Source organism: Curtobacterium citri (assembly GCF_030362955.1).
In the GTDB taxonomy this organism is placed as follows: domain Bacteria; phylum Actinomycetota; class Actinomycetes; order Actinomycetales; family Microbacteriaceae; genus Curtobacterium; species Curtobacterium citri.
Map to the genome: position 1 here is coordinate 114,133 of NZ_JAUCML010000002.1, position 394,448 is coordinate 508,580.

The 394,448-nt window shown below is 72.3% G+C and carries 350 protein-coding genes, 7 tRNA genes and 2 riboswitches (1 of these 359 running past the window's edge); of the genes, 130 read left to right on the forward strand and 227 right to left on the reverse strand.

The genetic code is table 11. The features are described from left to right. The 9 genes from rsfS to rplU form a co-directional block, all read right to left on the reverse strand. Nucleotides 1-332 carry the 5' portion of a ribosome silencing factor gene (gene rsfS / locus QUG92_RS03015; protein WP_289457620.1) on the reverse strand. 43 nt of this gene lie to the left of the window's left edge, so only the first 332 of its 375 coding nucleotides appear in the window; its start codon is at nucleotides 330-332; its stop codon lies off the left edge, out of view. A 131-nt stretch (nucleotides 333-463) separates the two neighbouring features. Further along, nucleotides 464-1,885: a hypothetical protein gene (locus QUG92_RS03020; RefSeq protein ID WP_289457621.1), complete on the reverse strand. Its 1,422-nt coding sequence runs from the start codon at nucleotides 1,883-1,885 to the stop codon at nucleotides 464-466. Beyond that, nucleotides 1,882-2,481 carry a nicotinate-nucleotide adenylyltransferase gene (gene nadD / locus QUG92_RS03025; protein WP_083263708.1) on the reverse strand — a complete coding sequence of 200 codons (600 nt, stop codon included), beginning with the start codon at nucleotides 2,479-2,481 and terminating at the stop codon, nucleotides 1,882-1,884. The genes QUG92_RS03020 and nadD overlap by 4 nt, the downstream gene beginning before the upstream one ends. Before the next feature lie 11 nt (nucleotides 2,482-2,492). Beyond that, entirely contained in the window at nucleotides 2,493-2,693 is a 201-nt protein-coding gene (locus tag QUG92_RS03030; protein WP_069711488.1) for a hypothetical protein, read from the reverse strand. A gap of 44 nt (nucleotides 2,694-2,737) precedes the next feature. Then, entirely contained in the window at nucleotides 2,738-4,003 is a 1,266-nt protein-coding gene (locus tag QUG92_RS03035; RefSeq protein WP_289457622.1) for a glutamate-5-semialdehyde dehydrogenase, read from the reverse strand. 190 nt (nucleotides 4,004-4,193) lie between these two features. Next, complete coding sequence (gene proB, locus QUG92_RS03040) at nucleotides 4,194-5,012, reverse strand: glutamate 5-kinase (RefSeq protein ID WP_289457623.1); 819 nt, start codon at nucleotides 5,010-5,012, stop codon at nucleotides 4,194-4,196. A gap of 7 nt (nucleotides 5,013-5,019) precedes the next feature. After that, nucleotides 5,020-6,528 carry a GTPase ObgE gene (obgE, locus tag QUG92_RS03045; protein ID WP_289457624.1) on the reverse strand — a complete coding sequence of 503 codons (1,509 nt, stop codon included), beginning with the start codon at nucleotides 6,526-6,528 and terminating at the stop codon, nucleotides 5,020-5,022. A gap of 126 nt (nucleotides 6,529-6,654) precedes the next feature. Then, nucleotides 6,655-6,906 carry a 50S ribosomal protein L27 gene (gene rpmA / locus QUG92_RS03050; RefSeq protein WP_022905368.1) on the reverse strand — a complete coding sequence of 84 codons (252 nt, stop codon included), beginning with the start codon at nucleotides 6,904-6,906 and terminating at the stop codon, nucleotides 6,655-6,657. 14 nt (nucleotides 6,907-6,920) lie between these two features. Beyond that, a complete protein-coding gene (gene rplU, locus QUG92_RS03055) occupies nucleotides 6,921-7,229 on the reverse strand; it encodes a 50S ribosomal protein L21 (RefSeq protein ID WP_069711491.1) in 309 nt (102 codons plus the stop codon). A gap of 177 nt (nucleotides 7,230-7,406) precedes the next feature. Between rplU and QUG92_RS03060 the strand changes: the two genes are divergently transcribed. Then, on the forward strand, nucleotides 7,407-7,679 hold the full coding sequence (locus tag QUG92_RS03060; RefSeq protein WP_069711492.1) for a DUF4031 domain-containing protein: 273 nt from the start codon (nucleotides 7,407-7,409) through the stop codon (nucleotides 7,677-7,679). Between the two features lie 72 nt (nucleotides 7,680-7,751). Here the strand turns inward: QUG92_RS03060 and QUG92_RS03065 are convergent, their stop codons facing one another. After that, nucleotides 7,752-8,705, reverse strand: coding sequence for an AEC family transporter (locus tag QUG92_RS03065; RefSeq protein ID WP_289457625.1), 954 nt, complete (start codon nucleotides 8,703-8,705; stop codon nucleotides 7,752-7,754). 1 nt (nucleotide 8,706) lies between these two features. Then, complete coding sequence (locus QUG92_RS03070; protein WP_289457626.1) at nucleotides 8,707-11,562, reverse strand: Rne/Rng family ribonuclease; 2,856 nt, start codon at nucleotides 11,560-11,562, stop codon at nucleotides 8,707-8,709. Between the two features lie 335 nt (nucleotides 11,563-11,897). Here QUG92_RS03070 and QUG92_RS03075 point away from each other — a divergent pair, with 335 nt between their 5' ends. Next, nucleotides 11,898-12,500 carry a vitamin K epoxide reductase family protein gene (locus QUG92_RS03075; protein ID WP_289457627.1) on the forward strand — a complete coding sequence of 201 codons (603 nt, stop codon included), beginning with the start codon at nucleotides 11,898-11,900 and terminating at the stop codon, nucleotides 12,498-12,500. Nucleotides 12,501-12,941: 441 nt separating this feature from the next. Here the strand turns inward: QUG92_RS03075 and QUG92_RS03080 are convergent, their stop codons facing one another. Genes QUG92_RS03080 through ileS form a run of 5 tightly spaced genes read right to left on the reverse strand, consistent with a single transcriptional unit; the run spans nucleotide 12,942 to nucleotide 19,410 of the window. Next, the gene (locus QUG92_RS03080; protein ID WP_069711496.1) at nucleotides 12,942-13,793 is read right to left on the reverse strand and encodes a DsbA family protein; all 852 of its coding nucleotides are present in this window, start codon (nucleotides 13,791-13,793) and stop codon (nucleotides 12,942-12,944) included. A gap of 28 nt (nucleotides 13,794-13,821) precedes the next feature. Further along, nucleotides 13,822-14,241 (reverse strand): nucleoside-diphosphate kinase, encoded by a 420-nt coding sequence (gene ndk / locus QUG92_RS03085; RefSeq protein ID WP_069711497.1) that lies wholly within the window; start codon nucleotides 14,239-14,241, stop codon nucleotides 13,822-13,824. Nucleotides 14,242-14,267: 26 nt separating this feature from the next. Further along, nucleotides 14,268-14,684, reverse strand: a complete 417-nt coding sequence (locus QUG92_RS03090) for a DUF4233 domain-containing protein (RefSeq protein ID WP_069711498.1) — start codon at nucleotides 14,682-14,684, stop codon at nucleotides 14,268-14,270. Further along, complete coding sequence (locus QUG92_RS03095) at nucleotides 14,681-16,159, reverse strand: bifunctional folylpolyglutamate synthase/dihydrofolate synthase (RefSeq protein ID WP_289457628.1); 1,479 nt, start codon at nucleotides 16,157-16,159, stop codon at nucleotides 14,681-14,683. Before QUG92_RS03095 ends, QUG92_RS03090 begins: the two co-directional genes overlap by 4 nt. Beyond that, on the reverse strand, nucleotides 16,156-19,410 hold the full coding sequence (gene ileS / locus QUG92_RS03100; RefSeq protein WP_289457629.1) for an isoleucine--tRNA ligase: 3,255 nt from the start codon (nucleotides 19,408-19,410) through the stop codon (nucleotides 16,156-16,158). Before ileS ends, QUG92_RS03095 begins: the two co-directional genes overlap by 4 nt. Before the next feature lie 242 nt (nucleotides 19,411-19,652). On the opposite strand from ileS, the gene QUG92_RS03105 reads away from it, so the two are divergent. After that, on the forward strand, nucleotides 19,653-20,684 hold the full coding sequence (locus QUG92_RS03105) for a cation diffusion facilitator family transporter (RefSeq protein WP_289457630.1): 1,032 nt from the start codon (nucleotides 19,653-19,655) through the stop codon (nucleotides 20,682-20,684). 18 nt (nucleotides 20,685-20,702) lie between these two features. Here QUG92_RS03105 and QUG92_RS03110 read toward each other — a convergent pair whose 3' ends face one another. Next, nucleotides 20,703-21,302 (reverse strand): TetR/AcrR family transcriptional regulator, encoded by a 600-nt coding sequence (locus QUG92_RS03110; RefSeq protein WP_182045799.1) that lies wholly within the window; start codon nucleotides 21,300-21,302, stop codon nucleotides 20,703-20,705. 31 nt (nucleotides 21,303-21,333) lie between these two features. Between QUG92_RS03110 and QUG92_RS03115 the strand changes: the two genes are divergently transcribed. The 4 genes from QUG92_RS03115 to QUG92_RS03130 are packed head-to-tail and all read left to right on the forward strand — an operon-like array spanning nucleotide 21,334 to nucleotide 26,532. Next, nucleotides 21,334-22,977, forward strand: coding sequence for an ABC transporter substrate-binding protein (locus QUG92_RS03115; protein ID WP_182045797.1), 1,644 nt, complete (start codon nucleotides 21,334-21,336; stop codon nucleotides 22,975-22,977). Then, nucleotides 22,962-24,044 carry an ABC transporter permease gene (locus tag QUG92_RS03120; RefSeq protein WP_353062499.1) on the forward strand — a complete coding sequence of 361 codons (1,083 nt, stop codon included), beginning with the start codon at nucleotides 22,962-22,964 and terminating at the stop codon, nucleotides 24,042-24,044. The genes QUG92_RS03115 and QUG92_RS03120 overlap by 16 nt, the downstream gene beginning before the upstream one ends. Continuing rightward, nucleotides 24,041-24,916: an ABC transporter permease gene (locus tag QUG92_RS03125; protein WP_182045795.1), complete on the forward strand. Its 876-nt coding sequence runs from the start codon at nucleotides 24,041-24,043 to the stop codon at nucleotides 24,914-24,916. The genes QUG92_RS03120 and QUG92_RS03125 overlap by 4 nt, the downstream gene beginning before the upstream one ends. After that, complete coding sequence (locus QUG92_RS03130; RefSeq protein WP_289457631.1) at nucleotides 24,913-26,532, forward strand: ATP-binding cassette domain-containing protein; 1,620 nt, start codon at nucleotides 24,913-24,915, stop codon at nucleotides 26,530-26,532. The genes QUG92_RS03125 and QUG92_RS03130 overlap by 4 nt, the downstream gene beginning before the upstream one ends. A 104-nt stretch (nucleotides 26,533-26,636) precedes the next feature. Here the strand turns inward: QUG92_RS03130 and proP are convergent, their stop codons facing one another. Next, on the reverse strand, nucleotides 26,637-28,199 hold the full coding sequence (gene proP, locus QUG92_RS03135) for a glycine betaine/L-proline transporter ProP (RefSeq protein ID WP_289457632.1): 1,563 nt from the start codon (nucleotides 28,197-28,199) through the stop codon (nucleotides 26,637-26,639). Between the two features lie 225 nt (nucleotides 28,200-28,424). Here proP and valS point away from each other — a divergent pair, with 225 nt between their 5' ends. Together valS and QUG92_RS03145 are read left to right on the forward strand one after the other, a co-directional pair. Then, nucleotides 28,425-31,016: a valine--tRNA ligase gene (valS, locus tag QUG92_RS03140; protein WP_259346064.1), complete on the forward strand. Its 2,592-nt coding sequence runs from the start codon at nucleotides 28,425-28,427 to the stop codon at nucleotides 31,014-31,016. A 74-nt stretch (nucleotides 31,017-31,090) separates the two neighbouring features. Further along, nucleotides 31,091-31,342, forward strand: a complete 252-nt coding sequence (locus QUG92_RS03145; protein ID WP_289457633.1) for a hypothetical protein — start codon at nucleotides 31,091-31,093, stop codon at nucleotides 31,340-31,342. A 37-nt stretch (nucleotides 31,343-31,379) separates the two neighbouring features. On the opposite strand, the gene QUG92_RS03150 is transcribed toward QUG92_RS03145, so the two are convergent. Both QUG92_RS03150 and QUG92_RS03155 read right to left on the reverse strand, forming a co-directional pair. Continuing rightward, nucleotides 31,380-32,099 carry a response regulator gene (locus QUG92_RS03150; protein WP_289457634.1) on the reverse strand — a complete coding sequence of 240 codons (720 nt, stop codon included), beginning with the start codon at nucleotides 32,097-32,099 and terminating at the stop codon, nucleotides 31,380-31,382. Further along, a complete protein-coding gene (locus tag QUG92_RS03155) occupies nucleotides 32,096-33,364 on the reverse strand; it encodes a sensor histidine kinase (RefSeq protein ID WP_289457635.1) in 1,269 nt (422 codons plus the stop codon). The genes QUG92_RS03150 and QUG92_RS03155 overlap by 4 nt, the downstream gene beginning before the upstream one ends. 113 nt (nucleotides 33,365-33,477) lie before the next feature. Here QUG92_RS03155 and QUG92_RS03160 point away from each other — a divergent pair, with 113 nt between their 5' ends. Beyond that, a complete protein-coding gene (locus QUG92_RS03160; protein WP_289457636.1) occupies nucleotides 33,478-34,056 on the forward strand; it encodes a TetR/AcrR family transcriptional regulator in 579 nt (192 codons plus the stop codon). 97 nt (nucleotides 34,057-34,153) lie between these two features. Then, nucleotides 34,154-36,181 carry a M3 family metallopeptidase gene (locus tag QUG92_RS03165; RefSeq protein ID WP_289457637.1) on the forward strand — a complete coding sequence of 676 codons (2,028 nt, stop codon included), beginning with the start codon at nucleotides 34,154-34,156 and terminating at the stop codon, nucleotides 36,179-36,181. Between the two features lie 278 nt (nucleotides 36,182-36,459). Here QUG92_RS03165 and clpX read toward each other — a convergent pair whose 3' ends face one another. Beyond that, on the reverse strand, nucleotides 36,460-37,740 hold the full coding sequence (gene clpX / locus QUG92_RS03170; protein WP_069711509.1) for an ATP-dependent Clp protease ATP-binding subunit ClpX: 1,281 nt from the start codon (nucleotides 37,738-37,740) through the stop codon (nucleotides 36,460-36,462). Nucleotides 37,741-37,948: 208 nt separating this feature from the next. Between clpX and QUG92_RS03175 the strand changes: the two genes are divergently transcribed. Together QUG92_RS03175 and QUG92_RS03180 are read left to right on the forward strand one after the other, a co-directional pair. Beyond that, complete coding sequence (locus QUG92_RS03175) at nucleotides 37,949-38,668, forward strand: YcnI family copper-binding membrane protein (RefSeq protein ID WP_289457638.1); 720 nt, start codon at nucleotides 37,949-37,951, stop codon at nucleotides 38,666-38,668. Nucleotides 38,669-38,733: 65 nt separating this feature from the next. After that, entirely contained in the window at nucleotides 38,734-39,345 is a 612-nt protein-coding gene (locus tag QUG92_RS03180; protein ID WP_289457639.1) for a copper resistance CopC family protein, read from the forward strand. Between the two features lie 21 nt (nucleotides 39,346-39,366). Here QUG92_RS03180 and QUG92_RS03185 read toward each other — a convergent pair whose 3' ends face one another. The 6 genes from QUG92_RS03185 to QUG92_RS03210 all read right to left on the reverse strand — a co-directional run bounded on the left by QUG92_RS03185 (nucleotide 39,367) and on the right by QUG92_RS03210 (nucleotide 44,480). Then, nucleotides 39,367-41,100 (reverse strand): Ig-like domain-containing protein, encoded by a 1,734-nt coding sequence (locus tag QUG92_RS03185; RefSeq protein WP_289457640.1) that lies wholly within the window; start codon nucleotides 41,098-41,100, stop codon nucleotides 39,367-39,369. Nucleotides 41,101-41,180: 80 nt separating this feature from the next. Then, nucleotides 41,181-41,840: an ATP-dependent Clp protease proteolytic subunit gene (locus tag QUG92_RS03190; RefSeq protein WP_069711513.1), complete on the reverse strand. Its 660-nt coding sequence runs from the start codon at nucleotides 41,838-41,840 to the stop codon at nucleotides 41,181-41,183. Between the two features lie 26 nt (nucleotides 41,841-41,866). Beyond that, complete coding sequence (locus tag QUG92_RS03195) at nucleotides 41,867-42,493, reverse strand: ATP-dependent Clp protease proteolytic subunit (protein WP_069711514.1); 627 nt, start codon at nucleotides 42,491-42,493, stop codon at nucleotides 41,867-41,869. 158 nt (nucleotides 42,494-42,651) lie between these two features. Beyond that, nucleotides 42,652-43,989: a trigger factor gene (tig, locus tag QUG92_RS03200; protein ID WP_289457641.1), complete on the reverse strand. Its 1,338-nt coding sequence runs from the start codon at nucleotides 43,987-43,989 to the stop codon at nucleotides 42,652-42,654. A gap of 36 nt (nucleotides 43,990-44,025) precedes the next feature. Continuing rightward, a tRNA-Pro gene (locus tag QUG92_RS03205) sits at nucleotides 44,026-44,102 on the reverse strand. 54 nt (nucleotides 44,103-44,156) lie between these two features. After that, on the reverse strand, nucleotides 44,157-44,480 hold the full coding sequence (locus tag QUG92_RS03210; protein ID WP_289457642.1) for a hypothetical protein: 324 nt from the start codon (nucleotides 44,478-44,480) through the stop codon (nucleotides 44,157-44,159). Nucleotides 44,481-44,536: 56 nt separating this feature from the next. Between QUG92_RS03210 and QUG92_RS03215 the strand changes: the two genes are divergently transcribed. Further along, nucleotides 44,537-44,607 (forward strand) — tRNA-Gly (locus QUG92_RS03215). A gap of 165 nt (nucleotides 44,608-44,772) precedes the next feature. On the opposite strand, the gene QUG92_RS03220 is transcribed toward QUG92_RS03215, so the two are convergent. The 9 genes from QUG92_RS03220 to QUG92_RS03260 all read right to left on the reverse strand — a co-directional run bounded on the left by QUG92_RS03220 (nucleotide 44,773) and on the right by QUG92_RS03260 (nucleotide 56,785). Continuing rightward, on the reverse strand, nucleotides 44,773-45,063 hold the full coding sequence (locus QUG92_RS03220) for a DUF1905 domain-containing protein (RefSeq protein WP_289457643.1): 291 nt from the start codon (nucleotides 45,061-45,063) through the stop codon (nucleotides 44,773-44,775). 16 nt (nucleotides 45,064-45,079) lie between these two features. Beyond that, nucleotides 45,080-46,780: a glycosyltransferase gene (locus QUG92_RS03225; protein WP_289457644.1), complete on the reverse strand. Its 1,701-nt coding sequence runs from the start codon at nucleotides 46,778-46,780 to the stop codon at nucleotides 45,080-45,082. Continuing rightward, complete coding sequence (locus QUG92_RS03230) at nucleotides 46,777-47,943, reverse strand: hypothetical protein (protein WP_182045772.1); 1,167 nt, start codon at nucleotides 47,941-47,943, stop codon at nucleotides 46,777-46,779. The genes QUG92_RS03225 and QUG92_RS03230 overlap by 4 nt, the downstream gene beginning before the upstream one ends. A 192-nt stretch (nucleotides 47,944-48,135) precedes the next feature. After that, nucleotides 48,136-49,110, reverse strand: coding sequence for an endo-beta-N-acetylglucosaminidase H (locus QUG92_RS03235; protein WP_289457645.1), 975 nt, complete (start codon nucleotides 49,108-49,110; stop codon nucleotides 48,136-48,138). 85 nt (nucleotides 49,111-49,195) lie between these two features. Then, nucleotides 49,196-52,225: an alpha-mannosidase gene (locus QUG92_RS03240; RefSeq protein ID WP_289457646.1), complete on the reverse strand. Its 3,030-nt coding sequence runs from the start codon at nucleotides 52,223-52,225 to the stop codon at nucleotides 49,196-49,198. 63 nt (nucleotides 52,226-52,288) lie between these two features. After that, a complete protein-coding gene (locus tag QUG92_RS03245; RefSeq protein ID WP_289457647.1) occupies nucleotides 52,289-53,656 on the reverse strand; it encodes a glycoside hydrolase 5 family protein in 1,368 nt (455 codons plus the stop codon). Continuing rightward, complete coding sequence (locus QUG92_RS03250) at nucleotides 53,656-54,621, reverse strand: carbohydrate ABC transporter permease (protein ID WP_220456183.1); 966 nt, start codon at nucleotides 54,619-54,621, stop codon at nucleotides 53,656-53,658. The genes QUG92_RS03245 and QUG92_RS03250 overlap by 1 nt, the downstream gene beginning before the upstream one ends. After that, complete coding sequence (locus QUG92_RS03255) at nucleotides 54,618-55,490, reverse strand: carbohydrate ABC transporter permease (protein ID WP_182045764.1); 873 nt, start codon at nucleotides 55,488-55,490, stop codon at nucleotides 54,618-54,620. The genes QUG92_RS03250 and QUG92_RS03255 overlap by 4 nt, the downstream gene beginning before the upstream one ends. Beyond that, entirely contained in the window at nucleotides 55,490-56,785 is a 1,296-nt protein-coding gene (locus tag QUG92_RS03260) for an ABC transporter substrate-binding protein (protein WP_289457648.1), read from the reverse strand. Before QUG92_RS03260 ends, QUG92_RS03255 begins: the two co-directional genes overlap by 1 nt. Before the next feature lie 103 nt (nucleotides 56,786-56,888). Between QUG92_RS03260 and QUG92_RS03265 the strand changes: the two genes are divergently transcribed. The 3 genes from QUG92_RS03265 (at nucleotide 56,889) to QUG92_RS03275 (ending at nucleotide 58,568) form a co-directional block, all read left to right on the forward strand. Continuing rightward, nucleotides 56,889-57,947, forward strand: coding sequence for a LacI family DNA-binding transcriptional regulator (locus QUG92_RS03265; protein ID WP_289457649.1), 1,059 nt, complete (start codon nucleotides 56,889-56,891; stop codon nucleotides 57,945-57,947). A gap of 48 nt (nucleotides 57,948-57,995) precedes the next feature. Next, on the forward strand, nucleotides 57,996-58,319 hold the full coding sequence (locus QUG92_RS03270; RefSeq protein ID WP_182045758.1) for a hypothetical protein: 324 nt from the start codon (nucleotides 57,996-57,998) through the stop codon (nucleotides 58,317-58,319). A gap of 96 nt (nucleotides 58,320-58,415) precedes the next feature. After that, nucleotides 58,416-58,568, forward strand: a complete 153-nt coding sequence (locus tag QUG92_RS03275) for a hypothetical protein (RefSeq protein WP_181429186.1) — start codon at nucleotides 58,416-58,418, stop codon at nucleotides 58,566-58,568. Between the two features lie 36 nt (nucleotides 58,569-58,604). Here the strand turns inward: QUG92_RS03275 and QUG92_RS03280 are convergent, their stop codons facing one another. From QUG92_RS03280 to QUG92_RS03330, 11 genes are all read right to left on the reverse strand, one after another. Continuing rightward, nucleotides 58,605-59,501: an EamA family transporter gene (locus tag QUG92_RS03280; protein ID WP_289457650.1), complete on the reverse strand. Its 897-nt coding sequence runs from the start codon at nucleotides 59,499-59,501 to the stop codon at nucleotides 58,605-58,607. 14 nt (nucleotides 59,502-59,515) lie between these two features. Then, nucleotides 59,516-60,178, reverse strand: coding sequence for a response regulator transcription factor (locus QUG92_RS03285; RefSeq protein ID WP_289457651.1), 663 nt, complete (start codon nucleotides 60,176-60,178; stop codon nucleotides 59,516-59,518). 37 nt (nucleotides 60,179-60,215) lie between these two features. Continuing rightward, a complete protein-coding gene (locus QUG92_RS03290; RefSeq protein ID WP_289457652.1) occupies nucleotides 60,216-61,790 on the reverse strand; it encodes a sensor histidine kinase in 1,575 nt (524 codons plus the stop codon). 94 nt (nucleotides 61,791-61,884) lie between these two features. Beyond that, nucleotides 61,885-63,291 (reverse strand): serine hydrolase domain-containing protein, encoded by a 1,407-nt coding sequence (locus tag QUG92_RS03295; protein WP_289457653.1) that lies wholly within the window; start codon nucleotides 63,289-63,291, stop codon nucleotides 61,885-61,887. Between the two features lie 27 nt (nucleotides 63,292-63,318). After that, the gene (locus tag QUG92_RS03300) at nucleotides 63,319-64,968 is read right to left on the reverse strand and encodes an ABC transporter ATP-binding protein (protein ID WP_289457654.1); all 1,650 of its coding nucleotides are present in this window, start codon (nucleotides 64,966-64,968) and stop codon (nucleotides 63,319-63,321) included. After that, entirely contained in the window at nucleotides 64,965-65,534 is a 570-nt protein-coding gene (locus QUG92_RS03305; RefSeq protein ID WP_289457655.1) for a GbsR/MarR family transcriptional regulator, read from the reverse strand. Before QUG92_RS03305 ends, QUG92_RS03300 begins: the two co-directional genes overlap by 4 nt. Then, complete coding sequence (locus QUG92_RS03310; protein WP_289457656.1) at nucleotides 65,531-66,937, reverse strand: serine hydrolase; 1,407 nt, start codon at nucleotides 66,935-66,937, stop codon at nucleotides 65,531-65,533. The genes QUG92_RS03305 and QUG92_RS03310 overlap by 4 nt, the downstream gene beginning before the upstream one ends. Before the next feature lie 69 nt (nucleotides 66,938-67,006). After that, nucleotides 67,007-67,897, reverse strand: coding sequence for an ABC transporter permease (locus QUG92_RS03315; RefSeq protein ID WP_069711533.1), 891 nt, complete (start codon nucleotides 67,895-67,897; stop codon nucleotides 67,007-67,009). Continuing rightward, nucleotides 67,894-68,835 (reverse strand): ABC transporter permease, encoded by a 942-nt coding sequence (locus QUG92_RS03320; protein WP_069711534.1) that lies wholly within the window; start codon nucleotides 68,833-68,835, stop codon nucleotides 67,894-67,896. Before QUG92_RS03320 ends, QUG92_RS03315 begins: the two co-directional genes overlap by 4 nt. Beyond that, nucleotides 68,835-70,235 carry a M14 family zinc carboxypeptidase gene (locus QUG92_RS03325; RefSeq protein ID WP_289457657.1) on the reverse strand — a complete coding sequence of 467 codons (1,401 nt, stop codon included), beginning with the start codon at nucleotides 70,233-70,235 and terminating at the stop codon, nucleotides 68,835-68,837. Before QUG92_RS03325 ends, QUG92_RS03320 begins: the two co-directional genes overlap by 1 nt. Nucleotides 70,236-70,258: 23 nt before the next feature. Next, entirely contained in the window at nucleotides 70,259-71,857 is a 1,599-nt protein-coding gene (locus QUG92_RS03330) for a peptide ABC transporter substrate-binding protein (protein ID WP_289457658.1), read from the reverse strand. A 181-nt stretch (nucleotides 71,858-72,038) separates the two neighbouring features. Between QUG92_RS03330 and QUG92_RS03335 the strand changes: the two genes are divergently transcribed. Further along, nucleotides 72,039-72,683, forward strand: a complete 645-nt coding sequence (locus tag QUG92_RS03335) for an FMN-binding negative transcriptional regulator (protein WP_289457659.1) — start codon at nucleotides 72,039-72,041, stop codon at nucleotides 72,681-72,683. Beyond that, nucleotides 72,680-74,167, forward strand: a complete 1,488-nt coding sequence (locus QUG92_RS03340) for an amidohydrolase (RefSeq protein WP_289457660.1) — start codon at nucleotides 72,680-72,682, stop codon at nucleotides 74,165-74,167. Before QUG92_RS03335 ends, QUG92_RS03340 begins: the two co-directional genes overlap by 4 nt. 4 nt (nucleotides 74,168-74,171) lie before the next feature. On the opposite strand, the gene QUG92_RS03345 is transcribed toward QUG92_RS03340, so the two are convergent. The 3 genes from QUG92_RS03345 to QUG92_RS03355 are packed head-to-tail and all read right to left on the reverse strand — an operon-like array spanning nucleotide 74,172 to nucleotide 76,293. Continuing rightward, on the reverse strand, nucleotides 74,172-75,101 hold the full coding sequence (locus QUG92_RS03345) for an Fpg/Nei family DNA glycosylase (RefSeq protein ID WP_289457661.1): 930 nt from the start codon (nucleotides 75,099-75,101) through the stop codon (nucleotides 74,172-74,174). A gap of 18 nt (nucleotides 75,102-75,119) precedes the next feature. Further along, nucleotides 75,120-75,608: a ribose-5-phosphate isomerase gene (locus QUG92_RS03350; protein WP_289457662.1), complete on the reverse strand. Its 489-nt coding sequence runs from the start codon at nucleotides 75,606-75,608 to the stop codon at nucleotides 75,120-75,122. A gap of 22 nt (nucleotides 75,609-75,630) precedes the next feature. After that, entirely contained in the window at nucleotides 75,631-76,293 is a 663-nt protein-coding gene (locus tag QUG92_RS03355; RefSeq protein WP_289457663.1) for a helix-turn-helix domain-containing protein, read from the reverse strand. Here QUG92_RS03355 and QUG92_RS03360 point away from each other — a divergent pair. After that, nucleotides 76,292-76,819, forward strand: a complete 528-nt coding sequence (locus QUG92_RS03360; RefSeq protein ID WP_289457664.1) for a GNAT family N-acetyltransferase — start codon at nucleotides 76,292-76,294, stop codon at nucleotides 76,817-76,819. The genes QUG92_RS03355 and QUG92_RS03360 overlap by 2 nt on opposite strands. A 19-nt stretch (nucleotides 76,820-76,838) precedes the next feature. Here the strand turns inward: QUG92_RS03360 and QUG92_RS03365 are convergent, their stop codons facing one another. From QUG92_RS03365 to QUG92_RS03390, 6 genes are all read right to left on the reverse strand, one after another. Next, nucleotides 76,839-77,882 carry a hypothetical protein gene (locus tag QUG92_RS03365; RefSeq protein WP_289457665.1) on the reverse strand — a complete coding sequence of 348 codons (1,044 nt, stop codon included), beginning with the start codon at nucleotides 77,880-77,882 and terminating at the stop codon, nucleotides 76,839-76,841. Further along, nucleotides 77,875-78,207 (reverse strand): hypothetical protein, encoded by a 333-nt coding sequence (locus QUG92_RS03370; protein WP_289457666.1) that lies wholly within the window; start codon nucleotides 78,205-78,207, stop codon nucleotides 77,875-77,877. Before QUG92_RS03370 ends, QUG92_RS03365 begins: the two co-directional genes overlap by 8 nt. 255 nt (nucleotides 78,208-78,462) lie before the next feature. After that, nucleotides 78,463-78,921, reverse strand: coding sequence for a hypothetical protein (locus tag QUG92_RS03375; protein WP_182045728.1), 459 nt, complete (start codon nucleotides 78,919-78,921; stop codon nucleotides 78,463-78,465). A gap of 2 nt (nucleotides 78,922-78,923) precedes the next feature. Continuing rightward, on the reverse strand, nucleotides 78,924-80,141 hold the full coding sequence (locus QUG92_RS03380) for a hypothetical protein (RefSeq protein ID WP_289457667.1): 1,218 nt from the start codon (nucleotides 80,139-80,141) through the stop codon (nucleotides 78,924-78,926). Nucleotides 80,142-80,149: 8 nt separating this feature from the next. Next, nucleotides 80,150-80,461, reverse strand: a complete 312-nt coding sequence (locus QUG92_RS03385) for a hypothetical protein (RefSeq protein WP_289457668.1) — start codon at nucleotides 80,459-80,461, stop codon at nucleotides 80,150-80,152. Nucleotides 80,462-80,583: 122 nt separating this feature from the next. Further along, nucleotides 80,584-81,144, reverse strand: coding sequence for a mycothiol-dependent nitroreductase Rv2466c family protein (locus tag QUG92_RS03390; protein WP_289457902.1), 561 nt, complete (start codon nucleotides 81,142-81,144; stop codon nucleotides 80,584-80,586). A gap of 207 nt (nucleotides 81,145-81,351) precedes the next feature. On the opposite strand from QUG92_RS03390, the gene pepN reads away from it, so the two are divergent. From pepN to QUG92_RS03405, 3 genes are all read left to right on the forward strand, one after another. Then, nucleotides 81,352-83,931 carry an aminopeptidase N gene (pepN, locus tag QUG92_RS03395; protein WP_289457669.1) on the forward strand — a complete coding sequence of 860 codons (2,580 nt, stop codon included), beginning with the start codon at nucleotides 81,352-81,354 and terminating at the stop codon, nucleotides 83,929-83,931. Nucleotides 83,932-84,013: 82 nt separating this feature from the next. After that, nucleotides 84,014-85,084: a mechanosensitive ion channel family protein gene (locus QUG92_RS03400; protein WP_289457670.1), complete on the forward strand. Its 1,071-nt coding sequence runs from the start codon at nucleotides 84,014-84,016 to the stop codon at nucleotides 85,082-85,084. Between the two features lie 32 nt (nucleotides 85,085-85,116). Continuing rightward, the gene (locus QUG92_RS03405; protein WP_289457903.1) at nucleotides 85,117-85,527 is read left to right on the forward strand and encodes a globin; all 411 of its coding nucleotides are present in this window, start codon (nucleotides 85,117-85,119) and stop codon (nucleotides 85,525-85,527) included. 165 nt (nucleotides 85,528-85,692) lie between these two features. On the opposite strand, the gene QUG92_RS03410 is transcribed toward QUG92_RS03405, so the two are convergent. Both QUG92_RS03410 and QUG92_RS03415 read right to left on the reverse strand, forming a co-directional pair. Continuing rightward, nucleotides 85,693-86,535, reverse strand: coding sequence for an NAD(P)H-binding protein (locus QUG92_RS03410; RefSeq protein WP_289457671.1), 843 nt, complete (start codon nucleotides 86,533-86,535; stop codon nucleotides 85,693-85,695). A 96-nt stretch (nucleotides 86,536-86,631) separates the two neighbouring features. Beyond that, the gene (locus QUG92_RS03415) at nucleotides 86,632-87,333 is read right to left on the reverse strand and encodes a DUF8185 domain-containing protein (protein WP_289457672.1); all 702 of its coding nucleotides are present in this window, start codon (nucleotides 87,331-87,333) and stop codon (nucleotides 86,632-86,634) included. 43 nt (nucleotides 87,334-87,376) lie between these two features. Between QUG92_RS03415 and QUG92_RS03420 the strand changes: the two genes are divergently transcribed. Beyond that, nucleotides 87,377-88,234, forward strand: coding sequence for an acyl-CoA thioesterase (locus QUG92_RS03420; RefSeq protein ID WP_182045718.1), 858 nt, complete (start codon nucleotides 87,377-87,379; stop codon nucleotides 88,232-88,234). Nucleotides 88,235-88,418: 184 nt separating this feature from the next. Here the strand turns inward: QUG92_RS03420 and QUG92_RS03425 are convergent, their stop codons facing one another. From QUG92_RS03425 to msrA, 5 genes are all read right to left on the reverse strand, one after another. Next, nucleotides 88,419-88,901 carry an acyl-CoA thioesterase gene (locus tag QUG92_RS03425; protein WP_289457673.1) on the reverse strand — a complete coding sequence of 161 codons (483 nt, stop codon included), beginning with the start codon at nucleotides 88,899-88,901 and terminating at the stop codon, nucleotides 88,419-88,421. 3 nt (nucleotides 88,902-88,904) lie between these two features. Beyond that, complete coding sequence (gene ettA, locus QUG92_RS03430; protein ID WP_069711553.1) at nucleotides 88,905-90,590, reverse strand: energy-dependent translational throttle protein EttA; 1,686 nt, start codon at nucleotides 90,588-90,590, stop codon at nucleotides 88,905-88,907. A 75-nt stretch (nucleotides 90,591-90,665) separates the two neighbouring features. Beyond that, nucleotides 90,666-91,256 carry a single-stranded DNA-binding protein gene (locus tag QUG92_RS03435; protein ID WP_289457674.1) on the reverse strand — a complete coding sequence of 197 codons (591 nt, stop codon included), beginning with the start codon at nucleotides 91,254-91,256 and terminating at the stop codon, nucleotides 90,666-90,668. A gap of 118 nt (nucleotides 91,257-91,374) precedes the next feature. Then, a complete protein-coding gene (locus QUG92_RS03440) occupies nucleotides 91,375-91,578 on the reverse strand; it encodes a hypothetical protein (RefSeq protein ID WP_069711556.1) in 204 nt (67 codons plus the stop codon). Nucleotides 91,579-91,614: 36 nt separating this feature from the next. Further along, nucleotides 91,615-92,142, reverse strand: a complete 528-nt coding sequence (msrA, locus tag QUG92_RS03445) for a peptide-methionine (S)-S-oxide reductase MsrA (RefSeq protein WP_289457675.1) — start codon at nucleotides 92,140-92,142, stop codon at nucleotides 91,615-91,617. A 170-nt stretch (nucleotides 92,143-92,312) separates the two neighbouring features. On the opposite strand from msrA, the gene QUG92_RS03450 reads away from it, so the two are divergent. Continuing rightward, nucleotides 92,313-92,579: a hypothetical protein gene (locus QUG92_RS03450; RefSeq protein ID WP_289457676.1), complete on the forward strand. Its 267-nt coding sequence runs from the start codon at nucleotides 92,313-92,315 to the stop codon at nucleotides 92,577-92,579. Nucleotides 92,580-92,736: 157 nt separating this feature from the next. Continuing rightward, nucleotides 92,737-93,885, forward strand: coding sequence for a hypothetical protein (locus tag QUG92_RS03455; protein WP_289457677.1), 1,149 nt, complete (start codon nucleotides 92,737-92,739; stop codon nucleotides 93,883-93,885). Nucleotides 93,886-93,983: 98 nt separating this feature from the next. Here the strand turns inward: QUG92_RS03455 and QUG92_RS03460 are convergent. Then, nucleotides 93,984-94,056, reverse strand: a tRNA-Arg gene (locus QUG92_RS03460). Between the two features lie 177 nt (nucleotides 94,057-94,233). Between QUG92_RS03460 and QUG92_RS03465 the strand changes: the two genes are divergently transcribed. From QUG92_RS03465 to QUG92_RS03475, 3 genes are read left to right on the forward strand one after another with little or no spacing between them, the layout of a single operon-like run. Beyond that, nucleotides 94,234-94,971, forward strand: coding sequence for an acylneuraminate cytidylyltransferase family protein (locus QUG92_RS03465; RefSeq protein WP_289457678.1), 738 nt, complete (start codon nucleotides 94,234-94,236; stop codon nucleotides 94,969-94,971). Between the two features lie 40 nt (nucleotides 94,972-95,011). Next, complete coding sequence (locus tag QUG92_RS03470) at nucleotides 95,012-95,884, forward strand: N-acetylneuraminate synthase family protein (protein ID WP_289457679.1); 873 nt, start codon at nucleotides 95,012-95,014, stop codon at nucleotides 95,882-95,884. Between the two features lie 31 nt (nucleotides 95,885-95,915). Continuing rightward, nucleotides 95,916-97,358 carry a DUF6716 putative glycosyltransferase gene (locus tag QUG92_RS03475; RefSeq protein WP_289457680.1) on the forward strand — a complete coding sequence of 481 codons (1,443 nt, stop codon included), beginning with the start codon at nucleotides 95,916-95,918 and terminating at the stop codon, nucleotides 97,356-97,358. An 81-nt stretch (nucleotides 97,359-97,439) separates the two neighbouring features. On the opposite strand, the gene QUG92_RS03480 is transcribed toward QUG92_RS03475, so the two are convergent. Beyond that, nucleotides 97,440-97,700 (reverse strand): thioredoxin family protein, encoded by a 261-nt coding sequence (locus QUG92_RS03480; RefSeq protein ID WP_069711563.1) that lies wholly within the window; start codon nucleotides 97,698-97,700, stop codon nucleotides 97,440-97,442. 28 nt (nucleotides 97,701-97,728) lie between these two features. Then, nucleotides 97,729-98,019, reverse strand: coding sequence for a hypothetical protein (locus QUG92_RS03485; RefSeq protein ID WP_069711564.1), 291 nt, complete (start codon nucleotides 98,017-98,019; stop codon nucleotides 97,729-97,731). 85 nt (nucleotides 98,020-98,104) lie between these two features. On the opposite strand from QUG92_RS03485, the gene QUG92_RS03490 reads away from it, so the two are divergent. From QUG92_RS03490 to QUG92_RS03510, 5 genes are all read left to right on the forward strand, one after another. Continuing rightward, nucleotides 98,105-98,533 (forward strand): MarR family winged helix-turn-helix transcriptional regulator, encoded by a 429-nt coding sequence (locus QUG92_RS03490; RefSeq protein ID WP_289457681.1) that lies wholly within the window; start codon nucleotides 98,105-98,107, stop codon nucleotides 98,531-98,533. Further along, the gene (locus QUG92_RS03495; protein ID WP_289457682.1) at nucleotides 98,530-99,768 is read left to right on the forward strand and encodes an MFS transporter; all 1,239 of its coding nucleotides are present in this window, start codon (nucleotides 98,530-98,532) and stop codon (nucleotides 99,766-99,768) included. Before QUG92_RS03490 ends, QUG92_RS03495 begins: the two co-directional genes overlap by 4 nt. Nucleotides 99,769-100,701: 933 nt before the next feature. Next, on the forward strand, nucleotides 100,702-101,340 hold the full coding sequence (orn, locus tag QUG92_RS03500; protein WP_182045702.1) for an oligoribonuclease: 639 nt from the start codon (nucleotides 100,702-100,704) through the stop codon (nucleotides 101,338-101,340). 75 nt (nucleotides 101,341-101,415) lie between these two features. Beyond that, nucleotides 101,416-101,491 (forward strand) — tRNA-His (locus QUG92_RS03505). A 74-nt stretch (nucleotides 101,492-101,565) separates the two neighbouring features. Further along, a complete protein-coding gene (locus QUG92_RS03510; RefSeq protein ID WP_289457904.1) occupies nucleotides 101,566-101,910 on the forward strand; it encodes a metallopeptidase family protein in 345 nt (114 codons plus the stop codon). A 36-nt stretch (nucleotides 101,911-101,946) separates the two neighbouring features. Here the strand turns inward: QUG92_RS03510 and QUG92_RS03515 are convergent, their stop codons facing one another. Beyond that, the gene (locus QUG92_RS03515; RefSeq protein ID WP_289457683.1) at nucleotides 101,947-103,275 is read right to left on the reverse strand and encodes an acyl-CoA dehydrogenase family protein; all 1,329 of its coding nucleotides are present in this window, start codon (nucleotides 103,273-103,275) and stop codon (nucleotides 101,947-101,949) included. After that, entirely contained in the window at nucleotides 103,272-104,699 is a 1,428-nt protein-coding gene (locus QUG92_RS03520) for an LLM class flavin-dependent oxidoreductase (protein ID WP_289457684.1), read from the reverse strand. Before QUG92_RS03520 ends, QUG92_RS03515 begins: the two co-directional genes overlap by 4 nt. Nucleotides 104,700-104,801: 102 nt before the next feature. Between QUG92_RS03520 and QUG92_RS03525 the strand changes: the two genes are divergently transcribed. Then, nucleotides 104,802-106,178 carry an MFS transporter gene (locus QUG92_RS03525; protein WP_289457685.1) on the forward strand — a complete coding sequence of 459 codons (1,377 nt, stop codon included), beginning with the start codon at nucleotides 104,802-104,804 and terminating at the stop codon, nucleotides 106,176-106,178. Nucleotides 106,179-106,257: 79 nt separating this feature from the next. On the opposite strand, the gene QUG92_RS03530 is transcribed toward QUG92_RS03525, so the two are convergent. The 5 genes from QUG92_RS03530 to QUG92_RS03550 all read right to left on the reverse strand — a co-directional run bounded on the left by QUG92_RS03530 (nucleotide 106,258) and on the right by QUG92_RS03550 (nucleotide 110,501). Next, a complete protein-coding gene (locus QUG92_RS03530; protein ID WP_289457686.1) occupies nucleotides 106,258-106,791 on the reverse strand; it encodes a nucleoside/nucleotide kinase family protein in 534 nt (177 codons plus the stop codon). Next, nucleotides 106,784-107,590, reverse strand: coding sequence for an energy-coupling factor transporter transmembrane component T family protein (locus QUG92_RS03535; protein ID WP_069711571.1), 807 nt, complete (start codon nucleotides 107,588-107,590; stop codon nucleotides 106,784-106,786). Before QUG92_RS03535 ends, QUG92_RS03530 begins: the two co-directional genes overlap by 8 nt. After that, nucleotides 107,587-109,326 carry an ABC transporter ATP-binding protein gene (locus QUG92_RS03540; protein ID WP_289457687.1) on the reverse strand — a complete coding sequence of 580 codons (1,740 nt, stop codon included), beginning with the start codon at nucleotides 109,324-109,326 and terminating at the stop codon, nucleotides 107,587-107,589. The genes QUG92_RS03535 and QUG92_RS03540 overlap by 4 nt, the downstream gene beginning before the upstream one ends. After that, complete coding sequence (locus QUG92_RS03545) at nucleotides 109,323-109,979, reverse strand: ECF transporter S component (protein WP_182045817.1); 657 nt, start codon at nucleotides 109,977-109,979, stop codon at nucleotides 109,323-109,325. The genes QUG92_RS03540 and QUG92_RS03545 overlap by 4 nt, the downstream gene beginning before the upstream one ends. Further along, nucleotides 109,975-110,086: riboswitch (TPP riboswitch) on the reverse strand. (Overlaps the previous gene by 5 nt.) A 94-nt stretch (nucleotides 110,087-110,180) precedes the next feature. After that, nucleotides 110,181-110,501 (reverse strand): hypothetical protein, encoded by a 321-nt coding sequence (locus tag QUG92_RS03550; RefSeq protein ID WP_289457688.1) that lies wholly within the window; start codon nucleotides 110,499-110,501, stop codon nucleotides 110,181-110,183. 129 nt (nucleotides 110,502-110,630) lie between these two features. Here QUG92_RS03550 and glgX point away from each other — a divergent pair, with 129 nt between their 5' ends. The 3 genes from glgX to treZ are packed head-to-tail and all read left to right on the forward strand — an operon-like array spanning nucleotide 110,631 to nucleotide 117,192. Then, on the forward strand, nucleotides 110,631-112,973 hold the full coding sequence (gene glgX, locus QUG92_RS03555) for a glycogen debranching protein GlgX (protein ID WP_289457689.1): 2,343 nt from the start codon (nucleotides 110,631-110,633) through the stop codon (nucleotides 112,971-112,973). Then, the gene (gene treY, locus QUG92_RS03560; protein WP_289457690.1) at nucleotides 112,970-115,441 is read left to right on the forward strand and encodes a malto-oligosyltrehalose synthase; all 2,472 of its coding nucleotides are present in this window, start codon (nucleotides 112,970-112,972) and stop codon (nucleotides 115,439-115,441) included. Before glgX ends, treY begins: the two co-directional genes overlap by 4 nt. After that, nucleotides 115,438-117,192, forward strand: coding sequence for a malto-oligosyltrehalose trehalohydrolase (gene treZ, locus QUG92_RS03565; protein WP_182045695.1), 1,755 nt, complete (start codon nucleotides 115,438-115,440; stop codon nucleotides 117,190-117,192). The genes treY and treZ overlap by 4 nt, the downstream gene beginning before the upstream one ends. A 104-nt stretch (nucleotides 117,193-117,296) precedes the next feature. Here the strand turns inward: treZ and QUG92_RS03570 are convergent, their stop codons facing one another. From QUG92_RS03570 to QUG92_RS03605, 8 genes are all read right to left on the reverse strand, one after another. Continuing rightward, on the reverse strand, nucleotides 117,297-118,091 hold the full coding sequence (locus QUG92_RS03570; protein WP_289457691.1) for a polyprenol monophosphomannose synthase: 795 nt from the start codon (nucleotides 118,089-118,091) through the stop codon (nucleotides 117,297-117,299). 44 nt (nucleotides 118,092-118,135) lie between these two features. Then, nucleotides 118,136-118,867: a class F sortase gene (locus QUG92_RS03575; protein ID WP_289457692.1), complete on the reverse strand. Its 732-nt coding sequence runs from the start codon at nucleotides 118,865-118,867 to the stop codon at nucleotides 118,136-118,138. After that, on the reverse strand, nucleotides 118,864-120,015 hold the full coding sequence (locus tag QUG92_RS03580; protein WP_289457693.1) for a glycosyl hydrolase family 8: 1,152 nt from the start codon (nucleotides 120,013-120,015) through the stop codon (nucleotides 118,864-118,866). Before QUG92_RS03580 ends, QUG92_RS03575 begins: the two co-directional genes overlap by 4 nt. A 130-nt stretch (nucleotides 120,016-120,145) precedes the next feature. Then, nucleotides 120,146-121,006 carry a DUF4397 domain-containing protein gene (locus tag QUG92_RS03585; protein ID WP_069711579.1) on the reverse strand — a complete coding sequence of 287 codons (861 nt, stop codon included), beginning with the start codon at nucleotides 121,004-121,006 and terminating at the stop codon, nucleotides 120,146-120,148. Nucleotides 121,007-121,296: 290 nt separating this feature from the next. Next, complete coding sequence (locus QUG92_RS03590) at nucleotides 121,297-123,285, reverse strand: ArnT family glycosyltransferase (RefSeq protein ID WP_289457694.1); 1,989 nt, start codon at nucleotides 123,283-123,285, stop codon at nucleotides 121,297-121,299. Next, entirely contained in the window at nucleotides 123,282-124,778 is a 1,497-nt protein-coding gene (locus QUG92_RS03595) for a glycosyltransferase (RefSeq protein ID WP_182045690.1), read from the reverse strand. Before QUG92_RS03595 ends, QUG92_RS03590 begins: the two co-directional genes overlap by 4 nt. After that, nucleotides 124,775-125,353 carry a GtrA family protein gene (locus QUG92_RS03600; RefSeq protein ID WP_083263721.1) on the reverse strand — a complete coding sequence of 193 codons (579 nt, stop codon included), beginning with the start codon at nucleotides 125,351-125,353 and terminating at the stop codon, nucleotides 124,775-124,777. Before QUG92_RS03600 ends, QUG92_RS03595 begins: the two co-directional genes overlap by 4 nt. Nucleotides 125,354-125,597: 244 nt before the next feature. Continuing rightward, entirely contained in the window at nucleotides 125,598-126,602 is a 1,005-nt protein-coding gene (locus tag QUG92_RS03605) for an aldo/keto reductase family protein (RefSeq protein ID WP_289457695.1), read from the reverse strand. Between the two features lie 468 nt (nucleotides 126,603-127,070). Between QUG92_RS03605 and QUG92_RS03610 the strand changes: the two genes are divergently transcribed. The 4 genes from QUG92_RS03610 (at nucleotide 127,071) to QUG92_RS03625 (ending at nucleotide 130,982) form a co-directional block, all read left to right on the forward strand. Then, nucleotides 127,071-128,015, forward strand: coding sequence for a putative endonuclease domain-containing protein (locus tag QUG92_RS03610; RefSeq protein WP_289457696.1), 945 nt, complete (start codon nucleotides 127,071-127,073; stop codon nucleotides 128,013-128,015). A gap of 117 nt (nucleotides 128,016-128,132) precedes the next feature. Further along, complete coding sequence (locus QUG92_RS03615) at nucleotides 128,133-128,693, forward strand: YceI family protein (protein ID WP_069711585.1); 561 nt, start codon at nucleotides 128,133-128,135, stop codon at nucleotides 128,691-128,693. 529 nt (nucleotides 128,694-129,222) lie between these two features. Continuing rightward, on the forward strand, nucleotides 129,223-129,789 hold the full coding sequence (locus QUG92_RS03620; protein ID WP_289457697.1) for a TIGR03086 family metal-binding protein: 567 nt from the start codon (nucleotides 129,223-129,225) through the stop codon (nucleotides 129,787-129,789). A gap of 209 nt (nucleotides 129,790-129,998) precedes the next feature. Next, on the forward strand, nucleotides 129,999-130,982 hold the full coding sequence (locus tag QUG92_RS03625) for an aldo/keto reductase (protein WP_259346124.1): 984 nt from the start codon (nucleotides 129,999-130,001) through the stop codon (nucleotides 130,980-130,982). Nucleotides 130,983-130,984: 2 nt separating this feature from the next. Here QUG92_RS03625 and QUG92_RS03630 read toward each other — a convergent pair whose 3' ends face one another. Then, a complete protein-coding gene (locus QUG92_RS03630; RefSeq protein WP_289457698.1) occupies nucleotides 130,985-131,926 on the reverse strand; it encodes an oxygenase MpaB family protein in 942 nt (313 codons plus the stop codon). A gap of 137 nt (nucleotides 131,927-132,063) precedes the next feature. Here QUG92_RS03630 and QUG92_RS03635 point away from each other — a divergent pair, with 137 nt between their 5' ends. Beyond that, on the forward strand, nucleotides 132,064-133,746 hold the full coding sequence (locus QUG92_RS03635; RefSeq protein ID WP_289457699.1) for a long-chain-fatty-acid--CoA ligase: 1,683 nt from the start codon (nucleotides 132,064-132,066) through the stop codon (nucleotides 133,744-133,746). Here the strand turns inward: QUG92_RS03635 and QUG92_RS03640 are convergent. The 9 genes from QUG92_RS03640 to QUG92_RS03680 all read right to left on the reverse strand — a co-directional run bounded on the left by QUG92_RS03640 (nucleotide 133,733) and on the right by QUG92_RS03680 (nucleotide 143,909). Continuing rightward, nucleotides 133,733-134,734, reverse strand: coding sequence for a DMT family transporter (locus tag QUG92_RS03640; protein WP_289457700.1), 1,002 nt, complete (start codon nucleotides 134,732-134,734; stop codon nucleotides 133,733-133,735). The genes QUG92_RS03635 and QUG92_RS03640 overlap by 14 nt on opposite strands. Continuing rightward, nucleotides 134,731-136,716, reverse strand: coding sequence for an amino acid permease (locus tag QUG92_RS03645; protein ID WP_182046458.1), 1,986 nt, complete (start codon nucleotides 136,714-136,716; stop codon nucleotides 134,731-134,733). The genes QUG92_RS03640 and QUG92_RS03645 overlap by 4 nt, the downstream gene beginning before the upstream one ends. Nucleotides 136,717-136,783: 67 nt before the next feature. Next, entirely contained in the window at nucleotides 136,784-137,632 is an 849-nt protein-coding gene (locus QUG92_RS03650) for an ABC transporter permease (protein WP_434533035.1), read from the reverse strand. Then, nucleotides 137,629-138,726 (reverse strand): ATP-binding cassette domain-containing protein, encoded by a 1,098-nt coding sequence (locus QUG92_RS03655; RefSeq protein WP_289457701.1) that lies wholly within the window; start codon nucleotides 138,724-138,726, stop codon nucleotides 137,629-137,631. Before QUG92_RS03655 ends, QUG92_RS03650 begins: the two co-directional genes overlap by 4 nt. A gap of 52 nt (nucleotides 138,727-138,778) precedes the next feature. Further along, nucleotides 138,779-139,636 carry a hypothetical protein gene (locus QUG92_RS03660; protein WP_289457702.1) on the reverse strand — a complete coding sequence of 286 codons (858 nt, stop codon included), beginning with the start codon at nucleotides 139,634-139,636 and terminating at the stop codon, nucleotides 138,779-138,781. 114 nt (nucleotides 139,637-139,750) lie between these two features. Further along, nucleotides 139,751-141,340 carry an inositol monophosphatase family protein gene (locus QUG92_RS03665; RefSeq protein WP_289457703.1) on the reverse strand — a complete coding sequence of 530 codons (1,590 nt, stop codon included), beginning with the start codon at nucleotides 141,338-141,340 and terminating at the stop codon, nucleotides 139,751-139,753. A gap of 60 nt (nucleotides 141,341-141,400) precedes the next feature. Continuing rightward, nucleotides 141,401-141,805 carry a DUF3054 domain-containing protein gene (locus QUG92_RS03670; RefSeq protein WP_289457704.1) on the reverse strand — a complete coding sequence of 135 codons (405 nt, stop codon included), beginning with the start codon at nucleotides 141,803-141,805 and terminating at the stop codon, nucleotides 141,401-141,403. Nucleotides 141,806-141,835: 30 nt separating this feature from the next. Then, nucleotides 141,836-142,486 carry a spermidine/putrescine ABC transporter substrate-binding protein gene (locus tag QUG92_RS03675; protein ID WP_069711592.1) on the reverse strand — a complete coding sequence of 217 codons (651 nt, stop codon included), beginning with the start codon at nucleotides 142,484-142,486 and terminating at the stop codon, nucleotides 141,836-141,838. Nucleotides 142,487-142,964: 478 nt separating this feature from the next. Next, complete coding sequence (locus tag QUG92_RS03680; protein WP_289457705.1) at nucleotides 142,965-143,909, reverse strand: DUF3097 domain-containing protein; 945 nt, start codon at nucleotides 143,907-143,909, stop codon at nucleotides 142,965-142,967. A gap of 93 nt (nucleotides 143,910-144,002) precedes the next feature. Here QUG92_RS03680 and QUG92_RS03685 point away from each other — a divergent pair, with 93 nt between their 5' ends. Continuing rightward, entirely contained in the window at nucleotides 144,003-145,055 is a 1,053-nt protein-coding gene (locus QUG92_RS03685) for a zinc-dependent alcohol dehydrogenase family protein (RefSeq protein ID WP_182046464.1), read from the forward strand. Nucleotides 145,056-145,088: 33 nt separating this feature from the next. Here the strand turns inward: QUG92_RS03685 and QUG92_RS03690 are convergent, their stop codons facing one another. The 9 genes from QUG92_RS03690 to mnmA all read right to left on the reverse strand — a co-directional run bounded on the left by QUG92_RS03690 (nucleotide 145,089) and on the right by mnmA (nucleotide 158,036). Then, entirely contained in the window at nucleotides 145,089-145,808 is a 720-nt protein-coding gene (locus tag QUG92_RS03690; protein WP_289457706.1) for a methyltransferase domain-containing protein, read from the reverse strand. Continuing rightward, nucleotides 145,805-146,890, reverse strand: coding sequence for a type III polyketide synthase (locus QUG92_RS03695; RefSeq protein WP_289457707.1), 1,086 nt, complete (start codon nucleotides 146,888-146,890; stop codon nucleotides 145,805-145,807). Before QUG92_RS03695 ends, QUG92_RS03690 begins: the two co-directional genes overlap by 4 nt. Nucleotides 146,891-147,025: 135 nt before the next feature. Continuing rightward, nucleotides 147,026-148,531: an Asp-tRNA(Asn)/Glu-tRNA(Gln) amidotransferase subunit GatB gene (gene gatB, locus QUG92_RS03700; protein WP_182046470.1), complete on the reverse strand. Its 1,506-nt coding sequence runs from the start codon at nucleotides 148,529-148,531 to the stop codon at nucleotides 147,026-147,028. Beyond that, nucleotides 148,531-150,078 carry an Asp-tRNA(Asn)/Glu-tRNA(Gln) amidotransferase subunit GatA gene (gene gatA / locus QUG92_RS03705; RefSeq protein WP_289457708.1) on the reverse strand — a complete coding sequence of 516 codons (1,548 nt, stop codon included), beginning with the start codon at nucleotides 150,076-150,078 and terminating at the stop codon, nucleotides 148,531-148,533. Before gatA ends, gatB begins: the two co-directional genes overlap by 1 nt. A gap of 11 nt (nucleotides 150,079-150,089) precedes the next feature. Then, on the reverse strand, nucleotides 150,090-150,389 hold the full coding sequence (gatC, locus tag QUG92_RS03710) for an Asp-tRNA(Asn)/Glu-tRNA(Gln) amidotransferase subunit GatC (protein ID WP_069711598.1): 300 nt from the start codon (nucleotides 150,387-150,389) through the stop codon (nucleotides 150,090-150,092). 169 nt (nucleotides 150,390-150,558) lie between these two features. After that, nucleotides 150,559-152,898, reverse strand: a complete 2,340-nt coding sequence (locus QUG92_RS03715) for a transglycosylase domain-containing protein (protein ID WP_289457709.1) — start codon at nucleotides 152,896-152,898, stop codon at nucleotides 150,559-150,561. Between the two features lie 98 nt (nucleotides 152,899-152,996). Continuing rightward, complete coding sequence (locus QUG92_RS03720) at nucleotides 152,997-154,358, reverse strand: alpha/beta hydrolase (RefSeq protein ID WP_289457710.1); 1,362 nt, start codon at nucleotides 154,356-154,358, stop codon at nucleotides 152,997-152,999. A 166-nt stretch (nucleotides 154,359-154,524) separates the two neighbouring features. Continuing rightward, the gene (gene ligA / locus QUG92_RS03725) at nucleotides 154,525-156,867 is read right to left on the reverse strand and encodes an NAD-dependent DNA ligase LigA (protein ID WP_289457711.1); all 2,343 of its coding nucleotides are present in this window, start codon (nucleotides 156,865-156,867) and stop codon (nucleotides 154,525-154,527) included. A 62-nt stretch (nucleotides 156,868-156,929) separates the two neighbouring features. Then, on the reverse strand, nucleotides 156,930-158,036 hold the full coding sequence (mnmA, locus tag QUG92_RS03730; protein WP_289457712.1) for a tRNA 2-thiouridine(34) synthase MnmA: 1,107 nt from the start codon (nucleotides 158,034-158,036) through the stop codon (nucleotides 156,930-156,932). Between the two features lie 47 nt (nucleotides 158,037-158,083). Between mnmA and QUG92_RS03735 the strand changes: the two genes are divergently transcribed. The 3 genes from QUG92_RS03735 (at nucleotide 158,084) to QUG92_RS03745 (ending at nucleotide 160,421) form a co-directional block, all read left to right on the forward strand. Beyond that, a complete protein-coding gene (locus QUG92_RS03735; RefSeq protein WP_182046475.1) occupies nucleotides 158,084-159,406 on the forward strand; it encodes an MFS transporter in 1,323 nt (440 codons plus the stop codon). An 81-nt stretch (nucleotides 159,407-159,487) separates the two neighbouring features. After that, a tRNA-Leu gene (locus QUG92_RS03740) sits at nucleotides 159,488-159,568 on the forward strand. 139 nt (nucleotides 159,569-159,707) lie between these two features. Further along, complete coding sequence (locus QUG92_RS03745; protein ID WP_182046476.1) at nucleotides 159,708-160,421, forward strand: DedA family protein; 714 nt, start codon at nucleotides 159,708-159,710, stop codon at nucleotides 160,419-160,421. A 124-nt stretch (nucleotides 160,422-160,545) separates the two neighbouring features. On the opposite strand, the gene rdgB is transcribed toward QUG92_RS03745, so the two are convergent. The 3 genes from rdgB to murI are packed head-to-tail and all read right to left on the reverse strand — an operon-like array spanning nucleotide 160,546 to nucleotide 162,709. Next, nucleotides 160,546-161,139 (reverse strand): RdgB/HAM1 family non-canonical purine NTP pyrophosphatase, encoded by a 594-nt coding sequence (gene rdgB, locus QUG92_RS03750; protein WP_182046477.1) that lies wholly within the window; start codon nucleotides 161,137-161,139, stop codon nucleotides 160,546-160,548. Beyond that, nucleotides 161,136-161,867, reverse strand: coding sequence for a ribonuclease PH (gene rph / locus QUG92_RS03755; RefSeq protein WP_182046478.1), 732 nt, complete (start codon nucleotides 161,865-161,867; stop codon nucleotides 161,136-161,138). Before rph ends, rdgB begins: the two co-directional genes overlap by 4 nt. Then, entirely contained in the window at nucleotides 161,864-162,709 is an 846-nt protein-coding gene (gene murI, locus QUG92_RS03760) for a glutamate racemase (protein ID WP_182046479.1), read from the reverse strand. Before murI ends, rph begins: the two co-directional genes overlap by 4 nt. Nucleotides 162,710-162,802: 93 nt before the next feature. Here murI and QUG92_RS03765 point away from each other — a divergent pair, with 93 nt between their 5' ends. Then, the gene (locus QUG92_RS03765) at nucleotides 162,803-164,092 is read left to right on the forward strand and encodes a nicotinate phosphoribosyltransferase (RefSeq protein ID WP_434533036.1); all 1,290 of its coding nucleotides are present in this window, start codon (nucleotides 162,803-162,805) and stop codon (nucleotides 164,090-164,092) included. Between the two features lie 18 nt (nucleotides 164,093-164,110). On the opposite strand, the gene QUG92_RS03770 is transcribed toward QUG92_RS03765, so the two are convergent. The 3 genes from QUG92_RS03770 to QUG92_RS03780 form a co-directional block, all read right to left on the reverse strand. Continuing rightward, a complete protein-coding gene (locus tag QUG92_RS03770; protein WP_289457713.1) occupies nucleotides 164,111-164,371 on the reverse strand; it encodes a DUF3039 domain-containing protein in 261 nt (86 codons plus the stop codon). 125 nt (nucleotides 164,372-164,496) lie between these two features. After that, entirely contained in the window at nucleotides 164,497-166,068 is a 1,572-nt protein-coding gene (locus tag QUG92_RS03775; RefSeq protein ID WP_289457714.1) for an ABC transporter permease, read from the reverse strand. Beyond that, on the reverse strand, nucleotides 166,044-167,201 hold the full coding sequence (locus QUG92_RS03780; protein WP_289457715.1) for an ABC transporter ATP-binding protein: 1,158 nt from the start codon (nucleotides 167,199-167,201) through the stop codon (nucleotides 166,044-166,046). The genes QUG92_RS03775 and QUG92_RS03780 overlap by 25 nt, the downstream gene beginning before the upstream one ends. A 298-nt stretch (nucleotides 167,202-167,499) precedes the next feature. On the opposite strand from QUG92_RS03780, the gene QUG92_RS03785 reads away from it, so the two are divergent. The 4 genes from QUG92_RS03785 to QUG92_RS03800 all read left to right on the forward strand — a co-directional run bounded on the left by QUG92_RS03785 (nucleotide 167,500) and on the right by QUG92_RS03800 (nucleotide 170,253). Then, nucleotides 167,500-168,195 carry a phosphocholine cytidylyltransferase family protein gene (locus tag QUG92_RS03785; protein ID WP_069711608.1) on the forward strand — a complete coding sequence of 232 codons (696 nt, stop codon included), beginning with the start codon at nucleotides 167,500-167,502 and terminating at the stop codon, nucleotides 168,193-168,195. A gap of 43 nt (nucleotides 168,196-168,238) precedes the next feature. Further along, complete coding sequence (locus QUG92_RS03790) at nucleotides 168,239-169,063, forward strand: ABC transporter permease (RefSeq protein ID WP_182046482.1); 825 nt, start codon at nucleotides 168,239-168,241, stop codon at nucleotides 169,061-169,063. Further along, nucleotides 169,063-169,833 carry an ABC transporter ATP-binding protein gene (locus QUG92_RS03795; protein WP_289457716.1) on the forward strand — a complete coding sequence of 257 codons (771 nt, stop codon included), beginning with the start codon at nucleotides 169,063-169,065 and terminating at the stop codon, nucleotides 169,831-169,833. The genes QUG92_RS03790 and QUG92_RS03795 overlap by 1 nt, the downstream gene beginning before the upstream one ends. Nucleotides 169,834-169,941: 108 nt before the next feature. After that, nucleotides 169,942-170,253, forward strand: coding sequence for a hypothetical protein (locus QUG92_RS03800; protein WP_289457717.1), 312 nt, complete (start codon nucleotides 169,942-169,944; stop codon nucleotides 170,251-170,253). A gap of 26 nt (nucleotides 170,254-170,279) precedes the next feature. Here the strand turns inward: QUG92_RS03800 and QUG92_RS03805 are convergent, their stop codons facing one another. The 5 genes from QUG92_RS03805 to QUG92_RS03825 all read right to left on the reverse strand — a co-directional run bounded on the left by QUG92_RS03805 (nucleotide 170,280) and on the right by QUG92_RS03825 (nucleotide 176,525). After that, a complete protein-coding gene (locus QUG92_RS03805) occupies nucleotides 170,280-171,512 on the reverse strand; it encodes a CDP-glycerol glycerophosphotransferase family protein (RefSeq protein ID WP_289457718.1) in 1,233 nt (410 codons plus the stop codon). Nucleotides 171,513-171,564: 52 nt separating this feature from the next. After that, nucleotides 171,565-172,473, reverse strand: a complete 909-nt coding sequence (locus QUG92_RS03810; RefSeq protein WP_289457719.1) for a glycosyltransferase family 2 protein — start codon at nucleotides 172,471-172,473, stop codon at nucleotides 171,565-171,567. After that, entirely contained in the window at nucleotides 172,470-173,294 is an 825-nt protein-coding gene (locus QUG92_RS03815) for a CDP-alcohol phosphatidyltransferase family protein (protein WP_434533039.1), read from the reverse strand. Before QUG92_RS03815 ends, QUG92_RS03810 begins: the two co-directional genes overlap by 4 nt. A gap of 1 nt (nucleotide 173,295) precedes the next feature. After that, on the reverse strand, nucleotides 173,296-174,339 hold the full coding sequence (locus QUG92_RS03820; RefSeq protein ID WP_289457721.1) for a glycosyltransferase family 2 protein: 1,044 nt from the start codon (nucleotides 174,337-174,339) through the stop codon (nucleotides 173,296-173,298). 200 nt (nucleotides 174,340-174,539) lie between these two features. Continuing rightward, the gene (locus QUG92_RS03825) at nucleotides 174,540-176,525 is read right to left on the reverse strand and encodes a S1C family serine protease (RefSeq protein WP_289457722.1); all 1,986 of its coding nucleotides are present in this window, start codon (nucleotides 176,523-176,525) and stop codon (nucleotides 174,540-174,542) included. A 177-nt stretch (nucleotides 176,526-176,702) separates the two neighbouring features. On the opposite strand from QUG92_RS03825, the gene QUG92_RS03830 reads away from it, so the two are divergent. After that, nucleotides 176,703-177,905: an aminotransferase class I/II-fold pyridoxal phosphate-dependent enzyme gene (locus QUG92_RS03830; RefSeq protein WP_289457723.1), complete on the forward strand. Its 1,203-nt coding sequence runs from the start codon at nucleotides 176,703-176,705 to the stop codon at nucleotides 177,903-177,905. Nucleotides 177,906-178,472: 567 nt separating this feature from the next. Here the strand turns inward: QUG92_RS03830 and QUG92_RS03835 are convergent. From QUG92_RS03835 to QUG92_RS03850, 4 genes are all read right to left on the reverse strand, one after another. Next, nucleotides 178,473-179,288 (reverse strand): carbon-nitrogen hydrolase family protein, encoded by an 816-nt coding sequence (locus QUG92_RS03835; RefSeq protein ID WP_289457724.1) that lies wholly within the window; start codon nucleotides 179,286-179,288, stop codon nucleotides 178,473-178,475. Nucleotides 179,289-179,361: 73 nt separating this feature from the next. After that, nucleotides 179,362-179,438, reverse strand: a tRNA-Met gene (locus QUG92_RS03840). A gap of 63 nt (nucleotides 179,439-179,501) precedes the next feature. After that, entirely contained in the window at nucleotides 179,502-182,486 is a 2,985-nt protein-coding gene (locus QUG92_RS03845) for a UPF0182 family membrane protein (RefSeq protein WP_289457725.1), read from the reverse strand. Between the two features lie 270 nt (nucleotides 182,487-182,756). Beyond that, nucleotides 182,757-183,866: a YlbL family protein gene (locus QUG92_RS03850; protein WP_289457726.1), complete on the reverse strand. Its 1,110-nt coding sequence runs from the start codon at nucleotides 183,864-183,866 to the stop codon at nucleotides 182,757-182,759. Between the two features lie 125 nt (nucleotides 183,867-183,991). Between QUG92_RS03850 and QUG92_RS03855 the strand changes: the two genes are divergently transcribed. Both QUG92_RS03855 and QUG92_RS03860 read left to right on the forward strand, forming a co-directional pair. Beyond that, nucleotides 183,992-185,407 carry a zinc-dependent metalloprotease gene (locus tag QUG92_RS03855; protein ID WP_289457727.1) on the forward strand — a complete coding sequence of 472 codons (1,416 nt, stop codon included), beginning with the start codon at nucleotides 183,992-183,994 and terminating at the stop codon, nucleotides 185,405-185,407. Nucleotides 185,408-185,467: 60 nt separating this feature from the next. Further along, on the forward strand, nucleotides 185,468-186,325 hold the full coding sequence (locus QUG92_RS03860; RefSeq protein WP_289457728.1) for a TOMM precursor leader peptide-binding protein: 858 nt from the start codon (nucleotides 185,468-185,470) through the stop codon (nucleotides 186,323-186,325). Here QUG92_RS03860 and QUG92_RS03865 read toward each other — a convergent pair. Continuing rightward, the gene (locus tag QUG92_RS03865) at nucleotides 186,216-187,958 is read right to left on the reverse strand and encodes an ATP-dependent helicase (protein ID WP_289457729.1); all 1,743 of its coding nucleotides are present in this window, start codon (nucleotides 187,956-187,958) and stop codon (nucleotides 186,216-186,218) included. The two genes, QUG92_RS03860 and QUG92_RS03865, sit on opposite strands and share 110 nt — an antisense overlap. Beyond that, the gene (gene nudC, locus QUG92_RS03870; RefSeq protein ID WP_289457730.1) at nucleotides 187,955-188,890 is read right to left on the reverse strand and encodes an NAD(+) diphosphatase; all 936 of its coding nucleotides are present in this window, start codon (nucleotides 188,888-188,890) and stop codon (nucleotides 187,955-187,957) included. The genes QUG92_RS03865 and nudC overlap by 4 nt, the downstream gene beginning before the upstream one ends. Nucleotides 188,891-189,020: 130 nt before the next feature. Between nudC and QUG92_RS03875 the strand changes: the two genes are divergently transcribed. Further along, nucleotides 189,021-190,019 (forward strand): phosphotransferase, encoded by a 999-nt coding sequence (locus QUG92_RS03875; protein WP_289457731.1) that lies wholly within the window; start codon nucleotides 189,021-189,023, stop codon nucleotides 190,017-190,019. A gap of 129 nt (nucleotides 190,020-190,148) precedes the next feature. Here the strand turns inward: QUG92_RS03875 and QUG92_RS03880 are convergent, their stop codons facing one another. Together QUG92_RS03880 and QUG92_RS03885 are read right to left on the reverse strand one after the other, a co-directional pair. Continuing rightward, entirely contained in the window at nucleotides 190,149-193,403 is a 3,255-nt protein-coding gene (locus QUG92_RS03880; RefSeq protein ID WP_289457732.1) for an ATP-dependent DNA helicase, read from the reverse strand. Further along, entirely contained in the window at nucleotides 193,400-196,555 is a 3,156-nt protein-coding gene (locus QUG92_RS03885) for a UrvD/REP family ATP-dependent DNA helicase (RefSeq protein WP_289457734.1), read from the reverse strand. Before QUG92_RS03885 ends, QUG92_RS03880 begins: the two co-directional genes overlap by 4 nt. A gap of 149 nt (nucleotides 196,556-196,704) precedes the next feature. Between QUG92_RS03885 and QUG92_RS03890 the strand changes: the two genes are divergently transcribed. Next, nucleotides 196,705-196,929 (forward strand): DUF3107 domain-containing protein, encoded by a 225-nt coding sequence (locus QUG92_RS03890; protein ID WP_069711785.1) that lies wholly within the window; start codon nucleotides 196,705-196,707, stop codon nucleotides 196,927-196,929. A 1-nt stretch (nucleotide 196,930) separates the two neighbouring features. Then, a complete protein-coding gene (locus QUG92_RS03895) occupies nucleotides 196,931-197,218 on the forward strand; it encodes a hypothetical protein (RefSeq protein WP_289457735.1) in 288 nt (95 codons plus the stop codon). 68 nt (nucleotides 197,219-197,286) lie between these two features. Here QUG92_RS03895 and QUG92_RS03900 read toward each other — a convergent pair whose 3' ends face one another. Next, nucleotides 197,287-198,003 carry a ferritin-like domain-containing protein gene (locus QUG92_RS03900; protein ID WP_259346270.1) on the reverse strand — a complete coding sequence of 239 codons (717 nt, stop codon included), beginning with the start codon at nucleotides 198,001-198,003 and terminating at the stop codon, nucleotides 197,287-197,289. Between the two features lie 104 nt (nucleotides 198,004-198,107). On the opposite strand from QUG92_RS03900, the gene QUG92_RS03905 reads away from it, so the two are divergent. After that, nucleotides 198,108-199,625: a DEAD/DEAH box helicase gene (locus QUG92_RS03905; RefSeq protein ID WP_289457736.1), complete on the forward strand. Its 1,518-nt coding sequence runs from the start codon at nucleotides 198,108-198,110 to the stop codon at nucleotides 199,623-199,625. 92 nt (nucleotides 199,626-199,717) lie between these two features. Here the strand turns inward: QUG92_RS03905 and QUG92_RS03910 are convergent, their stop codons facing one another. Further along, a complete protein-coding gene (locus QUG92_RS03910; RefSeq protein WP_434533037.1) occupies nucleotides 199,718-200,590 on the reverse strand; it encodes a PHP domain-containing protein in 873 nt (290 codons plus the stop codon). Between the two features lie 70 nt (nucleotides 200,591-200,660). Between QUG92_RS03910 and QUG92_RS03915 the strand changes: the two genes are divergently transcribed. Together QUG92_RS03915 and QUG92_RS03920 are read left to right on the forward strand one after the other, a co-directional pair. Further along, nucleotides 200,661-202,145: an aminopeptidase P family protein gene (locus tag QUG92_RS03915; protein ID WP_289457738.1), complete on the forward strand. Its 1,485-nt coding sequence runs from the start codon at nucleotides 200,661-200,663 to the stop codon at nucleotides 202,143-202,145. Nucleotides 202,146-202,163: 18 nt separating this feature from the next. Next, on the forward strand, nucleotides 202,164-202,682 hold the full coding sequence (locus QUG92_RS03920) for a GNAT family N-acetyltransferase (RefSeq protein ID WP_083263761.1): 519 nt from the start codon (nucleotides 202,164-202,166) through the stop codon (nucleotides 202,680-202,682). Nucleotides 202,683-202,763: 81 nt separating this feature from the next. On the opposite strand, the gene QUG92_RS03925 is transcribed toward QUG92_RS03920, so the two are convergent. Then, nucleotides 202,764-203,747 (reverse strand): YflT domain-containing protein, encoded by a 984-nt coding sequence (locus QUG92_RS03925; protein WP_182047954.1) that lies wholly within the window; start codon nucleotides 203,745-203,747, stop codon nucleotides 202,764-202,766. Nucleotides 203,748-203,911: 164 nt separating this feature from the next. Between QUG92_RS03925 and QUG92_RS03930 the strand changes: the two genes are divergently transcribed. The 4 genes from QUG92_RS03930 to QUG92_RS03945 are packed head-to-tail and all read left to right on the forward strand — an operon-like array spanning nucleotide 203,912 to nucleotide 207,809. Continuing rightward, a complete protein-coding gene (locus QUG92_RS03930) occupies nucleotides 203,912-205,231 on the forward strand; it encodes a magnesium transporter MgtE N-terminal domain-containing protein (protein WP_182047953.1) in 1,320 nt (439 codons plus the stop codon). 34 nt (nucleotides 205,232-205,265) lie between these two features. Further along, the gene (locus tag QUG92_RS03935) at nucleotides 205,266-205,763 is read left to right on the forward strand and encodes a DUF1003 domain-containing protein (RefSeq protein WP_069711788.1); all 498 of its coding nucleotides are present in this window, start codon (nucleotides 205,266-205,268) and stop codon (nucleotides 205,761-205,763) included. Beyond that, the gene (locus tag QUG92_RS03940) at nucleotides 205,756-206,901 is read left to right on the forward strand and encodes a P-loop NTPase (RefSeq protein ID WP_289457739.1); all 1,146 of its coding nucleotides are present in this window, start codon (nucleotides 205,756-205,758) and stop codon (nucleotides 206,899-206,901) included. Before QUG92_RS03935 ends, QUG92_RS03940 begins: the two co-directional genes overlap by 8 nt. 56 nt (nucleotides 206,902-206,957) lie before the next feature. Continuing rightward, nucleotides 206,958-207,809, forward strand: a complete 852-nt coding sequence (locus QUG92_RS03945) for a class I SAM-dependent methyltransferase (RefSeq protein WP_289457740.1) — start codon at nucleotides 206,958-206,960, stop codon at nucleotides 207,807-207,809. 83 nt (nucleotides 207,810-207,892) lie between these two features. Here the strand turns inward: QUG92_RS03945 and QUG92_RS03950 are convergent, their stop codons facing one another. Then, a complete protein-coding gene (locus QUG92_RS03950; protein ID WP_069711629.1) occupies nucleotides 207,893-208,273 on the reverse strand; it encodes a twin-arginine translocase TatA/TatE family subunit in 381 nt (126 codons plus the stop codon). 64 nt (nucleotides 208,274-208,337) lie between these two features. Between QUG92_RS03950 and QUG92_RS03955 the strand changes: the two genes are divergently transcribed. After that, complete coding sequence (locus tag QUG92_RS03955; RefSeq protein ID WP_182047057.1) at nucleotides 208,338-208,970, forward strand: O-methyltransferase; 633 nt, start codon at nucleotides 208,338-208,340, stop codon at nucleotides 208,968-208,970. Nucleotides 208,971-208,994: 24 nt separating this feature from the next. On the opposite strand, the gene QUG92_RS03960 is transcribed toward QUG92_RS03955, so the two are convergent. Together QUG92_RS03960 and QUG92_RS03965 are read right to left on the reverse strand one after the other, a co-directional pair. Beyond that, a complete protein-coding gene (locus tag QUG92_RS03960; RefSeq protein WP_289457741.1) occupies nucleotides 208,995-209,717 on the reverse strand; it encodes an AAA family ATPase in 723 nt (240 codons plus the stop codon). Nucleotides 209,718-209,855: 138 nt separating this feature from the next. Continuing rightward, complete coding sequence (locus tag QUG92_RS03965; RefSeq protein WP_017887054.1) at nucleotides 209,856-210,026, reverse strand: DUF3117 domain-containing protein; 171 nt, start codon at nucleotides 210,024-210,026, stop codon at nucleotides 209,856-209,858. Between the two features lie 127 nt (nucleotides 210,027-210,153). On the opposite strand from QUG92_RS03965, the gene QUG92_RS03970 reads away from it, so the two are divergent. Then, nucleotides 210,154-211,314, forward strand: a complete 1,161-nt coding sequence (locus QUG92_RS03970) for an AI-2E family transporter (RefSeq protein WP_289457742.1) — start codon at nucleotides 210,154-210,156, stop codon at nucleotides 211,312-211,314. Here QUG92_RS03970 and QUG92_RS03975 read toward each other — a convergent pair. Together QUG92_RS03975 and dapE are read right to left on the reverse strand one after the other, a co-directional pair. Next, nucleotides 211,293-212,531, reverse strand: coding sequence for a hypothetical protein (locus QUG92_RS03975; protein WP_289457743.1), 1,239 nt, complete (start codon nucleotides 212,529-212,531; stop codon nucleotides 211,293-211,295). The genes QUG92_RS03970 and QUG92_RS03975 overlap by 22 nt on opposite strands. Continuing rightward, nucleotides 212,528-213,610 (reverse strand): succinyl-diaminopimelate desuccinylase, encoded by a 1,083-nt coding sequence (gene dapE, locus QUG92_RS03980; RefSeq protein ID WP_289457744.1) that lies wholly within the window; start codon nucleotides 213,608-213,610, stop codon nucleotides 212,528-212,530. Before dapE ends, QUG92_RS03975 begins: the two co-directional genes overlap by 4 nt. A 129-nt stretch (nucleotides 213,611-213,739) precedes the next feature. Between dapE and dapD the strand changes: the two genes are divergently transcribed. After that, the gene (gene dapD / locus QUG92_RS03985; RefSeq protein ID WP_289457745.1) at nucleotides 213,740-214,705 is read left to right on the forward strand and encodes a 2,3,4,5-tetrahydropyridine-2,6-dicarboxylate N-succinyltransferase; all 966 of its coding nucleotides are present in this window, start codon (nucleotides 213,740-213,742) and stop codon (nucleotides 214,703-214,705) included. A gap of 142 nt (nucleotides 214,706-214,847) precedes the next feature. Beyond that, nucleotides 214,848-216,272: a M60 family metallopeptidase gene (locus QUG92_RS03990; protein ID WP_289457746.1), complete on the forward strand. Its 1,425-nt coding sequence runs from the start codon at nucleotides 214,848-214,850 to the stop codon at nucleotides 216,270-216,272. Between the two features lie 305 nt (nucleotides 216,273-216,577). Here QUG92_RS03990 and QUG92_RS03995 read toward each other — a convergent pair whose 3' ends face one another. The 7 genes from QUG92_RS03995 to typA form a co-directional block, all read right to left on the reverse strand. After that, entirely contained in the window at nucleotides 216,578-217,876 is a 1,299-nt protein-coding gene (locus QUG92_RS03995; protein ID WP_083263736.1) for a citrate synthase, read from the reverse strand. A gap of 191 nt (nucleotides 217,877-218,067) precedes the next feature. Then, nucleotides 218,068-219,186, reverse strand: coding sequence for a succinyldiaminopimelate transaminase (gene dapC / locus QUG92_RS04000; RefSeq protein WP_289457747.1), 1,119 nt, complete (start codon nucleotides 219,184-219,186; stop codon nucleotides 218,068-218,070). Between the two features lie 14 nt (nucleotides 219,187-219,200). Continuing rightward, a complete protein-coding gene (gene fdxA, locus QUG92_RS04005) occupies nucleotides 219,201-219,518 on the reverse strand; it encodes a ferredoxin (protein ID WP_069711637.1) in 318 nt (105 codons plus the stop codon). 37 nt (nucleotides 219,519-219,555) lie between these two features. Further along, nucleotides 219,556-220,788: a PIG-L family deacetylase gene (locus QUG92_RS04010; protein WP_289457748.1), complete on the reverse strand. Its 1,233-nt coding sequence runs from the start codon at nucleotides 220,786-220,788 to the stop codon at nucleotides 219,556-219,558. A 19-nt stretch (nucleotides 220,789-220,807) separates the two neighbouring features. After that, complete coding sequence (locus QUG92_RS04015) at nucleotides 220,808-221,347, reverse strand: hypothetical protein (RefSeq protein ID WP_289457749.1); 540 nt, start codon at nucleotides 221,345-221,347, stop codon at nucleotides 220,808-220,810. Between the two features lie 69 nt (nucleotides 221,348-221,416). Next, nucleotides 221,417-222,610, reverse strand: coding sequence for an amidohydrolase (locus QUG92_RS04020; RefSeq protein WP_289457750.1), 1,194 nt, complete (start codon nucleotides 222,608-222,610; stop codon nucleotides 221,417-221,419). Between the two features lie 97 nt (nucleotides 222,611-222,707). Beyond that, entirely contained in the window at nucleotides 222,708-224,630 is a 1,923-nt protein-coding gene (gene typA / locus QUG92_RS04025; RefSeq protein ID WP_069711641.1) for a translational GTPase TypA, read from the reverse strand. Between the two features lie 125 nt (nucleotides 224,631-224,755). Between typA and QUG92_RS04030 the strand changes: the two genes are divergently transcribed. From QUG92_RS04030 to QUG92_RS04040, 3 genes are all read left to right on the forward strand, one after another. Then, a complete protein-coding gene (locus QUG92_RS04030; protein ID WP_289457751.1) occupies nucleotides 224,756-225,505 on the forward strand; it encodes a CPBP family intramembrane glutamic endopeptidase in 750 nt (249 codons plus the stop codon). A gap of 93 nt (nucleotides 225,506-225,598) precedes the next feature. Then, entirely contained in the window at nucleotides 225,599-226,078 is a 480-nt protein-coding gene (locus tag QUG92_RS04035; RefSeq protein ID WP_289457752.1) for a peroxiredoxin, read from the forward strand. Between the two features lie 268 nt (nucleotides 226,079-226,346). After that, a complete protein-coding gene (locus QUG92_RS04040; protein WP_289457753.1) occupies nucleotides 226,347-226,898 on the forward strand; it encodes a PH domain-containing protein in 552 nt (183 codons plus the stop codon). A gap of 79 nt (nucleotides 226,899-226,977) precedes the next feature. On the opposite strand, the gene QUG92_RS04045 is transcribed toward QUG92_RS04040, so the two are convergent. Further along, nucleotides 226,978-228,690 (reverse strand): ABC transporter family substrate-binding protein, encoded by a 1,713-nt coding sequence (locus QUG92_RS04045; protein WP_069711645.1) that lies wholly within the window; start codon nucleotides 228,688-228,690, stop codon nucleotides 226,978-226,980. Between the two features lie 252 nt (nucleotides 228,691-228,942). On the opposite strand from QUG92_RS04045, the gene QUG92_RS04050 reads away from it, so the two are divergent. From QUG92_RS04050 to QUG92_RS04060, 3 genes are read left to right on the forward strand one after another with little or no spacing between them, the layout of a single operon-like run. Further along, on the forward strand, nucleotides 228,943-229,923 hold the full coding sequence (locus tag QUG92_RS04050; protein WP_289457754.1) for an ABC transporter permease: 981 nt from the start codon (nucleotides 228,943-228,945) through the stop codon (nucleotides 229,921-229,923). Nucleotides 229,924-229,926: 3 nt separating this feature from the next. Continuing rightward, the gene (locus QUG92_RS04055; RefSeq protein WP_069711647.1) at nucleotides 229,927-230,865 is read left to right on the forward strand and encodes an ABC transporter permease; all 939 of its coding nucleotides are present in this window, start codon (nucleotides 229,927-229,929) and stop codon (nucleotides 230,863-230,865) included. After that, complete coding sequence (locus tag QUG92_RS04060; protein WP_289457755.1) at nucleotides 230,858-233,005, forward strand: ABC transporter ATP-binding protein; 2,148 nt, start codon at nucleotides 230,858-230,860, stop codon at nucleotides 233,003-233,005. The genes QUG92_RS04055 and QUG92_RS04060 overlap by 8 nt, the downstream gene beginning before the upstream one ends. A gap of 581 nt (nucleotides 233,006-233,586) precedes the next feature. Here QUG92_RS04060 and QUG92_RS04065 read toward each other — a convergent pair. From QUG92_RS04065 to gcvT, 8 genes are all read right to left on the reverse strand, one after another. Then, the gene (locus QUG92_RS04065) at nucleotides 233,587-234,069 is read right to left on the reverse strand and encodes a PH domain-containing protein (RefSeq protein WP_289457756.1); all 483 of its coding nucleotides are present in this window, start codon (nucleotides 234,067-234,069) and stop codon (nucleotides 233,587-233,589) included. Between the two features lie 83 nt (nucleotides 234,070-234,152). After that, complete coding sequence (locus QUG92_RS04070) at nucleotides 234,153-235,895, reverse strand: dipeptide ABC transporter ATP-binding protein (RefSeq protein ID WP_289457757.1); 1,743 nt, start codon at nucleotides 235,893-235,895, stop codon at nucleotides 234,153-234,155. Further along, nucleotides 235,892-236,842 (reverse strand): ABC transporter permease, encoded by a 951-nt coding sequence (locus QUG92_RS04075; RefSeq protein ID WP_182047039.1) that lies wholly within the window; start codon nucleotides 236,840-236,842, stop codon nucleotides 235,892-235,894. The genes QUG92_RS04070 and QUG92_RS04075 overlap by 4 nt, the downstream gene beginning before the upstream one ends. Then, nucleotides 236,832-237,761, reverse strand: a complete 930-nt coding sequence (locus tag QUG92_RS04080; RefSeq protein WP_182047038.1) for an ABC transporter permease — start codon at nucleotides 237,759-237,761, stop codon at nucleotides 236,832-236,834. The genes QUG92_RS04075 and QUG92_RS04080 overlap by 11 nt, the downstream gene beginning before the upstream one ends. A 244-nt stretch (nucleotides 237,762-238,005) precedes the next feature. Continuing rightward, a complete protein-coding gene (locus tag QUG92_RS04085; RefSeq protein WP_289457758.1) occupies nucleotides 238,006-239,634 on the reverse strand; it encodes a peptide ABC transporter substrate-binding protein in 1,629 nt (542 codons plus the stop codon). A gap of 369 nt (nucleotides 239,635-240,003) precedes the next feature. Further along, nucleotides 240,004-242,928, reverse strand: coding sequence for an aminomethyl-transferring glycine dehydrogenase (gene gcvP, locus QUG92_RS04090; protein ID WP_289457759.1), 2,925 nt, complete (start codon nucleotides 242,926-242,928; stop codon nucleotides 240,004-240,006). Beyond that, a complete protein-coding gene (gcvH, locus tag QUG92_RS04095; protein ID WP_069711655.1) occupies nucleotides 242,925-243,302 on the reverse strand; it encodes a glycine cleavage system protein GcvH in 378 nt (125 codons plus the stop codon). Before gcvH ends, gcvP begins: the two co-directional genes overlap by 4 nt. Before the next feature lie 4 nt (nucleotides 243,303-243,306). Then, entirely contained in the window at nucleotides 243,307-244,410 is a 1,104-nt protein-coding gene (gene gcvT, locus QUG92_RS04100; protein WP_289457760.1) for a glycine cleavage system aminomethyltransferase GcvT, read from the reverse strand. Between the two features lie 171 nt (nucleotides 244,411-244,581). Then, nucleotides 244,582-244,672: riboswitch (glycine riboswitch) on the reverse strand. A gap of 95 nt (nucleotides 244,673-244,767) precedes the next feature. Here gcvT and QUG92_RS04105 point away from each other — a divergent pair. From QUG92_RS04105 to QUG92_RS04120, 4 genes are read left to right on the forward strand one after another with little or no spacing between them, the layout of a single operon-like run. Further along, complete coding sequence (locus QUG92_RS04105; RefSeq protein ID WP_182047034.1) at nucleotides 244,768-245,157, forward strand: BlaI/MecI/CopY family transcriptional regulator; 390 nt, start codon at nucleotides 244,768-244,770, stop codon at nucleotides 245,155-245,157. Between the two features lie 13 nt (nucleotides 245,158-245,170). Beyond that, nucleotides 245,171-245,905, forward strand: coding sequence for a M56 family metallopeptidase (locus QUG92_RS04110; RefSeq protein WP_289457761.1), 735 nt, complete (start codon nucleotides 245,171-245,173; stop codon nucleotides 245,903-245,905). Between the two features lie 47 nt (nucleotides 245,906-245,952). Continuing rightward, nucleotides 245,953-246,435 carry an FBP domain-containing protein gene (locus QUG92_RS04115; RefSeq protein WP_081985224.1) on the forward strand — a complete coding sequence of 161 codons (483 nt, stop codon included), beginning with the start codon at nucleotides 245,953-245,955 and terminating at the stop codon, nucleotides 246,433-246,435. Further along, nucleotides 246,432-246,686, forward strand: a complete 255-nt coding sequence (locus QUG92_RS04120) for a hypothetical protein (RefSeq protein WP_289457763.1) — start codon at nucleotides 246,432-246,434, stop codon at nucleotides 246,684-246,686. Before QUG92_RS04115 ends, QUG92_RS04120 begins: the two co-directional genes overlap by 4 nt. 33 nt (nucleotides 246,687-246,719) lie before the next feature. Here QUG92_RS04120 and QUG92_RS04125 read toward each other — a convergent pair whose 3' ends face one another. Next, nucleotides 246,720-247,598: a LysR substrate-binding domain-containing protein gene (locus QUG92_RS04125; protein WP_289457764.1), complete on the reverse strand. Its 879-nt coding sequence runs from the start codon at nucleotides 247,596-247,598 to the stop codon at nucleotides 246,720-246,722. Between the two features lie 68 nt (nucleotides 247,599-247,666). On the opposite strand from QUG92_RS04125, the gene QUG92_RS04130 reads away from it, so the two are divergent. From QUG92_RS04130 to QUG92_RS04140, 3 genes are read left to right on the forward strand one after another with little or no spacing between them, the layout of a single operon-like run. Continuing rightward, on the forward strand, nucleotides 247,667-248,152 hold the full coding sequence (locus QUG92_RS04130; RefSeq protein WP_289457765.1) for a GNAT family N-acetyltransferase: 486 nt from the start codon (nucleotides 247,667-247,669) through the stop codon (nucleotides 248,150-248,152). A 22-nt stretch (nucleotides 248,153-248,174) separates the two neighbouring features. Continuing rightward, nucleotides 248,175-248,630: a GNAT family N-acetyltransferase gene (locus tag QUG92_RS04135; RefSeq protein WP_289457766.1), complete on the forward strand. Its 456-nt coding sequence runs from the start codon at nucleotides 248,175-248,177 to the stop codon at nucleotides 248,628-248,630. 17 nt (nucleotides 248,631-248,647) lie between these two features. Then, a complete protein-coding gene (locus QUG92_RS04140; RefSeq protein ID WP_069711663.1) occupies nucleotides 248,648-248,836 on the forward strand; it encodes a hypothetical protein in 189 nt (62 codons plus the stop codon). 11 nt (nucleotides 248,837-248,847) lie between these two features. Here QUG92_RS04140 and QUG92_RS04145 read toward each other — a convergent pair whose 3' ends face one another. After that, a complete protein-coding gene (locus QUG92_RS04145; protein ID WP_069711664.1) occupies nucleotides 248,848-250,035 on the reverse strand; it encodes a MalY/PatB family protein in 1,188 nt (395 codons plus the stop codon). A gap of 112 nt (nucleotides 250,036-250,147) precedes the next feature. Here QUG92_RS04145 and QUG92_RS04150 point away from each other — a divergent pair, with 112 nt between their 5' ends. Together QUG92_RS04150 and QUG92_RS04155 are read left to right on the forward strand one after the other, a co-directional pair. Beyond that, the gene (locus QUG92_RS04150) at nucleotides 250,148-250,924 is read left to right on the forward strand and encodes an isocitrate lyase/PEP mutase family protein (RefSeq protein ID WP_289457767.1); all 777 of its coding nucleotides are present in this window, start codon (nucleotides 250,148-250,150) and stop codon (nucleotides 250,922-250,924) included. Nucleotides 250,925-251,257: 333 nt separating this feature from the next. Then, nucleotides 251,258-251,545: a hypothetical protein gene (locus QUG92_RS04155; protein ID WP_182047026.1), complete on the forward strand. Its 288-nt coding sequence runs from the start codon at nucleotides 251,258-251,260 to the stop codon at nucleotides 251,543-251,545. Nucleotides 251,546-251,647: 102 nt separating this feature from the next. Here QUG92_RS04155 and QUG92_RS04160 read toward each other — a convergent pair whose 3' ends face one another. The 3 genes from QUG92_RS04160 to QUG92_RS04170 form a co-directional block, all read right to left on the reverse strand. Continuing rightward, nucleotides 251,648-251,995 (reverse strand): hypothetical protein, encoded by a 348-nt coding sequence (locus tag QUG92_RS04160; RefSeq protein ID WP_182047025.1) that lies wholly within the window; start codon nucleotides 251,993-251,995, stop codon nucleotides 251,648-251,650. Between the two features lie 96 nt (nucleotides 251,996-252,091). Continuing rightward, nucleotides 252,092-252,553, reverse strand: a complete 462-nt coding sequence (locus QUG92_RS04165; protein ID WP_289457768.1) for a DUF8821 family protein — start codon at nucleotides 252,551-252,553, stop codon at nucleotides 252,092-252,094. A 63-nt stretch (nucleotides 252,554-252,616) separates the two neighbouring features. Further along, entirely contained in the window at nucleotides 252,617-252,970 is a 354-nt protein-coding gene (locus QUG92_RS04170; protein WP_182047023.1) for a hypothetical protein, read from the reverse strand. A 168-nt stretch (nucleotides 252,971-253,138) separates the two neighbouring features. Between QUG92_RS04170 and QUG92_RS04175 the strand changes: the two genes are divergently transcribed. Beyond that, nucleotides 253,139-253,774, forward strand: a complete 636-nt coding sequence (locus tag QUG92_RS04175; protein WP_182047022.1) for a TetR/AcrR family transcriptional regulator — start codon at nucleotides 253,139-253,141, stop codon at nucleotides 253,772-253,774. 25 nt (nucleotides 253,775-253,799) lie between these two features. Here QUG92_RS04175 and QUG92_RS04180 read toward each other — a convergent pair whose 3' ends face one another. The 5 genes from QUG92_RS04180 to QUG92_RS04200 all read right to left on the reverse strand — a co-directional run bounded on the left by QUG92_RS04180 (nucleotide 253,800) and on the right by QUG92_RS04200 (nucleotide 256,372). Continuing rightward, a complete protein-coding gene (locus tag QUG92_RS04180) occupies nucleotides 253,800-254,183 on the reverse strand; it encodes a DUF2510 domain-containing protein (protein ID WP_182047021.1) in 384 nt (127 codons plus the stop codon). Beyond that, entirely contained in the window at nucleotides 254,180-254,707 is a 528-nt protein-coding gene (locus tag QUG92_RS04185; protein WP_289457769.1) for a GNAT family N-acetyltransferase, read from the reverse strand. Before QUG92_RS04185 ends, QUG92_RS04180 begins: the two co-directional genes overlap by 4 nt. A gap of 3 nt (nucleotides 254,708-254,710) precedes the next feature. Continuing rightward, nucleotides 254,711-254,986: a type II toxin-antitoxin system TacA family antitoxin gene (locus QUG92_RS04190; protein ID WP_182047019.1), complete on the reverse strand. Its 276-nt coding sequence runs from the start codon at nucleotides 254,984-254,986 to the stop codon at nucleotides 254,711-254,713. Nucleotides 254,987-255,036: 50 nt separating this feature from the next. Further along, nucleotides 255,037-256,110 carry a redox-regulated ATPase YchF gene (gene ychF, locus QUG92_RS04195; protein ID WP_182047015.1) on the reverse strand — a complete coding sequence of 358 codons (1,074 nt, stop codon included), beginning with the start codon at nucleotides 256,108-256,110 and terminating at the stop codon, nucleotides 255,037-255,039. Nucleotides 256,111-256,171: 61 nt separating this feature from the next. After that, nucleotides 256,172-256,372 carry a hypothetical protein gene (locus tag QUG92_RS04200; RefSeq protein ID WP_289457771.1) on the reverse strand — a complete coding sequence of 67 codons (201 nt, stop codon included), beginning with the start codon at nucleotides 256,370-256,372 and terminating at the stop codon, nucleotides 256,172-256,174. Between the two features lie 102 nt (nucleotides 256,373-256,474). Here QUG92_RS04200 and QUG92_RS04205 point away from each other — a divergent pair, with 102 nt between their 5' ends. After that, nucleotides 256,475-257,119, forward strand: coding sequence for an exonuclease domain-containing protein (locus QUG92_RS04205; protein WP_289457907.1), 645 nt, complete (start codon nucleotides 256,475-256,477; stop codon nucleotides 257,117-257,119). A gap of 109 nt (nucleotides 257,120-257,228) precedes the next feature. Beyond that, on the forward strand, nucleotides 257,229-257,987 hold the full coding sequence (locus tag QUG92_RS04210; protein WP_289457772.1) for a GntR family transcriptional regulator: 759 nt from the start codon (nucleotides 257,229-257,231) through the stop codon (nucleotides 257,985-257,987). Between the two features lie 38 nt (nucleotides 257,988-258,025). Here QUG92_RS04210 and QUG92_RS04215 read toward each other — a convergent pair whose 3' ends face one another. The 11 genes from QUG92_RS04215 to iolC form a co-directional block, all read right to left on the reverse strand. Next, nucleotides 258,026-258,433: a tautomerase family protein gene (locus QUG92_RS04215; protein ID WP_289457773.1), complete on the reverse strand. Its 408-nt coding sequence runs from the start codon at nucleotides 258,431-258,433 to the stop codon at nucleotides 258,026-258,028. 126 nt (nucleotides 258,434-258,559) lie between these two features. Beyond that, nucleotides 258,560-259,762, reverse strand: coding sequence for a Gfo/Idh/MocA family protein (locus tag QUG92_RS04220; protein WP_289457774.1), 1,203 nt, complete (start codon nucleotides 259,760-259,762; stop codon nucleotides 258,560-258,562). Further along, nucleotides 259,759-260,871 (reverse strand): transaldolase family protein, encoded by a 1,113-nt coding sequence (locus QUG92_RS04225; RefSeq protein WP_289457775.1) that lies wholly within the window; start codon nucleotides 260,869-260,871, stop codon nucleotides 259,759-259,761. The genes QUG92_RS04220 and QUG92_RS04225 overlap by 4 nt, the downstream gene beginning before the upstream one ends. Beyond that, nucleotides 260,868-261,737 carry a sugar phosphate isomerase/epimerase family protein gene (locus QUG92_RS04230; protein ID WP_069711679.1) on the reverse strand — a complete coding sequence of 290 codons (870 nt, stop codon included), beginning with the start codon at nucleotides 261,735-261,737 and terminating at the stop codon, nucleotides 260,868-260,870. The genes QUG92_RS04225 and QUG92_RS04230 overlap by 4 nt, the downstream gene beginning before the upstream one ends. Next, a complete protein-coding gene (locus QUG92_RS04235) occupies nucleotides 261,737-262,813 on the reverse strand; it encodes a Gfo/Idh/MocA family protein (RefSeq protein ID WP_289457776.1) in 1,077 nt (358 codons plus the stop codon). Before QUG92_RS04235 ends, QUG92_RS04230 begins: the two co-directional genes overlap by 1 nt. Nucleotides 262,814-262,846: 33 nt before the next feature. Continuing rightward, on the reverse strand, nucleotides 262,847-263,800 hold the full coding sequence (locus QUG92_RS04240; RefSeq protein WP_182047136.1) for a sugar phosphate isomerase/epimerase family protein: 954 nt from the start codon (nucleotides 263,798-263,800) through the stop codon (nucleotides 262,847-262,849). 51 nt (nucleotides 263,801-263,851) lie between these two features. Next, nucleotides 263,852-265,759 (reverse strand): 3D-(3,5/4)-trihydroxycyclohexane-1,2-dione acylhydrolase (decyclizing), encoded by a 1,908-nt coding sequence (iolD, locus tag QUG92_RS04245; RefSeq protein WP_289457777.1) that lies wholly within the window; start codon nucleotides 265,757-265,759, stop codon nucleotides 263,852-263,854. Continuing rightward, the gene (gene iolB, locus QUG92_RS04250) at nucleotides 265,756-266,661 is read right to left on the reverse strand and encodes a 5-deoxy-glucuronate isomerase (RefSeq protein WP_289457778.1); all 906 of its coding nucleotides are present in this window, start codon (nucleotides 266,659-266,661) and stop codon (nucleotides 265,756-265,758) included. Before iolB ends, iolD begins: the two co-directional genes overlap by 4 nt. A gap of 7 nt (nucleotides 266,662-266,668) precedes the next feature. Beyond that, complete coding sequence (locus QUG92_RS04255; protein WP_289457779.1) at nucleotides 266,669-268,198, reverse strand: CoA-acylating methylmalonate-semialdehyde dehydrogenase; 1,530 nt, start codon at nucleotides 268,196-268,198, stop codon at nucleotides 266,669-266,671. Continuing rightward, complete coding sequence (locus QUG92_RS04260; RefSeq protein ID WP_289457780.1) at nucleotides 268,195-269,184, reverse strand: class I fructose-bisphosphate aldolase; 990 nt, start codon at nucleotides 269,182-269,184, stop codon at nucleotides 268,195-268,197. The genes QUG92_RS04255 and QUG92_RS04260 overlap by 4 nt, the downstream gene beginning before the upstream one ends. Further along, entirely contained in the window at nucleotides 269,177-270,181 is a 1,005-nt protein-coding gene (gene iolC, locus QUG92_RS04265) for a 5-dehydro-2-deoxygluconokinase (protein WP_182047141.1), read from the reverse strand. The genes QUG92_RS04260 and iolC overlap by 8 nt, the downstream gene beginning before the upstream one ends. Nucleotides 270,182-270,346: 165 nt before the next feature. Between iolC and QUG92_RS04270 the strand changes: the two genes are divergently transcribed. Then, complete coding sequence (locus QUG92_RS04270; protein WP_182047142.1) at nucleotides 270,347-271,609, forward strand: DNA recombination protein RmuC; 1,263 nt, start codon at nucleotides 270,347-270,349, stop codon at nucleotides 271,607-271,609. A gap of 129 nt (nucleotides 271,610-271,738) precedes the next feature. On the opposite strand, the gene glpX is transcribed toward QUG92_RS04270, so the two are convergent. Further along, nucleotides 271,739-272,728: a class II fructose-bisphosphatase gene (gene glpX / locus QUG92_RS04275; RefSeq protein ID WP_083263742.1), complete on the reverse strand. Its 990-nt coding sequence runs from the start codon at nucleotides 272,726-272,728 to the stop codon at nucleotides 271,739-271,741. 121 nt (nucleotides 272,729-272,849) lie between these two features. On the opposite strand from glpX, the gene fbaA reads away from it, so the two are divergent. Continuing rightward, nucleotides 272,850-273,878, forward strand: coding sequence for a class II fructose-bisphosphate aldolase (fbaA, locus tag QUG92_RS04280; RefSeq protein ID WP_289457781.1), 1,029 nt, complete (start codon nucleotides 272,850-272,852; stop codon nucleotides 273,876-273,878). A 104-nt stretch (nucleotides 273,879-273,982) separates the two neighbouring features. Further along, a complete protein-coding gene (locus QUG92_RS04285; protein WP_182047143.1) occupies nucleotides 273,983-275,239 on the forward strand; it encodes a M18 family aminopeptidase in 1,257 nt (418 codons plus the stop codon). A 12-nt stretch (nucleotides 275,240-275,251) separates the two neighbouring features. Here the strand turns inward: QUG92_RS04285 and QUG92_RS04290 are convergent, their stop codons facing one another. Together QUG92_RS04290 and QUG92_RS04295 are read right to left on the reverse strand one after the other, a co-directional pair. Further along, nucleotides 275,252-275,980, reverse strand: coding sequence for a DUF6264 family protein (locus QUG92_RS04290; RefSeq protein ID WP_289457782.1), 729 nt, complete (start codon nucleotides 275,978-275,980; stop codon nucleotides 275,252-275,254). Continuing rightward, nucleotides 275,977-277,041: a 4-hydroxy-3-methylbut-2-enyl diphosphate reductase gene (locus QUG92_RS04295; protein WP_434533038.1), complete on the reverse strand. Its 1,065-nt coding sequence runs from the start codon at nucleotides 277,039-277,041 to the stop codon at nucleotides 275,977-275,979. The genes QUG92_RS04290 and QUG92_RS04295 overlap by 4 nt, the downstream gene beginning before the upstream one ends. Nucleotides 277,042-277,144: 103 nt before the next feature. On the opposite strand from QUG92_RS04295, the gene xseA reads away from it, so the two are divergent. The 5 genes from xseA (at nucleotide 277,145) to QUG92_RS04320 (ending at nucleotide 281,610) form a co-directional block, all read left to right on the forward strand. Beyond that, a complete protein-coding gene (gene xseA / locus QUG92_RS04300) occupies nucleotides 277,145-278,386 on the forward strand; it encodes an exodeoxyribonuclease VII large subunit (RefSeq protein WP_289457783.1) in 1,242 nt (413 codons plus the stop codon). 112 nt (nucleotides 278,387-278,498) lie between these two features. After that, complete coding sequence (locus QUG92_RS04305) at nucleotides 278,499-278,771, forward strand: exodeoxyribonuclease VII small subunit (RefSeq protein WP_069711692.1); 273 nt, start codon at nucleotides 278,499-278,501, stop codon at nucleotides 278,769-278,771. After that, nucleotides 278,768-279,409: a DUF4245 domain-containing protein gene (locus QUG92_RS04310; protein WP_289457784.1), complete on the forward strand. Its 642-nt coding sequence runs from the start codon at nucleotides 278,768-278,770 to the stop codon at nucleotides 279,407-279,409. Before QUG92_RS04305 ends, QUG92_RS04310 begins: the two co-directional genes overlap by 4 nt. A gap of 49 nt (nucleotides 279,410-279,458) precedes the next feature. Next, the gene (locus QUG92_RS04315; protein ID WP_069711694.1) at nucleotides 279,459-280,073 is read left to right on the forward strand and encodes a carbonic anhydrase; all 615 of its coding nucleotides are present in this window, start codon (nucleotides 279,459-279,461) and stop codon (nucleotides 280,071-280,073) included. 124 nt (nucleotides 280,074-280,197) lie between these two features. Continuing rightward, on the forward strand, nucleotides 280,198-281,610 hold the full coding sequence (locus tag QUG92_RS04320) for a class II fumarate hydratase (protein ID WP_182047147.1): 1,413 nt from the start codon (nucleotides 280,198-280,200) through the stop codon (nucleotides 281,608-281,610). A gap of 187 nt (nucleotides 281,611-281,797) precedes the next feature. Here QUG92_RS04320 and phoH2 read toward each other — a convergent pair whose 3' ends face one another. The 3 genes from phoH2 to QUG92_RS04335 all read right to left on the reverse strand — a co-directional run bounded on the left by phoH2 (nucleotide 281,798) and on the right by QUG92_RS04335 (nucleotide 285,389). Then, nucleotides 281,798-283,153 carry an RNA 5'-3' helicase PhoH2 gene (phoH2, locus tag QUG92_RS04325; RefSeq protein WP_259346193.1) on the reverse strand — a complete coding sequence of 452 codons (1,356 nt, stop codon included), beginning with the start codon at nucleotides 283,151-283,153 and terminating at the stop codon, nucleotides 281,798-281,800. A gap of 239 nt (nucleotides 283,154-283,392) precedes the next feature. Continuing rightward, nucleotides 283,393-284,502 (reverse strand): aminotransferase class V-fold PLP-dependent enzyme, encoded by a 1,110-nt coding sequence (locus QUG92_RS04330; RefSeq protein WP_289457786.1) that lies wholly within the window; start codon nucleotides 284,500-284,502, stop codon nucleotides 283,393-283,395. Nucleotides 284,503-284,603: 101 nt separating this feature from the next. Further along, the gene (locus QUG92_RS04335; RefSeq protein ID WP_259346194.1) at nucleotides 284,604-285,389 is read right to left on the reverse strand and encodes an isoprenyl transferase; all 786 of its coding nucleotides are present in this window, start codon (nucleotides 285,387-285,389) and stop codon (nucleotides 284,604-284,606) included. A 95-nt stretch (nucleotides 285,390-285,484) separates the two neighbouring features. Between QUG92_RS04335 and trhA the strand changes: the two genes are divergently transcribed. After that, nucleotides 285,485-286,180, forward strand: a complete 696-nt coding sequence (gene trhA, locus QUG92_RS04340) for a PAQR family membrane homeostasis protein TrhA (RefSeq protein WP_220456235.1) — start codon at nucleotides 285,485-285,487, stop codon at nucleotides 286,178-286,180. Nucleotides 286,181-286,290: 110 nt separating this feature from the next. Here the strand turns inward: trhA and QUG92_RS04345 are convergent, their stop codons facing one another. Beyond that, nucleotides 286,291-286,590 carry a hypothetical protein gene (locus tag QUG92_RS04345; RefSeq protein ID WP_289457787.1) on the reverse strand — a complete coding sequence of 100 codons (300 nt, stop codon included), beginning with the start codon at nucleotides 286,588-286,590 and terminating at the stop codon, nucleotides 286,291-286,293. Then, nucleotides 286,587-287,477 (reverse strand): mycothiol conjugate amidase Mca, encoded by an 891-nt coding sequence (gene mca / locus QUG92_RS04350; protein ID WP_289457909.1) that lies wholly within the window; start codon nucleotides 287,475-287,477, stop codon nucleotides 286,587-286,589. The genes QUG92_RS04345 and mca overlap by 4 nt, the downstream gene beginning before the upstream one ends. 77 nt (nucleotides 287,478-287,554) lie before the next feature. On the opposite strand from mca, the gene QUG92_RS04355 reads away from it, so the two are divergent. Next, a complete protein-coding gene (locus QUG92_RS04355; RefSeq protein ID WP_182047152.1) occupies nucleotides 287,555-288,049 on the forward strand; it encodes a DUF4307 domain-containing protein in 495 nt (164 codons plus the stop codon). 68 nt (nucleotides 288,050-288,117) lie between these two features. Next, nucleotides 288,118-288,606, forward strand: coding sequence for a transcription elongation factor GreA (gene greA / locus QUG92_RS04360; RefSeq protein WP_289457788.1), 489 nt, complete (start codon nucleotides 288,118-288,120; stop codon nucleotides 288,604-288,606). Between the two features lie 80 nt (nucleotides 288,607-288,686). Here the strand turns inward: greA and QUG92_RS04365 are convergent, their stop codons facing one another. The 3 genes from QUG92_RS04365 to QUG92_RS04375 form a co-directional block, all read right to left on the reverse strand. Continuing rightward, complete coding sequence (locus QUG92_RS04365) at nucleotides 288,687-289,178, reverse strand: hypothetical protein (RefSeq protein ID WP_289457789.1); 492 nt, start codon at nucleotides 289,176-289,178, stop codon at nucleotides 288,687-288,689. A gap of 103 nt (nucleotides 289,179-289,281) precedes the next feature. Continuing rightward, a complete protein-coding gene (gene ilvA, locus QUG92_RS04370) occupies nucleotides 289,282-290,541 on the reverse strand; it encodes a threonine ammonia-lyase (RefSeq protein WP_259346195.1) in 1,260 nt (419 codons plus the stop codon). Nucleotides 290,542-290,586: 45 nt separating this feature from the next. Next, nucleotides 290,587-291,891, reverse strand: a complete 1,305-nt coding sequence (locus tag QUG92_RS04375; protein WP_289457790.1) for an AI-2E family transporter — start codon at nucleotides 291,889-291,891, stop codon at nucleotides 290,587-290,589. 92 nt (nucleotides 291,892-291,983) lie between these two features. Between QUG92_RS04375 and QUG92_RS04380 the strand changes: the two genes are divergently transcribed. Continuing rightward, on the forward strand, nucleotides 291,984-293,249 hold the full coding sequence (locus tag QUG92_RS04380) for a winged helix-turn-helix domain-containing protein (protein ID WP_289457791.1): 1,266 nt from the start codon (nucleotides 291,984-291,986) through the stop codon (nucleotides 293,247-293,249). 75 nt (nucleotides 293,250-293,324) lie between these two features. On the opposite strand, the gene QUG92_RS04385 is transcribed toward QUG92_RS04380, so the two are convergent. Continuing rightward, nucleotides 293,325-294,221 carry a M48 family metallopeptidase gene (locus tag QUG92_RS04385; protein WP_069711702.1) on the reverse strand — a complete coding sequence of 299 codons (897 nt, stop codon included), beginning with the start codon at nucleotides 294,219-294,221 and terminating at the stop codon, nucleotides 293,325-293,327. A gap of 23 nt (nucleotides 294,222-294,244) precedes the next feature. Next, nucleotides 294,245-294,826, reverse strand: coding sequence for a LemA family protein (locus QUG92_RS04390; protein ID WP_069711703.1), 582 nt, complete (start codon nucleotides 294,824-294,826; stop codon nucleotides 294,245-294,247). Nucleotides 294,827-295,071: 245 nt separating this feature from the next. Between QUG92_RS04390 and QUG92_RS04395 the strand changes: the two genes are divergently transcribed. Next, entirely contained in the window at nucleotides 295,072-297,399 is a 2,328-nt protein-coding gene (locus QUG92_RS04395; RefSeq protein WP_289457792.1) for a hypothetical protein, read from the forward strand. 57 nt (nucleotides 297,400-297,456) lie between these two features. Here the strand turns inward: QUG92_RS04395 and QUG92_RS04400 are convergent, their stop codons facing one another. The 8 genes from QUG92_RS04400 to QUG92_RS04435 all read right to left on the reverse strand — a co-directional run bounded on the left by QUG92_RS04400 (nucleotide 297,457) and on the right by QUG92_RS04435 (nucleotide 305,645). Next, complete coding sequence (locus QUG92_RS04400) at nucleotides 297,457-298,800, reverse strand: threonine/serine exporter family protein (protein ID WP_289457793.1); 1,344 nt, start codon at nucleotides 298,798-298,800, stop codon at nucleotides 297,457-297,459. A 135-nt stretch (nucleotides 298,801-298,935) separates the two neighbouring features. Further along, nucleotides 298,936-299,009: transfer RNA gene (locus tag QUG92_RS04405), tRNA-Leu, on the reverse strand. A gap of 88 nt (nucleotides 299,010-299,097) precedes the next feature. Then, on the reverse strand, nucleotides 299,098-300,570 hold the full coding sequence (locus tag QUG92_RS04410; RefSeq protein ID WP_069711705.1) for an NAD(P)/FAD-dependent oxidoreductase: 1,473 nt from the start codon (nucleotides 300,568-300,570) through the stop codon (nucleotides 299,098-299,100). 43 nt (nucleotides 300,571-300,613) lie between these two features. Next, nucleotides 300,614-301,162, reverse strand: coding sequence for a DUF501 domain-containing protein (locus QUG92_RS04415; protein WP_069711706.1), 549 nt, complete (start codon nucleotides 301,160-301,162; stop codon nucleotides 300,614-300,616). Nucleotides 301,163-301,197: 35 nt separating this feature from the next. Next, nucleotides 301,198-301,755, reverse strand: a complete 558-nt coding sequence (locus tag QUG92_RS04420) for an FtsB family cell division protein (RefSeq protein ID WP_182045457.1) — start codon at nucleotides 301,753-301,755, stop codon at nucleotides 301,198-301,200. Between the two features lie 334 nt (nucleotides 301,756-302,089). Beyond that, nucleotides 302,090-303,373, reverse strand: a complete 1,284-nt coding sequence (gene eno / locus QUG92_RS04425) for a phosphopyruvate hydratase (protein ID WP_069711708.1) — start codon at nucleotides 303,371-303,373, stop codon at nucleotides 302,090-302,092. Between the two features lie 79 nt (nucleotides 303,374-303,452). Next, entirely contained in the window at nucleotides 303,453-304,697 is a 1,245-nt protein-coding gene (gene hisS, locus QUG92_RS04430; RefSeq protein ID WP_289457794.1) for a histidine--tRNA ligase, read from the reverse strand. Nucleotides 304,698-305,000: 303 nt separating this feature from the next. Further along, nucleotides 305,001-305,645, reverse strand: a complete 645-nt coding sequence (locus QUG92_RS04435; protein WP_289457796.1) for a MazG family protein — start codon at nucleotides 305,643-305,645, stop codon at nucleotides 305,001-305,003. A gap of 99 nt (nucleotides 305,646-305,744) precedes the next feature. Here QUG92_RS04435 and nhaA point away from each other — a divergent pair, with 99 nt between their 5' ends. Then, nucleotides 305,745-306,923 (forward strand): Na+/H+ antiporter NhaA, encoded by a 1,179-nt coding sequence (gene nhaA / locus QUG92_RS04440; RefSeq protein ID WP_289457797.1) that lies wholly within the window; start codon nucleotides 305,745-305,747, stop codon nucleotides 306,921-306,923. Nucleotides 306,924-307,000: 77 nt separating this feature from the next. Here nhaA and mfd read toward each other — a convergent pair whose 3' ends face one another. The 10 genes from mfd to manD all read right to left on the reverse strand — a co-directional run bounded on the left by mfd (nucleotide 307,001) and on the right by manD (nucleotide 321,029). Further along, a complete protein-coding gene (gene mfd / locus QUG92_RS04445) occupies nucleotides 307,001-310,612 on the reverse strand; it encodes a transcription-repair coupling factor (RefSeq protein WP_289457799.1) in 3,612 nt (1,203 codons plus the stop codon). Between the two features lie 75 nt (nucleotides 310,613-310,687). Further along, nucleotides 310,688-312,301, reverse strand: a complete 1,614-nt coding sequence (locus QUG92_RS04450; RefSeq protein WP_289457801.1) for an NHL repeat-containing protein — start codon at nucleotides 312,299-312,301, stop codon at nucleotides 310,688-310,690. Between the two features lie 161 nt (nucleotides 312,302-312,462). Then, on the reverse strand, nucleotides 312,463-313,047 hold the full coding sequence (pth, locus tag QUG92_RS04455; protein WP_289457803.1) for an aminoacyl-tRNA hydrolase: 585 nt from the start codon (nucleotides 313,045-313,047) through the stop codon (nucleotides 312,463-312,465). 30 nt (nucleotides 313,048-313,077) lie between these two features. Next, on the reverse strand, nucleotides 313,078-313,716 hold the full coding sequence (locus QUG92_RS04460; RefSeq protein ID WP_182045464.1) for a 50S ribosomal protein L25/general stress protein Ctc: 639 nt from the start codon (nucleotides 313,714-313,716) through the stop codon (nucleotides 313,078-313,080). Nucleotides 313,717-314,009: 293 nt separating this feature from the next. Beyond that, the gene (locus QUG92_RS04465) at nucleotides 314,010-315,392 is read right to left on the reverse strand and encodes an RbtT/DalT/CsbX family MFS transporter (protein WP_289457806.1); all 1,383 of its coding nucleotides are present in this window, start codon (nucleotides 315,390-315,392) and stop codon (nucleotides 314,010-314,012) included. A gap of 425 nt (nucleotides 315,393-315,817) precedes the next feature. After that, nucleotides 315,818-316,777, reverse strand: a complete 960-nt coding sequence (locus QUG92_RS04470; RefSeq protein ID WP_289457808.1) for a hypothetical protein — start codon at nucleotides 316,775-316,777, stop codon at nucleotides 315,818-315,820. An 8-nt stretch (nucleotides 316,778-316,785) separates the two neighbouring features. Beyond that, a complete protein-coding gene (locus QUG92_RS04475) occupies nucleotides 316,786-317,442 on the reverse strand; it encodes a response regulator transcription factor (RefSeq protein ID WP_289457809.1) in 657 nt (218 codons plus the stop codon). After that, on the reverse strand, nucleotides 317,439-318,641 hold the full coding sequence (locus QUG92_RS04480) for a sensor histidine kinase (RefSeq protein ID WP_289457811.1): 1,203 nt from the start codon (nucleotides 318,639-318,641) through the stop codon (nucleotides 317,439-317,441). The genes QUG92_RS04475 and QUG92_RS04480 overlap by 4 nt, the downstream gene beginning before the upstream one ends. Before the next feature lie 128 nt (nucleotides 318,642-318,769). Next, the gene (locus QUG92_RS04485; protein ID WP_289457812.1) at nucleotides 318,770-319,633 is read right to left on the reverse strand and encodes a hypothetical protein; all 864 of its coding nucleotides are present in this window, start codon (nucleotides 319,631-319,633) and stop codon (nucleotides 318,770-318,772) included. 31 nt (nucleotides 319,634-319,664) lie between these two features. Continuing rightward, a complete protein-coding gene (gene manD / locus QUG92_RS04490) occupies nucleotides 319,665-321,029 on the reverse strand; it encodes a D-mannonate dehydratase ManD (protein WP_289457813.1) in 1,365 nt (454 codons plus the stop codon). 234 nt (nucleotides 321,030-321,263) lie between these two features. Here manD and QUG92_RS04495 point away from each other — a divergent pair, with 234 nt between their 5' ends. Both QUG92_RS04495 and QUG92_RS04500 read left to right on the forward strand, forming a co-directional pair. Continuing rightward, on the forward strand, nucleotides 321,264-324,746 hold the full coding sequence (locus tag QUG92_RS04495; RefSeq protein WP_289457814.1) for an SdrD B-like domain-containing protein: 3,483 nt from the start codon (nucleotides 321,264-321,266) through the stop codon (nucleotides 324,744-324,746). 93 nt (nucleotides 324,747-324,839) lie between these two features. After that, nucleotides 324,840-325,493 (forward strand): class I SAM-dependent methyltransferase, encoded by a 654-nt coding sequence (locus tag QUG92_RS04500; protein ID WP_289457815.1) that lies wholly within the window; start codon nucleotides 324,840-324,842, stop codon nucleotides 325,491-325,493. Here QUG92_RS04500 and QUG92_RS04505 read toward each other — a convergent pair whose 3' ends face one another. Both QUG92_RS04505 and QUG92_RS04510 read right to left on the reverse strand, forming a co-directional pair. Further along, nucleotides 325,494-326,168: a response regulator gene (locus tag QUG92_RS04505; RefSeq protein ID WP_289457817.1), complete on the reverse strand. Its 675-nt coding sequence runs from the start codon at nucleotides 326,166-326,168 to the stop codon at nucleotides 325,494-325,496. A gap of 17 nt (nucleotides 326,169-326,185) precedes the next feature. After that, entirely contained in the window at nucleotides 326,186-327,529 is a 1,344-nt protein-coding gene (locus QUG92_RS04510; protein ID WP_289457818.1) for a sensor histidine kinase, read from the reverse strand. Nucleotides 327,530-327,744: 215 nt separating this feature from the next. Between QUG92_RS04510 and QUG92_RS04515 the strand changes: the two genes are divergently transcribed. Further along, a complete protein-coding gene (locus QUG92_RS04515; protein WP_289457819.1) occupies nucleotides 327,745-327,993 on the forward strand; it encodes an SHOCT domain-containing protein in 249 nt (82 codons plus the stop codon). A gap of 20 nt (nucleotides 327,994-328,013) precedes the next feature. On the opposite strand, the gene QUG92_RS04520 is transcribed toward QUG92_RS04515, so the two are convergent. Continuing rightward, the gene (locus QUG92_RS04520) at nucleotides 328,014-328,553 is read right to left on the reverse strand and encodes a gluconokinase (RefSeq protein WP_289457821.1); all 540 of its coding nucleotides are present in this window, start codon (nucleotides 328,551-328,553) and stop codon (nucleotides 328,014-328,016) included. 126 nt (nucleotides 328,554-328,679) lie between these two features. Between QUG92_RS04520 and gnd the strand changes: the two genes are divergently transcribed. Continuing rightward, nucleotides 328,680-330,152: an NADP-dependent phosphogluconate dehydrogenase gene (gnd, locus tag QUG92_RS04525; protein ID WP_289457823.1), complete on the forward strand. Its 1,473-nt coding sequence runs from the start codon at nucleotides 328,680-328,682 to the stop codon at nucleotides 330,150-330,152. Between the two features lie 89 nt (nucleotides 330,153-330,241). Here gnd and QUG92_RS04530 read toward each other — a convergent pair whose 3' ends face one another. Continuing rightward, on the reverse strand, nucleotides 330,242-330,844 hold the full coding sequence (locus QUG92_RS04530; RefSeq protein ID WP_182045475.1) for a hypothetical protein: 603 nt from the start codon (nucleotides 330,842-330,844) through the stop codon (nucleotides 330,242-330,244). 205 nt (nucleotides 330,845-331,049) lie between these two features. On the opposite strand from QUG92_RS04530, the gene QUG92_RS04535 reads away from it, so the two are divergent. Continuing rightward, entirely contained in the window at nucleotides 331,050-332,657 is a 1,608-nt protein-coding gene (locus tag QUG92_RS04535; RefSeq protein WP_289457825.1) for a molybdopterin-dependent oxidoreductase, read from the forward strand. A 103-nt stretch (nucleotides 332,658-332,760) separates the two neighbouring features. On the opposite strand, the gene QUG92_RS04540 is transcribed toward QUG92_RS04535, so the two are convergent. From QUG92_RS04540 to QUG92_RS04585, 10 genes are all read right to left on the reverse strand, one after another. Beyond that, entirely contained in the window at nucleotides 332,761-333,546 is a 786-nt protein-coding gene (locus tag QUG92_RS04540; protein ID WP_289457827.1) for a putative protein N(5)-glutamine methyltransferase, read from the reverse strand. 46 nt (nucleotides 333,547-333,592) lie between these two features. After that, on the reverse strand, nucleotides 333,593-334,570 hold the full coding sequence (locus QUG92_RS04545; RefSeq protein WP_182045478.1) for a ribose-phosphate diphosphokinase: 978 nt from the start codon (nucleotides 334,568-334,570) through the stop codon (nucleotides 333,593-333,595). Between the two features lie 55 nt (nucleotides 334,571-334,625). Beyond that, the gene (gene glmU / locus QUG92_RS04550) at nucleotides 334,626-336,053 is read right to left on the reverse strand and encodes a bifunctional UDP-N-acetylglucosamine diphosphorylase/glucosamine-1-phosphate N-acetyltransferase GlmU (RefSeq protein WP_289457829.1); all 1,428 of its coding nucleotides are present in this window, start codon (nucleotides 336,051-336,053) and stop codon (nucleotides 334,626-334,628) included. Between the two features lie 121 nt (nucleotides 336,054-336,174). After that, nucleotides 336,175-337,554: an MFS transporter gene (locus QUG92_RS04555; protein ID WP_289457830.1), complete on the reverse strand. Its 1,380-nt coding sequence runs from the start codon at nucleotides 337,552-337,554 to the stop codon at nucleotides 336,175-336,177. Between the two features lie 144 nt (nucleotides 337,555-337,698). After that, nucleotides 337,699-338,745, reverse strand: a complete 1,047-nt coding sequence (locus tag QUG92_RS04560) for an NAD(P)-dependent alcohol dehydrogenase (RefSeq protein WP_289457831.1) — start codon at nucleotides 338,743-338,745, stop codon at nucleotides 337,699-337,701. Continuing rightward, nucleotides 338,742-340,034 (reverse strand): ROK family transcriptional regulator, encoded by a 1,293-nt coding sequence (locus tag QUG92_RS04565; RefSeq protein WP_289457832.1) that lies wholly within the window; start codon nucleotides 340,032-340,034, stop codon nucleotides 338,742-338,744. Before QUG92_RS04565 ends, QUG92_RS04560 begins: the two co-directional genes overlap by 4 nt. Nucleotides 340,035-340,161: 127 nt before the next feature. Further along, the gene (locus QUG92_RS04570) at nucleotides 340,162-341,196 is read right to left on the reverse strand and encodes a sugar phosphate isomerase/epimerase family protein (RefSeq protein WP_289457833.1); all 1,035 of its coding nucleotides are present in this window, start codon (nucleotides 341,194-341,196) and stop codon (nucleotides 340,162-340,164) included. 17 nt (nucleotides 341,197-341,213) lie between these two features. Next, nucleotides 341,214-342,311 carry a Gfo/Idh/MocA family protein gene (locus QUG92_RS04575; protein WP_289457834.1) on the reverse strand — a complete coding sequence of 366 codons (1,098 nt, stop codon included), beginning with the start codon at nucleotides 342,309-342,311 and terminating at the stop codon, nucleotides 341,214-341,216. Then, entirely contained in the window at nucleotides 342,296-343,006 is a 711-nt protein-coding gene (locus QUG92_RS04580; protein WP_182045485.1) for a ThuA domain-containing protein, read from the reverse strand. The genes QUG92_RS04575 and QUG92_RS04580 overlap by 16 nt, the downstream gene beginning before the upstream one ends. Beyond that, nucleotides 343,003-344,199 (reverse strand): Gfo/Idh/MocA family protein, encoded by a 1,197-nt coding sequence (locus tag QUG92_RS04585; RefSeq protein WP_182045486.1) that lies wholly within the window; start codon nucleotides 344,197-344,199, stop codon nucleotides 343,003-343,005. The genes QUG92_RS04580 and QUG92_RS04585 overlap by 4 nt, the downstream gene beginning before the upstream one ends. A 97-nt stretch (nucleotides 344,200-344,296) precedes the next feature. Between QUG92_RS04585 and xylA the strand changes: the two genes are divergently transcribed. The 4 genes from xylA (at nucleotide 344,297) to QUG92_RS04605 (ending at nucleotide 349,210) form a co-directional block, all read left to right on the forward strand. Continuing rightward, nucleotides 344,297-345,490 (forward strand): xylose isomerase, encoded by a 1,194-nt coding sequence (gene xylA, locus QUG92_RS04590; RefSeq protein WP_069711734.1) that lies wholly within the window; start codon nucleotides 344,297-344,299, stop codon nucleotides 345,488-345,490. Continuing rightward, complete coding sequence (locus tag QUG92_RS04595) at nucleotides 345,483-346,955, forward strand: xylulokinase (RefSeq protein ID WP_289457837.1); 1,473 nt, start codon at nucleotides 345,483-345,485, stop codon at nucleotides 346,953-346,955. Before xylA ends, QUG92_RS04595 begins: the two co-directional genes overlap by 8 nt. A gap of 139 nt (nucleotides 346,956-347,094) precedes the next feature. Then, nucleotides 347,095-348,081 carry an acetylxylan esterase gene (locus QUG92_RS04600; RefSeq protein ID WP_289457838.1) on the forward strand — a complete coding sequence of 329 codons (987 nt, stop codon included), beginning with the start codon at nucleotides 347,095-347,097 and terminating at the stop codon, nucleotides 348,079-348,081. Between the two features lie 133 nt (nucleotides 348,082-348,214). Beyond that, nucleotides 348,215-349,210 carry a helix-turn-helix domain-containing protein gene (locus QUG92_RS04605; protein ID WP_289457839.1) on the forward strand — a complete coding sequence of 332 codons (996 nt, stop codon included), beginning with the start codon at nucleotides 348,215-348,217 and terminating at the stop codon, nucleotides 349,208-349,210. Here QUG92_RS04605 and QUG92_RS04610 read toward each other — a convergent pair. Together QUG92_RS04610 and QUG92_RS04615 are read right to left on the reverse strand one after the other, a co-directional pair. Beyond that, nucleotides 349,171-349,740: a TetR/AcrR family transcriptional regulator gene (locus QUG92_RS04610; protein ID WP_289457840.1), complete on the reverse strand. Its 570-nt coding sequence runs from the start codon at nucleotides 349,738-349,740 to the stop codon at nucleotides 349,171-349,173. The genes QUG92_RS04605 and QUG92_RS04610 overlap by 40 nt on opposite strands. A 65-nt stretch (nucleotides 349,741-349,805) precedes the next feature. Then, a complete protein-coding gene (locus tag QUG92_RS04615) occupies nucleotides 349,806-349,976 on the reverse strand; it encodes a hypothetical protein (protein ID WP_182045492.1) in 171 nt (56 codons plus the stop codon). Between the two features lie 214 nt (nucleotides 349,977-350,190). Here QUG92_RS04615 and QUG92_RS04620 point away from each other — a divergent pair, with 214 nt between their 5' ends. Both QUG92_RS04620 and katG read left to right on the forward strand, forming a co-directional pair. Further along, the gene (locus QUG92_RS04620) at nucleotides 350,191-350,655 is read left to right on the forward strand and encodes a DUF2231 domain-containing protein (RefSeq protein WP_289457841.1); all 465 of its coding nucleotides are present in this window, start codon (nucleotides 350,191-350,193) and stop codon (nucleotides 350,653-350,655) included. Between the two features lie 76 nt (nucleotides 350,656-350,731). Next, the gene (gene katG, locus QUG92_RS04625) at nucleotides 350,732-353,125 is read left to right on the forward strand and encodes a catalase/peroxidase HPI (protein ID WP_289457842.1); all 2,394 of its coding nucleotides are present in this window, start codon (nucleotides 350,732-350,734) and stop codon (nucleotides 353,123-353,125) included. A gap of 139 nt (nucleotides 353,126-353,264) precedes the next feature. Here the strand turns inward: katG and QUG92_RS04630 are convergent, their stop codons facing one another. The 5 genes from QUG92_RS04630 to QUG92_RS04650 all read right to left on the reverse strand — a co-directional run bounded on the left by QUG92_RS04630 (nucleotide 353,265) and on the right by QUG92_RS04650 (nucleotide 360,357). Then, nucleotides 353,265-354,437, reverse strand: a complete 1,173-nt coding sequence (locus QUG92_RS04630; RefSeq protein ID WP_289457843.1) for a PP2C family protein-serine/threonine phosphatase — start codon at nucleotides 354,435-354,437, stop codon at nucleotides 353,265-353,267. 199 nt (nucleotides 354,438-354,636) lie between these two features. Then, nucleotides 354,637-357,051, reverse strand: a complete 2,415-nt coding sequence (locus tag QUG92_RS04635; RefSeq protein WP_491700632.1) for a beta-xylosidase/alpha-l-arabinosidase — start codon at nucleotides 357,049-357,051, stop codon at nucleotides 354,637-354,639. A gap of 113 nt (nucleotides 357,052-357,164) precedes the next feature. Next, nucleotides 357,165-358,043, reverse strand: coding sequence for a carbohydrate ABC transporter permease (locus tag QUG92_RS04640; RefSeq protein WP_289457844.1), 879 nt, complete (start codon nucleotides 358,041-358,043; stop codon nucleotides 357,165-357,167). Then, entirely contained in the window at nucleotides 358,040-359,056 is a 1,017-nt protein-coding gene (locus tag QUG92_RS04645; protein ID WP_069712568.1) for a carbohydrate ABC transporter permease, read from the reverse strand. The genes QUG92_RS04640 and QUG92_RS04645 overlap by 4 nt, the downstream gene beginning before the upstream one ends. 5 nt (nucleotides 359,057-359,061) lie before the next feature. Beyond that, nucleotides 359,062-360,357 carry an ABC transporter substrate-binding protein gene (locus QUG92_RS04650; protein WP_289457846.1) on the reverse strand — a complete coding sequence of 432 codons (1,296 nt, stop codon included), beginning with the start codon at nucleotides 360,355-360,357 and terminating at the stop codon, nucleotides 359,062-359,064. 158 nt (nucleotides 360,358-360,515) lie between these two features. Between QUG92_RS04650 and QUG92_RS04655 the strand changes: the two genes are divergently transcribed. Continuing rightward, nucleotides 360,516-361,550 carry a LacI family DNA-binding transcriptional regulator gene (locus tag QUG92_RS04655; protein WP_289457848.1) on the forward strand — a complete coding sequence of 345 codons (1,035 nt, stop codon included), beginning with the start codon at nucleotides 360,516-360,518 and terminating at the stop codon, nucleotides 361,548-361,550. Nucleotides 361,551-361,695: 145 nt separating this feature from the next. Here the strand turns inward: QUG92_RS04655 and QUG92_RS04660 are convergent, their stop codons facing one another. Continuing rightward, entirely contained in the window at nucleotides 361,696-362,676 is a 981-nt protein-coding gene (locus tag QUG92_RS04660; RefSeq protein ID WP_289457850.1) for an AraC family transcriptional regulator, read from the reverse strand. 121 nt (nucleotides 362,677-362,797) lie between these two features. Between QUG92_RS04660 and QUG92_RS04665 the strand changes: the two genes are divergently transcribed. Both QUG92_RS04665 and QUG92_RS04670 read left to right on the forward strand, forming a co-directional pair. Continuing rightward, entirely contained in the window at nucleotides 362,798-363,244 is a 447-nt protein-coding gene (locus QUG92_RS04665) for a MarR family winged helix-turn-helix transcriptional regulator (RefSeq protein ID WP_289457852.1), read from the forward strand. A 162-nt stretch (nucleotides 363,245-363,406) separates the two neighbouring features. Beyond that, nucleotides 363,407-363,559 carry a hypothetical protein gene (locus QUG92_RS04670; RefSeq protein ID WP_182045501.1) on the forward strand — a complete coding sequence of 51 codons (153 nt, stop codon included), beginning with the start codon at nucleotides 363,407-363,409 and terminating at the stop codon, nucleotides 363,557-363,559. Between the two features lie 131 nt (nucleotides 363,560-363,690). Here QUG92_RS04670 and QUG92_RS04675 read toward each other — a convergent pair whose 3' ends face one another. The 4 genes from QUG92_RS04675 to QUG92_RS04690 form a co-directional block, all read right to left on the reverse strand. Beyond that, nucleotides 363,691-364,539, reverse strand: coding sequence for a carbohydrate ABC transporter permease (locus QUG92_RS04675; protein ID WP_289457854.1), 849 nt, complete (start codon nucleotides 364,537-364,539; stop codon nucleotides 363,691-363,693). After that, nucleotides 364,539-365,537 (reverse strand): carbohydrate ABC transporter permease, encoded by a 999-nt coding sequence (locus QUG92_RS04680; RefSeq protein WP_289457856.1) that lies wholly within the window; start codon nucleotides 365,535-365,537, stop codon nucleotides 364,539-364,541. Before QUG92_RS04680 ends, QUG92_RS04675 begins: the two co-directional genes overlap by 1 nt. Then, nucleotides 365,534-366,853 carry an ABC transporter substrate-binding protein gene (locus QUG92_RS04685; RefSeq protein ID WP_289457858.1) on the reverse strand — a complete coding sequence of 440 codons (1,320 nt, stop codon included), beginning with the start codon at nucleotides 366,851-366,853 and terminating at the stop codon, nucleotides 365,534-365,536. The genes QUG92_RS04680 and QUG92_RS04685 overlap by 4 nt, the downstream gene beginning before the upstream one ends. A 373-nt stretch (nucleotides 366,854-367,226) precedes the next feature. Then, nucleotides 367,227-368,246: a LacI family DNA-binding transcriptional regulator gene (locus QUG92_RS04690; RefSeq protein WP_182045504.1), complete on the reverse strand. Its 1,020-nt coding sequence runs from the start codon at nucleotides 368,244-368,246 to the stop codon at nucleotides 367,227-367,229. A gap of 177 nt (nucleotides 368,247-368,423) precedes the next feature. On the opposite strand from QUG92_RS04690, the gene QUG92_RS04695 reads away from it, so the two are divergent. The 9 genes from QUG92_RS04695 to QUG92_RS04735 all read left to right on the forward strand — a co-directional run bounded on the left by QUG92_RS04695 (nucleotide 368,424) and on the right by QUG92_RS04735 (nucleotide 379,462). Next, a complete protein-coding gene (locus QUG92_RS04695; protein WP_289457861.1) occupies nucleotides 368,424-369,662 on the forward strand; it encodes a sugar ABC transporter substrate-binding protein in 1,239 nt (412 codons plus the stop codon). 65 nt (nucleotides 369,663-369,727) lie between these two features. Further along, complete coding sequence (locus tag QUG92_RS04700; RefSeq protein ID WP_411266607.1) at nucleotides 369,728-370,678, forward strand: carbohydrate ABC transporter permease; 951 nt, start codon at nucleotides 369,728-369,730, stop codon at nucleotides 370,676-370,678. Beyond that, entirely contained in the window at nucleotides 370,675-371,568 is an 894-nt protein-coding gene (locus QUG92_RS04705) for a carbohydrate ABC transporter permease (protein WP_289457863.1), read from the forward strand. The genes QUG92_RS04700 and QUG92_RS04705 overlap by 4 nt, the downstream gene beginning before the upstream one ends. 50 nt (nucleotides 371,569-371,618) lie before the next feature. After that, entirely contained in the window at nucleotides 371,619-372,458 is an 840-nt protein-coding gene (locus tag QUG92_RS04710) for a ThuA domain-containing protein (RefSeq protein WP_289457865.1), read from the forward strand. Beyond that, entirely contained in the window at nucleotides 372,455-373,582 is a 1,128-nt protein-coding gene (locus QUG92_RS04715; protein ID WP_289457867.1) for a Gfo/Idh/MocA family protein, read from the forward strand. The genes QUG92_RS04710 and QUG92_RS04715 overlap by 4 nt, the downstream gene beginning before the upstream one ends. A 140-nt stretch (nucleotides 373,583-373,722) precedes the next feature. After that, complete coding sequence (locus QUG92_RS04720) at nucleotides 373,723-375,105, forward strand: sensor histidine kinase (protein ID WP_289457870.1); 1,383 nt, start codon at nucleotides 373,723-373,725, stop codon at nucleotides 375,103-375,105. Continuing rightward, the gene (locus QUG92_RS04725; protein ID WP_289457871.1) at nucleotides 375,102-375,716 is read left to right on the forward strand and encodes a response regulator; all 615 of its coding nucleotides are present in this window, start codon (nucleotides 375,102-375,104) and stop codon (nucleotides 375,714-375,716) included. The genes QUG92_RS04720 and QUG92_RS04725 overlap by 4 nt, the downstream gene beginning before the upstream one ends. Nucleotides 375,717-375,818: 102 nt before the next feature. After that, nucleotides 375,819-376,697, forward strand: coding sequence for a hypothetical protein (locus QUG92_RS04730; protein ID WP_289457873.1), 879 nt, complete (start codon nucleotides 375,819-375,821; stop codon nucleotides 376,695-376,697). 296 nt (nucleotides 376,698-376,993) lie between these two features. Next, nucleotides 376,994-379,462 (forward strand): purple acid phosphatase family protein, encoded by a 2,469-nt coding sequence (locus QUG92_RS04735; protein WP_289457875.1) that lies wholly within the window; start codon nucleotides 376,994-376,996, stop codon nucleotides 379,460-379,462. A 416-nt stretch (nucleotides 379,463-379,878) separates the two neighbouring features. Here the strand turns inward: QUG92_RS04735 and opgC are convergent, their stop codons facing one another. From opgC to QUG92_RS04755, 4 genes are all read right to left on the reverse strand, one after another. After that, nucleotides 379,879-382,500: an OpgC domain-containing protein gene (gene opgC, locus QUG92_RS04740; RefSeq protein ID WP_289457877.1), complete on the reverse strand. Its 2,622-nt coding sequence runs from the start codon at nucleotides 382,498-382,500 to the stop codon at nucleotides 379,879-379,881. Further along, nucleotides 382,488-382,901 carry an ATP-binding protein gene (locus QUG92_RS04745; RefSeq protein WP_289457882.1) on the reverse strand — a complete coding sequence of 138 codons (414 nt, stop codon included), beginning with the start codon at nucleotides 382,899-382,901 and terminating at the stop codon, nucleotides 382,488-382,490. The genes opgC and QUG92_RS04745 overlap by 13 nt, the downstream gene beginning before the upstream one ends. Next, the gene (locus tag QUG92_RS04750) at nucleotides 382,898-384,925 is read right to left on the reverse strand and encodes a glycosyltransferase (protein ID WP_259346030.1); all 2,028 of its coding nucleotides are present in this window, start codon (nucleotides 384,923-384,925) and stop codon (nucleotides 382,898-382,900) included. Before QUG92_RS04750 ends, QUG92_RS04745 begins: the two co-directional genes overlap by 4 nt. 240 nt (nucleotides 384,926-385,165) lie before the next feature. Beyond that, a complete protein-coding gene (locus tag QUG92_RS04755) occupies nucleotides 385,166-387,013 on the reverse strand; it encodes a DEAD/DEAH box helicase (RefSeq protein WP_182045514.1) in 1,848 nt (615 codons plus the stop codon). Nucleotides 387,014-387,196: 183 nt separating this feature from the next. Between QUG92_RS04755 and QUG92_RS04760 the strand changes: the two genes are divergently transcribed. From QUG92_RS04760 to QUG92_RS04770, 3 genes are all read left to right on the forward strand, one after another. Then, complete coding sequence (locus QUG92_RS04760; RefSeq protein WP_289457886.1) at nucleotides 387,197-389,404, forward strand: MDR family MFS transporter; 2,208 nt, start codon at nucleotides 387,197-387,199, stop codon at nucleotides 389,402-389,404. A 118-nt stretch (nucleotides 389,405-389,522) separates the two neighbouring features. Beyond that, on the forward strand, nucleotides 389,523-390,113 hold the full coding sequence (locus QUG92_RS04765; protein ID WP_069712549.1) for a TetR/AcrR family transcriptional regulator: 591 nt from the start codon (nucleotides 389,523-389,525) through the stop codon (nucleotides 390,111-390,113). 191 nt (nucleotides 390,114-390,304) lie between these two features. Then, nucleotides 390,305-391,690: a hypothetical protein gene (locus QUG92_RS04770; protein WP_289457888.1), complete on the forward strand. Its 1,386-nt coding sequence runs from the start codon at nucleotides 390,305-390,307 to the stop codon at nucleotides 391,688-391,690. Between the two features lie 106 nt (nucleotides 391,691-391,796). Here QUG92_RS04770 and QUG92_RS04775 read toward each other — a convergent pair whose 3' ends face one another. Then, nucleotides 391,797-392,555 carry an SDR family NAD(P)-dependent oxidoreductase gene (locus QUG92_RS04775; protein ID WP_289457890.1) on the reverse strand — a complete coding sequence of 253 codons (759 nt, stop codon included), beginning with the start codon at nucleotides 392,553-392,555 and terminating at the stop codon, nucleotides 391,797-391,799. Between the two features lie 68 nt (nucleotides 392,556-392,623). Here QUG92_RS04775 and QUG92_RS04780 point away from each other — a divergent pair, with 68 nt between their 5' ends. After that, a complete protein-coding gene (locus QUG92_RS04780; protein WP_289457892.1) occupies nucleotides 392,624-393,217 on the forward strand; it encodes an acyl-CoA-like ligand-binding transcription factor in 594 nt (197 codons plus the stop codon). A gap of 38 nt (nucleotides 393,218-393,255) precedes the next feature. Then, the gene (locus tag QUG92_RS04785; RefSeq protein ID WP_289457895.1) at nucleotides 393,256-393,672 is read left to right on the forward strand and encodes a VOC family protein; all 417 of its coding nucleotides are present in this window, start codon (nucleotides 393,256-393,258) and stop codon (nucleotides 393,670-393,672) included. Nucleotides 393,673-393,707: 35 nt separating this feature from the next. Here QUG92_RS04785 and QUG92_RS04790 read toward each other — a convergent pair whose 3' ends face one another. Further along, entirely contained in the window at nucleotides 393,708-393,977 is a 270-nt protein-coding gene (locus tag QUG92_RS04790) for a hypothetical protein (RefSeq protein WP_182045519.1), read from the reverse strand. 66 nt (nucleotides 393,978-394,043) lie between these two features. Between QUG92_RS04790 and QUG92_RS04795 the strand changes: the two genes are divergently transcribed. Then, entirely contained in the window at nucleotides 394,044-394,352 is a 309-nt protein-coding gene (locus QUG92_RS04795) for a hypothetical protein (protein ID WP_289457897.1), read from the forward strand. Nucleotides 394,353-394,448: the final 96 nt, after the last annotated feature.

A 394,448-nucleotide genomic window follows, 5' to 3' on the forward strand; every position in this document is an offset into this window, starting at 1 on the left:
CAGTCCGACCAGAGCCGCTCGAGCGAGTAGTACTGGCGGTCTTCCTCGTGGAAGACGTGCACGACGATCTCCCCGAAGTCGATGAGGACCCAGCGACCCTCGGTCCGTCCTTCGCGACGGAGGGGCTTCGCGCCGGCCGCGATGAGCCGGTCCTCGGCCTCGTCCGCGATGGCGAGCACGTTGCGCTCGTTCCGACCGGTCGCGAGCAGGAACACGTCGGTGAGCTGCAGCGGGGCGGTCACGTCGAGGGCGACGAGGTCTTCGGCCTGCTTCGCGTCGGCCGCCTGGGCGGCGATCTGCACGAGTTCCAGTGCACGTGGGGAGGCGGTCACGGAGTCCTTCCGGTCGACGGACCCGCCGTGTGCGGCTCCGTGTGGTGGGTCCCGATCATAGGCCACCCCGCCGACAGCGGCCAGGCCGGTGCGGCGGGGTGGACGAGGACCCGAGGTGGTGTCGGGGGCGGTCAGCCGCCGAAGTGGGTGGTCAGCAGCGCGACGATGATGACGCCGGCCGCGGCGAGGCCGACGGCACCGACGGTGACGCCGAGGATCACCGGGGTGCGGGACTCCTTCGGCTTCGCCGCCGCGAGGACGACCTGTCGCGTGGAGGTGTGGCTCGACACCGCACGGCTCGCCCGCACGGGGCTGGCGTCCGTCTCGGGCTGCTCGTCGTGCTGCTCGAGCAACCGGTCGACCTCGGCACCGTCGATCGGTCGGTGCGACCCGGTCGACGACAGCGAGGCGGGCAGGTCGATCGACCCGGTCAGGATGACCTCGCCGGTCGCGTTCAACGCGCCCGTCGGGTCCGCGAGGGCCGAGTCGGGCAGCACGATCGAGTTCGTGTCCTGCACCGCCAGGCGGCGGACCCCGGTCGCGTCGTGCACGTCGTCACCGTCCTGGGCCTGCTGCGACCAGTGACCGGCGGGCGGCTCGAAGGCCGTGGTGACGGGCTTGGGCTCGGTCGGCCGCTGGAACGCGGCGGGCAGACGGGGAGCCTCCGGCACGTCGCGACCGTTCCGGTCGTCGGTCGCGGGCGTGGGCCGCTGGACCGGTACCTCGTTCGTGTCGTCGTCGAGCGACAGCGGGAAGACCACGGGCGTCGAGGAGGACGGCACAGCGGTCGTCGGCATCGCAGCGACCGACCCGGTACCGGCGTCCTGCGCGTCGTCGTCCTGGCCGTCGTGGTCCTGCGCGTCGTGGTCCTGGGCGTCGTGGTCCTGCGCGTCGTGGTCCTGCGCGTCGTGGTCCTGCGCGTCGTCGTCCTCCGGCGGCGCCCACGTCGAGCGGTGCCGGCGCGGTTCCTCGGCGTGTGCGGCGGCCTCGCTCAGGGGCTCGACGGCGTCGGGCGAGCCGTCGGCCTCGGTGGCCTGCGCCACGGTCGCGGCGTCGAGCTGCTCGGGCTCGGCGGACGACTCCTGCGCGGGGTCGTCGTGCGCGCCGCCGTGCAGGTCGTCGACGGATCCGATGACGTCCTGCACGGTGCGGTCGGAGGAGTGCGGCGTCGGCGCACGCAGGGGCACGGGCTGGACCGCCTGCCCCTCGGCCTCGCGCATCAGTCGGAGCTGTCGGCGGGTGAGACCCCCGGTCCCCGGCACGATCTCGGTCGCGGAGGCGGGTGCCGGCGTGAGCGGGAACACGCCCGCGGACGGAGCGGTGCCCGCGGAACGCGGCCCGCTCTCGCTGCCCGGGCGGACGGCGGACTGCGCCGGTCCGCTCGGCGACGGCGCGACGTGCGAGCCGGGGCGACGCGGCCCGTCGGCCTCGCCGGTGGTGGGGGCGGCGACGGTGGGCGGCGGCGTGACCGGCTGCCCGCCGGCTGCGGCGGCACGCTCCCGCTCGCGCGCCTCGCGCCGCGACAGTGGCGGCTGCGCGTCGGACGAACTCATGCAACGCTCCGATACAGGTGGTGCTTGGAGATGTACTGGACGACCCCGTCCGGGACCAGGTACCAGACCGGGTGGCCACGCCTGACCCGGTCGCGGCAATCGGTCGAGGATATCGCCAGTGCGGGGACTTCGAGCACGCTCACGTCACGCTCGGGGAGACCGGTGATGCTCAGGTCGTGCCCCGGCCGCGTGACCGCGACGAAGTGCGCGAGGTCCCACAGCTCATCGTGGTCCTTCCAGTCGAGGATCTGCTGAACGGCGTCAGCGCCCGAGATGAAGACGAGCTGGGCGTCCGGTCGCTGGTCGTGGAGGTCCCGCAGGGTGTCGATCGTGTAGGTCGGACCGGGCCGGTCGATGTCGACGCGGCTGACGGTGAACATCGGGTTCGACGCCGTCGCGATCACCGTCATGAGGTAGCGGTGCTCGGCGTCGGTGACGTCGGACTTCATGTACGGCTGGCCGGTCGGGACGAACACGACCTCGTCCAGGTCGAAGGCGCGGGCGACCTCCGATGCCGCCACGAGGTGCCCGTGGTGGATCGGGTCGAACGTGCCACCCATCACGCCGATGCGGGGGCGCCCCGTGCTCTCGAGCATCGAGCGGCTGGTCAGAGCTTGGTGTGACCGAACTCGTCGACACCCGTCTCGTGGTGGCGGGTGGCCTCGAACTTGTGCGAGTGGCGGTAGGCGACGTCGCGGAAGCTCCAGGTCACGAACCCGAGGAAGATGAAGAAGAGCGCGCCGCACATCGGGAAGACGAACGCGGGGACCGAGGAGGCGTGCTCTGCGGCTTCAGCGAGGAAGGTCATCGGTCCGGTGCTCCGTTCGATCGGGTGGGAAGTCGCCGCCCAGTCTAGCCGCGGATCTGACCCTGCCCGCGCACGATCCACTTGGTGCTCGTCAGTTCCGGCAGCCCCATGGGGCCGCGGGCGTGCAGCTTCTGCGTGGAGATGCCGACCTCGGCACCGAAGCCGAACTCCCCGCCGTCGGTGAAGCGGGTCGAGGCGTTGGCCATCACCACGGCCGAGTCGACCTCGGCGAGGAACCGCTCGGCCGTGACGAGGTCGTCCGTGACGATCGACTCGGTGTGGTGCGTCGACCACCGCGCGATGTGCGCCATCGCCGCGTCGACGTCGGGCACGACGCGGATCGAGAGGTCGAGGTCCATGGACTCCGTCGCCCAGTCGGCCTCGGTCGCCCGCAGCACGCCCGGCACGATCGTCCGGGTGGCGTCGTCCCCACGCAGGGTGACGCCCGCGGCGCGCAGCCGGTCGGCCAGCTCGGGCAGCAGCCGCTCGGCGGCACCCTCGTGCACGAGCAGGGTCTCGAGCGCGTTGCAGACGCTCGGCCGCTGCACCTTGCTGTTGAGCACGATGTCGACCGAGCGCGCCAGCGGTGCCGAGGCGTCGAGGAACACGTGCACGACGCCGGCGCCGGTCTCGATCACGGGCACCTGCGACTCGGTCACCACCGTCTGGATGAGCGAGGCGCTCCCCCGGGGCACGAGCACGTCCACCAGGCCCCTGGCGCGCATGAGGTCCGTCGCACCCTGTCGCCCGAACTCGTCGATCGTCTGCACGAGGTCCGCCGGCAGCCCGACCGAGGCGACCGCGGCGCGGATCCGCTCCACCAGCTCGGCGTTGGTGCGCTGCGCCGCCGACCCGCCGCGCAGCACGACGGCGTTGCCGCTCTTCAGTGCCAGGGCGGCGATGTCGACCGTGACGTTCGGGCGTGCCTCGTAGATGGCCCCGACCACCCCGAACGGCACGCGCACCTGGGTGAGCTGCAGGCCGTTCGGCAGCCGGGAGCCGCGCACGTGCTCCCCCACCGGGTCGGTGAGGCCGACGACGTGCTCCACCGCTGCCGCCAGGGCGTCGATCCGTCCCGCGTCGAGCCGCAGCCGGTCGAGGAGTCCGGAGGACGTGCCGCGCTCCTCGCCCGCCACGAGGTCGTCGTGGTTCGCGGTGACGATCGCGTCGGTGCCGTCCCGGAGGGCCGCCGCCACGGCCCGGAGCGCCCGGTCCTTGACCGCGGTCGTGGCCGTCGCCAGCGCGGTCGACGCGGCACGGGCGGCGACGAGCTTGTCGGTGAGCGTGGGAGCGGTGACCGTCGGCGACATGGTCCGATGATAGGTCGCCGCCGGCATCGTGACGCCCGTCGTGACGGCGACGAGACGCCACCTTCAATGCGAGACGGTCCGGCGGCGCCGAGACGGGCCCGGATCCGGCGGCGTCTCGGCCACGTGGCGGTGTCTGGCCACACGCTGGACCGGCACCGCGCCTCCCGGCCGCTCGCCACTGCCTGCTGCGTCAGCCGCGCGGAGCCGCGTGGAACCAGGTGCCGACGTGCTCGCCGGTGAGCGCCCGGTCCACCAGCGCCGTCGCCGTCACGAGCACGGCGGTGCCGGCCTCGGCCGCGAGCCGTGCCGCGGCGACCTTGGTCCCCGCTCCCCCGGTGCCGACCCCGGCCTTCCCGGTGGACCCGAACGTGACCCCGGCGAGCTCGTCCCCGAACGGTACCTCGTCGATCGGCTCCGCGTCCGGGTGCTCGGGGGGTCGCGTGTACAGCGACTCGACGTCGGACAGGAGCACGAGCGCATCGGCGCCGAGCAGCCGGGCGACGAGCGCCGCGAGTCGGTCGTTGTCGCCGAAGCGGATCTCGTCCGTGGCGACCGTGTCGTTCTCGTTGACGATCGGCAGCACCCGCAGCGCGAGCAAGCGGTCCACGGCGCGCTGGGCGTTCACCCGGTGCGTCGGGTTCTGCAGGTCGCCGGCGGTGAGCAGGACCTGCGCCGCGACGACCCCGTGCCGGTCGAGTTCCTTCTGGTAGCGGAACATGAGCACGTTCTGGCCCGTGGCCGCCGCCGCCTGCTGCGTCGCGAGGTCGTCCGGCCGTCCCTCGAGTCCGAGGAACGGGAAGCCCGTGGCGATCGCTCCGGAGGACACCAGGACCACCTCGGTCCCCCGGGCGTGCGCGGCGGCGATCGCGTCGACGAGCGCCGCGATCTGCCCGGTGTTCTCCCCGCTGACCGACGACGACCCGACCTTGACCACGAGCCGACGTGCACGCGGGACGTCCTGCCGCCGGGTGACGGGTCCGAGGTCGGTGCGCGCGCTCGTGTCGGTCATGCCGGGATCAGTCCTCGTCGTCGTCGGCCCACAGGCCGGAGATGCGCTCCTGCTCGAGCTCGGCGCGTGCGGCCGCCTTGGCGTCCATGCGCTCGAAGTAGTCCTCGCGGCGCTCGTTGCGGGTGGGTCGCGAGGACCCGCCGACCCGGGCGTCGGTGCCGCGGGCACTCGTGACGAGCTCCGCGGTCGAGGTGAGCGTGGGCTCCCAGTCGAACACCATGCCGCCGTCGCCGCCGATCACGACGGTGGAGCCGGCGACGGCACCGGCCTTGAACAGGCCGTCCTCGACGCCGAGCTTCGCGAGCCGGTCGGCCAGGTAGCCGATCGCCTCCTCGTTCGTGAAGTCGGTCTGCACGACCCAGCGCTCCGGCTTGGCGCCACGGACCCGGTAGAAGCGGTGCTCCTCGCCGCCCTCGGCGCGCACGGTGAAGGGCTTCTCGTCGACCGCCTTCGGCCGGAGCACGATGCGCTCCTGCTCCGGTGCCGCGGGACGCTCGGCGCGGGCGCGCTCGACGACCTCGGCCATGGCGAAGGTCAGCTCGCGCAGGCCCTGCCGGGACGCCGTCGAGATCGGGAAGACGCGGTAGCCGCGCTCCTCGAGCTCGGCGGTGACGAACTCGGCGAGCTCGGCGGCCTCGGGCACGTCGACCTTGTTGAGCGCGACGAGCTGGGGACGCTCGAGCAGCGGCGTCTGTCCCTCGGGCACCGGGTAGCGCTCGAGTTCGCCGAGGATGACGTCGAGGTCGCTGAGGGGGTCGCGACCCGGGTCCATCGTCGCGCAGTCGATGACGTGCAGGAGCGCCTCGCAGCGCTCGACGTGGCGGAGGAACTCGAGGCCGAGGCCCTTGCCCTCCGAGGCACCCTCGATGAGCCCGGGGACGTCGGCGACGGTGAAGCGGACGTCACCGGACTCGACGACGCCGAGGTTCGGGGTCAGGGTGGTGAACGGGTAGTCGGCGATCTTCGGCTTCGCGGCGGAGACCGCGGCGATGAGCGAGGACTTGCCGGCGCTCGGGAAGCCGACGAGCGCGACGTCGGCGATGGTCTTCAGCTCGAGGCTGACGTCACCGGTCCACCCGGGCGTGCCGAGCAGCGCGAACCCGGGGGCCTTGCGCTTCGTGGTCGCGAGCGCCGCGTTGCCGAGGCCACCCTGGCCACCGGGGGCCACGACGACCCGCATGCCCGGCTCGGTCATGTCGGCGAGGACCTCGCCGCCCTCGTCGTGCACGACGGTGCCGATCGGCACGGGCAGCTCGAGGGTCTCACCGCTCACGCCGCTGCGGTGGTCGCCCATGCCGGGCTGGCCGTTCCGCGACGAACGGTGCGGCGAGCGGTGGTAACCGAGCAGGGTCGTCACCTGCGGGTCGGCGACGAGCACGATGTCGCCACCGTCGCCGCCGTTGCCGCCGTCCGGGCCGGCGAGGGGCTTGAACTTCTCACGGCGGACCGACACGCAGCCGTTGCCGCCGTTCCCCGCGGTGAGGTGCAGGGTCACGCGGTCGACGAAGGTCGCCATGGGTCCACTCCTAGGTGTTGCAGCGGGGCCACGAGGTGTCGCAGCGGTGCCGCCGGGTGTTGCACGAAAGAACGGGAGGGGCGGGCACGTGGCCCGCCCCTCCCGCAGAGTCTGTCGTCGCTGGTGTTACGCGTTGACGATGTTGACGACCTTGCGGCCGCCCTTGGTGCCGAACTCGACCGAACCGGCCGAGAGGGCGAACAGCGTGTCGTCGCCACCGCGACCGACGTTGGCGCCCGGGTGGAAGTGGGTGCCACGCTGGCGGAGGATGATCTCACCGGCGTTGACGACCTCGCCACCGAAACGCTTCACGCCGAGGCGCTGTGCGTTCGAGTCACGACCGTTGCGAGTGGAGCTCGCACCCTTCTTGTGTGCCATCTTCTACTCCCGCCTTACGCGATCGAGGTGATCTTGACGCGGGTCAGCTCAGCGCGGAAACCCTGACGCTTCTTGTACCCGGTCTTGTTCTTGAACTTCTGGATGACGACCTTCGGACCGCGGAGGTCCTCGAGCACCTGTGCGGTGACGGTCACGTTCGCGAGCTCCGAGGCCGCCGACGTGATCTTGTCACCGTCCACGAGGAGCACCGGGGCGAGGTCGATGTTGCCCTTGTCGTCGGCCTTGGCACGGTCGAGCGTGATGATCGTCCCGACCTCGACCTTTTCCTGACGGCCGCCGGCGCGCACTACTGCGTAAACCACGTGGAATTCCTTACGTACTCTGCTTGAGGGAAGTCTCGGGTGCCCACTTCTGCACGAGCGGCTCCCGGAGCCCGGGCCCGATCGGCGACGCAGGCAGAACGGCCCGCTGACACCAGGGATCGAGTTTACTCGATGTCCCCGGCTCCGGTCAAACGGCGACACACGTAGCATTGCCGCGTGACCGTGCTGATCGACCCGCCGACGTGGCCCGCCCACGACACCGTCTGGTCGCACCTCGTCAGTGACCGATCCTACGACGAGCTGCACGCCTTCGCCGCACGCGCCGGGATCCCCCGCCGGGCGTTCGACCACGACCACTACGACGTCCCCCTCGCGCGCTACGACGAACTGGTCGCCGCGGGTGCCACGGCCGTCACCGGGCGCGAGCTGGTGCTCCGCCTCATCGCGAGCGGACTGCGGGTGGCGCAGCGGGACAAGCGCGCGCACTGAGGTCGCGCCCCGACGGTGAGTCCAGACGGCGCCGGACGGGAGGCACGCCCCGCTCCGGCGGGACGGGTCCGGTCAGCGGGTCGGCGGCATCCAGCGGTCGTCCGGTCCCGGGACCGGCTGCTGTCCGCCCACGTTGGGCTGCCCCGGCTGCTGGCCACCCACGGGCGGCACGGACGGCCCCGGGTCCCGCGGCAGCGGCGGACCCGGTACGGGCTGCACGGTCGACGGCGGGACCGCGTCGGCCGGGCGCACGGTCCCGGGGCGGCCAGCAGCGGACTGCTGTCCCGCGCGCTGTCCGCGGGGACGGCCGAGCCACAGCCACGCCGCGGTGGACGTCGCGAGGAGCATGAGGGTGAAGGGGACGCCGTTCTGCAGCGGGGCGGTGACGACGTCGATGACGAGCCGGGCTCCCGAGCCGGTGCGGGCGGCCGCCCACGACCCGGTGAACACCCCGACGAGGGCGAGCGCGACCGTCCCGGCGGCACCGGCGAGGACAGCGCGGAGGAGCACCGTCGGCAGCGGGCTGCGGCGGGCGATCGGCGTGAGGAAGGCCAGCGCCGTGAACGCCCCGGCGTAGAAGGGGAACGGCGAGGCGAAGACGCCGGAGACGAAGCTGCCGAGCAGGGTCGCACCGGTGCCGTAGGTCGAGAACGGGTGCACCACCAGGGACGTCCCGAGCAGTCCGAGGACCCCGGAGACGAACTCGACGAGCACGACGGACACGACGGCGATGAGCGCGCCCGTCGTGTTGGCGACCGAAGCACCCGGTGCGAAGGCACGACGCGGGTCCGCGCTGCTGCGCCCCGACCGTCCCCGCGGCCGGAGCCCGGGCGCCTGCTGCCCGCCGGGCTGCTGCCCGTACGGCTGGTGCGGGACCTGCTGCCCGGCGGGCTGCTGCGGGACCTGCTGCCCCGCCCAGGCGTTCCCGGCGGAGGGCCCCGGCCCGGGCGGTGCGGGCTGCGACCAGCCCGCACCGTAGAACCCGCGGTCCGGCTGCCGTCCGCGCGGGTCGCCCGGGTCGGTCACCTCAGTTCCCCACGATCACGGCGCCGTCGTCCTGCACGTCGTCACCGGACGACGCGGGCGCGCTGATGCTCGGGGACGACACCCGCCGGGACCGCGAACGGCCCTGACCGGGCTGCTTCGGCTCCGGGAGCGCCTGCAGCACCGAGTCGAGCAGCGACTCGGCGTCGTCGCGGACCGGCCGCGGCTCGCGCTTCGTGACCGCGACGGGGATGTCGAGGATCGCGACCGTGTTCTCCGTCGGGGTGACCGGAGCGCTCGAACTCACGCGACGTCGGGCCGGCGCGGCGCTCTTCGTCGGCGCGCGGGTCGGCTCGTCGGCAGTGGTCGCCTCGGCGACCGCGGGGACGTCCGCACGGGCGGCGGGCTCGGGCGCAGCGGTCGGCTCCACAGCGGTCGGCTCCACAGCGGTCTTCTCCACAGCGGCCGAGGGCAGCTCGTCGGTCGACGACGACGCCTGCTCCGCACCCGGGGCACCGGCGCCGCGGCCACCACGGCGACGACGACGCTTCGAGCCGGACGGCTGCTCGCCACCCTGGCCGTCGGCGGCGGGGGTCGACGCGTCCTGCTCGGTCCCCTGCTCCGGCGCGGACACCGGCGAGACCGTCGACGCGGCGGGAGCCTGGCCACCGTTCGGAGCCGCGACACCGGTCACACCGGCGGCGGCCTCGTCGTGGGGCAGCGTCGAGGCCGCGATGCGGGACAGCGCGTTCTTGACGTCCTCGGTGATCTGGTGCGCCTGGGACGACTGGCCGTTCGACCCGTGCGAGCCGTTGCCCGACGCGCCGTTGCCGTTGCCGTTGCCGCCGTTCGGGCCGCTGTTCCCGCGGGCCTTCCGCCGGCTCTTCGACGGCCCCGGGTCCGCGTTGTTGTCGTTGACCTTCGCGTTGACCTCGTCGAGGGACTCGCGGAGGCCGACACCGATCTTCTTGCGGGTCATCTGCACGAGACCGAGCGACGTGACCTCGGCGACCTGGTGCTTCGTCCGGTCGCGGCTCAGGCACTCGACGAGTCGACGGAGCACGAGGTCACGGTTCGACTCGAGCACCATGTCGATGAAGTCGACGACGATGATGCCGCCGATGTCCCGGAGCCGGAGCTGCCGGACGATCTCCTCGGCCGCCTCGACGTTGTTCTTCGTGACGGTCTCCTCGAGGTTGCCGCCCGAGCCGACGAACTTGCCCGTGTTGACGTCGACGACCGTCATGGCCTCGGTGCGGTCGATCACGAGCGAGCCACCCGACGGCAGCCAGACCTTGCGGTCGAGCGCCTTCTCGATCTGCTCGTTGAGGCGGTACTCCTCGAAGGAGTCCGGGCCGTCGTAGATCTCGACGCGGTCCTTGAGGTCCGGCGCGACGGCGTCGAGGTACTCCTCGATCGTGCCGCGGGCGGCGTCGCCGTCGATGATGAGCTTCGTGAAGTCCTCGTTGAAGACGTCGCGGACGATCTTCACGAGCAGGTCGGGCTCCGAGTGGAGCATGACCGGTGCCTGGCCGTTCGCGACCTTCTTCTGGATCGCCTCCCACTGGCTGGTCAGGCGCTGCACGTCGCGGGTGAGCTGTTCCTCGGTCGCGCCCTCGGCCGCGGTGCGCACGATGACGCCCGCGTGCTCCGGCAGGACCTCCTTGAGGATCTTCTTCAGGCGAGCGCGCTCGGTGTCCGGCAGCTTGCGGGAGATGCCGTTCATCGAGCCGTTCGGCACGTACACCAGGTAGCGACCGGGCAGCGAGACCTGCGAGGTGAGGCGGGCACCCTTGTGGCCCACCGGGTCCTTCGTGACCTGCACGAGCACCTTGTCGCCGGGGCGGAGCGCGGCCTCGATGCGACGGCCGTGGTTGCCGGTGTCGACCGAGTTCCAGTCGACCTCGCCGGCGTAGAGCACTGCGTTGCGGCCGCGGCCGATGTCGACGAACGCCGCCTCCATCGAGGGCAGCACGTTCTGCACCTTGCCGAGGTAGACGTTGCCGATGAGCGAGACGTTGTGCGACTTCGTGACGTAGTGCTCGGCGAGCACGTTGTCCTCGAGCACGCCGATCTCGATCTTCGACGAGCTCGACCGCACGATCATCTGGCGGTCGACGCTCTCGCGGCGGGCGAGGAACTCGTCCTCGGTGATGACCGTGCGACGACGACCGGCGTCACGGCCGTCGCGGCGACGCTGCTTCTTCGCCTCGAGACGCGTGGAGCCCTTGATGCGCTGCGGCTCGGTGATGAGCTCGGGCTCGCGACGACGCGGTTCCTGGTGGTCGCGCGGTTCGCGGACGCCCCGCTCCTGGCGGTCGGCGCTGCTGCCCCGGCGGCGCGAGCGGCGACGGTTGCCGCCCTGCTCGTCGTCCTCGTCCTCGTCGTCGTGCTCGTCGCGGGCCGGGCGGACCGGGAGGTCCGGCAGGACCGGCGCGTGGAAGATCAGGCTGAGCGTGCTGGTCGCGCGCGGGACGAACGGCTCGGCGGCCGACTCCTCCGGCTCGGCTGCCGACACGGGCTCGGCTGCCGACGCAGGCTCCGGACGGAAGGCAGGGGTCGCCTCCGTCACGGGCGTCACCGCGGCGGGGCTCGAGTCCTCGGACACCGGCGGCGTCCCGACGACCGGCTGGCTGCCGGTCACGGTCGACACGTCCTGCGGCTCGGTCGCGGCGACCGCGACCTGCTCGACCGCCACGGGCGTCGACGCCGGGACGGCGTCGGGCGCCGTCGGCGCGATCGACTCGTCGGCGACCGTCTCGGCGTCCGCGGTGGTCTCGTCGACATCACCACGGGCCTCCAGGCCGGTGGACCGCGCGCGGCGGTTGCCGAAGAGGCGTCCCCGGCGCTTCGGTGCGACTTCTTCGTTGTTCGTGTTGTCGGTGTTCTGCTCCACCATGGATCTGGTGCACTCCTCGGCCCCACTCGCGCCCTGTCGGACGGCGGGAATTCTGTGGTTGTCACGGGTGGCGTCGACGTCCCCGTGTTCGTTCCTTGCGACCGGAGCGCACCACCCTGGGGTTGTGGTCCTCGGCCGTTCCGTGTCGGGCACCCGGCCCGTCCGGCTCGGCGTCCCAGGTGACGCGAGTCCCGGTCACGGCGCGCTCTCACCGCACCTGATCGTCCGGGCTGCGCCCGGAAAGCTCTCTCGCCGCGCGGATCGGCCGCGCGACTCCAGCCATTGTCGCACGACGTGCCAGGAAAGTACCGGAACGGGCATGCGATGATGACGGCGTGAGCACGAGCGCAACCTCGCCCCGCCGCCCCGTCGCCATGGCGGTCTTCCTCGTCGTGACCGGCGCGGTCGGCCTCTTCGCCGCGTTCAACCTGGTGATCGACGAGTTCGCGAAGTACGAGAACCCGTCGAAGGCGCTGTCCTGCGACGTCAGTCCGTTCGTGAACTGCTCGCAGGTGATGACGAGCTGGCAGGGGTCGCTCTTCGGCTTCCCGAACCCGCTCCTGGGCGTGATGGGCTTCGTCGCCCCGATCGCCGTGGGCGTCATGCTGCTCGCCGGCATGCGGAACGGACACCGGTGGTTCTGGGTCCTGTTCAACGCGGGCGTGTTCCTCGCCTGGGTCTTCGTGACCTGGCTCTTCACCCAGACCGTGTGGGTCATCGGCTACCTGTGCCCCTGGTGCCTGCTCGTCTGGAGCGTCACGATCCCGATGTTCTGGATCTTCACGACCTGGAACGCGGCGCAGGGACGCTTCGGCGCCGGGCTCCAGCGGTTCGGGCGTGCGCTGCTGCCCTACTCGTGGGCGCTCGTGCTGGCGAACTACGCCGTGATCGTGGTCAGCATCCTGATCGTCTTCCCCCGGGTCCTCACCACGCTCTGACGCCGGCCGGCGCTCCGCGCCGCGCGCCCTGCTGCCCGCGGGCGGCCACGTGCGCGCCCGTTCCTTCCCATGACAGGTGCGGTACCTGGCGGGAACGGGCGTACCTGGTCGGACAGATCGACCAGGCACGCCCGAACCCACCAGGCACGCCCGGAACGACCACGTGCGCCCGCGGCCCTGTCCCTCGACCACCCCGCTCCTCCGCGCCGCGGGTGCTCGCTGCCCGTTCCTTCCCATGACAGGTGCGGTACCTGGCGAGAACGGGCGTACCTGGTCGGACAGATCGACCAGGTACGCCCGGAACGACCAGGCACGCCCGGGACGACCAGGCACGCGAGCGCGCCCGACCGACTCCCGCACGAGAGACCCCGGCGACCCCGCGCACGACGACGGCCCCGCACCCCCGGGAGCGGGGGTACGGGGCCGTACGGCGTGGAGCGACTACTTCGCGGCGGCCTGGATGGTCGGCACGACGTCGGTGAGCGTGTTCACGCGCTGCCCGTTCACGAGGATGGTCGGCGTGCCGAAGCCCTGCGGACCCTTGAGGCTCTCGTCGGCGAGCACCTGGTTCGTCACCTTCGTGACCCACCCCTTGTACGTCTCGTTCGACAGGCACTCGGAGACCGCGGAGCTCGTGGCGCCGCCGGCCTTCACCAGGTCGGCGATCTCGGCGTTCGTCAGGCCCTTCGTGCCCTCCTCCGGCTGCTTCTCGAAGAACTGCGTCTGCACGTCGAGGAACTTGTCCGGCTCGTTGTTCGCGACGCACATGGCGGCGTTCGCGGCACGGCTGGCGTAGCGCGACCCGAGGTAGCTGCGGTCGAGGATCGAGACCGGGTGGATCTCGAGCGTCGCCTGACCGTTCTTCACGTAGTCGGCGATCTGGTCGGCGTAGGCACCCTCGAACTGCTTGCACACCGGGCAGGCCCAGTCGACGTACTCGACGACCTTGACCTTGCCGTCGCTGTCGGCGGTCGGGACCGGGGACGGGGTGCCGTCGGCGGAGACACCACCCGTCGTCACCGGCTCGATCTTGCCGTCGGCACCGGTGAACTGGATGCCGCCGGTGACCATGTTCTTCGGGCCGGCGGCCGACACGGAGCCGCCACCGTTGTTGACGTTCACCACGACGATCGCGACGATGGCCGCGACCGCCACGATTCCCAGGCCGATGCCGCCCTGGAGGAACCACTTGTTGCGGCGCTTGCGACGCTTCTCCGCGTCGGCGCGCTGGCGGGCGACGTCGCGGGCGTGCTGACGGCGCTCGTTCTTGGTCGGTCGGTCGTTGTTCGTCATCGCTTCGGGATCCTGTCGGGGCCGGGGGTCACGCGAACCAGAGGGCGAGCTCGCGGGCGGCGGACTCCGGGGAGTCCGAGCCGTGCACGAGGTTCTGCTGCACCTTGAGGCCCCAGTCACGACCGAGGTCGCCACGGATGGTGCCCGGGGCCGCCGAGGTCGGGTCGGTGGTGCCGGCGAGCGAGCGGAAGCCCTGGATCACACCGTTGCCCGCGACGCGCACGGCGACGACGGGTCCGGACTGCATGAACTCGACGAGCGGCTCGAAGAACGGCTTGCCCTGGTGCTCCTCGTAGTGCGAGTCGAGCAGCTCGCGGGAGGCGGTCACCATCTTCAGGTCGACGATCTCGTAGCCCTTGGCCTCGATCCGGCGGAGGACCTCTCCGGTGAGCTGGCGGGCGACGCCGTCGGGCTTGACGAGGACGAGGGTCTCTTCGAGATCGGACACGCAGTTCTCCTGTGGTTCGGTGGTCGTCAGTCCTCGCCCTGCGCGGCTCGGAACGCGGCGTTCTGCCGGTCGAGCTGACCGCCCTTGACGAAGCAGAACACCCACAGCGCCAGGAACACCGCGCCGACCGCGAACATGAACGGTTCGATGAAACCGGTGGCGAGGATGGCCGCCTGCAGCAGCCACCCGAACCATACACCGGCCGGCTTGCCCGTCAGGCGTGAGGAAGCTGCGAGGACGATGATCGCGAGGATCCCGCCGCCGAACGCCGCGAGCGGCGGCAGCGTGCCCTTCCCGTACACGACGAGCATCGGGAAGAAGAACATCACGGCCTCGAGTCCGAGGGTGATGGCGAGCAGGCTCTCGCGGGCGCCGCGCTGCGGCCGCGGCTTCCGCACGCGCGGCTGGCGGCCCGGCCGGGAGGCCCGGGGTGCGTCCGTCACTCCGCCTCGCCTCCCCCGGAACGCAGCCCTTCCGCGTGGACCAGGTCCATGACCTTGCCCACCATCACGATGGACCCCGCGACGAGCACGAGGGCGTCCTCGGCGTCCGCCTCGTCCGCCAGGTCGCGCGCCTCCTGCAGCGCCTGCTCGAGCGACGGCTCGACGACGACGCGGTCCTCGCCGACCTCGGCCACGACGACGCGGGCGAACGCGTCGGCGTCCAGGGCGCGGTCGCCGGGCGGCTGTGTGACGACGAAGGTCTGCACGGTGTCCTTGAGCGCGCGGACGAAGCCACGGGCGTCCTTGTCGCCGAGGATCCCGACGACGCCGACGACGTGCTCCGACGGGAACGCGACCGGCAGCGCCTCGGCCAGGGCGCGGGCCCCGTGCGGGTTGTGCGCGGCGTCGACCACGACGGTCGGCTCCTGTGCGATCGGCTGCAGGCGACCGGGGCTCGTCGCCGCGGCGAGGCCCTCGGCGAGGACGTCCTCGTCGAGGGCCTGCGACCCGCGACCGAGGAACGACTCGACGGCGGCGATCGCGACCGCGGCGTTGTGCGCCTGGTGCTGCCCGAACAGCGGGACGAACAGGTCGTCGTACCGGCCGGCGATGCCCTGCACGGTGACGAGCTGGCCGCCGACCGCCGGGGTGTCCGACACGACCGAGAACCGGGTGCCCTCGACGGCGAGCGTCGACTCGGTGAGCTCGGCCGCACGCTCGAGCTCGGCGAGCGCCTCGGGCGTCTGCGCGCTCGACACGACGGACGACGACGGCTTGATGATCCCGGACTTCGTGCGGGCGATCTCGGCGACGGTCGACCCGAGCTGCTTGGCGTGGTCGATCGCGACGGGCGTGATCACCTGCACCTGGCTCTGCACGACGTTCGTGGAGTCCCACTCCCCGCCCATGCCGACCTCGATCACGGCGACGTCGACCGGCGCCTCGGCGAAGCACGCCAGGGCGAGGACGGTGAGCGCCTCGAAGAAGGTCAGGGGCTGCTCGCCCCGGTCGGTGAGCTCCTGGTCGGTCATCGCGAGGATCGGCGTGATGTCGTCCCAGTTCTCGACGAACCGACTCGGCGCGATCGGCTCGCCGTCGACGACGATGCGCTCGCGGATCGAGACCAGGTGCGGGCTCGTCATCAGGCCCGTCCGGAGCCCGTGCGCGCGGACGATGCTCTCGGTCATGCGGGCGGTCGACGTCTTGCCGTTCGTGCCCGTGACGTGGATGACCGGGTACGCCAGGTGCGGGTCGCCGAGGAGTTCGACGGCACGTCGGGTCGCGGTCAGTCGGAGCTCGGGGGCCTGCTCGCCGATCCGGGCGTACAGGGCCGCCTCGACGCGCCGGACCTCGTCGTCGTCCCCGCCGTACGGCAGGGCCTCGGCCGGGGTCTGGTCGCCGGACGGGCCGACGGGGATCTCGATGCCGTCCCCGGTCGGGTCGTCGTGGTCGTCGTACGCGTTGCTGTCGCTCATGCGCGTGCCACCTCCACGGACACCTTCGCACCGTCGCCGACGTCCGAGCCCTCGCCGGGAGCGAACGTCGTCGTGGTCACCTCGACGCTCGTCGCCAGGGTCTCCCCCGCGATGAGCTGCTCGTGCTCGCGGACCGGGCCTTCGGCGCCGGCAGACACCCGGAGGGTCAGGGCGATGCGGTCGCTGACGTCGAGGTCGGCGTCGCGGCGGGCCTGCTGCACGGCGCGGACCACGTCGCGGGCGAGCCCCTCGGCCTCGAGCTCCGGGGTGGTCACGGTGTCGAGCACCGCGAAGCCGCCGCCGTCGAGGAACGCCACCGCGACGGACTCGTCCGCCACGGTGAGGTCGAGCGTGTACTCGCCCTCGACGAGGTCCACGCCGCCGACGGTGACGCCGGACTCGGTCGCGACCCAGTCGCCCTTCTTGGCGGCCGGGATCACCTGCTGCACCTGCTTGCCGATCCGGGGACCGGCGGCACGGGCGTTGACGGTGAGCTTCCGCTCGATGCCGTAGCGGCCGAGCGAGGACTCCTCCTGCTGCTCGAGCACGACCCGCTTCACGTTGAGCTCGTCGCGCAGGATGTCCGCGAACGGCTCGATCGCGGACGGGTCCGGCACCACGAGGGTGAGCGTGGCGAGCGGCAGACGGACGCGCCGTCCGGTGGCCTTGCGGAGCGCGAGGCCCTTCGAGGCGACGTCCCGCACGCGATCCATCGCGGCGACGAGGGCGTCGTCGGCCGGGAACTCGTCGGGCGACGGGAAGTCCTCGAGGTGCACGCTGCGCCCGCCGGTCAGGCCCTGCCAGACCTCCTCGGTGACGAGCGGGGCGAGCGGCGCGGCGACACGGGTGAGCGTCTCCAGCACGGTGTGGAGCGTGTCGAACGCCGCCTGCGCCTCGGGCGAGGACGCCGCGCCGAGCCAGAACTTGTCGCGCGAACGCCGGACGTACCAGTTCGTCAGCACGTCGGCGAAGTCGCGCACGGCCTGGGCCGCGAGCGGGGTGTCGAGCGCGTCGAGGTGCGTCGTGACGTCGGCGACGAGCACGCGGGTCTTCGCGAGCAGGTACCGGTCGAGCACGTCGGTGCTGTCGGTGCGCCGGGTGGCCTGGTACCCGGAGTCGCCCGACGCGTTCGCGTAGAGGGTGAAGAAGTAGTACGTCGACCACAGCGGGAGCAGGAACTCGCGGACGCCCTGGCGGATGCCCTCCTCGGTCACGACGAGGTTGCCGCCGCGGATGACCGACGACGACATGAGGAACCAGCGCATGGCGTCGGCACCGTCACGGTCGAAGACCTCGGAGACGTCCGGGTAGTTCCGGAGCGACTTCGACATCTTCTGGCCGTCCGAGCCGAGCACGATGCCGTGGCTGATGACGTTCCGGAAGGCCGGGCGGTCGAACAGCGCCGTGGACAGGGCGTGCATGACGTAGAACCAGCCGCGCGTCTGCCCGATGTACTCGACGATGAAGTCCGCGGGGCTGTGCTCCTCGAACCACTCGCGGTTCTCGAACGGGTAGTGCACCTGCGCGTACGGCATCGACCCGGAGTCGAACCAGACGTCGAACACGTCCGAGATGCGGCGCATCGTCGACTGCCCGGTCGGGTCGTCGGGGTTCGGGCGGGTCAGGTCGTCGATGAACGGACGGTGCAGGTCGACCTCGCCGTCGGCGTTCAGCGGCAGCCGGCCGAAGTCGCGCTCGAGCTCCTCGAGGGAGCCGTAGACGTCCTGGCGCGGGTACGCCGGGTCGTCGGACACCCACACCGGGATCGGCGTGCCGAAGTAGCGGTTGCGCGACACCGACCAGTCGATGGCGTTCCCGACCCACTTGCCGAACTGGCCGTCCTTGACGTTGTCCGGCACCCAGTTGACGTCCTGGTTGAGCTCGCCCATCCGGTCGCGGAACTCGGTGACGCGGACGAACCACGAGGAGACGGCCTTGTAGATGAGCGGCTTGCGGCAGCGCCAGCAGTGCGGGTAGCTGTGCTCGTAGGACGCCTGGCGGAGCAGGCGACCCATGTCGCGCACGGCCTTCGTCAGCGGCTTGTTCGCGTCGGACCAGAGCATGCCGGCGACGTCACCGAACTGCGCGGTGAAGAGGCCGCCCTCGTCGAGGGAGAGCACGACCGGGATGCCGGCGGCCGCGCAGACCTCCTGGTCGTCGGCGCCGTAGGCCGGGGCCTGGTGCACGATGCCCGTGCCCTCACCCGTCTCGACGTACTCGGCCACGAGCACGCGCCAGGCGTGCTCGTAGCCCTCGGCCTCCGCCAGGAAGTCGAACAGCCGCTCGTACTCGACGCCGTCGAGCTCGGCGCCGGCGACCGTGCGGAGCACGGCGGCGAGCGCGTCGTCGGCCGACTCGTAGCCGAGGTCCTTCGCGTGGGCCGCCACGGTGTCCGAAGCCAGGAGGTACCGGGCCGCACCGGCGTCGCCACCGTCAGCCGCGCCTCCCGGCCCGGCCGGCACGACCGCGTACGCGATCTCCGGACCGACGGCGAGCGCCGCGTTCGTCGGCAGCGTCCAGGGGGTCGTCGTCCAGGCGAGAGCGCGGACCCCGGTCAGGTCGAGCTCGGCGGCGCGGGCACCCTGCAGCGGGAACGACACCGTGACCGACTGGTCCTGGCGCATCTTGTAGACGTCGTCGTCCATGCGCAGCTCGTGGTTCGACAGCGGGGTCTGGTCGTTCCAGCAGTACGGCAGGACGCGGAAGCCCTCGTACGCCAGACCCTTGTCCCAGAGCTGCTTCCACGCCCACAGGACGCTCTCCATGTAGGTGACGTCGAGGGTCTTGTAGTCGTCCTCGAAGTCGACCCAGCGCGCCTGGCGGGTGACGTACGCCTGCCACTCGTCGGTGTACTGCAGCACGGACTTCCTGGCGGCCGCGTTGAACACGTCGACGCCCATGTCGTCGATCTCGTGCTTCTCGGTGATCCCGAGCTGGCGCATCGCCTCGAGCTCGGCGGGCAGGCCGTGGGTGTCCCAGCCGAAGCGGCGGTGCACCTGCTTGCCGCGCATGGTCTGGTAGCGCGGGAAGACGTCCTTCGCGTAGCCGGTCAGCAGGTGACCGTAGTGCGGCAGGCCGTTGGCGAACGGCGGGCCGTCGTAGAACGTCCACTCGGTGCAGCCCTCGCGCTGGTCGATCGACGCCTGGAAGGTGTCGTCGCCCTTCCAGAAGGCGAGGATCCCCTGCTCGACGGCGGGGAAGCTCGGCGAGGGCGTGACGCCGTCGGCGTTCGAGTTCAAGGGGTAGCGCACCGCATGGCTCCTGTGGTCGGGGTCGTCTGCCACGAGGACGGAGCGTGCTCCGCGGTACCACCTCGCTTGCCGGCCGCTGCTCGCGCTGCGACCGACCGCTCGTTCGCCGGATGGGGTGCGGTCCGGTCCGCCCGGTTCTACTGACGGCGGTGGTGCTGCCGCGTTCTTCCGGAGGCTCCCCGGTGATGGCCGGTTCGACGCCTGGTGGGACGAGTCTACAAGAGTCGGAGCATGCTGGAGCGATGCCCTCGTCCGAGAAGCAGGACCGTCCGGATTCCCTGCTCACCGTCGTCATCGCCTTCGCCGCCAACCTGCTCGTCGCCGTCGCCAAGACCGTCGCCTCCATGCTCACCGGATCGGCGTCGATGACCGCCGAGGCCGCGCACTCGTGGGCCGACACCGGCAACGAGGTCTTCCTGCTCGTGGCGGAGCGCCGGGGTGCGAAGCAACGGGACCGGAAGCACCCGCTGGGCTACGGACGCGAGACCTACATCTGGTCGATGTTCGCCGCGTTCGGCCTCTTCACCGCCGGCGCCGTCGTGTCGATCTGGCACGGGATCACCGAGCTCGGCGAGACCGGTCCCGCGGAGGACGTCGTCCTCAACTACGTCGTGCTGGCGATCGCGTTCGTCCTCGAGGGCACGAGCTTCCTGCAGGCCTACCGCCAGGCGCACGGTGCCGCCACGAAGCGCCGCGTGCCGGTGCTCCGGCACGTGCTGCAGTCGTCGAACCCCACGCTCCGGGCCGTCTTCGCCGAGGACGCCGCCGCGCTCGTCGGTCTCGTCATCGCGTTCCTCGGGGTCTTCCTCCACCAGGTCACCGGCCTGGCGGTGTTCGACGCGATCGGCTCCATCGCGGTGGGGCTGCTGCTCGGGGTCGTCGCGATCGTCCTCATCGAGCGGAACCGCCGCTTCCTGGTCGGCGAGGCCACCTCGCCCGAGCTGGAGGACGCCGTCCTCACCGAGCTGCTCCGCCGCGACGAGGTGGAGCGGGTCACGTACCTGCACCTCGAGTTCGTCGGTCCGTCGCGGGTGTTCCTCGTCGCCGCCGTCGACCTGACCGGCAACGAGGACGAGGACCACGTCGCCGTTCGGCTGCGTCGGGTCGAGGAGTCCCTGGAGACCAGTCAGTACATCGAGGAGGCGGTGCTCACGCTGAGCATCCCGGGCGATGCGTCGCTCGCGGCGCGCGGGGACGGCGAGGTCCCTGCGATCGTCCGCGACGGCACGGTCGAGGACGTCGCGTCCGGCGGCGCGGGCACGCTCCGGGCGTAGGGCTCGACCGCGGCCCGGTCAGCGCGCGTCGAGCCCCGCCGCGACCGGTGTCAGCGCCGCGCCGACGTACTCCACGAGCGAGCGTCGCCCGACCCCGTCGGCGACCCAGACCCCGAACGCCGCCGCGGCCGCCCCGAGCAGCGCTCCGGAGACCGTCTGCGGCCAGAGCGCCGTCGGGCGCTCCCCCGTCCGGGAACCGACGAACGCCGACACCGCCCCGTGCTGCGCCATCACCCGCGCGGCGACGCTCGCGACGAGCTCGGTGCCGATGTCCATCACCTCGGCCTGCGCGATCGCCCACGGCACGCGCTCCGGGTCGTGCGCCCGGGCGGCCGCCACGAGCGCCTCCTCCACCGCGCGCACCGGGCTCCGCTCGGTCGACGCGGCCAGGAACGCGGGGACGTCGGCGACCGCGGCGTCCAGTTCGAGCCAGAGCACGTCGGACTTGGCGCCGAAGTAGTTGAAGAAGGTCGCACGGCTGACGCCGGCCCGGGCGGCGATGTGGTCGACCGTCGTCCGTCCGTAGCCCTGCTCGAGGAACAGCTCGGCCGCCGCGTCGGCGAGCACCCCGGCGCTCGAGCGTCGGGGGCGGCCACCGCGGCGCATCGTCTCGTCCATGCCCTCAGTAAACCGCTAGACTCGACGCGCCATGATCTTGGACCGAGTACAGAAATCACGCGCCCGCGCCCTCCTCACCGCCGCGGGCGCCTCCGCGGTCCTGCTGGCCCTCACCGCCTGCACCGGTGGCGGCGCGGCCACCTCCGACAGCACGCCGGTCAGCGGCGGCACCCTCACGTACGCCTCGGGCGACGCGGAGCCGACCTGCCTCGACCCGCACGTCGGCGGCAACTACCCGCAGGCCCTGCTGTCGACGCAGTACATCGAGACGCTCACGAGCCTCGACCGCGACCGCCGGCCGAGCCCCGCCCTCGCGACCGACTGGCAGACCAGCGGCGACGGCAGGACCCTGACCTTCGACCTGCGGAAGGACGTCACGTTCTCGGACGGCACCCCGTTCGACGCGGCCGCCGTCGTCGCGAACATCGAGCACGTGCAGGACCCGACGACCGCGTCGAGCACGGGCTACCTCGCATTGCAGTCGATCACGAAGGCCACCGCGACCGACGACCACACGGTGACGCTGACCCTGAGCCGTCCGGACAGCGCGCTGCTCGAGTCGTTCTCGCAGCCGTGGGTCGGGATGGAGTCCCCGAAGGCGCTCGAGCGTCCGCAGGCAACCAACTGCGAGTCCCCGGTCGGCACCGGGCCGTTCACCGTGACGAAGTGGCAGCACGGTGACCGCGTCACCCTGGGGAAGAACACCCGGTACACGCCGCTCTCCGGGTCGACGGAGCCCCGCCTCGACGGCATCACCTGGCGCTTCCTGCCCGACTCGACCTCGCGCTACGCGGCGCTGCAGGCGGGCCAGGTCGACGTCATCGACAACGCCCAGCCCGACCAGCTGAAGGCCGCGTCCACCAAGGGCGCGATCCGCGACCTCGACGCGCCGCGCCCCGGCGCCTCGAACCGCCTCGAACTGAACTCCGGGCACGGGGTGTTCCGCGACGAGGCGGTCCGCAAGGCCTTCATCGCCGGCGCCGAGATCGACCCGGGCCTCGAGAGCCTGTTCCTCGGCACCGCGAAGCGCTCGTACTCGGTGCTGTCGAGCGTCGAGCCAGACGGGTACTCCGACCCGGCGCTGTTCGAGTACTCCCCCACGACCGCGGAGCGCCTGCTCGACGAGGCCGGCTGGAAGGTCGGCAGCGACGGGATCCGCCAGAAGGACGGCGAGCGCCTCACCGTGACCTTCCCGGTGTCGACGAACCAGTCCGTGCCCGCCGAACGCAGCCTGTTCCAGCAGGTCCAGGCCTCCGAGAAGGCCGTCGGGTTCGACGTCCGGCTCGAGGAGCTCGACCTGTCGAGCTGGTACGCCGCGCTCGCCGCGAACGAGTACGACGTCGTCAGTGCGCCGTACACGAAGGTCGGCCCCGACGTCCTCCGGATCCTCTACGACAGCGCGAGCATCACGCCGGCGCCGTCGGGCTACTTCGCGAACCTCGCGCAGCTCGACGACCCGACGGTCGACGACCTCCTGCAGCGTGCGGCCGCGACCGCCGACGCCGACGAGCGCGGAGACCTGTACCGTCAGGCCCAGCAGCGGATCCTCGCCAGCGGCACCGTGCTGCCGCTCTACGACCAGCAGAACCACTTCCTGTACCGGTCGACCGTCCACGGCATCGAGACCACGTCGGTCTCCACACCGTGGTTCGGCACGGCGTGGATCGCGCGCTGACGAGCCCACCGGCCGGGAGGCACCCCCTGCGTCCGACACGCGAGCACCGGTCCGCCGTCGGCTCGGCATGGGTCCTGTGGGGCCTCCGCCGAGCGGCCGGCGGCATCGGCGTGCTCTGGGCCGTCGCGACGATCGTCTTCGTCGCGATCCGGCTCGTCCCCGGTGACCCGGCGCTCGCGATCCTCGGTGGTCCGGGTTCGCAGGCCTCGGCCGAGGCGGTCGACACCGTCCGCCGGGAGTACGGGCTCGACCGGCCGGTGCTCGTCCAGTACGCGGTGTTCCTCGGCCGACTCGCGACCGGGCACCTCGGCGACTCCTACGCCTTCCGCACCCCGGTGTCGACGCTCCTCGCGCAGCAGCTCCCGGTGACGCTGACGCTCGCGGTGGCCGGGCTCGTCGTCGCCTGGGTGCTCGCGATCGCCGCCGCGTGGTGGTCCACCCAGCGCGGCCGCGTCGCCGCCGCCCTGACCGGCGCGATCACGGTGACGGCCAGCGTCGTCCCGCACTTCTGGCTCGGCAGCGTGCTCATCGTCGTCTTCGCGAGCGCACTCGGCTGGGTGCCGGCGGTCTCGGACGGCTCCGTACGAGGTTGGGTGCTGCCCGTGCTCACGGTCGCGGTCCCCGTCGCCGGGTACCTCGCCGAGACCGTGCGCGACGGCGTGGTCGACGCGCAGCGCTCGGCGTTCGCCCTGGCCGCCCGCGGTCGCGGCGAGTCGCGGGCGGGACTCTTCGGTCGGCACCTGCTGCGGCACGCGGCACTGCCCGGCATCGCCCTGTCCGCCTGGGCCTTCGGGTCGCTGGTGTCCGGCGCGGTCGTCGTCGAGTCGGTGTTCGCGCTGCCCGGCATCGGCCGTGCCCTGGTGACCGCGGTCACGCAGCGGGACATGCCGCTCGTCGTCGGCATCGCGCTCGTGTCCGCCGCTGCGTACGTCGTCGTCCTCGCCGTCGCGGACCTCGTCGAGCGCCTGGTCGACCCGCGGGCCGGCGGCCGCCCCGGCGAGCGGACCGCGCCGCGCCGGCGGGGCCGGGCACACGTCGGGACGCACCACGGGGCGGGCGCACGGTGAGCGGCATCGCCGACCCGGGCCTCCAGGCCGGTGCGACGCCGGCCACGGCACGGTCCGAGCGGTCTCGTGGGGGGACGCTCGGGCCGGCGGGGCTGGTGGCCGCGGTCGTCGTCGCCGTCGCGGTGGTGGCGGCCGTCTGGCCGTCGCTGCTCGGCGGCGGGGACCCGCTCGCGGTGCACCCGGCGGACGCCCTGGCCGCGCCGAGCGGGGCGCACCCGTTCGGCACCGACGAGTCCGGACGCGACGTCCTGACGCGGGTGGTCGCCGGGACGCGCGCGTCGCTCGTGGTCGGGGTGGTGGCCACCCTGGTGGGCGGCGCGACGGGTGTGGTGCTCGGCACGGTCGCGGGCCTCGGCGGACGGCTCGTCGAAGCGGTGGTCGGTCGGCTCACCGAGGTGGCGTTCGCCCTGCCGCTCCTGCTCGTCGCGCTCGTCGTCATCGCGGTGACCGGGCCCGGACCGGTGCCGGCGACGCTCGCGGTCGGGTTCGCGACGGCACCCGGGTACGCACGCATCGTCCGCGCACTCGTCCGCACCGCGCGGTCCTCGCAGGTGGTCGAGACGGCGGTGCTGCAGGGACGCCCGCCCGGCCGGATCCTGTTCCGCCACGTGCTGCCCGCGGCGCTCTGGCCCGTCGTCGCCGTCGCCACCCTCGGGGTCGGGCAGGCGGTCGTGTGGGCCTCGGCGCTGAGCTACCTCGGTGTCGGGACGCCGCCGCCGGCGCCGGAGTGGGGCGCGATGCTCGCGGACGGTCGCACCTACCTGCTGACCGCGCCGTGGATGAGCACGTTCCCCGGGCTCGCGATCGTCGTCCTGGCCACGTCCGTGACGGTGCTCGGACGCGCGGTGCGACGAGCGGGGGCCGCACGGTGAGCACGGGCGACGCGGAGCGCAAGGAAGGCACGGAGCGCACGGCGACCGCTCGCGTGCTCGACGTCAGCGGGCTCACCGTGACGATCGGCGGTGCCACGCTGGTGCACGACGTCACCCTGCACGTCGACGCCGGCGAGTGCGTCGCCCTCGTCGGCGCGTCCGGCTCGGGGAAGACCGTCACCGCCCGGGCGGCGCTCGGGCTGTCGGCACCGGGCGCGGTCGTCCGCGCGGACCGGCTCGACCTCGACCGCACCGACGTCCGCGGGCTGTCCGAACGCCGGTGGCGGCGGCTCCGGGGCTCGACCGTCGGCTACGTCGGACAGGAGGCCCTCGGCGCCCTCGACCCGCTCCGCCCCGTCGGTCGGGAGGTCGCCGACGCCCTGCGCCTGCACACCGACCTGCGGGCCGTCGACCGGATCGAGGCGGTGCGCGAGGCGCTGGCGGCCGTGGGGCTCGACCCGGCGCTGGCCACCGACGGCCGGCTCGCGGGCACGCTGTCGGGCGGGATGCGGCAGCGGGCGCTCATCGCCGCGGCGACCGTGGCCTCGCCGGCCCTCGTCGTGGCGGACGAACCGACCACCGCACTCGACGCGGCGGTCGCGGTGACCGTGATGGAGCAGTTGCGTGCGGCGCAGCAGCGCGGGGCGGGGCTCCTCGTCATCACCCACGACCTCGGGCTCGTCACCGGGTGGGCGGACCGCGTGGTCGTCGTGGACGACGGCACGGTGGTCGAGGACGGCCCGGTCGCGGCGGTCCTCGACGCGCCCGCGCACCCCGCGACACGGGCGCTGGTGCGGGCTGCGCGCTCGGGCGCCGACCGCTCCCGGGCCCCGGTTCCGGCGACGGACAGCCCGCCGGTGCTCGACGGCGTGGGGCTGACCCGCGTGTTCGACGGGGTCCCCGCCGTGCAGGACCTCGCGGTCGCGGTGCGTCCGGGTCGGGTGACCGGGGTGATCGGTGCCTCCGGTTCCGGCAAGACCACGGTCGCGCGGATGCTGCTCGGGCTCGAGACCCCGGACGCCGGCACGGTGACGCTCGACGGTGGACCGTGGGTGCCGCTGCCCGAACGGGAGCGCCGGGACCGACGGCACCGGGTGGCCGCCGTCGTGCAGGACCCCGGGGCGACGTTCGACGAGCGGTGGACGGTCGAGCGTGTGCTCGCCGACGCCCTGACGGACGGCGGTGCACGCCGGGCGACCGGTGCGCTCGCCGACCGGGTCGGCGCGGCACTCCGGCAGGTCGGGCTGGACCCAGCGCTGCGCTCCCGTCCCCCGCGCACGCTGTCGGGCGGGCAGCGGCAGCGGCTCGCGATCGCCCGGGCGCTGGCGAGCTCACCCGAGGTGGTCGTGCTCGACGAACCCGTGACGGCCCTGGACGCGACGGTGCAGGACGCCGTGCTGACGCTGCTCGAGCGACTCCGCGACGAGACCGGCGTCGCGATGCTGTTCGTGTCGCACGACCTCCGGGCGGTGCGCCGGATGGCCGACGACGTGCTCGTCGTGCACGAGGGCCGGGTCGTCGAGCAGGGGCCGGCGTCCCGCGTGTTCGACGCACCCGAGCACCCGGCGACCGAGCGGCTGCTCACGGCCTCCGCCCGCCTGACCGCCGGCGTCTGAGCAGCTGCAGCCGACGCGAGACTCGGCCCCCCGGACGGTTTCGCGGGTCCCCCGTCACGAAACAGTCCGCAGGGCCGAGTCTCGTGGACGGGCCGCCGACGCGGCTACGAGCCGGTGGTCTCCTGCTTCGGGGCGTCACCCGAGATGATCGGGATCTCGCTCGTCGAGAAGTCCTTCGCCCAGTCCGACTGCGCGAGCTCGGAGCTCGGGTCGTTGTAGTCCTCGATCACGCCGGCGACCTCGTCCTCGTGCGCCACCGTCGGGCCGGAACCCATCAGCGGCGTCGCAGCCGTCTCCTTCGTGAAGTACACGGCGACGAGCCCGATCACGGCTGCGAGCATGAGGTAGAACGCGGGGATGTCCTCGGCCCACGACAGGCCGGCGTCCTTCGCCCCGGCGATGAGCGCCTGGGTCGCGAGGGGCGTGGTGCCGCCGAACAGCGAGACCGAGACGTTGAAGGCGATGGCGAGGGCGCCGTAGCGGATGATCGTCGGGAAGAGCGCCGGGAGCGTCGACGGCATGGTCGAGGTGAACGTGACGAGCACGAGCCCCAGGATCAGCAGCCCGAAGAACACGCCGGCACCGGTGCCGGACTGCACGAGCTTGAGCGCCGGCCACGACAGCAGGATGAAGCCGATGCAGCCCGCGGCGAGGACCGGACGTCGACCGAACTTGTCGGACAGACGGCCGCCGAAGGTGATGACGACCATCATGAGGATCATCACGATGACGATGAGGATCAGGCCGAACGTCGCGTTCTGGCCGAGGTTCGTCTCGAGGTAGGTCGGCATGTACGACAGCAGCATGTAGTCGGTCACGTTGAACACGAGGACCAGACCGATGCAGATGAGGAGCGACCGCCAGTTCTCGGCGAAGAGCTTGAGGAACGGCGTCTTCTGCGACTCGCGCTCGGCCGCCTGCTCCTGCTGCTTCTGGAACGCGGGCGTCTCCTCGAGCTTCAGGCGCAGGTAGAGGCCGATGAGCCCGAGCGGGCCCGCGACGAGGAACGGGATGCGCCAGCCCCAGCTGAGCAACGAGTCCTCGGGGAGGGCGTACTGCAGGGCCGTGACGATCGAGGCGCCGAGCACGTAGCCGGCGAGCGTGCCGAACTCGAGCCACGAGCCCATGAACCCGCGGCGCTTGTCCGGCGAGTACTCGGCGATGAACGTCGCGGCGCCGCCGTACTCACCGCCCGTCGAGAAGCCCTGCACGAAGCGCGCGACGAGGAGCAGCACCGGTGCCCAGAACCCGATCGTGTCGTACGAGGGGATGAGGCCGATCATGAGCGTGCCGGCGGCCATGAGGATCATGGTCAGCGCGAGGACCTTCTGGCGGCCGATCTTGTCGCCGATCGGGCCGAAGACGGCACCGCCGATCGGACGGACGATGAACGCGGCCGCGAAGAAGCCGAAGGTCGCGACGAGGTTCGACGTCGGGTCGCCCTCGGGCAGGAACACCTTCGAGATCGTGACGGTCAGGTACGCGAAGATGCCGAAGTCGAACCACTCCATCGCGTTGCCGAGTGCCGCGGCGGCGACGGCACGCTTGAGCAGCGACTCCTCGACGACGGTGACGTCGTCCTCGGTCAGCTTGCGGCGTGCACGCTTCGCGGCGGCCTTCGTGCGCAACGGCCGATCGCCGTGCTGGTGGGATTCGTTCGGTGCCAAGTTCGTTCCTCCGGTAGTGCTGTGTCTTGCCTTCGGGCGTCCGGCGGAGAGCGACTGTGCAGTCCTGACGGAAACCGCGTCCGCCGGACAAACTCCGACAGCCTAGCAGATGGAGCGCTCCGACGCGACGGCCCGCTACGATGTGCTCACCACGCACGTCCTGCGTGTCACTCAGGCACCTCACCACGGACTCGGTGCCGCACACATCGATCGAAAGGCCCCGCCATGTCGAAGCCCATGCCCGAGAAGCCCACCGTCGACGGACTCGAGCAGGTCTGGGGCCCGGTCTGGGAGCAGGACGGCACCTACCGCTTCGACCGCGACAGCGCGACGAAGGACGCGGTGTACTCGATCGACACCCCGCCGCCGACCGCCTCCGGATCGCTGCACATCGGCCACGTGTTCTCGTACACGCACACCGACCTCAAGGCCCGGTACGAGCGCATGCGCGGCAAGCACGTCTTCTACCCGATGGGCTGGGACGACAACGGCCTGCCGACCGAGCGTCGCGTGCAGAACTACTACGGCGTCCGCTGCGACCCGCAGCTCCCGTACGACCCGGCGTTCGTCCCGCCGTTCGAGGGCGGCGACGGCAAGTCCGCCAAGGCCGCCGACCAGCTGCCGATCTCGCGCCGCAACTTCATCGAGCTGTGCGAGCGCCTGACCGTGCAGGACGAGCAGCAGTTCGAGCACCTCTTCCGCACGCTCGGCCTGTCCGTGGACTGGACGCAGTCGTACCGGACCATCGACGACACCTCCCGCGCGAGCGCGCAGCGTGCCTTCCTCCGCAACCTCGAGCGCGGCGAGGCCTACCAGGCCGACGCCCCGACGCTCTGGGACGTCACGTTCCGCACCGCGGTGGCCCAGGCCGAGCTCGAGGACAAGGAGATGCCCGGCGCGTACCACGGCCTCGCGTTCCACCGCACCGACGGCGGCGAGGACGTCGTCATCCAGACCACCCGCCCCGAGCTGCTCCCCGCGTGCGTGGCCCTCGTCGCCCACCCGGACGACGAGCGCTTCCAGGACCTGTTCGGCAAGACCGTCCGCTCTCCCCTGTTCGACGTCGAGGTCCCGGTGCTCGCGCACCACCTCGCGCAGCAGGACAAGGGCGCCGGCATCGCGATGGTCTGCACCTTCGGTGACACCACCGACGTGGTGTGGTGGCGCGAGCTCCAGCTGCCGAACCGCGCGATCATCGGCTTCGACGGCCGCGTGCGCTCGGACGAGCCGACCTGGATCGAGTCCGCCCGCGGCAAGGAGCTCTACGCCGAGATGGCCGGCAAGACGGTGTTCTCGGCGAAGAAGGTCCTCGTGGACGCCCTCACCGAGTCCGGCGAGCTCGTCGGCGACGTCAAGACGATCAACCACCCGGTGAAGTTCTTCGAGAAGGGCGACAAGCCGCTCGAGATCGTCTCGACCCGCCAGTGGTACATCGTCAACGGCGCCCGCGACGAGCAGCTCCGCAGCACGCTCCACCGGCGCGGCGAGGAGATCGCGTTCCACCCGGACTTCATGCGCGTCCGCTACGACAACTGGGTCGGCGGCCTGTCCGGCGACTGGCTCATCTCGCGCCAGCGCTTCTTCGGCGTGCCGCTGCCGGTCTGGTACCCGCTCGACGCCGACGGCAACCCGGTGTTCGACCAGCCGATCGTCCCGACCGAGGACCAGCTCCCGGTCGACCCCGCATCCGAGCCGGCCCCCGGCTACGAGGAGTCCCAGCGCGGCGTCGCCGGCGGCTTCCAGGGCGAACTCGACGTGATGGACACGTGGGCGACCTCGTCGCTCACGCCGCAGCTCGCGGGCAAGTGGGAGACCGACCCGGCGCTGTACGACCTCGTGTTCCCGTACGACGTCCGCCCGCAGGCGCAGGACATCATCCGCACCTGGCTCTTCACGACGGTGCTCCGCAGCCAGCTCGAGGCCGACGTGGCCCCCTGGAAGCACGCGAGCATCTCCGGCTTCATCGTCGACCCCGACCGCAAGAAGATGTCGAAGTCGAAGGGCAACGTCGTCACGCCGCTGTCGATCCTCGAGCAGCACGGCGCGGACGCGGTCCGCTACTGGGCGGCCTCGTCGAAGCTCGGCACGGACGCGGCCTTCGACGCGCAGAACCCGAAGCAGATCAAGGTCGGCCGACGCCTGGCGATCAAGGTGCTCAACGCCGCCAAGTTCGTCTACGGGTTCGAGCTCCCGAGCGGGGCCACGAGCGTGACCGAGGCGCTCGACGTCGACATGCTCGCCGAGCTCGCGAGTGTGATCGACCAGGCCACCACGGCCTTCGACGGCTTCGACCACGCCCGCGCGCTCGAGGTCACCGAACGGTTCTTCTGGACGTTCTGCGACGACTACCTCGAGCTCGTCAAGGAGCGCGCCTACGGCACCGCGACCGACGCGACGCACGAGACGCAGGCGAGTGCGGTCCTGGCGCTGCGGGCCGCGATCGACGCACTGCTGCGGCTGCTGGCACCGTTCCTCCCGTTCGCGACGGAGGAGGTGTGGGCCTGGACCCACGAGACCAGCGTGCACCGCGCCTCCTGGCCGACGACGGCCGAACTGCCGACGCAGGCCGCTCCGACGGGCCTGCTGGCAGCCGTCGGGCAGGCGCTCATCGGCATCCGCGGTGCGAAGACCGCCGCGAAGGCCTCGCAGAAGACGCCGGTGACGCGCGCCGTCGTGTCGGCCCCGGCCGAGCAGCGTGCGCTCATCGAGCGTGCGGCGGTCGACCTGGCAGCCGTCGGGCGCATCGAGAACCTGTCGTTCACGGACGGCGAGGAGCTCGCCGTCACCGAGATCGAGCTCGCCGAGCAGCAGGCGTAGCGTCACGGGAGCAGGCCGGACCGTCCCGCGGTCCGGCCTGCGACACGACGGATCGGGACGGACTGGAGGCACGGATGCAGTTGGGCACGCGCTGGAACGTGGGTGGGGAGCCGCCGTCGCGACTGCCGGAGACGGTCGTCGTCGCCGTGCGCGGTGTCGAGGACGAGCTGGCGGCCGAGTCGGTCGACGCGTCGACCTGGCGGTGGACGCTCACCTTCCTCGAGGGCAAGCCGATCGTCGAGCTCGACGACGGCACGTCGATCCACCTCGACGCCGCGGGGCGCGCACAGGTGACGAACCCGGACGACGCGCCGGAGGAGGACTGAACCGGGCGGTCCGCCCGGGACTCCTCCGCTCCGAGGGTCAGACGAGCCCGGCGCGGTGGGCCGTGATGGCCAGCTGCGTCCGGTTCTGCAGACCGAGCTTGTCGAGGAGCCGCGAGACGTAGGTCTTGGCCGAGGCCGGCGTGACGCCGAGCCGTGCAGCGATCTGTGCGTTCGTCAGCCCCTCGCCGACGGCGACCGCGAGCTCCCGCTCCCGCGGGGTGAGGTCGGCGAGGTCGTCGTCGGCCCCCGGTCCGGCGTCCGCGACCGCCGTCGTGCCGACCGCCATCGATCCGACCGCCACCGGTCCGACCGCCGTCGGGCGGGTCGGTGTCGGGCGGGTCACCGCTCGCGCCACCACCGCCGACGCCACCGCCGGTGCCAGCACGCAGCGGTCGGCCGCGACGTCCCGAACCGCGGCCGCGAGCTCGTGCGGGCGAGCCCCCTTCAGCAGGAACCCCGACGCGCCGACCTCGAGCGCGCGGAGCACCGCGTCGTCGTGCTCGAAGGCGGTGAGCACCACCACGCGGGGCGGGACCTCGAGCGCCCGCAGGAGCCCGGTCGTCGCGATGCCGTCCAGTCCGCCGGGCATCCGGAGGTCCACGAGTGCGACGTCGACCCGCAGGCGACGGGCGACCGCCGCCCCGCGCTCCCCGTCCGGGCACTCGGCGACCACGACGATGTCCGGCTCGGACTCGAGCACGAGCCGGATGCTCGCCCGGACGTCGGCGTCGTCGTCGACGAGCAGGACACGGATCACCGGGGCACCTCGACGGTCACCCGGAAGCGCTCTCCGACGACGCCGTGCGTCACGCGTCCGCCGACCGACGCCGCGCGCTCCGCCGCGACCGCCAGTCCGTGGCCCCCGCTCGGCAGTGCCGGTGCGTGGTCCGTGACGGGGTTCTCGACCAGGACCCGGACGAGGTCGGGCCAGATCTCGCCGCGGACGTCCACCGCCGCCCCGGGGGCGTGCTTCGTCGCGTTGTGGAGGGCCTCGGCGAGCACGGCGTCCAGGACGGCGCTCGATGCGTCGTCGAGCCCGGCCGTCCGGGCGATCGGGCCGGCCGCGGGTCCGTGCCGGCGGACCACGGTGCCGTCGCGCTCCGCCGCGTCGATCGACTCCTGCCACGAGCGGGACGACCGTGCGCGGGGACCGGTCCCGATGTCCGGGCCGCTCGACGACGCGACGTGCGCGCCGTCGGCGGCGTCCGCGCCGGTCGCGCGGTCCGCGCCGTCCGCGCCGTCGCGCAGGAGTCCGACGACGAAGTGCACGTCCTCCAGGAGGTCCGCGCCCGTGTCCGCGATCCTGGTCGCCAGCGACCGGGCTTCGGCGTCGGCACTGCGCGCGGCGATCGCACTCGCGTGCAGGGTCATCCGGCTGACGTTCTGACCGACGAGGTCGTGCATGTCGCGGCTCAGGCGGAGCCGCTCGTGCGCGACGACGTCGGCCGCCCGGGCGGCGGCCACCTCGGCGGCGAGCCGGAGGCGGTCCTCACGCAGCGCGACCAACCGGGAGGCCTCCCCCACGGCACCGCCGACCAGCGCGGGCAGGACGACCCCGAGCAGCGGCGCGGTCTCCTCGGGGAGCGCGACGTGCCCGGCTCGGAACGAACAGGGCACGGGGACGAGGCCGAGCGGGTGCAGGACCGTGTACGCACCGAGGACCAGCAGCCACCCCCGCGGACGGCGGGCACCGAGCACGACCGCCATCACCATCACGAAGGAGCACGACCCGGTGGCGGCCCACACGAGGGGTGCGACCACGCTCGGGACGACGGGGAGTCGCCGGACCAGGTACAGCGACAGCCCGCCCGCGAGGAACGCCAGCAGCTGCCCGGCGTCCGGCGCCTCCCGCGCCGCGAGTGCGTCGTACCAGGTACTCCAGGCCGTCACGACCAGGGGGAACGACAGTGCGGCGGCGCGGAGGACCCGGCGGGTGCGGAGGTCCGGGGCATCGACGAGCCGCTCGATCCACCGATGGGGTCGCGGGAGGGCGCCCGTCGCGACTGCTGCTTGGAATATCACATGTTCAGTATATGCACCGCGGTCGCGATGCAGCGAGCGGACCCCGGTACACTCGGGAACGGCCGTTCCCGTCTGCTCGGAGCGACCGCCGCACGGGATCGGGAGGACGACCGTTGGCGAACGCCGTGGACCAGGAGACGAGCGAGCGCATCCGCGCCACCGCCGACGCGCTCTTCGCCGCCCGTGGGTTCCAGTCGGTCGGCATGGACGACATCCGGACCGGTGCCGGCGTCTCGCTGAAGAAGCTCTACGCCGCGTTCCCGGGCAAGGACCAGCTCATCGCCGCGGTCCTCGCCGGGCGGCACGCCACGTGGGAGCAGGGCATCACCGCGGCCGTCGCGGCTGCGACGGCTCCGCGGGACCGACTCCTCGTGATGTACGACTTCCTCGAGCAGTGGTTCGGCGACGACACGTTCCGCGGGTGCGGCTTCATCAACGCCTTCGGGGAGCTCGGCGGGACCTCCCCCGCGGTGGCGGAGATCGCACGGGCACACAAGGAATCCTTCCAGCGCTACGTCGCCGGGCTGGCCGCCGACGTCGTCGCCGACGCGGAGACCGCCGAGGAGCTCGCCGCGCAGCTCGCGCTGCTCGCCGAGGGGGCGCAGACCACGGCGGCCATCGCGGGCGACACCGCACCGGCGCGGCACGCGCGCCGTGCCGCCGCGACCCTCATCGACGCCGCGACGCGCTGACGGCCCGCGCGGCCCACGGGGCGAGCGCGCGACCAGGTGACGGACGGGAGGCGCGTGGCGGGGCCGCCGCGCTCCTCCCGTCCGTAGTGTGGGGACCATGGCAACCCCGTTCGACGAACCGAGCACCCTCCCCTACGCCCTCCCGCCGTTCGACGACGTCCGGCTCGAGCACTTCCGCCCCGCGTTCGACGCCGGGACGGCCGAGCAGCGCGCCGAGGTCGAGGCGATCGCCGCCTCGGACGAGGCCCCGACCTTCGAGAACACGCTCGTGGCGCTCGAGCGCTCCGGGCAGCTGCTGACGCGCGTCTCCCACGTGTTCTTCACCCTGTCCTCCGCCGACTCGACGCCCGAGCTGCACGACCTCGAGGCCGAGGTCTCCCCGCTGCTCGCCGCGCACCGTGACGCGATCACGCTCGACTCCCGGCTGTACGCGCGCGTCGACGCGGTGCGTGCCGCCCTGGGCGACCGGGCCGACCTGACGGACGAGGACCGCCGTCTCGTCGAGCGGACCCACACCGAGATGACGCTCGCCGGCGCCGGACTCGACGAAGCCGGCAAGGAGCGCCTGACCGCGATCAACCAGGAGCTCTCGACGCTCACCACGACCTTCGAGCGGAACCTGCTCGAGGACACCAACGACCTCGCCGTGCACGTCACCGACGAACAGGAGCTCGACGGGCTCGACGACGGCGCGAGGTCCGCCGCTGCCGGGGCCGCTCGCGACCGGGGGCTCGACGGGTGGTTGATCACCCTGCCGCTGTACACCGGGCACCCGTGGCTCGCGTCGCTGACCGACCGTGGGCTCCGGGAGCGGATGATGCGGGCCTCACGCTCCCGCGGGCGCCGCGGGAACGAGCACGACAACCGGGACGTGCTGCTGCGGATCGTGCGCCTCCGCGCCGAGCGCGCGGAACTGCTCGGGTTCCCGAACCACGCCGCCGTCGTCACCGCGGACGAGACCGCCCGGACGCCCGAGGCCGTCGACGGCCTGCTGTCGTCGCTCGTGCCGGCCGCGACGGCGAACGCCGACGACGAGCGGGCCGTCCGTTCCCGCACCGTCGGCTTCGACGTCGAGGCGTGGGACTGGGCGTACGCGACCGAGGTCCTGCGCGGCGAGCAGTTCGCCGCGGACAGCTCGGCGCTCCGGCCGTACTTCGAGGCCGACCGGGTCCTGCGCGACGGCGTCTTCCACGCGGCCGGCGCGCTCTACGGGCTGACGTTCACCGAGCGTCCGGACCTGCACGGCTACAACGACGAGGTCCGGGTCTTCGAGGTGCGTTCGGACGACGACGAACCGGTCGGGCTCTACCTGCTCGACCTGTACACGCGGGACGGCAAGCGCGGTGGCGCGTGGATGAACCCCGTCGTCGAGCAGTCCGAGCTGCTCGGCACGCTGCCGGTCGTCGTCAACAACCTCAACGTGGCGAAGCCGGCGGCGGGGTCCCCCACGCTCCTCATCCAGGACGAGGTCGAGACGCTCTTCCACGAGTTCGGGCACGCGCTGCACGGACTCATCGCCCGGACGACGTACCCGCGGTTCTCGGGGACGAACGTCGAACGTGACTTCGTCGAGTTCCCGTCGCAGGTGAACGAGATGTGGGTGTCGTGGCCGTCGGTGCTCGCGAACTACGCCAAGCACCACGAGACCGGTGCGCCGCTGCCGCCGGAGCTCGTGCTCGGCCTGAGCGACTCGGCCGGCTTCAACGAGGGCTTCTCGACCACGGAGTACCTCGCCGCGGCGCTCCTCGACCAGGCGTGGCACCGGCTGTCCGCGGCGGCAGCAGCCGAGGTCACCGACGTCGAGGCGTTCGAGCGACAGGCCCTGACGGACGCCGGGGTGGACGTGCACGCCGTGCCGCCGCGGTACTCGTCGACGTACTTCGCGCACACCTTCTCGGGCGGGTACGACGCCGGGTACTACGGGTACATCTGGTCCGAGGTGCTCGACGCCGACACCGTCGAGTGGTTCCGCGAGAACGGCGGGCTGTCCCGGGAGGCCGGGGCGCGGTTCGCGGCGAAGGTGCTCGGCGTCGGCGGGGCGCAGGACCCGCTGGAGGCCTACCGCGCGTTCCGCGGGCGCGACGCCGAGGTCGGCCCGCTGCTGCGTCGCCGCGGGCTGGAGTAGGCGCGCGGCGGGGCGGCGGCACCGCGGCCCCGCGGCCCCGCGGGCCCGCGGGCCGGCGGGCCGGCGGTCCCGCGGCCCGACGTCCGAACCGCTGGTGTCGAACCACGGATGCGACGTCGAACCAGGGCACCCTGCTGGTTCGACGTCGTGTTCGTGGTTCGATCCCGGGCGGGAGGGACGGGACGGACGGCACGGACCGGACGCATCCGCACGGAGCGCCCCCCACACACACGAACGGCCCGACCCCCGAGGGGACCGGGCCGTTCGCGAACCGCGAGCTACGCGGACTTCTCGACGCGCTTTGCCCGCGGGTGCGGCACGATCGTCGGCGCCGCGTTCTCGAGCACGGACTCGCGCGTGATCACCACGCGTGCGACGTCGTCGTCCGAGGGCACGTCGAACATGACCGGCCCGAGGACCTCCTCGAGGATGGCGCGGAGACCACGGGCACCGGTCTGCCGCAGCACGGCGAGGTCGGCGATGGCCTCGAGCGCGCCGCGGTCGAACTCGAGCTCGACCCCGTCGATCTGGAACATCCGCTGGTACTGCTTCACCAGCGCGTTCTTGGGCTCGGTCAGGATCTGCATGAGCGCCGACTGGTCGAGCTGCGACACCGTGGTGACGACGGGGAGACGCCCGATGAACTCGGGGATCAGACCGAACTTGTGCAGGTCCTCCGGCAGGACGTCCGCGAAGAGGTCCTGCTGGTCGAGCGGGCTGTGGAGCGGCGCGCCGAACCCGATGCCGCGCTTGCCGACGCGCGAGGACACGATGTCCTCGAGCCCTGCGAACGCCCCGGCGACGATGAACAGCACGTTCGTCGTGTCGATCTGGATGAACTCCTGGTGCGGGTGCTTCCGTCCACCCTGCGGCGGGACCGAGGCCGTCGTCCCCTCGAGGATCTTGAGCAGCGCCTGCTGCACGCCCTCGCCCGAGACGTCGCGCGTGATCGAGGGGTTCTCGGCCTTCCGCGCGATCTTGTCGACCTCGTCGATGTAGATGATGCCGGTCTCGGCCCGCTTGACGTCGTAGTCCGCGGCCTGGATCAGCTTGAGGAGGATGTTCTCGACGTCCTCGCCCACGTAGCCGGCCTCGGTCAGGGCAGTCGCGTCGGCGACCGCGAACGGCACGTTCAGACGCTTCGCGAGCGTCTGGGCCAGGTAGGTCTTGCCGCAGCCGGTCGGACCGATGAGCAGGATGTTCGACTTGGCGATCTCGACGTCGTCGCGGTCCTCCGCGGCGGTGATCTGCCCCTGCGCGCGGATGCGCTTGTAGTGGTTGTAGACGGCCACGGCGAGGGCACGCTTCGCGGGGTCCTGCCCGATGACGTACTCCTGCAGGAAGTCGAAGATCTCGCGGGGCTTCGGCAGGTCGAAGTCGCCGCCGGTGGTGTCCTCGCCGGCCTCGGCCAGGCGCTCCTCGATGATCTCGTTGCACAGCTCGACGCACTCGTCGCAGATGTACACCCCCGGTCCGGCGATGAGCTGCTGGACCTGCTTCTGGCTCTTGCCGCAGAAGGAGCACTTCAGCAGGTCAGCGCTCTCTCCGATGCGTGCCATGTCGGTGCCCTCCTTGGATGACCGGTGCGGATGACCGGTGCGGTCGACCGATGCAGGCTGGTGACCCGCCCGATGGATCGACTCTAACCGCATCCGGTGACACCGACCGCGACGCCGTCCGGCCTGTCCCGGCACGTTCGCCCAGGGCGTGCACACCTGGTACGGTGACTCCGGTTCCTCTACAAGTTGTAGAGGTCGGAAGGACCCCATGACGAAGCGACTCGCCCTCCTCGGTACCGGCACCCTCGGCGTCACCGCCGCGATCGTCCTCGGCACCGCCGCTGCGGCCAGCGCCCACGTCGAGGCCGACGCGACCTCCACCGCGGCGAACTCGTACACCACGGCCACATTCTCGGTGCCGCACGGATGCGACGGCTCCCCCACCACGAAGCTCGTCTTCCAGGTGCCCGAGTCCGTCATCGAGGTCACGCCGACGGTCAACCCGAACTGGACGATCACGAAGGCCACCGAGCCGTACACCGCTCCGTCGAGCGGCACCGCGAGCGACGAGGAGACCGAGGCCGGCGCCGAGCGCGTCACGAGTGTCACCTACACCGCGAAGACCCCGCTCCCCGCCGACGAGCGCGACACCTTCGCCCTGTCGTTCTCCCTGCCGGACGGCAAGCCCGGCGACCGGGTGTCCTTCCCCGTGGTGCAGACCTGCGAGCGCGGCTCGGTCGACTGGGACCAGGCGCAGGAGTCCGGGAAGGCCGAGCCGGAGCACCCCGCGCCCTCGATCGTGCTGACCGCCGCCACCACCCAGGGCGACGACGACGACGCCACCACCGCCACCGCGAGCGACACCGGCACGACCGCGGCGCAGCCCGACCTCGTCGGTCGCTTCCTCGGGCTCGGCGGCCTGGTCGTCGGCGCCGTCGGACTGGTCGTCGCGGTCGCGGCGACGCGTCGCCGGGACGCATCGAAGTGACCCTCGGATCGCGTCCGACGCGCGGCAGCCGGTCCTGGACGGTCCGACGTCCGGCCTGGAGGCCCGTGGCCGCGACCGCCGCGGCCCTCGCCGTCGCAGGCGGCGCGGTCCTCGGCCTGGCCGCCCCCGCCAGCGCGCACAACTACCTCGTGTCCTCGACGCCCGAGGTGGGCGGGACGCTCACCGAGCTCCCGGACCGCTTCGACATCACGACGAACGACCGGTTGCTGGCCATCGGCGGCTCGGACTCCGGCTTCGCCTTCCGCGTGATCGGTCCCGACGGGAGGTACCACGAGGACGGCTGCGTCTCCGTGGACGGCCCGTCGATGACCACGAAGGCCGCCCTCGGGAGCTCCGGCAGGTACGAGGTCGAGTGGCAGATCGTCTCCGCCGACGGCCACACCGTCTCCGACCGCTACGACTTCACGTGGAAGGCGCCGGCCGGCTTCTCGCCCGACCGCGGCTCCGCGACGCCGGCGACGTGCGCGACCGGTGACGGGTCGAGCCCCGCCCCGGGCTCGACGAACGGCAGCGAGGCCGCCGGCGACGACTCGAGTGCGACGGACGCGCTCTTCATCGGTGCCGGCGGGATCGTCCTGGCCGGCGTCGTCGTCGCGGTCCTGCTCCTGCTCCGGCGCCGACCGGCACCCGCGGCTGACGACCACGACGAGGACTGACCGGGGCCGGACGGCGGGCCGTCACACGGTCCCGGGGTCGTCACCCGGACCGTACTGCGTCACCACGAGGGTCTGTCGTCGTTCCTCGAGGTCCGAGTCGAGCTCGATCGTCCACTCCCCCCGGTGGTCGACGTGCCCTTCGCCGAGCACGTCGTCGGTGTCCTTCCGGCGGACGACGACCGCGCTCCCCGGCTCCCCGTGCCCCGTCAGGACCGGGCGGAGATCGGTGTCGGCACCGTCCTCGGGCGACGCGATGCTCACGGCGGTGAAGACGCCGTCATCGCGCACGAGCCCGCCGTCGACGATCCGGAACCGCTGGACGAGGTCGGTCGAAGCGGGCATCCGCTCGCTGTCCCGCCAGGGGAACACCCCGTCGTGCTGCTGGTGCCGGATGACCAGGATCTGCCCCTCCTGCCAGTGCGCGTCGAACCGGTCGGCGAGCGGGTACGCGGTCTCGTCACCCTTGATCGACCAGTCGCCGAGCGACCGTTCGCCGTCGGCCGACCGCAGTTCGATGCCGATGTACTCGCGCCCGGCCCACGAGGAGTGGGCCTGGTAGGTCGTGCGGGGCACGAGCCGGAGCTCGTGGTCCTCGGGCAGGATGGCGAGCCGCGCGACCGGGCGGTCCTTCTGCCCGAGGAGGTCGACCAGGTTCCCGGCCCGGGCACGGATCGTCCCGTCGATCACCTCCCGCGGTCCGCGGGGGTCCACCAGCTCCACGGTGATGCTCCCGTACCCCTGGTCGACCGCCGACACCGTCGTGGCACCGACGGACACGGGCGCACCGTCACTGCTGCCGATCCCCTCGACGGGCACATCGGGGAAGTGCCGCTGCCCGACGACGACCTCGGGGGCACCGACGATCGCGCCGACCGGGGTACCCACCTCGGGCAGGACGTGCTCCGGACGGTCCGTCGACGTGTCCACGTTCTCCCAGATCGCCCGCTGGAGTGCGGGACGCTGCGCAAGGTCGGCCGCGGCCTGCTCGCCGATCGGGATGCCCCACTGCTCGAAGAACGGTCGGAGATCGCGATCGGCGAGCCGCCCGGCCACCGTGGCGAAGGAGTCGTCCTCGGCGATCCGCCCCGCGAGCGGACGGACGTCCGCATCGGCGGCGGTGATGCTCGTCCCGGGCGGCGCCGTCACGGTGAGCACACCAGCGACCGTCCGCTCCGGGACGACGGCGATCCACCCGGACTCGGTGCCCACACCCAGCGGCGTGCGCTCGACCGGGATGGCCACGTCCGGCGCGGTCACGTCCACCGGCAGGGTTCCGGTCGCCACCACGGCACCGCCCTCGGGGTCCACGACGCGGACCGACCCGGAGGTCCGACCGGGCGGGGTCTCCGGGCTGACACGGAGCCGGACCTTCGGCACGCGCCACCCCTCCGACCACGAGTTCCTGCCCACCCAGGTCGCCGAGCTCCCGTCCGACGCGATCGAGCCCTCCAGGGGCCGGACGTCAGCGTCCGCCCAGACGATCGTCGTCCCGGGTGGTGCCGTCACGCGGAGCTCGCCGAGCACGAGCGACGACGGCACCAGGCGGATCCAGTCCGACACGGCCCCGGGTCCGACCCGGGCGGGGTCCGCGGTGACGTCCACGACGTCCGTCGATCGCTGCTCGGACGACCCGACCGCTGCAGCACCGTCGCCAGCGGCGAGGACGCCGGTGGAACCCAGCAGGGTGACGAGCAGCCCGGCAGCCGCGAGCCGCACGACGCTCCGGTGGCGGGACCAGGAGGAGAACATCAGCATACGGAATACCGTATCGTGCATCGGCAACGACGAAGGCCCCGGACCAGCGGGTCCGGGGCCTTCGACCGTGCGGTGCGGTGCTACTTGACGAGCGCCGGCAGGTTCTTGCGGCTCGTGAGGACCTGGTCGATCAGGCCGTACTCCAGAGCCTCTTCGGCGGACATGATCTTGTCGCGCTCGATGTCGTTGTTGACCTGCTCCGGCGTCTTGTTGGAGTGCTTCGACAGCGTCTCCTCGAGCCAGGTGCGCATGCGGAGGATCTCCGCCGCCTGGATCTCGATGTCGGACGCCTGGCCGCCGCCCTGCTGCACGGCGGGCTGGTGGATGAGCACGCGGGCGTTCGGCAGGGCGAGACGCTTGCCGGGGGTACCGGCAGCGAGGAGCACCGACGCGGCCGAGGCCGCCTGGCCGAGGCAGACCGTCTGGATCTGCGGGCGGATGTACTGCATCGTGTCGTAGATCGCCGTCATCGCGGTGAACGAGCCACCGGGCGAGTTGATGTACATGACGATGTCGCGGTCCGGGTCCATCGACTCGAGCACGAGCAGCTGGGCCATGACGTCGTCGGCGGACGCGTCGTCCACCTGCACGCCGAGGAACACGATGCGGTCCTCGAAGAGCTTCGCGTACGGGTCCTGCCGCTTGAAGCCGTAGGCCGTGCGCTCCTCGAAGCTGGGGAGGATGTAGCGATCGGACGGAGCCGGGACGTTCTGCGCGCCACCGAGCATGGGGAGGTGCATTCTCGTTTCCTTCTCTTCGGTGGTGGTCAGTTGGACTCGGGCTCGGCCGCCGACGTCGGCGTCTCGCCGTCGCCCACGGTTCCGCCGCCGCCGATGACCTCGATCGACGAGGCACGGAGGTGGTCGACGAAGCCGTACTCGAGGGCCTCCTGCGCCGTGAACCAGTTGTCGCGGTCGTTGTCCTTGAGGACCTGCTCGATCGACTTGCCGGTCTGCTCGGCCGTGAGCTCCGCCATCCGCTGCTTCATGTCGAGGATGACCTTGGCCTGCGTCTGGATGTCGGCAGCGGTGCCGCCGAAGCCACCGGACGGCTGGTGCAGGAGCACGCGCGCGTTCGGGGTGATGTAGCGCTTGCCCGGGGTGCCCGACGAGAGCAGGAACTGCCCCATCGAGGCCGCGAGGCCGATGCCCACGGTGACGATGTCGTTCGGCACGAACTGCATCGTGTCGTAGATCGCCATGCCCGCGGTGATCGAACCACCGGGCGAGTTGATGTAGAGGTAGATGTCCTTCTCGGGGTCCTCGGCGGCGAGCATCAGCAGCTTCGCTGCGATCTCGTTCGAGTTGTCGTCGCGGACCTCAGAGCCGAGCCACACGATCCGGTCTCTCAGAAGGCGGTCAAAAACACTGGGGTTCAGTGTCGCTTCGGCCATGGAAAAGCTCCCGTTCAGTTGTCGCTTGATGTCGAACTTATCGGGTGCAACGCACCACTTCGCGCCTGTTCGCTCTGGGCGGTCGGATGGTGCCGGGACGACGGACGGGAGGCACGGTGCCAGCTGGCACCGTGCCTCCCGTCCGTCAGCGCGTCGCGTTACTTCGCGTCGGCCTCGGTGGTCTCGTCAGCCGACTCGTCGGCGTCCGACTCCTGCGCCACACCGGCGGTGAAGGCGGAGAGGTCGACGGCGTCGCCGTTGGTGTCCTTGACGGTCACCTTGGCGAGGACGGTCGCGACCGCCTTCGAGCGGGCGACCTCGCCGACCATGCCGGGGATCTGGCCGTTCTGGTCGATGACCTTGATGAACTCGGCCGGCTCCATGCCGTACTGCGCCGCAGCCTGGATGAGGTACTGCGTGAGTTCCTCCTGGGAGACCTGGATCTCCTCCTTCTCGGCGATGGCGTCGAGGAGGATCTGCGAGCGGAAGGCCTTCTCGCTGGACTCGGAGACCTCCTTGCGGTGCTCCTCGTCCTCGAGACGGTTCTCCTGCTCGAGGTGACGGTGCACCTCGTCCTCGATGAGCTGCTCCGAGATCGGGATGTTCACGTCCTCGATGAGCTTCTCGACGAGCTTGTCGCGAGCCGCGGCGCCCTGACCGAAGGTCTTGGACTTCGCGATCTGCTCCTTCAGGTCCGCCTTGAGCTCGTCGATGGTGTCGAACTGGCTGGCGATCTGGGCGAACTCGTCGTCGGCCTCGGGGAGCTCGCGCTCCTTGACGGCGGTGACGGTCACGGCGATCTGCGCGGTCTCGCCCTCGCGGTCACCACCGACCAGCGTGGACTCGAACGTGGTCGACTCACCGGCGGTGAGCGACTCGAGCGCCTCGTCGATGCCCTCGAGCAGGTCGCCCGAGCCGATCTCGTAGGAGACGCCGGTGGCCGAGTCGACCTCGTCGTCGCCGATGGTGGCGGTCAGGTCGATCTGGGCGAAGTCGCCGGTCTTCGCCGGACGGTCGACCGTGACGAGCGTGCCGAAGCGGGTGCGCAGGTTCTGCAGCTCCTCCTCGATCTCGTCGTCGGAGACGTCGACGGCGTCGACCGTGAGCTCGTACTCGCCGTAGTTCGGCAGGTCGAACTCCGGACGGACGTCCACCTCGAAGGTGAGGACGAGGTCGCCGGAGAAGTCCTTCACGTTCGGGAGCTCGGCGACGTCGGCCTCGGCGCGACCGAGGATGCGCAGCTCCTGCTCCTCCACCGCCTGGCGGTAGAAGGTGTCGATGGCGTCACCGACGGCGTGGTTCAGGACCTCGCCGCGGCCGACGCGCTGGTCGACGATCGCCGGCGGGACCTTCCCCTTGCGGAAGCCGGGGATGTTGATCTGCTCGGCGATGTGCTTGTAGGCGTGGTCGATGCTCGGCTTGAGATCGTCCGGCGTCACGTTCACGGTGAGCTTGACGCGGGTGTCGCTCACCTTGTCGACGGTGCTGGTGGCCAAGGGATGTACTCCTGTTGGTTGACGTTCGAGTGGACCTGGTCGGGGCGACAGGATTTGAACCTGCGACCTCCCGCTCCCAAAGCGGGCGCTCTACCAAGCTGAGCTACGCCCCGTGACTGGGCCAGGGTGGTCGCGCACGCCCGAGGGCACGCACGACCGCGACGAGTCTAGCGGTCCGCCGGTGCCTGGTTCCCGGGAGGCGTGCCGGGGTCGGGCGCGTCGGCCTCCGCGCGCCGCCGCAGCCCCTGCCGCCAGCGCACCCCGACGACGACCTGGACCCCGAGCGCGGCGACCATGAGCACGACGCCGAGCACGATCCGCCAGACGTGCAGCAGGGCGTGCAGCGGTTGCGCCTGGGGGTCGCCGAAGGCCTCGGGCCGCAGGGAGAACACCACGGCAGCCAGGGCCAGCAGCACGAAGGAGACGACGCGGGAGCGCTTGATGCGGCGTGTGTCCGACCCGTCGGGCTGCGGGAGCACGTTCGATGGCATGGGGGTGGTCGTTCGTCCGCTACGATGGTGGCGCTGCGGACCTGGTGCCGCAGTGCGGGGATGTAGCTCAATGGTAGAGCCCCAGTCTTCCAAACTGGCCACGCGGGTTCGATTCCCGTCATCCCCTCCGTGTCCTCCAGCGCTGCGCGAGGGTCGTCGGCTGCTCGTCCCGGTCCCGTCCTCGTGACGCCCGCCCGCGTCCTGGCTGTCTCGCGCCCTGGCCGTCTCGCGCCCTGGCGTCCGGAAGCCCGAGTGGTCTCCGAGAGCGGCAGTCCTCCCGGAGAGTCCGGCGTCAGGGAGCGCTGAACGTCAGGATCAGGTGGACCGTGTCGCCGACCTCGACCCCCGCCCGCCGCCGCTCCGCGGTGCGCAGGGGCACGAGGTAGCCGCCGTCCTTCGGGAACAACGAGGTGGTCCAGCGCACGCTGCCGATCGTCACGCCGGCCGGCACGACGCCCCACCCGTAGGTCAGCTCGGACGCCAGCTCGTGCACGAGGTCGACCACGTCGGGCGGGACGACCGCGAAGACGAACGGGGCGGGCCCCCGCCACTCGATGACGTCGCCGTCGAACTCGATGTCCACGCGGGGATCGTACGGCTCAGGCGGTCGTCTTCGTCAGCCCGTGCTCCGTCTTCTCCCAGTAGTGCGGTCGGGTGACGAGCTGCCAGAGCCCCTTGTACGCGGCGATCGAGTGCAGGACCCAGTAGAGCGGGTTGAGCAGTGCCCAGCCCATCAGGTCGAAGCGCCCCCGCTTGTACGGCCCCATCATCGTCAGGTAGATCATCGTGGCGTTGCCGAGCAGGAAGTCGAGCACGCACAGCCAGAGGACGGGCGCGGGGAACATCGGTGCCGTCCAGTCCGCCGGCAGCACGAGGGTCGCGATCGTGACGACGATGCCGGGGAGCATGCCGAGGAACGTCAGCGGGGTGCCGGCGATGAGCAGGGCGAAGGCGGCGGCGCGACGGAGGCCGATCTCGGCGACCAGGGCCCGCGGGCGCCGGGCGTGCACGAGCGCGGTCTGCATGTAGCCCTTGATCCAGCGCGACCGCTGTCGGACGAAGTTCGGGATCGAGGTGTTCGCCTCCTCCATCGTCGTGGAGTTGACGACGGCGACGCGGTAGCCGACGGCCGACGCCCGGATGCCCAGGTCGGCGTCCTCGGTCACGTTGTACGGGTCCCACCCGCCGAGCTCGCGGAGCAGGTCGGTGCGGAAGTGGTTCGAGGTGCCGCCGAGCGGGATCGGCAGTTCCCGGGCGTCGAGCCCGGCGAGCATGTAGTCGAACCAGTACGAGTACTCGAGCGTGAACATGCGGGTGAGCGCGTTCTCGTCGGCGTTGAAGTAGCTCAGCGCCGCCTGCACGCACACGGTGTCGTCACCGGACCGGTCGAAGGTCAGGAAGACCTTCTTGAGCTGGTCCGGGTCGGGACGGTCCTCGGCGTCGTAGATGACGACGTACTCCCCCTGTGCGATGGCCAGGCCGACGTTGCAGGCGCGCGGCTTCGTCTGCGGCGACCCCGGCGGCACGATGACGATGCGCATCCACTCGGGCGGCTCGGCTTCGAGCACGGCCTCGCGCGTCTCGTGGTCCTCGGCCTCGACGAGCACGAGGACCTCGAGCCGGTCCTTCGGCCAGTCGAGCACCTCGAGGTTGCGAACGAGGTCGTGCACGATGTTCGCCTCGCGGAACACCGGGACGAGCACGGTGTAGGTCGGCAGGGCGTCGTCGTCGAGGGCCGCGACGTCGTCGGCGGAGACCTGCTCGACGAGGTCGAAGCGCGCGCCGACCATCGACACCCAGAACTTGAAGAGGATGCCGGCGAAGAACCCGAGCGAGAGCACCGCGGTCGCGACGGCGACGGTACTGCCCGGCGCGACGACGAGGCACACCGCGAAGACGAGCAGTGCGACCGCCCCGCCGACCTGCTGCCCGCGCGACAGGACGGTCTTCGCGGAGAGCGCCGGGTTCGTGCGGGCGAGCCCGTGCGCGGCGAGGTCGGCGACCTCCTCCTCGAGTTCGTAGGCGATGCGCTGCCGGACGTCGGCCTCGGACGCGCTGCGCAGCACGACGGGCTCACCGAACTCCTCGGTGAGCGCCACCCGGAGGACGTCCGGGTCGGACCGTCCGCTCGTGAGGACGAGCACGCCCTCCCGGATGCGGGCCGACGCGACCCAGCCCTCCTCGACGTGACGCTGGACCGAGCACCGGTGCGGCGGCCGCCAGTCGGTCTCGGTACCCCGGTGTCGGGCGGTCCGGACGAGCGGACCGGGATCGGCGGTGTGCGACTCGACCGCGGTCATCCGAGCACCACCGCGACGAGCGCGTGCATCCACTCGACGACGACCTCGCGCTGGAACGCGGCTGCCCAGGCGAGCGGCACCTGCAGGACGGCGAGCACGACGACGAGGGTGCTCGTGACCCGACCCTGCACGGGGGGCAGGATCGCGATCGCGACGCTGAGCATCGTGACGAAGACGTTGCCGGCCGCGGCGACGGGGACCAGGCCGATCGCGTACCCGCCGATGATGCCCCCGAACAGCGCGACGACGAGGGCGACCGCTCCCGGACGACCGACGAGGAGCGCGAGCGTCGCGCCCGCGACGACCATCGCGACGAGGAGCAGGCCGTCGGCCGTGGCGAACAGGTGCTGCAGCCCCGCGAGTCGCTGCCCGGACACGTCGATCGTCCCGCGGAGCGCCGCGAACGGGTCGTGGAGCACCATGGTGTCGAGCACCGCGGTGGAGAGCGCCACCGCGACGCTGGGGAACACGAGGACCAGGACGTTCGCGCGTCGGATCCCGCGCTGCTCGTGGCGTGCCAGGTCGAGCACCGGCGCGGCGAGCGCGGCGATGGCGAGGTAGACGAACCCCATCGGGTCGACCAACGTGGAGAGCATCAGTGCGAGGCCGGCGCGGAAGCCCGCCTGGGTGTCGCCCCACGCGAAGAAGCGGACCATGTCGACGACCGCCAGCGCGAAGAGCGCGATCCCGAGGAACGCCTGCAGGTCGTTCAGCGCGACGAACGCGTACAGCGGGTTCGCGCCGAGGGCGATCGTGAAGGCGACGACCTCCCGCATCCGCAGACCTCGACGGCGCATGTCCTGCGCGAGGAGCTGGAGCAGGACACCGGCGACGACCCCGCCGAGCACCGCGGCACCCTGGGCGCCGAAGGGCATGAACCGGAGCAGCACCCCCGACAACAGCGGGTAGAGCTGACCGATGGCCTGGACGACGCCGCCGTCGAGCGCGGTCGTCGCGCGGTCGAGCGTCGCCTGGTTGCCGGTCAGCCCGAGGAGCGTCGTCGGCGTGGTCTGCGCGGCGATCAGTGCGAGGACGACGTACGGCACGGCGAACGCGGCGCGGAGCAGCCACCGCACCGCGCGTGGCGGGAGCGGGCGCAGGACCGAGTCGGCGGGCGCGGCCTCGACGGAGGCCGGGAGGGACGACGAGAGCGTGACGGTCATGCCGCTCCTTCCGGCGGAGCACACAGAGGCGTCCCGCACCATCCATTCCACGCCGCGTTGCAGGGATACGACAGCCCACGTACGGGGTACACCCGTGTCCTCCGCGCGACCGACACGGCGGGACGGACGCGCCCCGCGCCTCCCGGCCGGAACCAGGAGCCACGGGGCGCGAGCCGCCGTACGGAACGGACGTCAGTGGTACGTCGCGGCCTGCCCGTAGAGCACCTGCGTCAGCGACGACACGTACGGCGAGACGTCCCCGTCCGGCAGGTTGTACGTCATGAAGACGCCGTACCCGTCGGCCTGCGACCGCTCCGCGAGCGACACCGCCGTCGACTCCGGGGTGTTCTGGACGTCGACCGCCGCCGCGGAGAGCCGGTCCTTGCCGAGCCCCGGGATCGACGGCGCCGAGTACGTGCCGTAGTAGGGGTTCCAGGCGTAGTCGAGCTGCGAGCCGATCGTGCTGCTCGACGACGACAGGGCGTCCGACGCCGGACCGATGTCGTAGAACGAGATGAGCTTGCCGGGCATGTCCGCGCGCAGGGCGCTGACGAGCCAGCCGATCGACTGCTGGTTCGGCTGCGGGGTGCCGTTCGAGCCGTAGTCGGAGTACTCGTCGTCAAGGTCGACCCCGTCGAGGCCGTACTTCGCGACGGTCGCGGAGACCTGCGCGGCGAAGTCCGCGGCCGCCTGCTGCGTCGGGAAGTTCGCGATGCCGGTGCCCTGGTGGTTGCCGAGGACCGACAGCGACACCTTGATGCCCTTCGCCTGCAGCGGGCGGATCTGCGTGGCGGCGTCGTCGAGGGTGCGCTGCACGTTCTCGTTGGCGTACAGCACGGCGTCGCCGTCCGCGTCGCGGTTGATGTTCGCCGCGAAGATGATCGCGACGTCGAACGCGTTCGCGCCGTTCGCGAGCTGGTAGCGGCCGACGTTCGCGAGCTGGTCGTTGTTGACCTCGACGTACGCGATGCTCGTCGGGCCGTCCTTCGTGGGGACGGCGTGCGGCTGCCGCCCGTGGCCGACGCCGTGCCCGACGCCGTGGTGCGCGCCGACCCCGTGGGAGAGGCCGGTCGGGGACGGTGCCGCCGACGCTGCGGCCGGCACCATCGGTGCTGCGAGCATCGCGGCGAGCGCCGCCGCGATGCCGATCTTCACGGACTGCTTCATGTCACTCCTCATCGAGCGATGGACCGGTCGACCGGTGTCGACCGGGGACCGCCGTCGGGGGACCCGAACCCCCGGCGGCGGGGTCTCAGGCGCGCGGGTAGCGGAAGGTCCGCACCTCGTACGCGTCGACCGGGAAGGCCGCGACACCGTCGGTGACCGCGGCGACGCCCGGAAGGGAGTCGTCGACCTCCTCGAGCAGCGTCACCTCGACCGGGTCACCGAAGACGCCGGGCTCGGCCACGGCGATCCCGCCGGTCCCCCGTCGGCCGCTCGGCTCGTACACGCGGACGACCAGGTCGCCCGACCGGTCGTCGGCGAGCTTCACGCTCGACAGCACGACGTCACCGGACACCTGCACGAGCGGGTCGAAGCCGTGTGCGCCGGTCACCGTCCGCGCGCTCGCGTTCATCACGACGCCGGCAGCGGTCGCGCCGAGCTGGTCGGTCCCGACGACGACCCCGTACCGGTGCGTCTGCAGCCCCTGGTCGGTTTCCGGGTCGGGGAACCGCGGGGCCCGCAGCAGCGACAGCCGCACGGTCGTGGTGACGTGTCCGTCCTCGGCGTCCCGCGTGGTGTCGAACCCGTGGATCGAGGAGTTCACGAGGGCGACGCCGAACCCGGGCTCCTCGACGAGCACGTAGCGGTGCATCGAGGTCTCGAACTTCGCGGCCTCCCACGAGGTGTTCGTGTGCGTCACCCGCTTCTGCGCGCCGAACTGCGTCTCGGCGATGGTGTGCTCGGCGCGGACGTCGAGCGGGAACGCCACCTTGAGGAACTTCTCGGTCTCGTGCCAGTCGGTGGTCTGGTCGAACTCGAGCGTGCGGGAGTCGGGCGCGAGCACGATCTCCTGCGTGACCGTGGAGTCCCCGAACGAGCGCGACACGACGACGCGTGCGGCCCCGGCGTCGTCCACCGACGCCTCCAGCGAGTCGACGGCGACCAGGTCCTCGACGCGGTTCCGGTAGTACCGGTCGACGTCCCACGCGTCCCACATGTTCGGGAAGTCCTGGTGCAGCTGCAGCAGGTTCGCGGCCCGGCCGGGGGCGATCGCGTCGCGCCCGGTGGTCAGGTCGACGGCGCTCGTCACGAGCCCCTCGGCGGTGACGACGACCCGGACCAGGTCGTTGGTGAGCACGAAGCCGCCGTCCTGCTCCTCCAGGGACACCGCGGTCGCCTCCGGCACGTCGGTCGCGGGGACCGCACCCTGCGCGGGAGCACCGGCCTGGAGGAACGGGGCCGGGTTGACGACGACGGTCGCCGTCCCGGGACCGGCGAGTGCCGACAGCGCGTCCTCGATGATCGCGGTCAGCGCTGCGGCCGTCTCGGCGTACTCCGCCACCGCCTCGCGGTGCACCCAGGCGATCGAGGTACCGGGCAGGATGTCGTGGAACTGCTGCAGGAGGACCTGCTGCCAGAGCGCGTCGAGCTCGTCGTACGGGTACACGAACCCGGTGCGGGCCGCGGCGGTCGTCGCCCACAGCTCGGCCTCGATGAGCAGCTGCTCGCACCGGCGGTTGCCCTGCTTCGTCTGGTGCTGGCTCGTCAGGGTCGCGCGGTGGAGCTCGAGGTAGAGCTCGCCGACCCACACGGGCGGGTGCTCGAGCTCGGACCGCGCCCGGTCGAAGAACGCGTCGGGGTGCTCCCACCGGACCTTCGCGCTCCCCTCGAGGTCGGCCAGCCGCGCGGCGGTGCCGGTCATCTCGCGGGTCGTGCCACCACCGCCGTCGCCCCAGCCGACCGGCGCGATCGACCCGGTGGCGAGCCGGTTCTCGCGGAACTGCCGCGAGGCCTTCGCCACCTCCTCCCCGCTCAGCCGCGAGTTGTAGGTGTCCATCGACGGGAAGTGCGAGAACACCCGCGAGCCGTCGATGCCCTCCCACAGGAACGTGTGGTGCGGGAACTTGTTGACCTGGTTCCACGAGATCTTCTGCGTGAAGAACCACTCGAACCCCGCGCGGCGCATGAGCTGCGGCAGGGCCGGCGAGTACCCGAAGCTGTCCGGCAGCCAGACGCCCTTCGGTCGGATGCCGAACTCCCGCTCGAAGAACCGCTGTCCCTGCGAGAACTGCCGGACGATGCTCTCACCCGTCGGCATCACGGTGTCGGACTCGACCCACATGCCGCCGAGGGGCAGGAACCGGCCGGCGGCCACGGCGTCCTGCACCTTCGCGTAGACCTCGGGGCGGTGCTCCTTGATCCAGGCGTACTGCTGCGCGCTCGACATGCCGTAGAGGAAGTCGTCGGTCTGGTCGATGAGCTCGGTCATCGTCGAGGTGGTGCGGGCGACCTTGCGGATCGTCTCGCGGACGGGCCAGAGCCACGCGGAGTCGATGTGCGCGTGCCCGATCGCCGAGATCGTGTGCGCCGAGGCCTCGGCGGGCGCGGCGAGCACGTCGACGAGTGCCGCCCGGGCGTCCGGGGCGGTCGCCGCGATGCGCTGCAGGTCGAGACGGTCGAGGGCGTCGTCGAGCGCCTGCAGGATCCGCATCCGCCGCGGCCCGTCGGGCAGCTGCGCCTGGAGTTCGAGGAGCACCTCGAGGTCGAGGGACAGCTCGTGCACCTCGGACGCGAACACGGCGAGGTCCATCCGGCGGCTCGTGTACAGGCGCTTCGACGACGAGGTCTGCACGTCGCCCTCCTGCGTCGGCAGGAAGGGGTGGTAGTCGAGCAGGACGGGGTTGGACGCCGCCTCGACGAACAGCTCGACGGACTCGCCGCCCTCGGCGCTCTCGGTGACGAGCACCCACTGGTTCCGCGGGTTGATCGACTTCACGGGCGTGCCGTCGGCCCGGTACACGAGCCCCTCGCACTGGAACCCGGGCATGTTCTTGTCGAAACCGAGGTCGATCACCGCCTCCACGCGCTGCCCGGCGTACTCGGTGGGCACGGTGCCGGTCAGCCGGAACCAGGTCGTGCCCCAGGCCGCTCCCCACGGCGTCCCGACCTCGTACGGCTCGAAGGCGAGCTCCAGACCGGAGGCGGGGGCGACCGGCTCCCCGGGCAGTTCGTGCCAGGCGGTGTCGAGCGGGGTCGCGACGGCGTGCACCGCGGGCAGGATCCGCTCGTCGAGGACCCGTCGGGCGCGTCCGGTGGTGAGGGGGATGTCGTCGTGCATGGGGTCCTTCCAGGGAGGAACGGGAGCAGCGGATGGTCGTCGGGGCGTCAGGGCGTCGGGGCGTCAGGGCAAGGCGGCGGGGTGCGCGACCACGAGCGGTGCGCCGGTCGTGTCGTCCGGCACGTCCACGATGCTCGTGATGCCCCGGGCCGCGGTCAGGGCGGTGTCGCCGAGCCGGGAGCGGAGCAGCACCTGCGGACCACGGCCGTCCGGCGCGGACTCGGCGCAGTCCAGCCACGCGGCGGCGAACCGACCGCCCGGGGCGCAGTCCGCTCGGGTGTCGGAGCGGGGTGACCCGTCGGGCCGGACGTCGTCGAGGACGATCGCGGTCGACGGCGGGACCGCGGTCGACGTCGCACCGGAACGGGCGAGCGCGGCGAAGGCCTCGCCCGCGGGCTTCAGCCGGCCGTCGTTGGTGAACAGGCCGAGGTCGTACTCGAGCTCCGGGAAGTCGGCGAGCGACCGGGAGACGTCGTGCGAGCACCACCAGGTGACACCGAGGACGTCCTGCGCACCGAGGACGTGCCGGATCGTCCGCTCGGTGAAGGCCGCGGCGTCGCCGGGGTCGACGACGTTCGTCGGGGCGCCGACCTCCTGCAGCCAGTTCGGCCGCCCGGGCTCGCGGTTCCAGGCCGCCGCGAGCTGGAGGAGGTACTCGCCGTGCCGCACCGACCCGGCACCGAGTGCGCCGTGCAGTGCCGCCGAGCCGTTGAACACCCACGAGTGCGTGACCGTCGCGTCGCCGTGGTCCGCCGCGTGCTCCGGGCCGAAGGGCTGCGCGTCGTCGTACCAGGCCGCGTCGTACTGGGCGACGGTGACCAGCGGGGTCGGACGCGACCCGGAGGCGGTGGCGACCGTCGGGGCGGACGTGTCACGGGCCTCCCGGCCGGCCGACGTGGCCGACGCCAGCCCGCGTCGCGCCGCCGCGACCATCGCCGCCGCCCACGTGTGCCCCTGCTCCGCCGTGGTGGCGTGCGGTGCGGGGTGCGGGGCGTGGGCGAACTGGTTGACCTCGTTGCCGATCGAGATGCCGAGCAGGTTCGGCCGGTCGCCGACCGCCGCGGCGAGCGCCTCGACGTACGCCGCGGTCGACGCGACCACGTCCGGGTCGGTGAACAGGTTCCGGCGGTGCCAGCTCTCGAGCCACGGCGGCAGGAAGTCGAAGCTCGACAGGTGCCCCTGCAGCGCGTCGACGTTCACGTCGAGGCCGAACGACCCGGCGATGTCGACGACGGTGGCGACGTCCGCCAGCGCCCGCTGCCGGATGAGCGTCCGGTTCGGCTGCACGACGGGCCAGAGCGGGAAGATGCGCACGTGGTCGGCGCCGAGGGATGCGATCTGCTCGAGGTCCCGCGCGGTGTCCGACGCCGAGAAGTCGAGCCACGAGTGGAACCAGCCGACCGACGGGGTGTGGTTGACGCCGAAGCGCATCAGCCCTTCACCCCGCCCTCTTCGACGCCCTTGAAGAAGAAGCGCTGCAGGACGGCGAAGATCACCGCGATGGGGATGAACGCGATCATGGTGCCCGCCGCGATCATGCGCTGGTCGGTGGCGAACGTGCCCTGCAGGTACTGCAGCCCGACGGTGAGGGTCAGGTTCTCGGGCGACTGCAGCACGATGAGCGGCCAGAGGAAGTCGTCCCACGCGCCGATGAACGAGAAGATCGCGATCACGGCGATGGTCCCCTGCACGGCGGGCAGCGAGATGTACCGGAGGCGCTGCATCGCGTTCGCCCCGTCCATCACCGCCGCCTGGTCGATCTCCTCGGGGATCTGTCGGAACGCGTTGAACATCAGCAGCACGTTCAGCGCGGCGATCATGCCGGGCAGTGCGACGCCGACCAGGTTGTCGGCGAGACCGAGGTCCTTCACGGTGACGAACTGGCTGATGATCGTCGCCTCGCCCGGCAGCACCAGGGTCGCCAGGAACAGGCCGAGCACGAGCTTGCGGAAGCGCCACTGCAGGCGTGCGAGGGCGAACCCGGCGAGGGTGGCGAACACGATGTTGCCGAACACGTCGATCGCCGCCACGAGCAGCGAGTTGCCGATGTACCGGAAGACCGGGATCGCCGCCGCCACCTTGAGGTAGTTGTCGAACGTCGGCTCGCTCGGGATGAAGGACGGGTTCGCGGTGTAGATGTCCTCGCCCGCGCCCTTGAGCGAGGTGGAGAGCTGCCAGAGGAACGGGCCTATCGTGATGAAGAGGACCACGATCAGCAGGACGTAGCGGACGACCTTCTCGCGGGTGGACATGACGCCCCAGACCTGGCGGCGCTTCCGCGGTGTCGGCCTGGAGGCGCGGCGTCCGTCCGTCCCGCCGGTCACGTCCGGTGCGGGTGCGGCGGCGCCGGCGGCGCCCCCGATCACGGGTTCCGTGGTGCTGGTCGTGTTCGTCACTTGTCCGCCTTGCTGTTCATGCGCGCGAGGGCGAGCATCGGCACGAGCGTCACCACGAAGAGCAGCAGGCTGAGCGCGGACGCGTAGCCGAGGTTGCCGGTGAAGCCGCGGGCGTACTGCTGGATGAGCATGACGAGCGAGTTGTCCTGCCCGCCGGGTCCGCCGGTGCCGTTGGTGAGGATGTAGAGCTCGCTGAACACCCGGAGCGCGCTGACGCACACCAGGATGCCGACGAGCGTCATGGTGCCGCGGACGCCGGGCATCGTCACGGACCAGAAGCGGCGGACCGCTCCGGCACCGTCGAGGGCGGCGGCCTCGTGCAGGTCCTTGCCGACGTTCCCGAGCGCCGCGAGGAAGATGATCATGTAGTAGCCGAGGCCCTTCCAGACCGTCAGGCTGATCGCGCTGACGAGCAGCAGCCACCGGTCGGTCAGGAACGGGATGCCCGCGCCACCGAGCGCCTTCACGATCTCGTTCACCACGCCGCGGTCGTCGAGGATCCACGTCCAGATGAGCCCGACCACGACGGCCGAGGCGATCACGGGCGTGTAGTACGCCGTGCGGAAGAACGCGATGCCGGGGAGCTTCTGCTGCACGAGCACCGCGATGAGCAGCGGCAGGACGGTGAGCAGCGGCAGGCAGATCGCCATGTAGATGACGCTGTTGAGCAGCGCCTCCCACACCTGCGGGTCGGCGAGCAGGGTCTGGAAGTTGCGGACGCCCACCCACTGGCTCACGCCCCCGAGCGGGCTGGCGTTCGTGAACGACAACCGGACGGTGTTGATCGACGGCCAGAGGCTGAACGCGAGGAGCCAGACGAGTGCCGGCAGGACGAGCAGCCAGGGCGTGAACCAGCGGTTGGCGCGCATCAGCCGTTGGCCAGCAGGCTGTTCATCTTGTCCTGCGCGGTCTGCAGGGCCTTCTCCGGCGAGACCTGACCCTTCATGGCGAGGGCGATCTGCTGGTCGAGGAAGTCCGTCATCGCGGAGTTCGCCTCGACCGGGTTGAGGACCTTCGCCTCCTTGAGCGCCTCGTTCGCGAGCACGCGGGCCTTGCCGTTCACGGTGCCGTCGTCCTTCGAGAAGTACGGGTCGGACTGCGACGAGGTGGTCGACGGGAAGATGTTCACCTGGTGGGCGAACGCCTCCTGGTTCTCCGCGTTCGTCATGTACTGCGCGAACGCCTCGGCGGTGGCGAGGTGCTTCGACTTGCTCGACACCGACAGGCCCTGCACGTAGAGCGGCGGGGTGTCGAGCGCGGGGCTGACGGTGACGTTGCCCTCGAGCGACGGGTTGCTCTTCTCCATGTCGGCCAGCGCGGTCGCACCACCGGTGGTCCACGCGACCTTGCCCTGCGTGAAGAGCGTCGAGTTGCCGAGGTAGTCGCTGTTGAGGACGTTCGACGGCATGTAGCCGTCCTGGTACGCCGTCTTGTAGCGGTCGATCAGGTCGGCGGCCTTAGACGAGTCGGCGAACGTGAACTTCGTGCCGTCCCCGTTGACCACCTTGACGCCGGCGAGCGTGAAGTCGCCGAGGCCGGGCTTCCGGCTCATCAGGTAGTCGTCCGGGCACCGCTCGTGCATCGTCTTCGCCTGGGTGAACAGGTCGTCGGTCGTCTTCGGCGGGTTGTCCGCGTCGAGCCCGCACTTCGCGAACATCGACGAGTTCCAGTAGTCGACGTCGGTGTTGAGGTACCACGGGTAGCCGTAAGTGCCGTCCAGACCCTTGTACTCGTACGAGTCCAACGCGCCGGCGACGTACGTGCTGCTCAGCTTGCTGTCGTCCTTCGAGACGTCCTGCAGGAACCCGCGCTTCGCGAGCGGCAGCGCGATGTCCGGGGGCAGGTTGATGACGTCCGGCAGCGAGTTCGACGAGGCCTGGCTGAGCACCTTGTCGGCGTAGCCGTCGCCCGGCTGGTCCTGCAGCTTGACCTTCGCACCCGGGTGTTCCTTCTCGAAGCCGTCGATGACGCCCTGCAGGTAGTCCGTGTAGGTCGGCGTGAGCGCCCAGGTCTGCAGCGTGATCGAGCCGTCGACCTTGCCGCTGCCCCCGCCGCTGGCGCCGCTGCTGCCGCTCGAGCAGCCGGTCAGGACGAGCGCGGTGGCGGCTGCGGTCGCGAGCAGCGCTGCCGCGCGGCCCCTCGTCACTCTCGATGTGGTCCTCATGGCGTTGTGACTCCTTCGTCATCCTGCTCAAGCGGTTCAGTGCTGATCTCCTGAACCGGTGTCTGCTTGCCACTGTGCGCGACTAAAACGCTATAGTCAACCCATGGCCTCCAAGCGTCGGACGACGATCGCCGACATCGCCGCCCGCGCGGGCGTCTCCATCAGCGCGGTGTCGTTCGCACTGAACGACCGGCCCGGTGTGTCCGTCGAGACCCGCCGTCGCGTGCAGGAGATCGCCCGCGAACTCGACTGGCAGCCGCACACCGCGGCGCGCGCGCTCGGCGGCGCGCGGGCCGGGTCGATCGGCTTCGTCCTGAACCGGCCGGCACGGACGCTCGGCACGGAGTCGTTCTTCGGCGACCTCATCTCGGGGATCCAGCTCGGGCTCGCCGGCACGCACGTCGGCATGAACCTCCTCGTCGCCCGCGATGCCGACGAGGAGCTCGCGACCTACCGCGACTGGTGGCGGGGCCACCGCGTGGACGGTGTCATCGTGATCGACCCACGCCGTGCGGACGAGCGGCTCGCCCTGCTCGCGGAGCTCGGGATGCCCGCCGTGGTCGTCGGGTCCCACCCGACCCCGGAGGGCACGGCACCCAGCGTGTGGATCGACGACTCGGACGCCACCGACACCGTCCTGCGGTACCTGCACGCGCTCGGACACCGGCAGATCGCCCACGTCTCGGGCCGACCGGAGTTCGAGCACACCGCCATGCGCGTGGAGCGCCTCCGGGCCTTCGCCGCCGCGGCCGGGCTCGAGCGGACCGTGTCCGTCCCGACCGACTACTCCGCCGACGAGGGTGCTCGGGCGACCCGGACGCTCCTGTCCCACCCCGACCGTCCGACCGCGATCGTGTACGACAACGACGTCCTCGCGGTCGCCGGCCTCGGCGTCGCGAGCGAGATGGGCGTCGCCGTCCCCACGGACGTGTCCATCGTCTCGTTCGACGACTCCGCCATGGTCCGGCTCGTCCGGCCCGCCGTCACGTCGCTGACCCGCGACACCGTCGAGCTCGGACAGCGCGCCGCCGTGCTCCTGCGGGAGCAGATCGACACCGGGACGGTCCTGCCGTCGCGTCCGGGGCCGCCGCTGACCCTGAGCGTCCGCGACTCGACCGGGCGCACCCCGACACGCCCGTCGACCGACCGCTCCGCGAGGTGACCGCGCGCCGGACTTGACGGCGGTTCGAACACACGTTCGAATACCGGTGTGGGACGGCGTCGCGAGAACCGGTGGCAGCCCCCGGAGCACCCGGAGGTCGAACGCCCGCGCGCCTACTCCCTGTCCGAGGACGCCCGCGGGCCGGACGTCTGCCACGCCGTCACGCCCGTCCCCGTCTGGGCGTGGGTCCAGTTCCCGACGTTCCACATCCGCGTGAAGGGGTTCGCGAAGAGCTGGACCCGCGACGCCGTGCTCGTCGAGTGGGCGCAGTTCGGGCAGCAGGCCGACGCGTGGGTCTGGCGGTCCGCCGTGAAGCACCGCACCCTCCGCGCCGACCGCGCCGATCGGCATCCAGCGAACGCACGGCATTGACTTCCGTCGCCGCGACGAGGATCGTTCAGTCAACAGCGGTCGGTCGAACTACTCACCGATCGAGTAGTTCGACCGGACGACCATCGAGGAGGCACCGTGAAGAAGAGCGAGGTGCCGTCCTGGGTCGCCCACGTGCTCACCCCGCCCGAGGTCATCGCGGCCTACGTCGAGCGGCGGATCAACGACCCGGCACTGCTGTCGGGCGTGCAGGCGGAGCCCACCTACGCGGACTTCCTCCGCGTCGAGTAGCCGGTCGTCCGGGAGGCACGGCGGACGTCCCCGGGATCAGGGCACCTGGTCGGCGCCCGGCGGCAGCCCCGTGTCCGGCCGGGTCCGGCCGCGTCGCGCGGACAGCGTGACGCCGATGCTCGCGACGCTCACGCACGCGAGCGCGACGACCTCCTGCGTCGCGAGGGCCTCGTGCAGGACCACGAGCCCGGCGAGCGCTGCGATCCCCGGGCCGAGGCTCTGCAGCACCCCGAACACCCGCGTCGGCATCCGCCGGAGCGCGAGCATCTCGAGCGCGTAGGGCAGGACGCTCGACAGCACCGCGACCGCGCCGAACACGAGCAGCAGCGTCGGGTGCGCAGCGACGCCCTCGACGGCCGGACCGAGGCCGGTCGGCAGCGAGACGACCATCGCCACGACCATCGACACCGCGAGCCCGTCGACACCGGGGATCGCGGCGCCGACGCGACGGTTCATGACGATGTAGCCCGCCCAGCACGCGGCGGCGGCCACCGCGGCGAGCACGCCCCCGACCGCGGTGACGGCGGCCGGACCGACACCGAGCAGCACCACGCCGGCGAGCGCGAGCAGCGCCCACGTGACGTCCCGCCACCGCCGGGTGTGCACGAGGGAGAGCACGAGCGGACCGAGGAACTCGACGGTCACCGCCACGCCGATCGGGATGCTCGCGAAGGCGACGTAGATGAGGACGTTCATGCCGCCGAGGGCCAGGCCGAGCAGCGCCGCTGCCGTCCACTGCGCACGCGTCCAGTGCCGGACGCGCGGACGCACCACGAGCAGGAGCACGACGGCGCCGATGACCAGCCGGAGCGTCGCCGCGCCCACCGGCTCGACCTCGTCGAAGCGGGTCTTCGCGACCGCCGCGCCGATCTGCACGGACACCATGGCGGCGAGCGCGAGGAGCGGCGCGGGGACACGGGGCGCGGTCGCCATCGGGACGGCGCCGCTCAGCCGAGGTAGGCGAGCACGGCGAGGACGCGGCGGTGGTCCTCGCCGGTGTCCTCGAGGGCGAGCTTGCCGAAGATGCTCGTGACGTGCTTCTCGACGGCGCCGGTGCCGATCACCAGGGCACGGGCGATCGCGGCGTTGGTGCGGCCCTCGGCCATGAGCCCGAGCACGTCGCGCTCCCGCGGTGTCAGGGCGGCGAGCGGGTCCCGGCGGCGGCCCATGAGCTGCGTGACGACCTCGGGGTCGAGCACCGTCCCGCCCGCGGCGATGCGCCGGACGGCGTCGTCGATCTCCTCGAGCCGGGTCACGCGGTCCTTGAGCAGGTACCCGATGCCGGTCGCGCCGGCGGCGAGGACGTCCTCGGCGTAGGTGGCCTCGACGTACTGCGAGAGCAGCAGGACCCCGGTCCGCGGGGCCACCCGGCGGGTCTCGACGGCGGCACGGACGCCCTCGTCGGTGAAGGTCGGCGGCATCCGCACGTCCATCACGACGACGTCCGGAGCGGCCTCGGGCAGCGTGGCGAGGAAGGCGTCGGCGTCGGCGTACTGGCCGACGACGTCGATGCCCGCCTCGTCGAGCACGCGGGCGAGGCCCTCGCGCAGGAGCACCGCGTCGTCGACGACGACGGCCCGGATGCGTGCTGCACCCGGGCCGTCGCTCATGCCGACCAGCCTAGTGGGAGCGGTCGCTCCCCCGGCCTCACGCCCTCGTGACCGGGACCCCGTGCAGGGCGCCGAGCGGGATCCGGGCCGTGGCCTCGGTGGGGCCGCCCTCGGGACTGTTCACGACGAGTTCGCCGTCGAGGGCCCGCATCCGTCCGGTCAGCCCCTCGATCCCGTGGCCGGCCTGCGTGCGGGCACCGCCGCGCCCGTCGTCGGTCACGCTGACGGTGAGGTACCAGAGCCCGGAGGCGTCCACGATGAGGCCGAGGTAGACACCCGCCGCCGAGGCGCCCGCGTGCTTCGTCGTGTTCGTCAGCAGCTCGCTCACGGTGAAGTACACGTTGCGCTGGACCTCGGTCGCGAGCTCGAGCCCCTCGGGCAGCCGGACGTCGAGTCCGACGGGGATCGGCGTCCGCGCGACCAGGGCCTCGAGCGCCGCGACGAGCCCGCGGTCGAGCAGGATCGGCGGTGCGAAGCCCCGCGACAGTGCGCGCAGCTCGTCGAGGGCGTCCTGTGCGTGCTCGGTCGCCTCGCCGATGAGCCGCTTCGCCTTCTCCGGGTCCCGGTCGAAGGCGCGCTCGGCGGCGGCGAGGTCCATGCGGAGCCGGACGAGTCGCTGCTGCGGTCCGTCGTGCAGGTCACGCTCGATCTGCCGGAGCGTCTGCCCCTCGGCCGTGACGGCCCCGGCACGGGACGCCTGGAGCCCGGCGACGCGCTGCTCGAGCTGCTCGGCACGGAAGCCGCCGAGCAGCCCGGCGTCGATCCAGTAGTGGGCCAGGACCGACCCACGGGCCCACAGCGGCAGCAGGACGACCGACGCAGCCATCGACAGCAGGCCGAGCAGCCCGACCCCGACCAGGAACCCGGACTCGGTGTTGCCGAAGTAGCCGACGCGGACGTCGTTCAGCAGGAACACGACGCCGAGGACGAGCGGCCATGCGAACCCGACGGCGAGGAGCGCGCCGACACCCACGGTGACGAGCGCCGCGAGCGGGTACACGACGACCGCGTGCAGCAGGTACAGCCAGTAGTGCGGGTTGGCGACCGCCGAGCCGGTCCGGGTCCACCAGTTCTGCTGCCACCGCGGGGTCCAGTCCACCGGGCGGATCGGCCGGGGGTCCGCCCACCCGATGCGGAGCTTCTCGAACTGCCCGACCCACCGCGCCACGAACAGCGCGATGAAGAACATCAGCAGGACGAACGGGTTGAACAGGTCGCGCAAGCCCCGCCCGAACAGCGCCGCGGGGAACGCCACGTAGAGCGTGCAGAGCAGCACGGCCGTCAGCGCCATGTACCCGAAGTCGCGCGGCAGGCGCCGCCAGGCCTCGCGGTAGAAGCCACCGGCGGTCGTCCGCCGACCGGACCCTGCTCCGCCGCCCGGTCCCACGACGGGCGTCGGCTCGGCCCCGACGGCGGGCGTCGACGACCACGACGGCGGCGGCGGCGGCGGCGTCGGCGTCGTCGTCGTCGGCGGTGTCAGCGGCTCTTCGGGCACGGGCTTCGTGGCTCCCTGGGGCACGGCGTCGTCCAGCGGGACGGTGTGTGCCCGGTCGGCGGCGGAGTGGTCCAGCGGGACGGTCTCGGCCTGGTCGAGGCGGTCGGTGTCGGTCATGGGTCCAGCCTCACGGAGCCCGTCCCCGCGTCCCATCCTGCCGTCTCCCGGATCGGGGGTGGGGTTGTCCCCACCCCGTGCGCCCGTCGCGCCGTCAGACGAGGGCGGCGGCGACCGCCGGGGACTCCTCGGGCACCGACCACGGGCGGTGGGTCATCCCGCTGTCGCCCCGGAACGAGGTGACCGTGCCCGATCCGTCCCGCGCGTAGCTGATCAGCTCGTCGACGGAGCCGAAGCGGTTGCCCGATGCCATCCGGAGCGTGTCCTCGTCGACGACCTCGAGCCGCACCGGTGACTCGGTCGGCACGGGCTGCGTCGGGTCGATCGCGAGCAGCCGGTCGCCGATGCGTGCCACGTCCGTGATCCCCTCGAAGGTGGTGAACCGGCCGGTGTACCGGTCGGTGTCGACGTCGGCGGGGAGCACCGGCCCCGGGGCGTGCTCGTCGGCGGCGGCGTCGAGCAGGTGGACGATCCCGGTGGCGATCATGCCCGCGGGGCCGGTCGCACTGCTCGTCAGGACGGACACGACGAGCGACGAGGCCGGGTCGAACACCGACTGGGTGATCTGCCCGGGGAACCCGCCGGAGTGGCCGCGGACCTCGCGCCCGTTGATCCGGTCGACGACGAACCCCGCGCCGTAGCCGCGCGCCGCCGGGTCGTCGTCGAGGGCGCTCCAGGCCTTCCGCTGGGCCAGGCGCTTGGCGTGGTCGGACAGCAGCGAGCCGCGACCGGGCACGTGCTCCGAGAAGTAGCGGACCAGGTCGGACGCGGTGCCGTGGAAGCCGGTGGCGGCGGCGAGCGCGCCGGTCGTCACGTGCGGGACACGCTGACGGGTGCGGGCGTCGTGCAGGCTGGTGTAGCCGACGACGAACTCGTCCTCGCGTGCCGGGTCGAACTCCGGGCCGGTGCCGGCGAGGCCGAGCGGCTCGGTGATCGCGGTCCGGACGTGCTCGGCGTAGGACGTCCCGGTGACGGCCTCGATCACGAGCCCGAGCAGGCCGTAGCCGAGGTTCGAGTAGTTGAACGCGGAGCCCACGGGCACCTTCGCGCCGCCCTCGACGACGAGCGCGACGAGCTGGTCGGCGTCGGGGAACGGGTGGTCGAGCGCCCAGTGGTCGCCGTCGGCACCGTCGCGCACCACCCCGGCGCCCATCTCCATGAGCTCGCGGACCGTCGCGTCCGCGATCGGCGACCCGGCCTCGACCAGGACGGGTACGAACGAGCCGACCGTGTCGTCGAGCCGCAGGGCGCCGGCGTCGGCGAGCTGCAGCAGGGCGGTCGCGGTGAAGGTCTTCGAGTGCGACGCGATCCGGAACAGGTCGGTCGTGGTCAGGCGGCGACCGGCCTCCACGTCGGCGTACCCCCACGCCTCGGAGAACAGCTCCTGGCCCTCGAAGCCGATCGCGACCTGCACACCGGGCAGGCGCAACTGCCACACCTTGTAGGCGACCCACTCACGGACGTAGGGCAGGACGGACTCGTACGCGGCGCGCTTCTCCATGCCGACCAGCCTGGCACGAGCCCCGCCTCAGCCGGACAGCGCCGCGAGCCGCGCCGAACGCCGGGCCGCCTGCTCGACGGGGTCCGGCACCGGCGCCGCCTGGACGAGCCGCCTCGTGTACGGGTCCTGCGGTGCCCGGAGGATCGCGTCGCGCGGTCCCTCCTCGGCGATCCGTCCGCGATGGAGCACCACCACGCGGTCGCACAGGGTGTCGACCACCGCCAGGTCGTGCGTGACGAACAGGCAGGCGAACCCGAGGCGTTCCTGGAGCTCGCGGAAGACGTCGAGCACCCGGGCCTGCACGGACACGTCGAGCGCGCTGGTCGGTTCGTCGGCGATGAGCAGGGCGGGGTCGAGCGCGACGGCGCGGGCGATCGCCACGCGCTGCCGCTGACCGCCGCTGAGTTCGTGCGGGTACCGCTCGCGGAAGCCGCCGTCGAGCCCGACGTCCGCGAGCAGTCGCTCCACACGCGGGCCCACCTCGGCCGACGGCATCCGGAGGATCTGGCGGAGCGGTTCGGCCACCGTCTGCCCGACCGTGTACCGCGGGTTCAGGGAGCGCAGCGGGTTCTGGAAGACCACCCCGACCCGGCGACGCATCGTGTTCCGGGAGGCGCGGCGCGCGCCCGCCACGTCGGTCCCCTCCACGAGGACCGACCCGTCGGTGATCGGCGCGAGTCCGACGGCGGCGCGTCCGATCGTCGTCTTGCCGCTGCCGGACTCGCCGACCAGGCCGAGGATCTCACCACGACCGACGGTGAACGACACGTCGTCGACCGCGCGGAAGTGCCCGCGCAGGGCGCCGCCGTACTCGACCACGAGGTGCCGGACGTCGAGGACGGGCACAGCGGGTTCCGTGGCGGGGGTGGGCCGCGCCTCCAGGTTCGTGGCGCCCATCCGTGGGACGGCGGCGAGGAGTTCCCGCGTGTACTCGGCGGCCGGGTCGGCGAAGACGCCGACGGCCGTCCCGCGCTCGACGACCTCGCCCCGGCGCATCACGACCACCCGGTCGGCGATGTCGGCGACGACGCCCATGTCGTGCGTGATGAGGAGGATCGCGGTGCCGGTCCGGTCGCGGAGCGCACGGAGCACGTCGAGGACCTCCGCCTGCACGGTGACGTCGAGCGCCGTCGTCGGCTCGTCGGCGATGAGGAGGTCCGGGTCCGCGGCGAGCGCCATCGCGATCATGACGCGCTGGCACTGACCGCCCGAGAGCTCGTGCGGGTACTGCCCGAGTCGACGCTCCGGCTCCGGGACCTCCACGGCGCGGAGGAGTTCGAGCGAGCGCGCACGGACGGCCGCGCGGTCGAGGCCGCCCTCGGCGCGGCGGACGGCCTCGGCGAGCTGGAACCCGACCGTGAAGACGGGGTTCAGGGCGGCGGACGGGTCCTGGAAGATCATCGACACCCGGCGACCGCGCACCTCGCGGAGCACCTGCTCGTCGGCGCCGAGCACCTCGAGGTCCCCGATCCGGATGCTCCCGGTGGCGCGGGCCCCCTCCGGCGCGATGCCCATCGCGGTCATCGCGGTCATGCTCTTGCCCGACCCGGACTCGCCGACGACGGCCACGACCTCGCCGCGGCCGACGGTGAACGAGGCGCCGTCGACCGCGCGGACGACGTCGCCGTCCACGTCGAACGTGACGGTGAGCTGGTCGACGGTGAGGACGTCGGTCATGGGGTCTCCGGTCGGTCGGTCTCGTCGCGGGCCGCCTTGAAGGCCTCCCACTCCTCGAGCATCTTGACGTGGTACCCGCCTAGCCACTGCATGTAGTCGCGGCCGTTGCGGAGGCGTTCACGGACCTCGGCGTCCACGTCGCCGTCCGCGGTGTGGCCGCCGGACTCGACGATCGCGAGCCCGCGGCCGATGACGTCGCGCTGCCGGTCGAGGTACCGACGCTCCCCGGCGAGCCAGGACCCCCAGACGTCGGCCTCGGCGCGGAAGTAGTGGCTGCGTTCGCCCGGAACGGTGTGCCGCTTGACGAAGCCGCTGTCCGCGAGCCGCCGGGTGGCCATCGAGATCGCACCCGAGCTCGCGCCGAGCGCGAGCTGCAGGTCGGACGACGACGAGTGCGGGGCCCGGGTCATCATGAGGTAGCCGAGGACCCGCGCGTCGGTGAGCGGCGTGCCGGCGAGTTCGCTGAACATGAGCGCGAACTCCTCGACGAACGCCTGGCGCTCCGGTTCGAGGACGACGTCGTCCTGCACGTCCGTGCCCGCGGACGGGCGCTCCCCGGCGCTCATGCCTCGAGGCCGGCGGCGACCGCGGGCGACTCGGTCGGGATCGTCCACGGCTCCATGGTCATCCCGCCACCGGCACGGATCGAACGGACACCGCCGTCGGCGTCGCGGTCGTACGTGACGTCCTCGTCCACGGACCCGAACCGGTTGCCGTGGGTCATCCGGAGGGTGTCGGCGTCGACGACCTCGAGTCGGGTCGGCGCGTCGAGCGGCGCCGGTGCGGACGGGTCGATCTCGACGAGCCGGTCGCCGATGCGGGCGACGTCGGTGACGCCCCACGGGTTCGCGAAGCGCCCGGTGAAGGTCGCGGCGTCGACGTCGTCCGGGACGACCGCGTTCGGGGCGTCGTCCGCGACGGCCGCGTCGAGGAGCGTGATGATCGCGGTCGCGATGAGCGTCGCCGGCCCGGCCGCGGCGCTGGTGAGCACCGAGACGACGAGCCCGGACGCCGGGTCGAACATCGACTGCGTGATCTGCCCGGGGAAGCCGCCGGAGTGCCCGCGGATGTCCCGGCCCCCGATCCGGTCGACGACGAACCCGGCACCGTACCCGCGCTCGGCGTCGTCGGTGGCACTCCACGCCTTCCGCTGGACCAGGCGCTTCGAGTGGTCGCTGAGCAGGGTGCCCTGCCCGATGACGTGCTGGGAGAAGTACCGGACGAGGTCGGACGCGGTGCCGTGGAACCCGGTGGCGGCGGCCATCGCGCGGGTGTCGACGTGATCGATGCGCTTCCGGGTCCGGGCGGTGTGGAAGCCCGTGTACCCGACCACGAAGTCGTCGGCCCGGGCCGGGTCCCAGTCCGGGCCGGTGTTCCGCAGGCCGAGCGGCTCGGTGATCGACGCGCGGACGAAGTCGTCGTACGACTGCCCGGAGACCGCGGCGATGACGAGCCCGAGCAGGGAGTACCCGAGGTTCGAGTAGTTGAACGACGATCCGGTGGGGACCTTCTGTCCGCGGTCGAGGACGAGCGCGAGCAGTTCCTCCTCGTCCGGGAAGGGGCGCTGCAGGGACCAGTAGTCCCCGTCGTGACCGTCCCGGATGACGCCGGCGCCCATCTCCATGAGCTCGCGGACCGTCGCGTCGGCGATCGGCGACCCGCCCGCGACGAGGGCCGGGACGTGGGTGCCGACGGTGTCGTCGAGCCGGAGGTCGCCGCGCTCGACGAGCTGCAGGAGTGCCGTCGCGGTGAAGGTCTTCGAGTGCGACGCGATGCGGAACAGGTCGGTCGTGGTGAGGCGCCGTCCGGCCTCGACGTCGGCGTGGCCCCACGCCTCGTCGAACAGGACCTCGCCCCCGTGGCCGATCGCGACCTGCACGCCCGGGACCCGCAGTTGCCACACCTTGTACGACACCCACTCCCGGATGTACGGGAGGGTCTTCCGGTAAGCGTCGAGGGTGTCGGTCACGGTGGTCCTTTCGAGGAGCGGTGGGTCGAGTCTGTCGCGTCGTGCGCCGCGGCGTGTGCCGCGACGCGCTCAGCGACGTCGGGGGTCGAGCGCGGCGCGCAGGGTGTCCCCGAGCGCGATGACGGAGAGCACCGTCACCGCCAGGAACACCGCGGGCGCGACGAGCATGTGCGGTGCCCGGAGGAACTGGCTCGTCGCCGCGGACAGCTGCAGCCCCCAGGAGATGGCGGGGCTCTCGAGCCCGATGCCGAGGTAGGTGAGGGACGACTCGGACACGATGACCCCTCCGACCGTGATCGTCGCGAGGACGAGCAGCGGCGAGATCGACGCCGGCAGGACGTACCGGGTGGTGATCCGCCAGGTGGAGAGGCCCATCGTGCGGGCGGCCAGGACGAACTCGGCGTTCCGGACGCTCCGCACGCTCGAGCGGACGAGTCGGGCCATGGTCGGCCAGCCGAACAGGGCGAGGACGAGCGAGACGGTCAGTACCGACCGCTCCCCCACGCTGTTCAGGACGACGACCGCCCCGAGCAGGAACGGGAACCCGAGGAACACGTCGGTGAGCCGGGCGAGCACGGCGTCCACCCACCCGCCGACCATGCCGGCGACGGTCCCGACGACCACGGCGACGGCACCGGCGAGGACCGTGGTGAGCACGGCGACGGCGATCGACGACCGGGTTCCGTAGAGGACGTTGGCGTAGACGTCGCACCCCTGCAGGTCGAAGCCGAAGGGGTGACCGGCTGCGGCGGGCGCACCGCTCTTCCCGAGGTCGCACACGCGGGGGTCGCCGTGCCCGAAGAGGCCGGCGAAGAAGCCCGGGAAGAGCGCGACGAGCAGGACGACGGTCAGGACACCGGCCGGCAGCCAGAACCCGGGGCGCCGGACCGCGGAGCGCAGTGGTCGCCGTCGGGTGACGACGGCCTGCGGGACGGTGGCGCCGATGGCGGAGGTGGTCATGCGGAGGCTCCTGTCCGGACGCGGGGGTCGAGGGCGGCGTGCAGCAGGTCGACGAGCACGCTCGTGACGAGGAACACCAGGATGAGCGCGGTCGAGATGCCGACGACGACGGCACCCTCGTGCGACCGGATGCCCTGGAACAGCAGGTTCCCGACGCCGGGCAGGTTGAAGATGCCCTCGACGATCACCGTCCCGCCCATGAGGTACCCGAGGTCGGTGGCGAGGTACGTCGCCGTGGGGATGAGCGAGTTGCGCATGACGTGCACGCCGACGATGCGGCCGGGGGTGAGCCCCTTCGCGCGCGCCGTCCGGACGAAGTCGGCGTCGAGCGTCTCGATCATCGACGTCCGGGTCAGCCGGGACACGGCCGCCAGGCCGAAGAGCGCGATGACGAACGCGGGCAGCAGGTACGCCGTGGGCCACCCCGCGGTCGCCCCGGCGACGGGGAACCAGTGCAGCCGCACCGAGAAGACCAGCTGCAGGGCGACACCGAGCACGAAGACCGGGACGGCCCCGACGACGATCGTGCCGACCAGGACGCTCTTGTCGAGGAGGGTGCCACGGCGCAGTGCCGACACCACCCCGAGCCCGATGCCGAGCACGATCTCGATCGCCCACGCGGTGAGCGCGAGCGTGACCGTGACCGGCCAGCGCGACGCCATCTGCTCGCCGACGGACTGCCCGCTGAAGTCCGTGCCGAAGTCCCCGCGGAACAGGCCGCCGAGGTACTGCAGGTACTGCAGCCACAGCGGCTGGTCGAGGTGGTACTCGGCCCGCAGGGCGCGCACGACGGAGTCGCTGAGCGGCCGGTCGCCGCCGAGCGCCTTGATCGGGTCGCCGGGGAGCGCGAACGTCATCGCGTAGATGAGGAAGGTCACGCCGAGGAAGACGACCAGCAGGCCGCCGACCCGGCGGCCGACCGTGAGCGTGGGACGCATCACGCGCCTCCCGTCGTCGCCAGGGACGGTCGGGAGGCGCGTGGTGCGTCCGTCCCGTCGCCCACGACGTGCGCTGCGCAGGCCAGGATCGCTCCGAACTGCACGCCCACCAGCGTCGCCACCGGGATGGGCACCGCCCCCGTCCCGGCGTCTGCCTGCCAGAGCGCGTACTGCGCCGCGAGCCGGTCCCGCAGCCGCCGGAGCGGTGCGGGTGCCGTGCCGGCACCCGTCTCCGCCTCGAGCGCACGGAGCAGCATGCCGCCGTAGCGGAGCCCGAAGCACCGGACGAGGTCCTCGCAGCCGAAGCGCTCGGCGACGGTGGCCCTCCGGGCGGCCGGTTCCCGGTCGGCCCGCAGCCGGTCGGTCTCGACCATGCCGGCGAGCATCGGCACGAAGGCACGGGAGGCCTCGAGGAAGGGCGTCTCGATCGTGAGCAGGGGCGTCGCGGCGTCGAGCACGTCCTGCAGGACGACCCCCACGGCGCCGAGGTCGTCCGCGCACCGACGGAGGAGGTCCGCGTACGACTCGGCCGTCGGGGTCTGGTCGTCGGCGTCCGGGTGGCTCCAGTACGGCAGCTCGGCGACCACGCACAGCGCCCCGTGCCGCATCGCCCACGCGGCGCTGGACGCCCCGTGGATGTGCTCCGCGGGGTCGACGCCGAGCGACTCCAGGTAGTCGTACGCCCGCTCCACGCCGTCCATCGCGAACACCGCCGGGGCGAGTTCGCGCAGGAACGGTGACTCCGGCTCCCCGGTGTCGAGCGGCAGCCCGAGTGCCGCCGGGACGGCGTGCAGGGTGTCGACCACGCCGGGCAGGTCCTCGGAGAGGTAGTAGTAGACGCCGCCCATCTCGCCGTTGTGCAGCGACACGAGCAGGTCGGGCTCGGTGTCGTCGATGAGCCGCATGAACGCGAGCGTCTCCGGCAGCACCTGGTCGAAGTACACCGACCCGTGGCTGTTCGGGAAGGTCCACTCGACCTGGCTGTCCGGCGCCGGCCGGTAGAAGTGCCGCGCGTAGTGCACCCGGTCGTACGGGTCGTCGAACCACGCCTCGTTCAGGCGCATGCCGTCGGGGTCGATCGTGGGGACGACGTGCCACGTGACGTCGAGCTCCTCCGTCCCGCCCGCCAGCAGCCAGGTCGCCAGGTGCAGCGCCGTCCACGACCCGATCGGCTCGTTCGGGTGCACGCCGCCGACGACGACGGCGGCGTGCGACCCGGACCCGATCCGGTAGCTGTGGAGCGGCTCCCCGAGACGGCTGGTGCCGATCCGGGTGACCGTGACCTGCCCGGGGTGCGCCGCGGCGAGCGCGGCGAACCGGGCGTGCAGGTCGTCGACGAGCGGGAAGCCGTCGCGGTCGGGGACCTCGGTGACGAGACGGAGGACGGTGCGCTGGTCCATGCGGTGCGGATCGCTTCCTGCGGCTACTGGACGGTGATGGCCTGGACCACCGGGCTGCCGTCGACGGCGGGGAGCGAGGCGATCTTGTCGCTCACGACGTAGGAGTACTTGTCGAAGAAGGTCGGCACGACCGGGAAGTCCCGCAGCACGGCCTCCTGCGTCTGCGCGTAGTACTCGTTCGCCTCGTCCTGCGACCCCGCGGAGTCGGCCTTCGCGAGCAGCGAGTCGACCTCGTCCGACTGGTAGTAGCCGGTGCACGGCGCGCAGCCGCCCGCACTGGTGAACAGCGCCCGGAGGGTGTTCTGCTGGCTGGCGTACAGCGCACCCCAGTGCCCGAAGTGCGGTCCCTCGATCTTCTTGTCGGTCAGCTCCGAGTAGTACGACGCCCAGTCGGTGGTCGCCTTCGCCTCGGTGTCGACGCCGAGGTTCTGCCGGATCTGGTTCGCGTACGCCTGGTAGAGCGAGTCGAGGCCGTTGCCGCCGGGGTAGACGAGGGTGATCGAGCCGTCGAACCCGCCGGCCTTCGCCAGGAGCGCCTTCGCCTTCGACGGCGAGAACTCGCAGGCCTCGCCGCAGATGCCCTCCTGCGTGCCGGACATGCCCGGCGGGGTGAGCGCGGTGGCCGGCTCGTACAGGCCGCCGTAGATGGCCTGGTTGACCTGCTTCCGGTTGATCGACATGGAGATGGCCCGTCGGACGTCGGGGTCGGCGTACCGCTCGTCCCACAGCGGGAAGCCGAGGTAGTCGATGCCCGGGGCGTCGAAGGAGTGCAGGCGGTCCCCGAAGTCACCGGAGGCGCTGGTCATCTTGTCGGTCGGCAGGAACAGCACGTCGGCGTTGCCGGCGAGCACGTCGGTGTACGCGGTGTTCATGTCGGCGTAGCTCTTGAAGGTGACGTCCTCCGTCTTCGCCTTCGTGCCCTCGTAGCCCGACCACGCCGTGACGGTGAACGGCTGGTTCGCCGTCCACTTCTCGGTCATCTCGTACGGGCCGTTGCCGATCGGCTTCGCGTCGTAGGCCTTCAGGTCGCTGTACGCGGCCTCGGGCATCGGGTAGAACGCGGTCTGCGCCTGGCTGAGCTGGAGCGGGAACTGGCTGTCCGCGTGGGTGAGCGTCACCGTGAAGGTGTCCTTGCCCGTCACCTTCAGTCCCGACATCTCCTTCGTCTTCGGGGTGCCCGAGGCGGGGTTGAGGTCCGAGTAGCCGACGATCGCGGCGAGCTGCCCGCTGTTCTCCCAGGCGTTCGGGCCGTACGCGGTGTGGTTCCAGGCCTTGACGTAGCTCTCGGGCGTGACGGCCTCGCCGTTCTGGAACGTCCAGCCGTCGCGGAGCGTGATCGTCCAGGTGGTGGCGTCGCTCGACTCGACGCTCTTCGCGGCGACGTCGTGCAGTTCGCCCTTCGCGTCCGTCTCGGTGAGCGGCGCGAACAGGCTCATCGTCTGGGTGAAGGCCACCGTCTGGCGGCCCGGGGTCAGGTGGTCGGGCTCGCCGGTCGCGTAGACCAGGCTCCCGCCGGAGCCGCCCTGGGCGTCCCCGTTCCCGTTCCCGGTGGCCGAACAGCCGGTGGCCACCAGCGCCAGCGTGGCCGCTGCGGCCACCGCCGCGATCGTCCTGCGTCGCATCTTGAACTCCTCGAGTCGAAGCGCGTCCGGTTCGGGCCCGGTCGTCGTGGTCGAGACGGTAGGGGCCGCGCAAACCCGAGCACAAGGTTCCTTTCACTGATCTCTGAAACCTTTACCGCCCGGAAACGAGCCGGAAACGACACCCGTCGCGAAGGCGGGCGACCTGTGCCACGCTCGTCGCATGCGCCACACACCCCGCTTCCTGATGACCGACGTCGCCGAGGTGCGGCGCGTGGTCGCCGAGAACCCGTGGGCGACGATCGTGTCCCACACCGCGGCCGGGATCGTCGCGTCGCACTACCCGGTGCTCCTCGAGACGCCCGGCCCCGACGACGACCCGGACGCGATCGTGCTCGTCTCGCACGTCGGCCGCCCCGACGAGGTCGCGCACGAGCTCGGGCAGCACGAGGTCCTCGTCGTGTTCCAGGGGCCGCACGGCTACGTCTCCCCCGCGTGGTACCCGCCGGAGCAGTTCGTCCCGACGTGGAACCACGTGACCGCGCACCTGTGGGGCACGCCGGAGATCCTGTCCGACGAGGAGAACTTCCGCGTGCTCGGCGAGCTCGTCGACCACTTCGAGCGTGTCATGCCCGAGCCGGTCTCGCTCGAGGTCGACGAGGAGACCGCCCGACGGGTGGCGAAGGGCACCGTGGGGATCCGCATCCGGGTCACCCGCTCCGACGCCCGCGCCAAGCTCTCGCAGAACAAGGCACCCGAGGTGGTCGAGCGCATCGTCGCGGGTCTGCGCGGGGACGGCCCCTACGCGTCGCCGGCGCTCGCCGACGAGATGGACCGCGTGCGCGCGGAGAGCCGGGAGGCACGATGAGCGACCTCCTGCTGCGTTCCGTCCGGCGGGTGGGAACGTCCGGTGCCCCGTCCGACGTGCGGATCGTCGACGGACGGGTCACTGCGATCGCGCCCGCCGGCACCCTCGTCGCAGCTGACGTCGAGGTCGTCGAGGCGGACGGCGCGTGGCTCGGCCCCGGGCTCGTCGACCACCACGTCCACTTCGACCAGTGGGCCCTCGTCCGCCGTCGCGTCGACGTGTCCGGCTGCGACTCGGCGGAAGCAACCGCCGACCTGCTCGCCGGGGCGGCGCGTACCGCCGTGCCGGACGGCGGTCCGGCCGCGACGATCGTCGGTCACGGCTACCGGGACGGGCTCTGGCCCCGCCCCGCGCGACGCGAGCTGCTCGACCGGGCCGCGCCGGGCCTCCCGGCCGTCGTCATCAGCGGTGACCTGCACGCCGTCTGGTGCAACGCGATCGCCCTCGAGCGGTTCTCGGCGGAGGTGGGCCGCCCGCTCGTGGCGGGCGACGACGGGGTGCTGCGCGAGCAGGACGCGTTCGACGTGACGGCCGCGCTCTCCCGCGTGCCCGACGACGTGCTCGACGGCTACGTGTCCGACGCCGTCGACGCTGCCACGGCGCGCGGCGTGACCCGTGTCGTCGACCTGGAGATGCGGTCCGGCCTCGACCGCTGGACCCGACGGTTGCGAGCCGGCACCGACGGACTCCGGGTCGCGTGCGGCGTGTACCCGCACGAGCTCGAGGACGCGATCGCCCGTGGACTCCGCACCGGCGCGGTCGTCGACGGCACCGGCGGACTGCTGTCGACCGGTCCGTTCAAGGTGATCACCGACGGGTCGCTCGGTACCCGGACCGCGGCGATGGCCTCCGGCGACGGCGTCCTGGCCTACGCGTTCGACGAGCTCGTGGCGATGGTCCGCCGGGCGGTCGACGCCGGGCTCGTCCCGGCCGTGCACGCGATCGGTGACCGGGCGAACACGCTCGCACTCGACGTGTTCGAGGCCGTCGGCGCGCGCGGGTCGATCGAGCACGCGCAGCTGCTCGACGGCGCCGACCTCGACCGGTTCGCCCGGCTCGGGGTCGCCGCGTCCGTCCAGCCCGAGCACGCGATGGACGACCGCGACATCGCCGACCGGCACTGGGCGGGCGAGACGGACCGGGCCTTCCCGTTCGCCGCGCTCGAGCGGGCCGGCGCCGAACTGCGGCTCGGCTCGGACGCGCCCGTCGCGCCGCTCGACCCGTGGGTGTCGATGGCGGCCGCGGTCGGACGGGACCGGGACGGCCGCGAGCCGTGGCACCCCGAGCAGCGGATGTCGGCGCTCGCCGCGTGGAGGGGGTCCACCGACGGCCGGGTCTCGGTCGCGGTCGGTGACGCCGCGGACCTCGTGCTGCTGCCGCTGGACCCGCTGGCGGTCGCCGTGTCCGAGCCGTCGGACGTGCTGCGAACGATGCCGGTGCTCGCGACGGCCGTCGCCGGGCGGTTCACGCACCGCTCGGTGTGACGCGCTACTTCTGGTCCTTCGGGCACCAGTAGAGCTTGCGACCGGCCATGTCCGCCATCCGGATCTCCGTGCCGCACACCCGGCAGGGCTCCCCCTGGCGGTGGTACACCCAGTGCCGGTCCGTCCGCGACCGCAGCGCCTTCTTGTGATCAGCCTCTGACAGGTCGTCCATCGTCAGCATGAGGCCGTCGCGGACGCCCTCGTGCAGCAGCTTCGACCAGTCCTGCCAGAGCGCCTTCGCCTGCTTGACGGTGATCTTCTTGCCGGGCTTGTACGGGTCGATGCGCTGCCGGAAGAGCAGCTCCGCGCGGTAGATGTTCCCGATGCCGGCGACCACCGACTGGTCCATCAGCAGCTGGCCGATCGCGACGTTGCGCTTCCGCACGTTCTCGACGAAGGTCTTCTCGGCCTCGGGACCGTCGTCGTTGATCGGGTCCGGACCGAGCTTGTCCAGCGCCTTCTGCACCCCGGCAGGGTCCTCGACCACGCAGGCGGTCGGACCACGCAGGTCGGCGACGGTGTCCTCGGTGAGGATCCGCACGCGCACCTGGCCGACCGGGTCCGGCGGGAAGGACTCGATCGGGTCCTCGGCCTTCTCCTGCTCAGCCATGCGGTAGCGGGCGAGCCGCGGGGCGCCGATCGACGCGAGCGACTCCTCGCCGTCGCCGTCCTCGGACAGGGCCTCCGCCGACGAGATCACGCCCGCGAAGTCCCACGCTCCGTAGAGACCGAGGTGCACCCGGAGGAACAGGTCGTCCTCGAACTCCAGGAACAGCTGCTTCGCCACCGCCCGCGCTGCGGTCATCCGCTTGCCGTCGAGCTGCGCCGCTCCGGCCGCGAAGCGACCCTGCGGACTCGACACCTCGCAGCGCTTGCCGACGAAGTGCCGCGAGAACTGGTTCGCGATGCGGTGGACGGAGTGACCCTCTGGCATCGGTCCTGTCTACCCGGACTACTCGTCGATCTGCCGACCGGCGATGTGCCCCGTCGTCTCGTACTCGGCGAGCTGCGCGATGCGGCGGGCGTGACGCTCCTCGCCGGAGAAGGGCTCGGCGATGAAGAGGTCGACGAAGCGGATGGCCTCGTCCTCGGTGTGCTGCCGGGCACCGATCGAGATGACGTTCGCGTCGTTGTGCTGGCGGGCGAGGAGGGCCGTCGACTCGTTCCACACCAGCGCGGCCCGGATGCCCTCGACCTTGTTGGCCGCGATCTGCTCGCCGTTGCCCGAACCGCCGAAGACGACACCGAGCGCCTCGACACCGGCACGCTGGTCCTGCACCACGGCGTGCGCGGCGTTGATGCAGAACGAGGGGTAGTCGTCGAGCGCGTCGTACTCGGACGGACCGTGGTCGACCACCTCGTGCCCCGCCTCGGTGAGGTGCTGGGCGAGGGTCTTGTTGAACTCGAGGCCGGCGTGGTCCGTTCCGAGGTGGATGCGCATGGCCTCGATCCTATTCCCGCGCCTACGCCGCCCGGACCACGACGACGACGTACCGGACCGCCTCGTCACCCGGGTTGCGGTAGACCACGTCCGCCGGGTCGCCGAGCTCGATCCGGTCCCCCGCGCCGAGCCGCGTGGACTCCCCCGCGACGACCACCTCGAGGACGCCGTCGACGACCCAGATGCAGTGACGGAGGAAGGCGTAGGCGCTCGCCGGGTACGCGACCTCGCGTCCGGCCGGGAGGCGCACCTCCGTGACGTCCGCGGGGAACGCCGCACTCGAGACGGGACGCCGGCGGTACCCGGTCTCCGGGTCGGTCCAGGAGTCCGCGGTCGCCCCGCGCTGCACGCCACGCGCCTCGTCGGGATCGGCCGTGCGCGGGACGTCGTGCTCCAGCGTCTCGTCGAGGAGCTGCGAGACCGTGAGACCGAACGCGCCGGACAGCCGACCGAGGATGGTGGCCGTCGGGCTCGACACCCCGCGCTCGACGCGGTTGATCATCGCGCGGGAGACGCCGGACTCCTCGGCGAGCTCGGTCAGACTCCACTTCCGCTCGGTCCGCAGGCGCTGCAGGCGTTGCCCGAGGCGGCGCTGGTCGGCGTCGTCGGCGGTCTCGGCAGCGCTCCCGGCCGCGCCCTCCGCCAGTTCCGTTGCCGCTCCCGCGTCGTCTACGATCTGAGACATGACGACAGCATATGCGACGGGCAGTCCTGCCTCCGTCACCGTGCGGGACTGCGAGCCGCGCGACCTCGACGTCGTCCACGCGCTGCACGTCGACGCCGTGCTGCACTCGACGGCGATCTGGCAGGAGGAGCCGCACCCACGGGAGTACTTCGACGGGTGGCTCGCCGAGCGTCGTGCCGCCGGACTCCCCGTGCTCGTCGCCGAGGTCGACGGGATCGTCGCCGGCTACGTCACCTACAGCGCGTTCCGGCCGCACCAGGGGTACCGCCACACGGTCGAGCACAGCGTCTACGTCGTGCCGGCGTTCCGCGGCCGGGGCATCGCGACGGTGCTGATGGACGCCCTCGTCGCACACGCCCGTGCGGCGGACGTGCACGTCGTGATGGCCGGCATCTGTTCGTCGAACACGGGCTCGATCGCCCTGCACGAGCGGCTCGGGTTCGTGACCGTCGGGGTGCTGCCCGAGGTCGGGCGGAAGTTCGACCGGTGGCTCGACCTGACGCTCATGCAGTTGCGCATCGCTTGAGGCGCACGGCCGGTGGAGGTCACTCGCTGCCGGGCAGCGGCACCTCGATCGGCGGAGGAGACGGACGGAACGCCGGGGCAGTGTCGCCGTGCGCAACGGCACGATGGGTGGCGAACCAGTCCCACGCGAGCGCTTCCTCGGCCGCCGCGGGGCTCTCCGTGAGGCAGTCGTTGCACCGCGCGTGCCACCCCTCGTCGTCGTGCCAGCGGTGTGGGTGCCCCTCCGGCACCCAGTCCGGCGACCACCTGACGTCGAAGGCGTACACGATCTCGGCAGCGATGCCCCACGCCAGCTTGCGCAGTGCAGCGTCCTCGATGCCCTGCTCCCACGACAGCCAGCCGTTCCGGAGTTCCTCGAGGACGTTGTCGGCCAGGAGCGCGTGGTGCCGGTTCTCCCACGCATCGCCCGAGGAGCGCACCACGACGGCCGGAGTGTCCGAGGGGACCGACGGCGTAGCGGTCTCTGTGCTCGGCTGCGCGCTCGCACCGTGCGTCCGTGCGTAGCGCTCGCCCTCGGGCGCGTTCATGAGCCACAGCGTCGCAGCGAGGTCCTCGTCGGGATCACCGACTCCCGGCGCGCTCCCGTACCGGGACTGCAGCGTGGCGACCTGGTCCGCGATCGTCCGGTCGGTCTCGACGAACGCCAGCACGCCCTGTGCCCGCACGAACATTCCGCTCGTCAGCAGGCCCCGACGGAGGCCGACCTCGAGCGCCCGGAGTGCCATCGCACGGGCGGCGCCGGGGTCCGGCTCGTGGTCCGTCCGCGCCAGCCGGTGCACGGCGCGGAGGTCCGTGGCACACCCGTTGCGGCCGAACTCGAGGACGTCGAGCAGGAGCCGTTCCTCGGGCGTCCGCGGTGCGGGTTCGGCGCTCGGTCGGAGGCCGTCGTCCCGCCGGACACTGCGCCGCTGCACCTTCGGGTCCTCGGCGTCGACGGGTGGGACCACGTCGATGTACTGCTCGTGACCGGGCAGCGGCTCGCGGAGCGCTGCGATCGAGCCGTCGGGCATCTGCCGGACCTCGATGGTCGGGAAGGCCACGTACTCAAGGCCTGCGTCAGACAACGATCTCGTCCCCATGCGGCTCGATGACGTTGCCTTCGGCGTCCCAGATCCCCTCGAAGGAGTGGTCCACGTGCGCATCCGGATCGATACCCGCTGCCTCACGCCGACTCCGCTCGGCCGAGTAGAGATGCATCCCTCGGGGAGTGTCGGTCGCGAAGACGTTCCAGAGCGTGCCGGTCGTACGGTATCGCGCGTCAGCTCGCTCGAGACGTTCCTCCGCCGATCCATCCCAGTTCGACCACCTCCCGCGCCCGTCCTCACCAGGTTCGAGAGATCCGAGACCCATGATGTCCTGCTCGACCGAAGCCCGGATCCAGCCGAGCACGCGGGAGCGCGTGGTCGCGTCGTCCTCGCCGGTGCGTTAGGCGATGGGCTCGTGCCATCCGTAGAGGTCCGTACCCAGACCGTCCGCGACGTCGGCGAGGAGTTGGTAGGTCAGTTCGTTCATCGGGCGTCCTCCGGTAGGTCGTGTGGATCCGAGCCCTTCGGGAGATGGATCCTGATCTTGTCCTTCGAGCTCGCGTGGACATCAATGGTCTGACCGCCGGATCGGCTGTCCGTGCGGGTGCGCGGCTCGGCGTCAGACAGCGATCTCGTCACCGCGTGGCTCGATGACGTTCCCGTCGGCATCCCAGACGTTCCGAAGCCGTGGGAGCGTGTCTCGACCAGCGGACAGACGCCGCGTACGTTCCCGTGTGTACATCTCCGAGCCGTGCTCCGTCCTCATCAGGTAGCAATCCCAGAACTGCACCTCGTCAGGCTCGACATCAACGGTGTAGATCGCAGCGATGCGTTCGACCAGTGACTCGGGGTCGCCGGTCCACGGCCGCCATACGGCTCTGCCCGAGTCGCCGTCCTCGAAGTTCCCGACCGCCACGAGATCGCCCTCGAGGAGCTGCTGAAGGCGTCGGAGGAGCCACGAGCGAGTGTCCTCGAGAGGGCGATGGCGGCCCTTCTCAATGTTGCCGGACCATGCCCACAGGTCGTCTCCCGTCCCGTCTTCGACACTGGCGAGGCAGTAGTAGGTGAACTCGTTCATCGTCAGCCCTCCGGTAGAGCGTCATCAGGAAGATCGTGCGGACCAGGTCGATCGACGCGCTCTGGCAGGTGCACCTTCACGTTGTCCCACTCCGACGACTTCGGGTTGTGCACCTCGACCACTGGTCCCCCGGTTCCGCTGTCACGCCGGTACTGCACCCTCGTGCCATCTGGAAGGACCACCTGGATGCGATCTCGAGCGGTCCCGGTGACGAGCTTCCCGCCACGACTCAGATCGCGCCACGCCGCCACGACCTCCTCGGGCGTGTCCACCTCTCGGTGCGGTTCGGTCTTCCCCGGCCGACCGATCGAACGGATGTGCTCGTTCGCCTCCGGCCCGGTCATCGGCCCGATGACGTCGGTCATGATGCCAGCACCACCGGCGACCTCGCGCGGCTTGCCGGTGAGTGGATCGTGCGTCCAGGCCCAGGCGTCCCGGTCGGCCTGCGCCATCCGTTGCCGCATCGCATCCGCGGGAGTCTGCTTCGCGGTGTCACCGCTCAGACCGAACAGGATCCCGAGGAGCTCGAGCGCGGACAGTCCGGCGGCCGCACTCCCCGCCCCGGCGGCCGTGCCACCGGCCGCGCCGAGCCACGGCCACGGGAACTGGAACGGCGTCGAGGGGAACCCGGGGAGCGGCATCGGCGCCACCAAGCTCGCGTTCCGGACGTCCGTCTCGTCGGTGGCGAGCCCGTCCGTCGAGTCCCCGCCGTCGATCCGACCGATGCGGGAGGCCAGGTCGCGCTGCCACTCCCGCCACTGCTCGTTCCACGCATCCGCCGCCGATCGGAGCGCGGCGTCCTCGGCGGCGAGGCCGGGAACCTGCCGCCACGGCGTCGCCGCCGACGGTGGGTCAGCCAGCGAGGCGTCGTGCTGCGCCACGGCATCGCCGATCCCTCCCGTGAAGGACGCGATCCGTTCCACCAGGGCAGTCCGCCGGGAACGGAGGTCGGCGAACTCGAATGATGCCGTGTCGAGGAGCCGGTGCAGGGCCGTGACGCTGTCGGCCAGGCCGTCGGCTGCATCGCTGGACCGGCGGGTCATCGCGGGCATCGCCTCGCTCACCCCGGGCATCGCGAAGACCGACGGCACGGCGGCCCAGGAACGGTCGCCGTTCGCGGCAGCGGTTCGGACGCGCTCCCCAGCAGTGCTCGCCACACCGGCTGCGGCGACGACCGCCGCCATGTCGAGACGGATCTCGTCGAGGAGCCCCGCGGTCACCGGCGCGTTCACCGGACGGCGCCCCGCTCGGCCCGAACGGCCATCTCCGCGTCTGCTTCGTCCACCGCGGCCAGGGCGACGCGGCCGACCGCGCTGACCGCCGCGAGGTGCGCGCCGATCCGCGGTGCGGTGGCCGAGCGCGCAGCGGCGAAGGACGAGACGGCCGATGCGATGACGTCCGAACCGCTCGCCGCCGAGGTGACGGCGTCGAGCGCCTCGGCCAGTGCCCCCGCCCGTTCGGCGACGTCCTCGGCCGCGCCGTGGACGTCCGCGACCGTCCGTTCGGTCGCCCCTCGGTCGACCCGGTACTGCTCCCCCATCGAGACCCCCGTGCTCGTGATGTTTCAGCGTTCAGCCAGCACCGTAGCAGACTGGAGGCACGGTGCGGACCCGCACCGTGCCTCCAGTCCTCCCGCTGGTCGCGTCCGCGACGCAGGCCGTGCTACGCGACCGTGTCGAAGATCGGACCGACCGTCCGCGAGCGCTTGAGCTCGAAGAAACCGGGGTACTTCGCGACGGCGACGACGCCGTCCCACAGGTCCACCGCCTCCTGTCCCTTCGGTGCCGGCGAGATGACCGGGCCGAAGAAGGCCGTGCCCTCGACGGCGATCACGGGCGTCCCGACGTCCTGGCCGACGCGGTCGATGCCCTCCTGGTGGCTCGCGCGGACGACCTGGTCGACCTCGTCGGTCCAGGCGTACTCGAGCAGGTCGGCGTCGAGGTCGAGCTCGCGGAGCACGGCCGGGACGACCTGCTCGGGGTCGGACTCCTGGCGGTGGTGGACGTGCTCGCCGAGCGCGTCGTACAGCGGCTTGACGATCTCCTGGCCGTGACGGAGCGCCGCGGCGGTGACGATCCGCGGGTAGAGCTGCCCCTTGTGGATGCGCTCGCGGTACTCCTGGGAGATGTCCTGGTCCTCGTTCAGGACGAACAGGCTCATCACCTTCCAGGTCACGTCGAGGTCCCGGTGGCGGGCGACCTCGTCGACCCAGCGGCTCGTCATCCAGGCCCAGGGGCAGTTCGGGTCGAACCAGAACTCCACAGCGGTACGGGCGGTCTCGGTGTTGTCCACAGCAGTCTCGGTCACGGTGCGAGCGTACGCGCGCTCGCTAGGCTGATCCCATCGTCCCGACGGCGCACGACGCCGTGCCGGGACTCCCCCTCACCGCGGACATCGATCGTCCGCGCCGCAAGCGAAGTTGGAGCGTCCGTGCCCGGAGAGAACCTCACCAGAACCGAAGCCCAGGAACGTGCCGCGGTCGTCGCCGTGCAGACGTACGACGTCGAGCTGGACCTGACCCGCGGCGCCGAGACGTTCGGCAGCACCACGCGTGTCCGCTTCACCGCGACGCCCGGCGCCTCGACCTTCATCGACGCGATCACGAAGGCCGTGCACTCGGTCGAGCTGAACGGTGCCGCGCTCGACGTCGCCGCGGTCAACGACGGTGTCCGCATCCAGCTGGACGGGCTGCAGGAGCAGAACGAGCTCGTCGTCGTCGCCGACGCGCTCTACACGAACACGGGCGAGGGCCTGCACCGCTTCGTCGACCCGGTCGACGACGAGGTCTACCTGTACTCGCAGTTCGAGGTGCCGGACTCCCGCCGCATGTTCGCGGTCTTCGAGCAGCCCGACCTCAAGGCCGAGTTCACCTTCACCGTGACGGCCCCGGCCCGCTGGCAGGTCGTCTCGAACGCCCCGACGCCCGAGCCGCACGTCGACGGCGAGGTCGCGACGTGGGTCTTCCCCGCGACGTCCCGCATCTCGAGCTACATCACGGCGCTGATCGCCGGTCCGTACGAGGTCGTTCGCGACGAGCTGACCAGCCGCGACGGCCGGACGATCCCGCTCGGCGTCTTCGCGCGTCGCTCGCTCGCCGAGTACCTCGACCCGGAGTACGTGTTCGAGACGACGAAGAAGGGCTTCGCGTACTTCGAGGAGAAGTTCGACGTCGCCTACCCGTTCGAGAAGTACGACCAGCTGTTCGTGCCGGAGTTCAACGCCGGCGCGATGGAGAACGCGGGTGCGGTCACCTTCACCGAGACCTACGTGTTCCGGTCCAAGGTCACCGACGCCATCAAGGAGCGCCGGGTCGTCACGATCCTGCACGAGCTCGCGCACATGTGGTTCGGCGACCTCGTCACGATGAAGTGGTGGAACGACCTCTGGCTGAACGAGTCGTTCGCCGAGTGGGCCTCCACGATCGCCACCGCCGAGGCCACCGAGTGGACCGAGGCGTGGACGACCTTTCAGGCCATGGAGAAGTCCTGGGCCTACCGGCAGGACCAGCTCCCCTCGACCCACCCCATCGTCGCGACGATCAACGACCTCGAGGACGTCCAGGTCAACTTCGACGGCATCACGTACGCGAAGGGCGGCTCCGTCCTCAAGCAGCTCGTGGCGTGGGTCGGCATCGACGCGTTCTTCGCGGGCGTCTCGGCGTACTTCAAGAAGCACCACCACTCGAACACCGAGCTCCGCGACCTGCTCGTCGAGCTCGAGGCGACGAGCGGCCGCGACCTGTCCGAGTGGTCGCAGCTGTGGCTCGAGACCGCCGGCGTCAACACGCTGCGCCCCGAGATCGAGGTCGACGAGTCCGGCGTGATCACCTCGTTCGCCGTCCTGCAGGAAGCCCCTGCGGACCACCCGACGCTCCGCCCGCACCGGCTCGCGATCGGCGTCTACGCGTTCCAGCAGGACGCGGAGGCACCGTTCGGCGCCGACACCGCGTCGTCGGGCGGCAAGCTCGAGCGTGCGCACCGCGTCGAGATCGACGTCGACGGCGCCCGCACCGAGGTCCCCGAGCTCGTCGGCGTGCACCGCGGCGACCTCGTGCTGCTCAACGACGACGACCTGGCGTACGCCAAGATCCGTCTCGACGAGCAGTCCCGCCGCACGGCGATCGAGCACCTCGCCTCGATCGCGAACCCGCTCGCCCGCTCGATCGTCTGGGGCGCGATGTGGGACGCCACGCGCGACGCCGAATCGCCGGCGAGTGACTACGTCCGCCTGGTGCTCGGCAACATCGCCACCGAGACCGAGTCGACGACGATCCGGACGACGCTGTCGCAGCTGCTGCTCACCGCTCGGAACTACGTCGCCCCGGCGAAGGTCGACGCCACCGTCCGCACCGTGGGCGACACGCTGTGGCAGCTGGCCGCGTCGGCTGAGTCCGGGTCCGACGCTCAGTTCCAGTTCGTGAAGTTCTTCGCGCAGATCGCCTCGACGCCGGAGCACGTGACCACGCTGCAGGGCCTCCGGGACGGATCGGTCACGCTGCAGGGTCTCGAGGTCGACACCGACCTGCGCTGGGAACTCCTCGAGGGCCTCGTGCTCGCGGGCGCCGCCGGTGATGCCGAGGTCGACGCCGAGCTGGCCGCGGACAAGACCGCGTCGGGCGAGCAGGCCGCCGCGCGTGCCCGTGCGACGATCCCGACCGCCGAGGGCAAGCTCGCGGCGTTCGCGTCGCTCGTCGACTCCGACGAGCTGCCGAACGCGATCGTCCGGCAGACCACCGTCGGGTTCCAGCACACGAACAGCCCCGTCGTCCTCGAGGGTCTGGTGTCCCGCTACTTCGACGCCCTCACCCGCATCTGGGCGGAGCGCAGCTACCACATGGCCGACACGATCGTCACCGGGCTCTACCCGGCGCCGCTCGCCTCGGTCGAGCTCCGCGACGCGGCGAACGCCTGGCTCGAGGCGCACCCGGAGACCCCGGCGCTGCGTCGCATCGTGACGGAGAACGTCGCCGGTACCGAGCGGGCGCTGCGGGTCCAGGCGGCCGACGCCTGATCGGAGCGGAACACGCTGCTGGCGGGCGGGGCCTCGGTGATCCTCACGGGACACCGAGGCCCCGCCCTCTAGCATCGTCCGGATGGTGAACTCGGCAGCGAACACGACCGACGACGTCTCGAAGTGGGCGTCCAACGCCTTCACCCAGTTCGTGGACACCTGGCACATCCCGATCACGATCGTCATCACGATCCTCGTGGCGATCCTCGTGCGGCTGCTGCTCCGTCGCACGATCAAGCAGGTCGTCGACCGGATCGTGAACGGCGTGAAGAAACGGCAGGGCGCCGACGACACCCAGGCGCTCATCGCCTCGCCGGTGCAGACCGCCCGCGTGGTGCAGCGGACCCGCACGCTCGGCAGCGTGCTCGAGAACCTCGCGACGGTGGTCATCGCCGTGATCGCGCTCGCGATCATCATCTCCACGACGTTCCCGACCGCGGCCGTCGGCATCGTCGGTGGCGCCTCGGTCGTCGCCGCGGGCCTGGCCGTCGGCGCGCAGAGCATCGTCAAGGACCTGCTGTCCGGGGTGTTCATGATCCTCGAGGACCAGGCCGGCGTCGGCGACGTCGTGGACACCGGCCCCGCGACCGGCGTGGTCGAGAACGTCGGCCTGCGCGTCATGCAGATCCGCGACGTCAACGGCATCCTGTGGTTCGTCCCGAACGGTCAGATCCTGCGCGTCGGCAACCTGTCGCAGGGGTGGTCACGAGTGCTCGTCGACATCACGGTGCCCTACGACACCGACATCGACGCCGTGCAGGACGCACTCCTCCGCACGGCGGTCGCGATGTCCCAGGAACCCCGCTGGCGTCAGCGGATCGTCGAGAAGCCCGAGATCTGGGGGCTGCAGTCCATCACCGACGCCGGCATGGTGTTCCGGCTCGTCGTGAAGACCCGCGCGTCCGAACTCGACGTCGTCGGCCGCGAGATGCGCGTCCGCCTGAAGCGCGCCGTCGACGAGCTCGGTGTGACGCTGCCGGCGATGGCGATGATCATGCCCGAGGGTTGGGAGAACGCCACCTCCATCAACGGCCTGCGCACCGTGCGCACACAGCCGACGCCGGCACCCACCAAGTCCCGCGGAAAGCGTGGGAACCTGTTCGGGCGGGCCATCCGCACCGACGACCAGGAGTCCGGGAAGGACCACCAGTGAGCGACCCCATCACGCCCGTCCCCGGTCAGCCCATCACGCTGCGCGTGGGGCTGGGCGGCGCCGCCGCCACGGGGTCGCTGTACGAGCGGATCGGCGGCGCGCCGACCTTCGACCGGCTCGTGCGCCGTTTCTACGAGGGCGTGCAGCAGGACGACGTCATCTGGCCGATGTACCCGGCCGACGACCTCGAGGGTGCGATCTGGCGGCTGTCCGCGTTCCTCCAGCAGTACTGGGGCGGCCCCGGGACCTACAGCGAGGAGCGCGGGCACCCCCGGCTCCGGATGCGCCACAACCCCTTCCGGATCACGTCGGAGGCCCGCGAGCGCTGGCTGCACCACATGCACGACGCCGTCGAGTCGCTCGAGCTGGCTCCGATGGACGAGGCCGAGCTGTGGGCGTACCTCGACCGTGCGGCGCACGCGATGACGAACACCTTCGACTGACGTTCGCGACGTGAAGCGTCTCGGCCCGGTGGTGGCCGTCGTGATCGACCGGACGCGACCACGGGGCGGACGGGAGGCACGGGCCGCGCCCGCCACGCGCCTCCCGTCCGGCCGGTGGCTGCGGTGGAGTCCACGACGCGGCCTCCGGCCCACCCGCCGTGCGGTCTACCGGACGTACGAACCGTCGGCCAGGTCCTCGAGCAGGGACGGCCGCGACGGTCGCCAGCCGAAGGCCGCGCGTGCATGCGCGCCGGATGCCTCCTGGTGCAGGAGCAGCGCGTCGGCGAAGTCGGTGCCCAGACGCTCCCGGCTGGCATCGACGCTCTCGGCGACGACGGGGGAACCGTGCGCCCCCGCCTCGGCGATCTCGCGCACGGTCGGGTTGGCCCCGCTCGCCGCCACGACGTACCCGTCCTGCTCACCGCGGTGGACGGCCAGGACGTAGAGCTCGGCGAGGTCGTCGACGTGCACGGTCGTCCAGCGCTGCGAACCGTCGCCGACGAGCCGCACCTCGTGCTCCCCGTCACCGACGAACATCGCCGGGATCCCCGCGCCCCGGCCGTGCACGATGCCCGGCGCGACGATCGTGGTGCGGACGTCGCTGGCTCGCACCGTCGCCTCGACGGGAGCACGCCACGCGGTGAGCGCCGGCGGCGAGACGGGTGACTTCTCGGAGATGTCGGTGGAGTCGCCGAACGTGAAGATGCCCCCGGTGTGGACGAACGGTCGAGCCGAGCCGGAGAACGCCTCGAGCACGGTCGCCGTGAACCCGGGGTCGACCGACTCGGCCGACGCCGTGTGCACGACCGCGTCGGCGTCGTGCACGAGACGACGGACGACGTCCGTGTCCGTCACGTCGCCGACGACCGCGCTGCCGCCGGCGTCGCGGACCGCCTGCGCCTTCTCGTCGGAGCGGACGAGCGCGGTGACCCGGTGGCCGTGGGCGACGAGGGCGCGGAGGACGGAGGAACCGATGTAGCCGGACGCGCCGGTGAGGAAGACCTGCATGCAGTCACCCAACCACGACCGCTCCGGCGCCGGGGTGCGGGCGGACCACCTGTGGACGGAGGGCTGGTACCCACAGGAACCGGTCGTCGACCGGTGTCAGTCGGCGAGGCCCCAGGCGCGCCGCTTGACCAGCACGTGACCGCGGGACGTCGTCATGCGGCTCCACCGACCGGCCTCGAACAGCCGCACCGGGTCGTGGCCGAGGAAGCCGAGGCTCTCCCCCGCGAACCCGGCGGCGGCCGGCACGTGCTCGATGCCAGGCACGGGCCGACCCCACACCTCGGCACGGATACGACGCACGATCGCCTCCCCGGCGTTGGACGGCACGGCGTCGGCGACCTCGGCGATGCCGTCACGGGCGGCACGACGGAGCAGCTCCGGCGAGATGTCGGGCAGCGGCACCCATCCGCCGCGGGGCGGCGAGATCGCAGCCCAGGTGACGGTGTTGACCTCGTGCGGCAGCTCGACCTCGACCGGGGTGGCGCGGGTCGGGTCCGCGCCGTCGGCACCGGCGGCGTCCTGCTCCTCGGCGAGCACACGGAGGCGTTCCTGCAGCGAGGCGAGCGGCACGACCGCGTCGATCGTGACCGGCTGCGTGAGCGAGAACGTCCGCAGCCCGAGCACCGTCGGCAGCTCGTCGAGCAGGCCGAGCGGGTAGAGGATCGCCGTGTAGACCGCCAGGACACGCGAGTCCGCGATGAGCCGGACCGATCCGTCCTCGATCCGGGCGGCCCGCCCGAGGTAGGTGCGGAGGTCACCGAGCGAAGCGGTGTCGGGAAGCGTGAACGAGGTGCCCATGTCGCCACCGATCCTACCGGCGGCGGGTTCGTAGACTGCGGGTGTGAACGGCGAACCCGACTTCCTCAGCACCCTCCGCCTGCAGGACACCGGCGCGAGCACGGGTGAGACGATCCTGACGGGTGCCAGCCACTGGTCGCCCGGTGGACGGGTCTTCGGCGGCCAGGTGCTCGCGCAGTGCATCGTCGCCGCCCAGCACACCATCGAGGACCGCGACATCCACTCCATGCACGGCTACTTCCTGCGGCCGGGCGACACCGAGCTGCCGATCACCTTCGCCGTCGAGCGGATCCACGACGGTCGCTCGTTCGCCACCCGGCGGGTGCAGGCGTACCAGCGCGGGGTGCCGATCTTCTCGATGATCGCCTCGTTCCAGCGCCCGGACGAGGGCGTCGAACACCAGGACCCCTTCCCCGTGGACGTCCCCGAGCCGGAGACCCTGCCGTCCGCGGCCTCGATCCTCTCGGCGATCGACCACCCGGTCGCGCAGGCCTGGGCGGCGCGGTCGATCGACCTCCGGCACGTCGAGGGGCCGGTGTTCGTCGACGTGCAGGGCGAGCGGGTGCCCCACCAGGCGGTGTGGTTCCGGGTCGAGGGGGCGCTGCCCGCGGACCCGGCCCTGCACCGTGCCGTGCTCGGGTACGCGAGCGACATGTCGATCCTCGAGCCGATCATGCGGCGGCACGGCGTCGCCTGGGGCACCCCGGGCGTGAAGAGCGCGAGTCTCGACCACGCCATGTGGTGGCACCGGGACGCTCCGGCCGACGAGTGGGTGCTCTACGCGCAGGAGTCACCGAGTGCGCAGGGCGGGAGGGGGCTCGCCTTCGGCCGGATGTTCGCGCGCGACGGACGGCTGCTCGCGTCGGTGGCGCAGGAGGGCATGCTGCGCGTCCCGCGCTGAGCGGCGGCGGCGCGGTCCGGCCGGTGTCGCCGCGGTCGCTGTCGCGGTGGCGGTCGCCGCGGTCGCCGCGGTTTCACTCGCGGTTCGGAGTGCTTGCGCACAACGGGAAGCAGCCCGCGCCACGCGATCTCGTGGCACGAGCTGCTTGCGGTTGTGCGGCGACGGCGCGCACCGCGCGCTTCCGCTACGGGCGGGCGAACACCACCGGCGGCTCGGTGTACGGCGCGCAGGCGGCACGTTCCGCATCCGTCAGCCGGCGCGGGCGCTCCGTGGCCGTGTCGACCATCACCAGGGCCGTGGTCGCCCGGGTGTAGAGGACGGCCGGCTCGACGCCCGCGGGTGACCACACTTCGTACGAGACGTCGATGCTCGCGCCACCCGTGCGCCCGATCCACAGCTGCACGTCGAGCGGACGACGCTGGTACGGGATCGAGGCGAGGTACTCGAGCCGCTGGGCCGCGATCACCGTCATGGTGCCCGATCCGGGACGACCGTCGATGATCGGCGCCGCGAGGTCGCCGTCCTCGTCGACGTCGGACGGGTCGTGTCCCCAGAACCCCGCGATGCGCGCCTCCTCGAGGAGGCGCAGCACCGCGGAGTTGTTGACGTGCCCGTACGCGTCGATGTCACTCCACCGCAGGCGGATCGGGACGTGGAGCCTCGCCACGGATCAGTCGCGCGTGAGCTTGCGGTAGGTCGCCCGACCCGGCTTCGCGGCGTCGGCGCCGAGACGCTCGACCTTGTTCTCCTCGTACGCCTCGAAGTTGCCCTCGAACCAGTACCAGTTCGGCGTCCCGTCCTCGTTGAGGCCCTCCCACGCGAGGATGTGCGTCGCGATGCGGTCGAGGAACCACCGGTCGTGGGTGATCACCACGGCACAGCCGGGGTACTCGAGCAACGCGTTCTCGAGGCTGCCGAGCGTCTCGACGTCCAGGTCGTTCGTCGGCTCGTCGAGGAGCAGGAGGTTGCCGCCCTGCTTCAGGGTCAGCGCGAGGTTCAGACGGTTGCGCTCACCACCGGAGAGGATGCCGGCGCGCTTCTGCTGGTCCGGCCCCTTGAAGCCGAACTGCGACACGTAGGCGCGCGACGGGATCTCCGTCTTGCCGACCTGGATGTAGTCGAGTCCGTCGGACACGACCTCCCACAGGTTCTTGTTCGGGTCGATGCCACCGCGGCTCTGGTCGACGTACGAGATGTCGACGGTCTCGCCGACCTTCAGCGAGCCGCCGTCGAGCGGCTCGAGGCCGACGATCGTCTTGAAGAGCGTCGTCTTGCCGACACCGTTCGGACCGATGACGCCGACGATGCCGTTGCGGGGCAGCGTGAAGGACAGGTCGTCGATGATGACGCGCTCACCGAACGACTTGTGGAGCTTGTCGGCGTCGATGACCTGCGACCCGAGACGCGGGCCGACGGGGATGACGATCTCCTCGAAGTCGAGCTTCCGCGTGCGCTCGGCCTCCGACACCATCTCCTCGTAGCGGGCGAGACGGGCCTTCGACTTCGCCTGGCGACCCTTCTGGTTGCTCCGCACCCAGTCGAGCTCGGACGAGAGACGCTTCGCGAGCTTCGCGTCCTTCTTGCCCTGGACCTCGAGTCGGGCACGCTTCTTCTCGAGGTAGGTCGAGTAGTTGCCCTCGTACGGGTAGAGGCGCCCGCGGTCGACCTCGGCGATCCACTGCGCGACGTGGTCGAGGAAGTACCGGTCGTGGGTCACGGCCAGCACGGCGCCGTGGTACTGCTGCAGGTGCTGCTCGAGCCAGAGGACGGACTCGGCGTCGAGGTGGTTGGTGGGCTCGTCGAGGAGGAGCAGGTCGGGCTTCTGCAGCAGGAGCTTGCAGAGGGCGACGCGACGCTTCTCACCACCGGAGAGGTGGGTGACGAGCTCGTCCCCCGGCGGGCACTGGAGCGCGGCCATGGCCTGCTCGAGCTGCGAGTCGAGGTCCCATGCGTCGGCGGCGTCGATGTCCTCCTGCAGGGTGCCCATCTCGGCCAGGAGGGCGTCGAAGTCGGCGTCCGGCTCGGCCATCAGCGCGGAGATCTCGTTGAAGCGCGTGATCTTCCCGTGGATCTCGCCGACGCCCTCCTGCACGTTCTCGAGGACGGTCTTCGACTCGTCGAGCTCCGGCTCCTGCATGAGGATGCCGACGGTGAAGCCCGGGGTGAGCTTCGCCTCGCCGTTGGACGGCTGGTCGAGACCCGCCATGATCTTCAGGATCGTCGACTTGCCTGCACCGTTCGGCCCGACGACGCCGATCTTGGCGCCGGGGAGGAACGACATCGTGACGTCGTCGAGGATCAGCTTGTCGCCGACCGTCTTGCGGGCGCGGACCATCTGGTAGATGTACTCAGCCATATCGCGGCAAGTCTACTGACACGGCGCCCCGGAGCGCCCCCTCTCCCCGACATCGCCGGAGGCGACTTCCGGTGCTCACGCCGCGTCACGGCTGGAGAGTGCACGGTCGTCCGGCCCGTCGAGCGGCGACGAGGGCGTGGCGAAGTCCCCGCCCAGGGCGGACGCGGTGTGCCGTGCTGCCTCGGCAGGATCCGGCAGCTCGTCCTCGGCGGTCGTGTCCGCGTCCGGGTCGACCTGCCCGCGGACCTCGCCCGTCCGCGGGTCGACCGACGGGGAGTCGCCGGGAACGGCAGAGGACTCGGTGCTGTGTCGCGGCACCCGGATCCAGTTGCTGATGCCCCAGGCGAGGTCGTGTCCGATGCCCTCGGCATCGATCTCCACGGAGGTCCCGCCGCGACCGTCCCGTTCCCAGGTGCGGATGCGGACCCGCCCCGTGACCACGATGCGGTCGCCCTTCTTCAGCGACTTGTGCACGTTCGCGGCCAGGGAGCGGAACGCGGTGACCGTGAACCAGTTGGTGGTGCCGTTGGTCCAGGACGAGGTGCTGCGGTCCCAGCGACGGGACGGGGACGCCAGGCGCATGCTCGAGATGGCGATGCCGGTGTCGGTGACGAGGTGGCGGGGTTCGGTCGCGACGATGCCGCAGACGGTGATCGTGTCGTTCATGACTCGATCGTCGGCGAGGGCCGGGGCGCACCAGCGCCCCGGCCCTCGTCCTGTGACCGGTCATCTCGATCACGTCTGCTGTGCAGGAGGAGTCCCCCGCGCCTCCAGACCGACGTGGTCAGTGCGCGCGGAACTCGGGCCGGTCGGCGAACGGACCGAGCGCCGCGTGGACCGCCTCCTTGGCGGACCCGAGCGACGGGTAGGTGCCGCCTCGTCCGGTCCGGCCGTAGAGCTCGACGTGGAACCCGTCCGACGCCCGGCGGATGCTGCCGACCGCGCCCGCCGGACCGACGGCCACCCAGGTCCCGGTGTCGTCCATCATCGTTCGACCACCTCCTCGTGGCCCCGGCGCCGCGTCTCAGGACGCCAGGATGTACCGACTGTAGGCCTTGCGGACCTTGTTCACCTTGGGGAGCGCGACCGCCAAGCAGTAGCCCTGACCCGGGTTCTTGGCGAAGAAGTCCTGGTGGTACTCCTCCGCACGGAAGAACGGCCCGGGCGCCTCGATCGTCGTGACGACGCCGCCGTCCCACATCGTGCCGGCGCGGTCGATCGCCCGACGGAACAGCGCCTCCTGCTCGGCGTCGGCGGGGAACATCGCGGACCGGTACTGCGTGCCCACGTCGGCACCCTGTCGGTTCAGCTGCCGCGGGTCGTGGAGCGTGAAGAAGACGTCGAGGACGACGTCAGCGGGGATGACGGACTCGTCGAAGGTCACTGCGACCGCCTCGGCGTGCCCGGTCGTGCCGGTGCAGACCGCCTCGTAGGACGGGGCGTCCGTGGTGCCGCCGATGTAGCCCGACACCACGTCCTGCACGCCCTGGAGCGTGCGGTACACCGCGTCGAGACACCAGAAGCAGCCACCTGCGAGCACGAACGTCGTCATGCGCAGAACCTACCTCGCCGGGCTCGTGGCGGACCGTGAACGGGGTCGTCGTCGTGCACGGCGTGTGTCCCCCACGTGTCCTCCACAGCGCTGCACGACGCCCTCGGGAGTGTCGGTGGTCGCCCGTACCGTCGTTGGTACACCAGACGACAGACCACCAGGAGGCACCAGTGCAGCTCAGCACCGATCTCGCGTTCCGCTCCCGCCCGACGCCCGTGGCGCGGAGCCGAGGCGACCTCCGCATCCTCGACGTGCGCGACGACCTCAGTCGGGTCACGCGGGCGAACGGCGAGATCGTCGGGTACGTCGACCGCCTCGACGTCGCCGGCGGCACGGCGTACCGCGCCCGACGGTACGTCGCCACCGAGCGCCGGTTCGTGGAGCTGCCGAATGCGTGGTCCGCGGACGACGCGGTCGACTTCCTCCGCTGGGGCTGACGCGGTCGACTTCCTCCGCCGGGGCTGACGCGGTCGCCTTCCTCAGCTGGAACTCCGGCACAGCATCGCCGGCGGCACGGGCGTCCCACCGGTCGGGATCGACGGAACGCCGACGGGCCTGCGCTGATCGCGCCCGTGCGCTGCGTAGGGTGCGCGCATGGACTGGTGGAACGACCTGACCGACTGGACGGCGTCCGACACGGGATGGCGGGTGCTCTCCGGAGCGATCATCCCCTTCATCGCGATCGTCGTGGCCGGGGTGATCGCCGCCCTGATCGGACGCGCGGCGACGAAGCGCGTCGTCGCACTGCACGACCGGGAGAGCCGGACCGCCGCGGTCGCCGGGATCGTCTCGGTCTCGCGGAAGGCATCGCGGTGGGGCTCGCTCGGACACGAGGAACGCGCGTACACCGACCACCTCGCCGAGGACGCCGACATCCGCCTGCGCATGCTGCCCGTCAGCGGCGCGGCACTCGCGGCCGACTGGGCGCAGCACGAGATCGCCGACATCAAGCGCAACTCGTCGACCTTCACGTCGACGGACCAGTCGCTCGGCGAACTGCGCGACCGTCTGCTCGAGTGGAACGCCCGGCCCAACCGCGCGCGCAAGCTGTTCAAGGCCGACCTCGAGCGCTGGAAGTTCGACTCGCCGGACCCGGACGCCGAGTTGATCGGCCGTCAGCAGGACTGGAACGCGGACCAGCAGCAGAAGCGCGGTGCAGCCGCGGACGCCCACGAGCCGTCCCAGCCCGCCACACCGACCACGACGGCACTGCGCCCCACGCTGCAGCAGCAGCAGCAGCCCGTCGTCGCTCCCTCTGCGCCGGCACCGGGGTCGGCTGACCGCGACCAGGACGCCACGACCCCGATCAACGACCTCCGCCCCGCCCCCGACAACCGCACCCGCCCGTACGGCCAGGGCGAGACCGTGCCGCTCGACGGCGCTCCGGTCCGACCGCCGCTCGGCTCCCCCATCGCCCCGGGTCGACCGAGCACCCCTGCTCCCGCCGCGCGGAACGACGTCGGTGGCCACGACGTCGGTGGCCACGACGCGGACGCCCGCGACGTGGACGCGACCGACCAGGACCGGACCCCGTCGTCACCCCGCATCGCCAGTCCCACGGCGGCGGACGCGCACGTGAACCGTGCCTCCGGATCCGCGACCGGCCTCGACCGGACGGCAGACCAGGACACCCGCCCGGGCGACGCGGACGACCCGGCGGCGGAGCGGGACGACGAACCGTCGCCGTACACGCAGCCGATCAGCGCCAGCGAGCTGCGACGCCGAGCCGGCGACGACGACTGAGCACGACCACCACTGCCGGTCCGGCCTCAGGCCGACCGGTGCGAGGCCGACCGGCGCGAGGCCGCCATCCGAGGGGATGGCGGCCTCGTCCGTTCCGGTGCCCCCGGCAGGAATCGAACCCGCGGCACGGTGGGTAGAAACCACCTGCTCTATCCACTGAGCTACGGAGGCCGGCGGCGACGATCCTACCGCCGTCGGTCGCCGAGGGACCGCACGGAGGACGCGTGCTCGGGTCCTCCGGTCGGGAACGCGCAGGGGCGCGACCGGAGGACCTGCGTCGCGGAAGGTTCGGCACGCGTCTTCCTGCAGTTCGTCTCAGGGTCACCGCCCCTCCGTACGGTCCCGGTCATGCGCTCCTCCGGATCCGTCGTGGCGATCATCCCGGCACGGGCCGGGTCCAAGGGCATCCCGGGCAAGAACCTCCGCACAGTCGGCGGCCGCTCCCTCGTGCGCCGCGCGGTCGATGCGGCCCGGGCCGCTGAGGCGATCGACGCCGTGGTCGTCTCCACCGACGGCGACGCGATCGCGGCTGCGGCAGCAGACGCCGGTGCGACCGTGGTCCGGCGTCCGACGGAGCTCGCCGGCGACGAGGCCTCGTCGGAGTCCGCCCTGCTGCACGCGCTCGACGTCCTCGGGACGGACGGCACCGCACCCGACGTGGTCGTCTTCCTGCAGGCGACCTCGCCGTTCGTGGACCCGGCCGACCTGGACCGTGCGGTCGACCGCGTGCGGTCCGGCGCCGCGGACGTCGTGTTCGCCGCGACCCCGTCGCACGCGTTCCTGTGGCGGGCGGCTGCTGACGGCAGTGCGGTCGCGGTCAACCACGACGCCGCCACCCGACCGCGTCGGCAGGACCGTGAGCCGGAGTACCGCGAGACGGGCGCCTTCACCGTCTTCCGTGCGGATGCGTTTCGGCAGCACCGGCACCGCTTCCACGGACGGGTCGAGTTCGTGGTCGTCGACCCCGCGCTCGCCGTCGACGTCGACGACCTCGCCGACCTCGCCCACGCCGACGCCCTCGCCGCCCGCGCCCACGCGGACGCCCTCGCCGCCCGCGCCCACGCCGTCACCGTCGCCGCCCACTGACCGAGCACCGCCCACACACCCCGACCGCGAACGGAGCACCATGACCGTCACCATCGGCACGTCGACCATCGGCGCCGACCACCCCGCCTACCTGATCGGCGAGATCGGCCTCAACCACAACGGCGACGTCGACATCGCGAAGCGCCTCGTCGACGTCGCGGCCGACGCCGGCCTGCAGGCGGTCAAGTTCCAGAAGCGCACGCCGGAGATCTCGACGCCGGAGCACATGAAGGCCACCCCGCGGAGCACCCCCTGGGGTGAGATGACCTACCTGGAGTACCGACACCGCGTCGAGTTCGACCGCGAGCAGTACATCGAGATCGGCGACCACGCCACGCTCCGCGGCCTCGACTGGTTCGCGTCGCCGTGGGACGAGCCGAGCGTCGACTTCCTCGAGGACCTGAACGTCGTCGCGTACAAGATCGCCTCAGCGTCGGTGACCGACCTCGGGCTGCTCGCCGCCGTCGCCGCGACGGGCAAGCCGGTGATCCTGTCGACGGGCATGTCCACCCTCGAGCAGATCGACCGCGCCGTCGACACCCTCGGTACCGGCCGACTCGTGCTCATGCACGCCACGTCGACGTACCCGCTGCCCGCCGAGGAGGCCAACCTCCGCATGATCGACACGCTCGCGCTCCGCTACGCGGGCGTGCCGGTCGGGTACTCGGGCCACGAGCCCGGGCTCCAGATCTCGCTCGCCGCCGTCGCGCTGGGTGCCTCGGCCGTCGAGCGGCACATCACCCTCGACCGCACCATGTGGGGCTCGGACCACGCCGCCTCGCTCGAGCCGCAGGGTCTCCGGACGCTGGTGCGCGACGTCCGGATCATCGAGACCGCCCTCGGGGACGGCGTCAAGCGCGTGTTCCCCGGCGAGCGCGCGCCGATGGCCAAGCTGCGCCGCGTCGGCGCCTGACCGGGTGGGGTCCACCGAGCACGCGGGTCCGGTGCGCGACGGACGGCGCGAGCCGACGGACGGACGGGAGGCGCGCCTCCCGTCCGGCACCCCGCCGCGCGTCCGTCGCGTGGTCGGCCTGGTCGACACGGACTCGTTCGCGAAGTGGGGCGCGCACCTGCTCGCCGCGGCACCGGCGCACTGGCGGCTCGAGCTCGTGGTCGTCGCGACGCCCCGGTCCGCGAGCCGCGCACAGCTCGGGGCGGCGTTCGGCGGTCTCGACGCACGGCTCGCCCACCTCGCGACCGCGCCGCCGGAACCGATCGAGGTGGACGCGATCGTCCGTGGGCTGCAGGAGGACCCGCCGGACGCCGCGCTCGTCGCGTGCATCGGTCCGGTCGCCGAACTCGTGATCGACGAGGTGTCGCGTCGTGTCCCGCACCGCCCGGTCCTCGTCACCGGACTCCCCGGCATCTCCTTCCCGGCCAAGTGGAAGGGCGTGTTCTTCCGCGCGCGCGCCGACCTCTTCGTGCTGCACAGCCACCGCGAGGTCCGCGCGTACCGCGAGCTCGCGCGAGCGGGCGGGATCGAACCGCACTTCGCCCTCGCCACGTTGCCCTTCGCCCGCTCGCGGACGGGGCGGGGCGCGACGGACGCCGTCGACCGCTCGCCGCGCCCGCCGAGCGCCGAGGACCACCCCCGCGACGCCGTCGTGTTCGCGGCGCAGCCGAGCGTGCCCGCCGACGAGCACGACCGGCGCCGCATCGTCGACCGGCTCGTCGAGACCGCACGGCAGCACCCGGAGTGGCGGGTCGTCGTGAAGGTCCGCGCGGCGGCGGGCGAGCACCAGACGCACCGCGAGCAGTACCCCTACCCCGACCTCGTGCCGGCGGACGCTCCGCCGAACCTCGTGGTCGCCGGCGGGTCCATGGCGCAGCACCTCGACCGGGCGGTGGCGCTCGTGACGGTGAGCTCGACCGCCGTGCTCGAGGCCGTGGCGCGGGGTGTGCCGGCACTCACCCTGACCGACTTCGGGATAGCCCGCTCGCTCATCAACGAGGTCTTCGTGGACAGCGGCCTCGAGGGCGACACCACCGACCTCGTCGAGGGACGCTTCGGCACCGTCCGCCCGGAGTGGATGCACGACAACCACTTCCACCCGGCGGCCGACGACGACTGGGCCGAACGGACGGAGGCGCTCATGCGGCTCCGCGACGCGGGAGCACTGGTCGACCGGCCGGCTGCGCGACGGAGCCGCGGCGGGACGCTCCGCCGCGCGTGGGAGCGGAAGAACGCCCTCGGGTCGGCGGACCGCTCGGTGCTCGGGGCGCTCGCGCTCGGGCTCGGCACGCCGGTCCGGACGGCCAAGCGGATCGTGCGGCGGCTCCGGAGGATCGTGCGCCCTGTCCCGACGACGGCCGAGCCGGTCGGTGCTCCGCGGTCGCAGCGGGACGGCGAGCCGGTGGCCGTCGTCGGGGCGCGACCACGGGGCTGAGCCGGCCGCCCGCGGACCGGACGCGGGCAACGGAGGTGTGACGCGCCTCCCGGCCGGACGCCGTCAGCGGCAGCGTCGGTGTCAGAGCGCCTTGGCGACCGCCAGCAGCAGCTGATCCCGCGAGGGGACACCGGGCGAACGGAAGACCTCGGTCCCGTCGTCCCGCCGCACGATGATCGTAGGGGTCGAACGGAGACCGAGGTCCTCTGCGGTGTCGGGGTGTGCCGCCACGTCGCGCTCGGTGACCCGTAGCCCCGGGACGAGCGCCGCCACGTCACCGGTCACGCGGCGGGCGGCCGCGCACGGGGCGCAGAAGGCGGAGGTCCAGAGATCGAGTCGCACGGCTCGTGCAACGCGGGCGGCGTCGGGTCTACTCCCGGTCGAACCCGCCGCTGCGGTCGCCGCGGTCCTGCAGGTCGTCGACCGGGTCGGAGTCGGCGGCGTCGTACTCGTACTCGACCGAGGTCTGGTCGAGCACCTGGCGGGACTTGGTGGCCTTGTAGGTGAAGGCCGTCTGGAGGCCCTCGACGTCCGCGTACACCGTGACCTCGTCGTCGACCGCGTCGCCGGTGGCGGTGCGGGTGTCGGTCGTGCCGTCGAAGGGACCGCCGTGGAAGATCGCGGTGTACTCGTCGCCCTCGGAGATGGTGATGTCGCTCATGCTTCCCTTCTACCAGGACACCCCTGTTGACGGATGCATAGCCTTGCTATACAGTTCCGGAGTGGAATCAACAAGGGCACAGACGGTGGAGACGCTCCTCGTCTCCGTCAACCGGCTGATCCGCGCCGCCGCACGAGCCACCGGCAACCCGACCTCGGCCGCCGTGTGGCGGACCCTCGGGATCCTCGAGACCGAGCAGCCGCTCCGCCTCGGCGAGCTCGCCGCCGCCTCGCGCGTTGCGCAGCCCACCATGACCAAGCTCGTCGCCGGCATGCTCGTCGACGGCCTGGTCTCGCGCAGCGTCGACCCGGACGACTCCCGCGGCCAGCTCATCGAGCTCACCGACACCGGGCGCGACCGGCTCCGCACCTGGCGCGCCACCATCACCGAGACGGTCGGGCCGGTCTTCGCCGACCTCGGCGACGACGAGTGGGACGTGCTGCACCGCGCAGCCGCCATCGTCGCCGCACGCACGCCCGCCACGACCACCACCAGAACGGAGATCCCCGCGTGAACGCCCACGCACCCGCTGCATCCGGCAGCATCCTCAAGCAGTCGTCCGCGGTGTGGGCGATCGCATTCGCCTGCGTCGTCGCCTTCATGGGCATCGGCCTCGTCGACCCGATCCTGCCCGCGATCGCGTCCTCGTTGCACGCGACCGCTGCGCAGACCGAGCTGCTCTTCACGAGCTACCTCGCGGTCACGGGCGTCGCCATGTTCTTCACCAGCTGGGTGTCGAGCCGCATCGGCGCGAAGAACACGCTGCTCATCGGACTCGCGCTCATCGTCGTCTTCTCGGTGCTCGCCGCGACCTCCGGCAGCGTCTGGAACATCATCGGCTTCCGCGCCGGCTGGGGCCTCGGCAACGCGCTCTTCATCTCCACCGCGCTCGCGACGATCGTGGGTGCGGCCTCGGGCGGCACCGCGTCGGCGATCATCCTCTACGAGGCGGCCCTCGGCCTCGGCATCGCCGTCGGCCCGCTCGTCGGCGGCCTGCTCGGCTCGGTGAGCTGGCGCGGCCCGTTCTTCGGCGTCACCACCCTCATGGCGATCGCGTTCATCGCGGTCGTGGTGCTCCTGAAGTCGTCCGGGCTCGAGAAGCCGACGCCCACGAAGCTCTCGGCGCCGTTCCGGGCGCTCGGACAGCCGGCGCTCGCGGCCCTCGCCGTCACCGCGCTCTTCTACAACATCGGCTTCTTCGTGCTGCTCGCCTACACGCCGTTCCCGCTCGGGTTCGGGGCGCTCGGCATCGGCTTCACCTTCTTCGGCTGGGGCGTCGGACTCGCGATCACCTCGGTGTGGGTCGCGCCGGCCCTGACCGCCCGGATGCGCCGGACGACCGTGCTGAAGATCGCCCTGCCGCTGCTCGCCCTCGACCTGTTCGCCGCCGCGGTCGTCGTGACGTCGCAGGTCGGACTGATCGTCTGCGTGGTCATCGGCGGGCTCGTGCTCGGTGTCCTCAACACCGTGCTCACCGAGTGCGTCATGGAGGCGACGGACCTCCCCCGCTCCGTGGCGTCGAGCGCGTACTCGGCCGTGCGGTTCATCGGCGGTGCGATCGCCCCGCCCGTGGCGACCCTGCTGGCGGACGCCTACTCCCCCTCGGCGGCGTACGTCTTCGCCGGGGTGTCGGTGGCCGTGGCGTTCGTGGTCGTGGTCGTGACGACGCGGGTGCTCCGACGTGTGGACGACGGGGCGGAGCCCGAGCGGGTCGAGGCCGAGGCGATCTCGGCGGGCGAGATGGTCTGAGGCGCCCGCGGGCGCGCGCTCGCGCGTGCGGTCGACGTGGGCTGGCGGTGTGGGCGGCGTGGGCGGAGACGCTGCTGGGTGAGCTGCGGCCTTCCACGAACGGGCGGAACCGGTGGTCGGACCGAAGGTCCGGCGGTCGGTTCCGCCCGTTCGTCGTTCGGGTGCGTCCCGTGGCGGCGTGCTCGCGCGCCCGGGGCGAGGGGCTCGGCCCCGAGCCGTCGGGGCGCGAGCGGGTGGAAGCTGCTGGTCGCGGTCGTGACGCACACTGCTTCCGCCCGCTCGCGAGGTCGAGGTGACCGGCTGGCGGGGGCGGGACGACGACGAGGGTGGGGCGAGCCTCCCGACAGGGTCCGCGACTGCCCGTTCCGGTCGTCGGTGGCCGCTCCACCTGGGTGTGCTCGGCCGGACCGGGTGCGCGCGGCCGGTCCGCGTGCGCCAGCGGAACGCGAGCGGGCGGGAACGGCGACTCTCGGTCGTGACGCGCGCCGCTTCCGCCCGCTCGCGTCCTGGGCGGGGTCGGGGTGGACGGCCGGCCGCTGCCGCGGACCCTCACCCTCCTGCGAGCGGGCGGAAGCCGTCTGCGGGCGGCTCTTCCAGAGCAAGTCTCGCCCGCTCGCGGGTTCCGCCCGGGCGGACGGGAGGCACGGGTCACCTACCGGGCCGCCTGCTGCACGAGCGGGCGGATCGTGCTGCCGAGAGGGTCCGGGCGGAAGCATTCCGCCCGCTCGCGGGTTCCGGGCGGTCGGACGGGAGGCGCGGGTCGCCCACCGGGAACGCCCGCTGCACGAGCAGGCAGATCCCGCCGCCTGGCCGGCCCGGGCGAGCGGGTTCCGCCCGCTCGCGGGACCCGCGTGCACGCCGGCAGCGGCGCACCCTCCACAGCACGGCAGTCCGGCACCGGGAGCGTCACCGGCGCGGAATAGGATCGAGGGCATGGCAACTGCGAACGACCGCCTCGTCTGGATCGACTGCGAGATGACCGGCCTCGACGTCGAGGTCGACCAACTCGTCGAGGTGGCCGTCGTCATCACCGACTTCGACCTGGTCCCCGTGCACGCCGGCTTCGACATCGTCATCAAGCCCGACCAGTCGGCGCTCGACAACATGAACGAGTTCGTGACGAACATGCACACGACCTCGGGGCTCATCGAGGAGATCCCGGACGGGGTCTCCCTCGCCGACGCCGAGTACCAGGTGCTCGAGTACATCCTCCAGCACGTCCCTGCCGAGGGCAGCGCACCCCTGGCGGGCAACACCATCGGCACCGACCGGGCGTTCCTGGCGAAGTACATGCCGCGCGTCGACGGGCACCTGCACTACCGCAGCGTGGACGTGTCGAGCATCAAGGAGCTGTGCCGCCGTTGGTTCCCGCGCGTGTACTTCAACGCGCCGGAGAAGCACGGCGGGCACCGAGCCCTCGCGGACATCCTCGAGTCGATCCGCGAGCTCGAGTACTACCGCCGTGCCGGCTTCGTCGCGGAGCCCGGGCCGACCACCGAGGACGTGCGCGCCGTCGCCGCCGAGGTCGTCGAGCGGTGGGAACCGCGACTCGCCCAGCCCGCGACGGAGTGACGACACGCCTGTTCGGCGGGACCTCCGGCGTGTACTACTATTGAGTGGTCGCGCCGGTCCGCCGGTTCGAACATGGTGGATATAGCTCAGTTGGTAGAGCGCCTGGTTGTGGTCTAGGAGGTCGCGGGTTCGAGACCCGTTATTCACCCCAGTACGTGAAGGCCCCGTCCGTTCGGACGGGGCCTTCGTCGTCCTCCGATCTCGGTGTGCCACGATCGGATCGTGATGGAGATGTCCGCCGACGCGTTCGAGCAGCTCGTGACCGACGAGCTCGACCGGCTGCCCGACGAGATGGTCAACGGGCTCGACAACGTCGTGTTCGTCGTCGAGGACGAACCCGAGGACGGCTCCGACCTGTTCGGCATCTACGACGGGGTCGCGGCGACCGAACGCGGGCAGTACGGCTTCGGCGAGCTGCCGGACCGGATCGTCGTGTTCCGCAAGCAGCACCTCGCGGAGTGCGACACCCTGGACGAGCTGCGGGACGAGGTGCACACCACCCTCGTCCACGAGATCGGGCACTTCTACGGCATCGACGACGAGCGCCTGCACGAGCTCGGCTGGGCGTAGGGCGGACAGGACAGAGCACGGCGCCGCGACGAGCGCTCAGAACCGCGTCGGCCCCACCTCGTGGTACCGCTCCCACGCGTCCACCGGCCCCCGCCCGTGCAGCACGTACTCCCCCACGAGCCGCTCCTTGTAGACGGCCGGGTTGTGCGACGCCACCACCCGGGCGTTCCGCCAGTGCCGGTCGAGCGCCCGTGTCCGGTCCGCCGCCGAGGCCCCACCGACCTCGAACAACTCCGACGCCGACCGCAGCACGCGCGGCCCGATCTCGACCTGCGCCTGGTACACGGCGTTCTCGGCAGCGTCGAGCAGCGCGTGGTCGACGCCGACCCCGGGCTCGTTCGTCGCCACCACCTCGTCGAGCAGCCCCGCCGCCGCCGCGACGAGCGACCGCGCCGTGAAGGCTCCCGCCGACAGCCGTCCGAGGACCGCCAGCACCTGCGGGTCGTCGCCCGGGGTCGCCGCGTTCGCGTGGATGTACGTGCGGGTGCGCGGCCGGACGAACGCCACGGCGTCGTCGACGACCGCCTGCCCGATCCCGGCGAGGACCGCCAGCAGGTACAGCTGGTAGAAGGCCTGGATGTGCGACAGCGGGGCGTCCCGGTACGCCGAGACCACCGTCGGGTCGACCGCGACGCCGTCGAAGACCGTCGTCCCCGAGGCGGTGAGCCGCTGCCCGAACCCGTCCCAGTCGTCGATGCCGGTCACGCCCGGCGCGTCCGTGGGCACCGCGAAGGTCACGCGCTCGCCGTCGCGGTCCGCCGCCAGGTAGATCCAGTCGGCGTAGAGGGTGCCTGTCGAGTAGAACTTCCGCCCGTGGAGCCGCCACGTGCCCGAGTCGTCGGGGGCGACGGTCGTCGAGATGTCCGCGAGCGTCGTGCCGGTCCGCTCCGAGGTCGCGTTCCCCACGATCGCCCCGTCGACGATCCGCTGCAGCCACTCGTCACGGGCGGGCGAATCCGGTCGCAGGAGCACGAGCTCGGTGTACCCGAAGTGCCCCCGCCACAGGTGTGCGATGTTCGAGTCCGCCGCAGCGAGGTCCGCCACGAGGTGCACCAGCTCGACGAGCGTCACACCGAACCCACCGCGGTCCTCGGGGACGCGCAACCGCCCGAAGCCCGCCTCAGCCAGCGCCCGCACCTCGGTGTGCGGCAGCTCGCGCTCGCCCGGTGTGCCCGACGCGAGTTCGCGGTCGACGGCACCCGCCCGGATCCGCTCGACGATCGGCGCGAACCGCTCCCGCAGGGACGTCAGGCGATCGGCCTGGGCCCCCGCCGCCGGTCCCGGATCGACGCGCCAGCGGCGATCCGGCCGTGTCGGTGGGGAGAGGCGCGGCCCGCCCCCGGCGGTCGTCGTCGCGTCCGTCATGCGGTCACCTCCACGGCGTCGCGCGCCTCGTCCGCACCGGTGCCGCCCGCACCGCCGGAGAACACGCCCCGCCAGCGCCGGGCCGGGTGCGAGTCGGTCAGCTGCGGGTGCCCGAAGAGCTTCTCGCGGAGGGTGCCCTCCCGGTACTCGGACTGCATGAGCCCCCGCTCCTGCAGGGTCGGCGCGATGTCGTCGACGAACTCCTCGTACGACCCGGGCAGCGTCCAGTTGATGACGTTCACCCCGTCGACCCCGACCCGTTGCCATGCAGCGAGCTCGTCGGCGATCTGCTCGGGCGTCCCGACCACCCGGGCGCGGAGCTTCGCGGACAGCCGGGCGAGGTCGGCGATGGTCGGCTCACGGTCGCCGGCGGCCTCGCGGAGCCACTGCAGGTGCGACTGCCCGGCCTGCGTGCGGACCTCGGACAGCGGCGTCGCCGGGTCGAGCGGTTCGCCGGTGTCCGGGTCGAAGCCGAGGTTCGAGTGCACGAGGAAGCCGTCTGCCGCGAGGTACTCGTCGATCTCCGCCTCCTTCGCCTTCGCCTCGGCCTCGGTGGACCCGGTGACGAAGGTCAGGCCGAGGAAGAACGCGAGGTCGTCGCGGCGTCTGCCGGCCGCGACGGCGAGGTCGCGGGTCTCGCGGATCAGCTGTTCGGTGGCGTCGCGGTTCGAGGTGAGGATGAACTGCGCCTCGGCGTTCCGCGCGGCGAAGGCCCGCCCGGCCGGCGACGACCCCGCCTGGAACAGGACGGGCGTCCGCTGGGGCGAGGGCGCGGACAGGTGCGGCCCCTGCACGTCGTACCGCTTCCCGTGGTGGTCGATGCGGTGCACCTTCTCGGGGTCGGCGTAGCCGCGCACCGGGTCCTTCAGCACGGCGCCGTCCTCCCACGACCCCTCCCACAGCTTCGCGCAGACCTCGAGGTACTCCTCGGCCCAGGCGTAGCGCTCGTCGTGCTCCTCGAGCCGGTCGGCACCGAAGTTCCGGGCCGCGCTGTCGAGGGCGCTCGTGACGACGTTCCAGCCGATGCGGCCGCGGGTGATGTGGTCGAGCGTCGAGACCTTGCGGGCGAAGTCGAACGGGTGCGCCTGGATGACGCTCGACGTGAACGCGAGCCCGAGGTGCTCCGTGGACACGGCGAGCGCGGAGAGCAGCACCGACGGGTCGTTCGAGGGGATCTGCAGGCCCTCGCGGAGGTTCGTCGCGTAGTCGCCGCGGGCGGGGCCGTACGTGCCGACGACGTCCGCGAAGAACATCGCGTCGAACTTCCCGCGCTCGAGCGTCCTCGCGAGGTCGGTCCACAGCGTGACGTCGTCGAAGTCGGCCTGACGGGCGTCCGGATGCCGCCACAGGCCGTGCTGGATGTGCGACGTCGTGTTCATGACGAAGGCCGCGAAGCGCAGCGGACGGGTCGGTGCATCGCTCATGCGTCCCATGGTGTCCGGGAGCGGCCGGTCGGAGACAGTGACGTGACCTCGCGTTACGGGCGGTCTTCCGACGCGGCCGGGCGGCGACCATGCTCCTGAGGCATGCCGACCCAGACGACCGCAGCCGCGCCTCCCGTCCGTCCCACCGCACCGTCCACCAACGCGACACGGCGTCGTGTCGCACTCGCGTCGTTCGTCGGGACCACCGTCGAGTACTACGACTTCTACCTCTACGCGACGGCTTCCGCGCTCGTGTTCGCGCCGACGTTCTTCCCCTCCGTCACGCCCGCGGTCGGTGTGATCGCGTCGTTCGCGACGTACGGTGTCGGCTTCGTCGCGCGGCCGCTCGGTGGCATCGTCGCGGGGCACCTCGGCGACCGGATCGGCCGCAAGAAGCTGCTCGTCGCGTCGCTGGTGCTGATGGGCATCGCGTCGACGCTCATCGGGGTGATCCCGTCCGCGGCGACGATCGGCCTCGGCGCGGTCGTCGCGCTCGTGGTGCTGCGACTGCTGCAGGGCATCGCGGCCGGCGCGGAGTGGGGCGGGTCGGCGCTGCTGTCGGTCGAGCACGCTCCGGAGCGGCACCGCGGGCTGTTCGGGGCGTTCACGCAGATGGGTTCGGCCGGTGGGATGCTCCTGGCGACCGGGGTCTTCACGCTCGTGCGGACGCTGCTCGGCAACGAGGCGTTCCTGGCCTGGGGCTGGCGGCTGCCGTTCCTGTTCTCGGCCGTGATCGTGGCGGTCGGCCTCGTCATCCGGCTCGGGGTGCAGGACGCACCGGTGTTCCAGGAGCTGCGCGCATCGGGGCAGGTCGAGCGGTACCCGGTGTGGCAGGCGATCCGACGGCACCCGCGGGCGATCCTCGTCACCGCGGGGCTGCGGCTGGCGCAACCGGCGCTCTACTCGATCCTGACGACCTACTCGCTCACGTACCTGCTGGCGAAGCGCGGCGAGGAGGGGTCGGCGGCGGGGCTGCAGGCCGTGCTCGTCGTCTCGGCGGTGTCGCTCGTGTCGACGCCGTTCTGGGGCTGGCTGTCCGACCGGGTCGGGCGGCGGGTGCTGGCGATCTCGTCGGCGGTCGGGATCGGTGTGCTCGTCTGGCCGTTCTTCGCGTTCCTCGACGCCGGGCCCCTCGTGCTGCTGCCGCTCGTCGCGCTGGTCGGGATGTGCGTCTTCCACGACAGCATCTACGGTCCGCAGGCCGCGTGGTTCGCCGAGCAGTTCCCGACCGGTCGTCGCTACTCGGGGATGAGCCTCGGGTACCAGATCGGGTCGATCTTCTCGGTCGGGCTGACGCCGTTGCTCGCGGCCGTGTTCGTCGAGGCGGGCGGGGGCTCGCCGTGGATCCTCTGCGCCTACGTCGGGGTGTACGCGGTGCTCTCGATCGTGGCCGCCGTCGCCGCGGTGGACCCGGTGGCGGCCGCGCGGCGGGCCGAGCGGGGGGCGCAGCGGGTGGGCGTCGCCCGAGACTCGCGCTGACGGACGTTCCTCGGGCTCGTGACCACGAGGGATGTCCGCCGAGCCGAGGCTCGCGCGCCGCCGCGCCGCCGCGCCGCAGCTACGTCCGGACCACCACGTCCGCGAGCGCGGCCGGGTCCTCGGCGGCGATGAACGCCCGCTCGTGCGCCGCCCACCGCTCCCACTCCCGCGCGAACAGCTCGCCGTCGCGGCCGATCGCCCGGTCCCGCCGGACCACGTCGTCCGCCTCGAGCCACACGCGCAGCGACGCCAGCGGAGCTGAGGCCCGCGAGAGCGCCCCGCAGCCCTCGACCACGAGCGGCACGGACGGGTCCACGGGCACCCAGTCCGCTGGCTCCGACGCGCTCCAGTCCCACCGCCGGTACCCCGAGGGCGCCCCGAGCACGTCGGTGACCACGGCGTCGGCGGCAGCGCGGAGGCCGTCCCACCCCGGGTAGAGGTCGTCGAGGTGCACGACGACCGCGCCGAGCTCCGCGGCCACCGCCGTGCCGAGCGTGGTCTTGCCCGTGCCCGACCGTCCGTCGACGAGCACGACGAGCCGGCGTCCGGACGCGGTCGCCGCACCCGAGGCGGCGGCCAGCCCCTCGACCAGCGCCCGGTCGACGTCAGGCACGCCAGGTCCCCGCCGCGACCGCGACACCGACGGACACGACGCCGATGCCGACGAGCACGGCGACCATGGCCCACTCCGGTCCGGCGAACCGCGCCTGCCGGGCCCACGTGCGACGTCCGGGCGCGCCGAACCCCCGTGACTCCATCGCGACCGCGAGCGTCGTCGCCCGCCGCAGCGCGAGCACGAGCAGGGCGAACGCCATCGAGGCCCCCCGCCGCAGCCGGCCGTGGTCCGCGGTCCCCCGCGCCCGTCGCGCCATCGCCAGCTGGCGCCAGTCCTCGCCGAGGAGCGTCGTCATCCGGACCGCGGCGAGCGCACCGAGCACGAACCGCGCGGGCAGCCGCAGCAGCTGCGCGAGCCCGTCCGCCAGGTCCGTCGGGTCGACCCGGACGAACAGGGCGACCGCTGGCAGCCCGACCGCGAGCACGCGCAGGGCGGTCGCGAGGGCGAGCACCAGCGACCCGTCGGTCACGTGCGCGAACCCGAGGTCGAACCACTCCCGACCCGACGGCCGTCCGTACAGCGCGATGCTCAGCGCGGTCAGCGGCACGGCGACGAGCACCGGGGACGTCCGCAGCAGCAGGGTCCGGACCGGGATGCGCAGCAGCGGCAGGAGCAGCAGTTCGAGCACGAGCGCGACGGCGGCCGACACCACGTCGAGGCTCAGCACGAGGCACAGGCCGAGCGCGAGCACGCCGAGCATCGAGGCGACCGGTTGCACCCCGCGGACGCCGCGTTCCGTGCGGACGGGAGGCGCGGCTCGTCCGGACGCGCCGGCAGCGGTCCCCGGGGCGGTCACCGTGCCACCTCCGTGGCCGGTCCGGACCGCACGTCCGGCGGCGTGTCCGGTGAGCCGGGCGGCACGGCACGGACGCCGTCCGCTGCGAGCACGACCTCGTCGGCGTCGAGCGCCCGGACCAGGTCGCGGTCGTGCGTGACCACGACCACCGCGGTCCCGGCGTCCGCCAGCGCTCCGAGCCGGTCGACCACCGCCTGCCAGGTCGCCCGGTCCTGTCCCGACGTCGGCTCGTCGAGCACGACGACCGGCGGACGCGCGGCGACGACCGTACCGATCGCGAGCCGTCGCTGCTCCCCGCCGGACAGGGTGAAGGGGTTGACGTCGGCGAGGTGCCGGAGCGCGAAGGCGTCGAGCAGCTCCTCCACGCGGGCGTCCACGTCGTCGAGGTCGAGGGTGCGCGGGCCGACGGCGAGCTCCTCGCGGACGGATCGCGCCACGAACTGGTGCGCGGGGTCCTGGAACACCGTGCCGATCCGCCGCGCGAGCTGCCGGCTCGTCCAGCGCACGGGCCGGTCGCCGGCGTCCCCCGTCGGGCCGGCGTCCCCCGACGGGCCAGCGTCCCCCGTCAGGTGCGGCGTCGCGCGGAGGACACCGCCGGCAGGTCGGAGGAGCCCGGCGAGGGTCAGGCCGAGCGTCGACTTGCCGACGCCGTTCGGCCCGGTCACGGCGAGCACCCGACCCGCACGGACGTCGAGGTCGATGCCGCTGCCCACCGGGGGACCACCCGCTCGTCCGAGCACGCCCCCGCGGGCGGTCGCGAGCCCGCGCGCCTCGAGGAGCACCGGGTCGCCGCCGAGCCCGCCCCGCTCGCCCGCGAGTGGGCGGAACGTGCGCGCAGGGGCCGACGGGTCGGGAACGGTTCCACCCGCTCGATCCGCCGACGGGTCGTCCACGAGCGGGCGGGACGTGCGCGCGCCGGTTCGGGAGGACCCCCGCGACGGCTCCGCACCGGGCACCCACACACCCGCCGCCGTCAGCGCGTCGCCGTGCTCCGCGAGCACCGCCGCCGGCAGGCCGTCGGCGACGACCCCGCCGCCGGGTGCGAGCAGCACGAGCCGGTCGACCAGGTCGAGCCAGGTGCCGATCCGGTGCTCCACGACGAGCAGGGTCGCCCCGGTGTCGTCGAGCAGCGCGCGGACGGCGTCGTGCACCTGTCGCACCCCGTCCGGGTCGAGGTTCGCGCAGGGCTCGTCGAGCACGAGCACGCCCGGCCGCATCGCGAGCACCCCCGCGAGCGCCAGGCGCTGCCGCTGGCCGCCGGAGAGCCGGCCGGTGGAGCGGTCGAGCGGCAGGTCGAGGCCGACCACCCGGAGCGCGTGCCGGACGCGGTCCCAGGTCTCCTCGCGCGGCACCCCGGTGTTCTCGCACCCGAAGGCCACGTCGTCGCCGATCCGCGACATGACCGTGTGGGCCTCGGGGTCCTGCATGACGAGGCCGACACGCCCGCGGACCGCGCGGGGGTCGGCGCCGTCGACCAGGACCGAGCCCTGCACGGCAGCGGCGGTGTCGTCGTCGGGGTCCGGCTCGTCGGCGAGGACGGCCGCCACGGCCCGGAGCACCGTCGACTTGCCCGCACCGGACGGGCCCACGACGGCGACCCGCTCCCCCGGCTCGACGACGAGGTCGAGCCCACGGACCGCCCAGGCGTCACGCCCGGCGTACCGCCAGCCCCAGTCAGCGAAGGCGACGCGTGCCGCAGCCGACGACGAGGACGCGGCCGACGACGACACGGTCACGCGGCGGAACGGGGTCCGCGCCTGGTCCGCTCACCGGCGGCGTGCTCGCGACCGGCCGCGAACGAGGACAGCACGCCGGTCGCGGCGAGCGCCCGGACGAGCAGCCACGACCCGACACCGGCGATCACGGCACCCGAGATCACCGCGCACACGACGTAGACCGCCTTGAACGCCGCGTCGAGGCCCGGGTACCAGAGCACGGTGTCGTTGATGCCGAGCGCGAGCCCGGCGGCGGCACCGGCGAGCACGACCACGGGCAGCTTGTACGACCGGTAGAGGAACAGCGCGAGGACGAGCTCGGCGCCGAGCCCCTGCACGAAGCCGGCCTCGAGCGTCAGCCAGCCCCACTGGGTGCCGAGCAGGGCCTCGACCGAGGCGGCGACCATCTCGGCGTAGAGCGCGGCGCCCGGCTTCCGGACCACGATCGCGACGACCGGTCCGGCGAGCAGCCAGACGCCGCCGAACAGCGACTGGGTGCCGGGCAGGACGAGACCCGCGACGGTGCTCAGGGGCTCGTAGCCGAACTCCCAGAGCTTGAAGACGACGCCGATCGCGACGGCGAGCACGCTCGCGACGACGATGTCCACGACACGCCAACGCAGCGAGCGCCGCGGGGTGGTGGACGGGACTGCGGACTGCGTGGTCGCAGACATCATTGCTGACTCCTCCCTGCGCCGGCATGACCCGGATCAGGTTCGACGGTCGGAGCGCCACTCGCTCCCTCTCAGCCCGGCGGTCCCGGACTCCCGTGTGTGTCCCAGCAGTCTAGACGCGGCCACGACCGCGTGACGTGCCCAGGTGACGGACGGGAGGCGCGGTACCAGCCGGCACCGCGCCTCCCGTCCGACCGTCGGTCACTTCTTCAGTGCGCGGACCACCCTCGCGAGGGCCTTGCCGGTCACCCAGATGGTGGGGATGCTGACGGCGAGGAGCGAGATGAGGTTCGGCTCGAACTGCAGGTCCTGGCCCGGGCGGCGCACGTAGGCACCGACGGGGATGGACGCGCCACCGCCGCCGCCGCCGCCGTTCTCGCCGTCGCCGCCGGCACCGAAGCCGTACCAGCCGAGGGAGACCGGGATCAGGGTCTGGTCGCCGACCTCGACCGGCTCCCCGTAGTTCGTGGAGACGCCCACGGGGCGCACCTTGTCTGCGATCTGCTGCACGATGTCTGCCATGCGCGCGAGGCTACTCGGCGGTCCCTCCACAGGCGGGGGCGCGCCGATCGCTGTCCACTGCTGGGCCTTGTCTGCGGACGCGGAGGCGCGTCGCCGATACGTTTGCGGAACCCACACCTGGAGGAACGTTTGCACACCTGGCCCGGCAATCCGTACCCCCTCGGGGCGACCTACGACGGCAGCGGCACGAACTTCGCCCTGTTCAGCGAGGTCGCGGACCGCGTGGAACTCTGCCTCTTCGACGACGCGGGGAACGAGGAGTGCGTCGACCTGGTCGAGGTGGACGCACACGTCTGGCATGCCTACCTGCCGAACGTGGCGCCCGGGCAGGAGTACGGCTTCCGCGTGCACGCCCCGTACGACCCGGAGAACGGCCTGCGCGGCAACCCGCACAAGCTGCTCCTCGACCCGTACGCCAAGGCGACGAGCGGTGAGATCGACTGGGACCAGGCCCTGTTCTCGTACACGTTCGGCGACCCGGACTCGACCGACGACCAGGACTCGGCCCCGCACATGATGAAGGGCGTGGTGATCAACCCGTTCTTCGACTGGCAGGGCGACCGGTCACCCGGCATCCCCTACGGCGAGACGGTGATCTACGAGGCCCACGTGAAGGGCCTGACCGAGACGCACCCCGACGTCCCAGAGGAGCAGCGCGGCACGTACGCCGGCGTCGCGCACCCGTCGGTCATCGAGCACCTCAAGCGCCTGGGGGTCACGACGCTCGAGCTCATGCCCGTGCACCAGTTCGTCAACGACTCCACGCTGCAGGAGAAGGGGCTGTCGAACTACTGGGGCTACAACACCATCGGGTTCTTCGCCCCGCACTCGCACTACTCGTCCTCCGGCGACCGGGGACAGCAGGTGCAGGAGTTCAAGGCGATGGTCCGCGAGCTGCACCGTGCGGGCATCGAGGTCGTCCTCGACGTGGTCTACAACCACACCGCCGAGGGGAACCACCTCGGGCCGACCCTGTCGTTCCGGGGCATCGACAACGCCGCGTACTACCGCCTGGTCGAGGACGACAAGCGGTACTACAACGACACCACCGGCACGGGCAACTCGCTCAACGTCGGGCACCCGCACTCGCTGCAGCTCATCATGGACTCGCTCCGGTACTGGGTGACCGAGATGCACGTCGACGGCTTCCGCTTCGACCTCGCGGCTGCCCTGGCCCGTGAGTTCTACGAGGTCGACCGGCTCGCCGCGTTCTTCGAACTGGTGCAGCAGGACCCGATCGTGTCGCAGGTCAAGCTCATCGCGGAGCCGTGGGACGTCGGCCCCGGCGGCTACCAGGTCGGCAACTTCCCGCCCCAGTGGTCCGAGTGGAACGGCAAGTACCGCGACACCGTCCGCGACTTCTGGCGCGGCGAGCCGTCGACGCTCGGCGAGTTCGCGTCGCGCATCTCCGGCTCGGCCGACCTCTACGAGCACGACGGCCGCACGCCCAAGGCGAGCATCAACTTCATCACCGCGCACGACGGCTTCACGCTGTACGACCTCGTCGCCTACAACGAGAAGCACAACGAGGCCAACGGCGAGGACGGCAACGACGGCGAGAGCCACAACCGCTCGTGGAACTCCGGCGTCGAGGGGCCGACGGACGACCCCGAGGTGGCGGCGCTCCGCCTGCAGCGTCGGCGGAACTTCCTCGCGACCCTGCTGCTCAGCCAGGGCGTGCCGATGATCGCCCACGGCGACGAGCTCGGGCGGACCCAGCACGGCAACAACAACGTCTACGCGCAGGACTCCGCCATCAGCTGGATCGACTGGGAGCACGCCGACGACGACCTCGTGCAGTTCACGGCCGACGTCGTGAAGCTGCGTCACGACCACCCGACCTTCCGGCGCACCCGCTACTTCAACGGCCGTCCGGTCCGCCGCGGCGAGGGCGAGCCGCTGCCCGACGTGGTGTGGCTGACCCCCTCGGGCGACGCGATGGACCCCGAGGACTGGGACTCCGGCTTCGGCAAGAGCGTCGGCATGTACCTGAACGGCGACGGCATCCGCGGGCGGGACCGATGGGGCGAGCGGGTGACCGATGTGGCCTTCCTGACGTACTACAACGCGCACGACGACGTCGTGACGTTCACCCTGCCGCCGGAGGAGTACTCCCCCGGCTGGACCGTGCGCATCGACACGGCCGACCCGGGTGCCCGCGAGACGGTCCTCGACGCGGGGACCCCGCTCGACGTCCCCGCGCGCTCGATGATCGTGCTCCGAGCGGAGCCCGACCACGAGGTCCGGAGCGTGCCGCTCGACGAGTCGGCCGGAGCGCCGCAGTCCACGCCCACGAACCCGGCCGGGGCACCCGCCGCGTCGGCCACGGACCAGACCGGCGCGGGTGCAGCCGGCGCCGCCACCGCCGCGTCCCTCGACGAACCCGACCAGTACGACGATCCCGACCAGCACGACGAGCACGACGAGCACGACCAGCACGACGAACCCGACACCACAGGAGCCACCAGGTGACCGCACGCCGCGTCCCCACGTCCACCTACCGTCTGCAGGTCACCGCGGACTTCGACCTCACGACGGCGCAGGGCGTGGTCGACCACATCCGCGACCTCGGCGCGGACTGGGTCTACCTGTCGCCCGTGCTGCAGGCCGAGCCCGGCTCGCAGCACGGCTACGACGTCGTCGACCACACCCACGTCGACACCGAGCGGGGCGGGGACGACGCGTTCCGCGCCCTGGCCGAGGCCGCGCACGCCGCCGGGCTCGGGGTGCTCGTCGACGTCGTCCCGAACCACGTCGGTGTCGCGACCCCCGAGGCGAACCCCTGGTGGTGGTCGCTGCTCGAGTCCGGGCAGGGCTCCGCCGTCGCGTGGGCCTTCGACGTCGACTGGGAGGCCGGCGACGGCCGCATCCGCGTCCCGGTCCTCGACGACCGGCTGCTCGACGCGGTGGAACTGCGCGACGGCAAGCTGTTCGTGGGCGAGACCGCCTACCCGACCGCGCCCGGCACCGTGCAGGACGGCGACGACGTCGAGACGGTGCACGCCCGGCAGCACTACGAGTTCGTGCACTGGAAGCGCGCCGACCACGAGCTGAACTACCGCCGGTTCTTCGCTGTGAACACGCTCGCGGCGATCCGCGTCGAGGAGCCCGAGGTCTTCGCCGCGTCGCACGCCGCGATCGGCGCCTGGTTCCGCGACGGACTCGTCGACGGCCTCCGCATCGACCACCCGGACGGCCTGTACGACCCCGCCGGGTACCTGCAGGACCTGCACGAGCTGACCGGGGGTGCCTACACCCTGGTCGAGAAGATCCTCGAGCCCGGCGAGCAGCTGCCGTCGTCGTGGCCCGTCGACGGCACCACCGGCTACGACGCGCTGGCCCTGGTCGACCGGGTGCTCGTCGACCCGGCGGGCGAGGACGCCCTGACCGCGGCGTCGGGTGCGGAGCCCGCCGACTGGCAGCAGCTGACGCACGACACCCGACGCGGCATCGCCGACGGCATCCTCGGCAGCGAGGTCGCCCGCCTGGCGCGGCTGCTCGCCCCCGAGGTCCCCGACCTGCCGCAGGACCGGGTCGTCGACGCGGTCGCCGAGATCGTGGCGTCCTTCGAGGTCTACCGCACGTACCTGCCCGAGGGCGTCCACCACCTCATCGACGCGCTCGAGCGAGCCGCCGAGTCGCGTCCGGACCTCGACGACGTGATCGACCGGATCGCGCCGTCCCTGGTCGACCCCGGTCACGCCGCGGCGATCCGGCTGCAGCAGACCTCCGGCATGGTGATGGCCAAGGGCGTCGAGGACACAGCCTACTACCGGACCTCGCGCCTGACCACCCTGAGCGAGGTCGGCGCCGACCCGAGCCTGTTCGCGGTGTCGGTCGAGGACTTCCACCGGGCGCAGCGCGACCGTCAGGGCAGCTGGCCGCACACCATGACCACGCTGACCACGCACGACACCAAGCGCAGCGAGGACACCCGCGCCCGCATCAGCGTGCTCGCGGAGCTCGGGTCCGAGTGGACCGCGGCCCTCGCGCGCCTGCAGTCCCTCGCCCCGCTCGACGACGCCGTGTTCGCCGACCTGCTCTGGCAGGCCATCGTCGGCGCCCGTCCCGCCAGCCGTGAGCGGCTGCACGCCTACGCCGAGAAGGCGTCGCGCGAGGCGGGCGACAGCACGACCTGGACGGAGCCGGACGAGGCCTTCGAGGAGCAGATGCACGCGCTCGTCGACGCCGCGTTCGACGACCCCGAGGTCGTCGCCGTCCTCGACGAGCTCGACCGCACGGTCGACGCGGCGGGCTGGTCGAACGGCCTGACGCAGAAGCTCGTGCAGCTCACCATGCCCGGCGTCCCCGACGTCTACCAGGGCACCGAGGGGTGGGACCGCTCGCTCGTCGACCCCGACAACCGTCGTCCGGTCGACCACGCCGAGCTCCGGCACGTGCTCGCCACGCTCGACGGACCCGACGACGACGGCCCCGAGCGGCTGCCTGCGGTCGGGCCGGACGGCGCCGCGAAGCTCCTCGTCGTCAGCCGTGCCCTGCGGCTGCGTCGCGACCGCCCGGAGCTCTTCACCCGCTACCTCGGGCTCGAGGCCACGGGCGTCGCCGCCGACCACGTCCTCGCGTTCGACCGCGGCGGTGCCGTCACGGTCGCGACCCGGCTGCCCGTCGGCCTGGAGCGGGTGGGCGGGTGGGCCGACACCCTCGTCCACCCCGTCCCGCTCGACCGCGTCGACCTGCTCACCGGCCGCCGCTTCCCCGCGTCGCGCGGCATCGCCCTCGCCGACCTGCTCGCCGACCTCCCCGTGGCGCTGCTCGTGCCGGCCGAGGTCGCGGACGCCACGACCCCGGGCGACGCCGTCGCCGCATCGACTCCCGCGTCCACCGGCGCAGGCACCACCACCGCCTCCGGCGCCGGTCCCGACGGTGCCACCGTCTCCGACCAGCAGGCCGAGATCGAGATCCTGGAGGGTCACGCATGACCGTTCCCGCCCGCTACGCCGTCTGGGCGCCGAACCCGGAGCGCGTGCGCCTGGTCGTCGACGGCACCGAGTACGCCATGACCCACGGCGACGACGACTGGTGGTCGACCGACGAGGTCGCCCCGGTGGTCGGCGCCCGGTACGGCTTCCGCATCGACGACGACGAGGACGTCCGACCGGACCCCCGCAGCCGGTACCAGCCCGACGGCGTGCACGGCCCGTCCGAGGTGGTCGACCCCGAGCGCTTCGCCTGGACCGACGACGCCTGGACCGGTCGGCCCGTCCGTGGTGGCGTGATCTACGAGATGCACATCGGTACCTACACGCCCGAGGGCACGCTCGACGCGGCCGCCGCGAAGCTCGACCACCTGGTCGAGCTCGGGGTGGAGTTCGTCGAGCTGCTCCCGGTCAACGCCGTCAACGGCGAGTGGAACTGGGGCTACGACGGGGTGGGCTGGTTCGCCGTGCACCACCCGTACGGCGGCCCGGACGCCTACGACCGCTTCGTCGACACCGCGCACGCGCTCGGCCTCGGCGTCATCCAGGACGTCGTGTACAACCACCTCGGGCCCGCCGGCAACTACCTGCCCCTCTACGGGCCGTACCTGCTGCAGGGGCTCGGCAACACCTGGGGCGACTCGGTCAACGTCGAGCTGCCCGAGGTCCGCCGGTACGTCCTCGACAACGTCCGGATGTGGTTCCGCGACCACCACGTCGACGGTCTGCGACTCGACGCCGTGCACGCCATCCGCGACACCACCCGGCCGCACGTGCTGCAGGACATGGCGTCGGAGACCGAGGCGTACTCGGAGTTCGTCGGCCGTCCGCTGTCCCTGATCGCGGAGTCGGACCTCAACGACCCGGTGATGTTCCGTCCGCAGGAGGCCGCGGGCTACGGCCTGACCGGCCAGTGGTCCGACGACTTCCACCACGCCGTGCACGTGGCGCTGACCGGCGAGACGAACGGCTACTACGCCGACTTCGCCCCGCTGTCGGCCCTCGCGAAGGTCCTCGAGCACGGGTTCTTCCACGACGGCACCTGGTCGTCGTTCCGCGGGAAGCGGCACGGACGGCCGATCGACCGCGGGACCTCACCGGTGACGGCGCTCGTGGTCGCGAACCAGAACCACGACCAGATCGGCAACCGCGCAGCCGGCGACCGGCTCGCCGCCACGCTCGACGACGAGTCGCTCGTCATCGCGGCCGCCCTGACGCTGCTCGGCCCCTTCACGCCGATGCTCTTCATGGGCGAGGAGTTCGCGGCGTCGACCCCCTGGCAGTTCTTCACCTCGCACCCGGAGAAGGCGCTCGGCGAGGCCACCGCGAAGGGCCGCATCGCCGAGTTCGCCGAGCACGGGTGGGACGAGTCCGCCGTGCCGGACCCGCAGGACCCGACCACGTTCACGAACTCGAAGCTCGACTGGGCGGACGTGACCTCGGAGCGGGGTGCGACGGTCCTCCGCGCCTACCGGGTCCTCGTCGCCCTCCGTCGGACCGAGCAGGCGTTCGTCGACCACCGCTACGAGGCGAACGCCGTGCGCTTCGACGAGGACGAGCGCTGGCTCGTGCTCACCCGCGGGCTGCTCGGACCGGACGGGGCGCCCGTGCACGTCGTGGTGAACCTCGCCGACGACGCCGCCGAGGTACCGGTCCCGGACTCGACGGGCGAGGAGCTCTACCGCTTCGGCGAGGCGACGGTCGAGGCCGGCGTGGTGCGGTTCGCGTCCCGCGGCGTGGTCGTCGTGCGCTGACGCCGGACGCCACAGCGACAGCGCGACAGCGACAGCGACAGCGCGACAGCGAGAGACCCCCGTGGACACGTCCACGGGGGTCTCGGCGTCCTGAGGGGTCGGCGTCAGGCGGTCCGGTCGGCGACCGCGTGCGCGTTCGTCCGCACCGAGGGCAGCCGGCGGTGGTCCTTCACGACCGACCGGAGCTCGCGCAGTCGACGGTCGATCCCCCACTTCGTCACGAGCGTCAGGCTCTCGCGCACGATGTTGCCGCTCATCTTCGAGACGCCGAACTCGCGCTCGGTGAACGTGATCGGGGTCTCGACGACGCGCAGACCCGCCTCGAGGGCGCGCCAGCAGAGGTCGACCTGGAAGCAGTAGCCCTTCGACGCGACACCGGCGAGGTCGATGCGCTCGAACGCCCGCGACGTGAAGACGCGGAACCCACCGGTCGCGTCGCGCACCGCGATGCCGAGCGCCAGGCGGGTGTAGAGGTTGCCACCGCGGGAGAGCAGCTCGCGGAACCACGGCCAGTTCTCGACCTCGCCGCCCGGGATCCACCGCGAGCCGAGCACGAGGTCGTTCGAGTCGGCGAGCTCGAGCATCCACGGCAGGTACTCCGGGTGGTGCGAGCCGTCGGCGTCCATCTCGACGAGCTTGTCGTACCCGTGCTCGAGGCCCCACGCGAAGCCGGAGAGGTACGCCCCGCCGAGCCCGTCCTTGACGGTGCGGTGCAGGACGTGGACGCGGTCGGTGCTGGCCGCGATCTCGTCCGCGATGTCGCCGGTGCCGTCCGGCGAGTTGTCGTCGACGACGAGCACGTGCACGCTGTCGTCGGTGGCGGCCAGGGTGCGGGCGACGATCGGGCGGACGTTCTCCGCCTCGTCGTAGGTCGGGATCATGACCAGGGACGTGCTCATGGTGCTCCTTGCGGGTCGGGTCAAGTGTGTCAGCGAACCGGTGCTCAGCCGGCCGTGAGGTCTGCGAACACGATCAGGTTGTCCGTGTAGTGCCCGGTCGCGGTGTCGAACGTGCCGTCGCACGTGATGAGGCGGAGTTGCGGGGTGGGGGCGCTGCCGTAGACGTCGCTCGTGGGGAACGCCGACTTGGCGGCGCGCTCGGAACGCTCGACGGTGAAGGTGCGGGTGGTGCCGTCGGACATGCCGACGTGGATCTGGTCGCCGGCGACGAGCTCGTCGAGACGGAAGAACACCGCGGCGCTCGTCGGGCTGTCGACGTGACCGGCGATGACGGCGGGACCGACCTGCCCGGGCACGATGCCGTCGGCGAACCAGCCCGCGCTGTCCCAGTCCTTCGGCGGGTCGAGTTCGCCGGCGGCACCGCGACCGAGGTCCTCCAGTCCGGACGACACCCCGATCGCCGGGATCTCGACACGCACCGGCGTCGCGGTCGACCGCGCTGCCGGGGCGGCCGGGTCCTGGAAGCCGGAGGTGTCGTCCGTCCCGGACCCGTTCGCGGCCGCGCCCGGGTCGGTGGACGCCGAGGCGCTGCTGCGGGCGACCGGGGCCTCCGCGGGGCCGGTGCCGGTGGTCGCCACGGCCACGCCGGCGATCCCGCCGCCGACGAGCACCGCGGCGACGACCCCGGCCAGCACCACGCCGCGGCGTCCGAGCCGGCGGGTTCCGGGTCGGCGGGTGCCGCGCGGCGACGGGGTCGCCGCACGACGCCCGCTCACGAGGCGCCTCCCGCGTCCGTCGCGCATCCGCCGAGGACGTCCGAGGTCAGCATCGTCGCGCCGAGCGCCGCCCAGGCGTCGCCGTAGTACGTCGGCGTGGTCGCCGCGGTGCGGTCCATCCGTCGGAGGTCCGCCGTCGCGGCCGACGTCGACCCGGCCGCGTGCTCCGCCGCCGCCCGGGCCGCGTAGGCCAGGCCGCTCGTGTCACCGGTGACGGCGGTGCCGCCGAGGTCGAGCTGTGCCGCGAGCTGCGTGGTCCGCCGGAGCGTCGGTGCGATCGACCCGGCAAGGGCACGGTCGTCCGCCGAGCACGCCTCGGCGTACCGCAGCGGCAGCCGCATGGCCTCCCAGCCGTAGACGACGCTCCCCTGGTCGCCGGTCACGGGCATCGCGTCCACGGTGCCGTCGGCGTGCACCTGCGACCAGTCGCTCGGCAGGTCGCTGCCCTTCAGGACCGCTGCGGTCGCGGCGGTGGAACCCTCCTCGAGCGCCGTCCAGCGACGGTCCCCGGTCGCGCGCTCGAGGATGCGGAAGGCCGCCGGCGACGCGTACGAGGCGTTGTACCGGTACGGCTCGGTGTCGGCCCAGGGGCCGGGCAGCAGGATCGTGCCGAGGTCGGTCTGCGCGGTCTCGTGGTCGAGGATCGCGGCCGCCATCGTCGTGCCGGCCGTGGTCAGGCGCTCGTCCCCCCAGTGCTCCCCCGCGAGCACGAGGGCACGCGCGGCGTCGAGGTCGGCGTCGCTCGCGGACTGCTCGTCGGCGACGCCGTCGTCCGGCGTCCAGCGCCACGCGAGCAGCCCGTCGTCCGTGAGGAGGTGCCGCTGCGTCCACGACCAGATCCGGTCGAAGGTCTCGCGGTCGTCGTTCGCGTAGGCGATGAGCAGGCCGTAAGCCTGCCCCTCACTGACGGTGTCACCGCCCTGGTCCGTGCGGACGACGCGGCCGCCCTGCACGTAGTCGTCGAGGAAGTCCGTGCGGAGCTGCGCCGCGCTGCGGTCGACGTCGGGCGCGGGCGACGAGGTGGCGCTCGACGTCCCGCCGGCCTGCGGGGCGGCGTCGTTCCACGGACGCACGGCGACGAGTGCGACACCGACCGCGACGACGAGCGCCGCCGCGGCGGTGATGGGGATCCAGGTCCTGCGGGTCATACCGGCTGCACCTTCCTGGGTGGTCGGGGAGGTCGGACGGGAGGCGCGGAGCACGTGCGCGGATCGGCGGCGGTGATCCGCGCCTCCCGGACGGCCGCTGCTGGTCACGTGACCGGCAGCGGCCCGCCCGTCAGTGGAACAGCGAGCGGAACGCCTTGACGACCGCGTGCGTGAACTCGGTGAAGGGGCGGTCGGCGGCTGCGCCGCCACCGCCGGTCTGGACGCCACCGGCCGGGGTGGCCGCGGTGGCGGCCGCGTCGGTGACGGGTACGACCGTCAGGTCGCCCTTGCTGTCGTCGAGGACGAACAGCGTCGAGACGGTGTTGCCCGCGAGGTCGACGTCGGCCGTGCCGCGCTGGCCGCTGCCCGAGACGTCGAGCTGCCACTTGCCGGCGTCGACGGTGGCGTACTTCGTCGCGGTGCCGAAGGCGGCGTCCTCGGCGATGGCGGTGCCCTCGGAGGTGCTCACGTCGACCTCCTTCGCGGTGGTCGCCGCCTGCACGAGGCGGAGCTTGGCCTTGCCGTCGCCGGGCTGCTGCAGGTCGTCGGTGAACGCCGTGGTCTTGAGGTCGTCGTTCTTGCCGTAGGCGACGACCGTGTTCGCGTCGCCCTGCTGGACCGTCACGTCGGTCGAGATCACCGGGGTGGAGTCGGGGGCGTCGGCGGCGCGCATCGACAGGACGTAGGTGCCGACCGGGAGCTCCTGGTACGGGCTGACCTGGCCGTAGGTGACGTCGTCGAGCTCGAAGACCTTCTTGCCGCCGGACAGGCTGGTCAGCTCGACGTCGACGCCCTTCGTGTCCGGGGAGAGGTGGCCGACGCGGAGCCAGCCCTCGTCACCCGCGGTGGCTGCCGTGGCGGTCTGCGGGGTGGCGAGACCGACGGTCGCGGCGACGAGCGCTGCGGCGATCCCCCCGACGACGACCGGGCGGCGGACGGTGCGGCGGGCGGCGGTGCCCGTCGTGCTGCGTGCGGAGGTGCGTGCGTTCATCGTGGTGCTCCTTCGGGTCGGGTGCTGCTGGCTGGTGCTGGTCGTGGTGCTGGTGCTGGTGGGGCTGCCGGCGCTGCCGGCGTCGGTCCTGGTCGTACTGGGGCTGCCGGTCGGGCCCACCCGTCGAGCGGGCGGAACCGGTGCGGGATCGCGCCCCGCGCCTCCCGTTCCGCCCGCTCGTGACGCTGGAGCCGGGGACGGACCCGGGCCGGCCCGGTGAGCGGGCGGAACCGGTGCGGGGTCGCGCCCCGCGCCTTCCGGTTCCGCCCGCTCGCGGCGGGCGGGTCGGGTCAGGACGCGCTCGTCGGTGTCGTCGTGGGGTCGGTCGGCGCGTACGTCACGACGACGCGCTCCCCGTCCCGCTCGACGTCGGCCGGGCGGAGTCCGCCGCTCATGGCCTGGAACGTGGCCGCCGCCCGCTCGGCTTCCGCCCGGTCGCCGGCCTGGAGCACCAGGCGACGGAAGGGCTGACCGGTCTCGCCGGTGAGCGGCGTGAAGCGGGACACCTCGACGGACTGGTCGGCGAGCACCTGCCCGAGGGCGAGCACCGCCCGCGAGTCGACCTGGCCGGCGCGGAACTGCGACTTCGTGCCGGCGTCCGCGTCGAGGGCCGGGTTGGCAGCGAGCTCGGTGCCGATCGTCTTCCGCCCGTTCGTCGCGGTGGTGATCGCCTCGTTCGCGGCGGCCTCCCCCTCGGCGTGGATGCGGCGGACGTCGACCTGCTGGTCGCCGGTGCCGAAGGTCGCGACGCTCGTCGAGTTCTGGATGGCCAGCGACACGTCCCGCGAGGAGTTCCCGCCGGTGCGCATCGAGTCCGTCGTGATGACGTAGTCCGAGTCCTTCCACCCGTTCGGCGACTGGCGCTGGACGGCGGCGTCGGTGTCGAGCTTGTAGTACCAGATCACGTTGTTCCGGTTGTACCCGTCACGAACCAGGTCGACCCACATGGCGTCGTCGACGAGGAGCCGCGAGGACTTCGGGACGTTGTCGCCGACCCACGTCTCCGCCTGCTGCATCGGCAGGTCGAGGTTGCCGAGGAGGAACCCGCGCAGCTGCGTGCCCCAGAGCGGCACCGCCACGACGACGGCCGCTGCGGTGACGACGGCCCACGTGGCCCCGAGGCCGCGTCGAGCGGCACCGCGGACGCGGGTCCGGGCGTTCGAGCGCGTCCGGCCGACGAGCGCGAGGACCGCACGCTCGGCGGTGTACGCGACGAGCAGTGCCGCGAACGGCACGAGCATGATCACGTACGGCACCGGCAGGTACCCGTTCGGGCGGAACATCATCGCGAGCAGGAACACGAGCATCGCGGCGATCGGGCGGACCCGGCGCAGGAAGAGCCCGACGACCGCGGCGACCGACCCGAGGACGATGAACACCGGGTCGAGCGCCCACCACTGCGCGGCGGCCTGGTTCGCGAGGCTCCCACCGTCGAAGATCGACCCCGACGCAGTGCGGGATCCGAGTTGGTACGTGATGCCCTCGAGCAGGCTGACCCGGCCGGCGCCCGGCAGGAGCTCGCCCTTGACCGCGGCGAGCAGCAGGTAGCCACCGCCGATGACCGTGAGGACGGCACCGGCGACGCTCAGCGTGTACCGACGGGTGCTCTTGTCGGCCCGGCGCACCGCGATCCAGATGAGGAACGGCAGCGCGAGCAGGTAGGTCTCCTTGGAGAGCACCGCGATGCCGAGGCACGCGGCCGCACCGGCGAACCCGGCGAGCTGCTGGCGCCGGCTGAGGACGAGGACGAACGCGGCGAGGAGCCAGGGCGTCGCGACGTTGTCGATGTAGACCGTGCGGTGGTACTGCAGGGCCAGCGGCGACAGGGCGAACACGAGACCAGCGGCCGCCGCGGTCGCACGGCCCGCGCCCAGTCGACGTGCGAGCACGAACAGCAGGATGCTCGACACCGCGGCGAAGAAGACCATCGCCTCGCGTGCGGCCTCGACGGCGAACGGGTAGCGGGCGAACGCCCCCGTCACCGAGGTGTAGGCCGCGATCTGGATCCACCCGAGCGGCGGGTGGTCGTACCAGTACGTGTAGTGGGTGATCTCGCCGAGGTTCGTGATCGCCCACGCCTGGGCGGTGTACGTGCCCTCGTCGTCGATGCGCTGCGGCGTACCGGACATGTTCCAGAGCTGCACCATCACCGTGACGGCGAGCACGGGGAGCAGCCAGCCGAGGCTCGCTGCGTGGACGCGGAACCAGCCGCGGACGCCGGAGAACGACTCCGCGCCACGGACCGGGATCCCGGTGGTGTGGGTGATGCTGGCGGTCATCGGGCACCTCCTGCGGACGAACCGGCGAGCTCACGCTGCTGGGTGTCGGTGTCGGTGGTGACGGCGTTCGCGAAGCCGACGACCTCAGGCGTCGCGGAGGCCGTGCGGTGCTGCCCGGTGTGCTCGGTCTTCTCCCAGCCGTTCTGCCCCTTGACGTGGCGGACGACGGCACGGACGGCCGCTGCGGCGAGGAACACCTGGTACGGCACCAGGCCGAGGACGAGCTTCACGTAGTCGCGGATGCGGACCTTCTCCTTGTAGATGCGGCCGAACTCGTTGAGCCCGACGACCTCGACGGCGAGGAGCATGAGCGTCGGCGCCACCGGGATGAACGAGATGAGGGCGACCGGGGTCGGCACCTTGACGAACAGGATCATCAGGACGCTGAGCGGGATCAGCAGACCGGTCGCGGCCTGGATGAACGGCATCGTCAGCATGTAGCGGGCGAAGAAGCGCTGGCGGAACGAGGGCAGCTTCTTCCACTCCCCCTTGCCGAGCACCTGCAGGAAGCCCTGGTTCCAGCGCGTCCGCTGCTTGAGCAGGGACGCGAACGTGGGCGGGGTCTCCTCACGGGTGACCGCCTCGGGGCTGTACGCCACGACGACCTTCGCGCCGTCGGCGGAGAGCCGGACACCGAGCTCGCAGTCCTCGGCGAGGCAGTGCGCGTCCCAGCCGTCCGACCACTCGAGCCGCTCCTTCGTCACGAAGACGGTGTTGCCGCCCAGCGGGATGAACTTCGACCCGGCGTGGAAGTGCAGGCGCGAACGGAACCAGAAGTAGTACTCGAGCACGTTGCGCAGCGACCACCAGCTCGACTTGAAGTTCATGAGCTGCACGCCGCCCTGCACGACGTCGGCGTCGGTCTCCTGGAAGCGGGAGTCGACGAGCGACAGCAGCTTCGGGTAGACCTCGTCCTCGGCGTCGAACACGCCCACGATGTCGCCCGTCGCGTACTGCAGCGCGAGGTTCATCGCCTTCGGCTTGTTCTTCGGCGCGGTGTCGTCCACCACGACCTTGATCAGCTCGGGGTGACGGGCCGCGGCCGCGCGCACGACGGCGTCGGTCTCCGGGTCGTCCTCACCGACGATCGCGATGATCTCGTAGTCCGGGTGGTCCTGGCGCGCGAGCATGTCGAGCGTCTCGCCCATCACGTCCTGCTCGTGCCGACCGGGCACGAGGAGCGTGAAGCGGTGGGCGGCCGGACGCGGCGTCTGGCTGAAGCTCGTCGACTTGAGGGCGTCGCGCGAACGCCAGGCGTGCAGCATCCACCACAGCGTCGTCAGTGCGATCACGGTGAGCAGCACGGAGATGGCGATGAGCGCGGAGTAGCCGATCCACTCGCCCAGCGACCAGGCGACGTGCGGGGCCTGCCCCGAGCCTCCCGTCGGGACGTCCGTGGTGCCCCGGTTCGGGACGTTCCCGGACGGGCCCGTCCCCTCGTTCGGCTGCAGCAGCGGCCCGGCGGCCGTCAGCAGCGTGGCGGAGATGGTCATGCGGCGTGCTCCTTCGCGTGAGCGTCTGTGGAACGGAAGACGAGGGCCTTGTACGCGGCGAACCGGAAGACGGTGCCGAGGACGAGACCCACCCCGTTGCCGGCGACGTTGTCGGCGAGGGTGGAGGTGAAACCGAGGACGTAGTGCGAGACGAACAGGCAGGCCGCGGCGATGCCGAGGCCGATGACGTTCGTGGCCGCGAAGAGGAGCCCCTCGCGGAGGGTCTCGCGCCGGCCGGTCTGCCGCTGGGAGCGGAAGGTGATGGACCGGTTGGCGAGCCAGGCGATCGCCGTCGCGACGACGGCGGAGACGATCTTCGCGGCGATCGGCCCGTCGGGCAGGACGGTCGCGCGCAGCAGGTTGTAGACGCCGAGGTCGATGAGGAAGCAGACGGCACCGATGGTGCCGAAGGAGGCGAGTTGCTTCGCCGTGGCGAGGAGCCGCGGGACGAGGGCCGGCCGCACGGCGGGTGCCGTGAGGGTGCCGGTCGCCGCTGGGTGGGCGGACGACGCGACGGGGGTCGGCACCGAGCCTGTGCCGGGGGGCACCAGAACGGGGGTGTCGGTTCGGGTCATGCCCCCTCTTCGGGGGCACGTGGGGAGACGGTTTGGTCGGGGTACAGGGTCTGCCAGGAGGCTGCCAGGCCCGCGACGCGTGCCGTTCACCTGTGAACGACCCGTCAGGGTTTCGGCTGGTCAGCGGCGGACTGGACCGTCCGTCCGGACGGTCGGCTTGGGTTCGCGTTCGGACGGACCGACGACGGCCGGGAGGCGCGGTGCCAGCTGGCACCGCGCCTCCCGTCCGCCTGGGGGTCGCGTGCTACGCGGGACGCCGCTCCGGGCTCGCCGTCTTGCTGGCGTCGCGCTCGGGGATGTCCCCCAGCGCATCGTCGATCGCGGCGAGCGCGTCGGCGTCGAGCGTCACGCCCGCGGCCTCGACGTTGTCCGTGACCTGCTCGGGACGCGAGGCGCCGACGATCGCGGAGGCCACGTTCGGGTTCTGCAGCGTCCACGCGATCGCGAGCTGTGCGAGCGTCAGGCCGGCCTGGTCGGCGACGGGCTGCAGGCGCTGGACGGCCTCGAGGACCTCGTCGCGCATGAACCGCTTGATCATGTCCGCGCCGCCCTTCTCGTCCGTGGCGCGCGAACCCTCGGGTGCCGGCTGGCCCGGCTTGTACTTGCCGGTGAGGACACCCTGCGCGATCGGCGACCAGACGATCTGGCTGAGGCCGAGCTGCTTCGAGGCGGGGACGACCTCGCCCTCGATGACGCGCCACAGCATCGAGTACTGCGGCTGGTTCGAGATGAGCTGGAAGCCGAGCTCCTTCGCGAGGGCGGCACCCGCGCGGATCTGCTCGGCGTTCCACTCGCTGACGCCGATGTACAGGGCCTTGCCCTGCCGGACGACGTCAGCGAAGGCCTGCATCGTCTCCTCGAGGGGCGTCTCGTGGTCGTAGCGGTGCGCCTGGTAGAGGTCGACGTAGTCGGTCTGCAGCCGCTCGAGCGACCCGTCGATCGACTCCATGATGTGCTTGCGGGAGAGGCCGACGTCGTTGTGGCCCTTCGGCCCGGTCGGCCAGTAGACCTTCGTGAAGATCTCGAGCGACTGGCGGCGCTCGGCCTTGAGCGCCTCGCCGAGGACGGTCTCGGCCGCGGTGTTGGCGTACGTGTCGGCGGTGTCGAACGTGGTGATGCCGGCCTCGAGCGCTGCCCGCACGCACTGGGTGGCGACGTCGTTCTCGACCTGCGAGCCGTGCGTCAGCCAGTTGCCGTAGGTGATCTCGGAGATCTTGAGTCCGGAGTTGCCCAGGTACCTGAATTCCATGGGTCCGACGCTAGTCCTGCGCGGGGCGGGGTGAGGGGGCGTGGGAGTACCTGGGTGGGGTGCGGGGTGGGGGGTGCGCGCTGGGTGGGGGTGGGGGTGAGGGGTGCGCGCTGGGTGGGGCGGGGTGGGCGGGCAGGTTCCCCTGTCCGGCGGCGAGCGGGCGGATCCCGTGCGCCGCGCCTCCCGGCCCCGTCAGGTTCCGCCCGCTCGCGGAGCACGACCGCGGGCGGGCCCGGAGCCCGCTCTCCGGACGCGCGAGCGGGCTGGACCGGCGCCTCCCGTCCGCCGAGCCGAGCACGTTCCGCCCGCTCGCCCCCTCGCGCCATCCCCACCCACACCCCGTCTCCAGCCGTCCCACGGCGCTCCGACCGGCCGACCGGTTCCTGCACACAGCGCCCCAACCGATCGCCCTCCACAGCAGCGGCCGACACCCACCACCGACGATCCCGGTTCCGGCACCGTGTCTCCATGGACTTCGCAGCAGGCTTCCCCGCCGCGCTCCGCGGACGCCCCTTCCGCGTCCGTGAGGCGCTCCAGCGCGGCGTCTCCGCCGCTCGCCTCCGTTCGCGGCGCTTGGTCCGCCCCTTCCACGGCACCCGGTGCTGGACCCCTCCGGTCGGCCACGTGGAGCGTGCACTGGCCGTCGCACCCCGCCTCCGACCGGACCAGGCGTTCAGTCACACGACGGCAGCCCACCTGCTCGGGATCCCGCTGCCACGTCGCCTCGAACGCGACCGGCGGATCCACGTCACGACGATCGGCACGGACCAGGCCATCCGCGTCCGCGGGACCGTCGGACACCGGAGCCAGCGCGGCCGAGCGTCGGTCGTGCACTCCGGCACGACGCGGATCGTCGATCCCGCGAACACCTTCGTCATGCTCGCGCGGGTGCTCACGGTCGACGAACTCGTCGTGGCCGGTGACGCGCTCGTCGGCTGGCTCAACTGGTGCACGCCGGACGAGCTGACCGCCGCGGTCCGTCGGCACCGCGGCGCTCGGGGCATCCGGCGGGCACGCGCTGCCCTCGCGGAGATCCGCCCGGGATCGAGGAGTCCCGGCGAGACGCGGCTGCGCCTGTCGCTCGTCCGTCGCGGACTCCCGCAACCGGCGCTGAACCACGACGTCGTCGTCGACGGGCGCTGGGTCGCGTGCGTGGACCTCGCCTACCCCTCCGCCCGCGTCGCCATCGAGTACGAGAGCGATCTCCACCGCACGGACCCACGCACGTTCCGGAAGGACCTGACGCGTGGCGAGGACCTCAAGGACGCCGACTGGTGGCTCGTCCGCGCGACGTCCGACGACGTCGGTCACGCAGCCGACCGGTTCACCGAACGCGTCCGTCGACTCCTGACGTCGGGAAGGGACGGGAGGCACGACACCCGCCACAGACGGCCCCTCCAGACGATCTGGTGAACTTTGGTTGACGCTTCAACCAAACAGGTGCAGAATGGGGTACGATCTGATCGATGCAGGCGCATGTAATTGCCGCCTGCTCGGGAACCGCAGACCACCGCCTCGTAAGGAGTCACCATGACGCTCAACGCCTCCGCCATCCCCGGCTACCAGACCGGCACCTGGAAGATCGACCCGACCCACTCCGAGGTCACCTTCTCGGTCCGCCACCTCGCCATCAGCAAGGTCAAGGGCTCCTTCGAGCGCTTCGACGCGACCCTCGTCACGGCCGAGAACCCCCTCGACACCTCCCTCGAGGCCTCGATCGACGTCGCGAGCATCAACACGAACCAGGCGCAGCGCGACCAGCACCTCGCCACCGGTGACTTCTTCCTCACCGAGGAGCACCCGCAGATGACCTTCAAGTCGACCGGCATCCGCGAGGACGGCGACGACATGCTCATCGACGGCGAGCTCTCGCTCCGTGGCGTCACCAAGAACGTCACCCTGAAGACCGAGTTCGGCGGCGTCACCACCGACGGCTACGGCCAGGTCAAGCTCGGCGCCGAGGCGACGACGAAGATCGACCGCACCGAGTTCGGCGTGAACTGGAACGCGGCGCTCGAGGCCGGTGGCTTCACGCTCGGCAACGACGTGACCATCAACCTCGACGTGCAGTTCGTCCTCCAGGCGGCCTGAACCACCGAGTAGCTCGAACCCCGGTCGAGCGGCGCTCCAGCGCTGCATCGACTGCAGGACACCGAACGAACGCTCTGCAGTACCCGGCGAACGGCCCGGCTCCTCCCCCACGGAGCCGGGCCGTTCGGCGTTCCACGGGTTCCGCCGCGGAGCTCACTCGTGTGTCCCTGCACGGATTCCGCCCGCTGCCGGGAACACTCCGGGAGCTCGTCACGAGCGCGAACACCCGGCTCGAGCGGGATCGCCGTCGCACGCGGAGCGGGCGGATCTCGCGCCCCTGACTCGCGCGAATGCGCACGGACCGCCCGCCCGCTCGCCCGGAGCCCGCTCCGCTCCCCCGCTCCCGCTCGCGCGGACGCCGAGACGCCGAGACGCCGAGACGCCGACCATCCCCCAGCGCTGCCAGCCCGGCCCCTCCACGTCCCCGAGCGGGCGTAGCGTGTCGTCCAGCCCGAGCGCGAGCGCGGGAATCGCCCGTCCGCGAGGGCAGTTGCACCCGGCACCCGTCCCGACGAAGAGGAGCACCACCATGGCCACCGACTGGATCGCACTGCAGTCGCTCGCCGCCGAGGAGTTCGGCCGTCGGATCGTCGCCGTGACCGACTGGGACGCCCCCACTCCTGACTCCGAGTGGACGACCCGCGACCTCGTCACGCACGTCATCGACGAGCAGCGGTGGATCCCGAAGCTCCTGACCGGCTGCGACTACGCCCAGGCCGAAGCAGACCTCGAACCGATCGGCCCCGATCTCCCCGGCGAGTGGGCGAAGTTCGCAGCGGCAGCCTCCGGCGCCTGGCGGAATGCGCCCGCTGACACCCCCGTGCGCCTGAGTACGGACGTCGTCCGCGCCGACCAGTACCTCACCGAGCAGACGAGCGACATCACGATCCACACCTGGGACCTCGCCCGGGCGACCGGCACGGACGAGACCCTGCCGGACGAGCTCGTCCGCGCCGTGTGGGAGTACTTCGAACCGCAGATCGAGGACCTCGCGGCGACCGGGCTCTACGCGGCCCCGGTCGAGGTGGACGCGGACGCACCGCTCCTCGTCCGCCTGCTCGCCGTCACAGGACGCGATGCCAAGGTGAACGCATGACCGCAGAAGAAGCCCGCTCGACACCAGCGGGCGGAAACGCACCTCAAACCGACGCGCCCGCAGCAGACAACGCCCGCTCGACGCAAGCGGGCGGAAACGCTCCTCACCCGGACGCGCAGGCAGCAGGAAGCGCCCGCTCGGCCCAGCCCGACACCAGCACCAGCGCCCCCACCAGCGCCAGCACCGACGCCAGCACGGGCCCCGCGGCCGTGCCGACCACGCGCCTCGGGCGGACGGGCCTCGAGATCAGCCGGATCGTCCTCGGCATGATGTCCTACGGCGCCCCCGACCAGGGCTCCCACTCGTGGAGCGTCGACATCGACGCCGCCCGCCCCTTCGTCCGTCGCGCCTACGAGGCCGGCATCACCTCGTTCGACACCGCCAACGTGTACTCCGCGGGCTCGAGCGAGGAGATCACCGGCCAGCTCCTCAAGGAGATCGCCCCGCGCGAGGCGGTCCAGGTCTTCACGAAGGTCTTCAACCGCATGCGACCGGGCCCGAACGGCGCCGGCCTCTCGCGCGCCGCGATCATGCACGAGATCGACGCCTCGCTCACCCGACTCGGCACGGACTACGTCGACCTGTACCAGATCCACCGGTTCGACCCGCACACGCCGGTCGAGGAGACGATGGAGGCGCTGCACGACGTCGTCAAGGCCGGCAAGGCCCGCTACATCGGCGCGAGCAGCATGTGGACGTGGCAGTTCGCGCAGATGCAGCACGCAGCCGAGCTGCACGGCTGGACGAAGTTCGTCAGCATGCAGGACCAGTACAACCTGCTCGAGCGCGAGGAGGAGCGCGAGATGCACCCGTTCGCGCAGGCGACGGGTGTCGGCGTCATCCCGTGGAGCCCGCTCGCCCGCGGCAAGGTCACCCGCCCGTGGGACGCGCAGGGGTCGGGCAGCCGCTCGGACACCGACGAGTTCGGCAAGACGCTGTACCGCCAGGACGAGGACGCGAACCGCGCGATCGTCGACGCGGTGCAGCAGGTCGCCGAGGCGCGTGGCGCGAGCATGGCGCAGATCGCCCTCGCGTGGGTCGCCGGGAAGCCCGCGGTGACCGCGCCGATCATCGGTGCGACCAAGGAGCACCACATCGACGACGCGGTCGCCGCGACCGCGATCGAGCTCACCGACGACGAGGTGTCGCGACTCGAGTCCGCGTACACGCCCCGGGTGCCGTCCGGTTTCTGACGTCACGCGGTCGCGCCCAGGTCCGCGCCGCTGTCCGACTGCTCCCGCAGCCGTGCGATGCGTACGAGCGCTGCGCGCTCCGTGCCGGGCGTGGTCCCGAGCACCGCACCGATCCCGTCGAGCACCACGCCCGCGACCCGGCGGACCGGCAGCTCCACCGGCCCGACGGCCGGCGTCCGGAGCCCGAGCATCGAACGGTGGCGCGGGTCGAGCGAGGCGACCGCCCCGTCGAAGAGGGCACGGTACCCGGGCCGCAGCAGCTTGGCGACCGGCGGGTCCTTGATGAACCGCACGACGTCGTGGGTCCGGGCGTCGGCCTTGAGCTCCCCGCGGTCGAGGTACCCGTTCATCTGCGCGCGGAGCTCGGCGTCGGACTCCGGCGCGTCGTCGACGCCCATCAACCGCCCGGCCGTGGCCCACTCGCGGACGTACGCATTGGCGCCGCCAGGGATCGGGGCGCCCCAGAGCTGTGCGCTCCGGAGGAAGGCGTCGGTGAAGGCGAGGTGCACCCAGCGCGCGAGGTCGGGGTCGTTCGCGGCGTAGGGCCGGGTGACCCCGTGCCCGTCGACGTACTCGCCGACGACGCGCTCGTGGAGCTTCCGCACCCACTGGCTGGCGTGCGTGGCCTGCTGCGTGTCGCCGTGCGACACCGTGTAGATCCAGCGGATGGTGCCAGCGAGCCGGCCGAACGGGTCCTCGCGGTAGCGGGAGTGGTCGGCGACGCCGGCGAGCGCCCCGGGGTGGAGGGCCTGCACGAGCAGTGCCCGGACCCCGGCGAGCACGGTGTGGTTCCCGCCGTGCACAGCCCAGGTGGCGGACCCGGGGCCGAAGAAGCCGGCGTCGGAGCCCTGTTCGAGCTCGTCGATCCAGGCGGGACGCTCGGTCGCGCCGTTGGTGAAGGTGTCGTTGAGGCGGGAACGGAACGCGTCGGACACGGAGGGCATGCACCCATCGTCCGTCGTGCCCCTGACAGTGGGCCCTGACAGTGAGCCCTGACAACGGGCCCTGACAATGGGCCCTGACAGTGGGCCCTGACAACGGGCCCTGACAATGCCGACCGCCCCGCCGGTAGGTTGGCCGGGTGAGCATCGACACGCCTCGTCCCTGGCTTGCCTCGTACGCCCCGGGGGTCCCGCACGACATCGACGAGCCCACGGGCTCCCTGTACGACATCGTGGAGGGATCCGCGCAGCAGTTCCCGGGGAGGGTGGCGCTCGAGTTCTTCGGCAGGACGACGTCGTACGCCGACCTCGAGGAACAGATCCTCCGGGCGGCGAACGGCCTCCGCAAGCTCGGCGTCGGTGCGGGCGACCGCGTGGCGATCGTGCTGCCGAACTGCCCCCAGCACGTCGTGGCGTTCTACGCGGTGCTCCGGCTCGGCGCGATCGTCGTCGAGCACAACCCGCTCTACACGGCGCGCGAACTCCGGCACCAGTTCGAGGACCACGGCGCGAAGGTCGCCATCGCCTGGGACAAGTCCGTCGCGACGCTGCAGGACTTCCCCGCCGACCTCGCGCTCGACGCGATCGTCTCGGTCGACCTCACCCGCGCGATGCCCCGCACCACCCGGATCGCCCTGTCGCTCCCCGTGGCGAAGGCCCGTGCGTCCCGCGCGAAGCTGACGACGACGGTCCGCGGCACGACGAAGTGGGACGACCTGGCGTCGACCCGGAAGCTGTCGAAGCGCCACCCGCGCCCGGCGACCACCGACGTCGCGCTCATCCAGTACACGTCCGGGACGACCGGCGTGCCGAAGGGTGCCGTGCTGAGCCACCGCAACCTCCTGGCCAACGCCGCACAGGCACGGGCCTGGGTCCCGACGATCCGCCGGGGCGACAACACCGTCTACGCGGTGCTCCCGATGTTCCACGCGTACGGCCTGACGCTGTGCCTGACCTTCGCGATGAGCATGGCCTCACGGCTCGTGCTCTTCCCCGCGTTCGACCCGGCACTCGTCCTCAAGGCGATGAAGCAGCACCCGCCGACGTTCCTGCCGGCCGTGCCGCCGATCTACACGCGCCTGCAGCACGCCGCCGACTCTGCGAAGATCTCGCTGCAGGGCATCGAGATCGGCATCTCCGGTGCCATGCCGCTGTCGCAGAGCGTCGTCGAGCCGTGGGAGGCCCGCACCGGCGGCTACCTCGTCGAGGGCTACGGGCTGTCCGAGTGCTCCCCCGTCCTGATGGCGAACCCGGTCTCGCCCGAGCGTCGGCTCGGCGCGATCGGCCTGCCGCTGTCCTCCACCGAGGCGCGTGTGGTCGACCCGGACGACCCGTCGAAGGTGCTCGGCACGGGCGAGGCCGGCGAACTCCAGGTCAAGGGCCCGCAGGTGTTCCGCGGCTACTGGGGCAAGGCCGAGGCGACCGACGAGGTCTTCACGCCCGACGGCTGGTTCCGCACGGGCGACGTCGTGTCGATCGACGCCGACGGCTTCGTCAGCATCGTGGACCGGCTCAAGGAGCTCATCATCACCGGCGGCTTCAACGTGTCGCCGTCCGAGGTCGAGGACGCCCTGCTCAAGCACGCCAGCGTCCGCGAGGTCGCCGTCGTCGGCATCACCCAGTCCGGCAACGAGCAGGTCGTCGCGGCCGTCGTGCCGAAGGACCCGGCGACCTTCGACGCCGAGGCCCTGCGCGCGTGGTCCCGCGACCAGCTCGCGGCCTACAAGGTGCCGCGGCGCATCGTCGTGGTCGAGGACCTGCCCCGGTCGATGATCGGCAAGGTCCTCCGCCGCAAGGTGCGCGACCAGATCACCGGTCGGTAGCGCTGCCGGGTCGCCGACGACCCGGCAGCGCGAGCAGCCCCAGTCCGACGACCACGAGCCCGATGCCGGCCCAGCCGACCGCGCCGAGGTGCTCGCCGACCACGAGCACCGCGAGGACCGCCGCCACGACCGGTTCGAAGAGCGACAGCAGGGTCGCGACCGAGGCGCTCCCGTGGCGGAGGCCGACCGCGTAGAGCGAGTGGCCGAGCACCGTCGGGACGAGCGCGAGGTACCCGAACACCGGCCAGTGGGCGGGAGCCAGCGCGTCCGGCCCGGCGCCGACCGTGCACCAGAGCACGAGCACCACCACGAGCGGGACCGCCGCCAGCCCGAACACCGCGCCGACGACGGCGCGCCCGGGAACGACGACGGCGCGTCCGGGAACGGACGCACGAGCGGCCACCGACGCCACGCCGGGCGTGCCTGCCGCGCGCATCCCCCACGCGACCGCCCACGAGTACGTCGCGTACGTCAGGCCGGCGACCAGCGCGCTCCCGAGCCCGAGCGGCAGCGAGCCGCTGCCCGGCGCCTCCGACCGCGCGACCGTCACGACGACCATGCCGACCACGCTGACCAGGGTGGCGACGACCCACCTGCCGGAGACGCGCCTCCCGTCCGCTGCCCACTCGACGAGGCCCGCGAACAGCGGCGACGTCCCGATCGCCACCGTCGTGCCGAGGGCGACCCCGGCCTCCGCCAGCGCCGCGTAGAACGCGACCGCGTACACGACGAGCGACGCGGCACCGAGGACCACCCAGCGACGAGTGTCTCGCTGCACCAGGGCACGCACGGCGCCGCGACCGGTCGTCGCGGCGAGCAGGAGGCCGCCGAGCCCGAACGTCACCGCCCCGAACACGAACGCAGGCACCCCGGGCGCGAAGTGCGTCGCGGTCCCCGTCGTGCCCCACACCGTCGCGGCGACGAGGACCGCCGCCGAGCCGCCGACGACCGGACGGGAGGCACGCCCGCCGCCCGCCACGGACGTCACGACACGTGGACGGTCGGCCTGCGGTGCACGTCCGGTTCGGCTTCGCGGAGGACCTCACGGGTGACCGGGGCGACGTCGCCGACACCGGTGAAGACGAAGCGCAGGGCGTTCCGGATCGGACTGCCCTCGTTCCACTCGAAGTAGATGCTCGGCACCACACCGGCGATGTCGCGCACGGCGAGCAGCGTCGACGCGATCGTGTTCGGGACGTTGCCGGACCGGACGCGGAGCACGCGGTGTCCCTGGACGACGTGTCCCTCGACCACCAGGTCCTCCTCGAAGTCGGAGGAGTCGGCCTGCAGGACCTCGAGGAACATCGTCGGCACACGCGCCGGGATGCCCGAGTCGCGGCGTTCCTCACGACCCTTCGACCGGTACGCCTCGGCGGTGCCGGCACCCGGCTCGTTCGCGATGATGCAGACCGAGCTGAACTGGTCGGCGTCGGCCTCGATGAACTGCCGCGCGACGGCGTCGAGCTCGATCGACGACGCCCGGAGCTCGAACGACCGCCGGACGCGGGAGACGAGCGACACCACGACGATGGCGATGATGAAGACCGCCGCGATCCGGACGCCGTCGGGCCGCTCGATGACGTTCGCCACGGTCGTGTAGACGAACACGACGGCGATGATGCCGAAGCCGATCGTGCGCTTCTTCTGCTGCTTCCGCCGAGCGGACAGCGTCACGGCGACGGCCGCACTCGTGATGAGCACGAGGACGCCGGTCGCGTACGCGCCGCCCTGGGCGTCGACGTTCGCCTCGAAGATGATCGTGATCGCGAAGGCGATGAGCGTGAAGATGATGACGAGCGGTCGGGTCGCGCGGGCCCACTGCGGTGCCATGCCGTACCGCGGCAGGAAGCGCGGGACGAGGTTCAGCAGACCCGCCATCGCGCTCGCGCCGGCGAACCAGAGGATCGCGACGGTCGAGAAGTCGTACACCGACCCGAACACGTTGCCGAGGTACTCGTGCGCGAGGAACGCCAACGCGCGACCGTTCGCGCCGCCGCCCGGCTGGAACTCCTGCTGCGGGATGAGGAACGTGGTGGCGATCGACGACGTGATGAGGAACGTGCTCATGATGATCGCCGCGGTCGTGAGCAGCCGCTTCGTCCCGCGGATCCGGCCCTCCGGTCGACCGCTCGGGTCGTCGCCCGCGCCGCCGCGCACCTGCGGCATGACGGCGACACCGGTCTCGAAGCCGGACAGGCCGAGCGCGAGCTTCGGGAAGACCACGAGCGCGATGCCGATCATGACGAGCGGGTTGCTGTGCTGCGCGGTCAGGTTCGACCACCAGTCGGTGGCCACGACCGGGCGCTCGAACACGTGCCACAGCGCGACGACGATCACGACGGCGTTCAGCAGGAGGAACACCGCGACGAGCCCGACGGCGATGCCGATGGCCTCCTTGAACCCGCGGAGGAAGACGATCCCGAGCAGGAGCAGCAGCACGAGCGTGATCGGCACCGGGATCTCGGTGAACCAGTGCGGCGTGAACGGGTTCTCGGCGATGTGCGCGGTGGCGTCGGCGGCCGAGAGCGTCATCGTGATCATGAAGTCGGTCACCGCGAACCCGAGCAGCACGAGCACGAAGAGCTTGCCGGCCCACCAGGGCAGGAGCTTCTCGAGCATCATGATCGAACCGGCGCCCTTGAAGCTGTCCGACGCCACCCGGCGGTACACGGGCAGCGCGCCGAACAGCGTCACGAGCACGAGCACGATGGTCGCGATCGGCGACAGCAGCCCTGCGGCGAGCGCGGCGATCGCGGGCTGGTAGCCCAGCGTCGAGAAGTAGTCGACGCCGGTCAGGCACATCACGCGCCACCACGAGTGGGTCTTCTCGACCTCCACCTGGTGCGGGCCCTGGTGCGAGGCCCCCTGGTCGGCACCGTGCAGCATCCAGCCCCGCAGCCGGCTGCTGCGCTCGGCGGGTCGCTCGGTGGCACCGCGCTGGGCGGCGCGCTCGGCTTCGGTCGCGGTCACGAGAGACGATGGTAAGCGGTCCGGACCACGCTCCGGGACCCCCGGTCGAGGATCGGTGGACGGTGCGTCACCCCGCGCTGATCCGCGTGTACTTCCGCACGGCCAGGGGCACGAACACGACGAGCAGCACCGCGATGCCGACGAGCACGGTCGCGACGGGGTGCTGCATCGTCCAGACGTCGGGCACCGGGGCGGTGCCGACGTTGCCGAACAGCTCCCGCGCGGCCTGCACGAGCGACGAGACGGGGTTCCACTCGGCGAAGACCCGCAGCACGAGCGGCATCGTGTCGCTCGGGACGAACGCGTTCGAGATGAACGTCAACGGGAACAGGACCATGAAGGACGCGTTGTTGATGACCTCCGGCGTCCGGACGCTCATCCCGAGCAGCGCCATCACCCAGCTGAACGCGTAGCTGAACAGCAGCAGCAGGCCGATCCCGGCGAGGAACTCGTGCGGCGCCGACTGCACGCGCCATCCGACCGCCAGGCCGGTCAGCATCATGATCACCATCGAGATCGCGTTGAGCACGAGGTCCGAGTTCGTGCGCCCGACGAGCACCGCGGACGACGACATCGGCAGGGTGCGGAAGCGGTCGACGAGCCCCTCCTTGAGGTCCTGCGCCATCGCGGAGCCGGAGAACGTCGCCCCGAACACGACGGTCTGCGCGAAGATCCCGGCCATGAGGAACTGCGTGTAGTCGGTCCCCCGCACCTGGATCGCCCCGCCGTACACCTGGCTGAAGAGCAGCACGAACATGATCGGCTGCAGCACGGCGAACACGAGCATGTCCGGCGAGCGCTTGATCTTCGTGAGGTTCCGCTTCGTGACGGTCCAGCCGTCCTCGAACCAGATCGCCACGGGCGAGGTCACGACCACCGGCAGCTGCCGCCGGGTCCGTGCGTCGACGGCGGTCACCGCACACGCTCCGGCGTCGCGTCCGTCGTGTCGCCGCTCGCGACCGCGTCGGCACCGTCGGCTCCACCACGGTCGCGTCGGCCCGGCCGGGAGGCCCGCCCCGCGTCCGTCCCGCCCGTCGCGTCCGACGCCTCCCCCTCCACGGCCGTGGCCGCGTGTCCGGTCAGGCGCAGGAAGACGTCGTCGAGCGTCGGCCGCCGCATGCCGGCGTCGTGGAGCCGGACGCCGGCCTCGTCGAGGTCGGCGAGCACCCGCTGGAGCGCCGCGGGACCGGCGTCCACCGCGATGCCGGAGGTGCGCCCGTCCGCCGAGGTCTCCACGGCACCCACGCCGTACCGACGCAGGGTGGTGACCACGGCCTCCCGGTCGTCCTCGTCGACCAGCGTGACGACGACCCGGTGGCCGCCCACCTGGGCCTTGAGCTGGTCCGCGGTGCCCTCGGCGATGACCCGGCCGTCGTCGATGACCGCGATGTCGTCCGCGAGCTGGTCCGCCTCCTCCAGGTACTGCGTGGTGAGGAGCACGGTGGCGCCGTCGGCGACGAGCCCCTCGATGATCCCCCAGAGCGCGAGCCGGCTCCGGGGGTCGAGCCCGGTCGTCGGCTCGTCGAGGAACAGCACGCGCGGGTTCGCCACGAGCGCCCCCGCGAGGTCGATGCGCCGCCGCATGCCGCCGGAGAAGCCCTTGACGGGACGGTCGCCGGCCTCGGCGAGGTCGAACACCTCGATGAGCTCACGGGCCCGTGCCCGGGCCGCCCTCCGGCCGAGGTGGTACAGCCGCCCCACCATCTCGAGGTTCTCGGCTCCGGTCAGGTTCTCGTCGACCGCGGCGTACTGCCCGGACACGCCGATCGACCGGCGGGTCGCCTGCGGTTCTGCCACGACGTCGACGCCGTCGATCGTCGCCCGGCCGCTGTCCGGCACGACGAGCGTCGTGAGCACCTTCACCGTGGTGGTCTTGCCGGCGCCGTTCGGGCCGAGCAACGCCGTCACCGTGCCCTCGGGCACGGAGAGGTCGAGTCCGGCCAGTGCGTGCACCGGACCCGACCGTGATCGGTAGGTCTTGGTCAGCCCGGAGGCTTCGATGATGGCCATGTCGCTCCTCGTCGTCCACGTCGTCGTGGGGCGGCGGGAGCGTCGACGTCACTCAGACGTCGAAGTCGCCACCGCCGAAGTCGCCGAACCCGCCGCCGAAGTCGCCTCCGCCGTCGCCCCAGCCCGCGCTCTCGAACCCGCCGCCGTCGGCCGCGCCCGCGTCGCCGGAGCCACCGTCGGCCGCGCCACCGTCACCGGAGTCGGCACCAGTGTCCTCCGAACCGCCGTCGCCCGCAGCGTCGGTACCGCCGTCGAACGATCCGGCGTCGGGCAGGAACGCGCTCATGAGCGTCGACCCGATGACGTAGCCGGCGACCGTTCCGAGGATCGACGCACCGATCATGCGACCGAACGACGGGCCGCCGCCGCGCTGGCCCATCATGCCGCCGCCGTTCATGCCGCCGAGCGAGCGCTCCATGAAGCCGGGCTGCCGGATCTCGGACCGGGTCGCCGCCTGGGCGAGCGACCGGGGGTCGTCGCCGCGCGGGGCCTCGCCGTCGGGGGCGCTCCGCGTGAACTCGTCGTAGACCATCCGGCGCTGCTCGGGCGTCAGGGTCGCGAACGCCTCGGCGTGGACCTCCTCGATGCGCTCGGGCGGGGCCGTGCGGAGCAGGTAGCGGTACCGCTCGACGGCGCGCTCGTCGTCGGAGGAGGCGCCCCCCTGCTGGCCGGCACCCTGCTGGCCGGTCCCCTGTGCGGGGCCGCCCCACTGCGGCGTGCCGTACTGCTGGCCGCCGTACTGCTGCCCCTGCCCCTGCCCCTGCGACACGGGGGGCACCTGGTAGGACTGCTGCCCGTACCGGTAGCCCTGCTGGGGCTGCTGCTGCTGGGGCGGCTGGGGCTGTCCCCACTGGTCCTGCTGGCCACGGTCACGCTCGGGTCGGCCGAGCAGTCGGTCGAGGAAACCCATGTCGTTGCTCCTTCGGTGCGGTCCGACCCGGTCGGGTCGGTCCGTCGCTCCCCACCGTAGGCAGCGACGACGACCGCTGACTGTACGCCTGCACAGAACTGGCCGAGAGCCGCGTCAGCGACTCCCGAGCGCGCTCGTCCACACCGCGTGCAGCTCGTCCGCGGCGCCGGGGTGCGCGACCAGGAACGGTTCACCGACGCGCGGGAAGCCGTCGACGGAACCGGCCCGGGTCAGCACGACGCCGCCCGCCTCGAGCACGAGCAGCACGGCCGCCCCGTGGTCCACCGGGTCGAACGCGGGGACGCACCCGCCGATCCCGCGGCCGGCGGCGACCTGCGCGATCGTCAGCGTGCTCGAGCCCATCACCCGGACGGCGCACGACCGGTCGGCCAGGGCCTCCGCGAGCGCACCGAGTGCGGCCCAGGCCCCGGGACCGCCGGACTCGGCGCCGACCACGGCACCGGCGAGCGCACGCGGGGCGTCGTCGAGGCGGAGCGGGACGTCGCGGACGACCGCCCCGCGACCCCGGCGGGCCTCGAGCACCTCACCTCGCCACGGGTCCGCGACGACACCGACCACGGGGCGACCGCCGCGGGTCAGGCAGAGCGACATCGCGGTCCAGGGCAGCCCGTTCACCAGGTTGGTCGTGCCGTCGACCGGGTCGAGGTACCAGCGGTACCGGTCGCCCGGTGCGTCCCCGTACTCCTCACCGGTGAAGCCGTGCGTCGGGAAGGCCGCCCGGACGCGGGCGCGCACGAGGCGCTCGACCGCCCGGTCGACGTCGGTGACCGGTGCGGCGGGGACCGGTGCGGCGGGGACACCTCCGGACGACACCCGACCGACCGGGTGCTCCCGGGTGAAGGCGATGACCTCGTGGGCGATCCGGTGCGCGAGGGCCTGTGCACGCGTCGCCACCTCCTCCTCGCTCGGCTCACGGTCGGGTCGCGCCCAGCCGTCCCGCTCACCACCGGCCAGCACGGCCCGCGCGGAGGCGACGTCGTCCGTCGCGATGAGGTCGGCGCCCAGGCGGGCGGCCCACCGGACCGGTTCCGGCTCGTCGACAGTCCGCACCGCGACCGCCATCCCGGCCTCGTGGGCGGCCCGGACGGTGTCCGGCGTCAGGAAGACGTCGTCGACCAGGAGCGTGGTGGACCCGAGTCCCTCCGTGTCGTCCGCGGTCGGCGCCGCGAGGGACTCCCAGGGCAACCAGGTGTCCGCGTCGGGCAGCGCGGGCCGGACCGTGGCGAGCACCTCCGGCGTCCCGGTCCACGCCACGGCCGTGTCCCAGGTCGACGCAGCGACCGTGCGCGTGGCGACGAGGGCGTCCGCAGGGTCCTCGACCCGGAGGAGCAACCCGGAGCGGCACCCGTCGAGGCGTTCGAGCACGGCATCGAGGCGCGGGATCCGGTCGAGCCCGTTCCCCAGACGGGCGACGTCGCACCAGGGGACGTCCGCGACCCGGCGGGGATCACCCCAGAGCCGTCCGAGGGTCTCGTCGTGCAGCAGCACCGCGACGCCGTCGGCCGTGCGGCGGACGTCGACCTCGACGACGTCGGCGCCGAGTGCCTCCGCGACGGCGATCGCCGGCAGCGTGTCCTCGCGCCGGACCCGGGGAGCGCCCCGACGAGCCACGAGCCGCGGGAGGGTCCGTGCGCCGCGCCCGTCGCGGTCCGGTCCGACGGTGGCCTGGTCGAGCGTCGTCATCCCGGCATGCTGTCGGGCCGGGGTGGCCTCCGGGTGACCAGCGGGTGAACGCGGTCCGGATCAGACCCGGCCGCGACCCCGTCGACCCGAGCGAGCGGCGACCAGGCGGACGACCGCGCGCCACCCGAGCAGGAACACCGCGAGCGAGATCGTCGCGACGATGACGAAGGACAGCGGCAGCGGGTCCCCGGCGACGTCGCCCTGCCCGGTCAGCACCCGGAGCAGCATCCCGATCGCGACCGTGGCCACCCAGACGACGACGCCGGTGGGCCACAGGCGCATCGGACGGGCCCACCCGCGTACGACCAGCCAGCCCACCGCCCAGCCGGCCAGGAACGGGTACGCCGTCGTCCAGAGCCCGATCGGCGATGCGGCCTCGGCGTGGGACGACCGCCCGATCAGCGCGAACGCGACGATGAGGACGATGTCGACGACGGCTGCGAGCCAGCCCCGGGTGCGAGTCACGAGTCCATCGTCCCACTCCGCCGGGCGCCCTCAGAACAGGCCGTCGCGTCCCGCCTCCGGGCCGTCGAACCCGCGGAACATGTCCGAGACGAGCGCGGCGATCTGCGGCTCGACCAGGCGCTCGACGGCCTCGGCGATCCGCGGCCGGTGCTCCACGAGCGCCAGGCACACCGCCGTCCCCGTCGCGCGGGCGCACTCGTCCGACAGGGCGATCTCGTGCCGGAGCGCGGCCTTCGCCTCGTCGGACAGCGGCTCGCGCGGCTCCTGCTGCCCCGCCCCGGTGCCGGTGAGCTCGTCGAGGGTGAAGAGGAACGGCTCGCCGGGCGACGGCTCCGGGTCGACGTCGAGGCCCTGGAACTCGGGCGACAGGCCCTCGGTCGGTTGGTAGCCCGCGTGCCGCTTCCGTGCCGCGGCGCGTTCGAGCTCCCGTTGCAGCAGCGGCAGGTTCCTCGCCGTGTACTCGTCGACGGCGTCCTCGACGATGGTCGAGATCCGACCGATGAGCGCGTGCTGCACCGCGTGCGGTACGTCCGGCCCGAAGCCCGCGGCGGTCGCGATCGGCGACCCCGTGCACTTCCGGCAGATCCGGGTCCGAGGACGGGCGGTGCCGATCTGCCACCGCGGCAGCCAGCGGAGCCAGAGGTCGACGGCGCCCCGCACACGCCCGTCGATGCCGTCCATCCCTCAACACTAGGCCGGGCGGCCGCTATCGCCTCGGGCCGCGCGCGAGCGGGCGGAAACGGGACCGGGAGGACGCGCGACGCCACACCTTCCGCCCGCCCGACGCGGGACGCCGTCCGCGACTCGGCCCAGCCCCGCTCGGGCTCGTCTCCGTCCCCGTCCATGCACGCGAGCGGGCGGAAACGGGACAGGAGGCACGCACGGCCCCGCAGGTTCCGCCCGCCCGACGCAGGACCGCCCCCACGCGCCCGCATCACCGGCGAGCGGGCGGAAACGGACCCGGCTGTCGGCTCGCCGGCGCGCGATCCGCCCGACCGGCGCGGGACCGCACCCACGCGCCCGCATCACCGACGAGCGGGCGGAAACGGGGCGGGAGGCGCGTGCGGACCAGCAGGGACCGCCCGCTCGCGCACTGCGGGACGGACGGGAGGCGCGGCGCCGCCGAACGCGCGGTCCGCGTCACGACGGGGCCGGGTCCTCAGCCCTGCGGTTCCGTCACGAAGTCGATGAGCTCCTCGACCCGGCCGAGCAACTGCGGCTCGAGGTCGGCGAACGTCCGCACCTGCCCGAGGATCCGCTGCCACGCCCGGGCGACGTCGGCCTGGTCCTCGGCGGGCCACCCGAGGTGCTGCAGGATGCCCTTCTTCCACTCGATCGAGCGCGGGATCGTCGGCCACGCCTCGAGCCCGAGGCGCGCGGGCTTCACCGACTGCCAGACGTCGACGAACGGGTGCCCGACCACGAGCACGTGCGCGCCCCACTTCCCGCGCATCACGGCGTCGGCGAAGCGGGACTCCTTCGACCCGGGGACGAGGTGGTCGACCAGGACGCCCACGCGGCGGGAACGGTCGGGGCGGAACTCGTCGAGCACGTCGGCGAGGTTGTCGACACCCTCGAGGTACTCGACGACGACGCCCTCGACGCGGAGGTCCGACCCCCAGACCTTCTCCACGAGCTCGGCGTCGTGCCTGCCCTCGACCATGATCCGGGAGGGCAGGGCGACGCGAGCACGTTGCGACTCGACGGCGAACGAGCCGGAGGCGGTGCGGAGGCGACCGCCGCCTGAGGCCTGGCGGACCGCCGGAGCCGAGCCGGGCCTCCAGTCCGAGTGGACGGCACCGATCCGACCGGCCGGGCCGGCGGGTGCCGCGGCAGACCGACCGACCGGGGCCTGCGGGCGGCCGAGCGTGACGAGCTCGCCCTCGAGCAGGAACTGCCCGGTGAAGGGGAAGGCGCGGGTGCGGCCCTTCCAGTCCTCGAGGGAGACGTTGCCCGCCTCGAGCCCCACGACGGCCCCGGCCCAGCCGGAGTCCGGGTCCTCGAGGACCATGTCGCGCTCGAGCGGCACCTGCCGCACCTTCTTCACGCCCTTCGCGCGCCAGTCGCCCGAGAGCACGTCGCTGCCGTACCGGTCGTCGTCCACCCGGGAAGCGTAGTGTCGACGGGTCCCGCAACGGCGCCGGATCCCTGGCGCGTCCCGTACGCGCCGCGACCACCCCGATCGGAAGGCACCACCGTGCGCGCAACCGTCATCCACGCCCCCCGCGACATCCGCGTCGAGGAGCGTGACGCCCCCGTCCTCATCGATCCCACCGACGCCGTCGTCAAGGTCACCGCGGCCTGTGTCTGCGGCTCGGACCTCTGGCCCTACCGCGGCGTCCGCGACACGAAGGAGCCGCGCGCCATCGGGCACGAGTTCGTCGGCGTCGTCGAGTCCGTCGGCGCGGACGTCACGGACCTGTCGGTGGGCGACTTCGTCATCGCGCCGTTCACGACGAACGACGGCACCTGCCAGGCCTGCGCGCACGGCATGACGAGCGGCTGCGACCACGGCTCCACGTTCGGCGTCACGCCGGACGCGTACGGCCACCCGCTCGGCGGCGCCCAGGCCGAGTACGTCCGCGTCCCGGACGCCGCGGCGACGCTCGTGCGCGTGCCGGGTCCGGTGGACGACGACCTGGTGCCGTCCCTCCTCACCCTGTCCGACGTGTTCTCCACCGGACACCACGCCGCCGTCTCGGCCGGTGTCGGCCCGGGCAAGACCGTCGTGGTCGTCGGCGACGGCGCGGTGGGCCTGTCCGCCGTGCTCGCGGCCTCGCGGCTCGGCGCCGAGCGCATCATCGCGATGAGCCGGCACGCCGACCGCCAGGCCCTCGCCCGCGACTTCGGTGCGACCGACGTCGTCGAGACCCGCGGCGACGAGGGCGTGGCCGCGGTGCGCGAGCTGCTCGGCGGCGACCTCGCCGACTGCGCACTCGAGGCCGTCGGCACCGCCGAGAGCATGGACCAGGCGCTGCGGGTCGTGCGGCCCGGTGGCGCGGTCGGCTACGTCGGTGTGCCCGCGGGCGACCCCGAGCTGCCGATGCCGTTCCTGTTCGCGAAGAACATCACGGTCGGCGGGGGCATGGCTCCTGCTCGCGCCTACATCGAGGAGCTGCTGCCCGACGTGCTCTCGCGAGCGATCGACCCGGGCCGGGTGTTCGACCTCGAGCTGCCCCTCGAGCAGGCGGCGGAGGCCTACGCGGCGATGGACGAGCGTCGCGCGATCAAGGTGCTGCTGCGCCCGTAGGGACGGAGCGTCCCGAGCGCGGCGGTCCGGCCCTCAGGCGTCCCGCACCGCGAGCACCCGGTGCGGGGCCGCCCGCTCGGCACGCCACCCCGCAGGCAGCACCCCCTGCAGCTCCGGCACCGTGAACGACCGGCGGATCGAGCGCAGTCCGTCCACGCGGACGAAGGTGCCGACCGACACGAGCGGGGACGCCAGCGCGTAGGCCCGGTACGCCTGCCGCGACCGTCGGATGTCGGAGTGCAGGCTCCGTCCGGTCGCGAGCTGCTCGGAGTCGGCGAGGAACGCGACCCGGGCCGCGTCGTCGAGGTGGTGCAGCACGTGGTTCGACACGACCACGTCGAAGCGCTCCCCCGCAGCGACGAGTTCGGTGCTCGACGCCTGCCGGAAGGTGACGCCCCGCGTCGCCGACCGACGAGCGGCCGCGATCGCCCGCTCGTCGGGGTCGACACCCACGACCTCCACCGAGAAGCCGTCGCTGCCGGCCCACCGCACCAGCGAGCGGGCGAGGTCGCCACCGCCGCACCCGAGGTCGAGCACGCGCGCACGCCCGCTCGGGGGCAGTGCCGGCACGACGTGGGTCCGCCAGACCGCGCGCCAGCCGCTCACCAGCGCGTTCACCACGGCGAAGCGCCGGAACGTCCGGTCGAGGGCACGCGGGTCGCACGCGGGGTCGTCCATGAGCTCCTGCAGCTCGGTGTCCCGGACGCTCAGGTCGACGCCGCGCAGGTCGGGGTCCCGGTCGCCGCCGGTCACGCGCCGACCGCCGTGAGCCTCGCGCTCTCCACCGTCAGGCCGGGCCCGAACGCGACCGCCGCCAGCGGGGTGCCGCTCGGCAGCCCGCGCTCGACCGCGTCACGCAGCACGAAGAGCACCGTCGCGCTCGACATGTTCCCGTGGTCGCGCAGGACGGCACGGCTCGAGGAGACCGCCGTGTCCGGCAGCGCCAGGGCGTCCTGCGCCCGGTCGAGGATGGCACGGCCGCCGGGGTGCACGGCCCACACGGGGACGTCGGCGAAGGTCTCGCCCTCGCCGAGCAGCGATGTGACGGCGGCGGGGACGTGCACGCCGACGAGCTTCGGGACCGCCGTCGAGAGGACCATCTCGAATCCCTCGTCACCGATGTTCCAGGCCATCTCGGACGCACCCTCCGGCACCGTCGCCGTGGCGAAGCGCTCGATGCGCAGTCCGGGACCGCCCTGCGCGACGACCACCGCCGCGGCGCCGTCGCCGAAGACGCTGTTCGCGACGATCTGGTCCGGGTCGTCCGAGGCCCGGACGTGCAGGGTGCAGAGCTCGGCGCAGACCACGAGCACGACGGCGTCCGGGTCGGCCTCGGTGAACGCGGCGGCGATCCGGAGCGCCGGGAACGCCGCGCAGCACCCCATGAAGCCGATGTGGTGCCGGAACACCCCCGCCGGCAGACCGAGCTGCTCGACGACGTCGATGTCGGGTCCCGGTTGCGTGAACCCGGTGCAGGACACGGTCACGAGGTGGGTGACCCGGTCGGGCTCGATGCCGGCCCGCTCGACCGCGTCGCGTGCGGCGGCCACGAAGAGCGCCGGCGCGAGGTCCCGGTAGCGGTCGTTCCGGGTGCCGGTGGACGGCGAGACGAGCACACCGGAGTCCTCGCGGAACAGGCCGCCCGGACGCGTCGCGTCGAGCTCGTCGATCACCGTGTGCCGGTGCTCGACCGCCGAGACGTCGAAGGCAGCCGGCACGATGCGCCGACCGAGGCGGCCGAGGTCGGGCTGCCCGACGAAGAGGTCCCGCACCGCCGCCTGGTCGAGGGTGGTGGTGGGGACGGCGGTCCCGATGGCGCGGATCGTTGCGGTCACGACCCATCCTGTCACCCGGTCGCTGTCACGCCCCCAGGTACGACGGACGGGAGGCGCTGTGCCGTCCGACACCGCGCCTCCCGTCCGCTGCTGGTCGCGCTCCGCCTGCTGGTCGCGCTCCGCCTGCTGGTCGCGCTACGCCTGCTGGGCGCGCTCCAGCACCAGCTCGCGGACGCGCGCGGCGTCCGCCTGGCCCTGCATGGCCTTCATGACCGCGCCGATGATCGCACCGGCGGCCTGCACCTTGCCGTCCTGGATCTTCGCGAGCACGTCGGGCTGGGCGGCGAGCGCCTGGTCGACGGCGGCCGTGAGGGCCGAGTCGTCCGAGACGACCTTGAGCCCGCGGGCCTCGACGACCTGCGCCGGGGAGCCCTCGCCGGCGATGACGCCCTCGAGCACCTGGCGCGCGAGCCGGTCGGTCAGGTCGCCGGACTCGACGAGCGCGATGGTCTCGGCGACGTGCTGCGGCGACACGAGGTCACCCGCGGCGGCGTCCTGCGCGTTCGCCACGCGGCTGATCTCACCCGTCCACCACTTGCGCGCGGCCTGCGGGGACGCACCAGCGGCGACCGTGGCCTCGACCTCGTCGAGCAGCCCGCCGTTGACGACGTCCTGGAACTCGAGGTCGCTGAAGCCCCAGTCCCCCTTGAGGCGACGGCGCCGTGCGACCGGGGCCTCGGGCAGGGAGGCACGGAGCTCCTCCACGACGGCCGGGTCCGGCACCACCGGGAGCAGGTCGGGCTCCGGGAAGTAGCGGTAGTCGTCGGCGTCGGACTTCGGGCGCCCGGCCGAGGTGCGGCCGGTGTCCTCGTGCCAGTGCCGGGTCTCCTGCGTGATCGTCCCGCCCGCGGCGAGGATCGCCGCCTGGCGCTGGATCTCGTAGCGGATGGCGCGCTCGACGGCGCGGAACGAGTTGACGTTCTTCGTCTCGGTCCGGGTGCCGAGCTTCTCCTGGCCCCACGGGCGCAGGGAGATGTTCGCGTCGCAGCGCAGGTTGCCGCGCTCCATGCGGGCCTCGGACACCCCGAGGGCTCGCACGAGGTCGCGGATGACCTGCACGTAGGCGGCCCCGAGCTCGGGCGCGCGGTCCTTCGCGCCGAAGATCGGCTTCGTGACGATCTCGACGAGCGGGACACCGGCGCGGTTGTAGTCGACGAGCGAGTACTCCGCGCCCTGGATGCGGCCGGTGGCACCGCCGACGTGCGTCAGCTTGCCGGCGTCCTCCTCCATGTGGGCGCGCTCGATCGGCACCTGGAAGATCGTGCCGTCGGCGAGCTCGACCTCGACCTCGCCCTCGAACGCGATCGGCTCGTCGAACTGCGAGATCTGGTAGTTCTTCGGGTTGTCCGGGTAGTAGTAGTTCTTCCGGGCGAACCGCGAGGACTCGGCGATCGAGCAGCCGAGGGCGAGCCCGAGCTGGATCGAGTACCGCACGGCCTGCTCGTTGACCACCGGCAGTGATCCGGGCAGACCGAGGTCGACCGGCGTCACGTTCGTGTTGGGCTCGCCGCCGAAGAAGTTCGGGGCGTCCGAGAACATCTTCGTCTTCGTCGCGAGTTCGACGTGGACCTCGAAGCCGAGCACCGGCTCGAAGCGCTCGAGCGCCTCGTCGAAGTCCATCAGCGCGTCCTTCTGCGCCATCAGATCACACCTTCCTGCGCAGCGGACTGCTGAGACTGGTCGAGGTCCGGGATGCTGTCGATGAGGGGACGACCCCACTGCTGCTCGAGCAGGCGCTCGAGGGCGGCACCCGCACGGTACAGCCGGGCGTCCTCGCGCTGCGGCGCCATCAGCTGCACGCCGGTCGGCAGCGAGTCCTCGGGCGCGAGGCCGTTCGGGATGCTCATGCCGGGGACGCCCGCGAGGTTCGCCGGGATCGTCGTGAGGTCGTTGAGGTACATCGACAGCGGGTCGTCGAGGCGCTCCCCCAGCGGGAAGGCCGTCGTCGGCGCCGACGGGCTGATCAGCAGGTCCACCTGGTCGAACGCGGCCGCGAAGTCGCGCTGCACCAGCGTGCGGACCTTCTGCGCGGAGCCGTAGTAGGCGTCGTAGTAGCCGGCGCTCAGCGCGTAGGTGCCGAGGATGATGCGGCGCTTGACCTCGGGTCCGAAGCCGGCCTCCCGCGTGGCGGCCATGACGTCCTCGACGGTCGCGCCGTTCTCCGGCGTGACGCGGAGTCCGAAGCGCACCGAGTCGAACTTCGCCAGGTTCGACGAGGCCTCGGCCGGCAGGATCAGGTAGTACGCGCTGATGGCGTACGCGAAGGACGGGGCGTCGATCTCGACGACCTCGGCCCCCGCCTGCTCGAGCAGCGCCACCGTCTCCTGGAAGCGCTGCGTCACGCCGGCCTGGAAGCCCTCGCCCCCGGCCAGCTCCTTGACCACGCCGACCTTGAGCCCACGGAGCGTGTCGGCCTGCAGCCCTTCGCGCGCGGCGGCGGCCATCGACGGCCAGGCGTCGGGGATGGACGTGGAGTCCCGCGGGTCGTGCCCGCCGATGACGTCGTGCAGGAGCGCGGCGTCGAGGACGGTGCGCGAGACCGGACCGACCTGGTCGAGCGACGAGGCCAGGGCGATCGCGCCGTACCGGCTCACGCCGCCGTAGGTCGGCTTGACCCCGACCGTGCCGGTGACGGCGCCGGGCTGACGGATCGAGCCACCGGTGTCGGAGCCGAGGGCGAACGGTGCCTCGTGCGCGGCGACCGCGGCGGCCGAGCCACCGCCGGACCCGCCGGGGATCCGGTCGAGGTCCCAGGGGTTGCGCGTCGGGCCGTAGGCCGAGAACTCGGTGGTCGACCCCATCGCGAACTCGTCCATGTTGGTCTTGCCGAGCGGTACGAGGCCGGCGGCGCGGAGCTTCGCCACGGGGGTGGCGTCGTACGGCGGCCGCCAGCCCTCGAGGATCTTCGACCCCGAGGTCGTCGGCATGTCCTGCGTGCACAGGACGTCCTTGATCGCGATCGGGACGCCCGCGAGCGCCCCGAGGTCGTCACCCGCGGCGCGGCGCGAGTCGATCGACTTCGCGACCGCGAGGGCGTGCTCGTTGACGTGCAGGAACGCGTGCACGTCGCCGTCGACGGCAGCGATGCGGTCGAGGTGGGCCTGGGTGGCCTCGACGCTCGAGACGTCGCGGGCCACGAGGGCGTCGGCGAGCGCAGCGGCGCTCAGCCGGGTGATGTCGTCGGTCACTGTCTTCCGCCCTACTGTTCTTCGCCGAGGATGGCCGTCACGCGGAACCGCTCGCCGTCGGAGTCCGGGGCGCCGGACAGCGCCTGCTCCTGGGTCAGCGTCTGCCCCACCACGTCGGGTCGGGTGACGTTGCCGAGCGGCACGGGGTGGCTCGTCGCCGGTACGTCGTCGGTCGCGACCTCGGCGACCTTCGCGACGCTCTCGACGATGTGCGCCAGCTCCCCGGTCAGCTTCTCGATCTCGTCTGGCGTGAGTGCGATGCGCGCGAGGTCCGCCAGGTGGGCGACCTGCTCGCTCGTGATGTCAGGCATGGTGCTCCGTCGATCGGTTCGTGGAATGCGCACCAGTCTATTGGCCGTGTCCGGCGGCCGTGCCACGGCGAGGGTGCCCGTGGACGGCGACCACGGCTGTGGAGAGCGGCAGCCTGGAGGCCCGGTGCCGGTCCGGCGGACCGGCACCGGGCCTCCGGGCCGACGGCTGCTACCCGTGTGCCGTCCCCTGCTGCGTGGTCACGCCCGCAGACGGTGCCGCCGCCGGTGCCGTCGGCGCTGTCGGCGTGGTCGGACCCGGTGCCGGTCCCGGCGTGGTCGACGTCGTCCCCTGGTCGGCCGCACCGGTCCCGGCACCGTCCTGCGACGACTGCGGGATCGACGACGACGGGGTCGACGACTGCGGGGTCGACCGCGTGCCGATCATCGCCGGGTCCGGCTGGGGCAGGGCGTCGCCGCCGGACCGCTGGTCGAGCCACGACATCATCGTGCGGCCGACGCCGAACTTGGCGCTGTAGCCGGTCGTGCCCTGCAGGAACGGCCACTCGGCCAGCCGGACGTGCCCCTGCACGTTGCCCACCCAGGTGGCGTTCGTGTACTTCGTCGTCGACGCGACCAGCCAGTTCTGCTCGTCGCCGTCGGTCGTGCCGGTCTTGGCGAACTTCGGGACGCTGTCACCCGGGTTCGCGCTCGCGGCCGTGCCGGATCCGGTCAGGACGCCCTGCAGCGCGAAGTCGACCGTCCCGGCGACCTCCGCGGAGACCCCCCGCGTGCACGTGGACGGGGTCGGGGTGATCTTCCTGCCGGTCGAGGTGGTCACCGAGTCGATCGCGGTCGGGGTGCAGACGACGCCGCCGTTCGCGAAGCCCGCGTACGCTTCGGCGAGGTCGATCGGTGACAGCGGGTTCGTGCCGAGCACCGAAGCGGGGTTCGAGTCCGGCGCGGCGCCGTTCGCCTGGTGGATCCCCATCGCCTGCGCCAGTTCCTTGATCTTGCACAGGTCCAGCTGCTTCGCCATGGCGCCGAAGGCGGTGTTGATCGACTCCGAGGTGGCGTCCTGCACGGTCATGGACGGACTGACGGTCTCCGCGTTCGCGACCTGCCAGGGTTCGCCGCCGAGCGCGGTGCACGAGTTGGTGAACTCGTCCTGCGGGAAGGTGTGCTGCGTGGTCGGGACGGACTCGCTCAGGGTGTGTCCGCTCGCGAGCCACTCGGCCAGCGTGAAGACCTTGTACGTCGAGCCGGTCGGGAAGCCGCCGGAGCCGCCGGAGGCCGTGTCGGTGTTGTAGTTCACCGAGGTGGCGCCCGCCGCCGCCGCGTCCGACTGCGTGTACGCGGTGTTCTGCACCATCGAGAGGATGCGCCCGGTTCCGGGTTCGACCGTCACGTTCGTGCCACCGACGTCGACGCCCGCCATCGTCGCGGGGACGTACGAGGACAGCGCCTGCTGCGCGGTCGCCTGCAGGTCGAGGTCGAGGGACGTGTGGATCTGCAGCCCCTGCGTGTCGAGCGTCTCGATGCGCTCGGCCTGCGTCTTCCCGAACGCCGGGTCCTGCAGCACCTGGTCGCGCACGGAGTCGCAGAAGTACCCGGCGTCGAAGCCCGAGGCCGCGGCCGAGCAGCCGTTCGCCGTGGCGGTGATCCGCGGCGTGACCGGTGTGGCCTCCGCCGCCCTCGCCTGCGCCGCGGTGATGTCGTGGTGCACGGCCATCCGCTGCAGCACGTAGTCGCGGCGCTCCTTGGTCAGGGCGTAGCCGTTCGCCGCTCCGTTGTCCTCGTCGGAGGGCTGGTCGATCCGCAGGTTCGCGGGGTTGTTGAGGATCGCCACGAGCGTGGCCGACTGCACGAGGGAGAGGTCCTTCGCGTGCACGCCGAAGTAGTACTCGGCACCGGCCTCCGCGCCGTAGACCCGCCCGCCGAGGCCGACGAGGTTGAGGTACCCCGTGAGGATCTCCTCCTTCGTGTACTTCTTGTCGAGCGCGACCGCGTACCGGATCTCCTGGAGCTTCCGCGCCTTGGAGTCGCCGGCGACCTTCTGGTAGCAGGAGTCGATCGCGGCCGTCGTCGCGGCGGCGTCCTTCCCGGTCAGTTGCTCGCACTGCTGCACGAGGACGTTCTTGACGTACTGCTGCGTGATGCTCGAGCCGCCCTGCACGCTGGCACCGTGGTGGAGCGCATCGGCGATGGTCGCTCGGAGCGTCCCGATCACGTCGATGCCGCCCTCGTCCCGGAACCGGGGATCCTCGGTGTCGATCGCGGCCTGCTCGAGCGTCGGAGCGATCTGGTCCGACGCGACGGTCGTCCGGTTCTCCGCGTAGAAGGAGGCGATCTTGACCTGCTGCCCGCCCTTCGTCGCCCAGACCGACGACACCTGCTGCGGGGTCTGGATGTCGAGGTAGCTCGGCAGGTCCTCGAACAGCGACACGGCGCCGGACGTCCCCTCGCCCGCGACCGCGACCGCGGGGGTGACCGCGACCGCCACGAGCAGGCCCGCCAGGCCCGACATGGCGACGAAGGTCGAGAGGGCCACCGGCCACCGCATTCCACGCATGGCCGCACGGTACGGCGGCGGTCTGGGGTCGTTCTGCTGCGGAGCGGTCGCCTCCTGCAGCCGCCTTCAGGAAGCCCCTCAGGGAGCGACACCGCGGCTCAGTCGCGGGGCTGGAGGTCCTGCGGACGCACCAGGTACATGTCCGGTGCCGTCCCCGGCGCGTGTCCACCGCCCCGGCCGTGCTGCGCCTGGTCGCGCACGAGGTCCCCCCGGCCGACGGCGATGAGCGCGACGTCGTGGAGGGAGGCCGTGCCCGGCTTCAGGTAGTCGTTGTGCCCGACGGGCCGCCGGAACACCCCGTCCGCCGAGGGCGCGGGGGCGGCGGACAGGTCGAGGACGACCGACCCGAACCCGGGCGACCCCGGGTCGGTGCCGAAGTACCCCGAGCCCGCGATCGGGTCGCTGTGCGCGTCGCCGACGTAGACCTGCCCCCGGTGGACGGCGAGCTGGGACGCCGTCCGCACGTCGCTGCCCGGCGACCCGAGGACCGTCAGCGTGTCCGCCTGCATCCGGCCCGACGACAGTGCCATGAGCGCCGTGGTCGACCCGTACGAGTGCGCGACGACGTTCAGCCGCGGTCGGTCGTCGCCGCGGACCGCCTCGAGCCCGTCGACCACGCGTTCGAGCCGCTCGGCCCCGGTCCGCGCCAGGTCGAGGGACAGGATGTTCGACATGTCCGGTGTGCGGTAGCCCATCCAGGCCAGGACGGCCTCGCCGCGTCCCGCTCCCGCTGCCGCCGCCTGCTCGTCGTGGAGTCCCGCGCTCGTGTCGGTGAGGTCGTGCATCTGGCCGGTGACCGTGTAGAACATGCCGGGCACCACGACCGTGACGTCGTCGGCGGTGTCGAGGTCGCCGACCGCGATCGCCGCCCGGCCCGCGCCCCGGGTGTCGAGCGCGACGAGCGAGCGGGGCGCACCGCCCTGCGCGTGCTGCAGGGACACGTCGACCTGGCCGAGCAGGGCGGCCCTCGCGGTGTCCGTCCCCGGGTCGGCGAGACCGGTCCGGAGCGTCAGGCGGTTCGCTCGGTCGCGGACGTCGAACGGGACGCCGTCGAGGTTCCCGACGACCGCCGGCACGGCCGCGACGAGCCGGGAGCGCGTGGCCGACGGGAGGCCCGCCCACCAGGTCGCGACGTCGAGTGCGGTCGGCGGGTGGTCCTGCGCGGTCGCGAGGACCCGGTCGTCGGCGTCGGCGCGCTCGAGGTCCCGCGGGTCGACGGCGACGAGGTCGTCGAGGAACTCCCGGCCGCGGGCACGGGCGAGGGTCTCCAGGTCGACGGCGTCCGCGTCCCCGGGACCAGCGGAGACGGGCACCGGCACCGGCCCCTGCACCGGCTCGACCGGTGCGACCGCGGTGGTGGTCACGACGGCCGCCGTCTGCACCGTGGGCACGACGGGGGCCTCGACCACTCCCAGCGAGTGCATCGAGGCGGTGAGCAGGGCCGCAGCGATGAGCAGCAATCAGGTCTCCCCCGGGAAGGCCGTACCGTCGTCCCCCTCAGGCGACGGGTGATGCTTGCTCGATCCTACGGAAGATGCCCCCCGAACGGGATGCGTGCTGCAACATCCCCCCGGACTGGGGACAACCGGGGGTGCGTCGCGACCCCCGGTCGACGCCCCGGTGTGCTCATGCCTCGGCGTCGTCCGACGCGACGGGACCGAGCGCGTCCGGCCCCTCGGTCACGAGCACCCGGAACTGCTCGGCGTCGATGATGCGCAGGCCGAGTTGCTCGGCCTTCGTCAGCTTCGACCCGGCGCCCGGTCCGGCCGCCACGAAGTCCGTCTTCTTGCTCACGCTCGACGCCGCCTTGCCGCCGGCTGCGATGATCGCCTCCTGCGCGCCCTCGCGCGTGTAGCCCTCGAGGGAACCGGTCGCGACGACGGTCACGCCGCTGAGCACACCGCCCTCGACCGCAGCACCGGGGCCCGGGTGGTCCGGCGTCGTGAACTGCACGCCCGCGGCGGTCCACCGGTCGATGACCTCGCGGTGCCAGTCGACCGCGAACCAGTCGAGCAGCGCGTCGGCGATGATCCCGCCGACGCCGTCGACGGCCGCGAGCTCTTCGCGCGAGGCGTTCCGGATCCGGTCGAGCGAGCCGAAGTGGTTCGCCAGCGCGCGGGCGGCCACGGGTCCGACGTGGCGGATGCTCAGCCCGACCATGATCCGCCAGAGCGGCCTGGTCTTCGCGGCGTCGATGTTCGCGAGCATCTCGAACGCGTTCTTCGACGGGTACCGGCTCGGCTCGCCCGTGTAGTCCGCCCCGCGGGCGTCCGGGTCGAACGGCGGGTCGGTCTTCTTGCGGGCACGGCTGAACGGCGTGACGCGCTTCGGGGTGCCGTCGTCGTCGGACTTCTCCATGCCGGTCTCGGCGTCGCGGACGATCACCTCGATCGGCACGATGTCCTCCATCGTCAGGTCGAAGAGCCCGGCCTCCGTGACGAGCGGGGGCCGTTCCGGACGCAGCGGCTGCGTCAGGGCGGCCGCGGCGACCTCGCCGAGGCCCTCGATGTCGAGCGAGCCGCGCGACGCGATGTGCTCGACACGGCCGCGGACCTGCGCGGGGCAGCTCTCGGCGTTCGGGCAGCGCAGGTCCTTGTCGCCCTCCTTCGCCGGACGGAGCGGGGTCCCGCACTCCGGGCACGTCTGGGGCATCACGAACTCGCGCTCGGAGCCGTCGCGCAGCTCGACGACCGGGCCGAGGACCTCGGGGATGACGTCGCCGGCCTTGCGGAGCACCACGGTGTCCCCGATGAGCACGCCCTTCGCCTTCACCACGTCCTGGTTGTGCAGGGTGGCCTGGCGGACGACGGACCCGGCGACCTCGGCCGGCTGCATCACGGCGAACGGGGTCGCACGCCCGGTCCGGCCGACGCTGACGACGATGTCGAGGAGCTCCGTGTGGACCTCCTCCGGCGGGTACTTGTAGGCGATCGCCCACCGCGGCGCCCGCGACGTCGAGCCGAGTTCCTCGTGCAACGCCAGGTCGTCGACCTTGACGACGACGCCGTCGATCTGGTGTTCGACGGCGGACCGCCGGTCGCCGGTGGTCCGCACGAAGCCCAGGACCTCGTCGACGGTGTCGAAGACGCGGTAGTGCGAGCTCGTCGGCAGGCCCCAGGTCTGCAGGAGCTCGTAGACCTCCGACTGCGAGTGCACCTCGGTGTCACGCTCGAGCTCGCGGACCGGCCACGCGCCGATGCCGTGCACGAGCATGCGGAGGCGGCGCAGGCGGTCGACCATGAGAGCACGCTTCGCCTCGGACTTGCCCTCCTCCTTCTGCCGCAGCGAGCCGGCGGCGGCGTTGCGGGGGTTCGCGAACACGCGCTCCCCCGCCTCGCGCTGCCGGGCGTTCAGCTCGTCGAACTGCGCGACCGGGAAGAAGATCTCCCCGCGGACCTCGACGATCGCCGGGTGCCCCTCGCCGGACAGCCGGTCCGGGATCGTGCCCATCGTCCGGACGTTGCCGGTGACGTCCTCGCCGACGACGCCGTCGCCGCGGGTCGCCGCCGAGACGAGACGACCGTGCTCGTACCGCAGGTTGATCGCGAGCCCGTCGATCTTGAGCTCGGTCAGGAACCGGACGCGCTCGGAACCGGCGTCCCGCTGCACCTTGGCGGCCCACTCGGTCAGTTCCTCGGGGCTGAACACGTTGTCGAGGCTGAGCATGCGCTCGGCGTGCTCGACGGGCGCGAACTGCACCGTCTGCGCCTGACCGCCGACGGTCTGGGTCGGGCTGTCCGGCGTGAGCAGGTCGGGGAAGCGCTGCTCGACGGCGTCGAGCCGCCGGACGAGCGCGTCGTAGTCACCGTCGGAGACCGTCGAGCCGTTGCCCTCGTAGTACTGGTCACGCAGCTCGTTGATGCGCGTCCGCAGCCGCTCGACCTCCCGCTGGGCCTGCGCGGCGTCGAGGTCGGCCGGGGCCAGCGTCTCGAACGTCGAGTCGGCGGAGTCGGAGGTCGTGTCGCTCATGCCTCAGTTCTACCGTGCACCGCCGACCCCGGACGCAGCGGGGCCGGACGGACCCAGCGGCGTCAGACGGTCGCGGGGACCGCGCTGACGGCACGGTCGATGGTGCACTGCCCGAGCACCCGGGTGCCGACGTACACGACGGCGGTCTGCCCGGGCGCGACGCCCGACAGCGGCTCGTCGACGTCGATCACGAGCTCGCCGTCGGTCACCCGCGCGACCGCGGGCACCGGGTCGGCGTGCGCCCGGATCTGCACGTCGCACGCGAACGGCACCGACGGGTCGGCCGGGGCGGTGCCCGCCCACGTGAACCGGGAGCCGGCCATCGACCGCACGTCGAGAGCCTCCTTCGGGCCGACGACGACGGTGTTGTCCTTCGGACGGATCTCGAGGACGAACCGCGGCTTGCCGTCCGGTGCGGGGCGACCGAGGTGCAGGCCGCGGCGCTGCCCGACCGTGTAGCCCGTCGCCCCCTCGTGCGACCCGACCACCGTGCCGTCGCGCTCGACGACGTCGCCCGCGGCGGTCCCCACGCGGTCGGCGAGCCACCCGCGGGTGTCGCCGTCCGGGATGAAGCAGATGTCGTAGGAGTCCGGCTTCTGCGCGACGGTCAGCCCGCGCGCCGCGGCCTCGGCCCGGACCTCGTCCTTCGACGGGGTCGCCCCGAGCGGGAACATCGCGTGCTCGAGCTGCTCGGCCGTCAGCACGCCGAGCACGTACGACTGGTCCTTCGCCCAGGCGGCCGAGCGGTGCAGCTCGCGCGCACCGTCCGCCCCGGTGACGATCGAGGCGTAGTGCCCCGTGCAGACGGCGTCGAACCCGAGGGCGAGCGCCTTCTCGAGCAGGGCCGCGAACTTGATGCGCTCGTTGCAGCGCATGCACGGGTTCGGGGTCCGGCCGGCCTGGTACTCGGCGACGAAGTCGTCGACGACGTCCTCCTTGAAGCGCGCCGAGAAGTCCCAGACGTAGTACGGGATCCCGAGCGCCGACGCCGCGCGCTGCGCGTCCATCGAGTCCTCGATCGTGCAGCACCCGCGGCTGCCCGTGCGCAGGGTGCCGGGCATCCGGCTGAGGGCCAGGTGCACGCCGACGACGTCGTGTCCGGCGTCGACGGCACGGGCCGCGGCCACCGCCGAGTCGACCCCGCCGCTCATCGCTGCAAGTACGCGCATGCATCCAGGGTAAGCCGACGCCGACGACGGGCGTACCGTGGTGCGCGATGACGAGCACCGCGAACGCCCCCTTCGACCGCCGTGGTGTCCTGCTGTCCGGGTTCCTGCCCGCGGCGCTCTTCGCGATCGGCGAGGGCGCGATCATCCCGATCATCCCGATCGCGGCGGACTCGCTCGGCGCGAGCCTGGCGTTCGCGGGCTTCGTCGCCGCGCTCATCCTGGTCGGCGAGCTCATCGGGGACGTGCCGTCGGGGGTCGTCGTCGGACGGATCGGCGAGCGGAACGCGATGATGGGCGCCGCCGTGGTGTCCGTCGTCGGTCTGCTCGTCTGCGTGGTCGCACCGAACGCGTGGGTGCTCGCGCTCGGGGTGTTCCTCGTCGGTGTGTCCACCGCGGTGTTCGCGCTCGCCCGGCACGCCTACATGACGACCGCGATCCCGCTGCGGATCCGTGCGCGCGCCCTCTCCAGCCTCGGCGGCGTCTTCCGCTTCGGCTACTTCGTCGGCCCGTTCGTCTCGGCCGGCGTCGTGCACCTGACCGGCACGACGCAGAGCGCCTTCTGGATCCACGTCGTCTGCTGCCTCGCGGCGGCGGTGGTGCTCCTCGTCCTGCGCGACCCCGCGACGGGCGTGCGCGGTCTGCGGTTGCCGAGCCGCGCCTCCCGTCCGGAGCACGCCCCCGACGGGACGGGCCGGACCGGCGCACCCGAGCCGCACCCCGACGAACCGCCCACCGACACCGGCGCGCAGTTCGTCGAACGCGAGGCCCACGGCCTCTTCCGCACCATCCGCGAGAACCGCGCCGTCCTCGCGCGGCTCGGCAGCGGCGCGGCGCTCATCGGCGCACTCCGCGCCGGGCGGCAGGTCATCCTGCCCCTCTGGGCGGTGAGCGTCGGTCTCGACGACGCGTCGGCAGCGCTGGTCATCGGCATCGCCGGCGCGGTCGACTTCGCGCTCTTCTACACGAGCGGGCAGATCATGGACCGCTGGGGCCGTCTCGCGAGCGCGTTGCCGTGCATGCTCGGACTGGCGGTCAGCTACTTCCTGCTCGCGTGGAGCGGCCACCTGGACGCAAGGGTCGGGTGGTTCGTCGGCATCGCGATCGGCATGTCGCTCGCGAACGGCGTCGGCAGCGGGATCCTCATGACACTCGGTGCCGACCTCGCGCCACGCGGCAACCCCGCTCCGTTCCTCGGGGCCTGGCGCTTCACCGGTGACTTCGGGTCGGCGGCGGCGCCGCTCGTCATCTCCGGCGTCACCGCCGTCGCGTCGCTGGCGCTCGCGAGCGGCGTGATGGGCGTGCTCGGCCTGGTCGGTGCGGGCGTGCTGCTCCGGTACGTGCCGCGGTACCTGCCGCGTCGGCTGCGTTGAGCGTGCGCGGTCCGGTCGGTCGGCCTGGAGGCGCGGCCCGACCCCGACCCGCACGTCGCGCTCGGTAGACTGCCGCTGCTCGCGGGAGTGGTGGAATCGGTAGACACGCAGGATTTAGGTTCCTGTGCCCCAGGCGTGAGGGTTCGAGTCCCTCCTTCCGCACGCTCGGCGGTTCCGCACCCTCGGCCTTCCGCATCATCGGTGGAGTCACACTTCCGACGGATGGCCGCCACGGTCCCGGGCGGTACCCTCGTTCCGCGGGAGTCTCCCCGTGCCCGCCGTCTCCACGACCGGAAGAACCATGCACTCCGTCGCTCTCGCACTCATCCCCTGGCTGGACCCGCAGTACATCCTCGACCACTTCGGGGCCATCGCCGTGCTCGTGGTCTGCGCCATCGTCTTCGCCGAGACCGGTCTGCTGATCGGCTTCGTCTTCCCCGGTGACAGCCTCCTCGTCATCACCGGCCTGTTCGCCTTCGACCGGGGCGGCTCCATCGGCGGCATCCCGATCTGGGTCGCGGCGCTGATGATCGGCGCCGCAGCCTTCCTCGGCGGTGAGCTCGGCTACTACATCGGCAAGAAGGCGGGGCCGCCGATCTTCGAGCGCAAGGAGAGCGGCCTGTTCTCCAAGGAGAACGTCGACCGGACGAACGCGTTCTTCCACCGGTTCGGACCCCTCGCGGTGATCCTCGCCCGCTTCGTCCCCGTCGTGCGCACCTTCGCGCCGATCGCAGCCGGCGTCGGGCGGATGAACTACAAGAAGTACTCGCTCTACAACGCGATCGGTGCGGTGATCTGGGGCGTCGGGGTGACCTTCCTCGGGTACTTCCTCGGGTACATCCCGCCGATCGCGTACGTCGTGCGCAACTACATCGACGTGATCCTCATCCTCGCGGTGGTCGTCACGGTCGTCCCCGCGGGGCTGCACTACTGGCGGACGGCGCGGAAGGCGAAGCACGCGGCCGAGGCCGAGCAGGCGGCGCAGACCCCGACCGACGGCACGGCTCGCCCCTGACCGGCTGACGGAGCCCCCGCGGACGGACGCCGAGTGGCGAGACGCCACACGCAGACCGAGACGCCCCCGGAACCGGGGGCGTCTCGCACGTCCGGGGGCGTCTCGCGTGTGCGGGCACGGCCGGTCAGACCCCGAAGTACTCCCGCACGATCGGCGCGATCCCCCGGAACGCCTTCGACCGGTGCGACAGCGCGTTCTTCTCCTCGCGGGTCAGCTGCGCTGCCGAACCCTCCGCGTCGTCCGGGTGGAAGACCGGGTCGTACCCGTGCCCGCCGTCGCCGACCGGCTCCGTCAGGACCTCCCCGTTCCACACCGCCTCGAACAGGTGCTCGGTGCCGTCGGGGGTGACGAAGGCCGCCGCGCAGACGAAGGCCGCGGTGCGCTCGACGACACCCTCCAGGTTCCGGAGCAGGAGCGCGATGTTGTCGGCGTCCACCCGGGTCCCCGCGTAGCGGGCGGAGTGGATGCCGGGCGCGCCCTCGAGGGCGTCGACCGCGATGCCCGAGTCGTCGGCGAGCGCCGGCAGCCCGGTGTGCGCGACGGCCGCGCGCGCCTTGATCAGCGCGTTCGCCGCGTAGGTGTCGCCGTCCTCGACCGGCTCCGGCCCGTCGTAGCCGACGAGCTCGACCCCCTCGCCGAGCGCCTCGCCGAGGATCCCGCGGAGCTCGACGACCTTGCCCTGGTTGTGCGTCGCCAGGACGACGGTGCGCCCGGTCACGCCAGCCCCAGCGCGTCCCGCTGGACGGCGGCGAGCGACCGGTTGCCCGCGAGCCCGAGGTCGAGCAGCGTGTCGAGCTCCGCGCGGTCGAACGGCGCGTGCTCGGCGGTGCCCTGCACCTCGATGAACTTCCCGGAGCCGGTCGTGACGATGTTCATGTCGGTGTCGGCCGCCGAGTCCTCGGTGTACGCCAGGTCGAGCATCGGCTCCCCCTTGACGATGCCGACCGAGATCGCCTGCACGCTGTCGGTCAGCGGCGTGGCCTTCTTCGCGATGAAGCCCTTGTCGCGACCCCACTCGATCGCGTCGACCATGGCGACGTACGCGCCCGTGATCGACGCCGTGCGGGTGCCCCCGTCGGCCTGCAGCACGTCGCAGTCGAGCACGAGGGTGTTCTCGCCGAGGCCCTTCATGTCGACCACGGCACGCAGCGACCGGCCGATCAGGCGCGAGATCTCGTGCGTCCGGCCGCCGACCTTGCCCTTGATCGACTCACGCTGCATGCGCTCGTTCGTCGAGCGGGGCAGCATCGAGTACTCCGCCGTCACCCAGCCCGAGCCCTTGCCCGCCATCCAGCGCGGCACCCCGTTCGTGAAGGACGCCGTGCAGAGCACCTTCGTGTTGCCGAACGAGATGAGCGCGCTGCCCTCGGCCTGCGTGCTCCACCCCCGCTCGATGCTGACCGGACGGTGGTCGGTGGCGCTGCGGCCGTCGATGCGGGTGCTCATGGGGTCCTTTCGGTGCGGGGCAGCGTGATCGCCCCTGTCTGGAGGTGTCCGACGCTCGAGACCTCGGGTCCGAGGAAGCGCCGGGCGAGCCGGATGAAGCCGTTGCCGTCGTCGCCCGTCGCCTCGAACGCGTAGGTCGGCGGTTCGGGGCTGGTGCGTTCGAGTCCGTGTTCCACGAGCCGGCGGTAGACGTCGTTCGCCGTCTCCTCGGCACTCGAGACGAGCGTCACGTCCGGGCCCATCACGTACTGGATCGCCGCGGACATGAGCGGGTAGTGCGTGCAGCCGAGCACGAGCGTGTCGACGTCGGCGGCACGGATCGGCGCGAGGTACTGCGCCGCGACCTCGCGGAGCGCCGGCGACGACGTGTCGCCCGCCTCGACGAACTCGACGAACCGCGGGCAGGCGGCCACGGTCAGGTCGACGTCGGCGGCCACCGCGAAGGCGTCCTCGTACGCCCGCGAGGCGATCGTCCCCACCGTGCCGATCACGCCGACGCGACCGGTGCGGGTCTGCTTCACCGCTGCCCGGGCCGCGGGCTGGATGACCTCGACGACGGGGATGCCGTAGGCCTGCTCGTACCGTTCCCGCGCGTCCCGCAGCACGGCCGACGACGCGGTGTTGCACGCGATCACGAGCGCCTTGACGCCCTGGTCGACGAGGTCGTCCATCACCTCGAGCGCGTAGCGCCGCACGTCGGCGATGGGCTTCGGGCCGTAGGGCGAGTGAGCGGTGTCCCCCACGTACCGGATGCTCTCGCGGGGCAACTGGTCGATGATCGCCCGCGCCACCGTGAGCCCACCGACGCCGCTGTCGAAGACTCCGATCGGTGCATCCGTCACCGCACCAGCGTACCGAGCCGCGCCGGGGCACCCCCACCGGTCCCGACCGCGCGCCGCAGCCGCACCCACCTCCGCGTCACTAGTGTCGGGAGCGTGACCACCGCACTCCTCACCGACCAGTACGAGCTCACGATGGTCGACGCGGCCCTCAAGGACGGCACCGCCGATCGACGCTGCGTCTTCGAGGTGTTCTCCCGCCGCCTCCCCGACGGCCGCCGGTACGGGGTCGCCGCGGGTCTCGGCCGCTTCCTCACCGCCCTCACCGAGTTCCGGTTCGGCGACGACGAGATCGGCTTCCTCCGGGACCGCAACGTGATCGACGAGGGCACCGCTCGCTGGCTCGCCGACTACCGCTTCACCGGCGACGTCCGCGCCTACCGCGAGGGCGAGGTGTTCTTCCCGAACTCCCCCGTCCTGCAGGTCGAGGGCACCTTCGCCGAGGCCGTCGTCCTCGAGACCCTCGCGCTGAGCGTCTTCAACGCCGACTCCGCCATCGCCGGCGCCGCGGCCCGCATGGTCTCCGCCGCCGACGGCCGTCCGCTCGCCGAGATGGGCTCGCGCCGCACGGGCGAGTGGAACGCCGTCGCCGCCGCCCGAGCCGCGTACATCGCCGGGTTCGGCGCGACGAGCAACCTCGAGGCCGGCCGCACCTGGGGCATCCCGACCATGGGCACCGCGGCGCACGCCTTCACGCTCCTGCACGATTCCGAGGAGGCCGCGTTCCGCTCCCAGCTCGACGCCCTCGGCGACGGGACCACCCTGCTCGTCGACACGTACGACATCGAGGCGGCCGTCGAGACCGCGGTCCGGCTGACGGACGGCCGGCTCGGCGCGGTGCGCATCGACAGCGGGGACCTGCCGAGCGTGGTCGCGTCGGTGCGGGCACAGCTCGACCGCCTCGGTGCCACCGCCACGAAGATCACGGTCACGAACGACCTCGACGAGTACACGATCGCCGCGCTGCGGGCCGCCCCGGTCGACTCCTACGGCGTCGGCACGAGCGTGGTGTCCGGCTCGGGCCACCCGGCGGCGGGCATGGTGTTCAAGCTGGTCGCCCACCAGACGCCGTCCGGCGACGAGTGGGTCCCGGTCGCGAAGAAGTCGGCGGACAAGGCCTCGACCGGCGGACGCAAGGAGGCCGGCCGTCGACTCCGCAACGGCATCGCCACGGCCGAGGTCGTGCTGACCTCCGGCCGCGTCGGCCCGGACGAGCGCCCGCTGCTCGTCCCGGTGGTCGAGCACGGCGAGGTCGACCCGGCGTTCCTCGGGGTCGCCGGCGTCGAGGCCGCACGGGCGCACCACGAGCGCGCGAAGGCGGAGCTGCCGGCGGACGCATCACGCATCGGACGCGGCGACCCGGCGATCCCGACCCTGGTGATCTGAGCGGGGCAGCGGGCCCGGTTACTCGGCCTTCATCTTCTCGTAGATCGCCTTGCAGTCCGGGCACACCGGGAACTTCTCGGGGTCACGGCCCGGGATCCACTTCTTGCCGCAGAGCGCCTTGACGGGCTTGCCGGTGAGGGCCGACTGCAGGATCTTGTCCTTCTTGACGTAGTGCGAGAAGCGCTCGTGGTCACCGGGCTCGATCGCCTCTTCCTCGATGAGCTTCTCGAGTTCGCGGTCCATCACGTCGAGGCCGCCGCCGGGTTCGGTCATGCTCATGTCCCCAGGGTACGACGGTGCGGCTGCGGCCGCGACGGACGGGAGGCGCGAGGCGGGCCCGCCACGCGCCTCCCGTCCGGTGGGTGGTCACGGGACGGCGACGCGTCCCGTCCCACGCGTACCGCTCAGTTCCGCTGGGCCGCCGCGAGCAGGTCCGGACCGTGCTTGTCGAAGAGGCGGCCGCCGACCGCGACGCCCACCGCGAGGACGAGCAGGCCCACGGCGCAGCCGACCACGAGGGTGGCGAGCGCCCAGGGTTCCGGCCCCTCGACCGCGGTGAGCACGGCCAGCCAGACCGCGGGCACCAGCGACAGCAGGATCCCGACGACCATCGTGGTCTGCGCCACCATCGCGGTCGTCCCGGCCGCCTGCGGCTGCTGGAACGGGTGGTCGCCGGGTCGGACCGTCGGGTAGGGCAGGGCCACGGAGACGATGCTGGACAGGCCGAGCCCGGCGAGCAGTGCGCAGACGGCGATGCCGGTCAGCACCGGGAAGGCGGTCTGGTCGCCGAAGAGCCGCGCCGAGACGGCCGCGCCGGCGACGACCAGGGGCAACCCGACGACGAGCACCGGCACGAGTCGACCGAGTCGGTCGCTCCACCCGGGGGCGCCGGACGCGACGTGCAGCCAGACCGCGGTGTTGTCGTAGGAGACGTCGTTGTGCGGCAGGAAGCCCGCGATGAGGGCCATGATCGGCAGCGGGACGAGCGCCGTCCAGTGCCACGGGACGCCGGCGACGCCGAGGGGCAGCACGACGATCGGCACGAACAGGATGACCAGGTACGACATCCGGTACCGCGGATCGCGGGCCCAGTAGGTCAGGGCGCGGGCGGCCACGGCACCGAGCGGACTCGACCCGAGCGCGTCGAACCAGCCGAGGCCGCGGTAGCGGCGGGTGGACGCACGACCGTCGACGGCCTCGAGCGCACGCCCGACGATCGCCCACCACGCCCACGCGAGCAGGGCGACGACGACGAGTGCGACGAGCAGCTTGAGCACGCCCTCGCCCACCCGGCCGCTCGCGACGTCCGCGGGCACCGCCCAGGCCGCACCCCACGGGGTCCACCCGGCCACGTCGGCGACCCGGCGCAGCTCGCTGCTCGCGGGGTCGAGCCAGTCGGAGCGCAGCAGGAGCGAGACGACGGGGAGCCCGAGCACCACGATCACGAGCGCGGCGAGCCAGCCGGCGTCGCGGGAGCGCTGCGGGCCGACGAACACGGCACCGACCGCGCAGCCGACCCGCACGAGCAGTGCGCACGTCGCGACGGCGAGCAGGGCGGCGAGGGTCGCGAGGACGGCGGTCCCGCCGCTGCGCGACCACGCACCGACCTGGCCGACGGCGACGATCGCGACCGCGAGCACCGGGACCCCGACGAGTCCTGCGACGGCGAGACCGACGACGAGGCGGCGCCGGTCGATGCCGAAGACCGCGAAGCGCCGCGGGTCGAACTGGTCGCTGCGTCCGACGACGAGCGGCACGAGCGTGAAGGCGACGGAGACGAAGGTCCCGACGGGCACCGCGATCGAGCGCGCGACCTCGACGGGGGCGCCGCGCAGGGCGAGCAGCTCGCCGGCGACGAACACCGCGGCGAGCAGGCCGAGGAGGCTGCCGAGCACGACGAGCACGGACCGACGGGCACCGCCGCGGACCTCGCCCGCGAGCAGGTCGACCCTCAGTCGGAGAAGCTGTGCAACCATTCCATGCTCTCTGCCACGACGCGGCCGCCCGCGAGTTCGACGAACTTGTCCTCGAGGCTCCGACGACCGCGGACCTGCGCCATCGTGCCGGAGGCCAGGACGCGGCCGCCGACGATGATCGCGACCGAGTCGCACGTGCGCTGGACGAGCTCCATGGAGTGGCTCGAGAGCACCACGGTCCCGCCGCCGCGCGTGTAGCGGCGCAGGATGTCCGTGATCGTCGCCGCGCTCACCGGGTCGACGGACTCGAACGGTTCGTCGAGCACGAGCACGCGGGGCGAGTGGATGAGCGTCGCGGCGAGGGCGATCTTCTTCGCCATGCCCACCGAGTAGTCGGCGACCTGGCGACCGAGTGCCTCCCCCAGGCCGAACGCCTCGGCGAGGTCGGCGCTGCGCTCCCGAGCGGTCGCACCGTCCAGGCCGCGGAGGGTCGCCGAGTACTGCAGCAGCTGTCCGCCGGTCAGCCGGTCGAACAGGCGCAGCCGGTCGGGCAGGACACCGAGGGCGCGCTTCGCCGCGGTCGGGTCGGACCAGACGTCGTGGTCGAGCACGGTCACCGTCCCGGCGTCCGGGCGCAGCAGTCCGGTGACCATGGAGAGCGTCGTGGTCTTGCCCGCACCGTTCGGTCCGACGACGCCGAAGATCGAGCCCTGGCGGATCTCCAGGTCCACCTCGTCCGCGGCGAGGGTCTGCCCGTAGCGCTTCACGAGGCCGCTCGCGCGCAGCACGACGGGCTGCTGCGGCTGCGCGGCCTGCGCGGCCGTCGCGGTCGCGGTCGGCTGGCGCTTCGGCGTGCGCTTCCGGCCCGCTGCGCCAGCGGCGGCTGCGTCGTCCTCCGCCCCGGTGGGCGCGTCGGCCGTGACGACGGAGCCGTCACCGCGTCCCGTCGCGGCGGCGGTGCCCGGTCCGGCGGGTCGGGACGCACGGCCCTTCCCCTTCCCCTTGCCCTTCCGCGGTGTGCGGGTCGGCGCGGGTGCGGCCGTCTGCTCGTCGGTCATCTCGTCACCATCGGAGGCGTCGCGCGCATCCCCGTCCCCCACGTCGTCGGCGGCGTCCCCGGCCTGGTCGTCCGCCTCGGTCGTCCAGGCGGCGTCGGACGTCGCGTACACGTCGTCGTCATCAGCTGCAGCCACGGCCCAACCGTACCAACGCGTTCCGGACACCGCGGACGCCGGACACCCGAGTCACGAAACGGGCACGAATCGCGTCGGGACGTACCCCGACGGCCGCTCGTTCCGTATCATTCACCAGGGCACGACGGAGTGTTCACCACTTGGAAACCTGCTCGCGCGGGGTTCCCCGATCGATTCGTCGCCCGCCGGAAGGCGCGGTTCCCGGACGTTCTCGGAGAACTCGGACGTTGCGCGAGCACACTGACGAGGCCCGCCCGCGCCCTCCGGGGCGTGCGGGCGGACACCGGAAGGGACCAGCATGACCACGCAGATCGTCATCCTCGCCGCGGGGATGGGCAGCCGCCTCGGCCGCAGCCTGCCGAAGCCGCTGACCGAACTCAGCGACGGCCGCACCATCATGCAGCAGCAGTTCGACAACATCCGCGCCGCCTTCGGGTCGAGCGCCCGGGTCACGATCGTCGTCGGGTACAAGTCCGAGTACATCGTCGAGGCCTTCCCCGAGGCGAACTTCGTCTACAACGAGTCCTACGACTCCACGAACACCTCGAAGAGCCTGCTGCGCGCCCTCAAGGCGACCGGCAAGAGCGGTGTCCTCTGGATGAACGGCGACGTCGTGTTCGACCCGCGCGCCCTCGTGCGTGCCGCCGACATGATGGACCAGGACCGCTCCTTCGTCAGCGTCAACACCGACAAGGTCTCCGACGAGGAGGTCAAGTACACCGTCGACGCGGACGGGTGCATCCACAAGCTGTCGAAGCAGGTCGTGGGCGGTCTCGGCGAGGCCGTCGGCATCAACTACGTCTCCTCGCAGGACAAGCAGGCACTGATCCGCCAGCTCGGCCGCGTGGACGACCAGGAGTACTTCGAGGGCGGCATCGAGGCAGCCATCGCCGAGGACGGGCTACGCTGGTCGCCGATCGACATCTCCGACCTGTACGCGGTCGAGATCGACTTCGCCGAGGACCTCGAGCGCGCGAACGAGCTGTTCGCCTGAGCCACCGTCAGGGTCCCTCGGCGGTACCGCCCGGAGGGAAGCCGTGACCACAGCGAGTGCGCCGACCGTGCCCGCGACGACCGCTCCGCCGTCGTCTCGGAGCGCCGGTCGGCGCTACCGTCAGGCGCTCTGGCTGCTGACGGTCCGTGACCTGCGGGTCCGGTACTCCACGTCGGCACTCGGGTACTTCTGGTCGATCCTCGACCCGCTGGTGATGTCGGCGATCTACTGGTTCGTCTTCACCCAGGTCTTCCACCGCGGGTCGGTCGGCGAGGAACCGTACATCGTCTTCCTCCTGTCGGCCCTGCTGCCGTGGATGTGGTTCACGGGAGCGGTCTCCGACTCGACGCGTGCCTTCATCAAGGAGAGCAAGCTCATCCGGTCGACGACCATCCCCCGGAGCATCTGGGTGGCACGCGTCGACGCGTCGAAGGGGATCGAGTTCCTCCTCAGCTTGCCGGTGCTCGCGGTGTTCGCGATCGCGACCGGGGCGACCGTGCACTGGGAGCTCGCGCTGTACCCCCTCGCCATCGTCCTGCAGTGCGCGCTGGTCTACGGCCTCGGCCTGATCGTCGCGCCGCTCGTCGTGTTCTTCCGCGACCTCGAGCGGGCCGTCAAGCTCGTGCTGCGCTTCCTCTTCTACGCGTCGCCGATCATCTACGGCACGCACGCGCTCCCCGACCGTCTGCGCGACATCGCGGCGCTCAACCCGCTGAGCGGCATCTTCGGGATCTACCGATCGGCCTTCTTCCCGAACCAGCTCAACTGGTTCGAGGTCGGGGTGTCGGTCGTCGTCACCGTCGTCGTGCTGGTCGTCGGGCTGGTCGTGTTCCGGCGGAGCGAGCACCGCGTGCTGAAGGAGCTGTGATGACCACCACCGACCGGACTGCGCCCTCGACCACGGTCGCTCCCGTCATCTCGGTGCGCGATGCGGGCATCCGGTTCAAGCGGAACCGGCGCGCGAGCCGGAGCTTCAAGGACCTCTTCGCCGGCAGCGACCGTCGGAAGCGCGCGGACGAGTTCTGGGCGCTCCGGGACGTCTCGTTCGACGTCCGTCCGGGCGAGGCCATCGGCGTGGTCGGTCGGAACGGCCAGGGCAAGTCGACCCTGCTCAAGCTCGTCGCGCAGGTCATGCTCCCGGACGAGGGCCGGGTGCAGGTGAACGCGGGCGTCGCCCCGCTCATCGAGATCACGGGCGGCTTCGTCGGCGACCTGTCGGTACGCGACAACGTCTGGCTCACGGCCGGTCTGCACGGCATGTCCCGGGCCGAGATCCGCGCGGCGTTCGACGAGATCATCGCCTTCGCGGAGATCGGCGACTTCGTCGACACCCCGTACAAGCACCTGTCCAGCGGCATGAAGGTGCGCATCGCGTTCGCGGTCATCTCGCGGCTCGACGAACCCGTCATCCTGGTCGACGAGGTCCTCGCGGTGGGCGACAAGGGCTTCCGCGAGAAGTGCTACAAGCGCATCGAGGAGCTGCTCGCCGCGGGCCGGACGCTCTTCTTCGTCTCGCACAGCGACAAGGACCTCCGCCGGTTCTGCGACCGCGGCCTGTACCTCGACAAGGGCCGGCTGCAGCTCGACGACACCATCGAGGCGGCGCTCGCCCGGTACGCCGCGGACCACGGCGCCTGACCCACCACTCCTCCACACCGGGAGCCGCCCGACGCTCCTCCACAGGCCGACCGGCGCACCGGTCTCCCGAGGCCCCCGACGTCGGCCCCTCCCCCTAGCGTGTCGCCCATGCACCACCCACCAACGGCATACGCAGTCCCGTTCACCGTCGACCGATCCCGGGCACCACGTCGCTACGACCTGGTGAACACCGGCTCCGAACCGCTCCACGCGATCTCGCTCACCCACCTCGGCAACGGGTACTGCCCGCCGCTCGCCGTGAACCAGCTCGACCCCGGGCGCTCGCTGTCCATCGCGGTCTTCGGTGCCGACCCCGAGCAGACCGGCATCGTCGTCGTCCGGTGGCGACGTCCCGACCGCTCCGAGTACCTCTGGCGGATGTCGCTCGTCGGTGACCGTCTGGTCGGACTCGCCTGCTGACGGCGGGCACGGCCGACGCCGTGCCGTCAGGACGCGCCGCGCGCCGCAGCCTCCTCGTGCCAGCGAGCCACCAGCTGGTCCACCGCGGTGTGCAGGCGGGCGGTCGCCACGCCGGGTGTGGTGTCGCCGAAGTAGTGCTGCACCCAGCGCCGGAGCTTCGCGAGCTCCTCCGCGTCGGTCGCGGCAGCGTCCACCCGGGCGACGACGTCCTCCGCGTCGGCGGCGTGCAACCAGTCCGCGTCGCCGAGGTACCCGCGCTCGTCGACGTCGGCGCCCGGGGCGGCCGGCCGTGTCACGATGAGCGGCTTCCCGACGGCCAGCCGGTCGTAGATCATCGCGCTGATGTCCGTGACGGCGACGTCGGCGTCGGCGAGCTGCCACCCGAGCTCGGGCCCGTCGTCGTACACGTGGTGGGCCGCCGGATCGGCCGCGTTCGCCGTCGTGATCGCGGCGACGATGCGCTCGTGCGCGGCGCGGTAGGTCGGGTCGAGCACGCCGCTGCGCGGGTGCGGCCGGTAGACGAGCCGGTGCCGCGGGGACGCCAGCAGTCGCTCCGCGAGCGTCACGCCGTGCGTCGCGATCGACCCGTAGGCCGCCGCCGCCCGGTCGCCCTCCCACGTCGGCGCGTAGAGCACGACCGTGCGGTCGTCCGCGGGGTAGGGCACGGCACCGGCGAAGTGGTCCGCCTGGGGGCGGCCGATGGCGGTCGTCCGCGCGTCGACGTCGTAGCCCCAGAGCGCCGCGGCCAGGCGCTCGCGTGCCGCGTCACCTGCGATCAGGGCGTGGTCGTACGCCTTGAACTGGTTCGTCGTCATGTACATCTTGTCGCTCTCGCCGTGGTTGACGAAGACGTGCCACATGCGGCCGTACCGCATCATCTGGAAGTTGCGGGCGTTCTGGTTGACGTACAGGACGATCTTCGGGGCCTGCTCGTCGACGAACCGTTCGAGGTCGACGACCTGGCGGGCGTACACCACGGGGACGGGCGACTCGTCGAGCAGCGTGGTCATGGTGCCGGGACTGCGGGAGACGATGGCCACCGGGTGCTCGGCAGCGAGCTCGGCCAGCGGGGCGTACCACTGCCGCACCTGGTACATGTTCACCGGGCCGTCGGCGAAGTACACCGCGATCTCGATCGATCCCGGCGCGAGGGCGGGCACGGACGGCAGCCGTCGGGCGAGTTCGCGACGACTTCGTCGCGAAGCCACCAGGCGCTGGGCGAGGCGGATGGCGGTCCGGATGTCCTTCATGACGGGCATGGTGGTCCTCAGGGTACGTCGGTGGTGCTGTCGGGCTCCGGAGTGGCCGCGGTCAGACGACCGGCGGGCGACCCGCCAGCGTCATCCGGCCGATGGTCAACCACCCCATCGTGTGCGCCGCACCGCAGTCGGCGGTCCAGCCCTCGCGCACGCCGGCGAACCAGGTGCGCAGTCGTCCGGGGTGTCGCCACCAGCGCGCGACCTGGATCGCGGCCCACGAGCCGACGTACAGCGGACGGAGCACCGCGGGCAGGTTGCGACGGGCGAGGAACACCCGGTTCCGGGCGTTCAGCCGGATGTACTCGGTGTGCCGAGCGGGGTCGATCGCCGGGTGGTGGGCGACGAGGTCCCCGGCGTACCAGGCGCGTCGACCGGCGTCCCAGACGCGCCACGCGAGCTCGATGCCCTCGTGCGCGTAGAAGTACGGCGCACCCCAGCCGCCGACCGCGCGGTAGACGTCCATCGGCAGGACCACGGCGCCCTCCCAGACGGAGAACACCGGCGACGAGTCCGTCGGTGCGCCCTTCCGGATGCGCGGCACCCAGCGGCGGGGGTTGGCGACACCGGTCGGGTCGACCACCCGGGGCTGCACGAGTCCGAGCGACGGGTCCCGTTCGAACAGCGCGACGGCGTCGCGCAGGAAGGTCGGCGACGGGATCGAGGCGTCGTCGTCGAGGAAGAACACGTGGTCGCCGTCCACGACCTCGGCGCCGGCGTTGCGACCGGCCGGGATCCCGACGTTCTCCGGCAGTGCGAGCGCACGCACGCCCTCCGGCAGACCGGTGGGCGCCCAGCCGTTGCCGACGCAGACGACGTCGAGCTCGACGTCCTGCTGTGCGAGGACGCTCTCCAGGCCCCGGCGGAGGTCGTCCGGCCGGGTGCCCTGCGACAGGCTGACGACGGCGATGCGGGGCCGCTCGCGGTGCGGGACCGCGTGGCGCCGGGTCGTGCCGGGCGTCACGCCCGGACCCGCTTCGACGAGATGATCGCGAGGAAGTGTCCGGCGGTCGCCAGGACCGCGAGCGGCAGCAGCGCGCCGACGAGGATCCGGTCGGCGAGCGGATGGCCGATCACCAGTCCGAGCAGGGCGAAGACGAACGCCAGGATCGACAGCTCGACCGAGTGGTACAGCCGGTGGAACGGCAGGAAGCGCGCGGCCTTGCGGAGCGACGCGAGGCGCCGACCGGAGGGCACGGTGCCGGCGTCACGGCGGTCGACGAGCTTCTCGAGCCCGGCGTTCGCACGGGCGACGTGCACCATGTCGTTGAGCGCCTTGTTGAGCACGATCACGAGTCCGAGGGCGCACCCGATGGTCGTCCACATCCAGTCCGCACCGTGGATCGGCCACGTGGCCGCCCGGACGCCGAGCGCGATCGGGATGAGCCCCTCGGTCGTGTAGTGCCCGACCTTGTCGAGGAACACGCCGGCCGGCGACCGGGTGCCCCGCCACCGCGCGACCTCGCCGTCGCAGCAGTCGACGAGCATCTGCAGCTGTCCGAGCACGAGGGCGAGCAGCGCCCCCCAGATCCCCGGGATCAGCAGTGCGGCGGCGACGCTCCAGCCGACCAGGATCATGAGGCCGGTCACCTGGTTCGCCGAGACCCGCGTCCTCAGCAGCAGCCAGGTCAGGTACGGGGAGAGGTCGCGCAGGTACAGCGACGCCGTCCAGTGCTCCGCGTTCGCGCGCGAGCGGACCTCGTCCGGCTGGGCGACCGCGCGGAGCTCCGCGATCGAGGAGGGCCGGGCGCTGCCGCGGCCGGTGGTGTCGTCGGTCAAGGTCAGGTCACCGTCCCGTGTGCGTGGTCAGCTCGGAGGTCCGGGTGAGGAATCCGATGATGAAGCCGATCCCCCAGCCGACGTGGATGCACGGGAGCACGACGATCAGCCAGAGCATGGTCGACGGGCCCGAACGCCGCGCCACGAGGACGGCTCCGAGCACGACGAAGACGAGGTAGACCGCCGGGACGACGAACCCGAGCATCGCCCAGGCGACCGGGGACCCGAGCACGGCACCCACGATCCCGACGATGCCGGCGAGGACACCGAGGCCCATCGCGGCGACCATCGCCGGGGGCACGAAGTACCGCAGCCCGTTGTTCGCGGGGAACCGGCGGGCGAGCTCCCCGCGCCACAGGCCGGTGGCCACGAACTGCCGACCGAGCCGTCGCAGACTCGGCCGCGGACGGTAGGTCACGACGAGCTCGGGGGTGAACCACACCGTGCCACCGGTCTGGCGGAGACGCCGGTTCAGCTCCCAGTCCTGCCCGCGCTTGATGCCCTCGTCGAACAGGCCGACCGCGAACAGGCGCTCGCGCCGGAAGACGCCCAGGTACGCGGTCTCGGCCGGACCGGCCTTCCCACCGACGTGGTGGGGCGTGCCGCCCAGTCCGACGCGGCTGCCGTAGGCCAGGGCCACTGCGCGCTCGAACGGCGTCCGCCCCTCGGCGTGCATGATGCCGCCGACGTTGTCGGCACCGGACTCGAGCAGCACGCGGACCGCGGTGCGCGTGTAGTCGGCCGGCAGCACCGAGTGCGCGTCGACGCGGATCACGACGGGGTGCACCGACGCCCGGATGGCGACGTTCAGGCCGGCCGGCGTCGAGCCGACGACGTTCTCGACCGCGCGGACGCGGGGATCGGCGGCGCTCATCTCCGCGACCAGCTCGTTCGTGCCGTCGATCGACGGGCCGAGGGCGAGGATGACCTCGAACGGGCCGGCGTAGTCCTGCTCGAGCAGGCTCGCGACCGCTGCGCGGACCTCGGTGACCTCGTTGAGCACCGGCATCACGTACGAGACCCCGGGCAGGGGCTGTCCGTCTGTCTGCATGCGGTCCTCGGGATCGGGGCTGGTGCGCGGGGCGCACCACGACGGGGCACCGCCCCGGAGAGCAGCCCTGAGCCTATCAAGCGGCCGGAGCGCCCACCTGCGCCGCTCCCGGTACCCGTGCACGGCACCGGCCGACGGGAACGACGGACGGGAGGCGCGGTGCCAGCCGGCACCGCGCCTCCCGTCCGTCGTGTCCCGCGTCAGCCCTTGTAGGTGCCGAGCGTCACGTTCGTCTCGCGGGTCTCCCCGCCGCGCACGTAGGTGATCGTCGTCTTCGCGCCACCCGCGAAGTACCGGACCTGCGCGGTGAGGTCGGTCGCGTCGGAGACGGTCGCGGACCCGATCTTCGTGACGACGTCGCCCTTCTGGAGGCCGGCGTCGGCCGCCGCGCCACCGGACGACACCGACTTGATGAGCGCGCCCATCTGGGTGGCGTTCGCGTCCTCGGAGGCGTCGCCCACCGTCGCGCCGAGCAGACCGTGCGTGGCGGACCCGTTCTCGCGGATCTCGTTCGCGACCCGCTCCACCAGGTTCGACGGGATCGAGAAGCCGACGCCGATGCTGCCCGACTGCGAGTCGGACGACTGGGAGCTGCCGGCGCTCGCGATCGCCACGTTGATGCCGATGAGCTTGCCCTTGGAGTCGAGCAGCGCACCACCCGAGTTGCCCGGGTTGATCGGCGCGTCGGTCTGGATGACCGGGAGTGAGACCGTGGTCTTGGTGCCGGAGCCGCCACCGTTGCCCGGGAACTCGAACGGGCTGCCGTTGCCGTTCCCGCCCTCGTTCGAGTCGCCGCCCTGGCTGGGGGCGCTCGACGCGACCTGGATGCTGCGGTCGAGGGTCGACACGATGCCGTCGGTGACGGTGTTGGACAGGCCGAGCGGTGCACCGATCGCGACCGCGGTGTCGCCGACGTTGAGGTCGGACGAGTCGGCGAACGAGATCGGCTTCATGTCGGTCGCGTCGATCTTGATGACGGCGAGGTCGACGGTCGGGTCCGTGCCGACGAGCTTCGCCGGGTAGATTTTGCCGTCGGACGTCGTCACGGTGATGGTGCCGTTCGCGCTGTCGCCGTCGAGCGTCACCACGTGGGTGTTCGTGACGATGTAGCCGTCCTTGCTGAACACGACGCCGGAGCCGGTGCCGCCCGCAGAGCCCGACGACACGTTGATCGTGACGACGGACGGGGTGGCCTGTGCGGCGACCGCGGTGACCACGGTGGCGTTGTTGTAGTCGTTGACCGTGAGGTTGCCACCGCTCTGCGACGAGCCGGAACCGACGACGGTGCCGCTGCCGCCGTGCGACGCACCCGCAGCCCAGCCGGCGCCACCGCCGACGAGGCCGGCGAGGACGAGGCCGGCGACGATCGGCAGGACGAGCTTGTTGCGGCCCTCACGCTGCTTCGTCGTCGAACCGGCGGCTGCTCCCGCCGCGGCGCCCGTGGCGGCACCGCCGAAGTAGTGGCCGTTGCGCTGGTTCGAGCCGTCGACGTCGCCGAAGGCGCTGGCGGAGGCCGGGGCCTGGGCGGAGCCGGGGTACTGGGCGCTGCTCGGGTACTGGGCGCTGCCCGGGTACTGGGCGTCGTGGGTCGTGCCGTACCGGGAGTCGCCCTGTGCGTACTCGCCGTAGCGCGGCTGGCCGTACTGGTCCTGGCCGTACTGACCCTGGCTCTGGCCGTACTGGCTCTGCCCGTACTGACCCTGGCTCTGGCCGTACTGGCCCTGGTCCTGGCCGTACCGGCTCTGGCCGTACTGGCCCTGGTCCTGGCCGTACTGGCCCTGGCCGTACTGACCCTGGTCCTGGCCGTACTGGCCCTGGCCGTACTGACCCTGGTCCTGGCCGTACTGGCTCTGCCCGTACTGCTGCTGGCCGTTGTCCGACCCGTACGGGCTCGTCTGCTGCGAGTCGGTGTCCGACCGGCCGCCGATCGTCGGGTAGGGCGCCGTGTACCGGTCGGTCGGGTGGTCCCCCGGCGTCGAGATGACGTCGGTCTCGTCGGCGCGAGCGTGGCCGATGACGTCGGTGTGGTCGTGGTCCGTGGGGCGCGAGTTCGGCTCCTGGGAGGCGTCCGGCGCCGACGTGCCCTCGCCGGAGGTGTCGCGCGGGGCGTCCTCGGCTTCGGCCCGGTGGTCGGTGTCCTGGGGGCGGTTCTCGTCGCCCTGGCCGTGAGGCGTGGTGTCGGTCATGCTGGACGTGCTCCTTTCAAGCTCGTGCAGTCTTCCGGACCCACCTGTGCGGTGCTCCTGCTGGGGCTGCAAGCGACCTATGGCGATCTTATGCGTCGGCTGTGGGAGGCTCCCGGGCTCGGTGCCGCCCGAGCGCTAGGTTGGGACGGACCGCGACGTCGAGCGCACGGAGGACCCATGCACCGCACCGGACCGTGGCTGCGCGCCGCCGAGGGGGCCATGCTGCTCGGCCCGGACGGCGTCCCCGCGCCGACCGTGTTCGCCGAGATGAGCGCCCTGGCCGCCGCCACCGGCGCCGTGAACCTCGGACAGGGCTTCCCCGACGAGGACGGCCCCGCCGTCGTGCTCGACGCGGCCGTCGAGGCCATCCGGCAGGGCGTCAACCAGTACCCGCCCGGCCGGGGCACCCCGGGGCTTCGCGCCGCCGTCGCCGAGCACCAGTCGCACTGGTACGGGATCGACGTCGATCCCGAGCGTGATGTCCTCGTCACCGCCGGCGCGACCGAGGCCCTCGCCGCCACGCTGCTCGCCTTCGTCGAACCCGGGGACGAGGTCGTCACCTTCGAGCCCTTCTACGACGCGTACGGTGCGCTGATCCGGCTCGCCGGGGGCACGCACGTCACGGTGCCGCTCACCGCACCGGACTTCCTGCCCGACGAGGACACCCTGCGCGCCGCGTTCTCCGACCGGACCCGGGTCGTCCTGGTGAACACGCCGCACAACCCCACCGGCCGGGTGCTCCCCCGCGAGGTCCTGGCCACCGTCGTCGAGCTCGCCGAGCGGTACGACGCGCTCATCGTCACGGACGAGGTGTACGAGCACCTGACCTTCGCCACGCCGCACGTGCCGATCGCGACGCTCCCGGGAGCCGGCGAGCGGACCGTGACGATCTCGAGCGCTGGCAAGACCTTCAGCACCACGGGCTGGAAGATCGGCTGGCTCACCGCCGCACCGGCGCTCGTCGAGGCGATCGTGTCGGTGAAGCAGTACCTGACGTTCGTCAACGGCGCTCCGTTCCAGCCCGCCGTCGCCGTCGGACTCCGACTGCCGGACGAGGTCTTCCACGGCATCGCGCAGGACCTCGCCGCCAAGCACGACCTGCTCGCCGCCGGCCTCCGGTCCGCCGGGTTCGACGTGCTGCGACCGGACGGCGGCTACTTCGTCATCGCCGACACCGCGCCCCTCGGCCACGAGGACGCCCGTGCGTTCTGCCTCCGCCTCCCGGAGCTCGCCGGCGTGGTCGGCGTCCCGGTCTCCGCGTTCGTCCGGCCGGAACACGCGTCGGGCTACCGGTCCCTCGTCCGGTTCGCGTTCTGCAAGCGGCGGAGCGTGCTCGCCGAGGCGGCGACGCGCCTCGCGGCACTCGCACCAGCGCGCTGAGCCGCCGCGCCCCGACCGGCTGCGTGCTGACCGGCTGCGTGCTGACCGGCTGCGTGCTGACCGGCTGCGTCCCGGTCACCGTGCGTGCCGGTCGCGATCCGCTCGCGTCCGGACCCGTGTGCGCGTCGAGCGGGCGCTTCCTGCGCCGGTGACCGGTCGCTGACGACGAATACCGCCCGCTCGCGGAAGCCCGCGACCGCTCCGCTGCGTCGGCCGCGGTGGCCGCGGTGTCCCGACCCGGACGGTCATGCCTCCGAGCGGGCGAACCGGGTGCGCGTCGAGCTCCGGCAGCTCCTGAACCGCCCGCTCGCCGACACAGCGCTCCGCCCGCGGGCACGAGCGGGCGCATCCTTCACCCCGTCGGGGCGTCCGGTGCCGATTCCGCCCGCTCGCGCGCCGGACGCGAGGAGGGTCACCGCAACGGGAGCACCCGACTGCACGAACGGGCGGGACGTGCGCCATCGCCGACGCCCTGGTGCCTCTTCCGCCCGCTCGCCGCCCGGCCCGCGCACCCCGGCGCACCGGAGAGCCGTCGGGGCACCGGACCGTGGCCGCCCCGGCCGGGACTCAGCCCCGCGGCACCACGTCGAAGCGCCGGAGCGCCAGGGACGGGTTGACCGCACGGACCCCCTCGGTCGTCGCGGTATCGATCGTCGCCACCAGCAGGCCCGGAGCAGCACCGGCTGCCGCCACCGCGACGCCCGACGGATCGACTACGACGGACCCACCGATCCCCACCGGACCGGTCTGGCCGACGCCGACCACCCAGACGGTGTTCTCGATCGCCCGCGCGGTGAGCAGCGTGCGCCAGTGGTGCTCCTTGCCCGGACCGCGGACCCACTCGGCCGGCAGGACGACGACGTCGGCGCCGCCGGTCTCCGGAGCTGCGAGCCGTCGGGTCACCTCGGGGAAGCGCAGGTCGTAGCAGGTCTCCAGCCCGATCCGCACCCCGCCGAGCTCGAAGACGGGGACCTGGTCGACCGAGCCGGACTCGATCCGGTCGGACTCCCGCGCCCCGAACGCGTCGTACAGGTGCACCTTCCGGTAGGTCGCGGCGATCGACCCGTCGGGCAGCACGGCCACGAGGGTGTTGCGGAACCGTCCCGGCACGTCGGCCGTCTCGGCGACACCGACCACGAGCGCGATGCCGACCGTCCGAGCCACCTCTCGCAGCCCGGACACGAACGGCCCGTCGAGCGGTTCCGCTGCTGCGACGAACCGGTCGTCGATCTCCGCGGCGAACCACGACGTGTACTCGGGTGTGACCAGCAGGTCGGCGCCACGGGCGGCAGCGTCCTCGGCGGCGGACCGGACGGTTCCGAGGTTCGCGAGGGTGTCGTCGACGGGGGCGAACTGCGCGGCGGCGATCGTGAGGGTGCCCATCCGGTGAGCGTACCCGGGCGCCGCACACGACGAAGGCCCCGGTCCGAGTGGACCGGGGCCTTCTGGTGACGCTTGGTTGCGGGGGCAGGATTTGAACCTACGACCTCTGGGTTATGAGCCCAGCGAGCTACCGAACTGCTCCACCCCGCGGCACGTCTTACAGCCTACACACGCCCGTGGCGGGGCACAAATCGAGTGCCCCGCCACGGCGTGTCAGTTGCCGCTGTCGGCTTCGGTGGCGGCTTGGATTGCCCGCTGCAGGCGCTCGTCCGCCTCGGCAGCGGCGACCAGGTCGTTGTCCGCGTACGCCTGCTGGCGGTCGTCGAGCGCGCTCTTGGCGTCGTTCAGCGCCTTCTGCAGCGCCTGGTTCGCGGTGCCGCTCGACGAGCCGCCGCTCGCGCCACCCGAGGTCCCACCGGTGGATCCGCTCGAGGAGCCGCCGTCGGACGTGTCGGATCCGGAGTCCGTGGACCCCGAGCCGGAACCGTCCGCAGCGCCCTGGTCGCCGGCAGCCGCGCCGGAGTCACCGTCGAACAGGCTGTTCAGTGCCTGGTCGAGGGTGTCCTCGAACGCGATCTTGTCGCCGAAGGCCACGAGCACCTTCTGCAGCAGCGGGTAGGACCCGCTCGACGTCGACTGCACGTAGACGGGCTGCACGTAGAGGAAGCCGCCACCGACCGGCAGGGTCAGCAGGTTGCCCTGCTTCACCGTGGAGTTACCCCGCTTCAGGATGTTCAGCTCCTGCGACACGGTGGTGTCACCGTTGAAGAGGCTCTGCACCTGCGCAGGACCCGGGATGTTGTCGGTCTTCGGCATCGTCAGGAGCGTGAGCTTGCCGTAGTTGGCACCCTTCTCGCCCTTGCCGGCACCACCGGCGTCCGAGTCGACCGCCAGGTACCCGGTGAGCACGTTGCGGTTGTTCGCCCCGGCCGACTGCTGCGGGATGTAGGTCGTGTAGAGCGAGTACGCGGTGTCCTGCCCCGGGACCTTCATCGTCAGGTAGTACGGGTCCTGCAGGTTGCCCTGCGTCGCCGTGGCCTGGGTGCCGAGCGCGTTGGTCGTCGTCTGCGAGACGTTGTCCGCCGTCGAGTCGGTGTCGCTCTCGGTCGTGCCCGTCGTGGTCTCCTGCGGCGTGTTCCACGCGTCGTCACCCGAGTAGAACGAGTTCGCGTTGGTCACGTGGTACGTGCCGAGGATGGACCGCTGCACCTTGAACAGGTCGGTCGGGTAGCGCACGTGGTCGAGCAGCTCGGCACTCATCTGCGACACCGGCTCCGTCGTGCCGGGGAAGATCTTCTGCCAGGTCTTCAGCACCGGGTCCTGGGTGTCCCACGCGTAGAGCGTGACCTTGCCCGTGTACGCGTCGACGGTGGCCTTCACCGAGTTGCGGATGTAGTTCACCTGGTCGGTGCGGAACGCCGAGGAGTCCGTGCCGTTGACACTGTCCGACATGCTCTGGCTCTGCGAGTACGGGTACGCGTCGCTCGTCGTGTAGCCGTCCACGATCCACTGGATGCGGTGGTCGACGATCGCCGGGTAGGCGTCGCCGTCGAGCTTCAGGTAGGGCGCGACCTTCTGCACACGCTGGATCGGGTCGCGGTCGTAGAGGATCTGCGAGTCGCGGTTGACGGCGTCGGAGAGCAGGATCTGCTCGGACTGGAACTTCGCCGCGTAGACGAGCCGGTTGAAGAACCCGCCGAGGCTCGGTCCGCCGTTGCCCTGGTACGTCGTCGTGGCGTTCCCGCCGTCGCTGTCGTCCGAACCGGCCGGGTAGTCGAGCTCGACGTTCTTCGTCCCCTCGGGGCCACCGACGATCGAGTAGGGCGGCGAGGACTCGCCGAAGTACACGCGCTGCTGGTAGTCGCCGAGGGCGCCGTTCGCCGGGATGCCCGACTCGAGGAACACCGGCTTGCCGTCGCTCGCGCGCTGGTTGCCGTAGGCGGCGGTGACGCCGAAACCGTGCGTGTAGACGAACGTGCGGTTGTACTGCGTGTTCGCCTGGGCGCTGAGGCCCTCGAGGTCGATGTCGCGGACCGCGATCACCGTGTCCTCGGTCTGCCCGTCCACGTCGTACCGGTCGACGTCGAGCTCCCGCGGGAACTGGTAGTACTGCCGGTACTGCTGCAGCTGGCTGAAGGTGTCGGGGACGATCTTCGGGTCGATCAGGCGGATGTTCGCCGTGGTCTGCGCGTCCTGCGCGAGCGCCCCCGAGGTGACCTCGGTGGTGGCGTCGTAGTTCTGCTCCTGCACGCCGCTCACCCCGTAGGCGTCGCGCGTGGCCTTGATGTTGCGCTCGATGAACGCGGACTCGTAGGTGCGCTCGGAGGGCTTGACCTGGATGCGTTGCACGATCCAGGGGTAGATCCCGCCGATGACGATGGCGGCGACCAGCAGCAGGCCGGTGCCGACGATCGAGATGCGCCAGCGGCCGATGACCGCGGTCACGATGAAGAGGATCGCGACGATGGCGGCGATGCCCGCCATGATCTCGCGCCCGGGGATCACCGCGTTGACGTCGGTGTACTGCGCACCGGTGATGAGCGGGTTGTCCTTCGTCAGCGCGGCGTACTGGTCGAGCCAGAGGCTGACGGCCTGGAGCGCGACGTAGACGGCGGCCGTGACGGCCAGCTGGATGCGCGCCGCCCGCGAGATGCGGACCTCGCGCCCGCCGAAGCGGAGCGCACCGTAGAGGTAGGTCGCGGCGAGCGCGGCGATGCCGGCGAGGAGGACGACGGCCGACGAGTACGCCACGATCGAACGCCAGAAGGGGAGCTCGAAGACGTAGAAGCCGATGTCCAGACCGAACTGCGGGTCCTTCTTGCCGAACGACGTCCGGTTGAAGTACTCGAGGACCATGCTCCACCGACCGGCGGTCGCGAGCCCGGCGAAGAGGCCGAGCACCACCGGGATGCCGATCACGACGGCCCGGCGCAGCGGCTCGATGACCTGCTGGTAGCGGTCGAGCTGCGAGTTGAGCTTGGCGTAGACGGGACGGAACCGGTACGCGAGCGCGATGCTCACGTACACCGGGACGGCCATGCCGAGGAACCCGGCCACGAACATCAGGGTGCTCGCGACCCACCTCGTGGTGAGGACCTGCTGGAAGCCGAGCTGGGCGAACCACGCGTAGTCGGTGTACAGGCTGGCGAAGATGAAGAAGCCGATCACCAGTGCGGCCAGCACGATGATCGTGACCACGATCGGGACCCGCGGCGAGCGCCGCCCAGAAGGAGAGGGACCCGAGGTGGACGAGGTTGTCGTCACTTGATGTGCTCCAGACGTGTCGGACCGGCGGGCCCGGCGCGGCGGGCCGTCAGTGCACCGATCCTACGGGTCCCCGCCGACAGCCAAGCTGTGCGGGGACTCAGGAAGGTGACCCGTGCCTCCAGGCCGTCCGGACGGGAGGCGCGGATCGCGACGTGCGCGCACGTCGCGGGGACCGGATGGCCGGTCCGACGACGTGCAGTGCTACGACGTGCAGCGCGCGAGACCGGCGGTGCTCTTCCCCGACGCGATGGTCTGCAGGTCGGTGACCGCCTGGTCCAGCGTCGCGACCTTGTAGACGTCGAGCCCGTCGGGGACGTGACCGACGACCTCGTCGCAGTTCTCGGCGGGTGCGAGGAAGACGGTCGCGCCGGCGTCCTTCGCGCCGTACAGCTTCTGGCGGATGCCACCGATCGGTCCGACCTCGCCGTCGGCCGTGATGGTGCCGGTCCCGGCGACGTGCTCGCCGCCGTTCAGCTCGCCCGGCGTGAGCTCGTCGATGATCCCGAGCGCGAACATCATGCCCGCGGACGGACCGCCGACGTCCTGCAGTGCGATCTTGACCTCGAAGGGGAACTCGTAGTGCTCGGTGACGCCGACGCCGAGCAGTGCGGTGCCCTGCTCCTCGCGCGGGGTGACCTCGACGGTGCGGCTCGTGCCGTCGCGCTCGACGGTGACCTCGGCCGGGGACGAGGTCCCGTGGTCCGCGACCGCCGCGCGCAGCGAGCCGGCGTCGACGTTCGTGGTGAGCTGGTGCCCGTCGAAGGCCGTGATGACGTCGCCCTTGCGGAGGACGCCGTCCGCGGCGGACCCATCCTGCACCGAGCCGACCTCGAGCCGGGTGGGCAGGTCCTCGCCCTGGTGGATGAGCGCGGCGGCGACGGCCGACTGCTGCGACGACTGCATGTCCGCGGCGTCCTGCTGGTTCACCTGCTCGGTCGTGGTGCCCTCCGGGTAGACCGCGCTGGCCGGGATGACGGCCTCGGAGCGCGAGAACAGTGCCCGGATGACGCTCGTCCACGACGGCCGGTTCGTCGCGTCGCCCTGGATCCCGACGGTGAGCATGTCGAGCGCACCCGCGGTCGGGTACGTCCGCGCGCCGTCGATCTGGATGAGCTCGACGTCCTTCGCGTCCTTGCCCTGCCCCTGCCGCTGGGTGCCGATGGTGTTGTACACCGGGCCCGGCACCTCGATGAGGTACGGGCTCGGCAGGAAGCTCGCCAGGAGCCCGAGCACCACGGCCCCGATGACGAACGCCCACCCGACGGTACGGGAACGGGAGCGGCGACGGGGCGCAGGGGCGAAGAGGGTCACGGACGTCCTTCCACGGGGCGGGCGCCCGCGCGTGCACGGGCTGTTCGCCCTCGGCGCAGCGGTTCGGGCGACCCCACGGGGGCATCCCAGGCGCGGTCCCGTGAGCAGCGATTAGCGTAGTCGGCATGCCTGATGAACCGCAGCGGGGTCCGGACGACGACTTCCAGGAGATGCTGCGCAAGCTGCTCTCCGGAGAGGGACAGATCGACCCGTCGCAGCTCGCGGGCGCGGCCGGCCTGCCGAACGACCCGGCGTTCGTGGCGAACCTCATGAGTCAGCTGCAGCGGGCAGCGCAGTCCGGCGGGGACGGCATCGACTTCTCGGTCGCGTCGGAGCGCGCGACCGCGATCGCCCGCGACGGCGGCCACCCGGTGGACCCGGCGACCTCGCAGGCCGCCGGGCAGGCCTTCCAGGTGGCGGCGCTCTGGCTCGACGAGGCGACCTCGGTCCCCGAGCTCACGGCGACGCCGAGCACCTGGACGCGCGAGCAGTGGGCGCGCGCGACCACCCCGGTGTGGGCGCAGATCGCCGAGCCGGTGGCGCTGAGCATCGCGAACGCCCTCACCGAGGCGATCGACCAGCGCGCGCCGGAGCAGCTCAAGGCCATGCTCGGCGACGTCTCGAAGGCGATGCGCGGCGTGGGCGGTGCCCTGTTCGCGGTCCAGCTCGGCCAGGTCGTCGGACAGCTCGCGAAGGAGGTCGTCTCGGGCGGCGACGTCGGCGTCCCGCTCCTCGACGAGCAGGTCGCGGTGCTCCTGCCGCAGAACGTTGCCGAGTTCGCCGAGGGCCTCGACGTCCCCGAGGACGAGGTCCGCATCTACCTGGCGGTCCGGGAGCTCGCGCACGCGCGGCTCTTCCGGTCGGCGAAGTGGCTCCGGCTGCACATCATCTCGTCGATCACCGACTACGCGCGCGGCATCCACATCCCGTTCGACCGGGTCGAGGAGCTCGCGTCGGAGATCGACCCGACGAACCAGGAGCAGCTCCGCGACGCACTGGCGTCGGGCGCGCTCATCCCGCCGCGCACCGCGGAGCAGGAGGCCGCGCTCGGCCGCCTCGAGACGATGCTCGCGCTCGTCGAGGGCTGGGTCGACACCGTCACCGCCGCCGCGACCGTCCGCCTGCCGCGGTCCGACGCCATCGCCGAGATGGTCCGTCGCCGCCGCGCCGCCGGTGGCCCCGCCGAGTCCGCGTTCGCGACGCTGGTCGGGCTCGAGCTGCGGCCCCGCCGCCTCCGGGAGGCCGCCGCGCTGTGGCAGCGGGTCACCGACGAGCTCGGTGCCGAGGAGCGCGACGCCCTGTGGGCGCACTTCGACGCCGTCCCGACCTCCGAGGACGTCGACGACCCTGAGGCCTTCGTCCTGCGGCTCCGCAACCCGGGCCGGTCCGCGGAGGACGACGCGTTCGACCGGGCGCTCGAGGACCTGCTCAACGACACGACCGGCGACCGTCCGCGCGAGGACGAAGCGGGTGGGATCGACGAGGCCGGTGGTCCCGAGGACGGCGGTACCCCGAACGGCGACGGGGACACGCCCGAGTAGTTCTCCACAGATGGCGACGGCCGGTCCCCTCGGGGCCGGCCGTTCCGTCACGGTGGGGACATGGGCATCCGCATCGACCCCACGCTCGAGTTCGTCTGGCGCGACCCGGGGACCGTGCAGCTCGGCGTCGACCCGCCGCGTGCCGTCGTCCCGGTGCCGTCCACGGCCGAGGAACGGTTCCTCTGCGCACTCCGACGCGAGACGAGCCGTGACGCGCTGACCGCACTCGCCGCCACGACCGGGTGCCGCCCGGAGGTCGCCGCGCGGATCCTCGGCGACGCGTCCCCCGCCGTGGTCGAGGTGCTACCCGAACCGCTCGCCCGGGTCGAGGTGCACGGGCCGGGCGCCCTCGCCGACACGGTGGCGGAGCTGCTCTCCGGCGAGGGCGTCACCGTCGCCAGGACCGCCGCGCCGCGTGGCGGTCCGGTGGTGCTCCCCGACCCGCCGCCGTCCCTCGCGCTCGTGGTCGCCGACCACGTCGTCGACCCGGCCCTCCGCGCGGCCTGGGCACGTCGCGGGACGCCGCACCTCGCACTCGTCGTCGGCGACGGCCGGGTGCGCCTCGGTCCGGTGCTCGTGCCCGGCGAGGGCCCGTGCCTGCAGTGCGTCGAGTACGCACGCGTCGACGCCGACCCGGCGTGGCCGGCACTCGCCGCGCAGGTCTGGGGCCGCCCAGCGGCGCCGCTGTCACCGTGGCGGCTGGCCGCGCTCGCGTCCGCCGCGACCCGGATGCTCGTGCAGCGGCTGCCGAGCACGATGCAGGAGCCGGGGACGGACCAGGTCGTGTTCGACCGCGACGACCTGTCCGTCAGCCTGCTGCCGGTGGCTCCGCACCCGCGGTGTGCGTGTCGAGCGCTGCCAGGAACCGGCTCGGGGCCCGGGCACCCCCTCGCGTGGAACCCTGTCGCGACCACGTGACGGTGACGGAACGGCGTGCACGGGTGAGGCCCACGTAGAAGAGCCGCCGTTCCTCGTCGACCTCGTCGTCGGTGGACGCGTGCGAGATCGGCAGCAGCCCCTCGGCGGCACCGACCACCAGGACGTGCGGCCACTCCAGGCCCTTCGACGAGTGCAGCGTGGCGAGCGTGACCGCGTCGAGCTCCGGCTCGTGGTGGGTCGCCGCACGGTCCACGAGGTCCTGCGTGAACTGCTGCATCGTCGTGCCCTCGGGCGACGCCTCGGCCAGGCCCATGATCGCCTGCAGCGCCTCCCACTGGTCGCGGACGGCGCCCGTGCCGTCGGGCGGGGTGGGGGTCCAGCCGCTCAGCTGCAGCACGAGCCCGACGCGTCGGGTGAGCTCGTCGTCCGTCTGCCGGACCGCCTCGCCGCGCATGTGGTGCACGGCGAGCTTGACCTCGGGCCGGTCGAAGAAGCGGGTGCCGCCCTGCACGCGGTACGGGATCCCGGCTCGACCGAGCGCGGACTCGAGCGCGGCCGCCTGCGCCCCGACGCGGTACAGCACGGCGCACTCGCCGAACCGGGCGCCGCCCGCGACGAGCTCGCCGATGCGCCGTGCCACGGTCTGGGCCTCGTCCCCGTCGTGCACGCACGCCAGGACCTCGGGCGCAGGCCCCGGCTCGGCCGTCTGCGCGACGAGGTCGAGCGCACCCGGCTGCCCGCGCATGAGGGTGTTCGCCGCGTGGACGACCTCGCGCGTGGAGCGGTAGTTCCGCTCGAGCCGCAGCACCGAGCCCCGCGGGAACTCGGAACCGAAGCCGAGCAGGTACCGGCTCGAGGCCCCGGCGAACGAGTAGATCGTCTGGCTGGCGTCACCGACCACGCACACGTCGTCGCGACCGCCCAGCCACGCACGGAGCAGGTCGTGCTGGACGGGTGAGACGTCCTGGTACTCGTCGACGACGAAGAACCGGTACTGCTGCCGCACGTACGATGCCACGCGCGGCTCCGACTCGACCATCCCGAGCGTGGCGAGCAGGACGTCCTCGAAGTCGAGCTGCCGCCGGTCGTCCTTGAGCTGCTCGTAGGCGCGCATGAGGTCGACGACGCGTCGCGCCGGGGTGTCCCGCGGCATCACCCGGTCGACGGCGGCGGCCTCGTACTCGTCGTACGTGAGCATCTGCACCTTGCGCCACTCCACCTCGGCCGCCAGGTCGCGCAGGACCGGGGTGTCGACGTGGATCCCCACGGTGTCGGCCGCGTGCGCGATGACCCGGCCCTTGGACTCGACGATCCGCGGTGCGTGCCCGCCGACGGTGTCCGGCCAGAAGTAGCTGAGCTGCGCCATCGCGGCGGCGTGGAAGGTCCGGGCCTGCACGGTGCCCGCACCGAGGGCGCGCAGCCGGGAGCGCAGCTCACCCGCGGCGCGCGTGGTGAAGGTCAGCGCGAGGACGTGGTTCGGCGAGTAGGTGCCGGTCGCCACCCCGTACGCGATGCGGTGCGTGATCGCCCGCGTCTTGCCGGTCCCGGCGCCGGCGAGGACCGCGACCGGGCCGAGCAGGGTGCGGGCGACGGTCTGCTGCTCGGCGTCGAGCGCGGCGAGGAGCTCGTCGGGCGAGGGCGGCCGCACCGGGGCGGGGCGTCCGTCGGTCACGGCAGGTCGAGCGGCCCGCCGTACCACTCCTCGATGATGGCGCGGGCGATGGACGTCCGGCCGGGCAGCAGCAGGGTGTCACCGGCGCGTTCGCGGACCTCGTCGCGCGAGAACCACCGGACGTCGAGGATCTCGACCCCGTCCGGGCGCACCGTCGACGGGTCGCCGTCCAGGGCACGCGCACGGAAGCCCAGCATGAGCGAGGCGGGGAACGGCCAGGGCTGCGATCCGAGGTACTCGGGTTCCTCGACGCGGACGCCGGACTCCTCCCAGACCTCGCGTCGCACGGCGTCCTCGAGGGACTCCCCCGGTTCGACGAACCCGGCGAGCAGCGAGTACCGGTCGGCGTCCCACGCCGCGTTCGAGCCGAGCAGGATGCGGTCGTCCGCGTCGGTCACGCCGACGATGATCGCCGCGTCCGTGCGCGGGAAGATCTCGTGCCCCTCCGGGTCGCGGCGGACCCACCCGCCGCTGACGACCGCCGAGGGCGAGCCGGTCCGCGGCGAGAACCCGTGCACGGCGTGCCAGTTGGCCATCGCCACGGTCTCGACCGCGAGGCCCTGGTCGCGTGCGGACAGCTCGGTGCCGAACATGCGGAGGCTCGCCCACGCGTCGTCGTCGGACTCGATCGCCTCGGCCGCGGCCGTGTCGAGCAGCGCGGCGACGAAGCGCGTCCCGGCGGGGGCGTCCGGGGCGTCCGCGACCGCGCGGCCGAGGTACAGCACCACGGCGTCCTCGGGCACGGCCGTGACCTCGACGAAGCGGAGCGCACCGTCCGGTTCGCGGAGCAGGTCGGCGCCGCGCACCGGCAGCCACCGCGTCGAGGGGTCGTCCCGGAGGACGCGCTCGAGGTCCGGCGTGGTCCGGAACTCCGCGTCACGGTCGAGTTCGTTGCGGGACAGCGGGAGCCTTGCGGCGAACTCGACGGTCACGGCAGGGCGCTCCTTGCGGTCGGGACAGGGTCTCCGGCTGTCGTCCGGCGGGACCCCGTGGACCGTTCCGGGGCTCGACGGGCCAGCGTGGCGTGCGCTCGGCCCCCGGACGCGGACCTACCCTGAGGACATGGCGGGATCCCAGTTCACTCTAGCCGCGTTGGCGACGACGGCCGTTCCCGGCATGGTCGTCACGGGCACACGCACACTCGGCTCGGCGGCGTCCGGCGACTACGAGTCGGCCGTCCTCCGCGACGCTGACGGCGCGCTGAGCGCCATCCGCCGACCGCGCAACCAGCGCGCCGAGGCCCGGCAGTCGGCCGACCTCGTCGCGATCCGCGCCCTGAGCGCCGGCATCCGCACCCGACTCCCCTTCGCGGTGGCCGAGTACCGCGGCCAGGCACCGGTCGGGTCGACGCGCGCCATCGTCACGACCTACGTGCACGGTGCGCACCCGACGCTCCGCGACCTCGGGGAGCGCCCGGAGCTCGCCACCGCCGTGGGCCGCGCCGTCGCCGCCGTGCACCAGCTGCCGACGAGCTTCGTCACCGACGCCGGCCTGCCCTCCCTCACCCCGTTCGAGGTGCTGCGCTCCGCCGTGTCCGTCATGGACCGTGCGGTCGCGACCAAGCTCGTGCCCGCCGCGCTCGTCGAGCGCTGGGAGGGCGCTGCGCGCGACCAGCAGCTCTGGCAGTTCACGCCGACCGTCGTGCACGGCGCCGTCGGCACCGGGGTCCTGCTGGTCGACGGCGACGCCGTCAGCGGTGTCCTCGACTGGGGCGAGCTCCGGCTCGGCGACCCCGCGAAGGACCTCGCGTGGGTGCTCGCGGGGCAGCGCGAGGCGTTCGACACCGTCCTCAGCGCGTACGAGGCGAACGGCGGCGGTCGTGACCGCCAGCTCGCCCAGCGCGCCCGGGTGTACCACGAGCTCGAGACCGCGCAGTGGCTGCTGCACGGTGTGCAGGCGAAGAGCACCGAGGTCGTCGACGACGCCGTCGCGATGATGCACCGCCTCGTCGACGCGGTGCAGACGCCGACGGCGGCGCCGCTGCAGTCGGTCTCCCCCGAGACGATGGAGATCGGCGAGGTCGAGCAGCTGCTGTCGTCGACCGAACGCCGCCACGGCTGACCCGACGAGCGGGCGCACCGCGCCCGAAGCGTCCCGACCGCACACGGTGCGTCGCGACCGCGCAGCCGATCGACTGTCGGACGGGAGGCACGGGGCGGGCCCGCCACGCGCCTCCCGTCCGCTGTCGGATCAGCCGACGGCGTCCCGCCACGCGCGCTCGAGACCGGCGCGGTCGAGCAGCTCGGTCGGGCGGACCTCGAGGTCGTCGGCGACGAAGTAGAACACCGCGTCGACCTCGTCGAGCGGGCGACCCGTGAACTCCGCGTAGGCGACGCGGTAGAGCGCGAGCTGGAGCTGCCGCGCGGCCAGGTCGTCCGCGCCGCTCGGCGCCTTGCCCGTCTTCCAGTCGACGACCTCGGCCCGACCGTCGATCTCGTACACGGCGTCGAGCTTGCAGACGATGCTGTGGCCGAGGAACGGGATGTGGATCTCGCGCTCGACCTCGATCGGCGTCCGACCGGCCCAGCGTGACCGGGCGAACGTCGCCTGGAAGGCCGCGAGCCGTCGGGCGTCGTCGTCGGTCACGGCCGCGTCCGCGGAGGCGTCGACCGCCTCGTCCGCGTCGAGGTCGCGCTCGCCGTCCCACAGGTCCAGCGTCTCGAGGGACCCGCCGCTCCCCGCACGCTGCTCCACCCACCGGTGGAACAGGGTGCCGAGCCGGGTGGCCCGGTAGGGGCGCTCGGGCATCGGACGCCGCAGTCGCTCGGCGACGGCGCCGGGCTCCGCCAGGTAGTCCTTGAAGCCGGAGGCCGGGACCCGGTGCGGGACCGCCACGGCGTGCCGGGCGGACCGGCGCGCCTGCCGCTCGGCGAGCAGCAGGTCGATCTCGGCGGCGAACCGCCCGGCCGCGCCGGGGTTGGCGTTCCGCACCCGGTCGGCGGCGGCGAGCACCCGGGCGCCGCGCTGCCCGAAGGGCACGTGCGGCCAGGTCTGGGTCGCGCCGTCCTCGCCGAGCGGGTCCTCCTCGTGCACGGTGCGGTCGGGCACCGCCTCGGGGTCCACGATCCCGGCCTCGACCAGGTCGCGCAGGTACCGACTCGGCTCGGTCGGCTTCACGCCGCCGGCCCACCAGGACCCGGAGACGAGCAGGTCGTGCCGGGCCCGGGTGAGCGCGACGTACGTGAGCCGGCGTTCCTCGTCCTCGTTGCGGGAGCGCACCTGCTCCTTGTAGGCGTCGATCGCGTCGACCACGCCCTTCTGGTCGGCGTTCCCCCGCCAGGCGAGCTGCGGCAGTTCCTCGGCGTCGCCGCGGAACTCGTAGGGCAGCCGGCCGAAGCCCAGCCAGCCGGACGAGCCCTCCTGCGGTCGTGCCGGGAGCGCACCCTCGACGAGGCGCGGGACCGCGACGGCGTCCCACTCCAGGCCCTTCGACCCGTGGATGGTCAGGACCTGCACCGTGCCGGCCTCGGGCTCCTCGGACCGCGGGCCCATGTCGTCGCGGCGGGCAGCCGCGTCGATCCAGCCGAGGAAGGCGCCGAGGTCCGCCCGGTCGTCGGTGGCCGCGAAGCCCGCGAGCTCGTCGACGAAGGCGTCGAGGAACGCGGCGCTGCCCTGCTCGTGCGCGGCGACCTCGACGTCGAGCCGCATCTCCTGCACGACGAGCGTGACGAAGTCGACGAGGTCCCCCGAGGCCCGGGAGCGGAGCGCGGCGAGCTGCTGCCCGAGGGCACGCATGCGCTGCCGACCAGCGGGGCTGATGCCCTCGAGGGCACCGTGCTCGTCCGGGGCCGTCGCGACGAAGTCGAGCGCGTCGACGATCGAGCCGTGCTCCCCGGCCGCGACCGACGCCCGGAAGGCCGCGGTCACCTCGTCGTCGAGCCGCTGCTGCGTGTGGTCCCGCCCGAACAACCACCGCGCGAGCTCGTGCAGTGCGACGACGTCCGCCGCGCCCACGCGCCACCGGGCGCCCGCGAACAGGCGGATCAGGTCGTTGCCCGCGGACGGGTCGTGCAGCACGCGCAGGCACGCGACCAGGTCGACGATCTCCGGCCGCTGCAGCAGGCCGCCGGTGCCGAGGACGTGGAACGGCACGCGCTGCGCGGCGAGCGCGGCGGTGAACGCCGACAGGTCCCTCCGCGAGCGCAGCAGCAGCGCCATCGAGCCGTCGGGCGTCGCGGCACGGCGCGTGGCGAACCACCGGGCGACGCCCTCGGCCTCCTCCGGCAGGGTCTCCGGGAACAGCGCCGTGACGGTGCCGAGGTCCGCGCCCGGCCGCGGGGACAGGCGCTCGACCGCGACCTCCGACGCGGCGGACAGCGGGTCGACGACGGCGTTCGCCCCGGCGAGCACGTCGACCGGGTTCCGCCAGCTCGTGGACAGGGCGAACGTGACCGGTACGGGGCCCGCGTCGCCGAAGTCCCGCGGGAAGCGTGCGAGGTTCGCGGCGCTCGCACCGCGGAAGCCGTAGATCGACTGGTGCGGGTCGCCGACGGCCATCACCGGGTGTCCGCGGAACAGCCGGGCCAGGAACCGGGTCTGGACCACCGAGGTGTCCTGGTACTCGTCGAGCAGCACGACACGGAACCGGTGCCGCAGGTCGTCGACCACGCGCGGCGCGGACTCGGCGGCGGCGAGCGCGAGGGCGATCTGGTCGGAGAACTCCACGAAGCCGCGGTCGACCTTCTGCCGGCGGAACTCCTCGACCAGGTCGACGAGCGGTTCGAGGGCGCCGATCGCCGCGACCGCGTCCGTGACCGTCTTGTAGGGGTTGCCCCGGGCGTTCCCGGGCAGCTCGAGCAGGCCCGCGAAGTCGATCGCGAAGCGCCGCAGGTCCGCGGGGTCGACGAGGTGCTCGGACACCGCGCCCGCGAGGGAGACCACCGCTGCGGTGACGGTGTCGACGTCACGGTCGAGCCCGGCCAACCGGTCGTCACGCGCGGCGACGACCACACGGCGCGCCAGCTGCCAGGCGGACGGTTCGGTGAGCACCTGCGACTCGCCGTCGCGTCCGACGAGCAGCGCGTTCTCGCGGAAGACCGCGTTCGCGAAGGCGTTGTACGTCGACACGGTCGGCGCCTCGAACGCGTCGCCCGCGGCGAGCAGGCCGACGTCCTCGAGCGCACGGATCCGGTCGTTGATGCGGACCGAGAGCTCGCCGGCGGCCTTGCGGGTGAAGGTCAGGCCGAGCACCTCGGCCGGTCGGACGAACCCGTTCGCGAGCAGCCAGACGACGCGGGAGGCCATCGTCTCGGTCTTCCCGCTGCCGGCGCCGGCGACGACGAGTGCGGGGGCGAGCGGCGACTCGATGACGGCGCGCTGCTGCGCGGTCGGGCGGGGTCGGCCGAGGGCGTCGGCGATCGCGTCGGCGTCGTGCTGCGCGGGAGCGCCTGCCGAGGGGTCCGCCGCCGCCGGCCGCTCGGTCTCGTGCTCGGTGCCGGTCGTCACCACGTCACCTCGCCCACCACGTGGATGCGGCACTCGACCCCGGTGCGTGCCCGGTCGCAGTGGTCGTCGACGTTCGCGAGGAAGGTCCGTCCGGCCATGCCCCGGGCGACGCCGTGGAGGCGGGCGCGGTACGCCTCGCGGGCCTCGTCGTCGAAGGCGTGCTGGGTCCGCTCCGAGAAGGCGCGACCACTCCGCGGGTTCTGCACGAAGACGAGCCGGGCGTCCGCCATCGACGACCCCGCGGGCACGCCCTCGACCGCGCCGTCCTCGACCGCGAGCTGGTACGCGCCGAGCTGCGGGTGCTCCGGCATGTCGTTCTTCTCGCTCGGCATCGAGCGCCCGGTCTTCAGGTCGACGACGCTGACCCGGCCGTCGGGGTCGACCTCGATGCGGTCGATGCTGCCCCGCATCCGCGCCGGTCCGGTCACGAGCGCGAACGAGGTCTCCGCGCCGAGCAGCCGCCGCCCGGCGCTCGCGAACGTCCGGAGGTAGTCGCTCAGCCCCTCGATCATGCGGCGGGTCCGGGCGCGCTCACGGTCGGCCACCCACGGCGACTCGAACGTGAGCTCGTCCCAGCGGCCCTCGACGTGCTCCCACAGGGACTCGACGTCGACCGTGGTCGCGTGCTCCATCGCCTCGTGCACGATCGTCCCGATGCCCATCGCCGGGCTCGGCGCCCCGCCGCCGAAGGTCTGCGCGAACCAGTGCACCGGGCACTCCTCGAAGGTGCCGATGCGCGACGGCGACACCGCGACCGTCGGCGGCACGGGTTCGCCGCCCTCGTGCTTCGGTGCCGGCGGGGCGTCGAGGTCGACGAGCGGGGCGTCCGTCGTCGGTGCGGCGGTGCCGTACCACTCGTCGGGAGACGCCCCGGGGACGTCGGCGTCGGCCAGGCGTGCGAGTGCTGAGGCGGCCTCGTGGTCCCCCGAGGTCACGACGCGACGGCGCAGCGACCCGGCCAGACCACGCAGGGACAGGGGGTGCACGGTCGGTTGCCGGTCGGGCGGCACGGGGACGAGCCGGACGAAGGGCGACGGTGCCTCGTCGTCGTTGGCGACGGTGCCGATCACCACCTGCGTCGTCGCGCGCGACACGGCCCGGGCGAACAGGCGCAGCTCGTCGGCGACCACCGCCGCCCGGTCGTCCACCGGGCCGTGCTCGACGCCCGCGGCCGCGCGGACCAGGCCGTCCGGGTCGAGGAGGCTCCCGCGCACCCGCGTGTTCGGCCACACCCCGTCCTGCAGCCCGAGCACGACGACGACGTCGCACTCGAGCCCGATGGTGGCCGACGGCGTCAGCACCCGGACGCGGCCGGCCGTCCGGTCAGGTCCGATCGAGTCCTCGGGCAGGTCGGCCCCGAGCAGGTCGTCGACGAACACGCGGGCGGGGGCGTCCGGGGTGCGTTCCACGAAGCGCTTCGCCGCGGTGAACAGCCCGACGACCGCGTCGAGGTGCCGGTCGGCCTCGGCGGCGCCGACCCCACCGGCCGCCGACTGCCCGCCCCACGTGGTCGCCAGGCCGCTGCGCTCCCAGAGCCCCCAGAGGATCTCCTCGATGCTCGCGTCCGCGGCGGCGTCGGCGTGCGCGCGGACCAGGCTCCGGGCGAGCCGAGTCGCCCGGCGCGCGAACCCCGCATCGATCGTCGCGAGCCGTTCGGGCGCGCCGAGCGCCTCGACCAGCAGCTCGTCGGCCGTGCGCGTGCCGCCGCCGGCGAGCTCCTCGCGGCGCAGGGCCAGCCGGAGTCGTCGCATGGCGAGGGTGTCGAGGCCACCGAGCGGCCCCGTCACGAACGACGTCGCGAGGTCGGCGTCGAGCGCCACGACGCCGAGTGCCACGCCGGCCGCGCCGAGGAGCGCCCGCGCGGCACCGTCGTCCCGCGGTCGGATCGGGGCGGCGCCGGCCGTGGCGGGGACCTCGGCGACGGACAGCGCGCGGACCAGCTCGGGGATCGCCGCGCCGCTGCGCGTCACGACCGCCATCCGGTGCCAGGGCACGCCGTCGAGCAACCGGTGCTCCCGCAGGCGACGGGCGACGGCGACGACCAGGGCCGACCGGCTCGCCGCCTCGAGGTGCAGCACGGCGTCGCTCCTGGCATCGGTCGCCGAGGCCGCCGCCGTGCGCTGCCGGCCCGCTGCGGCGGCACCGATGCGCGCGGTCACGGCGCTCACGAGGGCGCGGACGGGCGCGGCGTGCCGGTGCACGGTGCCGAGCACGATCTCGTCGACCCGCTCGACGCCGAGGCGCACGGCCAGACGCCCGAGCACGTCCGGCTCGGCGCCGCGGAACGCCGACGCCGCGATGTCCGGATCGCCGAAGGCCACGACCTGCGTCCCCGCACGGGCGAGCGCGCCGAGCAGCGCGACCTCGCCCTCGACGAGCTCCTGGGTGTCGTCGACGACGACCAGCCGGAGCGCCGCCACGCTCGCCGGGACCTCGCCGCGGAGCACCGCGGCGGTCGCGAAGGCCACGAGCTCGGCGGCGTCGAGGCTGCTGCCGCGGAACGCGCTGACCGTGGCCCGGTACTCGTCGACGAAGTCGCCGACGGCCCGCCACTCCGGCCGCCCGGACTCGTCGCCGAGCTCCCGCATGTCCTCCGGCTCGACGCCGGCCGCGACCGCGCGCATCATGACGTCGCGCAGGGCCGTGCGGAATCCGGCGCGCTCCCGGACCACCGCGGTGATCGGTGCGGGCCACGCGGGCCCGGTGCCGTCGACCTCGTGCCCGTCGAGCAGGTCGGCGATGATGCGGTCCTGTTCGCCGCCGGTGAGCAGGGTCGGCGGCTCCTGTCCCTGCAGGGCGGCCGCGTGCGCGACGACCTGGAAGGCGAGCGAGTTCACGGTCCGGGCGAGGGCCCCGGGCACGACCCGGCCGGCCGCGGCGGCCAGACGGTCGCGGAGCGCGGTGGCGGCCGTGCGGGCCGAGGTCAGGGCGAGCACCGACGCGTGGCCGTCCGCCGACACCGCGTCGGCCCGGCCGAGCCGGTCGGCGACGAGCCGCGCGAGCGTCGTGGTCTTGCCGGTGCCGGGCGCCCCGAGCACGGCCGCGTGCCGTCCGTCCGGCAGCGCGAGCACCGCGTCCTGCGTCGGGTCGGCGACGAGCGGGCGGGCGACCCCGACGTCCTCGGGGAGGGTCGTCAGCGTCGTCCTGGGCACGCGGCAACGGTACCGAGGACGGCCGACAGCACCGGCCGACGCACCGGTGCCGGGATAGGTGAGCGGCCGCCTCCTCGGCCGGGACGGCCACGAGTGCGCCCCGGGCGAACGCTCGATCCGCGCGCGGGGTGCTCGGATACGCTGTGGTCGTGGACATCAAGATCGGCATCATCAACAGCCCGCGCGAGATCGCCTTCGAGACCGCCCAGAGCGCCGAGGAGATCGAGCAGGCCGTGGCGCAGGCCCTCGAGTCGCAGTCGACCCACCTGTCGCTCAAGGACGACAAGGGCCGCCGCTTCATCGTGCCGGTCGCCTCGCTCGCCTACGTCGAGGTCGGCGCCGAGGAGTCGCGCCGCATCGGTTTCGTCGCCTGACGTGGAACTGCTCTTCGCCGTGCTCGGCGGCCTCCTCGCGGGGGCCGTCGCGCACGTCGTGGTGCCCTGGCGCTCCACGCGGGGCGCGCTGCTCGGCCCGGCGGTCGGCGGCATCACGGCTGCCGTGGCCTGGGAGGCCCTGACCTGGGCTGGCTGGCGGTACGACGGCGGCTGGATCTGGTTGGTCGCCCTGGTCGGTGCCGGTGTCGTCGCGGTGGTCACCGAGTGGGTGCTCGGTCGTCGTCGCACGACTGCGGACGACGCGTTCTTCGAGCGCGCCCGCGCCTGAGCCCGCCGGACCGCCCGCGCCTGATCTCGCCGGACCGTCGGCGCGCCCGCGCCTGACCCGCCGGACGGTCAGGCCGTCAGGCCCAGCGCGTCCATCCGCCGCGTGTGCGCCGCGATGAGCTCGGTCCACACCGGCTCGAGCCGCTCCTGGTCCTCACGCGCGTGCGATGCCAACGCCGACCGCGCCACGAGGAGCGTGTCCCCGACCAGCCGCCGGCCCCACATCGCGAGCCGCGAACCGACCTGCGGGTCCTGCTCGATGTGCGCCGCGAGCTCGTCCACGACCGCGCGTTCCTCACGGGCGTCGAAGACCGTCCGCAGGCGCTGCCGCACGTCGGCCGGCAGCGAGCGGAGCAGGCTGCCGAACAGGTCGTTGAGGATGCCGGCGGTGACGTACCCGGTCAGCATCGACTCGTACCAGTCGGCGCCGCTCGTGCGGGCGAGGAAGCGGTCGATCGCCTCGCGGTGCGGCTCCATCAGCTCGGCGGGCTGCCCGCCGTGCCGTTCGATCTCGGCCACGAGCGTCCGGTGCCGCTCGAGCGCGGTCGTCGCGAGGACGCCGGTCACCAGGCGGCCCGACATCGTCGGTGCCGCGGCACCCGCGCGGCCCATCGTCTCGTAGAGCGAGAGCTGGAGGTAGGCGGCCTGTCCCAGGTACACGTCGAGTTCCGGACTGACGTCGTCCAGCTGCAGGCGCTCCACGGGCTTGGCGTTCCGCGGGTTCCGCGACGCCAGCCACGCCGCCGCGAGCTGCGCAGCGCGCTTCCGGTTCCACCACGACACCACGCGACCAGCATAGGGGCCGTGGCACCCCGCTCCGGCCCGCGGGCGTGCTCGTCGCCGACCGTCGGTAGACTGGCCTGGACTTCCACCAGGACTAAGGTGCTTCTTTGACTTTCGCAGACCTCAACATCGAGCAGGACATCGTCGACGCGCTCGCGACGAAGGGCATCGCCGAGCCCTTCCCGATCCAGCAGCAGACGATCCCGCTCGCCCTCACCGGCCAGGACATCATCGGCCAGGCCAAGACGGGTACCGGCAAGACGTTCGGCTTCGGGCTCCCGCTCATCCAGCGTCTCGGCGCCGACCCGGAGCACGGCGTCAAGGCGCTCGTCGTCGTCCCGACCCGCGAGCTCGCGGTGCAGGTGACCGAGGACCTCGAGCTCGCCACCTCGAACCGGTCGACCACGATCGTGTCGATCTACGGCGGCAAGGCGTACGAGGGCCAGATCGAGCAGCTCAAGGCCGGCGCCCAGATCGTCGTCGGCACGCCCGGTCGCCTCATCGACCTGCAGCGCCAGCGCCTCCTCGACCTCTCCCACGTGCAGGAGGTCGTGCTCGACGAGGCCGACCGCATGCTCGACCTCGGCTTCCTGTCGGACATCGAGCGCATCTTCCAGGCCGTCCCCGCGGTGCGGCACACGATGCTGTTCTCGGCGACGATGCCGGCGCCGATCGTCGCGCTCGCCCGCCGCTTCATGACCCGCCCGGTGCACATCCGCGCGACGGACCCCGACGAGGGCCTGACGCAGGCGAACATCAAGCACGTCATCTACCGCGCGCACTCGCTCGACAAGGACGAGGTCATCGCCCGCATCCTGCAGGCCGAGGGCCGCGGCAAGACCGTGATCTTCACGCGCACCAAGCGCGCCGCCGCGAAGCTGGTCGAGGAGCTGAAGGACCGCGGGTTCAACGCCGCGGCCGTGCACGGCGACCTCAACCAGGAGCAGCGCGAGCGCGCGATGGCCGCCTTCAAGGCCGGCAAGCGTGACGTGCTCATCGCGACGGACGTCGCCGCCCGCGGCATCGACGTCGACGACGTCACGCACGTGATCAACCACACCATCCCGGACGACCCGGACACGTACCTGCACCGCGCGGGCCGCACCGGTCGCGCCGGCAAGACGGGCATCGCGGTCACGTTCGTCGACTGGGACGACCTGCACAAGTGGACGCTGATCGACAAGGCCCTCGAGTTCGGCATCCCCGAGCCCGTCGAGACCTACTCGTCGTCGCCCCACCTGTTCAGCGACCTCGACATCCCCGCCGGTACGAAGGGTCGCCTGCCCGGCGCGCCCTCGCACGCGGCCGAGGCCGGCTCCTCCTCCGCCGGCCGGGGCGCCCCGCGCAGCGGTGACCGTCGCGGCTCCGAGCGCAGCGGTGACCGCCAGGGCGGCGAGCGGGGCGGCTCGCGTCCGCGCTCGCGCACCCGGACGGGAGGCTCGTCCGAGGCCGCCACGTCGGCTCCGGCCGTCGAGTCCACGGGTCCCGACGCCGCGCACCCCGCCGGCGAGGGCTCGACCACCGACGGTGCCGCGAAGCGTCGGCGTCGCCGCCGTCGCCGCGGTGGCAGCGGTTCCCCCGAGGCGACCGCCTCGGCTCCGCAGGGGTCGTCGGACGGCGAGTAGCGCCTCCGGACCGGAGGGCCCGTCGCTGACGCGACGGGCCCTCCGTCGTCCCCGCCAGCGCGCCGGCCTGCCGCGCCCGGTCCGGGCGGGTGTCAGGCCAGCCGGGAACCCGCGCCGTGCACGGGCGCGCTGCCCGTCGCCTGCTCGACGATCGCGTCGAAGGAGACCCGGGCCGTGCGGTGCTCACCGAAGCGGTTCGGCTTGCCGGTGCCGTGGTAGTCGCTCGACCCCGTCACGAACAGGCCGTAGCGCTTCGCCCAGTCGAGCAGGGTGCGCTTGCCGTGCGCGAGGTTCTCGCGGTGGTCGACCTCGAGGCCGCCGAGCCCCGCGTCGACGAGTTCCCGGAGCGCCGGTTCGTCGATGACGATCCCGCGCGAGGACGCCGCCGGGTGCGCGATGACCGGGACGCCACCCGCCGCCCGGATCAGCTCCACCCCGCGCAGGGGCGTCGGGGCGTCGTGCGGCTCGTAGTAGCCGGAGGCCGGGTGCAGGATCCCGCGGAAGGCGGCGCTCCGGTCGGGCTCGAGCCCGCGGGCGACGAGCGCGTCGGCGATGTGGGGGCGGCCGATGGTCGCACCGTCGCTGGCCTGCGCGATCACGTCGTCCCAGGTGATCGGGTGGTCGCGGCCGATCCGTTCGACCATGCGCCGAGCGCGGGCGAACCGGCCGTCGCGGATGCGGGTCGTCTCCTCGACGAGGCCTGGGTCGGACGGGTCGACGAGGTAGCCGAGCACGTGGACGCTCCGGTACCCGACGCGGGTGCTCAGCTCGAGTCCGGGCACCAGTGTCATCGGCCGGTCGCGGACGGCGGCGATGGCCTCGTCCCATCCCGCGGTGGTGTCGTGGTCCGTCAGGGCGACGCCGTCGAGTCCGGCCGCGGCGGCTGCGGCAACGAGTGCGGCGGGGCGCTCGGTGCCGTCGGAGACGCTCGAGTGGGCGTGCAGGTCGATGAACGGATCGGGCACGTCGACCATGCTAGCGACAGGTGAACAGCCGCTCAGGCCGCACGGTCAGCTCGGTGCGATGATGGGTGACATGGCCGACACCACCCCTCGCGCGACGAGCAACCGTTCCACCACCCCCGGGTCCTCGACCTTCAAGGACCACATCGCGTCGCAGTGGGCGGACCGTGTGCGGCCCACTCCCGAGCCCCGCGAGCAGTCGGCCTTCGCAGCCGAGCGCCGCGCCCGGATCTCGGAGCTGCACCCCGGGCGCACGATCGTGGTGCCCGCCGGACAGGCGAAGGTGCGCTCGAACGACTGCGACTACCCGTTCCGCCCGCACTCGACCTTCGCGCACCTGACCGGCTGGGGCACCGACACGGTCGTCGGCTCCGTGCTCGTGCTGACGCCGAACGGGTCCGGGCACGACGCCACGCTGTACTTCCGCGCCACGGCCGGCCGCGACTCCGAGGAGTTCTACGCGAACCCCGAGATCGGCGAGTTCTGGGTCGGCCCGCGTCCGTCGCTCGACGAGGTCGCCGCCGACCTCGGGCTCGCAACGGCCGACCTCGGCGCCTTCGCCGAGGTCGCCGACGGGCTCGACGCCTCGGTGCTGCTCGTCCGCGACGCCGACGACGAGCTGACCCGCGCGCTCGACGCCCGCCTCGGCACCGCGGTGGGCGGGGCCGAGGCGACCGACGCCGCGCCCGCGACCGACGACGTGCTCTCCCGCGACCTGTCCGAGCTCCGGCTCGTGAAGGACGCGTACGAGGTGAACGAGCTCCGGAAGGCCGTCGAGGCCACGAAGTCCGGGTTCGACGACGTCATCGCCGACTTCGACGCCGTCCTGGCGCACCCCCGGGGCGAGCGCATCGTCGAGGGCACCTTCAACCGCCGTGCCCGGGCCGACGGCAACACGGTGGGCTACGACACCATCGCCGCGTCCGGCCACCACGCCTGCATCCTGCACTGGACCCGCAACGACGGCGCCGTGGAGCCGGGCGACCTCATCCTCATCGACGCCGGTGTCGAGGTCGACTCGTTCTACACGGCCGACATCACCCGCACGCTGCCGGTCAGCGGGACCTTCACCGACGTGCAGCGCATGGTCTACGAGGCCGTGCTCGAGGCGGCGGACGCCGCGTTCGCGATCGTCAGGCCCGGGATCACCTTCCGCGAGGTCCACGCCACCGCCATGGAGGTCATCGCCCGGAAGACCGCCGAGTGGGGCTTCCTGCCCGGGACCGCGGAGGAGTCGCTCCAGCCGGACAACCAGTTCCACCGCCGCTACATGGTGCACGGCACGAGCCACCACCTCGGACTCGACGTGCACGACTGCGCGAAGGCCCGCCGTGAGATGTACATCGACGGCACCGTGCAGCCCGGCATGGTCTTCACGATCGAACCCGGCCTGTACTTCCAGCAGGACGACCTCACCGTCCCCGAGGAGTTCCGCGGCATCGGTGTCCGCATCGAGGACGACGTCCTGGTGACCGAGGACGGCGCCGAGAACCTCTCGGTGGGCATCCCCCGGACCCCCTCGGAAGTGGAGGGGTGGATCGCGCGGTCCGGCCGCTAGCCTGGACCGGTGACGACGATGCCCGACACCAGCCCCAGCACGACGCCCGCCGCGGTCCCCGCACCGACCGGCACGACCGTGCCGCGCGGGCTGTCCATCGACGTCGAGCACTTCGACTCGCCGGACGCGCAGCGGCTCCGGGCCGCGCAGCGCCTGGAGATCGACCGGTCCTACGGTGGCGACACCGAGCCCGGCGAGAAGCCGACGGCCGAGTCCATCGCGGTGTTCTTCGTGGCGCGGGACGAGGACGGCACGCCGCTCGGCTGCGGTGGGCTGCGCCTCGTGCAGGACGGCATCGCCGAGGTGAAGCGCATGTACGTCCGACCCGAGTCGCGCGGTGCCGGGGTGTCGACCGGGATCCTCCGTCGCCTCGAGGAGGCCGCGATCGACCTCGGGTCGCCGGCGCTCGTGCTCGAGACCGGGGACCAGCAGCAGCGCGCCATCGGGTTCTACGAGCGCGAGGGCTTCACCCGCATCGCCAACTTCGGCCCCTACGTCGGGGCTGCCCGCTCCGTCTGCTACTCGAAGGTCCTGTAGCCGGGACCCCCGCACGACGACGCCCGCGCCGACCCGTTGGTCGGTCGCGGGCGTCGTTCCGTCGGCGAGGGCCTCGGGTCGTCAGGCGCGGTCGTCGTCGCGCCGCTGCTCCGGTGCACCGTCAGCAGCACCGCCGCGGTCGGCACCGCGCCCGCGGTCGTCGTCCGCACCGGTGACACGCTCGCCGTACTGCGGGCGCTCGTCGGGCCGCGACTGCGGCACCCGCGGGTCGACGGCCGGCGCGGGCTGCTGCGCGGTCTGCGGGGTCTCGCCGTAGCGGGGTCCCTCGTTCGTGCCGTACCGCGGGCCGTCGTTCGTCCCGTACCGCGGGCCGTCGTTCGTGCCGTACCGCGGCCCACCGTCCTGGGGGCGACCACCGTCACCGGGGCGACCGCCCTGCGGGCCGGGGCCCGACGTGCCGGGCTGCTGCGTGCCTCCCGGCCGGTGCGGCGTGGCGTGTCCGCCGTACGGCGACCCCTGCTGCGGGCCCGGGCGCCACGGTTCCTGGCCCTGGAAGGGCCGCGCGCTCGTGCCGGGTGCTCCCGGCTGCGGGGCGTCGTTCCAGTGCGTCGACGGCGTCGCGCCGTGCTGGCCGAGGATCTGCTGCGCCTGCCCGGTCAGCTGCGGGTCGACGACGATCTGGTAGTTCGTGGCGAGCACCTGGTGCACGCTCGTGAAGTCGCGCTGCCGCTTCGTGATGGCGAAGGAGACGATGCCGTAGAGCATGCCGAACGCGGCACCGATGATCGCGGCGGCGATGATCAGGCCCCCGGCGGTCGGCGAGAACAGCGTCAGGACGATGCCGAAGAAGATGCCCAGCCAGAGGCCGGACAGCGCGCCCGCGATGGCGGCGCGTCCGTACGTCATCTTGCCGGTGACGCGCTCGACCGTCTTGAGGTCGTTGCCGACGATCGCGATCTTCGCGACGGGGAAGTCCGCCTCCGCCAGCTTCGCGACGACGCGCTGCGCGTCGGGGTAGCTGTCGTAGGTGCCGAGGACGTCCCCGCGCGGCAGCGTCGGGAAGGCCTGGGCGGTGCGTCCGGCGAACGGGCTCTGGTTGCTCACCCAGCCATCATCCACCGGGCACCTTGCGATCACACGTGCGCCTCCCGGGTGTCTCCGGGGTGCTCCGCCGGCGCAGACTTCGCCTCCGGGCGCCTCCGGGATGCCTCAGGGTCGGCGCCGTCCGTCGGGCATGCGCCCGGACCGGCACCGACTACGCTGGACGGGTGAGCGCCTCGAAGGTCTTCGTCGCCCGCCTCGCCGGGTGCTCCGTCTTCGACCCCGCGGGCGACCGCGTCGGCCGCGTCCGGGACGTCCTGGTGGTCTACCGACGGGCCGATCCCCCACGCGTGGTCGGGCTCATCGTCGAGGTCCCGGGCAAGCGCCGCATCTTCCTGAGCATCGGACGCGTCACGTCGATCGGTGCGGGCCAGGTCATCACCACGGGCATCGTCAACATGCGCCGCTTCGAGCAGCGCGGCGGCGAGGTCCGGGTGATCGCCGAGATGCTCGGACGCAAGGTCCTGCTGACCCGCGACCGCATCCGCGCCACGATCGAGGACGTCGCGATCGAGGACCGCGGGCAGGGCGACTGGGAGGTGTCGCAGCTCTTCCTCCGCAAGCCGAAGACGACCCCGTCGCCGTTCGGCAAGGGGCCGACGACCTTCGCCACCTGGAACGAGGTCACCGAGGACGAGCTCCCCGGCGAGGCCCAGTCCGCCGAGCACGTCATCGCCGCGTACTCCGACCTGGTCCCCGCCGACCTCGCCAGCACGCTGCTCGACCTGCCCGAGGAACGCCGCTTCGAGGTGGCCGAGGAGCTCCCCGACGACCGGCTCGCCGACGTGCTCGAGGAGATGCCCGACCAGGAGCGCATCGACATCCTGACCCGGCTCGAGGACGCCCGCGCCGCCGACGTCCTCGACCAGATGCAGCCGGACGACGCCGCCGACGTGCTCGCGCAGTTCCCCGACGACCGGAGCGAGGCACTGCTGCAGCTCATGGAGCCGGAGGAGGCGCAGGACGTGCGCATGCTCCTGGAGTACGAGCCGGACACCGCCGGTGGCCTCATGACCACCGAGCCGGTCATCGTCTCCGCCGACGCCACCGTGGCCGAGGGGCTCGCGCTCATCCGCCGGCACGAGCTCGCCCCGGCGCTCGGCGCGAGCGTCTGCGTGACCCTGCCGCCGTACGAGCCGCCGACCGGTCGGTTCCTCGGCCTGGTGCACTTCCAGCGCATGCTCCGCTACCCGCCGAACGAACGCCTCGGCACGCTCATCGACCAGCAGACCGAACCGGTGCGGGTCGACGCCAGCGCCGCCGAGGTCACGCGCGTCATGGCGACCTACAACCTCGTGTCCGTCCCCGTGGTCGACGACGCCCACCGCCTGGTCGGGGTGGTGACGATCGACGACGTCCTCGACCACGTCCTGCCCGACGACTGGCGAAGTCAGGGCGAGGGGGAAGCCCCCTCGCGACTCCGCCAACGCCCGCGCAAGACCCCCGTGACGACGGGAAGGAGGACCACCCGTGGCCCGAACGGATGACGACCGCCAGGAACGACTCGACTCGCCCAAGGGCATGCGCACGCGCGTGCTCCCGACCCGGCGTCGCGGCCGCGGTGACACCTTCGGTCGGGCGACCGAGGGCATCGCGCGCGCGATGGGCACGCCCTGGTTCCTCGTCGGCCTGACCCTCTTCTGCGCCGTCTGGATGGGCTACAACACGCTGGCTCCGAAGCCGTGGCAGTTCGACTCCGCGGCGATCGGCTTCACGGCGCTGACGCTCGTGCTGTCGCTGCAGGCCTCGTACGCGGCACCGCTGATCCTGCTCGCGCAGAACCGGCAGGACGACCGCGACCGCGTGCAGTTCGAGCAGGACCGCCAGCGCGCCGAGCGCAACCTGGCCGACACCGAGTACCTCGCCCGCGAGGTCGTCGCCCTCCGCCTGGCGATGCGGGACATGGCGTCGAAGGACTTCATCCGTGCCGAGCTCCGGTCCCTGCTCGAGGAGCTCGACCGCCGCGACACCGAGGACGCCGGCTTCGCCGACGAGCCGGGCACGACCACGCGTGGCTGAGGAGCGTCTCGGCGAAGCCGTCCTCGCTGCGCTCGGCCGCGTGCTCGACCCGGAGATCCGTCGCCCCGTCACGGAGCTCGACATGATCCGCGGCGTCGACGTGCAGCCGGGAGGCTCGGTGCGCGTGGACCTGCAGCTCACGATCGTCGGGTGCCCGGCCGCCGACACCATCGAGCGCGACGTACGGTCGGCCGCCGGTTCCGTGGACGGCGTGCACCACGTCGACGTCGACGTCTCCGTGATGAGCCCGGCGACGCGGGCCGCGCTCACCGAGCGGCTGCGCGGCGACCGGCCGCGCGGTGTGCAGTTCACCCCGGACACCCTGACCCGGGTCATCGCCGTGACGAGCGGCAAGGGCGGCGTCGGCAAGTCCACCGTCACCGTCAACCTGGCGGTCGCGCTCGCCGCCGCCGGACAGCGGGTCGGCGTGGTCGACGTCGACGTGCACGGCTTCAGCGTCCCCGGGCTGATGGGGCTGACGGACGCGCACGGCGTCGCACCCCGGCCGACCCGCGTGGACAGCATGATCCTGCCGCCGGTCGCGCACGAGGTGAAGGTCGTCTCCATCGGCATGTTCGTCGACGACGTCTCGACCGCGGTGTCCTGGCGCGGGCCGATGCTGCACCGGACGGTCGCGCAGTTCCTCACCGACGTGTGGTTCGGCGATCTCGACGTGCTCCTGCTCGACCTGCCGCCCGGGACCGGCGACGTGGCGATCTCGGTCGGCCAGCTGCTCCCCCACGCAGAGGTGCTCGTCGTCACGACGCCGCAGGCCGCGGCGGCCGACGTCGCCGAGCGGAGCGGGGTCGTCGCCCGACAGACCGGGCAGCGGGTCATCGGCGTCGTCGAGAACATGGCCGGGCTCGTGCAGCCCGACGGCACCGTGCTGCACCTGTTCGGCGAGGGCGGCGGGGACGAGACCGCGGCGCGGCTGTCCCGTGGGCAGGACGTGCCCGTGCCGGTGCTCGGTCGCGTGCCGCTCTCGGTGCCGCTCCGGGAGGGCGGGGACACCGGCCTGCCCGTCGTGCTCGGCGCTCCGGAGGACCCGGCGGCCGTGGCCCTGCGCGGGGTCGCCGAGCGGATCACGACGATGGGCCGCGGGCTCGCCGGCCGGAAGCTCGGGCTGACACTGTCCTGACCGCCCCTCCCGGGCGGCGCTCGCGTCACCGACGGCCGCCTCGGTACCGTGTCGGCATGGACAGCACCGACCACGTCACCGTCGACTGGGACGCCGCGCGGGACACGAACCGCGCGAACTGGGACGACCGCGTGCCCATCCACGAGGGCGCCTACGACGTCGCCGCGCTCGACGACCCCGCGTACCGGTCCGACGTCGTGCGCGACGACCTGCCCGCGCTCGCCCCGTGGCTGCCGGGCGGCTCGCTCGACGGGCTCGACGTCTGCCACCTGCAGTGCCACATCGGCACGGACACGGTGTCGCTCGCGCGCGAGGGCGCACGGCTGACCGGAGTCGACTTCTCGGCACCGGCCCTCGCGTCGGCGGCCGCCCTCGCGTCACGCCTCGGCCTCGACGTCACGTGGGTCGAGACCGACGTGCTCGACGCCCGCGCCGCCGTCACCGGCGACTTCGACGTCGTCTACACGAGCATCGGCACGATCTGCTGGCTGCCCGACCTCGACCGGTGGGCCGCACAGGTCGCCGCGCTCCTGCGTCCGGGCGGCGTGTTCTTCATCCGCGACGGGCACCCGGCGCTGTACGCCCTCGACGAGGACGCGGCCGAGCTCGTCAGCCGGTACCGGTACTTCCCGGACGGCACGGCGCAGCAGTGGGAGGACGCGGGCACCTACGTCGGGGAGGGCACCGTCGCGAACACCCGGACGTACGAGTGGCCGCACCCCCTCTCCGAGGTCGTGAACGCCCTGCTCGGCGCCGGGCTGCGGCTCCGCCGGCTCGACGAGGGCCGGACGCTCCCCTGGCGCTTCAGCCCGCGCATGGAGGAGGACGGTCACGGCTCGTGGGTGTGGCCCGCCGGGGACCGCGACCGCGTGCCCACGACGTTCACGATCGTCGCGACGAAGGACTGACCCGACGCGACCGGACGACGGACGGGAGGCACGGTGCCAGCCGGCACCGTGCCTCCCGTCCGTCAGCGGTCACGAGACGTTCGTCAGGTCGCCTCGGTGTCGTACGGCGCGGCCTCGCCCTCGGCGAGCGGCACCGTCGGTGCCGTGGCGCGCACCTTCGACGCGGTGACCTGCGCGGTCTGCACGGCCGCCATGCCCGCGGCGGTGCTGTCGCCCGAGTCGAGCAGGGCGTCGCGGATGATGCGCCGCGGGTCGTACTGCCGCGGGTCGAGCTTCTGCCAGTCGACGTCGTCGAACTCGGGGCCCATCTCCTCGCGCATCCGGTCCTTCGCGGTGTCCGCGAACCGGCGCACGGCCTTCACGAACTCGGCGAGCTTCTGCGCGTACATCGGCAGGCGCTGCGGCCCGAGCAGCAGCACCGCGATGATCCCGATGATCAGGATCTTGTTGAAGTCGATGGACACGGCAACGAGCGTAACCCGTGACACTGCGCCGCACCCGTAGAGTTGTCCTCCGAACGGAGTGTGCGTGTCAGAGAAAGAGTCGAACTGGAAGTTCGCCGAGGACATCGTCTCGGAGCCCGAGGTGATCGCCCGAGCGCGAGAGCACTCCCTGGAACTCGGGGTCGAGGCGATCTCCCCCGCGATCGGCGCTCAGGTGGCCGTGGTCGCCGCGGCGTCCCGCGCGACCAGCATGATCGAGATCGGCACCGGGCTCGGCGTCTCCGGGCTGTACCTGCTGCGCGGCGCCCCGGACGCGACCCTGACGACGATCGACGTCGAGGTCGACCACCAGCAGTACGCGCGTGACGCCTACCTCGCGGCCGGCACCGCGCCCGCGCGGGTGCGGCTGATCCCCGGTCGTGCGAACCAGGTGCTCCCCCGGATGAACGAGGCCTCCTACGACGTCGTCCTCGTCGACGCCGACCCGGAGCACGTCATCGAGTACGTCGAGCACGGCCTCCGGCTCGCGCGGGTCGGCGGGACGGTGCTCGTCCCGCACGCGCTCTGGCGCGGCCGCGTCGCCGACCCGGTGCGGCGGGACCGCGCGACGACGGACTTCCGCCTGCTGCTCACCGAGGTGTCGACCTCGGGCGCGGTGCGCAGCGCCCTCTCGCCCGCGGGCGACGGGCTGCTGCAGATGACCAAGGTCTCCGCGTAGCGGGTCCCGGTCTGGAGGCACGGGTCACCCCAGGTGGCGCAGGTACCGTTCCGGCGCGGCGAGGAAGGCCCGCTGGTCGCGGACCAGGTCGAGGTCACCCCACGCGGTGCGACGCAGCCCCCACTCCCCCACCTCGTGCACCGCGGCACCGGGGAAGGCGGCGAGGACCGGGGAGTGCGTCGAGAGCAGGACCTGGCCGATCCCGGTGTCGACGACGGACTGCAGCAGGCCGATGAGGGCGAGGCACCCGGAGAACGACAGCGCCGACTCGGGCTCGTCGAGGATCCACAGGCCGGGCCACCGCGACCGGTCGATCACGAAGTCGAGGAACGACTCGCCGTGGCTGCGCTCGTGGAAGCGCGGTTCGTCGGGCCGGCCGCCGTGCCCCTCGAGGTACGTGAAGAAGCCGTGCATGGTCTCGGCACGCAGGAAGAACCCGCTCTTCGGGGCACCGGGCTCGCGCACGAGCAGGAGGTGCTCCCACAGCTGCGACTCGGTCGGCCGGGTCGAGTGGCCCGACATCGTGGAGCCGCCCTCGGGTGACATGCCGTACGCGAGTGCGACCGCCTCGACCAGGGTGGACTTGCCGACCCCGTTGTCGCCGACGAAGACCGTCACCGGGTCGAGGTCGAGCCCCTCGTCGAGGACCTGCCGCACCGGCGCGAGCGTGCCGGGCCAGCAGTGACGCGACAGCGGGTCGGGCGCGTACTCCTCGATGCGGCGGATCGGCAGGCGGGTGCGGGGCACGTGACCCATCCTGTCCGACGGCACCGACAGGCGCAGGAGGCCGTGGACGGCAGGAGGCCCGGAGCGACAGGAGGCCCGGAGCGTGGGTGCTCCGGGCCTCCTGTCGTGGTGCTTCGACTGTCGTGGTGCTTCGACGGACTAGGCCGAGACGACCTCGGCGAGTGCGTCGTGGAGTTCCTTGGCCTCGGCGTCGTTGACCGAGACCACCAGGCGGCCTCCACCTTCGAGCGGAACCCGCACGATGATGAGTCGACCCTCCTTGACAGCCTCCATCGGCCCGTCGCCGGTCCTCGGCTTCATTGCTGCCACCAGATGTCCCCTTTCGTGCAGTACATGCCTGCCCATTATCCCGTATCAGCGGGGCAACTGCGAAACCGCCCAGGTTGGGGGCCGCGGATCGCTGCGTTCTCGCGGGTCGGAGTGGTCACCTTGGCGTGTGCCGAACACTTCCTCCACGACCCGGACGCCGGACCGGGTCACCGCTGACGCCGTCCCGACGGGCATGCGCATCGCCGGCGCGTTCTCGTGGCGCTTCCTCGTCGTGGTCGCCGCCCTCGCCGTCGTCGTCGCCCTGGTCGTCCTGCTGCAGGAGATCGTCGTGCCGTTCCTCGTCGGCCTGCTCGTCTGCGCGCTGCTCGCACCGATGTCGGCGTTCCTGCAGCGGCACGGGTGGCCCAAGTGGCTCGCGGTGCTCTCGTGCTTCGTCGCCGTCCTCGTCGTCATCGGTGTCCTCGCACTGGTCGTCACCGCCCAGATCCGCTACGACCTGCCGACGCTCGAGCACCGCCTCCGGAGCAACGTGCAGACGTTCCAGACGCTGCTGGCCACGGAGCCGTTCGGCATCACGTCCGCCCAGGTGACGAAGTACCTCTCCGAGGCGACGACGTTCCTGCAGGCCCACGTCTCGTCGATCCTCTCGGGAGCGGCCGAGGCCGGCAGCGGTCTGGTCCACGCCCTCGAGGGCCTGTTCATCGTGGTCTTCACCACGATCTTCGTGCTGGTCGACGGACGCCGGATCTGGTCCTGGGTCGTGCGGATCTTCCCGCGCCGCTCCCGCGGTCGCATCGACGCGGCCGGGCAGGCCGGTTGGAAGACCCTGACGAGCTTCATCCGCGTGCAGCTCATCGTCGCGGTGACGGACGCGCTCGGCATCGTCATCGGCGCCCTCGCCCTCGGGCTGCCGCTCGCCGTGCCGATCGGCGTGATCGTGTTCTTCGGCGCCTTCGTGCCGGTGGTCGGCGCGATCGTGGCGGGGATCGTCGCCGTGGTCATCGCGCTCGTCTTCAACGGCCTGGTGCCGGCGCTGATCATGCTCGCCGTGGTCGTCGCCGTGCAGCAGCTCGAGAGCCACGTCCTGCACCCGTTCCTCACCGGGTCAGCGGTCCGGGTCCACCCGCTCGGCGTCGTTCTCGGCGTCACCGCGGGCACGACCATCGCCGGGGTGGTCGGGGCGTTCTTCGCGGTGCCGTTCATCGCCACGGTGAACGCGATGGTGCACGCCGCCGCCGAGTGGCGCCCCGGAGAGCAGGACGACGCGACCCCCGCCGCGCGTCGGTCAGACGACCGCGAGGCCGATCACGGTGGGGTCCAGTCGTAGCCGTCGACCCACCAGCAGGTGTCCAGCCACACCCACTGCAGGCCGAGGCAGACGACGACGAGGAGCACGCGGTACACGCGGGAGCGCGGCAACGCGACGATGCCGAGCAGCGGAGCGATCGGCAGGAGGATCCTCCAGGTGCTCGACTGCGGGAAGAACACCGCGAGCAGGTACACGACGTAGGCGATGCCCCACAACCGGAGCTCCAGGCCGATGCGGCGGGCGGCGGGGTGGAGGACGAACACGGCGAACCCGACGACGGCCACCGCGAGCAGGACCCCGCCCGCCGGCTGCCGGAACCACCAGCCGAAGCCCTGGATCCACGGTGTGAAGGGCACGAGCTCCTGCCAGCCGATGTACGACGACCGCCAGGCGAGCTCGGTGTCCGTGTAGGCCTTCGGCACCCCGGTGACGGCCCAGGCGATCGCCGGCCACGCCAGGCCGACCAGCCCCGAGACGACCCCGACCACGAGGGGCGGGACGGCGCGACGGACCGTGAGCCGTCCGGTCTCCCGGACCCATGCCGGACGGACCGCCCACACGCCGAGGAAGAGCACCACCAGGAGCGCGAACGCGAGCCCGGTCGGCCGGGTCATCCCGAGCAGGAGCACGACGGGCAGCATGGTCCACCAGCGTCGGTCGACCATCAGGAGCAGGGCGACGAGCAGCAGGAAGAGCCCCATCGCCTCGGCGTAGGCGACCTGGAACACGGCGGACACCGGCGCGACGCAGAACAGCACGGTCGCGAACGTCGCCCGACCGTCGTCGAGGAAGCGGCCCATCAGGCGCCGGAAGACCAGGGCCGCGCCCCACCCGGCCGCGAACGAGACCGCGACCGCGACCGCTTCGAACGAGGCCCCCGTGAGCACCATGAGCCCGCGCACCAGGAACGGGTACGCCGGCATGAACGCCCACGCGTTCTCGGTGACGTGCCCGGCGGTGTCGACGGGCAGCGTCGAGGGGTAGCCGGACGAGGCGATCACCCGGTACCAGGCACCGTCCCAGATGGACGCGAACGACAGGTAGGACGGGTGCTGGACGGTGAAGGAGTTGGCGGTCTGCACGCTCGCGAACGCCAGGAGCATCGCGCCCGTCACGAGCCGCGCCACGAGGTAGACCACGCTGACCCGGACCCACCACGGGACGACGCGGTAGCGGGCCCGCCACCGCGTGGTGCTGCTCCGCCCCGCGACGACCGGCGCGGGGCCGGTGGTCACGCCGTCAGCCACCGACGCAGGCCGTCCTCGACCGCGGTGATCTGGTCGACGGGGACCTGCTCGTCGTCGTGGTGGGCGAAGACCGGTTCGCCGGGGCCGTAGTTGACCGCGGGGACGCCGAGCGCCGAGAAGCGCGCGACGTCGGTCCAGCCGTACTTCGGGCGGGGCGCGGGACCGCCGACGGCGGCGACGAACTGCTGCGCGAGCGGGGCGTCGAGGCCGGGGCGGGCACCGGCGGCGAGGTCGACGATCTGCACGTCGTACCCGTCGAAGAGCTCGCGGATGTGGGCGACGGCCTCGTCGGCGCTGCGCGACGGGGCGAAGCGGTAGTTGACGTGCACCATCGCCTCGTCCGGGATGACGTTGCCGGCGATCCCGCCGGTGATGCCGACGGCGTTCAGGCCCTCGCGGTACTCGAGTCCGTCCACCGTGACCGTCCGCGGTTCGTACGCGGCGAGGGTGGCGAGGATCGGGGCGGTCTTGTGGATGGCGTTGTCGCCGATCCAGCTGCGGGCGCTGTGGGAGCGCTTGCCGGAGGTGCGGACCTCGGCGCGGAGGTTGCCGTTGCAGCCACCCTCGATCTGCGCGCCGGAGGGTTCACCGAGGATCGCGAAGTCCCCGGCGAGGAGCTCCGGCCGGGTCCGCGCCAGGCGGCCGAGACCGTTCAGGGCGTCGCTGACCTCCTCGTGGTCGTAGAAGACCCACGTGACGTCGACGTTCGGGTCGGTCAGGTCGTGCGCGAGCTTGAGCTGCACCGCGCAGCCGGCCTTCATGTCGACCGTGCCGCGGCCCCAGAGGATCTCGGTGCCGTCCTCGGCGGTGCGGAACTCCGTCGGCAGGTTGTGGTTCAGGGGCACCGTGTCGATGTGCCCGGCGATGACGACGCGTCGTGCTCGCCCGAGTTGCGTCCGCGCGACGATCGCGTCGCCGTCGCGGACCACGTCGAGGTGGGGCAGCGACGCGAGCGACGCCTCGATCGCGTCGGCCAGACGCCCTTCGTTCCCGGACACCGACTCGATGTCGCAGATGGCACGGGTGATGTCGATGGACGAGGCGGTGAGGTCGAGCAGCTCCGGCATGCGGGCAGCCTACCGGCCGGGCCTCGCGCGCTCCGTGAGGGACCGCACACCTGTGGACGACGACCGTTCACGTCCCCGGGCCGTCCGCCCGGACGGTCCGCAGCCCGGGCCGCTCGCTAGCCTGGTCCCGTGACCGAGACGACCCCCACCGCCCGACCGTCCCACGCCTGGGGCCACGGCCTCGCGACGATCGCCACCGACGGCACCACCCTCGACACCTGGTACCCCGAGACGCACCTCGGCGAGCGTCCCGCCGACGCGGCCTTCCCTGAGGAGCTCCGCGCCCACGTCGGCGACGACCCCCGGCGCGACGTCCGGATCGAGGTGGTCACCACGGAGATCGCGATCGACGCGGCACCGACCAGCACGCCGGACGCCTACTTGCGGCTGCACCTGCTGAGCCACCTGCACGTGCGGCCGAACGAGGTCTCGCTCGACGGGGTCTTCGCGCACCTGCCCATCGTCGCGTGGACGAACGCCGGACCGGTCCACCCCGAGGCCCTGACGCGGCTGCGCCCGTCGCTCCAGCGCGCCGGCATCGCGGTGCACGCGGTGGACAAGTTCCCGCGGCTGCTCGACTACGTCGTGCCGGACCGTGTCCGCATCGGCGACGCGAACCGCGTCCGGCTCGGAGCGCACCTGGCTCCCGGCACCACGGTGATGCACGAGGGCTTCGTCAACTTCAACGCCGGGACCCTCGGTGACGCGATGATCGAGGGCCGGGTGTCCCAGGGCGTGGTCGTCGGCGATGGCACGGACATCGGCGGCGGCGCGTCGATCATGGGCACGCTCTCCGGCGGCGGGACGCACCGGGTGTCCCTCGGCGAACGGGCGTTGCTCGGGGCGAACGCCGGGCTCGGCATCTCGCTCGGCGACGACTCCGTGGTCGAGGCCGGGCTCTACGTCACCGCGGGCACGAAGGTCGTGCTCGTCGGCACGGCCCCCTCCCCCGACGGCACCCCCCGCACCGTCAAGGCGGCCGAGCTGTCCGGGGTGCCGAACGTCCTGTTCCGGCGGAACTCGCTCACCGGAGCGGTCGAGGCGTCGCAGCGGCATGGGCAGGGCATCCAGCTCAACACCGACCTGCACGCCTAGGCACCGGGACACGACCCCGCGGGACACCGCCGCGCCCGCTCGGCGGACCAGCACGCGGGAACGACGTCTCCGGAAGCGGACACGGCTCGACAGCGACGGCTCCGTACGCTCGCGGCGTCCCTGTCCCGACCGAGGAGTCCTGATGACCTCGTCCCCCTCCCGTGCCCGCGGTGCGCGCGTCGCGCTGAGCGGCCTCGTGCTCGCCTCCACCGTCTTCGGCACGGTGCTCGTCCCCGCCACCGCGAACGCCGCCACCGACCCGGCACCGACCACCCCCGCTGCGACCGCCCCGCCCACGTCCGACGTCGACGCCGTCGGCATCCCCGCTCCGATCGTGGGGACGAGTGCCTCGGACCTCGCGGTCGCGCCGCTCGGCATCGCGGAGGACGCCCAGTGGGAGGACGGCACGCGCTACGCCCGCAGCGACCTCCGCCAGGCCGGCCGGTGGATCAAGAAGGGCCAGCAGATCGCCGTCACGGTGCCGGAGGGCATGGGCGGCGTCTTCGTCGGTGTCGGCCAGTACGGCAACCACATCGGCATCAACCAGTGCAAGAACGTCGGCGTCGCACAGTTCGCCGCGCGCGGGGGCGTCACCACCGAGATCACGGCGCCCCACGACGGCCTCGTCTCGGTGTTCGACACGAGCGACACCGACACGGGCATCGTGCACATCGCGGGTGGGTACCCGGTCCCGACCTTCGTGAAGGGGCAGACCGACCGCGCGAAGTTCGACCGGCAGCTGCGCGAGTGGACGGCCAGTCCGTTCTTCCTGCTCATCGGCGAGCGCGTGCAGGCGGACGTCCGTCGGCACTCGGACGAGCCGAAGGACGACCAGAACGAGGAGCTCGTCCACGGGGACGACCTCGACGCGCGCCTCGCCGCGTGGGACGACGTCGTCGAGACCAACGCGAAGTTCTGGGGCGGTCAGGGCAAGCACCGCGTGCACATCGCGACACCGAGCTACGACGTCTCCGGCAGCTCCGAGTACGCCGACGCCCACAACGGCTTCGTGTCCTTCCCCACGGACTTCGCCGACCCCCACAACCTGCTGACCGGCGACCGCACCCAGGCGGGCGAGGGCCACTTCCGCCACGCCATCGGGCAGGTCTACCAGCAGCGCTCGACGCGCTGGAAGAACGGCTTCGGGCAGGCGGACGACTACGCCTCGGCAGACCTCGCGAGCCTCGTCATCGAGGAGCGGGTGAACGGACGGAACTGGCTCGACGGCTGGACGGACAAGGTCCGGGAGTTCCGTGCGAAGCCGATCGAGCAGCGCGACTTCTGGGCGAACCAACTGAACGCCACCACGCGCAGCCTGATGTTCGACCAGCTGCGTCGTGCGTACGGGAACGACGTCGTCGCGCGGACGACCGCTCGCGCGAACGAGGACGGCGACCGCACCTACCGCCGCGCGTTCATCCGTGCCGCAGCCCAGGTGACGAAGCAGGACCTCACGCGCTTCTTCGCGGAGTGGGGCATCAGCGTCGAGGACGACGTGCGCGCCGAGATGGCCACGTACCCCGAGCCGAAGACGCCCATCTGGGACGACTTCGACGCCCTGGACTGATCCCGACGACGGACAGGAAGCGCGTGGCGGTCCCGCCACGCGCCTCCCGTCCGTCGGGTCGAACCACGGAAGCGACATCGAACCGACCGGGCGGGCTGGTTCGACGTCGCTTCGGTGGTTCGACGCACGCGCGCGTTCCGCGCGGTCGCACGCGCGTCACCGAGCGGGCAGGACACGCCGCGTGCGCGTCGCCGAGCGGGCAGGATCCGTCGCCGCCGCGTCCCAAGGTGACAGAAAAGGCCCGCTCGCGGGACGCGAGCGGGCCTTTCGGCACCGACGACGGCACAGCGCCGTCGTCGTCGGCCTCAGCGCGCCGGCAGGTCCCGTTCCGGGTGTCCGACGTACAGCTGCTGCGGGCGGCCGATCTTGTTGAGCGGGTCGTTGTTGAGCTCGCGCCACTGGGCGATCCACCCCGGCAGCCGCCCGATCGCGAAGAGCACCGTGAACATCCGCGGCGGGAAGCCCATCGCCCGGTAGATGATGCCCGTGTAGAAGTCGACGTTCGGGTAGAGCTTCCGGCTGACGAAGTACTCGTCCTCGAGCGCGATCTGCTCGAGCTCCATCGCGATGTCGAGCAGGTCGTCCTGCACGCCCAGCGACTGCAGCACCTCGTGCGCGGACTCCTTCACGAGCTTCGCCCGCGGGTCGTAGTTCTTGTACACGCGGTGCCCGAAGCCCATGAGCTTCACCCCGCGCTCCTTGTTCTTCACCCGCTCGACGAAGCGCGACACCGGCTCGCCCGAGTCCTTGATCTGCTGGAGCATCTCGAGCACGGCCTCGTTCGCACCGCCGTGCAGCGGCCCGTACAGCGCGTTGATGCCGGCGGAGATCGACGCGAACATGTTCGCCTTCGTCGATCCGACCAGGCGCACGGTCGAGGTCGAGGCGTTCTGCTCGTGGTCCTCGTGCAGGATCAGGAGCCGCTCGAGCGCCTTGGACAGCACCGGGTTCGGCTCGTACGGCTCGGCCATGGTGCCGAAGTTCAGCCGGAGGAAGTTGTCGACGAACGACAGCTTGTTGTCCGGGTAGAGGAACGCCTGGCCGATCGCCTTCTTGTGCGCGTACGCCGCGATGACGGGGAGCTTCGCGAGGAGCCGGACGGTCTGCAGCTCGACCTTCTCCGGGTCGTCGACGTCCATGTCGTCCTCGTAGTAGGTCGACAGGGCGCTCACGGCGCTCGACAGGACGGACATCGGGTGCGCCGAGTGCGGCAGGGCGTCGAACAGGCGACGGAGGTCCTCGTGCAGCAGCGTGTGCCGGCGGATGCGGGCGTCGAAGCCCGCGAGCTCCTCGTCCGTGGGGAGCTCGCCGTAGATGAGGAGCCAGGCGACCTCGAGGTAGGTGCAGCCGGACGCGACCTGGTCGATCGGGTACCCGCGGTAGCGCAGGATGCCCTGGTCGCCGTCGATGTACGTGATGGCGCTCTTCGTCGCCCCGGTGTTCACGAAGCCGTAGTCGAGCGTGTTCAGCCCGGTCTGCTTCTTGAGCGACGAGATGTCGATGGCGGACGCGCCGTCGACGCTCGGCAGGATCGGGAACTCCGCCGTGCCACCCGGGAACGTCAGCGTCGCGGTCTCCGTCGACTCGGCGGCGGCAGGGCTCACGGGAACGGGCGTGGTGGGCGGTGTGGCCGTCTTCTGAGCATCGTTGGCAGTGTCAGTCACGGGGACAGCCTAACTGCGAGGACTGTCGGTCGTGCACCACCCGGAGGCGAAGGTTTGGTGGACTCCACGGATTGTGCGGAGCACGCACGTCGTGCGTTGCGGTGTCGGTCGGGAGGCGCGGTGCGCCTCCGTCAGGAAGCCGCCAGTCGGCGGGCGCTCGCCAGACGCTGCGCGGCCGCCGCGATCCGGTCGTCGGTCGCCGTGAGCGCCACCCGCACGTGCTCCGCACCCGCGGGACCGTAGAAGGTGCCCGGCGCGACGAGGATGCCGCGGTCGGCCAGCCAGCCGACGGTGTCGAGCGCCGGCTCGTCCCGGGTCGCCCAGAGGTAGAGCCCGGCCGTGCTGTGGTCGATCCGGAAGCCGGCGCCCTCGAGTGCCCGTCGGAGCATGTTCCGGCGGGCCCGGTAGCGAGCCTTCTGCTGCTGGACGTGGGTGTCGTCGGCGAGGGCGACGATCATCGCGTCCTGCACGGGCAGCGGCGGCATCATGCCGGTGTGCTTGCGCACCGCGAGCACGTCGGCCAGGACCGCGGCGTCACCCGCCACGAACGCGGCACGGTAGCCCGCGAGGTTCGACTGCTTCGACAGCGAGTAGACGCTGAGGACGCCGTCGGTGGTGTCGCCCACGACCCGGGGGTCGAGGATCGACGGCGTCGGTGCGGCGTCGTACGGCGGCTCCCACCCGAGCTCGGCGTAGCACTCGTCGCCCACGATCACGGCGCCGAGCGCACGGGCACGTTCCACCGCGGCACGGAGTTGCTCGACCGCGAGCACCCGGCCGTCGGGGTTGCCCGGCGAGTTGAGCCACACGAGCTTCGTCGTGTCCGGCCACGCGGCGGGGTCGTCCGACGCCAGCGCCTCCGCACGCACCAGGGCGGCACCGAGCTCGTAGGTCGGGTACGCGGCCTCGGGGAACACCACGGTGTCGCCGGGTCCGATGCCGAGCCACAGCGCCAGCCCGGCGATGAACTCCTTCGAGCCGATCGTCGGCAGCACCTGGTCCGGCGTGAGCGTCACGCCCTGTCGGCGGGCGTACCACGCGACGATCGCCTCACGCAGGGCCGGTGTGCCGGCGACCTGCGGGTAGGCGTGCGCGTCGGTCGCCTGCGCCAGCGCCGTCCGGACGACCTCGGGGGTCGGGTCGACGGGTGAGCCGACGCTGAGGTCGACGATGCCGCCCTCGTACGCCGCGGCGCGCTGCTTGAAGGGGACGAGCTGGTCCCAGGGGAAGTCGGGGAGGTCGAGCGCCACGGTCCGGTCCGGGGTCAGCCGCGCGGGGGCTCGGCCATGACGACCGGGTGGTCCTTGTGGATCACACCGACCTTCGCGGCGCCACCGGGCGACCCGACCTCCTGGAAGAACTCCACGTTGGCCTTGTAGTAGTCGGCCCACTCGTCGGGGAGGTCGTCCTCGTAGTAGATCGCCTCGACCGGGCAGACCGGCTCGCACGCACCGCAGTCGACGCACTCGTCGGGGTGGATGTACAGCGACCGGTCACCCTCGTAGATGCAGTCGACCGGGCATTCGTCGATGCAGGCGCGGTCCTTGACGTCGACACAGGGCTGGGCGATCACGTAGGTCACGGTGCGGGTGCTCCCTTCGGACTGAGCGTGGTCGAGTCTACCCGCGGCGCCCGGGAGCCCCGGACCGCGCGGAGTCCGCCGACGACGGAGCCGACGCCGCTGCGGCGCGGGCGCGGAGTCCGGACAGGTCGGGCCACGCGAGTGCGAAGGCCGCGATCACCGCGGGTGCGAAGGTCCAGACGTACCCGGCGAGGTTCGCGAGCACGAGCGGTGACGACTGACCGCCGACGCTCACCAGGACCTGCGTGGCGACGATGATCGCGATGCCGGCCGCCGCGACCATCGCCCGTGAGCGGTACAGCAACCGCAGGCCCACGACGAGCCCGAGCACGACGAGCGTGGTCAGGACCATGCCGACCGGGAAGCCCCCGAGTCGCTGCTGGTGTGTGACGGTCCCGAGTGCTCCGACGACCAGCCCGGCGACCGCCGCGACGACGACCGCCGTGACCTTGCCCTGACGGCCGAGGTCGGCGAAGGTCTCCGGTGCCGGCGGGACCGGGTCGGCGTCGTGCCGGAACGCCTCCACCGCGGGGGCCGCCTGCCGGACACCGTGCGGCATCACCCAGGTCAGGCGCTGCGGGTCGGCCGGGTCCACGCGGTCGACGGTGACCTGCGACCGGTACTGCTCCACCGCGGCACGGACCTTCGCCCGGACCGGCACGACGTCGACCGTCAGGTCCACCTCGGGCGAGTCCGCGGGGACGATCATCGAGAAGGCGACCTCCTCGGCGCGGGCGGCGTACCGCGCGGCGTGGTGCACGCGCACGTGGTCCGGGTGGCCGTAGCCACCGTCGTCGGCGTAGCTGACCACCGCGTCGGCCCCCGTTGAGCGGATCGCCGCGCGGACGTCGTCGACGACCTCGCCGAGGTCGGCCGCGGTGAGCGAGTCGACCGGGGCGTCGGCGGCGGCCGTGGCACGCCCGTCCGGCCCCCACTGCATGCCGGAGTCGGTGTACCGCCGCTCGGGCAGGTCGGTGGGGCGCGCTCCCCTGCCGCCGAGCCACAGGTGCGCCGGGCCCCCGAGGGCGGCCAGCGCGGCGGCGATCTCGGTCTCGCGGTGCGCGGCCACACGGGGACCGTCGCCGAAGAGCGGCGCGAGGGCCTCGGTGAGCATCTCCCCGCGTTCGCCCCGGGTCGCGGTCAGGACCGTGACCTCGGCACCGAGCTCCAGCAGGGTGGCGATGGTCCCGCCGGACGACAGGGTCTCGTCGTCGGGGTGGGCGTGCACGAACAGGACGCGCTCGGGACGCGTTGCGGGAGCCTTGGACATCGCGTCCCAGGGTACTTCGCTACCGGGGCGTGACGATGTACGTCGCGGTGGCACCGGCCTCGGAGTCGGACACGGTCAGGACCACGCGGTACGCGTCGCTCCGGAACAGCCCGAACGCACTCGTCGCGTCGGCACGCTTCGCCGACTCGGTGTAGCCCGCCGCGGCCAGCTGCTCGTCCGCCGCGCCGAACTCGTCCACGGAGGCCACCCGGACCTGGACGACCCAGCCGGTGCCGTCCGGACCGGCCCCTCCGCCGAGGACGGTGCCGTCGACGAGCGGGACGTCCGCGGTCGGGAAGCCGTCCGGGACCTTCCCGTCGCTCGTCACGCCCGAGCCCGACAGCGCCGCGTCGAGCGCGCCGTCGATGCCGCCGGCGACCGAGGCCATGCCGTCCTGGACGGCCTTGCCGTCGATGCCCTGCACCGTCTCGCTCACGTTCGACGCGACCGAGGAACCGAGGTCGGTGGCCTGGCGGACGGCGTCGGCGGAGCAGCCGGTCAGGCCGGCGAGGGCGATGCCCGCCGTGACGGCGGCGATCAGGGTCCGGGGCGTACGCATGGGCAGCACCCTAGGGCCACATCCGCCGGGCTCGGCGTGCGTTGGCTGTGGATCTCCCGCCGCCGCGCCTCAGGACAGCCAGGCGCGAGCGGCGGCGGTCAGGGCTTCGACGCCGACCGGGATGGCGGTCTCGGCCTGCGGGGCGTAGAACGGCGAGTGGTTGCTCGGGATCTCCTCGCCGCGACGGAACAGCTCGGGGTCGGTGATTCCCGTGAACCAGTAGACGAGCGGCACGCCGGCGGCCGTCGCGAGCTGTCCGACGTCCTCCGACGCCATCGCGAGCCCGATCTCCAGGTCGCGGGCGTCCGGCACGACCCCGCGGAGCGCGTCGAGCACCCGGCGCGCGGCGTCCGCGTCGTTCACCGTGACCTCGGCACCCGGTGCCCGCTCGATGGTCGGGGCGGGCAGACCGCCGGCGTCGCTCTCGGCCCGCACGATGCGCTCGATCGAGGCGATGATGCGCTCGCGGGTCTCCTCGTTCCGGGCCCGCGTCGAGATCTCGATGACGGCCTGGTCCGGGATGATGTTCGGGCGCGTACCGGCGTGGAACGAGCCGACCGTGACGACCCCGGCGTCGGACGGCGAGACCTCGCGCGAGACCACGGTCTGCAGGCGCACGACGGCGCTGGCGGCGGTGACGATCGGGTCGAGCGACGCCTGGGGCGCCGAGCCGTGCGCACCGCGGCCGTTGAACGTGACCGTCAGGCGGTCGCTCGACGCCATCACGGGGCCGGAGCCGACCGCGACGACGCCGACCGGGGCCGGCGCCGAGTGCTGTCCGAGGACGACGTCGGGCTGCGGGAAGCGCTCGACCAGGCCGTCCTCGATCATCGCGCGGGCGCCGGAGATGACCTCCTCGGCGGGCTGGAACACGGCCACCACGGTGCCGTTCCAGTCGTCCCGGGTGGCGACGAGCCGCTCGAGGGAGCCGAGCAGCCACGTGACGTGGATGTCGTGCCCGCAGGCGTGCATCGTCGGGACCTCGGCGCCCTCGTCGTCGCGGCCGGTGTGCGTGCTCGCGTACGGCAGGCCGGTGCGCTCCTGCACGGGCAGGCCGTCGATGTCGGCGCGGAGCCACACGACCGGACCGTCGCCGTTCGACAGGACGCCCACGACACCCGTGCCGCCGACGCCCGTGGTGACCTCGATCCCGCCGAGCTCGGCGAGCCGGTCGGCGATGACGCCGGCGGTGCGGTGCTCCTGGAAGCCGAGCTCCGGGTGGGCGTGCAGGTCCTGGTAGAGGGAGAGGAGATCGAGGGTCACGCGCTCCACCGTATCGCCACAGGCCGACGGCCCGGCCACCTCGTGAGGTGACCGGGCCGTCGGACGGAGGGGTGCCTCCAGACCGGTGTCGGACCGCTTACGCGTCCTGGCGCTTCAGGCGGGCGTACGAGCGCTGGCGGGCCTGCGCGTCGAGCTCGACCTTGCGGATGCGGACGGCGTCGGGGGTGACCTCGACGCACTCGTCCTCGCGCGCGAACTCCAGGCACTCCTCGAGGGAGAGCTGGCGCGACGGCGTCATCGACTCGAAGGAGTCGGCGTTCGCCGAACGCATGTTCGTGAGCTTCTTCTCCTTCGTGATGTTGACGTCCATGTCGTCGGCGCGCGAGTTCTCGCCGATGACCATGCCCTCGTAGACCTCTTCGGTCGGGTTCACGAAGAACGACATGCGCTCCTGCAGGTTCGTGATCGCGAAGGGCGTCACCACACCGGAGCGGTCCGAGACGATCGAGCCGTTGATGCGGGTCTGGATCGGGCCGGCCCACTCGTCGTAGCCGTGGAAGATCGCGTTCGCGATGCCGGTGCCACGGGTCTCCGTGAGGAACGACGTGCGGAATCCGATCAGGCCACGCGACGGCACGACGAACTCCATGCGGATCCAGCCGGTGCCGTGGTTCGTCATGTTCTCCATGCGACCCTTGCGCGCGGCCATGAGCTGCGTGATCGCGCCGAGGTGCTCCTCCGGCGTGTCGATCGTCATGTGCTCGTACGGCTCCTGCAGCTTGCCGTTCTCGTCACGGCGGGTGACGACCTGCGGCTTGCCGACGGTGAGCTCGAAGCCCTCGCGACGCATCTGCTCGACCAGGATTGCGAGCGCGAGCTCACCACGGCCCTGGACCTCCCAGGCGTCCGGACGCCCGATGTCCTCGACCTTGAGCGAGACGTTGCCGATGAGCTCGCGGTCGAGGCGCTCCTTGACCATGCGGGCGGTGAGCTTGTGGCCCTTGACCTTGCCGACCAGCGGCGAGGTGTTCGTGCCGATCGTCATCGAGATCGCCGGTGCGTCGACCGTGATGGTCGGCAGCGGACGGACGTCCTCGGGGTCGGACAGCGTCTCACCGATGGTGATCGTGTCGAAGCCGGCGACGGCGACGATGTCACCGGGGCCCGCGGACTCGGCCGGGTAGCGGTCGAGCGCCTTCGTGATGAGCAGCTCGGTGATTCGGGCGTTCGCGACGGTGCCGTCGTGCTTGACCCACGCGACCGTCTGCCCCTTCTTCATCGTGCCGTGGAAGATGCGGAGCAGCGCGAGGCGGCCGAGGAACGGCGACGCGTCGAGGTTGGTGACGTGCGCCTGCAGCGGGTGCTCGTCGTCGTACTTCGGCGCCGGGACGTGCTGCAGGATCGCCTCGAAGAGCGGCTCGAGGTCGTCGTTGTCCGGCAGGGTGCCGTCCTCGGGCTTGTTGCGCGACGCGGCACCGGCACGGCCCGAGGCGTAGACCACGGGGACGTCGAGGATCGCGTCGAGGTCGAGGTCCTCGACCTCGTCCGACAGGTCGGAGGCCAGGCCGAGGAGCAGGTCCTGCGACTCGGAGACGACCTCGTCGATGCGGGAGTCCGGGCGGTCCGTCTTGTTGACGAGCAGGATCACCGGGAGCTTCGCGGCGAGCGCCTTGCGGAGCACGAAGCGGGTCTGGGGCAGCGGGCCCTCGGACGCGTCGACGAGCAGCACGACACCGTCGACCATGGAGAGGCCGCGCTCGACCTCACCACCGAAGTCGGCGTGGCCGGGGGTGTCGATCACGTTGATCGTGATGCGACCGCCCGGGTTGAACTCCTCGGCGTGCTTCCCGTTGTAGAGCACCGAGGTGTTCTTCGCGAGGATGGTGATGCCCTTCTCGCGCTCGAGGTCGTTCGAGTCCATCATGCGGTCTTCGCCCTCGAAGTGGGCGTCGAACGAGTTGGTCTGCGTGAGCATCGCGTCGACGAGGGTGGTCTTGCCGTGGTCGACGTGTGCCACGATGGCGACGTTGCGCAGGTCGGACCGGGTGGCGAGCGCCATACAGGACATCCTTCGGTGTTCAGGAGAAGATCGGGCGGCCGGTCGTCTTGGACAGACGGCACCCGCGGGCAGAACGCCCGACACGCCAGTCTACCGGTAGTTCGCAACCCCGAGGAGTACAGCCCGTGAGCAGACGACGAACGTGGATCGAGATCACGATCGTCCTCATGCTCTCGCTCGGCGGCAGCGCGCTGTACTCGGTGCTGCAGATCATCGACGACCTGTCCCAGACCACCTCGCTCGGCGAGCAGTCCACGGCGCTCAACACGTCGACCACGACCGTGCAGTACGTCGACCTCGCGCGGCAGCTCGTGGGCATCGCGGTCGACCTGGCCCCGGTCGCGCTCGTGTGCTTCCTGCTCTGGAGCACCACCCGGCCGCACCTCCGGCGGCTCGGCATCGACCGGTTCCGCGTCCGGCCCGACCTCGGCGGCGCCGCGCTGATCGCGCTGTGCATCGGCGTGCCCGGGCTCGCGCTGTACTTCACGGGGCGGGCGCTCGGTTTCACGGTCGACGTCGACCCCGCGGCGCTGAACACCTACTGGTGGACCATCCCCGTCCTGCTGCTCTCGGCGATCCGGTCCGGGCTGCAGGAGGAGGTCATCGTCATCGGGTACCTGTACGAGCGCCTCGGAGGCATCGGCTGGGGGCGGTGGCAGGTCATCCTGTCGACCGCGGTGCTGCGCGGGAGCTACCACCTGTACCAGGGGTTCGGCGCCTTCGTCGGCAACGCCGTCATGGGCGTCGTCTTCGGGTGGATCTACACGAAGTGGGGACGGCTCCTGCCCCTCGTCATCACGCACTGCCTGCTCGACGCCGTGGTGTTCGTCGGCTACCCGTTCGTCGCCGCGGCCCTCCCCCAGTTGTTCCGCTGACCCGCTGACCGCGCGACGACCTCGGTGCATCCGCCCAGCGCGCGTCCAGCGGGCCGGGGCGTGGTTCCCTGCCGGACGCCCTAGCGTGGTCGCATGCAGATCCCCGAGGTCGGTGAGCCAGCGCCGGGCTTCACCCTGCCCGGCACCACCGTGCGGGACGGCGCCCGCACCGACGGCGAGTACGCGCTGGCCGCCGAGATCGGCCGGACGGTGGTGCTCGCCTTCTACCCGGGCGACGCCACCCCCGTCTGCACCGCCCAGCTCTGCAGCTACCAGGAGGAGCTCGACGACTTCGGCGACCTCGGCGCGGTGGTGTGGGGCATCAGCCCGCAGGCTCTCGACTCGCACGCGGCCTTCGCCCACGGGTCCTCGCTCACCTTCCCCCTGCTGAGCGACCCCGCCGGGGACGTCGTCCGCGCGTACGGACTCGTCGCGCCGGGCATCGGTCTCCGCCGCTCGGTGTTCGTCATCGGACCGGACGGCGTCGTGCGCTGGCGGCACGTCGGCCTCGTGGGGCTGCGCTTCCCGAAGGCCGCGACGATCCGGGCGCAGGTCGAGCAGCTGGTCGCGTAGCGGGTCGACGGCGTGTCGATCTGCTGAACGTTCCGCCCCGGGGTGTTGACACCCGAACGGGGCACGGGGACCATCAGAGGGACGAGCGGTCCACACGGACTCGCCTCCCCGGGGAATCGGGTCGTCCGGAGGTACGCGCCGGTGTGTCACACCCGCTCCCCGGACGTCCCCGGGGAGGCGCTCTCGTCACGCTCCCCGGCCGTCACGGCACCGTCCGAGGGTCGGCGCTCTCGACGTCTCCGAGGGTCGACCCGCCTACCATCGTCGGGTGATCTCCACCGTGATCGTCGCCCCCGGCATGCGCCGGCTCGCCGTCGTCCTCTGGGGCATCGCCATCGTGCTCGTGCCCCTCGCCCTCGTCGGCGGCGGCTCCCCCTGGTTGGTCCCCGTGCCGAGCTGCTTCATCGCCCTGGTCGCCTGGGCCGTCTTCTGGCGCCCCCGCTTCGAGTGCACCCCGGACCACCTCCGCATCGTGGACGTCCGACGCACGAGCACCTACGACTGGCGCCGCGTCACCGAGATCCGCACGAAGTACGGCATCGAGGTCGTCACCAGCGAGGGCGTCCGCCGCACCTGGCTCGCCACCCGTCCCACCGCACGGCTCGGCGAGACCAACGGCCGGCCGGGAGGCACCACCCCCCTCGACGTCGACGCCGCGGCCCGCAGGATGCGCACCTTCGTCCCCGCGCCGGTCGAGCAGACCGGCCCACCGCCCGCGACGGTGGTCCCGGCGCGGATCACGCACCGGGCGCACGGCTGGTCGGTGACCGGGATGGTCGTCCTCGGCGTCGCCGCGTCGATGGCCGCCGCGCAGCTCTGACCCGACCGCATGCCTGCTGCCCCGGACGCACGGGACCCCCGCCGCCCGGAGGCGACGGGGGTCCCGTGTGGAGGGGCGACTACTTGCTGTAGCCCACGTCCTGCCACTTGACGGAGCTCGACTGGAACTGCGCCGGACCGTAGTTCACGAGGTCCTTCCGCACGCCCCAGGCGTAGGGCTCCGCGAACAGCGGGATGGTGCCGGCGACCGCGACGATCTTCTTGTCGATGGCCTGGGCGTCCTTGATCCGGGCACTCGCGTCGAGTTCGGCGTTCGCCTTGTCCCACGCGTCGCCGAGCGAGTCGTCGGTGACACCGGCGTAGTTCTGTCCGGCGTCGGCCGGGTAGAAGATCGACTTGAGCGAGGACACCGGGAACGGCGTGCCCTGCCACGCGAAGTACGTGGCGTCGAAGTCACGCGTCTCGGTGGTGATGTACTTCGTGAAGAAGTCGTCGGTCGGCACGGTGTCGATCGTGACCTTGAAGCCGGCGGCCTTCGTCTGCTGCTGCACGAGCTGCGCGATGTTCGCCGAGTTCTGGTTGTCCGACGGGATGACGAAGCGGACGTCGAGCTCCTTGCCGCCCTTCGACGCGTAGCCGTCCGAACCGATGGTGTAGCCGGCGTCCTGCAGCTTCTTCTTGGCGTCCTCGACGCTGTAGCCGTAGACCTTCGAGGCGTCGTCCTCGTAGCCCTTCTGCCCCGGCAGGTACACCATGTTGTTCAGCACGTCGCCCGGGCTCTTCACCGGCGACAGGATCGCCTGGGCGAGCACCTTGCGGTTCAGCGACTGCGCGAAGGCCTGGCGGACCTCCTTGTCCTTGAAGACCTCGGAGGTGCCGTTGAGGGTCACGTGGCGCCAGGTGGTGCCGAGCGAGCGCTCGATCTTCGAGTCGGACCGGCTGTTCGCGGTCTTCAGGTTGTCGGCGCTGCCGTAGAGGTTGAAGGCGTCGAGCTCCTTGTTGGCGTAGGCCTGGGCGAGGCCGTCGCGGGACACGGTCTTGAAGACGATCGTGTCGAGCTTCGGGGTGTCGCCCCACCACTTGCTGTTCTTCTCGAACGTGAGCACGCCGCCGTTGGCGTCGAAGGACTTCAGGATGTACGGACCGCCGGAGACGAAGGTCTTGCCGTCGGCCGCGTACGGGCCCTTGGCCCACGCCTTGTTGAAGTGGTCGGGGGTGTCCACGGCCCAGGCCGGGTAGATGCCGGAGAGGACGCTCGCCCAGTCGGCGTTCGTCTTCTTGAAGGTGATGACCACGTCACGCTCGTCGGAGCCCTGCTCGACGGACTCGACGTCCTCCCACACGTTCGTGGCGAGCGGCGCGAAGGCCGGGTTCGTGCCGTTGAGCGCCTTCCAGTTCGCCGCGACGTCCTTCTCGGTGATCGGCGTGCCGTCGGACCAGACGGCCTTCGGGTTGATCTTGATCTCGACGGTCTGCGGCGAGTCCTTCGTCAGCTTCACCGAGTCCGCGAAGTCCGGGTTCGCCTCCCAGTCGCCGTTCTCCTTGAACTGGATGAACCCGGGCAGGTACACCCCCGCGATCGTCTGGTCGTCGACCGTCCCCGAGTCGAGGTTGCTGATCTGGAAGTTGGCGGGAGCCGAGTCGATCGGCAGCGTCAGCGAACCGCCGTCCTTGACCGAGTCGCGGTCCGCGCTCGTCCACCCGGTCGACTTCAGCGACGACTGGGCGACGGCGGAACTGCTCTCGCCCGCCGTCCCACCACCGGAGCAGCCGGCGAGCACGAGGGCTGCGGCGGCCGCGGTGGCGAGCACGGCGGTGGTCTTGATCCTCATTCGCATCGCGAGGATCCCCTTTCGATGTGTCTGCGCTGAGCGCCTTCCGACCCCGACGGCCCCTGCCGTCGGGTCTGTTGGTTGAGAACCCTAACCACATCCGCAGCGACCACAAGAGTCCCTGCGAGGAATCGAAACACGGCTGTAACACATGTTGCATAGCGTCACTTCGCATCACCACGACGTGGTCGGATGGGGTTACGCTCTCGTCACCGACAACGCCGTCCGTACCCCTAGCGAGGTCCATCGTCCATGCTTGCCTTCATCGCGAAGCGGATCGTCAACTACGTCATCCTGACGATCGTCGCGACGACCCTCGGGTACCTGCTCGCCAGTTCCACGCTGAACCCGGCGTCCCGGTTCCTCGGCCGCAACCCAGCCGTGCCGCAGGGCACGATCGACGCCTCGCTGCAGAAGCTCGGCGCGGACCCGGGCACCCCGCTGCTCGTCCGCACCTGGGACTGGTGGACCGGGCTCGTCACGCACGGTTCCCTCGGCATCAGTGCCCGCGGCACCGAGGTGACGGCGGACATCGTCGCCCGGGCCGGCACGAGCCTCCGCCTGCTCGTCATCGGCACGCTGCTCGGCGCGCTGTTCGGCGTGCTGCTCGGCGTCTGGAACGCGGTCCGCCAGTACCGGACGTCCGACCAGGTCTCGACGTACCTGTCGTTCGCGGTCCTGGCCACGCCGCCCTTCGTCATCGCGGTCGTCCTGATGATCCTGGCCACCTCCTTCAACAACGCCACCGGCACGCAGCTGATCAGCTTCACGGGTGAGTACACCCCGGGGGTGACCGGGTTCCTCCCCGTCCTCGGCGACCGACTCGTGCACCTGTTGCTCCCCACGATCTCGCTCACCGTCGGCGCCGTCGCGTCGTACTCGCGCTACCAGCGGTCGGCAATGCTCGACGTCCTGTCGAACGACTTCATCCGGACGGCCCGGTCGAAGGGCCGGACGCGCGGGTCGGCCATCATGCGGCACGGCGTCCGGGTCGCGCTCATCCCGATGTCGACGTTCTTCGCGTACTCGTTCGGGCTGATCCTGACCGGCGCGAGCATCACCGAACTGGTCTTCAGCTGGCACGGCATGGGCGAGTACTTCGTGCAGAGCATCACCAACAACGACATCAACGCGGCAGCGGGCACGATCCTCTTCACGGCGGTCCTCGTGCTCATCGCAGGCACCCTCGCGGACCTGCTCTACGCCGCGCTCGACCCGCGAGTGAGGGTGTGACCCGTGTCCGTACTCGACCCCACCACCACGACCACTGCCGGTGACCCGACCGACGGGGCTGCCGGCGAGCCGGCGCACGTCGTCGAGGTCACCGGCGGCCGGACGCCGCTCTGGCGCAAGGTCTTCGGCACCTGGCGCGCCCGCATCGGTGGCGGTGCGCTGCTGCTCATCCTCCTCTGGGCCTTCGTCGGCCCGTACCTGTACCACTGGAACGCCGTCGACTCCGACGGTCTGGCCTTCGGCGCCGCGCCGAGCGCCGCACACTGGTTCGGCACGAACGACATCGGTCAGGACATCTACGCGCAGACCCTCGTGGGCCTGCAGAAGTCGCTGCTCATCGGCCTCATCGCCGGGCCGGCCGCCACGCTCATCGCGGGCATCGTCGGCGCGATCGCGGGCTACTTCGGCGGGTTCGTCGACCGCGCGCTCGTCTGGGGCATCGACCTGCTGCTCGTCATCCCGTCGTTCTACGCGCTCGTGCTCCTCAGCCCGCTGTTCAAGAACCTCAGCTGGGTCGCGCTCATCATCGGTCTGGCGATCTTCGGCTGGATGATCATGGCGCGTGTCATCCGCGGCCAGACGATGTCGCTGCGGGAGCGCGACTACGTCAAGGCCGCGCGGTTCATGGGCGTGCCCTCGTTCACGATCATCCGCCGGCACATCCTGCCGAACGTGGCCTCGCTGCTCATCATCGACGCGACGCTCGGCGTCGGCGCGATGATCCTGTCCGAGAGCGCGCTGAGCTTCTTCGGCTTCGGCATCCAGGTGCCCGACGTGTCCCTCGGCACCCTGCTCGCCGCGGGCAGCCAGTCCGCCGTCACCCGCCCCTGGCTCTTCGTGCTGCCGGCCGCGACCCTCGTCGCGACCGTGCTGTCGACCAGCCTGCTCGGCGACGCCCTGCGCGACGCCATCGACCCCACCTCTGGAGCCAACCGTGACTGAGCCGCTGCTCACCGTCTCCGACCTGTCCGTCACGTTCAACCCCCGGACGAAGCCGGTCCACGCGGTCCGCGGTGTCGACTACTCGGTCAATCAGGGCGAGTTCCTCGGGATCGTCGGCGAGTCCGGGTCCGGCAAGTCGGTGTCCTCCATGGCCGTGATGGGCCTGCTGCCGTCCTCCGCGCACGTCGAGGGCAGCATCCGGTTCGACGGCCAGGAGCTCGTCGGGCGCTCCGACCGCGAGATGTCCCGGCTCCGTGGGAGCGACATCGCGATGGTGTTCCAGGACCCGCTCTCCGCGCTGACGCCGGTGTACACGATCGGGCAGCAGATCGTCGAGGGCCTCAAGCTGCACGACCGGGCGCTGACCGCGCAGGCCGCCCGGGTCCGCGCCGAGGAACTCCTGCGCGCCGTCGGCATCCCGAACGCGGCACGACGCCTCGACGCATTCCCGCACGAGTTCTCCGGCGGCATGCGGCAGCGCGCGATGATCGCGATCGCCATCGCGAACGACCCGAAGCTCATCATCGCCGACGAACCGACGACGGCGCTCGACGTGACGATCCAGGCGCAGATCCTCGACGTGCTGCAGACCGCGAAGGACATGACCGGTGCCGCCGTCGTGCTCATCACGCACGACCTCGGCGTCGTCGCCGGCAACGCCGACCGGGTCGCGGTCATGTACGCGGGCCGGATCGTCGAGACGGCGCCCGTCGGACCGCTGTTCCACGAGCCGGTGATGCCGTACACGATCGGCCTGCTCCGCTCGATGCCGAACATGACCTCGTCGCGCGCCGAGCGTCTCGTGCCGCTCGAGGGTCGCCCGCCGCTCCTCACCGCGAAGCCGACCGGCTGCCCGTTCGCGGACCGCTGCCCCGCGGTCCTCGACGCCTGCCGCGACGGCGAGCCGGCCCTGCTCGCACCGAGCGTGCCGGCCGGGGTGGACAACCCCGTGCTCACCGGAGCCGTGCCGACGATCTCGAACGGCGCGTTCGACGACGACCACGTCGCCGCCTGCATCCGACGCGACGAGATCGCCGCCGGCACCCTCGCGCGCTCCGAGATCTTCCCCCGCCCCGAGGACGTCCCCGAGTCGACGATCGACCACGGCGACGACGTCGTGCTCGAGCTGCAGGACGTCGTGAAGACGTTCCCGCTCACCAAGGGCGCCGTCTTCCGCCGCCGCATCGGCGAGGTGCACGCCGTCGACGGGATCTCGCTGACGCTGAAGCGCGGGCAGGTCCTCGGACTGGTCGGCGAGTCCGGCTGCGGCAAGACCACGACGATCATGGAGATCCTCGAGCTCGCCGGCGCCCAGCAGGGCACCATCCGGGTCAACGGGGTCGACACCGGCACGCTGTCGAAGCGCGACCGCCGCGCGCTCCGCAGTGACATCCAGGTCGTGTTCCAGGACCCGATGGCCTCCATCGACCCGCGGCTCGACATCGGCTCGGTGATCGGCGAACCGCTGACCGTGCACGGGGTCGCGAAGGACGAGATCCGCCGACGGGTGCGCGACGTCCTCGAGCTCGTCGGCCTCGAGCCGAGCTACATCGACCGGTACCCGCACGAGTTCTCGGGCGGGCAGCGGCAGCGCATCGGCATCGCCCGGGCGCTCATCGTCGAGCCGAAGATCCTCGTGCTCGACGAGCCCGTGTCCGCGCTCGACGTGTCCGTGCAGGCCGGCGTGATCAACCTGCTCGAGGACCTCAAGCACCGCCTGGGCCTGTCCTACCTGTTCGTCGCGCACGACCTGTCCGTCGTCCGGCACATCGCCGACGACGTCGCGGTCATGTACCTGGGCCGGATCGTCGAGTACGGCGAGGGCGACCGGGTGTTCGACGACCCGCAGCACCCGTACACCCGCGCACTGCTGTCCGCCGTGCCCGTGCCGGACCCCGACGCCGAGGCCGACCGGGGTCGCATCCTGCTGCAGGGCGACCTGCCCTCGCCGACGGAGCGCATCGACGGCTGCCGGTTCCGCACCCGGTGCCCGCTCTACCAGCTCCTCGACGAGGGTCGCCAGCAGCAGTGCCGGACGATCGACCCCCGGCTGCAGGACGTCGCCGGTCGCGGTGTGGCGTGCGTGCAGACCGACCAGGAGCACCTGCTGACGGAGCACGCGGCCGCAGCGGCGGTCTGACCCACCGACGGACGGGAGGTGCGGGGCGGGGCGGCCACGCGCCTCCCGTCCGGTGCGTGGTGGCGCCGGTCCGGTCCGCCGCACGAGCGGGCCTCGTCCGTCACGCCCGGGTCGTCCGGTCGACGTGATCTGCCCGCTCGGTGCGCCCGGCGCGCGCCGGATCGCGAGCGGGCGGAACCGGCCCGCGCACCGGGCTCGATGCCGCACGATCCGCCCGCTCGAGAGGAGCGGCCACGAGCGGGCAGAACCGCACCGCCTGCCCGCGTCGGCACCACGGGAACCGCCCGTTCGCGGGGCGGGGAGGGTCGAGCACGGCACGCGGTCGCCGAACGCGCGGAACCGGCCCGCGCACCGATGTCCGCGCGGCAGGATCCGCCCGCTCGGCGCGAGCTGCGCACGGGTCCGCCCGTCCGGGAGGAGCGACCGCGAGCGGGCGGAAGACGCCGTGGGCGTCGGTGAGCGGGACGGAGAACGCCCGCTCGCGCCGCGACGGGACGGCGAGCCGACGACGGACGGGAGGCTCGGGGCCGGCCCGACACGCGCCTCCCGTCCGGCGAGCGGTCGCCGTCAGCGCGGCGCGGTCAGCGCAGGGCGACGCTCAGCAGCGAGACGGCGAGCAGGGCGAGGGCACCCGCCCCGACGAGCAGGGCCTCGCGGTCCCACCCGCGGTGCACCGCGCCGCCGGCGGCCCCGGCATCGCGCCGAGCCGCCCAGCGGTCGAGCAGCACCCGCATCTCGTCGGGCTGCGGGAGCGTCCGGGGCTCGCCCCGCCGCGCCGGCTTCGGGCGGGGCAGCGACGGTCCGCCCCAGCACGCGACCTTCCGACCGTCGCTCGCCTCGACCACGATCTGCCACCGCAGCCGGACGTCGGCGACCTCGCCCCACGGCACGCGCGTGACGCGGAGCGGGTTGACGACGGTGAGCGCACCGTCGTCGAGTCGGATCGACGGCCGGTACGTCAGGACCCAGAGCGCCCAGAGCAGCACCGCGAGCGGGCCGACCGCGGCGAGCACGACGTCCCAGCTCCCGCGCACACCCGCGTCGACGAGCAGCAGCAGGGCCACGACGGCGACGAGGCCGGACGTGACCGCTCCCCCGCGACCTGCGCGGAGGACGGTACGTCCGGCCTCGGTGGTGCCCAGACGGATCAGCGCCCGAACTCGAACCCGGCACCCGGGATCGCGGCGAGCAGGTCCTTCGTGTACTGCTCCTGCGGGGAGGCGAAGACCTCGTCGGTCGTCGCCTTCTCGACGATCTGCCCCTTGCGCATGACGCAGACGTTGTCCGCGACGAGGCGGACGACGGCGAGGTCGTGCGTGATGAAGAGGTAGGTCAGGTCGAGCTCGGTCTGCAGCTCGGTCAGCAGGTCGAGGATCTGCCCCTGCACGAGCACGTCGAGCGCGGAGACCGCCTCGTCGAGCACGATGACCTCGGGCTTCAGCGCGAGTGCACGCGCGACGGCGATGCGCTGCCGCTGGCCACCGGACAGCTCGTTCGGGTAGCGGTTCACCATCGACTTCGGCAGTGCGACCTGGTCGAGGAGCTCGAGCACGCGGGCCCGACGGCTCGCCTTGTCGCCGACCTTGTGCGTGGCGAGGGGCTCGGCGATCGTGTTCCCGACGTTGTACATCGGGTCCAGCGAGCCGTACGGGTCCTGGAACACCGGCTGCACGCGGCGGCGGAAGTCGAAGAGGTCCTTCCCCTTCAGCGCGCCGATGTCGATGCCGTCGAAGGTGACCGACCCGCTCGTGATCGACTCGAGCTGCAGCACGAGCTTCGCGACGGTCGACTTGCCCGAACCCGACTCCCCGACGAGCGCCGTGGTGGTGCCCTTCGGGATCGCGAAGGACACGTCGTCGACGGCCTTCAGCTCACGGGACTGCAGGTTCTTGCCGCGGAGCTTGTAGACCTTCTGGAGGTTCTTCACCACGATGAGGTCCTGCTTCGGGTGGTGCTCCCGCTCCTGGGCGCGGGCGATGAGCTCGTCGTCCTCGCTCCCGGCGTCCGCGATGTCGACCCGCTGGTGCTGCACCTTCGACTGGATGCGGCGGCTCGCGAGCGAGGGGGCCGCGGCGACGAGGCGCTGCGTGTACGGGTGCTGCGGGTTCGCCAGGATCTCCTTGGACGGACCCGACTCGACGACCTGCCCCTTGTACATCACGACGAGCTTCTCGGCGCGCTCGGCGGCGAGCCCGAGGTCGTGCGTGATGAACAGGACCGAGGTCCCGAAGTCGCGGGTCAGCGTCTCGAGGTGGTCGAGGATGATCCGCTGCACGGTGACGTCGAGTGCCGAGGTCGGCTCGTCGGCGATGAGCAGCTGTGGGCGGCTCGACAGACCGATGCCGATGAGCACGCGCTGCCGCATGCCGCCGGAGAACTCGTGCGGGAACTGCTTGAGCCGGGTGGCGGCGTCGCCGAGGCCGGCCTCCTGCAGCACCTCGACCGCGCGGGCGCGGATCGCGTGCTTGCCGGTGGCCATGCCGTTGGCCTTGATGGCCTCCTCGACCTGGAAGCCGATCGACCACAGCGGGTTGAGGTTCGACATCGGGTCCTGCGGGACGTAGCCGATCTCCTTCCCGCGGATGCCGGCCATCTCCTTGTCGGACAGCCCGACGAGCTCGCGCCCGTTGAACTTGATCGACCCGCCGGTGACCTCGCCGGTGCCGGCGAGCAGCTTGATGATCGCCTGCGCGCTGGTCGACTTGCCCGAACCGGACTCGCCGACGATCGCCAGGCGCTCGCCCTGCTCGAGGGTGAAGTCGACGCCGCGGACGGCCTGCACGAGACCGCTCTGGGTGCGGAACCCGACCTGCAGGCCGGAGACCTCGAGCAGCGGCGCGCCGGAACCGGCCGGACGACGGGTGGTGGGATCGGTGAGCGTCTCGGTCATCGACGGGCCCTCGCCTTCGGGTCGAGCGCGTCGCGGACCACGTCGCCGAGGAGCAGGAACGCGAGCACGGTGATGGACAGGGCGGCGGACGGCCAGAAGATCGTCGACGGGTTGGTGCGGATCGACGTCTGCGCGGTGCCGATGTCGAGGCCCCAGCTGAGCGCCGACGGCGGCAGCCCGATGCCGAGGAACGACAGGGTGGCCTCGGCGACGATGAACGAACCGAGCGACACCGTCGCGATGACGATGACCGGTGCGATCGCGTTCGGGATCACGTGGCGGACCAGCGTGGTGAAGCGGCTGACGCCGAGCGCCGCGGAGGCGGTGACGTAGTCGGACTGCTTCGCGCTGAGCACGGCGCCGCGCATGATGCGGGCGATCTGCGGCCACGCGAACGCGGCGAGCACGAGGGCCACCGTGATCGCGTTGCGCGCCGGGATGACCGACATGATCACGATCGCGCCGAGGATGGTCGGGATCGAGAAGAAGATGTCGCCGATGCGGGAGACGATCGTGTCGAGCCAGCCGCCGTAGAAGCCGGCGAGGGCGCCGATGATGATGCCGACGAGCGACACCAGGATCGTGGCGACGAGGCCGACGATGACCGAGCTGCGCGCACCCCAGATGACACGGGCGTACACGTCGTATCCCTGGCGGTTGTACCCGAGCGGGTGCCCCGGACGGGCACCCTCGTCGCTGAAGTCGAGGTTCGCCGCGCGCGGGTCCACGTGGGTGAACAGCCCGGGGAAGATCGCGACGACGAGCACGAGCAGGATGAGGACCGAGGAGATCCAGAAGGTCGGTCGGCCGCGCATGGACTCCCACGCGTCGGTCCAGGTCGACCGGGTCTTCTCCGTCTCGTCGACCTGGTCCACCGCCTGCAGCGGCGTCTCCTCGATCGGCGCCACGTAGTGCGTCACGGAGCGGGGTTCGGCGTTACTTGGCATAGCGGATCCTCGGGTCCAGGACGGCGTAGAGCAGGTCGACCAGGAGGTTGGCGAGCATGAAGATGATGACCATCACGGCGACGAACGAGACGACCGTGGGGCCCTCGCCGAGCTTGACGGCGCGGAAGACCGTACCGCCGACGCCGTTGATGTTGAAGATGCCCTCGGTCACGACCGCGCCGACCATCAGGTTGCCGATGTCGACACCGAGGTAGGTCACCACGGGGATGAGCGAGTTGCGGAAGATGTGCACGCCGACCACGCGGCGACGGGGCAGGCCCTTCGCGGTGGCGGTCCGGACGAAGTCCGCGTTCATGTTCTCGGCGACGCTCGCTCGCGTGAGTCGGACGATGTACGCGAACGAGACCGTCGCGAGCACGATCGCCGGGAGCACGAGCTCCGACCACGGCGCCTGGCCGGAGACGGTGACGCGGAACAGTCCGAGCTGGATGCCGAAGACGTACTGCAGCAGGAAGCCGACGACGAAGGTCGGGACCGAGATGAGCAGCAGCGAGACGACGAGGGCGGTGGTGTCGAACCACTTGCCCTTGCGCAGACCCGCGATGACGCCGACGACGATGCCGGCGACGGCCTCGAACAGCAGGGAGAGGAGCGCGAGGCGCGCGGTGATCGGGAACGCCGACGCGAGCTGCTGCGACACCGGCAGGCCCGAGTAGGTGACACCGAGGTCGCCGCGGAACACGCCACCGATCCACAGCAGGTACTGCACCAGGAACGGCTTGTCCAGGTTGTACTGCTGCCGGAGCTGCTCGATCACCTGCGGCGACGGCTGGCGGTCGCCGAACAGCGCGGCGATCGGGTCGCCGGGCAGCGAGAAGACCATGAAGTAGATGAGGAACGTGGCCCCGAAGAAGACGGGGATGAGCTGCAGGAGGCGCTTGCCGAGGTACCAGAGCATCAGATCGCTCGGTCCTGCGCGGGGCGCGTGTCGTTCAGGTTCATGTCGTGAAGGGGTGGACGGCTCGCGGGTCGGCACGGGTGTCCGGTGCGGGCGGCGGCGCCCGCGGTGGTGGGGGTGGTGTTGCCGCCGAGGTACGGGGGCCCGGAGACCGTGTGGTCTCCGGACCCCCGTCCGGTGGCCGCGGAGCAGGATACCTGCTCGCGGTGGGTCTCCGCGGTGTTCGACCGCAGGGAGACCGGTGTTACTTGGTGACCTCGATGTCGTAGTACAGCGGCACGGAGTCCCAACCGAACTTGACGTTCTTCACGTTGTCGGCCGACCAGACGCCGGTGACGTTGGAGTACCAGAGCGGGATCTCGGGCAGGTCCTTGAAGAGCAGCTCCTGGGCCTGGTCGAAGATCTTGTTGCCCTCTTCGACGGTGGCGGCCGAACGGCCCTTCGCGAGCAGGTCGTTGTACTCGGTCGAGTCGTAGCGCGCGTAGTTGCTCGACGAGCCCTCACCCATGGTCGGGCCGAGGAAGTTGTACAGCGACGGGTAGTCGGCCTGCCAACCGGTGCGGCTACCGCCCGTGAGCTTGTCCTGCGTCTGCGCGTCCAGGGCCTCCTGGAACGTCGGGATCGCCTTGCCCTCGGCCTTGATGCCGAGCGTGTTGGAGATCGAGTTGGTGACCGCGGTCACCCAGGCCTCGTGGCCGCCGTCCGCGTTGTAGGCGATCGACAGGGTCTCGTCGTACGGGGCGATCTTGTTCGCCTCGGCCCAGAGCTTCTTGGCCTCGTCGGGGTTGTACTCGAGCACGTCCGAGCCCTCGAGGTCGCCGTTCCAGCCGGAGATCACCGGGGAGGTGAAGTCCTTGGCCGGGGTGCGCGTGCCGTCGAAGATCTTGTCGGTGATCTGCTTGCGGTTGACCGCCATCGACAGGGCCTCACGACGGAGCTTGCCCTCGTCGCCGCTCCAGTGCTTCAGGTAGTAGGGCAGGTAGAAGCCCTGGAAGATCGCCGCGGCCTGGTTGACGTTCGAGTCGGGGAAGTCCGACTTGTAGGTCTGGAAGGCGCTGTCCGGGATCGCGTCGAGGACGTCGAGGTTGCCGCCCTGCACGTCCGCGTAGGCGGTGTCCTGCGAGGTGTAGAACGTGATCGTGAGACCACCGTTCTTCGGCTTGCGCTTGCCCGCGTAGTCCGAGTTCGTGACCAGCTTGATCGACTGGTTGTGCGTCCACGCACCCTTGCCGTCGAGCTTGTACGGGCCGTTGCCGATCGGGTTCTCACCGAACGCCTTGGTGTCGTCGTAGAACGACGACGGCAGCGGCATGAAGGCCGAGTAGCCGAGCGACAGCGGGAAGTCCGACTGCGCCGACTTCAGCGCGACGGTGAACTCGTCGTCGCCGACGACCTTCAGGCCGGTGAGCTCCGAGTCCTTGTCGGCGTCGTAGCCCTCGATGTTCTCGAAGAAGTAGCTCGCGCCCTGCGCGTTCGACTTCTGCGCCGCCCAGTTCCACGCCTTCGTGAAGGACTCCGCCGTGACCTTCTCACCGTTGGTGAAGGTGTAGCCGGTGTTGAGCTTGATGTCGTAGGTCTTCGAGTCATCGGTGGTGATGCTCTTCGCGACCTCGTTCACCGGCTTGCCGTCGGCGTCGTAGGAGACGAGACCCTCGAAGATCGACGTGATGATCTTGCCGCCACCGGTCTCGGTGGAGTTCGAGGGGATGAGCGGGTTCTGGGGCTCGGAGCCGTTCGTGGTGACGATGCCCGACGCGTTGGTCGAGCCCGAGTCACCGCCGTTGCTGCTGCCGTTGCTGGAGCAGCCGGTCAGGGCGATTGCTGTGGCCCCGAGCACGGCGAGGGCAGAGAGCCCAGCGCGCTTCTTGATCAAGGTTCCTCCTGGTGCATGGGACGCGCCAGGCACAGAGGTGCTGCCGGGCGCGCTTGTCCTTGCACTGTAGGCAGTGCCAGGACCCCCGACCAAACCCAGCGACCATCGGTTACAAACCGGAAACCAAGTTGCAGGATCGTTGCGAGAGGATGCAAGATTCGGGCGCTCGCGCCGGGGCCGTGCGGGTTTGTTGCTTCCGCATCGAACATGTTGCACGAGCGCACACCGTGTGCAAGACGAGCAGCCCTCGCCCGGAGCTGGAGCGCTCCCATCCACTCCCGGCCACGGAGACGGGTGTGCCCCGCCCGGATCACCGGACGGGGCACACGCTACGCGTTCGACGACGTCTCCGCCGTCGCGTGACGTCGATCAGGCGAAGGCCTCGATCGGCGGGCACGCGCACACCAGGTTGCGGTCGCCGTACGCCTGGTCGATCCGACGCACCGGGGGCCAGTACTTCCGGGCGCTGATGCCCGGGACCGGGTAGACCGCCTGCTCCCGCGTGTAGGGGTGCGTCCACTCCCCCGAGATCGCGGACGCCGCCGTGTGCGGGGCGTGCACGAGCGGGTTGTCGTCCGCCGGCCACTCCCCCCGCTCGACCGCCGCCGCCTCGGCGCGGATCGCCAGCATGGCGTCGACGAACCGGTCGAGCTCGGCGAGGTCCTCGCTCTCGGTCGGCTCCACCATGAGGGTGCCGGCGACCGGGAACGACATGGTCGGCGCGTGGAACCCGTAGTCGACGAGGCGCTTGGCGACGTCGTCCACGGTGATGCCCGACGTCTCGCGCAGCGGACGCAGGTCGAGGATGCACTCGTGGGCGACGAGCCCCGACTCCCCCGTGTAGAGCACGGGGAACGCGTCACGGAGCCGCGAGGCGATGTAGTTCGCGCCGAGCACCGCGGCCTCGGTCGCGCGCGTGAGCCCCTCGAGTCCCATCATGCGGACGTAGGTCCACGTGATCGGCAGGATGCTCGGGCTGCCGTACGGCGCCGCGGAGACCGGGCCGCCGGCGTGCGCGAGGCGGCCGTCGGTGCCGTCGGCCGACGAGCCCGGGCGTCGGTCGACCTGCTGCGCCATCGCGTGCCCCGGCAGGAACGGCGCGAGGTGCGCCTTCGCCGCGACCGGCCCGACGCCCGGGCCGCCGCCGCCGTGCGGGATGCAGAAGGTCTTGTGCAGGTTGAGGTGCGACACGTCGCCGCCGAAGTCGCCGAAGCGGGCGTGCCCGAGCAGGGCGTTGAGGTTCGCGCCGTCGACGTACACCTGGCCGCCGGCGTCGTGCACGGCGTCGCAGACCTCACGGACGTCGTGCTCGTACACGCCGTGCGTCGACGGGTACGTGATCATCAGCGCCGCAAGGGTCTCCGCGTGGGCGGCCGTCTTGGCGCGGAGGTCGGCGAGGTCGACGTTGCCGTCCTCGTCGCACGCCACGACGACGACCCGCATGCCGGCGAGGACGGCCGACGCGGCGTTCGTGCCGTGCGCGCTCGACGGGATGAGGCAGACCGTCCGGTCGAGGTCACCGCGCGAGCGGTGGTACCCGCGGATGGCGAGCAGCCCCGCGAGCTCGCCCTGGCTGCCGGCGTTCGGCTGCAGCGAGACGGTGTCGTAGCCGGTGACCTCGGCCAGCCAGGTCTCGAGGTCGCCGATCATGTCGAGGTAGCCCTCGACGTCCGACCGGGGCGCGAACGGGTGCACGTTCGCGAACTCCGGCCAGGTGACCGCCGCCATCTCGGTCGCCGCGTTGAGCTTCATCGTGCAGCTGCCCAGCGGGATCATGCCGCGGTCGAGCGCGTAGTCCTTGTCGGCGAGGTGCTTGAGGTACCGCATCATGCGGGTCTCGCTGCGGTGCGCGCTGAACACGGGGTGCGTCAGGTACTCGCTGCTCCGCAGCAGGTCGGACGGGAGGCCCGTGGCCGCGTCCCGCACGGCGGCCTCCGCCGCCGGGACGGTCGCGTCCACGACCCCGAACACGTGGGCGAGCGCGCTCACGTCGTCCGGCGTGGTCGTCTCGTCCACCGAGAGCTGCACGGTGTCGGCGTCGACCAGGTGGAGCAGGTACCCGGCGTCGCGCGCTGCGTCGATCACCGACTCGGCACGTCCGGCAGCACGCAGGGTGAGCGTGTCGAACCAGTGCTCGTGCACCACCTCGAACCCGGCGTCACGAGCCACCCCGGCGAGCGCCGACGTCGTCCGGGCGACCCGGTCGGCGATGAAGCGCAGCCCCTCGGGCCCGTGGTAGACGGCGTACATCGACGCCATCACGGCGAGGAGCACCTGCGCGGTGCAGATGTTGCTCGTCGCCTTCTCGCGACGGATGTGCTGCTCGCGGGTCTGCAGGCTGAGGCGGTAGGCCATCTGCCCGTCGGCGTCGAAGGACACCCCGACCAGGCGACCGGGGAGCTGGCGCTCGAGTCCGGCACGGACGGCGAGGTACCCGGCGTGCGGGCCGCCGAAGCCGAGCGGGACGCCGAAGCGCTGGCTCGTGCCGACGGCGACGTCGGCGCCGAGGTCGCCCGGGCTGGCGAGGAGCGTCATAGCGAGGAGGTCGGCGGCGACGACGGCGATGCCGCCGCCGGCGTGCACGCGCTCGATCGTGCGCGACGGGTCGACGATCCGGCCGGAGGCGCCCGGGTACTGCAGGACGACGCCGAACGCACCCTCGAGCTGCTCGTCCGACGGACCCTCGACGGGGTCGAACCCGCGCAGGGCGATGCCCACGGCGTCGGCGCGGTGGTCGAGCAGGGCACGGGTCTGCGGCAGGAGGTCGGCGTCCACGAGGAACGCGTCGCCCTTGACCTTCGACGCGCGCCGGGCGAGCAGCATGCCCTCGACCACGGCGGTGCCCTCGTCGAGCATCGATGCACCCGCGGTGGCCATGCCGGTGAGGTCGGACACCATCGTCTGGAAGTTGATGAGCGCTTCGAGGCGGCCCTGCGAGATCTCCGGCTGGTACGGCGTGTAGGCCGTGTACCAGCTCGGGTTCTCGAGCACGTTCCGCTGGATCACCGCGGGCGTGAGGGTGCCGTGGTATCCGAGGCCGATCATCGCGCGACGGACGGTGTTGCGGCCGGCCTTCGTGCGGAGCTCGGCGAGCGCCTCGGTCTCGCCGACGGCGGCGGGGATCGTCGAGCGCTCGGCCGGAGCGGCGTGGATCGACGCCGGGATCGCCGCGCGGACGAGGGCGTCGAGCGAGGGCTGTCCGACCGCGTCGAGCATGACCTGCTGGTCGGCGGCCGTCGTGCCGATGTGCCGGTCGGCGAAGGACGTCTGGAGGTTCTCCTGTGCCCGGGTCATGCGATCGACGCCCGGTACGCGTCGTGGTCCATCAGGTCCTCGGGGAACGAGGTGCCGTCGACCTTGAGCTTGACGAGCCAGCCGGCACCGAACGGGTCCTGGTTGACGGTGTCGGGGGCGTCGACGACGGCGTCGTTGATCGCGACCACCTCGCCCTCGATCGGGGCGAAGAGCTCGCCGACGCTCTTGGTCGACTCGATCTCGCCGATCTGCTCGCCGGCGGTCGTCGCGGTGCCCACGGCGGGCAGCTCGACGTAGACGACGTCACCGAGCTGCTCGGCGGCGTGGTCGGTGATGCCGACGGTGACGGTGTCGCCCTCGACGAGGATCCACTCGTGGTCGGCGGTGTACTGGAGTGCGGTCTGGTCGGTCACGGTGTCAGCCTCTCGGAGTGCGACGGTAGAAGGGGAACGGGGTGACGATGCTGGGGATCGCGGTCCCGCGGACGTCGATGTGCAGGAGCTGTCCCTCGCCGGCCACGGCCGGGTCGACGAAGGCCATGGCGACGGGGTGTCCCAGCGTCGGCGAGAGCGCCCCGGAGGTGACGGTGCCGACGACCTGCCCGTCGTGCACCACGTCGTACCCGGCGCGCGGCGCACGGCGTCCCTCGGTCACGAGGCCGACGAGCACGCGGGCGTCCTCCGCGGGCTGTACGCCGGCGTCCCCGACGAACGACCCCGAGGTGGCGACGACCCGACCGAGTCCGGCCTGTGCCGGACGGACGGTGGGGTCGAGCTCGTGCCCGTAGAGCGGCATGCCGGCCTCGAGCCGCAGGGTGTCGCGGGCGGCGAGTCCGGCGGGCACCACGCCGCGGTCGGCACCGGTCTCGAGCAGCGCGTCCCAGATCACGGTCGCGACGTCGGTGTCGCTGTAGATCTCGAAGCCGTCCTCGCCCGTGTAGCCGGTGCGCGCGACGAGCACCTCGGCGCCGTCGAACAGCGCGTGCAGGACCCGGTAGTAGCGGAGCTCGTCCAGCGGGGTCTCGGGCTGCAGACGATCGGCCACGACCAGCGCGTCGAGCGTGCCCGCCGCGGCCGGACCCTGGATCGCCACGAGGGCGGTGCTGTCGGAGTCGTCCGACACGACGACGTCGAAGCCCGCGACGCGTTCGGTCAGGGCGTCGACGGCGACGACCCGGTTCGCGGCGTTCGCGACGACGAGGAAGACGTCCTCCCCCGTGCGGTAGACGACGAGGTCGTCGAGGATCCCGCCGTCCTCGGCCAGGAGGAGCGAGTACTTCGCGCGGCCGACCGGCATCGCGCCGAAGGACCCGGCGAGCGCATGGTCGAGGAACGCCACGGCGTCGGGGCCGCTGACTCCGACCTCGGCCATGTGCGACAGGTCGAAGACCCCGGCAGCCGTGCGCACCGCGTGGTGCTCGGCGAGGTCGGACGAGTACCGCACGGGCATGCGGTAGCCGGCGAAGTCGGTGAAGGTGGCGCCCGCGGCCTCGTGCGCGGACTCGAGTGGGGAGGAACGCATGACGGAGTTCTCCTGGCATCGGCAGGACCCGACGGACGTCGTCGGGTGGGAACTCCCCCTCTGTCATGGGCCTGAGAGTTTCACCGCGGCCCGTGAGGTCCGGCGGCTTTCACCGTGGGCGAGACACCGCGGACGCCCGGGCGGGGACGCGTGCCTGCTTTTCAGAGTGGCCTGTCCGCTGCGGTGTGGGACCTGAGAGATTGACGGGGAGGTTGCTCCTTCGGTGCCGTGCGCGTGCGCTCGGCTCTCCCGCGGCGGGTGATCGGCCGGTGTTGAGTTGTGCTGCGACGAGCATACCGATCCCGCGTTTCGGGCATGTGTCGCGGCCGGGCGTTCGACGTCTCGTAGAATGCGGGGATGGCAGGACAGCGATCGCGCCCCCGCGGGCAGCTCGAACAGGCCGTCCTCGAGACCCTGCGCGCCGCGGCGGACGGCGGCGACGACTCCGGGTGCACCGCGCGGCAGGTCCTCGACGCCTTCCCGGAGCCGCGCCCGGCGCTGACCACCGTGCTCACCGTGCTCGACCGCCTCGGCCGCAAGGGCCAGGTCGAACGGCGCGAGCACGACGACGCCCCGCTGACCTTCCGCGCCGTGCACAGCCGGGAGCAGCAGACCGCCTCGCTCATGTCGAGCGCGCTCGCCGCCGCGTCGGACCGCGAGGCCGCGCTGCTGCAGTTCACCGGGTCGCTCGCCTCGGACGACCTCGACGTCCTGCGCCGCGCCCTCGACGCCCGAGCCCGCTCCTGACCGGAACTGAGCAGTGGTCGTCGCCGGAGTCGCCCTCATCGCCCTCGCCCTCGTCGTCGTGGTGGTCGCCCCGCGCGTCCTGACCCGGTCCGCCTGGACGATCGACCGGCCCCGGACGGCGCTCGTCTCGTGGTCCGTCGCGGTCGTGCTGGGCGTGGTCGGCTTCGTGGTCGGGGTCGCCCTCGTCGTCGTGGCCGACCGCCCGCTCGACCCCTTCCGGCTCGCCGAGTCCCCGACGCACGGCCTGAACCTCGGCGTCGCGCTCCTCGGCGTGGCCGCGTTCGTCGTCGCGGTCCGCGTCCGTCCCGGCGCCGAGCACGAGGCGGTCCGGCAGGCGATGCGGTCCGGCGCCGCGCCGCACCGCGAGATCGACGGCACCCCCGTCGCGCTCGTCGAGGCGGACCACGCGCTCGCCTGCGCGGTGCCCGGTCGCGCGGGCGGCGTGCTCGTGAGCACCGGGCTCGCGGACCTGCTGCGGACCGACGAACTGGAGGCCGTGGTCGCCCACGAGCGCGCCCACCTGACCCAGCGCCACGCGGTCGCCGTCGCGGTCGCCGAGTCGATCGAGCGCGCGGTCCCGTGGGTGCCCGGCGCGCGCGCCATGGCGCGCTCGACGCGCGTGCTCGTCGAGTTCGCGGCCGACGACGCGGCGGCCCGACGCGTCGGACGCGACGCCCTGCGCCGAGCGGTGCTCGTGGCGGACGGGACGAGCGCGCTCGGGGCGATCCGCGCCTCCCGGCTGGGCTGACGACCGCCGCGCGCACGTCGGCGGTGAGGCATAGGGTTGCAGGCACCGTGAAGCCACTGACCGAAGCAGACATCCGTTCGTCGTTCGTGAACGCCACCCCGGACGAGCTCGAGCAGCTCCCCATCCCCGGCCTGCACGAGATGCTGTGGGACGAGCGCGAGTTCCTCGGCTGGCGCGACCCGCAGGCCGCCCGCCGCGGCTACATCGTGTCCTGGATCGACGACCGCCCGGTGGGCATCGTCGTCCGGTCCGCCGGGGGCTCGCTCCGCCCGGGCATCGCCGCGATGTGCTCGTTCTGCCACTCCCCGCAGCCTGCGACGCAGGTCCGCCTGTTCTCCGCCGCCCGCGCCGGCGAGTCGGGCCGGAACGGCAACACCATCGGGTCGTACATCTGTGAGGACCTCGGCTGCTCGATGCTCATCCGCACGGCGCCGCCGCACCTCAACCCGCCGGCGACGATCGCGATGCGCGGCGAGGCACTGCTCGGGCGCGTGCGGAACTTCACCGAGGACGTCGCGAAGACCGCGTGAGCCGGTTCGACACCGCTCGCTGGGCCGTCGTCGAGGAGCAGGGCGACGGCCGCTGGAGCCTCAGCATCCGCGACGAGGCCGACGACGAGCTCGCCGCGCTCGGCCTGGGGGTCGAGGGCGCGTGGGACCCGGACGTCGAGCCGCACGTGGCGTTCGTGCTCGTGCAGCTCGGGCTGGCGCTGCGCGGTGCCCGGCCGTGGCACGAGGACGAGCTCGGCGACCAGCGCGCTCCGGTGCTGCCGCTCGGCTGAGGGCGTCCGGCGCCGCGAGCGTCGGGCGCGCGGTCAGGACCCGGTCGCGGCGATGAAGTTCCGGAGGATCTCGCGGTCGTCGTCGGCCCGGACCGCCCACACCAGTTCGCTGCGGTGCGGGTCGTCCTGCAGCGGGAGCAGGACGACGGAGTCGGGTGCCGCGAGCGTCGCGCTCTCCGGGGCGATCGTCACGCCGAGCCCCGCACCGACGAGGTGCAGCACGGTCGCCCAGGTCGTCGCCTCCTGCACGACCTCGGGCCGCCGTCCGTCGTCGACCACGGGTGCGAGGTTGCGCTCGGTCGCGACCGCACCGGCGACCGCGGGGAAGAACACGAACGGGTCGTCGACCAGCTCGGTGCCCCGGATCGCCGCCCGGTCCGCGAGCCGGTGTCCGCGCGGGACCGCGGCGACGAACCGCTCGGTCCGGAACGGCAGGAAGCGCACGGCCGGGTCCGGGTCGGGGTCGCGCAGGACCGCCAGGTCGAGCTCGCCGCGGACGATCCGGGCGAGGAGCGTCGACGAGTAGCCCTCCGTCAGCTCGACGCGGACGAGCGGGAACCGCTGCCGGAAGGCCTGGACGCGCTCGATCGGCCCGAGCGGCAGCGCTGAGACTACGAACCCCACGTCGAGCCGTCCGGCCTCGCCGCGCCCGACGCGGACAACCTCGTCGAGGTCCCGCTGTGCCTGGTCGAGCAGCGACCGCGCACGGCCCTGGAGCACGCGCCCCGCTGCGGTCAGCGCGACGCTCCGCGACGTCCGCACGAACAGGTCGACGCCGAGGTCGCGCTCGGTCCGCCGGATCTGCTGCGAGAGCGCGGGTTGCGCGATGCGGAGGCGCTCGGCCGCCCGCCCGAAGTGCAGCTCGTCCGCGACGGCGAGGAACGCCCGCAGCTGCCGGAGGTCGACATCCATGCACGCAGCATATCGATCAGCACGAACGAGTATTGGACGCGACTGCGTCGTCGATCGAGGATGGACGCATGCCCGACGCGACGCACACCCTCACCATCGCTGAACTGTCCTCCGCCGCCGACGCCGAAGCGTTCCGCACGCTCAACGAGGCGTGGATCGAGCGGTACTTCACGCTCGAGGACGAGGACCGTGCGATCCTCGGCGACCCCGTCGGCCGCGTCGTCGAGCCCGGCGGTGCGGTGTTCGTCGCACGCCTCGACACCGAGGTCATCGGCTGCATCGGGATCATGCCGGTCGGCGACGGCGTGGTCGAACTCGTGAAGATGGCGGTCTCGCCCGCGCACCAGGGGCACGGCACCGGCCGGAGGCTCATCGCCGCCGCCCTCGACCGTGCTCGGGCGCTGGGCGCGCGCCGGGTCGCGCTCGAGAGCAACAGCGGTCTGGCGAGCGCCGTGCACCTGTACGAGGCGTTCGGCTTCCGCCACCTCGACCACGACGAGGTCGCACCGAGCCCCTACGTCCGCGCCGACGTGCACATGGTGCTCGACCTCTGAGCGCCCGCCAGCGTCGACCCCGATGGACATCCGGCCACGCTCCGAGTCCGACCTCCCGCGGGTCGTCGACGTACTGCGTCGGACGCACGGGGGCGGCTACCCGGCACGGTGGCCCGACGACCCCGCCGCGTGGCTCTCCCCGCCCGGTCACCTGGCCGCCTGGACCGCCACGGTCAACGACGACCCGGTCGGCCACGTCGGCCTCGCCGTTCCCGCGGTCGACGAGCCGCCCCTCGTGACACGCCTGTTCGTCCACCCCGACCACCGCGGCCGCGGCCTCGCCGATGCGCTGCTCGGGACCGTCGAGGAGTCGGCGGCCGCGCCGGTCCTGCGGCTCGACGTCACCGAGGAGACCCCCGGTGCCTGGCGGCTGTACGAGCGCCGTGGCTGGCGGATGACGCACCGGGTCCCTGCCGACTGGTCGAAGCCGGACGGGTCGGTGCCGGTGATGCGGTGGTACGAGAAGCGGCTGCGGTGAGCCGGTACGCTCGCCGCATGGCGACGTACGAGGTGCAGGCCGTCCGTGAGCGCGGCGTGTGGCAGGTGTTCATCGAGGGGACCCCGATCACCGAGGTCCTGCGCTGGTCGTCCGTCGGCCCCGTCGCCCGCGAGTTCCTCGCCATGGACCGGGACGACGACCTGCGCATCCGCGTCGTCGGGCGCAACCAGTACGTCGACGACTGACCGCCGCTCGCTCAGGCCACGTGCCAGACGAGCCCCTCCTGCGCGCCCGACGGGTACGCCGCCGCGATGCGGAGCACGGCCTCGCGCAGCGTCTCCGGTGAGCACGCCAGGTTGAGCCGCGCGAACCCCCGCCCCTGCGCACCGAATCCGAGCCCGGAGTTGAGCGCCACGTACGCGTGCTCCCGCAGCGGCACCGCTGGGTCGTCCCCGAGACCGATCCCCCGAAAGTCGAGCCACGCCAGGTACCCTGCGCGCGGCCTGGTGTAGACGACCCCGGGCAGGTGTTCGGCGAGCAGTGTGCCGAGCAGCCGCTCGTTCGCCACGATCCGGGCGACGACCTCGTCGAGCCAGTCGGTGGCCAGGGTGAAGGCCGCCAGGTTGGCGTGCAGCCCGAGGATGCTCGTCCGGCAGGCGACCTCCTCCCACAGCGTGTCGAGGAGGGCCGCCGTCCGCTCGTCGCCCGCGACCATGACCGAGCACTTCACGCCGGCGAGGTTCCACCCCTTGCTCGCACTCGTCACGCAGACGCTGCGGGCACCCGCGGCCTCGGCGACCATCGCGAACGGGGTGAAGCGGACGCCCGGGTGGGTCAGCGGCGCGTGGATCTCGTCGCTGATGACGAGCACGTCGTACCGTGCGGCGAGCTCGGCGAGCGCGACCAGGTCGGCGCGGTCGTGCACGAGGCCCATCGGGTTGTGCGGGTTGCAGAGCAGGAACACCCGGACGCCGTCGGCGAAGGCCCGTTCGAGACCCGCCAGGTCGAGCCGGTAGACGCCCCACTGCTCGGCGAGCGGGACCTCCTCGACCCGACACCGTGCCTCCTCGACGAGCTCGAAGAACGGCGGGTACACCGGCGGCGTGATCGCCACGCGGCCGCCGTCGGGCAGCGCGAGCCGCAGCGACTCGACGATCCCGACGCTCACGTCGGTCGCCAGGTGCACGCGGGACGGGTCGACGTCCCACCCCCACCGCTCGCGCGCGAACTGCGCGAAGGCCGGTGCCAGCGGTCCCGGTCCGTCGAGGTACCCGAGGTCCGACTGCTGCACGCGCTCGACGAGCGCCTGCCGGATCGCCGGGGCGACGTCGTGGTCCATCTCGGCGACGAACAGCGGCAGCACCTCGGGTGCGTAGCGCGTCCACTTGATGCTCGTGCGCACCCCGCGGAGCGTCCCGACCGGGTCCTGCTCGTCGTCCGCCATGCGTCCCAGGATGCACCGGCCGCAAGGTTCGGTGCGAGTCCGCCCGTCATCCCGCGTCGTCTTCCGGTCGCCGCCCGGGCGCCGCAGGGCTCGGCCGCATAGGTTCGGCTCCATGAGCACGAGCACCGCCGACAAGGCCACCACCCTCAAGCAGCTGCACGAAGCCCCCGAGATCCTCCGCGTCGTCAACGTGTGGGACGCGATCAGCGCGAAGGTCGTCAGCGACCTGCCGGAGACGAAGGCCGTCGCCACGGCCGGGCACTCGATCGCCGCGAGCGCCGGGTACGACGACGGCGGGATGCCGCTCGACGTCGCCCTCGCGGGCGCCGCGACCATCGCCGCCGCGACCGACCTGCCGGTCACCGCCGACCTCGACGACGGCTACGAGGACCCGGCGGAGACGATCCGCCGGGCGATCGCCGCCGGGATCGTCGGCGCCAACGTCGAGGACCGACTGCGCCCCTTCGACGAGGCCGTCGCACGCGTCGCCGCGATCACCGCCGCGGCGCAGGCCGAGGGCATCGACTTCCAGCTGAACGCCCGGACCGACGCGATCGCCCGCGGCGGCGACCGGCCGATCGACGAGAGCATCGAGGACGCCATCGCGCGCGGAAAGGCCTTCCTCGACAACGGGGCAGCCCTCGTGTTCGTGCCGGGTGCGATCCAGCGCGACGTGGTCAAGCGTCTCGTGGCCGGGCTCGGCCGCGGCAAGCTGTCGGTGATCGGTCTGCCCGGAGCCCTCCCCGCCGCCGAGTACCAGGAGCTCGGCGTGGCCCGCATCTCCTACGGCCCGCTGACGCAGCGCGTCGCGCTGCGCGCGCTCCGTGACCTGGCGACCGACCTGTACGGCGACGGCGTCGTGCCGGAGGACACCCCGGTCCTCAACTGAGCACCGACGACGGACGGGAGGCGCGGTACCAGCGGGTGCCGCGCCTCCCGTCCGTCGTGTGGTCGTCCGTGATCTCCTGGACGTTCCGGAGCAGATGCCGTATAGTGTCTGGTTGGTGCACTGCAGCGAACCCATCTGACTCGCGCACACCAGCCCGTCTCGCCACCGACCCGCCGGGTCGCATTCCACCGAGACCACCGCTCGATCCGAACGGACGAGCAGCACGTCGAGACACGACGTGCGCACCCGCAGCCGATGCGTCGTGCCGGACCACGCCGGTCCGCCGACCAGAGCACGGCCGGGTGCCGAACGACCAGGAAGTACCGCACCACCATGACCAGCAACGATCGCATCACCATCTCCGGGACCGCACTCGCGGCGCCCGTGATCTCCCCCGACCGCATCGCCGAGTTCCCCGTGCGCGACGACCGCTCGCAGCGCGAGTACCTCGTCCGCATCCCGGCCGACGACCTCCGCCTGTTCGTCACCCGTGACGCCCGCCTGGCCGTCGACGGCGAGGCCGGCTGGACCGTGCCGGGCCGCTCCTGGCGGGGCGAGTCGAGCCGGACCATCCTGCTCGCCCGCCGCGTCGACCAGCGCGAGCTCGCCCTGGCCGCCTAGGCCCGTCCCGCCCGCACTGCCGGGCCCGACACCACGAACGCCGTCGGCTCGAGCCGGCGGCGTTCGTCGTTCCTGCGTGGTCGTCGGGCGTCCGGGTCGACGTCAGGCGTCCGTGTGCGCCGACGGCTCCTCTGCGCCGCGGAAGCGCACGCCGCCGTCGGCATCGACGGGACGCTCCGGGCCGGCGCGCCGTGCCGCATCGCGGAGCCGCCGGATGAAGGCCGGGTCCTCGGGTTCGAGTTCGTCGTCGGGCGCGATCGTCACGCAGAGCTCGCTCGCCGGGCCGACCAGCAGGATCGACGTCGACACGGAGCCGTCGTCGCCCACGCTCGGCACGGTGATCGTGTCCGTGCGCGCGTTCGCACCCAGCACCGCCGCGTAGTCGGCGACGGCGTCCGCGATCAGGTCCCCTGTGAGGATCAGACTGGCGTCGTAGTGGATGTACTTCACGGTCCCCTCCTCATCTCTCCACCGACGGTAGGTTTCCGCACCTCCACGCCGTCCGGAGTGTGCGTTCCGTGGCCAGGGCGGATCAGAGCTGGTTCGTCAGTACTCGCCCTTGACGACGAAGTAGGAACCGCGGATCGTCCCGGCGAGCTTCGACCGCTGCCGCGCGAACTTGAAGGCGTGCAGTTCCTCGGGCTCGTCCATCCCGTCCGAGAGCTTGAACCCGACCGCGCGCTTGCCGCCCGCCTCGAGCGCGTAGAGGACGTTGATCGACAGGCCGGACTCGTGGAAGACGTACGTCCACCGGACGCCCTCGACCTCGAACTGCGTCGCCTCGAGCACCGGGGACGCGATGACGATCGCGCGCTCATCGCGCAGGACCCGGGCCACGTACTCGATGAGCTCCGGCACCTCGGCCGCCGGGTGCGTCGTGAAGACGTGGTCGTACTTGTTCCGGAAGTACCGCGCCTCGTTCGCGCGGAGCCCGGCGAGGGCGTCGGCCACCGGGGAGGACTCGAGGCCCTCGGTGGACACGGTCACGAAGTCGACGACGTTCGGCACGGCTGGTCCCTCCTCGGACGGGTTCAGCCACACCGTACTGCGGCGGGCCGGACCTGTGGCGGTTCAGACCTGTGGCGGATCCGTGCGCAGGCGCTTCGCCTCGGGCTCGTCCGAGTGCGACGACGCCGCGTCGGAGAACCGTCCGCCGCCGACCGCCGTGGTCCGACGGGCGAGCTCGTTGACGAGGTCCTCGTCCTCCGGCTCCAGCTCGTCGTCCGGCGCAGCCTCGACCATGATCTGGGACGCCGGGCCGAGCAGCACCTCGGCCGTCGTGCCGTAACCCTCGGCGTCGGCGGTCGGGATCTCGACGATGTCCGTCGTCCCGTTCTCGCCGAGCGCCGCGGCGTAGGCGAGCACCGCCTCGGCGATCGCATCGCCGGTCAACACTCGGTTCTCTCCGTAGACCACGTACTTCACCTGTCCATCGAACGCGGCCCCGACGAGCCGTACTCAGGAACGGGCACGATCCGGGGGACACCGGGAGACGCGACCCGTGCGCCACGCCGATCGCGCCAGAGCGCGGAGAACGGCTCTTCCCAGTTCTGGGGGTGGTCGCGCACCCCCGGCGACCGGTGGACTGATCGCATGCGATCGTTCCAGCCCCTCGACACGTCCGCGCTGCTCCGGGTCGAGGTGGTCGCCGCCATGATCCGCGTGCTCCGCGCCAACGCACTGCACGAGGTGTCCTACGAGCACGTCGCCGTCGAGGCGGGTCAGACCGTCGAGGTGGTCACCGAGGTGTTCCCGACCTGGGACGGACTGCTGCTCGCCACCATCGACCAGTGGAACGACCAGCGGACCACGCCCCTGCTGCCCATCGCCGAACGGAGCGGCACCATCGTCTTCCTCCGGGCGATCGTCGGCGCGAACGTCGCCGATCCCTCGCTCATGCGCTTCCTCACGTCCACGCTGAACATCGCCGCAACGCCGCACCACCCGCTCGCACCGATGCTGTACATGCGGTGGCGGAAGTTCCACGGCTTCGTCCTGCAGTCGCTGCAGCACGACATCCAGGTCGGGCGGGAGCCGCAGACCATGGAGCCGGCGCGCGGTGCCGAGCAGCTGCTCGCGACCTACGAGGGGCTGCAGCTGCAGTCGATGGTGCGGCCCGAGATGGACCTGCTCGAGTCGTACGACCGCGCGGTCACCCGCCTGCGCGAGGGCTGGTCGCGCGAGTACGTGCCGCCGGTGTGGGACCTCGAGGTCATCGGCGGGTACTGACCCCGCCGTCGAGCCCCGACGGCCGTCAGACCAGGCGCTCGAACACCATCGTCGCCTGGATCCGGTCGCCGCCGCCGAAGCCCGTGCTACCGGAGGTCGTCGTCGTGATCGTGTGCAGGCGGTAGCCGAGCCGTGCCTGGGCGTTGATGGCGTCCTCGAGCTGGGTCAGGTTGTTCGACCCCTTGCCGAGGAGCCGCTCCTTGAGGACGACCTGCAGGACGACGTAGTCCATGCCCGCAGCGCCCGAGCGGGGACGCGCGCCGGCGTCGGCCTCGGCGCGCAGGCGGTCGACCAGCCCCGGGCCCGCGGGCGTCGGACCGTCCTGCACCTGCTCGGTCCAGGCGGAGCCGTCCCACCAGCGGGTCGCCCCGGAGCCGTCGTCGTACCAGCCGGGCTGCACGTTCGTCATGCGTCCATCCTGCCGGAGACCGCGGCGACCGTGGCTTCCGCGTCGGTGAGCAGCAGGAACAGGCAGCGCGCCGTCTCCGGGATGAGCACGAAACCGAAGCGCTCGTAGAAGCGGACGGCATCGTCGTCGAGCGCGTACACGATGATCGCCCGAGCACCGACGAGCCGCGACGCCTCGATGCTCTTGACGAGTGCGTCCTGCAGCAGGCTCGCTCCGAGCCCGAGGCCCTGGAAGTGCACGTCGACCGCCAGACGTCCGATCAGGACGACGGGGATCGGATCGGGCATGTTCCTGCGGAGGGCGTCGGGTGCCTCGCCCGCTCGGAGCGAGCTCGCGGCGAGGCAGTAGTACCCGGCGATCCGGCCGGTCTCATCGTCGATCGAGACGAACGTGCGCGACGCTCCGCCCGCTTCGTTGCGGATGGCCCGGACCTGCAGCCAACTCGTCAACGAGGGCCGACCGCAGTCGAAGGTGCTCGTGTCGTCGTGCTCGGTGACGGCACGGGGACGCCGGAGTACCGCCATGCGTCAGTCGACGAAGACGCTCGGGCGGGCGAGGAGGTCGGCCAGACCGGAGACGGATCGGGCCGGTCGGTCGAGGAGCGCCGAGAACGCCTCGAAGCTGCTCGCCGACATGGTGATCTCGCGCTCGCGCCGGATGGTGTCGGCGGCGTGCTCGACGAGGGCGCTCACCGAGAAGTCCGTCACCGATCGTCCGCTGATCGCTGCAGCGGCTTCGATCTCGCGCTTCTGGTCCGGCGTGAGACGGAGGTCCAGCCGGTCCGACTTCCTCGTGTCGACCATGGCACGAGTGTACGGCAGATCTCCGTACATCGGCTCGGCACCGACGATGATCAGTTGTTGAAGCGGAACTCCACCACGTCGCCGTCCTGCATGACGTAGTCCTTGCCCTCGATCCGGGCCTTGCCGTGTGCCCGTGCCTCGGCGATCGAGCCCGTCTCCATGAGGTCGTCGAACGAGATGACCTCGGCCTTGATGAAGCCCTTCTCGAAGTCGGTGTGGATGACGCCGGCAGCCTGGGGAGCCTTCCACCCCTTGCCGATCGTCCACGCCCGCGACTCCTTCGGTCCGGCCGTCAGGTAGGTCTGCAGGCCGAGGGTGTCGAACCCGATGCGTGCGAGCTGGTCGAGACCGGACTCGGTCTGCCCGGTCGACTCGAGGAGCTCCGCGGCGTCCTCGGGGTCGAGCTCGATGAGCTCGGACTCGACCTGGGCGTCGAGGAACACGGCCTGCGCGGGCGCGACGAGCGCGGCCAGCTCGGCCTTGCGGGTCTCGTCGGTCAGGATCGCCTCGTCGACGTTGAAGACGAAGATGAACGGCTTGGCGCTGAGGAGTCCGAGCTCGGCGATCGGCGTCAGGTCGATCGAGGTCGCGGACAGCAGCGTGCCGGCCTCCAGGGCGGCCTTCGCCTCCTGTGCGGTGGCGAGCACGGCCGGTTCGGCCTGCTTGAGCTTCACGGTCTTCTCGTACCGGGGCAGGGCCTTCTCGACGGTCTCGAGGTCGGCGAGGATCAGCTCGGTGTTGATGACCTCGAGGTCGTCCTTCGGCGAGACCTTGTTCGCGACGTGCACGACGTCGTCGTCGGTGAAGCCGCGGACGACCTGCGCGATGGCGTCGGCCTCGCGGATGTTGGCGAGGAACTTGTTGCCCAGGCCCTCGCCCTCGCTCGCACCCTTGACGATGCCGGCGATGTCGACGAAGGACACCGGCGCGGGCACGGTCTTCTCCGACCCGAAGAGCTCGGCGAGCTGGTCGAGCCGGGGGTCGGGCAGGTTGACCACACCGACGTTCGGTTCGATCGTCGCGAACGGGTAGTTCGCGGCGAGGACCTGGTTCTTGGTCAGGGCGTTGAACAGGGTCGACTTGCCGACGTTCGGGAGACCGACGATTCCGATGGTGAGAGCCACGGGAGCACAGCCTACCGGCGGCCGCCCGTCGGGGCCGACCCGGGCCTCCAGACCGACGGGGTCAGGACGGCCAGACCCCCGAGAAGAACGCCACGACGGAGAGCAGGAGGCCCTGCGCCGTGCCGACCACGATGAAGGCGACGGTGGCACCGACCGCGACCAGGGCCACGCCGAGCCCGACGGCCCGCCCGGCGTCGTGCGCTCCCGCCTCGACACGGTGCGCGCTCGCGATCAGGTCGTCCATCTTCCCCGGTTCCCCCATGCCGTGAGCTTACGTCACGTCCGCACCGGCCACCAGGGTCACGAGCCGCAACGCCGAGGGCACGACCGGGTGATGTCGGAACCCCGTGCGACGATCGGGCCCGTGCCGTTGAACTTCACCGCCATCGACTTCGAGACCGCGAACAGCTCGCCCGCGAGCGCCTGCTCCGTCGGTCTCGTCAAGGTCCGCGGCGGCCGCGTGGTCGGCCGGGCGTCCTGGTTCATCCAGCCGCCGGCCGGGCACGACACCTTCCTCGAGTGGAACACACGCATCCACGGCATCGTCGAGTCGGACGTCGTCGGCGCCAAGGGGTGGGCCGAGCAGTACCTCGACATCGTGGCGTTCGCCGAGGGGGACGTCCTGGTCGCGCACAACGCCCGCTTCGACATGGGGGTCATCGCGGGCGGGTGCGCGGCGACGGGCACCGAGCTCGCGGAGCACCACTCGCTCTGCTCGCTCCAGGTGGCGCGCAAGACCTACACGCTCGACTCGTACCGGCTCCCGATGGCGGCACGGGCGGCGGGCCACGTCGGGTTCCAGCACCACGACGCGTCCGCGGACGCCGAGGCCTGCGCGGCGATCGTCGTGCACGCCGCCGGGGTGCACGGGTGCGACACGGTCGAGGCGCTCGGCGCCGCGACCCGGGTGCACGTCGCGCCGGTGCGGGCGCGGACGGAGCAGCCCCGCGCGGCGGGACAGCCGCGGCAGCCGCGGCTGTCGAACCGGCCGATGATCTTCGCGGACTGACGCCGGAGCGCGCCCGGGCGGCGCTCCGGGTGGCCGAACGGCCGGTGGTATTGTCACGACAATGCCGCCCGGGCGCCCTCGTCGGCGCCGTCTCCCCCGAAGGACCGCGATGACCAACGAAGGCCAGCTGCCGTCCGACCTGTTCATGGACCTGGACCGGTCGGGTCCGATGCCCCTGTACTTCCAGGTGGCCTCACGCCTCGAGGAGTCGATCCGCTCGGGCGCCCTGCCGCCCGGCGCACGCCTCGAGAACGAGATCGCGCTCGGGGAGCGGCTCGGGCTGTCGCGTCCGACCATCCGCCGGGCCATCCAGGACCTCGTCGACAAGGGACTGCTCGTCCGCCGTCGCGGCATCGGGACACAGGTCGTGCACGGACCGGTCACCCGCAAGGTGGAGCTGACGAGCCTGTACGACGACCTCGCACAGGGGGCGCAGGCCCCGACGACGCAGCTGATCGCGCGGGACGACGTCGTCGCCCCCGACGTCGTCGCCGAGGCGCTCGGCCTCCCCGCGGGCACCACCGTCGCCCACATCCGACGGGTGCGCTTCGCCGAGGACGTCCCGATGGCGGTGCTCGAGAACTACCTGCCGCCCGAGTTCACCGACGTCACCGACGAGGACCTGCGGTCCCACGGGCTGTACCAGCTCCTGCGTGGACGGGGCGTCACGATGCGGGTCGCGAAGCAGCGCATCGGTGCGCGAGCGGCCAGCGGCGACGAGGCCGACCTCCTCGAGATCGAGGACGGCGACCCGGTGCTGACGATGAGCCGGACGGCGTACGACGCATCGGGCCGGGCCGTGGAGTACGGCGTGCACTGCTACCGCCCGGACCGCTACTCGTTCGAGGTCACCCTCGTCGACAAGTAGCCCCGACGAGGAGCCCCGCCGACGCGTGAGCCGGCGCCTCACCCCGCGGCGGGCACCCCGAGCTCACCGGTCACGTACTGCGCGCGGCCGAAGCCGAACGACCAGTCCTGGGGGCCGTTCTCGACGTAGCCGATGAAGACGTCCTCGCTCGCGACGCCGACCTCGGCGAGCCGGTCGTGCACCGCTCGGTACAGGCCCTGCTTCGCCTCGTCGCTCCGCCCACGCTGGGTGAAGACCTGGATGACGACGACGCCCGCGGTGCGCTCGAAGCCGAGGCCGGCGTCCTGGGCGATGATGTGCTGCGCGGGGTGCTCGGTGATCACCTGGAAGCGGTCGCGCTCCGGGATCCCGTACTCGGCCACGATGGCGGTGTGGATCGCGTCGGCGATCGCACGGACCTCGTCGGGGGTGCGGCCGGTGGCGAGGTCGATACGGACGAGCGGCATGGTGCCTCCTGGTTCGGGAACTTTGTCCTTACATAATATCCGACCCGGGTCCGGAAGTCGCCCCGTGACGGACGGGAGGCGCGGTGCCGGTCCGGCACCGCGCCTCCCGTCCGTCGGCCCGCGCGTCTACATCACCGGTGCCGCCGCGTCCGTCGTCACCGGCCCGTCGACGCGGGCCACGTCGTGCCACGCCCCGTCGGCGATGGACGCCTCCGCCGCCTCGACGATCGACGCGGCCGCCAGGCCGTCGGCGACCGACGGCGCGAGCTGCTCCCCGCGTCGGACGCTCGCGACGAACTGCGCCGCCTCGATCGTCTTCAGGTCGTCGTAGCCCATCGCGGTGCCCGCGCCCGGCTGGAAGCGGGCGAACTCGCCGTCGCCGGGTGCGACGTAGTGGGTGGCGTACCCGTCGACCTCCTGCCCGTCGAGGAACACCTGCAGTTCGTTCAGACGCTGGAAGTCCCACCGCACCGAGCCCCGCGTGCCGTAGACCTCGAGCGTGTACTCGGCGTGCGGCCCGCGCATCACCCGGCTCGAGTCCATGGTGCCGACGGCACCGTCCTCGAAGCGGAACAGCAGGGCCGCGTAGTCCTCGTTCTCGACCGGCTTCCGCTCTCCCGTCGCCGCTGCCGAGCGGTCGACGATGCCGGCACCGGGCAGCGGCCGCTCGGTGATGAACGTCTCCGCGAGGGCGCTGACGCTCGCGATCCGACCGACGACGTACTGCGCGAGGTCGAGCCCGTGCGACAGCAGGTCTCCGAGCACACCGGAGCCGGCGCGCTCCCGTTCGAAGCGCCACGTCAGCGCGGCCGCCGGGTCGGACGAGTAGTCGGCGAGGAGCGAACCGCGCACGTTCGTGATCCGGCCGAGCCGTCCGCTCCGCACGAGCTCACGGGCACGCTCGACCGCGGGGGCGTGCCGGTAGTTGAAGCCGACGCTGGTGATCACGCCGGCGCGCTGCACGGCCTCGTGGATCTGCCGGGAGTCGCTGGCGTACCGGCCCATCGGCTTCTCGATCCAGAACGGCTTGCCGGCCTCGGCCGCGGCGACGGCCATCTCGCGGTGCAGGAAGTTCGGCGAGCAGATCGAGACGACCTCGACCGCGGGGTCGGCGAGGACCTCGTGCCAGTCGGCGACGGCGCGCTCGTACCCGAGGCGCGTGACGGCCTGGTCGCGCGCGGCCTCGACGGGGTCCGCGGCGACGACGAGCCGCGGCTGCACGCCGAGCTCCGGGAAGTGGTCCGGCAGGGCCCGGTACGCGCGGGAGTGCAGCCGCCCCATCCACCCGACCGAGACCAGGCCGACGCCGACGGTGTCCACGCTGCTCATGCGGCGGGGACGATGATGTCCCGCACCAGGGCGTCGAGCTTGGCGTCCGCGTCGAGGAACTGGCGCAGCGTCGTGACCGTGGCACCGAAGCGGTCGAACTCGTCGACCGTCATGCCGTCGACGTCGTAGCCGCGGGCGAACTCCGGCGTCGCGGCCCGCAGCGCCGCGATGACGTGCGCCGGCACCTCGTCGTCGATGGCGTCGGGGCGCCACGGGAACGCGTTCGCGTTGATGTCCCGCGACCACTGGAACGGGGGCGACACGACGAGGTCCCCGCCCTGGAACTCCGACCACTGCAGGGCGTTCCGGAAGGCGGCGACGAGGACCCGGGAGCGGAAGCCGCGCTCCTGGAACACCCGGTAGGCGTTCTTCACGGCGGCGACGCCGGCCCACTCGAGGATGCCGGGGTCGACCATGACGTGGTCCCGCTTGACGACGGTCTTCAGCCAGTCGTCGAACCGGCCGGCCATCAGCGTGACGACGTGCCCGAACTCCTGCTCCGGCAGCCCGTCGGCGGTGCGGCGGTCGAGGGCGCGCTCGATGGCCTCGCCGACGGCGACGACCTGCGCCACCGTGAACGAGACCGTCGCGTTGATCGAGACCCCGCGGTACGCGGCCTCCTCGATCGCGGCGATGCCGACCGCCGTGGCCGGGATCTTCACGATGATGTTCGGGGCGAGCTGCGAGAACCGCACGGCCTGCTCGACCAGGGCGTCCCGGTCGCGGTGCAGGCGCGGGTCGGTCTGCATGCTGAGCCGGCCGTTGCGCCCGCCGGAGGCCTCGAACGCCGGGAGCAGCTGCGCGGCCGCGGCGATCGAGAGCTCCTCGACGGCCTTCCACCCGATCCACGACTCCCCCGCGGTCGGGTGCTCGGCCGCGATCGCCCGGATGCGCGGCTCCCAGGTCGCCGGATCCTGCTGGATGCACGTGTAGGCGATGACCGGGTTGCACGTCGCGCCGACGGCGCCGTACTCGGCGATCGCGACGGCCAGCTCGTGCGGGTCGGCCGAGTCGTTCCACAGTGCGGTCGGTGTCTGCGTCGCGGCCTGCAGGGTGACGGGCCGGGCGTCGACGCCGGTGGACGCCGGGGTCTCGAGGGTGTCGGTCATCGGGTGAGTCCCTTCGTGATCGTGTCGAGCTGGAACCGGGACACCGCGTCGGCGTCCTCGTCCTCGGCGAAGACGCTGGACACGGCCACGGTGTCCTCGCGGGCGGTGAACCCGACGCGGTCGAGTGCGGCCCAGAAGGCGTCGAAGTCGACGTCCGCCGCGCCGACCGGCAGGTGCTGGTGCACGCGGACCGGGTTGCCGGGCGGGTTGGTGATGTACCGGAGGCCGTGCGACCGGGTGTGGTCGTAGGCGTCGGCGACGTGGACGAGCTGCAGGGAGTCCCCCGCGGCGTCGATGACCTCGTCCATGTTCCCGCCGTAGTGGAACGTGTGGCAGGCGACGTAGACGAACCCGACGTGCTTCGAGTTGAGCCCGCGGATCACCCGGAGTGCCTCGAGGCCGTCCTCGACGAAGTCGTCGGGGTGCGGGTCGATGAGCACGCGGAGCCCGGCGTCCTCGATGATCGGCAGGAGCTCCTCCATCGAGCGGTAGAAGGCGTCCTCGGACTCCTCGGCGCGCTCGGGACGACCGGAGAACTCCGTGTTGATCGTGTCCACGCCGAGACGCTTCGTGATCTCGATGACGCGTTTCCACTTCGTGACCGCCGCCTCGCGGGCGTCGCGGTCCGGGCCGGACCAGCGGAGCACCGGCAGCACGGAGGCGACCTGCACGCCGGCGTCGCGGCACGCTGCGGCGAACGCGTCCACGAGGTCGTCGTCGGCCTTCGGGTGCCGGAAGAACGGGATGAAGTCGCGGTGCGGCGTGAGTTGCAGGTACTCGTACCCGAGGTCGGCGACCTTCCGCGGGAACTCGAGCAGCGAGAGGTCGTGGTGGTACGGGGTCGGGTCGAGGGCGATCTTCGGCATCAGGCCCCCGCGAGCGCACCGGTGACGGCCGTCTCTCCTGCCGTCTCGCCTGCCGTCTCGTAGAACGCGGGCTTCGCGACCGCGTACTCGACCGACTCCAGCGCGCCGGACTGCTGCGCACGGACCGCGACCTCGGCGACGACGGAGGCCGTGTAGCCGTCCCAGGCGCTCGGGCCGTCGATGCCGCCCGTGCGGGCGGCGTCGACCCAGCGCTGCACCTCCTCGTCGTAGGCGGCGCCGAAGCGCTCCTTGAACGACGGGGTGACGCCCTGGCCGGTCGCCCCCGCGGCGACGACGGTCGCGGAGGTGTCACGACCGATGTAGGCGACGCCGGACTCGAAGACGGCGTCCGTCGTGACCTGGTAGCCGAACTGGGCGTTGACGTTGATCTCGACGATCGCCATGGTGCCGGACTCCGTGGTGAACAGCACGAACTGCGGTTCGGGCAGGTCCGCCGGCGCGAGCGAGTTCTTCCGCGGCTTCTTGACCTCGACCGCGACGATCGGCTCCCCCGTCAGGAACGGGATGATGTCGATCTCGTGGATGACCGAGTCGTGGATGAGCATCGACTCGCTGAAGTTCGGCGGGGTCGTCGGGTTGCGGTGCGCGTGGTGCAGGGCGAGCAGTGCGCCGTGGGCACCGGACTCGCGCAGCGCCCGGAGCTCCTGGTACCCCGCGTCGAAGCGGCGCATGAAGCCGACCTGGATCACGGGACGGGCGGCGTGCTGCTGCTCGAGCTCGACGATGCGCAGCGAGTCCTCGGCGCTGGTCGTGAGGGGCTTCTCGCACAGGACCGTGAGGCCGCGCTCGAGGGCCGTCACGAGGATCGGCTCGTGCAGGAAGCCGGGCGTCGCGATGATGACGGCGTCGATGTCGGTCGCGTCGAGGGCCTCGTCGAAGGACGCCGCGGTGACGGCGCCCGGTGCGAGGTCGGCGGCAGCCCGGGCGCGGGCCTCGTCCGGCTCGACGACGGCGACGACGTCGGCGTTCGAGATCTTCGCGGTGATGCGACGGACGTGGTCGGCGCCCATCATGCCGGCGCCGACGACGGCGACGCGGAGGTTCTGCGTGGTCATGGTGGTGTTCTCCCGGGGGGTGGTGACGGCGCGTCAGGAGGCGCGGGCGGCGGAGGTGGATCCGAAGATGTGCTGGAAGGTGCGCTCGGCGATCGGGCCGGGAGCGTCGACCGAGCAGCCGTACATGTCCTGCTCGACGATGCCGAAGACGTCGGGGTTGATCGCCGCGACCGCCTCGATGATCGGGGCCAGCTCGGGCGTGCCGTGCGGCGGCTCGGTCATGATCCCCTGCGCGACGGCGGTGGCGAACGGCACGTCGTTCTTCAGCACGTCGAACAGCAGCTCGGTGTCCACCTGCTTGAGGTGCAGGTACCCGATGCGGTCCGGGTGCTCGGCGATGAGCCGGAGGTTGTCCCCGCCGTAGTAGGCGAAGTGTCCCGTGTCGAGGCAGAGGTTCGTGTACTCCGGATTCGTCACCTCGAGGAAGCGCACGGTCTCGCGGTACGTGCCGACGTGGCTGTCCGCGTGCGTGTGGAACTGCTGGTGGACGCCGTACTCCTCGAGCAGCGCCTTGCCGAGCTGGTCGTGCCCCTTGCCCAGGCGCTCCCACTGCTCGTCGGTCAGCGTGCGCGCCTCGAGCACCTCCGAGGTTGCGTCCGAGCGCCAGAGGTCCGGGATGGTCACGAGGTGCTCGGCACCGAGTGCCGAGGCGAGGCCGGCCACCGCGACCGCCTGGTCCCACGCGCGCTGGAACTGGTCCTCGCCCTTGTGGAACCCGGTGAAGACCGTGCCGGCTGAGAGCCGCAGCCCGCGGGACTCGAGCTCGTCGGACAGCTGCGCCGGGTCGGTGGGCAGGTACCCGTACGGGCCGAGTTCGATCCACTCGTAGCCGGCCGCAGCCGCCTCGTCGAGGAAGCGCTGCCACGGCACCTGGGCGGGGTCGTCCGGGAACCAGACGCCCCACGAGTCGGGCGCGGTGCCGATCCGGATGGAGGCGGGCGGTGCGTCCGTGGACGGGGTGCCGGCGGGGGTGGCGGTGTCGGTCATGACGTCGCTGTCGCTTTCTGGGCCGCGGCCCGGGTGGTGTGGTTTGGAGGGTCAGCCGAGCAGGGGCCGCTGGTGGGCGACCTGCTGCTCGTAGTCGGTACGGGCCTGCTGCGTGCTCGGCAGGGTGGAGGTCTGCGCGACCGGCACGTCCCACCAGCCGTCGCCCTCGGGCGCGTACAGCAGGGGGTCGGAGTTCACGTGCACGAGCGTGGTGTGGTCGTTCGCCTTCGCCTGCCGGACCGCGGCCCGGAGGTCCGCGATCGCGTCCGGGCCCGGCTGGACCTCGATGACGTCCACGCCGTAGGAGCGGGCGTTCGCCGCCAGGTCCACGGGCAGCGGGTCGCCGTTCTCGAACGACTGCGTCTCGTCGAGGTACCGGTACCTGGTGCCGTAGCGCTCGGACCCGACGGTCTCGGACAGGTGCCCGATCGAGGCGTACCCGTGGTTCTGGATGAGCACGACCACGATCTTGATGCCCTCGGCCACGGCGGTGACGAGCTCGGTGTGCAGCATGAGGTAACTGCCGTCGCCGACCATCACGATGGCGTCGCGGTCGGGAGCACCCCGTCGGACGCCGATCCCGCCCGCGATCTCGTAACCCATGCACGAGAACGCGTACTCGACGTGGTAGCCGAGCTCGTCGCGCACCCGCCACAGCTTGTGCAGGTCACCCGGCAGCGACCCCGCCGCCTGGATCACGACGTCGCGCGGGTCGGATGCCTCCTGCACCGCGCCGATGATCTCCGCCTGACCGGGCAGCGCGAGACCGGACGGAGCGAAGGCGGCGTCGACGACGGTGTCCCACTCCTGCTTGCGCTGGGCGATCTCGGCGGCGTACCCGGGGTCCACCGCGTACGACGAGTCGGACGTGAGCGCGGCGGTCAACGCGACCAGCGCCTCCCGGGCATCCGCGACGACCGGCAGCTGCGAGCCGTGCTTGTACGCGTCGAACGCGGCGACGTTCACGTTCACGAACGTCACGTCCGGGTGCTGGAAGGCGGTCCGTGACGCCGTGGTGAAGTCGCTGTACCGGGTCCCGATGCCGATCACGACGTCGGCCTGGGCGGCGATCGCGTTCGCTGCCGCCGTGCCGGTCGCGCCGATGCCGCCGAGGTACTGCGGGTGGTCCCAGACGAGTGCGCCGCCGCCGGCCTGCGAGGTGCCGACCGGGATGCCCGTCGCCTCGACGAAGGCGGCGAGCTCCGACGCCGCGTCCGAGTACAGCACGCCGCCACCGGCGACGACCACGGGGCGCTCGGCGGCGCGGATCGCCTCGACGGCCCGGGCGAGCGGACCGTGCTCGGGCAGCGGACGGCGGAGGTGCCACTCGCGCGGCTGGAGGAACGCGACGGGGACGTCGAGGGCCTCGGCCTGCACGTCCTCGGGCAGGGCGATGGTCACGGCTCCGGTCTCGGCCGGGTCGGTGAGCACCCGCATGGCGGCGAGCGCGATCGAGAACAGCTGCTCCGGACGCTCGACGCGGTCGAAGAACCGGGACAGCGGTCGGAACGCGTCGGTGACCTGGATCGAGGTGTCGTGCGGCATCTCGATCTGCTGCAGCACCGGGTCCGTGGTCCGGGTCGCGAACGTGTCCGACGGCAGCAGCAGCGCCGGCAGCCGGTTCGTCGTCGCGAGGGCGGCGGCGGTCAGCATGTTCGCGGCGCCCGGGCCGACCGACGCCGTGCTGGCGAAGGTCGCACGACGACGGTGCATGCGCGCGAACCCGACGGCCTCGTGCACCATCGCCTGCTCGTTGCGCGCCTGGTGGTAGGGCAGCAGACCCGGCTGCTCCACGTGCAGCTGCTTGATCGCCTGGCCGAGGCCCGCGACGTTGCCGTGCCCGAAGATGCCGAAGATCCCCGGGATCGTGCGCTCGCGGTGGTCGCCGTCGACGGTCCACTGGTTCGCGAGGAACGCGACGAGGGCCTGGCCGACGGTCATGCGGCGGGTGGCGGTCATCGGTCGGACTCCTTCTCGTAGGGCAGGCGCGGGTCGACGGCTTCCGACTCCCACACCTGACGGACCCACCCGTGGGCGGGGTCGTCGGTGATGTTCCAGACGCGCTCCGGGTCGGGCCCGGCCATCACGTTGAGGTAGTACATGTCGTAGCCCGGTGCCGCGACGGCCGGGCCGTGCCAGCCGTACGGCACGAGGGCGATGTCGCCGCTGCGGACCTGACGGAACTCGTCGATCGGCCGGTCGTCCGAGGCGTACGTGCGGTGCAGGGCGAAGGGTTCGGCGGTCTCCGGAGCATCGACACCACGGGCCACGTCGGCCTCGTAGTAGTAGATCTCCTCGAGGTCCGACTCCTCGCCGGGCCGGTGCGTGTCGTGCTTGTGCGGCGGGTACGACGACCAGTTGCCGGCCGGCGTGATCACCTCGCACACGATCGCCTTGACGGCGTCGAGCGCGGCCGGGGTGCCGAAGTTGTGCACCTGCCGGCTGGACTGTCCGGCACCGCGGAGCTCGACGGGGACGTCGCCGCGCGCGATGTACGTCGAGGGCTTCACCGTGTCGGTGGGGACCTCGGCGACCGCGAGCCGACCGCTGCCGGTGATCCGCGCCTCCGACCCGGACCCGAGGTACAGGACGTCGGTCGGTCCGTCGAAGACGCTGCGGCGTCCCTCCAGTGCCTGTTCCCCGGTCCCCGCGTCGCCCGCGTAGGCGACGGAGAAGGTGCCCGCGAGCGGCACGACGATGCGCTCCACGGCGGCGGCCGGGAGGCGCAGCTCGCCCCCGTCGGTCAGCGCACCCGTCCGCAGGCCGGTGTGCGCCCACCCCGGCACCCGTCCGTCGACCACGTCGGTCCAGCCGTCCTCCGGTCGGCTGCCCGCCCGGACGAACCAGTCGTCGTTCGCCATCCCCGGGTCAGCCGTTCGCGGGGAAGCCGAGGTCGACGCCGCCGTGCACGGCGGGGTCGAGCCACCGCGAGGTGATCGCCTTCTGCCGGGTGAAGAAGCTCACGCCGTCCGCGCCGTACGCCTTGTGGTCGCCGAACAGCGAGTTCCGCCAGCCACCGAACGAGTAGTACGCGACCGGCACCGGGATCGGGACGTTGATGCCGATCATGCCGACCTGCACGTCCCGCTGGAACCGGCGGGCGGCACCGCCGTCGTTCGTGAAGATCGCCGTGCCGTTGCCGAAGGCGCCGGAGTTGATGAGCTCGAGCCCCTCCTCGTAGGTCTGCACGCGGACGACCGACAGCACCGGGCCGAAGATCTCCTCGGTGTACACGCGACTCGACGTCGGCACCCGGTCGATCAGCGTCGGACCGAGCCAGAAGCCGTTCTCGTCGCCTTCGGGTCGGACGGTGCGGCCGTCCACCACGACCTCCGCACCGTCCTGCTCGGCGACCTCGATGTACGAGGCGACCTTGTCGCGGTGCTGCTCGGTGACGAGCGGGCCCATGTCGCAGCCCCGGCGTCCGTCGCCGATGCGCAGCGTCGCCGCGCGCTCGCTGATCTTCGCGATCAGCTCGTCGGCGACCGGCTCGACCGCGACGACGACCGAGATCGCCATGCAGCGCTCACCGGCCGAGCCGAAGCCCGCGTTGATCGCGTTGTCGGCGACGAGGTCGAGGTCGGCGTCCGGCAGCACGAGCATGTGGTTCTTCGCGCCGCCGAGGGCCTGCACGCGCTTGCCGTGCTTCGTGCCGGTCTCGTAGACGTACTGCGCGATCGGGGTGGACCCGACGAACGAGATCGACTCGACGTCCGGGCTGGTGAGGAGGCCGTCGACGGACTCCTTGTCACCGTTGAGCACCGTGAAGACGCCGTCGGGCAGCCCGGCCTCCCGGAACTTCTGCGCGAGCCAGATCGCCGCGCTCGGGTCCTTCTCGCTCGGCTTGAGCACGACGGTGTTGCCGGCCGCGATCGCGATCGGCAGGAACCACAGCGGCACCATGGCCGGGAAGTTGAACGGCGAGATGATGCCGACGACGCCGAGCGGCTGGCGGATCGAGTAGACGTCGATGCCGGTCGACACCTGGTCGGAGAACTCGCCCTTCATCAGCGAGGGGATGCTCGTCGCGAGCTCCACGACCTCCTGCCCGCGGGCGATCTCGCCGAGCGCGTCCGAGGTGACCTTGCCGTGCTCGCTCGTGATGATCTCGGCGAGCTCGGCCTTGTCGCGGTTGAGGACCTCGCGGAACGCGAAGAGGACCTGCTGGCGCTTCGCGAGCGACATCTGGCTCCAGGCGGGGAACGCGGCCTTCGCGCTCGCGATCGCGCGCTGGATCTCGGACTCGTCGGCCAGGGCGACCCGCTTGGTCACGACGCCGAGCGCCGGGTCGTACACCGGGGCCGTCCGGCCCGAGGTCGACGCGACGTGCTCGCCGTCGATCCAGTGCCCGACCGTTGCGAGTCCCTGCTCGGTTGCTGGCTGTTCCGTGGTGGTCATGCGTTGCTTCCTTCCGGGACGGACGTGTCCAGGGTGGTGGACGTGGCAGGCGACCCGGGTCGGTCGCGAGCCGGTGTGGAGGACTCGCCACGGGCCTCCCGGCTGTGGACGAGGGAGGACGCGACGTCGACCGCGGTGGCGACGTCGCCGTCCTGGGGGTAGAGCAGGGTGCGTCCGACGACGAGCCCGCGGACGCCCGGCAGGGCGAGGGCGTCGGCCCAGGTGGCGTAGGTCTCGTCGGGGCTGCCGGACGGGTCGCCGCCGAGGAGCAGCGTCGGCAGCGTCGTCGCGGCCATCACGCGGGCCATGTCGTCGACGACCGGGACCTTGAGCCAGCTGTAGGCGCTCGACTCCCCCAGGCCCGCGGCGATCGCCATCGAGGTGATCACGGCGTCGGCGGTCAGGTCGTTGACCACCCGGCCGTCGCGCCAGGACGACATGAACGGCTCGAGCATGATCGGCAGCCGCAGGGCAGCGGCCTCGCTCACGGCACGCGCGGTGGCCTCGAGCGTGGGCGCGGTCCCGGCGTCGTCGAGTGCGACGCGCACGAGCAGCTTCGCGACGTCGAGCCCGGCGTCCTTGATCGCCCGCGCGGAGTACGCCGTGTAGCGGTCGTCGAGCTCGAACGAGGCGCCCCGCAGCCCGCCGCGGTTCATCGACCCGACGACGACCTTGCCGTCGAGGGCGCCGAGGAGCGCGAGGTCCTCGACGATGTCGGGCGTGCCGAGGACACCGTCCACCCCCGGACGACCGAGTGCGACGACGAGCCGTTCGAGCAGGTCGTAGCGGTCGGCCATCGCGGACGGGTCGTCGCGGACCGCCAGGGCGCCGCGTGCGGGGTGGTCGGCGGCGACGATGAACAGCTTGCCGTCGTCGGCGAGCAGCGGGCGCCGGGTCCGTGCGCGCAGCGCCTCGGCGACGCGTTCCGGTGCGCCGGCGCGGAGGTCCCGCAGCCGGGCGAAGTCGGCGGGGCTGATCTCAGGCATCGATGCCCTCCTTCGTGGTCGCCTGCACGGGGTTGTCCCGCAGGAACTGCTCGATCTCGTCGCTGGTCGGCATCGCGGTCGAGCACTCGAACCGCGTGGCCACGATCGCCCCGGCGGCGTTCGCGAACGCCAGCGTGCGGTCGAGGCTCCAGCCCTGCAGCAGGCCGTGGGTCAGCGCACCGCCGAACCCGTCACCCGACCCGAGGCCGTTCACGACGTCGATGGTGTGCGGGCGGAACTCGACCGTCTCGTCCCGGGTCTTCGCGAGCACGCCCTTCGGCCCCTGCTTGACGATCGCGACCTCGACGCCGCGCTCGAGCAGGGCGTCAGCGGCACGGACCGGATCGGTCTCGCCCACGGCGACCTCGCACTCCTCGCGGTTGCCGACCGCGACGGTCGCGTGCTCCAGGGCGACGGCGACCTCGCGCGTCGCGGCGGCGGGGTTCGCCCAGAACACCGCCCGGTAGTCGAGGTCGAGCACGGTCTGGACCCGGGTGGGAGCCGTCGACGCGGACCGGGCCGCGAACGCCGCGTGGTGCGCGCTCCGGCTCGGCTCCTCGCTCAGGCCCGTCACGGTCGTCCAGAAGATGCGCGCCCGTTCGATCTCGTGCAGCGGCAGGGACTTCGCGGTGATCATCAGGTCCGGGGCCTTCGGGGCCCGGTAGAAGTACAGCGGGAAGTCGTCCGGCGGGAAGATCTCGCAGAACGCCACGGGCGTGTTCAGCCCGTCGACCGTGGCGACGAAGTCGTTCGCGACGCCCAGCTCGGGGAGGGTCCTGGCGATGTACCGCCCGAAGGGGTCGTCGCCCGTGCGGGTGACGACAGCCGTCTCCGCGCCGTGGCGTGCGGCGGCGATGGCGACGTTGGTCGCGCTGCCGCCGACGGACTTCGAGAAGGTCGTGACGTCCTCGAGCGGACCGGTCTGCTGGGGGTAGACGTCGACGCTGACGCGTCCCATCGTGATCACGTCGTAGGCGTGGGGAACTTCGTTGGTCATGCGACGCGATGGACCTTCCGTGCGGCTTCTTCGGCGGACGAGCACGACTGTACACGCACTTTGCCCTAATGTCAGTACATGGCTCGAGACCGCGTGTGCGGACGCGTGCTCGCCGCGTCGGCGGGCCGGGAGGCGCGTGTCGGTGGGACCTGCCAGGGTCGCGTCATGCAGATCCTCGCCCTGGTCATCGGCCTCGTCCTCGGCGCGGCCGTCGGTGCCGTCGTCGCGTGGTCGCTCGCGCGCTCCCGCGCGGGCGTCGACGCCGCCGCGGCACGTGCCACCGCCGACGCCGTGCGGGCGCAGCTCGACACCGCGCGCGCCGATGCCGAGGAACGGCTCGACGCGCAGGACGCCCAGTACCGCCGGCAGGTCGACTCGCTCGAGCGTCGGGCGGCCGAGCTCGAGCACCTCGTGCAGCGCATGCACGGCGCCGACGCCGCGCGCACGCAGGGCGAGTCGAAGGTGCTCTCCGCGCTGAGCCCGGTCGCGCAGACGCTCGACGTCATGCGCGCGAAGATCGCCGAGCTCGAGCAGTCCCGCAGCGAGCAGTACGGTGCCCTCTCCGCGCAGCTGCGGTCCGCCGCCGAGTCCGAGGAACGCCTCCGGGCCACGGCGGACACCCTCGCGAGCGCCCTGTCCTCGAACAGCACCCGCGGCGTGTGGGGCGAGACGCAGCTCCGGAACGTCGTGGAGGCCGCCGGGCTGCTCGAACGCGTCGACTTCGACGTGCAGTCCTCGGTCACGACGACCGCGGGGACCGCCCGACCCGACATGGTCGTGCACCTGCCCGGCGGCAAGACGATCGCGGTCGACGCGAAGGTGCCGTTCAGCGCCTACCTGCAGGCGGCCGAGATCCCGGCGAGCGCGACCGGCGCCGAGGGTGCCCGGCGCGACCAGCTCATCGCCCAGCACGTCAAGGCCCTGCGGGCGCACGTCGACGCCCTCGCCGCCCGCGAGTACTGGACGGGCTACGACGCCTCGCCCGAGCTCACCATCGCGTTCATCCCGTCCGAGTCCCTCGTCTCGACCGCCCTCGCCGCCGACCCCGGGCTGCTCGACCACGCCTTCCGCAAGCGCATCGCCCTGGCGTCACCCGTCACGCTGTGGTCGGTGCTCAAGACCGTCGCGTTCTCGTGGCAGCAGGACGTCGTCACCGCCGAGGCGCGCGAGCTCTTCCGGGTGTCCCGCGAGCTGTACGGCCGCCTGGCGACCATGGGCGGACACGTCGACAAGCTCGGCCGGGCGATCCGCGGCTCGGTCGTCGACTACAACCGCTTCGTGGGGTCGCTCGAGCGCCAGGTGCTCCCGAGTGCCCGGCGGCTGTCGCTGCTCGACGAGTCGAAGGTGCTCGCCGACCCCGCGACGATCGACGACGAGCCGCGGCTGCTCACCGCGCCGGAGCTCGTCGGCGCCCTCGACGAGGACTGACCGCCGGCGCGGAGGTGCGCGTCGAACCAGCGATGCGACATCGAACCAGCCGGTCGGCCTGGTTCGATGTCGCATCCATGGTTCGGTGCCTGACGTCACCGCCGAGCACCACCGGTCATGCGGACCGGATCAGAACCACTTCTCGGCGCGGTGGTCCGCCTGGATCCGGCGGATCGTGTTCGAGCGCGAGCGGAGCACGAGCGAGTCGGTGTGGATGACCCCGCGGGAGCGACGGACACCGTCCACGAGGACGCCGTCGGTGACACCCGTGGCGACGAAGAACGTGTTGTCGCCCGTGACCAGGTCGTCCTGGTCGAGCACCTTGTCGAGGTCGTGCCCGGCGGCGATCGCCTTCTCGCGCTCCTCGTCGTCCTTCGGCTGCAGCTTGCCGAGGATCACGCCACCGAGCGCCTTGATCGCGCACGCGGTGATGATGCCCTCCGGCGTTCCGCCGACACCGACGCACATGTCGATCTTCGAACCGGGCAGCGCCGCCGAGATGCCGCCGGCGACGTCGCCGTCGAGCAGCAGTCGCGTGCCGGCACCGGTCGCGCGGATCGCACGGATGAGCTCGTCGTGGCGCGGGCGGTCGAGGACGGCGATCTGCATGTCCTCGATGTCCTTGTCCTTCGCCTTCGCCAGGGCGCGGATGTTGTCACCGATCGGCTTGTCGAGGTCGAGGACCCCGCGCCCCTCGGGACCGGCCGCGATCTTGTCCATGTAGAACACGGCCGACGGGTCGTACATCGAGCCGCGGTCGGACACCGCCATCACCGAGATCGCGTTCTGGCGGCCGGCGGCGGTGAGCGAGGTGCCGTCGATCGGGTCGACCGCGATGTCGCAGGCCGGACCGTGGCCGTTGCCGACGTGCTCGCCGTTGTACAGCATCGGGGCGTTGTCCTTCTCGCCCTCACCGATGACGACGACGCCGTCGAAGTTCACCGTGCCGAGGAACTTGCGCATCGCGTCCACCGCAGCGCCGTCCGCGAGGTTCTTCTCACCCCGACCGACCCACGGCTGCGCACGGATCGCGGCGGCCTCCGTCGCACGCACGAGCTCGAGCGCGAGGTTGCGGTCGGGCTGGAGGAACAGGGCACCGGTCTCAGTCGTGGGAGTCACGACCAGAGCCTACCCACCGCCCTCACAGGAGCCGCACCGGGTGCACGGACGTGCACGCTGTGCCCCCTGGGGGCTCGCTGACTAGGCTCGCACGGGACACCACCAGTCGAAGGAGATCGCAGTGCCCATCGCAACGCCGGAACAGTACGCCGAGATGCTCGAACGAGCGAAGGCCGGCAAGTTCGCCTACCCCGCGGTGAACGTGTCCTCCTCGCAGACCATCAACGCCGTCCTCCAGGGACTCCAGGAAGCCGGCTCGGACGGCATCCTCCAGGTGACGACGGGCGGCGCCGACTACTTCGCCGGCCACACCGTCAAGAACCGCGCTGCCGGCGCCCTCGCGATGGCGAGCTTCGCCCACGAGGTCGCGAAGAACTACGACATCACCGTGGCCCTGCACACCGACCACTGCCCGAAGGACGCCCTCGACGGCTTCGTCCTCCCCCTCATCGCCGCGAGCGAGGAGGAGGTCCGCCAGGGCCGCAACCCGATCTTCCAGTCGCACATGTGGGACGGCTCGGCCGTGCCGCTCGACGAGAACATCGAGATCGCCCGCACGATGATCGAGAAGACGCGCAACATCAACGCGATCCTCGAGGTCGAGATCGGCGTCGTCGGCGGCGAGGAGGACGGCGTCCAGCACGAGGGCACGAACGACGCGCTCTACACGACCCCGAACGACGTCGAGAAGGTCGTCGACGCGCTGGGCCTGGGCGACCGGGGCCGCTGGATCGCCGCGCTGACGTTCGGCAACGTGCACGGCGTGTACAAGCCGGGCAACGTCAAGCTGCGTCCGGAGCTCCTCGGCGAGATCCAGCGCTCGGTCGCCGAGAAGCACGGCACGGGCGAGAACCCGCTCGACCTCGTCTTCCACGGCGGCTCCGGCTCGACCGACGACGAGATCCACGAGGCCGTCCGCAACGGCGTCATCAAGATGAACATCGACACGGACACGCAGTACGCGTTCACGCGCTCGATCGCCGACTCGATGTTCCGCAACTACGAGGGCGTGCTCAAGGTCGACGGCGAGGTCGGCAACAAGAAGCAGTACGACCCGCGCGCCTGGGGCAAGGTCGCCGAGACCGCCATGGCGGCTCGCGTCGGCGAGGCCGCGAAGGTCCTCGGCTCGGCCGGCAACACCAAGGGCTGATCCAGCCGTACCCGGGGTCACCGGCCGGGAGGAACGGGGCGCGTCCGACGGACGCGCCCCGTTCTGCGTCCGGTCACCACCACGGCCCGTGACACGATGGGCGGGTGACCACCGACGCCATCGCCTCCTCGTTCGCCCAGTACGTCACCGAGTCCCCGACCGCGTTCCACGCGGCCGCGGTCGCGCGCGACCAGCTCGTGGCGGCAGGGTTCACCGAGCTGTCGGAGCTCGACGCCTGGCCCACCGAGGCCGGCGCGTACGTCGTCGTCCGTGACGGTGCGGTCATCGCCTGGCGCCTGCCGGAGTCGGCGACCGCGACCACCCCGTTCCGTATCCTCGGCGCGCACACCGACTCCCCCGGGTTCCGCATCAAGCCGAACCCCGGCGTCCGGACGGGCGGCTGGGAGCAGCTCAACGTCGAGGTCTACGGCGGCGCGCTCCTGTCGACGTGGTTCGACCGCGACCTCCGCATCGCCGGCCGCGTGGTCGACGCGGACGGCGCGGTCCGACTCGTGTCGACGGACGCCGTCGCCCGGATCCCGAACCTCGCCATCCACCTCGACCGCGGCGTGAACGACGGCAAGGAGATCGACCGGCAGCGCCACACCCTGCCGGTCGTCGGGATCGATGCCGCGTTCGGCGGCACGGACGTGCTCGACTGGCTGCGCGGCCGCGTCGGCGAGGCGGTCTCGTGGGACCTCTTCCTCGCGGACACGCAGGCCCCGGCGCGCATCGGCATCGACGGCGCGTTCCTGGCGTCGGGTCGGATGGACAACCTGACGAGCGTGCACGCCGGGCTCCGCGGCATCATCGAGGCCCCGGCGGACGGTGACCACGTCCCGGTGTTCGCCGCGTTCGACCACGAGGAGATCGGCTCGTCGACCCCGTCCGGTGCGGGCGGGCCGTTCCTCGAGGACGTCCTCGGCCGCGTGCAGGAGGGCCTCGGCGCCACCCGCTCCGAGGCGGCACGGGCCTTCCGCGCCTCGTGGCTGCTCTCGAGCGACGCCGGGCACCTCGTGCACCCGAACCAGCCGGAGAAGCACGACCCGACGAACCGGCCGCGGCCGGGAGCGGGTCCGCTCCTGAAGATCAGCGCGAACCAGCGCTACATGACCGAGGCGAAGGGCGAGGCGGTCTGGGCTGCCGCGTGCGACGCCGCCGGGGTGACCTGGCAGCCCTTCGTCAACGTGAACACGATCCCGGGCGGCTCGACGATCGGCCCGATCGCGGCGACCCGGCTCGGCATCCCGACGATCGACATCGGCGTCGGGCTGCTGTCGATGCACTCGGTGCGCGAGCTCGTGCACGTCGACGACCTCGCGGCACTGCACGGCGCGGTCGCCGCCTTCCTGGCTGGCTAGGCCAGCGGCGGCTCAGCCGCCGGTCGCCCGCCGGATCGACTCCTGCACGGCCGGGTCCTGGAACACCACGACGAGCATCGGCACGGCGCCCAGGACGCTCGCCACCACGCCACCGACCAGCGGCACCCAGAAGGTCCACCGGTGGGCCCGGAGGCGGCGGACCGACCACCAGGCGACGAGGGCGAAGGTCACCGCCAGGACGACCGCGCGGACGACCGCCGCCGAGGAGAGGTCAGCAGGCGACGCCATCTCGCCGAACCGTCCCGTGACGTACTCGCGCGTCAGGCTCGCGACCGTGCCGGTCGACAGCGCGGTGAACACCGACCAGAGCCCGATGAAGAGCAGGCCGACGGTGAGCACGAAGTCGAGCCGCGAGGCACCGTAGGGACTGACCGGCGCGGACGCCGGGGCCGACGACGAGCCGCCCCGGCCGTCGCGCTGGTCGGAGGTCGATCGGGTCGGGTCGGACGCACGTCGCGCATCGGCGTCCCGTCGCTGCGCCGCGTCCTGCCGCTCCTGCTCCGCCGCCTGTCGTTCCTGCTCGACGAGCACCGGGTTCACCCAGCCCTCGGGCGCGTACTCGCCGTACTCCGGTGCCGGACGGCCGTGGACCCGGCCGTCCGCGCGACCGCCGGCCGACGTCGCGGAGGCGGGTCGTGCCTCCCGGCCGAGCGCGGTCTCGTCGACGTGACCCGGGTCGCGGACCGGCACCGCCGCCCAGTCCCCCTGCGGCGCGGTCACCGGCGTCGCCCGCCGAGCGCACGCGTCGGGGCGCCCGACGCATCGGTGCGGAGCTCCTTGGGGAGCGAGAACATGAGGTCCTCGTGGGCGGTGACGACCTCTTCCACCGAGCCGTACCCGGCGTCGGCGAGCTGCTCGAGGACCTCGGCGACGAGTTCCTCGGGGACGGAGGCGCCGCTGGTCACACCGACGGTCGCGACGCCGTCGAGCCACTCCTGGCGGATCTCCTCGGCGTAGTCGACGCGGTGCGCCGATCGTGCACCGTGCTCGAGCGCGACCTCGACCAGGCGCACGCTGTTCGAGGAGTTGGCCGAGCCGACCACGATGACGAGGTCCGCCGCGGGGGCGACCTTCTTCACCGCGACCTGGCGGTTCTGCGTGGCGTAGCAGATGTCGTCGGACGGCGGGTCCTGGATCGACGGGTACTTCTCGCGCAGCAGGCGGACGGTCTCCATCGTCTCGTCGACGCTCAGCGTGGTCTGCGAGAGCCACACGAGGTTGTCGGGGTCGGACACCTGGAGCGCGGCGACGTCCTCGGGCCCGTTGACCAGGATCGTGCGCTCGGGCGCGTGGCCCATCGTGCCCTCGACCTCCTCGTGGCCGGCGTGCCCGATGAGGATGATCGTGCGGTCCGCCTTCGCGAATCGGGTGGCCTCGCGGTGGACCTTCGTGACGAGGGGGCAGGTGGCGTCGATCGCGTGCAGGTCGCGCTCCGCGGCACCGGCGACGACCGTGGGCGAGACACCGTGCGCACTGAAGACGACGTGCGCGCCGCGGGGCACCTCGGCGACGTCGTCGACGAACACCGCACCGCGCTGCTCGAGGGTCGAGACCACGTGCACGTTGTGGACGATCTGCTTGCGGACGTACACGGGCTCGCCGTACTGCTCGAGGGCCTTCTCGACCGCGACGACCGCGCGGTCGACCCCGGCGCAGTACCCGCGCGGGGCGGCGAGCAGCACCTTCTTCGCGCCGGCGACCGGCTCGTCCCGCAGGCGGCCCCGCGCGGCGTGCACCCGGGGCGGGGCGAGCGGGACCGTGCGGCCGTTGGTGATCGTCACGCCCCCGATGATAGGTGTCGGGCGGGCGTGCGGCCTGGGTGTCGACCCGGCCGCGGTGTGCGGGCCGTGCGGCGCTGTCCGCGGGATGCGGCAGCATGGGGGCATGGCGATCGAACAGGGCCCGCCGACGGCCGACAACCCGTGGCCCGTCGCGCTGCTCGGCGCGAAGATCCGCGACTGGATCGACCGGCTCGGCACCGCGTGGGTCGAGGGCGAGATCACCCAGTGGAACGTCGCCGGCGGCAACGTGTACGGCAAGCTCAAGGACGTCGAGGTCGACGCGACGGTGTCGTTCTCGATCTGGTCGAGCGTGCGCTCCCGGGTGCCGGCGGACCTGAAGCAGGGCGACCGCGTCGTCGCCGCCGTCAAGCCGAACTACTGGGTCAAGGGCGGCTCGCTGACCATGCAGGTCGTCGAGATGAAGCACGTCGGACTCGGTGACCTGCTCGAGCGCCTCGAACGGCTGCGACGGACCCTGGCGGCCGAGGGGCTGTTCGACCCGTCGCGCAAGCGCCGCCTGCCGTTCCTGCCGCACCGGATCGGGCTCATCACGGGCAAGGACTCCGACGCCGAGAAGGACGTCAAGCGGAACGCACAGCTGCGGTGGCCGCAGGTGGCGTTCCGGACGGTCCACACCGCGGTGCAGGGCGAGCGGGCCGTCGGCGAGGTCACGGCCGCCATCGTCGAGCTCGACGCCGACCCCACCGTCGACGTCATCATCGTCGCGCGCGGCGGCGGCGACTTCCAGAACCTGCTCGGCTTCAGCGACGAGGGGCTCGTGCGGACCGCGGCGGCCGCGACGACCCCGATCGTCTCGGCCATCGGGCACGAGGCCGACCGTCCCATCCTCGACGAGGTCGCCGACCTGCGGGCCTCCACCCCGACGGACGCCGCCAAGCGGGTCGTGCCGGACGTCGCCGAGGAGCTCGCCAACGTCCGGCAGGCCCGTGCCCGCCTGGGCCTCCGACTGTCGCACGTGCTCGCCGTGGAGGCCGACCGGATCGCCGCCCTGCGTTCCCGTCCGGCCCTGGCGTCGACCGCGTGGCTCGTCGACACCCGGGCGGAGGAGGTCGCGCGCGACCTCTCCCGGGCGCGGGAGCTCGTGGACCGCCGACTCGAGCGCTCGCACGCCGACGTCGGACACCTGACCGCCAGGCTCCGGTCGCTGTCGCCGCGGGACACCCTGCGGCGCGGGTACGCCATCGTGCAGACCACCGACGGCGGGGTGGTTCGCGGCTCGGACGACCTCGACGGTGCCACGCCCGTGCACGTCACGCTCGGTGCCGGCACCGCCACCGGCACGCTCGAACCGGACGGACCGGGGCCGGACGGCTCCGGCGCCTGACGGCTCCGGCGCCTGAGGGCTCCGGTACCTGAGGGCTCCGGCGCCTGACCACCTCCTCCACGGACCCGGGCCGCGGTACGTCGCGTCGGGGGCTGCTCGGTAGGATCGAGGGGTGTCGACCCAGCAGGAACCCGTGCCGTCCGACGTGCAGTCGCTGAGCTACGAGGCCGCGCGCGACGAACTCGTGCGCGTCGTCGCCGAGCTCGAGCAGGGGTCCGCCACGCTCGAGCGGTCGCTCGCGCTCTGGGAACGGGGCGAGTCGCTCGCCGCCCGGTGCGAGGAGTGGCTCGTCGGCGCGCGTGCCCGGCTCGACGCCGCCCGTGCCGCCTCGGCCGACGCGGACCGCGCGCAGGCCGCCGGCGACCAGGACGGAGCGGTCCGGTGACCGACCGGGACGGACGCCCCGTCGTCGCCGAGCTCGGTCGGCCGGAGACCCCGGAGGAGACCTGGGCGCGGAAGGACGCCGCCCGCCGTGCGCGCCGCGAGCACCAGACCGCCTTCAACCTTGTCATCGCCCTCATCGCGTCGCTCGGCATCGTGCTGTTCCTCGTGCTCGTCGTGGTCCGACCGAACCAGACGGTGGACCGCTCGGTCGACTACCAGCAGGTGGCCGCCGGTGCGGACGTGCCCGGCGTGACGCTGGCCGCGCCCGACCTGCCCGACGGCTTCACGTCGAACCGCGCCGACTTCCAGGACAAGACGTCCGACGGGGTGCGGGTGTGGACGGTCGGGCTCGTCACGCCGGACCGGCAGTACATCGGTCTGCAGCAGGGCCTCGAGGCCAACGCGTCGTGGGTGTCGAACCAGCTCGACCAGAAGCCGGCCACCGGTGACCGCACCATCGACGGCACGAAGTGGACCGTGTACGACCGCCGCGACGAGGGTCGCGACGCCGGCAACCACGCGTACTCCCTCGTGACCACCTTCGGCAGCAACACGATCGTCCTGTCCGGCACCGCCGACGACCGGTCCTTCACGACCGTCGCCCGCGCCGTGACCGAGCAGTTCGCCCAGCAGCAGTAGCAGCCACCAGCAGCAGCAGACCCGACCGACCCCGAGCACGAGGAAGACCATGCCCGACCGCGCCGCATCCACCCCGTCCGACGCCCTCCGCCTGCTCGTCGAGGGCAACGCCCGCTTCGCCTCCGACAAGCGCCGCACGGGTCGCATCGACCCGGACCGCCGCGGCGAGCTCACCGGGTCGCAGGCACCGTTCGCGACCGTGCTCGGCTGCTCCGACTCCCGCGTGCCGTTCGAGCACGTGTTCGACGCCGGCATCGGCGACCTGTTCGCCATCCGGAACGCGGGGCAGATCGTCGACGACGTCGTGCTCGGCTCGATCGAGTTCGCCGTCGTCGCCCTCGGCACTCCGCTCGTCGTCGTGCTCCGGCACACGCGCTGCGGCGCCGTGGCCGCCGCCCGGTCCGGTGAGCCCGTCCCCGCTCCGCACCTGCAGGCCCTGGTCGACGCGATCGCGCCCAGCGTCGAACAGGTCCGGGCGACCGACGCCGAGCTCCCGCAGGAGTCGGTCGGCGCCGCGCACCTCGAGGCCACGCTCCGCCAGGTGATCGAGCGCTCCGGCGCCGTCTCGGACGCGATCGCCGAGGGTAGGTTGGCGGTCGTCGGGGCGACCTACGACCTGGCCACGGGCGAGGTCACCATCGACACCGTGGTGGGCCAGGCCTGACCGGTCGCCACCACGAGCGCCCGGACACCCCCGGGCACCGAGCCAGCGGGGCGACCGCCCCGACGGGCACCGAGCCAGCGGGGCGACCGCCCCGACCGTGCACCACAGGAAGGACCACGACGACGTGACCACCACCGAGACCGACCAGACCGACGGCTTCCGCATCGAGCACGACACGATGGGCGAGGTCCGGGTGCCCGTCGACGCCCTGTACCGCGCGCAGACGCAGCGCGCGGTGGAGAACTTCCCAATCTCGGGCAGCGGGCTCGAGCCGGCGCAGATCGTCGCCCTCGCGCGGATCAAGCGGGCTGCGGCCGTGGTGAACGGGTCGCTCGGCATCGTGGACCCGGCAGTGGCCGACGCGATCGCGCAGGCCGCGGACGCGATCATCGGCGGCGAGCACCACGACCAGTTCCCGGTCGACGTCTACCAGACCGGCAGCGGCACCTCGTCGAACATGAACATGAACGAGGTCCTGGCGACGCTCGCGACCCGCATCGCCGGCACGGACGTCCACCCGAACGACCACGTCAACGCCTCGCAGTCGTCGAACGACGTCTTCCCCACGTCGGTGCACGTCGCCGTCACCGAGGCCCTCATCCGCACCCTCGTCCCGGCGCTCGAGCACCTCGCCGCGTCGCTCGAGGCGAAGGCGACCCTCTGGGCGGACGCCGTGAAGTCCGGCCGCACCCACCTGATGGACGCCACCCCGGTCACGCTCGGCCAGGAGTTCGGCGGCTACGCCCGGCAGGTCCGGCTCGGCGTCGAGCGGGTGCAGGCGACGCTCCCCCGCGTCGCCGAGGTCCCGCTCGGCGGCACCGCGGTCGGCACCGGCATCAACACGCCGAAGGGCTTCCCGCAGCAGGTCATCGCACGGCTCGCGGAGGACACCGGCCTGCCGATCACCGAGGCGCTCGACCACTTCGAGGCCCAGGGCGCGCGGGACGCCCTCGTCGAGGCGTCCGGTGCCCTCCGGGTCGTCGCGGTCAGCCTCACGAAGATCAACAACGACCTGCGCTGGATGGGCTCCGGGCCGAACACCGGCCTCGGCGAACTGCACATCCCCGACCTGCAGCCCGGCTCGTCGATCATGCCCGGCAAGGTCAACCCGGTCATCCCCGAGGCCACCCTCATGGTCGCCGCGCGGGTCATCGGCAACGACGCCACCGTCGCGTGGGCCGGGGCCTCGGGCGCCTTCGAGCTCAACGTCGCCATCCCGGTGATGGGCACGGCGCTCCTCGAGTCGATCCGCCTGCTCGCGAACAGTTCGCGCGTCCTCGCCGACAAGACGATCGACGGACTCGAGGCGAACCTCGAGCGCGCCCGCTCGTTCGCCGAGTCGTCGCCGTCGATCGTGACCCCGCTCAACCGAGTGATCGGGTACGAGGCCGCCGCCAAGGTGGCGAAGTACGCCGTCGCCGAGGGCATCACCGTCCGCGAGGCCGTCGTCGCCCTCGGCCACGTCGAGCGCGGCGAGGTCACCGAGGAGCAGCTCGACAGCGCCCTCGACGTGCTGAGCATGACGCACCCGAACTGACGCGGGTCCCCACCCGACGGACGGGAGGCGCGGTGCCGGCCGGCACCGCGCCTCCCGTCCGTCACCCGGTCGCGTCAGTCACCCGGTCGCGTCCGTGCGCGAGGCTCGCGCCAGCGGACACGTCCGCGGTCGCGCGACCGCGAAGGTGTCCGCCCAGCCGAGCCTCGTGCCGGCGCGCGGAGCCGCGCTACACCAGGTCGGGCGAGTCGAGCAGCTCGGTCACGAGCGCGGCGATCGCCGAGCGCTCCGAGCGCGTCAGCGTCACGTGCGCGAACAGCGGGTGCCCCTTGAGCCGCTCGATCACCGACGCGATGCCGTCGTGCCGGCCGACCCGCAGGTTGTCCCGCTGCGCCACGTCGTGCGTCAGCACCACGCGCGAGTTCTGCCCGATGCGCGACAGCATCGTGAGCAGGACGTTGCGCTCGAGGGACTGCGCCTCGTCGACGATCACGAACGCGTCGTGCAGCGACCGCCCGCGGATGTGCGTCAGCGGCAGGACCTCGAGCATGCCGCGCTCGACGACCTCGTCGAGCACGTTGTCGGACACGAGCGCCCCGAGGGTGTCGAACACGGCCTGCGCCCACGGGTTCATCTTCTCGGCGGCGTCGCCGGGCAGGTACCCGAGCTCCTGGCCACCCACGGCGTAGAGCGGCCGGAAGACCATGATCTTCTTGTGCTGCTGCCGTTCGAGCACGGCCTCGAGCCCGGCGCAGAGCGCGAGCGCGGACTTGCCCGTACCGGCCGAGCCACCGAGCGAGACGATGCCGATCTCCGGGTCGAGCAGGGCGTCGATCGCGAGTCGCTGCTCGGCGGACCGGCCGCGGAGGCCGAAGACCTCGCGGTCGCCGCGGACGAGCGACACGGCGCCGGCCTCGTGCACGCGGCCGAGCGCCGACCCGCGCTCCGAGTGGATGACGACACCGGTGTTCACCGGGACGCCCGCGAGCTGCGACGAGCGGATCTCCTCGCGCTCGTACAGGTCCGACATCTGCTCGCCCGACACCTGCAGGTCGGTGATGCCCGTGTAGCCGGAGTCGACCGCGAGCTCAGCGCGGTACTCCTCCGCCGCCATGCCGATCGACGACGCCTTCACGCGCAGCGGCAGGTCCTTCGACACGACGACGACGTCGAGCCCGTCGTTCGACAGGTTCGACGCGACCGCCAGGATCCGCGAGTCGTTGTCACCGAGTCGCAGCCCGGACGGCAGGACGGACTGCTCGGAGTGGTTCAGCTCGACGCGGAAGGAGCCGCCGTCCTCGAGCGCGATGGGGAAGTCGAGGCGCTCGTGCTCGATGCGCAGGTCGTCGAGCAACCGCAGGGCCTGGCGTGCGAAGTACCCGATCTCCGGGTCGTTGCGCTTGGCCTCGAGCTCGCTGACGACGACCACGGGCAGGACCACCGCGTGTTCCGCGAACCGGAACAGGGCCCGCGGATCGCTGAGGAGCACCGAGGTGTCGAGCACGTACGTGCGCTGGGCGACCGGTGTGGACGGGTCCGCGGTGGGCCGCTGGGCGGGTTCGCGAGAGACGTTCTGAGAGGTCACGACCACTCCATCCCCGGGCCGCGCTCGGCCCGGTCACTGTCCTCGAACGCGGCCGTGGAGCGGTCCCGAAGCACCGACCGTGGCCGCTTCGACCGGGCACTGTGCCCGATGCGGCCAAGCTACGACCCGCCCCTGACACCGACTCCGCGACACGCTGAGCCGCAGGTTACGGTCGCGTGAACGGCGGCACGGGCGCGGGAGGCAGCGCCGCGCAGCGCGGAGCGCACCGCGCTCGCGCGCTACTGCATCGTCGCGTAGGACAGGCAGGCGTCGCGGAACACGTCGAGCGTCGCGTCCGTCGTGGACGCGAACACGGACACGCGGGCGACCCCGAGGCGCGTCGTGACCGTGACCCCGTGGTTGTGCAGCGCCGCGGACAGCGCCGTCAGTCGGCCCTGGGCCGGTCGGAGCACCACGATGCCGGCACGTTCGCGCGGGTCGCGGCTCGACTCGACCTCGAGCCCGAACTCGTCGGCGATGTCGAACACCCGCTCGACCCGCTCGGCGACGCGCTCCTGCACCGCGCCGACGCCGACCGACACGAGCCGCTCGAGCGACACCGCCATCCGGGCCTGCGCCACGGGGTCGATGCGGGTCATCTGGTACCCGGCGGCACCGGGCTTGACGGAGGGGACCTCGGTCGGCCAGCCGGTGGTGCCGTGCGGACCGGACAGCGCCGGACGCAGCCGGTTCAGTGCCCGGTCGCTGAACGCGGTGAACCCGGTCCCCCACCCCGCGTGCAGCCACTTCTGGCCGCCGGTGGCCACGACGTCCGCGACCTCGTAGGGAGCGTCCACGACGCCGAAGCCCTGGATCGCGTCGACGATGAGCAGGCGGTCGCCGATCACCTCGCGGATCGCGGCGAGGTCGGCCAGGTACCCGGTCTGCCAGTCGACGAGCGACACGGCCACGGCGGTGACGTCGTCGGTCAGGCGGGACGCGATCAGCGACGGGGTCATCCACCCGGCGCCGGACTCCACCACGACGGGCTGCACCCGGCCGCCGGTCGCCGAGGCGGCGCTGGCGAGCGCGAGCGGCAGCGACGGGTACTCGTCCGCGGCGACGAGCACCCCGCCGGTCAGGCCGAAGGCGGTGTGCAGCAGCCCGGGCGTCGTCGCCGCCTGCGAGACCACCTGGTCCTCGCGGCGACCGACGAGTCGGGCGGCGACCGTGCGGACCCGGGCGTCCTGCTCGTCCATGGTCTCCATCGCGCCGAAGCGCATGCGCTCCTGGATCGTCCCGAGGACCCGCTGCTCCTCGAGCACGGCGGTCTGCACGGGACCGAACGCGGCGTGGTCGAGGTAGCCGGGCTCCTCGGCGAAGCCGCTCACGTACTCGGCGATGTTCACAGGGGCAACCTTCCGTGGGATGGGAACCCTGTGAGTCTACTGGGATGGTGAAGGCGCAGCGAACCCTGACCGATCGGCGCAGTCCGGTGCCGGGGCGTCCGTCAGCCGCCGAAGCGCCGGGACCGCAGCCCGAAGTCGCGCACCGCGCGGAGGAAGTCGACCTCGCGCAGGTCCGGGTAGAACGCCTCGACGAAGTAGAACTCGCTGTGGGCGCTCTGCCAGAGCATGAAGTCCGACAGCCGCTGCTCCCCCGAGGTGCGGATCACCAGGTCGGGGTCCGGCTGACCCTGCGTGTACAGGTGGTCGCCGATGAGCTCGGGCGTCAGGACCTCGGCCAGGTCGTCGAGCGTCCCGCCGCCCTCGCCGTGGGCGCGCACGATGCTCCGCATGGCGTCGGCGATCTCCCGACGGCCGCCGTAGCCGACCGCCAGGTTCACGTGCAGTCCGGTGTGGTCGGCGGTCCGGGCCTCGGCGGCGGTCAGTGCGGACACGAGGGCGGGGGGCAGCCCCTCGTCCGCGCCGACGTGCTGGACCCGCCAGTCCCGGTGGTCGGCGAGCGTGCCGGCCAGGTCGGCGATGATGCCGACGAGCTGCTCGAGCTCCTCGCCGCCGCGCCCGGTCAGGTTGTCGGCGGACAGCAGGTAGAGCGTCACGACCTCGATGCCGAGGTCGTCGCACCAGTCGAGGAACTCGGGGATCTTCGCGGCGCCCGCCCGGTGCCCGTGCGCGGCCGACTCGAGGCCGAGCTGCTTCGCCCAGCGACGGTTGCCGTCCACGATCATGGCGACGTGCTTCGGCATCGCGCGGGTGTCGATCTGCCGGCGGATACGACGCTGGTAGGCACGGTAGAGGACGCCGCGCCCTGCCCATCCCACCCTGCCGGTCACGGCACGACTGTAGTGCACCGCGCCCGGACCGCGCTGGAGCCGAGCAGGCCATGGACGCTCGGCTGCCGTTCGGCCAGGGGCCCTACTGTCGGCCCATGCACGACGAGACCGCCACGCTGCCCCACGTGCCGTTCACCGAGGAGGCGGCCGCCGCCGAACCCCGGCCGGCCTGGCGCGGCTGGATCCACCTCGGCACGTTCCCGTTCGCCGTCGCGATGGGCATCGTGCTCATCTGCCTGGCGGACAGCGGTGCCGCGAAGGCCGGCAGCGCGGTCTTCATGGCGACCTCCCTGCTCATGTTCGGCGTCTCGGCGACCTACCACCGGTTCCCGTGGGGCCCCGCGGTGAAGAAGGTCCTCAAGCGGATCGACCACACCAACATCCTGCTGCTCATCGCCGGCACCTACACGCCGATCGCGATCTGCGCCCTGCCCCACACGCTCATGGTCGTGGTGCTGTGGGTGATGTGGTCCGGCGCCGCACTCGGCATCGCGTTCCGCGTGCTGTGGATCAACGCGCCGCGCTGGCTGTACGTGCCGATCTACCTCGTGCTCGGCTGCGCCGCGCTCGGGCTGCTGCCGCAGTTCTTCGCCGCGAGCGTCCCGATGACGGTGCTCGTGCTCTCCGGCGGGCTGGCCTACGTGATCGGCGCGCTCGTCTACGGCTTCAAGCGACCGGACCCGGCACCGACGGTGTTCGGCTTCCACGAGGTCTTCCACGCCCTGACGGTCGTGGCCTTCGCCGCCCAGTGGGCGGGCGTGCTCATCGTGGCGCTGGACCCGGTGCGCTGATCCCGGTGCGCTGGACCGTGGGCGCTGACCCGGCGGGCTGACGCGACCGGACGACGGACGGGAGGCCCGTGGCGCGCTCGCCACGGGCCTCCCGTCCGTCGTGTGCGGACTCAGCCGCGCTCGGTGTCGTCGCCGACGTCGGCCCGGCCGTCCTCCGCGGCGCGACGCGCCGCCTCGCCCGTCGACGTGCGGTCACCGGACCCCGCGTCCGCCTCGAGCCGCTCCCGGACCTCCGAGCGGTAGCGCGTGCGACGGATGCGACGGGTCATGTCGACGACCAGCAGGATCGTCACGACCGCGACGACCGCGATGGCGATGAAGCCGGCGACCCCGGGGGTGACGTCGACGTCGGGCACGACCGACGGGCTCGGGCTGGGGGCGGCGGCGATGGCCGTCAGGATGGTGCTCACGCGGTGGTGTCCTCGTCGTCAGGGATCCCCGCGAACAGGTCGGACTCCGGCAGCTCGGTGGGCACGCGTGCCTCGACGAGCTGGTAGTCCTCGGTGGGCCACACCGTCGCGAGGAGGTCGTTCGGCCAGTAGAAGAAGGCGCTGTCCGGCGGCACCTGGCTCGCGTGCGCACGGAGGGCGGCGTCGCGGGCGTCGAAGTACTCGTGCACGTCGACGTGCGTGGTCGCGAGGTCGGGCCGGTCGGCGAACCGCTCGACCCACTCGCGCAGCTGCTCGAGCGCCGGGCTCTCCGGGTCGCGCTCCCGCAGCGCCTCGTAGATCGTGCTGAACCGGCGGGGGTTCATCGTGCGCTCGTAGTAGAGCTTCGACACCGACCACGGGGCACCGGCGGCCGGGTACTTCGCCGGATCGGCGGCGTCCCGCCACGCGGCCATCGAGACCTCGTGCGTCCGGATGTGGTCCGGGTGCGGGTAGCCGCCGTTCTCGTCGTACGTGACGAGCACGTGCGGACGGAACCGGCGGACGACGCGGACGAGTGCCTCGGTCGAGTACTCGAGCGGCACCGTCGAGAACGTGCCGGGGCGCACGGTCTCGCCCTGCTCGGCGTCGGGCAGGCCCGAGTCGTGGTAGCCGAGCCACACGTGGTCGATGCCGAGCGCAGCCTGCGCGGCCGCCATCTCGCCGCGGCGGAATCCCGCCATGTCCCGGTGCGCGCGGCTCGTGGACGGCTCGCCGAGCTGCTCGTTGAGGATGTCCCCGGCCTCGCCGCCGGTGCACGACACGACGAGGACCTGGTGCCCCTCGTCGACGTACCGGGCGGCGGTCGCGGCTCCCTTGCTCGACTCGTCGTCGGGGTGGGCGTGGACGGCCAGCAGGCGGTACGGCACGGTGTTCCTCACGGGGTGCGAGTCGAGTGGGGCGCGCACGCGGCGTCCGCGTGCATGCGGGCAGCGCACAGCGGGGCGTGAACTACCCTGGGGATCAGGATAATCACCCCGGGAGCCCCCAACTGTCCGAACCGCTGCACCCCGCCGGATCCGCGACCACCGCGTCGTCGGCCGCCACCGCTGCGACCCTGGACGACCGGTACGGCCGGACGCCCGACCGACGCCGGCGCGGCCGGCTGTTCGGCGTCCTCGCGGCGATCGCCGTCGTGCTCGTCTTCGTCGCGTGGGTGGTCTGGGCCGGGCTCGACCAGACCTCGCACGGACTCGACAACACCGAGGTCGGGTACACCGTCGTGTCCGACCACCGGACGGTCGTGCACTCGCAGGTCTCGGTCGATCCGGGCACCGAGGCGAAGTGCGCCGTGCAGGTGCTCGACAAGTCGTACTCGATCGTGGGGTGGAAGGTCGTGACGCTCCCGGAGTCCGACCAGCGCACCCGGACCATCTCGACCGACGTGAACACGACGACTCGCGGCGTGACCGGCTTGATCCACGACTGCTGGGTTCCCTAGACTCGTCTGATTCGCGGACGAGACCGGCCACACCGGCCGGTCTCGTTCTCTGTCGAAGGGAACCCCACATGAGCAACGACACCCAGGTCACCTGGCTGACCCAGGAGGCGCACGACCGTCTGACGGCCGAGCTCGCGCAGCTCTCCGGCCCCGCCCGCAAGGAGATCGCGGACCGCATCGAGGCGGCGCGCGAGGAGGGCGACCTCAAGGAGAACGGCGGCTACCACGCCGCGAAGGACGAGCAGGGCAAGATCGAGGCCCGCATCCGTCAGCTCACCGAGCTGCTCAAGCACGCCACCGTCGGCGAGGCGGACTTCGACGGCACCGTCGAGCCCGGCACGGTCGTGACCGCCGTGATCGCCGGCGACGAGTCCACCTTCCTCGTCGGCAACCGCGAGATCGTCGCCGAGGGCTCGGACCTGACCGTCTACAGCCCGGTCAGCCCGGTCGGTGCCGCGATCGTCGGGCTCCGCGCCGGCGAGAAGACCAGCTACACGGCCCCGAACGGCAAGGAGATCGCCGTCGAGGTCACGAAGGTCGAGCGCTACGAGCCGTAGGGCGCGCCGCCCTCGCACGACCGGAAGCAGCTCGCGCCACGTGATCACGTGGCGCGAGCTGCTTGCCGTCGTGCGGCGCCTCAGCGCGCCACGACCTCGCGGTGCGTGAGCGCCCGCACGCACGGGAAGCACACGAGGTCGCCGACCGCGACGTCGCCCGGCAGGAGCGCCTCGCGGCCGGCGGTGCCCGTCGCGTTCGTCGTCACGGTGACCTCGGCCGAGGGGGCGACCGACCGCCGGCCGATCAACCGCGCCTCGTCGAGGACGGCGCAGTCCGGGACCACGGCGTCGAGCTCGACGAAGAGCACGCCCCACGGTCGACGCACCCGCGTGACGGTGGCGACGGTCACGCAGACGTCCGCTGGCACCCAGTCGCGCGGGCGGTACCGCGGCGGCGCCTGCTCGGCCGTGTGCACGCACGGCGTCCCGGCGACGGCGGCCAGGCGCTGCATCGACACGGCGCGGACGCGGACGTCGTCGATCGTGGCCTCGGTGCGCACGGGCCAGAGCGTCGGGTCGAGGGGGTCGGGCAGCGAGGCGCGGAGTGACGGCAGGATCGACGTGAGGGTCATGACGGGAGCATCACGCGCCTCCCGGCCGGCGACACCGTCGCGAACGGAACCCTGACGGTCGGACGCGCGCTCCGTGCGGAGCGCTGACGGGACGGCCGTGCCGTCAGTGCTCGAGCAGCTCCGGGCGGAAGCCGACCTCGTGCAGGCGCTGGATGACCTCCTGCGCGTGCTCCGGGCCGCGGGCCTCGATCGACAGGTCGAGGGCGACCTCGTTGATGACGAGCCCCTGCCCGTGCCGGGTGTGGAGCACCTCGACGACGTTCGCACCGGCGTCCGAGATCACCTGGGCGACGCGGGCGAGCTGCCCCGGGCGGTCCGGCAGCATGATGCGGATGCCGATGTAGCGCGAGGCGGCGACGAGACCGCGGGTGATGACGCGCTCCATCATGAGCGGGTCGATGTTGCCCCCGCTGAGCAGGACGACGGTGCGCCCGGTGTCGCGCACGGCACCCGACATGATCGCCGCGACACCGACGGCGCCGGCCGCCTCGACGACGAGCTTCGCCCGCTCGAGGAGCACCAGGAGCGCCCGGGCGGTGTCGTCGTCGGACACGGTGACGATCTCGTCGACGTGGTCGCGGATGATCGGGAAGTTCAGCTCGCCGGGGCGGGCGACCGCGATGCCGTCCGAGATCGTCGGCTTCGTCGTGATCGTGACGGGCTGGCCCGCTCGGATCGACGACGGGTAGGCGGCGGCGTTCTCGGCCTGGACGCCGACGACCCGGATCTCGCGGCCCTGGCGCTCGGCGATGCCCTTCACCGCGAGCGCGATGCCCGCGATGACCCCGCCGCCGCCGATCGGCACGACGACCGTGTCGACGTCGGGGACCTGGTCGACGATCTCGAGACCGAGCGTGCCCTGTCCGGCGATCACCGCCGGGTGGTCGAAGGGCGGGATGAACACCGCACCCGTGCGGGCGGCGAAGTCCTTCGCGGCGCTCAGGGCCTCCTCCACGGAGTGCCCGCGGAGCACGACGTCCGCGCCGTAGTGGCGCGTGGCCTGCAGCTTCGGCAGTGCGACGCCCACCGGCGTGAAGATCGTGGCGGGGATGCCGAGCTCCCGGGCGGCGAGCGCGACGCCCTGCGCGTGGTTGCCCGCGCTCGCGGCGACGACGCCGGCGGCGCGCTGCTCCGGGCTCAACGCCGCCAGGCGGTTGTAGGCCCCGCGGACCTTGTAGGCGCCGGTGCGCTGCAGGTTCTCGCACTTCAGGTGCACCGGTGAGCCGAGCAGCTCGCCGAGGAACTGCGACGTCTCCATCGGCGTGACCCGCGCCACCCCCGCGATCGTCTCCCGCGCCGCCTCGATGTCCGCGAACGTCGGGAACGCCACGGTCTGCTGCTGGGGCACGGAGGTGTCGGTCACGCCCCCATCATCGTCGCTCGCGGCCGTCACGGCGAACCCGTTACGTCAGTTCGTGCTGGCGGTTCCCTCAGCAGCCGTCGGCTGCCGGTCCGCCCCGGGCGGCGGCACGTCGTCGCCGACCTGGTGCCGACGTCGGCGCATGAGCTGGATGCGGCCGTGCTGCCCGCGCTTCGGGGTCGCCTCGAGCACGTGGTCGGAGTCGAGCCCGCGCCACCGCCCGCTCGCGATCGTGGTGACCATCGCGTTCAGCGTCGCGATGAGCGGCACGGCGAAGAACGCGCCGGCGATCCCCGCCAGGCCCGACGCCGCGGTCACGCCGAGCACCACCGCGAGCGGGTGCACCTTGACCGCGTTGCCCATCACGAGCGGCTGCAGGATGTGCCCCTCGATCTGCTGCACGAGCAGGACGACACCGAGGACGAGCACCGCGGCGAGCGGACCGTTGAAGATGAGGGCGACGAACACCGCGAGGAACCCGGTGACGATGGCGCCGACGACCGGGATGAACGCACCGAGGAACACGAACGCGGCGATCGGGATCACGAGCGGCATCCCGCCGAAGAACAGGCCGACGATGTACGCGCCGAGGCCGATGCCGACCGCGTCGACGAACGCCACGAAGATCTGCACGCGGATGAAGCTCGTGAGCGTGATCCAGCCCGCGACCCCGGCGCCGTCGACCGCGGCCCGGGCCTTGCGCGGGAACAGCCGGACCGTCCAGCGCCAGACGTTCTTGCCGTCGACGAGCAGGAAGATCGTGGTGAACAGGATGATGAAGAGCGCCTCGAAGACGTGCGTCGCACTCGAGCCGGCACTCGCGACGCCGGAGAGGATCTGCCCGGAGTTCTCCTGCACCCACCTCGTGCCGTCGTTCAACCACCCGTTGACGTCGCCCTGGGTGATCCCGAGGCCGGAGTTGAGCACGAGGTCGCGGATGTTCGCGTACTGCTCCACCGTCCGGTCACGCAGCGACGGGTAGGACGCGATGATCTGGTCGATGACGAGCCAGATCAGGCCGCCGAGCGCCGCGAGCCCGCCGAGCAGGCTGATGACGACCGCCAACCACTTCGGCACGTGGTGCCGCTGCAGCCAGTTCGAGATCGGGACCAGCAGCGCGGACACGACGATGCCGAGGAGGAACGGGATGAGGATCTGGCTGAACACCGTCATCAGCCAGATGAAGACCGCGATGACGCCGACGACGACGAGCACGCGCCACGACCACGCCCCCGCGATCCGCATGCCCGTGGGGACCGAGTCCTCGACCACCGGATCGGGATGCGTCGGCGGCTGCGTCGGCTGCGACTCCGTCCGTGTCGGCGCCTGCGTCCGCTTCCTGCCCCATGCCATTCCGCCACTGTATCCACGGGGTCCTGGCCGCGTTCCTGGCGCCGCGCCCGCCCGCGTGCAGCGTGTCGGCAGGCATCGGTAGCGTCGGTCCCATGGTCAGGTCCACGCTCTCCGCCGCCGAGGCCCGTCGTGTCACGCTGGCCGCGCAGGGGTTCGGGGCCGCGCCCGCCGACACCGTCGCCACCAGGACGCTGACGAGCACGATCGGACGCCTCGGCCTGCTGCAGATCGACTCCGTCAACGTGTTCGAGCGGAGCCACTACCTGCCCCTGTTCGCGCGGCTCGGCGGCTACGACCGCGCCGTCCTCGACCGGTTGACCCTGACCCGCCGCGGCCCGTACGCCGAGTACTGGGCGCACGAGGCCGCGTTCGTCGCGCGGACCGACCTGCCGCTCTTCCGCTGGCGCATGGACGCGTACCGCGAGCGGGACGCACGGCCGAACCGGGTCGCCGGGGTCGAGCGCACGGCCGGCGTCCGGCGCGAGCTCCGGGCCCTGCTCGCCGCCGAGGGACCGATGCCCGCGAGCGCCGTCGAGCACGAGGCGAACGTCCGACGCGGTCCCTGGTGGGGGTGGAGCGACGTCAAGACCGGGCTGGAGCAGATGTTCCGCTGGGGCGAGGTCGTCAGCGCCGGCCGCTCGGGCTTCGAGCGCGTGTACGCCCTGCCCGACCAGGTGCTGCCGGTCGGTGCGCTCGAGACCGCTCCCGACCGCCACACCGCGATCACCGAACTCGTGCGCCGCGCCACGCGGGCGATCGGCGTGGGCACCCGCGCCGACCTCGCCGACCACTTCCGGCTCCGGTCGGACGACACCGCCGCCGCGATCACCGAGCTCGTCGACCGCGGCGAGCTGCTGCCGGTCCGCGTCGAGGGCTGGCGCGAGCAGGCGTGGCTGCACGCCGGTACGCGGGTCCCCCGCCACGTCACCGCCGACGCGGTGCTCAGCCCGTTCGACCCCGTCGTCTGGTTCCGTCGTCGCGCGGAACGCATGTTCGGCTTCCACTACCGGATCGAGATCTACACGCCGGCTCCGAAGCGGGTCTTCGGCTACTACGTGCTGCCCGTGCTGCAGGACGACCGGCTGACCGGACGCGTCGACCTGAAGAGCGACCGCCAGCGTGGCGTGCTCCGGGTCCGGACGGCCTGGCAGGAGCCCGGCGAGCACCTGGACGCCGAGCGGCTCGCCGTCACGCTGCGACGGGCGGCCGCGTGGCAGGGTCTCGACGGGATCGAGGTCACCGACCGGGGTACCGCCGCCGCCGCGGTCGCGGGAGCGCTCGGAGTCGCGCTGGTCCCGCACGAGGCCGCCGACGATCCAGCGGCAGCCGACGCGGACGCCGACGACGTCACCACCTGACGTCGGCCTGGAGGCCCGTGGCCGGCCCCGTCAGACGCCCTCCGGCCCGCCGGGTGGCTCGGTTCCGGGCCGCGGTCAGAAGCGGTCGAGGCTGTTCCGCAGGCGCGTGATCCGGTCCGGCAGTGGCGGGTGCGTCGAGAAGAGCCGGTCCATCACGCCCGGGCGCATCGGATCGGCGATCCACAGGTGCGCCATCGAGGAGTTCTGCGTCCGGGTCGGCCGGCCGTACGCGCCGAGCTTCTCGAGCGCACTCGCCAGGCCCTCCGGGTACCGGGTCGTCATCGCACCCGTCGCGTCGGCGAGGTACTCGCGCTGGCGTGAGACCGCGGCCTGCACCGCCGCGGCCGCGACCGGGGCCACGAGCACGGCGACGAGTCCGGCGACGATGAGCACGGGGTTGTTGCTGCCCGAGTCGTTGTTCCGGCCACGTCCGGCCAGCCCGCCGAACACCGAGATGCGCAGCAGCACGTCCGCGATGAACCCGACGGCGACCACCAGCCCGAACACCATGGTCGAGACCCGGATGTCGTGGTTCCGCACGTGCCCGAGCTCGTGCGCCATGACGCCCTCGAGCTCCCGGTCGTCCATCAGTGCCAGGAGTCCGGTGGTCGCCGCGACGATGGCGTGCTCCGGGTCACGCCCGGTCGCGAACGCGTTCGGTGCCGGGTCGTCCACCACGAAGACCCGCGGCATGGGCGTCCCGGTCGTGATGGCCAGGTTCTCCACGGTCCGCCAGAGTCGTGGTTCGGTGGTCCGGTCGACCTCGACGCCGCCCGCGATCGCGGTCGCCTGTCGTGCCGCCGTGAAGTACTGCAGCGCCGCGTAGCCGATCGCCACGACGAGCACGACGACGCCGATCGAGACGTTCCCCGCGAGGTACCCGCCCAGGAACCCGAGGGCCCCGATCACGAGCAGGAACACCAGGACGATGAGGACGGTGTTGCGCTTGTTCCGCGCGATGGCGCTGTACACGGGTCAGCCCGACGCCGCTGGGGTCAGAACTGCACGCGTGGCGGCTCGGCGATCGCCGCCGGTTCGGCGGACTCGAAGAACGTCGCCTCGGTGAAGCCCTTGCTCTTGGCGAAGGTCGAGTTCGGGAAGACGCGGATCTTCGTGTTGAGCTCGCGCACCCCGCCGTTGTAGAAGCGTCGGGCCGCCTGGATCTTGTCCTCGGTGTCGACGAGCTCGGACTGCAGCTGCAGGAAGTTCTGGCTGGACTGCAGCTGCGGGTAGCCCTCGGCCACCGCGAACACGCTCTTCAACGCCTTCTGCATGTGCCCCTCGGCGGCGGACGCGCTCCCGGCGTCGCCCGCGGTCAGGGTCTCGGACCGGGCCTTCGTCACGTCGTCGAAGACGGACTTCTCGTGCGTCGCGTACCCCTTGACCGTGTCGACGATCGTCGGGATGAGGTCGGCACGGCGCTTGAGCTGCACCGAGATGTCGCTCCAGGCCTCGTCCACGCGCACCTTCAGCGTGACGAGCGAGTTGTAGGTCACCCAGAGGTAGATCCCGACCACGACGAGCAGGACCACCACCACTCCGACGACGATCAGCGTCGTGACGAGTCCGGTGTCCATCGGGGCGTTCTCCTTCGCGCGTCGGGTCCGACGCGGGAGGACCGCAGCCGGTGCGTGGCCGTCGGACGGCCGGGCACGATCCTACCGAGGCCGACCGGGTCGTCCCTGCCGTGGGCGGGGGTTCACGGGTGATTCCCGAGTGATGCCCACCGCTCGTCCGGTCGCCGCCCGGCCACGTCGGTCTGCGGACACATCATCCGTGTGGTGGATTGACCATCGCGGCGAGATCGCGTGGGATGGAGCCGGTGAACACGCTCGGGGACAACGTGGACGAGGGGGCCGTCGCGGACGGCCGCGTCCGGCGACCCCGGACGTCGACGCGTCGGTCGGTCCGCGGTGCCGGTGCCCTGGCCGCGGCCCTGGCCGCCGTGCTGCCCGTGGTCCTCACCGTCCTGCTCGGCGCGCCGAGCGCGTCCGCTGCCGCCGCGACGACCACGCCGGTCCCGTCGCCGACGACGTTCCCGCAGTTCGGCACCCTGCCGCCCGGCACGGGGACCCCGACGCCCCTGCCCTCCGACCGTCCCGCCGTCCGACCGACCATCGCCGACCCCGGCGACGTCACGACCGCGACCGTGCGCCTGCACGGTCGCGGGACCCCCGGCCACCGCGTCCGCGTCGCCGGGCCGGCGGCGACCGGATCGACCGGGTGCACCGCGACCGTGCCGGCCTCCGGCGCGTGGTCGTGCATCGCGACCGTCCGCTCCGGTCCGCAGCAGGTCTTCACCGTGACGGACGGCAGCGACCCGGCACTCGGCTCGTCGAGCGCTCCCGCCTCGGACGTCGTCGTGCCACCGTCGGTCACGACGGACCGTCCGACGATCGGGCCGGTCACCGGCACCGGCTTCCCGGGCGCCTCGGTCTCGGTGTCGGTGGCGGGGAGCGCCGGCGACCGCACGACGACGGTCGGCCCGGACGGTCGGTGGACGGTCGCGATCACGGGCCGCGACGGCCGGCACACGGTCTCCGCGGTGCAGACGGCCAGCACGGCCGACGGGTTCCGCTCGGACCTCCGCAGTGCGGCCTCGGCACCCCGGACGGTCCTCCTCGACCGCACGGCCCCGGCTGCTCCGGTCGTCACCGCACCGGGAACGGGCGAACGGGTACCGTCGCAGCCCTTCGTGGTGCGGGGCACCGGCGAGCCGGGCGCGGTGCTCACCGCCTACCTCGACCGGGCACCGGTGTGCCGGAGCGACGTCGGCCCGGACGGCCGCTGGGCCTGCACGACCACCGGGTCGACCGTGGCCGCGGGCACCCACACCGTGACCGCCGTCCAGCAGGACGCTGCGGGCAACGCCTCCCGGTCCTCGACGGGTGTCCGCGTCCTGCTGCCCGGGCGGAGCGCCCAGCCGACGGACGGACCGTCCGCGACGCCCGGCGGCGGCGGCAGCGGGGTCCCGAGCCCGTCGGCCCCCGGGACGACCCCGGGCGCCGGACCCGGCGGCACCGACGGCAGCGCGGGCGCCACCCCCGGGGCCGGAGCGAGCGGCACCGGCACCGGCGGCGGGAGCGCGCACGGCGGCGGCACCACGGGCGGCGGCACGACCGGCGGCACCACGGGCGACGGCCAGCGCGGTGCCCCCGATTGGTCCGGACCCGCGGGCGACTGGACGGCCTCGACGGCGTACGACCGCGGCGTCCCCACGATCCAGGCGTCCTTCTCGTGGGGCACCGTCCTCCTCGCCACCGGCGTCGCCGCGGCCTTCCTCCTCCTCGTCGCCGCGCCGCTCGCCCTCGTCGGGGCGTCCGTGCGCTGTCGGCTCCGCAACCCGTTCACCGGACTCCTCGGGCGCAACCGATCCCGCGCCGAGCGACGGCTCGGCGACGACGTGCTGCCCACCTGGGCCGCCGTCGCGATCGGGGTCGGCGTCGTCGGGGTGTCGACGCTCCTCGCGGTCGGCGCCTCGTTCGAGGCCCGGTACGTCCGCCTGGCGGTCGCCGTCCTCCTGGGCGCGGCGGTCACGACGGCGGTCGTCGTGCTCGCCACACGGTGGGCGGCGGGTGCCGACCGGGCGTCGGTCGGCTTCCGGGTCTCGCCGTGGCTCGTCGTCGCGGCCCTGGTCGCGTGCGGCGTGACCCGGCTCGGTGACCTCTCCCCCGCCCTCGTGGTCGGGGCGGTCCTCGTCCCCGTCGGCCGACCGGGAGCGGACACGGGCGCGCTCCGCCTCGGGTCGACCCTCGCGTCCGGCGTCCGGGTCGCCACGGCCCGGTCGGTCGGCCTGCTCGTGGTCGCGGCGCTCGGCTGGGTGCTGCACTCGGTGCCGTCCGGCTCGGGGTTCTGGTCGGCCCTCGTCGCGGAGTTCGCGACCACCCTCTGCGTCGGCGCCGTCGGCGCGCTCGTCGCCACCCTGCTCCCGGTACCGCGTTCGGCGGGCGCCGTCCTCGCCGCGGGCGCCCGCGCCCGCTACGTCGGCCTGACGGTGGCCGCGGTCGCACTCGCCGCGGTCGTCGCCGGTCCCGCCCCCGTCGCGCCCTCGCCGACGGAGGTCGCCGTGGCCGCCGCGCTCTGCGCGGCAGGGGGCGCCCTCTGCTGGGCCTGGCTCCGCCGGGGCCGGCCGACGACCTCCCGCCACTGACCACACGGACGGGAGGCGCGTGTCGGGGTCCCCGCGCGCCTCCCGTCCGTCAGGTGGTCACCCGGCGGCGTGCGCCTGCGTCCGGCGCGGCACGCCCCGTCGGAACAGGCCCGGCAGCAGCCCGCCGATCTTCGTACCGATGCACAGGCTGACGAAGGTCGCGAGCGGTGTCCCGAGCGCGACCGGGTCGAAGGTGGCCACCGCGACCAGCCCGACGGTGCCGGGCACGAGCAGCAGGAACGCGGGGAAGAACGACACCGTCGCGGGGACCACCGGCACGAGCCGTTCGAGGAGCCGCGTCGCGACGAAGAGCAGGGCCGCCGCCGCGCCGGTCGCCACGACGCTGCCCCAGAGCGGCGTCGTCCCGCTCACGACGGCGTAGGCGCTGACCATCACCGCGACGGACACGAGCGTCAGCCGCCAACCGGAGCGGAAGACCAGGCCGAGACCCACCGCCAGGCCGACCACGGCCACCCACGACACCCAGTAGGACGGCACGGCCTCCCACCCGCCGCGCAGTGTGCCGACACCGGCGACCTCGCCGACGAGCGCCGCCGAGGACGGGTCGACCCGGAGACCGGTCAGCGCGCTGCCGGCGGCGATGCCCGCGGCCATGAAGCCGAGCATGATGAGGCCCTGCACGAGGCGGGACGCCCCGGTGACGATGTCGGCGGCGGTGAGCTCGAGCAGGGCGTTCGTGATGAGCGCACCCGGCACGAACACCGCCACGGGGGCGCAGACGGCGAAGAGCGGGACGTGGTCGAACCCGGTGCCGGCGGCGACCAGGCCGACGACCGTCGTCGACATGAAGGCCGCGAGGAACGGGATGATGGCGACGGCCTCGCGGAAGCGGCGGAGCAGCAGGCTGAGCACGCCGACGAGGGCGCCGACGACGAGCGCGAGGACGATCGCCCACCAGGGGCAGCGGAAGACGACGGCGAGTCCGACCGAGGTCAGGGCGTTCCCGGTGATCCACGGCAGGGCCGGCGGGGGCACGGTGCCGGCGCGGATCGCCCGGACGCGCGCGGGGATCTCGGCGAGGGCGATCGACCCGCGCTCCAGGCCGAGCACCAGGCGGTTCGCGCGGGCCGCCTGGCGCGACGAGAGCTCGACGCCCTCGGCGTTCACGATCGTCGCGGCCCCGGTGGCGACCTCGCTGACCATGACGAGCGCGGGGAGCACGCCCACGGCGAGCGTGGGGCCGACCCCGGCGGCGTCGCGGGCCTTCTCGAGCGCGGACCGCACGTCGGTGACGGAGCTGCCGGCGTCGAGCAGCAGGGCGCCGAGGGTGCCGAGCAGCATGCCGACGGGGACCGTCTCGCCGTCGACGACCTCGACGTGCGCCTCGGGACGGTTGAGCGCGTTGCGCAGGTTCGCGAGGGCGCTACCGAGTCCGACCACGAGGACGATCGTAGGTGCTCGCCGGAGCGGTCCGCTCCCGCGCTGGCCCCCGTGCCGCTGTCGCGAGGCTCGGCTCCGCGGACACGTTCGCGGGACTCGGACCGCAAAAGCGTCCGCGGACACGAGTCTCGCAGGTACCCCCGGTGGGACTCGAACCCACAACTCGGCGATTTTAAGTCGCGTGCCTCTACCGGTTGGGCCACGGGGGCGGGCCGCAACAGCCTACCGACGCGACGACGGCCGCCGCCCCACGCGGGGGCGACGGCCGTCGTGTCGGCTGTGTGGTGCTGCCGGGTCCTACTCGGCGTTCGCCGGGGCCGCGACCGGTGCGGCGTCCTTCGAGACGTCCTCCGCCGGGGTGGCGTAGGCGGGGCCGGCGGCGTCGGCCGGCTGGCCCTCCGCCGGAGCCTGGGCAGCGGCGGGCGCCGGCGCCTCGACGGCTGCCTTCGGACGCGACGCGAACGTCTCGAACGCGGCACGGGGGGTCTCGCGGTCGTCGAGCGACGCGATGTCGCGGCCGAGGAAGAACCCGCCCACCCAGTCGCCGATGACGCGCCACTTGCGCTCCCACGACGGCATGGCCAGGCCGTGGTAGCCGCGGTGGGCGCCCCAGGCCAGGAAGCCCTTCATCGCGAACTTGCCGGACTGGAACACACCGGTGCCGAGGCCGAGACCCGCGACGGCGCCGAGGTTCTCGTGCTTGTAGTCGTTCGTCGCCTCGCCGCGGATGACCGCGGTGAGGTTCTTCGCGAGCTGCTTCGCCTGGCGCACCGCGTGCTGGGCGTTCGGCACGCAGAAACCGCCGACCCCGCCGCCGGTCAGGTCCGGCACGGCTGCGACGTCGCCGCAGGCCCACGCGTCGGCGACCACGCCGTTGTCGTCGACCACGCGGAGGTCCGGCTGCACGCGGATGCGGCCACGCTGCTCGAGCGGGAGGTCCGTGCCCTTGACCATCGGGTTCGCCATGACACCGGCGGTCCAGATGATGAGATCGGACTCGATGGTCTCGATCGAGTCGTCCTTCGCCTTGAGCTGGCAGACGCCGCCCTCGGCCGAGGCGAGCTGCGTGTCGAGGTGCACGACGGCGCCGCGCGACGCGAGGTTCTCGAGCACCCAGTGCGAGGTCTCGAGCGAGACCTCGGGCATGATGCGCCCCATCGCCTCGACGAGGTGGAAGTGCGTGTCGTCGAAGGACAGCTCGGGGTAGCTCTTCAGCAGGTCCGAGGCGAACGAGCGGAGCTCGGCGAACACCTCGATGCCGGCGAAGCCGCCGCCGACCACGACGACGGTGAGCAGGCGGTCACGCTCCGGACCGGCCGGCAGGTTCGCCGCCTTGTGGAAGTTCGTGAGGATCTTGTCGCGGATCGCCGCGGCCTCCTCGATGGTCTTCAGGCCGATGGCCTCGTCCGCGACGCCCGGGATCGGGAAGGTGCGCGAGACGGCGCCGGCGGTCATGACGATCTGGTCGTAGGACTCCTCCCACGCCTCGCCCTCGGCCGGGGTGATCGTCGCGGTCTTCGTGGCGTGGTCGACCTTCGTGACCTTCGCCGTGACGACACGCGTCTTCTTGAGGTGGCGACGGTGCGAGACGACCGCGTGCCGGGGCTCGATCGACCCCGCGGCCACCTCGGGCAGGAACGGCTGGTACGTCATGTAGGGCAGCGGGTCGACCATGGTGACCTCGGCTTCGCCCTCACGGAGGTGCTTCTCGAGCTTCCAGGCGGTGTAGAAACCGGCGTAACCGCCGCCGACGACGAGGATCTTGGGCACGGGGGATGATCTCCTTGGAGTGGGGTGGTTGCCGGGAGGCTGGTCAGAGTTCGCCGCCACCCGCCCCGACTCCGGCGTCTGCGATGCCATCATACGCCCGGCACTCACACCGGGAGGGCGACCAGGACGCGCGCTCGAGCGCGAGGTCGCCGATGGGGTTGACGCCGGGGCCGGCTGCGAGGGCGTGGCCGACGAGGGCGTGCAGGCACTTCACGCGGGTGGGCATGCCACCGGCGCTGATGCCGTCGATCTCGTCGACGTGCTCGATCGACTCGCGGTCCGCCAGGTAGGACTCGTGTGCCGCGCGGTACTGCGCCGCGACGGTCTCGTCCTCGAGCAGTGCCGCGAGTTCGGGCATGACGTGGTTCGCCTCGAGGGTGCTCACGGCCGCGGTGGCGGCGGGGTGGCACAGGTAGTAGAACGTCGGGAACGGGGTGCCGCTCTCGAGTCGGGGCTTCGTGGAGACGACGGTGGGGTTGCCACAGACGCACCGTGCCGCGATCCCGACGACGTCGCGTGCCGGTCGACCGAGCTGGGCCGACACGACCTGGACGTCACGGTCGGACGGCGGGTCGAAGGGAGGGGTGGTCACGGGCACGTGAGCCTACCGGAGACCCGGGCGCGGGCCTACTTCGTGTCGCTGGTGGCCGCGCCGGTGGGATCGCCCGTGCCGGAGACGTCCGGCGCGACGAGCTCCTCGGTGGTCTTGTCGGTCAGCCCGGACTGCAGGACGCTCGAGAGCATCGCCTGCACCCAGTCGACCTCGGGCGTCTGCACGGTCGAGCTCACCGGGCTGCCCGAGTCGGTCCGGGCCCGGTCGGACCCCTTCGCCTTCTCGGCACCCATCACGAGGTAGCTCTCCTCGCCCGGGTACACGTAGAGCAGTCGGTCGCGTGCCTGCGCCTCGATGTAGGCGGGGTCGTCCCAGCGGGCGACGTCCTGCTTCTTCTGCGTCACGTCGGCCTTCTGCGCCGCGACCTCGCGCTGCTGCTGCGCGATCTGCTCCTGCTGCTGCACGAGCGTCCGCAGCGACGGTGCCAGCACGACCACGAAGAGCACGATGATCGCCAGCATGAGCAGGCTGAAGCCCGAGAACCGGATGGACCGGTACCAGGGCTGCTCGTGCGCGCCGGTCTCCGGCACGGCCACGGGGACGCGGCGGACGCGGGGCTTCTGGCTGGGCACGGTCCAACGCTAACCCGGCCCGGGTGCGACGCGGGGCCCGGCACGCGGACCGTCGCACGTCGTTCGGCACCCTCCCAGCGGCCGCAGCCGGGAGGCGCGGCACGCGTCCGCCCCGTCGGTCCCGCCCGCAGTCGGCCGGTCCGCCCCCTGGTTCCACGATTCTGCGCTCTCGCCGTCGTCACCCCCCTCCCGCGGGACCCCGGCGTCCGACAGACGGCGAGTCGTGGGACCTCGACGGAGCGCAGCCGTGCGCGCCCCGCCCGCAGAACGCGGCGCTGGACACGACGAGACGCCGCCCTCCCGAGGGAGGACGGCGTCTCGTGCGGTGCGTGTCCTAGAGCGCGGCGGCGCGGGGGAACGCGGTGCGGCCGGCGTAGACGGCGGCGTCACCGAGCTCCTCCTCGATGCGGAGCAGCTGGTTGTACTTGGCGACGCGGTCCGAGCGGGCCGGGGCGCCGGTCTTGATCTGGCCACCGTCGACGGCCACCGCGATGTCCGCGATGGTGGTGTCCTCGGTCTCGCCCGAGCGGTGCGACAGGATGGCGGTCATGCCGTGGCGCTGCGCCAGGGAGACGGCGTCGAGGGTCTCGGTCAGCGTGCCGATCTGGTTCACCTTGACCAGGATCGAGTTGCCGGCCTGCTCGTCGATGCCCCGCTGCAGACGCTTCGGGTTCGTGACGTACAGGTCGTCGCCGACGAGCTGCAGCTTCGAGCCGAGCTCGGAGGTCAGGTGCTTCCAGCCCTCCCAGTCGTCCTCGGCCAGGGCGTCCTCGATGGTGACGAGGGGGTAGTTCGCGACGAGGTCGGTGAAGTACCCCGTGAACTCCTCGCTCGAGAGCTGCTTGCCCTCGAACGCGTACTTGCCGTCGTGGAAGAACTCGGTCGCGGCGACGTCGAGGCCGAGCGCGATGTCCTTGCCCGGGGTGAAGCCGGCCTTCTCGATCGCGGCGAGCAGGAAGTCGAGCGCGGCACGGTTCGACGCGAGCTCCGGCGCGAAGCCGCCCTCGTCACCGAGGCCGGTCGCCAGACCCTGCTTCTTCAGCTCGCCCTTGAGGGCGTGGTAGGTCTCGACACCCCAGCGGAGCGCCTCGGAGAAGCTCTCGGCACCGTAGGGCACGAGGAAGAACTCCTGGATGTCGACGTTGGTGTCGGCGTGCGCGCCACCGTTGACGACGTTCATGAGCGGCACGGGCAGCGTGTGCGCGTTCGGGCCGCCGAGGTAGCGGAACAGCGGCAGGTCGGCCGAGTCGGCGGCGGCGCGGGCCACGGCGAGCGAGGCGCCGAGGATGGCGTTCGCCCCGAGGCGCGACTTGTTCTCGGTGCCGTCGAGCTCGATGAGCGCGGCGTCGACGAGACGCTGGTCGGTGGCGTCGAAGCCCTCGAGCGCCGGGCCGATCTCGTCGAGCACGGCGTCGACGGCCTTGAGGACGCCCTTGCCGCCGTAGCGGTTCGCGTCGCCGTCACGGAGCTCGTACGCCTCGAACGCACCGGTGGAGGCGCCGGACGGGACGAGCGCCCGCGAGACGACGCCGTCGTCGAGGAGGACCTCGACCTCGACCGTCGGGTTGCCTCGGGAATCGAGGACTTCGCGTGCGCCTACGGCATCGATCTGGGCCACGGGGTACTCCCTACGAGTTCGGTTGTGGTGATTGCGGGTCCGATCCTACCGACGCGCGGTGGAGCGGAGGTGTCGTGCGTCAGGACAGTGGACGGAACTCGGCGCCCTCGAGCGTCTCCGTGTCCGCCCGGACGGACGCGAACGCGTCGAACCCCTGCTCGACGAGTCCGGCGAGCTGGTTCTTGGTGTTCTTCACCCGTCGTTCGAGCCGGACCCGACGGTGCGACCGGAGCGCCTCGTCCTTGAGCGCGGCGAGTCGGACGGGGTCGACGTCCTTGTCGTAGACGAGCACCACGGCGTCGGACTCGGCCGACTCCGGCAGCGTGACGAGGTCGACGAGCCGCTCGAACCCGAGCGAGAACCCGACCGCCGGGACGTCCTGGCCGAGGAAGCGCCCGATCATGCCGTCGTAGCGACCGCCGCCGCCGAGGCTGTACCCGAAGTCCGGGTGCGCCACCTCGAAGATCGTGCCCGTGTAGTAGCCCATGCCGCGGACCAGGGTGGGGTCGAAGCGCAGGTCGGCGCCGGGCAGTGCGTCGCGGAGGCGCAGGAGGTCGGCGAACGCCTCGGCGTCGAGCCACTCGGCGTCGGCCACGGAGGACCAGTCGGCGGACTCGAGCGACCGGATCGTGTCCTCGAGCCCGGGGAGCTCGGCGCCGGTGGTCTCGCGCAGTTCGGCGGCGACCCCCTCCGGCCCGATCTTGTCGAGCTTGTCGACCGTGATGAGGGCGCGCTCCGCAGCTCCGGGGTCGACGATGCCCCACGACCCGAGCAGCGCCGTGAGGATCCGCCGGTCGTTGATCCGGATCGTGGTGCCCGCGATGCCGAGGGCGTCGAGTGCCGCGGTCGTCGCGCTGATCAGCTCGATCTCGGCGAGCTGCCCGGGCTCGCCGAGCACGTCGATGTCGCACTGCACGAACTGGCGGTAGCGCCCCTTCTGCGGACGCTCGGCGCGCCACACGGGTGCGATCTGCACCGCCCGGAACACCGACGGGAGCTCGGCACGGTGCGAGGCGTAGAAGCGGGCGAGCGGGACGGTCAGGTCGAACCGGAGCCCGAGGTCTGCGAGGTCGAGCGGGGCCTCGGCACTGCGCACGTCGTCCGTCGTGAGCCCGCGCTTCATCACGGCGAACGCGAGCTTCTCGTTGTCGCCACCGAGGCCGGAGTGCAGGCGGGCGGCCTCCTCGACGACCGGCGTCTCGATCTCGTCGAACCCGTGCTGCGCGTACACGCCGCGGATGACCCCGAGGACGTGCTCCCGTCGCGCCTTGTCCGCGGGGAGGTGGTCTCGCATGCCACGGGGGGCCGTCACGGTCGTCGCCATGCGCCAATCCTGCCAGAACGCACCGGACCGCTTGCACGCGTGCCGACCCGCTGATACATTGGATGCAGAACCTCGGTTCGGTGGTCTCCTGATCCGATCACCGGGCCGTTCGCGGGGCCGGTGTGCTGCAACGGGGTCCCGCGGTTCGGGCGGGTATCCCTGCCGACGTGACTTCCCTGGCACGTCGTCACCCGCTCGCGGGCACCCTCCTTTTTCGGGTTGGGAGGGTGCCCGCTCTCCTGACCGCGATCGCCCGCGATCCACTCCGCTCACGGTCTCCTCGACACGAGCCCCGGGCCGGTCTCACTCCGCAGCGCGCCCGGCCTCCTCGAGCCGCGCCACCGCCGCACGCAGGCCGCGCACGGGATCGATCCCCGCCGCCCGCGCCGCCGCGACCTGCTCCAGCACCGCGCTCCCCCACGCCTCGTCACGGCCCTCCTGCTCGCGGCCCGCCCCGACCGCGGCGCCGACGACCGCCTCCGCGTCACCCCGCTCCTCGAGCCGTTCGAGCAGCTTGACCGCCCGCTCCAACGGCGGCATCGCGCGGGGCACACCGTCGAACACGCTCGTCCGCGCGGCCTTCTCCGCCGCCTTCGCCGCCCGCCAGACCCGGACGACCTCGTCCTCGGTGTCGGCGTGCTCGTCGCCGAACACGTGCGGGTGCCGGCGGACCATCTTGTCCCGGACGTCGGCGGCGACGTCCTCGAGGTCGAAGCGTCCGGCCGCCGCGGCGATCCCGGCGTGCAGGACCACCTGGTAGAGCACGTCGCCGAGCTCCTCGCGGATCTCGGCGTCGTCCCCCGAGTCGATCGCGTCGACGAGCTCGTACGACTCCTCCACCGCGTACCGCGCGAGCGACGCGTGCGTCTGGGCTCGGTTCCACACGCACCCGCCCTCGGGAGCGAGCAGGCGGTCGACGACTTCGACGAGGTCCGGTACGGCGGTCATCCCGTCATGCTGGCACGCAGCCCGCTCCGGTACCCTGGACGAGGTGTGTCGGGAAGTCTGGTCGACGGTCCGTCGTCCGTACCCGGAACCTGGAGAACCGTGCAGGCACTCGTCCGTTCACCCCGCTTCAGCGCCGTCGCGCTGCTCACCGCCGCCGTCCTCGGCCTGGTCGTCGCGAACTCCGCGCTCGGGCCCGGCCTCGAGCGGCTCCTCGACGCCCACTCGCCGTGGGGCGCGGTCGGTCTCGACCTCTCCGTCTCGCACTGGATCAGCGACGGCCTGCTCGCCGTCTTCTTCCTCCTGGTCGCCATCGAGCTGAAGCAGGAGGTCGTCGACGGTGAACTGTCGAACCCGAAGACCGCCGTCATCCCGGCGATCGCGGCGGTCGGCGGAGTGCTCGTCCCGGCGGTGGTGTTCCTGGTGGTCACGACGGGCACCCCGTACCAGCACGGCTGGCCGATCCCGACCGCGACGGACATCGCGTTCGCCCTCGGGGTCCTCGCGATGTTCGGCCGCGGACTGCCGTCGACCGTGCGGGTGTTCCTGCTCGCCCTGGCCGTGCTCGACGACCTCATCGCCATCGTCATCATCGCCGTGGTCTTCGCGCACGGCACGGACCTCACCGCCCTCGGCGGCGCGGCGGTCGCCCTCCTCGTGTTCGCCGTCCTCGGTCGGCTGCTCCGCCCCGGCCGCTCCGGTCAGGGCTGGATCATCGCCGCGATGGTGCTCGTCGGCCTCGTCACGTGGTGGCTCGTGTACCACTCGGGCGTGCACGCGACGATCGCCGGCGTCGCGCTCGGCCTGGTGCTCCCCCGCCGCCCCGGGCACACGCTGCACGAGCGGGTCGAGCCCTGGTCCAACGCGATCGTGCTGCCGGTCTTCGCGTTCGCCTCGGCCGCCGTGGTCATTCCGAGCGTCGGCATCGGCGAGCTGTCCCCGACGTTCTGGGCGGTCGTGCTCGCGTTGCCGGTCGGCAAGGTGATCGGCATCACGCTCTTCGGCTCGGTCGCGACGCGCGTCTTCCGCGCGCCGGGCCGCTCGACGCTGTCGTTCGGGTCGATCGTCACCGTCGGTGTGCTCGGCGGGATCGGGTTCACGGTGTCGCTGCTCATGAACGAACTGGCCTTCGCCCGGAACGAGGAGGTCCTCGACGAGGGCGTCCTCGCCGTGCTGGTCGGCTCCGGCATCGCGATGGTCGCGTCGGCGGTCGTCGTCAGCCTGCGCGCGCGGCGGTACCGGGCGCGTCGCGAGCTCTCCGAGGCGGAGGCGACCGAGTAGGTCGGGGCGCAACGAAACGACGGCCTGGAGGCGCGGTGCCGGCTGGCACCGCGCCTCCAGGCCGTCGTGTGGTCCGATCAGGCGGCGGGCGTCTCCGCCGGGGCCTTCGAGGCCCCGTAGACGGCCGTCAGGATGCTCTCCACCCACTCGATGAGCCCGGCGTCGGGCAGGGACTCGCCGTGCGGCTTCGGCAGCGGGATGCTCGCGGCGTCCTGCTGCGGGAACCAGCGTGCGCCCGGGTACATCCGCTTGAGCCGGACCTGCGCCGAGTCGGCGAGCTCCTTGCCCGCCACGCGGAGGTTCGACCCCATCACGACCACGTCGGACAAGCCGACCTGCTGGGCCATGCGGCGGAGCCGGGAGACCTCGACGAGGGTGAGGACGGCCTGCGGCGGCTGCCCGTAGCGGTCGGTGAGCTCGTCGAGCACCATGTCGATCGCCTCGGGCTGCGCAGCCGGGGCCGATGCGGCCGACAACTTCTGGTACGCCTCGAGCCGGAGCCGCTCGGACTCGACGTAGTCCTCGGGGATGTGCGCGTCGACCGGGATCTCGAGCCGGAGCTCGGTCTGGCCCTCGGCGACGTCGCCGCGGAACTGCGACACCGCCTCGCCGATCATGCGGAGGTACAGGTCGAAACCGACCCCGGCGATGTGCCCGGACTGCTCGCCACCGAGCAGGTTGCCGGCGCCGCGGATCTCGAGGTCCTTCATGGCGACCTGCATGCCCGCCCCGAGCTCGTTGTTCGCGGCGATGGTCTCGAGCCGGTCCTGTGCGGTCTCGGACAGCGGCTTGTCGGCGTCGTAGAGGAAGTACGCGTACCCGCGCTCACGACCACGCCCGACACGACCGCGCAGCTGGTGCAGCTGCGACAGGCCGTACTTGTCGGCCTTGTCGATGATGAGCGTGTTGGCGTTCGCGATGTCCAGTCCGGTCTCGACGATCGTGGTCGACACGAGGACGTCGAACTTCCGCTCCCAGAAGTCGACCATGACCTGTTCGAGGGTGCCCTCGGACATCTGCCCGTGCGCGACCTGGATGCGGGCGTCCGGCACGATCTCGGCGAGGTGCGACGCGACCGACTGGATGTCCTTCACGCGGTTGTGCACGTAGAACACCTGCCCCTCGCGGAGGAGCTCGCGGCGGATCGCGGCGGCGACCTGCAGGTCCGACTGCGGGCCGACGAAGGTCAGGATCGGGTGGCGGTCCTCCGGCGGGGTCGCCAGCGTCGACATCTCGCGGATGCCGGTGACCGCCATCTCGAGCGACCGCGGGATCGGCGTCGCGGACATGGCCAGGACGTCGACGTTGGTCTTGAGCTTCTTGAGCTGGTCCTTGTGCTCGACACCGAAGCGCTGCTCCTCGTCGATGATGACGAGGCCGACGTCCTTGAACGCGATGTTCTGCGACAGGATCCGGTGCGTGCCGATGACGATGTCGACGGTGCCGTCGGCGAGCCCGGCGATCGTCTCCTTCGACTCCTTCTCGCTCTGGAAGCGGCTCAGCGCACGCAGGTGCACGGGGAACCCGGCGAAGCGCTCCTGGAACGTCTCCATGTGCTGGCGCACGAGCAGGGTGGTGGGCACGAGGACCGCGACCTGCTTGCCGTCCTGCACGGCCTTGAACGCCGCGCGGATCGCGACCTCGGTCTTGCCGTAGCCGACGTCGCCGGAGAGCAGGCGGTCCATCGGGATGGGGCTCTCCATGTCGCGCTTGATCTCGTCGATCGTGGTGAGCTGGTCGGCGGTCTCGGCGAACGGGAACGCCTCTTCCAGCTCGCGCTGCCACGGGGTGTCGGGCCCGAACGCGTGGCCCTTCGACGCCATGCGCGCGGAGTAGAGCTTCACGAGGTCGACGGCGATGTCGCGGACGGCCTTGCGCGCCTTCGACTTCGCCGCGGACCAGTCCGACCCGCCCATCTTCGACAGGGTCGGGTTCTCGCCACCGACGTACCGCGAGAGCTGGTCGAGCTGGTCGGTGGGCACGAAGAGCTTGTCGCCCGGGTAGTTCCGCTTCGACGGCGCGTACTCGAGCACGAGGTACTCCCGCTGCGTCTTCACGGCGTTGCGGCCGCCGGAGCTGACCTCGCGGGAGACCAGCTCGACGAACTTGCCGATGCCGTGGGTGTTGTGCACGACGACGTCGCCCGGCTTCAGCTGCAGCGGGTCGACGACGTTCTTGCGGCGACCGGCGAGCTTCTTGACCGTGCGGGCACCCTGCTGCACGCTGCGGCCGTAGAACTCGGCCTCGCTGAGCAGGGCGATCCGCGGGTCGGGGGTGGCGAAGCCGGCCTCGACCGAGGCCGTCGTGACGATCACGACGCCCGGCTCCGGCGGCGCCGTGAGGTCCTCGGCACGCGCGGCGACACCGGCGTCGGCGAGTACCTGGACCGCGCGCTCGACGAGTCCCTTGCCCTGCGCCGTCACGACGACGCCCCACCCGTCGTCGACGAGGTGCTTGACGTGCTCGACGGCGCCGTCCGCACTGCCCGCGAAGCTCGGGATCGCCTCGGCGCGCACGCGGATGTACTCGCCGGCCTCGGCGGCGGCCTCGGCGTCGCTCAGCACGCGGTCCCGGTCGCCCTCGTCGAGCCCGGAGTCGAACGGCGTCACCGTCCACCAGGTGCGCTGGCCGCGGGTGTTCTTGAGCTGCTGCACGGACAGGAAGTTGCCCGCGTCGAGGTCGATCGGCGCCTGCGCTCCCGCGACCGCGGCGCTCCACGCGGCCTGCAGGAACTCGGTGTTCGTCTCGGCCAGGCTGTGCGCGCGCCCGGCCACACGCTCGGGCGAGAGGACCGCGATCGTGGCGGCCTCGGGCAGGTACGTGGTGATGGGCACGAGGTCCTGCACGAGTGCCGGCGCGAGGGACTCCATGCCCTCGACCGGGATGCCCTCGGCGATCTTCGCCAGCATCTGGGACAGGTTCGGGAACTCGTGGAGCATCTCGCGGGCCCGCTGCCGGACGTCGTCGCTGAGCAGGAGCTCGCGGGACGCGGTGAGCTCGACCGACCCGAGGTCGTCGTCGGTGGTGCGCTGGTCGGCCACCGAGAACGCCTTGATCGCCTCGATCTCGTCGCCGAAGAAGTCGACGCGCACGGGGTGGTCGGCGCCCGGGGGGAAGACGTCGAGGATGCCGCCGCGCACCGCGAACTCGCCGCGACGGGTGACCAGGTCGACGCGGGCGTACGCGAGGTCGACGAGCTGCGACGCGATCTGCGCGAGGTCGTTGCCGCGCGAGTCGGTCCGGAGGGCCACCGGCGCGAGCGACGTCAGGTTGCCGGCGATCGGCTGCAGCGCGGCCCGCACGCTCGCGACGACGACGGTCGTGCGACGGTCGGCCGGGTCGGCGTCCTGCCACGCCGCGAGCTTCCGGAGCGTCGCGATGCGGGTGCCGACGGTCTGCGCGCTCGGGCTGAGGCGCTCGTGCGGCAGGGTCTCCCACGCGGGGAACTCGAGGACCTCGGCGTCGGGCACGGTGCACGTCAGCGCGCCGCGGACCGCCTCGGCCTCGCGCCCGGTGGCCGTGACGACGAACAGGCACTGGGGACCGCCGCGTTCGGCGAGCAGGGCACCGAGCAGCGGGACGCGCAGGCCGTCGACGACGGAGAAGTCGGCGTCACGCGCGGCGGCGCGGAGGACACGATCGAACGCGGAGGCGCGCGAGAGCGCAGGGATGATGCCCGAGATCGTCACTCAGACGATGGTACCGGCGGCGTCCGACACGCGGTTCGGCGTGCGCGGCCGGCGAACACGGGCCGCGCACGCCGGTCAGCTCCGCCGTCGACGACGCAGCAGGAGGCCGGCTGCGACGAGGACCGCGGCGGCGAGCAGTGCCGGGGCGAGCGGCGTCGCACCGGTCCAGGCCAGTGCGCCCCGCCCGGGTCCGGCAGCGGTGTCGCTGCCGGTGGCCGCGGGGTCGGCTGCCGGTCGGCCGGGAGGCGCGGTGCCGGTGTCCGTGCCACCCGCGGTGTCCGAGGGGGTCGCCCCGGGGCCGGGGGCCGCCGTGGGGGCGCCGGTCGGGTCCGGTCGCGCGGCACCTGTCGGTCCGCTGGTCGCCGTCGGCGACGGTGCGGCGGTGGCCGTCGGCGTCGCGGTCGCCTGCGCCGTCGGGGTCAGGGTCGGCTCCGGCGTCGGCGTCGGCTCCGGCGTCGGCGTCGGCGTCGGGGTCGGCGTCGGCGTCGGCGTCGGCGTCGGGGTCAGGGTCAGGGTCGGGGTCGGGGTGGTCGGCGGATCGGTGGGACCCGACGTCGGAGCCGGGGTCAGGATCGGCTCCGACGTCGGGAGTGGGGTCGGATCGGGGGTCGGCGCGACCGTCGCGGTCGGGTCGGGGACCGGCGTGCCCGTCGCGGTCGGGTCGGCGGTCGGGTCGGGGACCGGCGTGCCCGTGGCGGTCGGCTCCGCGGTGGGCTCGGTCGTCGCGGTCGGGCTCGGGACGGCAACCTCGCGACCGGAGGACGTGGCCGTCACGATCCGCTGCCGGTTGTAGTCCGCGACGACGAGCGTCCGGTCCGGTCCGACCGTCACGGCGGTCGGGTTCGCCAGCGTCGATCCGTCCGGAGCCGTCGAGAACGCCGCGGTCCATGCACCGGCTGTCCGTGCCCAGACCACACCGTGTCCGTTGTCCACCGCGAAGACGCCGGCCCCGTCGACGGCGACGCCGCGGAGCCTCGACTGCGCGTCCCCCGGGAAGCCGAGTGCCGTGGCGGTCCCCGTCACACGGTCGACCTGCCAGACCTCGTCGGCCCCGGCGTCCGTCACGGTGAGCGTCCGGCCGTCAGTCGACACCGCGACGCCGCTCGGGTCGGTCCACGGCCCGGCCACCGTCGTCCACGCGTCGGAGCCGAGTCCGGCGGTGAAGAGCGAGCCGCTCCCCGGGACCGCGGCGAACACGGTCGTGTCCGACACCGCGAGCTCGGACACCGCTCGGCGGACGGGCGGCGCCGTGCGGGAGAGGACGCGACCGTCGGCGTCGAGCACGGCGAGTGCGGGACGACCGGCCTCGGCCACGACGATCCGACCGTCCGCGGTGGTCGTGACCGCCGAGGGGTTCCACAGGTCACCGCTGCCGGTCCCGAAGGGCGCGACGACGCTCCAGGTGCCGTCGGCCGCGCGGCGCAGCAGCCCGTTCGCCGAGAAGTCCGCGAGGAGCAACGACCCGTCGGCGGCCCGGTGCACGTCGTTCGGTGCACCGAAGCGCGTCGCGACCGGGGGCGCGGCGGTCTCCGCGCTCGTCGGGGTCCAGGTCTCGGTGGCGGCGACCGCGCCGTCCTGCGTGAGGATCGAGGCCAGTCCGACCGCGATGACCGCGATCGCTGCGGGCACCACGCCCACGGCAGCCCGGAGTCGCGGTGTCGGTCGTTCCCGGTGCGGTGCTGGTCCCATGGTCGTCCCCCTCGTCGGGGACGGTCTCCCCGCGGCGAACCTACCGATCGTCGGGGGACGGAGTGGTCCCCCACTTCGGGGACCACGCGCCGACCGGACAGCGGCTCGGCGACGGGGCCGTCGCGTGGCGGGGGCGGGGCGTGCCTCCCGGCCGGGGACCGTCAGGAGGGGGCGTGCACGCGCTGCTGCGCGGCGAGGAGGCCGAGCTCCGCGATCGCCTCGACGGCGTCGGCGCCGTCGGCGAGGAGATTCGGCAGCGTCTTCTTCTCGGTCGGCGAGAAGTCGCGCAGGACGAAATCAGACGGGTCCTGGCGGCCCGGCGGACGGCCGATGCCCATCCGCACCCGGCTGAACTCGTTCGTACCGGTCGCCTTGATGATGTCGCGCAGGCCGTTGTGACCGCCGTGCCCGCCGTTGCCCTTGAGGCGCACGGTGTCGAACGGCAGGTCGAGCTCGTCGTGCACGACGACGAGGTCGGCCGGGGTGACGCTGTAGAACCCGAGGACGCTCGAGACGGGGCCGCCCGAGGTGTTCATGAACGAGCCGGGCTTGGCGAGGACGAGCTTCGGCCCGCCCGGCACGAGACGCCCCTCGGCGACCTGGTTCGGCGTCTTGTGCTTCTTGAACGTCGCGCCGATGCGGGCCGCGAGTTCGTCGAGGACCATCTGGCCGACGTTGTGACGGTTGCCCGCGTAGTCGGGCCCGGGGTTCCCGAGCCCGACCACGACGAGGGTCGTTCCTGTCATCAGCGTCGGCCAGACGTTCCGTAGAGCCTGTTACTCGGAGTCGGCGTCGACCGGGGCGGAGCCGCCCTCGGCGCCGGCCTCGGCGCCCGCCTCGGCAGCGGCCTCGTCGGCGGCGTCGTCGTCGGCGGTGCCACGCGGGGTGACGATCTGGACGACGAGCGCCTCGGCGTCGGTCTCGAGCTCGGCGCCCGACGGGAGCTCGAGCTGCGAGGCGAGGACCTGCGTGCCGTCCTCGAGGCCCTCGACGTCCACGGTCACGTGCTCCGGGATGTCGGTCGCCTCGACGAGCAGCGAGACCGAGGAGAGGTCCTGCACGTGGATGGTGCCGGAGAAGGACTCACCGGTGACGACGACGGGGACGTCGACGGTGACCTTCTCGCCGCGACGCACGACGACGAGGTCGATGTGCTCGATGATCTGGCGCACCGGGTCACGCTGGACGTCCTTGACGAGGGCGAGCTGCGCCGAGCCCTCGATGTCGAGGTCGACGACGGCGTTCGCGGTACGGACGAGCAGCATCGTCTCGTGGCCCGGCAGGCTGATGTGCTGCGGCTCGGTGCCGTGGCCGTAGACGACCGCGGGGATCTTGTCGGCGGCACGGAGCTTGCGCGCTGCGCCCTTGCCGAACTTGGTGCGGTTCTCCGCTGCGAGCTTGGTGTAGTCGGCCATGGTGGCGCCTCCTGGTGTCGTGGTCGACGCCGGGGTGCCGGCATCGGGGGGTCTGTGGTGTTGCAACTCGAACGCGTGCACGCGTGAGGAACGCTCCCAGGGCTGGGCCGGGTCTCCCTACCGCGTCGATCACGGCCGCGCATGCGCGGCCCTCGCCGAAGTCGGTTCACGAGTCTAGCAGGGGCTGCCGGGCGTGTCGTCCGGATGCTGCGCCGCGGACGGATCGTCCGGCACCGCGACGGACGGGAGGCGCGTGGCGGGGTCGCCACGCGCCTCCCGTCCCGCATGGTCGCCTAGTGACCGGCGGCCTCCGCACCGCGGGGCAGCCTGAGGAAGGACAGCACCACGAACGCGACCGCGTAGAGGGCGACGAAGGTCCAGACGACGCCGCCGGGCCCACCCCAGGGCAGGACCGCGCTCACCACGGCGTTGCCGAGGAACGTGGCGCCGCCGGCCGCGGTCGCGTACATGGCCATCGCAGCACCGCGACGCTCCTCGCCGGCGAAGGCCGGGACGACCGCGCCCATCGGCGTGAAGCCCGCGAGCATGATGCCGAAGAGGGTGCCGGCCGCGGTCGCGAGCCAGAAGCCCCACTCTGAGCCAGCCGGGACGAGGTGCGGGACGTACCACCAGGCGAGGAGACCGACCGCCGAGGCCGCGATACCGAACCACTTCACCGTGCGGATCCAGCCGATGCGGTCGCCGAGCGCGCCGAAGAACGCGTTGAAGAGGATGTTGCCCGCGTAGACGATGACGGTCATGGTCAGCCACTTCGCCTGTCCCCAGCCGAGCTCGGTCCCGATGACCGCCGGCATGATCACGAACATCCCGAACTCGGGGGCGGTGTTCACGAGCCGGATGACGACAGCGAGCAGGACCTTCGGTCGCTTGACGCACACCTCGATGCCGGAGGCGAGCACCCGAGCCGACGACTGCTCACGCGGGGCGATCCGGCCGAGCCCGGTCGTCTCGTGCACGCCGAACCGGACGATCACCCAACCGACGACGGCGAACAGGAGCGACAGGGCCATCGACCACGTCTCGCCGGTCGCTCCCCCACCGAACGCCGGGATCGACCCGATGGCGACGAGCGAGCCGAGGGTCGGCAGACCGCCGGTGAACACCACGTAGAACCAGCCGACCGCGGTGGCGTTCCGCTCCCGGGCGACCGTGTGGTTGATCCAGCACAGGAACGAGAAGGCGAACAGCGGGAAACCGAGCCCACGGAGGAAGTACGTCAGCGCGATGAGGCCGACCGAGGCGGTGGGGAGTGCCGCGAGGAACGCGACCTGGAACACCACCCAGAGGACGGCGCCGAGGGTCATCACCTGACGGGGACCCCAGAGGTCGGAGAGCACGCCGGCGAAGTACGAGGCGACGAGGACCGCGACACCGTAGATGCCGATGATCGTCGCCGCGCTGGCGGTCCCGCCGACGCCGAGCACGCCAGCGATGTGCGGCGCGATGAAGTTCGACTCGATGCCGTCACCCGTCATGAAGACGAGCACGCCGAGGAAGCCCCAGCGCAGCGGGTGCGGGATGCCGAGGCGGGCGAGGAGGCCGTCCCGGGTGGTGGCGGTGCCGCTCGACGGGCGTGGAGGCGCTGTGGCGGCCGGTGTCGCGGTGCCCGTCGGCGGGGTGAGGGTCCTGGTGCTGTTGGTGCGGGGTTCCGACATGTGTCGTCTCTCCTGGAGGGCCCCGGAGTGCTCGACCCGGCATCGCGGCATGTCTCCGGGGTGCGCCGCGCACCACGCTCCCGGTCGCCCGCGCGGTGGCTGCGGGGGTCTGGGGCGTCGGCGATGATGCGAGTCCTGTACCCGGGGCTCCCCGTGGTGCTGTGAGGGGAGACCACCGGCGGACCATCGCCGGCCCGAAGCATGGTGTCCGAGATTAGACCGCTCCAATGGTTCCGGTCAAGAACGACAACTGTTGTGCAACGATCTGGGCGGGGCGCGCCGGCGGGCGGACGGCGTGCGGGTTCCGGTGCGGCTGCGGCTGGGGCTGCGGCTGCGGCTGCGGCTGCGGCTGCGGCTGCGGCTGCGCACCCTTCCCCTGCGGCCGCGGGCCGGTCCCCCCAGGACCACCTGCCCGCGACCGCGGCTCAGTCGACGCCCTCCGGCGCCGGCGGCGCGAGCCGCTCGATCGTCGCCGCGACGCGCTCCGCCACCGCGACCTGGTCCGGTCGGACGGCGTCGAGGACTGCGGCGTCGGACGCGGTGACGTGCAGGAGACGAGACCACTGCGCGTCGTACAGGGCACGTCGGTAGCCGGAGGACTCCTGGCAGGCCACGTCGTGCTCGGCGAGGGCGGTCTCGGCGTCCGTGATCGTGCCCTCGCGGAAGTTCAGCCCGTAGTCCATGAGCATCGACTGCGAGGGCAGGTCGCTCGGTGTCTCGGGCAGGTCGACCAGACCGGCCGTGCTCATGCAGCGGTGCCACCCACCCGTGGTCGCGATGACGGACGGATCTTGCCGGGCGTCGGCGGCGGCGAGGGCCGTGAGCCGCTCGGCCACTGCAGTGCTCTGCTCGACGCCGCGCTCGTTCGTCCCGAGCGCCTGACGGGCGTGACGCCAGCAGGCCTCGACCGCTCCCTCCGGCGCTGCCGCGATCGCCGCCGTCCGATCGGGAGAGTTGGCCCACGCCCGCCTGGCCTGGACGTTGGCGCCGATGGTCGAGATCGCGTGGTACCCGCGGCGCTCGACCAGGGCGGGAAGCAGTGGCTTCGTCGTCGCGAGCGCCGGCGCCACGTTACCGCGAACCCCTGAGTCGTCCGCTTCGCTCAGCGCTCGGAGCCCCGAGACCGTCGCCCACGGTGGTGCCCCGTCGATCCCGAGCCGCTCGAGACAGGGCGCCGCGACCAGTTCCTCGGCGTAGGACATCGTGTCGACCGCCGGTCCGACGTAGCCGTCGAGCGGCATCGACCACGTGTCGAGGTCCCGATCGGCGGTGGGGCGGACGGCGTGGTCGGCGGGCTCCGGCAGGCTGTGCAGGACCGCTCCCCCGAGACCGGCGACGACGAGGACGAGGGTGCCGGTCTTCGCGGCACGCTGGGTGATGCGCATGGTTCCCCCTAGGCGCGGACGAGGCCGCGTTCGTGTGCGGTGATGACGACCTGGATCCGGTTCCGGAGTCCGAGCTTCGTCAGCACCGCGCGGACGTGGGTCTTGACGGTGGCCTCGCTGAGGAACACCGACGACGCGATCTCCTGGTTGCTCAGGCCCTTCGCGACGAGCAGGAACACCTCGCGCTCCCGCGCGGTCAGGACGTCGAGCACCTCGTCCGCACGCGGGGTCTCGACGAGGGTGCCGTCGGCGCGGAGCAGGTCGAGTGCCTCGGTCTCGGTCGGTGCCGGGCGCCCCTCGTGCACGTCGCGGATCGTGGTGAGCACGACCTCGGGCAGCGCGTCCTTCGTCAGGAAGGCCGCGGCCCCGGCGCGGAGGGCCGCGAGCACGGCCTCGTCCCGCCGGATGGTCGTGAGCACGACGACCTTCGGGCGGTCGCCTCCGCGTGCGGCCAGTCGTGCCGTCGTCTCGATGCCGTTCAGCACCGGCATCCGGAGGTCCAGGAGCAGGACGTCCGGCTCCGCCTCCGCACAGAGGGCCAGTGCAGCGGTGCCGTCCGCCGCGGTGCCGACGCAGGTCATGTCGTCCTGGGCGTCGACGAGCATCCGCATCCCGGAGGCGAACAGGGGCTGGTCGTCGACGACGGCGACGCGGACCTCGCTCACCGGGTGCCCTCGGCGGGCAGCCACCCCGTGACGACGAACTCGTCCGGCTCGTCGCCCACGCCCGCGCGGAGCCAGCCGCCCGCGAGACGGGCGCGCTCCCGCATGCCGTTCACGCCGGAGCCGACGCCGTCGAGCCGGACGAGCGGCGCGTCGCCGCGCGAGGTCACGACGATCCCGAGACCGGCTCCGCGCCAGTCGAGCACCACCCGCGCTGACGCGGTCCGGCCCTGGTGCTTGAGCACGTTCGTGAGGCTCTCCTGCACGATGCGGTGCACGGCACCGCCGACGGCGGTCCCGAGCGACACCGGGTCGCCGTGCTGCTCGAAGGACGCCTGCATCCCGAGTTCGCGCATGTCCTCGACCAGGTCGGGGACGTCCGCCAGCCCGTGCACGGCGTCCGGCCCGGAGCCCTGGATCCGTTCGACGAGCGACCGCACGTCGCCGAGGGCGTTCCTGCTCACGTCGGCGATGTCGCGGAGGGCGGTCGCGGTCGGACCGTCCGGACCCGCGACGGCCGCGGCGCCCTGGGCCTGCGACACGACCACCGCGAGCGAGTGCGCGAGCGAGTCGTGCACGTCGCGGGCGATGCGCGCTCGGTCCTGCTCCGCACGGAGTTCGGCCGTGGTGACCTCGGTCTCCCGCTCGGCCTCGACGACGCGGACGCGGGCGAGGCCGATCCGCCACGCGGCACCGACCGCGACGCCGACCGCCCACGCGATCCCGCTCGCGCCGGCGAGCGCCAGGGTCAGCAGGACGAGGTCGTTCCGTGTGCCCGAGCGCGAGGCCGTCCAGTTCCCCCACACGTCGGGGTCGGCCACGGTCGGCACCGCCATGGCCCACGCCGCGGCGGCGCTGGCGAGCCCGAGGACGGGCACCGCGAGCCACCGCAGCAGCCCCGACCGGCCGGCACCGACGAGACCGACGACGATCGCGACGGCCAGGTAGGTCGGCCACGTCGTGGCCTGCGGTCCGGGCAGCAGGTGCAGCGCCTGGAGCAGCGGCACGACCACGACGAGCCCGAGCGCCGTGGCGGGCATCCAGTTCGCCAGACCGATCGCGACCGCGAAGGCGCTGACGACGAGCACGTGGCCGGTCAGGTCGCTGCGGCCGGCCTCCGCGACGATCCACAGCACCAGGTACACGGCGCCGGCGGCGGGAGCCAGGAGGTGCCGTGCCCGGCGGCGCAGGAAGGAGGTCATGTCGGCGAGCGTAGGGCGGGCGTCGCCACCGCAGCGACCGGACGACGACGCTTTCATCCGCGGGGATGAGGACCGGCCCTGCGTCAGCGCCCGACGTCGCGACGGTGCCGCTGCGCGGCCCGCAGCAGCTACCGGGCACGGTCGCTCGCCGCCTCCGCCTCGTCGCGGGTCCGCTCGGCACGTCCGACCGCGGCCGTCGCCTCGGCGAGCTGCCGTTCGAGGTCCGAGCGGTGGTCCTCGGCCGCCTCGAGGTCGGACTCCGCGGCGTCGAGCGCGGCGTCGGCGTCGCGGGACTCGCTCCGGGCCACCGACTCGGCCTCGCGGGCGGCGCGGCGTTCCGCCGCCGGATCGGCCGCCGGCGTCGGCTGTTCCTCCGACTCCGGTTCCGCTCGCGGTCCGGGGTCCGGCCGGGAGGCGCGGCTCGCCTCCCGCGTCCGCCTCGCGCTGGTGATCGGGATGGGTTCGGCGTCGGTGCCGGACCACGCATCGGGGACGGCGTCCGGGTCGGCGAGCGCGCCGTCGAGGTCGACCGCCTCGAACCCGGCGCTCTCGAGGGGTCGGACGAGCAGTCCCGAGCGGACCGCGGCACCGGCGTGCGGATCCGTCATCGCGGCCTCGATCGTGGCGCGGACCTGGTCGAGCACCGCCGACGTCGCCGGGTGCCCGGCGTGCGAGGCCAGGTCGGCGCCGGCCTGCGCGAGTGCCGTCACGACCGCGCCGCGCTGCTGCCGGAGCTGCCGGATCGCCGCGGGGTCCGCGTCGGCCTGTGCCTGCCGGATCGCCGGGCCCAGGTCCACGGCCTCGTCGAGGGCACCCTCGTGCGCGAGCAGGTCGACCACCCAGGCGGCGGGCGCGGGCTTCCGCAGGCCACCGATCCTGGTGGCCAGCGCCCGGTCGTCCTTCCGCACGGCACGCTGTCGCGCGGTGCGCTCACGCACGAAGTCCGCGGGCGCGACGAGTAGCAGTTCCCTCGCCACCTCCGCGAACTCCACGCACCCAGCATGCCCGGCGCTGCGGGAGCCGCTACCAGTCGTGGACGGTCCCGTCGGCCAGGCGGTTGAACGGCAGGTACGCCTGCTCGTAGGGGTACTTCCCGGCCTCGTCGACGTCGAGCGTCACGCCGAGACCCGGCTCGTCGCCCGGGTGCAGGAAGCCGTCGGTGAACGTGAACGTCTGCCGGAACACCTGGTTCGTCCGGGGGCCGTGCTGCATGTACTCCTGGATGCCGAAGTTGTGGATCGCCAGGCCGAGGTGCATCTGCGCCGCGAGTCCGACCGGCGAGATGTCCGTCGGTCCGTGGAACCCGGACTTGATCTGGTACATCGCCGCGTAGTCCATCGTCTTGCGCAGCGGCGAGATCCCGCCCATGTGCGTGACGGCACCGCGGACGTAATCGATGAGCTGGTCGCGGATGATGTCCTTGAAGTCCCAGATCGTGTTGAAGACCTCGCCGATCGCGAGCGGCGTCGTGGTGTGCTGGCGGACGAGCTTGAGCGCCTCCTGGTTCTCGGCGGGGGTGCAGTCCTCGAGCCAGAACAGGTCGTACGGCTCCAGGCTCTTGCCGAGCTCGGCGGCCTGCAGCGGGGTCATCCGGTGGTGTCCGTCGTGCAGGAGCGGCAGCTCGGGGCCGAACTCGTTCCGCACCGCCTCGAACACCGTCGGCACGTGCCGCAGGTAGGCGCGGGTGTCCCAGTCCTCCATCGCGGGGAACGCCCCGCGCTGCGCCGGCTCGAAGTCGTAGCGGACGCCCGCGTTCCCCGCGGTCGTCCTGTTCGAGGCGATGCCGTAGATGCTCTCGAGCCCGGGGACGCCGGTCTGGACCCGGATGGACCGGTAGCCCTCCTCCTGGTGCTCGCGGATCGAGTCGAACAGCTCGGGCAGCTCCTTGCCGGAGGCGTGCCCGTACGCCATGAGTCCGGTCCGGGAGGCGCCGCCGAGCAGCTGGTAGAGGGGCATGCCGGCGACCTTGGCCTTGATGTCCCAGAGCGCCATGTCGACCGCGGCGATCGCGGCCATCGTGACCGGACCGCGTCGCCAGTACGACGAGCGGTAGAGGAACTGCCAGGCGTCCTCGATGCGCGAGGCGTCCCGACCGGCGAGCAGCGGCACGACGTGCTCGGTCAGGTAGGCGGCGACGGCGAGCTCCCGGCCGTTCAGCGTGGCGTCGCCGAGCCCGGTGACGCCGTCGACGGTCGTGATCCGCATCGTGACGAAGTTCCGGTCCGGGCTGGTGACGACGACCTCGGCCCGGTCGATCAGCTGGCCGCGGTCGGTCGAGGCCCACGTGTCCGGCCGTCCCGACCCCGCATCGCTCGCCGGTCCCCCGTCGCCCGCGCCGGGGAGAGGTGCGGCCGGGTTCGTGGTGCTCGCGTGGCTGGCGTCGGTCATGCGGGGACTCCTTCGTCGGCGGGACCGCGGAGCGTGCCGCGGCGGTGCGGGTGCGGTCACGGCGAGCGCGACGTGCACGTCGAGTCTGCCCCGGGGGCGCCGGGATCGCCACGGGATGAAGCGCGGAGCACCCGACGCACTGCGAAACTCGACATGTCATATGTGGGATTGTGGTCACCGGGAGCCGCTCGGAGTTACAGATGGACGGCCCTGCACCCCCGACCGAGGAGCGTCATGCCCCGTCAACCTGTCCCCCTCCGCTCCGCGGCAGCGGTCGTCGCGCTCGCCGTCGGGCTCGTCCCGGTCGCGCCCGCCGCCGCTGCGACCGCCACGCCTGCCGCGAGCGCCACGCCTGCCGCGACCGTCGGACTCGCCCTCGACGTCGCCGCGGACGGTCGTGGCCCGTTCACCCCGGACGACGGACCGGCTCGTGACTCCGGTCCCGCGAACGGCGTCGTCCGCACGGAGGACTCCGTCACCTACCGGGCGACCGTCAACGCGGACGGTGGCACCGCGCACGACGAACGCTTCGTGCTGGACGCCCCCGACGGCACCAGCTGGGACGGGGTCCCGCTGCCCTGCCGCGGTCCCGGTTCGGCGATCACGGGCCGACGACTCACCTGCGTCCTCGGCGACGTCGCCGGAGGGCACGCCGTGGCCGTCCCCGTCGTGCTCCACGTCTCCGGCGACCTGCGGAACGGCGACCGCATCGCCGTGACCGGCACCGCCACGGCGGACGACGCCGACACGACCGCTCCCGTGACCTCGGCGACCACGACGGTGTCCGCTGCTCCACGGTACGACCTCAGCAAGCAGGTGGTCGGCTCCGTCCTGACGACCGACGCCCCGGGGCCGGACGGCACCCCCGGCATCCGGCTCGTCTACCCGATGACCGTGGACTGGCAGTCGCCCGTCCCCGGGCAGGGCGTGCTCGGCTTCGAGCGGAGCACCGGTGACATGACCTTCACCGACGACGTGTCCCGCCTGCTCGGCGACCGCCCGTCCGGCGCGGTGCTGTGGAACGGCGGTCGCCCCGCGTGCGGTCGGAACGGCGAGGACGGTGTGCAGTTCGGCGGTCTGCCGGGTGGTCGCGGCGGCGGGGACCGCGCGGTCGTCGACTCGGGCACGATCACCTGCACGCAGTCCGGCCCGGGTGCCGACGTCGGCGTCACGATCACCGGTGCCGTCACCGACGCGTCGCGGATCCCCACCCGGAGCGTCACCGGCGGGCCGATCAGCGGCGGCGTGGAGCCCTACGTCGTCAGCGGCTGGATCAGCCTCTGGATGCCCACCCCGACGGTGACGACCTCGGTCGAGTCCGTGAACACCTACACGGCGCTGCAGACGACCTCGGTCGGCGGGGCGCCGAACTTCGGCGGCGGCACGGAGCCGACCGCGGACAACCACGCGTCGCGGAACCTGGTCGAACTCGGTCCGGGAACCGCTGGCAAGCGACTCTGGCGGCTCGGGGACGACGGCACCACGACCACCGCGGGCTCCGCGAGGGAGGGCGATCCGTGGGCGACCGGCGGCACCCTGCTCCGGAGCGACGTCGCGATGACGAACACCGGACTCGCGGCGTACCGGGACGCCGCACTCTGCGACACGTTCGACCGCCGCACCCAGCGCCTCACGGCCGTCGGGAAGCGCGCTCCCGCGTGGACCACCGGGTTCGACCACGCCCGGGTGCAGTACGCCGCCTTCGACATGGCGTCCCCGGCGCAGGGCCAGGTGCAGACGTGTGACGACGCGGACGGCCCCTGGTACGACGACCCGGACGACGTCCCCGGCGGGATCGCCGCGGTCGGCGCCGTCCGGGTGACCGGTGACCTGCGCGGTGGCGGCAGCGGCGGGCTGTACTCGACCGTCACGACCCGTCGCGCCGCCGACGGCACCCGTGCGTACGACTTCGGGCACGCCCACTTCGGCGACCAGCGTCCCGGGTGGGTGCACGACCAGCAGGACCCCGTGCTCGGTGCCGGTGGGCTGGCCGACAGCGTCGTGCTCACCGAGGACCTGGCGCGCGTCGGCAAGGTCGTCGTCGACCCCGGGCACGACGCCGACGACACCCCGGACCGGACGGACGCGGTCGTCCCGGGCAACACCGTCGACTTCGCGCTCCGACCGACCCTGACGAACGGGTTCGCCGACGGGGAGCCGACCGACGTCACGGTCCGCGACGTCCTCCCGCCGCACACCTCGTACGTCGACGGCAGCGCGTCCGAGGAGCCCGTGGTCGACACGGTGGGGTCCGCCGACGGGCAGCGGCAGCAGCGGCTGACCTGGACGCTGCACGACGTCCACCCGAACTCGCGGATCACCCCGATCACGTACACGGCCGAGGTCGACGGGTCGGCGCCGGCCGGGTCGATCACGAACACCGCCACCGTGGCGGCGCCCACCGACCGGTCCGACGAACGCTGGCGCACCGCCCATCGCGGGCTGCAGGTCGTGACGACCGGCGGGGTCGGGGTGGAGAAGACCACGCCGACACCGGTGGTCGTGGCCGGGGACCACCTCGAGTGGGACCTCGGCGCCACCGACACCGACGACACGACGATCAGCGGTCTCGACCTGATCGACGTGCTGCCGCACCGTGACGACCGTCGCGGGTCGTCGTTCCACGGCAGTGTCGGGCTGGCGACCCCGGTCTCGACGGACCCGGAGGGCGACGAGACCGTGCGCTACACCGACGCGGCGCCGTCCACCGTGTCGCTCGACGGCGCCGACGCGAGCAACCAGCCCGGCGGGAGCACCCGCTGGTGCACCGGGTCGGACCTGGGTTCGGCGGGCTGTCCGGAGTCCCTCGCGGCGGTCACGGCGGTCCGCATCGAGCGTGCGGCCTCGCTGGCGAGCGGTGCGACCGTGTCACACCGCGTCGAGCTCGCGACGACCGGCGCGCGCGACGGTGACACCTACGTCAACCGGTTCGGGCTCCGGACGTCGGACCTGGCGCTGCCGGTGCAGTCGAACCCGTCGGCCGTCCGCGTCGTCGCGGGTGCGATCGGCGACCGCGTCTGGGACGACCGGAACGACGACGGCCTGCAGGACGACGACGAGCCGGGCGCCGGCGGTGTCCCCGTCACGCTGACCGGGACCGACGACCGCGGTGCGACGGTCGAGCGCTCCGTCACGACGGACGTCGACGGCGACTACGGCTTCGACGGGTTGCGCCCCGGGCAGTACCGCGTCCGCTTCACCGCCCCGGAAGGAGCGCACTTCACCGCGAGGCACGTCGGCGACGACCCGGCGGTCGACTCCGACGCCGACCAGGACGGGACGACACCGGTCGTCACGCTGGACCGCCGCTCGGGCGCGGACGGCGCCCTCGAGGGTGTGACGCGTGACGAGACCGTCGACGCGGGTCTCGTCGAGGACGACACGGCGACGGACCCCGGGCCCGGTCCGGGTGACGGCAACGGGGACGGAGTCGGCGACGGTTCCGGGTCCGGGTCCGGACCGGGCGGCGGGAGCAGCGGTCACGGCGACGGAGGGCGTCCGGTGGGTCACGGGTCGCGCGGCCCGGCCGCGAGCGCCGGGCGCCTGGCGTGGACCGGGACCAGCATCACCGCGGCGAGCGCCCTGGCGCTGGCGCTGCTCGCGACCGGCTGCACCGCGCTCGCCACCCGGCGACGGCGGCGGCTCACGACGGACGTGCCGGGCAGCGACGGTCCGGGCACGGACGACGAGGGATCGCTGCCGACCGCCCGGACGTGATCGCCGGACGGGACCGGTCCGCCGTCGGGCGGCCGGTCCCGTCGACGTCTGCGTCTCCTGCCCGCCGCGACGCGGCACGGTAGCGTCGTGGTCGTGCACGAGGACCGCGCGGACCCGCTCCCCGTCGACCGTGGGGACCGCGATCGCCGCGCCGGACGCCTGGTCGTCGAGGCCTACAGCGACCGAGCCGACGAGTACGCGCAGGTGCTCGGCTCGATGCACGCCGTGCACCCGGCGGACCGGTCACTCGTCGAGTCGTGGGCGGACGGGGTCACCGGCACCGTCCTGGACGCCGGGTGCGGCCCGGGGCACTGGACGGCGCACCTCGCCGGACGGGGGCACCCGGTCGTCGGTCTCGACAGCGTGCCGCGCTTCGTCGAGCTCGCCCGCGCGGCGGCACCGGACGTGGACTTCCGGGTGGGCTCCTTCGAGACCACCGGGTTGCCGGGCGACTCGATCGGCGGGGTGCTGTCCTGGTACTCGCTCGTGCACCACGCCCCCGACCGTGTCCCGGGAGCGCTGGCCGAGTTCCGCCGGGTCCTCGTGCCCGGAGGCGGCTTGCTCGTCGGCTTCTTCGCGGGCGAGGCGCTCGAGCCGTTCGACCACGCCGTGACGACCGCCCACCGCTGGCCGGTGGCGCAGATGGCCGACGTCCTCGAGCGCGCCGGGTTCACGGTCGTCGACGTGCAGCAGCGGATCGACCCTGGCATGCGTCCGCACGCGGCCGTGTCCGCCGTCAGCCGGTGATCAGGGCTGCCATCCGGGCGTGACGAGTCCGGTCTCGTAGGCGAAGACCACGAGCTGCGCACGGTCGCGCGCCCCGAGCTTGATCATCGCGCGCGAGACGTGGGTCTTCGTGGTCATCGGGCTGACGAACAGGCGCTCGGCGATCTCTGTGTTCGTCAGCCCCAGCGCGACGAGCTGCATGACCTGGCGCTCCCGTTCGGTGAGGGCGTCGAGCGCCGGCGCCAACGAGGACGGCTTCGCGTGGGTGGCGTACGCGGCGACGAGGGAACGGGTGGCGCGGGGTGAGAGCAGCGACTCCCCCGCGTGCACGGTGCGGACGGCCCGGAGCAGCTCGGCCGGCTCGGTGTCCTTCACGAGGAACCCCGCTGCGCCGCCGCGGATCGCCTCGAAGACGTAGGAGTCCTCCTCGAACGTGGTGAGGATCACGACGTGCACGGTGTCGAGGTCGGGGTCCGCGGAGATCCGCTGCGTCGCGGCGAGCCCGTCGGTGCCCGGCATCCGGATGTCCATGAGGACGACGTCGGGACGTTCCCGTCGGACGGCCTCGACGGCGGCGTCCCCGTCGCCCGCCTCACCGACGACCGTCATGCCCGGCTCGGCCTCGACGAGCGCCCGGAGCCCCGCCCGGACGAGCACCTGGTCGTCGACCAGCACGACCCGGATCGGGTTGTCCACCGAGCTCGTCGTCGGGCTCACCGTCGGGCCGCCGCATCGGTCGTGGCCGGGGTGCCCGGGGCGACGGTGACGGGCAACCGTGCCGCGATCCGCCAGCCGGACGCCGTCGGTCCCGCGGCGAGGGTGCCCCCGACGGCGTTCGCACGCTCGCGCATGCCGATGATCCCGTTGCCGGACGGGCCGAGCAACGGGGCGACGGACGGTGCGCCGGTGGCGCGGTCGGGTGCGGCGGTGTCCTCGACGACGAGTTCGACGACCTCCGGACCGATCCGGACCGCGATGACGGCGTGGTGGTCGTGCGCGTGCTTCATGACGTTGGTCACCGATTCCTGGACGATGCGGAAGGCCGTGCGGTCGGTGGTGCGGTCCAGCGCCGCGGGGTCGCCGTCCACCTCGGCGCGGAGGTCGACCCCGGCCGCTCGTGCCCGTTCGACGAGGTCGGGCAGGCGGTCGAGACCCGGCACGGGGTTCCGCTCGGGCTCGGCACCCGCCGACGCCGACGCGGACGCGGTGCCCGGATCGCCCTGGCCGTCCACCGAGCGCAGGACGCCGAGGATCGTGCGGAGCTCCACCAGGGCGTCGCGGCTGGTGTCCCGGATGTCGGCGAGCGACTGCCGGGTGCGGTCGGGCAGGTCGGCACCGAGGTGGAGCGCCACTCCCGCCTGCAGGTTGATGAGGGACATGCTGTGGGCGACCGAGTCGTGGAGCTCGCGGGCGATCCGCACCCGCTCGTCCCGTGCTCGTCCCTGCTCCGCCGCGGCTCGGCGCCGACGACGCTCGGCGGCTCGGTCGAGTCGGACCCGGACGAGCTCGGAGACGGACAGCGTCACCGCCACCCAGGCGACCGCGAGGAAGACGCTGTCGAGTCCGCGGCCGGACCCCCGTCCCAGCACGTCGTCGGCGGTCGGGAGCACCGCGGCGGCGATCGCCATGACGACGACGACCGTCTTCCGGCGTCCCCGGAGCCAGGCGTTGGCCGCCGCCATCGTCAGGGCCGCGACGAAGGGGCCGCGCGGGCTGACGAGCACGGCGTAGCCGACGGTGGTGACCAGGGTGACGAGCAGCACCGCGCTGGGCCACCGCCACCGCCACGGCAGGACGACGACCCCGGCGACGAGCAGCGCGATCGCGACCGGACCGGGCTGTGCCGCATCGGACACCGCCGCGCCGAGCCCGTGCGGCATCCAGGGCGGTCCGCCCCCGGCACCCGCGGGCGCACCCGCCGGGAACCGGGCGGCGAGGAGCGTGCCGCCGACCTGCACGACGGCGACCGGCAGCACCCGTCCGACCCGTGCGAACCGACGGACGCCGCGCGCACGGTCGTCGGAGACCGCGAGGGGGTCGGCCGGTTCGGATCGCATGCCCCGAGCCTAGGGTCGTCCCGCCGCGGTGCCGTCGGACGAGGGCAGGAGCTGTGGACTACTCCCCGGGGAGTACGCGGCGGCGGTGGGGAGGCCTCCCTACGACCGCGGGAGGAGCGGGAAGTGGGCCTCGACGGCGGACGCGGGACGGGCCTCCCGGCCGCCAGGCTGACACCGTCACCGATCCCGGTGACGCACCACGACCGGAGGCCACCATGCACACCGCACTCTCGACCATCGCCGCCGTCGGCCCCTACGGGCACGGCGGCGGGTTCCCCTTCCCCGTCTTCCCGCTGTTCTTCCTGCTCGTGTTCCTGGCAGCGGTCGTCGTGTTCGGCGTCCTGCGCCGCGGCAGCTGGCGCGCCCGCTCCGACGCCCGCGCGGTGCTCGCCGACCGCTTCGCTCGCGGCGACATCGACGCGGAGGAGTACCGCTCGCGGCTGTCGGAGCTCGGCCGGAAGTGACGTCCGGCGGGAGCTGACGCTCAGCCGGAGGTGACCGACAGCGCCGACGTGATCGTCGCCACGGTGTCGTCGACCGACCCCTCGATCGACACCGCGACGGCGGCCTCGTCGGGCTCCGGCCGCTCGAGCGTCGCGAACTGCGAGTCGAGCAACGAGGACGGCATGTACTCGTGGTGGCGGTGGGCCTGCCGGTCGGCGATCAGCTCGTGCGAGCCGTCGAGGAACGCGATCACCAGGTCCGGCGCGGCCGCCCGCAGCCGGTCGCGGTAGACACGGCGGAGCGCGGAGTTCGCCATCACGCACCGGTGCCCGGAGGCCTGGAGCTCGGCGATGCGCGCGGCGCACGCGTCCAGCCACGGCCACCGGTCCTCGTCGGTGAGGGGCGTGCCCTGCCGCATCTTCTCCTTGTTGGCCGCGGGGTGCAGGTCGTCGGCGTCGACGAAGGTGCTCGGCTGGCCCTGCTCGGCGAGGGCGTCGGCCAGTGCCTGCCCGATCGTCGACTTGCCGGAGCCGGAGACCCCCATCACGAGCACGGGCGGGAGGACGTCGCGGTCGGTCATCCCTCCACAGTACGGGCCGTCCGGTTCCCGTCCACAGTTGCTGCGACACCCGTGCCGTCCCAGGGCTGCGGTCGTACGGTGGCGGGAGGACCGCAGGCCCTCGAGACCCAGGACGAAGGAGACGACGTGGCAGAGAACGAACAGCCCGGAGACGGCGGCAAGGCGAACATCGGCGTGGTCGGCCTGGCCGTCATGGGGTCGAACCTGGCCCGCAACCTCGCGTCGCGCGAGGGCAACACGGTCGCGGTCTACAACCGCACCTACGCCCGCACCCAGGAGCTCGTCGACGAGCACGGGGACATGGGCTTCATCGCTTCCGAGGACATCGACGGCTTCGTGGCCTCGCTGTCGAAGCCGCGCACCGCGATCATCATGGTGCAGGCCGGCAAGGGCACCGACGCCGTCATCGGGCAGCTCGCCGAGCGGTTCGAGGAGGGCGACATCATCGTCGACGGCGGCAACGCCAACTTCCACGACACCATCCGCCGCGAGCACGACCTGCGCGACAAGGGCCTGAACTTCGTCGGTACCGGCATCTCCGGTGGCGAGGAGGGCGCGCTGAAGGGCCCGTCGATCATGCCCGGCGGCTCGGACGAGGCCTGGGAGACCCTGGGACCGATCCTGAAGTCGATCGCCGCGGTCGCCGAGGGTGAGCCGTGCGTCACCCACGTCGGCACCGACGGTGCCGGACACTTCGTCAAGATGGTCCACAACGGCATCGAGTACGCCGACATGCAGCTCATCGCCGAGTCGTACGACCTGCTGCGCCGCGTCGGTCGGCACTCCACGGACGACCTGGTGAAGGTCTTCGAGCAGTGGAACGAGGGCGACCTCGAGTCGTACCTCATCGAGATCACCGGCGAGGTCCTCAAGCAGCAGGACCCCGAGTCCGGCAAGGCCCTGGTCGACGTCATCCGCGACGAGGCGGGCTCGAAGGGCACCGGCGTCTGGACGGTGCAGAACGCCGTCGGACTCGGCGTCCCCGTGTCCGGCATCGGCGAGGCGGTCTTCGCCCGCGCGGTGTCCTCGAAGCCGAGCCAGCGCGCCGCCGTGCAGCAGGCGTTCCCCGACCGCCCCGACGTGGTCGACGTGCCGGACGGGTTCGAGGACGACGTCCGCGCGGCGCTCTACGCGTCGAAGGTCGTCGCGTACGCGCAGGGCTTCGACCTCATCATCGCGGGGGCGAAGGAGTACGACTGGGACATCTCGCTCGGTGACATGGCGAAGATCTGGCGCGGCGGGTGCATCATCCGCGCGCAGTTCCTCAACCGCATCGTCGAGGCGTACGACAAGAACCCCGAGCTCGAGTCGCTGCTGGTGGACCCGTACTTCGCCGACGCGGTCAAGGAGGGCGAGGCCGCCTGGCGTCGCATCGTCGGGATCGCTGCCGCCTCGGGCGTCCCCGCACCGGGCTTCTCGTCCGCGCTCGCGTACTTCGACTCGCTCGCGTCCGACCGGCTCCCCGCGTCGCTGATCCAGGGGCTGCGCGACTTCTTCGGCGCGCACACCTACCAGCGCATCGACAAGGACGGCACGTTCCACACGCTGTGGTCGGACGACGACCGCCGCGAGGTCGAGCAGGAGCCGTCCACGCACTGAGCCGGTCTCCTTGCACGCACGGCGCAGGCCTCCGTCGGACGACGGGGGCCTGTGCTGTGCCGACGACCCGGCTCGGACGCCCGTCCGGCTCAGGCGACGATGCGCTCCCGGGCCAGGTCGGCGACCAGCCGGGTGAGCCGCGGCCCCCGGCCGAGCAGCCGCCGCGAACCGGGAGCCGCCCGGACGAAGAAGGTCGCCACCGCGGCGGTGTCGTCCGGCCGCACGTAGTGCATCGCGACGGCGCTCGCGTTCCGCTGGCCGGTCACGTCCTCGATCCCGACGTGCACCATCCGGCTCCAACGGATCACGAGCAGCCGCGTGGCCCGACGCTCCTCGAGCTCCCACAGACTGGCCTCGGTCGCGCCGAACGCCCACGTCACCCGGTCGCCGAGCGTCACCTCGGGACGGGCGTCGTGCACGTCGGCACGGAGTTCGGGTGTGGGGGCGGCCGGGACGAGCCAGACGGTCGGGTCGATCCGCCGGATCGCGAGGGCGAGGGCCTCGTCGGCGCGACGACGACGCACCGACCGGGCGCGGACGACCGCGACCACGACCGCCGCGACCCCCACCGTCACGGCGACGGCCTCGGCGATGCCGAAGAAGGTGAGTCCGGTGTGCGGGGCGGACGCGACGACGACGATGCGGCTGACGACGAGTGCGGTCCAGATCCCGAGCAGGACCCAGCGCAGCACCGCGAGGCGCCGCGCGACCGGACTCGTCGGGCGTGACGGACGCCGAGGACCGCGACGGGCTCGGCGGTCTGGTCGGTCCAACACGCTCCCGATCCTCGCACGGCAGTCGCCGGTGCCGCTGGCCCGCCGCCGTGAACGCTCGACGAACCCGGCCGCCGCGCCGACTGTCAGCCCGTCCGCGGCCCGGTCGACCTACGCTGCACGGGTGAGCACGACAGCGTCCCCGAGCACGGCACCGGCCCCGCCAGCAGCACCGACGCCGCTCCGTCGGCCGCGCCTGCTCGCCGCCGCGTGTGGGGTCGTCGCGATCGTGGCCTTCCTCGCCGTGGCCGAGCTCGGCGCCCTGCTGCTCGGCGGCGCCGGCAGTCCGCTCGTCGCGGTCGGTTCGGCGGTCATCGACCTCGCTCCCCCGGCCGCCAAGAACGTGATGGTCGGACTCTTCGGGACCGGTGACAAGGTCGCGCTGTTCGTGCTGATGGCCGTCATCACCGTCGCCGTGAGCGCGGGAGCGGGGGTCCTCGAGCGCGCCCGTCCGCCGTTCGGTGCCCTCGTCTTCGCCGTCGGTGGCGCGCTCGCGCTGTTCGCCGTGACGACCCGGTCGGGCAGCGGCACGTGGGACGGCGCGCCGACCGTGCTCGGTGTCGCGGCGGCCGTGGTCGTGCTCCGGGTCCTGCTGCAGAAGCTCCGACGGTGGGAGGCGGCGGCAGCGGTGCCGTCCGCGTCGCCGCGACCGGCCGCGACCGAACGGCGGGTCTTCCTCGTGTGGGGCGTCGCGACCGCCGCCGCCGCTGTCGTGGTGGGCGGAGCCTCCCGCATCGGCACCGCCTCGCTGCAGGCGGCGGCGGCCGCGCGCCGAGCCATCCGTCTGCCGGCCGCGGCGTCACGCGAGACCGCGGTCCCCGCAGGCGCGTCCCTCGACGTCGACGGCGTCACCCCGTACGTCACGCCGAACGCCGACTTCTACCGCATCGACACCGCGCTCCGGGTGCCGTCGATCGACCCGGCCGACTGGCGGCTCCGCATCCACGGCGCCGTGGACCGGGAGGTCGAGCTCACGTGGGACGAGTTGCTCGCCCTGCCGCTCGAGGAGCACATGGCGACGCTCAGCTGCGTGTCGAACGAGGTCGGCGGGGACCTCATCGGCAACGCGCTCTGGCTCGGCTACCCGATCCGGTCGCTCCTGGCACGTGCGGGGGTGCACGACGACGCCGACATGGTGCTCTCACGGAGCATCGACGGGTTCTCCGCCGGCACCCCGCTCGACGTACTGCAGGACGAGGACACCGCAGCGCTGCTGGCGGTGGGCATGAACGGCGACCCCCTGCCGCCCGAGCACGGCTTCCCGGTGCGGATGGTCGTGCCCGGGCTCTTCGGCTACGTCTCCGCGACGAAGTGGGTCACGGAGCTCGAGGTCACCCGCTTCGCGGACGCCCAGGGCTACTGGACGCCCCGCGGCTGGTCGGAGCGCGGCCCCGTCAAGCTCGAGTCCCGGATCGACACGCCCCGCGGTGGTGCCTCGCTGCCCGCCGGCGAGCCGGTCGCGATCGCCGGCGTGGCCTGGCACCCGCACACCGGGGTGAAGAGCGTGCAGGTCCGCATCGACGACGGGGCGTGGCAGGACGCCGAGCTCGCGGACTCCGTGTCGGCGGACACCTGGCGGCAGTGGGTGCACCGCTGGACCCCGTCGGCGGGATCGCACCGCATCGAGGTCCGGGCGACGAGCGCGGACGGCCAGGTGCAGACGAGCGTCCAGCGCCCGCCCGCACCGAACGGCGCGACCGGCTGGCACACCGTGCAGGTCAGCGCCGGCTGACCCGACGACCACGGTCAGCGTCGGCTGACCCGACGACCACGGTCGGCGCCAGCCCGACGACCACGGTCAGCGCCGCCGGACCTGCCGACCGCGGCACCGCGCGTCAGGACGGACGGACCGCCACGACGCACGTGCCGTCGACCTCGTCGTCGGTCTCGACCGACACCGCGAAGCCCGCGGCTGCGAAGGCCGCGGCGGACGCGGCGGCCTGCTCCGCGGACACCTCGATGACGACCGCACCACCGGGACGCAGCCACTCCCCCGCGCCGGCGGCGATGCGCCGGTGCACGTCGAGGCCGTCCGCACCGCCGTCGAGCGCGACCCGCCGTTCGTGGTCGCGTGCCTCGGTCGGCATCGTCGCCACCGCACCCGTCGGCACGTAGGGCGCGTTCACGGCGAGGACGTCGACGGCGCCGCGGAAGCGCTCCGGCAGGGGGTCGAAGAGGTCGCCGAGCACGACGATCCCGCGGTCGCCGATGTTCTCGGCCGCGACGTCGACCGTGTCCGGGTCGATGTCCGCGGCGACCAGGTCGAGCGCTCCGACGCGTCCGAGCAGCGCCACCGAGACCGCACCGACGCCGCAGCACAGGTCGACCACCCGGTCGTAGCGCTGCAGCCGCCGCGCAGCGTGCTCGACGACGACCGTCGTGCGGGTCCGGGGCACGAACACCCCGGGCACGACGCGGACACGGTGCCCGTCGAACGCCGCCCACCCGAGCACGACCTCGAGCGGCTCACCCGCGAGCCGCCGCTGGACCAGTCCGCGCAGCCGCACGGGGTCGCCGTCACCGGCGTCGAGGAGCAGGTCGGCCTCGTCCTCGGCGAAGACGCTGCCGGCGGCACGGAGTCGCGCCGCGAGCGCGGCACGGGCGGGATGGACGCCAGGCACGACTCAGCCCGCCGGCCGGCTCACGGACGGCGCGTGGCCGGCTCGGTCAGGCAGCACCGTCGAACATCGAGGTCACGGAGCCGTCGTCGAACACCTCGTGGATCGCGCGGGCGATCAGCGGGGCGATCGGCAGGACCTCGAGGCGGTCCCAGCGCTTGTCCTCCGGCAGCGGCAGCGTGTCGGTCACGACCACGCGGTCGATGAACTCGCTCTGCAGGAGCTCGGTGGCCGGGTCGGAGAACACCGCGTGGGTGGCGGCGACGACCACGCCGGTCGCGCCCGCGTTCTTGAGCGCCTCGGCCGCCTTCGCGATGGTCCGGCCGGTGTCGATGAGGTCGTCGACGAGCAGGCAGACCCGTCCGGAGACGTCACCGACGATCTCGTGCACCGAGACCTGGTTCGGCACGAGCGGGTCGCGGCGCTTGTGGATGATCGCGAGCGGGGCACCGAGCTTCTCGGACCAGATGTCGGCGACGCGGACTCGCCCCATGTCCGGCGAGACGACGGTCAGCGTCTTCGGGTCGAGGATCTGCTGGAAGCGCTCGAGGAGCACGGGCATCGCGAAGAGGTGGTCGACGGGGCCGTCGAAGAAGCCCTGGATCTGCGCCGCGTGCAGGTCGACGCTCATGATGCGGTGCGCGCCCGCGGCCTTGAACAGGTCCGCGACGAGCCGGGCCGAGATCGGCTCACGCCCGCGGCCCTTCTTGTCCTGGCGCGCGTAGGGGTAGAACGGCGCGACGACGGTGATCCGCTTGGCCGAGGCACGCTTCAGGGCGTCGACCATGATGAGCTGCTCCATGAGCCACTCGTTGATCGGCGCGGTGTGCGACTGGATGACGAACGCGTCGCAACCGCGGACCGACTCGTCGAAGCGCGCGTAGAGCTCGCCGTTCGCGAAGGTCCGTGCATCGGTCGGCACCAGGTCGACACCGAGCTCCTCGGCGATCTGCTTCGAGAGTTCCGGGTGGGCCCGACCCGACACGAGGACGAGTCGTTTCTGGCCCGTGGTCTTGATTCCGGACAAGTGCGGTGCTCACTCCCTGACCCGCTCGGGGTCGTCTCGATCGACCCGACCGCCGTCAGATCTGTTCGCCGTGCGCGTGCCGAGCCGCCTCGGCCGCCGGCGAACCGGGTCGGTGTTCCTCGACCCATCCGTCGGTGTTGCGCTGCGGGGCGTAGCTGATCGCCAGCGACCCGGCCGGTACGTCCTTGCGGACGGTCGTACCCGCGCCGGTGTACGCCCCGTCCCCAATCCTAACCGGGGCGACGAACACGTTGTGCGAGCCGGTGCGGACGTGTGACCCGACCTCGGTCCGGTGCTTGTGCACGCCGTCGTAGTTCGCGGTGATCGTGTTCGCGCCGATGTTGGACTCCTCGCCGACCTCGGCGTCGCCGATGTACGACAGGTGCGGGACCTTGCTGCCGCGTCCGATGACCGCGTTCTTCGTCTCGACGAAGGTGCCGATCTTGCCCCGCTCGCCGAGGACCGTGCCCGGACGCAGGTAGGCGAAGGGCCCGACGGAGGCGCCGTCGCCGATGACCGCGAGGGTCGCGTCGACCCGGTTCACCACCGCGCCGGCGCCGACCTCGGTGTCGCGGAGCGTGGTGTCCGGCCCGACCACCGCGCCGGCGGCGATCGCCGTCGCGCCCACGAGCTGCGTCCCGGGCAGGATCTCGGCGTCGGCCTCGATCGTGACGTCGAGGTCGATCCAGGTCGTGGCCGGGTCCTGCACGGTGACCCCGGCGACCTGGTGCCGGCGGACGATGCGGGCGTTGAGCTCGCGGGCGGCGTCGGACAGCTGCGCGCGGTCGTTGATGCCGGCCACGAGCCACGGGTCGGTCAGGGTGACGACGTCGACGGCACCGCCACGCTCGATGACGAGGGCGGGCACGTCGGTGACGTACTGCTCGCCCTGGGCGTTCGCGGTGGTGAGCGACGGCAGCACGGCGCGCAGGTGCGTCACGTCGAAGGCGTAGATGCCGGCGTTGTACTCGGTGATGGTGCGCTGGGCGTCCGTCGCGTCCTTGTGCTCGACGATGCCGACGAAGGCGCCGGCGGCGTCGCGGACGATGCGGCCGAGACCGGTGGCGTCGTCGGCGATCGCGCTCACGAGCGTGACGGCGTTGCCGGCGTGGGCGTTCAGGAGCGCGCGGAGCGACACCGCGTCGAGCAGCGGGACGTCGCCGGAGAGCACCACGACGGTGCCGTCGAAGTCGTCGGGCAGCGCCTGGACCGCGACCTGGACCGCTCGTCCGGTGCCGGGGACCTCGTCCTGGTCGACGACGATCGCGTCGGGCGCGCGCTCGGCGACCTCGGCCGCGACGCGCTCCCGCTCGTGCCGGACGACGACGGCGAGGTGCTCGGGCTCGAGCGAGGCGGCCGTCCGCAGCACGTGCGCGACGAGGGGCAGGCCGGCGAGCCGGTGCAGCACCTTCGGGGTGGACGACTTCATGCGCGTGCCCTGCCCGGCGGCGAGGACGACGACGGCGATGCGCTGGTCGGTCATGCACCCATCCTGGCGCAAGCACTCCCGACGGGTGCACGGCGAGCACGGCGTGCACGGCGTGCACGGCCTGCACGGACGTGACGCACCCGCTCGGCGGTGCCGGGCTCCCGAACCCGAACCGCTAGGCGGCCGCCGGCTCCCGACGGACGAACGCCATGAGCACGAGCCCCGCGACGAGCACCACCACGACGCCGATGATCCCGAAGCGCGTGGAGCCGCCGACGGTGACCGCGATCCCGAACAGCGCCGGCGCGAGGAACGACGCCGCCCGCCCGGTCGTGGCGTAGAGGCCGAAGAGCTCGCCCTCGCGACCGGGCGTCGCGAGCCGCGACAGGTACGCCCGCGACGACGACTGCACCGGGCCGACGAACAGCGCGAGGGTCAGCCCGAGCGCCCAGAACCCGGCGGTCGCGTCGCCCACGAGGAACACGCCGACCCCGGTCAGCGCGAGTCCGGCGAGCGAGACCGTGATGACCGCGCGCGACCCGAAGCGGTCGTCGAGCCGACCGGACGCGAACGTCGCGATCCCCGCGACGACGTTGGCGGCGATAGCGAAGAGGATCACCTGCGACGGCGTGAAGCCGAACACCTGCGCGGCCACGATCCCGCCGAAGGTGAACACCGCGCCGACCCCGTCGCGGAACACGGCGCTCGCGACGAGGAACGCCAGGACGTTGCGGCGCTCCCGCCACAGCCGCGCGACGTGCCGCCCGAGGTCGCGGTAGGCGCCGAGCAGGCCGCCCGTGCGCGTCCGGTCCGGTGCCGCCTCGGGCACGGTGAGGAAGAGCGGGACCGAGCTCACGGCGAGCCACACCGCGGCGATGCCGATGGCGACGCGCACGTCCCACGACCCCGACGCCACCGTCGACGGCAGGTGCAGGAGTCCGGCGACCCCCTCGTCGCCGAAGTCCTGGATGCAGAGCACGAGCAGGACGACGAGCAGCACGATGCCGCCGAAGTACCCGGCCGCCCACCCGATCGCCGACACCCGGCCGGTCTGCGGGCCCGGCGCCACCTGGCCGAGCATCGCGTTGTACCCGACCGTCGCGATCTCGTAGGCGACCGTCCCGATGCCGAGCAGGGCCGCGCCGAGCACCAGGTACGGCTGCTGCGGGGCGACGAACACCATGGCCCCGATGGACAGCGCGACGCCGACCGTGCCGATGAGCACCGACCGGCGCCGGTGCCCGGACGAGTCGGCGAGCCGCCCCACCGCGGGGGCGACGAGCGCCACCACGATCCCGGCGACGGTGAGCGCGGTCGAGACGGTCGCCGCGTTGTGCGCGAGTTCGCGCTCGACGGCGCGCGCGGCGTCCGACGAGGACCCCTCGGCGGCGACGAGCCCCGGGTCGACGAACGCACGACTGGCGAGGTACGTGCTGAAGACGAAGGTCGTGACGACGGCGTTGAAGGCCGCGGACCCCCAGTCCCAGAGCGCCCAGGACACGAGAGCCCGTCGGTTGGTGCGCTGCGGCACTGCCGCCGCCGGTGTCGCGGTCATGGCCGAACCGTAGCGCGTCGCGGTGTCGCGGCGGTGCCCCCGGTCCGGGTGCGTCGGCAGGTGCGGTCGCCGGACCGGACCGCGAGACGGACGGGAGGCGCGGTGCCAGCTGGCACCGCGCCTCCCGTCCGTTGCTCGGTCACGTCACTCGGTCGCGGGCACGCCGTTCGGGTACACGACCGACTTCAGCGATGCCGGGTCGGTGTCGCTCTCCAGGGCCTCGCGGACCTCGTCGAGCCCGAAGCGCCCGGTGACGAGCGCGTCGAGGTCGACCTGGCCCGAGGCGACCAGCCCGATCGCCACCGGCCAGGTGTTCGTGTACCGGAAGATGCCGGTGACGGTCACCTCGAGGTTCTGGATGTGCTCGACGGGCAGGACCATCTCGGAGTTGCCGAGACCGACGAGCACGGCCGCGCCGGCCGGTCCCACGGCCTTGATGCCGTCCGACACCGCTCGGGGCGCGCCACTGGCGTCGATGAACGCGTCAACGGGCACGATGTCCGACGTGACGTCCACCGCGACCGGGTCCACGACCTCGGTGGCGCCGAAGGACAGCGCGCGCTCGCGACGCTCGGGCACGAGGTCGCTCACGACGACGCGGGTCGCGCCGAAGGCCCGGGCGACCTGCGCGCAGATCACGCCGATCGGACCGGCGCCGGCGACGAGGACGCTCGACCCGGGGACGATCCCGGCCTTGCGGGCGGCCGCGATGCCGACGGACAGCGGTTCGAGCAGTGCACCGGCCTCGAAGGACACGCTGTCCGGCAGGGTGTGCGCGAACTCGGCCTCGATGGTGACGTACTCGGCGAAGGCGCCGTCGACCGGTGGGGTCGCGTAGAAGCGCATGTGCGGGCAGAGGTTGTACCGGCCGGCCAGGCACTGCGCGCAGCGGTGGCAGGGGCGCTGCGGTTCGACGGCGACGCGCTCGCCGACGCGGGACGGGTCGACGCCCTCGCCGACGGCGGCGATCGTGCCGGACAGCTCGTGGCCGAGGACGAGCGGCTCCTCGACGACGAAGTCGCCGATGCGGCCGTGGCGGTAGTAGTGGACGTCGGAGCCGCAGACGCCGACGGCGGCGACACGGACGAGCACGTCGCCGGGTGCGACCTCGGGGACGGCGCGGTCCTCGATCGTCAGGTCCTCGGTGCCGGGCAGGACGCTCGCGCGCTGGGTGTCGGGGGTGGTGCTCATGCGGATCTCGCTTCCTCGACCGCGTCGTCGCGGTCGGCTGTGGTCTCGTGGGTGTCGGTGGTGGTGGTCACGGAGGCTCCCGCGCTGGTGGGCCCGCCCACGCTCGCGGGCACGCCCGTGCTGCGGAGGGTGCCGTCGCGGAGGAGGTCGGCGAACCCGAGCTCGGCCGCGCCCCGCACGAGGACGTCGCGCCCGAGGGCGGCGGGCACGATGCGGAGCCGGTCGGTCATCGCCGCCATGGTCTGGGCCCGGACGTCGTCCTCCACGCGGTCGCCGACGTGCCCGAGCAGGACGGCGAGGAACCCGCCGAGCACGACGACCTCGGGGTCGACCGTGTGGATGGCATTCCGGATCGCGGTGGCAAGCGCCGCGACCTGGCGGTCGACGACCCGTTCGACGGTGTCCCGCCCGTCGGCGAGCGCCGTCGCGAGCGCGTCGAGGTCGTCCGGTGCGGTGCCGGTCACGGCGGTCAGGGCACCGCGCGAGGCCTCGGTCTCGAGGCACCCGACCGCACCGCAGTGGCAGCGGATGCCGTTCGCGGCGACGAAGGTGTGCCCGAGCTCGCCCGCGTACCCGTCGGCACCGCTGAACGGTCGGCCGGCGCTCACGATCCCGCCGCCGATGCCGCTCGCGCCGCCGTTGAGGTACACGAGGTCGTCGACACCGCGCGCGCTGCCGTACAGCCGCTCGGCCCAGGCGCCGAGGTTCGCGTCGTTCGCCGCGCGGACCGGCAGCCCGAGGCGCTCGGCGAGCGGCCCGGCGAAGGGCTCGTCGCGCCACCCGAGGTGCGGGGCGTCGCGGACGACCCCGTCCTCGACCCGGACGATGCCCGGGACGGCGACGCCGACCCCGACGACCCGGAGCGACGGTGCCCGGTCGGTGAGCGTCCGCAGCACGCGGGCGACGGCGTCGACGGCGTCCGCCGCTCCGGGCACGGTGGTCTGCGGTTCGACGAGGCGGTCCCGGACGGTGCCGTCGAGCGCGACGAGGGCGACCCCGACGGCGTCGATCTCCACCGTCACCGCCGCGGCCACGACGTCCGGTGCCGCTCGGACGATCGCGCTCGGGCGGCCCACGCCGGCCGGGCGCTCGGAGCCGGAGCCACCGGCCGTCGGCAGCTCCTCGTGCACGAGGCCCTGCTCGACGAGCTCCCCGACCAGTGCGAGCACCGTCGACCGGTTGAGTCCCGTCCGACGGGTGAGCTCGGCGCGGCTGACGGGTCCGCCCTCGTGCACGATGCGGAGGACGCGCGCGGCGTTGCCGGGCGTGGTCGTGGCCGTCCGGGCCATGGGTCCTCCTGGGTTGTGCGGGGTGAGGGGCGGGGCAAGCCTCGGCTCTGCGGACAGTTTCGCGGGCGCGAAGCCGCGAAACTGTCCGCCGGGCCGAGCCTCGTGCGGGCAGGCAGCCCGGCGCCGACTAGCGCGACCGCGAGAACGCGGCGTCGAACGACGCGTCGGGCGGGGCGATCGTCCCGAGTCGCCGCACGAACGCGAGCGCCTCGGGGCCGCCGACGAGCCGGTCCATGCCCGCGTCCTCCCACTCGACACTGGTCGGCCCCGCGTAGCCGATGTGGTTGAGCACGCGGAACACCCGCTCCCACGGCACGTCCCCGTGGCCGGCGGTGACGAAGTCCCACCCGCGCCGGGGGTCGCCCCACGGCAGGTGCGACCCGAGCCGTCCGTTCCGGCCGTCGAGCTGCTTGACCGACTCCTTGCAGTGCACGTGGTACACCCGGTCGGCGAAGTCGAGCAGGAACGCGGCGGGGTCGAGGTCCTGCCAGACGAAGTGCGACGGGTCGAAGTTGAACCCGAACGCCGGTCGGTCCCGGAACACCTCGAGCGCCCGCGCAGCCGTCCAGTAGTCGTACGCGATCTCGGACGGGTGCACCTCGAGCGCGAAGCGGACGCCGACCTCCTCGAACACGTCGAGGATCGGCGACCAGCGGTGGTGGAAGTCCTGGTACCCGGCCTCGATCATCGACGGCGGCACGGGCGGGAACCCGGCGACGGTCTTCCAGATCGACGAGCCCGAGAACCCGGTGACGGTGTCGACGCCGAGCGCGGCCGCCGCGCGTGCGGTCCACTGCAGCTCCTCGGCCGCGCGCTGCCGCACGCCCTCGGGATCGCCGTCGCCCCACACGTGCGGCGCGAGGATGTCCTCGTGCCGCTGGTCGATCGGGTCGTCGCACACGGCCTGCCCGGTCAGGTGGTTCGCGATCGTCCAGACCTGCAGCCCGTTGCGCTCGAGGATCGCCCTGCGGTCCGCCACGTACTCGGGGTCCGTCGCGGCTCGGCGCACGTCGAGGTGGTCACCCCAGCAGGCGATCTCCAGGCCGTCGTAGCCCCACTCCCCCGCCAGACGTGCGACCTCCTCGAAGGGCAGGTCGGCCCACTGCCCGGTGAACAGCGTCACCGGCCGGGAGGCGCTGCTCGGCTCCGACGTGCTGCTCACTGCTCCCTGCTCCTCGTTCACCACGTGCCCGGCTCCGCTCCGGCGGGCACCGTCTCCGGACGGTCGACGCGCGACCGCACCTCGACCACGGTGTGCTCGCGGGCAGCAGTCTGCACCGCCTCCATGGTCTCGAGCACGTGGAACGCGAGGTCGCCGGACGCCCGGTGCGGGCGGTCCGTCGCGATCGCGCGCGCCATGTCGGCGAGACCGTACCCACGTCCGGCGTCGGCGTACCCGGCGCTCGTCGGCAGGTCGGACCACTCGCGCGTGGCGGCGTCGGCGATCGACACGGTGTCCGAGAACCGGTTCGGGTCGGGGACGCCGAGGGTGCCCCCGGTGCCGTACACCTCGAACAGCGGTGCCCGGGTCGCCCAGACCTCGAACGAGACGGTGACCGTCGAGACGACACCGCTCGCGTGCTCCAGGACCGCGACGACGTGCGTGTCGATGTCGACCCGCAGCGGGGTGCCCGCGGCCGGACCGGTGGCGATGGTGCGCTCGCGGTCGGACCGGGTCGAGGCTCCGCTCACGCGGACGACCGGGCCGAAGAACGACACGAGGCTCGTCAGGTAGTACGGCCCCATGTCGAGCAGCGGACCGCCGCCGGGCTGGTAGTAGAACCCCGGTGCCGGGTGCCAGAGCTCGTGGCCGGGCGCCGACCACGAGACCGCCGCCCCCACGGGCGTGCCGATCGCGCCGCTGTCGAGCGCCTGGCGGGCGGTCTGGATGCCGGTGCCGAGCACGGTGTCCGGCGCGCTGCCGATCCGCAGGCCCGAGCGGCGGGCGAGGTCGAGCACGGGCTGCGCCTCGGCCGTCGACATCGCCAGCGGCTTCTCGCCGTAGACGTGCTTGCCGGCCTCGAGCGCCCGGGTGGCGATCTCGGCGTGCGCGGCGGGGATCGTCAGGTTGAGGACGACGTCGACGTCGTCGGCCGCGATGAGCTCGTCGACCGAGGAGCCGCGAACGCCCTGGGCCTCGCCGACCGCCTGCGCCCGCGCCACGTCGATGTCCGCCACGGCGGTGAGCTCGAGCCCGGGCAGGGCCGGGAAGTGCTCGAAGTACTGCTGGCTGATGACGCCGACCCCGACGACACCGACCTTCAACGGGCTGCCCACAGGAGTCCCCTCTCGATGATCGTGCGGAGCGGCTGCGACTCGACGACCTCGAGCCGGTGCCCGGGTGCCGAGACGAACACGCGTCCCTCGCCCCACTGCCGGGTCCAGATCGCCGGCGCCGTGACCGGACGGTTCCAGGCGTCGAAGTCCCGGGCCTCCTGCATCGTGGTCGCCAGCACGTCGTTGTACTCGTCGGAGAGCACCCAGTACTGCTCGGTCACGAGGTCGAAGTCCTCGATGCCCTGCGTGATCGGGTGCTCGTGCCCGGCCTCGGTGACGTGCACCGTGTACGGGATGTAGTTGTCGGACTGCTCGCCGGTGCGCTCCGAGGGGTGCTTGCCCGCGTGGTGCGCGAACTGGCCGCCGATCATGTGCAGGTAGTCGGCGGTGTTCCGGAAGGCGTCCGCGATGCCGCCGTGCCACCCGGCGAGCCCGGCGCCGCCGAGCACCGCCTGCTGCAGTCCCGCGAACTCGTCGTCCGCGATGGTCGACATCGTCACGACCTGCACGATCAGGTCGACCTCCGCCATCACGGACTCGTCGGCGTACACCGCCGTCGAGTCCGACACGCGGACGTCGAAGCCGTTGTCCCGCAGGAACGGGACGAACAGGTCGGTGGTCTCGACGGGCATGTGTCCGTCCCACCCGCCGCGGACGACCAGTGCCCGGCGCTGCGGGGTCTCGGCGGCGCTCATCGGATCGCCGTCCAGGCGCTGCCGTCGACCGCGCTGCGCTCGACCGCGTCGAGGACCTGCTGCACGTGCAGGCCCTCCTCGAAGGACGGGGACGGGTCCTCGCCGGCGACGATCGCCTGCACGAAGTCCTTCACCTCGTGACTGAAGGTGTGCTCGTACCCGATGAGGTGCCCGGTCGGCCACCACGCCGCCATGTACGGGTGCTCGGGCTCGGTGACGAGGACCCGCCGGAAGCCCTGCTCCCCCGCGGGTGCCGACGCCTCGTACAGCCGCAGCTCGTTCATGGACTCGAGGTCGAACTGGATCGCGCCCTCGGAGCCGCTGATCTCGAGGGTCAGGCCGTTCTTCCGGCCGGTCGCGTACCGCGTCGCCTCGAAGGTGCCGATCGCACCGTCCGCGGCACCACCGGCCAGACGACCGAGGAAGAACGCCGCGTCGTCGACGGTGACCTGCCCGCGCTCCTCGGACGCCGTGCCGGAGAGCCCGACGCCCTCAGCCATCAGCGGGCGCTCGTGCACGAAGGTCTCGAGCGTGCCGGACACGGTGGACAGCTGTGCGCCGGTGACGTGCTCGACGAGGTCGATCGCGTGCGCACCGATGTCGCCGAGCGAGCCGGAGCCGGCGAGCGCCTTGTCGAGGCGCCACGTCATCGGGCCCTCCGGGTCGGCCAACCAGTCCTGCAGGTAGAGCGCGCGGACCTGGCGGACGGTCCCGAGCCTCCCGGCCTGCACCAGCTGGCGGGCCAGCGCGATCGCGGGGACCCGGCGGTAGCTGAAGCCGACCATCGACCGGACGCCGTCCGCCCGGGCCGCCGCGGCGGCCTCGGTCATCGCCTCGGCCTCGGCGACGGAGTTGGCGAGTGGCTTCTCGCAGAGCACGTGCTTGCCGGCGCGGAGCGCGGCGATCGCGACCTCGACGTGCGACGAGCCGGGCGAGCAGATGTCGACCACGTCGATGTCCGGGTCGGTGACCGCTGCCCGCCAATCGGTCGAGGCGGTCTGCCAGCCGTACTGGCGACGCGCTGCCTCCGTCCGCTCCGGGTCGCGCCCGACGACCACCGCCATCTCGGTCTCGACCCCGAGGTCGAAGAACCTCGGGGCGGTCCGCCACCCCTGCGAGTGGGCGGCCCCCATGAAGCCGTGTCCCACCATCGCCACACGCAGTCGTCCCTGCGCAGGTCGGTCCGATGCCATTCGTTCGCTCCTTTGCGATCACGTCTTGCCAGAGTCAACACTACCGCTTATGTTGGGCGCGGCAACATTTTGTTTCGACGACGAACGGTGATCCACCATGGCAACGACGCCCACCCGCGACGACAAGTTCTCCTTCGGTCTCTGGACCATCGGCTACAACGGCTCCGACCCGTTCGGCGGCCCGACCCGTCCCGCGCTGGACGTGGTCGAGGCGGTCGAGAAGCTCGACGAGCTCGGCGCCTACGGCCTGACCTTCCACGACGACGACCTGTTCGCGTTCGGCTCGACCGACGCCGAGCGCCAGGCGCAGATCGACCGCCTGAAGGGCGCGCTCGACTCGACCGGGATCATCGTCCCGATGGTGACGACGAACCTGTTCTCGGCGCCGGTCTTCAAGGACGGCGGCTTCACCTCGAACGACCGCGACGTCCGCCGCTTCGCGCTCCGCAAGGTGCTCCGCAACGTCGACCTCGCCGCCGAGCTCGGCGCGAAGACGTTCGTCATGTGGGGTGGCCGCGAGGGTTCGGAGTACGACTCCGCCAAGGACGTGCAGGCCGCCCTCGAGCGCTACCGCGAGGCCGTCAACCTGCTCGCCCAGTACGTCACCGACAAGGGCTACGACATCCGCTTCGCCATCGAGCCGAAGCCGAACGAGCCCCGCGGCGACATCCTCCTGCCGACCCTCGGCCACGCGATCGCCTTCACCGAGACGCTCGAGCGCCCGGAGCTGTTCGGCATCAACCCCGAGGTCGGCCACGAGCAGATGGCGGGCCTGAACTTCACCGCCGGCATCGCCCAGGCGCTCTACCAGGGCAAGCTCTTCCACATCGACCTCAACGGCCAGCGCGGCATCAAGTACGACCAGGACCTCGTCTTCGGTCACGGCGACCTGCAGAACGCGTTCTCGCTCGTCGACCTGCTCGAGCACGGTGCCCCGCAGGGCGGCCAGGCGTACGACGGCCCCCGCCACTTCGACTACAAGCCGAGCCGCACCGAGGACATCACCGGCGTCTGGGACTCGGCGCAGGCGAACATGCGCATGTACCTGCTCCTCAAGGAGCGCGCGCAGGCGTTCCGCGCCGACCCCGAGGTGCAGGAGGCCCTGTCCGCCGCGAAGGTCGACGAGCTCTCGACGCCGACGCTGAACAGCGGTGAGTCGTACGACGACCTCCTCGCCGACCGCTCGGCCTACGAGGACTTCGACGCCGACGCGTACTTCGGCGGCAAGGGCTTCGGCTTCGTCCGCCTGCAGCAGCTCGCGATCGAGCACCTCATGGGCGCTCGTGGCTGACCTCGTCGCAGGGGTCGACTCGTCGACCCAGTCCTGCAAGGTCACCGTCCGCGATGCGGCGACCGGTGCGGTCGTCCGGGAGGGGCGCGCGTCCCACCCGGACGGCACGTCCGTCGACCCCCGCCACTGGTGGGACGCGCTCGGCTCCGCGATCGCGGACGCCGGCGGGTTCGACGACGTCGCCGCCGTCGCGATCGCCGGGCAGCAGCACGGCATGGTCGCGCTCGACGCCGACGGCCGCGTGGTCCGCGACGCCCTGCTCTGGAACGACGTGCGCAGTGCGGACGCGGCCGCGCAGATGGTCGAGGAGCTCGGTCGGGAGGCATGGGTCGCCCGGACGGGTCTGGTCCCGGTGGCCTCGTTCACCGGCACCAAGCTGCGGTGGCTCCGCGACGCCGAGCCCGACAACGCGGCGCGCGTCGCCGCCGTCGCGCTCCCCCACGACTGGCTGTCGTGGCGGCTGCGCGGGTACGGCCCGGCGGACGAGAGCCCGCTCGGTCCGGACCTCGACGCCCTCGCGACCGACGGCTCGGACGCCAGCGGCACCGGCTACTGGGACCCGGTGCGCCGGGAGTACGACGCGGAGCTGTTCGAGCAGGCGCTCGGACGGGCCTCGCGGGTCGCCGGCGTCGGCACGCCGGACGCCGACCTGGTCGTGGTCCCGCGGGTCGTGGCTCCCGACGAGGCGATGGGCACGCTGGCGTCCGACGTCGAGCTGCCGGGCGGCGCCGTCGCCCGCGCCGGGCTCGTCGTCGGCCCGGGGCTCGGCGACAACGCCGGGGCAGCGCTCGGACTCGGGCTCGGCCCGGGTGACGTCGCGGTGTCCCTCGGTACGAGCGGCACGGTCTTCGGGGTCACCGACACCGAGGTGACGGACCAAAGCGGGACCGTGGCGGGCTTCGCCGACGGGACCGGGTCGCGCCTCCCGATCGTCACCACGCTCAACGCAGCCCGGGTGCTCGAGGTGATCGGCGGCCTCCTCGCCGTCGACCACGGCGAGCTCGGCGAGCTGGCGCTACAGGCGCCGGCGGGGTCGGACGGACTCGTCCTGGTGCCGTACTTCGTCGGCGAGCGCACGCCGAACCGGCCGGACGCGACCGCCTCGCTGCTCGGCATGACCCCGCAGACGACCGACCGGGCGCACCTCGCCCGTGCCGCCGTCGAGGGCATGCTGTGCGCGCTCGCGGACGGGCTCGCCGCGGTCGAGGACACCGGCGTGACGGTGGACCGACTGCTGCTCATCGGTGGGGCCGCGCGGAACGAGGCCGTCCGTGCCGTCGCCGCGCAGGTGTTCGGTCGCGACGTGTCGATCCCCGAGCCCGGCGAGTACGTCGCCGCGGGGGCCGCACGCCAGGCCGCGTGGGTGCTCGGCGGGACCCTGCCGTCGTGGGAGGTCGCCGCGACCGTCGTGCCCGCGGACCCGCACCCCGAGGTGCTCGAGCAGTACCGCGCCGCCGCGCGCTGACACACGCGCGCACGGCGCACGCGCGCACGACGCGCGCGCACCTGGTGGAATCGGGCGTACCCGGTCGGGAGATCCGACCGGGTACGCCCGATCCGTCCCGGTGTGCCCGGATCGACCGACCACGGACGAGGACCCTCTCATGCCCCTGACCGACCTGCCCCTCGACCAGCTCCGCACCTACCGGCCCGAGGTGCGTCACCCCGACGACTTCGACGCGTTCTGGGCGCAGACCGTCGCCGACGCGCGGACGGCGGGCGCCGGCACCGACGCGGTCCTGACGCCCGCCGAGACCCCGGTCACCGCGCTCGACGTGCAGGACCTGACGTTCCCCGGCTTCGCCGGCGACCCCGTCCGCGCCTGGGTGTCACGGCCGGCCGGCGCGACGGGCGACCTGCCCGCCGTGGTCGAGTTCCTCGGCTACAACGGCGGACGCTCCCGCCCGGGTGAGCGCGTCGCGTGGGCCCTCGCCGGGTACGTGCACGTCGTCATGGACACCCGCGGGCAGGGCAGCGGCTGGGGCGGCGGTGACACCCCCGACCCGCGCGGCTCCGGGCCGCACATCGCCGGCTGGATGACGAGCGGCATCGACTCCCCCGCCGACCACCACTACCGCCGCGTGTTCACCGACGCCGTCCGACTGGTCGAGGCCGTCCGCGACCTGCCGGGCGTCGACGCCGAGCGCATCGCCCTGACCGGTGGGAGCCAGGGCGGGGGCATCGCGATCGCCGCGGCGGCCCTCGTCGAGGCACACGTCGGCCCGCTGGCCGCTGTGCTGCCCGACGTGGCGTTCCTCTGCGACTGGGAGCACGGCGCGGACGTCGCCGTCAGCGACCCGTACCAGGAGCTGGTGCGCTACCTCGCCGTCCACCGCGACTCCGCGGACACGGTGTGGGACACCGCCGCGTACTTCGACGGGGTCAACCACGCCGAGCGGATCACCGCCCCGGCGCTCTTCTCGGTCGCGCTCATGGACGACGTGGTCCCGCCCCGGACGACGTTCGCGGCGTACAACGCCCTCGGCTCGACCGACAAGCACATCGAGGTGTACCCGTACAACGGTCACGAGGGCGGCGGGTACCGGCACTGGGAGCGACAGGCGGCGTTCCTGGCCGAGCGCCTGCGCTGAGCAGGCGACGCTCGTTAAATTTAACAACGCGCGAATCTCGGCGTGGAGTTCAACAAGCCGAGAACGTTACGAAGCGCCGCGACGCGCACTGCGCAGCCGCCTCCCGAGATCGAGGGCGCAGACTGTTCCGCGCATGCGCACAGACGACCGGACGACGACCGCCACCCAGCACCACGGCACCGCGGTCGATGATGCCGTCGAGCTCTTCGAGAACGTCTACAGCAGCCACGACATCAACATCGGCGAAGCGGTCACCGACGGGTTCTCCTACCGGTACCGCGCGGTGGGCGACGACCGGGTGACGACCGCGACCTCGGCGGTCGCCGCGCACCGGTGGGGCACGATCAACCCCGGTCGCCAGTACGTCCTCGCCTGGGCGACCGGCCCGGGCATGGTGCTCGACGTCGACCGGCGCGAACCGATCGAGATGCTGCCGAACGTCCCGGTGATGTACCCGGCCGGGCGGCCCTTCTCGTTCGACGCCGCACCGGCGGTCCAGCACGTCATCCGGTTCGACGGCCCCTGGCTCGAGTCGATCGGTGCCGCGGTCCGCGCCGACCTCCCCGGGCCCCTCGAGCTCCGTCCGACGGCCGACGCGGAGGCCCTGGCGCCGCTGCGTCGCACGATCGCCGGCGCGGCGACGACGCTGTGGGACCCGTCGGTGGACGCCGGGACCCGTGCGGCGGACCACCGCCGGATCGCCGAGGCCGTCCTCCAGGCGTTCGACGCGACGCCGCGGTCCGGCATCGCGACCGCCGCTCGCGGCTCCGTCCGGGTGGCGCAGGAGTGGATCGCCGCGAACGCGCACCGGCCGCTGACCACCTCGGACGTGTGCCGTGCGACGGGGCTCAGCGCCCGCGGGCTGCAGGCCGCGTTCCACCGTGCGGGTGCGGCGAGCCCCATGCAGTTCCTCCGCGACGTGCGACTGCACCGGGTGCGGGCGGTGCTCCTGGCGGCCGACCCCGGGTCGACGACGGTCGCCGAGGTCGCGCAGACCTGGGGCTTCGCCCACCTGGGCCGCTTCGCGGGCACCTACGCCGCCGCGTTCGGCGAGCGCCCCTCCGCCACGCTGCAGCGGCGCGGTCCGGCTCAGCCGAGCAGCGCGCCGACGGCGTCGACCACGACCTGACGGCGTCGCGGCGCAGTGACCGCCGCGACGGAGCCGGCCGCCTCCGGGGCGAGTCCGCTCCAGAACACCGCCGTGTGCACGACGAGCCCGAACAGCACCGCGGGCCGGAAGCGGCGCGGGAGCACGTCGGCCCGCTGGGCCCGCTCGACCTCGTCGACGGCGTCGGCGTACTGCTGCGCCAGGGTCTCGAGGGCGACGTCCGGTCGCTCGAGGCGGTGCCAGGTCGCGAGCCGCTGCACCCACGGGCGCTCGACCGTGACGTCGTGCAGGCGCCCGGCCCACTCCGCCAGGGCTGCGGTGTCGAGCGGAGCCGCGTCGAGCACGCCCGTGAGCTCGTGCACGAGCAGGGCGTCGAACAGGCCGTCCTTCCCGCCGAAGTAGTGGAAGACCTGCGCCTTGTTGCTGCCCGCGACGGCGGCGAGCCGCTCGATGCGCGCCCCGGCCAGCCCGTGGGCGGAGAACTCGTCGCGCGCGGCGGCGAGGAGGGTCGCGCGCATCGCGTCGGCAGCGGGGGGCGTGAAGCGGGCCATGCCGACACGGTACCGATCCGCGGGTCGGGACCGGTGACGACGCGGCGACCAGCATGACGGACGGGTCACTCCGCCGGGTCGTCTTCCTCCGGGTTGAAGTGCGAGTCGTCGCCGGTGAAGCCGGCGGCGACGCCCTCGGGGTGGGCCGGGATCGTGCCGTCCTCGCCCAGGCCGTCGGGCTTCTCGGTGCCCTCGGGGTCGTTGGTGGTGTCGCGGGTGCCGTCGGCGTCGGACATGGTGTGCTCCTTCACGGTCTGTGAGGGGTCACGGTACTCACGCGACCGGAGCGTCCGGTGGACACGTCGCCCGGGCGGGACGACCGGCGCCACGCGCTCCGTGTGCGATCTCGAATGTGCGCAGATCGGCGGTCGGGTGTCCGTCGGACCGGATCCGGCGCTCTACTGGGCGCAGGACGTCGGAACCACCGACCGACGAGCTCGAGAGGCCCCCATGGACTGGCAGTACGACGGCATCCCCCTGCACCCGCTCCTCGTGCACCTGACCACGGTGTCGGTGCCGGTCGCGGCACTGAGCGCGATCGTGGTGGCCGCCTGGCCCGCCGCCCGACGCTGGCTCGCGGTCGGTGCACCGGTCATCGGCCTCGTCGCGCTCGTCTCCGTGCCGCTCGCGACCTCGTCCGGCGAGTGGTTGGAGCACCGGGAGCGGGAGACCGCCCTGCTCGAGCGGCACACGCACCTCGCGGACGGCCTCCTGCCGTGGTCGATCGCGGTGTTCGTGCTGCTGACGCTGTGGTGGGGCTGGAACCGGTTCGCCGTGCCGCGGGTGACGAGCAGCGGCCTCGTGCGCGCGGTCGCGGTCGTCGGGCCGGTCCTGCTCGTCACGGCGGGCATCGGCTCCCTGATCGAGGTCGTCGTGATCGGCCACGCCGGCGCCGTCTCGGTCTGGAAGGGCTGAGCAGCCGCACGACCACCGGTCGACCACCGCGCGCACGGGCCGTCCGGCCGCGGACCAGCATCGAAGAGGAGCAACGTTGAGCGACGACAGCACGGCGGCCACGGGCCGTCACGACACCGCCACCCCGCAGGGCACGACGGAGCACCACGGCGGTGCACCACGTCGTGACGCCGGCGGGACCGACACGTGCAGCTTCCACATGGGCGGAGCGCTCCCGGCCGGCGGCGACCACCTCGGTGGCACGCTCGGGCAGGCGCCGTCCTCGCTCGAGGGCTGGTACCCGCAGCGCCTCCGCGTCGAGCTGCTGCACCGCAACGGCATCGACGCCGACCCGCTCGGGGCCGACTTCGACTACGCCGCGGCGTTCGCCACCGTCGACCTCGAGGAGCTGGCGCGCGACGTCGACGCGCTCCTCACGACGTCGGTCGACTGGTGGCCCGCGGACTACGGCAACTACGGCCCGCAGATGATCCGGATGGCCTGGCACGCCGCCGGCACGTACCGCATCGCCGACGGGCGCGGTGGAGCGGGGACCGCGATGCAGCGGTTCGCCCCGATCAGCAGCTGGTGGGACAACGGCAACACGGACAAGTCACGCCGGCTCCTGCAGCCGATCAAGCGCAAGTACGGCAACGCGCTGTCCTGGGCGGACCTCATGGTCTTCACCGGCACGCGTGCCCTCGAGCTGATGGGCCTGCCGACGTACGGCTTCGGCGGCGGTCGACTCGACGCCTGGGAGCCCGACGAGGGTACCTGGTGGGGACCCGAGGTGTGGGACCCGCACCACGTCGACAGCTACGACGACATGGTCAGCCGCGACGAGCGGTGGCACGGGCAGAACGGCGACGCCGACTACGACCTGCAGAGCCCGCTCGCGGCGTCGCACCAGGCGCTCATCTACGTCAACCCGGAGGGACCGGCAGCGAACGGCGACCCGATGGGATCGGCCCGTGACATCCGGATCACCTTCAGCCGCATGGCGATGAACGACGAGGAGACCGTCGCGCTCATCGCCGGTGGCCATGCGTTCGGCAAGAGCCACGGGCAGGTCGCCGCCGACCGGATCGGTCCGCCGCCGGAGATCGCGCCGATCGAGGCCATGGGTCTCGGGTGGCACAACCCGCAGGGCGCCGGAAATGGTCGGGACACGATGACGAACGGCATCGAGGGCAGCTGGACCCAGGACCCGACCCGGTGGGACAACAGCTACCTGGAGAACCTGTTCGGGCACGAGTGGGAGCAGACCCGCAGCCCGGCCGGCGCACTGCAGTGGACCCCGGCGGACCCGGACGCGCCGCGGACCCCCGACGCGCACGTGCCCGGCGAGACCCACGCGCTGATGATGATGACGTCCGACATCGCGCTGAAGGTCGACCCGGCGTACCGCGCGGTCTGCGAACGCTTCCTGGCCGACTTCGACCTGTTCACCACCGCGTTCTCGAAGGCCTGGTACAAGCTCACACACCGCGACATGGGCCCGAAGCACCGCTACCTCGGTCCGCAGGCGACGATCTCGGACGACCTGCTCTGGCAGGACCCCCTGCCCGACCCCGTCGGGGCACCCCTGACCGAGGCCGACGTCGACCGGCTCCGGCAGGCGGTCCGCGACACCGGCACCCCCGCCTCCGACCTGGTCGCGACCGCCTACGCCGCGGCGTCGACGTACCGCGACAGCGACAAGCGCGGCGGCGCGAACGGCGGACGGGTCGCGCTCGCACCGCAGAAGGACTGGTCGGTGAACCGGCGCACCGTCCCGGTCGTCGAGGCCCTCCGCGGCGTGCAGGCGGACTTCGGACGGAACGGCGGGCACGTGTCCCTCGCCGACCTCGTCGTGCTCGGCGGCTGCGTCGGCGTCGAGGACGGGGCCCGGGCGGCCGGTGTCGAGGTGCGCGTGCCCTTCACCCCCGGCCGCGTCGACGCGACGCAGGAGCAGACCGACGTCGAGATGTTCGAGTGGCTCCGCCCCGTCGCGGACGGCTTCCGCAACCACGTCTCCGAGCGGTTCGCGGACTTCGCGCCGGGGGTCGCGCCGGAGGCGGTGTTCCTGGACCGTGCGAACCTCATGACGCTCACCGCTCCCGAGTGGACGGTGCTCACCGGCGGGCTCCGCGTCCTCGGCGCGAACTGGGACGGCTCGTCGACCGGCGTGCTGACGGACCGGGTCGGTGCCTTGACGACGGACTTCTTCGTGAACCTGACGGACACCGACCTGGTGTGGGTGAAGACCGACGACACCGAGTCGACCTTCACCGGCACCGTGGAGTCCACGGGCGAGCACCGGTGGACCGCGTCGCGCGCGGACCTGGTGTTCGGGTCGAACGCGCAGCTGCGCTCGATCGTCGACGTCTACGCGGGCTCCGACGGGCAGGAGCGATTCGTGCACGACTTCGTCGCCGCGTGGGACAAGGTGATGATGCTCGACCGGTACGACGTCAAGGGCCACCGACGGTACGGACCGATGGCGGCCTGACGCGCGGGAGCCCCGGGACGGTGATACCCGTCGTCGCGCGTGGTCGTGCGGAGCAGGGGCGGTCCTCACCGTCCTCGCCCTGTTCGCCCTCGCGGTGACCGTCGTCCACTTCGCGGCGCAGCCGAGCTGAGCGTCCGGGTCAGGCTCCGGACGCCGGCTCGCGGACCAGGACGACCACGGTCACGTCGTCCTCGGCCCGCTCCGCGGCGCGCAGGCGCACGGTCTCGAGGAACGCGTGCACGTCCCGGGCCCGGCCGAGGGTGCGCGCCAGGTCGAGCAGCGTGTCGACCGTGCCGTCGCCGAGGTCGAGCGCGCCGTCGCTGGCGACGACGAGCGCGTCGCCGTGGGCGAGCGTCACCGCGCTCGCCGTGCGGGGCGTCCCCTCGTGGTGCAGGCCGACCGGCAGGCCGTGCGAGCGCAGGATCCGCGGGGCGCCCTCGGCCGCGACGTGGACCGCGAGCCCGTGTCCGGCGTCCACCAGCTCCACGACGCCGCTGGCAGGGTGCAGCCGCGCGTGGAACAGCGTCGCGAACGCGTTCGCCCGTGCCAGGTCCTCGGCGACGGCGGGCTCCGCCGCCGCCAGGGCCGCGACCGGTCCGAGCGAACGGTGCTGCCGGAGCGCGGCGCGGATCCCCGCCGCGAGCAGCGCGGCGGGCTGTTCCTTGCCCATCACGTCGGCGAGCGTCAGGACCAGGTCGCCGTCGACGACCGACCAGTCGTGCAGGTCGCCGCTGAGGTCACCGTACGGCACGGTCAGTCCGACGACCCGGTACCCGTCGAGCGTGAGTGCGTCCGGGGCGAGGGCTCCGGCGACCTCGAGCAGCCGGTCGTGGTGCAGCCCCTGCCCGAGCGCCCGCTCCGCCCACCGCCCGAGGTCGATGAGCGCCGCGGTGTCCTGGGCGGAGAACTCGCGCGGGGCCGTGTCCATCAGGCAGAGCGTCCCGACGGGTTCCCCGCCGGCGATGGTCAGCGGGACGCCGGCGTAGAACCGGATGCCGCGGTTCGTCACGCCCGGCAGGTCCGCGGTCCGGGGGTCGGCGGCGGTGTCCAGGATGACGGTCGGTCCGGTGTCCCGGATCGTGAGCTGGCAGAACGACCAGCCGATCGGGCCCGAGGCGAGCTCGTCGGGGACGTTCGGGGTGAGGGTGTGCAGCAGGTCCGCGTCGAGGACGTTGATGTACGACAGCGGGACGTCGAAGACCTCGCGGGCGACGCGGACGATGCGCTCGAAGCGCTCCGCGGGCGGGGCGTCGACGACGTCCAGCGCGGCCACGAGTGCACCCCGCACGCGTGCCCGGTCCTCCGTGCTCATCCGTCCTGCCCTCCCTGATCCGTCGGGACCGCCGCTGCGTGGTGGCGCAGCGGGACGCGGCCCGACGTGGACGCGTCACACGCTACCGGTCGGCGGCCCGGAGCGACCCCGGAGCGGGCGCGGGACGCGCCTGAGCGGAGGACGCGCGACGCGCGACCGCCGCGGAGCACCGTTCCTGGTGCTCCGCGGCGGGGACGGGTCAGACGACCGTCCAGCTGACCGTGCGCCGGTCCTCGCGGCCGACCTCGTGCACCGCGCCGTCCACGCGCAGGACCGCACGCGGGGTCGCCGAACCGGGCACCTCGTGCCGGACCGGCCCGTCGCCGGACGCGACGATCCCGCCGGTGTCCAGCGGGCCTCCCGGCCGCGACGCCGCCGCGTCGGACGCGACCCACACCTCGACGTCGCCGGGTTCGACCACCTTGCGCATCGCCCGGTCGGTGAAGGCGAAGCGCTGCACGGGCACGTCGAAGCGGACCCGCACGGTCTGCCCGGCCGGCACGGCGACCCGAGCGTAGCCGAGCAGCTGCGCGACCGGACGCGTGACCGACGCCTGCCGGTCGTGCCCGTAGAGCTGCACGACCTCGTCGCCGTCGTGTTCCCCGGTGTTCCGGACGGTGACCTCGGCCGTGAACGCGCCGTCGGTGGCGACCGTGTCGTCCACGACGAGGTCCTCGTACGCGAACGACGTCCACGTCAGGCCGAAGCCGAACGGTCGGACCGGCGTCGAGTCGGTCGCGGTGACGTCCGACGGGCCGCCGAGGCGCGGGTGCAGGTACGAGTACGGCTGGGCCCCGGCCGAGCGCGGCAGCGAGACCGGGAGCCGACCGGAGGGGGCGGCGGCACCGGTGAGCAGGTCGGCGATCGCGGGACCGCCCTCCTCACCGGGGAAGAACGCCTGCACGACGGCCGCGGGCTTCGGCTGGTCGCCGTCGAGCGCCCAGCCGATCGCGTACGGACGACCGGTCAGCAGCACCACCACGGTCGGGGTGCCGGTCGCCACGACCGCCTCGACGAGCTCGCGCTGCACGCCGGGCAGGTCGAGCGACTCGGAGTCGTTGCCCTCGCCCACGGTTCCGCGACCGAAGAGCCCGGCCTGGTCGCCGACGACGACCACGGCGACCGCGGCGTCCCGCGCGGTCGCGACCGCCTCGGCGAAGCCGTCACGGTCACCGCCCTCGACGTCGGCGCCGCGGGCGTACCGGACGACGTCGGAGCCGAGGGTGTCCCGCAGCGCCTCGAGCACCGTCGGGATCGCGAAGCCGAGCGGCAGCCCGGGGTGCGAAGCGAGCACGTGGTTCGCGAAGGAGTAGCAGCCCTGCAGGGCCTCGGCGCGGTGGGCGTTCGGGCCGATCACCGCGACCGGACCCTGCAGGACGGCGCCCGGGGTGTGGTGGCCGGCGTCGACGGCGGCTGCGTCAGGACCGGCTGCGTCGGGACCGGTCGCGCCGCCGAGGGGCAGCACGCCGTCGTTCGACAGCAGCACGAGCGACTCCGCCGCGAGCCGGCGTGCGAGGGCACGGTGCTCCGCGGAGTCCAGGTCCACGCCGGTCGGCGGCTCGTCCTCGAACGCGTCGGGGTCGAGCAGGCCGAGTCGCTCCTTCTGGCGGAGCACCCGGAGCACGGCCCGGTCGACGAGCGCCTCGTCGACCTCGCCGTTCCGGACGCGCTCGACGAGCGGCGCCAGGTAGGCGTCCCCCGTGGGCAGCTCGACGTCGATGCCGGCCTCGAGTGCCATCGCGGCCGCCTCGCCGCGGTCGCGGGCGACACCGTGCATGACCTCGAGGAAGGCGACCGAGAAGTAGTCCGCCACGACGGTGCCGTCGAAGCCGAGACGGTCGCGGAGCAGGTCGGTGAGCAGCGTCGGGTCCGCCGCGACGGGCACGCCGTCGACCTCGGCGTACGAGTTCATGACGCTCCGGGCGCCCCCGTCGAGCAGGGCCATCTCGAACGGCGGCAGGAAGACGTCGGCCACCTCGCGCGGCCCGGCGTGCACCGGCGCGTGGTTCCGTCCGGCCCGCGAGGCCGAGTAGCCGAGGAAGTGCTTCAGCGTCGCGTCGACACCGGCGCTCTGGACGCCGCGGACGTAGGCGGTGCCGACCGTGCCGACGAGGTAGGGGTCCTCGCCGATGCACTCGTCGACCCGGCCCCACCGCGGGTCACGGACGACGTCGAGCACGGGGGCGAGCCCCTGGTGGACGCCGAGCTCGCGCATCGACCGGCCGATGACCGCGCCGACCTGCTCGACGAGCTCCGGGTCGAAGGACGCCCCCCAGGCGAGCGGGGTCGGGAAGGTGGCGGCCTGCCACGCGGCGAGCCCGGTCAGGCACTCCTCGTGGACGAGCGCGGGGATGCCCAGGCGCGTCTCGCGCTTGAGCCGCCGCTGCTCCGCCCACAGCCACGCGGCACGTTCGTCGGGTTCGACGGGCCGGGTGCCGTAGACGCGGGTGTACTGGCCGAGGCCGTGCCGGGTGACGTCGGTCAGCGTGTCGCCGTCCTGGACCGCCGCCATCTCGCCCTGCATCGGAGCGACGACGCCGTCCTGGTCGAGCCAGTAGCCGACGAGCTGCGCCGTCTTCTCCTCGAGCGTCATCGCGGCCAGCAGCGCGGTCACGCGGTCCGGGCCCGTCGCGTCGTCGAGGTGGGTGGCGTCGGACGGGAGGCGCGTGCCGGTGCCGCCACGCGCCTCCCGTCCGTCCGTCGGGTGCGTCGTCGCGTCGAGCGCGGTCACCCCTTCACCGCCCCGGTCAGACCGCCGACGATGCGGCGCTGGAAGATCGCGAAGAACACGAGCGCCGGGATCATCGAGAGCGAGGTGAACGCGAGCACCCGCGCCGTGTCGACGGAGTACTGCGACGAGAACGCCTGGACGCCGAGGGGCAGCGTGTAGGCCGACGCGTCGTTGAGGATGAACAGCGGCAGGATGTAGCTGTTCCAGCTGCCGATGAACGCGAGGATCCCGACGGTCACGACGCCCGGCAGGGACAGCGGGACGACCATGCGGAAGAAGAACCCGAGTCGGCTCGCACCGTCGATCGAGGCCGCCTCCTCGAGCTCGTCCGGGATCGCCCGGAGGAACGGCACGAGGATGATGACGGTCGTCGGGAGGGCGAAGGCGATCTGCGGCAGGATCACGCCAGCCAGGTTGTTCGTCAGCCCGAGGTCCTTCACGAGCAGGTAGAGGGGCGTGATGGCGACGGTGATCGGGAACATCAGGCCGGCGGCGAACAGCGAGTACAGCGCGCCGCGGCCGCGGAAGCGGTAGCGGGCGAGCACGAAGCTCACCATGAGGCCGAGCACGACGACGCCGACCGTGGTCGTGACGCCCGCGATCACGGAGTTGCCGAGCTGCTGCCAGAAGACGCCGCTCGTCAGGACCGAGACGTAGTTCCCGATCTGCCACGGCGACGGCAGGCCGGCGGGGCTCGCGGTGATCTGCGAGTTGGTGCGGAAGCCGCCCAGGATGATGTAGGCGACCGGGGCGATGCACACCGCGATGAACACGAGTGCGATGAAGTACGTGCCGAGGTTGCGTTCCTTGCGGACGGGACCGTGGTCGGCGGGGCGACGGCAGTTCGGCGCGACGATGGAGGCGGTGGCGGTCATCGGTCGCCCTTCTCGGTCAGGGCGCCGGCGGTGTCGCGGCGCAGGACGAAGCGCTGGTAGACGAGGGCGACGACCAACGAGATGAGGAAGATGACCACGGCGACGGCGTTGCCGTACCCGTAGTTGCCGGAGAGCCGACCGTTGGCGACCATGTACGTCGCCATCGTCGAGGTCCCGGCCGTGGCGGCGATGTACTGACCCCAGATGATGTAGACGAGGTCGAACAGCTGGAGCGAGCCGATGATCGACAGGAACGCCCAGATCCGGATGGTCGGGCCGAGCAGCGGCAGGGTGATCCGCCGCTGGATCTGCCAGTAGCTCGCGCCGTCGAGCTGCGCGGCCTCGAACAGCTCCTCGGGGATGCTCTGCAGGCCGGCGAGGAACAGGATCACCGCGAAGCCGATGTACTTCCACGAGATGATCGCGAGGAGCGTCCAGATCGCGATGTCCGGGTTGCTCAGCCAGTCGTTGCGGAGGGCCCCGAGGCCGACGGCCTGCAGGAGGTCGTTCACGGCCCCGCTCGACTGGAGCATGAGGCTCCAGCCGGTGCCGACGATGACCTCGGAGATCACGTACGGCACGAAGATGAGGACGCGGATCAGGCCGCGTCCGCGGATCCGCTGGTTGAGCAGCAGCGCGAGGACGATCGCGATCGGGCCCTGCACGATGAGCGACCCGACGACGATGAAGAGGTTGTGCCAGAGCACGCCCCGGAAGTCCGGGTCGGTGAAGATGATCGCGTAGTTCTGCAGACCGACGAAGTCGGTCGGGGTGCCGTACCCCTGCCACTTGTAGAAGCCGTAGTACGCGGCGAGCACGACGGGCAGGATGACGAACCCGACGAACATGACGGTGGCCGGGCCGGCCAGGACGGCGATCTCGATCCGGGTGCGGACGTCGTTGCCCCTGCGGGCCCGGCGGGCCGGGGCCGACGGCGAACCGTCGGCCCCGCCCGTGCGACGCCCCGTCCCGGACCGCTCCGCTTCGGAGCGGGGTGCGACGGAGGTGGTCATGGGTGTCAGCCCTTCGCTGCTGCCTGGTTCACGGTCGACACGATGTCCGAGACGGACCCCTTGCCGGCGAGGAGGTTGACGACGCTGGTGTTGAGCGCGTTGCCGACGTTCTGGCCGTAGACGGTGTCGAGGTAGTTCGAGACGAACGGCGCCTTGTTGTACGCCTCGAGGACGCTCTTGAGGTACGGCTCGGTGACGACCGACTGGGCCGACTTGTTGGCGGGGATGGCGTTGAAGGCCTTGTAGTAGTTCTCCTGCACGTCCTTCTCGGTCATGTAGTTCAGGAAGTCCGTGCAGGCCTTCTTCGGGGCCTGCGCCGAGCAGGAGTACCCGTCGACGGCGCCCATCATCGAACCGGGAGCGCCCTTGCCGCCGGAGACCTCCGGGAACGGGAAGAAGCCGAGGTCGGACAGCGGCTTGCCGTCCGGGGTGAGCGAGGAGATCACGCCCGGGTCCCAGGCTCCCATGAGCTCCATGGCGGCCTTGTGGTTCGCGACGAGACCGGCGGAGCTGCCGGCGCCCTGCTGTGCGGCGGTGGTCAGGTAGCCGTCGTTGAAGGGCTTGGTGTCGAAGAAGTCCTTCGTGTCCTCGCCCGCCTGCTTCCAGCACGCGTTCGTGAACTTCAGGTCCTGCGCGGTCTTGTTCAGCACGCTCTCGGAGCAGGCGCGGAGCGCGAAGTTGTAGTACCAGTGCGCTGCCGGCCAGGCGTCCTTCGCACCCACGGCGACCGGCTGGATGCCGGCGTCCTTGAGCTTCTGGATGTCGGCGTTCAGCTCCTCCATCGTGGTCGGGGTGCCCTCGATGCCGGCCTGCTTGAAGAGGTCCTGGCTGTACCAGATGCCCTCGGGGTTGACGTCGACCGGCATGGCCCAGGTCTTGCCGTCCTGCTGGTAGCCCTTGAACGAGCCGTCGCTGATCTGCGACTTCGCCGTCGACCCGATCGAGTCGGAGATGTCGAGGAGCTGGCCGGCGTTGACCATGGCGGACATCTTGCCGCCGCCGCGCTGCAGGAACACGTCGGGGGCGGAGCCCGAGTTGAGCGCGGTCTGGAGCTTGCCGTCCAGGTCCTCGTTCTGGATCGCCTGGACCTTGATCGTGACGTTCGGGTTCTTCGCCTCGAAGTCCTTGACCGTCTGGTCCCAGAAGGCCTTGCCCGGGCCGGTGGTGGAGTTGTGCCAGAAGGTCATCGAGACCTTCCCGCCGTCGCTCGAAGCGTCGCTGCCGGCGGAGCAGCCTGCTGCTGTGAGCGCGGTCGCCCCGATCAGCGCGATGGCTGCCGCGGCACGGATCTTCCTCGTCATCGTGGAACTCCTCGGTGTCGTCGTTGACGTTCGCGGCAGTCGATGCCGCTGCGGAGAGCGTGCCAGGTGCAGCACGGCCGTGTCAATCGTTATCGATAACGTTTTCTAACCGTGACCCGCGCACTGGCGGAAACCGTCTCCGGCGGTACGGTGTGCACATGGAGACCGTCGTCGACCACCCGCCCGGGCCGGGCCGGGTCACGATCGCGGACGTCGCGCGCGCCGCCGGCGTCTCGATCCCGACCGTCTCGAAGGTCGTCAACAACCGCGACGGGGTCGCCCCCGCGACGATGGTCCGGGTGCAGGAGGTCGTCGAGCGCCTCGGTTACGAGACGTCCCTGGTCGCCCGGAGCCTGCGGAGCTCCCGCACGAACGTCATCGGGATCCTCGTGCCCGAGTTCGAGCCGTTCTCGACCGAGCTCCTGCGTGGCGTCTCCGCCGCAACGATCGGCAGCGGGTACGAGCTCCTCGCCTACGCCGGGCTCGAGGCCGGCACCGGGCGCCCGGGGTGGGAGCGCCGGTCGCTGTCCCGCCTGTCCGGCACGCTCATCGACGGCGCGATCGTCGTCACGCCGTCCGCGGCACTCTCCGGGTCGTCGATCCCCGTCGTGGCCATCGACCCGCACACCGGCCCCGAGGGCCACGCGACGGTCGACACCGACAACGCCGCCGGCGCCCGTGACGCCGTCGAGCACCTGCTCGCGCTCGGCCACACCCGCATCGCCCACGTGCAGGGCCGCGGCGACCTCGCGTCGTCCCAGCTGCGCGAGACCGGCTTCCGCGAGGCCCTGTCCGCCGCCGGGGTCGCGGTCGACGAACGCCTGGTCCGTGCCGGTGACTACCAGGAGGAGCGCTCCGCGGCGGTCGCGCACGAGCTCCTCACGCTGCCCGACCGCCCGACCGCGGTGTTCGCCGCGAACGACTCGTCGGCCATCGGCGTGCTCCACGCCGCCGCGGCCCTCGGGCTCCGGGTGCCGGAGGACCTGTCGGTCGTCGGGTTCGACGACGTCCCGCAGGCCTCGACCACCACGCCGCCGCTCACGACCGTGGCGCAGCCGCTCGCCGACCTCGGTGCGAGCGCGGTCGCGATGCTCATGGCGATGCTCCGCGGCGAGCCGACGAGCGACCACGTGCGGCTGCGATCGACGCTCCGGGTGCGGAGCAGCACGGCGCCGGCGCCGGCGACCGCCTGACGCCGCGCGGCGCCGCGCGGCGCGGCGCACTCGGGAGTGGAACCACGCTTGCGACGTCGAACCACTTGCGACGCGTGGTTCGACGTCGGCTCCGTGGTTCGACGCCCACGGAGCGAGTCGCCCGCGCGCCCGCGCGGCGGCCGCGTCAGCGCCGCAACGTCTGCTTCGGGTACTCGCCGAAGCGCTCGGCGTACGACGCCGAGAACCGCCCGAGGTGCGCGAACCCCCACCGCCGAGCGACGTCGCCGACGGCACCGGCCTGCGGCCCCGCCTCGAGGAGCTCCTCGTGCACGCGGTCGAGCCGCACCTGCCGCAGGTACGTCAGCGGCGACACGTCGAACACGCGCCGGAACGACTCCTGCACGGAGCGGACGCTGAGCCCCGCCGCCTCGGAGAGGTCCACGATCGTGACCGGTTCGGCAGCGTGCGTGTGGATGTACTCCACCGCGGCGCGCAGCCGGGCGTTCCGGGGCTGCTCCAGGACGTCGGGCAACCCGCCCGTCTGCGGCGGGAACATGTCGAGGAAGACCTCGGCCGCGGTGACCTTCGCGTCCTGCCAGGCGTCCGAGTCCGGGCCGCCGATGCGCAGCGCACGCGAGAGCGCCGTCAGCGCACCCTGCCACCGGTGGTGCACCGTCTCGGCAGCGCCACGGCGCGGGTCGAACCGCAGGGCGCTCCCGCCGTCGACGCGCGACGCGGCCACCCGGCGCACGAACTCCCGGTCGAAGTGCACGAGCCGCTGGTCGTAGTCGGCCGTGACGAACGAGAACTCCTCGTCGGCCGGGAACATCACCGGGACGTCCTGCTCCATCGGCCACCGCTCGCCGCGCATCTCGAGCTCGCCGGTCCCCGCGCTGATCCACGTCACCACGTAGTCACCGCCGCCGGGCATGTACCCGCGGATCTCGCCGTGCATCTGCGAGCGGCGGATGGTGACCTCGCTGTCACCGATCGCCGTGTACCGGTAGTCGAACCGTCCGTTCGACGGCGCAGCGCTCCACCGCTCCCCCGCGTAGACGCCGCCGAGGTCGCGGACGGCGGCCTCGGGACGCGTCCCGGCGACCTCGAAGCGCACCGGCGCGATCGTCTCCTCGGCGCCGAACGCCTCGATCAGCGGGTCAGCCACGACGACTCCGTCCGGGCTCGATCATCCGCATTGCGCCATGGTTCGCGTTCTCCGGATACGGTTGCAGGGTGAGGGCGGCGTAACGTCGCGGACGACCGACACGCACCGGAGGGACGACCACGTGAGTGAGATCGACCTGACCGCGGCGCTCACCCGGCTCGAGGCGGCGATGGGCGCCCTGCGCGGCCGGCTCCGCGAGCGACTGTCCGTGTCGGGCTCCGACCTCACCGTGCTGCAGTTCGTCGCGCGGGCGGCCGCGGCCGAGCGTCGCGTGCGGGTGAAGGACCTGGTGTCGCACCTCGGCCTGACGGGTCCGGCGATCACCGGCACGGTCGACCGCCTGGAACGGGCCGGGCACCTGTGCCGCGTCCCGAACCCGGACGACGGGCGCAGCCGCTTCATCGAGCTGACGCCCGAGACGCAGCGTGCGTACGCCGTCGCGATGGACAGTACGAACGAGCATCTGCACGAGCTCCTGTCCTCCTTCTCCGAACGCGAGAGCGACCGGTACGTGCGGGTGATCGACCGTGTGATCGAGGCGCTCGAGCACGGCGCTCCGACCCCTTGACGGCAGGGTACGGGCGGTCGAGGACCCCCCTCGGACGTTTGTCCAACAAGCGCAATTAGGTAGATTCCCGATCTATCTTGCCGGACGCAGGGGGCACGAGCCCGTAGCGTCGCCGGTGGGTACCCCCGGTCGGGGGTGAGCAACAGGGAAACGGGAGGACCGATGGGTTCGTACCAGTCCGAACCGGGCATCGACCCGGTGCGCATCGAGACGTTCCGTCGCATGCGCAAGCGTTGGAAGTACGGCGAGCTGCAGGACGCCAACGGCCTGTACGCCGACTTCTTCACCGACACCGCCCGCGAGGGGCGGCACTGACGGCACCACGTCGGACCGGTCGCTGACGACGGCACCGGCAGACGGACGGGAGGCCCGTGGCGGGATCGCCACGGGCCTCCCGTCCGTCGTGAGGCCGGTCCGGGACCCGCACCGGGTACCGGGACCGGGTCTCAGCCCTTCACCGCGCCCGAGGTCAGGCCCGACACGATCGACCGGCGGAACACCAGGACGAGGATGACGATCGGGACCGTCGCGGCGACACTGGCGGCGAAGATCTGCGCGAACGGGACGGTGAACTGGGTGCCGAACAGGGCGATGCCGACCGGGATCGTCCGGAACGAGTTCTCGCTGTTGAACGTCAGCGCCATGAGGAACTCGCTCCACGACGCCGTGAACGTGAACACGCCGACCGTGAAGAGCCCGGGCTTCGCCATCGGCAGGATCACCGACAGGACGGTGCGCCAGGCGCCGGCGCCGTCGATCTCGGACGCCTCCTCGATGGTCGACGGGATCCCCTGCAGGTAGTTCCGCATGATCCAGATCGCGAACGGCAGGTTGAACGCCACGTACGGGATGATCAGGCCCGGGTACGAGTTGAGCAGACCGAGGTTCCGCTCGAGCAGGTACAGCGGGGTCAGGACGGCGATCGCCGGGAAGACCGAGAGCATGAGCAGCGACGTCATGATCGCCGTGCGGCCCCTGATCCACCGACCGGCGAGGGCGTACCCGGCGAGGAACGACAGCGCGAGCACGATCACGGTCGTCGACACCGACACGATCACGCTGTTCACCATGTACTGACCGAGCGCGTTGTCCCGGAAGGCCACGACGAAGTTGTCGAAGGTCAGCGACCGGGGCCAGATCGTCGGCGGCGACTGGGCGATCTCCGACGACGGCTTGAGCGACGTCGACACGAGCCAGTACAGCGGCAGCGCCGTGAGCACCGCGATGACGACACCGCTGACGTTCACGGTGTTGACCCACTTCCGCCAGCCCTTGCGGACACGTTGACGGGGCATCAGGCATCCCCTCCCTTCGCCTGGTTCCGGAACGCCCGCAGGAACAGCAGGCACCCGACGGCCACGATGACCGCGGTGCTCGTCGCGATCGCGGCGCCCGGTCCGATGTTGATGTCCTGGAAGAGCACCTTGTAGCCCATGATCGCGAGCGACTGGGTGGTGGTGCCCGGCCCGCCGTTCGTCAGCACGAACGGCAGGTCGAAGACACCGAACGCCTGCAGCACGCGGAAGAGCACCGCGATCGTCAGGGTCGGGGTCAGCTGCGGGACGACGACCCGCCAGAACGTCTGCCACCCGTTCGCCCCGTCGAGCTCGGCGGCCTCGTAGAGGTCCTCCGAGATCTGCACGAGGCCGGCGAGCAGGATGATGGCCACGAAGGGCGTCGTCTTCCAGATGTCGGCCACCATGAGCCCGGTGATCGCGGGGACCGGTTCGCCGAGGATGACCGGCGCGTCGCCGAACAGGCCGAAGAACCACGTCGCGACGCCGTACGTCGAGTCGTAGATGTACTTCCAGAGCTGCGCGTTGACGATCGTCACGAGGGACCACGGCACGAGGAGCAGCGCGAGCATCCAGCCGCGGGTGACCCCGAGCCGTTCGAGCACGAGGGCGACGAGCATGCCGAGCACGAGCTCGACCGACACCGTCACGACCGTGTAGAGCACCGTGAAGCCGAGCGCCCGGTACCAGTCGGCGCTCTGCAGCAGCGCCGCGTAGTTGCCGAGGCCGAAGCCCTGGATGCTGAACCCGTCGTAGCCGATCTCGACGTCCGCGAAGCTCAGGACGATCGAGTACACCACCGGGAAGATCGTGACCGCGGCGACGACCAGGAGCGCCGGGGCGGCGAAGCCCCACGCACCCCGCGCACGGATGCGCTCCATGCGCGACCGCCCCGTCGTCGGGCGGTACCCGTCGTGGCGACCCGCGCCTCCCGTCCGCCCCGCGCCCGTCGTCTGCGACCGCGTCGCTGCCGCACGCGTCTCGGTGCCGGCGCTCACAGCGCCTCCCCCGACAGGGCGAGCGAGATCGCCGACGCCATCGCGCCGGTGCCGCCGTCGACCGACGCCTGCCCGCCGAGGATGCTGTTGCCGTTCTGGTAGACGCCCTGCGAGACCTTCGGGTAGTACGCCGTGGAGGTCGGGCGGGGCACGAGCGTGATGCCCGCGGCGGTGTCGTAGGTCGGGCGCTGCTGGCGCTTCGCGTCCTCGCTGACGAGGCTCGCGCTGCGCGCCGGCAGGACTCCGCCCTCGCGGGTGAGGAACTGCTGCGCCGTCTCGCTCGACATCCACGACGCGAAGGTCAGCGCGGCGGCCGGCTGCTGCGTGTGCGGGTTGATGTAGTTCCCCCAGCCGCCGATCGTCGAGTGGTGGTCCTGCATGCCGTCGAAGGTGGGGCGCGCCGCGAGCCCGACCTTGCCGGCGACCGCCGAGTCCGGACCGTTCGCGATCCCCCAGGCGTACGACCAGTTGCGCAGGAACGCCGCGCGCCCGCCCGAGAAGGCGTCGTTCGTGTCCTGCTCCTGGTAGGTCAGGGTGGCCCGGGGGCTGGCGCCGTCGGTGATGAGCGACCGCATGAACTCGAACGCGCGCTTCGTCTCGGAGCTCGTCGTCTCGGGCTTCGTCAGGTCGTCGTTGAGGAGCGAGCCGCCGGCGTCCGCCACGAACTCCGTGACGTTGCAGGTCAGGCCCTCGTAGACGTCGCCTTGGAACGCGAAGCCGTAGTCGACGTCGCCGGTGTCGACGAGCTTCGCGGCGGTGTCCTTGACCTCCTCCCACGAGCGCGGCACCTGGAACCCGTGCTTGTCGAGCAGGTCCTGCCGGTACAGGAAGAACGACTCGTCGATGTAGAGCGGGAACATGTAGTAGGTCCCGTCGACGCTCGCCGCCTGCCGCAGACCCTCGGGGAACTGCTCGAAGAAGTCCTCGCCGACGAGCTGGTTCACCGGGGTCGCGAGCTTGTTCTTCGCGAACTGCCCCGGCCAGGCGACGTCGCCGAGGTAGACGTCGGGCGTGGGGCTGCCGGCGGCGATCTGCGTCGTCAGGCTCGTCCGGTTCGTGTCGGTGTCGCTCGGCGCGCTGACGATCCGGACGCGGATGTTCGGGTGCTCCTTCTGGAACTCCGCGATGAGCTGCCGACGGAGGTCCCCGCCGTCCTTCGAGGCGATCTGCCCGGCCCACCAGCTGATCGTGACGTCGCCCTCCGGCGGGTCCGTCGGCCACTGGTCGACGGTCGTGCGCTCGGGTCGGGTCGAGCAGCCGGCGAGCAGCAGCACCCCCGCGCCCCCGAGCAGGAAGAGTCTGCGGTCGATGGCCATGCGTCCTCCTCGACGAGGGGTGCGGCGGTGCACCCGGCGTGCCTGTCCGTCCACCCTGGCAAGCGAGCCTGAGTGCACGCACAGGTGCGGTGCGGTGGCGGTGCGTGGCGGGGCGGCGCACGAGTCTCGGCCAGGCGGACACTTTCGCGGGGCGCGTGCCACGAAGGTGTCCGCCGCGGCGAGCCTCGCGCAGCACTGTCGCTCGCGCGGGGCGGACGGGAGGCGCGGGGCGACCCCGGCACGCGCCTCCCGTCCGGCGGCCGGCCCGGCCACACCGCGTTCGCCGGCGCACGAGTCTCGGCCAGGCGGACACTTTCGCGGGGCGCGTGCCACGAAAGTGTCCGCCTGGGCGAGCCTCGCGTTGCGCAGCGCGTCAGCGCGTGGGCGCGGCGGCGGTCGACTCGGCGGGGCGCAGCTCGCACGGCAGCAGGAAGTGCGGGAGCTCGGCCGAGGTGCCGTCGAGCTGGTCGATCAGGGCGTCGGCCGCGCGGACGCCGAGCTCCCGACCCGGGGCGATCATCACCGAGAGCCGCGGGTGGTGCTGGTCGCCGGCCGCAGCGGAGGACGCGATGCTCAGGACCGAGACGTCGTCGGGCACGCGGCGCCCGGCGGCGTACATCCCGACCAGGAGCCCGGCCGCCGAGTCGTCCTTCATCACGAGCACGGCGGTGACGTCCGGGTCGGCGTCGAGGAGTTCGCGCGCGGCCTCGCGTCCGCCGTCGCTGCCCGGACCGGCGTACACGACGGTGCCGGTGCAGCCCCGGTCGACCACGGAGCGCCGGAAGGTGTCCTCGACCCGGAGGTGGGGGGCGTACCCGGCCATCGGCGTGCCCTCGAGGTTCTCGAGCACCAGCCCGAAGCGACGGTGCCCGAGGCCCTGCAGGTGGTCGAGGCCGTCCTCGATCGTGGTCTCGAAGTCGATGTCGACGAACGGCAGTGCGGTGCTGTCCCGCGTCCGGCCGATCAGGGTGAAGGGCACGCCGAGGTCGGCGAGCTTGACCACCCGGGGGTCCTCCATCCGCACCTCCATGAGGACCACACCGTCGACGAGCCCGCCGGAGACGAGGTCGTCGAGGTCCTCCCCCGCCGGGTCAACGGGCCAGAGCACCAGGTGGTACCCGCGCTCGGACGCCCGCTCGGCGGCGCTCATGAAGAAGTCGGAGGTGGTGGAGCTGAAGCGGTTGCCGGTGGTCGGGAAGAGCAGCGCGACGATGCGGGTCCGTCGGCTCGCGAGCGCCCGTGCGACGACGTTGCCCCGGAACTTCAGCTCCCGCATGGCCGCGGTCACCTTGGCGGTCGTCGCGGGGGTGACGTACTTCGTGCCGTTCACGACGAAGGACACCGTCGCGATGGAGACGCCCGCGCGGTCGGCCACCTGCTGCATCGTCGCCATCACGCCTCCTGGAGCGGTCGGATGGTACGAGCATATCTCTCGCCCCGATCCAGAAAAGCGCTTTACAGGTGAAGCGCTTTTCTGTTAGCTTCTCGCCCCAGGACCACCGCGACGACGACGTCAGTGGAGTCGTCGCACCGCGTCCTCCCCCGCAAACGCGAAGAGAAGAGCAGTGCAATGAAGCCTGGTTCCCGCTCCACGTCCCGCAGGACCCGCGCCCTCGTCGGCGCCGTGGCAGTCGCCGCGACGGTCCCCCTCGTCCTGGCCGGCTGCTCCGGCTCCGGGAACGCCTCGTCGTCCGGCGGCGGCGGCAAGACCCTCACGATCGAGGACTACTACGACGCGAACTACGACCCCGTGTACCAGCAGTGCGCGAAGGACGTCGGTGTCGAGGTGAAGATCAACCACGTCGCCGGAGCCGGCCTCATCTCGAAGGTGCTGCAGCAGGCGTCGTCGCGGACCCTGCCCGACGTCCTCATGCTCGACAACCCCGACGTGCAGCAGATCGCCTCGTCCGGCGCGCTCTCCGACCTGTCCGACTACGGCCTCGACGCGGACGACGACGTCCCCGGCGTCAAGGGCGCGAACACGTTCGAGGGCAAGCTCTACGGCCTGCAGCCGAACACGAACTCGATCGCGCTGTACTACAACAAGAAGCTGCTCGCGGACGCCGGTGTCCAGCCGCCGAAGACGTGGGACGAGCTCAAGACCGCCGCGAAGACGCTGACGAAGGGGTCGACCTACGGCTTCGCGATGAGCAACATCAACACCTACGAGGGCACCTGGCAGTTCCTGCCCTTCTTCTGGTCGAACGGCGGTGACGAGAAGGACATCGCCACGCCGGAGGCGGCGCAGGCGCTCCAGCTCGTGCAGGACCTGCAGGCCGACGGCTCGATGTCGAAGAGCTCGATCAACTGGGCGCAGGCCGACGTCAACAACCAGTTCATCGCGGGCAAGGCCGCGATGATGATCAACGGCCCGTGGCAGCTGCCGGCGCTGAAGAAGGCGAAGGACCTGCAGTTCGACAGCGTCCCGATCCCGACCCGCACCGGCTCGGAGACCGTCGCCCCGCTGGGCGGCGAGGCGTTCACCGTCCCGCAGACCGGCGACAAGGACAAGATGCAACTCGCCGGCAAGTTCGTCGGGTGCCTCAACAGCGACAAGATGCAGGCCGTCCTGGCCGGCGTCAGCGGCAACGTGCCGACCAACATCGAGGTCGGCAAGGCCTGGGCGAAGGACCACGCCGACGTCGCCTCGTTCGTCACGACGGTGCAGACCGCCCGCGCCCGCACCGGTGAGCTCGGCCCGGACTGGCCCAAGGCCGCCACGAAGATCTACACCGCCGTCCAGCTCGCGCTGACCGGCAAGGCCGACCCCGAGCAGGCGCTCGAGCAGGCGCAGTCGCAGAACCAGTAGCGGAAACGGGAGGAGCCGGTCCGCACGACCGGTTCCTCCCGTCCCCAGACGCAAAGGACCTGACATTGAGCGCCTCGACACAGATCCGGCCCCGGGCGACGACGCCCGCGGCCCCCGTCCGCCCGGGACAGCGCCGCGCGCGGCTCCGCTCCGGCTTCACCCGTTGGTTGTTCGTCGTCCCGGCGGCGGTCTTCGTCGCCGTGTTCTTCGGCTACCCGGTCGTCAAGAACGTCGTGATGTCGTTCCAGGACTACACGACCAAGACCTTCTTCACCGGCGAGGCGCCCTGGGTGGGCTTCGCCAACTACGTCTCGGTCTTCTCGAGCAGCGTGTTCACGACGAGCGTCGTCAACACCGCCCTGTTCACGGCCGGCTCCATCGTGCTGCAGTTCGTCCTCGGGCTCGGCCTCGCACTGTTCTTCCGGCGGCACTTCCCGCTGTCCGGCTTCCTCCGCGGCCTGCTGCTCCTGCCCTGGCTGCTGCCCCTCATCGCGTCGAGCGCGGTGTGGAAGTGGCTCCTCGACCAGGACAGCGGCGCCCTCAACCAGCTGCTCGGGGTCGTCGGCATCGGCCCGGTGCCGTGGCTGGTCAGCCCGAGCCTCGCCCTCATCGCCGTGATCGGCGTGAACGTCTGGCTCGGCATCCCCTTCAACACGACGATCCTCTACAGCGGCCTGCAGTCCGTGCCGCCGGAGCTCTACGAGGCGGGTGCCCTCGACGGCGCCACCGGGTTCAAGGCCTTCTGGTACATCACCTGGCCGAGCATCCGGTCGGTCGTGAGCGTGGTGATCGTGCTCGGGGTCGTCTACACGCTGAAGGTGGTCGACATCATCCTCGGCCTCACCGGCGGCGGCCCGGCGAACTCCACCCAGACGCTCGCCACGAACGCGTACCACCAGTCGTTCATCAACTTCCAGTTCGGCATCGGAGCCGCGGTGAGCAACGTGCTCATCGTCGTCTCGTTCGTCTTCGCGATGATCTACATCGCGATCTCCAGGAAGGCGGTCGACGAATGAGCGTCGGACTCGCGAGCAGCACCGTCACGGCCACCAGGGCCATCACGACCCGTCGACGCGGCGAGCGCACGCGTCGCCCGCGCGGCTCGGTGAAGGGCCTGCCGTTCACCGTCCTCGGGATCGTGTTCCTCGCGATCATGATCTTCCCCGTCTACTGGATGGTGAACACGAGCCTGCAGGCCACCTCGGGTGCCGCGACCGCCACCTGGTTCCCGTGGAACCCGACCTTCGCCGGCTACCAGGCGGCGTTCGCCCAGCAGGGGCAGAACTTCGTCTCGAGCATGATCATCGGCCTCGGCACGGTGGTCCTGACGCTCGCCGTCGCCACCCCGGCGGCGTACGGTCTGGCGCGCTTCAAGATGCGCGGCACGAGGACGCTGCTGCTCGTCCTGCTCGTCACGCAGATGGTCCCCGGCATCGTGATCGCGAACGCGCTGTACACGCTGTTCAACAACGTCGGGCTGCTCAACAGCTACCTCGGTCTGATCCTCGCCGACAGCGCCGTGCAGGTCCCCTTCGCGATCCTGCTCATGCGGGCGTTCATGGAGTCGATCCCGCCGAGCCTGGTCGAGGCAGCACTGGTCGACGGCGCGAACGACCTCCGGGCCTTCGTGTCGATCGTCCTGCCGATCAGCCGCAACGCGATCGTCACGGCGGCGCTGTTCACGTTCCTCGGCGCCTGGGGCGACTTCCTCATCGCCCTCACCCTGACGTCCACCGACGCCGTCCGTCCGATCACCCTCGGCATCTACAACTACATCGGGTCCAACGTCACCGACTGGGGCCCCGTGATGGCGACCAGCGTCCTCGCGTCCCTCCCCGCAGCGGTCCTCCTGATCGTCGCCCAGCGCTACATCTCCGCGGGTGCGCTCGGCGGTGCCGTCAAGTGACGACGCCACCGCACACGACCCCCGCACCCTCCGAGCCAGAAAGGCCCACCATGACCAGCACCCCCCTCCGCGTCACCGTCTGGGGCGAGAACGTCCACGAGCAGGTCGAGCCGCACGTCGCCGAGCGGTACCCGGACGGCATGCACGGCGCGATCGCCGACGGCATCCGCGAGAACCTGCCGGACGCCGTCGTTCGCACCGCGACCATGCAGGAGCCCGAGCACGGCCTGACCGACGCCGTGCTCGCCGAGACCGACGTCCTGACCTGGTGGGGGCACGCCGCCCACGCCGACGTCGACGACGCCGTGGTCGACCGCGTCCACAAGCACGTGCTGTCCGGCATGGGGCTCGTGGTCCTGCACTCCGGCCACTGGTCGAAGATCTTCGGCAAGCTGATGGGCACCACCTGCACGCTGCGCTGGCGGAGCGAGCACGACCAGGAGCTCGTCTGGACGGTCAACCCGCAGCACCCGATCACCCGCGGTGTCCCGAACCCGATCGTCATCCCCGAGCAGGAGATGTACGGCGAGTACTTCGACGTGCCGACGCCCGACGAGCTGGTGTTCATCTCGGGGTTCACCGGCGGCGAGGTGTTCCGGAGCGGCATGACGTACCGCCGCGGGCTCGGGAAGATCTTCTACTTCTCCCCCGGCGACCAGGACTTCCCCGTGTACCACCACAAGGACGTCCGCCGTGTGATCGCGAACGCCACCGAGTGGGCGCGTCCGGAGCGGGAGCGCGAGCTGCCGACGCTCCGCCGCTACGACCTCGGCGAGTACTTCGACGGCCAGCACTACCGCGGCCCGTTCGACGACGCACCCGAGGACGAAGCGACCACCGACGCACCCGAGGACGCGGCAGCCACCGAGACCGTCGAGGCCCGCGCATGACCGACCACGCCCCGCTGCGGGTCGTGCAGGTCGGCGCCGGCGGCATGGGCCGGGCATGGCTCAGCACCGTCGCGGCGGACCCGGACGTCGAGCTCGTCGGCGTCGTCGACCTCGACCTCGACGCCGCGCGCGCGGGGGCCGAGCTGGCCGGGGCGCCGTCGATCCCGGTCGGCCGCGACCTGCCGGCGCTCCTCGCCGACACCGGCGCCGAGGCCGTCCTCGACATCACCGTCCCCGTCGCCCACCACCCCGTCACGATGGACGCCCTGCACGCCGGCCTGCCGGTGCTCGGCGAGAAGCCCGCCGCGCAGACCGTCGCCGAGGCCCTGTCCCTGGCGGCGGCCGCCGAGGCGACCGGCCAGCTCTTCATGGTGTCCCAGTCGCGCCGGTACAACGACCAGCTCGTCGCGTTCCGGCAGCACGTCCGGGCGCTCGGGGCGGTCGGCGGCCTCAACACGCGCTTCGCGAAGGCCCCGCACTTCGGCGGCTTCCGCGAGGAGATGGACGACGTCCTGCTCCTCGACATGGCGATCCACGCGTTCGACTCGGCGCGCTACGTGCTCGACCGGGACCCGGTGTCGGTCTACTGCGAGTCCTGGAACCCGTCGTGGTCCTGGTACCGCGGGGACGCGAACGCGGCAGCGGTCTTCACGTTCGAGGACGACGTCCGGTACGTCTACGACGGTTCGTGGTGCGCGCCCGGCGACGAGACCTCGTGGAACGGCGACTGGCGGGCGACCGGCGCTGCCGGCTCCGCGGTGTGGGACGGCGACCACGACCCCTCGAGCGTCGTCGACGGCGCACCGGGTGCCCCGGCCGCGGCACCGGGCGTCGGGACGGAGATCGCCGGGTCGCTGGCGTCGTTCGTCCGGGCGGTCCGCACCGGGGTCGTCCCCGACGGCGAGGTCCACGGCAACGTGATGAGCCTGGTGATGGTCGACGCCGCGATCGCGTCGGCGCGGTCCGGGCAGCGGGTCGTGGTCGACGACGTGCTCGAGCAGGCGCACGCCACTGCGCTCGAGGTCGAACGGGACGACGCCGTCCGGGAGCGGCTCGCCGCGTGGACGTCGGTGCGGCAGGCGCTCGCGTCCACCCACGCGGCGGACCGCGCGACGGCCGCCTGAGGCGAGCGGTCTCCGGACCCGACCAGGGACGGACGGGAGGCGCGGTGCCGGCTGGCACCGCGCCTCCCGTCCGTCTCGTGGTCCGCTCCCGTGGTCCCGTCCCGTCGGGGCCCGAGCAGCGCTCGGGTTACGGTTGCTCCGTGCACGGACAACGGTCGTCGGACAGCGGGAACAGCGGGACGCCCCCGGAACCCCTCGTGCTCGTCGCCGCCGACCCGCGCCGCCGTACCGGTCGCACGCCCTGGCGTCGCGTGCTGGTCGGCGTCGTCCTCGCCGCGCTCGTCGGCGGCGCCGCCGTGGCGACCGTCGGCACGCTCGTGTCGCAGCGGGTCGCGGAGTCGTTCGCGGTGCGCGACGCGACCGCCGACACCGCGGCCCTCGCCCGGATCGTCGTCGAACCCGCGCTCACCGACACCGTCGCCGATCCCGCGGCGAGCGCCACCGACCGTGCCGCCGCACGCGCGCGACTGGACGACGCCCTCGCCGGGCAGGTCAGCGCCGGGTCGACCGTCCGGATGAAGCTCTGGTCGGCCGACGGCACGGTGCTGTGGTCCGACGAGCCGCGGCTGGTCGGCGAGCGCTTCCCGCTGTCCGACGAGGACCTCGAAGCGCTGCGCACCGACCGCTCCGACGCCGAGGTGTCCGAGCTCGAGGGCGCGGAGAACCGGTACGAGCGGGGCCACGGTCCGCTGCTCGAGGCGTACCAGGCCGTGCACACGCCCTCCGGCGAGGCGCTGCTCTTCGAGGCGTACCGCCCGTACGGCGACGTGCTCGCCCGCGCCGCCGACCTGCGCGGCGCGTTCGCCGCCCTGGCCTTCGGCACGGTCGGGGTGGTGCTGGTGCTGCTCGTGCCGCTGCTGCTGTGGCTGCTCGTGCGGATCCGGTCGGGCCAGCGGCAGCGCGAACGCCTGCTCGGACGCGCGCTCGACGCCGAGGTCGCCGAGCGGCGCCGACTCGCCCGCGAGCTGCACGACGGTCCCGTGCAGGACGTCGCGGGGCTCGCGCTGTCCCTCGGGTCGGTGCCCGAGACCCGGGCGGCCGCGACGACCCTCCGTGCCGCCGTGTCCTCGCTCCGCACCTCGATGTCGACGATCCGTCCGGCAGCACCCGAACGCGACGGCCTCCGCGCGGCGCTCGACGACGCGTGCGCACGGGCCCGCGGCGCGGGGACTATGACCGTGGTCGACGTCCCCGACACGGTCGCGGCGTCGCCGGCGGCCATGACGGCCGCCGTCCGCTTCGTCCGCGAGGCCGTCTGGAACGCGGCGCAGCACGCCCGCGCGACCCGGATCGACGTCCGGGTGCGGGTGGACGGCCCGGACGTGCGGGTGACCGTCGCCGACGACGGGACCGGCTTCGAGCCGGACCTCCTCGACGCACCGTCCCGGCCGGGACACCTCGGGACGACGCTGCTGCGCGAGGTCGCCGAGGACACCGGCGGAGCGCTCGTGCTCCGGACCGCGCCGGGTGCCGGCACGACCTGGCAGCTGACGGTCCCCGCCGAGACCGAGGCCCTGCGGTGAGGGTCCTGCTCGTCGACGACCACGCCCTGGTCCGGCAGGGGCTGCGGGCCGTGCTCGGCACGACCGACGACTGCACGGTCGTGGGCGAGGCGGCCACCGGCGAGGAGGCGGTCGAACGCGCCGCCGAGACCGCACCGGACGTGGTCGTGATGGACCTGTCGATGCCGGGCGAGGGCGGCGTCGCCGCGACGGCGCGCCTCCGGACCGCGATGCCCGCCGTCCGGGTGCTCGTGCTCACCACCTTCTCGGACGACCGCCGCGTGCGCGACGCCCTGGCGGCCGGTGCCACCGGGTACCTGCTCAAGGACGCCGCGCCGGACGAGGTCGTCGCCGCCGTGCGGGCCGCCGCGCGCGACGAGACCCCGATCGATCCCCGGGTCGCCCGGGCGCTGCTGCCCGGAGCGGCACCGCGGGCGGACGGCCCGGAGCTGCCGCCGCGGGAGCGCGACGTGCTGGTGCGCATCGCGCGGGGCCTGTCGAACCGCCAGATCGCGACCGAGCTCGGGATCGCCGAGCGGACCGTGAAGGTGCACGTCGGGTCGCTCTTCCGACGCATCGGGGTCGCGGACCGGACGAGCGCCGCCCTGTGGGCCCGCGACCACGGCTGGTGAGCGGGTACTAGTACCAAGGTCCGATGGTGCCCGCGTGGCGCTGCGGCGACGATCGTTCCCGAGGGACGCTCCGTCCCGCACCGTCGCCCTCAGGAGGCACACATGCACACCCAGCGCTCCCGACGCCGCTCCGCCGGCATCGCCGCGGTCGTCGCGCTCGGCGCCGTCGCCGCAGCAGCCCTCGTCGGGGTCTCCCCCGCGAACGCGTCCGGCAAGACCTCGACGGGCGGTGACTACGCCGTCACCGTCAACGGCACCACGACGAACCCCGCGGTGGGCAAGGACTTCAAGCTCAAGGACGTCGCCGTCTCCGGCACCATCGCGGTCCGCGGCAAGCACAACGGCTTCGACATCCGCGTCGCCGACCTCGGCGTCTACGACTACACGCTCACGGGTGCCCCGGACTCGCAGCGGATGGTGACGAAGCCGACCGTGGTGTTCGCGTCGAAGGTCCCGTCGCTCACGGCCGCGCAGCTCGCCGGCACGAAGCTGTCCTCGCTCGAGGTCCGCGACGACACGCTCGTCGCGATCTTCGGCACGGGAGCGGGCAAGTACAAGATCCAGGCGAAGGACGGCGCGCAGGGCGGCATCTTCCAGATGGAGACCGAGTTCGCGCAGCCGGTGACGTTCACGCACACCCTCGGCGCGGGCCTCTTCTACTTCACGAACCCGTACACGGGGAAGATCAACTTCGGTGACGGCGTCGCGGCGGTGTCCTCGGGCAGCGATGCGCACCAGATGCTCCTCGGGAAGGACAGCCCGCAGGTCGCGACGAAGACCTCGCAGACCGCGACCACCACGACCTGGACCGTGCAGCCCGGCGGACGCCTCGGCGGCGTGCTCGGCGAGGACGCGGTCGAGCTCTCGCAGGGCGCGACGAACTGCACGAGCGACTGCCAGGCGCAGAACCAGATCCGCGGCTCGCTGCCGGTCCCGCCGGACCCGGTGGACCCGCAGCCGCTGGGGACCACGTCGCGCTGACGCGACCGGGCGACGGACGGGAGGCTCCCCACCGGCACGGCCGCCCCGCCGCTGGCGCGTCGGTGCGGAACCGGCGGCGTGGGCCCAGGTGCCGGCTGGCACCGCGCCTCCCGTCCGTCTGAGCGCCCGTCGCGCGTCACACGCCGGGTGCGATGGGAAGGAACGGGCGGACGCGGGTCCGAAGGCTGTGCGGGCTGACAGTTCCGCCTGCGTACGACCGCTGGAAACCTGTACGTCACCTCAGCCGGGTCGGATGTCCACGGCCCCCACGAGGGGGTCTCGACGACAAGGACACCATGACCCCGCAGCACCCCGCACGACGGCGGCGCACCGCACGCACGGTCGGAGCCGCCACCGCGGCCCTCGCCGCGATCGCCGCCACCACGATGATCGGCTCCGTCCCCGCCGCCTCCGCCGAGGAGGCACCGCTCGTCACCTCGGCGACCACCGAGTGGCAGTACCTGGAGGACGGGTCCGACCCCGCCGCCGGGCAGACCGACCGCACCGCCTGGACGACGGGCGCACTGCCCACGGGCGACTGGAAGACCGCGAAGGGGTCGTTCGGTGCCAAGAACGGCTCGGCGACCGGCATGGGCGGCGGGCACGCCGTCGACACGCTGCTCGAGCAGTACCTCGCGGACGGCAAGGACGTTCCGACGTACTTCTTCCGGACCTCGTTCGAGGCCGACGCGACCGACCTCGCCGCGTGGAAGTCGCTCACCGCCGAGGTCGTGTACGACGACGCCCTCGTCGTGTACGTGAACGGCACGAAGGTGGCCGGCTTCGAGGACGGCGGCGTCACGCAGAACGTGCAGTACGCCGGCGACAACGGGTCGGACCCTGACACCAGCACGTTCTCGGTCGAGGCCGCGCTCCTGCACGAGGGCGCGAACGACATCGCGGTCGCGCTGTACCAGGGCCGTTCGAACAGTTCCGACGTCTACTTCGACATGCCGTCCCTGACACCGGTGGACGCTGCGCGGCCCGCGACGATCTCCGACGTCGTGATGACGATCGGCGCCGACGCCTCCTCGCGGAACCTCGCCTGGTACTCCGACTCGGCAGCGCCCGAGGGCGCGCAGGTCGTCCCCGCGGCGAAGCTCGTCGACGGTGCCTTCCCGACGACCGGCGTCACCGAGGTCGCCAGCACCTCGGGCACCGCCACCGACGGGCAGCAGTACCACCACGCCACGCTCGCCGGCCTCGCGCCGTCGAGCGAGTACGCGTACCGCGTCGGCAGCGACACCGACGGCTGGAGCCCGGTGACCACGTTCCGCACCGGTGACGGCGACGGCGACTACTCGTTCCTGTTCATCGGCGACGCCCAGATCGGTGCGTCCGGCAACGCGGCCTCGGACACCGACGGGTGGAACGACACGCTCGACGTCGCCGAGCGCGCCTTCCCCGACTCGGAGATGGTGTTCTCCGCCGGCGACCAGGTGAACACGGCCTCGAACGAGGCCCAGTACGAGGGCTTCCTCTCGCCCGACCAGCTGCAGCGCATCCCGCTCGTGACGAACATCGGCAACCACGACGTCGCGAGCCTGGCCTACGAGCAGCACTTCAACCTGCCGAACGTCAGCGCCGAGCACGGCAAGCCCGACGCCGCGCGCGCCGGCGGCGACTACTGGTTCGTCTACGGCGACACGCTCTACATCTCGTTCAACTCGAACGACATGGACGACGCCGGCCACGCGGAGTTCGCGCGGAAGGTGCTCGCCGAGCACGGTGACGAGGCCCGCTGGAAGGTCGTCACGTTCCACCACTCGGTGTACAGCACGGCCTCGCACGCCGACGACTCGGACATCATCACGCGTCGCGCCGACCTGCCGCCGGCACTGAGCGCGCTCGACGTGGACCTGGTGCTCATGGGCCACGACCACGTGTACGTCCGCAGCTACCTCATGAGCGGCACCACCCCGACCGGTTCCGGTGAGCCGGCCGCCGAGGTTACGCCGTCGGGCGACGAGGTGCTCTACGTGACGGCCAACTCGTCGTCCGGCAGCAAGTACTACGACATCAAGCCGGGTCCGTTCGACTTCGCGGCGGTGCAGAACCAGGAGTACACGCCGAACTTCACCAACGTCGAGGTCTCGGGCGACTCCATCGCGATGACGACGTACCGGTCGGAGGACCTGTCGGTGGTGGACGCGGTGACGCTGCAGAAGCCGGCCGAGCCGACGGACCCGTCCGAGCCGTCCGAGCCGTCCGAGCCGTCCGACCCGGGCACTGGCCCGACGGATCCGGGCGCGGACCCGTCCGAGCCCACCGATCCGGGCACCGAGCCCACCGAGCCCGGCGAGCCCGGCGACGAGCCGACCGCTCCGGCCGACGACGCTCCCGTCGCCGCCGACCTGTCGACCCTGACGGAGGCGACGCACACGCTGCGGGTGGACGCCGTCGACGTCGAGGCCGGCACCGTCACCGTGACCGTCCCCCGCGCCCTGGCCGGTACCCCGTTCGACTGGTTCGTGCACTCGGACGCGGAGTACCTCGGTGACCTCGCGAGCGACGACGACGGCGTGCTGACGCTGCAGCTGCCGGTCGATCTCGCGTCCGGCACGCACACCCTCGTCGCCCAGCGCGCCGACGGCAGCGTCGCCACGTGGGCCACGTTCGCGTTCGTGATCGACCCGGTCACCGGTCAGCCGACCGGCGAGCTCGCCTTCACCGGCGCCGACGTCCTGCCGCTCGCCGCGGGCAGTGCCCTGGCGATCGCCGCCGGGCTCGGCATCGCCCTGGCTGCCCGCCGCCGACGCGTCTGACGCGACCACCACGGGAGGCACGGTGCGGGTCGGACCCGCACCGTGCCTCCCGTGCGTCCGTCGCCCGGAACCCGCCCCTGTGTCCCGGGCGGGCATGGCGCGGCGCGCGCCGGGCGGAACCGGGCGTACCGGGCAGGAACGGGCGTACCCGGTCGACCAGGACCACCAGGTACGCCCGATCCCACTTCCCACCGCACGCGCGATGGGAAGGATCGGGCATCGGACGGCCCCGCTGCCCCACCGGACACCCGCGCGCCGGGCGGAACCGGGCGTACCGGGCAGGAACGGGCGTACCCGGTCGACCAGGACCACCCGGTACGCCCGATCCCGCTCCCCACCGCACGCGCCATGGGAAGGAACGGGCAGGAGCGACCGCGCGGTCCCGCCCGCAGCACGCGCGGGCGGGACCGGCGGCGTCAGCGCGGGATGACCGAGAAGAGGAAGCGCTTCCGGATCATGTACCAGACGAGCAGGATCAGCAGCGTGTGGGCCGCGAAGCCGATCCAGCCGTTGTACCAGTCCACGCCCGGGATCGAGGCGATCGCCAGCGCGAAGAAGACCTGCCACACGAACACGTAGAGGCTCGCCTGACCGATCGGGATCCAGAGCCAGCCGAGCACCGTCGCGATCGGCTTCCAGAACACCGTGAGGATCGCGTACGACACGATCGCGAAGAACGCGATGTCGACGAGCCGTCCCCACTGCAGGTCGACGCGCTGGTACGCCGTGTTGTACAGGGTGTCGTACATCGACGCCGGGAACGGCACCGGCGTGAAGCCGAAGTGGTTGCCGGCCCAGACGTAGACCAGGAACAGGGCGTACCCGGTGATGCCGACGCCGATCAGCACCTTGCCCAGCCGACCCGTGAGCGCCCCGATGACCTGTCGTCGGTAGTACCCGAGCACGAGCCCGTGCGTGAAGACGACCTGCCAGGTGAGCAGCGGGAAGACCGACTCGAACTGGGAGTTCAGCGGCCGCAGCTCCGGCACGAGCGCCTGCAGTGCGTAGAGGCCCCAGCTCACCACGAGCAGCGCCCACCAGAAGCCCCGTCGGACCACCCACATGCAGAGCGGGATGAAGAGGCTCAGCACGACGAACAGCCCCATGATGTTGAAGGGCCACGGGCCCATCTCGAGCAGCAGGAACTGCCGGATCGCGAACCAGGGCGGCGGGTAGGCCAGCAGCTGCATCGCGTTCGGGTACAGGTCGTAGACCCGGCCCTCCGCGCCGACACCACCGGTGCCGGTGCCCCGGTCGGTGAAGGTCGTGATGGCGTCGGTGTTCAGGAACGGCACGAAGCTCAGCGCGAAGACGACCAGGATCACCGCGAGGGTGACGACGTACTGCTTCCGGGCACGCTTCCACGCGCCGACCGCCGCCACCCACTCGCCGAACTTCTTGATGGCGAACGGGTACGTCATGCCGAGCACCATGCCGGACAGGAACACGAACATCTCGGCACCCGTGATCGCGCCGACCGCGTGCAGCGTGATGTACGAGTACGGGCCGCCGATCTCGATGTGCGTGATCACCACCGCCAGGATGATGAAGCCGCGGAACAGGTCGAGCCGGAGGTCACGCCCGGGCTTCCCGTCGTCGGGGTACCGCCAGCTCGGCAGCAGACGTCCGACGATCCCGCTGAGCAGGAACGCCGCCGCCAGACCGAACGCACACCAGACGATCCACGCCATCTGGTCGCCGCCGGTCTCGTACTCCTGGCTGATCGCGGCGGCGCCGTCCTGCGGGGTGACCCGCTCGGTGACGGGACCGTCGACGAAGTGCCGCGACTGCTCGAGGTCGGTGCGGAAGGACCCGGCGATGCCCGGCACCGCGGTGTCCCGCCAGTCGGCCACGCGGTTGCCGGCCTCCGGCTCGCGGCGGTTCGTCTCGAGGAAGGTCACGGCCCGCACCTCGGGGCGGTCCTGCACGGCGGCGATCACCTGGCGCCACCAGGCCTGCTTGATCGCCAGCTCGTCGGCGCCGCGCAGCGAGTGGTCGTAGAGCGCGCCGGTGTCGAGGACCATCGGGCGGTCCTGCCCCTGCGCGAACCGCTCGGTGAACGAACCGGCGGTCTGCGGCTCCTCGTAGCCCCAGGTCTCGTCGAAGCGGGCCTCGACCTCGCCGGCCTCGGGCAGCTCGTTGCTCGTGAGGGGGACGTAGCGTCCGGCGGCCTCGGTCGCCTTGCCCTTGCCGAAGGAGAACATCGACAGGCCGACCCAGTCGACGCTCGTCGCACCGGGCCAGTACGGGCCGTAGGGGTCGTCGGCGGCGGTGAGCCGGCCGTCGCCGTTCGTGTCGAGCCGCGCCACGTCGGCGTCGGTCAGGTCCTCCAGGCGACCGGCCGACTCGCCGAACGGGTAGCCGGCGCCGTAGGACGGCGACCACACCATGGCGGCGTCGGAGTCGCCCGCGTGGACGGCGGCGGCCAAGGCCCGGAAGGCCGAGACGAACGCCGTCGGCTGCTGCCCCCACTGCACCCACGTGCCGTTCATCTGCGGGGCGAAGCGGACCAGCAGCTGGGTGTCGTACTGCTCGTGCACCTGCTGGAACAGCCGGTTCGCGGTGCGGGCGTCGGCCCGGGTCAGGGTGTCGAGCGCGCGCGACGGCTCGAGGCTGACGGCGAGCACGGCCCCCTGGGCGGCGGCGGCGCGGGTGGCGCGCAGGAACTCGTCGCGCGCGCTGCGGTCGAACGGGTACTCGATCTCGACGCCGTACACCGAGGGCACCGCACCGAGTCGTCCGGCGTAGCCGTCGGGGGCGTCGGAGCCCCAGTCGAGGTCGGGTCCGAACCACGCCCGACCGTCGGCCGGCAGCAGACCACCGGAGGGCGACCGCGACGACGACGCGGCGGGTGCCGACGACGCAGACGGCGACGCGGCGGGTGCCGACGACGCGGACGACGACGACGCGGACGGCGACGGCGACGCGGACGGCGCCGTCGAGGCTGCCGACGCCGGCAGTGCTCCCCCGAGCAGCAGCGTCCCCGCCACCACGACCGAGGCGACGACCTTCGCCAGGGCGCCCCTCACCGGCTGCACGCCAGCGTCCAGATGTTGTGCCCGCCGGTGTGCTCGTGCTCGAGCCGGTCGAGCGCGGCGATCGCGAGCGCGAGCCCCCGCCCGCTCTCCTCGTCGGCATCGGCCATCGTCACCGCCGACAGGTCGACGTCGGCCGGCATCCCGTTGTCGGTGAGCACCGCGACGAGTTCGTCCTCGGTCGCGCAGAGCTCGACGGCGTAGCGCCGCCCCGCGACCTGGTCACGGCGACGCGTGTGCTCGACGATGTTCGCCGCGACCTCGGCCAGCGCGGTCTCGAACGAGAACCGGAGCCGCACGTCGTCGATCCCGAGCGAGTCCCACCACGCGCCGAAGCGGTCCTGGACCTCGTCGAGGGACGCCGCCACCGCGGGCACGTCGAAGGTCAGGTGGTGGTCGGTCACAGCGGGCCTCCTGCCGTCGAGGACACGTGCTCGGACTGCACGGTGCCCGATCCGGGTCCCCGGTAGAGCACCGCGCGGACCACGATGCTGAAGATGAAGAGGTCGAAGACGACCCAGGCGGTGTTGACGAGCGGCGCGATGCCGGACGCCTGCCCGGTCAGGTACCGGATCCCGATGAGCACGAGGGCGGCGACGAGCGCCCCCATCGCGATGAGCTGCGGCTTCACGAGGTCCCACCGCGGCTTCTGCTCGGACTCGTCGCGGACCTTCGGCGTGACACGGAAGCCGAGCGGCTTGCCCCGGAACACGTTCTCGAACGCGCTCGTGACCGACTCGATCCAGACCGGGAACAGCGCGAGCGAGTACTGCTGCCCGCGCCACGTCGGTCTGCCCGCCGCCACCACCCAGAAGAGCAGCTGGTTGAGCACGAGGAACGGGATGAGCCGCGCGAAGAAGTCGACGCTGTAAGCCTGCACGGGCACCACGCCGAACGACAGGCACAGCACCGGTGCCGCGATGTAGACGATCGCGGCGAAGCCGGACAGGTAGCTCCACATCGTCGAGAAGTACATGAGGCGCTGCCCCCACGACAGGCCCTTCTGCACGAGGGGGTTCTCGCGGAAGAACACCTGCATGGTGCCCTGCGCCCAGCGGAGCCGCTGCACGAGCATGGTCGGCAGGTCCTCCGGTGCCAGGCCCTTCGCAAGGATCTCGTCGTGGTACGCCGACTTCCAGCCGAGCCCGTGCAGGCGCATCGCGGTCGCCATGTCCTCGGTCACCGAGATCGTCGCCAGCGGCATGATCGGCTGTGCCTCGTCGTCGCGGTTGACGTCGAGCGCGCGGGCGAGGACCGCGATCGACTCGATGGCGGCGACCGGCGAGGCCTCGCGCCGCCCGAGCACGTCGAGCGCCGCGTCGTCGAGCCCGGCGAAGGTGTCGGCCTCGGTCGACATCGCCGCGAGCTCCTGCAGGTCACGGCGCACGGACTCGAGGTCCGCGGCGGCGAAGCGGTAGGCGATGGCGTCGATGCCGCGCTGGAAGTCGTAGGTGACGTCCCCGAGCGGCTCGCCGCGGTCGATCTGGTCCCGTGCACGGTCGACGACCTGCTCGGCACCGTCGAGCGCCTCGAGCACCCGCGGGTCGGTCTCGGTCTCGCGGGCCCGGGCGAGGAGCTTCCGCGAGGTCTTGATCGTGCGTTCCACGGACTCCTCGACCTCGCGCACGTACCGCGTGACGCCGAGCTGCATGAGCGCCTCGCGCCGGAGGATCGCGTTCGACCCGCAGAAGAACGCGGCGTTCCAGCCGTCCTTCGACTGCTGGATCGGGCCGTAGAACAGCGGGGCCTGACTGCCGAGCAGGTCGGCGTCCGGCACGTTCTCGAACCACTGGGGCGTCTGCACGAGCGCCATCCGGTCGTCCTTGAAGTACCCGAGGGTCCGGTCGAGGATCGACGGCTCGGGAACCTGGTCGGCGTCGAGGATGAGCAGGAACTCGCCCTGCGTCGCCAGGAGGGCGTTGTTGAGGTTGCCGGCCTTCGCGTGCCGCGGGCGGTCGACCCAGTCGGCACCGCGGGTGATGACACCGATGCCGAGCGACTCGGCCGCGGCGCGCATCTCGGGCCGGTTGCCGTCGTCGAGGATCCAGGTGGCGTGCGGGTGGCTGATGGCCTTCGCGGCGCGGGCGGTCCGCACGACCAGGTCGACCGGCTCGTTGTACGTGGTGATGAAGACGTCGACGGTGACGTCACCCGCCGGCTTGGTCGGTGGTTCGCCGCGCTCGCGGAGCCGCCACGCACCGAAGGCGAAGAGGAGCGAGTCGATCACGCTGTACGTCTCGGCGAGGATCAGCGGCACCGCGATCCACCACGAGTGCCAGTTCACCGACGCGGCCCAGCGCCACACGATGTAGTTCACGCCCGCGATCGACGCGAGCAGCGCGACGGTGCGCACGGTCGCGAGTCGACGGGGCGAGGTGCCGGTGGTGAGTCGGCGACGATCCTGACGGCTGACGTCGAGCGCGGTCATCGGCGTCCTTCCCTGCTGCAGCCGGACAGCGCTGGTGAGTGCGCTGCGTACAGGCCTGTCTACCGCAGGCGCTGCCCACCTGTCAGCCCGACGCCCCGATCTGGGGACCGGACCCGCGAGGAGTCGGCGCTGTCCGACCAGTCCGAGCCGTCGGCCGGGAGGCGCGGCGCGGCCCCGGCGGACCGCCCGCGTCCCCCGAGGGCTCGCGTCGGCGCCGTCCCCGCCCGGCCGGGACCGGCGTCAGCCGTGCCGCGGCTTGCGGGCCGGACGGTCGTCGCGGTCGTCGCGACGCGGACGGTCGTCACGGTCGTCCCGACGCGGACGGTCGTCCCGGCGGGGACCGCGGGGTCCCCGGTCGTCGCGGTCGTCGCGGTCGTAGCGGCGCCCGCCACCGCGACGGTCCGGCTTGATCTCGATGAGCTTCCCGCTGATCCGGGTGTCCGACAGCCGGTCGAGCACGCCGCGGTCCATGTCCTCGGGCAGCTCGACGATCGAGAAGTCCGGCCGGATCTGGATCGCGCCGAAGTCGTCGCGGCGCAGGCCACCCTCGTTCGCGAGCGCGCCGACGATCTGACGCGGCTCGACACGGTGACGACGCCCGACCTCGATGCGGTAGGCGGTCATCGGCTGCGATCGGCGGGGACCGCGGTCCTCGCGCCCGCCGCGGTCGTCGTCGCGGCGCTCGGCACGACGGCCGTCGCGGTCGACCTGGCTGCGCAGCTGGTCGTCGGCGGGGTCGAGGAGCAGCGGGTCGTCGCCCTGCGCCACCACGGCGAGCGCCGCGGAGACGTCCTCGGCGGGGACGTCGTGGTTCCGCACGTAGTGGGCGATCACGTCGCGGAACGCCGTGATGCGGTCCTGCTGCTCGAGCGCCGCGGTGATCGCGTCGTCGAAGCGGGTCAGGCGCGTCTCGTTGACGTCGTCGATGGTCGGCAGCTGCATCTGCGTGAGGGGCTGCTTGGTGTGCCGCTCGATCGCGGAGAGCAGACGGCGCTCACGCGGCGTCACGAAGCTGATCGAGTCGCCCTTGCGACCGGCGCGACCGGTGCGGCCGATGCGGTGCACGTAGGACTCGATGTCGACGGGGATGTCGTAGTTCACGACGTGCGTGATGCGGTCGACGTCGAGACCACGGGCCGCGACGTCGGTGGCGACGAGGATGTCGAGCTTGCCGGACTTCAGCTGGTTGACCGTGCGCTCGCGCTGGGCCTGCGCGACGTCACCGCTGATGGCCGCGGCGGCGTACCCGCGGGCGCGGAGCTTCTCGGCCAGGGTCTCGGTCTCGCTCTTCGTGCGGACGAAGATGATCATGCCCTCGAAGTCCTCGACCTCGAGGATGCGGGTCAGGGCGTCGACCTTCTGCGGGTAGGACACCATGAGGTACCGCTGCGTGATGTTCGCGGCGGTCTTCGTCTTCGTCTTGACCGTGATCTCGGACGGGTCGGTCAGGTACTGCTGCGAGATGCGACGGATCTGCGCGGGCATCGTCGCCGAGAACAGCGCGACCTGCTTGTCGTCCGGCGTCTCGGCGAGGATCGTCTCGACGTCCTCGGCGAAGCCCATCTTGAGCATCTCGTCGGCCTCGTCGAGCACGAGGTACTTCAGCTCGGACAGGTCGAGCGTGCCCTTCGCGATGTGGTCCATGATGCGACCCGGCGTGCCGACGACGACGTCGACGCCGCGGCGCAGTGCCGACAGCTGCACGCCGTACGCCTGACCGCCGTAGACGGGCAGGACGTGCACGTGCTTCATGTGCGACGCGAACTGCTCGAACGCCTCGCACACCTGCAGTGCGAGCTCGCGCGTCGGCGAGAGGACGAGGGCCTGCGGCACCTTGCTGCCCGACTCCATGCGGGACAGGATCGGCAGCGCGAACGCAGCGGTCTTGCCCGTGCCGGTCTGCGCGAGGCCGACGACGTCGCGCCCCTCGAGCAGCGTCGGGATCGTCGCCTCCTGGATGGCGGAGGGGGTCTCGTAGCCGATGTCCCTGACGGCCTTGAGCACCGCATCGCTCAGGCCGAGGTCGGCGAAGGTCACCACGGGCCCCTCGTCGGTGGTCTCGGTGGTGGTGGCGGTGTCCGTGCTCATGCGGAAACGGTACCTCGGACGGCGGACGCCCGCTGACGCGGGCGGGCGATCGGTGGACGGACGGGAGGCGCGGGGCGGGCCCGCCACGCGCCTCCCGTCCGTCCCGCAATTGGTTGCATTCCGCAACCATCGGATGTATCGTTGCGCGGTCTGCAAAGTTACACAGTACGAAAAAGGAGTTCGATGACCGCCACCGCACCCGTCTCGGTGCAGCCCGGCCGCCACGGCGCCGGGGCCGACGCGGCACCCGGAGCGTCCAGCGCGCCCGGCCAGCAGCCGCTCATGACGCACCGCCAGATCCTGCTCGTGATCTACGGCCTGATGGCGGGCATGTTCCTGTCGTCCCTCGGCCAGACGGTGTTCGGCACGGCCATCCGCACGATCGGCGACGACCTGCACGGCCTCGACCAGCAGGCCTGGGTCACCACCGCCTACCTGATCACGTCGACGATCGCGACGCCCATCTACGGCAAGCTCTCCGACATCTTCGGCCGTCGACCCCTCTACATCTTCGGCATCGTCGTCTTCATCCTCGGCGCCGTGCTGTCCTCGATGTCCACCTCGATGCTCATGCTCGCGGCCTTCCGCGCCGTGCAGGGCATCGGGGCCGGCGCGCTCATGTCGCTGCCGCTGGCGATCATGGGCGACATCCTCGCCCCGCGTGAGCGCGCGAAGTACCAGGGGTACTTCCTCGCCGTGTTCGGCATCTCCTCGGTCATCGGGCCGCTCATCGGCGGCCTGCTCGCCGGCTCGTCCGAGATCCTCTGGATCACCGGCTGGCGCTGGGTGCTCCTCATCAACGTGCCCATCGGCGTCGCCGCGCTCATCATGGTGATCGTCTTCCTGCACCTGCCGAAGGTGCACGGCACGGGCGACAAGCCGAAGGTCGACTGGTGGGGCGCGACGGCGGTCATCGTCACGCTCGTCCCGCTGCTGCTCGTCGCCGAGCAGGGCCGCACCTGGGGCTGGGGCTCCCCCGCCGCCGTCGCCAGCTACGTGATCGGCGCGCTCGGCCTCGTCGCCCTGCTGCTCGTCGAGTCGAAGATGGGCGACGCGGCGATCATCCCGCTGAAGCTCTTCCGCTCGGGCACGTTCTCGATGGCGACCGTGATCGGCTTCCTGGTCGGCTTCGCGATGTTCGGCGCCATGCTGACCATCCCGCTCTACCTGCAGATCGTCGTCGGCCTGACCCCGACCGAGTCCGGCTTCGCCACGCTGCCGCTCGTCGGTGGCCTGATGATCGCGTCGATCACCTCCGGCCAGATCGTCGCCCGCGTCGGCCGCTACCGGATCTTCCCGGTCATCGGCACGTTCCTCGTGTCGGCCGGCTACGTCGTCCTGACCTTCATGTCGATCGACAAGCCGCTCTGGTTCCTCATGATCGGCATGTTCCTGATCGGCCTCGGGCTCGGGTCCGTCATGCAGTCGCTGACCCTGGCCTCGCAGGGCTCGGTCGAGGCCCGGGACATGGGTGTCGCGACCAGCTCGGCGACGTTCTTCCGCCAGATCGGCGGCACGCTCGGTACCGCCGTGCTGCTCTCGATCCTGTTCTCGGTCATGCCGAACAACATCCTGTCCGCGACCGCGAACCAGGCCGACCTCAAGCCGGCGCTGTCCGCGGCACTCGACCCGTCCGTCGCGAGCAAGCCGGCGAACCAGGGCGCGATCGAGAAGATCTGGGCCCCGATCACGACGCCGCTGCAGCAGACCGTGCAGTCGCGGCTCGACGACGCGTCGGCGCAGGCGAAGCAGGCTGCCGACCAGGCCGTCACGCAGCAGGTCACCGCGGCCGTGCAGCAGCAGGTCACGGCGGGTGCGGTGCCCGCAGCCGCGGCGCAGGGGATCATCGACCAGCAGGTCGCGGCGGCCACCCCGGCTGCCGAGTCCGCTGCCCTGACGGCGGTCGCCGAGCAGGCCCACGCCAGCGTCCAGGACGGCACCGTGTCCGTCGACTGGTCGGACGCCTCGCAGCGCTCGTACTGGGTGGACGAGCTCACGCCGGCCCTCGCGAAGGAGATCGGGAAGGGCGGAGAGTCCGACTCGGCCGCGACGAGCACGAACGACACCTCGTTCCTCACCGGTGCCGACAGCCGCCTCACGCGGCCGTTCATGGCGGGCTTCAACGCCTCGTCCGTGACGATCTACTGGGTCGGACTCGGCGTGATCCTGCTCGCCTTCGTCCTCACCTGGTTCTTCAAGGTGCCGCCGCTGCGCCAGCGGTCGGCGCTGCAGGAGCAGCACGACGCGGCCAACGGGGCGTCGTCCGCCGACGAGGACGGCTCCGCGCCGTCGGCCCAGGCCGACCTCGAGGCCCGCGCCGGGCTCGCAGCAGCCGAGGCCGGATCGTTCACCGGTCCGATGACCGGCTCCACGCCGACCCAGCGTCGGTGACCCCCGGCCGCCCGCACCCCGCCCGGGGTGCGGGCGGCCTCCCCGTGCCGGACACGTCCGGCAGGACGACCCGGGCCACCGGTGGACACGGTGGCCGCCCAGCAGTACAGGAGTGCACGTGAGCACCACAGCAGCACCGGAGCCGGCCACCGCGCCGTGCACGCTGCGCGAACGCAAGAAGCAGCAGACCCGGCAGGCGCTCCACGACGCCGCCCTGACGCTCGTGTCCGAGCACGGCCTGGACGGCGTCACCGTCGAGCAGATCTGCAGCGACGCGGACGTCTCGCCGCGGACGTTCTTCAACTACTTCACGTCCAAGGCACACGCCGCACTCGGACTCGACACGGTCGAGGTCCCCGAGTGGGCGGCCACCCGGTTCGCCGCCGCCGACGGCCGGCTCGTCGACGACGTCTGCGCCCTCATCGCCGGCACCGTGCCCCTGTCGCAGGACCGCCGTCGGATGAAGGAGCTGCTGGTGCTCCGCCCGGAGATGGCCCCGATGGTGATGCAGTGGATGGCCGAGTCGCGGCAGTCGCTCCTCGCCACCGTTTCCGCACGCACCGACGAGCAGACGGCGCGCACGGTCGTCGGCCTCGTGCTGTCCGCCCTGTCCGAGGTCGCCCACCGCGACACGGTCGGTGACAGCGACGAACTGGCGGCACGACTGCGCGTGGTCGTCGCCGAGATGGGCGCACTCGCCTCGGCCTGAGCGATGCGTCGCGCCGCCGTGCGGGATTGCGGGATCCCGCGCCGCTGCGTGGTTCCACAGCCGCCGTTCGGCAACCCGCAGGAAGCCCTCAGGCGGGGTCGATCCGGCCCTACGCTCGCAGCACCGGACGTACCCGACGTCCGGTCCCGGTGCAGCCCACCCGACGCACCGGGGATCCGCGAGGAGCACCGATGAAGTCCGTTCCGAGCTGCCGTTCCCTGGCGCTCATCACCGCAGCGACCGGCACCGTGCTGGTCACCACCGCCTTCGGCGTCCTGCCCGCGACCGCGGCCACCGACGTCCCCGAGCCCGTGTCGGCGTCGACAGTGTCGTCGCCGTCGGCACCGGACACCGTGACGACCGGCAGCGCCACCGCCGTGCCGTCGACCGACCAGGGCGGCGCCGCAGCCGCTCCGGTCGCCGTCCCGTCCACCCCCGCCGCGGTGTCGACCGAGGCCCCTGCTCCGGCCGCGACGACCGGGACCGCACCGGCGGCTCCCGCGGCCCCGGCCACGACCCCCGCCGCACCCGCCACCGGCACCGGCACCGACACCGACACGACGGCCCCGCCGGCGACGCCCGCGGCTCCGGCACCCGCGGCGTCGGCGCCCGCCAGCGCCTCCGCCTCCGCCTCCGCCTCCGCGCCGTCCTACAGCGAGGGCACGAGCGAGTCGTCCCCGCGCGTCCTGCCGACCGTGACCGCGGGTGGCACGGTCGCCGCCGACCTCCGCGCGCAGGACGCCCGCGGGGCGATCTACACCCTGACCGAGACCGACGGCAGCCCCGCGCGGCTCAACGAGGGACTGACCTTCCGCAACGGCTTCCTCCGCGGCACCGCCACGGTCGCCGGGACCTTCACCCTCCGGGTGACCGCGACCACCGCGGGCGGCACCGCCACGCAGTGGATCCGGCAGACGGTCGAACCCGCCGCGGTCGTCGGCGTCGGCGTCGTGGTGCACGGCGTCCCCGCCGCGGCGGACGGCTCGTACACCTGGGTCGAGGGCGACCAGACCGGCAGCCCGATCCCGATCGCGGTCGTCCCCGGTGGCTCGATCACGCTCGTGCCGTGGACCATCGACGCCCACGGCAACACCGTGCAGGCGACCGACCGCGCCCAGGTCTGGGCGAGCGACGACGCCGACCGGGTCGAGCAGGGTCCGGACGGCTTCACGGTGACCTTCGCGACCGCGGCGACGCACACCGTCTGGGTGTCGGTCGACGGCGTCTGCGCGGAGTTCAGCGTCGCGGTCGCCGACGAGCCCGCGGGGCCCACGACCCCGACCGAGCCGACCACGCCCGCCGACCCCACGCCCGCGGAGCCGACGCCCGCCGACCCGGCGCCCGCCGCACCGGTCGACACGACCCCGCAGGACGGCGGCATCGTGCCCGTCGTCCGGGTGACGCCGACCGCGAGCGACGCACTCGCCCCGGTCGCGACCAGGACGACGCCGGCGCACGCGCTCGCGTACACCGGTGCCGACACCGCGGCTCCGGTGGGCTGGGCCGCCGGGCTCCTCGCTGTCGGAGCGGCGCTGCTCGGCCTCCGTCGCGTCCGTCGGTCCCGCCACCGCGCCTGACACCCGCACGGCCGCGAGACGCCGCCGACCGCACGGGACGCCGCCACTTCCGGCGGCGTCCCGCCTGGTCGGCGGCGTCTCGGCGTCCGGGGAGGTGCAGCCCCGGTCAGACCACCGACCACCCGCCGTCGCTCGGCAGCACCGCGCCGTTGACGTTCGCCGAGTCGTCGCTCAGGAGCCAGGTGATCGCCGCCGCGAGCTCCTCGGGCTGCGCAACCGGCGGGATCGTGACCTGCATGACCGGCCCGACGCGCGACGCCGCGTACTCACTGCGCATCGGCGCCTCGATGTTCGTCGCGACGGCGCCCGGGGCCACCGCGTTCGCGCGGATCCCCTGCGGGCCGTGGAAGAAGGCGACGCTCTTCGTGAAGCCGGCGATCGCGTGCTTCGACGCCGTGTAGGCGGCACCCGCCGCGGACGCCCGGAGCGCCGCCTCCGAGGCCACGTTCACGATCGCGCCCTTGCCGGCACCGATCATCCGGGGCAGCACGGCCCGGGTCAGCCGCATCGGACCGGTCACGTTGACGCTGAACACCCGCTCCCAGGTGGCGTCGTCGACCTCGCTCGGCGGCAGGAACGCGTCCATGATGCCGGCGACGTTCGCCAGCCCGTCCACGCGGTCGCCGCCGGCGGCGAGCACCGCGTCGATGGTGTCGGCTGCGGTGACGTCGCCGACCACCGTCTCGAGTGCGGCGGACCCGAGCTCCTCGCGCAGGGCGTCGAGCCGCTCGGCGACGACGTCGGTGGCGACCACGCGGCCGCCCTCGTGCACGATCCGGGTCGCCGTGGCGCGTCCGATGCCGGAACCCGCTCCGGTGACGATGATGGTCCTGCCGGTGAACCGTCCGGCCGTGGTGTCGCTCATGTGTGCTCCTCGTCGAGTGTGCGCTGCCTGCGCGACACAGTTGTAGCACTCAGTGCCGAAAGGACGCCATGGGGACTCCCGCCGCCGACCAGCCCGCACGACCCCGCACGACCGGCCGTCCCCGCACGATCGACCCCGAGGCCGTGTCGCTGGTGGCTCTCCGGATGTTCGACGAGCGGGGGTTCGACGTCGTGTCGATGGACGACGTCGCCGAGGCCGCCGGGGTGAGCCGACGCTCGCTCTTCCGGCTCTTCCCGACCAAGGCCGACCTGGTCTGGGGCGGACTCGCCGAGTTCTCGCAGCGGTTCACCGACGAGCTCGACGCACGGCCTGCGGACGAGCCGTCCCGGGACGGCCTCCGCGCCGCGTACCGCGCGGGCGCGACGTTCCCGGCCGACACCGTCGAGACCACACGGCACCGCCTCCGCGTCATCCGGGCGAACCCCGGCCTGGCTCCGGGTGGCGCCGAGGCGCAGGCACGCCTGGCCGCCACGATCGTGCGGTTCGTCGCCGACCACGACGGCGCGCGACCGGACGACCTCCGGGTCGCGGTCCGCGCGAGCACGCTCGCGGCCGCCGCACACGCCGCCCTGGAGTGGTGGGCGCAGCAGGACGGCGGCGATCCGGCCGACGCCGTCGACCGCGCCCTCGAGATGACCTGACCCTGGTCAGCGGGTCCGGTCAGGGGTACCGTGCGCGCATGGACCGCAGCGGACCGACCCCGTACCTCCTGCTCCCCGGCACCGCGCGGGTGGCCCTCGCCCGGTGGCAGCAGGTGTTCGGCGGCGAGCTGCGGATCGCCTCGTACAGCGACTTCGCCCGCACCGACGGCCCACCCCAGGCGGTCGCCCACGGCGAGCTCGTCGGCCCCGTTCGGCTCGCCGCAGCCGACGCCGGGCCGGGCGACGAGCCCTTCTCGGCCTCCGGCGTCCTCTTCGCACTCCTCGGGACCGCGGGACCGGACGTCCTCCGGCGCTGGTTCACCGACCTGTCGACCGACGGCACCGTGGTCGACGCCCTGCAGGAGCGCCCGTGGGGCGACTGGGACGGCACCGTCCGCGACGCGTTCGGCGTCACGTGGCTCATCGGGTTCGAGCGGAGCGCGCTCGACGACTGACCGACGCCGAACCAGCCCGGCCCGGGGCACGGCCCCTAGGCGGCGTCGAGCGGCAGGAGCGGGGCCCAGAACGCGTCCGGGCCGTCCGCCGTGACCGCGTCCGCCTCGAACCGGAACCCGTACTCGCGCACGAAGTCGAGGGCAGCGGCCTGCTCGTCCGCGGGGTCGTCGGACGCCGCGTCGGAGAGGTGCACGCCGTGCCCCATCCGCACGCCGGAGTCGCTGATGAGCGTGAGGTCCCAGCGTCCCTCCTCGGCGCGTTCGATCCGGACGACGGCGGCCTGGGCAGCGGTGAAGTCAGCCATGCCCGCGAGCCTACGGACGGCACGCCGAGCACTCCCAGGACCATCGCTGGCCGTAGCCTGGCGCACATGGACAGCCCGCAGCCGTCCGGCACGACGAAGCGCCGGATCACCCTCGACGTCCGCCGTCCCCTGGTCACCTGGGGCGCTCGCCCGACCGTGACGATCGACGGCGTCGGGCACCCGGCCCAGTGGGGGTCGGGCACCTGGGCGGTGGCGGAGGACGGCAGCACCGAGGTCGGCGTGTACTGCTTCAACCGGCTCTGGCGCTTCGGCGCCGCTCGTACGACCGTCGGTGACGCCGTCGTCCTCACCCACCGAGCGGGCGTGCTGCCGGTCGGACCGGGACGGCTGACCGTCGGACGCACCACGCGCTGAGCCGGGAGGCGCGGGGGGGGGGGGGGCGGCCCCCCCCCCCCCCCCCGCCCCCCCCCCCGCCCCGCCGGCCCGGGGGCCGGGCACCGCGGCCGCCGG

Coding starts and splice junctions, on each gene's coding strand:
- QUG92_RS04630 (WP_289457843.1), bottom strand. CDS start 354,437: ATGAGCACGGAGGACCGGGCACGCGTGCGGGGTGCACTCGTGGCCGCG.
- QUG92_RS03515 (WP_289457683.1), bottom strand. CDS start 103,275: ATGACGGACGCGACGACGACCGCCGGGGGCGGGCCGCGCCTCTCCCCA.
- valS (WP_259346064.1), top strand. CDS start 28,425: ATGTCGAAGCCCATGCCCGAGAAGCCCACCGTCGACGGACTCGAGCAG.
- QUG92_RS03665 (WP_289457703.1), bottom strand. CDS start 141,340: ATGACGACGCTCGACCAGGCCACCGTCGGACCGGACCGCGACGGGCGC.
- QUG92_RS04770 (WP_289457888.1), top strand. CDS start 390,305: ATGAAGTCCGTTCCGAGCTGCCGTTCCCTGGCGCTCATCACCGCAGCG.
- QUG92_RS03020 (WP_289457621.1), bottom strand. CDS start 1,885: ATGAGTTCGTCCGACGCGCAGCCGCCACTGTCGCGGCGCGAGGCGCGC.
- QUG92_RS04435 (WP_289457796.1), bottom strand. CDS start 305,645: ATGACCGCCGTACCGGACCTCGTCGAAGTCGTCGACCGCCTGCTCGCT.
- QUG92_RS04135 (WP_289457766.1), top strand. CDS start 248,175: ATGGACATCCGGCCACGCTCCGAGTCCGACCTCCCGCGGGTCGTCGAC.
- QUG92_RS04235 (WP_289457776.1), bottom strand. CDS start 262,813: ATGACCACGCAGAACCTCCGCGTCGCCGTCGTCGGCGCCGGCATGATG.
- QUG92_RS03185 (WP_289457640.1), bottom strand. CDS start 41,100: ATGCTGATGTTCTCCTCCTGGTCCCGCCACCGGAGCGTCGTGCGGCTC.
- QUG92_RS03165 (WP_289457637.1), top strand. CDS start 34,154: ATGGCAACCCCGTTCGACGAACCGAGCACCCTCCCCTACGCCCTCCCG.
- iolB (WP_289457778.1), bottom strand. CDS start 266,661: ATGGCGAACGACGACTGGTTCGTCCGGGCGGGCAGCCGACCGGAGGAC.
- QUG92_RS04520 (WP_289457821.1), bottom strand. CDS start 328,553: ATGACCGACCGCGACGTCCTCCCGCCCGTGCTCGTGATGGGGGTCTCC.
- QUG92_RS03300 (WP_289457654.1), bottom strand. CDS start 64,968: ATGACCGACGTCCTCACCGTCGACCAGCTCACCGTCACGTTCGACGTG.
- QUG92_RS03990 (WP_289457746.1), top strand. CDS start 214,848: ATGACCTCGTCCCCCTCCCGTGCCCGCGGTGCGCGCGTCGCGCTGAGC.
- iolD (WP_289457777.1), bottom strand. CDS start 265,759: ATGACCGCCACCCGCCGCATGACCGTCGGCCAGGCCCTCGTCGCGTTC.
- QUG92_RS03230 (WP_182045772.1), bottom strand. CDS start 47,943: ATGACCGTCACGCTCTCGTCGTCCCTCCCGGCCTCCGTCGAGGCCGCG.
- QUG92_RS03195 (WP_069711514.1), bottom strand. CDS start 42,493: ATGGCCGAAGCGACACTGAACCCCAGTGTTTTTGACCGCCTTCTGAGA.
- obgE (WP_289457624.1), bottom strand. CDS start 6,528: ATGGCGACCTTCGTCGACCGCGTGACCCTGCACCTCACCGCGGGGAAC.
- QUG92_RS04565 (WP_289457832.1), bottom strand. CDS start 340,034: ATGGCCCGGACGGCCACGACCACGCCCGGCAACGCCGCGCGCGTCCTC.
- QUG92_RS04585 (WP_182045486.1), bottom strand. CDS start 344,199: ATGGCATCGGACCGACCTGCGCAGGGACGACTGCGTGTGGCGATGGTG.
- QUG92_RS04780 (WP_289457892.1), top strand. CDS start 392,624: ATGGGGACTCCCGCCGCCGACCAGCCCGCACGACCCCGCACGACCGGC.
- QUG92_RS04190 (WP_182047019.1), bottom strand. CDS start 254,986: ATGGTCGACACGAGGAAGTCGGACCGGCTGGACCTCCGTCTCACGCCG.
- mnmA (WP_289457712.1), bottom strand. CDS start 158,036: ATGCGCGTACTTGCAGCGATGAGCGGCGGGGTCGACTCGGCGGTGGCC.
- QUG92_RS03655 (WP_289457701.1), bottom strand. CDS start 138,726: ATGGCCATCATCGAAGCCTCCGGGCTGACCAAGACCTACCGATCACGG.
- QUG92_RS03770 (WP_289457713.1), bottom strand. CDS start 164,371: ATGAGCATGACCGAACCCGGCGGCGGCCTCGACGTGATGGACCGCGAA.
- QUG92_RS03525 (WP_289457685.1), top strand. CDS start 104,802: ATGCCGACCCAGACGACCGCAGCCGCGCCTCCCGTCCGTCCCACCGCA.
- QUG92_RS03360 (WP_289457664.1), top strand. CDS start 76,292: ATGACGACAGCATATGCGACGGGCAGTCCTGCCTCCGTCACCGTGCGG.
- QUG92_RS03605 (WP_289457695.1), bottom strand. CDS start 126,602: ATGGAATTCAGGTACCTGGGCAACTCCGGACTCAAGATCTCCGAGATC.
- QUG92_RS03795 (WP_289457716.1), top strand. CDS start 169,063: ATGACCACCACCGACCGGACTGCGCCCTCGACCACGGTCGCTCCCGTC.
- QUG92_RS04315 (WP_069711694.1), top strand. CDS start 279,459: ATGCCCGACCGCGCCGCATCCACCCCGTCCGACGCCCTCCGCCTGCTC.
- QUG92_RS03280 (WP_289457650.1), bottom strand. CDS start 59,501: ATGGCGACCGCGCCCCGTGTCCCCGCGCCGCTCCTCGCGCTCGCCGCC.
- QUG92_RS04105 (WP_182047034.1), top strand. CDS start 244,768: ATGGCAGGACAGCGATCGCGCCCCCGCGGGCAGCTCGAACAGGCCGTC.
- QUG92_RS03615 (WP_069711585.1), top strand. CDS start 128,133: ATGACGCTCAACGCCTCCGCCATCCCCGGCTACCAGACCGGCACCTGG.
- QUG92_RS03855 (WP_289457727.1), top strand. CDS start 183,992: ATGCCTGATGAACCGCAGCGGGGTCCGGACGACGACTTCCAGGAGATG.
- QUG92_RS03735 (WP_182046475.1), top strand. CDS start 158,084: ATGACGAGCACCGCGAACGCCCCCTTCGACCGCCGTGGTGTCCTGCTG.
- QUG92_RS03875 (WP_289457731.1), top strand. CDS start 189,021: ATGGCGGGATCCCAGTTCACTCTAGCCGCGTTGGCGACGACGGCCGTT.
- QUG92_RS03675 (WP_069711592.1), bottom strand. CDS start 142,486: ATGGACGGCATCGACGGGCGTGTGCGGGGCGCCGTCGACCTCTGGCTC.
- QUG92_RS04200 (WP_289457771.1), bottom strand. CDS start 256,372: ATGGGGGAACCGGGGAAGATGGACGACCTGATCGCGAGCGCGCACCGT.
- QUG92_RS04270 (WP_182047142.1), top strand. CDS start 270,347: ATGCAGATCCTCGCCCTGGTCATCGGCCTCGTCCTCGGCGCGGCCGTC.
- QUG92_RS04795 (WP_289457897.1), top strand. CDS start 394,044: ATGGACAGCCCGCAGCCGTCCGGCACGACGAAGCGCCGGATCACCCTC.
- QUG92_RS03715 (WP_289457709.1), bottom strand. CDS start 152,898: ATGCGTGGAATGCGGTGGCCGGTGGCCCTCTCGACCTTCGTCGCCATG.
- QUG92_RS03775 (WP_289457714.1), bottom strand. CDS start 166,068: ATGGTTGCACAGCTTCTCCGACTGAGGGTCGACCTGCTCGCGGGCGAG.
- QUG92_RS04690 (WP_182045504.1), bottom strand. CDS start 368,246: ATGGCGACGATGCAGCAGGTGGCCGACCGCGCGGGCGTCTCCATCGCG.
- QUG92_RS04750 (WP_259346030.1), bottom strand. CDS start 384,925: ATGACCGCGCTCGACGTCAGCCGTCAGGATCGTCGCCGACTCACCACC.
- QUG92_RS03105 (WP_289457630.1), top strand. CDS start 19,653: ATGCCCTCGTCCGAGAAGCAGGACCGTCCGGATTCCCTGCTCACCGTC.
- QUG92_RS04070 (WP_289457757.1), bottom strand. CDS start 235,895: ATGACCGAGACGCTCACCGATCCCACCACCCGTCGTCCGGCCGGTTCC.
- QUG92_RS04775 (WP_289457890.1), bottom strand. CDS start 392,555: ATGAGCGACACCACGGCCGGACGGTTCACCGGCAGGACCATCATCGTC.
- QUG92_RS03470 (WP_289457679.1), top strand. CDS start 95,012: ATGACCGTCACCATCGGCACGTCGACCATCGGCGCCGACCACCCCGCC.
- QUG92_RS04670 (WP_182045501.1), top strand. CDS start 363,407: ATGGGTTCGTACCAGTCCGAACCGGGCATCGACCCGGTGCGCATCGAG.
- QUG92_RS04515 (WP_289457819.1), top strand. CDS start 327,745: ATGCACACCGCACTCTCGACCATCGCCGCCGTCGGCCCCTACGGGCAC.
- QUG92_RS04605 (WP_289457839.1), top strand. CDS start 348,215: ATGCGCACAGACGACCGGACGACGACCGCCACCCAGCACCACGGCACC.
- QUG92_RS04220 (WP_289457774.1), bottom strand. CDS start 259,762: ATGAGCAGCGTGGACACCGTCGGCGTCGGCCTGGTCTCGGTCGGGTGG.
- QUG92_RS03295 (WP_289457653.1), bottom strand. CDS start 63,291: ATGGAGAAGCGCGCCGCGTACGAGTCCGTCCTGCCCTACGTCCGTGAG.
- QUG92_RS04645 (WP_069712568.1), bottom strand. CDS start 359,056: ATGACCACCTCCGTCGCACCCCGCTCCGAAGCGGAGCGGTCCGGGACG.
- QUG92_RS03245 (WP_289457647.1), bottom strand. CDS start 53,656: ATGCGCTTCGGCGTCAACCACACCCCGTCGGTCGGCTGGTTCCACTCG.
- QUG92_RS03660 (WP_289457702.1), bottom strand. CDS start 139,636: ATGGGTTTCCTCGACCGACTGCTCGGCCGACCCGAGCGTGACCGTGGC.
- QUG92_RS04080 (WP_182047038.1), bottom strand. CDS start 237,761: ATGCTCTGGTACCTCGGCAAGCGCCTCCTGCAGCTCATCCCCGTCTTC.
- QUG92_RS04760 (WP_289457886.1), top strand. CDS start 387,197: ATGACCGCCACCGCACCCGTCTCGGTGCAGCCCGGCCGCCACGGCGCC.
- ettA (WP_069711553.1), bottom strand. CDS start 90,590: ATGGCTGAGTACATCTACCAGATGGTCCGCGCCCGCAAGACGGTCGGC.
- QUG92_RS03400 (WP_289457670.1), top strand. CDS start 84,014: ATGGTGAACTCGGCAGCGAACACGACCGACGACGTCTCGAAGTGGGCG.
- QUG92_RS04045 (WP_069711645.1), bottom strand. CDS start 228,690: ATGAGGATCAAGACCACCGCCGTGCTCGCCACCGCGGCCGCCGCAGCC.
- QUG92_RS04465 (WP_289457806.1), bottom strand. CDS start 315,392: ATGTCGGAACCCCGCACCAACAGCACCAGGACCCTCACCCCGCCGACG.
- QUG92_RS03145 (WP_289457633.1), top strand. CDS start 31,091: ATGCAGTTGGGCACGCGCTGGAACGTGGGTGGGGAGCCGCCGTCGCGA.
- QUG92_RS03325 (WP_289457657.1), bottom strand. CDS start 70,235: ATGGACCAGCGCACCGTCCTCCGTCTCGTCACCGAGGTCCCCGACCGC.
- QUG92_RS03330 (WP_289457658.1), bottom strand. CDS start 71,857: ATGCGACGCAGGACGATCGCGGCGGTGGCCGCAGCGGCCACGCTGGCG.
- glmU (WP_289457829.1), bottom strand. CDS start 336,053: ATGACCGACCAGCGCATCGCCGTCGTCGTCCTCGCCGCCGGGCAGGGC.
- QUG92_RS03240 (WP_289457646.1), bottom strand. CDS start 52,225: ATGCACGACGACATCCCCCTCACCACCGGACGCGCCCGACGGGTCCTC.
- QUG92_RS03390 (WP_289457902.1), bottom strand. CDS start 81,144: ATGACGAGCCGCTGGGTCGACGAGGTCGCCCGCCACCGGGACCTCGAC.
- QUG92_RS03355 (WP_289457663.1), bottom strand. CDS start 76,293: ATGTCTCAGATCGTAGACGACGCGGGAGCGGCAACGGAACTGGCGGAG.
- proB (WP_289457623.1), bottom strand. CDS start 5,012: ATGACCGACACGAGCGCGCGCACCGACCTCGGACCCGTCACCCGGCGG.
- QUG92_RS03335 (WP_289457659.1), top strand. CDS start 72,039: ATGCGCCACACACCCCGCTTCCTGATGACCGACGTCGCCGAGGTGCGG.
- iolC (WP_182047141.1), bottom strand. CDS start 270,181: ATGACCAACGAAGTTCCCCACGCCTACGACGTGATCACGATGGGACGC.
- QUG92_RS04145 (WP_069711664.1), bottom strand. CDS start 250,035: ATGGCGGACGACGAGCAGGACCCGGTCGGGACGCTCCGCGGGGTGCGC.
- QUG92_RS04785 (WP_289457895.1), top strand. CDS start 393,256: ATGGACCGCAGCGGACCGACCCCGTACCTCCTGCTCCCCGGCACCGCG.
- QUG92_RS04215 (WP_289457773.1), bottom strand. CDS start 258,433: ATGCCGCTCGTCCGTATCGACCTCGCCACCGGCCGCACCCCCGACGAG.
- QUG92_RS03545 (WP_182045817.1), bottom strand. CDS start 109,979: ATGTCTGCGACCACGCAGTCCGCAGTCCCGTCCACCACCCCGCGGCGC.
- QUG92_RS04210 (WP_289457772.1), top strand. CDS start 257,229: ATGACCAACGAAGGCCAGCTGCCGTCCGACCTGTTCATGGACCTGGAC.
- hisS (WP_289457794.1), bottom strand. CDS start 304,697: ATGGCGACGACCGTGACGGCCCCCCGTGGCATGCGAGACCACCTCCCC.
- QUG92_RS04790 (WP_182045519.1), bottom strand. CDS start 393,977: ATGGCTGACTTCACCGCTGCCCAGGCCGCCGTCGTCCGGATCGAACGC.
- QUG92_RS03805 (WP_289457718.1), bottom strand. CDS start 171,512: ATGCCCGTCATGAAGGACATCCGGACCGCCATCCGCCTCGCCCAGCGC.
- QUG92_RS03095 (WP_289457628.1), bottom strand. CDS start 16,159: ATGAGCGACAGCAACGCGTACGACGACCACGACGACCCGACCGGGGAC.
- QUG92_RS03285 (WP_289457651.1), bottom strand. CDS start 60,178: ATGAGCGACGGCCCGGGTGCAGCACGCATCCGGGCCGTCGTCGTCGAC.
- QUG92_RS03080 (WP_069711496.1), bottom strand. CDS start 13,793: ATGACGAACAACGACCGACCGACCAAGAACGAGCGCCGTCAGCACGCC.
- QUG92_RS03115 (WP_182045797.1), top strand. CDS start 21,334: ATGATCTTGGACCGAGTACAGAAATCACGCGCCCGCGCCCTCCTCACC.
- treZ (WP_182045695.1), top strand. CDS start 115,438: ATGACCGTTCCCGCCCGCTACGCCGTCTGGGCGCCGAACCCGGAGCGC.
- QUG92_RS04010 (WP_289457748.1), bottom strand. CDS start 220,788: ATGTCCAAGGCTCCCGCAACGCGTCCCGAGCGCGTCCTGTTCGTGCAC.
- typA (WP_069711641.1), bottom strand. CDS start 224,630: ATGGCGCTCGCCACCCGGTCCGACCTGCGCAACGTCGCCATCGTGGCA.
- QUG92_RS03600 (WP_083263721.1), bottom strand. CDS start 125,353: ATGACCCGAACCGACACCCCCGTTCTGGTGCCCCCCGGCACAGGCTCG.
- QUG92_RS04715 (WP_289457867.1), top strand. CDS start 372,455: ATGACCGACCACGCCCCGCTGCGGGTCGTGCAGGTCGGCGCCGGCGGC.
- QUG92_RS04175 (WP_182047022.1), top strand. CDS start 253,139: ATGCGATCGTTCCAGCCCCTCGACACGTCCGCGCTGCTCCGGGTCGAG.
- QUG92_RS03035 (WP_289457622.1), bottom strand. CDS start 4,003: ATGTCGCCGACGGTCACCGCTCCCACGCTCACCGACAAGCTCGTCGCC.
- QUG92_RS03030 (WP_069711488.1), bottom strand. CDS start 2,693: ATGACCTTCCTCGCTGAAGCCGCAGAGCACGCCTCCTCGGTCCCCGCG.
- QUG92_RS03210 (WP_289457642.1), bottom strand. CDS start 44,480: ATGCCATCGAACGTGCTCCCGCAGCCCGACGGGTCGGACACACGCCGC.
- gatB (WP_182046470.1), bottom strand. CDS start 148,531: ATGGCGCAGAAGGACGCGCTGATGGACTTCGACGAGGCGCTCGAGCGC.
- QUG92_RS04735 (WP_289457875.1), top strand. CDS start 376,994: ATGACCCCGCAGCACCCCGCACGACGGCGGCGCACCGCACGCACGGTC.
- QUG92_RS04705 (WP_289457863.1), top strand. CDS start 370,675: ATGAGCGTCGGACTCGCGAGCAGCACCGTCACGGCCACCAGGGCCATC.
- xseA (WP_289457783.1), top strand. CDS start 277,145: ATGGCGATCGAACAGGGCCCGCCGACGGCCGACAACCCGTGGCCCGTC.
- QUG92_RS04015 (WP_289457749.1), bottom strand. CDS start 221,347: ATGCGTACGCCCCGGACCCTGATCGCCGCCGTCACGGCGGGCATCGCC.
- QUG92_RS03315 (WP_069711533.1), bottom strand. CDS start 67,897: ATGACCACCTCCGCCATCGGCGCCACCGTCCCGCAGGCCGTCGTCACC.
- QUG92_RS04140 (WP_069711663.1), top strand. CDS start 248,648: ATGGCGACGTACGAGGTGCAGGCCGTCCGTGAGCGCGGCGTGTGGCAG.
- QUG92_RS03935 (WP_069711788.1), top strand. CDS start 205,266: ATGCGCACGCGCGTGCTCCCGACCCGGCGTCGCGGCCGCGGTGACACC.
- QUG92_RS04130 (WP_289457765.1), top strand. CDS start 247,667: ATGCCCGACGCGACGCACACCCTCACCATCGCTGAACTGTCCTCCGCC.
- ligA (WP_289457711.1), bottom strand. CDS start 156,867: ATGAGCGACACGACCTCCGACTCCGCCGACTCGACGTTCGAGACGCTG.
- QUG92_RS04450 (WP_289457801.1), bottom strand. CDS start 312,301: ATGGGACCAGCACCGCACCGGGAACGACCGACACCGCGACTCCGGGCT.
- QUG92_RS03110 (WP_182045799.1), bottom strand. CDS start 21,302: ATGGACGAGACGATGCGCCGCGGTGGCCGCCCCCGACGCTCGAGCGCC.
- gcvP (WP_289457759.1), bottom strand. CDS start 242,928: ATGACCCGGGCACAGGAGAACCTCCAGACGTCCTTCGCCGACCGGCAC.
- QUG92_RS04755 (WP_182045514.1), bottom strand. CDS start 387,013: ATGAGCACGGACACCGCCACCACCACCGAGACCACCGACGAGGGGCCC.
- QUG92_RS04050 (WP_289457754.1), top strand. CDS start 228,943: ATGCTTGCCTTCATCGCGAAGCGGATCGTCAACTACGTCATCCTGACG.
- orn (WP_182045702.1), top strand. CDS start 100,702: ATGGCAACTGCGAACGACCGCCTCGTCTGGATCGACTGCGAGATGACC.
- QUG92_RS03305 (WP_289457655.1), bottom strand. CDS start 65,534: ATGAGCGCCGGGGAGCGCCCGTCCGCGGGCACGGACGTGCAGGACGAC.
- QUG92_RS04555 (WP_289457830.1), bottom strand. CDS start 337,554: ATGACCGCGACACCGGCGGCGGCAGTGCCGCAGCGCACCAACCGACGG.
- QUG92_RS03375 (WP_182045728.1), bottom strand. CDS start 78,921: ATGAACGAGTTCACCTACTACTGCCTCGCCAGTGTCGAAGACGGGACG.
- QUG92_RS04685 (WP_289457858.1), bottom strand. CDS start 366,853: ATGGCCATCGACCGCAGACTCTTCCTGCTCGGGGGCGCGGGGGTGCTG.
- QUG92_RS03255 (WP_182045764.1), bottom strand. CDS start 55,490: ATGCGCGCCAACCGCTGGTTCACGCCCTGGCTGCTCGTCCTGCCGGCA.
- QUG92_RS04240 (WP_182047136.1), bottom strand. CDS start 263,800: ATGACCGACACCGCCACCCCCGCCGGCACCCCGTCCACGGACGCACCG.
- QUG92_RS03820 (WP_289457721.1), bottom strand. CDS start 174,339: ATGCAGACAGACGGACAGCCCCTGCCCGGGGTCTCGTACGTGATGCCG.
- QUG92_RS04260 (WP_289457780.1), bottom strand. CDS start 269,184: ATGCCTGAGATCAGCCCCGCCGACTTCGCCCGGCTGCGGGACCTCCGC.
- QUG92_RS04510 (WP_289457818.1), bottom strand. CDS start 327,529: ATGCGATCCGAACCGGCCGACCCCCTCGCGGTCTCCGACGACCGTGCG.
- QUG92_RS03190 (WP_069711513.1), bottom strand. CDS start 41,840: ATGCACCTCCCCATGCTCGGTGGCGCGCAGAACGTCCCGGCTCCGTCC.
- QUG92_RS03225 (WP_289457644.1), bottom strand. CDS start 46,780: ATGACCGCGGTCGAGTCGCACACCGCCGATCCCGGTCCGCTCGTCCGG.
- QUG92_RS04365 (WP_289457789.1), bottom strand. CDS start 289,178: ATGACCCTCACGTCGATCCTGCCGTCACTCCGCGCCTCGCTGCCCGAC.
- QUG92_RS04675 (WP_289457854.1), bottom strand. CDS start 364,539: ATGCCCCGTCAACGTGTCCGCAAGGGCTGGCGGAAGTGGGTCAACACC.
- QUG92_RS03485 (WP_069711564.1), bottom strand. CDS start 98,019: ATGAGCGACATCACCATCTCCGAGGGCGACGAGTACACCGCGATCTTC.
- QUG92_RS03620 (WP_289457697.1), top strand. CDS start 129,223: ATGGCCACCGACTGGATCGCACTGCAGTCGCTCGCCGCCGAGGAGTTC.
- gatC (WP_069711598.1), bottom strand. CDS start 150,389: ATGCCTGACATCACGAGCGAGCAGGTCGCCCACCTGGCGGACCTCGCG.
- QUG92_RS03520 (WP_289457684.1), bottom strand. CDS start 104,699: ATGAGCGATGCACCGACCCGTCCGCTGCGCTTCGCGGCCTTCGTCATG.
- QUG92_RS03260 (WP_289457648.1), bottom strand. CDS start 56,785: ATGAGGACCACATCGAGAGTGACGAGGGGCCGCGCGGCAGCGCTGCTC.
- QUG92_RS03800 (WP_289457717.1), top strand. CDS start 169,942: ATGCACCACCCACCAACGGCATACGCAGTCCCGTTCACCGTCGACCGA.
- QUG92_RS04730 (WP_289457873.1), top strand. CDS start 375,819: ATGCACACCCAGCGCTCCCGACGCCGCTCCGCCGGCATCGCCGCGGTC.
- QUG92_RS03510 (WP_289457904.1), top strand. CDS start 101,566: ATGGAGATGTCCGCCGACGCGTTCGAGCAGCTCGTGACCGACGAGCTC.
- QUG92_RS04695 (WP_289457861.1), top strand. CDS start 368,424: ATGAAGCCTGGTTCCCGCTCCACGTCCCGCAGGACCCGCGCCCTCGTC.
- QUG92_RS04230 (WP_069711679.1), bottom strand. CDS start 261,737: ATGCCGAAGATCGCCCTCGACCCGACCCCGTACCACCACGACCTCTCG.
- QUG92_RS03345 (WP_289457661.1), bottom strand. CDS start 75,101: ATGCCAGAGGGTCACTCCGTCCACCGCATCGCGAACCAGTTCTCGCGG.
- QUG92_RS03290 (WP_289457652.1), bottom strand. CDS start 61,790: ATGACCGACACCGACCGCCTCGACCAGGCCGAGACCGTCCCGCTGGAC.
- manD (WP_289457813.1), bottom strand. CDS start 321,029: ATGACCGACGCCAGCCACGCGAGCACCACGAACCCGGCCGCACCTCTC.
- QUG92_RS04610 (WP_289457840.1), bottom strand. CDS start 349,740: ATGGCCCGCTTCACGCCCCCCGCTGCCGACGCGATGCGCGCGACCCTC.
- QUG92_RS04650 (WP_289457846.1), bottom strand. CDS start 360,357: ATGACGAGGAAGATCCGTGCCGCGGCAGCCATCGCGCTGATCGGGGCG.
- QUG92_RS03590 (WP_289457694.1), bottom strand. CDS start 123,285: ATGACCGCCAGCATCACCCACACCACCGGGATCCCGGTCCGTGGCGCG.
- QUG92_RS04390 (WP_069711703.1), bottom strand. CDS start 294,826: ATGGACACCGGACTCGTCACGACGCTGATCGTCGTCGGAGTGGTGGTG.
- QUG92_RS03070 (WP_289457626.1), bottom strand. CDS start 11,562: ATGGTGGAGCAGAACACCGACAACACGAACAACGAAGAAGTCGCACCG.
- QUG92_RS03570 (WP_289457691.1), bottom strand. CDS start 118,091: ATGAGCACGTCCCTGGTCATGATCCCGACCTACGACGAGGCGGAGAAC.
- rpmA (WP_022905368.1), bottom strand. CDS start 6,906: ATGGCACACAAGAAGGGTGCGAGCTCCACTCGCAACGGTCGTGACTCG.
- QUG92_RS04655 (WP_289457848.1), top strand. CDS start 360,516: ATGGAGACCGTCGTCGACCACCCGCCCGGGCCGGGCCGGGTCACGATC.
- pth (WP_289457803.1), bottom strand. CDS start 313,047: ATGACAGGAACGACCCTCGTCGTGGTCGGGCTCGGGAACCCCGGGCCC.
- QUG92_RS04150 (WP_289457767.1), top strand. CDS start 250,148: ATGAGCACGAGCACCGCCGACAAGGCCACCACCCTCAAGCAGCTGCAC.
- QUG92_RS03945 (WP_289457740.1), top strand. CDS start 206,958: ATGGACAGCACCGACCACGTCACCGTCGACTGGGACGCCGCGCGGGAC.
- QUG92_RS03580 (WP_289457693.1), bottom strand. CDS start 120,015: ATGACCCGCAGGACCTGGATCCCCATCACCGCCGCGGCGGCGCTCGTC.
- QUG92_RS04620 (WP_289457841.1), top strand. CDS start 350,191: ATGGACTGGCAGTACGACGGCATCCCCCTGCACCCGCTCCTCGTGCAC.
- QUG92_RS03595 (WP_182045690.1), bottom strand. CDS start 124,778: ATGACCATCTCCGCCACGCTGCTGACGGCCGCCGGGCCGCTGCTGCAG.
- QUG92_RS03860 (WP_289457728.1), top strand. CDS start 185,468: ATGGGCATCCGCATCGACCCCACGCTCGAGTTCGTCTGGCGCGACCCG.
- QUG92_RS04380 (WP_289457791.1), top strand. CDS start 291,984: ATGGTCAGGTCCACGCTCTCCGCCGCCGAGGCCCGTCGTGTCACGCTG.
- QUG92_RS03440 (WP_069711556.1), bottom strand. CDS start 91,578: ATGATGGACGACACCGGGACCTGGGTGGCCGTCGGTCCGGCGGGCGCG.
- QUG92_RS04580 (WP_182045485.1), bottom strand. CDS start 343,006: ATGAGCGCCGCCGAGACCCCGCAGCGCCGGGCACTGGTCGTCCGCGGC.
- QUG92_RS03350 (WP_289457662.1), bottom strand. CDS start 75,608: ATGCGCATCCACCTCGGAACGGACCACGCCGGCCTCGAGTTCAACAAG.
- dapE (WP_289457744.1), bottom strand. CDS start 213,610: ATGCCGGAGCTGCTCGACCTCACCGCCTCGTCCATCGACATCACCCGT.
- QUG92_RS04470 (WP_289457808.1), bottom strand. CDS start 316,777: ATGCGCATCACCCAGCGTGCCGCGAAGACCGGCACCCTCGTCCTCGTC.
- QUG92_RS03455 (WP_289457677.1), top strand. CDS start 92,737: ATGGACTGGTGGAACGACCTGACCGACTGGACGGCGTCCGACACGGGA.
- nadD (WP_083263708.1), bottom strand. CDS start 2,481: ATGCTCGAGAGCACGGGGCGCCCCCGCATCGGCGTGATGGGTGGCACG.
- QUG92_RS03265 (WP_289457649.1), top strand. CDS start 56,889: ATGGCCTCCAAGCGTCGGACGACGATCGCCGACATCGCCGCCCGCGCG.
- QUG92_RS03320 (WP_069711534.1), bottom strand. CDS start 68,835: ATGCGTCCCACGCTCACGGTCGGCCGCCGGGTCGGCGGCCTGCTGGTC.
- QUG92_RS04255 (WP_289457779.1), bottom strand. CDS start 268,198: ATGACCACCACGGAACAGCCAGCAACCGAGCAGGGACTCGCAACGGTC.
- QUG92_RS03385 (WP_289457668.1), bottom strand. CDS start 80,461: ATGGGGGAGCAGTACCGGGTCGACCGAGGGGCGACCGAACGGACGGTC.
- QUG92_RS03235 (WP_289457645.1), bottom strand. CDS start 49,110: ATGAAGCAGTCCGTGAAGATCGGCATCGCGGCGGCGCTCGCCGCGATG.
- QUG92_RS04560 (WP_289457831.1), bottom strand. CDS start 338,745: ATGAGCACCACCCCCGACACCCAGCGCGCGAGCGTCCTGCCCGGCACC.
- QUG92_RS04075 (WP_182047039.1), bottom strand. CDS start 236,842: ATGCCAAGTAACGCCGAACCCCGCTCCGTGACGCACTACGTGGCGCCG.
- QUG92_RS03630 (WP_289457698.1), bottom strand. CDS start 131,926: ATGCCCTCCGTGTCCGACGCGTTCCGTTCCCGCCTCAACGACACCTTC.
- QUG92_RS03610 (WP_289457696.1), top strand. CDS start 127,071: ATGGACTTCGCAGCAGGCTTCCCCGCCGCGCTCCGCGGACGCCCCTTC.
- QUG92_RS03465 (WP_289457678.1), top strand. CDS start 94,234: ATGCGCTCCTCCGGATCCGTCGTGGCGATCATCCCGGCACGGGCCGGG.
- QUG92_RS04480 (WP_289457811.1), bottom strand. CDS start 318,641: ATGACCTCCTTCCTGCGCCGCCGGGCACGGCACCTCCTGGCTCCCGCC.
- QUG92_RS03745 (WP_182046476.1), top strand. CDS start 159,708: ATGCACTCCGTCGCTCTCGCACTCATCCCCTGGCTGGACCCGCAGTAC.
- QUG92_RS03175 (WP_289457638.1), top strand. CDS start 37,949: ATGACGAAGCGACTCGCCCTCCTCGGTACCGGCACCCTCGGCGTCACC.
- QUG92_RS04640 (WP_289457844.1), bottom strand. CDS start 358,043: ATGACCGCCACCGCCTCCATCGTCGCGCCGAACTGCCGTCGCCCCGCC.
- QUG92_RS03825 (WP_289457722.1), bottom strand. CDS start 176,525: ATGACCGACACCACGCCTCACGGCCAGGGCGACGAGAACCGCCCCCAG.
- clpX (WP_069711509.1), bottom strand. CDS start 37,740: ATGGCACGCATCGGAGAGAGCGCTGACCTGCTGAAGTGCTCCTTCTGC.
- QUG92_RS03830 (WP_289457723.1), top strand. CDS start 176,703: ATGCACCGCACCGGACCGTGGCTGCGCGCCGCCGAGGGGGCCATGCTG.
- QUG92_RS03415 (WP_289457672.1), bottom strand. CDS start 87,333: ATGGGCACCTCGTTCACGCTTCCCGACACCGCTTCGCTCGGTGACCTC.
- QUG92_RS03410 (WP_289457671.1), bottom strand. CDS start 86,535: ATGCAGGTCTTCCTCACCGGCGCGTCCGGCTACATCGGTTCCTCCGTC.
- QUG92_RS04495 (WP_289457814.1), top strand. CDS start 321,264: ATGCCCCGTCAACCTGTCCCCCTCCGCTCCGCGGCAGCGGTCGTCGCG.
- rph (WP_182046478.1), bottom strand. CDS start 161,867: ATGAGCACCCGCATCGACGGCCGCAGCGCCACCGACCACCGTCCGGTC.
- QUG92_RS03835 (WP_289457724.1), bottom strand. CDS start 179,288: ATGGGCACCCTCACGATCGCCGCCGCGCAGTTCGCCCCCGTCGACGAC.
- QUG92_RS03550 (WP_289457688.1), bottom strand. CDS start 110,501: ATGGCAGACATCGTGCAGCAGATCGCAGACAAGGTGCGCCCCGTGGGC.
- QUG92_RS04375 (WP_289457790.1), bottom strand. CDS start 291,891: ATGGCATGGGGCAGGAAGCGGACGCAGGCGCCGACACGGACGGAGTCG.
- QUG92_RS03585 (WP_069711579.1), bottom strand. CDS start 121,006: ATGAACGCACGCACCTCCGCACGCAGCACGACGGGCACCGCCGCCCGC.
- QUG92_RS04600 (WP_289457838.1), top strand. CDS start 347,095: ATGCCCCTGACCGACCTGCCCCTCGACCAGCTCCGCACCTACCGGCCC.
- QUG92_RS03920 (WP_083263761.1), top strand. CDS start 202,164: ATGCCCGACACCAGCCCCAGCACGACGCCCGCCGCGGTCCCCGCACCG.
- msrA (WP_289457675.1), bottom strand. CDS start 92,142: ATGACGACGTTCGTGCTCGCAGGTGGCTGCTTCTGGTGTCTCGACGCG.
- QUG92_RS04615 (WP_182045492.1), bottom strand. CDS start 349,976: ATGTCCGACGCCGACGGCACCCGCGACACCACCAACGACCCCGAGGGC.
- xylA (WP_069711734.1), top strand. CDS start 344,297: ATGGCAACGACGCCCACCCGCGACGACAAGTTCTCCTTCGGTCTCTGG.
- QUG92_RS04155 (WP_182047026.1), top strand. CDS start 251,258: ATGACCAGCAACGATCGCATCACCATCTCCGGGACCGCACTCGCGGCG.
- QUG92_RS03785 (WP_069711608.1), top strand. CDS start 167,500: ATGACCACGCAGATCGTCATCCTCGCCGCGGGGATGGGCAGCCGCCTC.
- QUG92_RS03435 (WP_289457674.1), bottom strand. CDS start 91,256: ATGAACGACACGATCACCGTCTGCGGCATCGTCGCGACCGAACCCCGC.
- greA (WP_289457788.1), top strand. CDS start 288,118: ATGAGCAACGACACCCAGGTCACCTGGCTGACCCAGGAGGCGCACGAC.
- QUG92_RS03340 (WP_289457660.1), top strand. CDS start 72,680: ATGAGCGACCTCCTGCTGCGTTCCGTCCGGCGGGTGGGAACGTCCGGT.
- QUG92_RS04710 (WP_289457865.1), top strand. CDS start 371,619: ATGACCAGCACCCCCCTCCGCGTCACCGTCTGGGGCGAGAACGTCCAC.
- QUG92_RS03915 (WP_289457738.1), top strand. CDS start 200,661: ATGGCCGACACCACCCCTCGCGCGACGAGCAACCGTTCCACCACCCCC.
- gcvT (WP_289457760.1), bottom strand. CDS start 244,410: ATGCGTTCCTCCCCACTCGAGTCCGCGCACGAGGCCGCGGGCGCCACC.
- QUG92_RS04225 (WP_289457775.1), bottom strand. CDS start 260,871: ATGACCGACACCCTCGAGACCCCGGCGTCCACCGGCGTCGACGCCCGG.
- trhA (WP_220456235.1), top strand. CDS start 285,485: ATGCACGACGAGACCGCCACGCTGCCCCACGTGCCGTTCACCGAGGAG.
- QUG92_RS04460 (WP_182045464.1), bottom strand. CDS start 313,716: ATGGCCGACTACACCAAGCTCGCAGCGGAGAACCGCACCAAGTTCGGC.
- QUG92_RS04125 (WP_289457764.1), bottom strand. CDS start 247,598: ATGGATGTCGACCTCCGGCAGCTGCGGGCGTTCCTCGCCGTCGCGGAC.
- QUG92_RS04035 (WP_289457752.1), top strand. CDS start 225,599: ATGCAGATCCCCGAGGTCGGTGAGCCAGCGCCGGGCTTCACCCTGCCC.
- QUG92_RS04185 (WP_289457769.1), bottom strand. CDS start 254,707: ATGGCGGTACTCCGGCGTCCCCGTGCCGTCACCGAGCACGACGACACG.
- QUG92_RS04180 (WP_182047021.1), bottom strand. CDS start 254,183: ATGACGAACGTGCAGCCCGGCTGGTACGACGACGGCTCCGGGGCGACC.